This is a genomic window from Pseudacidovorax sp. RU35E, assembly GCF_900156165.1.
Taxonomy (GTDB): domain Bacteria; phylum Pseudomonadota; class Gammaproteobacteria; order Burkholderiales; family Burkholderiaceae_C; genus Xenophilus.
Genome location: NZ_FTMY01000005.1, coordinates 1 through 408712, shown reverse-complemented (window position 1 = coordinate 408712; position 408712 = coordinate 1). Strand labels below are relative to the sequence as shown.

The 408712-nt window shown below is 69.8% G+C and carries 398 protein-coding genes, 2 tRNA genes, 1 pseudogene and 2 riboswitches; of the genes and pseudogenes, 223 read left to right on the top strand and 178 right to left on the bottom strand.

Annotated features, from left to right (window positions below):
* Positions 1-273 precede the first annotated feature (273 nt).
* The gene (locus BXA03_RS11845) at positions 274-2355 is read right to left on the bottom strand and encodes a PQQ-dependent dehydrogenase, methanol/ethanol family (protein ID WP_076507614.1); all 2082 of its coding nucleotides are present in this window, start codon (positions 2353-2355) and stop codon (positions 274-276) included.
* Positions 2356-2499: 144 nt separating this feature from the next.
* Between BXA03_RS11845 and BXA03_RS11840 the strand changes: the two genes are divergently transcribed.
* The 3 genes from BXA03_RS11840 (at position 2500) to BXA03_RS11830 (ending at position 5890) form a co-directional block, all read left to right on the top strand.
* Positions 2500-3702 carry a helix-turn-helix domain-containing protein gene (locus tag BXA03_RS11840; protein WP_083716032.1) on the top strand — a complete coding sequence of 401 codons (1203 nt, stop codon included), beginning with the start codon at positions 2500-2502 and terminating at the stop codon, positions 3700-3702.
* 188 nt (positions 3703-3890) lie between these two features.
* Positions 3891-4907, top strand: a complete 1017-nt coding sequence (locus BXA03_RS11835; protein WP_076507611.1) for a thiamine pyrophosphate-dependent dehydrogenase E1 component subunit alpha — start codon at positions 3891-3893, stop codon at positions 4905-4907.
* Complete coding sequence (locus BXA03_RS11830; protein WP_369822414.1) at positions 4898-5890, top strand: alpha-ketoacid dehydrogenase subunit beta; 993 nt, start codon at positions 4898-4900, stop codon at positions 5888-5890. Before BXA03_RS11835 ends, BXA03_RS11830 begins: the two co-directional genes overlap by 10 nt.
* Positions 5891-5909: 19 nt before the next feature.
* On the opposite strand, the gene BXA03_RS11825 is transcribed toward BXA03_RS11830, so the two are convergent.
* Positions 5910-6455 (bottom strand): hypothetical protein, encoded by a 546-nt coding sequence (locus BXA03_RS11825; RefSeq protein WP_234983659.1) that lies wholly within the window; start codon positions 6453-6455, stop codon positions 5910-5912.
* A gap of 164 nt (positions 6456-6619) precedes the next feature.
* Here BXA03_RS11825 and BXA03_RS11820 point away from each other — a divergent pair, with 164 nt between their 5' ends.
* Positions 6620-7630: a Bug family tripartite tricarboxylate transporter substrate binding protein gene (locus BXA03_RS11820; RefSeq protein WP_076507606.1), complete on the top strand. Its 1011-nt coding sequence runs from the start codon at positions 6620-6622 to the stop codon at positions 7628-7630.
* Positions 7631-7692: 62 nt separating this feature from the next.
* On the opposite strand, the gene BXA03_RS11815 is transcribed toward BXA03_RS11820, so the two are convergent.
* From BXA03_RS11815 to recG, 24 genes are all read right to left on the bottom strand, one after another.
* Positions 7693-8022, bottom strand: a complete 330-nt coding sequence (locus tag BXA03_RS11815) for a DUF1840 domain-containing protein (protein ID WP_076507603.1) — start codon at positions 8020-8022, stop codon at positions 7693-7695.
* A gap of 81 nt (positions 8023-8103) precedes the next feature.
* A complete protein-coding gene (locus BXA03_RS11810) occupies positions 8104-9372 on the bottom strand; it encodes a class I SAM-dependent methyltransferase (RefSeq protein WP_076507600.1) in 1269 nt (422 codons plus the stop codon).
* Positions 9373-9481: 109 nt separating this feature from the next.
* A tRNA-Met gene (locus BXA03_RS11805) sits at positions 9482-9558 on the bottom strand.
* Between the two features lie 19 nt (positions 9559-9577).
* Positions 9578-9976, bottom strand: coding sequence for a 50S ribosomal protein L17 (rplQ, locus tag BXA03_RS11800; RefSeq protein ID WP_076507597.1), 399 nt, complete (start codon positions 9974-9976; stop codon positions 9578-9580).
* Between the two features lie 79 nt (positions 9977-10055).
* Positions 10056-11048, bottom strand: a complete 993-nt coding sequence (gene rpoA / locus BXA03_RS11795) for a DNA-directed RNA polymerase subunit alpha (RefSeq protein ID WP_017758445.1) — start codon at positions 11046-11048, stop codon at positions 10056-10058.
* Positions 11049-11188: 140 nt separating this feature from the next.
* Positions 11189-11812, bottom strand: a complete 624-nt coding sequence (gene rpsD / locus BXA03_RS11790; RefSeq protein ID WP_017758444.1) for a 30S ribosomal protein S4 — start codon at positions 11810-11812, stop codon at positions 11189-11191.
* Positions 11813-11955: 143 nt separating this feature from the next.
* Positions 11956-12360 (bottom strand): 30S ribosomal protein S11, encoded by a 405-nt coding sequence (gene rpsK / locus BXA03_RS11785; RefSeq protein WP_017760904.1) that lies wholly within the window; start codon positions 12358-12360, stop codon positions 11956-11958.
* 12 nt (positions 12361-12372) lie between these two features.
* Positions 12373-12738 carry a 30S ribosomal protein S13 gene (gene rpsM / locus BXA03_RS11780; RefSeq protein ID WP_017760905.1) on the bottom strand — a complete coding sequence of 122 codons (366 nt, stop codon included), beginning with the start codon at positions 12736-12738 and terminating at the stop codon, positions 12373-12375.
* 23 nt (positions 12739-12761) lie between these two features.
* Positions 12762-12875: a 50S ribosomal protein L36 gene (gene rpmJ / locus BXA03_RS11775; RefSeq protein ID WP_017760906.1), complete on the bottom strand. Its 114-nt coding sequence runs from the start codon at positions 12873-12875 to the stop codon at positions 12762-12764.
* A gap of 97 nt (positions 12876-12972) precedes the next feature.
* Positions 12973-14292 carry a preprotein translocase subunit SecY gene (gene secY / locus BXA03_RS11770; protein WP_017760907.1) on the bottom strand — a complete coding sequence of 440 codons (1320 nt, stop codon included), beginning with the start codon at positions 14290-14292 and terminating at the stop codon, positions 12973-12975.
* A gap of 26 nt (positions 14293-14318) precedes the next feature.
* Positions 14319-14750, bottom strand: coding sequence for a 50S ribosomal protein L15 (gene rplO / locus BXA03_RS11765; RefSeq protein ID WP_017760908.1), 432 nt, complete (start codon positions 14748-14750; stop codon positions 14319-14321).
* A 1-nt stretch (position 14751) separates the two neighbouring features.
* A complete protein-coding gene (gene rpmD, locus BXA03_RS11760; protein ID WP_017760909.1) occupies positions 14752-14937 on the bottom strand; it encodes a 50S ribosomal protein L30 in 186 nt (61 codons plus the stop codon).
* Between the two features lie 14 nt (positions 14938-14951).
* Positions 14952-15470, bottom strand: coding sequence for a 30S ribosomal protein S5 (rpsE, locus tag BXA03_RS11755; protein ID WP_076507594.1), 519 nt, complete (start codon positions 15468-15470; stop codon positions 14952-14954).
* Positions 15471-15496: 26 nt separating this feature from the next.
* Positions 15497-15862 (bottom strand): 50S ribosomal protein L18, encoded by a 366-nt coding sequence (gene rplR / locus BXA03_RS11750; protein ID WP_043117689.1) that lies wholly within the window; start codon positions 15860-15862, stop codon positions 15497-15499.
* A gap of 11 nt (positions 15863-15873) precedes the next feature.
* Positions 15874-16407, bottom strand: a complete 534-nt coding sequence (gene rplF, locus BXA03_RS11745) for a 50S ribosomal protein L6 (protein WP_058641844.1) — start codon at positions 16405-16407, stop codon at positions 15874-15876.
* A gap of 17 nt (positions 16408-16424) precedes the next feature.
* Positions 16425-16820 carry a 30S ribosomal protein S8 gene (gene rpsH, locus BXA03_RS11740; protein WP_017760913.1) on the bottom strand — a complete coding sequence of 132 codons (396 nt, stop codon included), beginning with the start codon at positions 16818-16820 and terminating at the stop codon, positions 16425-16427.
* Between the two features lie 20 nt (positions 16821-16840).
* Positions 16841-17146, bottom strand: coding sequence for a 30S ribosomal protein S14 (rpsN, locus tag BXA03_RS11735; RefSeq protein WP_043117682.1), 306 nt, complete (start codon positions 17144-17146; stop codon positions 16841-16843).
* A 10-nt stretch (positions 17147-17156) separates the two neighbouring features.
* Positions 17157-17696, bottom strand: a complete 540-nt coding sequence (rplE, locus tag BXA03_RS11730; protein WP_076507592.1) for a 50S ribosomal protein L5 — start codon at positions 17694-17696, stop codon at positions 17157-17159.
* An 8-nt stretch (positions 17697-17704) separates the two neighbouring features.
* A complete protein-coding gene (gene rplX, locus BXA03_RS11725; RefSeq protein WP_076507590.1) occupies positions 17705-18022 on the bottom strand; it encodes a 50S ribosomal protein L24 in 318 nt (105 codons plus the stop codon).
* Between the two features lie 13 nt (positions 18023-18035).
* Entirely contained in the window at positions 18036-18404 is a 369-nt protein-coding gene (gene rplN, locus BXA03_RS11720) for a 50S ribosomal protein L14 (RefSeq protein ID WP_017760917.1), read from the bottom strand.
* A 250-nt stretch (positions 18405-18654) separates the two neighbouring features.
* Entirely contained in the window at positions 18655-19548 is an 894-nt protein-coding gene (gene ubiA / locus BXA03_RS11715; protein ID WP_076507587.1) for a 4-hydroxybenzoate octaprenyltransferase, read from the bottom strand.
* Entirely contained in the window at positions 19545-20141 is a 597-nt protein-coding gene (locus BXA03_RS11710) for a Dps family protein (RefSeq protein WP_083716041.1), read from the bottom strand. The genes ubiA and BXA03_RS11710 overlap by 4 nt, the downstream gene beginning before the upstream one ends.
* 163 nt (positions 20142-20304) lie before the next feature.
* Positions 20305-21270 (bottom strand): LysR substrate-binding domain-containing protein, encoded by a 966-nt coding sequence (locus BXA03_RS11705; RefSeq protein WP_076507584.1) that lies wholly within the window; start codon positions 21268-21270, stop codon positions 20305-20307.
* A gap of 61 nt (positions 21271-21331) precedes the next feature.
* Complete coding sequence (gene recG, locus BXA03_RS11700) at positions 21332-23458, bottom strand: ATP-dependent DNA helicase RecG (protein WP_076507581.1); 2127 nt, start codon at positions 23456-23458, stop codon at positions 21332-21334.
* A gap of 116 nt (positions 23459-23574) precedes the next feature.
* On the opposite strand from recG, the gene queA reads away from it, so the two are divergent.
* Genes queA through tgt form a run of 3 tightly spaced genes read left to right on the top strand, consistent with a single transcriptional unit; the run spans position 23575 to position 27085 of the window.
* Positions 23575-24660: a tRNA preQ1(34) S-adenosylmethionine ribosyltransferase-isomerase QueA gene (queA, locus tag BXA03_RS11695; protein ID WP_076507579.1), complete on the top strand. Its 1086-nt coding sequence runs from the start codon at positions 23575-23577 to the stop codon at positions 24658-24660.
* Positions 24657-25910 (top strand): PQQ-dependent sugar dehydrogenase, encoded by a 1254-nt coding sequence (locus BXA03_RS11690; RefSeq protein ID WP_076507576.1) that lies wholly within the window; start codon positions 24657-24659, stop codon positions 25908-25910. Before queA ends, BXA03_RS11690 begins: the two co-directional genes overlap by 4 nt.
* Positions 25907-27085: a tRNA guanosine(34) transglycosylase Tgt gene (gene tgt, locus BXA03_RS11685; RefSeq protein ID WP_076507573.1), complete on the top strand. Its 1179-nt coding sequence runs from the start codon at positions 25907-25909 to the stop codon at positions 27083-27085. The genes BXA03_RS11690 and tgt overlap by 4 nt, the downstream gene beginning before the upstream one ends.
* A 63-nt stretch (positions 27086-27148) precedes the next feature.
* Here tgt and BXA03_RS11680 read toward each other — a convergent pair whose 3' ends face one another.
* From BXA03_RS11680 to BXA03_RS11660, 5 genes are all read right to left on the bottom strand, one after another.
* On the bottom strand, positions 27149-27550 hold the full coding sequence (locus BXA03_RS11680; protein WP_076507571.1) for a DUF3597 domain-containing protein: 402 nt from the start codon (positions 27548-27550) through the stop codon (positions 27149-27151).
* An 87-nt stretch (positions 27551-27637) separates the two neighbouring features.
* On the bottom strand, positions 27638-28762 hold the full coding sequence (locus tag BXA03_RS11675) for a zinc ribbon domain-containing protein (protein WP_076507568.1): 1125 nt from the start codon (positions 28760-28762) through the stop codon (positions 27638-27640).
* 205 nt (positions 28763-28967) lie between these two features.
* Entirely contained in the window at positions 28968-29459 is a 492-nt protein-coding gene (locus BXA03_RS11670; RefSeq protein ID WP_076507565.1) for a YiaA/YiaB family inner membrane protein, read from the bottom strand.
* A 128-nt stretch (positions 29460-29587) separates the two neighbouring features.
* Positions 29588-30241, bottom strand: coding sequence for a phosphatase PAP2 family protein (locus BXA03_RS11665; RefSeq protein WP_083716031.1), 654 nt, complete (start codon positions 30239-30241; stop codon positions 29588-29590).
* A gap of 10 nt (positions 30242-30251) precedes the next feature.
* Positions 30252-32165, bottom strand: coding sequence for an MFS transporter (locus BXA03_RS11660; RefSeq protein WP_076507563.1), 1914 nt, complete (start codon positions 32163-32165; stop codon positions 30252-30254).
* A gap of 161 nt (positions 32166-32326) precedes the next feature.
* Here BXA03_RS11660 and BXA03_RS11655 point away from each other — a divergent pair, with 161 nt between their 5' ends.
* The 8 genes from BXA03_RS11655 (at position 32327) to BXA03_RS11620 (ending at position 40971) form a co-directional block, all read left to right on the top strand.
* Positions 32327-33058: a helix-turn-helix domain-containing protein gene (locus BXA03_RS11655; RefSeq protein ID WP_076507560.1), complete on the top strand. Its 732-nt coding sequence runs from the start codon at positions 32327-32329 to the stop codon at positions 33056-33058.
* Between the two features lie 321 nt (positions 33059-33379).
* Positions 33380-33484, top strand: a riboswitch (glycine riboswitch).
* Positions 33485-33578: 94 nt separating this feature from the next.
* Positions 33579-34889, top strand: a complete 1311-nt coding sequence (locus BXA03_RS11650) for a D-amino acid dehydrogenase (protein WP_076507557.1) — start codon at positions 33579-33581, stop codon at positions 34887-34889.
* A gap of 47 nt (positions 34890-34936) precedes the next feature.
* On the top strand, positions 34937-35548 hold the full coding sequence (locus BXA03_RS11645) for a flavin reductase family protein (RefSeq protein ID WP_076507554.1): 612 nt from the start codon (positions 34937-34939) through the stop codon (positions 35546-35548).
* 107 nt (positions 35549-35655) lie between these two features.
* Positions 35656-36687 carry an ABC transporter ATP-binding protein gene (locus tag BXA03_RS11640; RefSeq protein WP_076507551.1) on the top strand — a complete coding sequence of 344 codons (1032 nt, stop codon included), beginning with the start codon at positions 35656-35658 and terminating at the stop codon, positions 36685-36687.
* 74 nt (positions 36688-36761) lie between these two features.
* Positions 36762-38042: an ABC transporter substrate-binding protein gene (locus tag BXA03_RS11635; RefSeq protein WP_076507548.1), complete on the top strand. Its 1281-nt coding sequence runs from the start codon at positions 36762-36764 to the stop codon at positions 38040-38042.
* A gap of 254 nt (positions 38043-38296) precedes the next feature.
* The gene (locus BXA03_RS11630; RefSeq protein WP_076507546.1) at positions 38297-39214 is read left to right on the top strand and encodes an ABC transporter permease; all 918 of its coding nucleotides are present in this window, start codon (positions 38297-38299) and stop codon (positions 39212-39214) included.
* A 141-nt stretch (positions 39215-39355) separates the two neighbouring features.
* Positions 39356-40249, top strand: coding sequence for an ABC transporter permease (locus BXA03_RS11625; protein ID WP_017758480.1), 894 nt, complete (start codon positions 39356-39358; stop codon positions 40247-40249).
* On the top strand, positions 40246-40971 hold the full coding sequence (locus BXA03_RS11620; RefSeq protein WP_076507543.1) for a GntR family transcriptional regulator: 726 nt from the start codon (positions 40246-40248) through the stop codon (positions 40969-40971). The genes BXA03_RS11625 and BXA03_RS11620 overlap by 4 nt, the downstream gene beginning before the upstream one ends.
* 58 nt (positions 40972-41029) lie before the next feature.
* On the opposite strand, the gene BXA03_RS11615 is transcribed toward BXA03_RS11620, so the two are convergent.
* Together BXA03_RS11615 and BXA03_RS11610 are read right to left on the bottom strand one after the other, a co-directional pair.
* Complete coding sequence (locus BXA03_RS11615; protein WP_076507540.1) at positions 41030-41518, bottom strand: DUF2127 domain-containing protein; 489 nt, start codon at positions 41516-41518, stop codon at positions 41030-41032.
* Positions 41519-41573: 55 nt separating this feature from the next.
* The gene (locus BXA03_RS11610) at positions 41574-42194 is read right to left on the bottom strand and encodes a glutathione S-transferase family protein (protein WP_076507734.1); all 621 of its coding nucleotides are present in this window, start codon (positions 42192-42194) and stop codon (positions 41574-41576) included.
* Between the two features lie 133 nt (positions 42195-42327).
* On the opposite strand from BXA03_RS11610, the gene BXA03_RS11605 reads away from it, so the two are divergent.
* Entirely contained in the window at positions 42328-43263 is a 936-nt protein-coding gene (locus tag BXA03_RS11605; protein ID WP_076507537.1) for a LysR substrate-binding domain-containing protein, read from the top strand.
* Here BXA03_RS11605 and BXA03_RS11600 read toward each other — a convergent pair.
* The 4 genes from BXA03_RS11600 to BXA03_RS11585 form a co-directional block, all read right to left on the bottom strand.
* The gene (locus BXA03_RS11600) at positions 43238-44539 is read right to left on the bottom strand and encodes an FIST signal transduction protein (protein WP_076507534.1); all 1302 of its coding nucleotides are present in this window, start codon (positions 44537-44539) and stop codon (positions 43238-43240) included. The two genes, BXA03_RS11605 and BXA03_RS11600, sit on opposite strands and share 26 nt — an antisense overlap.
* Positions 44536-45318: a PhaM family polyhydroxyalkanoate granule multifunctional regulatory protein gene (locus BXA03_RS11595; RefSeq protein WP_076507531.1), complete on the bottom strand. Its 783-nt coding sequence runs from the start codon at positions 45316-45318 to the stop codon at positions 44536-44538. The genes BXA03_RS11600 and BXA03_RS11595 overlap by 4 nt, the downstream gene beginning before the upstream one ends.
* A gap of 128 nt (positions 45319-45446) precedes the next feature.
* Positions 45447-45971: a TspO/MBR family protein gene (locus BXA03_RS11590; protein ID WP_234983658.1), complete on the bottom strand. Its 525-nt coding sequence runs from the start codon at positions 45969-45971 to the stop codon at positions 45447-45449.
* Between the two features lie 90 nt (positions 45972-46061).
* Positions 46062-47120 (bottom strand): fumarylacetoacetate hydrolase family protein, encoded by a 1059-nt coding sequence (locus tag BXA03_RS11585; protein WP_076507526.1) that lies wholly within the window; start codon positions 47118-47120, stop codon positions 46062-46064.
* A gap of 178 nt (positions 47121-47298) precedes the next feature.
* Between BXA03_RS11585 and BXA03_RS11580 the strand changes: the two genes are divergently transcribed.
* Entirely contained in the window at positions 47299-48471 is a 1173-nt protein-coding gene (locus BXA03_RS11580; RefSeq protein WP_076507523.1) for a DUF3108 domain-containing protein, read from the top strand.
* A gap of 176 nt (positions 48472-48647) precedes the next feature.
* The gene (locus BXA03_RS11575; protein WP_076507731.1) at positions 48648-48923 is read left to right on the top strand and encodes a BTH_I0359 family protein; all 276 of its coding nucleotides are present in this window, start codon (positions 48648-48650) and stop codon (positions 48921-48923) included.
* Between the two features lie 93 nt (positions 48924-49016).
* Here the strand turns inward: BXA03_RS11575 and BXA03_RS11570 are convergent, their stop codons facing one another.
* Positions 49017-50105, bottom strand: coding sequence for an AbrB family transcriptional regulator (locus BXA03_RS11570; RefSeq protein ID WP_076507521.1), 1089 nt, complete (start codon positions 50103-50105; stop codon positions 49017-49019).
* Positions 50106-50192: 87 nt separating this feature from the next.
* Between BXA03_RS11570 and BXA03_RS11565 the strand changes: the two genes are divergently transcribed.
* Positions 50193-51035 carry a ChaN family lipoprotein gene (locus tag BXA03_RS11565; protein ID WP_076507728.1) on the top strand — a complete coding sequence of 281 codons (843 nt, stop codon included), beginning with the start codon at positions 50193-50195 and terminating at the stop codon, positions 51033-51035.
* Between the two features lie 18 nt (positions 51036-51053).
* Here the strand turns inward: BXA03_RS11565 and BXA03_RS11560 are convergent, their stop codons facing one another.
* The 3 genes from BXA03_RS11560 to BXA03_RS11550 form a co-directional block, all read right to left on the bottom strand.
* A complete protein-coding gene (locus BXA03_RS11560; RefSeq protein WP_076507518.1) occupies positions 51054-51830 on the bottom strand; it encodes a citryl-CoA lyase in 777 nt (258 codons plus the stop codon).
* A 19-nt stretch (positions 51831-51849) separates the two neighbouring features.
* A complete protein-coding gene (locus BXA03_RS11555; protein WP_076507515.1) occupies positions 51850-53364 on the bottom strand; it encodes a class I adenylate-forming enzyme family protein in 1515 nt (504 codons plus the stop codon).
* A gap of 73 nt (positions 53365-53437) precedes the next feature.
* The gene (locus tag BXA03_RS11550) at positions 53438-54400 is read right to left on the bottom strand and encodes a tripartite tricarboxylate transporter substrate binding protein (RefSeq protein ID WP_369822419.1); all 963 of its coding nucleotides are present in this window, start codon (positions 54398-54400) and stop codon (positions 53438-53440) included.
* 170 nt (positions 54401-54570) lie between these two features.
* On the opposite strand from BXA03_RS11550, the gene BXA03_RS11545 reads away from it, so the two are divergent.
* From BXA03_RS11545 to BXA03_RS11525, 5 genes are read left to right on the top strand one after another with little or no spacing between them, the layout of a single operon-like run.
* Complete coding sequence (locus tag BXA03_RS11545; protein WP_076507723.1) at positions 54571-55377, top strand: IclR family transcriptional regulator; 807 nt, start codon at positions 54571-54573, stop codon at positions 55375-55377.
* 55 nt (positions 55378-55432) lie between these two features.
* Positions 55433-56278, top strand: a complete 846-nt coding sequence (purU, locus tag BXA03_RS11540) for a formyltetrahydrofolate deformylase (RefSeq protein WP_076507512.1) — start codon at positions 55433-55435, stop codon at positions 56276-56278.
* A gap of 23 nt (positions 56279-56301) precedes the next feature.
* Entirely contained in the window at positions 56302-57804 is a 1503-nt protein-coding gene (locus BXA03_RS11535) for an FAD-linked oxidase C-terminal domain-containing protein (RefSeq protein WP_076507510.1), read from the top strand.
* 13 nt (positions 57805-57817) lie between these two features.
* Positions 57818-58174: a CidA/LrgA family protein gene (locus BXA03_RS11530; protein ID WP_076507507.1), complete on the top strand. Its 357-nt coding sequence runs from the start codon at positions 57818-57820 to the stop codon at positions 58172-58174.
* Positions 58174-58902, top strand: coding sequence for an LrgB family protein (locus tag BXA03_RS11525; RefSeq protein WP_076507504.1), 729 nt, complete (start codon positions 58174-58176; stop codon positions 58900-58902). Before BXA03_RS11530 ends, BXA03_RS11525 begins: the two co-directional genes overlap by 1 nt.
* Before the next feature lie 30 nt (positions 58903-58932).
* Here the strand turns inward: BXA03_RS11525 and BXA03_RS11520 are convergent, their stop codons facing one another.
* The 4 genes from BXA03_RS11520 to BXA03_RS11505 all read right to left on the bottom strand — a co-directional run bounded on the left by BXA03_RS11520 (position 58933) and on the right by BXA03_RS11505 (position 65713).
* Positions 58933-59319, bottom strand: a complete 387-nt coding sequence (locus tag BXA03_RS11520; protein WP_076507502.1) for a YXWGXW repeat-containing protein — start codon at positions 59317-59319, stop codon at positions 58933-58935.
* 134 nt (positions 59320-59453) lie between these two features.
* The gene (locus BXA03_RS11515) at positions 59454-60692 is read right to left on the bottom strand and encodes an SGNH/GDSL hydrolase family protein (protein WP_076507499.1); all 1239 of its coding nucleotides are present in this window, start codon (positions 60690-60692) and stop codon (positions 59454-59456) included.
* Positions 60693-60756: 64 nt separating this feature from the next.
* The gene (locus tag BXA03_RS11510; RefSeq protein WP_076507496.1) at positions 60757-64053 is read right to left on the bottom strand and encodes a carboxyl transferase domain-containing protein; all 3297 of its coding nucleotides are present in this window, start codon (positions 64051-64053) and stop codon (positions 60757-60759) included.
* 13 nt (positions 64054-64066) lie between these two features.
* Complete coding sequence (locus BXA03_RS11505) at positions 64067-65713, bottom strand: AMP-binding protein (RefSeq protein WP_076507494.1); 1647 nt, start codon at positions 65711-65713, stop codon at positions 64067-64069.
* Between the two features lie 99 nt (positions 65714-65812).
* Here BXA03_RS11505 and BXA03_RS11500 point away from each other — a divergent pair, with 99 nt between their 5' ends.
* The 4 genes from BXA03_RS11500 (at position 65813) to BXA03_RS26860 (ending at position 69353) form a co-directional block, all read left to right on the top strand.
* The gene (locus BXA03_RS11500; protein ID WP_076507491.1) at positions 65813-66523 is read left to right on the top strand and encodes a TetR/AcrR family transcriptional regulator; all 711 of its coding nucleotides are present in this window, start codon (positions 65813-65815) and stop codon (positions 66521-66523) included.
* A 30-nt stretch (positions 66524-66553) separates the two neighbouring features.
* Positions 66554-67819, top strand: coding sequence for a branched-chain amino acid ABC transporter substrate-binding protein (locus tag BXA03_RS11495; protein ID WP_076507488.1), 1266 nt, complete (start codon positions 66554-66556; stop codon positions 67817-67819).
* Positions 67820-67888: 69 nt separating this feature from the next.
* Positions 67889-68836, top strand: a complete 948-nt coding sequence (gene rocF / locus BXA03_RS11490) for an arginase (protein WP_076507485.1) — start codon at positions 67889-67891, stop codon at positions 68834-68836.
* Between the two features lie 115 nt (positions 68837-68951).
* Entirely contained in the window at positions 68952-69353 is a 402-nt protein-coding gene (locus BXA03_RS26860; RefSeq protein WP_076507483.1) for a response regulator, read from the top strand.
* On the opposite strand, the gene BXA03_RS11480 is transcribed toward BXA03_RS26860, so the two are convergent.
* From BXA03_RS11480 to BXA03_RS11470, 3 genes are all read right to left on the bottom strand, one after another.
* The gene (locus BXA03_RS11480; protein WP_076507480.1) at positions 69313-69921 is read right to left on the bottom strand and encodes a DUF2242 domain-containing protein; all 609 of its coding nucleotides are present in this window, start codon (positions 69919-69921) and stop codon (positions 69313-69315) included. The two genes, BXA03_RS26860 and BXA03_RS11480, sit on opposite strands and share 41 nt — an antisense overlap.
* Before the next feature lie 84 nt (positions 69922-70005).
* Positions 70006-71286, bottom strand: a complete 1281-nt coding sequence (locus tag BXA03_RS11475) for a Glu/Leu/Phe/Val family dehydrogenase (protein WP_076507477.1) — start codon at positions 71284-71286, stop codon at positions 70006-70008.
* 87 nt (positions 71287-71373) lie between these two features.
* Positions 71374-72087 (bottom strand): YggS family pyridoxal phosphate-dependent enzyme, encoded by a 714-nt coding sequence (locus BXA03_RS11470; RefSeq protein WP_076507474.1) that lies wholly within the window; start codon positions 72085-72087, stop codon positions 71374-71376.
* Between the two features lie 48 nt (positions 72088-72135).
* Here BXA03_RS11470 and BXA03_RS11465 point away from each other — a divergent pair, with 48 nt between their 5' ends.
* The 3 genes from BXA03_RS11465 (at position 72136) to BXA03_RS11455 (ending at position 75426) form a co-directional block, all read left to right on the top strand.
* Positions 72136-73179, top strand: a complete 1044-nt coding sequence (locus tag BXA03_RS11465) for a type IV pilus twitching motility protein PilT (RefSeq protein WP_076507471.1) — start codon at positions 72136-72138, stop codon at positions 73177-73179.
* A gap of 85 nt (positions 73180-73264) precedes the next feature.
* Positions 73265-74401, top strand: coding sequence for a PilT/PilU family type 4a pilus ATPase (locus tag BXA03_RS11460; RefSeq protein WP_076507469.1), 1137 nt, complete (start codon positions 73265-73267; stop codon positions 74399-74401).
* A gap of 98 nt (positions 74402-74499) precedes the next feature.
* Positions 74500-75426: an NAD(P)-dependent oxidoreductase gene (locus tag BXA03_RS11455; protein ID WP_076507467.1), complete on the top strand. Its 927-nt coding sequence runs from the start codon at positions 74500-74502 to the stop codon at positions 75424-75426.
* A gap of 39 nt (positions 75427-75465) precedes the next feature.
* Here the strand turns inward: BXA03_RS11455 and BXA03_RS11450 are convergent, their stop codons facing one another.
* The 3 genes from BXA03_RS11450 to BXA03_RS11440 form a co-directional block, all read right to left on the bottom strand.
* A complete protein-coding gene (locus BXA03_RS11450; protein WP_076507465.1) occupies positions 75466-76236 on the bottom strand; it encodes a BON domain-containing protein in 771 nt (256 codons plus the stop codon).
* Positions 76233-76844 carry an SIS domain-containing protein gene (locus BXA03_RS11445; protein WP_076507721.1) on the bottom strand — a complete coding sequence of 204 codons (612 nt, stop codon included), beginning with the start codon at positions 76842-76844 and terminating at the stop codon, positions 76233-76235. The genes BXA03_RS11450 and BXA03_RS11445 overlap by 4 nt, the downstream gene beginning before the upstream one ends.
* Before the next feature lie 252 nt (positions 76845-77096).
* Entirely contained in the window at positions 77097-77489 is a 393-nt protein-coding gene (locus tag BXA03_RS11440) for a YraN family protein (RefSeq protein ID WP_076507463.1), read from the bottom strand.
* Position 77490: 1 nt separating this feature from the next.
* Here BXA03_RS11440 and rsmI point away from each other — a divergent pair, with 1 nt between their 5' ends.
* Positions 77491-78432, top strand: a complete 942-nt coding sequence (gene rsmI, locus BXA03_RS11435; protein ID WP_076507460.1) for a 16S rRNA (cytidine(1402)-2'-O)-methyltransferase — start codon at positions 77491-77493, stop codon at positions 78430-78432.
* A 267-nt stretch (positions 78433-78699) separates the two neighbouring features.
* Here the strand turns inward: rsmI and BXA03_RS11430 are convergent.
* Together BXA03_RS11430 and BXA03_RS11425 are read right to left on the bottom strand one after the other, a co-directional pair.
* Positions 78700-78774, bottom strand: a tRNA-Arg gene (locus BXA03_RS11430).
* Entirely contained in the window at positions 78731-79432 is a 702-nt protein-coding gene (locus BXA03_RS11425; protein ID WP_369822418.1) for a TetR family transcriptional regulator, read from the bottom strand. The genes BXA03_RS11430 and BXA03_RS11425 overlap by 44 nt, the downstream gene beginning before the upstream one ends.
* A 268-nt stretch (positions 79433-79700) precedes the next feature.
* Between BXA03_RS11425 and BXA03_RS11420 the strand changes: the two genes are divergently transcribed.
* The 4 genes from BXA03_RS11420 to BXA03_RS11405 all read left to right on the top strand — a co-directional run bounded on the left by BXA03_RS11420 (position 79701) and on the right by BXA03_RS11405 (position 86482).
* On the top strand, positions 79701-80972 hold the full coding sequence (locus BXA03_RS11420; RefSeq protein WP_076507457.1) for an efflux RND transporter periplasmic adaptor subunit: 1272 nt from the start codon (positions 79701-79703) through the stop codon (positions 80970-80972).
* A gap of 50 nt (positions 80973-81022) precedes the next feature.
* Complete coding sequence (locus BXA03_RS11415; RefSeq protein ID WP_076507454.1) at positions 81023-84196, top strand: efflux RND transporter permease subunit; 3174 nt, start codon at positions 81023-81025, stop codon at positions 84194-84196.
* A 13-nt stretch (positions 84197-84209) separates the two neighbouring features.
* Positions 84210-85664 (top strand): efflux transporter outer membrane subunit, encoded by a 1455-nt coding sequence (locus BXA03_RS11410; RefSeq protein ID WP_076507452.1) that lies wholly within the window; start codon positions 84210-84212, stop codon positions 85662-85664.
* A gap of 236 nt (positions 85665-85900) precedes the next feature.
* On the top strand, positions 85901-86482 hold the full coding sequence (locus BXA03_RS11405; RefSeq protein WP_234983657.1) for a c-type cytochrome: 582 nt from the start codon (positions 85901-85903) through the stop codon (positions 86480-86482).
* 138 nt (positions 86483-86620) lie between these two features.
* Here BXA03_RS11405 and BXA03_RS11400 read toward each other — a convergent pair whose 3' ends face one another.
* From BXA03_RS11400 to BXA03_RS11390, 3 genes are all read right to left on the bottom strand, one after another.
* The gene (locus tag BXA03_RS11400) at positions 86621-87160 is read right to left on the bottom strand and encodes a DUF2946 family protein (protein ID WP_076507446.1); all 540 of its coding nucleotides are present in this window, start codon (positions 87158-87160) and stop codon (positions 86621-86623) included.
* A gap of 137 nt (positions 87161-87297) precedes the next feature.
* Complete coding sequence (locus tag BXA03_RS11395; protein WP_076507443.1) at positions 87298-88272, bottom strand: YheT family hydrolase; 975 nt, start codon at positions 88270-88272, stop codon at positions 87298-87300.
* Positions 88273-88281: 9 nt separating this feature from the next.
* Complete coding sequence (locus BXA03_RS11390; RefSeq protein ID WP_076507440.1) at positions 88282-88734, bottom strand: YybH family protein; 453 nt, start codon at positions 88732-88734, stop codon at positions 88282-88284.
* Positions 88735-88946: 212 nt separating this feature from the next.
* On the opposite strand from BXA03_RS11390, the gene rutA reads away from it, so the two are divergent.
* The 5 genes from rutA to rutF are packed head-to-tail and all read left to right on the top strand — an operon-like array spanning position 88947 to position 92660.
* Positions 88947-90068, top strand: coding sequence for a pyrimidine utilization protein A (gene rutA / locus BXA03_RS11385; protein ID WP_076507437.1), 1122 nt, complete (start codon positions 88947-88949; stop codon positions 90066-90068).
* A gap of 13 nt (positions 90069-90081) precedes the next feature.
* Positions 90082-90873 carry a pyrimidine utilization protein B gene (rutB, locus tag BXA03_RS11380; RefSeq protein WP_076507434.1) on the top strand — a complete coding sequence of 264 codons (792 nt, stop codon included), beginning with the start codon at positions 90082-90084 and terminating at the stop codon, positions 90871-90873.
* 31 nt (positions 90874-90904) lie between these two features.
* Positions 90905-91297, top strand: coding sequence for a pyrimidine utilization protein C (rutC, locus tag BXA03_RS11375; RefSeq protein ID WP_076507432.1), 393 nt, complete (start codon positions 90905-90907; stop codon positions 91295-91297).
* A gap of 8 nt (positions 91298-91305) precedes the next feature.
* Positions 91306-92094: a pyrimidine utilization protein D gene (gene rutD / locus BXA03_RS11370; protein WP_083716028.1), complete on the top strand. Its 789-nt coding sequence runs from the start codon at positions 91306-91308 to the stop codon at positions 92092-92094.
* Between the two features lie 23 nt (positions 92095-92117).
* The gene (rutF, locus tag BXA03_RS11365) at positions 92118-92660 is read left to right on the top strand and encodes an NADH-dependent FMN reductase RutF (RefSeq protein WP_076507429.1); all 543 of its coding nucleotides are present in this window, start codon (positions 92118-92120) and stop codon (positions 92658-92660) included.
* A gap of 158 nt (positions 92661-92818) precedes the next feature.
* Here rutF and rutR read toward each other — a convergent pair whose 3' ends face one another.
* Entirely contained in the window at positions 92819-93550 is a 732-nt protein-coding gene (gene rutR, locus BXA03_RS11360; protein WP_083716027.1) for an HTH-type transcriptional regulator RutR, read from the bottom strand.
* Between the two features lie 280 nt (positions 93551-93830).
* Between rutR and BXA03_RS11355 the strand changes: the two genes are divergently transcribed.
* The 12 genes from BXA03_RS11355 to BXA03_RS11300 all read left to right on the top strand — a co-directional run bounded on the left by BXA03_RS11355 (position 93831) and on the right by BXA03_RS11300 (position 105851).
* Positions 93831-94823 carry an isopenicillin N synthase family dioxygenase gene (locus tag BXA03_RS11355; protein ID WP_076507426.1) on the top strand — a complete coding sequence of 331 codons (993 nt, stop codon included), beginning with the start codon at positions 93831-93833 and terminating at the stop codon, positions 94821-94823.
* Positions 94824-94931: 108 nt separating this feature from the next.
* A complete protein-coding gene (locus tag BXA03_RS11350; protein ID WP_076507423.1) occupies positions 94932-95318 on the top strand; it encodes a VOC family protein in 387 nt (128 codons plus the stop codon).
* Between the two features lie 127 nt (positions 95319-95445).
* Positions 95446-96519 carry a BMP family ABC transporter substrate-binding protein gene (locus BXA03_RS11345; protein WP_143476291.1) on the top strand — a complete coding sequence of 358 codons (1074 nt, stop codon included), beginning with the start codon at positions 95446-95448 and terminating at the stop codon, positions 96517-96519.
* A 142-nt stretch (positions 96520-96661) separates the two neighbouring features.
* Complete coding sequence (locus BXA03_RS11340; RefSeq protein ID WP_076507418.1) at positions 96662-98167, top strand: ABC transporter ATP-binding protein; 1506 nt, start codon at positions 96662-96664, stop codon at positions 98165-98167.
* Positions 98160-99290 carry an ABC transporter permease gene (locus BXA03_RS11335; protein WP_076507415.1) on the top strand — a complete coding sequence of 377 codons (1131 nt, stop codon included), beginning with the start codon at positions 98160-98162 and terminating at the stop codon, positions 99288-99290. The genes BXA03_RS11340 and BXA03_RS11335 overlap by 8 nt, the downstream gene beginning before the upstream one ends.
* A 1-nt stretch (position 99291) precedes the next feature.
* Entirely contained in the window at positions 99292-100236 is a 945-nt protein-coding gene (locus BXA03_RS11330) for an ABC transporter permease (RefSeq protein WP_076507412.1), read from the top strand.
* The gene (locus BXA03_RS11325; RefSeq protein ID WP_076507410.1) at positions 100236-100943 is read left to right on the top strand and encodes a cysteine hydrolase family protein; all 708 of its coding nucleotides are present in this window, start codon (positions 100236-100238) and stop codon (positions 100941-100943) included. Before BXA03_RS11330 ends, BXA03_RS11325 begins: the two co-directional genes overlap by 1 nt.
* Positions 100940-101929, top strand: a complete 990-nt coding sequence (locus BXA03_RS11320; protein ID WP_076507408.1) for an isopenicillin N synthase family dioxygenase — start codon at positions 100940-100942, stop codon at positions 101927-101929. Before BXA03_RS11325 ends, BXA03_RS11320 begins: the two co-directional genes overlap by 4 nt.
* A gap of 40 nt (positions 101930-101969) precedes the next feature.
* Complete coding sequence (locus tag BXA03_RS11315) at positions 101970-103016, top strand: ABC transporter substrate-binding protein (RefSeq protein ID WP_076507405.1); 1047 nt, start codon at positions 101970-101972, stop codon at positions 103014-103016.
* A 32-nt stretch (positions 103017-103048) separates the two neighbouring features.
* Positions 103049-104140 carry an ABC transporter ATP-binding protein gene (locus tag BXA03_RS11310; protein ID WP_076507403.1) on the top strand — a complete coding sequence of 364 codons (1092 nt, stop codon included), beginning with the start codon at positions 103049-103051 and terminating at the stop codon, positions 104138-104140.
* The gene (locus BXA03_RS11305; RefSeq protein WP_083716026.1) at positions 104137-105042 is read left to right on the top strand and encodes an ABC transporter permease; all 906 of its coding nucleotides are present in this window, start codon (positions 104137-104139) and stop codon (positions 105040-105042) included. Before BXA03_RS11310 ends, BXA03_RS11305 begins: the two co-directional genes overlap by 4 nt.
* Positions 105039-105851 carry an ABC transporter permease gene (locus BXA03_RS11300; RefSeq protein ID WP_076507401.1) on the top strand — a complete coding sequence of 271 codons (813 nt, stop codon included), beginning with the start codon at positions 105039-105041 and terminating at the stop codon, positions 105849-105851. The genes BXA03_RS11305 and BXA03_RS11300 overlap by 4 nt, the downstream gene beginning before the upstream one ends.
* Before the next feature lie 26 nt (positions 105852-105877).
* Here BXA03_RS11300 and BXA03_RS11295 read toward each other — a convergent pair whose 3' ends face one another.
* Entirely contained in the window at positions 105878-106681 is an 804-nt protein-coding gene (locus BXA03_RS11295; protein ID WP_076507398.1) for a Rossmann-fold NAD(P)-binding domain-containing protein, read from the bottom strand.
* A 103-nt stretch (positions 106682-106784) separates the two neighbouring features.
* Here BXA03_RS11295 and BXA03_RS11290 point away from each other — a divergent pair, with 103 nt between their 5' ends.
* From BXA03_RS11290 to BXA03_RS11280, 3 genes are all read left to right on the top strand, one after another.
* Positions 106785-107378 carry a LemA family protein gene (locus BXA03_RS11290; RefSeq protein ID WP_076507396.1) on the top strand — a complete coding sequence of 198 codons (594 nt, stop codon included), beginning with the start codon at positions 106785-106787 and terminating at the stop codon, positions 107376-107378.
* A gap of 196 nt (positions 107379-107574) precedes the next feature.
* Positions 107575-108462 carry a TPM domain-containing protein gene (locus BXA03_RS11285; RefSeq protein WP_076507710.1) on the top strand — a complete coding sequence of 296 codons (888 nt, stop codon included), beginning with the start codon at positions 107575-107577 and terminating at the stop codon, positions 108460-108462.
* The gene (locus BXA03_RS11280) at positions 108462-109019 is read left to right on the top strand and encodes a TPM domain-containing protein (protein ID WP_076507394.1); all 558 of its coding nucleotides are present in this window, start codon (positions 108462-108464) and stop codon (positions 109017-109019) included. Before BXA03_RS11285 ends, BXA03_RS11280 begins: the two co-directional genes overlap by 1 nt.
* 904 nt (positions 109020-109923) lie before the next feature.
* Here BXA03_RS11280 and BXA03_RS11275 read toward each other — a convergent pair.
* Positions 109924-110397 carry a PIN domain-containing protein gene (locus BXA03_RS11275; protein WP_083716039.1) on the bottom strand — a complete coding sequence of 158 codons (474 nt, stop codon included), beginning with the start codon at positions 110395-110397 and terminating at the stop codon, positions 109924-109926.
* Between the two features lie 31 nt (positions 110398-110428).
* The gene (locus tag BXA03_RS11270) at positions 110429-111700 is read right to left on the bottom strand and encodes a THUMP domain-containing class I SAM-dependent RNA methyltransferase (RefSeq protein ID WP_076507391.1); all 1272 of its coding nucleotides are present in this window, start codon (positions 111698-111700) and stop codon (positions 110429-110431) included.
* A 22-nt stretch (positions 111701-111722) separates the two neighbouring features.
* On the opposite strand from BXA03_RS11270, the gene BXA03_RS11265 reads away from it, so the two are divergent.
* Complete coding sequence (locus tag BXA03_RS11265) at positions 111723-112157, top strand: putative toxin-antitoxin system toxin component, PIN family (protein WP_076507389.1); 435 nt, start codon at positions 111723-111725, stop codon at positions 112155-112157.
* A complete protein-coding gene (locus BXA03_RS11260) occupies positions 112154-112402 on the top strand; it encodes a toxin-antitoxin system HicB family antitoxin (RefSeq protein WP_076507386.1) in 249 nt (82 codons plus the stop codon). Before BXA03_RS11265 ends, BXA03_RS11260 begins: the two co-directional genes overlap by 4 nt.
* A 19-nt stretch (positions 112403-112421) precedes the next feature.
* On the opposite strand, the gene BXA03_RS11255 is transcribed toward BXA03_RS11260, so the two are convergent.
* From BXA03_RS11255 to argS, 6 genes are all read right to left on the bottom strand, one after another.
* Entirely contained in the window at positions 112422-114017 is a 1596-nt protein-coding gene (locus BXA03_RS11255) for an RNA polymerase factor sigma-54 (protein WP_076507384.1), read from the bottom strand.
* Between the two features lie 82 nt (positions 114018-114099).
* On the bottom strand, positions 114100-114876 hold the full coding sequence (lptB, locus tag BXA03_RS11250; protein WP_076507382.1) for an LPS export ABC transporter ATP-binding protein: 777 nt from the start codon (positions 114874-114876) through the stop codon (positions 114100-114102).
* On the bottom strand, positions 114873-115544 hold the full coding sequence (gene lptA, locus BXA03_RS11245) for a lipopolysaccharide transport periplasmic protein LptA (protein ID WP_076507380.1): 672 nt from the start codon (positions 115542-115544) through the stop codon (positions 114873-114875). The genes lptB and lptA overlap by 4 nt, the downstream gene beginning before the upstream one ends.
* Before the next feature lie 194 nt (positions 115545-115738).
* Positions 115739-116386, bottom strand: coding sequence for a thiol:disulfide interchange protein DsbA/DsbL (locus BXA03_RS11240; protein ID WP_076507378.1), 648 nt, complete (start codon positions 116384-116386; stop codon positions 115739-115741).
* A gap of 92 nt (positions 116387-116478) precedes the next feature.
* Positions 116479-117183, bottom strand: a complete 705-nt coding sequence (locus BXA03_RS11235; RefSeq protein ID WP_076507376.1) for an SPOR domain-containing protein — start codon at positions 117181-117183, stop codon at positions 116479-116481.
* 56 nt (positions 117184-117239) lie between these two features.
* Positions 117240-118940 carry an arginine--tRNA ligase gene (argS, locus tag BXA03_RS11230; RefSeq protein WP_076507704.1) on the bottom strand — a complete coding sequence of 567 codons (1701 nt, stop codon included), beginning with the start codon at positions 118938-118940 and terminating at the stop codon, positions 117240-117242.
* 78 nt (positions 118941-119018) lie between these two features.
* Between argS and BXA03_RS11225 the strand changes: the two genes are divergently transcribed.
* Together BXA03_RS11225 and BXA03_RS11220 are read left to right on the top strand one after the other, a co-directional pair.
* Positions 119019-120287, top strand: coding sequence for an EAL and HDOD domain-containing protein (locus BXA03_RS11225; protein ID WP_076507373.1), 1269 nt, complete (start codon positions 119019-119021; stop codon positions 120285-120287).
* Positions 120288-120444: 157 nt separating this feature from the next.
* A complete protein-coding gene (locus BXA03_RS11220; RefSeq protein WP_076507370.1) occupies positions 120445-120765 on the top strand; it encodes a PsiF family protein in 321 nt (106 codons plus the stop codon).
* A gap of 105 nt (positions 120766-120870) precedes the next feature.
* Here BXA03_RS11220 and BXA03_RS11215 read toward each other — a convergent pair whose 3' ends face one another.
* Positions 120871-121323: a DUF2214 family protein gene (locus BXA03_RS11215; protein ID WP_076507367.1), complete on the bottom strand. Its 453-nt coding sequence runs from the start codon at positions 121321-121323 to the stop codon at positions 120871-120873.
* 25 nt (positions 121324-121348) lie between these two features.
* A complete protein-coding gene (rpe, locus tag BXA03_RS11210; protein ID WP_076507365.1) occupies positions 121349-122044 on the bottom strand; it encodes a ribulose-phosphate 3-epimerase in 696 nt (231 codons plus the stop codon).
* A gap of 78 nt (positions 122045-122122) precedes the next feature.
* Between rpe and apaG the strand changes: the two genes are divergently transcribed.
* The 3 genes from apaG to BXA03_RS11195 all read left to right on the top strand — a co-directional run bounded on the left by apaG (position 122123) and on the right by BXA03_RS11195 (position 125135).
* Entirely contained in the window at positions 122123-122518 is a 396-nt protein-coding gene (gene apaG, locus BXA03_RS11205) for a Co2+/Mg2+ efflux protein ApaG (RefSeq protein WP_076507363.1), read from the top strand.
* A gap of 143 nt (positions 122519-122661) precedes the next feature.
* Positions 122662-123924 carry a cation:proton antiporter gene (locus BXA03_RS11200; RefSeq protein WP_076507701.1) on the top strand — a complete coding sequence of 421 codons (1263 nt, stop codon included), beginning with the start codon at positions 122662-122664 and terminating at the stop codon, positions 123922-123924.
* An 86-nt stretch (positions 123925-124010) separates the two neighbouring features.
* Entirely contained in the window at positions 124011-125135 is a 1125-nt protein-coding gene (locus BXA03_RS11195; protein ID WP_076507698.1) for a YbdK family carboxylate-amine ligase, read from the top strand.
* A gap of 20 nt (positions 125136-125155) precedes the next feature.
* On the opposite strand, the gene BXA03_RS11190 is transcribed toward BXA03_RS11195, so the two are convergent.
* The gene (locus BXA03_RS11190; protein WP_076507695.1) at positions 125156-125563 is read right to left on the bottom strand and encodes a type II toxin-antitoxin system tRNA(fMet)-specific endonuclease VapC; all 408 of its coding nucleotides are present in this window, start codon (positions 125561-125563) and stop codon (positions 125156-125158) included.
* Positions 125563-125793 carry an antitoxin gene (locus BXA03_RS11185; protein WP_076507359.1) on the bottom strand — a complete coding sequence of 77 codons (231 nt, stop codon included), beginning with the start codon at positions 125791-125793 and terminating at the stop codon, positions 125563-125565. The genes BXA03_RS11190 and BXA03_RS11185 overlap by 1 nt, the downstream gene beginning before the upstream one ends.
* 90 nt (positions 125794-125883) lie before the next feature.
* Between BXA03_RS11185 and thiL the strand changes: the two genes are divergently transcribed.
* A complete protein-coding gene (gene thiL / locus BXA03_RS11180; RefSeq protein WP_076507356.1) occupies positions 125884-126852 on the top strand; it encodes a thiamine-phosphate kinase in 969 nt (322 codons plus the stop codon).
* Between the two features lie 3 nt (positions 126853-126855).
* On the opposite strand, the gene BXA03_RS11175 is transcribed toward thiL, so the two are convergent.
* Entirely contained in the window at positions 126856-127755 is a 900-nt protein-coding gene (locus BXA03_RS11175; RefSeq protein WP_076507353.1) for a LysR family transcriptional regulator, read from the bottom strand.
* 93 nt (positions 127756-127848) lie between these two features.
* On the opposite strand from BXA03_RS11175, the gene BXA03_RS11170 reads away from it, so the two are divergent.
* The 4 genes from BXA03_RS11170 to BXA03_RS11155 all read left to right on the top strand — a co-directional run bounded on the left by BXA03_RS11170 (position 127849) and on the right by BXA03_RS11155 (position 131835).
* Positions 127849-128844, top strand: coding sequence for a tripartite tricarboxylate transporter substrate binding protein (locus BXA03_RS11170; RefSeq protein WP_076507350.1), 996 nt, complete (start codon positions 127849-127851; stop codon positions 128842-128844).
* A 13-nt stretch (positions 128845-128857) separates the two neighbouring features.
* Complete coding sequence (locus BXA03_RS11165) at positions 128858-130543, top strand: FAD-dependent oxidoreductase (protein ID WP_076507347.1); 1686 nt, start codon at positions 128858-128860, stop codon at positions 130541-130543.
* A 136-nt stretch (positions 130544-130679) separates the two neighbouring features.
* Positions 130680-131270 (top strand): phosphatidylglycerophosphatase A family protein, encoded by a 591-nt coding sequence (locus BXA03_RS11160; protein WP_083716024.1) that lies wholly within the window; start codon positions 130680-130682, stop codon positions 131268-131270.
* 40 nt (positions 131271-131310) lie between these two features.
* Positions 131311-131835 (top strand): CinA family protein, encoded by a 525-nt coding sequence (locus BXA03_RS11155; protein WP_076507343.1) that lies wholly within the window; start codon positions 131311-131313, stop codon positions 131833-131835.
* 76 nt (positions 131836-131911) lie between these two features.
* On the opposite strand, the gene BXA03_RS11150 is transcribed toward BXA03_RS11155, so the two are convergent.
* From BXA03_RS11150 to BXA03_RS11130, 5 genes are all read right to left on the bottom strand, one after another.
* Complete coding sequence (locus BXA03_RS11150; protein WP_076507340.1) at positions 131912-132883, bottom strand: succinylglutamate desuccinylase/aspartoacylase family protein; 972 nt, start codon at positions 132881-132883, stop codon at positions 131912-131914.
* 65 nt (positions 132884-132948) lie between these two features.
* Positions 132949-133752, bottom strand: a complete 804-nt coding sequence (locus BXA03_RS11145) for a hypothetical protein (protein WP_076507338.1) — start codon at positions 133750-133752, stop codon at positions 132949-132951.
* 28 nt (positions 133753-133780) lie between these two features.
* Complete coding sequence (locus tag BXA03_RS11140) at positions 133781-135733, bottom strand: ATP-binding response regulator (protein WP_076507335.1); 1953 nt, start codon at positions 135731-135733, stop codon at positions 133781-133783.
* Between the two features lie 174 nt (positions 135734-135907).
* Complete coding sequence (locus BXA03_RS11135) at positions 135908-136906, bottom strand: ABC transporter substrate binding protein (protein WP_083716038.1); 999 nt, start codon at positions 136904-136906, stop codon at positions 135908-135910.
* 119 nt (positions 136907-137025) lie between these two features.
* Entirely contained in the window at positions 137026-138918 is a 1893-nt protein-coding gene (locus BXA03_RS11130) for an ATP-binding response regulator (protein ID WP_076507690.1), read from the bottom strand.
* A 339-nt stretch (positions 138919-139257) separates the two neighbouring features.
* Between BXA03_RS11130 and phnD the strand changes: the two genes are divergently transcribed.
* From phnD to BXA03_RS11115, 3 genes are all read left to right on the top strand, one after another.
* Positions 139258-140250, top strand: a complete 993-nt coding sequence (gene phnD / locus BXA03_RS11125; RefSeq protein WP_076507332.1) for a phosphate/phosphite/phosphonate ABC transporter substrate-binding protein — start codon at positions 139258-139260, stop codon at positions 140248-140250.
* Positions 140237-141283: a phosphate/phosphite/phosphonate ABC transporter substrate-binding protein gene (locus tag BXA03_RS11120; protein WP_076507330.1), complete on the top strand. Its 1047-nt coding sequence runs from the start codon at positions 140237-140239 to the stop codon at positions 141281-141283. The genes phnD and BXA03_RS11120 overlap by 14 nt, the downstream gene beginning before the upstream one ends.
* A 132-nt stretch (positions 141284-141415) precedes the next feature.
* Positions 141416-141646, top strand: coding sequence for a hypothetical protein (locus BXA03_RS11115; protein WP_076507327.1), 231 nt, complete (start codon positions 141416-141418; stop codon positions 141644-141646).
* A 24-nt stretch (positions 141647-141670) separates the two neighbouring features.
* On the opposite strand, the gene BXA03_RS11110 is transcribed toward BXA03_RS11115, so the two are convergent.
* The 3 genes from BXA03_RS11110 to BXA03_RS11100 form a co-directional block, all read right to left on the bottom strand.
* On the bottom strand, positions 141671-142600 hold the full coding sequence (locus tag BXA03_RS11110; RefSeq protein ID WP_076507324.1) for a substrate binding domain-containing protein: 930 nt from the start codon (positions 142598-142600) through the stop codon (positions 141671-141673).
* Between the two features lie 23 nt (positions 142601-142623).
* The gene (locus tag BXA03_RS11105; protein ID WP_076507322.1) at positions 142624-143820 is read right to left on the bottom strand and encodes a CaiB/BaiF CoA transferase family protein; all 1197 of its coding nucleotides are present in this window, start codon (positions 143818-143820) and stop codon (positions 142624-142626) included.
* Between the two features lie 219 nt (positions 143821-144039).
* Positions 144040-145239 (bottom strand): MFS transporter, encoded by a 1200-nt coding sequence (locus tag BXA03_RS11100; RefSeq protein WP_076507320.1) that lies wholly within the window; start codon positions 145237-145239, stop codon positions 144040-144042.
* Positions 145240-145330: 91 nt separating this feature from the next.
* On the opposite strand from BXA03_RS11100, the gene BXA03_RS11095 reads away from it, so the two are divergent.
* The 3 genes from BXA03_RS11095 to BXA03_RS11085 all read left to right on the top strand — a co-directional run bounded on the left by BXA03_RS11095 (position 145331) and on the right by BXA03_RS11085 (position 149133).
* Positions 145331-145915: a TetR/AcrR family transcriptional regulator gene (locus BXA03_RS11095; protein WP_076507318.1), complete on the top strand. Its 585-nt coding sequence runs from the start codon at positions 145331-145333 to the stop codon at positions 145913-145915.
* Positions 145916-146146: 231 nt separating this feature from the next.
* The gene (locus tag BXA03_RS11090) at positions 146147-148339 is read left to right on the top strand and encodes a malate synthase G (protein ID WP_076507316.1); all 2193 of its coding nucleotides are present in this window, start codon (positions 146147-146149) and stop codon (positions 148337-148339) included.
* A 227-nt stretch (positions 148340-148566) separates the two neighbouring features.
* Entirely contained in the window at positions 148567-149133 is a 567-nt protein-coding gene (locus BXA03_RS11085) for a hypothetical protein (RefSeq protein WP_143476283.1), read from the top strand.
* Between the two features lie 32 nt (positions 149134-149165).
* On the opposite strand, the gene BXA03_RS11080 is transcribed toward BXA03_RS11085, so the two are convergent.
* Positions 149166-149978, bottom strand: coding sequence for an ABC transporter permease (locus BXA03_RS11080; RefSeq protein WP_076507312.1), 813 nt, complete (start codon positions 149976-149978; stop codon positions 149166-149168).
* Between the two features lie 4 nt (positions 149979-149982).
* Positions 149983-150945: an ATP-binding cassette domain-containing protein gene (locus BXA03_RS11075; protein WP_369822417.1), complete on the bottom strand. Its 963-nt coding sequence runs from the start codon at positions 150943-150945 to the stop codon at positions 149983-149985.
* A 138-nt stretch (positions 150946-151083) separates the two neighbouring features.
* Between BXA03_RS11075 and BXA03_RS11070 the strand changes: the two genes are divergently transcribed.
* Positions 151084-152412, top strand: coding sequence for a DEAD/DEAH box helicase (locus tag BXA03_RS11070; protein WP_234983655.1), 1329 nt, complete (start codon positions 151084-151086; stop codon positions 152410-152412).
* Complete coding sequence (locus BXA03_RS11065; RefSeq protein WP_076507310.1) at positions 152409-152714, top strand: hypothetical protein; 306 nt, start codon at positions 152409-152411, stop codon at positions 152712-152714. The genes BXA03_RS11070 and BXA03_RS11065 overlap by 4 nt, the downstream gene beginning before the upstream one ends.
* A gap of 32 nt (positions 152715-152746) precedes the next feature.
* Here the strand turns inward: BXA03_RS11065 and BXA03_RS11060 are convergent, their stop codons facing one another.
* Positions 152747-153643, bottom strand: coding sequence for a LysR family transcriptional regulator (locus BXA03_RS11060; protein WP_076507308.1), 897 nt, complete (start codon positions 153641-153643; stop codon positions 152747-152749).
* An 82-nt stretch (positions 153644-153725) separates the two neighbouring features.
* On the opposite strand from BXA03_RS11060, the gene BXA03_RS11055 reads away from it, so the two are divergent.
* Together BXA03_RS11055 and BXA03_RS11050 are read left to right on the top strand one after the other, a co-directional pair.
* Positions 153726-154373: a glutathione S-transferase family protein gene (locus BXA03_RS11055; RefSeq protein ID WP_076507306.1), complete on the top strand. Its 648-nt coding sequence runs from the start codon at positions 153726-153728 to the stop codon at positions 154371-154373.
* Positions 154374-154385: 12 nt separating this feature from the next.
* Positions 154386-155336: a pyridoxamine 5'-phosphate oxidase family protein gene (locus BXA03_RS11050; RefSeq protein WP_076507304.1), complete on the top strand. Its 951-nt coding sequence runs from the start codon at positions 154386-154388 to the stop codon at positions 155334-155336.
* Positions 155337-155348: 12 nt separating this feature from the next.
* On the opposite strand, the gene BXA03_RS11045 is transcribed toward BXA03_RS11050, so the two are convergent.
* The 3 genes from BXA03_RS11045 to BXA03_RS11035 all read right to left on the bottom strand — a co-directional run bounded on the left by BXA03_RS11045 (position 155349) and on the right by BXA03_RS11035 (position 158831).
* Positions 155349-156866 carry an AMP nucleosidase gene (locus BXA03_RS11045; protein WP_076507302.1) on the bottom strand — a complete coding sequence of 506 codons (1518 nt, stop codon included), beginning with the start codon at positions 156864-156866 and terminating at the stop codon, positions 155349-155351.
* Between the two features lie 59 nt (positions 156867-156925).
* Positions 156926-158299, bottom strand: coding sequence for a glutathione-disulfide reductase (gene gorA / locus BXA03_RS11040; protein WP_076507300.1), 1374 nt, complete (start codon positions 158297-158299; stop codon positions 156926-156928).
* A 160-nt stretch (positions 158300-158459) separates the two neighbouring features.
* The gene (locus BXA03_RS11035) at positions 158460-158831 is read right to left on the bottom strand and encodes a hypothetical protein (protein WP_143476282.1); all 372 of its coding nucleotides are present in this window, start codon (positions 158829-158831) and stop codon (positions 158460-158462) included.
* A 113-nt stretch (positions 158832-158944) separates the two neighbouring features.
* Here BXA03_RS11035 and BXA03_RS11030 point away from each other — a divergent pair, with 113 nt between their 5' ends.
* Complete coding sequence (locus BXA03_RS11030; RefSeq protein ID WP_076507296.1) at positions 158945-159382, top strand: rhodanese-like domain-containing protein; 438 nt, start codon at positions 158945-158947, stop codon at positions 159380-159382.
* 2 nt (positions 159383-159384) lie between these two features.
* Here BXA03_RS11030 and BXA03_RS11025 read toward each other — a convergent pair whose 3' ends face one another.
* A complete protein-coding gene (locus tag BXA03_RS11025) occupies positions 159385-160041 on the bottom strand; it encodes an NAD(P)-dependent oxidoreductase (RefSeq protein ID WP_076507294.1) in 657 nt (218 codons plus the stop codon).
* A gap of 123 nt (positions 160042-160164) precedes the next feature.
* Here BXA03_RS11025 and BXA03_RS11020 point away from each other — a divergent pair, with 123 nt between their 5' ends.
* Complete coding sequence (locus BXA03_RS11020) at positions 160165-161109, top strand: LysR family transcriptional regulator (RefSeq protein ID WP_076507292.1); 945 nt, start codon at positions 160165-160167, stop codon at positions 161107-161109.
* On the opposite strand, the gene BXA03_RS11015 is transcribed toward BXA03_RS11020, so the two are convergent.
* The 3 genes from BXA03_RS11015 to BXA03_RS11005 are packed head-to-tail and all read right to left on the bottom strand — an operon-like array spanning position 161096 to position 164957.
* Positions 161096-162451, bottom strand: a complete 1356-nt coding sequence (locus BXA03_RS11015; RefSeq protein WP_076507290.1) for a cytosine deaminase — start codon at positions 162449-162451, stop codon at positions 161096-161098. The genes BXA03_RS11020 and BXA03_RS11015 overlap by 14 nt on opposite strands.
* 14 nt (positions 162452-162465) lie before the next feature.
* Positions 162466-163488 (bottom strand): ABC transporter substrate-binding protein, encoded by a 1023-nt coding sequence (locus BXA03_RS11010; RefSeq protein ID WP_076507288.1) that lies wholly within the window; start codon positions 163486-163488, stop codon positions 162466-162468.
* A 47-nt stretch (positions 163489-163535) separates the two neighbouring features.
* The gene (locus BXA03_RS11005) at positions 163536-164957 is read right to left on the bottom strand and encodes an FAD-binding oxidoreductase (protein WP_076507286.1); all 1422 of its coding nucleotides are present in this window, start codon (positions 164955-164957) and stop codon (positions 163536-163538) included.
* 238 nt (positions 164958-165195) lie between these two features.
* Here BXA03_RS11005 and BXA03_RS11000 point away from each other — a divergent pair, with 238 nt between their 5' ends.
* Both BXA03_RS11000 and BXA03_RS10995 read left to right on the top strand, forming a co-directional pair.
* The gene (locus tag BXA03_RS11000; protein WP_076507284.1) at positions 165196-165627 is read left to right on the top strand and encodes a MarR family winged helix-turn-helix transcriptional regulator; all 432 of its coding nucleotides are present in this window, start codon (positions 165196-165198) and stop codon (positions 165625-165627) included.
* A 119-nt stretch (positions 165628-165746) separates the two neighbouring features.
* Positions 165747-166301, top strand: coding sequence for a type 1 glutamine amidotransferase domain-containing protein (locus BXA03_RS10995; RefSeq protein WP_076507282.1), 555 nt, complete (start codon positions 165747-165749; stop codon positions 166299-166301).
* 69 nt (positions 166302-166370) lie between these two features.
* Here BXA03_RS10995 and BXA03_RS10990 read toward each other — a convergent pair whose 3' ends face one another.
* The 7 genes from BXA03_RS10990 to BXA03_RS10960 form a co-directional block, all read right to left on the bottom strand.
* Entirely contained in the window at positions 166371-167618 is a 1248-nt protein-coding gene (locus BXA03_RS10990) for a phenylacetate--CoA ligase family protein (RefSeq protein ID WP_076507280.1), read from the bottom strand.
* Positions 167619-167653: 35 nt separating this feature from the next.
* Positions 167654-168466, bottom strand: coding sequence for an ABC transporter ATP-binding protein (locus BXA03_RS10985; RefSeq protein WP_076507278.1), 813 nt, complete (start codon positions 168464-168466; stop codon positions 167654-167656).
* A 154-nt stretch (positions 168467-168620) separates the two neighbouring features.
* Positions 168621-169943, bottom strand: a complete 1323-nt coding sequence (locus tag BXA03_RS10980) for an ABC transporter substrate-binding protein (RefSeq protein ID WP_076507276.1) — start codon at positions 169941-169943, stop codon at positions 168621-168623.
* 37 nt (positions 169944-169980) lie between these two features.
* Complete coding sequence (locus tag BXA03_RS10975; RefSeq protein ID WP_076507274.1) at positions 169981-171045, bottom strand: branched-chain amino acid ABC transporter permease; 1065 nt, start codon at positions 171043-171045, stop codon at positions 169981-169983.
* 9 nt (positions 171046-171054) lie between these two features.
* A complete protein-coding gene (locus BXA03_RS10970) occupies positions 171055-171984 on the bottom strand; it encodes a branched-chain amino acid ABC transporter permease (protein ID WP_076507272.1) in 930 nt (309 codons plus the stop codon).
* Position 171985: 1 nt separating this feature from the next.
* The gene (locus BXA03_RS10965; protein ID WP_076507270.1) at positions 171986-172819 is read right to left on the bottom strand and encodes an ABC transporter ATP-binding protein; all 834 of its coding nucleotides are present in this window, start codon (positions 172817-172819) and stop codon (positions 171986-171988) included.
* A 58-nt stretch (positions 172820-172877) separates the two neighbouring features.
* The gene (locus BXA03_RS10960; protein ID WP_234983662.1) at positions 172878-174809 is read right to left on the bottom strand and encodes an AMP-dependent synthetase/ligase; all 1932 of its coding nucleotides are present in this window, start codon (positions 174807-174809) and stop codon (positions 172878-172880) included.
* 118 nt (positions 174810-174927) lie between these two features.
* On the opposite strand from BXA03_RS10960, the gene BXA03_RS10955 reads away from it, so the two are divergent.
* The 6 genes from BXA03_RS10955 to BXA03_RS10930 all read left to right on the top strand — a co-directional run bounded on the left by BXA03_RS10955 (position 174928) and on the right by BXA03_RS10930 (position 179483).
* Positions 174928-175707, top strand: a complete 780-nt coding sequence (locus BXA03_RS10955) for a Crp/Fnr family transcriptional regulator (protein WP_076507268.1) — start codon at positions 174928-174930, stop codon at positions 175705-175707.
* Positions 175704-176852 (top strand): MGDG synthase family glycosyltransferase, encoded by a 1149-nt coding sequence (locus BXA03_RS10950; protein WP_076507267.1) that lies wholly within the window; start codon positions 175704-175706, stop codon positions 176850-176852. Before BXA03_RS10955 ends, BXA03_RS10950 begins: the two co-directional genes overlap by 4 nt.
* Positions 176849-177331, top strand: coding sequence for a hypothetical protein (locus BXA03_RS10945; protein ID WP_076507265.1), 483 nt, complete (start codon positions 176849-176851; stop codon positions 177329-177331). Before BXA03_RS10950 ends, BXA03_RS10945 begins: the two co-directional genes overlap by 4 nt.
* Before the next feature lie 102 nt (positions 177332-177433).
* The gene (locus BXA03_RS10940; RefSeq protein ID WP_076507263.1) at positions 177434-178036 is read left to right on the top strand and encodes a chromate transporter; all 603 of its coding nucleotides are present in this window, start codon (positions 177434-177436) and stop codon (positions 178034-178036) included.
* Between the two features lie 12 nt (positions 178037-178048).
* Positions 178049-178648: a chromate transporter gene (locus tag BXA03_RS10935; RefSeq protein WP_076507261.1), complete on the top strand. Its 600-nt coding sequence runs from the start codon at positions 178049-178051 to the stop codon at positions 178646-178648.
* Positions 178649-178703: 55 nt separating this feature from the next.
* Positions 178704-179483: a pseudouridine synthase gene (locus BXA03_RS10930; RefSeq protein ID WP_076507259.1), complete on the top strand. Its 780-nt coding sequence runs from the start codon at positions 178704-178706 to the stop codon at positions 179481-179483.
* A 70-nt stretch (positions 179484-179553) separates the two neighbouring features.
* Here the strand turns inward: BXA03_RS10930 and BXA03_RS10925 are convergent, their stop codons facing one another.
* Positions 179554-180816, bottom strand: coding sequence for a type II toxin-antitoxin system HipA family toxin (locus BXA03_RS10925; RefSeq protein WP_076507257.1), 1263 nt, complete (start codon positions 180814-180816; stop codon positions 179554-179556).
* Positions 180809-181123 carry a helix-turn-helix domain-containing protein gene (locus BXA03_RS10920; RefSeq protein WP_076507255.1) on the bottom strand — a complete coding sequence of 105 codons (315 nt, stop codon included), beginning with the start codon at positions 181121-181123 and terminating at the stop codon, positions 180809-180811. The genes BXA03_RS10925 and BXA03_RS10920 overlap by 8 nt, the downstream gene beginning before the upstream one ends.
* Positions 181124-181284: 161 nt before the next feature.
* Here BXA03_RS10920 and BXA03_RS10915 point away from each other — a divergent pair, with 161 nt between their 5' ends.
* The 5 genes from BXA03_RS10915 (at position 181285) to BXA03_RS10895 (ending at position 187020) form a co-directional block, all read left to right on the top strand.
* The gene (locus tag BXA03_RS10915) at positions 181285-181998 is read left to right on the top strand and encodes a response regulator (protein WP_076507253.1); all 714 of its coding nucleotides are present in this window, start codon (positions 181285-181287) and stop codon (positions 181996-181998) included.
* Entirely contained in the window at positions 181995-183407 is a 1413-nt protein-coding gene (locus BXA03_RS10910) for a HAMP domain-containing histidine kinase (protein WP_076507251.1), read from the top strand. Before BXA03_RS10915 ends, BXA03_RS10910 begins: the two co-directional genes overlap by 4 nt.
* 83 nt (positions 183408-183490) lie before the next feature.
* Positions 183491-183844 (top strand): hypothetical protein, encoded by a 354-nt coding sequence (locus BXA03_RS10905; RefSeq protein WP_076507681.1) that lies wholly within the window; start codon positions 183491-183493, stop codon positions 183842-183844.
* A gap of 158 nt (positions 183845-184002) precedes the next feature.
* Positions 184003-186003, top strand: a complete 2001-nt coding sequence (htpG, locus tag BXA03_RS10900) for a molecular chaperone HtpG (RefSeq protein WP_076507249.1) — start codon at positions 184003-184005, stop codon at positions 186001-186003.
* Positions 186004-186264: 261 nt separating this feature from the next.
* Entirely contained in the window at positions 186265-187020 is a 756-nt protein-coding gene (locus BXA03_RS10895; RefSeq protein ID WP_076507247.1) for a 2-keto-4-pentenoate hydratase, read from the top strand.
* A 9-nt stretch (positions 187021-187029) separates the two neighbouring features.
* On the opposite strand, the gene purT is transcribed toward BXA03_RS10895, so the two are convergent.
* On the bottom strand, positions 187030-188247 hold the full coding sequence (gene purT / locus BXA03_RS10890; RefSeq protein ID WP_076507245.1) for a formate-dependent phosphoribosylglycinamide formyltransferase: 1218 nt from the start codon (positions 188245-188247) through the stop codon (positions 187030-187032).
* Between the two features lie 177 nt (positions 188248-188424).
* Here purT and BXA03_RS10885 point away from each other — a divergent pair, with 177 nt between their 5' ends.
* The 3 genes from BXA03_RS10885 (at position 188425) to BXA03_RS10875 (ending at position 190434) form a co-directional block, all read left to right on the top strand.
* Complete coding sequence (locus BXA03_RS10885; RefSeq protein ID WP_076507243.1) at positions 188425-189582, top strand: acyl-CoA dehydrogenase family protein; 1158 nt, start codon at positions 188425-188427, stop codon at positions 189580-189582.
* Between the two features lie 202 nt (positions 189583-189784).
* A complete protein-coding gene (locus BXA03_RS10880; RefSeq protein WP_076507241.1) occupies positions 189785-190201 on the top strand; it encodes a hypothetical protein in 417 nt (138 codons plus the stop codon).
* Entirely contained in the window at positions 190198-190434 is a 237-nt protein-coding gene (locus BXA03_RS10875) for a DUF3820 family protein (RefSeq protein WP_076507239.1), read from the top strand. Before BXA03_RS10880 ends, BXA03_RS10875 begins: the two co-directional genes overlap by 4 nt.
* An 11-nt stretch (positions 190435-190445) precedes the next feature.
* Here the strand turns inward: BXA03_RS10875 and BXA03_RS10870 are convergent, their stop codons facing one another.
* From BXA03_RS10870 to BXA03_RS10860, 3 genes are read right to left on the bottom strand one after another with little or no spacing between them, the layout of a single operon-like run.
* Positions 190446-190733, bottom strand: coding sequence for an addiction module antidote protein (locus BXA03_RS10870; RefSeq protein WP_017759720.1), 288 nt, complete (start codon positions 190731-190733; stop codon positions 190446-190448).
* 1 nt (position 190734) lies between these two features.
* Complete coding sequence (locus BXA03_RS10865; protein WP_076507236.1) at positions 190735-191025, bottom strand: type II toxin-antitoxin system RelE/ParE family toxin; 291 nt, start codon at positions 191023-191025, stop codon at positions 190735-190737.
* A gap of 52 nt (positions 191026-191077) precedes the next feature.
* Positions 191078-193147 (bottom strand): NAD(+) synthase, encoded by a 2070-nt coding sequence (locus BXA03_RS10860; protein WP_076507234.1) that lies wholly within the window; start codon positions 193145-193147, stop codon positions 191078-191080.
* A 255-nt stretch (positions 193148-193402) separates the two neighbouring features.
* On the opposite strand from BXA03_RS10860, the gene bamA reads away from it, so the two are divergent.
* Positions 193403-195817 (top strand): outer membrane protein assembly factor BamA, encoded by a 2415-nt coding sequence (gene bamA / locus BXA03_RS10855; RefSeq protein ID WP_076507231.1) that lies wholly within the window; start codon positions 193403-193405, stop codon positions 195815-195817.
* 16 nt (positions 195818-195833) lie between these two features.
* On the opposite strand, the gene BXA03_RS10850 is transcribed toward bamA, so the two are convergent.
* Positions 195834-196823, bottom strand: coding sequence for a Bug family tripartite tricarboxylate transporter substrate binding protein (locus BXA03_RS10850; RefSeq protein WP_076507229.1), 990 nt, complete (start codon positions 196821-196823; stop codon positions 195834-195836).
* 237 nt (positions 196824-197060) lie between these two features.
* Here BXA03_RS10850 and BXA03_RS10845 point away from each other — a divergent pair, with 237 nt between their 5' ends.
* On the top strand, positions 197061-197549 hold the full coding sequence (locus BXA03_RS10845) for a tripartite tricarboxylate transporter TctB family protein (RefSeq protein WP_076507227.1): 489 nt from the start codon (positions 197061-197063) through the stop codon (positions 197547-197549).
* A 19-nt stretch (positions 197550-197568) separates the two neighbouring features.
* Entirely contained in the window at positions 197569-199086 is a 1518-nt protein-coding gene (locus BXA03_RS10840; RefSeq protein WP_076507225.1) for a tripartite tricarboxylate transporter permease, read from the top strand.
* A gap of 1013 nt (positions 199087-200099) precedes the next feature.
* On the opposite strand, the gene BXA03_RS10835 is transcribed toward BXA03_RS10840, so the two are convergent.
* The 7 genes from BXA03_RS10835 to BXA03_RS10805 all read right to left on the bottom strand — a co-directional run bounded on the left by BXA03_RS10835 (position 200100) and on the right by BXA03_RS10805 (position 207824).
* A complete protein-coding gene (locus BXA03_RS10835) occupies positions 200100-201269 on the bottom strand; it encodes an ABC transporter substrate-binding protein (protein ID WP_076507223.1) in 1170 nt (389 codons plus the stop codon).
* A 34-nt stretch (positions 201270-201303) separates the two neighbouring features.
* Positions 201304-203136, bottom strand: coding sequence for an AMP-dependent synthetase/ligase (locus tag BXA03_RS10830; protein WP_076507678.1), 1833 nt, complete (start codon positions 203134-203136; stop codon positions 201304-201306).
* 163 nt (positions 203137-203299) lie between these two features.
* Entirely contained in the window at positions 203300-204148 is an 849-nt protein-coding gene (locus BXA03_RS10825; protein ID WP_234983654.1) for an ABC transporter ATP-binding protein, read from the bottom strand.
* Positions 204149-204203: 55 nt separating this feature from the next.
* A complete protein-coding gene (locus tag BXA03_RS10820; RefSeq protein WP_076507221.1) occupies positions 204204-205022 on the bottom strand; it encodes an ABC transporter ATP-binding protein in 819 nt (272 codons plus the stop codon).
* The gene (locus BXA03_RS10815; protein WP_076507220.1) at positions 205019-206095 is read right to left on the bottom strand and encodes a branched-chain amino acid ABC transporter permease; all 1077 of its coding nucleotides are present in this window, start codon (positions 206093-206095) and stop codon (positions 205019-205021) included. Before BXA03_RS10815 ends, BXA03_RS10820 begins: the two co-directional genes overlap by 4 nt.
* Positions 206096-206098: 3 nt before the next feature.
* Positions 206099-206974 carry a branched-chain amino acid ABC transporter permease gene (locus BXA03_RS10810; protein ID WP_076507217.1) on the bottom strand — a complete coding sequence of 292 codons (876 nt, stop codon included), beginning with the start codon at positions 206972-206974 and terminating at the stop codon, positions 206099-206101.
* 49 nt (positions 206975-207023) lie between these two features.
* Positions 207024-207824 carry a helix-turn-helix domain-containing protein gene (locus tag BXA03_RS10805; protein ID WP_076507215.1) on the bottom strand — a complete coding sequence of 267 codons (801 nt, stop codon included), beginning with the start codon at positions 207822-207824 and terminating at the stop codon, positions 207024-207026.
* A gap of 458 nt (positions 207825-208282) precedes the next feature.
* On the opposite strand from BXA03_RS10805, the gene BXA03_RS10800 reads away from it, so the two are divergent.
* The 3 genes from BXA03_RS10800 to BXA03_RS10790 all read left to right on the top strand — a co-directional run bounded on the left by BXA03_RS10800 (position 208283) and on the right by BXA03_RS10790 (position 210910).
* The gene (locus BXA03_RS10800) at positions 208283-209131 is read left to right on the top strand and encodes a 3-hydroxybutyryl-CoA dehydrogenase (protein ID WP_076507214.1); all 849 of its coding nucleotides are present in this window, start codon (positions 208283-208285) and stop codon (positions 209129-209131) included.
* Positions 209132-209382: 251 nt separating this feature from the next.
* Positions 209383-210360: a Bug family tripartite tricarboxylate transporter substrate binding protein gene (locus tag BXA03_RS10795; protein ID WP_076507212.1), complete on the top strand. Its 978-nt coding sequence runs from the start codon at positions 209383-209385 to the stop codon at positions 210358-210360.
* 193 nt (positions 210361-210553) lie between these two features.
* The gene (locus tag BXA03_RS10790; RefSeq protein WP_076507210.1) at positions 210554-210910 is read left to right on the top strand and encodes a hypothetical protein; all 357 of its coding nucleotides are present in this window, start codon (positions 210554-210556) and stop codon (positions 210908-210910) included.
* Positions 210911-210951: 41 nt separating this feature from the next.
* Here the strand turns inward: BXA03_RS10790 and arfB are convergent, their stop codons facing one another.
* The gene (arfB, locus tag BXA03_RS10785) at positions 210952-211356 is read right to left on the bottom strand and encodes an alternative ribosome rescue aminoacyl-tRNA hydrolase ArfB (RefSeq protein WP_076507208.1); all 405 of its coding nucleotides are present in this window, start codon (positions 211354-211356) and stop codon (positions 210952-210954) included.
* Positions 211357-211524: 168 nt separating this feature from the next.
* On the opposite strand from arfB, the gene BXA03_RS10780 reads away from it, so the two are divergent.
* The 4 genes from BXA03_RS10780 to BXA03_RS10765 all read left to right on the top strand — a co-directional run bounded on the left by BXA03_RS10780 (position 211525) and on the right by BXA03_RS10765 (position 214597).
* The gene (locus BXA03_RS10780) at positions 211525-212343 is read left to right on the top strand and encodes a crotonase/enoyl-CoA hydratase family protein (RefSeq protein ID WP_076507206.1); all 819 of its coding nucleotides are present in this window, start codon (positions 211525-211527) and stop codon (positions 212341-212343) included.
* Between the two features lie 95 nt (positions 212344-212438).
* Positions 212439-212888 carry a MarR family winged helix-turn-helix transcriptional regulator gene (locus tag BXA03_RS10775; protein ID WP_076507203.1) on the top strand — a complete coding sequence of 150 codons (450 nt, stop codon included), beginning with the start codon at positions 212439-212441 and terminating at the stop codon, positions 212886-212888.
* Positions 212889-212937: 49 nt separating this feature from the next.
* Complete coding sequence (locus BXA03_RS10770) at positions 212938-213363, top strand: organic hydroperoxide resistance protein (RefSeq protein WP_076507201.1); 426 nt, start codon at positions 212938-212940, stop codon at positions 213361-213363.
* A 253-nt stretch (positions 213364-213616) separates the two neighbouring features.
* Positions 213617-214597 carry an alpha/beta hydrolase family protein gene (locus BXA03_RS10765; protein WP_076507199.1) on the top strand — a complete coding sequence of 327 codons (981 nt, stop codon included), beginning with the start codon at positions 213617-213619 and terminating at the stop codon, positions 214595-214597.
* Positions 214598-214625: 28 nt separating this feature from the next.
* Here the strand turns inward: BXA03_RS10765 and BXA03_RS10760 are convergent, their stop codons facing one another.
* Entirely contained in the window at positions 214626-215510 is an 885-nt protein-coding gene (locus BXA03_RS10760; protein WP_076507197.1) for a LysR family transcriptional regulator, read from the bottom strand.
* A 127-nt stretch (positions 215511-215637) separates the two neighbouring features.
* On the opposite strand from BXA03_RS10760, the gene BXA03_RS10755 reads away from it, so the two are divergent.
* The 6 genes from BXA03_RS10755 to BXA03_RS10730 all read left to right on the top strand — a co-directional run bounded on the left by BXA03_RS10755 (position 215638) and on the right by BXA03_RS10730 (position 222135).
* Positions 215638-217362: an acyl-CoA dehydrogenase family protein gene (locus tag BXA03_RS10755; protein ID WP_076507195.1), complete on the top strand. Its 1725-nt coding sequence runs from the start codon at positions 215638-215640 to the stop codon at positions 217360-217362.
* A 61-nt stretch (positions 217363-217423) separates the two neighbouring features.
* Entirely contained in the window at positions 217424-218413 is a 990-nt protein-coding gene (locus BXA03_RS10750) for a Bug family tripartite tricarboxylate transporter substrate binding protein (protein ID WP_076507673.1), read from the top strand.
* Between the two features lie 19 nt (positions 218414-218432).
* Positions 218433-219563 (top strand): CaiB/BaiF CoA transferase family protein, encoded by a 1131-nt coding sequence (locus BXA03_RS10745; RefSeq protein ID WP_076507193.1) that lies wholly within the window; start codon positions 218433-218435, stop codon positions 219561-219563.
* A 131-nt stretch (positions 219564-219694) separates the two neighbouring features.
* Positions 219695-220810: a DUF2855 family protein gene (locus BXA03_RS10740; RefSeq protein WP_076507190.1), complete on the top strand. Its 1116-nt coding sequence runs from the start codon at positions 219695-219697 to the stop codon at positions 220808-220810.
* A gap of 58 nt (positions 220811-220868) precedes the next feature.
* Positions 220869-221888 (top strand): serine/threonine protein kinase, encoded by a 1020-nt coding sequence (locus BXA03_RS10735; RefSeq protein ID WP_076507671.1) that lies wholly within the window; start codon positions 220869-220871, stop codon positions 221886-221888.
* A complete protein-coding gene (locus BXA03_RS10730) occupies positions 221881-222135 on the top strand; it encodes a cysteine-rich CWC family protein (RefSeq protein WP_076507188.1) in 255 nt (84 codons plus the stop codon). Before BXA03_RS10735 ends, BXA03_RS10730 begins: the two co-directional genes overlap by 8 nt.
* On the opposite strand, the gene BXA03_RS10725 is transcribed toward BXA03_RS10730, so the two are convergent.
* On the bottom strand, positions 222116-222739 hold the full coding sequence (locus tag BXA03_RS10725; protein WP_234983653.1) for a hypothetical protein: 624 nt from the start codon (positions 222737-222739) through the stop codon (positions 222116-222118). The two genes, BXA03_RS10730 and BXA03_RS10725, sit on opposite strands and share 20 nt — an antisense overlap.
* A 489-nt stretch (positions 222740-223228) precedes the next feature.
* Between BXA03_RS10725 and BXA03_RS10720 the strand changes: the two genes are divergently transcribed.
* The 9 genes from BXA03_RS10720 to BXA03_RS10680 all read left to right on the top strand — a co-directional run bounded on the left by BXA03_RS10720 (position 223229) and on the right by BXA03_RS10680 (position 231575).
* A complete protein-coding gene (locus tag BXA03_RS10720; protein ID WP_076507187.1) occupies positions 223229-223597 on the top strand; it encodes a hypothetical protein in 369 nt (122 codons plus the stop codon).
* Positions 223598-223672: 75 nt separating this feature from the next.
* The gene (locus BXA03_RS10715) at positions 223673-226831 is read left to right on the top strand and encodes a beta strand repeat-containing protein (protein ID WP_143476281.1); all 3159 of its coding nucleotides are present in this window, start codon (positions 223673-223675) and stop codon (positions 226829-226831) included.
* 28 nt (positions 226832-226859) lie between these two features.
* Positions 226860-227288 (top strand): hypothetical protein, encoded by a 429-nt coding sequence (locus BXA03_RS10710; protein WP_076507185.1) that lies wholly within the window; start codon positions 226860-226862, stop codon positions 227286-227288.
* 65 nt (positions 227289-227353) lie between these two features.
* Complete coding sequence (locus tag BXA03_RS10705) at positions 227354-228550, top strand: hypothetical protein (protein WP_076507183.1); 1197 nt, start codon at positions 227354-227356, stop codon at positions 228548-228550.
* Positions 228547-229539 carry a tetratricopeptide repeat protein gene (locus BXA03_RS10700; RefSeq protein ID WP_143476280.1) on the top strand — a complete coding sequence of 331 codons (993 nt, stop codon included), beginning with the start codon at positions 228547-228549 and terminating at the stop codon, positions 229537-229539. The genes BXA03_RS10705 and BXA03_RS10700 overlap by 4 nt, the downstream gene beginning before the upstream one ends.
* A gap of 47 nt (positions 229540-229586) precedes the next feature.
* The gene (locus BXA03_RS10695; RefSeq protein WP_076507179.1) at positions 229587-229994 is read left to right on the top strand and encodes a hypothetical protein; all 408 of its coding nucleotides are present in this window, start codon (positions 229587-229589) and stop codon (positions 229992-229994) included.
* The gene (locus BXA03_RS10690) at positions 229991-230599 is read left to right on the top strand and encodes a hypothetical protein (protein WP_076507177.1); all 609 of its coding nucleotides are present in this window, start codon (positions 229991-229993) and stop codon (positions 230597-230599) included. The genes BXA03_RS10695 and BXA03_RS10690 overlap by 4 nt, the downstream gene beginning before the upstream one ends.
* The gene (locus BXA03_RS10685; protein ID WP_076507175.1) at positions 230596-231309 is read left to right on the top strand and encodes an OmpA family protein; all 714 of its coding nucleotides are present in this window, start codon (positions 230596-230598) and stop codon (positions 231307-231309) included. Before BXA03_RS10690 ends, BXA03_RS10685 begins: the two co-directional genes overlap by 4 nt.
* 20 nt (positions 231310-231329) lie before the next feature.
* Positions 231330-231575 (top strand): zinc ribbon domain-containing protein, encoded by a 246-nt coding sequence (locus BXA03_RS10680; RefSeq protein ID WP_076507173.1) that lies wholly within the window; start codon positions 231330-231332, stop codon positions 231573-231575.
* 19 nt (positions 231576-231594) lie between these two features.
* On the opposite strand, the gene BXA03_RS10675 is transcribed toward BXA03_RS10680, so the two are convergent.
* A complete protein-coding gene (locus BXA03_RS10675) occupies positions 231595-232998 on the bottom strand; it encodes a zinc-binding metallopeptidase family protein (RefSeq protein WP_083716020.1) in 1404 nt (467 codons plus the stop codon).
* Positions 232999-233212: 214 nt separating this feature from the next.
* On the opposite strand from BXA03_RS10675, the gene BXA03_RS10670 reads away from it, so the two are divergent.
* The 4 genes from BXA03_RS10670 (at position 233213) to BXA03_RS10655 (ending at position 238441) form a co-directional block, all read left to right on the top strand.
* Positions 233213-234697, top strand: a complete 1485-nt coding sequence (locus BXA03_RS10670) for a DHA2 family efflux MFS transporter permease subunit (RefSeq protein ID WP_076507171.1) — start codon at positions 233213-233215, stop codon at positions 234695-234697.
* 105 nt (positions 234698-234802) lie between these two features.
* A complete protein-coding gene (locus BXA03_RS10665; RefSeq protein ID WP_076507169.1) occupies positions 234803-235204 on the top strand; it encodes a VOC family protein in 402 nt (133 codons plus the stop codon).
* Between the two features lie 42 nt (positions 235205-235246).
* A complete protein-coding gene (locus BXA03_RS10660; protein WP_076507167.1) occupies positions 235247-236011 on the top strand; it encodes a class II glutamine amidotransferase in 765 nt (254 codons plus the stop codon).
* A 180-nt stretch (positions 236012-236191) separates the two neighbouring features.
* Positions 236192-238441 (top strand): TonB-dependent receptor, encoded by a 2250-nt coding sequence (locus BXA03_RS10655; protein WP_076507164.1) that lies wholly within the window; start codon positions 236192-236194, stop codon positions 238439-238441.
* Positions 238442-238481: 40 nt separating this feature from the next.
* Here the strand turns inward: BXA03_RS10655 and gshB are convergent, their stop codons facing one another.
* On the bottom strand, positions 238482-239432 hold the full coding sequence (gene gshB, locus BXA03_RS10650; RefSeq protein WP_076507161.1) for a glutathione synthase: 951 nt from the start codon (positions 239430-239432) through the stop codon (positions 238482-238484).
* Entirely contained in the window at positions 239429-240685 is a 1257-nt protein-coding gene (locus BXA03_RS10645) for a benzoate/H(+) symporter BenE family transporter (protein ID WP_076507159.1), read from the bottom strand. Before BXA03_RS10645 ends, gshB begins: the two co-directional genes overlap by 4 nt.
* Positions 240686-240831: 146 nt before the next feature.
* Between BXA03_RS10645 and BXA03_RS10640 the strand changes: the two genes are divergently transcribed.
* Both BXA03_RS10640 and BXA03_RS10635 read left to right on the top strand, forming a co-directional pair.
* Entirely contained in the window at positions 240832-241248 is a 417-nt protein-coding gene (locus BXA03_RS10640) for a hypothetical protein (protein WP_076507157.1), read from the top strand.
* Positions 241249-241259: 11 nt separating this feature from the next.
* Positions 241260-242207 carry a polysaccharide deacetylase family protein gene (locus BXA03_RS10635; RefSeq protein WP_076507155.1) on the top strand — a complete coding sequence of 316 codons (948 nt, stop codon included), beginning with the start codon at positions 241260-241262 and terminating at the stop codon, positions 242205-242207.
* Positions 242208-242231: 24 nt separating this feature from the next.
* Here BXA03_RS10635 and BXA03_RS10630 read toward each other — a convergent pair whose 3' ends face one another.
* Together BXA03_RS10630 and BXA03_RS10625 are read right to left on the bottom strand one after the other, a co-directional pair.
* Positions 242232-243755 (bottom strand): amidase, encoded by a 1524-nt coding sequence (locus BXA03_RS10630; protein ID WP_076507153.1) that lies wholly within the window; start codon positions 243753-243755, stop codon positions 242232-242234.
* A complete protein-coding gene (locus tag BXA03_RS10625; protein ID WP_083716019.1) occupies positions 243755-244771 on the bottom strand; it encodes a Bug family tripartite tricarboxylate transporter substrate binding protein in 1017 nt (338 codons plus the stop codon). The genes BXA03_RS10630 and BXA03_RS10625 overlap by 1 nt, the downstream gene beginning before the upstream one ends.
* Before the next feature lie 115 nt (positions 244772-244886).
* On the opposite strand from BXA03_RS10625, the gene BXA03_RS10620 reads away from it, so the two are divergent.
* The 5 genes from BXA03_RS10620 to BXA03_RS10600 all read left to right on the top strand — a co-directional run bounded on the left by BXA03_RS10620 (position 244887) and on the right by BXA03_RS10600 (position 248203).
* Positions 244887-245855 carry a LysR family transcriptional regulator gene (locus BXA03_RS10620; RefSeq protein WP_083716018.1) on the top strand — a complete coding sequence of 323 codons (969 nt, stop codon included), beginning with the start codon at positions 244887-244889 and terminating at the stop codon, positions 245853-245855.
* Positions 245856-246005: 150 nt separating this feature from the next.
* Positions 246006-246359: a RidA family protein gene (locus BXA03_RS10615; protein WP_076507659.1), complete on the top strand. Its 354-nt coding sequence runs from the start codon at positions 246006-246008 to the stop codon at positions 246357-246359.
* A gap of 7 nt (positions 246360-246366) precedes the next feature.
* Positions 246367-247608: an NAD(P)/FAD-dependent oxidoreductase gene (locus tag BXA03_RS10610; protein ID WP_076507151.1), complete on the top strand. Its 1242-nt coding sequence runs from the start codon at positions 246367-246369 to the stop codon at positions 247606-247608.
* Positions 247609-247674: 66 nt separating this feature from the next.
* Positions 247675-247923 (top strand): type II toxin-antitoxin system Phd/YefM family antitoxin, encoded by a 249-nt coding sequence (locus BXA03_RS10605; RefSeq protein WP_076507148.1) that lies wholly within the window; start codon positions 247675-247677, stop codon positions 247921-247923.
* The gene (locus tag BXA03_RS10600) at positions 247913-248203 is read left to right on the top strand and encodes a type II toxin-antitoxin system RelE family toxin (protein WP_076507145.1); all 291 of its coding nucleotides are present in this window, start codon (positions 247913-247915) and stop codon (positions 248201-248203) included. The genes BXA03_RS10605 and BXA03_RS10600 overlap by 11 nt, the downstream gene beginning before the upstream one ends.
* A 28-nt stretch (positions 248204-248231) precedes the next feature.
* On the opposite strand, the gene BXA03_RS10595 is transcribed toward BXA03_RS10600, so the two are convergent.
* The 3 genes from BXA03_RS10595 to speD are packed head-to-tail and all read right to left on the bottom strand — an operon-like array spanning position 248232 to position 250743.
* The gene (locus BXA03_RS10595) at positions 248232-249623 is read right to left on the bottom strand and encodes an aminopeptidase P N-terminal domain-containing protein (protein WP_076507143.1); all 1392 of its coding nucleotides are present in this window, start codon (positions 249621-249623) and stop codon (positions 248232-248234) included.
* Complete coding sequence (locus tag BXA03_RS10590; RefSeq protein ID WP_076507141.1) at positions 249620-250345, bottom strand: nucleotidyltransferase family protein; 726 nt, start codon at positions 250343-250345, stop codon at positions 249620-249622. Before BXA03_RS10590 ends, BXA03_RS10595 begins: the two co-directional genes overlap by 4 nt.
* Positions 250346-250353: 8 nt before the next feature.
* Positions 250354-250743 carry an adenosylmethionine decarboxylase gene (speD, locus tag BXA03_RS10585; RefSeq protein WP_076507139.1) on the bottom strand — a complete coding sequence of 130 codons (390 nt, stop codon included), beginning with the start codon at positions 250741-250743 and terminating at the stop codon, positions 250354-250356.
* 197 nt (positions 250744-250940) lie between these two features.
* Between speD and tkt the strand changes: the two genes are divergently transcribed.
* Genes tkt through gap form a run of 3 tightly spaced genes read left to right on the top strand, consistent with a single transcriptional unit; the run spans position 250941 to position 254574 of the window.
* A complete protein-coding gene (tkt, locus tag BXA03_RS10580; protein WP_076507136.1) occupies positions 250941-252974 on the top strand; it encodes a transketolase in 2034 nt (677 codons plus the stop codon).
* 16 nt (positions 252975-252990) lie between these two features.
* On the top strand, positions 252991-253554 hold the full coding sequence (locus BXA03_RS10575; RefSeq protein ID WP_076507133.1) for a GNAT family N-acetyltransferase: 564 nt from the start codon (positions 252991-252993) through the stop codon (positions 253552-253554).
* Positions 253555-253575: 21 nt separating this feature from the next.
* Positions 253576-254574, top strand: a complete 999-nt coding sequence (gap, locus tag BXA03_RS10570; RefSeq protein ID WP_076507131.1) for a type I glyceraldehyde-3-phosphate dehydrogenase — start codon at positions 253576-253578, stop codon at positions 254572-254574.
* Positions 254575-254669: 95 nt separating this feature from the next.
* On the opposite strand, the gene BXA03_RS10565 is transcribed toward gap, so the two are convergent.
* The 6 genes from BXA03_RS10565 to BXA03_RS10540 form a co-directional block, all read right to left on the bottom strand.
* Positions 254670-256445 (bottom strand): putative bifunctional diguanylate cyclase/phosphodiesterase, encoded by a 1776-nt coding sequence (locus BXA03_RS10565; RefSeq protein WP_083716017.1) that lies wholly within the window; start codon positions 256443-256445, stop codon positions 254670-254672.
* Positions 256442-257239, bottom strand: a complete 798-nt coding sequence (locus tag BXA03_RS10560) for a GGDEF domain-containing protein (protein ID WP_083716016.1) — start codon at positions 257237-257239, stop codon at positions 256442-256444. Before BXA03_RS10560 ends, BXA03_RS10565 begins: the two co-directional genes overlap by 4 nt.
* A gap of 22 nt (positions 257240-257261) precedes the next feature.
* Positions 257262-257651 carry a DUF1987 domain-containing protein gene (locus BXA03_RS10555; RefSeq protein WP_076507125.1) on the bottom strand — a complete coding sequence of 130 codons (390 nt, stop codon included), beginning with the start codon at positions 257649-257651 and terminating at the stop codon, positions 257262-257264.
* Between the two features lie 37 nt (positions 257652-257688).
* Entirely contained in the window at positions 257689-258261 is a 573-nt protein-coding gene (locus BXA03_RS10550; RefSeq protein ID WP_076507122.1) for a SiaB family protein kinase, read from the bottom strand.
* Between the two features lie 6 nt (positions 258262-258267).
* Positions 258268-259503 carry a SpoIIE family protein phosphatase gene (locus BXA03_RS10545; protein WP_076507119.1) on the bottom strand — a complete coding sequence of 412 codons (1236 nt, stop codon included), beginning with the start codon at positions 259501-259503 and terminating at the stop codon, positions 258268-258270.
* Between the two features lie 112 nt (positions 259504-259615).
* Positions 259616-261007: an amidase family protein gene (locus BXA03_RS10540; RefSeq protein WP_076507117.1), complete on the bottom strand. Its 1392-nt coding sequence runs from the start codon at positions 261005-261007 to the stop codon at positions 259616-259618.
* A gap of 170 nt (positions 261008-261177) precedes the next feature.
* On the opposite strand from BXA03_RS10540, the gene BXA03_RS10535 reads away from it, so the two are divergent.
* Positions 261178-261765 carry a DNA-3-methyladenine glycosylase gene (locus BXA03_RS10535; protein WP_076507113.1) on the top strand — a complete coding sequence of 196 codons (588 nt, stop codon included), beginning with the start codon at positions 261178-261180 and terminating at the stop codon, positions 261763-261765.
* Between the two features lie 65 nt (positions 261766-261830).
* Here BXA03_RS10535 and BXA03_RS10530 read toward each other — a convergent pair whose 3' ends face one another.
* Complete coding sequence (locus tag BXA03_RS10530; protein ID WP_076507111.1) at positions 261831-263048, bottom strand: MFS transporter; 1218 nt, start codon at positions 263046-263048, stop codon at positions 261831-261833.
* A 136-nt stretch (positions 263049-263184) separates the two neighbouring features.
* On the opposite strand from BXA03_RS10530, the gene BXA03_RS10525 reads away from it, so the two are divergent.
* The 4 genes from BXA03_RS10525 (at position 263185) to BXA03_RS10510 (ending at position 266781) form a co-directional block, all read left to right on the top strand.
* The gene (locus BXA03_RS10525; protein WP_076507108.1) at positions 263185-264105 is read left to right on the top strand and encodes a LysR family transcriptional regulator; all 921 of its coding nucleotides are present in this window, start codon (positions 263185-263187) and stop codon (positions 264103-264105) included.
* A gap of 73 nt (positions 264106-264178) precedes the next feature.
* Positions 264179-265501, top strand: coding sequence for an Nramp family divalent metal transporter (locus BXA03_RS10520; RefSeq protein WP_076507106.1), 1323 nt, complete (start codon positions 264179-264181; stop codon positions 265499-265501).
* Positions 265502-265570: 69 nt separating this feature from the next.
* Positions 265571-265861 carry a YciI family protein gene (locus tag BXA03_RS10515; protein WP_076507104.1) on the top strand — a complete coding sequence of 97 codons (291 nt, stop codon included), beginning with the start codon at positions 265571-265573 and terminating at the stop codon, positions 265859-265861.
* Positions 265858-266781 (top strand): hypothetical protein, encoded by a 924-nt coding sequence (locus BXA03_RS10510; protein WP_076507101.1) that lies wholly within the window; start codon positions 265858-265860, stop codon positions 266779-266781. Before BXA03_RS10515 ends, BXA03_RS10510 begins: the two co-directional genes overlap by 4 nt.
* Before the next feature lie 27 nt (positions 266782-266808).
* Here BXA03_RS10510 and BXA03_RS10505 read toward each other — a convergent pair whose 3' ends face one another.
* Positions 266809-267840: a pirin family protein gene (locus BXA03_RS10505; protein ID WP_076507099.1), complete on the bottom strand. Its 1032-nt coding sequence runs from the start codon at positions 267838-267840 to the stop codon at positions 266809-266811.
* Positions 267841-268047: 207 nt separating this feature from the next.
* On the opposite strand from BXA03_RS10505, the gene BXA03_RS10500 reads away from it, so the two are divergent.
* From BXA03_RS10500 to BXA03_RS10490, 3 genes are all read left to right on the top strand, one after another.
* Positions 268048-268338, top strand: coding sequence for a hypothetical protein (locus BXA03_RS10500; protein ID WP_076507096.1), 291 nt, complete (start codon positions 268048-268050; stop codon positions 268336-268338).
* 106 nt (positions 268339-268444) lie between these two features.
* Positions 268445-268822, top strand: coding sequence for a response regulator (locus BXA03_RS10495; RefSeq protein WP_076507093.1), 378 nt, complete (start codon positions 268445-268447; stop codon positions 268820-268822).
* Positions 268823-268914: 92 nt separating this feature from the next.
* Positions 268915-270390 (top strand): amidase family protein, encoded by a 1476-nt coding sequence (locus BXA03_RS10490; protein ID WP_076507090.1) that lies wholly within the window; start codon positions 268915-268917, stop codon positions 270388-270390.
* Here the strand turns inward: BXA03_RS10490 and BXA03_RS10485 are convergent.
* Positions 270384-270863 (bottom strand): FKBP-type peptidyl-prolyl cis-trans isomerase, encoded by a 480-nt coding sequence (locus BXA03_RS10485; protein ID WP_076507087.1) that lies wholly within the window; start codon positions 270861-270863, stop codon positions 270384-270386. The genes BXA03_RS10490 and BXA03_RS10485 overlap by 7 nt on opposite strands.
* 280 nt (positions 270864-271143) lie before the next feature.
* Here BXA03_RS10485 and BXA03_RS10480 point away from each other — a divergent pair, with 280 nt between their 5' ends.
* The 4 genes from BXA03_RS10480 to BXA03_RS10465 all read left to right on the top strand — a co-directional run bounded on the left by BXA03_RS10480 (position 271144) and on the right by BXA03_RS10465 (position 273814).
* Positions 271144-271863, top strand: coding sequence for a sensor histidine kinase (locus BXA03_RS10480; RefSeq protein WP_076507084.1), 720 nt, complete (start codon positions 271144-271146; stop codon positions 271861-271863).
* Between the two features lie 30 nt (positions 271864-271893).
* Positions 271894-272109, top strand: a complete 216-nt coding sequence (locus BXA03_RS10475) for a DUF3606 domain-containing protein (protein ID WP_076507082.1) — start codon at positions 271894-271896, stop codon at positions 272107-272109.
* 124 nt (positions 272110-272233) lie between these two features.
* The gene (locus BXA03_RS10470) at positions 272234-273394 is read left to right on the top strand and encodes a YihY/virulence factor BrkB family protein (RefSeq protein WP_083716015.1); all 1161 of its coding nucleotides are present in this window, start codon (positions 272234-272236) and stop codon (positions 273392-273394) included.
* A 138-nt stretch (positions 273395-273532) separates the two neighbouring features.
* Positions 273533-273814 carry a hypothetical protein gene (locus BXA03_RS10465; protein ID WP_076507079.1) on the top strand — a complete coding sequence of 94 codons (282 nt, stop codon included), beginning with the start codon at positions 273533-273535 and terminating at the stop codon, positions 273812-273814.
* A 54-nt stretch (positions 273815-273868) separates the two neighbouring features.
* Here the strand turns inward: BXA03_RS10465 and BXA03_RS10460 are convergent, their stop codons facing one another.
* Complete coding sequence (locus BXA03_RS10460; RefSeq protein ID WP_076507077.1) at positions 273869-274648, bottom strand: transglutaminase domain-containing protein; 780 nt, start codon at positions 274646-274648, stop codon at positions 273869-273871.
* A 160-nt stretch (positions 274649-274808) separates the two neighbouring features.
* Between BXA03_RS10460 and BXA03_RS10455 the strand changes: the two genes are divergently transcribed.
* On the top strand, positions 274809-276341 hold the full coding sequence (locus BXA03_RS10455) for a CYTH and CHAD domain-containing protein (RefSeq protein WP_076507657.1): 1533 nt from the start codon (positions 274809-274811) through the stop codon (positions 276339-276341).
* Between the two features lie 86 nt (positions 276342-276427).
* On the opposite strand, the gene BXA03_RS10450 is transcribed toward BXA03_RS10455, so the two are convergent.
* The 3 genes from BXA03_RS10450 to infA form a co-directional block, all read right to left on the bottom strand.
* Complete coding sequence (locus BXA03_RS10450; RefSeq protein WP_076507655.1) at positions 276428-277696, bottom strand: MFS transporter; 1269 nt, start codon at positions 277694-277696, stop codon at positions 276428-276430.
* Between the two features lie 137 nt (positions 277697-277833).
* Positions 277834-278163, bottom strand: coding sequence for a hypothetical protein (locus BXA03_RS10445; RefSeq protein ID WP_369822416.1), 330 nt, complete (start codon positions 278161-278163; stop codon positions 277834-277836).
* A gap of 117 nt (positions 278164-278280) precedes the next feature.
* Positions 278281-278535 carry a translation initiation factor IF-1 gene (gene infA / locus BXA03_RS10440; RefSeq protein ID WP_076507071.1) on the bottom strand — a complete coding sequence of 85 codons (255 nt, stop codon included), beginning with the start codon at positions 278533-278535 and terminating at the stop codon, positions 278281-278283.
* Between the two features lie 288 nt (positions 278536-278823).
* Here infA and BXA03_RS10435 point away from each other — a divergent pair, with 288 nt between their 5' ends.
* Positions 278824-279750, top strand: a complete 927-nt coding sequence (locus BXA03_RS10435) for a gamma-glutamyl-gamma-aminobutyrate hydrolase family protein (RefSeq protein ID WP_076507069.1) — start codon at positions 278824-278826, stop codon at positions 279748-279750.
* An 825-nt stretch (positions 279751-280575) separates the two neighbouring features.
* Here the strand turns inward: BXA03_RS10435 and BXA03_RS10430 are convergent.
* A complete protein-coding gene (locus BXA03_RS10430; protein WP_076507066.1) occupies positions 280576-283554 on the bottom strand; it encodes a DNA topoisomerase III in 2979 nt (992 codons plus the stop codon).
* Positions 283555-283731: 177 nt separating this feature from the next.
* Here BXA03_RS10430 and BXA03_RS10425 point away from each other — a divergent pair, with 177 nt between their 5' ends.
* The 3 genes from BXA03_RS10425 to BXA03_RS10415 are packed head-to-tail and all read left to right on the top strand — an operon-like array spanning position 283732 to position 285432.
* Positions 283732-284388, top strand: a complete 657-nt coding sequence (locus BXA03_RS10425; protein WP_076507652.1) for an SET domain-containing protein — start codon at positions 283732-283734, stop codon at positions 284386-284388.
* Positions 284388-285194 (top strand): biotin--[acetyl-CoA-carboxylase] ligase, encoded by an 807-nt coding sequence (locus BXA03_RS10420; protein WP_076507064.1) that lies wholly within the window; start codon positions 284388-284390, stop codon positions 285192-285194. Before BXA03_RS10425 ends, BXA03_RS10420 begins: the two co-directional genes overlap by 1 nt.
* Positions 285195-285201: 7 nt before the next feature.
* Positions 285202-285432 carry a sporulation protein gene (locus BXA03_RS10415; RefSeq protein WP_076507061.1) on the top strand — a complete coding sequence of 77 codons (231 nt, stop codon included), beginning with the start codon at positions 285202-285204 and terminating at the stop codon, positions 285430-285432.
* A gap of 11 nt (positions 285433-285443) precedes the next feature.
* Here BXA03_RS10415 and BXA03_RS10410 read toward each other — a convergent pair whose 3' ends face one another.
* The 3 genes from BXA03_RS10410 to BXA03_RS10400 form a co-directional block, all read right to left on the bottom strand.
* The gene (locus BXA03_RS10410) at positions 285444-286979 is read right to left on the bottom strand and encodes a sensor histidine kinase (protein ID WP_076507058.1); all 1536 of its coding nucleotides are present in this window, start codon (positions 286977-286979) and stop codon (positions 285444-285446) included.
* A 103-nt stretch (positions 286980-287082) separates the two neighbouring features.
* Positions 287083-287757 (bottom strand): response regulator transcription factor, encoded by a 675-nt coding sequence (locus BXA03_RS10405; protein WP_076507056.1) that lies wholly within the window; start codon positions 287755-287757, stop codon positions 287083-287085.
* Between the two features lie 26 nt (positions 287758-287783).
* The gene (locus tag BXA03_RS10400) at positions 287784-288263 is read right to left on the bottom strand and encodes a MarR family winged helix-turn-helix transcriptional regulator (protein ID WP_076507054.1); all 480 of its coding nucleotides are present in this window, start codon (positions 288261-288263) and stop codon (positions 287784-287786) included.
* Positions 288264-288388: 125 nt separating this feature from the next.
* On the opposite strand from BXA03_RS10400, the gene recA reads away from it, so the two are divergent.
* The 10 genes from recA to BXA03_RS10350 all read left to right on the top strand — a co-directional run bounded on the left by recA (position 288389) and on the right by BXA03_RS10350 (position 299737).
* Positions 288389-289444 carry a recombinase RecA gene (gene recA / locus BXA03_RS10395; protein WP_017760563.1) on the top strand — a complete coding sequence of 352 codons (1056 nt, stop codon included), beginning with the start codon at positions 288389-288391 and terminating at the stop codon, positions 289442-289444.
* A 6-nt stretch (positions 289445-289450) separates the two neighbouring features.
* On the top strand, positions 289451-290029 hold the full coding sequence (gene recX, locus BXA03_RS10390) for a recombination regulator RecX (protein ID WP_083716013.1): 579 nt from the start codon (positions 289451-289453) through the stop codon (positions 290027-290029).
* A gap of 100 nt (positions 290030-290129) precedes the next feature.
* The gene (locus tag BXA03_RS10385; RefSeq protein ID WP_076507051.1) at positions 290130-291068 is read left to right on the top strand and encodes a MurR/RpiR family transcriptional regulator; all 939 of its coding nucleotides are present in this window, start codon (positions 290130-290132) and stop codon (positions 291066-291068) included.
* Positions 291065-292039, top strand: a complete 975-nt coding sequence (locus BXA03_RS10380; RefSeq protein ID WP_076507049.1) for an isoaspartyl peptidase/L-asparaginase family protein — start codon at positions 291065-291067, stop codon at positions 292037-292039. Before BXA03_RS10385 ends, BXA03_RS10380 begins: the two co-directional genes overlap by 4 nt.
* A gap of 7 nt (positions 292040-292046) precedes the next feature.
* A complete protein-coding gene (locus tag BXA03_RS10375; RefSeq protein ID WP_076507047.1) occupies positions 292047-293936 on the top strand; it encodes a dipeptide ABC transporter ATP-binding protein in 1890 nt (629 codons plus the stop codon).
* Positions 293937-293990: 54 nt separating this feature from the next.
* Positions 293991-295538: a glutathione ABC transporter substrate-binding protein GsiB gene (gene gsiB / locus BXA03_RS10370; protein ID WP_076507044.1), complete on the top strand. Its 1548-nt coding sequence runs from the start codon at positions 293991-293993 to the stop codon at positions 295536-295538.
* A gap of 258 nt (positions 295539-295796) precedes the next feature.
* A complete protein-coding gene (gene gsiC / locus BXA03_RS10365) occupies positions 295797-296720 on the top strand; it encodes a glutathione ABC transporter permease GsiC (protein WP_076507042.1) in 924 nt (307 codons plus the stop codon).
* A gap of 38 nt (positions 296721-296758) precedes the next feature.
* Positions 296759-297682: a glutathione ABC transporter permease GsiD gene (gene gsiD, locus BXA03_RS10360; protein WP_076507647.1), complete on the top strand. Its 924-nt coding sequence runs from the start codon at positions 296759-296761 to the stop codon at positions 297680-297682.
* A gap of 68 nt (positions 297683-297750) precedes the next feature.
* Entirely contained in the window at positions 297751-298827 is a 1077-nt protein-coding gene (locus BXA03_RS10355; RefSeq protein WP_076507644.1) for a P1 family peptidase, read from the top strand.
* A gap of 76 nt (positions 298828-298903) precedes the next feature.
* Positions 298904-299737 carry a M55 family metallopeptidase gene (locus BXA03_RS10350; RefSeq protein ID WP_076507641.1) on the top strand — a complete coding sequence of 278 codons (834 nt, stop codon included), beginning with the start codon at positions 298904-298906 and terminating at the stop codon, positions 299735-299737.
* A 5-nt stretch (positions 299738-299742) separates the two neighbouring features.
* Here BXA03_RS10350 and argC read toward each other — a convergent pair whose 3' ends face one another.
* A complete protein-coding gene (argC, locus tag BXA03_RS10345; RefSeq protein WP_076507039.1) occupies positions 299743-300666 on the bottom strand; it encodes an N-acetyl-gamma-glutamyl-phosphate reductase in 924 nt (307 codons plus the stop codon).
* A 191-nt stretch (positions 300667-300857) separates the two neighbouring features.
* Here argC and sucC point away from each other — a divergent pair, with 191 nt between their 5' ends.
* From sucC to BXA03_RS10270, 15 genes are all read left to right on the top strand, one after another.
* Complete coding sequence (sucC, locus tag BXA03_RS10340) at positions 300858-302018, top strand: ADP-forming succinate--CoA ligase subunit beta (protein WP_076507036.1); 1161 nt, start codon at positions 300858-300860, stop codon at positions 302016-302018.
* A gap of 13 nt (positions 302019-302031) precedes the next feature.
* Positions 302032-302925 carry a succinate--CoA ligase subunit alpha gene (sucD, locus tag BXA03_RS10335; protein WP_076507033.1) on the top strand — a complete coding sequence of 298 codons (894 nt, stop codon included), beginning with the start codon at positions 302032-302034 and terminating at the stop codon, positions 302923-302925.
* Between the two features lie 184 nt (positions 302926-303109).
* Positions 303110-303802 carry a TerC family protein gene (locus BXA03_RS10330; RefSeq protein WP_076507639.1) on the top strand — a complete coding sequence of 231 codons (693 nt, stop codon included), beginning with the start codon at positions 303110-303112 and terminating at the stop codon, positions 303800-303802.
* A 5-nt stretch (positions 303803-303807) separates the two neighbouring features.
* Positions 303808-304593 carry a Stp1/IreP family PP2C-type Ser/Thr phosphatase gene (locus BXA03_RS10325; protein ID WP_076507031.1) on the top strand — a complete coding sequence of 262 codons (786 nt, stop codon included), beginning with the start codon at positions 303808-303810 and terminating at the stop codon, positions 304591-304593.
* 97 nt (positions 304594-304690) lie between these two features.
* A complete protein-coding gene (locus BXA03_RS10320; RefSeq protein WP_076507028.1) occupies positions 304691-305362 on the top strand; it encodes an FHA domain-containing protein in 672 nt (223 codons plus the stop codon).
* Between the two features lie 25 nt (positions 305363-305387).
* Complete coding sequence (locus BXA03_RS10315; RefSeq protein WP_076507025.1) at positions 305388-307472, top strand: CHASE2 domain-containing protein; 2085 nt, start codon at positions 305388-305390, stop codon at positions 307470-307472.
* A 236-nt stretch (positions 307473-307708) separates the two neighbouring features.
* Positions 307709-308533 (top strand): MBL fold metallo-hydrolase, encoded by an 825-nt coding sequence (locus BXA03_RS10310; RefSeq protein ID WP_076507637.1) that lies wholly within the window; start codon positions 307709-307711, stop codon positions 308531-308533.
* Positions 308534-308777: 244 nt separating this feature from the next.
* Positions 308778-309224 (top strand): pilin, encoded by a 447-nt coding sequence (locus BXA03_RS10305; RefSeq protein ID WP_076507023.1) that lies wholly within the window; start codon positions 308778-308780, stop codon positions 309222-309224.
* A gap of 73 nt (positions 309225-309297) precedes the next feature.
* Complete coding sequence (locus BXA03_RS10300) at positions 309298-309627, top strand: hypothetical protein (RefSeq protein WP_076507020.1); 330 nt, start codon at positions 309298-309300, stop codon at positions 309625-309627.
* A 3-nt stretch (positions 309628-309630) separates the two neighbouring features.
* Positions 309631-312555, top strand: a complete 2925-nt coding sequence (locus BXA03_RS10295) for an O-linked N-acetylglucosamine transferase, SPINDLY family protein (protein WP_076507017.1) — start codon at positions 309631-309633, stop codon at positions 312553-312555.
* A gap of 7 nt (positions 312556-312562) precedes the next feature.
* Positions 312563-313252: a class I SAM-dependent methyltransferase gene (locus BXA03_RS10290; RefSeq protein WP_076507014.1), complete on the top strand. Its 690-nt coding sequence runs from the start codon at positions 312563-312565 to the stop codon at positions 313250-313252.
* Positions 313253-313255: 3 nt separating this feature from the next.
* Entirely contained in the window at positions 313256-313981 is a 726-nt protein-coding gene (locus BXA03_RS10285; RefSeq protein ID WP_083716011.1) for a glycosyltransferase family 2 protein, read from the top strand.
* Positions 313982-314325: 344 nt separating this feature from the next.
* The gene (locus tag BXA03_RS10280) at positions 314326-315822 is read left to right on the top strand and encodes a PglL family O-oligosaccharyltransferase (RefSeq protein ID WP_234983652.1); all 1497 of its coding nucleotides are present in this window, start codon (positions 314326-314328) and stop codon (positions 315820-315822) included.
* 54 nt (positions 315823-315876) lie between these two features.
* A complete protein-coding gene (mnmA, locus tag BXA03_RS10275; RefSeq protein WP_076507012.1) occupies positions 315877-317037 on the top strand; it encodes a tRNA 2-thiouridine(34) synthase MnmA in 1161 nt (386 codons plus the stop codon).
* Positions 317037-317762 carry a 16S rRNA (uracil(1498)-N(3))-methyltransferase gene (locus tag BXA03_RS10270; protein WP_076507009.1) on the top strand — a complete coding sequence of 242 codons (726 nt, stop codon included), beginning with the start codon at positions 317037-317039 and terminating at the stop codon, positions 317760-317762. Before mnmA ends, BXA03_RS10270 begins: the two co-directional genes overlap by 1 nt.
* 7 nt (positions 317763-317769) lie before the next feature.
* On the opposite strand, the gene BXA03_RS10265 is transcribed toward BXA03_RS10270, so the two are convergent.
* Positions 317770-318690 carry a LysR substrate-binding domain-containing protein gene (locus BXA03_RS10265; protein WP_076507007.1) on the bottom strand — a complete coding sequence of 307 codons (921 nt, stop codon included), beginning with the start codon at positions 318688-318690 and terminating at the stop codon, positions 317770-317772.
* A 147-nt stretch (positions 318691-318837) separates the two neighbouring features.
* Between BXA03_RS10265 and BXA03_RS10260 the strand changes: the two are divergent.
* Positions 318838-320218 (top strand): annotated as a pseudogene (locus BXA03_RS10260) (M20/M25/M40 family metallo-hydrolase).
* Positions 320219-320346: 128 nt separating this feature from the next.
* A complete protein-coding gene (locus BXA03_RS10255; RefSeq protein WP_076507004.1) occupies positions 320347-320784 on the top strand; it encodes a YidB family protein in 438 nt (145 codons plus the stop codon).
* Positions 320785-320872: 88 nt separating this feature from the next.
* Here BXA03_RS10255 and BXA03_RS10250 read toward each other — a convergent pair whose 3' ends face one another.
* Positions 320873-322372, bottom strand: a complete 1500-nt coding sequence (locus BXA03_RS10250) for a M20 family metallopeptidase (protein WP_076507002.1) — start codon at positions 322370-322372, stop codon at positions 320873-320875.
* Positions 322373-322473: 101 nt separating this feature from the next.
* Between BXA03_RS10250 and BXA03_RS10245 the strand changes: the two genes are divergently transcribed.
* Entirely contained in the window at positions 322474-323283 is an 810-nt protein-coding gene (locus tag BXA03_RS10245; protein ID WP_076507000.1) for a DUF72 domain-containing protein, read from the top strand.
* 13 nt (positions 323284-323296) lie between these two features.
* Here the strand turns inward: BXA03_RS10245 and BXA03_RS10240 are convergent, their stop codons facing one another.
* Positions 323297-323827 (bottom strand): bactofilin family protein, encoded by a 531-nt coding sequence (locus tag BXA03_RS10240; RefSeq protein WP_076506997.1) that lies wholly within the window; start codon positions 323825-323827, stop codon positions 323297-323299.
* Between the two features lie 216 nt (positions 323828-324043).
* On the opposite strand from BXA03_RS10240, the gene BXA03_RS10235 reads away from it, so the two are divergent.
* Positions 324044-324940: an ion transporter gene (locus BXA03_RS10235; RefSeq protein WP_076506995.1), complete on the top strand. Its 897-nt coding sequence runs from the start codon at positions 324044-324046 to the stop codon at positions 324938-324940.
* Here the strand turns inward: BXA03_RS10235 and metW are convergent.
* From metW to BXA03_RS10220, 3 genes are all read right to left on the bottom strand, one after another.
* Positions 324921-325508 (bottom strand): methionine biosynthesis protein MetW, encoded by a 588-nt coding sequence (gene metW / locus BXA03_RS10230; RefSeq protein WP_076506992.1) that lies wholly within the window; start codon positions 325506-325508, stop codon positions 324921-324923. The two genes, BXA03_RS10235 and metW, sit on opposite strands and share 20 nt — an antisense overlap.
* Positions 325505-326632: a homoserine O-succinyltransferase MetX gene (locus BXA03_RS10225; RefSeq protein ID WP_076506990.1), complete on the bottom strand. Its 1128-nt coding sequence runs from the start codon at positions 326630-326632 to the stop codon at positions 325505-325507. Before BXA03_RS10225 ends, metW begins: the two co-directional genes overlap by 4 nt.
* Positions 326633-326787: 155 nt before the next feature.
* Positions 326788-327360, bottom strand: a complete 573-nt coding sequence (locus tag BXA03_RS10220) for a TMEM165/GDT1 family protein (RefSeq protein WP_076506987.1) — start codon at positions 327358-327360, stop codon at positions 326788-326790.
* Between the two features lie 16 nt (positions 327361-327376).
* Positions 327377-327554: riboswitch (yybP-ykoY riboswitch) on the bottom strand.
* A gap of 380 nt (positions 327555-327934) precedes the next feature.
* On the opposite strand from BXA03_RS10220, the gene BXA03_RS10215 reads away from it, so the two are divergent.
* Positions 327935-328459, top strand: a complete 525-nt coding sequence (locus BXA03_RS10215) for an RNA recognition motif domain-containing protein (protein WP_076506984.1) — start codon at positions 327935-327937, stop codon at positions 328457-328459.
* Positions 328460-328635: 176 nt separating this feature from the next.
* On the opposite strand, the gene BXA03_RS10210 is transcribed toward BXA03_RS10215, so the two are convergent.
* The 4 genes from BXA03_RS10210 to BXA03_RS10195 are packed head-to-tail and all read right to left on the bottom strand — an operon-like array spanning position 328636 to position 331656.
* On the bottom strand, positions 328636-329439 hold the full coding sequence (locus BXA03_RS10210) for an SDR family oxidoreductase (protein ID WP_076506982.1): 804 nt from the start codon (positions 329437-329439) through the stop codon (positions 328636-328638).
* 20 nt (positions 329440-329459) lie between these two features.
* Positions 329460-330095: an LPS export ABC transporter periplasmic protein LptC gene (gene lptC / locus BXA03_RS10205; protein WP_076506979.1), complete on the bottom strand. Its 636-nt coding sequence runs from the start codon at positions 330093-330095 to the stop codon at positions 329460-329462.
* The gene (locus tag BXA03_RS10200; protein ID WP_076506976.1) at positions 330092-330670 is read right to left on the bottom strand and encodes a KdsC family phosphatase; all 579 of its coding nucleotides are present in this window, start codon (positions 330668-330670) and stop codon (positions 330092-330094) included. Before BXA03_RS10200 ends, lptC begins: the two co-directional genes overlap by 4 nt.
* Positions 330670-331656: a KpsF/GutQ family sugar-phosphate isomerase gene (locus BXA03_RS10195; RefSeq protein WP_076506974.1), complete on the bottom strand. Its 987-nt coding sequence runs from the start codon at positions 331654-331656 to the stop codon at positions 330670-330672. Before BXA03_RS10195 ends, BXA03_RS10200 begins: the two co-directional genes overlap by 1 nt.
* Positions 331657-331725: 69 nt before the next feature.
* Between BXA03_RS10195 and BXA03_RS10190 the strand changes: the two genes are divergently transcribed.
* Positions 331726-333714 carry a monovalent cation:proton antiporter family protein gene (locus tag BXA03_RS10190; protein ID WP_076506971.1) on the top strand — a complete coding sequence of 663 codons (1989 nt, stop codon included), beginning with the start codon at positions 331726-331728 and terminating at the stop codon, positions 333712-333714.
* 33 nt (positions 333715-333747) lie between these two features.
* Here the strand turns inward: BXA03_RS10190 and BXA03_RS10185 are convergent, their stop codons facing one another.
* The 6 genes from BXA03_RS10185 to rpmH all read right to left on the bottom strand — a co-directional run bounded on the left by BXA03_RS10185 (position 333748) and on the right by rpmH (position 338620).
* Entirely contained in the window at positions 333748-334218 is a 471-nt protein-coding gene (locus BXA03_RS10185; protein ID WP_076506969.1) for a Crp/Fnr family transcriptional regulator, read from the bottom strand.
* A gap of 74 nt (positions 334219-334292) precedes the next feature.
* Positions 334293-335711 (bottom strand): tRNA uridine-5-carboxymethylaminomethyl(34) synthesis GTPase MnmE, encoded by a 1419-nt coding sequence (mnmE, locus tag BXA03_RS10180; RefSeq protein WP_076506966.1) that lies wholly within the window; start codon positions 335709-335711, stop codon positions 334293-334295.
* 118 nt (positions 335712-335829) lie between these two features.
* Positions 335830-337590: a membrane protein insertase YidC gene (gene yidC / locus BXA03_RS10175; protein WP_076506963.1), complete on the bottom strand. Its 1761-nt coding sequence runs from the start codon at positions 337588-337590 to the stop codon at positions 335830-335832.
* On the bottom strand, positions 337587-337847 hold the full coding sequence (gene yidD, locus BXA03_RS10170) for a membrane protein insertion efficiency factor YidD (protein ID WP_017760450.1): 261 nt from the start codon (positions 337845-337847) through the stop codon (positions 337587-337589). The genes yidC and yidD overlap by 4 nt, the downstream gene beginning before the upstream one ends.
* Before the next feature lie 15 nt (positions 337848-337862).
* Positions 337863-338270 carry a ribonuclease P protein component gene (locus BXA03_RS10165; protein ID WP_076506960.1) on the bottom strand — a complete coding sequence of 136 codons (408 nt, stop codon included), beginning with the start codon at positions 338268-338270 and terminating at the stop codon, positions 337863-337865.
* A 215-nt stretch (positions 338271-338485) separates the two neighbouring features.
* Positions 338486-338620: a 50S ribosomal protein L34 gene (rpmH, locus tag BXA03_RS10160; protein ID WP_006299042.1), complete on the bottom strand. Its 135-nt coding sequence runs from the start codon at positions 338618-338620 to the stop codon at positions 338486-338488.
* Between the two features lie 361 nt (positions 338621-338981).
* Here rpmH and dnaA point away from each other — a divergent pair, with 361 nt between their 5' ends.
* The 6 genes from dnaA to BXA03_RS10130 all read left to right on the top strand — a co-directional run bounded on the left by dnaA (position 338982) and on the right by BXA03_RS10130 (position 346197).
* Positions 338982-340403, top strand: a complete 1422-nt coding sequence (gene dnaA / locus BXA03_RS10155) for a chromosomal replication initiator protein DnaA (RefSeq protein ID WP_076506958.1) — start codon at positions 338982-338984, stop codon at positions 340401-340403.
* An 89-nt stretch (positions 340404-340492) separates the two neighbouring features.
* Complete coding sequence (gene dnaN, locus BXA03_RS10150) at positions 340493-341614, top strand: DNA polymerase III subunit beta (RefSeq protein WP_076506956.1); 1122 nt, start codon at positions 340493-340495, stop codon at positions 341612-341614.
* A gap of 114 nt (positions 341615-341728) precedes the next feature.
* Complete coding sequence (gene gyrB, locus BXA03_RS10145; RefSeq protein WP_369822415.1) at positions 341729-344353, top strand: DNA topoisomerase (ATP-hydrolyzing) subunit B; 2625 nt, start codon at positions 341729-341731, stop codon at positions 344351-344353.
* Between the two features lie 207 nt (positions 344354-344560).
* A complete protein-coding gene (locus tag BXA03_RS10140) occupies positions 344561-345037 on the top strand; it encodes a carboxypeptidase-like regulatory domain-containing protein (RefSeq protein ID WP_076506954.1) in 477 nt (158 codons plus the stop codon).
* Between the two features lie 64 nt (positions 345038-345101).
* Positions 345102-345602 (top strand): hypothetical protein, encoded by a 501-nt coding sequence (locus BXA03_RS10135; RefSeq protein WP_076506952.1) that lies wholly within the window; start codon positions 345102-345104, stop codon positions 345600-345602.
* A gap of 136 nt (positions 345603-345738) precedes the next feature.
* On the top strand, positions 345739-346197 hold the full coding sequence (locus tag BXA03_RS10130; protein WP_076506949.1) for a RidA family protein: 459 nt from the start codon (positions 345739-345741) through the stop codon (positions 346195-346197).
* A gap of 10 nt (positions 346198-346207) precedes the next feature.
* On the opposite strand, the gene BXA03_RS10125 is transcribed toward BXA03_RS10130, so the two are convergent.
* Positions 346208-347845, bottom strand: a complete 1638-nt coding sequence (locus BXA03_RS10125) for an MFS transporter (protein WP_076506946.1) — start codon at positions 347843-347845, stop codon at positions 346208-346210.
* A gap of 75 nt (positions 347846-347920) precedes the next feature.
* Here BXA03_RS10125 and BXA03_RS10120 point away from each other — a divergent pair, with 75 nt between their 5' ends.
* Both BXA03_RS10120 and BXA03_RS10115 read left to right on the top strand, forming a co-directional pair.
* Positions 347921-348760 (top strand): alpha/beta hydrolase, encoded by an 840-nt coding sequence (locus BXA03_RS10120; RefSeq protein WP_076506945.1) that lies wholly within the window; start codon positions 347921-347923, stop codon positions 348758-348760.
* Positions 348761-348841: 81 nt separating this feature from the next.
* Entirely contained in the window at positions 348842-349141 is a 300-nt protein-coding gene (locus BXA03_RS10115) for an antibiotic biosynthesis monooxygenase family protein (RefSeq protein ID WP_076506942.1), read from the top strand.
* Positions 349142-349240: 99 nt separating this feature from the next.
* Here BXA03_RS10115 and BXA03_RS10110 read toward each other — a convergent pair whose 3' ends face one another.
* Positions 349241-349717: an Lrp/AsnC family transcriptional regulator gene (locus tag BXA03_RS10110; protein ID WP_076506940.1), complete on the bottom strand. Its 477-nt coding sequence runs from the start codon at positions 349715-349717 to the stop codon at positions 349241-349243.
* A gap of 178 nt (positions 349718-349895) precedes the next feature.
* Here BXA03_RS10110 and BXA03_RS10105 point away from each other — a divergent pair, with 178 nt between their 5' ends.
* From BXA03_RS10105 to BXA03_RS10085, 5 genes are all read left to right on the top strand, one after another.
* Entirely contained in the window at positions 349896-353504 is a 3609-nt protein-coding gene (locus BXA03_RS10105; RefSeq protein ID WP_076506938.1) for an indolepyruvate ferredoxin oxidoreductase family protein, read from the top strand.
* Positions 353505-353801: 297 nt separating this feature from the next.
* Positions 353802-354131 (top strand): preprotein translocase subunit YajC, encoded by a 330-nt coding sequence (gene yajC, locus BXA03_RS10100; protein WP_076506936.1) that lies wholly within the window; start codon positions 353802-353804, stop codon positions 354129-354131.
* 77 nt (positions 354132-354208) lie between these two features.
* Positions 354209-356095: a protein translocase subunit SecD gene (gene secD / locus BXA03_RS10095; protein ID WP_076506934.1), complete on the top strand. Its 1887-nt coding sequence runs from the start codon at positions 354209-354211 to the stop codon at positions 356093-356095.
* 24 nt (positions 356096-356119) lie between these two features.
* Positions 356120-357076 (top strand): protein translocase subunit SecF, encoded by a 957-nt coding sequence (gene secF, locus BXA03_RS10090; RefSeq protein ID WP_076506932.1) that lies wholly within the window; start codon positions 356120-356122, stop codon positions 357074-357076.
* Positions 357077-357374: 298 nt separating this feature from the next.
* Entirely contained in the window at positions 357375-359873 is a 2499-nt protein-coding gene (locus BXA03_RS10085) for a DUF1631 family protein (RefSeq protein WP_076506929.1), read from the top strand.
* 30 nt (positions 359874-359903) lie between these two features.
* On the opposite strand, the gene dprA is transcribed toward BXA03_RS10085, so the two are convergent.
* Positions 359904-361082 (bottom strand): DNA-processing protein DprA, encoded by a 1179-nt coding sequence (gene dprA / locus BXA03_RS10080; RefSeq protein WP_076506927.1) that lies wholly within the window; start codon positions 361080-361082, stop codon positions 359904-359906.
* Between the two features lie 15 nt (positions 361083-361097).
* A complete protein-coding gene (locus BXA03_RS10075; protein WP_083716009.1) occupies positions 361098-362279 on the bottom strand; it encodes a LysM peptidoglycan-binding domain-containing protein in 1182 nt (393 codons plus the stop codon).
* A 158-nt stretch (positions 362280-362437) separates the two neighbouring features.
* Between BXA03_RS10075 and def the strand changes: the two genes are divergently transcribed.
* From def to BXA03_RS10045, 6 genes are all read left to right on the top strand, one after another.
* Entirely contained in the window at positions 362438-362953 is a 516-nt protein-coding gene (gene def, locus BXA03_RS10070; protein ID WP_076506925.1) for a peptide deformylase, read from the top strand.
* Entirely contained in the window at positions 362950-363450 is a 501-nt protein-coding gene (locus BXA03_RS10065) for a hypothetical protein (RefSeq protein ID WP_076506922.1), read from the top strand. The genes def and BXA03_RS10065 overlap by 4 nt, the downstream gene beginning before the upstream one ends.
* A gap of 16 nt (positions 363451-363466) precedes the next feature.
* Positions 363467-364462, top strand: coding sequence for a methionyl-tRNA formyltransferase (fmt, locus tag BXA03_RS10060; protein WP_076506920.1), 996 nt, complete (start codon positions 363467-363469; stop codon positions 364460-364462).
* Positions 364462-365208 (top strand): AzlC family ABC transporter permease, encoded by a 747-nt coding sequence (locus tag BXA03_RS10055; RefSeq protein WP_076506917.1) that lies wholly within the window; start codon positions 364462-364464, stop codon positions 365206-365208. The genes fmt and BXA03_RS10055 overlap by 1 nt, the downstream gene beginning before the upstream one ends.
* A complete protein-coding gene (locus BXA03_RS10050; protein WP_143476276.1) occupies positions 365205-365540 on the top strand; it encodes an AzlD domain-containing protein in 336 nt (111 codons plus the stop codon). Before BXA03_RS10055 ends, BXA03_RS10050 begins: the two co-directional genes overlap by 4 nt.
* A gap of 82 nt (positions 365541-365622) precedes the next feature.
* Positions 365623-366816: a phosphoglycerate kinase gene (locus BXA03_RS10045; RefSeq protein ID WP_076506912.1), complete on the top strand. Its 1194-nt coding sequence runs from the start codon at positions 365623-365625 to the stop codon at positions 366814-366816.
* A 156-nt stretch (positions 366817-366972) separates the two neighbouring features.
* Here BXA03_RS10045 and BXA03_RS10040 read toward each other — a convergent pair whose 3' ends face one another.
* Entirely contained in the window at positions 366973-368109 is a 1137-nt protein-coding gene (locus BXA03_RS10040) for a fatty acid desaturase (protein ID WP_076506909.1), read from the bottom strand.
* Positions 368110-368326: 217 nt separating this feature from the next.
* On the opposite strand from BXA03_RS10040, the gene pyk reads away from it, so the two are divergent.
* From pyk to BXA03_RS10020, 4 genes are all read left to right on the top strand, one after another.
* The gene (gene pyk / locus BXA03_RS10035; protein WP_076506907.1) at positions 368327-369772 is read left to right on the top strand and encodes a pyruvate kinase; all 1446 of its coding nucleotides are present in this window, start codon (positions 368327-368329) and stop codon (positions 369770-369772) included.
* 84 nt (positions 369773-369856) lie between these two features.
* Positions 369857-370777, top strand: a complete 921-nt coding sequence (locus tag BXA03_RS10030; RefSeq protein WP_083716008.1) for an alpha/beta hydrolase — start codon at positions 369857-369859, stop codon at positions 370775-370777.
* 50 nt (positions 370778-370827) lie between these two features.
* Positions 370828-371892, top strand: coding sequence for a class II fructose-bisphosphate aldolase (gene fba, locus BXA03_RS10025; protein ID WP_076506904.1), 1065 nt, complete (start codon positions 370828-370830; stop codon positions 371890-371892).
* 160 nt (positions 371893-372052) lie between these two features.
* Entirely contained in the window at positions 372053-372961 is a 909-nt protein-coding gene (locus tag BXA03_RS10020; RefSeq protein ID WP_076506901.1) for a phosphoribosylaminoimidazolesuccinocarboxamide synthase, read from the top strand.
* A gap of 44 nt (positions 372962-373005) precedes the next feature.
* Here the strand turns inward: BXA03_RS10020 and BXA03_RS10015 are convergent, their stop codons facing one another.
* The 3 genes from BXA03_RS10015 to BXA03_RS10005 all read right to left on the bottom strand — a co-directional run bounded on the left by BXA03_RS10015 (position 373006) and on the right by BXA03_RS10005 (position 375111).
* A complete protein-coding gene (locus BXA03_RS10015; protein WP_076506898.1) occupies positions 373006-373446 on the bottom strand; it encodes an META domain-containing protein in 441 nt (146 codons plus the stop codon).
* 85 nt (positions 373447-373531) lie between these two features.
* Positions 373532-374191: a PAQR family membrane homeostasis protein TrhA gene (locus tag BXA03_RS10010; RefSeq protein ID WP_076506895.1), complete on the bottom strand. Its 660-nt coding sequence runs from the start codon at positions 374189-374191 to the stop codon at positions 373532-373534.
* A 38-nt stretch (positions 374192-374229) separates the two neighbouring features.
* The gene (locus BXA03_RS10005; RefSeq protein WP_076506892.1) at positions 374230-375111 is read right to left on the bottom strand and encodes a M48 family metallopeptidase; all 882 of its coding nucleotides are present in this window, start codon (positions 375109-375111) and stop codon (positions 374230-374232) included.
* A 37-nt stretch (positions 375112-375148) separates the two neighbouring features.
* Between BXA03_RS10005 and BXA03_RS10000 the strand changes: the two genes are divergently transcribed.
* The 7 genes from BXA03_RS10000 (at position 375149) to BXA03_RS09970 (ending at position 383697) form a co-directional block, all read left to right on the top strand.
* On the top strand, positions 375149-376483 hold the full coding sequence (locus BXA03_RS10000; RefSeq protein WP_143476275.1) for an AmpG family muropeptide MFS transporter: 1335 nt from the start codon (positions 375149-375151) through the stop codon (positions 376481-376483).
* A gap of 71 nt (positions 376484-376554) precedes the next feature.
* The gene (locus BXA03_RS09995; RefSeq protein WP_200803370.1) at positions 376555-377754 is read left to right on the top strand and encodes a beta-ketoacyl-[acyl-carrier-protein] synthase family protein; all 1200 of its coding nucleotides are present in this window, start codon (positions 376555-376557) and stop codon (positions 377752-377754) included.
* Positions 377751-378557: a beta-ketoacyl synthase chain length factor gene (locus tag BXA03_RS09990; protein ID WP_076506886.1), complete on the top strand. Its 807-nt coding sequence runs from the start codon at positions 377751-377753 to the stop codon at positions 378555-378557. The genes BXA03_RS09995 and BXA03_RS09990 overlap by 4 nt, the downstream gene beginning before the upstream one ends.
* 23 nt (positions 378558-378580) lie before the next feature.
* The gene (locus BXA03_RS09985) at positions 378581-380233 is read left to right on the top strand and encodes an NAD(P)/FAD-dependent oxidoreductase (RefSeq protein ID WP_076506883.1); all 1653 of its coding nucleotides are present in this window, start codon (positions 378581-378583) and stop codon (positions 380231-380233) included.
* Between the two features lie 154 nt (positions 380234-380387).
* A complete protein-coding gene (locus BXA03_RS09980; RefSeq protein ID WP_076506880.1) occupies positions 380388-381107 on the top strand; it encodes a response regulator in 720 nt (239 codons plus the stop codon).
* A 10-nt stretch (positions 381108-381117) separates the two neighbouring features.
* The gene (locus tag BXA03_RS09975; RefSeq protein WP_076506877.1) at positions 381118-382302 is read left to right on the top strand and encodes an ATP-binding protein; all 1185 of its coding nucleotides are present in this window, start codon (positions 381118-381120) and stop codon (positions 382300-382302) included.
* A 144-nt stretch (positions 382303-382446) separates the two neighbouring features.
* Positions 382447-383697: an O-antigen ligase family protein gene (locus tag BXA03_RS09970; RefSeq protein ID WP_076506875.1), complete on the top strand. Its 1251-nt coding sequence runs from the start codon at positions 382447-382449 to the stop codon at positions 383695-383697.
* Between the two features lie 98 nt (positions 383698-383795).
* Here BXA03_RS09970 and BXA03_RS09965 read toward each other — a convergent pair whose 3' ends face one another.
* Entirely contained in the window at positions 383796-384005 is a 210-nt protein-coding gene (locus BXA03_RS09965; protein WP_017758891.1) for a zinc-finger domain-containing protein, read from the bottom strand.
* Positions 384006-384010: 5 nt separating this feature from the next.
* The gene (locus tag BXA03_RS09960) at positions 384011-384946 is read right to left on the bottom strand and encodes a branched-chain amino acid transaminase (protein WP_076506872.1); all 936 of its coding nucleotides are present in this window, start codon (positions 384944-384946) and stop codon (positions 384011-384013) included.
* A gap of 155 nt (positions 384947-385101) precedes the next feature.
* On the opposite strand from BXA03_RS09960, the gene BXA03_RS09955 reads away from it, so the two are divergent.
* On the top strand, positions 385102-386106 hold the full coding sequence (locus BXA03_RS09955) for a recombination-associated protein RdgC (RefSeq protein WP_076506869.1): 1005 nt from the start codon (positions 385102-385104) through the stop codon (positions 386104-386106).
* 28 nt (positions 386107-386134) lie between these two features.
* Here the strand turns inward: BXA03_RS09955 and BXA03_RS09950 are convergent, their stop codons facing one another.
* The 3 genes from BXA03_RS09950 to radA all read right to left on the bottom strand — a co-directional run bounded on the left by BXA03_RS09950 (position 386135) and on the right by radA (position 389949).
* Positions 386135-386605, bottom strand: a complete 471-nt coding sequence (locus BXA03_RS09950) for a glycerate kinase (protein WP_076506866.1) — start codon at positions 386603-386605, stop codon at positions 386135-386137.
* 77 nt (positions 386606-386682) lie between these two features.
* On the bottom strand, positions 386683-388197 hold the full coding sequence (locus BXA03_RS09945) for a BCCT family transporter (RefSeq protein WP_076506863.1): 1515 nt from the start codon (positions 388195-388197) through the stop codon (positions 386683-386685).
* Between the two features lie 369 nt (positions 388198-388566).
* Positions 388567-389949 (bottom strand): DNA repair protein RadA, encoded by a 1383-nt coding sequence (gene radA / locus BXA03_RS09940; protein ID WP_076506861.1) that lies wholly within the window; start codon positions 389947-389949, stop codon positions 388567-388569.
* Between the two features lie 153 nt (positions 389950-390102).
* Here radA and BXA03_RS09935 point away from each other — a divergent pair, with 153 nt between their 5' ends.
* The 3 genes from BXA03_RS09935 to BXA03_RS09925 all read left to right on the top strand — a co-directional run bounded on the left by BXA03_RS09935 (position 390103) and on the right by BXA03_RS09925 (position 392983).
* The gene (locus BXA03_RS09935) at positions 390103-391089 is read left to right on the top strand and encodes a Bug family tripartite tricarboxylate transporter substrate binding protein (protein WP_076506859.1); all 987 of its coding nucleotides are present in this window, start codon (positions 390103-390105) and stop codon (positions 391087-391089) included.
* 25 nt (positions 391090-391114) lie between these two features.
* Positions 391115-391894, top strand: a complete 780-nt coding sequence (locus tag BXA03_RS09930) for a class II aldolase/adducin family protein (protein ID WP_076506857.1) — start codon at positions 391115-391117, stop codon at positions 391892-391894.
* 108 nt (positions 391895-392002) lie between these two features.
* Complete coding sequence (locus tag BXA03_RS09925; RefSeq protein WP_076506855.1) at positions 392003-392983, top strand: 2-dehydropantoate 2-reductase; 981 nt, start codon at positions 392003-392005, stop codon at positions 392981-392983.
* A gap of 19 nt (positions 392984-393002) precedes the next feature.
* Here the strand turns inward: BXA03_RS09925 and BXA03_RS09920 are convergent, their stop codons facing one another.
* Complete coding sequence (locus BXA03_RS09920) at positions 393003-393812, bottom strand: hypothetical protein (RefSeq protein ID WP_076506852.1); 810 nt, start codon at positions 393810-393812, stop codon at positions 393003-393005.
* On the bottom strand, positions 393809-394909 hold the full coding sequence (gene alr / locus BXA03_RS09915; protein ID WP_076506849.1) for an alanine racemase: 1101 nt from the start codon (positions 394907-394909) through the stop codon (positions 393809-393811). The genes BXA03_RS09920 and alr overlap by 4 nt, the downstream gene beginning before the upstream one ends.
* 174 nt (positions 394910-395083) lie before the next feature.
* On the opposite strand from alr, the gene lplT reads away from it, so the two are divergent.
* From lplT to BXA03_RS09890, 5 genes are all read left to right on the top strand, one after another.
* A complete protein-coding gene (gene lplT, locus BXA03_RS09910) occupies positions 395084-396388 on the top strand; it encodes a lysophospholipid transporter LplT (RefSeq protein WP_076506846.1) in 1305 nt (434 codons plus the stop codon).
* 169 nt (positions 396389-396557) lie between these two features.
* Entirely contained in the window at positions 396558-397046 is a 489-nt protein-coding gene (locus BXA03_RS09905; protein WP_076506843.1) for a glutathione peroxidase, read from the top strand.
* A 182-nt stretch (positions 397047-397228) separates the two neighbouring features.
* The gene (locus BXA03_RS09900) at positions 397229-397606 is read left to right on the top strand and encodes a DUF2946 family protein (RefSeq protein ID WP_083716007.1); all 378 of its coding nucleotides are present in this window, start codon (positions 397229-397231) and stop codon (positions 397604-397606) included.
* Between the two features lie 169 nt (positions 397607-397775).
* Entirely contained in the window at positions 397776-400133 is a 2358-nt protein-coding gene (locus BXA03_RS09895; RefSeq protein ID WP_076506838.1) for a TonB-dependent receptor, read from the top strand.
* Between the two features lie 28 nt (positions 400134-400161).
* Positions 400162-401052: a copper chaperone PCu(A)C domain-containing protein gene (locus BXA03_RS09890; RefSeq protein ID WP_076506835.1), complete on the top strand. Its 891-nt coding sequence runs from the start codon at positions 400162-400164 to the stop codon at positions 401050-401052.
* A 110-nt stretch (positions 401053-401162) separates the two neighbouring features.
* On the opposite strand, the gene BXA03_RS09885 is transcribed toward BXA03_RS09890, so the two are convergent.
* The 8 genes from BXA03_RS09885 to glnK form a co-directional block, all read right to left on the bottom strand.
* Positions 401163-401531 (bottom strand): HU family DNA-binding protein, encoded by a 369-nt coding sequence (locus tag BXA03_RS09885; RefSeq protein WP_017757950.1) that lies wholly within the window; start codon positions 401529-401531, stop codon positions 401163-401165.
* A gap of 220 nt (positions 401532-401751) precedes the next feature.
* Positions 401752-402150, bottom strand: coding sequence for a carboxypeptidase regulatory-like domain-containing protein (locus tag BXA03_RS09880; RefSeq protein WP_143476274.1), 399 nt, complete (start codon positions 402148-402150; stop codon positions 401752-401754).
* Between the two features lie 109 nt (positions 402151-402259).
* The gene (glcF, locus tag BXA03_RS09875; protein ID WP_076506830.1) at positions 402260-403492 is read right to left on the bottom strand and encodes a glycolate oxidase subunit GlcF; all 1233 of its coding nucleotides are present in this window, start codon (positions 403490-403492) and stop codon (positions 402260-402262) included.
* Between the two features lie 45 nt (positions 403493-403537).
* Entirely contained in the window at positions 403538-404374 is an 837-nt protein-coding gene (locus BXA03_RS09870; protein WP_083716006.1) for a YoaK family protein, read from the bottom strand.
* A 16-nt stretch (positions 404375-404390) separates the two neighbouring features.
* Positions 404391-405494 (bottom strand): glycolate oxidase subunit GlcE, encoded by a 1104-nt coding sequence (glcE, locus tag BXA03_RS09865; protein WP_076506827.1) that lies wholly within the window; start codon positions 405492-405494, stop codon positions 404391-404393.
* 51 nt (positions 405495-405545) lie between these two features.
* A complete protein-coding gene (locus BXA03_RS09860) occupies positions 405546-406505 on the bottom strand; it encodes an SMP-30/gluconolactonase/LRE family protein (protein ID WP_076506824.1) in 960 nt (319 codons plus the stop codon).
* 139 nt (positions 406506-406644) lie between these two features.
* Positions 406645-408177, bottom strand: coding sequence for an ammonium transporter (locus tag BXA03_RS09855; RefSeq protein WP_200803369.1), 1533 nt, complete (start codon positions 408175-408177; stop codon positions 406645-406647).
* A 36-nt stretch (positions 408178-408213) separates the two neighbouring features.
* On the bottom strand, positions 408214-408552 hold the full coding sequence (gene glnK, locus BXA03_RS09850) for a P-II family nitrogen regulator (protein WP_017762018.1): 339 nt from the start codon (positions 408550-408552) through the stop codon (positions 408214-408216).
* Here glnK and BXA03_RS27170 point away from each other — a divergent pair.
* On the top strand, positions 408533-408712 hold a 180-nt coding region (locus BXA03_RS27170), incomplete at its 3' end, for a hypothetical protein (RefSeq protein WP_234983651.1). The genes glnK and BXA03_RS27170 overlap by 20 nt on opposite strands.

Below are 408712 nucleotides of genomic sequence, written 5' to 3'. Positions count from 1 at the left end.
CACAAGAAGTTCGTGCAGGCGGAAGTCGCCCGCTTCGGCCCCGTCATCAAGGAAGCCGGCGTCTACGCCGACTGATCGCCAACCGCCCGCACCAATGACAAGGCCCGCCAGCAATGGCGGGCCTTTTTCATACGGGCGCCGCCAGCATCTCGCTGACCATGACGCAAAAGGCCGCGGAGCAGGCCAAGCGCGAACATCCGCGGAACCGGCTCCGCCGGGCCGCAGGATGTGCCCCCTCCTCCGGAGGGGGGTGGGCAGCCTGGGGGAGGCTCGTTACTTCGGCCGGATGGCGTCAGCCGTGCCCTGGATGAAGGCCTTGATCGCCTCAACATCCTCCATGCTCAGCTTGCCCGTGAAGTCCGGCATGCCGCGCGACATGGCCGGTCCCTTGAAGACGAACTTGTCCAGGTTCTCGATGTAGGGCGCCCCCAGGTAGCCCAGGTTGGGGATGTTGCCGCCCCGGTCCACGCCCGGCACGCCGTGGCAGAAGACGCAGTTGCTCACGTACAGCCCCGTGCCGGCCTGCACCTTGGCGGGGTCGTACTTCACGCCCTGCAGCAGCTTGTCCATGCGGTACTGCACGAACTCGGGCATCTTGGCCGTGCCGCCCACCGCGAAGGTGTAGACGGTGCCGGGCCCCTGCCGCTCGCTGGCGCGCTGCGCCAGACCGTACACGCCGCCCCAGCCCACGGCCACCGACACGTACTGCTTGCCGTCGACCATGTAGGTGGACGGGGCCGCCACCACGCCGGTGCCGGTCGGCGTCTCCCACAGCTTCTTGCCATCGCGGGCGTCGTAGGCCACCAGGCGCCCGTCGGCCGTGCCCTGGAAGACCAGGTTGCCGGCCGTGGTCAGCGTGCCGCCGTTCCAGGGCGAGACATGCTCCACGCCCCAGGCCTCCTTCTGCTTGACCGGGTCCCAGGCCACCAGCCGGCCCATGGGCTTGCTCTTGGGCGGCTCGGCATTGGCGAACTTGGCGGTGTTCCAGCCCAGGTCCGAGTGCGGGCGCAGCGGCGCGTTCTCGTTGAACTTCCAGTCCTTGTCGTCCATCAGCGTGATCGGCACATGCTGCGCCGGCAGGTAAACCAGCCCCGTCTTGGGGTTGAAGGACATCGGGTGCCAGTTGTGCGCACCGAAGGGGCCGGGGATCGAGTCGTTGGGCTTGCTGCTATCGCGGGCAGCAGCGACCTCGATCGGCCGGCCGTTCTTGTCGTAGCCGGTGGCCCAGTTCACCTCGACGAAGTTCTTGGCCGAGATGAACTTCCCGTTGGTGCGGTCGATGACGAAGAAGAAGCCGTTCTTGGGCGCATGCAGGATCACCTTGCGCGGCTTGCCGTCCAGCTTGATGTCGGCCAGGATCATCGGCTGGGTGGAGGTGTAGTCCCAGTTGTCGCCGGGCGTCTCCTGGTAGTGCCACTTGTACTTGCCGGTGTCAGGGTCCAGCGCCACGATGGACGCCAGGTACAGGTTGTCGCCGCCGCCCGGGCTGCGCTTGCTGCGCGCCCACGGCGAGCCGTTGCCGGTGCCGATGTACATGGTGTTGAGTTCGGGATCGAAGGCCATGGTGTCCCACACCGTGCCGCCGCCGCCGCTTTCCCACCACTTGCCGGCCGGGTCCCAGGTCTTGGCCGCCCGGGCCTGGGCCTCGTCCTCGAAGGGCTTGGACGGGTCGCCCGGCACGGTGAACCAGCGCCACTTCTGGTCGCCGGTCTCGGCGTCGTAGGCGGTGATGTAGCCGCGCACGCCGTACTCGGCGCCGCCGTTGCCGATGATGACCTTGCCCTTGAACACCCGCGGCGCGCCGGTGATGGTGTAGCTGCGGGCATGGTCGATAAGCGTGTCCTTCTCCCACAGCTTGTTGCCCGTGGCCGCGTCGAGGGCGATCAGCCGGCCGTCGAAGGCGCCGACGTAGACCTTGCCCTTCCACAGCGCCACGCCGCGGTTGACCACGTCGCAGCAGCCGCGGTAGCCCTTGGCGCGGTCAACATGCGGGTCGAAGCTCCACAGCCGCTGGCCGGTGCGCACGTCGATGGCATGGACCACGCTCCAGGAGGCGGTCACGTACATCACGCCATCGACCACCAGCGGCGTGGCCTCGACGCCGCGCGTGGATTCGAGGTTGTACGACCACACCAGCCCCAGCTGGCCGACGTTGCCGGTGTCGAGCTGGTCGAGCCGGCTGTAGCGGGTCTCGGCGTAGTCCAGGCCGACGCTGGGCCATTCGGGCGTCTTCTGGGCATTGGCCCGGATGAAGTTGCCGTCGACCTTGGCGGCCGGGGCCGCCTTGGGTGCAGGGGCCTGGGCCTGGGCCAGGCAGGCCCAGGCGGCCAGCGCCGCGAGCGCAAGAAGCCTCATCGTGTGTCTCCTTCTCGGTTCTTGGTTGAAGCCAACGCGTCCGAGGATGCCGCCGCGCGGGGGGCGCTTTCACCCTCGGGAATTCCCGGGTGCGGGCCTGTTCCATTGCGGAACACAGTCGGCCGCAGCCGAAGGAGGTTCCGCTTGCCGACTGCCACACCCACCGGTGCACACACGCTGCGCCAGCTGTTCTCCACCACACCGGAAGAGCGGACCGCGCAGGCGCGCACGCGCTTCTTCGACGAAGGCGACCGGCCGTCGGGACTGGTGGCGGAGGACGTGCTGCAGTCCTGGATGCGCTGCCGCCGTCGGCACGAGAACCCGGGTCGCACCATCGCCTTCGATGCAGTCACGCCCAGCCGCCTGCATGGCGCGCTGTCGCGCAACCGTGCCCTGATCGATGCCGCAGGTACCGAGATCGCCGCGATGGAAGGTGCGCTGTCAGGCACGGACTGCCGGGTGATCCTGACCGACCGCGAGGGCGTGCTGCTGCATGTCACGCACCATCCCATGGCGCCGCAGCAACCCGTGCTGGGCCGCACGGCCCGGCTGGGCGTGAACCTGGCCGAATCGGTGGTGGGCACCACGGCGCCGGGCATCGTGCTGTGCACCGGGCAGGCCAGCACGGTGGAAGGCGGCGAGCATTACTTCGACACGCTCCATCAGGTGCATTGCGCCGCGGCCCCCATCCGCGGCGTGGATGGACGCCTGGCTGGCGTGCTGGACCTGTCGGTGGAATCGCGCCGCTTCGGCTTCGACGCGGGCTCGATGGTGGGCCTCTATGCCACGGTCATCGAGAACCGGTTGCTGGCGCGGCAGTCCACGGAGCATCTGGTGCTGCGCTTCCAGGCCAGCCCCGCGCTGCTGGGCACGCCGTTGGAAGCCATGGCAGGCGTGACGCAGGACGGCCGCGTGGCCTGGTTGAATACAGCGGCCTCGCGCCTGCTCGGGCCTTTGCCGCGTGATCCGCTGGCGCGGTCGGCGGTGCGTTTCTTCGGCCGCGACCTGCGCGGGCTGTTGCAGCTTGCGGGCGGCGAAGGGGCCAAGCCACTGCGCCTGACGAGTGGCCTGGGCGTGTGGGTGCAGGTGCGGCTGCCGGGCAGCGATGGCCTCAACTTGCGCCACGGCGTCGCACTTGGCGCGCCGGCCCATGCATCGCCGCCGACGCCACGACCGGCTCCGCCGGAAGCTGAACCCGCACCCGCCACGCTGCGCGGCCTGCAGCAGGACCTGATCGAGCGCACGCTGCAGGAGAACGGCGGCAACATCGCGCGTGCAGCACGTCAGCTCGGCGTCTCGCGCGGCACGCTGTACCGGCGGCTGCGCGAGCGGCCCGCGCCGCGCTGAACGCGCGAGCGGATCGCGGATCGCAAAACCCTCGCGCGCTTATGACCTCGGTGGCGCCAGGCCTGGCCTGTCGCCGCAGCGTCCCCGCCCTGCGCGGCCCGCACGCTAGCATCCCCGACCGGCCGCCCGAGCCGGATCAGCCAGAAGCAAGAGGAGACAACCCCGTGACATCCACGACCAGCGGCCCCATGGCCCTGGCGCTGTACCGAACCATGCAGCGCATCCGTGCCTTCGAGAACGCGGCCGAGACGGCCAGCCAGGGCGGCGTGAGCGCCTATGGCCAGCAGGCAGGCGGCGCAGCCCGCGTGCGCGGCCCGCTGCACCTGTCCACCGGGCAGGAAGCCGTGCCGGCCGGCGTCTGCGCCCATCTGCGGACCAGCGACTACCTCACCTCCACCCACCGCGGCCACGGCCACACGCTGGCCAAGGGCGCTGACCTGGCGCGGATGATGGCCGAGCTCTTCGGCAAGGCCACCGGCTTCAACGGCGGCAAGGGCGGCTCGATGCACATCGCCGACTTTTCGGTGGGCATGCTGGGCGCCAACGGCGTGGTGGCCGCCGGCCTGCCGATCGCGGTAGGCGCGGCGCACGCGCAGAAGCTGCGCGGCACGCAGTCCGGCGGTCCCGCCGGCGACGACATCACCGTGTGCTTCTTCGGCGACGGCGCCATCAACCGTGGGCCCTTCCTCGAAGCGCTCAACTGGGCGCAGGTGTTCGGCCTGCCGGTGCTCTTCGTCTGCGAAGACAACCGCTGGAGCGCCACCACCGCCAGTGGCCCGATGACAGCCGGCGACGGTGCCTCGGCACGCGCGGCGGCGCTGGGCATTCCGGCCACCCCCGTGGACGGCAACGACGTGTTCGCCGTGCACGAGGCCGCCGGCCGGCTTGTGGCCGAGGTGCGCGCCGGACAGGGCCCCCGGCTGCTGCATGCCCTCACGTACCGCGTGAAGGGTCACGTGTCGGTGGACGTCGCCGCGTACCGTGACCCGGCCGAACTGGCGGCCGCGCTGGAGACCGACCCCATCGCCCGCGCGCGCGCCCGCCTGCATGCGGAGGGTGTCGAAGAAGTTCGGCTCGTCCAGATCGAACGCGAAGCGCTGGACGAGGTACAGGCGGCCCTCGACGCCGCCGATGCGGCCCCCTGGCCTGAAGCCTCGGCCGCCTTCACCGATGTGCAGACCACGGGAGCTGGCCAATGGCGATGACGACGGACGATCCGACGGCGCACGAGATGCAGGACTGGAGCTATGCCCAGGCCGCTTCGCACGCTCTGGGCCAGGCCATGGCCGACGACGCACGGGTGGTGGTGCTCGGCGAAGACGTGGGCCGGGGCGGCATCTTCGGCCAGTACCAGGGCCTGCAGCAGCGCTTCGGGCCGCAGCGGGTCATCGACACGCCCATCAGCGAGGCTGCCATCATGGGCGCGGGTGTCGGCATGGCCCTGGCGGGCCTCAAGCCGGTGGTCGAGATGCGCGTGGTCGACTTCGCGCTCTGCGGCATGGACGAACTGGTCAACCAGGCCGCCAAGAACCGCTTCATGTTCGGTGGCCAGGGCCGCGTGCCGCTGGTGGCGCGCATGCCCGGCGGCATCTGGGATGCCTCGGCCGCGCAGCATTCGCAGTCGCTGGAGGCCTGGTTCGCCCATTTGCCCGGCGTGGTCGTGGTCTGCCCTTCCACGCCTCAGGACAACCATGCCCTGCTGCGCGCGGCCCTGGACTGCGGCGACCCGGTGGTCTACATCGAGCACAAGACACTGTGGGGCCAGCGGGGCCCGGTCGATGCACGACTGGACGTGCCGCTGGGGCGGGCCGCACACCGGCGCCACGGCGACGCCCTCACGATGGTGAGTTGGAGCCGGCAGGTCCAGGTGTGCGAAGCCGCATGCGCGCGCCTCGCTGCACAGGGCATCGCGGTCGACCTGATCGACCTGCGCACGCTCTGGCCCTGGGACCGCGAGACGGTGCTGGACAGTTGCGGCCGCACCGGCCGGCTGCTGGTGGTGCACGAGGCCGTGCAGGCGGCTGGCTTCGGAGCCGAGATCGCCGCGACGGCGGCAGAGGCGACCGGGTGTCGCATCGCCCGGCTGGGCGCCCCCCGCATCCCGGTGGGCTATGCGCCGGTGCTGGAAGCCCAGTCGCGGGTAGGCGCGGAAGCGATCGAGGAGGCCGCCTTCCGGCTGCTGGGCTGAGCCCGCAAGCGCAGGGCGCTCAGGCGTCGGCCTCTGCCATGCACAGGCGCTGCAGTTGCTGGAGATGGGAGCGGAAGGCAACGGCCGCCACCCAGTCCCTGACCTCGAACGAGGTACGCGGGGGTTGACCGGCCTGCTCGGCCACCAGCACAAGATAGCGGCCCGTATCGGGATCGGTGTCGAAACGCACCGAGATCTGCTGCAGCGCCAACGATGCCGGTTGCGCAGCACCTTCCCATTGCAGCCGGCAGTCAGCGCCGACGGCCACCCGCGACGGTGCGCCCCCGCCTTCGCCCAGCCGGCGGTTGAGGGCCCGAACGTGCTCTGCCGGCCCCATCGCATCGAGTGCCATGACGTCTTCGGTCGGGTAGCCGTCCATGCAGCCCGCGGTCATCGCGCAGAAGACGGTGATCGGAACCAAGGCGGCAAGAGCACGGAGGCGAAACGCGGGAATCATCGAGAGCGGGATGGGCGACGAGGTCGCAGGGGCGGCGGGAACGGCGTCCAAATGAGGACGGCGGCGCAAGGGCGGCATTGTGCCGACTTCGCCGTTCGAACGACCCATTCAATCAGCCAGCGAGAGGGGTTTTCACGCCTTGAAGCCCTTCGCCGCCCGGGTAAAACGGAACCCTTGCCGCCCGCCTGGCTGGCGACCGATCACGAGGCCGCACCAGACCACCATTGACACAGGCACCACCAGGCCTCTTCCCTCTCAGGAGACATTCCCCCATGCATCCCTTTCAGCGCCGCCGCACAGTTCTCGCGGCCTCACTGACCGCCCTGCTGCTCAGCACCGGCGCCATCGCCCAGGCGCAGGAGACTTGGCCGACGAAGACCGTGCGTATCGTCGTGCCCTTCGCGCCCGGTGGCACCACGGACATCCTGGCACGGGCCGTGGCCCCAGAGCTCTCCAAGGCCTTCGGTCAGCAATTCATCGTGGACAACCGTGCCGGCGCCGGCGGCAATGTGGGCGCCGAGATCGTGGCGCGCTCCGCACCAGACGGCTACACGCTGCTGATGGGCACCGTCGGCACGCACGGCATCAACCGGGCGCTGTATCCCAAGTTGCCCTACGACCCCATCAAGGACTTCGTGCCCATCACGCTGGTGGCCTCGGTGCCCAACGTCATGGAGATGAACGCCGACAAGGCCAGGCAGTACGGCATCCAGAACGTGCAGGACTTCATCCGCTACGCGCGTTCGCACCCTGGGCAGCTCAACATGGCCTCCAGCGGCAGCGGCACCTCGATCCATCTGGCGGGCGAGCTGTTCAAGAGCATGACCGGCACCTTCATGACCCACATCCCGTACAAGGGCTCGGGGCCTGCCCTGCTGGACATGGTGGCGGGCAATGCGGACGTGATGTTCGACAACCTCCCCTCCTCCATGCAGCAGATCAAGGCCGGCAAGCTGAAGGCCCTGGCCGTGACCAGCAGCCAACGGTCTGCCGCCCTGCCCGATGTCCCGACTGTCGAGGAAGCGGGCGGACCGACTCTCAAAGGCTTCGAAGCCAGCTCCTGGTTCGGGCTGCTCGCGCCCGCCGGCACCCCAGCGGACATCGTCCAGCGCATCCAGCAGGAGGTGGCCAAATCGCTGACCACGGCCGCCGTCAAGGAGAAGATGCTCGCGCAGGGCGCCATTCCGGGCGGCAATACGCCGGCGGCCTTCGCGCAGCACATCGAGCGCGAGCATGTGAAATGGGCCCAGGTGGTGAAGGCCTCGGGCGCCAAGGTCGACTGAAATGAAAAAGGCCGCATGCGCTGCATGCGGCCTGCTCACTGTCGGCGGCAGTCGGGCGACGCTCAGGTGCCCCAGACGATGTCCTTGCCCTCGCCGTGCGACTCCTTGAGCATGTGCAGCAGCGGCGTGACACGCTGATGCAGCGACACGTGCTCCTGTTCGGCCCGCGCATCATGGTCCTCCACGGCATGGGCATCATGATTGCCATGGTTGGCCATCTTTGCCTCACTGGCGACCGCGGCCTCCAGCGCAGAGATCGCGGCAGGCATCTGGTCCACCGTGATCACCCCCGGCGCACCGGGGCGCTTGCCAATGATCTCCAGAAGATGGCGGGCGCTCGGCTCGAGCATCACCACGTCGGCCGAAGCCTGGGATTTGAAGCGGTACAGCATGCGGCTACTCCTTTTCGCACTTGTTTGTTGTTGTGACCTGCGCCTGGGGCCGCGGTTCCCGCGCGCCCGGTGGCAAGCGTCTCATCGCGGCGAGTACATGTAATCGCGCGAGAAAGGGTATAGCGACTGGGCCCCGCGCATGGCGTGGGACGAAATCTTGCCGTCGGGTCGGGCCGAGAGCATCTGGTGCAGCGCGATCCAGCCTTGCTCGAAGCTCATCGCGCAGCCCGCCAGGTAAAGCCGGTAGGCGCGCAGGATGCGTACGCCACGCTCCGGTCCGGCGGTTGTCTCGAGGACTTCGCGGGCCTTGTCGAGCTGTGCCTCCAGGGCATCCGACCAAGCCCAGAGCGTGCGGGCGTAGTGCGGGCGTAAGTTCTCGGTGTCCACCATCTCCAGGCCCGCTTGCGCCGTCTCGCGCAGCACGGTCGTGACGTGCAGCAGTTCCCCGCCAGGAAAGATGTACTTCTCGATGAAGTCGCCCATGCCAGCGCCCAGTTGCCGGTAGTCGAGCTGGCCCGAGGTGATGCCGTGCTGCAGCGTCAGCCCACCGGGCGCAAGCAGCTGGTGGACGTCCTGGAAGTACACCGCCATGTTGGCGCCACCCACATGCTCGAACATGCCGACCGACGAGATCTTGTCGAAGGGCTGCTCCGCGCTCAGTTCGCGGTAATCCATGAGGCGAACGCGCACCCGATCCTGCAGCCCCCGTTCCGCAATCAGGCGCTCCACATGCGCGTGTTGATTCTTGGAAAGCGTGATGCCTGTGGCATCCACCCCGTAATGTTCGGCGGCCCACAACAGCAGGCCGCCCCAGCCGGAGCCGATGTCCAGGTACCGATCGCCCGGCTTGAGGCGCAGCTTGCGACAGATGTGATCGAGCTTGGCTTCCTGGGCCTGCGCCAGCGACATCGCCTCGTCGCGGAAGTAGGCACACGAATAGACGCGGCGCGGATCGAGCCAGAGCGCGTAGAAGTCGTCGGAGACGTCGTAGTGGAACTGGATCTGCTCGGCATCGCGCCGCAGCGTATGCGACCCGCGCGACTTGGCGGTGCGCAGCAGCCGGGTCCACCAGCCGGTGTCGCTTTCCACGGGATTGCTGGGCATGAGGGCCACAGCGGCCGCCATGAGGTCACGCATCGAGCCTTCGATCTCGACGCGCCCTTCGACATAGTCCTCGCCAACGCTGCCAATCTGCCGCGCCGCCAGCTTGGCCAAGCCACTCCAGTTCGAGAACCCGAGTCGCACCTTCGCGCCAGGCGTGTCGATGCGATGGCCGTCCGGCAACCGAAGTGATACAGGAATCGGGAGCGAAACGAGTTGCGACTCGATCTTCTGAACCAGGCTCTGCATGGCGAGCCATTGTGCAGAAAGTTGCCAGATTGTGCAGACGCCATCCGTGCGGCATCGCGCGAACCAAACAGCAATAAAAAAAGGGCCCTCAAAAGAGGGCCCTTGAATTTGGTTGCGCGAGGAGGATTTGAACCTCCGACCTTTGGGTTATGAGCCCAACGAGCTACCAGACTGCTCCATCGCGCGTCGAAGCATTGATTATATGTCAGTCTTGCGAAGTTTGCACGTCTTGTTCGCCAGAAATTTCCGGACGATCGACGAGTTCGACCAGCGCCATGGGCGCGTTGTCGCCAACACGGAAGCCCATCTTCAGAATGCGCGTGTAGCCGCCCGGGCGAGCCTGGTAGCGAGGGCCCAGTTCGTTGAAGAGCTTGACCACGTTGTCGCGGTTGCGCAGGCGGTCGAACGCCAGGCGCTTGTTGGCAACGGTGGGGTTCTTCGCCAGCGTGATGAGCGGCTCGACGACGCGGCGCAATTCCTTGGCCTTGGGCACGGTCGTCTTGATGGCCTCGTGCTCGATCAGCGAGTTGGACATGTTGCGCAGCATCGCGAGGCGGTGCGAGCTGGTGCGGTTGAGTTTGCGAAGACCGAGGCCGTGACGCATGGTGATTTCCTTTTGACTTTAGTTGATCGGGGCAGCCGGATCAGGTACTGCCCCGTGGAGCGAGAAGCCCGAGGACTTCTCAGCGCTTGTCTAGGCCGGCCGGTGGCCAGCTTTCGAGCTTCATGCCAAGGGTCAGACCGCGCGAAGCGAGGACTTCCTTGATTTCGTTGAGCGACTTGCGACCCAGGTTCGGGGTCTTGAGCAGCTCGTTCTCGGTGCGCTGGATCAGATCGCCGATGTAGTAGATGTTCTCGGCCTTCAGGCAGTTCGCCGAACGCACGGTCAGTTCCAGCTCATCGACGGGGCGCAGCAGGATCGGGTCGAACTGCTGGGCGCTGCGCTGGGCAGGCTGCTCGAACATGCCAGTCAGCTCGCCGCCTTCCAGCTGCGCGAACACGGCCAGCTGCTCGACCAGGATCTTGGCCGAGGCACGCACGGCGTCTTCGGCGGTGATCGCACCGTTGGTCTCGATCTCGACGAGGAGCTTGTCCAGGTCGGTACGCTGCTCGACGCGGGCGCTCTCGACGGTGTAGCTCACGCGCTTGACAGGCGAGAACGAAGCGTCGAGGACGATGCGGCCGATCGACTTGGTCGGCTCGTCCGCGTAACGGCGCATCGTGCCGGGGACATAGCCGCGCCCCTTCTCGACCTTGATCTGCATGTCCAGCTTGCCGCCTTGCGACAGGTGGGCGATGACATGCTCGGGGTTGATGATCTCGACGTCGTGCGGCGTCTGGATGTCGGCGGCCGTGACCGGGCCTTCGCCTTCCTTGCGCAGGCTCAGCGTGACTTCGTCGCGGTTGTGCAGCTTGAACACCACGCCCTTGAGGTTGAGCAGGATGTTCACGACGTCTTCCTGGACGCCGTCGATCGACGAGTACTCGTGCAGCACGCCGGCGATCGTCACTTCCGTGGCTGCATACCCCACCATCGACGACAGCAGAACGCGACGCAGCGCGTTGCCGAGCGTGTGGCCATAGCCACGCTCGAAAGGCTCGAGCGTGACCTTCGCCTTGTTGGCGGCCAGTTGCTCGACCTGGATGGTCTTGGGTTTCAGCAGGGTGGTTTGCATGCGGACTTCCTCTCAATACCCCCGGCTCGTTACACCGGTAAGGCTGGTGAAGTGCCCGCCTCGAATGCCTTCGAGGGGGTACAAAATCATTCAAGGGTGGTGCCGCGCGGCAGCACCACCGGTCACCTCTGGGTCTCGCTTTAACGCGAGTAGAGTTCGACGATCAGCGATTCGTTGATGTCGGCGCCGAATTCGTCGCGGTCCGGGGCCTTCTTGAAGGTACCTTCGGCCTTGTCGATGCTCACCTCAACCCAGCCGGGAATGCCGACTTGTTGGGCCAGTTGCAGCGCCTCGATGATGCGCGCCTGCTTCTTGGACTTTTCGCGAACAGCGACGACGTCACCAGCCTTGACCAGGTAGGACGGGATGTTGACCGACTGGCCGTTGACCGTGATTGCCTTGTGCGAGACCAGCTGGCGCGCTTCGGCACGGGTCGAACCGAAGCCCATGCGGTAGACGACGTTGTCCAGACGGCACTCGAGCAGCGACAGCAGGTTGGCGCCGGTGTTGCCCTTGCGGCGGTCGGCTTCGGCGAAGTAGCGGCGGAACTGCTTCTCGAGCACGCCGTACATGCGCTTGACCTTCTGCTTCTCGCGCAGTTGCAGACCGAAGTCGGAGGTGCGCTGACCCGAGGTACGGCCGTGCTGGCCAGGCTTGGAGTCGAACTTCGCCTTGTCCGCGATGGAGCGGCGGGCGCTCTTCAGGAACAGGTCGGTGCCTTCACGGCGGGAAAGTTTGGCCTTGGGGCCGAGGTAACGTGCCACGGTATTTTCCTTGTGGTTTCTGCCGCGGGCATGGCTGCCGCGGGAGCCATCAGTCGTTTCGGTCGATGGCGGTGGGCTTGTGAAAAGCGAGAGCGCAAAAACGCGCAGACCGCCCGGAGGCGGACTGCGCAGGCGGCCTCACCTCAGATGCGACGACGCTTCTGGGGACGGCAGCCGTTGTGGGGCACCGGGGTCACATCGGAGATCGACGTGATGCGGATGCCCAGCGCAGCCAGTGCGCGCACCGAGGACTCGCGACCCGGGCCGGGGCCCTTGATCTCGACGTCCAGGTTCTTGATGCCTTGTTCGACAGCGGCGCGGCCGGCCACTTCGGAAGCCACCTGGGCAGCGAAGGGCGTCGACTTGCGCGAACCCTTGAAGCCCTGGCCACCCGAGGAAGCCCAGGACAGTGCGTTGCCCTGGCGGTCGGTGATGGTGATGATCGTGTTGTTGAACGACGCATGCACGTGCGCAATGCCGTCCGCAACGTTCTTGCGGACCTTCTTGCGCACACGCTGTGCGGCGTTGTTGGCAGGAGCTTTAGCCATGCTGTTCTCTCTTTACTTCTTCAGGGCCTGGGCAGCCTTGCGCGGACCCTTGCGGGTACGGGCGTTGGTGCGCGTGCGCTGACCACGCATCGGCAGGCCGCGACGATGGCGGAAGCCGCGGTAGCAGCCGATGTCCATCAGGCGCTTGATGTTCATCGTGGTTTCACGACGCAGGTCACCCTCAATCGTGAATTGGGCGATCTGGTCGCGGATCTTCTCGAGATCAGCGTCCGTCAGGTCCTTGATCTTCTTGGCGTAGTCGATGCCGCAGGCTTCGCAGATCTTGCGAGCGCGGGTACGGCCGATGCCGAAGATTGCCGTCAGGCCGATCTCGGCGTGCTTGTGCGGCGGGATGTTGATGCCAGCAATACGTGCCATGTGCGTCCTCTAGAACTCTCGAATCAACCCTGGCGCTGCTTATGGCGCGGGTCGGTGCAGATCACGCGCACCACACCCTTGCGGCGGATGACCTTGCAATTGCGGCAGATGGGCTTGACCGATGCCGAAACTCTCATTTCATTTCTCCTAACTCTTAGTGTGGCGACCCTAGGACGCCCGAAACACGATATGCGTGCCCGGCTCGTCGCGGCGGGCGTTCACTCGACCTTGCGTTCAACCACCCAACGTCGTCTTGAAGTTGGCCTTCTTGAGCAGCGATTCATACTGCTGCGACATCAGGTAGTTCTGCACCTGGGCCATGAAGTCCATCGTCACGACCACCAGGATCAGCAACGAGGTGCCGCCGAAATAGAACGGCACGTTGTACTTCAGGATCAGGAATTCCGGCAGCAGGCAGACGAAGGTGATGTACACCGCGCCGGCCAGCGTCAGACGCAGCAGGATCTTGTCGATGTAGCGGGCGGTCTGGTCACCAGGACGGATCCCGGGGATGAACGCACCGCTCTTCTTCAGGTTGTCGGCCGTCTCGCGGCTGTTGAACACGAGTGCCGTATAGAAGAAGCAGAAGAACACGATCGCTGCTGCGTACAGCAGCGTGTAGATCGGCTGCCCCGGGGCCAGCGCCGAAGCGATGTCCTTGAGCCAGCGCATGCTGTCGCCAGTGCTGAACCAGCCCACCACCGTCGCGGGCAGCAGGATGATGGACGAGGCGAAGATCGGAGGGATCACGCCAGCCATGTTCAGCTTCAGCGGCAGGTGCGAAGCCTGTCCACCATAGACCTTGTTGCCCACCTGACGGCGCGCGTAGTTCACCAGGATCTTGCGCTGTCCGCGTTCGACGAACACCACGAAGTAGGTGACCAGCACGACCAAGGCCACGATGAACAGGGCCACGATCACGCTCATGGCGCCGGTACGCACCAGCTCGAGCAACCCACCGATCGCGTTGGGCAGGCCCGCGGCAATACCGGCGAAGATGATGATCGAGATGCCGTTGCCAAGGCCGCGCTCGGTGATCTGCTCACCCAGCCACATGAGGAACATGGAGCCAGCCGTCAGGCTCACCATCGCGGTGAACCGGAAGCCGAAACCAGGCGCCACCACCAGGCCGGGAGAGGCCTCGAGCGCGACGGCGATGCTGAAGGACTGGAACAGGGCCAGACCCAGCGCGCCATAGCGGGTGTACTGCGTGATCTTGCGGCGGCCGGCCTCGCCTTCCTTCTTCAATTGCTCGAAGGACGGAAGGACATAGGTCATCAGCTGCATGATGATCGACGCCGAGATGTACGGCATGATCCCCAGCGCGAAGACCGTGAAGCGCGACAGCGCACCGCCCGAGAACATGTTGAACAGGCTCAGGATCCCGCCCTGCTGGCCCTGGAACAGCTGAGCCAGCTGATCCGGGTTGATGCCGGGAACGGGAATGTGCGCGCCGATGCGGTACACCACGAGGGCGAGCAGCAGAAAGACCAGCCGGCGACGCAGGTCGCCGAACTTGCCGGTCTTCGCGAGCGTTGCCGCGTTGGTTGCCACTGTGCTGCCTTGCTTTCGCGTCAGGATCAGGCGACGGAGCCGCCGGCAGCCTCGATGGCTGCCTTGGCACCTGCGGTCGCGCCGACGCCGGTCAGCTTGACGGCCTTCGTCAGTTCACCGGCCTTGATGACCTTCACCACCTTGGCGAGCTGGCCCACGAGGCCGGCTTGCTTCAGTGCCAGGACATCGACTTCGGCCAGGCCCAGCTGCTCCAGCGCTGCGAGGGTGACCTCGGCGTTGAACTTCAGCGAAGCCGACTTGAAGCCGCGCTTCGGCAGGCGACGCTGCAGCGGCATCTGGCCGCCTTCGAAACCAACCTTGTGGAAGCCACCGGCACGCGACTTTTGACCCTTGTGGCCACGACCTGCGGTCTTGCCCAGGCCAGAGCCGATGCCACGGCCGACACGGCGCTTGGCGTGCTTCGCGCCCGCTGCGGGCTTGATGCTGTTGAGTTCCATGTCAGAGCACCTTCACCAGGTAGGCGATCTTGTTGATCATGCCGCGCACGGCGGGCGTGTCCTGCAGCTCGCTCACGCTGTTGAGCTTGCGCAGGCCCAGGCCACGCACGGTGGCGCGGTGCGACTGCTTCGTGCCGATGGGGCTGCGAACCAGCTGGACCTTCACGGTCTGTTGTTGCGTCGTCATTGCGTCTCTCCTGCTCAGGCGAAGATCTCTTCAACCGTCAGGCCGCGCTTGGCAGCGACTTGCGAGGCGGTGGTCGAGTTCTTCAGCGCGTCGAGCGTGGCGCGAACCATGTTGTAGGGGTTCGACGAGCCATGGCTCTTGGCCACGACGTCGGTAATGCCCATGACTTCGAACACGGCACGCATCGGACCGCCGGCGATGATGCCGGTACCCTTGGGGGCCGGGGACATCATCACGGTGGAGGCGCCGTGGTGGCCGGTCACTTCATGGTGCAGGGTGCCGTTCTTGATCGACACCTTCATGAGGTTGCGGCGGGCTTCTTCCATCGCCTTCTGCACGGCGGCGGGCACTTCCTTCGACTTGCCCTTGCCCATGCCGACGCGGCCGTCGCCGTCACCGACGACGGTGAGCGCCGCGAAACCCAGGATACGACCACCCTTCACCACCTTGGTGACGCGGTTGATCGCGATCATCTTCTCGCGCAGACCGTCCTCGGGACCTTCGTTCTGCGTTCTTGCCTGAATCTTTGCCATCTTGAATTCCTGTTCTGCGCGGGCGCTTAGAACTGCAGGCCGGCCTCGCGGGCGGCTTCGGCGAGAGCCTTGACACGGCCGTGGTAGGCAAAGCCTGCACGGTCGAAGGCCACCTTCTCGACGCCGGCGGCCTTGGCCTTCTCGGCGATGCGCTTGCCAATGATGGTGGCAGCGGCGGCATTGCCACCCTTGCCAGCACCACCGAGCGAAGCGCGCACTTCGGCTTCGGCCGTGGAGGCCGTGGCCAGCACCTTGGCCCCGTCGCCAGAGATGACGGTGGCGTAGATGTGCAGGTTGGTGCGGTTCACCATCAGACGCGCGACGCCTTGCGTGGCAATGCGGATGCGGGTCTGGCGGGCGCGGCGCAGGCGCTGTTCCTTTTTGGTCAACATCATGCGGCCTCTTACTTCTTCTTCGTTTCCTTGATCACGATCTTCTCGTCCGCATAGCGGATGCCCTTGCCCTTGTAGGGCTCGGGAGAGCGGACCGCGCGGATCTCGGCAGCCACCTGGCCGACGCGTTGGCGATCGGCACCCTTGATCACGATTTCCGTGGGGGTGGGGGTGGCGACGGTGATGCCGGCAGGCATCTCGATGTTGACCGGGTGCGAGTAGCCCACGGCCAGGTTGAGCTTGGTGCCCTGGGCAGCGGCCTTGTAGCCCACGCCCACGAGCGTCAGCTTCTTCTCGAAGCCCTTGCTCACACCCAGCACCATGTTGTTGACCAGCTGCCGCACGGTGCCGCTCATCGCGTTCGCTTCGCGCGACTCGTCGACGGGCGCGAAGGTCAGCTTGCCGTCATTGGCAGACGCCTTCACCAGCGCGTTGGCGGGGATGGACAGTTGGCCACCAGCGCCCTTGACGCTGATCTGATCGCCCTTGATCTGCACGTCCACGCCTGCGGGAACGGTGATCGGCATTTTTCCGACTCGGGACATTGTTCAGTTCCTCCGTCTTAGGCCACGTAGCACAGCACTTCGCCGCCGACGCCGTTTGCACGGGCCTTGCGGTCGGTCATCACGCCTTGCGGGGTGGTGACGATGGCCACGCCCAGACCGTTCTGGACCTTGGGGATCGCGCCGGCACCCTTGTAGACGCGCAGGCCAGGGCGGCTCACACGCTCGATGCGCTCGATCACCGGACGACCGGCGTAGTACTTCAGCGAAATCTCGAGGTTCGTCTTGCCGTCTTCCGTCTTGACCTGGAAGCCGTCGATGTAGCCCTCGTCCTTCAGCACCTGGGCGATCGCGATCTTCACCTTGGAAGACGGGACCGACACGGTGGGCTTCGCGACCATCTGCGCATTGCGGATGCGCGTCAGCAGGTCGGCGATGGGATCACTCATGCTCATGTTTCTTGCTCCTGCCTGGCTTACCAGCTGGCCTTGGTGACGCCGGGGATCTCGCCATCGAAGGCGAGTTCGCGGACCTTGGCACGGGCCAGACCGAACTGGCGGAAGGTGCCACGGGGGCGGCCAGTGATTTCGCAGCGGTTGCGCTGGCGGGTGGGGTTCGCATTGCGCGGCAGCTTCTGCAGCGCCAGGCGGGCGGCGGCACGCTCTTCGTCGCTCTTCTTCGCGTCGTTGGCGGTCGCCTTCAGTTCGTCGTACTTCTTGGCGTACTTGGCGGCCAGCTTGTCGCGCTTGAGTTCGCGCTGGATCAAAGCAACTTTTGCCACAGGGTCACCTTTAGTTCTTGAAGGGGAAGCGGAAGCCCTGCAGCAGCGCCTTGGCTTCTTCGTCGGTCTTGGCGGTCGTCGTGATGCTGATGTTCAGACCACGCAGCGCATCCACCTTGTCGTACTCGATCTCGGGGAAGATGATCTGTTCCTTGACGCCGATGTTGTAGTTGCCGCGGCCGTCGAAGGCCCGGCCGGAGATACCACGGAAGTCACGCACGCGGGGCAGGGCCACGGTGACGAAACGGTCCAGGAACTCATACATCTTCACGCCACGCAGGGTGACCATGCAGCCGATGGCCTGGCCTTCGCGGATCTTGAAACCGGCGATGGCCTTCTTGGCCTTCGTCACGACGGGCTTCTGGCCAGCGATCTTGGTCAGGTCGCCCACAGCGTGGTCCATGACCTTCTTGTCAGCCACGGCCTCGCTCACGCCCATGTTCAGCGTGATCTTGGTCAGGCGGGGGACCTGCATCGGCGACTTGTAGCCGAACTTCTCGGTCAGTTCTTTCGCGATCTTTTCGCGGTAGTGTTGTTGCAGACGGGCCATGGTGTACCTCAGGCAGCCTTGATTTCTTCGCCGCTGGACTTGAAGACGCGCACGCGCTTGCCGTCCACCAGCTTGATGCCCACGCGGTCGGCCTTGCCGGTCGCGGCATTGAAGATGGCCACGTTGGATTGATGGATGGGCATGGCCTTCTCGACGATGCCGCCGGTCGTGCCCTTCATGGGGTTCGGCTTGGCGTGCTTCTTGACGAGGTTGACACCCTCGACGATCACGTGCGTCTCGTCGGCGCGCAGGCTGACGGTACCTTGCTTGCCCTTGTCGCGGCCGGCGATCACGATGATCTTGTCGCCCTTGCGAATCTTGTTCATGGCGTTGTCCTTCTTACAGAACTTCGGGGGCCAGCGAGACGATCTTCATGAACTTCTCGGTACGCAGTTCGCGCGTCACGGGTCCGAAGATGCGGGTGCCGATCGGCTCCAGCTTGGCGTTGAGCAGGACGGCGGCATTGCCGTCGAACTTGACGAGCGAGCCGTCGCCGCGGCGGATACCTTTGGCGGTACGCACCACGACGGCGTTGTAGATCTCGCCCTTCTTGACGCGACCGCGCGGCGCAGCTTCCTTGACGCTCACCTTGATGACGTCGCCGACGCTGGCGTAGCGACGCTTGGAGCCGCCGAGCACCTTGATGCACAGGACGGACTTCGCGCCCGTGTTGTCGGCCACTTCGAGCCGGGATTCAGTCTGGATCATTGCTAATAGTTCCCAACTTGTACCGTTGAGGCCAGACGACCGGCAGTGCACCGGCGCGAGAAACCTGTTCGGTCAGTCTTGGGCCCGTCGTCGGCGCACACAAAAAAGCCGTAAGGCGCTTTTGCTCGTTGCACGCGTCCGTCTGGGCGGAAAGAGTTCGCTTTTTAGGGCGAAGCCTGAGATTGTGCGCTGGCGTTGGCCTACTGTCAAGCGCCTGGATTGGGGCGTTGTTGTGGACGGCCCGCGCGGCTCACGAACGGACCAGGTAGCCGGCGACGATCCCAGCAAAGACGGCAAAGCCCAGCCAATGGTTGTGGCGGAAAGCCGTGAAGCAGCCGTCACGGGTGCGTCCGCGGATCAGCCGCCAATGCCAGATCGCCTGCGCGATGGCGGCGATAACGCCGATCGCAAAAGGCCAGCCCAACGCCGCCTGCCAGCCCATCGCACCCCAGATGACCAGGAACACGCCGTAGGAAACCATCACGGCCGCCACGTCGAAGCGGCCGAAGGTGATCGCGGAGGTCTTGATGCCGATGCGCAGGTCGTCGTCACGATCGACCATCGCGTATTCGGTGTCATAGGCCAGCACCCAGCCCAGGTTGCCCAGCAGCAGCCATGCGGCCATCGCTGGAACGGCGCCCTCGCGTACCGCACTGAAGGCCATGGGGATGCCGACGCTGAAGGCCACGCCGAGCACGGCCTGCGGCAACGACACGAAACGCTTGGCGAAGGGATAGGCCAAGGTGATGGCAAGCGCAGCAAACGACCACGCAATGGTTGGCGCATTGGTCGTCAGCACGAGGCCGAAGGCGACCAGCGCCAGGGCCGCGCCGAGGGCCAGCGCCTCCTTGACCGACACGGCGCCGCTGGTGACGGGCCGCCTGGACGTGCGCTTGACGTGACGGTCGAAGTCGCGGTCGGCCACATCATTGATGCAGCAGCCGGCGCTGCGCATGAGGATGGTGCCGAGCACGAAGACGGCTAGCAGGTGCCAGCCCGGGAACCCATCCGCTGCAAACCACAGCGCGCCCAGCGTGGGCCACAGCAGCAGCAGCCAGCCGGCAGGCCGGTCCCAGCGGATCAGGTCCAGATAAAGCGAAAGCCGCCCGCGGCGGGCGGGCGGCTCCAGGGCTTCGGTGCTCACTCTTCCAGGAGCGATCGCAGCATCCAGGCAGTCTGGTCGTGCACGGTGCAGCGCGCGGTCAGCATGTCGGCGGTCGGATCGTCACCGGCTTCTTCGGCCACCGGGATGAACTCGCGTGCAATGCGCGATACGGTCTCGTGACCCTTGACCAGGATGCGCACCATCTCCATGGCGCGCGGCGGCTGCTGGGGCACGTCGGGAACGGTGGAAATCTTGCTGAACTCGGCGTACGAGCCGGGCGCGTAGTGGCCCAGGGCGCGGATGCGCTCGGCGATCACGTCGGTGGCGTTCCACAGCTCCGTGTACTGCGCCATGAACATGGCGTGGAGCGAGTTGAAGTGCGGCCCAGTCACGTTCCAATGGAAGTTGTGGGTCGTGAGGTACAGCGTGTACGTATCGGCCAGCACGCGCGAGAGGCCTTCGGCGATGGCCGCGCGGTCCTGGCGGTCGATGCCGATGTTGATCATGGGCGCATTGCGGCTGCCAGATTCGGGCGCCACGCGGTCGTCGCCTCTGTCGGGCACGGTGCCGGCAGACGCGGCGGGCGACGCGGCCACCAGGGGACTCTTTTCCTTCTTCGGCGATTTGGGCATCTTGGACATGCGGGTTCCTTTGCAGCGAGATAAATCGGTCAGATGAGGCGCGTCCAGCAAAGACGCGTTTCAGAGGCCTCTACCTTAGGCGTCAGCCCCGGGCAGGGCAACATCCTGCACTCTATCGAAGGGATCGGGGATTCCGATGCAGGCGGGCACCGCGTCACGACAGCCGCTTGACGCCGGGAAGTTCGCAAGCATAGATCGCGTTGCGCAGCGCCGCGATCGCCTCATAGCGGGTGAAGCTGCGCCGCCAGGCGAGCACGACGCGTCGCGACGGCGGGGAGCCGCCCTCGCCGTCACGCACCGGCACGTAGCGCACGATCGGCTCCAGATCCTTGCGAGCCTTGCCGCGCGGCTTGAGCGCCTCGGGCGGCACCGACAAGCGCGGCACCAATGTGACGCCCATGCCTGCGGCCACCATGTGCTTGATGGTCTCCAGCGAGGAGCCTTCGAAGCTCTTGCGGATGCCCTCGGCATTGCTGGAAAAGCGGGCGAATTCCGGGCAGACCTCCAGCACGTGGTCGCGGAAGCAGTGGCCGGTGCCCAGCAGCAGCATGGTTTCGTTCTTGAGCTCGTCCGAGCTGACCCATTCGCGGCTGGCCAACGGGTGCTGGGCCGGCACGGCGGCCAGGAAGGGCTCGTCGTAGAGCTGGGCCATGGCCAGGCCCGAATCGGGAAAGGGCTCGGCCATGATGGCGCAGTCGATCTCGCCCGCGCGCAGCATCTCCAGCAACTTGGCGGTGAAGTTCTCCTGCAGCATCAGGGGCATCTGCGGCGTGCGCGCGATGTTCTGGCGCACCAGGTCCGGCAGCAGGTAGGGGCCGATGGTGTAGATGACGCCCAGGTTCAGCGGACCGGCCAGCGGGTCCTTGCCGCGCTTGGCGATTTCCTTGATGGTGGCGGCCTGGTCGAGCACCGACTGGGCCTGCTGCACGATCTGCTCGCCCAGCGGCGTGACCGTCACCTCGCCGGCGCTGCGCTCGAAGAGCTTCACCTCGAGCTCGTCTTCCAGCTTCTTGATCGCCACCGACAGGGTGGGCTGGGAGACGTAGCAGGCCTCGGCCGCCTTGCCGAAATGCCGCTCGCGCGCCACCGCGACGATGTATTTGAGTTCGGTCAGGGTCATAGCTTGCGTCAATTATGCGCGCCGGTCCCGGGCGGGCGAAGCCCTGCCGACGGGCAGCCCTTCAGGCCTTCAGGAACTCCGCCCTCGTCCCCAGCCAGCGGTCCACATGCCGGTGCGCCTGGTCCGCGTGGCGGTCCAGCAGTTGCGGCGCCAGGTCGCGCGCCCATTCGAGCAGGCGCTGGTCGGTGCCCAGGTCGGCGAAGCGCAGCAGCGGCGCGCCGGACTGGCGCGCGCCCAGGAATTCACCGGGGCCGCGGATATCCAGGTCGCGCCGCGCGATCTCGAAGCCGTCGGCCGTCTCGACCATCGCCGTCAGCCGGGCCTTGGCGGCCTGCCCCACGCGGCCGCTGTCGCCCGGCGCATAGAGCAGCACGCAGGCCGAGGCCGCCGCGCCGCGCCCCACCCGGCCGCGCAGCTGGTGCAGCTGCGAGAGGCCGAAGCGCTCCGAATGCTCGATGACCATCAGCGAGGCATTGGGCACGTCCACCCCCACCTCGATCACCGTGGTGCTGACCAGCACCTGCAGCGTGCCGGCGCTGAAGTCGGCCATCACGGCCTGCTTCTCGGCGGTGGGCATGCGCGAATGCAGCAGGCCGACGCGCACCGTCTCGCCCAGGGCGTCGGCCAGCTCGTCGCGGGTGGCGGTGGCGTTGCGCAGGTCCACCGCCTCGCTTTCCTCGATCAGCGGGCAGACCCAGTAGACCTGCCGGCCCTGCTGGATCTGGCCGTGGATGCGGGCGATGACCTCGTCGCGCCGGTGCTCGGCCAGCAGCTTGGTGACGACCGGGGTGCGGCCGGGCGGCAGCTCGTCGAGTGTGGAGACGTCCAGGTCGGCGTAGTAGCTCATGGCCAGGGTGCGCGGGATGGGCGTAGCGCTCATCATCAGCAGGTGCGGCTCCAGCGCCTGCATGCCGTCGCCACCCTCGGAGGCCTTGCCGCGCAGCGCCAGGCGCTGGGCCACGCCGAAGCGGTGCTGCTCGTCCACGATGGCCAGCGCCAGGCGCTGGAAGCGCACCTTCTCCGAAATGACGGCATGCGTGCCCACCACCAGCGCGGCCTCGCCGCTTTCGACGGCCGCCGCCATGGCGTCGCGCTCGCGCTTCTTCTGGCTGCCGGTGAGCCAGGCCACGCGCCGGCCCTGCGCGGCCAGCAGCGGATCGAGCCAGCCGACCAGCTTGCCGAAATGCTGCGAGGCCAGGATTTCGGTGGGCGCCATCAGCGCGCACTGGAAGCCGGCGTCGATGCAGCGGGCCGCGGCCAATGCGGCGACCAGCGTCTTGCCCGAGCCCACGTCGCCCTGCAGCAGCCGGTGCATGGGCTGCCGATGGGCCAGGTCGGCGGCGATCTCGCGGTCGGCGCGCGCCTGGGCGCCGGTGGGCGAGAAGGGCAGCGCCGCCAGCAGGCGGGCATGCAGGCTGCCGTCGCCCGTGCCGGCGCGCAGCACGGGCGCACGCTGGGCCTCGCGGGCGCGACGGGCCTCCAGCTGCGACAGCTGCTGGGCCAGCAACTCGTCCGCCTTCAGCCGCTGCCAGGCGGGATGGCTACGGTCCTCCAGCGCGGCCAGGGCCACGTCGGGCGTCGGGTGGTGCAGGAATTCGAGCGCGGCGCGCAGCGTCCAGGCGTTGTGGGGCAGCAGCTCGGCGGGGATCAGCTCCTCAAGCGGCGTCCGCGCCAGGCCGGCCTGCACGGCGCGGCGCAGCACGGGCTGCGCCAGGCCCGCGGTCGTGGCATAGACGGGCGTCAGCGCCAGCGGCAGCGCCGTGCCGGCCGCCTTGATGACCGGGTGCAGCATGGTCCGGCCCACGAAGCCGCCGCGCACCTCGCCCCGCGCCCGCACCCGGCTGCCGGGCGCGAGCTGCTTCTGCTGCGAAGGGTAGAAATTGAAGAAGCGCAGCTGGCAGGTGTCGCTGCCGTCGTCCAGCGTGGCGATGAGCTGGCGGCGCGGGCGGAAGACGACTTCGCTGTCCACGATCGTGCCCTCGACCTGCGCATGCTCGCCGTCGCGCACATGGGCCAGCTGCGCGATGCGGGTCTCGTCCTCGTAGCGCAGCGGCAGATAGAGCGCGAAGTCGATGTCGCGCGCCAGGCCCAGTTTCTTGAGCGCCCGCTGCACCTGGCTTTCGCCGCTGCCGGGCGCGCGGGGGGCAGCGGGCGCAGGGGCAGGCGAAGCGAGGGGGCGCGCGGACATGGGACAATTCTGCCTCCCCGCCCTCCTCCGCCCCGCGCGGAACGCCGCCGCCCCGCGACGGCCTGCACGGAGGGCTTCTGCTTCTTTCTTGGAACGGGCCCGTCCGGCCCTCAAGCATGTCCCGCACCGATTTCACGCTCTCGGATTTCGACTTCGCACTGCCGCCCGAGCTGATCGCGCAGCAACCCGCCCCCGAACGCAGCGCCTCGCGCCTGCTCGACGGCACCGGCCCCGATCCCACCGACCGCATCTTCCGCGACCTGCCCACGCTGCTGCGCGACGGCGACCTGCTGGTCTTCAACGACACGCAGGTGGTCAAGGCCCGCCTCTTCGGCGAAAAGCCGACTGGCGGCCGGCTGGAGCTGCTGATCGAGCGCGTCCTCGCCGGCCAGGAGGTCGCCGCCCACATGAAGGTCAGCAAGAAGCCCGCCGTGGGCACGGTGCTGCGCATGGACGCCGCGCCCGGCCAGCCGGCCTTCCGCGCCACGCTGCTGGGCCGCTGGCCCGAGGAAGGCGGCCCGCTGTTCCGCTTCGCGCTGGAGAGCGACGACGGCGCCGACCCCTACATGTTGATGGAGCGCCACGGCCATGTGCCCCTGCCGCCCTACATCGAGCGCCAGCAGGCGCAGGAAAGCGCCAGCGACGCCGCCGAGGACGCGCGCCGCTATCAGACCGTCTTCGCCCGCGTGCCCGGCGCCGTGGCCGCGCCCACCGCGGCGCTGCATTTCGACGAGGCCCTGCTTGCGCAGCTGGAGGCCCGCGGCGTGCGCCGCGCCAACGTCACGCTGCACGTGGGCGCCGGCACCTTTCAGCCCGTCAAGACCGAGAACATCGCCGAGCATGTGATGCATGCCGAGCGCTACGACGTGCCACCGGCCACGCAGCAGGCGATTGCCGACTGCCGCGCCCGCGGCGGCCGCGTGGTGGCGGTGGGCACGACCACCGTGCGCACGCTCGAATCCTGGGCCGCCAGCGGGCAGGCGCAGGGCGACACGCAGATCTTCATCACGCCGGGCTTCCGCTTCCGGCATGTGGACCTGCTCGTCACCAACTTCCACCTGCCCAAGAGCACGCTGATGATGCTGGTCAGCGCGCTGGCGGGCTACGAGCGGGTGATGGCGCTGTACGCCCACGCCATCCGCGAGCGCTACCGCTTCTTCAGCTACGGGGACGCGATGCTGCTGCAAAGGACCGCGCCATGAACCGGGCCGTCCGCCTCGCCGCGCTGTGCGCGCTGGCCCTGCCTCTGCTCGCCGCCGCACGCGGCTACACGCCCGCCGGCCGCTGCGGCGACTTCGCGCGGCTGGACATCCCCAGCCCCGCCGGCACCTGCGTCGCACTGCTGGCCGACGAGGCCGAAGGCCTGCGCGCGCCGCGCCGCATCCTGGAGGTGGCGCCCGGCCGCTACTGGATCGCTGACATGGGCTCCTGGGAGCCCAAGCGCGGCCGCCTGCTGGAAATGACACTGCCCGCCGACGGCCCCGCCCCGCGCCGCGCGCGCATCGCCGTGCTGGCCAGCGGCCTCGACCGCCCCTCGGGCCTGGCGCTGGGCCCGGACGGCAAGGTCTACGTGGGCGAGGCCGGCAGCGTCTGGCGCACGCCCGTCGGCGCACCGGGCGCCGCGCCGCAGCGCGAGACGGTGCTCGATCAGTTGCCCGACGACGGCACCCATCCGCTGAAGGAGATCGCCTTCGGTCCCGGCGACCGGCTCTACGTCAACGTCGGCTCCAGCAGCGACAACTGCCGCAGCGGCCAGGACGCACCCGCCCTGCCCTGCCCCGACGGCGAAGGGGCCAAGCCGCGCGCCGCCGTGTACGAGGCGCAACTCGGTGGCCCGCAGCGCACCGTGCAGCGCTTCGCGCCCTTCGCCACCGGCCTGCGCAACAGCATGGCGCTGGCCGTGCTGCCCGCCACGGCCGGCGCCCCCGAAGGCCGCCTGCTGCAGGGCGAGAACAGCATCGACTACCGCGACCCGCAAGGCCCGCCCGAGGAGCTGAACCTGCTGCAGCGCGGCCGCTTCTACGGCTGGCCCTACTGCGTGGGCCCGCGCAAGAACGCCCAGGGCTACGAAGGCCGCTACGACTGCAGCAAGAGCGAAGCACCGCTGGCCCTGTGGCCCGCGCATGCCGCGCCGCTGCAGATGGCGCTCGGCCCCGCCGGCACGCCCTTCGCCGGCCAGTTGCTCGTCGCCTGGCGCGGCCCGCAGGCCAGCGGCCACCGCGTGGTCGGCTTCAAGCTCGATCCCAGGACCGGCCTGCCCACCGGGCCCGCCATCGACTGGCTCGCCGGCTGGCAGGCCAAGGACGTCGTGCGGCCCATGGGCCGCCCCACCGGCCTCACCGTCGACCGTGCCGGCCGCCTGCTGGTGGTGGAAGACTTCAACCGCACCGTGCTGATGCTGCTGCCCGTGCAGCCCTCCACAGCCCCTTCTTCTTCGTCCGCCAAACCATGACCGCCCTCCAGTTCGACCTGCTGGCCACCGACCCCGACAGCCATGCGCGCCGGGGCACGCTGACCCTCAACCACGGCGTGGTGCAGACGCCGATCTTCATGCCCGTGGGCACCTACGGCACCGTCAAGGGCGTGATGCCGCGCAGCCTGGAGGAGATGGGCGCGCAGATCATCCTGGGCAACACCTTCCACCTGTGGATGCGCCCCGGCCTGGACGTGATGGGCGCCTTCGGCGGCCTGCATGCCTTCGAGCAGTGGCACAAGCCCATCCTCACCGACTCGGGCGGCTTCCAGGTCTGGAGCCTGGGCGCGATGCGCAAGATCAGCGAGGAAGGCGTCAAGTTCGCCTCGCCGGTCAATGGCGACAAGCTGCTGCTCACGCCCGAGGTGTCGATGCAGATCCAGACGGTGCTGAACAGCGACATCGTCATGCAGTTCGACGAATGCACGCCCTACGAGACGCAGGGCCGCATCACCACCGAGGCCGAGGCGCGACGCTCCATGGAGCTGAGCCTGCGCTGGGCCAAACGCTGCCAGGCCGAGTTCGCGCGGCTGCAGAACCCCAACGCCCTGTTCGGCATCGTGCAAGGCGGGATGTTCGAGCACCTGCGCGAGGAATCGCTGGCCGCGCTGGTGGAGATGGACTTTCCCGGCTACGCCGTCGGTGGCGTGAGCGTGGGCGAGCCCAAGGAGGACATGCGCCGCATCACCGCCCACACGCCGCACCGCCTGCCGGCCCACAAGCCGCGCTACCTGATGGGCGTGGGCACCCCGGAGGACTTGGTCGAGGGCGTGGCCCAGGGCGTGGACATGTTCGACTGCGTGATGCCCACCCGCAACGCGCGCAACGGCACCATCTTCACCCGCTACGGCGACCTGAAACTGCGCAACGCCCGCCACCGCAACGACCCGCAGCCGCTGGACCCGAGCTGCACCTGCCATGCCTGCGCCGGCACGGCGGGCGAGAGCTGGGCCGACGGCGGGCGCGGCGGCTTTTCGCGCGCCTACCTGCACCACCTGGACCGTTGCGGCGAGATGCTGGGGCCGATGCTCACCACCATCCACAACCTGCACTACTACCTGAACCTGATGCGGGAGATCCGCGAGGCGCTGGACGCCGGGCGCTTCGGCGAATTCCGACGGCAGTTCGCGAGCGACCGGGCACGGGGCGTCTGAGAAGACCCTCTGCCACAACGACAAAGCGGCCCGCAGGCCGCTTTTCTTTTGGGCGCGACGCGCTCAGCGCATCTCGGGCGGCAGCGTGCCGCCGTTGGCCGCGATGCGGGTCATCACCTGCTTGTGCAGCCAGATGTTCCATTCGGCGGAGCCCGGTTCTGCGCTGCCCGTGTAGATGAACTCGCTGGCCAGTTCCTTGCGGGCGGCCAGGCTGCTGTCGAGGCCGAGCAGCTTGAGCAGGTCCACGATGGAGGTGCGCCAGTTGAGCTGGGCTGCGCCCGGCTTGGCATCGAGGATGGGCGCCACTTCGCCCAGCGGGATGGACGGCGGCGGTGCCGGCACGGCCGGCGCGGCCACGGAAGCGGGCGCATCGGCCGTCGGGGGCGCAGCGGGCGCGGGGGCCGGTGCAGGCGCGGCCTGGGCGCCAGGGAAGATCTTGGAAAGGATGCTGCTGAAGATGCTCACGAAGAGGACTCCTGGGTCTGATGGGGGAAACAGTCGCCGCCCGGCGGCGGTGCCGGGGTTCTAGCATCCGCGCGGGGCGGGTCGGCGTCAGCGGGGGCCGTCTTTGTGATCTTGTGCCGGCATCTGCAAAGAAATGTTGCTTGATTCTGTAACTTGCGGCGACAGCACCCTCGGCTGCAACGCCGCGGCCGCGCCGCAGCCATGGCAGAAGCGCGAGAAGGCGCTCTTGCGCGTGCGGCAGGTGCCGCAATGGTCGAACAGGCCGATGCCGCAATGCGGGCAGAAGTCGATGGCTGCGCTCTTCAAATCCACCGTTCGCTCGCAGCCCGGGCACACGCCCTTGGCCAGCCGCGCGAGGGCGGTGTCGTAGTCGAGCGCCTGCCGGCGGGCGGACTCCGGGCTGGCCTCGGCGGCCTGCTGGCGCGCCAGGTAGCGCTGCAGTGCGGCCATGGCCCAACGGCCGATCAGCAGCGTCAGCACGATGCCCACGCCGTAGCGCACATAGCCGCCGTAGCTTGGCAGGTAAGGCACCAGCTCGACGAAGAAGGTGAACAGCGCAAAGAAGACGAAGCCCCAGACGAAGGGCCACGCGTTGCCTTTGCGGTGCCGCACGAAGAGCCAGCCGGCGACGGCCAGCAACGGCAACGTGAGGGCGAGCCGGTAGCCGAAGACGCGCAGTTCCTGCCCCCGCTCGGCCGCCTGCAGCCGCTCGGCGGCGACGGCTTCGAGTTCATCCAGCTGGCGGCGGCTGCGGGCAGCCGTCAGGCGGGCGTCCAGCGCCAGTTGCTGCTGGCGCTCCACCTCCCCCTGGGCCTGGCGCTGCGCGGCGCGCAAGGCGTCCAGCGTATGGGTGCGCTCGATCAGTGCCGGGTCCTGCTCAGGGCGCGTCGTGACACTGCGCGTGGCCAGCCAGTCGTTGAAGCTGCCCTCGGCGGATCGGATGTTGGCCTCGGCGGTGCGTTCCCGCAGCTGCGCCTGGTCCAGCGCCTCTTCGGCCTGGGACTCGGCCTTCATCGCCTGATCCCGCGCGCCGCGAAGCGCGCCGGCGGCGGGGCGGTCGATGAAGTCCTCCAGGCCGAGCGCGCGCTCCACACGAGGCAGGTCCCCGACAAGGGTTCCGCCCAGGCCGATCAGGAAGCTGGCGAACACCAGCGAGAGCAGCCACAGGCCACGGCGGAACCAGGCCTCGGACAGGCGAAGCGATGTCTTCATGGAAGTTCTCCTTGGTTCATGGCCGCCAGGTCGAGCGCGCCGGCGGTGCGCTGCGCCAGGTCCGGGCCCTGCGCGACGAGCGCCGGCATGGCTCGCACCGGCCCGCATGCGCGCTCGTGGCGACGCCGAGCGCCCGCACGGGCACCGTCAGCAGGCAACGACGGAGCGGGGGGAGGCATGGTGACCTCGAAGCGGTCTCATCAGCTCATGCACCGTCCGTCGACGACGCGGACGCTGCGCGCGGCGGGGTGGCCGCCTCGGCCAGATCGGCCTCGTGGCGATCACGCAGCGTCTTGGCCAGCGTGAAGGCGCTGCTGACGAGGAACAGCCAGCACACGCCGAGATAGGCCTTGTAGCTGTCGTTGATCGACATGCGCAGCAGTCCCCAGGCCGTCAGCGCCATCGCCACGACGAAGCCCATCCAGACGACGGCGCCCCACAGCGGGGTTTCGCCACCGGCCTGCGGCTGCTGCCGGTCGCGCAAGTACTTGGACACCACGAAGACGCCCGACAGGCAGAACACGTAGCCCATGACCATGAAGGCCCGGTCGAGGGCCTGGCCCGGTAGCCAGGCCAGGCCCGTGCCGCACAGGACGACGGCAATCCCGAAGGAGATCCAGACCTGGAGCTGCCAGGCCCGCGTATCGCGCTGGATGCGCGCGGGACGCGGATAGGAGGTAGGGACGGGGGGTTGCATGTCGAAGCCTTTCAGTGGCAGTTGGAACGGGAGGCATCCTGCCCCTGTCCTTGCCGCCGAGGCGCCGATTCGCTACACCCGTTCGGACCGATGGCGCCAAAAGTATCGTTTTTCGGTACTTTTGCGCATCACGCTGCGCCGCGCTTGGCCGGCCGCGTGCCGGCATGCAGGTCTGCGCGGACGAATGGCCGTTCGTTGCCTGCCGTCCAGGCCGCCACGCGGCCGATCAGCTCGTGCGTGGGCGCGCGCGTGCCGGGTGGAATCACCAGTGCCGGCAGCGCCAGGGTGAGCAGCACCGGCAGCAGTCGCAGCTTGGGATGTGGCTTGCGGCGCTGGCGCCATAGAAAGAAGCCGCTGGCCGCAAGCCCCAGCAGAAATCCGGACACCACCTCGGACATCGAATGCGCGTCCAGCGCGAGGCGCGAGCCGCCGATCGCCGCCCCCAGCGCCCAGCCGGCACAGGCCGCCGATACCCGCCAGCGGTGGGCAAAGCCGGACACCATCAGCCACAGCGCCACCGGCCAGAGCGTTGTCGACATGGTGGTGTGGCCGCTGAAGCCGGTGAAGTCCAGCGCCTCAATGCCCACGCCCCAGCCCATGAAGGCGAACTTGCCGGCCACCACGACGGCGCCCGCGGCCCCCAGGCAGAGCAGCCACAACCACATCACCGGCCGCGTGCGTCGGGCCCAGCCCAGCCAGGCGGTGATGGCCACGGCCATCGGGATCATCAGGCTGCTGTCGCCCAGCCAGGTCAGCGCATGCCAGTTCAGGAAAGCGTTCATCAATGAGGGATCAAGGCTGCGTCAGCAGGTCGGAAACCCGCTCCCGCAGCGATTCGGGCGCCACCGCCGAGGCTGGCAGGGGCGCGCCGACGTTCAGGCCCACCCGGCTCCAGAAGCCGCGGCGGAAGGGCCGCACCATGGCCACCGGCTCGCCGCCGCGCAGCTCGATGCGGCTGAAGTACGAACCCCACAGGTTCGTCAGCGCCATCGGCACCACCGGCACGGCCAGGCCGTCCTCCTGGGCGCGGGCCAGGATCTTCATCACGCCGCCCTTGAAGGGTTGCAGCGTGCCGTCGCGCGTGATGCCGCCCTCCGGGAAGATGCCCAGCAGGTCGCCCTCGCGCAGGACCTGGGCCGCCTCGTCGAAGGCGCGCTCGTAGGCGGCCGGGTCTTCCTTCTGCGGCGCGATCGGGATCGCCTTGGCCAGCCGGAACAGCCAGCCCAGCACCGGCACGCGGAAGATACGGTGGTCCATCAGAAAGCGGATCGGACGTGGGCTGGCCGCCATCAGCAGCACGGCGTCGACGAAGCTCACGTGGTTGCACACCAGCACGGCCGGCCCCTCGGTCGGGATGCGCTCCTCGCCCCGCAGCCGGAACCGATAGACGAAGCGCGACGCCACCCAGGCGATGAAGCGCAGCAGGTACTCGGGCACCAGCAGGAAGATGTAGCCCGCCACCACCGCATTGGCGATGCCGGTGAAGAGGAAGACCTGCGGAATGCTGAAGCCGGCGCCGATCAGCGCCCCGGCGATGACCGCGCTGGCGATCATGAACAGCGCATTGAGGATGTTGTTGGCCGCGATGATCCGCGCGCGGTGCGTGGGTTGGCTGCGCAGCTGGATCAGCGCATACATCGGCACGCTGTAGAGGCCCGCGAACAGCGACAGCAGCGCCAGGTCGGCCATCACCCGCCAGTGCGCCGACTGCGCGAGGAAGGCGGCCAGGCCCATCTCGGCCGAAGGCGGCAGCCCGCGCGCGGCGAAGTACAGGTCGATGGCGAAGACGCTCATGCCGATGGCGCCCAGCGGCACCAGGCCGATCTCCACCTGGCGGCGCGACAGCGTCTCGCAGAGCAGCGAGCCCGCGCCGATGCCCACCGAGAACACCACCAGCAGCAGCGAGGCGACCTGCGCATCGCCGTGCAGCACCTCCTTGGCGAAGCTCGGGAACTGCGACAGGAAGGTGGCGCCGAAGAACCACATCCACGAAATGCCCAGCAACGAGCGGAAGACGACCGTGTTGCCATGCGCCAGCCTGAGGTTGCGCCAGGTCTCGGTCACCGGGTTCCAGTTGACCGCAAGACCCGGGTCGGTGGCCGGTGCGGTGGGCACGGCCTGCGCCGTCAGCCGGCCGATGACGGCCACCGCCACGCAGGCCGCCGCCACGGTGCCGTGACCGATGCCGGGCAGCGCCACCAGCAGGCCGCCGGCCACCTGGCCGAGCAGGATGGCGACGAAGGTGCCCATCTCCACCATGCCGTTGCCGCCCGTCAGTTCGTGGGGCTTCAGCGCCTGCGGCAGGTAGGCGAACTTGACCGGGCCGAACAGCGTGGAATGCAGGCCCATCAGGAAGACGCAGCCCAGCAGCACCGGCACGTTGGCGGCCACGAAGCCCCAGCCGGCCAGCGCCATGATGGCGATCTCGAGCGTCTTGACCAGCCGGATGATGCGAGCCTTGTCGTACTTGTCGGTGAGCTGCCCCGCCGTGGCCGAGAACAGCAGGAAGGGCAGGATGAACAGCGCCCCGATCGCCAGCCCCGCCAGTGAGGGCGGCAGCCACGCCACCTGCAGCTGGTAGGTCACCATCACCGTGAAGGCGAACTTGAACAGGTTGTCGTTGGCGGCCCCGGCGAACTGCGTCCAGAAGAAGGGCGCGAAGCGGCGCTGGCGCAGCAGGGCGAACTGGTTGGCGTGAGCGGTCATGCGGATGGCACTGCGGAAGGAAGGACCGCCGGCGCGCGGGCATTGTGCCGGAGCAGGCGGGACGGGTGACCGCCACTGTCCACGCTGCCGTGGCCGCCAGGGAGCGGCAGACGATACACGCCCTGATTCCGCACCTTACGGTATCGCCCAACAATACCGGCATGAGCACCACCGTCGATCTGGTCCGGGCCATCAAGGCCGAACTCAAGGCCGCAGGCATGACCTATGCCGACTTGGCGCGCGCCCTGGGCCTGGCCGAATCCAGCGTCAAGCGCATGCTGGCGCGGGGCGACATGCCGCTGGCGCGCATCGACGCCATCTGCCGCGCCCTGCGCATCGACTTCGCCGACCTGGCGCGGCGCGTGGCCGACAGCCAGCCGCTGCTGCGCGAGCTGACGCAGGAGCAGGAGCAGGCCGTGGTGCGCGACCGCAAGCTGCTGCTGGTGGCCATCAACGTGCTGAGCCAGTGGACGCTGGAGCAGATCGTCGGCACCTACAGGATCACCGAGGCCGAATGCATCGGCTACTTGGCGCAGTTGGACCGCATCGGCATCATCGAACTGCGGCCGCTCAACCGCTACCGGCTCAAGGTGGCCAAGACCTTCCGCTGGCGGCCGCACGGGCCGGTGATGCAGTTCTTCCGCGAGGAGGTGGTGCTCGACTACTACGCCGGCGGCTTCGACGGCCCGGCCGAGGGACTGCTGCTGGTGCACGGCTCCATCTCGCGGGCGCTGGCGCCGGCCTTCCTGGAGCGGCTGCAGCGCGTGGCGCAGGACTTCGCCCAGCAGCACCAGACCGACCAGAAGCTGCCCGCCGGCGAGCTGGAGGGCTACACGCTGCTGCTGGCGATGCGCGAGTGGGAGTTCGGCCAGTTCACCCAGTTGCGCCGCTAGAGCGGAACACCCCCCATGCCGCTTCGCGGCTCCCCCCTCTCTGACGCCTTCGGCTTGGAGGGGGGCGCACCCGCAGGCCTGGCGAAGCCAGTTCCTGGGGTGCCCGGGCATGGCCTGCTCCGCGGCCATTCGAGTCTTGTGGCCGCGCCAGTGTCAGGCGATGCGGGCAGCGTGGGCTTGGTTGATCGCGAGCGGCCCCCTAGAATCGCGCCCCGCAGGAGAACGCACCGCCCATCTGCACAAGCCGGGCGGCGCTACCGAAGGCGCAAACTCCCATAAACGCTCAGGTCGGTCCGGCAACGGACCCGTACTGCAACATCCATCACGCCGTCTGGAGAGACGCCACGCATGTGGCGCACCGAAGGAGCAAACCCGCCGCGAACGCTGCGGGTGAAACTCTCAGGTACCAAGGACAGGGGGAGCGGCAACCTGAACGCGTCATGCGGCGGTTGCTCCCTTGTATCCCAAGGACGGACCCCGCTGCCGCGTTCATGCGCTGCAACCTGAAAGGGGTTCTTCCATGCGCGTGATCGTCCTTGGCGCCGGCCTGCTCGGCACCACCTCCGCCTACTTCCTCTCCCAGCTCGGCCACGACGTCACCGTCGTCGACCGCCAGGCCACGCCCGGCGCCGAGACCAGCTTCGCCAATGGCGGGCAGATCTCCGTCAGCCATGCCGAGCCCTGGGCCAACCCCGGCGCGCCGCTCAAGCTGCTGAAATGGCTGGGCCGCGAAGATGCGCCCCTGCTCTTCCGCCTGCGGCCCGACCTGCGGCAGTGGCTCTGGGGCCTGTCTTTCCTGCGCGAATGCACCCCCGCGCGCACTCGCCACAACATCGAACAGATCGTGCGCCTGGGCACCTACAGCCGCGACGTGCTGCAGCAGCTGCGCCGCGACACCGGCATCGCCTACGACCAGCGCACGCAGGGCATCCTGCACTTCTACACCTCGCAGAAGGAATTCGACGCCGCGCTGGCGCCCGCCGAGCAGATGCGCCAGCTGGGCTGCGAGCGGCAGGTGATCGACGCCGACCAGGCTGTGCGCCTGGAACCCGCCCTCGCCCACATCCGCCCGCAGCTGGCCGGCGCCACCTACACCGCCGAGGACGAGTCGGGCGACGCCAACCGCTTCACCCGCGAGCTGGCCAAGCGCGCCGAGGCCGCCGGCGTACGCTTCCTGATGGGCCACACCATCACCGCGCTGCGCGAGGTGGCCGGCGAGATCGACCATGTGGAGGCCACCGATGCCGAAGGCCGCTACCAGCACCTGCGCGCCGACGCGTACGTGCTGGCGATGGGCTCGTTCAGCCCGCTGCTGGCGGCGCCGCTGGGCATCCGGCTGCCGATCTACCCGGCCAAGGGCTATTCCGTGACCATGCCGGTCAAGGACGCCAGCCGGGCGCACCAAGTCTCGCTGACGGACGACGAATTCAAGCTGGTGTTCTCGCGCCTGACCGGCCCGCAGGGCGACCGTCTGCGCATCGCCGGCACGGCCGAACTCAACGGCTACGACCGCGACCTGAGCACCGTGCGCTGCGAAGCCATCGTGCGGCGCGTGGAGCAGCTCTTCCCTGGTGCGGGAGACACGGCGCGCGCCCAGTTCTGGAGCGGCCTGCGCCCCGCCACGCCGAGCAACGTGCCGATCATCGGCGCCAGCCGCGTGGGCCGGCTGTTCCTCAACACCGGCCATGGCACGCTGGGGTGGACGCACGCGTGTGGCTCGGGCCAGTCCATCGCGCGCATCGTGAGCGGGCTGGCGCCGGAGGTGGATTTCGCGTTCACCGCCGACACCCGGCGTGCGGGTGCGCTTCGGCCGCTCGCCGGCACCGCCTGATCCGGCAGACGGGCCTACAGGCGCACCGGCGCGCTATCGTCGGCGGCATGAGCACCGCCCACCACCGCCGCCCCGTCGACCTGGCCAAGGCCTACCGCCTGCTCAACCACGGCCCCACCGTGCTGGTGAGCGCGGCGGCGGGCGGCCGCCGCAACATCATGGCGGCCGCCTGGGCGATGCCGCTGGACTTCGATCCGCCCAAGGTGGCGGTGGTGCTGGACAAGAGCACCTACACCCGCGAGCTGCTGAAGGCCAGCGGCGAGTTCGTGCTGCAGGTGCCGGTGCGGGCGCAGCTGGACCTGTGCAACGCGCTGGGCAGCGTCTCGGGCCGCGCTACCGACGCACTGGGCGGCGTCGACAAGTTCGAGGCCTATGGCCTCACCACCTTCGCGGGCAGCGCCACGGGCGCGCCCCTGCTGGAAGGCTGCGCCGCCTGGCTGGAATGCAGGCTGCTGCCCGAGCCGCCGATCCAGCAGCGGTACGACCTGTTTCTGGGCGAGGTGGTGGCGGCCCAGGCCGATGCCCGCGTCTTTTCGGAAGGTCGCTGGCACTTCGAAGGGCAGGACACGCTGCGCACCCTGCACCATGTGGCGGGCGGGCACTTCCTGATCGACGGCGACGCGGCCGACGCGCAGCCGCTGGCACCGCTTCGGCGCTGAACCGGCCCGCCGCGCACTGCAGCGGTGCTTTTTGTACGCAATTTCCGGCGGCGATTGCGTGCAAACAATGAGCGCACGCTGGCACACGCCTTGCGTAGGTCTGCGGCATGGACGCCATCGCCACGCCATCGCCCGCCGCCATTGAGCTCGTCGCGCTGACCAAGCGCTATGCGCAGGGCGCGCCGGCCGTGGACGCCATCGACCTGCGCATCGCCAGCGGCAGCTACTGCTGCCTGCTCGGGCCTTCGGGCTGCGGCAAGAGCACCACGCTGCGCATGATCGCCGGCCACGAATCGGTGACCGGCGGCGACATCCTGCTGGAGAACCGCAACATCACCGACCTGCCCGCCGCCGCGCGCGGCACGGCCATGATGTTCCAGAGCTTCGCGCTCTTCCCGCACCTGTCGGCGCTGGACAACGTGGCCTTCAGCCTCAAGATGAAAGGCGTGGTCAGGGCCGAGCGCCAGGCCCGCGCGCAGGACCTGCTGGAGCGCGTCTCGCTCGGCCACCTGGCGCAGCGCAAGCCGGGTGAACTCTCGGGCGGCCAGCAGCAGCGCGTGGCGCTGGCCCGCGCGCTCATCACCCAGCCACGTGTGCTGCTGCTGGACGAGCCGCTCTCCGCCCTCGACCCTTTCCTGCGCGTGCAGATGCGCGCCGAGCTGCGCCGCTGGCAGAAGGAGCTGGGCCTGACCTTCATCCACGTCACGCATTCCCAGGAAGAGGCGATGGCGCTGGCCGACACCATGGTGGTGATGAACCAGGGCCGCATCGAGCAGGTCGGCTCGCCACATGCGGTCTACAACGCGCCGGCCACGGAGTTCGTGGCGCGCTTCATGGGCGGCCACAACGTGATCCAGACCGGCGCCGGCAAGGTGGCGGTGCGCAACGACCACCTGCAGATCCAGCCTGCCGCGGCCGAGGCGCCCGCCACCGCCGCGCCCGGCCTGGGCGCCACCGTCACCGACGTCGAGTACCAGGGCACCTACGTGCTGCTCGGCCTGCAGGCGCAGGACGCGGCTGGTGCAAACGGCGTGTCGGTGATGCTGCCCGAAGCCCGCTTCGCCGAACGGCCCTATGCCTTGGGCGAAGACGTGCACCTGTTCTGGGCGCCTCACCAGGCGCATGCACTGCCGGCCTGAAACCTCACGCCCCAGCCCTTTCCTTTTTTTCCAACCGCGCTCGCGCTTCCTCATCCCCCAAGAAGGAGTCCTCGATGTCCGACACGCTCGATCCCCGCACCCCCGGCCTTTCGCGCCGCAGCCTGCTGCAAGGCGGCGCCGGCATGGCCGGCATCCTGGCCACGGGCGCGGCGCCCTTCGTCCATGCGCAGGAGAAGATGGTGCTGCGCTACCTGGGCACCGCGGTGAACCAGGACAAGGCCATCGCCGAGAAGTTCAAGGCCGACACTGGCATCGAGATCCAGTACGTGGCCGTGACCACCGACGACGTGACCAAGCGCGCCGTCACCGCCCCCAACAGCTTCGACCTGATCGACACCGAGTTCTTCTCGCTCAAGAAGATCGTGCCCACCGGCAACCTGAAGGGCATCGACGTCAAGCGGGTGAAGAACGCCGACAAGATCACCTCGCTCTTCACCAAGGGCGAGGTGGCCGGCAAGGCCGTGGGCGACCAGGGCACGGCGCCCAAGAAGGTGATCTTCCTCGAAGGCGAGAAGAGCAAGGTTTTCGCCAAGGCGCCCACACAGTGGATGACGCTGATCCCCACCACCTACAACGCCGACACGCTGGGCATCCGCCCCGACCTGATCAAGCGGCCCATCGGGAGCTGGGCCGAGCTGCTCAACCCCGAGTTCAAGGGCAAGGCCGCGATCCTGAACATCCCCTCCATCGGCATCATGGATGCGGCGATGGTGGTGGAGGCCAAGGGCATCCACAAGTACAAGGACAAGGGCAACATGAGCAAGGCCGAGATCGACCTGACGATCAAGACGCTCATCGAGGCCAAGAAGGCCGGCCAGTTCCGCGCGCTGTGGAAGGACTTCAACGAGTCGGTCAACCTGATGGCCTCGGGCGAGGTGGTGATCCAGTCGATGTGGAGCCCCGCCGTGACGGCCGTGCGCAGCAAGGGCATCGACTGCGTGTTCCAGCCGCTCAAGGAAGGCTACCGCGCCTGGGCCTCGGGCTTCGGCCTGCCGGCCACGCTGTCGGGCAAGAAGCTCGACGCCGCCTACGAGTTCATCAACTGGTTCCTCGACGGCTGGGCCGGTGCGTACCTCAACCGCCAGGGCTACTACAGCGCCGTGCTGGAGACGGCCAAGGCCAAGATGGAGCCCTACGAGTGGGCCTACTGGATGGAAGGCAAGCCGGCCACGCAGGACATCAAGAGCCCGCAGGGCGTGGTGATCGCCAAGGCCGGCAGCGTGCGCGATGGCGGCAGCTACGAGCAGCGCATGGGCGGGATCGCGTGCTGGAACGCGGTGATGGACGAGAACGAGTACATGGTCCGTAAATGGAACGAATTCGTGGCCGCATAAAGGGACCACCCCCGTTGCTTGCTCACTTCGTGTAGCCGCTTCCCCCCTCAAGGGGGCGCACCCAGCGGCCCGGCAAAGCCGGTTCCGCGGGTGCTCCCGCGGCGGCTCGCTGCGCTTGCCGGGGTGGTCGCTCTTGGGGGTTGGAGCGGGCGCGTCGGGGTGGATGCTCTTTCGCCTCGCTTCGCATTGGCTGCTTTGACGCCACCCTGCTTCATCTTTCGCGCTTCGGTGCTTTCTCCACATCCCTGACTGCCATGAGTGCTCCCGCATCCAGCGTCCATGCCCCTGCGCCGATGGAGGGCGGGGTCAAGCCGTGGTGGCAGGCGGCGCCGTTCGCGCTGGTGTTCCTGCTGTTCGTCGTGGTGCCGCTGGTGCTGATCGGCATGGTCAGCCTGTGGGACTTCAACGAGTACGAGCTGATTCCCGCGGTCTCGCTGCGCAACTATCTCGCCATCTTCGAGGGCTGCTCGCACCTCACGGACAACGGCGACCTGTGCGTGACGCTGTCGACCTACCTGTCGACCTTCAAGTTCTGCCTGCTGGTGTGGGCGATCACGCTGCTGCTGGGTTTTTCGGTGGCGTACTTCCTGGCCTTCCATGTCCGCACGCCGGGCATGCAGACGCTGCTGTTCGTTCTGTGCACGGTGCCCTTCTGGACCAGCAACGTGATCCGCATGATCTCGTGGGTGCCGCTGCTGGGCCGCAACGGGCTGGTCAACCAGACGCTGATGGGCCTGGGGCTGGTGCACGAGCCGGTGGAATGGCTGCTGTTCTCCGACTTCTCGGTGGTGCTGGCCTTCGTGCACCTCTACACCATGTTCATGATCGTGCCGATCTTCAACAGCATGATGCGCATCGACCGCAGCCTGCTCGAGGCGGCCGACGACTGCGGCGCCTCGGGCTGGCAGACGCTGTGGAACGTGATCGTGCCGCTGTCGCGCACCGGCATCCTGATCGGATCGATCTTCGTCATCACCATCGTGATGGGCGACTTCGTCACCATCGGCGTGATGGGCGGCCAGCAGATCGCCTCGGTGGGCAAGATCATCCAGGTGCAGACCAGCTACCTGCAGTTCCCGCTGGCGGCGGCCAATGCGGTGATCCTGCTGGCGGTGGTGCTGATGATCATCTGGGCCTTGACGCGGGTGGTGGACATCCGGAAAGAGTTGTGACCCACCCCCGTGGCGCCTTCGGCGCCTCCCCCTCGAGGGGGCGGCACCAGCGGCCCGGCGGAGCCGGTTCCGCGGTGCCACTCGCGAAGACACGCGACGCATCAACGACGGCGACGACATCAATGACAGGAGCGACTTCTTATGCAGGCTCGGGTTTCTGAGGCGCGTGCGCCGGGGTTCTGGCCGCTGGCGGCGGTGTTCGTGCTGTTCGTGCTCTTCCTGTACGGGCCGATGTTCACCATCTTCGTGCTGTCCTTCCAGGGGCCGGAGGGCGGGCTCACCTTTCCGATGCGGGGGGTGTCGCTGCACTGGTTCCGGCAGCTGGCCGAGGGGCTGGGCACGGTGGACATCGGGGCGGCCTTCCGGCGGTCGCTCGCACTGGGCACGGCGGTGATGGCGCTGACGGTGGGGCTGTCGGTGCTGGCGGGGCTGGCCTTCCGCAAGCGGCTGGCGGGCGGGGGCGCGCTGTTCTACGTGAGCATCGCCAGCCTGATCATGCCGTCCATCATCGTGTCGCTGGGCATCGGGCTGCAGTTCCGGCTGATCGACACCGGCCTCAAGTCGGCGCTCGGCGCGCTGGGCGCGGACGGCATGCTCGAAAATTACGGCACTGCGCTCGGCCTGTTCACCTCGGCCCTGGGCGCCCACCTCACCTGGACGCTGCCTTTCGGCCTGCTCATCATGTTCGCCGTGTTCAACCGCTTCAATCCCGCCTACGAGGAAGCCGCCCGCGACCTGGGCGCCACGCCGTGGCAGAGCTTCCGCCATGTGGTGCTGCCGCTGATCGGCCCCTCCATCGTCGGCATCGGCATGTTCGGCTTCACGCTGAGCTGGGACGAGATCGCCCGCACCTCGCAGGCCATCGGCGACGTCAACACCCTGCCGCTGGAGCTGCAGGGCCTGACCTCCACCGTCACCACGCCGGCCATCTATGCGCTGGGCACGGTCACCACCGTGGTGTCGCTGGGCGTGATGGGCCTCACCGTGGGCCTGGCGCTGCTGCTGCGCCGCCGCCAGACGCCGGGCCGCCGATGACGACGGAGGACAGCGGCCCCGCGCCGGGCACGGCGCTGACCGAGGCACAGATGTACGAGCGCATCGTCTCGGCCATCCTCGACCACAAGCTGCCGCCCGGCACCAAGCTGGTGGAAGACAAACTGGCCAGCGCCTTCGGCGTCTCGCGCACGCGCATCCGGCCGGTGCTGGTGCGCCTGGCCAACGAGCAGGTGGTCACGCTCACGCCCAACCGCGGCGCCACCATCGCCGAGCCCACCCAGGAAGAGGCGCGCGAGGTCTTCGGCGCCCGCCGGCTGATCGAGCCGACGCTGGTCGAGCTGTTCGTGGCCCGCGCCAGCGATGCCGACGTGCAGCGCCTGCGCGCCTCGGCCGAGGCGGAGGAGACGGCCCGCACCAGCGGCGACATGCGCCGCGCGATCCGGCTGGCGGGCGACTTCCACCTGGCCATCGCCGAGCGCTCGGGCAACCAGACGCTGGGCCGCATCCTGCGCGAGCTGATCTCGCGCACCTCGCTGATCCTGATGACCTACAGCTCGGCCCATGCCGACGAGCGCGAGGAGGCCACGGCCTGCGGCTGCCGCGAGCACCGCGCGCTGATCGACGCCATCCGCCTGCGCGATGCGCCGGAGGCGGCCCGGCGCATGCACGAGCACCTGACGCGGCTGGAGTCGCAGCTGGCCTTCGATTCGCGGCCGGAGACGGCCGGCGACCTGGCGCGGCTGCTGGGCGTGGTGGGCTGAGACGTCCCGACGGCCTGCGCCGGGCCTGTCCTGCAGGCTCAGCCCGAACGGTGTGAAATCAATTGACCCGCATCGGTAGACCGGGCGCGGCCGCACGTCGCCGCAGCCACAACGCGCGCACCATGATGCCGACCACCGCCAGGTTGGCCGTCAGCGTGACCATGTCCAGCCAGTGCATGTGACGCACCAGCGCCAGCACCTCGAAGGGCAGGTAGATCGCGCCGCTGAGGGCGCCCAGCCACTCGGCCCAGGCCCGCTCGCGGAACAGGCCGTAGGCCTCGGTGAAGCGCACCAGCGCATAGGCCGCCGCCCCGGCCGACAGCAGCGCCAGCCGGCCGTTCTGCAGATGGGCCGCGAAGTCGATGAAGACCTGCGGCTCGTGCGAGGCGGGGTTGAGGTGCAGGTGGTGCACCAGGTGCTCGGCCACCGTGCGCAGGTCCCTGTGCAGCAGCAGGAGCAACCCCGAGGCCGCCGCAACGGCGAGCACGCCCTTGAAGGCTTCGATGAGGGCGACCAGCCGGATGGCGCGGGCGGAGCGGGAGTGCATCGCGGGATGATCGCACGGGCCACCGTCGCTGCCGGGTCAGCGCGTGCCGGCTCTCTCAGGCGTGGGGCCAGCGGTTGAAGGCCGGCAGGGCCTCCGCCTCCGCCGAGAAGGCCGTCTGCATCGGAAAGTCCGAGGGCGCCAGCACGCCCGGCAGCAACTGCTGCGTGAAATGCCAGCTGACGGCAATGGCGATGCCGGCATGGCCAGGGGTGCCGGCGCGCGCGCCGCCCGGCACGGGCGCGCGGCGCATCTCGGCCTCCAGCAGCTGCCAGGCCGTGCGCATCTGGCCCGTCACGCGCTCCGACCAGGGCGCATGTTGCCGCTCGGCCGGACGCAGTTCGCGCTCGTAGACGGCCTGCACCGCCTTCTCGCAGGCGGCCAGGGCCAGGCCGGTCAGGCGCAGGGCCCGCACGCGGTCGGCGGCATCGGCCGGCCACAGGCTTCGGCCGGGTGTGGCGATGTGTTCCGCGTGTATCAGGATCAGGGTCGAATCCATCAGCGCCTGGCCGTCGTCCAGCACCAGCGTGGGTGCCTTCACCACCGGGTTGTGGCGGCGGAATTCGTCCATCTGCCGGAAGACCGAGATGGGCTTCGATTCGAAGGGCAGGCCCAGCAGCTCCAGGGCGATGGCGGTGCGCCGGACATAGGGCGAGTCCAGCATGCCGATCAGTTGCATCATTTCAGTTTCCCTTTCAAGACGCCGGCGGGCATGATCACCGGCACCCCGCAATCTACCGGCGGGCGCCCCGGAGCACCATCGACTTGTTCTCCGTGAATCCGTTAGTTTTCCTTTGATGATGAGCCTTGCGATGAGCGATCTGCCACCCCTGCAGGCCCTGCGCTGCTTCGAGGCCGTGGCCCGGCTCGGCAGCGTCACGCGCGCGGCCGAGGCGCTGCACGTGACCCATTCGGCCGTGAGCCAGCAGCTGCGCCAGCTGGAGGCGCTGCTGGGCCTGGCCCTGTTCGAGCGCGTGGGCCGAGGCCTGCGGCTGTCGGAGAACGGCCGCCTGTACGCCCTGCAGGTGCGCGCCGCGCTGGGCGACATCGCGCAGGCCACGCGCGTGCTGCGGGTGCGCCCGCGCGAGGGCGAGCTGGTGGTGTCGGTGATTCCGTCGTTCGGCCTGCACTGGCTGCTGCCGCGGCTGCCGCGCTTCTCGCTGCGCCATCCGGACGAGCGCGTCCGGCTGCAGGCGGGCCTTGATGTCCAGGACCTGCTGCGCCAGGGCGGCGCCGACGTCGCCATCCGCATGGGCCATGGCCCGTGGGAGGGCCTGAGCCAGCAGCGCCTGTTCGACGACCAACTGCTGATGGTGGCCGCACCGCATTTCCGCGGTGGCCGGCTTCCAGCCACGCCCGCGGAGGTACTGGGCTGCCCACCGGTGCGTTCTGCCGAATCGTGGTCCCCCTGGTGCGAGGCCGTGGGCCTGCCCGAGCCGCCGCCGCTGGCCGGCCTGTGGATCAACGACTCCAACCTCACGATCGAGGCCGTGCGCCTGGGCCAGGGCGTGGCGCTGGAAAGGCTGAGCATCGTGCACGGGCTGCTGCAGCGCGGCGAGCTGGTGGCGCTCACGGAGGTCCGTGTGCCCTATCCCTATCCCTACTGGCTGGTGTGGCCGACGACTGGCGCGCGCCGGGCGCCGCCCGCGGCCTTCGCAGCCTGGCTGGCAGAGGAGGTGACCGCCTACCAGGCCGAGCTGGCCGATCTGCCCGGCGGCGGCGTCATTCCGCCGGTGCGTCCGAGGTGAAGACGGTGAGCACGCCGGTGTAGCCGTACAGGTGATGCCCGGCGATCTCGCCGCCCGCGAAGAAGCCGGTCAGCGGCACATCGCCCAGCGCATGCCGCAGGATCTGCAACTCGGCGTTGGGCGCGCCGAAGTGCGGCCCGCCGCGGCCCACGCAGCTGATGTAGACCGCGCCCGCGATGCGGCGCGCCGGGTGTGGCGAGGCATCCGTCTCCGACAGGGCCAGTGCCTGCGCGGTGGCCAGGCTCTGCTCCTGGGGCTCCAGGCTTTCGCGGATCTCGGCGCAGATGCGCATCAGGTCCGCCCGCGCAGCCTGGGCGTTGCGGCGGCAGAAGCTCATGCGCATGCCGGCCTCGGCCCGGTCGGCGATGGCGACGGCGCGGCGCTTGGGGTCCAGCCCGATGATGTGGCGCACCCGCGCCTGCGGCCCCAGGTCGCCGGTGACGCGCACGCCGTCCGTGCCCGCGGCCGACAGGCCCACCAGCGTGGCACGCACCGTGTCGATGGCCTGCTGAGGATCGCGCTCAAGCGAGATATCCAGGTCTTCCAGCAGCACGTCCAGTGCCGGTCGGCCGTCCAGGGTGAGCAGCAGGTTGTCGTCGGCGCCGGTGATCTCGCGCTGGCGCGAGACCGGCTGGCAGCCCTGCGTGACCTGCGTGGCCAGTTCCACGCCCGGCCCGAAGGCCACGCCCGACAGCCCGCCCTCGAACACCCCGCGCGTGGCGCCCTGCCCGGCCACGGTGCCATTGCCGCCCAGCGCGAACTGCAGCGCGCCAGCGCGGCCCGAGGCCAGGCCGCCGAAGAGCAGGCCGTCGTCGGTGCGTCCGGCGATCTCGGCGATCAGCTCGGGCAGCTCCAGCGTCTGCGGATCGGCATGCACCAGTGCGCAGCGGGCGCTGAACCCCGCATTGGGCCCGTCGCCGGGCGCATGGCCCGAGGCCGCCAGCGGTGCCACGCCCGAGAACACGCGGTACTGGTCGGCCGGCACGCCCAGCAGCATCACACCGATGGCCGGCTCGTCGATGTACTCGGCCGCATTGGCGACGATGCCGGCCGCCACGGCACCGGCCCAGTCGCTCACGTCGGGCAACTCGGCCGCGAGCAGGTCCAGGATGTCGGCCGCCTCGGCGGTGTAGTGGTCGGTGACGTACAGCAGCCCGAGCGAGGGCGCCGATTCGTAGGCAGGCAGCGCCATCTGGGCTCGCAATTGCGCCAGCACCAGGCCGGCGGCCATGCGCCAGTCGGGATGGGTGGCGTGGCCGGTGGGAAAGAGCTTCATCCGGTGCTCCGGTTGCCGCCGCTGCGGCGGGCGCCGGTGGCGCTGGAGGCGGCTGCGGCCGGCTTCTTGCCTGCAGTGGACCGGGGGGCCACCGGTTTCTTGCGAGCGGCCGTCTTGCGGGCAGAGGCCTTCTTGGCCGGCGCCTTGCGGCCGGCCGGCTTGGCGGCGGCGGCAGCCTCGGGCATCGTGCCCGGCGCCATCGGCATCTGCATGGCCGAAGCCTCCTTGATCGCATGGCTGGCGATCTGCTGGAACTGCTGGGTGAGCGAGCCCCACCACTGCAGCGGGTCGATCACACCGGGCGCAGCAGCAGGCGCCTCGGCCTGCGCATCCGGGGTCTGGGCAGCAGGTTCGGGGGCCGGCTCGGACGCGCCCGCTTCCTCGCGCGGGGCCGGTGCTGCGGCCGTAGCCGCCTGCGCGGCATCGCGCACGGCCTCGGCCGCGCGGGTGGTCGAATCGGCGAAGGCCTGGGCGAGGTCTTCCATGCGGACGTTCATGCCGCGCAGGGTCGAGAGCGTCATGCGCTGCACCTCCAGCGCCTGGATGGTGGCCTTGAGCGCATGGCCGTTCTGCTCCAGCCAGTACTGCACGGCCTTGAGCTCCTGGATGCGCTTGTCGATCTCCTCCACGCTGAGCGTGGGCGCGACCCAGCTGGACATGCCGCCCATCCCGGGCATGGTGCCCGCCGTGGCGGCCCCGCCAGCGGCAAGGTTACGCAGGAAGTCGAAGCCCGGCACGAACTGGGCGAAGCTGAAGGGGGGCGGGCTGGCATCGGACATGGGTGTCTCCTGGCGGGGCATTCGATGGCGGATCGGGCGCGCACTGTGGCGGCATCGCGGGTCACCGCTGGAGCGGGCGACCGGCGTGCCAGCTTACCCGAGCAGGCAACGTGCGCGACGTCGGCCGATCAACCCAACTGCGCCGGATTGAGCCGCCAGACGGTGGTCATCAAGGCACCGGCGAAGCCCAGCCAGGCCACATAGGGCAACAGCAGCGCGCCTGCCAGCGCCGAGCGGCGCCAGAACGCGACTAGCGTGGCCAGCACCAGCACCAGCAGCACCACCTGCACCGCCAACGATGCGGCACCCAGGTGCCAGACGAAGAAGAACCAACTCCACGAGGCATTCACCGCCAGCTGGACCACGAACAGGCTGAGTGCGCCAGGCGCCGCCGCCCAGCCGCCGCGTCGCCAGACGAGCCAGGCCGAGATGGCCATGAGGGTGTAGAGCGCACTCCACACCGGGCCGAACAACCAGGCCGGCGGCGCCCAGTCGGGTCGCGTGAGTTCGCCGTAGAAGCCCGCCGCGTTGGCGGAGGCCAGCCCGCCGACACCGGCCGCTGCGAAGCACAGCAGCAGCCAGCCGATCAAACCGAGCACCTGCCGCCCCTTGGAGGAAGGCTGCGCGGTCATGGAAAGAGAAGTGGCATTCATGGCTTGGACCTCCGAACGGATGTTGACGCCGCGCCTGCCCGCGGCAGGTGGGACGCCACCGTTTCCTTACGCCAGTGCCCCGGCCCCGGATCAGTCGCCGCCTTCGCCTTCGGTACGTGCGGGCTCGGCAAGCGGCCGGCCGCCGGGTGGCACCACTTCCTGCTCGATGGCGCCGAAGACCGAGCGGCCGTCCAGGCCCTTCATCTCGATGCGCACCGTGTCGCCGAACTGCATGAAGCCGGTGCGCGGGGTGCCGTCCTGCAGCGTCTCCATGCAGCGCTTCTCGGCGATGCAGGCATAGCCGCGCGGCCAATCCATCCGGCCGGCCGCGTCTTCCACGCCGGGGTTGCTGACCGTTCCGCTGCCGACGATGCTGCCGGCGCGCACGCGACGGGTGACGGCCAGGTGCGAGATCAGCTGGCCGAAGTGGAAATGCATGTCCGGCCCGGCCTCGCACAGGCCCACGGTGCGGCCGTTCCAGGCCACCTGCAGCGTGAGGTGAACCCGCCCGCCACGCCAGGCCTCGCCCAGCTCGTCGGGCGTCACCGCCACGGGACTGAAGGCGGTGGCGGGCTTGCCCTGCACGAAGCCGAAACCCTGGGCCAGCTCGGCCGGGATTACGTTGCGCAGCGAGACGTCGTTGACCAGCATGAGCAGGCGCACACCGTCCAGCGCCTGCTCGGGCGAGGTGCCCATGCGCACGTCGCCGGTGATGACGGCCACTTCGGCCTCGAAGTCGATGCCCATAGCCTCGCTGGGCACCACGATGTCGTCGCAGGGGCCCAGCAGGTCGTCGCTGCCGCCCTGGTACATGAGCGGGTCGCTGCGCAGGCTGGCCGGCATCTCGGCGCCGCGGGCCCGGCGCACCAGCTCCACATGGTTGAGGTAGGCCGAGCCATCGGCCCACTGGTAGGCGCGCGGCAGCGGCGCCATGCACTGGGCCGGATCGAAAGGAAAGGCATGCCGCGCGCGGCCGCTGTTGAGCAGGTCGTAAAGGTCCTGCAGCTGCGGGCTCATGAAGCCCCAGTCGTCCAGCACCTGCTGCAGGCGGTGGGCGATGCCGGTGGCGTAATGGGCCTGCGTCAGGTCGCGCGAGACGACGACCAGCTGGCCGTCGCGCGAGCCGTCCTTGAGGGTGGCGAGTTTCATGAGGCGTGAAGGGGCTGCGGCATGTGACCGGTGGGCGGCCGCACGCGCTGACTAAACTCATCGGGATGCCGTTTCCCATCGCCGCGCCGTGTGCCTGCTGCTCACGGGCCGTGCGATCGGCGAGGGCCATTCCCCAGGACGGGGCAGTGTAGCCAGCCCCTGTCCGTCTCCACCGCCCATGACCTCGAGCGCCGCCCCCCTTGACGCCGCCCCGGTGCGCCGCCCGCACTGGCGCGCGCTGGTGCTGCTGGCCTTGGGGGTCGCCATGGCGCATGTGCTGCTGCTGGGCCTGCTGCCGGTGGGCAGCGAGCCGCCACCGCTGCCCTTGGCGCACAGCTTCAGCACGCGCGAGGTGGTGATCGCGCCGCCCGCCCCGGCGGCGGCCCCTGCACCAGCGCGTGCAGCGCCACATGCCGCGCCACGGCCGCCGGTACACCGCACGGCGCCGGCGGTGGCGCCCCAGCCGGAGGCCGAGCCCGACCCACCCGCGCCTGCCATCGCGCCGGTGGAGGTCGCCGCCGCGCCCCAGCCGCCCGCCTCGGCGCCCGCGCCGCAGGCCGCGGCGTCCGAGCCCGCCGGCGTGGCCGCCGCCGTCGACGCCAGCGGACCGCCGAGTGGCGGCCAGGCCGCATCTGCGGCTGGCGACGGCACGGGCGGCGGCACGACCCCGGGCGAAGCCACGCCCATGGCCGGCGCCACGGTGCCGCTGCAGTTGCCGGGCTCGGTGAAGCTCGACTTCGACGCCACGGGCCAGCAGGGCATGCAGCCCATGTCGGGCGTGTTCGGCGAACTCACCTGGCTGCAGGACGGCGACCGCTACAACGCGCGGCTCTCGCTCAAGGTGCTGTTCCGCACCATCCGGGCGCAGACCAGCGAGGGCCGCATCGGCCCGCAGGGCATCGCGCCCGAGCGCTTCTCGGACCGCCGCCGCAGCGAGGTGGCCACGCATTTCGTGCGGGACACCGGCGAGATCGTCTTCAGCAGCGCCAACACCCGCGTGCCGCTGCAGCCGGGCGCGCAGGACCGGCTGAGCATCCTGATGCAGCTGACGGCGCTGGTGGGCGGCGACCCGACGCGCTACACGGCGGGCCGCACGATCAGCCTGCAGGTGGCGGGGCCGCGCGATGCCGACGTGTGGACCTTCCGCGCCGAAGGCGACGAGCGCGTCGCCACGCCCTCCGGCGAGCATGTGGCGCGCCGCCTGGTGCGCATGCCCCGGCGCGATTACGACCAGAAGATCGAGGTCTGGCTCGCCGCCGATCTCGGCTGGCTGCCGGTGCGCATCCGCCAGACCGAGGCCAACGGCGACTTCGCCGATCTGCAGCTGCGCAGCGCCGACAAGGCGCGCTGAGATGCGCCGCCGCAACAGCGGCGCACTGCAGGAGACCCTTTGCGGACGGGCCCGCGATGCGCCGCGTACATTAGGGCGGCGCATTGGCCCACACGAGGTCGGCAGCTCTTGAATCTGGCGCATTGATTGCTAAATACATGACCATGTCCCTCATCGACTCTCTGAAGCACCCCGCCATGCACATGCTTTACGACTCCGACAGCTTCGTCGTCGTCCACGTGCAGCCGGAGGAGGGCAGCCGCCCCGCCGGCAGCCATCCGATGCTGTCGCGCGACGGCTTCGAGATCGTGGACAAGCGTTCCGGCAAGGAGGTCTACCTCGACGGCTCCTGGGCCGAGCTGTTCCAGCAGCAGATTGCCGCCTGGCAGGAGAACACCCCCACGCAGGAAGAGGTGGAGGACACCCTCGAAGGCTATGCCGAGCTGGCGCAGAACCCGGTGCTGATGCACTGAGGCTTGCCCTCTTCGAACGCCGCCGGCTCACGCCGGAAGCGTCAGCATGACAAAGGCCCGCATCGCGGGCCTTTTGCTTTTCCGGCTTCGGCCTCAGCGCCGCCTGTAGAGCCGCTCGAACAGCGGTCCGGTCAGGAGTAGCACGGCCACCAGCCGGCAGACCTGGAAGGCCGTCACCACCGGCACGCCCAGCTGCAGCACCTTGGCCGTGATCGACATCTCCGCGATGCCGCCCGGCGAAGTGCCCAGCAGCAGCGTGGTCCAGCGCAGGCCGGTGGCCCAGGCCAGCACCTCCGCAAACAGGGCGCAGGCGCCGATCATGGCCACGGTGCCCACCGCCACCGAGGCCAACCAGCGCGGCGCCGTGTGCACGAACTCGCGCGAGAAGCGCACGCCCAGGCTCACGGCGATCACCAGCTGCGCCGCATTCGACAGCCACTGCGGCACAGCGGAGGGCGTGATCCCGTTCATCGAGATGCCCGCCGTGACCAGCAGCGGTCCCAGGAACCAGGGGTTGGCTCTGCCCAGCCGCCGCATCAGCCAGGCCCCCGCGGCGGTGGCCACCGCCATCAGCGCGAAGCCGCCCCAGCGCACCTCGCGCAACGCGGCGGGCACGCTGTCCAGCCCATGCAGGCCCGCCCATTGCAGGCCGAAGGGAATGCTGACCGTCACGATCACCAGCCGCAGGCTGTGGGCGGCGGCCACCAGATCGGTGCGCGCGCCGGCCCGCTCGGACAGCAATGTCATCTCTGAAGCGCCACCGATGGCGCCTGCAAAGTAAGTGGTGGCTCTCAGCGTCCGCGGCGGCAGCTGGGGCATGTGGCGCGCATGGAGCCGGTCCAGGCAGAGGCCGAACCCCGTCCCGAGCGCCAGGGCCCAGGCGATGGCCAGGGCGATGGCCCACCAGAGACTGGCCACCAGCGCCGTCACCTCGGGCGTGAAGTACAGGCCCAGCGCCGCGCCGATGGTCCACTGGCCGCCGTTGCGCAGCGGCGCCCAGCTCGCGGTCGGCAAGCCGGCCACCGAGGCCAGCGACACGGCCAGAATGGGCCCGATCATCCAGGGCAAGGGCGTGTGCAGCAGAAGGCACAGCCCCGCGGCTGCCAGGGCCAGCAGCAACGTGCCCAGCACGCGCAGGACATAGGGAGGGGGACGCCGGACGGCGGCAGCGGAAGACGGCACGGGGGGCGAAGAACGGAAGAAGACGCGGAAGAAGCGAATCGCGCGGACAGGCAGGCCGCCGGCGGCGCGCCTAGTATCCGCGGCATGATGTCTCCCCTGCCCCTGCTCTGCCGCTGTGCGGCGCTGTCGATGGCGGCCGCGCTGGTCGCGGGCTGCGCCGGCACTGCGGCGGACGCGCCCGACGCCCCGCTCTCCCGCCGCCTGGATGCCCTGCTGCCCACGCAGGTGCTGATCCTCGGCGAGCAGCACGATGTCGACGCCCACCACGCGCTGGAGCGCGAGACGGTGCAGCAGCTCGCCGCCCGCCAGCGCCTGGCCGCCGTCGCACTGGAGATGGCCGACAGCGGCCGCAGCACCGCCGCGCTGCCGCCGACCGCCACCGAGGGGCAGGCCAGCGCCGCCCTGGCCTGGAACGAACGCGCATGGCCCTGGTCTGCCTACGGCCCCGTGGTGATGGCCGCCGTGGGCGCGGGCGTGCCGGTGCTTGGCGCCAACCTCCCCCGCGCCCGCATGAGGGATGCGATGGCCGACGTCTCGCTCGACGCCCAGCTGCCGCCGCCCGCTTGGCAGGCCCAGGTGGCCGCCGTTCGAGACGGTCACTGCGGCCTGCTGCCCGACTCACAGATGCAACCCATGACCCGCATCCAGGTCGCGCGCGACCGCGAGATGGCGCGCACCGTGGCGCAGGCCGCACAAGCCGCCGGGCCGGGCCGGGTGGTGCTGCTCGTCACCGGCGCCGGCCATGCCGACCCGGCGCTGGGTGTTCCCCAGCACCTGCCCACCGACATGAAAGTCCGCAGCGTGCGCATGGCCGCTGGCGGCGCGGGTGCCGAGCGCCAGCGCTTCGACGCCCTGTGGGCCACGCCCGCCGTGCCGCCCAAGGACTACTGCGCCGAGCTGCGCAAGCCCGCTGCGCCGGCCAGACCCTGAGGACGACGCCGGGGCCGCTCAGCGCCCACCCTCGCCCACGTAGGGAATGGCGTGCTCCACCGTGTCCCAGATGAAGCGGCCCGAGGGGCTCTGCTGCTCCTCGACGATGTGCGCCACCAGCCCGGCCGCGCGGGAGATGACGGCAAAGCCGCGCATCACGCCCGTGGGCACGCCGATCTCGCCCAGCAGCGCGGCCACCGCGCCCGTGGCGTTGATGGTGATCGGCCGGCCCGCGGCGGCATCGACGGCGGAGGACAACAGCTCCAGCGCCTGGATGTGGCGGCCGGCCAATTCAGGCTCGGCGCGGCCGAGTTCCAGCAGCTTGTAGGCGCGCGGGTCCACCGGCTTGTGCAGGTGGTGGCCGAAGCCGGGCACCGCACTCTTCTGCGCCTTGTGGTGCTGCGCGATGGCGGCGGCCTCGGCCTGTGGATCGTCCGCCGCCATGATGCGGTCGAGCAGGCGCGAGCAGTTCTCCATGGTGCCCACGAAGGAGCTGCCCACCGCCAGCAGGCCGGCGCTGACGGCGCCCTGCAGGTTCTCGGGCGCGCTCATGTAGATCAGCCGCGTGGCGATGGCGCTGGGCGTGAGGCCGTGCTCCATCAGCACGATCAGCACCACGTCGGTGATGCGCATGTCCACCGGGCGCGGCGTGCGGCCGAGGATCTGCATCAGCATCACCTCGGTGAAGGTCTTCTGGCCCATCAGGTCCTGCACCAGGTCCGCGTCGCGGTAGTGCAGGCTGGTGAGGGTGTGGGTGCACAGGCGGGTGACGGGGGTGGCGTTCTTGTCGGTCATCGGTGTCTCCGTTCGAAGGTCAGGCGGTGGCGGCCAGGGCGGCGTCGCGCACCGCGTTCTTGAGCACCTTGCCCACCGGCGAGCGCGGCAGGCTGGCATGGAAGTGGATGCGCTTGGGCGTCTGCACCGGCCCCAGGCGCTCGCGCACGAAGGCGATCAGCTCGGCCTCGCCCACGTCGGCGCCGGGGCGCAGTTGCACCCCGGCCTGCACCGTCTCGCCCCACTTGTCGTCGGGCAGGCCGAACACGGCGCATTCGTGCACGGCCGGGTGCTGGCCCAGGGCGTTCTCCACGTCCACCGGGTAGACGTTGAAGCCGCCGGTGATGACCATGTCCTTGAGCCGGTCCTTGAGGAAGAGGTAGCCGCGCTCGTCGATCAGCCCGCGGTCGCCGGTGTGCAGCCAGCCGCCCACCAGCGTCTCGTCGGTCTTCTCGGGCAGGCGCCAGTAGCCGGTCATCAGCAGGTCGCCGCGGGCCACCACCTCGCCCACCTCGCCGGGCGGCAGCAGGCGACCATCGGGCGCCATGATGGCCACGTCGCTGAACCAGGTGGTGCGGCCGACGGCGGGCCAGTTGCGCGGGTCGTCGAAGTCCTCGGGCCGCATCACGGTGAGGATCTGCGGCGCCTCGGTCTGGCCGTAGGTGGTGCCCAGCACCGGGCCGAAGAAGTCGCGCACCTGGCGGATCTTCTCGGGCGGCATGGGCGCGCCGCCGTAGATCAGGCGGCGCAGCTGCGGGAAGTCCTCGCGGCTCGCATCCGGCAGCGCCATCAGCATGTAGACGAGCGTGGGCGGCATGAAGCAGACAGTGCCGCCGCGCTCGCGGAAGGCGGTGCGCACGGCCTCGGCACCGGCGCCCGCCAGCAGCACATGGCAGCCGCCCTGCGCCAGGATGGGCAGCAGGTAGGTCGAGGTGCCGTGGGTGATGGGCGCGGCCACCACGTAGCGCTCGTGCTCGTCGAAGCCCCAGGCCTGGATCTGGTTGGCGATGGTGGCCATCCAGGCGCGGTAGGGCTGCATCACGCCCTTGGGCAGGCCGGTGGTGCCGCCGGTGAACTTGATGGCCTGCGTGGCGTCGGCCGGCAGCGCCAGGCGCGGCGGCAGCGCGCCCGCATGGGCCTGTTCCAGCGCCCGCAGCGTCGTGGCGCTGGCGGGCGGCACCGCATCGCCCGTCAGCACGCGGGCACCCGGCGCGCCGTCCAGCAGCTCGGCATGGGCCTCGTCCAGCACCAGGATGGAGGGCTTGGTCGCGTCCACGATGCGCCGGATCTCCGGCCGCGTGCTCTTGGGGTTGAGCGGCACCCACACCTTGCCGCAGGCCAGCACGGCCAGCAGCGCGGCGATGTGGTCCGCGCTGTTGGCGGCGCAGAGGCCGACGCGGCTCTGGGGCGCCGGGTCCAGCGCCATCAGGCCGGCGGCCAGGGCGGCGACGCGGGCGGCCAGCGCGTCGTAGCGCACGAGGCCCTCGGGCGCGTCGATGGCGATGCGCGCGGGCCAGCGCTGGGCGGCCCGCCAGAAGAAGTCGATGGGGTACATGGTCAGGAAGGAAAGCGGCCCGCTCGGGCGTGATGCAGGGCGCGGCGGCGGGGTGCGCGCGCCGCACCTGCGCTTACTGGGCGCTGGCGCCCGAGGCCTTGACGACCTCGCGCCAGCGCTGGATCTCGGAGGCGGCGAAGGCGCGCGCCTGCTCGGGGGTGCCGCCGGCGGGCGTGGCCGCCAGGTCCTGCAGCCGCTGGCGCACGTCGGGCGCGGCCAGCACCTTGGCCAGGGCGGCATTGAGCCGGTCGATCACCGGCCGCGGCGTGCCGGCCGGCGCAGCCAGGGCGAACCAGGACTGCACGTCGAAGCCCGCGTAGCCCGACTCGGCCAGCGTGGGCACGTCGGGCAGTTGCGGCAGGCGCTGGGCGCTGGTGACCGCGATGGCGCGCAGCTTGCCGGCCTGCACATGCGGCAGCGACGAGGGCGCGTTGTCAAACATCGAGTCGACCTGGCCGCCCATCAGGTCGGTGATGGCCGGCGCGCTGCCCTTGTAGGGCACGTGCAGCATGTTGAGACCCGACTGCATCTTGAACATCTCGCCCGACAGGTGGATGGACGAGCCGGCACCGGACGAGGCGAAGGTGAGGCCCTCCTTCGACGCCTTGGCCTGACGCACGTAGTCGGCCACCGAGCGGATCGGCAGCTTGGGATTGACCACCAGGATGTTGGGGATCTTGGCCATCAGGCCCGCCAGCTCGAAGTCCTTCACGGGGTCGTAACCCAGCCTGGGATAGAGCGAGGCGTTGATGGTGTTGGCGATGGTGTAGACGTAGAGCGTGTAGCCGTCGGGCGCGGCGCGGGCCACGATCTCGGCGCCCAGGTTGCTGTTGGCGCCAGCGCGGTTGTCCACCAGCATGGGCTGGCCCAGCTGCTCGCCCATCTTCACGGCCACCAGGCGTGCCACCACGTCGGTGGCGCCGCCGGCCGCATAGCCCACGACGAGGCGGATCGGCCGGCTGGGCCAGGCCTCCGGCTGGGCGGCGGCGGGCAGCGCCGACGCGCCCATCGCCACGGCGACGGCCAGCGCGGCCATGCTGAAGAAGCGGCGACCCGCACGCTGCGGGCGCAGCGCAGGCACGGCCGAGGTGCGGAAAGGAAAGGCAGGCATGTAGGTGTCTCCGTGATGTTCGAATGCCCAGGCCTGCGGGCGCGGCGCATGGGGCGCGGCACACTGCAGGCTTCTGGATGGGCGGATTCTTGGAGATGACCTCCCGAAACACGAACGAAAACGTCCGGCAGCCGGACGATCCCGCCGAGGCCACGGAAGACCCCGGCAGCCGCACCCTGCGCCGCGGCCTGCAGATCCTGGACGCGGTGATGGCCCGGCCCGAGGGCCTGCGGGTGGTCGACCTGTGCCGCGCCACCGGCCTGGAGCGGGCGCCGGTCTACCGGCTGCTGGCCACGCTGAAGGAAGGCGGCCATGTGGCGCAGCGCGGCCGCTTCCTCTACGTGCCGGGCCCGCGCTGGGGCGCGCTGCAGCCCGCCGTCCGCCAGCCCAACATGGCGGTGCAGCTGCAGCCGGTGCTCGAACGCGTGAGCCGCGCCTGCGGCGATGCGGCCTTCGCCATCGTGCGCGAGGGCGCGGCCTCGCACTGCATCGCGCGGCAGGTGGGCACGCACCCGGTGCAGGTGCTGGTGATCCAGGTGGGCACGCGCCAGCCGCTGGGCGTGGGCGCAGCCGGGCTGGCGTTGCTGGCCGCCCTGCCCGATGCGCAGGTGGACGAGGTGATCGCCGCCAATGCCGCGCAGCTGCCGCGCTACGGCGGCATGACGCCCGAGCGGCTGCGCATCCTGGTGCGGGCCACGCGCGAGCGCGGCTGGTCGGTCATCGGCAACCATGCCACGCGCAATGTGCTGGCCGTGGGCATGGCGGTGCGCAACGCGCGCGGCGAGGCGGTGGCGGGCATCAGCGTCGCCTCCACGCTGGAGCGCATGCCGCGCCAGCGGCAGGAACTGATCGCCGGCAACTGCCGGGCTGCGCTGGCCGCCCTGCCGCCGGGCGAGCTCTGAGCCCTGGAGCGCCCGCCGACACCCCGCCGCGCGCGCTGCGACAATCCGCCCCCTCATGAGCGCGTACATCCTGACCCTTTCCTGCCCGGACCGCCGCGGCATCGTGCATGCCGTCTCGGGCTTCCTGATGGAGCGGGGCGGCAACATCGAAGAGGCCGCCCAGTACAACGACCATGGCACGGGCCTGTTCTTCATGCGCGTGCGCTTCGCCTGCGAGGGCGTGCCCGAGGCCGAGCTGCGCAGCCAGCTGGCCTCGCTGGCCGACGGCTTCGGCATGGCCTGGAAGCTGCACGCCGCCCAGCAGCCGATGAAGACCGTGCTGCTGGTCAGCAAGGAAGGTCACTGCCTCAACGACCTGCTGTTCCGCTGGAAGAGCGGCCTGCTGCCGGTGGACATCCGCGCCATCATCAGCAACCACCGCGACTTCTACCAGCTGGCCGCCAGCTACAACGTGCCCTTCCACCACATCCCGGTGACCGCCGCTACCAAGGCCCAGGCCGAGGCCAAGCAGCTGGAGATCATCGAGGCCGAGGGCGCCGACCTGGTGGTGCTGGCGCGCTACATGCAGATCCTGTCGAACGAGATGTGCGGCCGGCTGGCCGGCCGGGCCATCAACATCCACCACAGCTTCCTGCCGAGCTTCAAGGGCGCCAAGCCCTACTATCAGGCCCACGACCGCGGCGTGAAGCTGATCGGCGCCACCGCCCACTACGTGACGGCCGACCTGGACGAAGGCCCCATCATCGAGCAGGACGTGGCCCGCGCCGACCACACCGACACCGTCGAGGACCTCACGGCCCGCGGCCGCGACACCGAAAGCCTGGTGCTGGCCCGCGCCGTCAAGTGGCACAGCGAGCACCGCGTGCTGCTCAACGGCCACCGCACGGTGATCTTCCGCTAGCCCTTCTCATCGCGAGCCCCGCCATGAACGCTCCCGCCACCTCCGCCCAGCATTCGAACTTCCAGCGCGCGGAACGACAGGCCCAGGTGGTGCGAGCCCTGGGCGCCCTGCTGCCGGCGCATGCACTGCTGTGGCAGGACGAGGACACCACGCCCTACGAATGCGACGGCCTGACCGCCTACCGCCAGCGCCCGCTGGTGGTGGCGCTGCCCGAGACCGAGGCCCAGGTGCAGGCGGTACTTCGAACCTGCCATGGCCTGGGCGTGCCGGTGGTGGCGCGCGGCGCGGGCACGGGCCTCTCGGGCGGCGCGATGCCGCACGGCGAGGGCGTGACGCTGTCGCTGGCCCGCTTCAACCAGATCCTGAAAGTCGACCCCGTCGCCCGCACCGCTACCGTGCAGTGCGGCGTGCGCAACCTGGCCATCAGCGAGGCCGCCGCGCCCTACGGCCTGTATTACGCGCCCGACCCCTCCAGCCAGATCGCCTGCACCATTGGCGGCAACGTGGCCGAGAACTCCGGCGGCGTGCACTGCCTCAAGTACGGCCTGACGCTGCACAACGTGCTGCGGGTGCGCGGCTTCCTGGCCGACGGCGAGCAGGTGGAGTTCGGTGGCGAGGCGCTGGACGCGCCAGGCCTGGACCTGCTGCCGCTGGTCGTCGGCAGCGAGGGCATGCTGGCCGTGACGCTCGAAGTCACCGTCAGGCTCGTGCCCAAGCCGCAGCTGGCGCGCTGCATCATGGCCAGCTTCGACGACGTGCAGAAGGCTGGCGACGCGGTCGCGGCGGTGATCGCCGCCGGCATCATCCCGGCCGGGCTGGAGATGATGGACAAGCCCATGACGGCCGCCGTCGAGGACTTCGTGCATGCCGGCTACGACCTCACGGCCGCGGCCATCCTGCTGTGCGAATCCGACGGCACACCGGAAGAGGTGGACGAGGAGATCGGCCGCATGAGCGAGGTGCTGCGCGGCTGCGGCGCCACCGCACTCACCGTCAGCCAGACCGAGGACGAGCGGCTGCGCTTCTGGAGCGGCCGCAAGAACGCCTTCCCCGCCTCGGGCCGCATCAGCCCCGACTACATGTGCCTGGACTCGACCATCCCGCGCAAGCGCCTGGCCGACATCCTCCTCGCCATCGCCGAGATGGAGAAGAAGTACAAGCTGCGCTGCTGCAACGTCTTCCATGCCGGCGACGGCAACCTGCATCCGCTGGTGCTGTTCGACGCCAACGACCCCGACGAGCTGCACCGCTGCGAGCTCTTCGGCGCCGACATCCTGGAGACCAGCGTCGCCATGGGCGGCACCGTCTCGGGCGAGCATGGTGTGGGCGTCGAAAAGCTCAGCAGCATGTGCGTGCAGTTCACCGCCGAGGAGAACGCCCAGATGTTCGCGGTGAAGGCCGCCTTCGATCCGGCGGGTCTGCTCAACCCCGGCAAGGTGATCCCGACGCTGGCGCGCTGCGCCGAATACGGCAAGCAGGTGGTGCGCGGCGGGCGGCTGCCGCACCCCGAGCTGCCCCGGTTCTGAGGCAGGGCGACGCATGCAGGGCTTGCGCGGCCTGGCCTGGCTGCTGGTCTTCCAGTCGCTGGGCGAGCTCATTTCCCGCGGACTGCACCTGCCGCTGCCCGGCCCGGTGCTGGGCCTCCTGATGCTGCTGCCGGCCTTGCGCGTGACGGCCATCCGCGAGGCGGTGGCGGTGTGTGCGCAGTTCCTGCTGTCGCACCTGTCGCTGCTGTTCGTGCCCGTGGGCGTGGGCGTGATGACGCACCTGGGGCTGTTTGCGGACTACGGACTGCGCATCCTGCTGGTGATCGCGCTGTCGACCTGGATCGGGCTGGCGGTCACGGCGCTTGTGCTGCAGGCCGGCCGTCAGACAAAGGCAAGTGAGGAGGCCTGATGCCGCACTTCGTCGAACTCTGGGTCTACCTGTCGGCCACGCCGTTGTTCGGGCTGACGGCCACGCTGGTGGTCTACCTGTTGGCGCAGGCGTTCTACGGCCGGATGCAGGGCGCGCCCTGGGCCAATCCTGTGATGTGGTCGGTGGTGGTGCTGGCCCTGCTGCTGACCGCCACAGGGGTGCGCTATCCCACCTACTTCTCCGGCGCGCAGTTCATCCACTTCCTGCTGGGCCCGGCCGTGGTGGCACTGGCCTGGCCCTTGTGGGAGCGGCGGGCCGAGCTGCGTGCACGGGGGCCGCGCCTCCTGATGGCGGCGCTGCTTGGCGGCGCGGCGGCCGGCGCGTCGGCCGTGCTGCTCGCTTGGCTGTTCGGTCTGCCGAAGGACGTGGTGCTGTCGATGGCGCCCAAGTCGGTGACGGCGCCGGTGGCGATGGGCATCGCCGAGAAGATCGGCGGCGTGCCCGCCCTTTCGGCCGTCTTCGCGGTGCTCACCGGCATGGTGGGCGCGCTGACAGGCAAGTACCTGTTCGACCTGCTGCGCGTGCCGGCGGCCGGCACAGGCTGGACAGCGCGAGGATTCGCCCTCGGCACTGCCGCGCACGGCATCGGCGCGGCACGGGCCCTGCAGGTCAATGCCGACGCCGGTGCCTATGCGGGGCTGGCCCTGGGCCTGCAGGTGGTGCTGTCAGCCCTGCTCATGCCGCTGATCTTCAAGCTGATCGGCTAGGTCCGTGGAGCAGCCCAGGGGCTGCGGAGGTCAGTTCCGATACGGGTTGCCGGGGCGGCTGTCGCGTCGATTGGGCACGCCATCGCCATCACGGTCCCAGCGACCGCGGTTGTACTCCCAGCGCCCGCCACGCTCGCGCCACTCCGGCGCACGGTAGGCATAGCCAGGGCGGGCCTTGACCCACTGGCCTCGCGTCCACACGTACTGGCCGCGACGAGCTTCCCAGTGGCCGGGCGCCCACACATAGCCGCGACGCGGCGGCGGGACACGCTCCGCGCGGGGGGGCGGCGGGGGCTGGCCGATCTGCACATTGATGACCGGCTGCGCCTGGGCGGAGGCCGGGATGGCGATGGCGCCCAGGGAAAGAAGGGTGGCGGTGCCCATGGACAGGGCGACGGCGGTGATGCTCTTTTTCATGGGTTGCTTCCTCATGAAGTGTTGGAGCCTTGATGGTGCGCCGCGGGTGTCAACGCCACGTCAGCGCAAGGCAAATGCTTGTGTGAAGCTGTATCCCGCGCGGGAGGCGGCGCGCAGGCCGCCCACTGCCGGTGTCACTCCCGAAGCAGCGGCACATCGGCCGCCTGCGCCATGGCGGCCGTGCCCGCGGCGTTGGGGTGCAGGTGATCGCCACTGTCGTAGCGTTCGGCCAGCCGACGCGGGTGCGCCGGGTCCTGGAGCGCGGCATCGAAATCGATCACGCCCACGTCCTGCCGGCCGCGGATCCAGCGATTGACCGCCTCTCGCTTGGCCTCGTTGGCCTCGCTCCAGTAGCCCGACCCCTCGAAAGGCAGCAGCGTGCCCAGCAGCACCTTCAGTCCGCGCGCCCGGGCCCGGTCCACCAGCTGCTGCAACCCTGCCGTGAGCGCCTGCGCGCTCGGCGGATGGAATCCGGGCAGAACCTTGCCCTGGAAGGTGCCGAAGCCGATGTCGTTGATGCCGATGAGCACCACGACATGGGTCGCCCCGCTCTGCTGCAGCACATCGGCATCGAAGCGCGACAGGCCGCTCGGCCCCGCGACATCGGCCAGCAGGCGATTGCCGCCGATGCCGGCATTGATCACGGCCACCGGCATGCGCCCATCGTTGTCCTGCAGACGCACGCCCAGGCGCTGTGGATAGCGGGCGGCGCCGGAACCGCTCTCGGCGCCGGAGCCTTCGGTGATCGAATCGCCGAAGGCGACCACCACATTCGCGGGCCTGGGCGGCTTCACATCCAGCCCGGTGACGAACAGGTTCCACGGCGGACGTTGCGCATCGCGCAACCGGGCGGCCCGGGTCTGGTCGCCCGCCACCGCCCAGGCACCTCCTGCCGGCAGGCGATGCACCACCGTGGCCGGCACGGCCTCGGCCAACGCAAAGCTCACCATCACGGACTGGCCGGCCTGCACCGCCAGGGCGGCGCCATCGGTCCAGCGCTCCTGTCCAGGCGGAACCTCGAAAGCGGCGCGGCCGTCCATCAGCAGGGGCTGCAGTGTGCCGGGCGACAGGTTGCCGCCCCCGGTGCCCAGGGCCACGGTGGCGGCCGCGATACGCAGCGGCCGCTGGCCGAAGCGGTTGGAGAAGCGCACCCGCACCTGCTTGCCATTCAGGGCTGGGGTGAGTTGCTGCCGGACAGTGCCCTGCACCATCCACTTGGGAGCAGCGGGCACGCCCGGCAATTGCGGCAGTGCGTCGAAATTCTGGGGCGCCGCTGCCCAGGCGGCGGTCCAGCCAGGTGCGGCATGCACGCCCAGTGCGATCAGGCCAAGGACGAGCGCGGCGCAGAAACCACGCCAGGGAAGGAGGGACATCGTGCGAGCGGCAGTGGACAACCCGCCACCTTAGGCGCGGGCGGGGCATCCCGCCTGCCAGGACTCACCACGTGTCGACGTAGGGCTTGGCCGGTTCCTGCGGGCGACCGGCCGATGCCAGGCCGCGCACCAGCCAGGCGCGCGTGTCGGCCGGGTCGATCACGGCATCGATCTCCAGCGTCTGCGCCATGTTGACGGCCTGACCGTCGGCGTACTGGCGGTCGACCAGCTCCTTGAACAGCGCGTCGCGCCCGGCGCCTTCGGCCACCGCCTCCAGCTCCTTGCGGAAGCCCAGGCGCACGGCCCCTTCCAGCCCCATGGCACCGAACTCGCCCGTGGGCCAGGCGACAGTGAACACGGGCGCGTCGAAGCCGCCCGCCGCCATGGCCTGCGCCCCCAGGCCGTAGCCCTTGCGCAGCACCACGGTGAAGTAGGGCACGCGCAGGTGCGAGGCCACCATGAACATCCGGGACACATGCCGCACCTGCGCCTGCGCCTCGACGTCGGGGCCGACCATGAAGCCGGGCGTGTCGCACAGCGCCACCAGCGGCAGGCCATGGGCATTGCACAGCTGCATGAAGCGCGCGGCCTTGTCAGCCGCCTCGACGTCGATGGCGCCGCCCAGGTGGCGCGGGTTGTTGGCCAGCACGCCCACCGGCCGGCCCTCGATGCGCGCCAGGGCCGTCACCATCCCGGCACCGAAGCCGGCGCGCAGTTCCAGCACCGAGCCGGTGTCGACCAGGCCGCGCAGGACGGCGCGCACGTCGTACACGCGCAGCCGGTTCTCGGGCACGGCCTGGCGCAGCAGGCGTGCGTCTGCGGCCTCCCACTTCGCCGTGCGGCCCTGGAAGTACGACAGGTACTGCCGCGCCGCCGCCGTGGCCTCGGCCTCGTCCTCCACCAGGATGTCGATCACGCCGTTGCGCGACTGCACCGGGCTGGGCCCGATCTGCTCCGGCGCAAAGCGGCCCAACCCGCCGCCTTCGATCATGGCGGGGCCGCTCATGCCGATGTTGCTCTTCTTCGTCGCGATGATCACGTCGCTGCAGCCCAGCAGCGCCGCATTGCCCGCGAAGCAGCGGCCGTGAGCGATGCCTACCACCGGCACCACGCCCGACAGCGCGGCGTACTGGCTGAAAGTGTGGTTGTTGAGGCCGGCGACGATGGGCATATCCACATCGCCCGGCCGGCCGCCGCCGCCTTCGGCAAACAGCACCACCGGCAGCTTGAGCTGATGGGCCAGCGCCAGCATGCGGTCCTTCTTGTGGTGGTTGCGCATGCCCTGGGTGCCGGCCAGCACGGTGTAGTCGTAGGCCATCACCACGCAGCGCGAGGCCTCGGCGCCGAAGAGGTCGGCATTCACACTGCCGATACCCGTCACCATGCCGTCGGCCGGCGTGTTGGCGACCAGGTCCTCCAGGCTGCGGCGGCGGGTCTGCGCGGCAATGGCGAGCTGGCCGTATTCGATGAAGTTGCCGGGGTCGGCATCGAGTGCGCACAGGTCGGCGATGTTCTCGCGCGCCGTGCGGCCGCCCTGCGCATGGCGCTTGGCGACGGCCTGCGGGCGGTTAGCGTCCAGCGTGGGCGCATGGCGGTCGATGACGCGCTGCAGGTCCGGGCGGATGTGGCCGGGGTCGACAGAGGCCCCCTGCTGCTCGCCGGCCTGCTGGGCGTCGACGGGTTCGAGCTGCACCAGCGGCTGGCCTTCGGCCAGGTAGTCGCCTGCGGTGGCCAGCAGCGCGAGCACGCGGCCGGGCTCAGCGGCCTGCAGCAGGTGCTCCATCTTCATGGACTCCAGCACGCCAAGCTGCGCGCCGGCGGGCACCACGTCGCCGATGGCGACATCGAACTGCACGAGGCGGGCGGGCATGGGGGCGCGGACGTGGATGAGGCCATCGTCCGGCTCGTCCTGCGTCGCAGCGGGAGCGTCTTCAGCGGACGGCATGGACGCGGCGCGCGCCGCCATCGTCTCGGCCGCGGTCAGCAGCTCGCCCAGGTGCGCCTCGACGAAGCGGGTGTGCACGTCCTGCCGGGCGAACTCCGGCCGCGCGCCGATGGCCCGCAGCAGCGGCAGGTTGGTGGCCATGCCCTCGATGCGGCATTCGGCCAGCGCGCGCAGGCTTCGGCGCCGCACGTCGGCGAAGTCGCTGCTGCGGCTGGCGACGATCAGCTTGGCCAGCAGCGTGTCGTAGTGCGGCGAGGGCGCGAGGCCCGCATAGCCGTGGGTGTCCACACGCACACCGGGGCCGGAAGGCATGTCGAAGCGCGCAAGCCGGCCACCTGACGGGCGGGCGTTGCCCTGCGCGTCCAGCGTCTCGGCATTGATGCGCCACTGGATGGCGAAGCCCTGCTGCGCGGCCGTGCGCTGCGGCGCGACGCCCAGCGCCTGCAGCCGCTGGCCGGCCAGCACGGCCAGTTGCAGCTGCACCAGGTCGAGCCCGGTGACGGCCTCGGTCACCGTGTGCTCCACCTGCAGGCGCGGATTGGCTTCGATGAAGACCCAGGGCAGCGTGGCCGACGATTCGTCCACCAGGAACTCGAAGGTGCCCAGGCCCAGGTAGCCCACCGCCTGCGCCATGCGCAGCGCAGCCTGCGTGAGGGCCGCGCGCAGGGGCTCGGACAAGGTCGGGCTGGGCGCGATCTCCACCAGCTTCTGGAAGCGGCGCTGCAGCGTGCATTCGCGCTCGCCCAGGCTGGCGACGGCCTCGCCATCGCCCAGCACCTGGATCTCGATGTGGCGGGCGCGCGGCATCAGCCGTTCCACGTACACGCCCTCGACACCGAAGGCCGCGCGGGCCTCGGAGACGCAACGGGCATGGGCCTCGGCCACATCGTCGGCCCGCAGCACGGCGCGCATGCCGCGCCCGCCGCCGCCGCCGATGGCCTTGATCATCACGCCCGCGCCGTCCTTCGCCTGCCCGGCGAAGAAGGCCTGGGCTTCCTGCAACGTCACCGCGCCGGCACTGCCCGGCATGACCGGCACATCGCATTGCTGGGCCAGCGCGCGGGCGCGGGCCTTGTCGCCGAACAGCGCCAGCTGCTCCGGCGTCGGCCCGATGAAGACCAGCCCGGCCTTCGCGCAGGCCTGCGCGAAGTCGGCCCGCTCGCTCAGGAAGCCATAGCCGGGATGCACCGCATCGCAGCCCTGCGCGCGGGCGATGTCCAGCAGCGCGTCGATGTCGAGATACGCCGACGGCCCCGTGGCCGCCAGCGGCACGGCCACGTCGGCCAGCTGCGCGTGCAGGGCCTGCGCATCGTCCTGCGCATGCACGGCCACGCTGGCGATGCCCAGGTCCTGCAGGGCGCGCACCAGGCGCACGGCGATCTCGCCGCGGTTGGCGATCAGTACTTTCTTGAACAACACGTGCCGGTCCTCAATCCAGGTCTTTGAGCAGGCGGCGCAGCACCTTGCCCGCGCCGGTGGCTGGCAGCGCATCGATGAAGCGCACCTGCCGCGGCACCTTGTAGGGCGCCATGTTGTCGCGCGCCCAGGCGGCGATGGCCTCGGGCGTGGTGTCGGCGCCCGGCTTGCGCACGATGAAGGCCTTGACCACCTCGCCCTTCTCCGCATCCGGTTGGGCGATGACCGCGGCCTGGGCCACGGCCGGGTGCTTGATGAGGATGGTCTCGACCTCCTCGGGGAACACGCTGTAGCCGGAGACCTTGATCATCTCCTTGAAGCGGCCGATGAAGCAGAGGTAGCCGTCGACATCGAGCTTGCCCATGTCGCCCGTGTGCACCCAGCCGTTGCGCAGCGTGGCGGCGGTGGCTTCGGGCTTGTTCCAGTAGCCCTTGAAGGTGCCTTCGCTGGCCAGCACGATCTCGCCCACCTCGCCGGCGGGCAGCTCGCGGCCGGTCTCGGGGTCGAGGATGCGGATGGTCACGCCCGGCGCGGGCACGCCCTGCGTGCCCCAGCGGGGCGCGTGGCGCGGCGTGTAGGTGTCGCAGGTGTGGGTCTCCGACAGGCCGTAGGCGGCCTCGTGCGAGGTGCAATTGGGCGCAAAGCCCTGCCATTGCTTCGCCAGCGGCTCGGTGAAGGCGATGCCGAAGCTGGTGACCGGGTTGACCTTCAGGCTGGACAGGTCGAAGTCGCGCGCATCGGCCAGCTGCATGCAGGCCACGTTCATGGGCGCGATGCTGTACCACCAGGTGACGTTGTGGTGGTCGATGGCCTGCAGCACCGCATGCGGGTCGAAGCGGTGCAGCAGCACCTGCGTGGCGCCCACCAGCACCGGCACGTTCACGGCCATCAGCATGCCGGCAATGTGGTACAGCGGCGCCACCGACAGCAGCACGTCGTCGGGTTGCACACCATTGCAGTCGGCCGCGATGCGCGTCTTGAAGAGGGCATTGCCGTAGCTCAGCATCGCGCCTTTGGGCAGGCCCGTGGTGCCCGAGGTGTAGGTCATGAGGGCCACGTCGTCCAGCGACAGCGCGACGGGCGCAGGCTTCGCATCGCCCGCGCTGGCTTCGCGGAAGTCCTCGCAGCCGGCGGGCACGCTGCGCGGCGCCTGCATCGCGGCACGCAGCTCGGCGGGCAGGTCCAGCGCCGGCCCGGGCGGCAGCAGGTCGGCATAGTGCACGACGAAGACATGGGCCAGGTGCGCCGCCTCGGCCTGCACCTGCTGAACCACGGGCAGCAGCGGCGCGGCCGCCACGATGACGCGCGCTTCGAGATCACCCACTTGGTAGGCCAGCTCGTGGGCCTTGTTGAGCGGGCCGCTGGGGCAGACGATGGCGCCGATCTTCTGGATGCCGTAGTGGGCCACCAGGTATTGCGGACAGTTGTTGAGGAAGAGCACCACCGGCTCGCCCTTGGCCACGCCCAGCGCCTGCAGCCGGACGGCGAAGGCGTCGCTCGCGCGGTCGAGCTCGGCATAGCTCATGCGGTGGCCGTACCAGAAGCAGGCGGCATGGTCGCCGCGCTCGCGCGCATGGGTGCGCAGGTACTCGTGCAGCGGCTGCCGGGGGCGCTCTGGCAGCGCGTCACCCGCGGTGCCGGGGTGGGTGTCGAGGCTCATGGTGTGTCTCCGTGGCGTCTGCCGATCAGGGTTAGCGATAGCGCATCGAACCCCGTCGACCCTTGTCATGCGATGCATGGTGCACGAACAATCCTACCGATGGGTAGAACATCGGAGACACCGCACAAACCCAAAGCCGCAGCGCCTCGCGGGCCGGGCGGCCGCGCCCCCATGGAGGGCGCGGCGCGCACGCACGGCAACGGGCGCCAGCGCTCGGCCACCGCCGGCACCGACGTTCAGCGCGAGCGCATCCTGCAGGCGGCCACACAGCTCTTTGCGGCGCAGGGCTATGCCAACACCACGCTGGCGCAGGTGGCCGAGGCGCTGCAGGTGACCAAGCCCTTCATCTACTACTACTTCCGCGACAAGCAGGAGATCTTCGAGGTGCTGTCCTGGCGGCCCACGGTGGACTGCTTCACCGCGCTGGACTTCGCCGACGACGACCCGCGCCCGGCTGCGCAGAAGGTGGTGGAGGGCCTGCGCCGGCTGATCCGCGCCACGGTCATGCATTACCCGGCGGCCTTCTTTCCCTATCGCGAGCCGCAGGTCTACCGGCCCGAATACAACGCCGCGATGAAGAAGCTGGCCCACCACTTCTACGACAAGCTCACGCCACTGCTGGAGCAGGGCCGGCGCGATGGCGACCTGGACTTCAACGAGACGCGCATCACCGCCCTGGCCGCCTGCAGCCTGCCCGGCTTTCTGTACAGCTGGTACCAGCCCGGCGGCCGGCTCGGACCCGAGCAGATGGTGGACGAACTCACCCAGCTCGCTGCCCGTGTGGTGGGCCTGCGCATTCCTTCCGCCTGACCTTCATTCCAACGACAACGGAGACACGCCATGACATTCCGCGCCCGGCTCGCGCCACTGGCCACCGCCCTGCTTCTTGCCGCCGCCGGCGGCGCCTCGGCCCAGACCGACAAGGTCTACAAGCTGGCCTACATCGACCCGCTCTCCGGGCCCTTCGCCAACGTGGGAGAGCTCATGCTGGCCCATGTGCAGTACGCCGTGGACGACATCAATGCCAAGGGCGGTGTGCTCAAGGGCCAGGCCAAGCTGCAGCTGCTGCAGTTCGACAGCAAGCTGTCCGCGCAGGAAAGCCAGAGCGCCCTGCAGGCCGCCATCGACCAGGGCGCGCGCGCCATCGTCACCGGCGGCTCGGGCTCCTCCGTGGTGACGGCGCTGGTGCAGGCCGTCAATCGGTGGAACCAGCGCAATCCGGGCAAGGAGATCCTGGTCCTCAACCACTCCTCCATCGACCCGGAGCTCACCGGCAAGTCCTGCAGCTTCTGGCACTTTCAGACCGAGGCCAACACCGCGATGAAGATGAAGGCCCTGGCCAACTTCATCAAGAAGACGCCCGACGTGAAGAAGGTCTACCTGCTCAACCAGGACTATGCCCACGGCAAGCAATGGGCGAGCTACGGCAAGCAGCTGGTCGGACTGGCCCGGCCCGACGTGCAGTTCGTGGGCGAGGCGCTGCATCCCATCGGCCGGGTGAAGGACTTCGCGCCCTACGTGGCCAACATCAAGGCCTCGGGCGCCGACTCGGTCATCTCCGGCAACTGGGGCCAGGACATGACGCTGCTGCTCAAGGCCGCGGGCGACGCCGGCTACAACCTGCGCTACTTCAATCACAGCGCCGGCTCGGTGCCGGGCACGGTGCTGGCCGTGTCGCAGGCCAAGCTGGGCCAGCTCACGTGGGTGGCCGAATGGCACCCGGGCCAGGCCGACAGCCCGCGCGTGGATGCGCTGGCCAAGGCCTACAAGGCGAAGATGGGCAAGGACTTCCTGGCGCCGCGCATCGACATGACGCCACGCCTGCTGGCCGCCGCCATCGACAAGGCCGGCAGCACCGAGACGGTCGCCGTCGCGCGCGCGATGGAGGACCTGAGCTTCGATTCGGTGGTCGGCCCGGTGCGCATGCGCGGCGAAGACCATCAGCTGCTGCTGCCGCAGGTCGTCAACACCATCGCCCCGGTCGATGGCAAGACGGTCAAGACCGGCTGGGAAGGCACCAACTACGGCTTCCGCACCGAGGCGGTCTACACCGGCAACGAACTGGCGCAGGGCACCGACTGCAAGATGGTTCGCCCAGGCGGCTGAATCCGCGCTGCGTGCGGTGTCGGCATCGGCTGGCACGCGCCCTTCATCGACCGTGCCTAGACTGGACCGATGCAAGCCAGCTTCGACCCCAGCGCCCGTCCTGCCGCCGCCACCGTGGCGCTGATCGGGGCGCCCACCGATGTGGGTGCCAGTGTGCGCGGCTGTGGCATGGGCCCTGACGCCCTGCGGGTGGCGGGCCTGGCCGACTGCGTGGCGCGCATGGGCCTGAATGTGGTCGACCGCGGCAACCTGGCCGGTCCCGCCACGCCCTGGCGCGCGCCCGAGGGCGGGCTGCGCCACCTCGAGGAAGCGGTGGCGTGGAACCGAAGCGTCTATGACGCCGTCGATGCCGCCCTTGGCATGGGTCATCTTCCGCTGCTGATGGGCGGCGACCATTGCCTGGCGGTCGGCTCCATCAGCGCCGTCGCCTGGCATGCGCGGCGCCGCGGCAAGACGCTGCGCGTGCTCTGGCTCGATGCACACACCGACGTCAACACCGAGGCCGGTTCGCCCAGCGGCAATCTGCACGGCATGCCCGTCGCCTGTCTTCTGGGCCACGGGCCGGCTGCCCTCACCGGCTGGAGCGGCACACCGGACGCGCTTCAGGCCGATGCGCTGCGCTTCGTGGGCATCCGCAGTGTCGACGCGCCGGAACGCGACGCCATCCACCGCCTGGGCCTGACCGTGTTCGACATGCGCCACATCGACGAGCATGGCATGCGCACCGCCATGACCGAGGCCCTGCATGGGGTGGACGAGGACACGCATCTGCACGTGAGCTTCGACATCGACTGCCTCGACCCGGATGTGGCGCCGGGCGTGGGCACCGGCGTGCGCGGCGGCGTCAGCTACCGCGAGATGCAGCTGTGCATGGAGATGATCGCGGACACCGGGCGCTTGGCTTCGCTCGATGTGGTGGAGCTCAACCCCGCCCTGGACGTGCGCAACCGCAGCGCCGAGATCGCGGTGGAACTCATCGAGAGTCTGCTCGGCAAGTCCACCCTGGCCCGTGGCTGAGTCACCTTTGCTGACAAAGGGGATTGCTCCTACATCGATCGTCGGCGTGCGGGGCGACCGTCAAGGCCCCGGATTGCCGATAGTGCGTCCAACCGCTGCCGCGCCGTCTCCATCCATGTCCGAAACCACCCCTCCCACCGGTTCCGCCCTGCGCGTCCTGGTTGTCGAAGACGATCCGGACGTGCTGCAGACCACGCTGGAGATGCTGAAGCTGCTGGGGCATTGGGCAACCGGGGTGGGCAGCGCGGAAACGGCGCGCGACCGCTATCTCGACGGCGCATTCGACGTGGTGATGATCGATGTGGGGCTGCCGGCGCTCTCAGGACTGGATCTCGCCGAAGCGCTGGGTGTGCGGCCTCCCGTGCGCATCATCTTTGCGACCGGCCGGCCGCCACCGCGCGAATTGCCGCCCGGCACGCAATGGCTGCGCAAGCCCTTCGGGCTGGACGCGCTCACCGACGCACTGGCCACTCCGGCTAGCGGACCGACGGCATCGGCCTCGCGGAACCTTCGGTGACCGGGGTGGCCACGGCCGGTTCGGCCCTCGCCAGATAGCGCTCCAGCAGCGCATAGAAGCCTTCATAGAAGCGATCATCCGTCAGGGTCTGGCTCGCCACCTTGACCATCGCGTCATTGCTGGAGCTGAAAGGCAGCGACAGCGAGCCGAAGGCGCCGACGCCCACGCTGGCCGAATTGTTGACCTTCTTGAGGCCGTAGCGGTCCTGCACCGCCGTGGCGAAGGCAATGGCGGCGGGCCTGCCCTCGTCGCCCTGCTCCTGGGCGCAGACCACGCGGAACTCGACCTCCACATGCACCTCGCCCTCAGGCTGGAAGCTCTTGCGCCCCGTCACCTGTTCGGCCGTGGCGGCCGTGATCATGTACCCCTGGCTCAGCAGCGCGCGGCGCGCCGCTTCGCAGGTCTGGGCCACCGTCGCGTCATAGATGCGGGTGTGGGTGTTGGTCGCATCGAAGGACTCGGTCTCCAGCCCCTTCGCGGTTCCGAGCTTCGGCGCGCTGCCGCAGCCGGCCAGCACTGCCGCCAGCACCACCATTCCCACGGCGCCCCAGCCGCGCCTCGCTCGCATTCGCATCGTCGTCATCCCGCAAGTGTCGCCCGCGCCGACGGCTGGGGCGTGGCTTGGACGCGGCGGCGCAAAGACGGTTCCCGCTCAGGGATACAAACCGCGCTCCTGGCGCGCGGCGAGGATGCGCTCGCACGCGACTGCGAACGTGGCCGTGCGCAGCGTGATGTGGTGCTCGTCCGCCTTGTTCCAGATGTGCTCGAGCGCGCCCACCATGATGCGGTCCAGGCGCTGGTTGATCTCGTCCTCGGTCCAGAAGAAGCTGGAGAAGTCCTGCACCCATTCGAAGTACGACACCGTCACGCCGCCGGCATTGCAGATCACGTCGGGCACCACCAGCACCCCACGTTCGGCCAGGATGTCGTCGGCCTGCGGCACGGTGGGGCCGTTGGCGCCCTCGAGCACCAGGCGGGCGGTGATGCGGCGGGCGCGGTCGGCGGTGATCTGGCCCTCCAGCGCGGCCGGGATCAGGATGTCGGTGGGCACGTCCCAGAAGGCCTCGTTGTCCACCTGCTCACCGGCGCCGAATTCCGCGATGCCGCCGGTGCGGCGCGAATGGGCCATCAGCGCCGGCATGTCGAAGCCACCTTCGTTGACCAGGGTGCCGGTGTGGTCCTGCACGGCCACCACCTTGGCCCCGGCCTCCGCGAAGAGCTCGGCCGCCACCGAGCCCACATTGCCGAAGCCCTGCACCGTGACCCGGGCGCCCTGCAGCGGCAGGCCCAGGCGGCGCGCGGCCTCGCGGCCGGTGACGAATACGCCCCGGCCCGTCGCCTTGACCCGGCCCAGGGAGCCGCCCAGGTGGATCGGCTTGCCGGTGACCACGCCGGTGGCCGTCGAGCCGGTGTTCATCGAATAGGTGTCCATCATCCAGGCCATGATCTGGCCGTTGGTGTTGACGTCCGGTGCGGGGATGTCGGAATGCGGGCCGATGATGAGGCCGATCTCGCTGGTGTAGCGGCGCGTCATCTTCTCCAGCTCCGTCTGCGACAGCTTCTTGGGATCGACGCGGATGCCGCCCTTGGCGCCACCGTAGGGCAGGTTGACGGCGGCGCACTTGACGGTCATCCAGGCCGACAGGGCCATCACCTCTTCCAGCGTGACGTCGGGGTGGAAGCGCACGCCGCCCTTGCCCGGCCCGCGCGAGAGGTTGTGCTGCACGCGGAAGCCCTCGAAGTGGGCGATGGTGCCGTCGTCCATCTCGATCGGCACGTCCACGATCAGCGCGCGCTTGGGGCGCTTGAGTGTCTCGGCCCAGCGGCCCAGGTGGCCCAGGTAGGGCACCACGCGGTCGACCTGCGACAGGTAGGTGCCCCAGGGGCTGGTGGAGGACGGGTGGACGTACGAGAGTTCGCTGGACTGCTGCATGGTGAAAAGGCCTCGGTGGTGCGGATGGCCGCGACGATAGGCCGCCCGACCGCGCCGCGCCAGGGGCCATGCAGCCGGCGGCGGACCTTATGCGCGAGCGGCAAGGGCACGGGGCCGGCCGCCGAAGATGGCCGTGCCAACCCGCACCATCGTGCTGCCGGCGGCGATGGCCGACTCCAGGTCGGCGCTCATGCCCATCGAAAGCGTGTCCAGCGGCAGCCCCAGCGCATCGCGCAGGCGGGCGGCCAGCTCGGCCACCCGCATGAAGACGGCCCGCTCGGCCGCGGCGTCGGGCTGCGGCTCCGGGATGGCCATCAGGCCGCGCAGCACCAGCTGCGGCAGCGCCGCCATGTCGCGCGCCAGCGCCAGGGCCTCCTCTGGCGTCGCGCCCGACTTGTTGGCGCCGCCGTCGATGTTGACCTGCAGGCAGACCTGCAACGGTGGAAGACTTTCGGGGCGCTGCTGCGACAGGCGCTGGGCGATCTTGAGCCGGTCCACGCTGTGCACCCAGTCGAACTGCTCGGCCACGGGCCGCGTCTTGTTGCTCTGCAGCGGGCCGATGCAGTGCCATTCCAGTTGCGGGCGCAGCTCGGCCAGCGCCGCGATCTTGTCGAGACCCTCCTGCACGTAGTTCTCGCCGAACGCCCCCTGCCCCGCGGCGAAGGCGTCGCGCACGGCGTCAGGGCCGAAGGTCTTGGAGACGGCCAGCAGCCGCACCTCGCCCGGATGGCGGCCGCTCGCCTCGCAGGCGCGCACGATCCGTGCATGAACCTGCTGGAGCTGCTCACTCGTCGTAGTCATAATCGCTGAAACCGTTTCAAAACGTCACGAAGTCTAGAGAGGTCGTCCGTGGACATCACCCAGCTGCTGGCATTCAGCGTCAAGAACAAGGCGTCGGACCTGCACCTCTCGGCCGGCCTGCCGCCGCTGATCCGGGTGCACGGGGACGTGCGCCGCATCAATCTCGACCCCATGGAGCACAAGGAAGTGCATGCCATGGTCTACGACATCATGAACGACTCGCAGCGCAAGCATTACGAGGAGTTCCTGGAGATCGACTTTTCGTTCGAGATCGAGGGCCTGGCCCGCTTCCGCGTCAACGCCTTCAACCAGCAGCGCGGCTGCGCGGCGGTGTTCCGGACCATTCCGTCGAAGGTGCTCACGCTGGAGCAGCTGAATGCGCCGCGGATTTTCGGCGAGCTGGCCCTCAAGCCACGCGGCCTGGTGCTGGTGACCGGGCCGACGGGCTCGGGCAAGTCGACCACGCTGGCCGCCATGGTCAACCACATGAACGAGACCGAGTACGGCCACATCCTGACGGTGGAGGACCCCATCGAGTTCGTGCACGAGTCGAAGAAGTGCCTGATCAACCAGCGCGAGGTGGGGCCGATGACCCTGAGCTTCGCCAACGCGCTGCGCTCGGCCCTGCGCGAGGATCCGGACGCGATCCTGGTGGGCGAGCTGCGCGACCTCGAGACCATCCGCCTGGCGCTGACGGCCGCCGAGACGGGCCACCTGGTGTTCGGCACGCTGCACACTTCGAGCGCCGCCAAGACCATCGACCGGATCATCGACGTCTTCCCCGGCGAGGAGAAGGAGATGGTGCGGGCCATGCTGTCGGAGTCGTTGCAGGCCGTGATCTCGCAGACGCTGTGCAAGACCAAGGACGGCGCCGGGCGCGTGGCCGCGCACGAGATCATGCTGGGCACGCCGGCCATCCGCAACCTGATCCGCGAGGCCAAGGTGGCGCAGATGTATTCGAGCATCCAGACCGGCCAGAGCATGGGCATGCAGACGCTGGACCAATGCCTGGTCGACCTCGTGCGCCGCGGGGTCATCAGCCCGGCGGAAGCCCGCGGCAAGGCCAAGACACCCGAGAATTTCCCCGGCTGACCGGGCTCGCGGCTGCGCACGCCCCCGACGGGCGTGCCAGCGCCCCGCCGCACGCCCCTTCAATCCCCCCCTTTCCGGAGCCACCATGGAACGCGATCAGGCCAGCCAGTTCATCACCGACCTGTTGAAACTCATGGTCAGCCGCGGGGGCAGCGACCTGTTCATCACGGCCGACTTCCCGCCGGCCGTGAAGATCGACGGCAAGGTGGTCAAGATCTCGCAGCAGCCGCTGTCGCCCCAGCACACGCTGGCGCTCACACGCGCACTCATGAACGACCGGCAGACAGCCGAGTTCGAGCGCTCGCGCGAATGCAATTTCGCCATCTCGCCCGCCGGCTACGGGCGCTTCCGCGTCAATGCCTTCGTGCAGCAGGGCCGCGTGGGCATGGTGCTGCGGACCATCCCCACCACGCCGCCCACCATCGACGGGCTGAACCTGCCGCAGGTGCTCAAGGAAGTCACCATGACCAAGCGCGGCCTGGTGATCGTGGTGGGCGCCACCGGCTCGGGCAAGTCGACCACGCTGGCCGGCATGCTCGACTGGCGCAACGAGAACACCCAGGGCCACATCGTCACGGTGGAGGACCCGATCGAGTTCGTCCACCCGCACAAGAGCTGCGTGGTCACGCAACGCGAGATCGGCATCGACACCGACAGCTGGGAGGCGGCGCTGAAGAACGCGCTGCGCCAGGCGCCCGATGTGATCCTGATGGGCGAGATCCGCGACCGCACGGCCATGGAGAACGCGATCATCTTCTCGGAGACCGGTCACCTCTGCCTGGCCACGCTGCACGCCAACAACGCCAACCAGGCGCTGGACCGCATCATCAACTTCTTCCCCGACGACCGGCGCGAGCAGCTGCTCATGGACCTGTCGCTCAACCTGCGCTCGATGATCTCGCAGCGGCTGATTCCCACCGAGGACGGCCGCGGCCGCGTGGCGGCGGTGGAGATCATGCTCAACACGCCGCTGATTGCCGACATGATCTTCAAGGGCCAGGTCGGCGAGATGAAGGAGGTGATGCGCAAGAGCCGCAACCTCGGCATGCAGACCTTCGACCAGGCGCTGTTCGACCTCTTCGAGCAGTACGCCATCTCGTACGAGGACGCGGTGCGCAACGCGGACTCCACCAACGACCTGCGCCTGCAGATCAAGCTGCACAGCCAGCGTGCGCGCACGCGCGATCTGAGCTCTGGCACCGAGCATCTGTCGGTGCTGTGAGCGGGGGGCGGGCCGGCCTGCGCCGCCGACCGCCTGCGCAGGCTACGAAGCCGGGCTGCGCGCATGTCTGGCGGGCCGGTCGCCGCTAAGCTAGCGGGATGAGCACACCCTCCCCCTCCTTCAATCCCAAGTCCTACGCCGCCGTCCCGGCCCGCTCCGTCGCCTTCCTCGGCCTGGGCGTGATGGGCTATCCGATGGCAGCCCACCTGGCGGCTGCCGGCCACCGCGTCACCGTCTACAACCGCAGTGGCGCCAAGTCCGCGACGTGGGTGCAGGAATTCGGCGCGGGCGGCGGCCATGCCTCCGCGCCCACGCCGCGTGAAGCGGCGGCCGGTGCCGACATCGTCTTCTGCTGCGTGGGCAACGACGACGACCTGCGCTCGGTGGTGCTGGGCGACGCTGGCGCCTTCGCCGGCATGAAGGCTGGCGCGGTGTTCGTGGACCACACCACTGCCTCGGCCGAGGTGGCACGCGAGCTCTCCGCCGCGGCCACCGCCCAGGGCCTGCACTTCATCGATGCCCCCGTCTCGGGCGGCCAGGCCGGGGCCCAGAACGGCCTGCTGACGGTGATGTGCGGGGGCGATGCCGCAGTGTTCGCACAGGTCGAGCCGGTGATCGCTGCCTTCGCCCGCGCGGTCACGCTGCTGGGCGACAGCGGATCAGGCCAGCTGGCCAAGATGGTCAACCAGATCTGCATTGCCGGGCTGGTGCAGGGCCTGTCCGAGGCTGTCGCCTTCGGCCAGCGCGCCGGCCTGGACATGGAGAAGGTGCTCGACGTGATCGGCAAGGGTGCCGCGCAGAGCTGGCAGATGGACAACCGCGGCAAGACCATGGTGGCCGGCCGCTTCGACTTCGGCTTTGCCGTCGACTGGATGCGCAAGGACCTGGGCCTGGTGCTCGACGAAGCCAAGCGCAACGGCGCCCGCCTGCCGGTGACGGCGCTGGTGGACCAGTTCTATGCCGACGTGCAGCAGGCCGGCGGCGCACGGTGGGACACCTCCAGCCTCATTACCCGATTGAAGTAAGCCCGCGTACCGCCGCGCGACCGGCGCAGCCCCCCGGGCTCAGCGCACCGGCGAGGTGACCACGCCCGGAACGGGCGCGGGGGCAGCCGCCGGTGCGGGCAGCGGCGCCATCGGCGGCAGCGGCACGCGAGCGCCGTCGGTGCCGGGCACGGTCTGCGAGGGGCCGACGCCGCCGGGCAGAGCCTGGCCGTCGTCGCTGACGAATTCGAACACCCGCACCACCTTCTCCACTCCCGAGATGCCGCGCGCGATGTCGGTCGCGCGGTCGGCTTCGCGGCGGGTGACCAGGCCCATCAGGTAGACCACGCCGCCTTCGGTCACGACCTTGATCGAGTTGGCCGGCACGTCGGACGCATCCAGCAGCGAAGCCTTGACCTTGGTGGTCAGATAGGTGTCGTTGGAACGCCGGGCGATGTTGAGGGCCGGCCCCACCACCACCTCGTTGACGATGCCCCGGACATTGGGCGCGGTGCGCACCACCTCGCCGGCACGCTGCTTGTCGGCCTCGCTGCCCACGGTGCCGATCAGCAGGGCTGTGCGATTGAAGCTGACCACCGTCACGTTCATGTCGCCGTTCGCGATCTCGCGGATGCGGGCGGCAGCCCGCAGCTCGATCGCCTGGTCGTCGAGTTGCGCGCCGGAGCTGCGACGGTCCAGTGCCAGGGTGCCGATGCCCGCGGCAGCGGCGGCGCCGCCCACCACCAGCGGCACGCAGCCCGCCAGGCTGCCGCCCAGCGCGGCAACGGCCAGGCAGGCGCAGGCCAGGCGCTGGCCGTGTCGGAAGATCGTCGTCGGGGAGGGGGTGGTCATGCGGAAAGCTCCTGTTCGCCAAGTAGTTGGGCATCCACGGCGTCGCACAGGCAGTGCAGCAGCACCAGGTGCACTTCGTGGATGCGGGAAAGACGGTCGTGCGGCACGCAGACCTGCACATCGGTTTCGCGCAGCGCCCGGCCCAGCGCGCCGCCCGCGCCACTGCCCACGCCGCCGGTGAGCGCGATGACGCACATGTCGCGCTCGTGCGCCGCCGCCGCGGCGGCCAGCACGGCTGCCGACTCGCCGCGCGGGCTGATGGCCAGCAACACGTCGCCGGCCTCGCCCAGCGCCCGCACCTGGCGGGCCAGGCCGGCGGCATCGGCGCACTGGCGGGTGTCGGCCAACGGATCGTCGGGGATGCAGGGCAGCGCCAGCGCCGCCAGGGAAGGCCGCTCACGTTCGAAGCGGCCGACGAACTGGGCCGCGAACTGCGCAGCCAGAAGACCGGAGATGCCCGCGCCGCAGGCCAGCACCTTGCGGCCGCTGGTCACGCCCGCCAGCAGGGCCTGAACGGCCAGTCCCAGCGGCTTGCTGAGCACCGGACCGGCCTGGTATTTGAGATCGGCGCTGTCGATGAAATGTTGTTGTAGACGTTGTTCAACCATGCTGTCCGGAATCATAGACGTGCGCTTTTCGGGCCAAAGGGGCCCAGCCTGCGACCGCCGCTGCCGTGTCTGGTTCCCGCCCGTTGGCAACAAGCCGTGGCGCCCACCATCCCAGAGCAGGCAAGCAGGGCCCCGGACAGCAGGCCGTGGAGCTGGCCACGCCAGGCCACCCGCTGAGCTGGCTGGCCCAGGGCGCGAGGTGCGCGGCCTGAAAACGAGGTGACGCAGCGCGAACCCTGCAGCCTGTGCGGGTCACTCCATCATGAACGCACCCTGCACCCAGCGGATCTCGTCCTCCACCAGCACCGCATCGAAGCGGCAGGGCGGCGGCGAGCCCAGGCGCATCAGGTAGTGCCGCGCCGCGAAGATGATGCGGCGCTGCTTGACGAACGTGATGCTGGCGCCCGCCCCGCCGTGACTGCCGCGCGAGCGGCTGCGCACCTCGACGAAGACCAGCGTGCCGCCCGGCTCGCGCATGATCAGGTCCACCTCGCCGCCGCCGCGGCCCGGGGTTCGATAATTGCGCGCCACCAGCACCAGCCCGGCCTTGCGCAGGTGGGCCAGCGCAGCGTCCTCGGCGGCGTCGCCCAGGCGCTTGGTGGTCGGGGGCGCCACCGCCCCCCGCTTGAACGGAAGAAGACCCATCTTGAACACCCTCCCCTCGGCTGCTTCTTTCGGCGCCGCTGTCCAGGCCGCCCGCGACGCGGCCGGCGGCCAGCATTATCCGCAGGGCACCCTCTATGTCGTGGCCACGCCCATCGGCAACCTGGCCGACCTGTCGCTGCGGGCGCTGCATGTGCTGCAGCTGGTCGATGCCATCGCCTGCGAGGACACGCGCCACACCCACCAGCTGCTGCGCGCCTGCGGCATCGACCGGCCCGGCAGCCAGTTGCTGGCGGTGCACCAGCACAACGAGGCCGAGGCCGCGCAGGCTGTGATCACACGCCTGACCGAGGGCCAGCGCATCGCCTACGTCAGCGACGCCGGCACACCGGGGGTGAGCGACCCGGGTGCCCGCCTGGCTGCCGCGGTCCAGTCCGCGGGCCAGCGGGTGCTGCCGATTCCCGGCCCATCCAGCGTGACCACGCTGCTCAGCGCCGCAGGCGCACATGACGACGCCCGCGGCAGCGCCTTCGTGTTCGCGGGCTTCCTGCCCACGAAGGCCGGCGAGCGCGATGCCGCCGTGCAGACGCTGGCCAGCGAAACGCGCGCCGTGGTGCTGCTGGAGGCCCCGCACCGTATCGAGGCCCTGGCGCGCGCGCTGGCCGTGCTGGGCGCGCGGCCGGTGACCGTCGGCCGCGAGCTGACCAAGCAGTTCGAGGAGATCGTCACCGTGCCCGCCGAGACTCTCGCGGACTGGCTGGCCGCCGGGGCGCAGCGCACGCGGGGCGAGTTCGCACTGCTGCTGCATCCCCAGCCCGCCCAGGTCGAGGCCGACGGCATCGGCGCCGAGGCCGAGCGCGTGCTGCGACTGCTGCTGGCCGAACTGCCGCTCAAGAGCGCGGCACGGCTGGCCGCCGACATCACGGGCGCTCCTCGCAATGCGCTGTACGCGCAGGCCTTGGCCTGGCGCAGCACGGAGGAATGAGCCTGACCGCTGCCGCTGATGCACCCCATGGATTTCGCCCAGATGTGGCCGGCCCACCAGATTCCTCCCAGATCGAACCGCACACTGCCCCGGCAGCCCAGCTTCCCGACTCTTGATTCCCCCTCGAGGGCTGCATTGACCCGCTTCGGCGGGTTTCTTTTTTTCCACTCGACCGGCCCTGGCCCATGCCCGCCCCACCCCGACGCAGGCAGGCAACGCGGCCAAAGAAAAAGCCCGGAAGCGCTTGCACGCTTCCGGGCCTGTGTCTGGTCCCGCCGCCAGGAATCGAACCTGGATCTCAGCCTTCGGAGGGCCGAATTCTATCCGTTGAAATACAGCGAGAGATTCGCGCCGGGTTCGGCTGCGAACCCGGCATTATGACCGATCTTCGACGCGAGAGATGATCGGCCCGCGCGGGCCGCGACGCTTCGCTCTGCGGCTGCGCCAGTTCCCGCTCCGAAGATCGGCGCGGCAGGCCCAGGCCGGCCAGGTACACGCCGAACAGCCGGCGCCCCGCCGGCACGAGATCGAAGGCACCCGGGTCGAGCAACCAATCGTCGATGAGGCCCGACATCAACGCATGCAGGCCCTGTGCCGCCGTGCGGGCCGGCACCGGCAGCCGCAGGCGGCGTACGCGGGTGGCCAGACGCAGCGCCTTCTCGAAGTCCATGACGCAGGCATCGCGTGCGCCCAGGTGGCGCTGCTGCACCGAGGCCATCTCGTCGGTGTACTCCACCTTGTGAACGGCGATCTGGAAGACGCGGCGCACCTGCGGGTCGTCGGCGATGAGCCCGAGCGCCTGCATCATGCCCTGCTCGATCAGGTCCAGCGGATCGACACCGGCCGGCTCCGCCGCCTGCCGCACGCCCTTCTCCATGGGCAGCGTGACCCGCTCCATCATGGCGTTGAAGAGATCGGCCTTGTCCTTGAAATGCCAGTAAACCGCACCGCGGGTGGCGCCCGCCTCTTCGGCGATCTGCTGCAATGACGTGCGCGACACGCCATGGGTCTGGAACAGCCGCTCGGCCGCATCGAGCAATCGATGGCGGGTGGCCAGGGCCTCTTCCTTCGTGCGCCGTACCACGGCATCTCCTTGGCAAGAAAACGAAATAAACCGAAACGTGAGGGTGCCCACTATACATTCAAGAATGTATGTAAACTCGCTGCCTCGGCAAGCTTCTGGTGGCCCGATCTGCCTGCACGCATGATCGATCCGCGGCGCACCCCGCTTCCTCCGTCTCTTTCAATCCCACTTCAAGAGGATTCGCATGCCTGCTTCGCATGTTGTCGCAAGTCGTTCGCTGTTCCGTCCCGGCTCCCCCCTGACCCTCGCCGCCACCGCGGTCTTCCTCAGCCTCGCCCTGGTGGCCTGCGGCAAGAAGGAAGCCGCGGCACCGGCCGGCGGGCCTCCGGGCGGTGGCATGCCGCCGCCCGAGGTCGGTGTGGTGGTGGCCAAGGCGGGTGAGGTCGGGCTGGTGACCGAGCTCCCGGGCCGGCTCGAGTCCACCCGCATCGCCCAGGTGCGTGCCCGTGCGGCGGGCATCCTGCAGAAACGTCTGTTCGCCGAAGGCAGCGACGTGAAGGCCGGCCAGCCGCTGTTCAAGATCGATCCCGCGCCCTACGAGGCCACGCTGCGCAGCGCAGAGGCGACGCTGGCACGTGCCGAGGCCAATGCGGCGCAGGCCAAGGCACTGGCCGACCGCTACAAGCCCCTGGTCGAGGCCAACGCGGTGAGCAAACAAGATTACGCCAACGCCATCGCTTCGCAGAAGGCCGCCGAGGCCGACGTGCTGGCCGGCCGCGCGTCGGTGACCACGGCCCGCATCAACGTGGGCTATGCCACCGTCACGGCGCCGATCTCGGGCCGCATCGGCCGCGCGCTGGTGACCGAGGGCGCGCTGGTGGGCCAGGGCGAAGCGACCCAGCTCGCCACCATCCAGCAGATCGATCCGCTCTACGTCAACTTCACGCAGTCGGCGACCGAGGTGATGCGCATGCGCCGCGCCATGGCACAGGGCAAGCTGCAGCGCGCCAGTGGCCCGGACGCCGCCGAGGTGCGCGTCGTCCTGGAGGACGGCACGGAATACGCGCAGCGTGGCCGCCTGCTCTTCTCGGACCTCACGGTGGACCCGAGCACGGGCCAGATCACGCTGCGCGCCGAACTGCCCAACCCCAAGGGCGAACTGCTGCCGGGCATGTACGTGCGCGTGCGCGCCGAGCAGGCCCAGGTCGACAAGGCCATCAGCGTGCCCCAGCAGGCCGTCACCCGCACCGACCAGGGCGACACCGTGACCATCGTGGGCCAGGACGGCAAGCTGTCCAAGCGCAACGTGAAGATCACTGCCGGCAAGGACAACCGCTGGATCGTCACCGACGGCCTCAAGGAAGGCGAGCAGGTGATGGTCGACGGCTTCCAGAAGCTGCAGATGCTGCCGCCGAACACGCCGGTCAAGGCCGTGCCCTGGCAGCCGCCGACGGCCGCCGCAGCCGCCCCGGCCGCTGGGGCCTCCGCCCCTGCGGCTGCCCCGGCCAAGCAATGACGCCGGCCCGCAACCCCGACTGATCACGAAGAAGGAACGCGAGCACTTCTATGGCCAAGTTCTTCATCGATCGCCCCATCTTTGCGTGGGTGATCGCCCTGTTCATCCTGGTGATGGGCGGCGTGGCAATCACGCAGCTGCCGATCGCCCAATACCCGCCGGTGGCACCGCCCGCCATCGTCATCAACGCCGCCTATCCCGGCGCCTCGGCCCAGACGCTGGAAGACAGCGTGCTGTCGGTCATCGAGCGCGAGATGAACGGCTCGCCCGGCCTGATCTACATGGAGTCGGTGGCGCAGGCCGACGGCACCGGCTCGATCACCGTGACCTTCGAGCCCGGCACCAACGCCGACCTGGCGCAGGTGGACGTGCAGAACCGGCTGTCGCGCGCGACGCCGCGTCTGCCTTCGGCCGTGACGCAGCAGGGCGTGCGCGTGGACAAGTCGCGCAACAACTTCCTGCTGTTCACGATGCTGTCGTCGACCAACCCGGCCGTGGACACCACGCAGCTGGGGGACTACGCCGCGCGCAACATCCAGCCCGAACTGCAGCGCCTGCCCGGCATCGGCCAGGTGCAGCTCTTCGGCAGCGAGACGGCGATGCGCGTGTGGATCGACCCGGCCAAGCTGCAGGGCCTGAACCTGAGCGCGGCCGACGTCAACACCGCCATCCGCAACCAGAACGCGCAGGTGGCCTCCGGCACCATCGGCGACCTGCCCAACATCACCGGCCAGGCCATTGCGGCCACCGTGGTGGTCAAGGGTCAGCTGTCGTCGGTGGAGCAGTTCGGCAACATCGTGCTGCGCGCCAACGCCGACGGCTCGACCGTACGGCTCAAGGACGTGGCCCGCATCGAGATCGGCGGCCAGAGCTATGCCACCTCGGCGCGCCTGAACGGCAAGCCGGCGGTGGGCCTGGGCGTGCAGCTGTCGCCCTCGGGCAACGCGCTGCAGGCGGCCAAGGCGGTGCGCGCCAAGATGGACGAGCTCAAGCGCTTCTTCCCGCAGGACGTGAGCTACACGATCCCCTACGACAGCTCGGCCTTCATCAGCATCTCCATCAGCCAGGTGGTCGAGACCCTGGTCGAGGCGGTGGTGCTGGTGTTCCTGGTGATGTTCCTGTTCCTGCAGAACTGGCGCTACACGCTCATCCCGACGCTGGTGGTGCCGGTGGCGCTGCTGGGCACCTTCGCGACGCTGCTGGCCCTGGGCTTCTCGATCAACGTGCTGACCATGTTCGGCATGGTGCTGGTGATCGGCATCGTGGTGGACGATGCCATCGTGGTGGTGGAGAACGTCGAGCGCATCATGAGCGAGGAAGGCCTGCCGCCGCTGCAGGCCACGCGCAAGGCGATGCAGCAGATCTCCGGCGCCATCATCGGCGTGACGGTGGTGCTGATCTCGGTGTTCGTGCCGCTGGCCTTCTTTGCCGGCTCCACCGGCAACATCTACCGCCAGTTCTCGGCGGTGATGGTGGCCTCGATCGCCTTCTCAGCCTTCATGGCGCTGTCGCTCACGCCGGCGCTGTGCGCCACGCTGCTCAAGCCAGTGGAGGCCGGCCACCACCACGAGAAGCGCGGTTTCTTCGGCTGGTTCAACCGCGGCTTCTCGCGCACGGCCAAGGGCTACGAGGGCTTCGTGTCGCGGCTGCTGCGCCGCGCTGCGCGCTATCTCATCATCTACCTGGCCATCATCGGCGGCGTGGTGTTCGTGTACTCCCGCCTGCCCACCTCCTTCCTGCCGCAGGAAGACCAGGGCAACATCCTGGTGAACGTGCAGCTGCCGCCGGGCGCGACGCTCGAGCGCACCGAGGCCGTCATGGAGAAGGTCGAGAACTACATGCTCAAGCAGCCGCAGGTGCAGAGCATCGTGGGCGTGCTGGGCTTCAGCTTCTCGGGCCAGGGGCAGAACGCGGGCATCGCCTTCGTCACGCTCAAGGACTGGAAGGAGCGCGAAGGCGAGGCCAACGCGGCCTCCGCGCTGGCCGGCCGCGCCTTCGGTGCGCTGTCGGGCGTGCGCGATGCCTTCATCTACCCGCTCAGCCCGCCGCCGATTCCCGAGCTGGGCTCGGCCAGCGGCTTCAGCTTCCGGCTGCAGGACCGCTCTGGTCAGGGCCATGACGCACTGGTCAATGCCCGCAACCAGCTGCTGGGCATGGCCATGAAGAGCCCGGTGCTCACGGCCATCCGCCCCGACGGCCTGGAAGACGCGCCGCAGCTGCAGATCGACATCGACCGCGACAAGGCGCAGGCGCTGGGCGTGAACTTCGACGCCATCAACACCGCGCTGTCGACCTCGCTGGGATCGAGCTACATCAACGACTTCCCGAACCGCGGCCGTCTTCAGCGCGTGGTGGTGCAGGCCGACGCACCGGCCCGCATGCAGCCCGAAGACCTGCTGCGCCTGAACGCTTCCAACACGCAAGGCCAGCCGGTGCCCTTCGCCTCCTTCGCGACCACGCGCTGGATCAAGGGCGCGCAGCAGACGGTGCGCTACAACGGCTACCCGGCCATGCGCATCAGCGGCGAGGCGGCGCCCGGCTACAGCTCGGGCGCGGCCATGGCCGAGATGGAGAAGCTGGCCGGCCAGCTGCCCCCGGGCTTCGGCTTCGAATGGACGGGTCAGTCGCGTGAAGAAAAGCTCGCCGGCTCGCAGGCCATCATCCTGTATGGCTTCGCCATCCTGGCGGTGTTCCTGTGCCTGGCGGCGCTGTACGAGAGCTGGTCGATCCCGCTGTCGGTGATCCTGGTGGTGCCGCTGGGCGTGCTGGGGGTGCTGCTGGCCACGCTGCTGCGCGGCTACTCGAACGACGTGTACTTCCAGGTGGGCCTGATCACCATCATCGGCCTGTCGGCGAAGAACGCCATCCTGATCATCGAGTTCGCCAAGGACCTGCAGGCGCAGGGCAAGAGCGCCATCGACGCCGCGCTCGAAGCCGCCCATCTGCGCTTCCGCCCGATCGTGATGACCTCGCTGGCCTTCGGCCTGGGCGTGGTGCCGCTGGTGCTGGCCTCGGGGGCGGGCTCGGCCAGCCAGCGTGCCATCGGCACCGGCGTGCTGGGCGGCATGCTGACGGGCACGGCGCTGGCCGTGTTCTTCGTGCCGATCTTCTTCGTGGTGGTGCGCACGCTGTTCAAGGGCAGCAAGCGGCAGCAGGAAATGAACAAGCGCCATGCCCAGGAAGCGGGTATTCAGGAAGAATCCGGAGCCGACAACCATGGCTGATCAACCCAAACCGATGAAGACGATGCGTTTCGCACCGCTCGCCCTGGCCGTGGCCGTGCTGGCCAGCGGCTGCTCGCTGATCCCGACCTACGAGCGGCCAGATGCGCCGGTGCCCACCACCTTCCCGGGCGACCCGGCCCAACCGGCCGGCGCGAAGGCGGCGGTGGACGTGCCCTGGCAGGCCTTCTTCTCCGACCCGCGGCTGGCTGGGCTGATCCAGACGGCCCTCGACAACAACCGCGACCTTCGCGTGGCCGTGCTCAACATCGAGCAGGCCCGCGCGCAGTTCGACGTGCAGCGCGCGGCGCTCTTCCCGACGGTGGGCCTGAGCACGACGGGCTCGCGCTCCGAGCCCAACTCGGCCCGCGCCTACAGCTCGTCGGCCCCCAAGGTGTCGTCGAGCTATTCCGTGGGTCTGGGCGTGACGGCCTGGGAGATCGACTTCTTCGGCCGCATTCAGAGCCTGAGCGCTGCAGCGCAGGCCCGCGCGCTCGCCACCGAGGAATCGCGCCGGGCCACGCAGATCGCCCTGGTGGCGCAGGTCGCCAACGGCTGGCTCGCGCTGGCCGCGGACGAAGAGCTGCTGGCCATCACCCGACAGACGCTCGGCACGCGCGAAGAGACGCTCAAGCTCACCAAGCTGCGCTTCGACAATGGCGTGGCCTCCGAGCTGGACTACCAGTCGGCCGTCTCCCTGGCCGAGAGCGCCCGCGCCACCTACGCCCAGCAGATCCGCCTGCGCCGCCAGGACGAGAACGCGCTCGCGCTGCTGCTGGGCGCGCCGGTGCCTTCCAGCGCGCTGGAAGGTCTGGCCGGCGACAACGGCGGCCTGGCCACGGTGCGCGCCATGCCCGACGTGCCGGCCGGCCTGCCCTCGGACCTGCTGACCGAGCGGCCCGACATCCGCGCAGCCGAACAGCAGCTGGTCGCGGCCAACGCCAACATCGGCGCGGCCCGCGCGGCCTTCTTTCCACGCATTGCGCTGACCACCTCCATCGGCACGGTGAGTTCGGACTTCTCCAACCTGTGGAATGGCGACGGCACGCGCGCCTGGAGCTTCGCGCCCAGCCTCACGCTGCCGATCTTCACCGCCGGGGCCAACTCGGCCAACCTGGCTTCGGCGCGCGTCAGCCGCGATATCGCGGTCGCCCAGTACGAGAAGACCATCCAGACCGCCTTCCGCGAAGTGGCCGATGCCCTGGCCGGCCGCGAGACGCTGGGCGAGCAGGCCCGTGCCGCCCGCGCCCAGGCCGAGGCCGAAGGCACGCGCCTGCGCCTGTCGGACCTGCGCTACCGCAACGGCGTGGCCAGTGCGCTCGACCTGCTCGACGCGCAGCGCTCGCAGTTCACCGCCCGCCAGACGGCCGTGCAGACGCAGCTCGCGCTGCTGCAGAACCAGGTCACGCTCTACAAGACGCTGGGTGGCGGCTGGACGAGTACGACTCAGCAGGCGGCAGGCGCGCAGTAGGCAACGCGCCACGGGCTGGGGGTTTGCTGATCTGCATCAGGACTCGGCGACACACGGGGGTGCGGGGGTTATCCCGGGTCAGCCAAGGCCCGTCCGCACACCCCCCGTCCCTATAATCGAACGCTGTTTTCCAATAGCCCCCGATACCGAGGACAGCGATGAGCGAGAGCGCGCAAAACCCGGCTCCGGCCACTGAAGAGGCGCATACGGGCCCGATCAAGAATCCCAAGCAGCTGATGCTCGCGGTCCTTTTCGGCTTCGTGGTCCCCATCCTCATCATCGCGGGGCTGGTGCTCTTCGTGGTGTCCGGGCTCAAGCCCTCCGGTGCGGCCACCGGCGACAACATGAACCTCTATGGCGTCAGCCAGGATGCCCGTGACCGCGACGTCGCCGAGCGCATCCGCAAGGTGGGCATGGTCGAGATCCGCGACGCCAACCGCCCGCTCGCCAACGGCGAGACCGTCTTCAAGACCCAGTGCACCGCCTGCCATGGCACTCCCGGCATTCCCGGCGCCCCCCACTTCGGCGACGCTGCGGCCTGGGGCCCGCGTATCGGCCAGGGCCTGGCGACGCTGACCGAGCATGCGCTCAAGGGCAAGGGGGCCATGCCGCCTCAAGGTGGCGGCGACTTCGGCGACGTGGAGATCAGCCGTGCCGTGGCCTACATGGCCAACTCGGGCGGCGCCAAGTTCGAGGAGCCGGCCGCTCCGGCGGCCGCTGCACCCGCAGGCGATGCCGCACCGGCGGCGGGTGCAGCCCCGGCGGCTTCGACCGCCGCAGCGCCGGCCGCAGCCGGTGCGATGCCCGCCAAGCAATAGGCGCAGGCTGCACAAACCCACCCGTCGCAGAGCGGGCCCCTACGAAAGCCGGCAGATCGCCGGCTTTCTTGTTTTGGGGTGTAGGCAGGCCATGGGCGTCCTGCGCCCGCGAACCGGCGCGGCGTCCTCGCAGCGCCCTCAGCGCGTCGCAGAAGCGTGTGTGGCCGCGGGGCTTCGGACGAAGCCGAAGCGCTCGGGCAGTTCGGCCGCCGTCATCTCTTCCGGCGCGGGCCAGATGCCCCGTTCCAGCGCATCGGCCGCCAGGCCCATGTCCTGCGTGTGGACGATGCCCAGGCCCGACGGCGTTGCGATGTAGAGCCGCCCTTCCCCATCCATCAGCACGCGCGTCAGCTCCCCGGACTGGCCGGTGTGGGTGTGAAGCGAGAAGTCGTCCATTACGCGCCACACCAGCGGTGCGGCCTCCAGTTCCACATACACGCGCTGGGGCCCGTTCTGGAAGAACCACTGGCCGGTGGCGTCCGGCTCGTAGTTGCGCTGGATGAAGTCGATCAGCTTGTCATGCCGCAGCAGCGATCCCTTGCTTCGCGGAAAGGGGCCGGCCGCCTGCGTGGCGTCGTCGCGCATGTACCACTGGCCGCGTGCGTCGAGACCCAGCCAACCGTAGCAGTGCGGCACGTTGGGCCATTTGGCCAGTGCCTGTTTGACGATGTCATCCATGGCGCCATTGTCCGCGCCCACGTTTCGATGCGATGTCGCCCATGCCGCCAACCTGGGTGAGCCATGGCCGACACCCAGCCGGGACCGGTCGGTGGACGGCGCGCCGGACAGCGCCGGCCTCGTCATCCCGCGCGGCTTCAGCGATGGGCCAGAAGCCAGTCCACCACCGCCTGCGGCATCGTCCGCACATGCCCGGGCCAGCCGCCCTGCGGAAAGCCGACATGGCCGCCATGCAGCGGCTGCCAGAGGGTCACGCGCGGATTGGTCACCCGTACCGGCACCGGCAGGCTTTCGCCGGGCACGAAGGGGTCGTTGCGGGCGTTGAGCACCAGCGCGGGTATGCGGATGTCGCCCAGCCGTGGCCCGGCCGCCGCGCGGGCGTAGTAGTCCACCGCATCCTTGAAGCCATGCAGGGGCGCCGTGAACAGGTCGTCGAAGTCGCGCAGGCTGCGCGCGGCGCGCAGCCGCTGGGCGTCGAACAGACCCGGATGCTGCGCCAGCTTGGCCAGCGCCTTGGGCTTCATGGTCGAGAGGAACATGCGCTCATACACCAGCCGGTTGAAGCCGCGCCCGATGGCATCCGCCCCGGCGGCCAGGTCCAGCGGTGCGCTCACGCCGGCCACGGCCAGCGCCACGGCGGCGGCGCTGTCGCCCGCCTCCTCGGCCCAGCGCAGCAGCGCATTGCCGCCCAGCGAAACGCCCACGGCCAGCACGCCGGCGGGGCTGCGTTCGCGCAGGCGCGCCAGCACCCAGCCCACCTCTTCATGGTCGCCCGAGTGGTAGGCCCGCGGCCCGAGGTTGAGCTCGCCGCTGCAGCCGCGGAAATGCGGCACCGCGAAGCCCAGCCCGCGTTCGCGCGCGACCGCGGCCAGGGCCTCGGCATAGTGGCTGCGCGACGAGCCTTCGAGGCCATGGAAAAGCACCAGCAGAGGGGCCGTGACAGGGTCGGGCGCGTCCTGGAAATCGATGTCGACGAAGTCGCCGTCAGGCGCGCGCCAGCGCTCGCGCCGGTACAGTGGGGGGGCGCCCGTGTACCGGCGGCCGAAGAGGGCCGGCCAGATGGTCTGCGCATTGCCGCCCGGCAGCCAGCGGGGCGCGACGAAGGCCTGCATCCCGAACTGTCAGTGCAGCAGGCCCGGGACTTCCACCGCGTCGTCCGGCTCGCGCGAGGTGCCGGGGCTGGCATGGTGCGCCACCAGTCGCCAGCCCATCTCGGTCTTGAGGTACACGTTGGTCGCCAGCACGAAGGCATGGCGCGGGCCCTCGGCGGTGAGCACCTCGATGCGCTCGAGCACGTTGTGCACGCTGGTGCCGAGGGCTTCGACGCGGCGGACATGCGAAGGCCGTGCATGCACGGCACCGCCGTTGGCGAACATCTGCTCGAAGGCGCTGCGGATGGCGGCCACGCCCACCAGGCGCGGCCCGCCGGGGTGGACGCAGAACACGTCTTCCTCGTCGGCCCAGCAGGCCATCAATGCGTCGGCGTCGCCGCGCTGCAGCGCGTCGTAGAAGGCGGCTTCCAGATCGTCGGCGGTGCCGCCCAAGGCGGCGGGGTATCGGGTTTTGCTGGGCATGGCAGGCGCGATTCTGCCGCCCTGTGCGCACCACGCTCCGGCATGTGGCGCACCACCTTGCCGCGCACGCGCCCATCGCCGCGAACCGTTTTGGACCATTTGGTCAAAACATGCAGGGCATTTTTCCATCAAGTCATTGATGTGGAACAGGAAAGCAGCACTGGCACAGCGCATGCAAACCCGCCGGCAATCCCATCCTGGAGTCCACGCACATGAAAGTCGGCGTCTTCATCCCCATCGGCAACAACGGCTGGCTGCTGTCGCAGAACGCGCCGCAGTACAAGCCCAGCTTCGAGCTGAACAAGACCATCACCCTCAAGGCCGAGCACTATGGCCTGGACTTCGCGCTCTCCATGATCAAGCTGCGCGGCTTCGGCGGGAAGACGGAGTTCTGGGACCACAACCTGGAGTCCTTCACCCTGATGTCGGGCCTGGCAGCCGTGACGACGAAGATCAAGCTCTTTGCCACCGCCGCCTCGCTGGTCATGCCGCCGGCCATCGTGGCGCGCATGGCCTCGACCATCGACAGCATCTCGAACGGCCGCTTCGGCCTGAACCTGGTGACCGGCTGGCAGCGGCCCGAGTACTCGCAGATGGGCATGTGGCCCGGCGACGAGTTCTTCGCCACCCGCTACGAATACCTGTCCGAATACATCCAGGTGCTGCGCGACCTGTGGGGCAAGGGCCAGTCGGACTTCAAGGGCACGCACTTCAAGATGGACGACTGCCGCCTGAGCCCACAGCCGCAGGCGCCCATGAAGGTGATCTGCGCCGGCCAGAGCGATGCCGGCATGGCCTTCTCGGCCAAGTACGCCGACTACAACTTCTGCTTCGGCAAGGGCGTGAACACGCCCAAGGCCTTCGCGCCCGCGGCGCAGAAGCTGATCGAGGCCACGGCCAAGACCGGCCGCCACGTGACCACCTACGTGCTCATCATGGTGATCGCCGCCGAGACCGACGAAGCCGCCTTCGCCAAGTGGGAGCACTACAAGGCCGGCGCCGACACCGACGCCATCGCCTGGATGGCCCAGCAGGGCGCGGCCGACACCAAGTCCGGCGGCGACACCAACGTGCGCCAGATGACCGATGCCACCTCGCCCTCGGCGGTGAACATCAACATGGGCACGCTGGTGGGTTCCTACGCCAGCGTGGCCCGCATGCTCGACGAGATGGCCGAGGTCCCCGGCACCGAAGGTGTGCTGCTAACCTTCGACGACTTCGTGCAGGGCGTGGAGGACTTCGGCGAGCGCATCCAGCCGCTGATGAAGAGCCGCGTGGACGTGGACACGCCCGTGCCCTCGCAGGTGGGCGCGCCCGAGGCGCTGGCGGCGTGACGGAGCAACGCCCATGAGCAGCACCAAGACCAATGCCACCCTGCGCTCGACCACGCCGGTCGGGCCACCCCAGGTGCCGGGCGCACCAGCACCGACGGTGATTCCTTCGCGCCCCGAGCCTCTGGCCCTCGTGCCCGCGCAGACCGCGCTGATCGTGGTCGACATGCAGAACGCCTATGCCTCGCTCGGCGGCTACGTGGACTCGGCCGGTTTCGACATCTCGGGCGCGCAGGGCACCATCGCCGGTATCGTGCGCGCCATCGAGGCGGCGCGGGCGGCGGGGATGCTCATCGTCTTCCTGCAGAACGGCTGGGACGCGAAATACGTGGAAGCGGGAGGTCCCGGCTCGCCCAACTGGCACAAGTCCAACGCGCTCAAGACCATGCGCGCCAAGCCCGAGCTGCAAGGCCGCTTCCTGGCCAAGGGCGGCTGGGACTATGAGCTCATCGACGCGATGAAGCCGCAGGCTGGCGACATCGTGATCCCCAAGACGCGCTACAGCGGCTTCTTCAACAGCACGCTGGACAGCAGCCTGCGCGCCCGCGGCATCCGCAGCCTGGTGTTCACCGGCATCGCCACCAATGTGTGCGTGGAGTCGTCGCTGCGCGATGCCTTCCACCTGGAGTACTTCTCGCTGATGCTGGAGGACGCCACCCACGAGCTGGGCGGCGCCGCCATCCAGCAGGCCACGGTCTACAACGTCGAAACCTTCTTCGGCTGGGTGTCGACGGTGGACGCGTTCTGCCAGGCCCTTGCACCGGCCACCGCCGCCACGCCCGCCGCCACCGAAGCAGCCACGGCCTGATCCTTCGTTCATCCCACTCTGGAGTCCCTTCATGCCCAAGGAAGCCATCATCCCCCCCGGCACCAGCACCCCCATCGCGCCCTTCGTGCCCGGCACGCTGGCCGACGGGGTCGTCTACGTCTCGGGCACCCTGCCCTTCGACAAGGACAACAACGTGGTGCATGTCGGCGATGCCACCGCACAGACCCGCCATGTGCTGGAGACCATCAAGGGCGTCATCGAGACCGCTGGCGGCACCATGGACGACGTCACCTTCAACATGATCTTCGTCACCGACTGGGCCAACTACGCCAAGGTCAACGCGGTGTATGCCGAGTACTTCCCGGGCACCAAGCCGGCGCGCTACTGCATCCAGTGCGGCCTGGTGAAGCCCGACGCGCTGGTGGAGATCGCCTCCATCGCCCACGTGGGCAAGAAGGCCTGAGCCGCACCATGGCGCTGTACCACGAGATGCACGGCGAAGGCCGCCCTGGCGCGCCCAGCGTGCTGCTGTCCTCGGGCCTGGGCGGCTCGGCGGGATTCTGGAAGCCGCAGATCCCGGCCCTGGTCGAAGCCGGCTGGCGCGTAGTGGCCTACGACCAGCGCGGCACCGGCCGAAGCCCGGCCGACCTGCCCGCGGGCTACAGCATCGCCGACATGGCCCGTGACGTGGCCGAGGTGATGGACGCCACCGGCACCGGGCGCTGCCACCTGGTGGGCCATGCCCTGGGCGGCCTGGTCGGGCTGCAGCTGGCGCTGGATGCGCCGGCGCGCGTCGCGAGCCTGGTGCTGGTCAATGCCTGGTCGCGGCCCAACCCGCACTCGGCCCGCTGCTTCGACGCCCGCCTGTCGCTGCTGGGTGCCTGCGGGCCGCGCGCCTATGTGGAGGCGCAGCCCATCTTCCTCTACCCCGCCGACTGGGCCGCGGCCCATGCGACCGAGGTGCAGGCCGAGGTGGACCATGCCTTCGCCCATTTCCCTGGCGAAGCCAACATGCGCGCGCGCATCGGAGCCCTGCGCGCCTTCGACGTGGACGCGCGCCTGCACGAGATCACCGCCCCCACCCTGGTCGCCTGTGCGCAGGACGACGTGCTGGTGCCGTGGACGATGTCCCGGCGCCTGGCCGAAGGCCTGCCCCAGGCGCTGCTCGACCGCAGCCCGCACGGCGGCCACGCGCACAGCGTGACCGATCCGGTTGGCTTCAACGCCGCGCTGATCGGCTTCCTGTCTCGTCAGGACTGAACCCTCTTCTCTTCCGGCTTCCGATGATGATGTCCACCGCCCCCGCTCCCACCGCCGCGGCCCTGCAGGCCCTGGCCGCCACGCCGCCCGAACGCGGCGACTACCGCAATGCCATGGCGCGCCTGGGTGCGGCCGTGAACGTCATCACCACCGATGGTCCCGCGGGCCGGGCAGGCTTCACCGCTTCGGCCGTGTGCAGCGTGACCGACGAGCCGCCCACGCTGATCGTCTGCCTGAACCGCAGCGCCTCGGTGTACCCCATCTTCCAGGCCAACGGCGTGCTGTGCGTGAACGTGCTGGGCGCGGGCCAGCAGCAGCTGTCCAACCTGTTCGGTGGCAAGACGCCGATGGACGAGCGCTTCTCTGCCGCCCAGTGGCATGTGAGCAGCAGCGGCGTGCCGGTGCTGGCCGAGGCCGCCGCCACCTTCGAATGCCGCGTGGTGAACCGCACCGCCGTGGGCACCCACGACGTGCTGTTCTGCGAAGTGGATGCGGTGCGCCTGGGCAACGCCGCCCATGGCCTGGTGTACTTCGACCGCCGCTACCACGACCTGCTTCCTCAGTAGCAGGAAACACCCCCCATGCCGCTTCGCGGCTCCCCCCTCTCTCGCGCCTTCGGCTTGGAGGGGGGCGCACCCAGCGGCCTGGCCAAGCCAGTTCCGCGGGTGCTTTGGCATGGCCTGCTCCGCGGCCGTTCGAGCTTCGCCGCGCGCGCAGGTCGGTCTCAGGCCGTCACAGCGTCCGGCACGCAGATCCCGTCCAGCACCAGTCGCTGCACGTTCTCCACCGTCTCCTCGAAGAAGGCCGCGTCCTGCAGCGTGCGGCCGGCGATGGCCTGCACCTGCACGGCGAAGTCGGCGTAGTGCTGCGTCAGCGCCCAGAGGCCGAAGATGAGGTGATGCGGCGCCACCGGCCGCAGCCGGCCCGAGCGCACCCATTCGCCGATCACCTCCGACTTGCGCTCCACCAGCGTGCGCAGCTCCAGCGCCAGCTCTTCGCGCAGCAGCGGCGCACCCTGGATCATCTCCAGGCAGAACAGTCGTGAGGCATCGGGCTGGTCGCGCGAGATCACCAGCTTGCGGCGGATGTAGCTGGCGATGGCCTCGCGCGGGTCCTGCTCGGCGCTGAAGCCCCGCAGCGGCTCCAGCCACACATGCAGCAGCTCGCGCAGCACGCTCACGTACAGCTCTTCCTTGTTGGCGAAGTAATAGAGCAGGTTGCTCTTGGAGACCTCGGCCCGCGCGGCCACCTGGTCCACGCTGGTGCCGTGCAGCCCATAGCGCGAGAACAGGCCGAGCGCGGCCGCCAGGATCACGCTGCGCTTGTCCTCGGCCTGTCGCGGCCGGCGCACCGCCCGCTTGCCGGCTGCGGGCGCTGCCTTCGTGCCCACAGGTTCTGCTTTGCGTTTGCGCACCTCGGCCGGCGCCTTCTTCTTCGCCGCGGGTGGTCTGGCCATCGGGCTTCCCTTTCCTTTTGTTGTCGTGGGCGTGCGTCGTGGGATCGGCAACGGCCCGCCTGCATCGGCCATTGCGAATCGCGTACCAGCCTGCACGCACCAGCAACGGGCTTCGCGCACCGCTCATCTGTCTTGACCTGCACCAAGACACCGCAGCGCGGCCGAATGGCGTGCATGCGGCGCATCGTACGCAGCCCGGCAGGCGTTTGTCCATTTGGTCCAACTGGCACGGTCGTTGCAAACGGGCTTTGCAGTACCCCTTCCGCGCATCGAGACGCCCATGACCCTGATGACCGTTCCCATCATCGACCTCGCGCCCTACTTCTCGGGCACCGCCGCGGAGAAGGCCGCGCTGGCCCGCCAGGTGGACGAGGCCTGCCGCAGCATCGGCTTCCTGGTGATCACGCACCACGGCATCGACCCGGCGCTCATCGCGCGCGTCTCGGCCCTGTCGCGCCAGTTCTTCGACCTGCCGCTGGCCGAGAAGCGCAAGGTGGACCGCCCGCGCGACGACGCGGTGCGCGGCTACAGCGCGGTGGGCGAGGAGGGCCTGTCGTACAGCCTCGAAGAGGCCTCGCCCGGCGACCTGAAGGAGTCCTTCTCCATCGGCCCGTCGAACGTGCCGGACGACGAGTACCACCGTGGCCCCGCCGCCGGCCCGCACTTCGAGCCCAACAGCTGGCCGCCCATCGAGGGCTTCCGCGAGGCCTATGAGCAGTACTTCGAGGCGATGAGCGACCTGTCGCGCTCGCTCATGCGCCTCTTCGCGCTGGGGCTCGAACTGCCCGAGACCTACTTCGACGACAAGATCGACAAGCACATCAGCATGTTCCGCGTGCTGTCGTACCCGCCTCAGCGCGAGGCGCCGCTGCCCGGCCAGCTGCGCGCGGGCGCGCACAGCGACTACGGCAGCCTGACCATCGTGCTGCCCGACGACAAGGGCCTGCAGGTGCAGAACAAGGCCGGCGAATGGGTGGACGTGCCGCTGGTCGAAGGCGGCCTGGTGGTCAACATCGCCGACCTGATGATGCAGTGGACCAACGACCAGTGGGTCTCCACCATGCACCGCGTGGTCAACCCGCCCTTCGAGGTGGCGCAGACCAACCGGCGGCAGTCGCTGGTGTTCTTCCACCAGCCCAACTACGACGCCATGGTCGAGTGCCTGCCCACCTGCCTGGCGCCGGGCGAGAAGGCCAAGTACGCGCCGATTTCGTCGGGCGACCACCTGACCTCGAAGTTCGTGAAGCAAACCACCTTCGGTGGCACGAAATGACGGCCCCCCGGCTTTTCACGCCTGCGGCGTGTACCGCCACCCCCCAGGGGGGGGCGCGGCCGGCTTGGGGCGGCCCGGCGCTCGGCCGCATTGATCACTGAGGATTCCATGGCACACCTGTCTTACGTCAACGTCTTCGCCAAGGACGTGGTCGCCTTGAGCGGCTTCTACCAGCGCGTGTTCGGCTTCCCGGAGATCGAGGCCATCCGTTCGCCCATCTTCCGCGGCCTGGACACGGGCAAGAGCAGCCTGGGCTTCAACGCGCTGGATGCCTACGAGCTGCTGCACCTGGCCGAGTTCTCGGACACGAAGGGCGTCAAGTTCCTGCTCAACATCGACGTCGACAGCCGCGAGGACGTGGACCGCATGGTGCCCGTCGCGCTGGAGGCCGGCGCCACGCTCATCAAGCCGCCCTATGTCACGTACTACAACTGGTACCAGGCGGTGCTGCTCGATCCCGAGGGCAACGTCTTCCGCATCAACTTCATGATGTGACGCGCCCGCCGCCCGGCCGGCTGGCGGCGGGGCGGCACTGTTCGTGCTCTTTCACGCTTCCCGCTTCCTTCCTCTCCCCTCTTCCTTCCTCCTGGAGGTCTCCATGTTGTCCAAGCGCTTTCCCCGCATGAGCGTGGCCCTGGCCGGCGCTGCCGTGCTGCTGTCGGCGGGCGCCGCCCATGCCCAGGCCGGCTTCAGCCTGAGCGGCAAGCCCGTCATCGCGATGCTGTACTACGGCCCCAAGAACGACGGCGGCTGGACGCAGGCCTTCGACGAGGCCCGCGTGAAGATCGAGGCCGCCCTGGGCCAGAAGATCCAGTTCGTGGAGAACGTGGGCGAGGACGCCTCGGTCATCAAGCCGGCGGCCGAGCGCTTCATCTCGCGCGGCGCCAACATCGTGATCGGCACCGCCTTCGGTCAGTCCGACGCCATGAAGGACCTGGCGGCCAAGTACCCCAAGGTGGCCTTCCTCAATGGCTCGGGCACCACCAACGGGCCGAACCTCGAATCCTTCTACGGCCGCACCTACGAGAGCCAGTACCTGTGCGGCATGGCGGCCGGCGCCGCCAGCAAGACGGGCAAGCTGGGCTTCGTGGCCGCCAACCCCTTCGGCGTGGTGAACTGGACCATCAACGCCTTCGCGCTGGGCGCGCAGAAGATGAACCCCAACGCCACGGTGAACGTGATCTACACCGGCACTTGGAACGACCCGGTCAAGGAGCGCGCCGCCGCCACCGCGCTGATCGACCAGGGCGCCGACGTGATCGGCCAGCACGTGGACTCGCCCACGCCGCAGATCGTGGCGCAGGAGCGCGGCGTGTACGGCACCGGCCACCACCGCGACCTGCGGCAGTTCGCGCCCAAGGCCACGCTGTGCTCGTCGGTGTGGGTGTGGGACCGCTTCCTGGTGCCCGAGCTCAAGAAGATCATCGCGGGCAACTGGAAGCCGGAGCCCTACGGCGCCTTCATCCCGATGAGCGGCGGCGGCACCGACATCGCCGGCTTCGGCGCGGCCGTGCCGGCCGACAAGGTCAAGGTCATCCAGGCCGAGCGCGAGGCCATCCTGAAGGGCAAGCAGGTCTACGCCGGCCCGCTCAAGGACCGCGACGGCAAGGAGCGCGTGGCCGCGGGCGCCGTGCTGTCGGATGCGGACCTCTGGAAGATGGACTGGTTCGTCAAGGGCGTCATCACGCAGAAGTAGCTCTCCCCCAGGCTCCGCGCTTTGCGCTCCGCCAACCCCCTTCCGGGGGCGCCGCCTGCGGCCTGGCCCTTCGACAGGCTCAGGACAGGCCAAGGCCAACTCCGCGGCGGCTGCTGGGGGCACCTTTTCTCTTCATACGCTGATGACTGTTGACGCCCTGCGCCTTGTTGGCATTCACAAGTCCTTCGATGGGTTCAAGGCCCTGACGGACGCGTCCTTTGCTGCGCGCTGGGGCGAGGTGCATGCGCTGCTAGGCGAGAACGGCGCAGGCAAGTCCTCGCTCATGAACATCGCGGCAGGCCTGTATGCGCCTGAAGAGGGCCAGCTGCTGGTGGACGACAACCCGGTGCGGCTCGCGGGGCCGCGCGCGGCGGCGGCGCTGCACATCGGCATGGTGCACCAGCACTTCAAGCTGGTGCGGCCGTTCACGGTGGCCGAGAACATCCTGCTGGGGCACCCGCTCGCACAGGCCGAAGGCAGCCACCGGCGGCGCATGGCGCAGCTGGAGGAACAGATCACGGCACGGGCCGCCGAGCTGGGTTTCGTCATCGACCCGCGGGCCCGCGTGGAGCGCCTCTCCATCGCCGAGCAGCAGCGGGTGGAGATCCTCAAGGTGCTGCTGGCGGGCGCGCGCATCCTGATCCTGGACGAGCCCACAGCCGTGCTTACCGACCAGGAGGCCGAACGCCTGCTGGCCACGGTGCACGCGCTGTCGCGCCAGGGCGCCGCGGTGGCGCTGGTGACGCACAAGATGTCCGACGTGAAGACCTGGGCCGACCGCGTGACGGTGATGCGCGGCGGCCGCACCGTCGCCACGGTGGACCCGAAGGCCACGCCCATCGAAGAGCTGGTGCGCCTGACCGTCGGCCAGTCGGTCGCGGCCAGCGAGGCGGCCACGGAGCCGGCGATGGGCGGTGCGCCGCTGCTGACGGTGCGCGGCCTGCGCCTGCACGCGAACGGCCGCCAGGCGCTGGACGGCGTGGACCTGACGCTGCACGCCGGCCAGATCTACGGCCTGGCCGGCGTCGGCGGCAACGGCCAGGGCGAACTGGCCGAGGCGCTGATGGGCATGGCCGAGGGGCTGGAAGGGACCATCGCACTGGCTGGCGAGGAGGGTCCGGCACAGGGCCGCCTGCCGCACTTCGCCGCCATCCCGGCGGACCGCTACGGCCTCGCGCTCGCGGGCGGCCTGTCGGTGGTGGAGAACTTCGGCATCGGCCAGGTGCAGGCTGGCCGCTACGGCCCGGCCTGGCGGCTGGACCGCGCCCGCATGGCCGCCGACGCGCGCGAGGCCGTGCAGGCCTTCGACGTGCAGGGCGTGCGGCACCTCAACCAGAAGGCCGCGCTGCTGTCGGGCGGCAATGCGCAGAAGCTGGTGCTGGCCCGCGAGTTCGGCCGCGCGCCGCGCCTGGTGCTGGCCCACAGCCCCAGCCGCGGGCTGGACGTGCGCGCCGGGGCCGAGGTGCATGCCCGCCTGCGCGCCGCGCGCGATGCCGGCGCCGCCGTGCTGCTCATCAGCGAGGACCTGGACGAGGTGCTGGCCCTCGCCGACCGCGTGGGCGTGATGGCCCGCGGACGCATCGTGGCCGAGTTCGATCAACCCGCCGACCGCCAAGACGTCGGCCAAGCCATGGTCGCGCATGACTGATACCGCGCTCGACGCTGCCGCCCAGGAAGCACGCGCGAAGCACGTGCCGCTCTTCGCGCGCCGCTACACACTGGAGCTGCGCCAGCAGATGGGCCTGCCCCGGCAGGCGCTGATCCTCGCGCTGGCGGTGGGGGTCGGGCTGGCGCTCTCGGCCGCGATCCTGGTGGCCGCGGGCGTGCCCGCCAACGAGCTGCTCAACGAGTTCATCATGCAGACGCTGGTGGACCAGCAGAGCCTGCTGGCGGTGCTCTTCCAGGCCGCGCCCATGATCCTGGTGGGCATCGGCGCCGCCATCGCCTTCCGCGCCCGCTTCTGGAACCTGGGGCTGGAAGGCCAGATGATCTTCGGCGCCATCGGCGCGACGGCGGTGTCGATGTTCGACATCGGCCCGGCCGCACTGCGGCTGCCGCTGATGGGCGCGGTGGCCATGACGATGGGCATGCTCTGGGCGCTGGCGCCGGCGCTGCTCAAGCTGCGCCTGGCCGTGAACGAGATCATCGCCTCGCTGATGCTCAACTACGTGGCGGGCAACTTCCTGCTGCACCTGGTCTACGGCGCCTGGAAGGACCCGAAGGATTCCTTTCCCTACTCGCCGCAGTTCCGCGCCTTCGAGCGGCTGCCCGAATGGTTCGGCAACGTGAGCACCGCGGCCATCGGCCTGGCCGTGCTGGCGGCGCTGCTGGCCACCTGGTTCACGGGCCTGAGCCGCGCGGGCCTGTACCTGCGCTTCGTCGATGCCAACCCGCGCGTGGCCCGCGCCCTGGGCGTGCCGGTGGGGCGCATGGTGCTCACGGCGGTGCTGCTGTCGGGGGCGTTGGCGGGGCTGGCCGGCTTCGTCGTCGTGACGGGGCAGGAAGGGCGGCTCACGCAGGCCTTCTACGTAGGCTATGGCTTCTCGGGCATCCTGATCGCCTTCCTGGCGCGCAACAACCCGCTGGCCGCCAGCGTGGTGGCGGTGCTGATCGCCATGCTCTTCGTGGCGGGTCGCAACCTGCAGGTCTTCTACCAGATCCCCTTCGCGATGGTGCAGCTGATCCAGGCCATCCTGGTCATCTGCGTCGCCTCGTCGGACTTCTTCATCCGCCATCGCCTGCGGCGTGTGGCCCGTGGACAGGGAGGCTGACATGGACCTGCTTTCCATCGCCACCAACTGGCTGGGCAATGCGCCCGACTTCGCGGTGCCCTATGCGCTGGCCGCGCTGGGGCTGATCCTCAGCGAGCGCGCGGGCGTGTTGTCGCTGGGTGCCGAGGGTCTGATGCTGGTGGGCGCCCTGGCCGGCATCGGCGCCATGCTGGCCTTCCACGATGCGGCCATCGCGCTGCCGCTGGCCATGCTGGCGGCAGCGTTGGTGTCGCTGCTCTTCGCCTTCATGGTGATCGTGCTGCGCATCCAGCAGGTGATCGCCGGGCTGGCGCTGGTCTTCTTCTGCCAGGGCCTGACCAGCCTGCTGGGCACGGTGTTCGACTGGACCAACAAGCCGGTGAGCAGCTTCGGCGCACTGCCGATCCCGCTGCTGTCCGATCTGCCGCTGGTAGGCCGCCTCTTCAACCAGAACCTGATCGTCTATCTGGTGCCGCTGCTGTTCTGGGCCGCGGTGCACTGGCTCAACCGCGGCACGCCAGGCCTGCGCCTGCGTGCGGTGGGCGAGAACCCGCAGGCGGCCGATGCAGCCGGCATCTCGGTGCCGCTGTGGCGCTTCGGCGCGGTGGTGGCGGGCTCGGCGCTGGTGGGCCTGGCGGGGGCCTACATCTCGGTGGTGGGCACCAAGCTGTGGATCGCGGGCATGACGGGCGGGCGCGGCTGGATCGCGGTGGCGCTGGTGATCTTCGCGCGCTGGTCGCCCTGGCGGGCGCTGGTGGGTGCGCTGCTCTTCGGCTGCATCGAGGCGCTGATTCCGCAGTTGGCCGCCGCCGGCGTGCAGCTGCCGCAGTACTTCGTGCTGATGACGCCCTACGTCGTCACGCTGGGCGTGATGGTGTGGGTGGCCCTGGCACGCCGCGGCGGCCAGGCCGTGCACGACGAGCCCGGCGCCCTGGGCCAACCCTATCTGCGAGAGGAGCGACGCTGATGCGCGCCTATGTCTACAACCAGCCGCGCGATCTGGACCCGGGCCAGTTCGCCGACTACCTGGACCTGCCCCGCACCGCCATCGTCTCCATCGACATGCACCGCGGCCACCTGGACGATTCGCCCGACTGCCCCTGCCCGGCCCCGCGGGCGCGCGACGTGGTGGCGCCCATCGACGCCTTCCACGACGAAGTGCGTGCGCTGGGCGGGCGCATCGTGCACGTCAAGTCGGTGCTGCGCGAGGGCGGTGCCGACGACATCGGCGGCATCCCGGCCGCATGGCGGCGCACCTTCCCCCTGCACGTCGGGCCCATCCCCAACGCCGATGCGCATGCCATCGAAGGCTCGCCCTGGACCGAGTGGGTCACGCGCGTCGAGCCCGGCGACCTGAAGGTGGAGAACAAGCGGCGCCTGTCGGCCTTCTACCCCACCGACCTGGACTTCCTGCTGCGCAACCAGCGCATCGACACCGTGGTGCTGGACGGCGGCTTCACCGACTGCTGCGTGCTCAACACCGCCTTCGACGCCAACAACCGCAACTACCGCGTGGTCGTGCTGCGCGACCTGGTGCGCGGCACCGACGAACCGCTGGAGCAGGCCGCGCTGGCCATGGTGTCGCTGCACCTGGGGCTGGTGATGGATTCGGCCGAGCTGCTGGCTGTGTGGCGCCAGCACGCCCTCAACCCTTCGAACAAGACCCTGTCATGAAGCACATTCCCATCGTCGACCTGCAGGGCAGCCTCGACGCCACGGCACCCGCCGCGCAGCAGAGCGCGCGCGAACTGTTCGAGGCCCTGAGCCAGATCGGCTTCGCCTACATCGCCGGTCACACCGTGGCGCCCGCCACGCGCAAGGCCGCCTTCGCCGCGTCGCGCGACTTCCATGCCTCGACGCTGGCGCAGAAGCAGTCGCTGGCCATCAATGCCTTCCACCGCGGCTACATGGGCATGGCCAGCTCCACCATCGTCACCTCCAGTGTGGCGAAGGTGACGCGGCCCAACATGAGCGAGTCGCTGATGCTGATGCACGAGCTGCCGCCCGACGACCCCGGCCTGCTCGCCGGCCTGCCCATGCAGGGGCCCAACCAGTGGCCGGACTGGCTGCCCGGCTTCAAGCCCGCCATGCTGGCCTACGTGCGCGAGGTCGATGCGCTGGGCCGCCACATCGTGCGCCTCATCGCGCTGGCGCTGGGCCTGCCGGCCACGGCGCTGGACCACCACTTCGACCATCCCACCACCTTCCTGCGCGCCCTGCACTATCCGCCGCAGCCGCCGGCCGAGGACGAGCAGATCGGCTCCGCGCCGCACACCGACTACGGAATCATCACGCTGCTGGCCCAGGACGATTCAGGCGGCCTGCAGGTGCGCCCGCGCGGCGGCGACTGGATCGAGGCCCCGCCCATCCCCGACACCTACGTGCTCAACGTGGGCGACATGCTGGCGCGCTGGACCAACGGGCGCCTGGTCTCCACCCCGCACCGCGTCATCAACCGCTCGGGCGGCGACCGCTACTCGCTGCCCTACTTCCTCGATCCGTCGATGGACACGCTCGTCGAATGCCTGCCCACCTGCACCGACGCGGACCATCCGCCGCAGCACCCACCAGTGCGCTACGGCGACTACCTGCTCGAGCGGCTCAACCGCAACTACGACTACCGCAAGCCCGCCGACGCGGCCACCGCGCCCGCGGCCTGATGCCGCGCCCCCTTGTTCCTCACCATTCCGGAGTGCTGCCATGACCTTTCCGCTCAACCGCCGCGACCTGCTGGCCCGTGGCCTCGGCACCGCCGCCGCCCTCGGCCTGCCCGCGCTGCCTTCGCTGGCGGCCGCGCCTCTGGTGATCAACACCTATGGCGGGCGCTGGGAGAAGTTCTGGCGCACCGACCTGATGCCCGCCTTCGAGAAGATCAGCGGCGTCAAGCCCACGTTGGACGTGGGCCTGGGCAAGAACTTCATCGCCAACCTGCGCGCGGCCGGCATCGAGAAACCGCCCTACAGCGTGCTGATGGTCAACGAGAACATCGCCAGCGTGGTGCGGGCCGAAGGCTACTTCGAGCCCATCCCGCCGGCCAAGGTGCCCAACCTGGCCCACGTCTACCCCAACCTGCGCAACCCCGGCGACAACGGCGTGCGCGGCATCGTCTCGACCATCGGCATCGGCTACCGCAAGGACTTGGTCAAGACGCCGCCCAAGTCCTGGGCCGATCTCTGGAGCAACCCCGAGTTCAAGGGCAAGATCGGCCTCTACCAGATCGGCAACACGGCGGCCATGCTCTTCCTGCTGATGACCGCCAAGATCTACGGCGGCTCGCAGGACGCCATCGACCGCGCCTTCGTCGAGATCAAGAAGCTGCTGCCCTTCCAGCAGGCCGACTGGAGCGGCACGCTGTCGACCATGCTCACGCGCGGTGACGTCACCGTGGCGGTGATCGACTTCCCCGAGATCGTGGCGCTCAAGAAGAAGGGCGTGCCGGTCGAGATGGTGGTGCCCAGCGAAGGCGTGGTGGCCTTCGAGCAGTCCTTCAACATCCTCAAGCACGCCCCCGACAAGGAAGCGGCCTACCAGTACCTCAACTTCATCCTGCGGCCCGAGGTGCAGGAGTCGATGGCCAAGGAGTTCTTCACCTCGCCCACCAACACGCAGGTGAAGCTGGAGCCGGCCCTGGCAGCGGACGTGCCGATCAGCGGCAAGGCCATGTCTTCCATCGTGCAGTTCGACTGGGCCAAGGTGAACCCGCAGCTGCCGGCCATCACCGACCGCTGGAACCGGGAGATCAAGTGAGCGCGGTCCTGTCCGCGCCGCCTGACGCCGCGATGCCGACCGCTCGCACGGCCGCGCGGCGCACCACGCGGCTGTCCATCGAGGGCCTGCACAAGCGCTATGCGGGCCATGTGGCCATCCATTCGCTGGACCTGGCCACGCGCGAGGGCGAGTTCATCTCGGTGCTGGGCCCGAGCGGCTGCGGCAAGACCACCACGCTGCGCTGCGTGGCCGGCTTCGAGCATCCAGAGGCCGGGCGCATCTGCATCGACGGTGAGGACATCACCGGCCTGCCGCCCGAGAAGCGCGACATCGGCATGGTGTTCCAGAACTACGCGCTCTTCCCGCACCTCACGGTGCGGCGCAACCTGGCCTTCGGCCTGGAGATGCGCGGCGTGCCGCGCGCCGAGATCGGGCGCCGCGTCGAGGCGGTGCTGGGCATGGTGCAGTTGGGCGCGCTGGCCGAGCGCTTTCCGCGCCAGCTCTCCGGCGGCCAGCAGCAGCGCGTGGCGCTGGCTCGGGCGCTGGTGATCGAGCCGCGCCTGCTGCTGCTGGACGAGCCGCTGGCCAACCTGGACGCCGTGCTGCGCGAGGACATGCGCGTGTTCATCCGCGACCTGCAGCGCCGCGTGGGCATCACCACGCTCTACGTGACGCACGACCAGGCCGAGGCGATGGTCATGTCCGACCGCGTGGCCGTGATGCTGGGCGGCCAGCTGCAGCAGTTCGACGTGCCCGAGGCCATCTACCTGCGCCCGCGCAGCGTGGAGGTGGCGCGCTTCATCGGCCGCTCCAATCTCATCGAAGGGCGTGTGCGCGCCATCGTGCCCGCCGCCGGTCCGCGGCCGGTGCATGCGGTCGACACCGCGCTCGGCCCGGTCGAGGCCGCCTTCCACGAGGCGCTCGAACCCGGCCAGGCCGTGCAGGTGACGCTGCGGCCCGAAGCCATCCACTTCCGCGCCGACGGGCCCTATGCCGGCCGCGTGGCCCGCAGCTACTTCCTGGGCAGCACGGTGGAGCATGTGGTCGAGGCCGCCGGCGGCCAGACCCTGCTGGTGCAGACGCCGCCCGGCGGGCGCCTGCCGGAAGGCGCGCAATGCGGCCTGGCCTTCGAGCCCGGGCATGCCTGGGTCATCCCAGGATGAACGCCTCCACGCTCGCCGCGCCCACCGCGCTGCCCGCCACGACGGCGGCGTCCGCGCCGCGCAGCCGCGCCATCTGGCTGATCGCCCCGGCACTGGTGCTGCTGGGCGTCTTCCTGCTGCTGCCCTACCTGAACATCGTGCTGATGAGCCTGCGCCCGCCGGCCGTCGGGGCGCCCTATGGCGCGGGCTTCACGCTGGGCAACTACACGCGCGCATTGACCGACGGCTACCTGCTAGGCGTGCTGGGCGACACGCTGCTGCTGGGCCTGACGGTAACGCCCATCTGCCTGCTGCTGGGCTATCCGGTGGCCTTCCACCTGGCGCGCAGCCGCTCGCGCTGGGCGGGGCTGCTGTATGTGCTGGTGCTCTCGCCGCTGCTGGTGGGCGTGGTGGTGCGCAGCTTCGGCTGGCTGATCCTGCTGTCGGGCAACGGCGTGATCAACCGCGCGCTGATCGACCTGGGCTGGATCGACACCGGCCTGCAACTGATGAACAACCGCCTGGGCGTGACCATCGCGCTGGTGCATGTGTTCCTGCCCTTCATGATCCTGCCGCTGGTGGGCGTGATCCAGGGCATCGACCCGAGCCTGGAGGCCGCGGCGCGCTCGCTGGGTGCCTCGCGGCTGCGGGCCTTCCTGCGCGTGTCGCTGCCGCTGTCGTGGCCCGGCATCCAGGCCGGCACGGTGCTGGTCTTCGTGCTCACGCTCAGCGCCTATGTCACGCCGGTGATGCTAGGCGGGGCGCAGGTGAAGACGGTGTCGGTCCTGGTGGTGCAGAGCCTGATCGACAACTTCCAGTGGCCGGCGGGTGCCGCACAGGCGCTGGTGCTCACGGCCTGCGGCATGCTCGCCGTGGCCGCCTATGCGCGGCTGACACGCCGGCTTTCGAGGGGACTGGCATGAACGGATCGATGGTGGCCGACCGCGCGATGGACACGCTGCTGCGCGTCTTCATCGGCGCGGTGTATGCCTTCCTGCTGCTGCCGATCGTGGTGATCGTGCTCATGTCGCTCAACGCGGGCGAGTTCCTCACCTTTCCGCCGCAGGGCCTGTCGCTGCGCTGGTTCGGCGCGCTCTTTGCCAACGAGGGCTTCATGCGGGCCATGGGCACCTCGCTGGCGCTGGCCGCGGCGGCCACCGTGGGCGCCACGCTGATCGGCACTGGCGCTGCGCTGTACGTGGTGCGCCATGCCACGCGCACCCGCGAGGCGCTGCGCCTGCTGCTCATGATGCCGCTGATGCTGCCGGAAATCCTCACCGCCATCGCGCTGCTGTTCTTCCTGTACGCGACGGGCATCGGCACACGCACCGTGTTCGGCCTGGTGGTGGGCCACGTGCTGGTGACGCTGCCCTACGTCTTCACCAACGTGGCCTCGGCGCTCTACAACCAGGACGCCTCGCTGGAGCAGGCGGCACGCAGCCTGGGCGCCTCGCCCGCGCGGGCCTTCGCGCGCGTGACGCTGCCGCTCATCAAGCCGGGGCTGATCACCGGCGCGCTGTTCGCCTTCGTGATCTCCTTCGACCTGTTCAACATGTCGCTGCTGCTCAAGGGCGTGGGCATGACCACGCTGCCGCTGCAGCTCTTCGACTACCTGCGCTGGGACTTCGACCCGACCGCCGCGGCCGTGTCCACGGTGAGCATCGTGCTGACGCTGGCGGCGGTGGTGTGGATCGACCGCAGCGTGGGGCTGCGCACGCTGCGCTTCGGCTGAGGCGCTTGTCGGGCAGCCCCGCCTGACTAGGGCGCCTTCCAGGCGCCGGGTGCGGGCCGCGGTGCCTCGCTGCCATCGGGCGCCTCGCCCAGAAGCCAGCGTGCGGCGACGGTGCGCGCGTCCTGCTGCGAGGCGGCCCACACCACCTCCGGCGCGGCCACATGCACGCCGGGCGGCGCGATGCGCAGCGCCTCGTCCAGCAACTCGGCCACCTTGATGGCGCGGACCGGCCGGTCGGTGGCGGGCACCATGAAGCGCAGGCTCGACAGCATCCAGTGCGCCAGGCCGGGGAGCAGGCCGCGCACCAAGTCCGCCGGCTTGCGCGCGGCGCGAAACAGCAGCAGGCGCTCGAAGCCGAGCCCGGCCAGCGCGTGCTCGTCCAGGTTGGCCAGGCCACGCTTGAGCGCGTCGGGCAGCCGGCCCGCGTCGTGCGGCTGCACCACGGCCAGCGTGTGCGCACCGCAGGCGCGCAGCCAGGTGGCGATGGCCAGCAGCTGTGCGGGGTCGGCCGCCCACAGCGCCCGCTCGCGGCCATGGTGCAGCCGCGGCGGGTCGAAGGCGACGATGCCGATGTCCACCGGCACGCGCGGCCATTCGGCAGGCGGCCGGTCGCCCGGTACCACCACCGGCTGGATGCCGCGCAGCCCCTCGCGCAAGGGCTGGCCGGCCAGCACGCCGACGCGGGCGTAGCCGCCCCCGCCGCCCAGGCGATGGACCAGTTCCGCCCCCAGCAGGCCGGTAGCACCGGCGATCAGCAGGCTCTGGAGGGCAGGCGGACGCGCCATCGGCCGACTGGCGGCCTGCAGGGCTTGGAGGGGGTCGAGGGCCATCGGCCTATGCTACTGTCGCCGCTCCACCGGGGTGCGCGGCGCACGGCGCCTTCCTTGCCGTCTGCCCGGCCGCACCGCCGCTCATGCTTTTCAAGGAGGTTCGATGACCCGTTGGCTTTGCGCCCTGCTTCTTGCCGCCACGACCCTGCTCTCGGGCTGCGGCTACAACGACTTCCAGCGCCTGGACGAGGCCAGCAAGGCCGCCTGGAGCGAGGTGCTCAACCAGTACCAGCGCCGCGCCGACCTGGTGCCCAACATCGTGGCCTCGGTCAAGGGCGAGGCCAATTTCGAGCAGGAGACGCTCACGCGCGTGGTCGAGGCCCGGGCCAAGGCCACCTCGATCCAGGTCACGCCCGAGACGCTGAACAACCCCGAGGCCTTCAACAAGTTCCAGCAGGCGCAGGGCGAGCTCTCCAGCGCCCTGTCGCGGCTGATGGTGGTGGCCGAGCGCTACCCGCAGCTGCAGGCCAACCAGGGCTTTCGCGACCTGCGCGTGACGCTCGAAGGCACCGAGAACCGCATCACCGTGGCCCGCAACCGCTACATCCAGACGGTGGAGGACTACAACGTGCTGGCACGCAGCTTTCCCACCAACCTGACGGCCAAGGTCTTCAGCTACGCGCCCAAGCCCAACTTCAGCGTGCAGAACGAGGCCGAGATTTCCAAGCCGCCTGTGGTGGACTTCAACAAGAAATAGGCTCACCCCAACCTTCGCGCACTTTGTGTCGCTAAACCAAACACCTTCGAGGGGACAACACCCGAGGCCCGGCCCTTCGACGGGCTCAGGGCAGGCCAAGGCCGGTTCCGCGGTGTTCCCCGCATACCGTGCGTCCCTCCGGGGCGCAGCGGTCTGGCGTGTCCTCGTGGCCGCACTGGCTGCGCTGTGCCTGAACATGGCCTTCATGGCGGCCGTCTGGGCGCAGGGCCTGCTGCCGGTGCCCGCGCTCACGGCGCGCGTGATCGACGAGACGGGCACGCTCGGCGCCGCAGAGGTGCAGTCGCTGGACGCCAAGCTCGCACAGTTCGAGCAGCGCAAGGGCTCGCAGATCGTGGTGCTCATGGTGCCGGCCACGGCACCCGAGGACATCGCGGCGTTTGCCAACCGCGTGGCCAACAGCTGGAAGATCGGCCGCCGCGAGGTAGGCGACGGCGTGCTGGTGATCGTCGCCAAGGACGAGCGCCGCATGCGCATCGAGGTGGCCAAGACACTGGAAGGCGCCGTGCCCGACCTGGCCGCGGCCCGCATCGTCGATCAGCAGATGAAGCCGGCCTTCCGCAGCGGCGACTTCGCCGGCGGCCTGGACGCGGCGGCCGATGCGCTGATCGCCCGCATCGACGGCGAGGCCCTGCCCGTGCCGACGCCCCAGGGCCGACACCAGAAGGACGGCCTGCTCGACGTGGATTGGGAAGACCTGGCCGTCTTCCTGTTCTTCGGCGTGCTGGTCGGTGGCCCGGTGCTGCGCGGCCTGCTCGGCAACAAGCTGGGGCCGTTGGCCACCGGTGGCTTGGCGGGCGTGGCGGTGTTCATCGTCACCACCAGCCTGGTCGTCGCAGCACTGGCCGCGGTCGCGGCATTGCTGTTCACCTTCTTCACCGGCCTGCGGCTGGGCGGCGGCAGCATGCGTCCGGGCGGCTTCGGCCATACCGGCGGCTGGGCTGGCGGCGCGGGCATGGGTGGCTGGAGCGGCGGCGGAAGCGGCGGTGGCTTTGGCGGCGGGGGAGGCTTCAGCTCGGGCGGTGGCGGCGATTTCGGTGGTGGTGGCGCCTCGGGAGACTGGTGATGACGGCGAATCACTCTTCCTCCGCGGCCCGTCCCGGCCTGATGGCCCGCCTGACGCGCCTCTGGCGCCATCGCTGGCACGATGAGCACAGTGTGCGCCGCCTGTTGCCGCCGGAGGCGGTGCAACGCCTGGGCCAGCGCGTGGCCGCCAGCGAGGCGCGCCACACGGGCCAGGTGCGCATCTGTGTCGAGGCCGGCCTGCCCTGGAGCTACATCCGTCGCGGGGCCACGGCCCGTGATCGCGCGGTCACGCTGTTCGGCAAGCTGCGGGTGTGGGACACCGCGCAGAACAACGGCGTGCTCATCTACCTGCTGGTGGCCGACCACGCCATCGAGATCCTGGCCGACCGCGGCATCGACGCCCATGTGGACGCCGCCGAATGGGCGGCCATGGCGCAGCGCATGAAGGGCGCCTTCCGCGAGGGTCGCTTCGAGGACGGGCTGACGCAGGCGCTGGAAGAGGTGTCGGCGCTGCTGGTGGCGCACTATCCCGCCGAGGGCGGGGCCGAGGCGCCGCGGCGCATGAACGAGTTGCCGGACCTGCCGGTGCTGCTCTGAGGTCGGCCGTTCGAGAGCCTTGGCAGCGTCCGGGTAGCACCCGCGGTCCTTTCGGGGTCGGCGGGGTCGGCGGGGTCGGCGGGGTCGGCGGGGTCGGCGGGGTCGGCGGGCGGGACGCTAACCCGGCAGAGGACGCCGGCATGCGCGCTCCCGGTGCACGCTCGCGCTGACCGGCTTGCCTCACCAGATCCGTGCTCGCTCTCCACCGACGCGCTTTGGGCACTGCACGGCGCCGCGAATGGCACCTCCGCACGCACACCGGCGCCCTCCGCCTCGACGCTGCGCCCGAACCCTCCCGTTTTTCGGGCCTCGGGGTTTTTTGGGTTCTGGTCCCTTGAGTCCTGTGGCCATTGGATCTTTGGATCTTTGGATCTTTGGATCTTTGAGCCTTTGGGTCCTGGGGTCCTGGAGGTAATGCCGGCCAGCCAACCCAACCCGTTCGGGCTGAGCCTGTCGAAGCCTCGTCCCTATGGGCAGCACGCAGGCGGGTCAGTTAGCGCCGGGCATTTGCGCCGCGCACCGTTCTGCCCTTCGCCCAGCTCAGGGCGAACCGAGTCGGGACCCGGGCGGTCGAACCCGGCCGTTCGCGCGCAGCGTCCAGGCGGAGGGTGCCGGTGTGCGTGCGGAGGTGCCATTCGCGGCGCCGTGCAGTGCCCAAAGCGCGTCGGTGGAGAGCGGGCACCCCTCTCGTGCAACAAGCCGGCCAGCGCGAGCGTGCACCGGGAGCGCGCATGCCGGCGCCCTCTGCCGGGTTAGCACCCCGATCGCAGGTGCACCCGCACAACCCACACGCGCACACGCCCACACGCCACAAGACTCACACATCTGATGCGACCCACGCAGCGCCGCAGCCAACGCAGCGACTCAGCGACTCAGCGACTCAGCGACTCAGCGACTCAGCGACTCAGGGCCAGAGTTCCACGCCCAGCCCCGCCAGACGCTTGCGCATCGCCCGCACGGCCTTGTCCTTGCTCAGCAGCCGCGCCCGGTGCGCCACGGCCAGGTCGATGAACACCTGGTCGTCCGGGTCGGCACAGGTGAAAGGCGCCTTGGCGGCCGGCGGCTGCAGCTGCGCATGACGGTCGAAGCAGGCCAGCACGTCGTCCACCGACAGGCCGTAGAAGGCCCGCCGCGGCGCGATCTGCGGATAGTCCAGCACGCGGGCCAGCTCGACACGCATCGGGGCCGTCGCCAGCCACCGGTGCTGGCCGGCCTCCAGCGCCGCACGCAGCGGCTTGGCGGCAGCGTCGTCGAAGACGAAGAGGTCGAGCACGATGTTGGTGTCGATGACCACGGCGGTCACTTCGGGCTGCGAAGCGGCATCCACCTCGGCACCGCCCGCAGCCGACGAGGCAGACGCGCCAACGTCCGCCGCCATGCGGCTCACCGCCCGCACCCCTTACACGACGTCATACCGATGGCGCCGTGCGCGCCGAACCCGCCACCATGTCGAAGCGCAGCAGCCGGCATTCGATGGGCCCGTTCCACATCGGCACGCGGCGCGACTCCTTCAGGCGCATGCGCTGCGGCAGCTTCATGTCGGGCGTGAGCACCCAGGCCGTCCAGCCCGCGAAGTTGCGCTTCCAGTGCGTGGCCAGTTGCGGGAAGAAGTCGTCGCCGCCGTCGGCGCCCGATTCGGTCTGCGCCACCTCGCGCCCGCCCGGGCCGCGCCGCCCCGCGTTGGAGCCGGCCACGCCGCCGACGGCAATGCGCTCGCCGTACGGCGGGTTGAGCAGGATCACGCCGCCGCCCTCGACCGGAGGCATGCGCTGCAGCGCGTCACCGCCGCGCAGTTGCAGCCGGTCGGCCACGCCGGCACGCTCGGCATTGCGCTGCGCGAAGTCGACCATGCGGTGCGACACGTCGCTGCCGAAGACGCGCACCGCGCTCACCGCGCGGGCATCGGCAGCAGCCAGCGCCTCCTCGCGCATCGCGCGCCACAGCTCGGCGCGGTGCAGCAGCAGCGCCTCGAAGCCGAAGCGCCGTGAGGCACCCGCCGGCACGCCGGCCGCCAGCAACGCCGCCTCGATGGGAATGGTGCCGCTGCCGCAGCAGGGGTCGTACAGCGGCTGGTCGGACAGGGCACCGGTCTCCGGGTCCCACCAGCCGCTGGCGGCCAGCATGGCGGCGGCCAGGGTCTCCTTGAGCGGGGCGTCGCCCTTGTCCACGCGCCAGCCGCGCTTGAACAGCGGCTCGCCGCTGGTGTCGATGTAGAGCGTCACATCCTCGGCCGTCAGGTGGGCGAAGACGCGCACGTCGGGAAAGCGCGTCTCCACGCTCGGCCGCACGCCGCCCGCGCGGGCACGGAAGCGGTCGGCGATGGCGTCCTTGATCTTGAGCGTGGCGAAGTTCAGGCTCTGGAGCGGGCTGCCCTGCGCGGTGAGCTCGACCTTGAAGGTCTGCCGCGGCTGGAACCACATCTCCCAGGCGATGCCCGAGGCGGCGTCGTACAGGTCGGCCTCGTTGCGATAGGGCCGGTGCGCCAGTTGCACCAGCACCCGCTGCGCCAGCCGGCTCTTGAGGTTGAGCGCCTGCACGTCGCGCCAGGCGCCCATCACCCGCACACCGCCGCGCAGCACCCGCAGGTCGTCGCCGCTGCGGCCGGTGATGGCATGCGCCTCGGCGGCCAGGAGGTCTTCCACGCCGGCGGCGCAGGGCAGAAAGAGCGGCATCGCGTTCATCGATGATATTATAGGCAACATCATGAAGCCGTCGGTGGTGCTCGATACGAATGTGCTGGTGGCCGGGCTCTCCAGCCGCCGCGGCGCCTCCAACCGGCTGCTCGAACACCTGCTGGATGGCGCCTTCGTGCTGCTGGCCACCCCGGCGCTGTGGCTGGAGTATGAAGCGGTGCTCAAGCGCGAAAGCATCACGCGTCTTCATGGCTTTGCGGCCGATGAGGTCGACACGCTGCTGGACACCTTCGCGCTGTTTGCGAAGGCCGTGCGTCTGCACTACCTGTGGCGGCCCCAGCTGAACGACGCCGGCGACGAACTGGTACTGGAGCTGGCCGTCAACGGCCAGGCCGACTGGCTGGTCACTTTCAACCAGGCCGACTTCGCCCGTGCCGCCCCGCGCTTCGGCCTGCGCTTGGCCACGCCGTCTGCCTTCCTGTCGACGCTGGAGAACACCCGATGAGCAATTTCGCCCTTCGCCTGCCCGATTCCCTCCACGAGCATGCCCGCACGCTGGCAGCGCGCGACAACACCTCGCTGAACCAGTTCATCACCATGGCGCTGGCCGAGAAGGTGTCGGCGCTGGATGCCGAAGCCTTCCTACAGGAGCGGGCCGCCCGCGCCGATGTGGACCGCGCCCGCACCCTGCTGCGCCGCGCGCCCAACGTGGCGCCGGCCGAGGGCGACGAACCCGCCATCCTGAAGTAAGGAAGGGCGGCGCCCGCCTTCAGAGCGCCTTGCGCAGGTTGGCCGGCGCGATGCGCAGCGCCTCGCGGTATTTGGCCACCGTGCGGCGCGCGCATTCGATGCCCTGCTCCTTGAGCATGTCCGAGATCTGGCTGTCCGACAGCGGCTTCTTGACGTTTTCCGAGCCGACGAACTGCTTGATCAGCGCCCGCACCGCGGTACTGGAGGCGTTGCCGCCGGTCTCGGTGCCCAAAGCCGAGCCGAAGAAGTACTTCAGCTCCACCGTGCCGTAGGGCGTGGACATGTACTTGGCGGTCGTCACCCGGCTGATGGTGGACTCGTGCAGGCCCAGTTCGTCGGCGATCTCGCGCAGCACCAGCGGGCGCATGGCCAGCTCACCGTGGATGAAGAAGTTCTTCTGCCGCTCCACGATGGCGTTGGACACGCGCAGGATGGTGTCGAAGCGCTGCTGGATGTTCTTGATGAACCAGCGCGCCTCCTGCAGCCGCTGGGAGAGGGCCTGGCTGCCCTCGCCCTTGTGCGACTTGAGCGCGCCGGCATAGATGTCGTGCACACGCAGCCGCGGCATCACGTCGGGGTTGAGCTGCACGCGGAACTTGATGTTGCTGCCGCGGCCGCTGCGCGTGACGATGACGTCGGGCACGATCACATGCCGCTCGACGTCGACGAAACGCCGGCCGGGCTTGGGCTCCAGCCGGGCGATCAGCTGGGAGGCCTGGCGCACCAGGTCCTCGTTGCTGCGCGTGAGCACCGACAGGCGCTTGAAGTCGCGCTTGGCCAGCAGCTCCATGGGCTGCTTGCAGATGGCCAGGGCGACCTTGCGGACCTGGTCTTCCGCCTCGCTGTCGTCCTCGTCGGCGCCGGCGCGAAGCTGGATCGCCAGGCACTCGCCGAGATCGCGTGCGCCCACACCCAGCGGGTCGAGGCTCTGCAGCAGGCCCAACGCCACCTGGAAGTGATGGACCAGCTCGTCGAACTCGTCGTTGTCGTCGCCAGCCAGGGCCGAGGCCAGGGCGGGAAGGGAATCCTCCAGGTAGCCGTCGTCGTTGAGCGATTCGATCAGGAAGCGCAGCGCGGCCGAATCCTCGGGCGCGAGACGAAGCGACAGCGCCTGGCGGTGCAGGTGCGCCTGCAGCGACTCCTGGCTGCGCGCCAGCTCGGTGGCGTCGGCACGCTCGCCGTCGTCCTGGCTGCTGCTGTTGTTGCGCGCCGGGGCGTCGCCGCCCCATTCGCTGTCGTCGGGCGAGAACTCCACGGTGCCGTCGCCGTCCCAGTCGGGCTCGGCGTCGACACTCTCGGTGGCGGGCGCATCGGCCTCGGCCACGGCGGTGTCGCTGCTGCTGCTGCTCGACGTGCTGCTGGTGCTGGCCGCGGCGGCATAGTCGGTGCCGTCCTCGCGCTCGTCACGCGGCACGGGCGAGTCGGCGGCATCCAGACCGAATTCCTCCCGCGGCGCCTCTTCGACCAGCCTCTCCAGGAAGGGGTTGTCGTCGAGCATCTGCTCGACTTCCTGGCTCAGCTCCAGCGTCGAGAGCTGGAGCAGCCGGATCGACTGCTGCAGCTGCGGCGTGAGCGCCAGATGCTGCGAGACGCGCAGCGACAGGCCCTGCTTCATGGCCGGCCTCCCGCGAGGCGCGCAACCACGGACAGCACAGGAAGGAAGCCGGAGGAACGGAACGCGGAAACGGGCACCCTGGCTACATCCGGAAGTGTTCGCCCAGGTACACGCGGCGCACCTCGGCGTTGTCGACGATCTCGGAGGGCGTGCCCTGTGCCAGCACCTGGCCGTCGCTGATGATGAAGGCGTGGTCGCAGATGCCCAGCGTCTCGCGCACGTTGTGGTCGGTGATCAGCACGCCGATGCCGCGCTCCTTGAGGAAGCTGATGATCCGCTGGATCTCGATCACGGCGATGGGGTCGATGCCGGCAAAGGGCTCGTCCAGCAGGATGAAGCGCGGCTGCGTGGCCAGCGCGCGGGCGATCTCCACCCGGCGCCGCTCGCCGCCCGACAGCGCCAGCGCCGGCGAATCGCGCAGGTGGTCGACCCGCAGTTCCGCCAGCAGCTCGGACAGGCGCTGCTCGATCCGATCGCGCGGCAGTGGCGCCATGCGGCCGCGGGCATCGGGCTCTTCCTGCAGTTCGAGCACGGCGCGCACGTTCTCCTGCACCGTCAGCTTGCGGAAGATCGAGGCCTCCTGCGGCAGGTACGACAGGCCCATGCGCGCGCGGCGATGGATGGGCATGTGCTCCACGGCCTCGCCGTCAATGCTGATCTGGCCCGCGTCGGCGCGCACCAGGCCCACGATCATGTAGAAGGAGGTGGTCTTGCCCGCGCCGTTGGGGCCCAGCAGGCCGACGACCTCGCCCTTCTGCACGTCGAGCGAGACGTTCTTGACGACCTTGCGGCTGCCATAGCTCTTCTGCAGGCCCCGCGCCTGCAGCCGGCTGCCGCCTGCCGGCAGCGCGACGCTCATCGGCTGCCTCCGGGCTGGCTCGACAGCGAGCCGCTCTGGCGCAGCGGCGCCCCGGTGCGCGGACCGGGTGCCGGCACCTGGGTGGGTTCGGTGTTGCGCGGAGAGAGAATGGCCCGCACGCGGCCGCCCGGCTGCTGGGTGCCGCCCGGCGGGGGCGGCGCGCCGTTGACGGCGAAGGTGTCGTTGGTCTGGTTGTAGGTGATCAGCGGGCCGGAGGTTTCGTCGGTCACCGTGGTGCCGGTGAGTCGGCGCATCACGGCGCGGCGGACGAACTTGACGGTGTCGGCGCGGCCGTCGTATTCGATGACCTCGCCCTCGCCCTCCATCCATTCGTCATTGCCGCCGTCGCGGCGCTGCTTGAAGTAGGCGCGCTGACCCGGATCGGCGGTGACCACGCCGTACTGGTAGCCCTCCGGGTCCTGCCGCACCTCGACGCGGGTACCGCGGATCAGCAGCGTGCCCTTGGTCACCACCACCCGGCCGGTGAAGACGCTGGTCTGCTTCAGGTCGTCGTAGCGAAGCGAGTCGGCCTCGATGTTCATCGGCTGGTTGCGGTCGGCCTTCTCGGCCTGGGCCGCAGCGGCCAGGCCCAGCGCGGCCACGAGGACCATGGCACGGCCGAGCCGGCGCCAGGGAAGGGAGGTCGTGGAGTGCGAGGGATGGGTCATAAAGGCACGGAACTTGCTGAAGATTGTAGGGCCGGCTCGGCGTCATACCGCCCCTGGCGGCGAATGCCCCGCGCTTGCGTTCCAGGAGCGCGAGCGGTCGGCAAGGCGGGCACTGGGCGTGAACATCCACAATGAAAAAGCCCGCCGAAGCGGGCCTGGATGTGCAGTACGGACGCCGTCGGCGCTGCCCGGATTCAGCCCTTGCGGGAGTCGGCCGCCAGGGCCTCGACGATCTGGAGCGCCCGGTCGAGCGAGCTGGCCAGGTCGCCATCCACATAGTAGCGGCCGGCTACACCGAAGGCCGGGACACCCGCCACCTGGTAGGCCTCGGTCAGCTGGCTGGCGCGCTTGGCCTTGCCGGCCACGCCGAAGGACTTGAAGGTTTCCTCGAACTTCTTCGCGTCCAGGCCGGGCTGCTTGCCGGCCCATTCGATCACGGCCGCGTCGCCGAAGATGCGCTGGCGGTCGACGTGGATCGCCTGGAAGATCTTCATCTGGAATTCGTCGACCTTGCCCATGGCCTCGAGCGTGTAATAGAGCTTCTGCTTGGTCTCCACGTCGTTGCCCACGAAGGGCACCGGCACGCGGCGGAAGGCGACATAGGGCTGCAGCTTCTTGATCCACGGCTCGAGCTTGGGCTCGAAGGCGGCGCAGTGCGGGCAGTTGTACGAGAAGAACTCGACCACCTCGACCTTGCCGGCCGGCGCGTCGACGGGGGCAGGCTTGCCCAGCGTCACATAGTCCTTGCCCGACTTGAAGGCGGAAGCAGGGGTCTGGGCATGGGCCGCCAGGGGGGCCAGCGTCACGGCCGCGGCGGCCAGCGAAAAGTCACGACGTTTCAAGCGATTTCTCCAACAGGGATGCAGACACAGAGCATGGGAGCGGCGGCGAGTTCCGGGCCGCGCAGGCCCCGGCCTGCGCGGCAACCCGGCCCTCAGCGCTGGACGCGCACCAGCGCGGCGTCGAAGCCGGCGCCGTCCAGGCGGTCCTTGAGGCGGTCGGCGTCGTCCTTCTTGCTGTAGGGGCCGGCCCGGACGCGGAACACCGGTCGCCCAGCCTGCTCGCGCTCGGTCACGCGCACCTCCACCCCCATCAGGGACAGCTTGGCGCGCTGGGATTCGGCATCTTCGCTGGTGCGGAAGGCGCCAGCCTGCACGAAGTACACGAAGGGATCGGAGGCCGCATCGCCGCCGCTGGCAGGCAGGCCGGCGCGGGCGCGGGCCAGATCGCCCAGCGGATCGGCCGATGCCGGCGGTTTGGCGGCGGTCGCGGGCGTACGCGGCGTGGCCGGCGTGACCGCCGTCGGGGGCGCGGTAGCGGTGGGCGGCGTGCCCGGCTGGGCAGCGATGGCGGGCACCGGCGGCGCGCTCGTCACGGGCGGTGCGATGCCGCCGGCGGGCGCACCGGAGGTGGCCGGCGGCTTGGGCTGCTGCTTGCCGTACAGGGGCGAGTTCGGGTCCCAGTCGCGGTTCTTGCGGGCCTCGGCCTCGTCCTGCTCGGACGCACGGGGCTGGGTCTTGGTCATGAACGGGATCGGCACCTTGGTGACGTACACCGCCACGCCGAGGGCCACGCCCAGTCCGAGCACCAGCCCGACGATGAGGCCGATGGCGAAATTGCCCTGTTGTCTGGATCTCATGGATTGCCTTGCTGCTGCAGCGCCACCTGCGCGCCGGGGTGGGATTGTGCGGGCTCTCACATCTTGCGCGGCGCGCTGACGCCCAGCACCGACAGGCCGTTGGCGAGCACCTGCGCACAGGCGGCCACCAGGGCCAGGCGGGCGCGCTTGGTGGGCACGTCGTCCACCAGGATGCGCTCGGCGTCGTAGTAGCTGTGGTACGCCGCGGCGAGCTCGCGCAGGTAGAAGGTGACGTCGTGCGGCGCGAAGTCGCGCGCGGCGGCGGTCAGCATCTCGGGGTACCTGGCCAGCAGCAGCATCAGCGGCTGGGCGGCGTCGGTGGCCAGGGGCGCCAGGTCGGTGCCCTTGAGCGCGGCGGCGTCCACGCCTTCCTTGTCCAGCACCGAGCAGATGCGCGCATGGGCGTACTGCACGTAGAAGACCGGGTTGTCGTTGTTCTGCGCCACCGCCAGGTCGACGTCGAAGGTGTATTCGGTGTCGGGCTTGCGGCTGAGCAGGAAGAAGCGCACGGCGTCGGTGCTGGTCCACTCGATCAGGTCGCGCAGCGTGACGTAGCTGCCGGCGCGCTTGCTGATCTTCACTTCTTGCCCGCCGCGCACCACGCGCACCATGGTGTGCAGCACGTAATCGGGGTAGCCCTGGGGAATGCCCACATTGGCCGCCTGCAGGCCGGCACGCACCCGGGCGATGGTGCCGTGGTGGTCGGTGCCCTGGATGTTGACCACCTTGTGGAAGCCGCGCTCCCACTTGGCGATGTGATACGCGACGTCGGGCACGAAGTAGGTGTACGTGCCGTCCTGCTTGCGCATGACACGGTCCTTGTCGTCGCCGTAGTCGGTGGAGCGCAGCCACAGGGCGCCGTCCTGCTCGTAGGTCTTGCCGGCCTCGATCAGCTTGTTCACCGTCGCCTCGACCCGGCCGCTGGTGTAGAGGCTGGACTCCAGGTAGTACTGGTCGAAGCGCAGCTTGAAGGCTTGCAGGTCCTTGTCCTGCTCGTTGCGCAGGTAGGCGACGGCGAACTGGCGGACGTTCTCGGTGTCGTCGACGTCGCCGTTGGCCGTGAACTCGCGGTCGTCGGCGCGGACCGTCTTCTTCGCCAGGAAGTCGTCGGCGATGTCCTGGATGTAGTCGCCGTTGTAGAAGGCCTTGCTGGTGGGGTTCTCGGGGTCGGTGGGCCAGCAGTCGTCGCCCGGCTTGAAGCCCTTGGCGCGCAGCTGCGTGCTCTTGGTCAGCGTCTCGATCTGCACGCCCGCGTCGTTGTAATAGAACTCGCGGTGGACGGCCAGGCCCTGCGTGGACAGCAGGTTGCAGATGGCGTCGCCCAGCGCGGCCTGGCGGCCGTGGCCCACGTGCAGCGGGCCGGTCGGGTTGGCCGAGACGAACTCGACCAGCACCTTCTCGTCGGGGCGCACCGGCTGGCTGCCGAAGCCGGCGCCGGCGTCCAGCACCTCGTGCACCACCTGTTGCTTGGCGGCCGGCTTGAGGCGGATGTTGAGGAAGCCGGGGCCGGCGATCTCGATGGCATCGACCCAGCGCGCGTACGCGGGCGTGTCGAGCAAGGCGGTGCGCAACTCTTCGCCGAGCTGGCGGGGGTTCTTCTTGAGGGGTTTGGCCAGTTGCATGGCCGCGGTGCAGGCCAGGTCGCCATGCGCGGCGACCTTGGGGGATTCGAAGGCCGCCCGGCTGCCGGCGCCCGGCTCGAATCGATCGAGCACCTGGGCCAGCGCCGCCAGAAGGTCCTGTTTGACGGTAAGCATCATCCAATTTTAGGGGGGTGGTCCGCCCCGCCCCGGGCTGCCTGGGCTTACGATTCGGTTGCAAATTCTCACAAATACATGCGCAACGATTCCAGCGAAGCCCTTTTCGTGGGCCGTCAGCCCATCCTGGGCCGAGACCAGCAGCTGCGGGCCTACGAGTTGCTGTTCCGCAATGGGCAGGCGCCGTGCGCCGAGGTGCTGGACGGCGCGCAGGCCACGGCCACCGTCATCGTGAACGCCTTCGCCGAACTGGGCATGTCGCACGCCCTGGACGGTCGTGAGGCCTACATCAACGTGGATGCGGAGTTGCTGTTCAGCGACGTGCTCGAACTGCTGCCCCGCCAGACCGTGGTGCTGGAAGTGCTGGAATCGGTGCCCGCCACCGCCGCGGTCGTGCAGCGCTGCCTGCATCTTCATGAGGCGGGCTTTTCGCTGGCCCTGGACGACGTGGTGGCGTTCGACGCGCGGACGGCCCGGCTGCTGCCAATGGTGCGCGTGGTCAAGATCGACCTGCTGCCGCTGTCCGATGCGCAGCTCGCGGCGCTGGTGCGTCAGATCCGGGCGGCGGCGCCCAACGTGCTGCTGCTGGCCGAAAAGGTCGAGACGCGCTCCCAGTTCGACGCCTGCCTGCGACTGGGCTTCTCCCTGTTCCAGGGCTATCACTTCGCGCGGCCGACCCTCATCGCCGGCCGACGGCTTGGGCACTCCCAGCAAGCCTTGATGCGGCTGATGGGCCAGCTGGGTGCCGACGCCGACAGCAGCGTGCTGGAGGCGACGCTCAAGCCCGAACCCGGCCTGACGATGAACCTGCTGCGCATGGCCAATGCCGCCGGCTCCGGCGCCACGCGCACGGTCACCTCGCTGCGGGACGTGATCCAGGTGCTGGGGCGCCGGCATCTGCAGCGCTGGGTGCAGTTGCTGCTCTTCGCCACCGACGCGCGCGCCGGCCGCGCAAGCCCGCTGCTGCTGATGGCGGCCGCCCGCGGACGGCTCATGGAGGCAGCGGCCCAGCACCTGCGCCCGAACGACCCCCACCTGGCAGACGGCGCGTTCATGGTGGGCATGATGTCCTTGATGCCCGCACTGGTCGGCATGCCGCTGGCCGACATCCTCGGACCGTTGCGGCTGGCCCCTGCCATCGACGAGGCGCTGCGCGACGGTGCCGGACTGCTGGGCGAGCTGCTCCGCCTGGCCGAGGCCAGCGAAAACGGCGATTTCGACAGCATGGCGCAAGCGCTTCGGACGCATTCCCGGCTCTCGCCCGCCCAGTTCAACCGCGCCCAGGCCGAGGCCCTTCAGTGGGCGCATGCCATCGGCAGGGAAGCGCCCGCCGCCGACGCGGCGTGAAGCGGCCGCGCGTCTCGCCGCAGCGGCAGCCTTCATTGCAAACTTTGGTTTCATCGTTGCCAGTCATCGCAAACTTTGTGAACCGCGTTGCATGAATGCCTGGCGCCGCCGGGCCGGTGCCCGAGGGGCGCCGCTAGAGCCGGAAGGACAACACCCCATGAACAAGCTCGCTTCCCTGATCGCGCTGGGCGCCGCCCTGTCGTTCAACGCCTTTGCCCAGACCGCCGCGCCGGCCACCGCCGACAAGGCGCCGACGGCGCAACAGAGCAAGATGAAGACCTGCAATGCCGACGCCGGCGACAAGAAGGGCGACGAGCGCAAGGCCTTCATGAAGCAGTGCCTGTCGGCCAAGCCGGTGAAGGCCGCCACCCAGCAGGACAAGATGAAGACCTGCAACGCCGACCCCAAGGCCAAGACCCTCAAGGGCGACGAGCGCAAGACCTTCATGAAGGAATGCCTCAGCGCCAAGGCCGCCTGAGCCGCGCGCCAGTGCCCATACGACGAAGCCCGGCGCAGGCCGGGCTTTTTCATTGGCGCCGCCGTTGCCGCGCGGACGCCGGAAACGCGGAAGCTGCGCCGACGCCTACTTGCCGAAGCCCCGCGCCAGGAACACCGCGGCCAGAGGGATCAACGCCACGATGTGCGCCTGCACCATCACCAGCCGGCGCGTGCGGCGCACATCCTCGGCCGCCGGCAGGCCGCCGCCCTGGCGGTGGACCCGCAGCCAGCGGCGGAAGGTCAGGGTCGGGAAGATCGAGATCAACCCCACGATCACGAACATCGTGACCTTGAGGTGCAGCAGCGGATTGGTCCAGTACCAGGCGCTGCCCTTGACGCCCAGGAAGGTGCGCACCAGACCCGTGGCCAGCACCGCGATGGCGGCGATGCCGTAGATCAGGTCGACCCGGGCCAGCCGCTCCACGGCCTTGGCATTGAGCCATTCGATGCGGCACAGCGCCGCCTCGCTGGAGAGGAAGACCACCATCGTCAGGATGGCGAGCAGGTGCAGGTAGGCCAGGATGGCTTCGAGGGTCACGGCAGGCTCCGGCGGCGGCAGGGGTTCAGCCGGCCAGGTTGGCGCGCATGGTGTCGATCACCGTGCGGTAGTCGGGCGCGTTGAAGATGGCGCTGCCGGCCACGAAGGTGTCGGCCCCGGCGGCGGCCACGCGGGCGATGTTGTCGGCCTTGATGCCGCCGTCCACCTCCAGCCGGATGTCGCGGCCGCTGGCGTCGATGCGCTTGCGCACCAGCTCGATCTTGCGCAGGGCCGAGTCGATGAAGCTCTGACCGCCGAAGCCGGGGTTGACGCTCATGATCAGCACCAGGTCGATCTCGTCCAGCGTCCATTCCAGCACCTCCAGCGAGGCCGCCGGATTGAACACCAGCCCCGGCTTGCAGCCGGCCGCGCGGATGGCCTGGATGCTGCGGTGCACATGCGGCGAGGCGTCGGGGTGGAAGCTGATGTAGTCGGCCCCCGCCTTGGCGAAGGCGGCGGCCAGGGCGTCGATCGGCTGGATCATCAGGTGCACGTCGATGGGCACCGGCTGCCCGTCGGCGGTCTTGGCATGGGGCTTGAGCGCCTCGCACACCATCGGGCCGAAGGTAAGGTTGGGCACGTAGTGGTTGTCCATCACGTCGAAATGGATCCAGTCGGCGCCGGCGGCGATCACGTCGCTCACTTCGGCGCCCAGCCGGGCGAAGTCGGCCGAGAGGATGGACGGGGCGATGCGGTGGGTCGTGGGGCGGCTCGTCGTCATGGGCGCGGATTCTCGCCGCAGGCCTGCGCCCGGCCCGCCCGCCGCGCCGGAAGACCCGCGTTGTTAACATTCCGCGCCATGCCCCAGCACCCGATGCGCGTCGAGGTCGAGCCTCGCTACCTGCCCGAGCAGTCCTCGCCGGAGACGGGCCTCTACGCCTTCGCCTACACGATCACCGTCACCAACGTGGCCCTGTTCCCGATCCAGCTGATCGCCCGCCACTGGGTGATCGAGGACATCTCCGGCCATGTGCAGGAGGTGCGCGGCCTGGGCGTGGTGGGGCGCCAGCCGCTGCTGGCGCCGGGCCAGTCCTTCCGCTACACCAGTGGCTGCCAGCTCCAAGCGGCCAGCGGTACGATGCGCGGCAGCTATTTCGTGGTGAGCGAGGACGCCGAACGTTTCGACGTGCCCATCGCCGCCTTCGTGCTCGACGCCGGGACCGGTTCCGATACCGGTCCGCGCATCCTGCACTGAGGCTTTGCCCGGCGCTGCGGCGCCGATGCCCCCGGGGACCCGACCGCGCGCTGGCGCCGCGGGCCCAGTCAGAAGGATCGGACCCCAGGCCCCGCCTCGCGCTGCCAATGTCGTCCGGCCCTTCGCAGACCATTGCCAGCCCGATGAACCTTCTTCCTTCCGACCTGCTGGGCTTCCTGTCCGGCTGGATGCGACCGACAGCCGGCCTGCCCACCGTGTGGTGGGCGCTGCTGATCGCCGCGGCCGCCGCCGCCGGCCACCTGGTGCAGCGCTACATGGGCCTGCCCAAGGTGGTGGGCTATTCGCTGGTGGGCACCGTGGTGGGCCTGGCGGGCTTCGAGGGCGCCATCTGGCCACTTCAGGGCACGGCGCTCTATCTGATGGAACTGGGCGTAGCCATCGTGCTGTTCGAGGCCGGCGGGCGCCTGCCGCTGGGCTGGTTCCGCCGCAATCCGATGGTGCTGGCGCAGAGCCTCGCCGAGTCCGGCCTCACCTTCGCCGCCGTCTGGTGGACGTTGCGCGTCTTCGACGTGCCACCCTCGGTGATCGGCCCGCTGGCGCTGATCGCGGTGGCCGCCTCGCCGGCGGTGCTGTCGCGGGTGGTGATCGACATCCGCGCCTCCGGGCCAGTGACCGAGCGGGCGCTGGCGCTGTCCACCCTCAACACGCTCTATGCCCTGACGCTGGCCTATGTCTTCGCGGGTCGGCTGGAGAACACGCCCCAGGGCTTCATGGAGAACTTCCATCCCATCCTGACGGTGCTCGGCCTGTCCTTCGTGGTCGGTGCGGTGATGGCGCTGGCGCTTCGCTCGGCCCTGCGGGTGATGAGCCCGACGAGCGAGAACACCTCGATCCTGCTGCTGGCGATCATCGGTGCCGGCGCGGCCGTGGCCAGCGCCTGGGGTGGTGCGGCGCCGCTGGCAGCGCTGATCGGCGGCGTGCTTCTCAAGGGCCTGAACCCGCGGCCCTGGGTCTGGCCCCGCCAGCTGGGCACCGCGGCGTCGCTGGTGACCATGCTGATGTTCGTGCTGGTGTCCATCGTCGCGGCGCAGGCCGAATGGAACCTCACCGTCGCCACGATGGTGCTCGCGCTGATCGGCGCGCGGGCCGTGGCCAAGATCGCCGGCGTGGCACTGGCCAATCCGGGCAGCGGCACCAGCTGGCGCCAGGCGTTGTGGATCGGCTGCGCGATGGCGCCGCTGTCGTCCATCGCGCTGCTGATCGCGTCGGGCTTCGTCACCGCCTCGCCGCTGCTGGGCCACCTGATCACGCAGGTGGCCCTGCCGGCCATCCTGCTGATGGAGGTGCTGGGCGCGGTGCTGGCGTCCATCGCCATCTATGGCGCCAAGGAAAGCTCGCGGCCCTGGGCGCCCGAGGCCTTCACGGGACCGGAGGACAGCCAATGATGAGCCCGCTCGACAACTCGCCCTCGCCCTTCTCGCCGCCGACCGCCGAGCCCACGCGCGCCCAGCGCGAGGCCGACGCTCGCATGGTGCCGCTGGAGCCCTTCCGCAGCTCCAAGGCGCTGTCGCTGGGCGTCGAGCTGGAGCTGCAGCTGGTCAACACCCACGACTACGACCTCGCGCCCTATGCCGAGGACATGCTGCGCGGCATGGCCCAGTTCGACCTGCGCGGCAGCGTGGTGCCGGAGATGACCTCGAGCATGATCGAGATCTCCACCGACGTCTGCCATTCGGCCGAAGAGGTGCTGCAGCAGCTCGGGCCGCTGCGCGACGCGCTGGTCAAGGTGGCCGGCAAGCTCAACATCGCCGTCCTGGGCGGCGGCACGCATGCCTTCCAGCAGTGGCACGAACAGCGCATCTACGACAAGCCGCGCTTCCGGCAGCTCTCGGAGCTGTACGGCTACCTGTCGAAGCAGTTCACCATCTTCGGCCAGCATGTGCACGTGGGCTGCCCCGATGCCGACTCGGCGCTGCTGATGCTGCACCGCATGAGCCGCTACATCCCGCACTTCATCGCGCTGTCGGCCTCCAGCCCCTACGTGCAGGGGCAGGACACGCAGTTCGACTCGGCGCGGCTCAACTCCGTCTTCGCCTTCCCGCTGTCGGGCCGCGCGCCCTTCACGCTGTCGTGGAAGGAATTCGAGGGCTACTTCGCCCGCATGACCCGCACCGGCGTGGTCAAGAGCATGAAGGACTTCTACTGGGACATCCGGCCCAAGCCCGAGTACGGCACCATCGAGATCCGCGTCTTCGACACGCCGCTCACGGTGGAACGCGCGGCCGCGCTGGCCGGCTATGTGCAGACGCTGGCCGCGTACTTCCTGCAGGAGCAGCCCTTCGTGCCCAGCGAGGACGACTACCTGGTCTACACCTACAACCGCTTCCAGGCCTGTCGCTTCGGCCTGGACGCGGTGTACGTGGACCCGTCCAACGGCGAGCACATGTCGCTGCGCGAGCACATCCTGCGCACCATGACCATGCTGGAGCCGCATGCCGCCGTGCTCGACGCCACACGCGCCTTCGGCCGCCTGCGCAGCTCGGTCGAAGCCAGCGAGAACGACGCCCGCTGGCTGCGCGAGCGCCAGGGCCGCGAGCGGCTGCTGGCCGAGGTGGTGCGCCAGGCGGCGGAGCGCTTCCGCACGCCGGTGGGCTGATCAGGCCGGTCCCCGCCCGATCAGGCTGCCCAGTTCTGCACCTTGAGCGCCGGCACGCGCAGGAATTCGCGCTCGTTGTTGGTCACCAGCGTCAGGCCTTCGGCCTTGGCATGGGCCGCGATCCACAGATCGTTGCCACCGATGGGCTGACCCTTGGCCTCCAGCGCGGCGCGGATGCTGCCGTAGTGGCGGCCGGCCTGCTCGTGCATCGGCAGCACCGGAATCAGCGAAGCGAACTCGTCCAGGGCTGCCAACGCCTGCGAACTCCGCTGGCTCTTGTGGGCGCCGAAGAGCAGTTCGCCCCAGGTGATGAGCGACACCACCGCTTCCCCGGCCTTGAGCCGCGAGAAGCGCGCCAGCACTTCGGGCGGACGCTGGCGCTGGATGTAGATGCAGATGTTGGTGTCGAGCATGAAGCGCGCGGCCATCACAGGCCCTCGCGCGGCTGCGGCGGCGGATCGTCGCGGCCTTCGGCAAAGAAGTCCTCGGGCAGACTCGCCAGGGCCTCGAACGCCCGCGCCAAGCCGTGGGCGGACTCGCGCAGCACGATCTCGTCCCCGCGGCGGAAGATCTCGACCTCCGTCGTGTCGAAACGGAATTCCTTGGGCAGACGCACGGCCTGGCTGTTGCCCGACATGAAGACTCTGGCTGTTGGCATGAGACGCTCCCTGGCTCGAATGTATATATTTTTAAGTATATACATTGACCTGGTGCAGAGCGGCCCCCGGCCTGCCGATATGCTCCCTCTATGGGTGAATTCGATCTGATCCGCCAGTTCTTCCAGCGCCCCGCCGTGCCCGGCGGCGCGGTGGCGCTGGGCGTGGGCGACGACTGCGCGCTGCTGGACCTGGCGCCGGGCATGCAGCTGGCCTTGTCCTGCGACATGCTGGTCGAGGGCCGGCATTTCCTGTCCACCGTCGACGCGGCCTTGCTGGGCCACAAGGCGCTGGCCGTGAACCTCAGCGACCTGGCGGCGTGCGGGGCGCGCCCGCTGGCCTTCACGCTGGCACTGTCGCTGCCCTCGGTGGACGAGGCCTGGCTGGCCGGCCTGGCACAGGGCCTGTTCGCGCTGGCCGATGCGCACGGCTGTCAGCTGATGGGCGGCGACACCACGCGCGGGCCGCTCAACCTGTGCATCACGGTCTTCGGCGAGGTGCCGCGCGGCGGCGCCCTCTTGCGCAGCGGCGCGCGGGCGGGCGACGAACTCTGGGTGAGCGGCACGCTGGGCGATGCGCGGCTGGCGCTGGAGGTGTTCCGCGGCCGGCTGTCGGTGCCCGAGGCGGTGTTCGCCGCCGCGCGCGCCCGCATGGAGCAGCCCACGCCGCGCGTCGCGCTCGGCCTGGCGCTGCGCGGCATCGCCACCAGCGCCATCGACATCAGCGACGGTCTGGCCGGCGACCTGGGTCATGTGCTGCGCGCGAGCGGCATGGGCGCCACGCTCGACGCCGATGCAGTGGCCGGCACGCTGGCCGCCCGCGGCGCCGTGGCGCTGGATGCGGCCATGCAACGCAGCCTGACGCTGGCCGGCGGCGACGACTACGAGCTGGCGTTCACGGCCCCGGCGGACCGTGCCGCCGACGTCGAGGCCGCGGCGCGTTCGGCGGGCGTTCCCGTGACGCGCATCGGCCGCATCGAGGCCGAGCCCGGCCTGCGCGTGGTGGATGCGCAAGGCCGGCCGGTGGACCAGCGCTTCGCGTCCTTCGACCACTTCGGCTGACGCTCAACCCCACTGCGCCCGCAGCATCTCGATGAAGCTGCCGCTCGCCGCCGACAGCGAGCGCCCGCGGCGCGTCACCACCAAGATATCGCGCGACACCCGCGGCGCCGACAGCGGGATCACGGCCAGGTCCACATCGCCCCGCGCCCGCGCGAAGGCCGAGGGCATCACCGACGGCCCGAGGCCGCTGGCCGTCATCCACAGCGCGGTCGACAGGAAGCTCACCTCGCCCGCCACCTCCAGCGCCACGCCGGCCCGCGCGGCGGTCACGTCCACCGTCTGCCGCACGCCATAGCCGCCGCGCGACGTGATGACCGGATGGCCCGCCAAGTCGGTCCAGCGGATGCTGCGGCGGCCGGCCAGCGGATGGTCGCGCCGGCAGACGAAGGCCAGGTGGTCGCGCAGCAGCGGCGTCGTGTCGATGTCCGCGCCGGGCCGCTCGGGTGTGCCCAGGCCGAAGTCCACATGCTCGCCCAGCACGCGCGCCACGAACTGGTCGGGCGCGCAGTCGTCCACCACCACCCGCACGCCGGGGTGCGATTCGCCGAAGCGGCGCACCACCTCCGGCAGCAGAAAGCCGGCCAGCGTGGGCGTGATGGCCACCGCCACGCGGCCGCGCTCCAGCGTGGCCAGGTCGCGGAAACCGCCGGCCAGGGCATCGACGTCGCGCAGGATTCGCTCGGCCGTGGGCAGCATGTCGGTGGCGGCCGCGGTGGGCTGCAGCGAGCGCGTGGTGCGGTCGAAGAGGCGCGTGTCGAGGCCGTCCTCCAGCTGCCGCAGCAGCATGCTCACGGCCGACTGGGTGACGAACAGCCGCTGCGCCGCCGTGCCCAGGCGGCGCGACTGGTAGACGGCGACGAAGGCGCGCAGCTGGCGGATGGAGGGCGTGAACGAGCGATTCATCAGGAGACCTGAAATTTTCATTCGAATTTCTCGATTTACGAATGAATGTTGACGCGCTTCAATGCGGCCTCGACAAAAACAGGAGACAGATCGATGACGACAGAACATGCCGCCGGCCTGACGCGGCGCGCGGGCCTGGCCTCGCTGGCGGCGCTGCTGGCCGCGCCACTGGCCGCCCGCGCCCAGGGCCACTGGCCCGACAAGCCCATCCGCCTCGTCGTGACCTTCCCGCCCGGCGGCAGCAGCGACGCGGTGGTGCGCCTGCTGACGCCCCGCCTCAACGAGAAGCTGGGCCAGCAGGTGGTGGTGGACAACCGGCCCGGCGCCGGCGGCAATGTCGGCCTGACGCTGGTGGCCAAGGGGCCGGCCGACGGCTACACACTGGGCGTGGGCGCGGCGGGCGCGCTGTCGGCCAACTCCAGCCTGTACGCGCAGATGCCCTTCGACCCGCTCAAGGACCTCAAGCCCGTGGGCATGCTGGCCGCCATTCCCTTCGTGCTGGTGGGCCACCCGTCGGTGCCGGCGCGCAATCTGCGCGACTTGATCGCGCTGGCCCGCAGCAAGCCGGGTGGCCTCTCCGTAGGCCATGGCGGCAATGGCACCGCGATGCACCTGGCCACGGCCCTGTTCGAGCAGATGGCCGAGGCCAAGGTGGTGGGCGTGCCCTACCGCGGCTCCGGCCCGGCGGCCATCGATGCCATCGCCGGCCAGGTGCCGCTGGCCATGGTCGACCTGCCCGCGGCGCTGCAGCAGATCCGCGCCGGCAAGCTGGTCGCCTTCGGCGTGACCAGCCCGCAGCGCCTGCCCTCGCTGCCCGATGTACCCACGCTGGCCGAGGCCGGCCTGCCCGGCTACGACGCCACCGGCTGGTTCGGCGTAGTCGCGCCGGCCGCCACGCCGACGGCCATCGTCACGCAGCTCAACGAGGCCATCAACTTTGCGCTGCGCGATCCGCAGAACCAGGCCGCCATGCGCGCCCAGGGCGTGGAGCCCGCGCCGGACACGCCGCAGGCCTTCGAGCGCTACATCCAGAGCGAGACGCGCAAGTGGGGCCAGGTGATCCGCACGGCGCAAATCAAGCTTGATTGACAGAACCCAGACCATGACTTCTTCCCGATCCTCCTCCCCCTTCGACGCCGACGTGCTCATCGTCGGCGGCGGCCCCGTCGGCCTGACGCTGGCGACCGACCTGGCGCAGCGCGGCCATCGCGTGGCCGTGGCCGAGCTGCGCCGCTATGGCGAGCCGCCCAGCGTCAAGTGCAACCATGTCTCGGCCCGCTCCATGGAGCAGCTGCGGCGCCTGGGCGTGGCCGCGCGCCTGCGCGATGCCGGACTGCCGGCCGACTATCCGAACGATGTGGTGTTCCGCACCCGCGTGACCGGCACCGAACTCACGCGCATCCCCATCCCGGGCCGCAGCACGCGCTACACCGACACCGCCGGCCCGGACGGCTGGTGGCCCACGCCGGAGCCGCCGCACCGCATCAACCAGATCTACCTGGAACCCATCCTGCTCGACCACGCAGCGGCGCAGCCCGGCGTGCAGCTCTTCAACCGCACGCAGGTGGCCGAGTTCGTGCAGGACGAGGACGGCGTGACCGCCACGCTGCTCGACCTGGACAGCGGCGCCACGCGTCAGCTCCGGGCCCGCTACCTGGTGGGCTGCGACGGCGGCAGCTCCGGCGTGCGCAAGGCCATGGGCGCCAAGCTCGAAGGCACGCCGGTGATCCAGCGCGTGCAGTCCACCTTCATCCGTGCGCCCGGGCTCAAGGCACTGATCCCGGGCCAGCCCGCCTGGAGCTGCTACGCCGTCAACCCCGAGCGTTGCGGCACCGTCTTTGCCATCGACGGCCAGCAGGACTGGCTGGTGCACAACCATCTGCATCCGCACGAAGTCGACTTCGATGCGGTGGACCGGGACTGGGCGATCCGCGCCATCCTGGGCGTGGGCCCCGACTTCCAGTACGAAGTCATCAGCCGCGAGGACTGGGTGGGCCGCCGCCTGGTGGCCGACCGGCTGCGCGCCGGCCGCGTCTTCATCGCCGGCGACGCGGCGCACCTGTGGGTGCCCTATGCCGGCTACGGCATGAACGCGGGCATCGCCGATGCGGTGAACCTGGCCTGGGTGCTGTCGGCCCGGCTGCACGGCTGGGGCGGCGAGGCCATCCTCGACGCCTACCAGGCCGAGCGCCAGCCGATCACCGAGCAGGTGTCGCACTTCGCCATGGACCATGCGCAGAAGATGATCCGCGCCCGCGGTGCCGTGCCGCCCAACATCGAGGCCCAGGGCCCCGAGGCCGACGCCGAGCGCGGGCGCGTGGGCCGCGAGGCCTACGACCTGAATGTGCAGCAGTTCTGCTGCGCGGGCCTGAACTTCGGCTACTTCTACGCCGGCTCGCCGCTGATCGTGGACGACGGCGCCCAGCCGCCGGCCTATTCGATGGGCGACTTCACGCCCTCGACGGTGCCCGGCTGCCGCGCGCCGCACTTCTGGCTGGCGGACGGACGCTCGCTCTACGACCTGCTGGGCACGGGCTACACGCTGCTGCGGCTGGACCCGGCGGTGGACGTGGCGCCGCTGCAGGCCGCGGCCGACGCGCTGGGCATGCCGCTGACGGTGGTGGACCCGGTGGCCACCGACCCGCTGCCCGCGGCCTATGCCCATGCGCTGCTGCTGGTGCGCACCGACCAGCACGTGGCCTGGCGCGGCGACCGGCTGCCGGCCGATCCGGCGGCGCTGTTGGCCCAACTGGCCGGGCGCAGCGCGCAGACCGTCGCCGCGGGCTGAAAGGGGCGCCCCGCGGGTCGTCACACGCGGCCTGCGGATCCAGAGCCCCTCGCCCCTCGCGGGAGAAGGAGCCAGTCCGACCAACGCAGGCGACGGGCTGGGCATCCCACAAGGCCGGGTCTACCATCAGCGGCTCATGTCCGCTGCTCCGTCTTCTCCCCCCGAGGCGCCCGCCTTCTCCGCTGCCCCTGCCGGCGCGGTGCCCCTGCCGCCGGTGCGGCCCACCTGGGCCTTCCTGCGCGCGCATCCGGCCCATGCCATCGCCCTCGGCTTCGGTGCCGGCCTCTCGCGCGTGGCGCCGGGCACGGCCGGCACGCTGTGGGGCTGGGCGGTGTTCGTCGTGCTGGCGCATGTGCTGTCGCCCTTCGCGCTCGGCGTGGTAACCCTGGCCGCCTGGCCCGTCGGCTGGTGGGCGTGCACGGTGGCGGCGCGCAACCTGCGCATCCCCGATCCCGGCGCCGTGGTCTGGGACGAGATCGCGGCCATCTGGCTGGTGCTGTGGCTGCTGCTGCCGGCTGGACTGCTGGCGCAGATCGTCGCCTTCCTGCTCTTTCGCCTGTTCGATGCCGCCAAGCCCGGTCCCGTGGGTTGGGCCGACCGACTCATCCCCCACGACCCGGCGGCGCCGCGCTGGGCCCTGTCGGGCCTGGGCATCCTGCTGGACGACCTGGTGGCCGCCTTCTGCACGCTGCTGGTGATCGCGCTGGCGCGCGCGTTCTTCTGGTGAACGTGCCGGTCCCCCCATTCCGCTTCCCAGGCCGACGACCATGATCATCGCCCCCGTCCCGCCCGCCGCCGACGAGGCGCCCGACCTGCCCGCGCTGGTACGCCAACTGGCCGATCTGCTGGCCGGTAGCGGCCGCATGCTGGCCACCGCCGAAAGCTGCACCGGCGGCCTGATCGCTGGCGCCTGCACCGACCTGGCCCGTTCCAGCACCTGGTTCGAGCGCGGCTTCGTCACCTATTCCAACGCGGCCAAGACGCAGATGCTGGGCGTGCCGGCCGACCTCATCGCAGTCCATGGCGCGGTGAGCGAACCCGTCGCGCGGGCCATGGCCGAAGGCGCCATCGCCCACTCGCTTGCGCAGGCGGCCGTCGCGGTCACGGGCGTGGCCGGCCCGGGCGGCGGCTCGGCCGAGAAGCCGGTGGGCACCGTGTGGTTCGGCTGGTCGCTGGACGGGCAGTGCTGGACCGAGCGGCGCCTCTTCACCGGCGACCGGGCCGCCGTGCGCGCGGCGACGGTGCGACATGCGCTGCAGACGCTGGTGACGCGGCTGCGGCCGGCGGCCTGAACGCTCGCAGGCCCGTCCCGCGCTTGCAATCCACGCGCTCCGCGGAGCGAACAGACAGCGGGCCGGCCCGCGCTCCTCAGCCCAGCACGCGCTCGCTGGGCGTGGCGAAGTAGAACCACTCCGTGCCCACCCGCGCGAGCGGGTTGGGGAACACGATGTGGCCGTCCGCCGTGGCCCGCACCTCGCTGCCGTCGTGGCGCCGGCCGATGAGCTCGCCCGCGCGCACGGCATCGAAGGTGGCCCACTCGCGCACGAAGGTGTCGCCCTCGTGCAGCCGGTCGGTCACGTCGCGCAGTCGCAGCAGGCGGGGGCGCGCGGGCGGATGCGCGGCCAGGCCCTCGGGCAGCGGCGCCATGCCCAGCAGCGCCAGCGTGCGGCGGATGGCCTGCCAGGCCACCTCGGGCGCCTGCGGGTCGCGGTGCTGGCCGCACTCCAGCGTCACGCCGTAGCCGCCGCAGTTGCGGATGTACTCGTTGGTGCCGCGGCCGTAGTCGATCTCGTCCTCGGACGGCGCGGTGCCGCCGGCGCGGCGCGCGATGGCGGCGGCATAGATGTCCAGCCAGCCTTCCACGATGGTGGGCGTGCCGATGTGCAGCGCCAGGCGGCCTTCCTCATCGGCGCGGGCGAAGGGCTCCAGCGTGCCCTGGTTGTCGCGCGGGCCGATCATGGCGAAGGCCTCGCCGGGGCTTTCGAAGGAATGCAGGTCCAGCAGCACCTCGTGCCCGGCAATCACCGGCGCCAGCAGGTTGGTCAGCCGGTCCTCGTAGTCGCGCGGCTCGGCCCGCGGGCGGAAGGCGCGGTTGAGGTTGCGCTCGCCCTCGCGCCGCAGCAGCCGCCGCGCCATGGGATTGGCCACCGGCACCAGCGTGAGCCGGCCGCAGGCCAGGCCCAGCGCGCCGCTGTCCAGCTCCGCCTTCAGGCGCTCGATGCCGACGGTGCCGCCCGTCTCGTCCCCATGCACGCCGCCCATCACCAGCAGCCGGGGGCCGGGCTCGATGGCCGTGTAGGTGTGGATGCGAAGCAGATCGTCGATGGGCGGGTTCGGCATGCGTCCGATTATGGGAGGGGCCTGCCGCGCGCCCGGCCTTGTCCCTGCAGCGGGACCGTTCGGCTTCAGCCGTCGGGAGTCGGCGCCGGCGGCCCCACACGCGCCGTCAGCGCGCGCCCCAGGTCGCCCACCTGCACCTGCTGGCCCTGGTGCGAGAGGCGCGACTGCAGGTCGGCCCACACGGTGCCGCCCAGTTGCTGCCAGCGGCGGCAGAAGGCGTAGTCCTCGCTCAGGTAACGGCCGCCGCCGGGCTCGGCCATCACGTCGAAGAAGCGGTGGTGCGGCAGGTGCGCGTTGGCATGGTCGCCGGGGTCGGGCGTGTAGCGGAGCTCGGGCATGGCTTCGGCCATGCGCTCGAAGACGCCGCGCTCGATCAGCATGAAGCCGGTGGGCGCGTCCAGCACCGGCACGAAGCCGTCGGCATCGGCCGTGACCGGCGTCGCGCCCACGTTGAGCGGATAGCGCGCGTACAGCGCATCGAAGTCGGCCTGCTGGCTGCCGGCGGGCAGCGCGTGGGGCAGTCCCTGCTGCGGCCAGGCCGAGGTGCGATACGGATAGATGCCCGCCACCACCGGCCGCCCCGCCAGCAGCAGGCGCAGCGCCGCCTCGGGCTCGAAGCCGATGTCGGCGTCGATCCAGAACAGGTGCGTCCAGCGTGGGTCGGCGATGAACTCGGCCACCAGCCGGTTGCGGGCGCGGGTGATCAGGCTGTCGCCGTCGAGCAGCCGCGTCTGCATGGCGAAGCCATGCTGCCAAGCCAGGTTGGCCAGGCCCAGCAGACTGCGCGCATACAGGCTGCCCACCTGTGCGCCGTGGCAGGGCGTGGCGATGAACGGGCGGATGCTGCTCAGCTCGCGGGGGTCGCGCATGCGGTCGGCTCCTCGTCGGATGGGGGCGTCATTTCAGGGTCGCCAGCAGGGCGCGCAGACGTGCGGGCGAGACCGGCTTGGTGAGCACGGTCGCACCCGCGGCACGCAGCCGCTGCAGCGCCTGCGGCCCGGTGGCGCCGGAGATGACCACGGCCAGCGCCTCGGGCTGCAGCCGGCGCGCGGCAGCCAGCACGTCCAGGCCGTCTTCGCCCTCGGCCAGCTGCAGGTCGCACAGCACCAGGTCGAAGCGCTCGCCTCCCGCGCCCAGGTAGCCGATGGCATCGCGCGCACTGGCCAGGCACACGGCCTCGCAACCCCACTGGGCGAGCAACTGGGCCGTGGCAAGACGGATGTGGGCGTCGTCGTCCACCAGCAGGCAGCGCAGGCCGGCCAGTGACGGCTCCACCGACGGGGCCACGGCGGCCGGCAGTGGCGCGGCATGGGCCGCTGCCGGCGCATGCGGCAAGGCGAGCGAAAAGGTGCTGCCGCAGCCCAGCGCCGAGTTCAGGCCGATGCGACTGCCCAGCAGCGTCGCCAGCCGCGCGCAGATGGCCAGACCCAGGCCGAAGCCCTGGCGCCGGTCGCGCTCCACGTTGGCCACCTGGTAGAACTCCTCGAAGATGCGCTGCTGGTGAATGGGCGCGATGCCCACGCCGCGGTCGCGCACCTCGATGCGCACGCGGTCGCCTCCCCGCCGGCGCGCCGTGACCAGCACGGTGGCCCCCGGCGGCGAATGGCGAATGGCATTGGCCACCAGGTTGCCCACCACGCGCTGCAGCATGCCGCCATCGCTGCGCACGGCCAGACCCCGCGCCCGCCAGACCACGCGCACCCGGGCGGTGGCCGCATGGGCCGCATGCTGCGCGGCCAGCGCATCGAACAGCGGCGTCAGCGGCAGGTCGACCACCTCGGGCGTGAGCACGCGCGCGTCCAGGCGCGAGATCTCCAGCAGGTCGTCCAGCAGCAGGCTCATGAAGGCCGTGCTCTCCTGCAGCCGCAGCAGGGCGGGCCGCTGGGTCTCGGCCGCGCCGGTGAGCAGGCCGTCGATGAACAGGCCCATGGCATGCAGCGGCTGGCGCAGGTCGTGGCTGGCGGCGGCCAGGAAGCGCGAGCGCGACAGCGCGGCCTGCTCGGCCTCGGTCATGCGCTCCAGGGCCACGGCGGTGGCCTCGCGCACGCGCTCGTCGCTGGCCTGCTTGTGGCGCTGCAGCTGCTCGGCCATGCGGTTGACGTCGTCCGCCAGGGTGGCGAACTCGTGCATGGGCCCGCCGCGACGTGGCGAGCGGCCGGCGATGGCGCAGCGCGCATCGAACTGGCCGGCCTGCAGGGCGGCGACGGTCTGCGTCACGCGGCGCAGCGGCCGCGCGATGCCGCGCGCCATGTGCCGCACGGCCAGCCATGCGCCTGCCAGCGCCAGCAGGCCGATGCCGATGCCGGTCAGCAGCGACTGGATGCGGGCGCGGCGCAACTGCGTGGTGTCGCGCAGCGCCACCACGGTGCCGATCGCCTGGTCGCCCGCGGCGGTGACGCCCGGCGGCGAAAAGGCCATGGTGCGCGAGGCTTCGCGCAACAGCACCGGCGCGGAGAAGCTGCGCAGGCTGTCGACCGCGCCCGCATCGGGCCCGCCGGCGATCACGTGGATGCCCGCGCCATTGCTGATCTCGACCCGGCTGGCCTGGCCGCCGCGCAGCGCCGCCTGTGCCACGCTCTGCAGCGCCGCCACGTCGCCGGCGTAGAGGCTCAGGTCGGACATGGCCGCCACCTGCCGGGCGATGGCCCGGCCCTCGGCCGCGAACACGTCGTCGAGCATGGCCAGCCGGCTGTGGGTCAGCCAGCCGGTGAGCAGCAACGCCACCACCGCGCAGGGCAGCAGCCCCAGACGCACCAGGTCGCGCTGCAGGCTGCCGCGCACCACGAGCAGCCGGCCGGATGCCACGGCGGGCGGACGCGGATCGCCGCCGACAAGCGAGCCCACGATCATTTCAACGATCCACAGCGCCGGACAACCGCGCACCCTCGATGGTCAGAAGGCCGTGGAGCAGGCCACCCCCGGGCACCCGAGGAACTGGCTCGGCCAGGCCTGCGGGTGCACCCCCCCCTCCAAGCCGAAGGGGCCAGAGAGGGGGGGAGCCGCGCAGCGGCATGGGGGGTGTTCTCATCTCTGCCCGGCCATCCGCTCGGTCAAGGCCTGCTCGCTGGGCAGAACCAAGCCCAGTCCCCGCGCCACATTGGGATTGACCCGCGCCACCGCGGGCGAGGCGCTCTCGACCACGGGCACGGCCGTGGCACTGCCCGCCGCGGCCAGCCGCCGGCCCAGGGCCTGGGCCTGGCGCGCCAGCAGCGCCGGAGTGGAGACGGCCGCGGCCAGCGCGCCGGAGCGCACGATGCCCTCGTTGCTGCCGAAGACGGGCACGCCCGCGCTGGCGCCAGCATGCAGCACCGCCAACGTGGCGGCCTGGCTGCTGCCGATGGCGTCGGGCAAGACCAGCAGGGCCTCGCTGCGCGGCAGCACGGCGCGCAGGGCGCCGGCCAGCGACAGCGCATCGGGCGCCTGCTCCACCTGAAGCGACCATTCGCCGCCGGCTGCCGCGCGCTGCAGCTCCCGCAGCATCGGCTCGGACTCGGCCGTGGCCACCAGGCCCAGGCGGCGACGGCCGGGCAGCACGGCGTCGATCAGGGCCAGCTGGTCGGCGAAGGACGGCTCGCGCAGCAGCACGCCGATGCGCCGGCCGGGCACCCGCATGGCCGGCAGCGGGCGCAGGCCTTCGTAGTCCAGCCGGCTGAGCATGGCCAGCAGCAGCGGCTCGCTGCCGCCGCGGTCCAGCGCCGCACGGGCCGCCGCCGCGCCCACGGCCACGGTGAGCCGGTCGGGCACGGCCGAAGGCCGCAGGCTGCGCGTGCGCACGCCGGCGTTGGCAGCGCTGCGCTCGTCCTCGGTATCGGCCGCCTCGAGCACGCCGCCAGCCGGCAGGCGCAGCAGCTCGGCCGAGGGCTGGGCCGTGCGCAGTTCGCGGGCGAAGTCGGCGTGGCCAGGGGCATCGTCGGCCAGCAGCACCGTCCAGCCGCCGGCCTGGGCGACGCCCAGTCCGGCAAGCAGGGCCAGGCCGAGCAGGGCGGACCGCAGGCACTGTCGGAAGGGGGCGGAATCGGGCATGGAGGGCGGATGCAGGCGGCCGACCACTGTACGAAGCACCCGCCCGCAGGGCGATAAGGCGGAGGGACTAGCGAGGGCGGATTGCGGCGCTTCCGGCGCCCGCCGCTATATCCGATGGCCTACACCGCACGCGCAGGCGGGCCGGCGCGTGCGGCGTCGCGCGCGGCCACCTGCGCCTGGATCGCCTGGCGCAGCAGCCGCGGCGATACCGGCTTGTAGAGCACGGCCACGCCGGCCGAGGCGACTTCGCGCAGGCGCTCGGGCTTGGTCTCGCCGGTGACCAGCAGGCAGGCGGTGTTCTCGCCGATGCCCCGGGGATGCCGGCGCAGCGCCTCCAGCACCGCCAGGCCGTTGTCGCCGGCGCGCAGCAGCAGGTCGCTGACCACCACGTCGGGCGGCGCCTCCCAGGCGTCCGCCAGGGCCATGGCCTCTTCGCGGCCCTGCGCGGCCATCACGGTGGCGCCGCTGGCGCCCAGCACCACCTGCAGCCCTTCGAGGATGCCGGCCTCGTCGTCGATGACCAGGATGCGCAGGCCGTCCAGCCGCACGTCGCCCGAGGGGGCGGACAGCGTGAGCGGCTGGGTGAGCGTCGCCGCCGGCCTGGCCAGGGCATGCGCCGGTGGATGCGCGGCGCGCAGCAACAGCCGCACCCGCGTGCCGCGGCCGGGCACCGAATGCAGTTCGGCCCGCGTGTTGAGCAGCCGCGCCAGCCGCTGCACCGTGGCCAGACCCAGGCCCATGCCGCGTGTGCCGCGCGACTGCTGTGGATCGACCTGATAGAACTCCTCGAACACGCGCGACTGGTGCTCGGGCGCGATGCCGATGCCGGTGTCCCACACCTCCACCCGCACCGAGCGGCCGCGCCGCCGCGCCGCCACCAGCACGCCTCCCCCAGTCGTGTGCCGCAGCGAGTTGGACACCAGGTTCGACAGCACGCGCGTGAGCATCACCTGGTCGCAGCGCACCCACAGCTCGGTCTTGCGCACCACCAGGCGCAGCTCCTGCTGCTCGGCCACGGGTCGGAAGTTGCGGCTGATCTCGTCGAACACGCCGTCGAGCGGAAAGTCGGCCCACTGCGGCTGCAGCACGCCGGCGTCGAGCTGCGACAGGTTCAGCAACTCCAGGAAGAGCCGGTCCAGCGAGTCCACGCACTCGCGGATGTGGGCGATGCGCTGCAGCTTGCCGGCATCGGTCTCGCCGTTGGCCAGTCCGTCGGCGAAGAGCGTCAGCGCATGCAGCGGCTGGCGCAGATCGTGGCTGGCCGCGGCCAGCAGCCGGGTCTTGGCCTGGCTGGCGACTTCCAGCTGCGCGTTCTTGCGCGCCAGTTCGGCCGTGGCCGCCTCGATGCGGCTCTGCAGCAGCCTGCGGCCTTCGGCCAGGGCATGGGCGGTGGCGTTGAAGCCATGCTGAAGCCGCCGCACCTCGGCCGCGCCCTCGATGACCACGTGCGCCTCCTCGCCCGCGCCCAGCCGGTCGACGGCGCGCGCCAGCCGGCGGATGGGCGCGCTGATGCGCCGCGCCGCCCAGCCGGCGGCCAGGGCCACGCCGAGCAGGCTGGCGCCCAGGGCGAGCAGCACGTTGAGCCAGACCGCACGGCGCGCGCTGGCCACGGCGTCCAGGCTCATCTCGACCATGACCTGCCCGCCGGGGCTGCGCCCCTCCGTGCCGGTCACCGGCACCACCACCCGCAGGCCGGCGCCGCGCGCGCGGTCCTGCGTCTCGGCATTGGCCAGGATCTCGCCGTCGTCCGACCAGACCTGCACCTGCTGCACATGCGGCTGGGCGATGCCGGACTGCGCCAGCCGCAGCAGCGCGCGCCGGTCCATCTGGGCCAGCGGTGCCTGGGCGGCGGTGGCCATCTGCAGGCCCACGGTCTGGGCATTGGCCCGCACCAGGTCCGTCATGCCGTCCAGGTACTGGCGCATCAGAACGCCGATCGCGCCCATCATGGCCAGGGTGGCGGGCAGCACGGCCAGCAGCACCATCTGCTGGCCGAGCGAGAGCCGGGCCATGGACAGCCAGGTGCCGCGGCGCTGCCGCGGCGGCGCAGCGGCGCCCCGGGCTGGCGCGGCCGGCGTCCCGTGCGGCAGGCCGGGACGCGGCACGCCATCGATGGCCGTGGGCATCGGCTGCGAATGGCCCGGCACGGCGCTCATGTGAGAAACGTCACAGAAAGAACGTTGAATGTTTTCTAATTGTGAATTGTCCGCAGTCGCACCACGACTGCGCATTCGCTCTAACCCGTTCAGTCAGCCATGCCTGCGCCTCCTGCCGCCGCCCGTTCCGACTGCGCCCGCGTTCCGCGGTTGCGGCGCCGGCCCATCGCCGCGCTGGCGTTGGCCTGGCGGCGGATGGCATGGCTGCTGGCGGCTCTTTGGATCGCGGCTGCCGCGGGTCTGCCGGCCGCCCGGGCCCAGACCGCGGCCGAGCCGGTGCGCTTCGGCATCCTGCCGCTGGGCGGCGCCTTCGAGTCGCGCAACGACTGGGAGCCCTTGCTGGCAGACATGGGCCGGGCCATCGGCCGCCCGGTGACCGTGCTGTCCGTGACCTCGTACGAGGCGCTGGACCAGGCCATCCAGCGCGGCGAGGTGGACATCGCGTTCCTGTCGGGCCGCATGGCGCTCGATGCGGTGACGCTGCGCCAGATGCGGGTGCTGGCCCAGGTGACCCGCCACGACGGCCTGCCCGGCTACCGCGCGTTGCTGCTGGTGCGCGAGGGCGGCCCCCTGCCCTCGCTGGAGGCGCTGCTGGCCGAGCCGGAGCGCTGGCGCCTGGCGCGCGGCGAGCCGCGCTCGGTGTCGGGCTACATCGTCCCGCAGCTGCAGCTCTTCCTGCCCAACCGCGTGACGATGGAGCGCTTCCGCAGCGAGATCGTCGGCACCCACCAGGCCACCGCCCTGGCCGTGGCCAACGGCGATGCCGACGTCGCCACCAACAACACGGCGGACTTCGAGCGCTTTCGCCTGCAGTTCCCGACCGAGGCGCGGCGGCTGCGGGCGATCTGGGAGTCCGACCTGATCCCCCATGCGCAGATCGTCATGCGCAACGGTTACCCAGCCGCGCTGCGCGGCCAGGTGCAGGCCTTCCTGGTGGGCTACGGCAAGGCGCCCGGGGCCCGCGGCGATGCGCAGCGCGCCGTGCTCAAGTCGCTGCACGACCTGGCCGGCTTCCTGCCGGCGGACAACAGCTCGCTGGTGCCGGCGGCCCGTCTGGCCCACCAGCTGGCGCGCCAGAACGCCATGACCTCGCAATGGGTCAGCGAAGAGGCGCGACAGGCACGCCTGCAACGGCTGGACGCGACCTTCGCCGAGCAGATGGCCGCCTTGCGCGATGACGGGCGCTGAACGACGCCGCTGGCTGCGCCAGGCGCTCGGCCTTTCGCTCGGCGCCGCGCTGGCGCCGGCCCGCGCCGCCGGGCCGCGCGCCGGCACCGAGCCCCTGCGCCCGGCGACGCCGCTCGTCCTGGGCCTGCTGCCGATGGGCGATGCGGTGGAAAGCCGACGCCGCTGGGAGCCGCTGCTGATGGCGATCTCGTCGGCACTGCGCCGGCCGGTGACGGTGTTCAGCGCCTTCCAGTACGACACGCTGGACCGGGCCCTGCAGGGCGGGCGCATCGACTTCGCGCTGCTGTCCGGCAAGATGGCCCTGGACGCGGTCGTCAACGGCCCCATGCAGGTGGTGGCGCAGGTCCGCCGCCGGCGCGATCCGCGGCAGGTGGAACACCGCGCCCTGCTGGTCGGGCGCATCGGCGGCAGCGGTCCACGCACGCTGGAAGCCGTACTGCAGGAGCCCCAGCGCTGGCACATCGCGCGTGGCGACCGGCGCTCGGTATCGGGCTTCATCGTCCCGCAGTCGGAACTCTTCCTGCCGCACGGCGTGGACATCGAGACGAGCTTCAAGGCCGAGACGGTGGGCAACCATCAGGACAACACGCTGGCCGTGGCCAATGGCGACGCCGACCTGGCGACCACCAACAGCACGGACTTCGAGCGCTTCCAGGCGCTCTTCCCCACCGAGGCGGCGCGGCTGCAGGTCCTGTGGACCTCGCTGCCCACGCCACCTGCGCAGTTCGTGGTGCGCCGTGCGCTGCCGGCCGACGTGCAGGCCGCGCTGCGCGAACTGCTGCTGGACTACGGCCGTGCGCCCGGCGCCGACGCGGAACGCGCGGTGCTGCGCTCGCTGCAGGCCGAACTGGGCTACGAGCCGGCGGACGACAGCGCGCTGCTCGACGCTGCACGCATGCAGCGCGACCTGGCGTTGCGGCATGCCCGCCTGGCCCAGTGGGTGAGCGAGGACGCCCGCCAGGGCCGGATTGCACGCGTGGAGCGGGACTACCAGACGCAGCTGCGCAGGCTGGGAGCCGCTGCGCGGGAGTGAATTCGTCTCCCATCCCAAAGCCTGGATAGGCCTACAGGGGCTGGACGGGGCGTCCTACCGGGGCGTGGCCGGGCGGCGCCACCATCTTGCCAAGTGCGGCGCAACCGCGTCCGCTCGAGCAAGAGGCAGCCCATGACCACCACACCGACCGAAAAGCCCGACCCCTCCGGTGAGGGCCAGACCCGCACCAAACAAAGCCACGGTCATGCGCCGCGCATGCCGCACGAGCGCGACCAGTCCGCAGACAGCCAGGAAGGCGAGCCGACGGAGCGCGGCAAGCGCGCGCTGAACGACCTGGAAAGTGGTCGCAAGGACACCGACCGTGGGCAGGTGGCGCACGACACCTACCAGAAGCAGAAGTAGCCGACAGCGCGGCGGCTCGGGCCTTCAGGCCACCCGGCCCCAGTAGTCGGCCCGGCCGTACTGCGCCTTGAGGAAATCCAGCCAGAGCCGCACCCGCAGCGGCAGATGCCGGCGCTCCGGAAACACCGCGTAGATGCCGTTCGGCGGCGCCGCGAATTCGTCCAGCACGGAAGCCAGCAGGCCGGCATCGATCTCCGCCTCCACCTCCCAGGTGCTGCGCCACGCGATGCCGAGGCCTGCCAGGCACCAGTCGTGCAGCACCTGCCCATCGGTGCAGTCCAGGGGCCCCGAGGGCTTCAGGTGCACCACCTCCACGCCCTCGCCATCCTGCCTTGGCACCTGAAATGCCCAGCCCCGGGTCTGAGAGGCGTCACTGCTCAGCGTGAGGCAATCGAACCGCGCCAGGTCCGATGGATGCCGCGGCACCCCATGCCGTCGAAGGTAGGCCGGCGTGGCCACGCAGCGGCGCCGGTTGTCGCCCAGCCGCATGCTCACCAGCGAGGAATCGGGCAGGTCGCCCACGCGCACCGCGCAGTCGAAATGCTCGCCGGCGAGGTCGATGACCCGGTCGCTGAGGTTGAGCGAGACCGTCACCTCGGGGTGCAGGTCGCGGAAGCGCGGCACCAGCGGCGCCACATGGCGGCGGCCGAAGCCGGCCGGCGCCGTCACCCGCAGATGGCCGCTGGCCTTGACGCCACCCGCACTCACACTGGCCTCGGCATTGGCCACCTCGGCGAGCAGGCGCTGGCAGTCTTCGAGGAAGGCACTGCCCTCGTGCGTGAGCGTGAGGCGGCGCGTGGTGCGCAGCAGCAGCTTGACGCCTAGCCGCTCCTCCAGCGCATCGAGCCGCCGCCCGATGATGGCGGCGGCCACGCCCTCCGCCTTGGCCGCGCCCGTGAGGCTGCCGCGCGTGGCGACGGCCACGAAGGTCTCCATCTGCTTGAGGCGGTCCATGGTGGGCCGGTACGCGCGTGATCTCAGCTGGCGGCCGCGGCGCCGGCGGCCAGCATGGCCTCGATCTGCGCCTCGGCATAGCCGGCTGCGCGCAGCAGTTCGCGGGTGTGCTCACCGATGGCGGGCGGCTGCAGGCGCAGCGGCGGGCGCACGCCATCCAGTGTGAGCGGCAGCAGCGGCACCTGGGCCATGTGGCCGTCGTTCATGCGCACGGGGGCCAGGCCGCCGCTGGCCATCAGGTGTGGATCGTCGAAGAGCTCGTGCGGCCGGGCGATGGGCGCGAAGGGCAGCGCATGCTGCTCGAACAGGGCGGTCAGCTCGGCGGCGCTGCGCCGGGCCAGGCGTTCGCGCAGGATCGGCATCATCCAGTCGCGGGCACGCACGCGGTCGTTGTTGGTGGCCAGGCGGGTGTCGGCCAGCAGGTCGTCGAGCCCGCAGGCGCGGCAGAAGACGGGCCACTGCTTGTCGCTCACCACGGCCAGAAAGATCTGCTGGCCGTCCTTCACCGTGAAGACGTCGTAGATGCCCCAGGAGGAGATGCGCGCGGGCATCGGGTCGGCCGCGACGCCCGTGGCGGCGAACTGCAGCATGTGCTGGGCGACCAGGAAGATGTTGTTCTCGAACAGGGCCGACTGCACCTCGCCGCCCTCGCCCGTCTGCTCGCGCCGGCGCAGCGCGGCCATGGCGCCGATGGCGCCGAAGAGGCCGCCCATGATGTCGTTGACGCTGCTGCCCGCACGCAGAGGATCGCCGGGACGGCCGGTCATGTAGGCCAGGCCGCCCATCATCTGCACCGTCTCGTCGAGCGCCGTGCGGTTCTCGTAGGGGCCGGGCAGGAAGCCCTTGTGGCTCACGTAGATGAGGCGCGGGTTGTCGCGGCGCAGCGTGTCGTAGTCCAGGCCCAGCTTCTTCATGGTGCCGGGACGGAAGTTTTCGCTGACGATGTCGGCCGTGGCGACGAGGCGCCGCGCGGCCTCCAGGCCCTCGGGCGTCTTCAGGTCCAGCGCCACGCTCTTCTTGTTGCGGTTGAAGGCCGGGTAGAAGCCGGCGCCGGCACCGAGCAGGCGGCGGGTGTCGTCGCCGGCCACCGGCTCGACCTTGATGACCTCGGCGCCCAGGTCGCCCAGCAGCAGGCCACAGGTCGGGCCCATGACCATGTGGGTGAACTCGACGACCCGGATCCCGGTGTAGGGCAAGGGCTGGTGCGCGGTATCGGTCATGCGGTCCTTCCTGGTCCCCGACGCCGCGGCGCGTCGCCGGCGGCGGAGCGGGCGGCCTGGGCCCGTGGCACGCCGTCGGCTGTGCCGATGGGATGGATGGGCACCTGGCCGGGGTTCATGCGCGCTCCGAAAAACCGCCGATGTTATCGGCGCTCAGGCGGCCGGGAACGGGGCTGGCAGGCCAGCGTCGGACGTGCGAACTCCTGCTGCCGCCCGGGGTCAGGCCCGCTCGTGCGTTGTCTTCCACGCCAGCACCGCCAGCGTCACCAGCACGAGGCCGTAGCCCAGCGTGGTGGCATGCAGGCCGAAGGTGCCCACGGCCAGGCCCGCCAGGATGGCCGGCACGCTGAAGGCCAGGTAGCTCAGCACGAAGAAGCTGGACATGAGGCCGGCCCGCTCGTGGGGCGTTGCCACCGGCACCAGGCTGCGCACGGCCGCATTGAAGCTGGCGCCGAAGCCCATCCCCGCCACCACCGTGCCCCCGAAGAAGGGCACGGCCTGCTGCGCGTGCACGCCGAACAGGGTGACGGCGAGGCCCACGGCCAGCAGCGCGGCGCTGGCCCGCAGCACGCGGCGCGCGGGCCGCTGGCGAACCACGTACATCGCGGCGGCCCCCGTGAGCACCAAGGTGGCGATGAGCACGCCGCCGGCCAGCGGCGTGGCGCGGCCTGTCACGAGCCGTGCCAGGGTCGGGCCCAGCGACAGGTAGAAGCCGCCCAGCGCCCATCCGGCGGTATTGAGCGGCATGAGCCGCATGACCAGCGCGCGGGCCGGTGGCGGCACATGCGCGCGCGGCACCATCGAGGCCCAGGCCCCCGGCCGCGGCGTCACGGTGTCCGGCAGGCGCAGCGCGAGCAGCGCCTGGAGCACCAGCGCGACCAGGAGGACCTCATAGACCAGGTGCATGGGCTCCGGCGCGAACTGGACCAGCGCACTGGCGCCCAGCGCGCCCACCGCCATGCCGATCATGGGCGACAGGCTGTTGAAGAGCGCACCGCGGACCGGGTTCAGGTCGAGCAACATCGCACTCATCACGCTCGTGGCCATGCCGGTGGCGATGCCCTGCAACACGCGCGCGGCGATCAGCCAGCCCACCGACCCGGCCTGCCAGAAGAGCGCGACAGCGCCGATCTCCAGTACCAGCGCGGCCAGGATCACGGCACGCCGACCCAGGTGGTCCGACAGCGCGCCGAAGACGAGCAGGGCCGCGAGCAGCGCAAATGCGTAGCTGGAAAACACCACGGTGAGCACCAGCGCCGAGAAGCCCCAGGCTTCCCGATACAGCGCATACAGCGGCGACGGTGCGCTCGATGCGGCCATGAAGGTGATGACCAGCGCCACGACCAGTGCGAAGGCAGCGCGCGACGGAAGGCGACGAGCGGCGGCCGGCGCCGACGGGGCAAGAGCGGGGGCAGGCATCGACAAGCTCCTTTAACGCAAACTCTTTGCGTTTGTGGATTGTGCGCGCGACCGGTTATTAACGCAAATTCTTTGCGTTAATATCCCAGCCATGGCTTCGTCGATTCCTGGTAACCGCACCGCGCCCCGCCCCGGCGGCCGCAGCGCGCGCGTGCAGGAGGCCGTCCACCGGGCCACCCGCGAGCTCACGGCGGAACATGGCCGCGAGGCGCTCACGGTGCCGATGGTGGCCGCACGCGCGGGCGTCACGCCATCGACCATCTACCGCCGCTGGGGCGACCTCGCCCAGTTGCTGGCCGATGTCTCTGTCGAGCGCATGCGGCCCGAGGGCGAACCGGCCGACACCGGCTCGCTGCGGGGCGACCTCCTGGCCTGGGCCGAGCAGTACAACGAGGAGATGTCCTCGCAGCCCGGTCGGGGCATGCTGCGCGATGTGCTGTCCGCGCAGTCGCCGGAGGAGCCCCCATCCTGCCGGTGCGCGAGCTTCCTCGCGATGCAGATCGGGGTGCTTCTGGCCCGTGCCCAGGCGCGCGGCGAGGCCACCCCACCCGTCGAGGTTGTGATGGACAGGCTGGTGGCGCCGCTTCTGTTTCGGCTCCTCTTCACGGCCGAGCCTGCGGGCACCCAGGACATCGAAGGCTGGATCGACGCCAGTCTGGCCGCTCCTTCGGCCTGAAAGTCGCGCAGCCCAAATCCGGCGGTGTGCGCCTGCACCGGTCCAATGCCAAGCACCGGCGCGGTAATTACCTCCATTCTTGTCACGAATCAACGCCTCATCCGGCGATTAATCTGCGGCCCTGTCTCCAATACAGTGGAGTCCGAGCGTTGGCCGCATGCCTTGTGTGTTGACGCCGACCGCCCGCCCCGTGCAACCCATTCGCGGCCCCGCCGCACCCCGAGAACACGCATGACCGAACGCACCACCGTCCACCGACTGCAAGTCGCCACCGAACTGCACCGCTTCATCGAGTCGCAGGTGCTGCCCGCCGCCGGCCTGCAGCCCGCCACCTTCTGGCAGGGCTTCGACGCCATCGTGGCCGACCTGGCGCCCAAGAACGCCGCCCTGCTGGCCGAGCGCGACCGTCTCCAGGCCGAGATGGACGCCTGGCACAAGGCCCACCCCGGCCCCATCGCCGACTTGCCGGCCTACCGCGCCCACCTGGAGAAGATCGGCTACCTGCTGCCGCAGCCGAAGGGCGTCAAGGCCACCACCGCCAACGTCGATGCCGAGCTGGCCCTGCAGGCCGGCCCGCAGCTGGTGGTGCCCATCCTGAACGCGCGCTACGCGCTCAACGCCGCCAACGCGCGCTGGGGCTCGCTGTACGACGCGCTGTATGGCACCGACGCCATCTCCGAAGCCGATGGCGCGGAGAAGGGCAAGGGCTACAACCCCGTGCGCGGCGCCAAGGTCATCGCCTTCGCCCGCGAGGTGCTCGACCAGGCCGCGCCGCTGGTCAACGGCTCGCACAAGGACGCCACGGGCTACAGCGTCAAGGACGGCCAGCTGGTCATCGCCCTGCACAGCAGCAGCACGCACCTGAAGGACCCGTCGGCCTTCGTCGGCTACCAGGGCGATGCCGCCAGCCCCTCGTCGGTGCTGCTCAAGCACAACGGCATCCACCTCGACATTCAGATCGACCGCAGCACGCCCATCGGCAAGACCGACCCGGCCGGCGTGGCCGACGTGGTGATGGAATCGGCCCTGTCCACCATCCTCGACCTGGAGGACTCCGTGGCCGTGGTCGATGCCGAGGACAAGGTGGTGGCATACAGCAACTGGCTCGGTATCCAGCAGGGCACGCTGACCGAGGAAGTGGCCAAGGGCGGCAAGAGCTTCACCCGCCGCCTGAACCCCGACCGCGTCTACACCGCCCCCGACGGCAGAGGCCAGGTCACGCTGCATGGCCGCTCGCTCATGTTCGTGCGCAACGTCGGCCACCTGATGACCAACCCGGCCATCCTGTGGGGTGAGGGCAAGGAAATTCCCGAGGGCATCATGGACGCGGTCGTCACCACCGCCATCGCCATGGTCGACCTGCAGGGCAAGGGCCAGAACGGCATCCGCAACTCGCGCACCGGCAGCATCTACATCGTCAAGCCGAAGATGCACGGCCCCGCCGAAGTGGCCTTCGCCAACGAGCTGTTCGGCCGCGTCGAGCAGCTGCTGGGCCTGCCGGCCAACACCGTCAAGCTGGGCATCATGGACGAGGAGCGCCGCACCAGCGTCAACCTGCAGGCCTGCATCGCCTCCGCGCCCGCGCGCGTGGCCTTCATCAACACCGGCTTCCTGGACCGCACCGGCGACGAGATGCACACCGCCATGCAGGGCGGCCCGATGCTGCGCAAGGGGGACATCAAGGGCACCAAGTGGATCGCCGCCTACGAGCGCAACAACGTGCTCACCGGCCTGAACTGCGGCCTGCGCGGCAAGGCGCAGATCGGCAAGGGCATGTGGGCCATGCCCGACCTGATGGCCGACATGCTCAAGCAGAAGATCGGCCACCCCAAGGCCGGTGCCAACACCGCCTGGGTGCCCTCGCCCACCGCCGCCACGCTGCACGCGCTGCACTACCACCAGGTCAGCGTGGCCGACGTGCAGAAGGAACTGGAGAAGACCGACGCCGAGGCCGAGCGCGACGCCATCCTGAACGACCTGCTGCAGGTGCCGATCACCGCGACGCCCAACTGGAGCGAGGCCGAAAAGCAGCAGGAGCTGGACAACAACGTGCAGGGCATCCTGGGCTACGTGGTGCGCTGGATCGACCAGGGCGTGGGCTGCTCGAAGGTGCCCGACATCCACGACGTGGGCCTGATGGAAGACCGTGCCACGCTGCGCATCAGCAGCCAGCACATCGCCAACTGGCTGCTGCACGGCGTGGTCACGAAGGAACAGGTCGACGCCACCTTCGAGCGCATGGCTGCCGTGGTGGACCAGCAGAACGCCGGCGACCCGCTCTACAAGCCCATGGCCGGCCACTTCGACACCTCCTTCGCCTACAAGGCAGCGCAGGACCTGGTGTTCAAGGGCGTCGAGCAGCCCAGCGGCTACACCGAGCCGCTGCTGCACGCGTGGCGGTTGAAGGTGAAGGCGGCGGGCTGAGACCGACCGGCATCACGCCTTGTGCTGACAGCGCCCACGGGGCGCTGTTTTTTTTCGTGCGCAAGAGGAGCGCCTTGGCCTACGCCCAGGTCGGCCTGGCCCCACCTGGCCGGGCCGCACCGCGGCCCACGGTGGAAGCCGTTCCTGGGCCAGGACCGGCATGTCGCTGGAGGGTCCGGAGCCGGCACCGCGTTTATGCGGTGCCATTCCATCCAAGGAGACTCTTCATGCAAGACACACGCATTTCATTCCGCCCCCTTCGTCCGATGCTGATCGCCGCCGCCCTGTGCGGTGCGGGTCTGGCCTTTGCGCAGACGTCCTCGTCAGGGGGCATGGGCAGCAGCGGCAGTTCGGCGGGCGGCAGCACGATGCAGCAGTCCGGCAGCGGCGCCAGCGGCAGTTCCAGCACCGGGCGCACGGGCAACCGTGACGACGACCGGCGCAAGAGTGGCAGCAGCAGCAGCAGTGGCAGCGGTGCTTCGGGCGCCCATGCCGGGACCACCGGCGGATCGGGCAACAGCAGCGGCGACATGGGCAACCGCGGCGGCAAGGGGCCGACCGGCACGGGCACTGGCGGCCCCGGCGGCCTGGGCAGTGGCTCGGGATCGGGCAGCGCGGGTACCGGCGCGGGTACGAGTGGCATGGGATCGGGCAACATGGGCTCCGGAAGCTCCGGCACCTCAGGCTCTGGCAGCATGGGCGCCGGCGGCTCGGGCTCGGGGAGCATGGGCTCCGGTTCGGGTTCCAGCGGCGCCTCGGGAAGCGGCGGCGCCTCGGGCGGCAGCAGCCGCTGATGGGGTGGGCGGGGGCGCGAGGCCCCCGCAGCTCAGCTGCGGAAGCGGCGGCGCGTGAGGCCCAGCGCCAGCCAGAAGGCCGCGATGCCGTATGCCGCCAGCACGCCCAGGTGCAGCAACGGCTGCGTCGGCCATTGGTCCATGAACAGTGGCCGCACCAGCGCCACGACGTTGGCCAGCGGCAGCCAGGCCGCCACCGCGCGCACCACCTCCGGCAGCTGTTCCAGCGGGAAGAACACGCCCGAGAGGAACATCATGGGCGTCATGAAGAGCGTGAAGTAGTAGGTGAAGAAGTCGTAGCCCTTGGCCAGCGCGTTGAAGATCAGCGCGATGGACGAGAACTCGATGCCCGCCCCCGCCAGGATCACCCAGGCCACCAGCAGCTTGGGACTGTGGCTGATGCCCAGGCCCAGCATCACGAGCAGGATGGCCGTGACGGTGAACACCGACTTGAAGCCCGCCCACAGCATCTCGGCAAAGACGACGTCGTCCAGCCCCACCGGCGCATTCATGATGCCGTCCCAGGTCTTCTGCACATGCATGCGCGAGAAGGCTGAATAGAGCGCCTCGAAGCTCGCCGCGTTCATCGCGCTCATGCAGATGGAGCCGCTGGCCAGGAACAGGATGTAGGGCACCGCCGTTCCGCCCACCTTCACCTGCCCCACCAGCGCCCCCATGCCATAGCCGAAGGCCACCAGCCAAATCAGCGGCTCGGCGATGTTGCCAATCAGACTGGGCACGGCCAGCTTGCGCCACACCAGCAGGTTGCGCAGGAAGACCGGCCACCAGCGGCGCGTGACGGCCGGCGGGGACCAGACGGATGGCATGTTCGTGGTGTCGTTCATGGCCTTACCCTCCCTCCCTGATCTGTCGGCCGGTGAGCTTGAGGAACAGGTCCTCCAGGTTCGCCGGCCGGTGGAAGGTGCGCAGGCCCGGGTGCTCGCCGAGCGCCTCCAGCAGCGGGCGCGCATCGCGGGTGTAGAAGAAGACCGTCTCGCCGCTCAGCTCCGTGCGCTGCGCCAGTGCGCGCAGCACGGGCGATTCGGCCAGCGCCTGGGCCGAGCCGGCGCTGCCCTGGCCGTAGACCTCGACCACATGCGGCTCCAGGTGTTCGGCGATCAGCTCGCGCGGGCGCCCTTCGGCGATCTTGCGGCCATGGTCCACCACCAGCAGGCGGTGGCACAGGCGCTCGGCCTCGTCCATGAAGTGGGTGGTCAGCAGGATCGACTTGCCCTGCTGCAGCAGGGTCTGCAGCCGCTCCCACATCAGGTGGCGGGCCTGCGGGTCAAGGCCGGTGGTGGGCTCGTCCAGGATCAGCAGCCGGGGGTCGTTGACCAGCGCGCGCGCCAGCGACAGCCGGCGGCGCATGCCGCCCGACAGCTCGCCCGGCTTGGCATCGGCCTTGTGCGACAGGGCCGCAAAGTCCAGCAGCGCCGGCACGCGCAATGCGAAGTCGCGGCGCGAAAAGCCGAAGTAGCGCGCATAGACGACCAGGTTCTCGGCGCAGCTGAAGTCCGGGTCCAGCGAGTCGTACTGCGCCACCACGCCGAGTTGCGCCTTGATGGCGCGAGCGTCGCGCGGCATGTGCAGGCCGCCCAGCGCCTCGATCTCGCCGGCATCGGGCGCGGTGAGGCCCAGGCACATCCGGATGGTGGTGGTCTTGCCGGCGCCGTTGGGGCCGATCACGCCCAGGCATTCGCCCGGCGCGATCTCGAAGCTCAGGTCGTCGACGACGGTGGCCTCGCCATAACGCTTGCGCAGGTGGCGGACCTGCAGCAGCGGCGCAGCGGCGGCATCGGTGGGAATGGGCAGATCGGCAGGCACGCGGCATTGTGGCAAAGGCCCATGGCGCCACCGGCCACACGGCGCCTTGACCGACACGCGCGCAGGCCGCGTCCGAAGGCGGACAATCCGCAGCCCTTCCTCGGCGCTCTTCCGGCCTTTCGCATCGTGTCCTCCTCCCCCACCTACGCCGACCTGGGCCTGCGCCCTGAACTCCTGAAGGCCACGGCCGAGCAGGGCTATGCCGTCCCCACGCCCATCCAGGCCCTGGCCATTCCGGTGGTGCTGCAGGGCCGCGACCTGCGCGCCATGGCCCACACCGGCTCGGGCAAGACGGCCGCCTTCGTGCTGCCGTTGCTGCAGCGCTGGCACGAGGCACCGCGCCACCGCTCACGCCGCGCCCTGCACACGCTGGTGCTGGTCCCCACGCGCGAGCTGGCGGTGCAGGTGGCCGACACCGTGGCCCAGCTGGCCGCGACGCTGCCGGAGCGGCCAAAGGTGGTGCGTGCCATCGGCGGCGTCTCGATCAACCCGCAACTGATGGCCCTGCGCGGCGGCGCCGACCTGGTGATCGGCACACCGGGCCGCGTGCTCGACCTGGCGCGGCACAACGCGCTACGCCTTTCGGACTGCGCCGTGCTGGTGCTGGACGAGGCCGACCGGCTCCTGGACCTGGGCTTTGCCGAAGAGCTGCAGGCCATCCTCGACGAGCTGCCGGCACAACGCCAGAACCTGCTCTTCTCCGCCACCTTCGCGCCGCGTACCGTGCAACTGGCCGATGTGCTGCTGCGCGATTCCGTGGCCGTGACGGCACCCGCGCCCGTGGCCGAGCTGCCGCAGATCGCCCAGCGCGCCATCGCGGTGGACGAGAGCCGGCGCACCGCGTTGCTGCGCCACCTGATCGCCACCGAGGGCTGGCCGCAGGTGCTGGTGTTCGTGGCCACCAAGCATGCCTGCGAGACCGTGGCCGACAAGCTGCGCAAGGGCGGCCTCGCGGCCGAGCCGCTGCACGGCATGCTGGGCCAGGGCAAGCGCACGCAGGTGCTGGCAGACTTCAAGGCCGGCCGGCTGCAGGTGCTGGTGGCCACCGACCTGGCGGCGCGCGGCATCGACATCGCGCAGCTGCCGGCCGTGGTCAACCACGACTTGGCCCGTTCGCCCACCGACCATGTGCACCGCATCGGCCGCACGGGCCGCGCAGGCGCCAGCGGCGTGGCCGTGAGCTTCGTGCCGGCCGCGGCCGAGGCGCATTTCCGCCTGATCGAAAAGCGCCAGGGCTTGCGCGTGCCGCGCGAGCAGGTCGCGGGCTTCGAGCCGCAACAAGCCGCGCCGGCCGATGCACCGGCAGCCGGTGGCGGCATCAAGGGAAAGCGGCCGAACAAGAAGGACAAGCTGCGCGCCGCGGCAGGCAAGGCGTCCAGCGGCTCTCCCGCGGTTGACGCGGCGGCCACCGCTGCGCCCTCGGCGCCCTCTGCGTCCGAGGGCACGCAGCCATGACGCTGGACTACCTGCTCTTCGACCACAGCGAAGGCGACGACGACAGCAGCCTGTTCGAGGCCCTGGCCACCGTCGGCCCCGAGCGCGAGGCCGCGGTGCGCGCCGAGATCGAGACGGTGATGGGCTGGGCCGCACGCCGCTTCCGCGGCCGCCGCGGCCCGGTGGAGGAAGGCGGCGACTGGGACGCCGACCTGGCCGAGCGGCAGGAAGGGCCGGCGCTGCGCAGCTTCCACCTGTCGATCACGGGCAGCGCTGCCTTTGCAGAAGCCTTTCTGGCGGAGTTCGGCGACGCGGTGAACTGAGCGGCCCGGCGGTGACGCCGCCGGTCAGTGCTTCAGAGCCGAAGACCCTCGAACGTCTTCTTCATCCAGGCGACGAAGGCCCGGGTGCGTGCCGGCAGGTGGCGCGCATGCGGATAGATCACGCTCACCGGCCGCGGTGCGGGCTCGAAGTCTTCCAGCACCCTCTGCAGGCGTCCGTCCCGCACATGGCCCAGCACCTGGTAGGAGAAGAAGCGGCCGAAGCCCATGCCCGCGGCGCAGGCCTCCACGGCCGGTGCGATGTGGTTGAAGGCCAGCCGCACGTCCAGCGGCACCTGCAGCGGCGTGCGCCGGCCCGGTTGGTCGAAGGACCAGTGGGGCGCGCCGTCGAGCTGCCCGCGCACGGCCGGCGCGCCCGCCAAGTCGCGCGGGTGCTGCGGCAACCCGCGCTCGCTCAGCAGCGCGGGGCTGGCCACCACCACGCGACGGATGGTGCCGAGTTGCTGCGCCACCAGCGATGAATCCTCCAGCGGGCTGATGCGGATGCCCACGTCGATGCCCTCTTCCACCAGATTCACCGGCCGGTCGTGCAGCAGCACGCGGCAGCGCACCTGCGGATGCGCGCGCATGAAGCCCACGATGGCCGGCGCGACGTACATGTGGCCGAACAGCACCGGCGCCGTGACCGTGAGCTGGCCGGCCGGCGTGCCCGCCTCCTGGCTCAGCAGGCGGTCGGCGGCATCGGCAGCCGCCAGCACCTCGCGCGCACTGTCGAGGTAGTGGCGGCCATCCTCGGTGAGCGCGATGCGCCGCGTGCTGCGCTGGAAGAGACGCACGCCCAGGTGCGCCTCCAGCGCCGCCAGCGTGCGCACCACCGCAGGCAGGGAGCTGCCCAGCACATCCGCGGCCCGCGTCAGGCTGCCCTGCTCCGCAATGCGCACGAACACCTGCATGGCCTTGAGTCGATCCATGCGGCGATTACACCGGAAATCGGAGCAGTGTCATCCAGGCTTTCGCATTGATCCGGCGAGCGCATCAAAAAACAATGAACGCATGCCTGATCACACACCCCACGCCGTTCCCGCCCTGGTTCTTCACGATGCGCCGCTCTCGGGCCATGCGCACCGCGTGCGCCTGTTCCTGTCGCTGCTGGGCCTGCCCTGGCGCAGCCAGGTGGTGGACCTGCGCGCCGGCGAGCAGCGACGCCCCGCCTTCCTGGCGCTCAACCGCTTCGGCCAGGTGCCGATGCTGCAGGACGGCGACGTGGTGCTGGCCGACTCCAACGCGATCCTCGTCTACCTGAACGCCCGCTACGCACCGCAGCCGGCCCGGTGGCTGCCCACCGACCCGATCGGCGCCGCGCAGGTGCAGCGCTGGCTGTCGCTGGCCGCGGGCCCGCTCGCCTCCGGCCCGGCCGCCGCCCGCATCGACATGCTGATGGGCCGCCCCCGGGACGAAGCCACCATCGCCCGGGCCCATGCGCTGCTCCAGACCATGGACGCGCACCTGGCCACGCAGGACTTCCTGGCTGCCACGCATCCGACGCTGGCCGACATCGCCCACTATGCCTATGTCGCCCATGCGCCCGAAGGCCATGTCGCGCTGGACGGCTACCCGCACCTGCAGGCCTGGCTGGCCCGCATCGAAGCCCTGCCCGGCTTCCTGCCCATGCCGCGTTCGGCCATCGGCCTGCGCGCCTGAGAAGGACCGACCATGAGCTTCCACACCGGCGAGATCGCCCTGCAACGCCAGGAGGGCGTGGACGCCCAACTGGGCGCGATGGGGCCGCGGGTCATCCGCGACCACCTGCCGCAGCAGCACCGCGACTTCTTCGCGCAGTTGCCTTTCGTGGTGGTGGGCAGCCTGGACGAGCGGCAGCGCCCCTGGGCCAGCCTGCTGACCGGCACGCCGGGCTTCATGCAATCGCCCGATGCGCACCGCCTGCGCATCGACGCCCTGCCCGAGGCCGGGGACCCGCTGGCGGCGGCGCTGCGGCCGGATGTGCCGTTGGGTCTGCTCGGCATCGAGCCGCACACGCGGCGGCGCAACCGCCTCAACGGCCAGGTGACGGCGCTGGATGCGCAGGGCTTCGACCTCGCCGTCGGGCAGAGCTTCGGCAACTGCCCGCGCTACATCCAGGCCCGTGAGGCCTTGCCCGGAACTGCAGCATCGAGTCCGTCTGCCCCCGAGGCCCTGACCGAACTGGACGATGACGCCCGCACGCTGATCGCGGCCACCGACACGCTGTTCATCGCCAGCGCCCATCCGCATGCCGCCGGCTCGGCCGAGGCGGCCGAGGGCGTGGACGTCTCGCACCGCGGGGGCCGGCCGGGCTTCGTGCGGGTCGGGGCGGACGGCAGCCTGGCCGTGCCGGACTTCGAGGGCAACCGTTTCTTCAACACCCTGGGCAACCTGCTGCTGCATCCATGGGCGGGGCTGCTGTTCGTGGACTTCGCGCGGGGCGACCTGCTGCAGCTGTCGGCGCGGGCGCAGGTGCTGACGGGCACGCCCGAGGCGCTGGGCTTCAAGGGCGTCACGCGCGTGCTGCGCCTGCAGGTCGACCGCGGCTGGCGCCGCCGCGGTGTGCTGCCGCTGCGGTGGAGCACCCCCCGGCCTTCACCGTACCTGGAAGGCACCGGCCACTGGGTCGCACCCGTGGCCTGAGCCGCCCGGCGTCTACTGGAACGCCACCTCCGCAAAGCTGCGCAGCTTGCGGCTGTGCAGCCGCGTGGTGCCTTCGGCGCGCAGGATGTCGATGGCCTTCATGCCGATGCGCAGGTGCTGCTCCACCCGCTCGCGGTAGAAGTGGTTGGCCATGCCGGGCAGCTTGATCTCGCCGTGCAGCGGCTTGTCGCTCACGCACAGCAGGGTGCCGTAGGGCACGCGGAAGCGGAAGCCGTTGGCCGCGATGGTGGCGCTTTCCATGTCCAGCGCGACCGCGCGGCTCTGGCTGAAGCGGCGCTGCGGCTCGTTGCCCGGCAGCAGCTCCCAGTTGCGGTTGTCGGTGGTGGCCACGGTGCCGGTGCGCATGATGGCCTTGAGCTCGGCGCCGCTGCAGCCGGTGACCTCGGCCACGGCCTGCTCCAGCGCGAGCTGGATCTCGGACAGCGCGGGAATGGGCACCCACAGCGGCAGTTCCTCGTCCAGCACGTGGTCCTCGCGCACATAGGCATGGGCCAGCACGTAGTCGCCCAGTTGCTGCGTGTTGCGCAGGCCGGCGCAGTGGCCCAGCATCATCCAGGCATGGGGGCGCAGCACGGCGATGTGGTCGGTGATGTTCTTGGCGTTGGCCGGCCCGACGCCGATGTTGACCATGGTGATGCCGCTGCGGTCGGCGCGCACCAGGTGGTAGGCCGGCATCTGCGGCAGCCGCCCGGGCGGCGTGCCCTGCAGCGCGTTGATGCGCTCGGCCAGGTCGCCCGACTGTTCCGCCGTCAGGCCGCGGCGGCGGGTGACCACGTTGCCCGGCTCGACGAAGGCGATGTACTCGCCCGCCTCGTCGTCCATGGCCTCGTGGCCCAGGCGCACGAACTCGTCGATGTAGAACTGGTAGTTGGTGAAGAGCACGAAGTTCTGGAACCACTCCGGCGCCGTGCCCGTGTAGTGGCGCAGGCGCTGCAGCGAATAGTCCACCCGCGCGGCGGTGAAGAGCGACAGCGGCTCGGCCTCGCCGGGCCGCGTCATGTGCGTGCCATTGGCGATGCCGTCGTCCATTGCGCCCAGGTCGGGCAGGTCGAACACGTCGCGCATCAGGGCGCGGCGCTCGGCGCTCAGGTTGCCCTCGATGTGCTCGTTCTCGGCAAAGGAGAAGTGGATCGGGATCGGCTCGCTGCCGGTGCCGATCTCCAGCTCGATCTGGTGGTTGGCCAGCAGCAGGCGGAACTGCTCGCGATAGTAGCGGGCGAACAGATCGGGCCGGCTCAGTGTGGTCTCGTAGCGGCCGGGGCCGGCCACGAAGCCGTAGCTCAGGCCCGAGGTGGCGGGCGTGGCGTAGCGGGTGTTGGTATGGGTGTGCACCCGCACGAAGGGGTAGCAGGCCCGCACCCGGCCGGGCAGCGTCTCGCCGGCCACGAAGCGCTGCATCGACTCGCGCAGGTGCGCCAGGCCCTCCTGGTAGATACGCTGCACCTGGGCCAGCGCCGCGTCGGGGTCGGTGAAGCGGGTGGGGGCGATGAATGGCGGCATGTAGGGCATGCGGGCATTTTGCAATGCACGTGCCAGCGCCTCGTGACGCTTCGGTGCCGACGCGGCCGTCAGCCGACCGTCGGTGTCCGCATCGTCACGAACTCCTCCGCGGCCGTCGGATGGATGCCGATGGTGTGGTCGAAGTCCGCCTTGGTGGCGCCGGCGCGCATGGCCACCGCGAAGCCCTGCACGATCTCGCCGGCATCGGCGCCCACCATGTGCAGGCCCACCACGCGGTCGCTCTTCGCATCGACCACCAGCTTCATGAAGCAGCGCTCGCCGCGGCCCGAGAGCGTGTGGCGCAGCGGCTTGAACTCGCTGTTGAAGATGCGCACCTCGCCGAACCGGCTGCGCGCCTCCATCTCGGTGTAGCCGCAGGTACCCACGCTGGGATGGGTGAAGACGGCCGTCGGGATGTACTCGTAGTCCATGGTGCGGCGGCCTTCGCCGAACAGGCGGTCCACCACCACCATGGCCTCGGCCAGCGCCACCGGCGTGAGCTGGATGCGCGTGGAGACGTCGCCGATGGCCAGCACCGAGGGCACACTGCTGCGGTACTCGGCATCGACCACCACGGCGCCGCGCTCGTCGAGCTTCACGCCAGCCTCCTCCAGGCCCATGCCGGCGGTGAGCGGCCGGCGGCCGGTGGCCACCAGCACCACGTCGGCCGCCACGCGCTGGCCGCGGGCCAGCGTGGCGACGACCTCGCCGTCCTTGCCCTGGGTGAAGGAGGCGGCCTCCTGATTCAGGCGCAGGTCGATGCCGGCACGGCCCATCTCGCGGGCCAGGAACTCGCGCACGTCGTGGTCGAAGCCGTTGAGGATGTGGGCGCCGCGGTGCAGCAGCGTCACCTCCGCGCCCAGGCCGCGGAAGATGGAGGCGAACTCGCAGCCGATGTAGCCGGCGCCGATCACCATCAGCCGGCGAGGAAAGGCGGGCAGGTCGAACATGGCGTCGGAGACATTCACCAGCGCCTTGCCCGGCACGTCGGGCAGGAAGGGCGCGCCGCCGGTGGCGATGAGCACGTGACGGGCGGTGTGCCGCTTGCCGTCCACCTTCACAGTATGGCCATCCACCAGCTGGGCCCAGCCGCGCAGCAGCGTGACCCGGGCGCCGTCGAGCAGGCCTGCATAAACGCCGTTGAGGCGGTGGATCTCCTTGGCGCGCGCGGCCTTGAGCCGCTCCCAATCGAAGCGCGGCGCGGCGTCCAGATGCCAGCCGTAGCCCGGCGCCTCCTCGAAGGCCTCGGCATAGCCGGCGGCATAGCTGTAGAGCTTCTTGGGGATGCAGCCCACGTTGACGCAGGTGCCCCCCAGTTCGGCGCATTCGGCCAGGGCCACCCTGGCGCCGCGCTGGCCGGCCATGCGGGCCGCGCGCACGCCGGCGCTGCCGCCGCCGATGACGAAGAGGTCGAAGTCGAAGCTGGGGGTGGACGGGGCCATGCGGCGCGTCTCCGTGGTGGGGGAGGCGCCACTGTAGCCAAGGCGGGGCTCAGGCGGCCCGATGCCGCGCTGCGTTCATCGAAAGGCTGCACCCCGGCTTCGACAGGCTCAGCCCGAACGGTCGTTTGTCAACCGACGGGCATTTCCGCACCTGCCCAGCCTACTGCTGCAGCGGCCCGCCGTACCAGATGGTTGGCGTGTCCTGCCGGCTCGTTGGCTGCTGCGGCGCGGCCGGCGGCGCATTGCCCCAGGGCGCGTAGCGGCTGTCCTCGTACACGATCACCGGGGGGCGGTGCGGGCGCCACTGGGGCTGCGACGGCACCACGGGCGGAGGCGGCTGCTGAGTGTTGAAGTCCGCCCCCTGCTGGATCGCGCGCATCGACGGCGTGCTGGCATTGCGCTGCTGCTGCGCCCGCTCGAACGGGCCGGGCTTGCGGGTGTCGGTGCCCTGGGCCGCAGCCAGGGTGGCGGCCCCGGCCATCAGGAGGGCCAGCAGCGCATGAGGAACGGATCTGCGGGGGCGAAGGATCATGGTTGGCTTTCAACGCGTGGAAAGGCCAGACCGTTGGCCGGAAAGGGCGGCAAGCGCGCGGCGCGCGGGCTTCGGGGAACAATAGCAGCCGATCTTTTTGCGGACCGCCGACCATGACCCAAGCCCCTGCCCCCCACGATGACAATCAGCCCCGCCCTGCCGAAGGCTATGCCGGCGACGTGACGCCCGAGCTGGCGGCGCGCTGGCTGGCCAGCGGCGAGGCCGTGATGGTGGACGTGCGCACCGACGCCGAGCGCGAATGGGTGGGCTTCGTCCCCGGCGCCGTGGCCGTGGCCTGGAAGCAATGGCCCGGCATGGCGATGAACGCCGGCTTCGACGACGCCCTGCGCGCGGCCGTGCCTCCGGGCGGCAAGGTGGTGCTGCTGTGCCGCAGCGGCGTGCGCTCGGTGGCGGCAGCCAGGCGGGCGACCGAGCTGGGCATCGAGGCCTACAACATCCTCGAGGGCTTCGAGGGCGATGCAGATGGCGACGCCCACCGCGGCAACAAGGGGGGCTGGCGCCTGCGCGGCCTGCCCTGGCGGCAGAACTGAGCTCAGGAGAACGCGACGAAGCGCTCGCGCACGTAGCGGCCCTGCTCCAGCACGTCCACGATGGCGGCGGCGAGGTCAGCGGCGGTGATGCCGGCCAGCTGGCCATCCTTCATCGGCACGGCGTCGCCACCGAACTGGTAGCGGCCCGTGCGCTCGCCCGGCGCCAGCATGGGCGCGGGCGAGACGAAGGTCCAGTCCAGCGCGGCCTCTTCCTTCTGCAGCCGCGTGAGTTCGTCGCGCGCGGCCTGCGCGCCGGGCACCACGTTGGCCGGCACGTGGTTCTTGAATTCGGGCGTGTCCACCAGTTGCACGCCCGGTGCCACGAACAGGCTTCCCGCGCCGCCCACGGCGACCAGGCGCTTCACGCCCGCCTGCCTCGTGCCTTCAGCGATGGCCTGGCTGCCGACCAGGAACTGGTTGTACAGGTCCGGGTGCTCCCAGCCCGGGTTGAAGGCGCTGACCACGGCGTCGGTGCCGGCCACGGCCTTCGCGACCTGCGCCGCGTCCAGCACATCGGCCTGGACGACCGTGAGACCCGCGCGGGCCGCCAGCTTGGACGGCGTACGCGCCAGGGCACGCACCTGATGGCCGCGGGCGAGCAGTTCTTCGAGCAGGGCGGCACCGACGAAGCCGGTGGCGCCGATCAGGGCGACGTTCATGGTTCTTTCCTTTCGTGGCGCGGGAGACGCACCGTTTGGATGACGATGCCCCGAAGCTTATTTACTTCACGATTCCGCCAGAAGTCTGAGAATCCAGACAATTTCATTTAGCCCAGCTTCACAATGGACGACCTCAAGCGGCTCGCGCTCTTTGCCGAGGTGGTGCGTCGCGGCTCCTTCAGCGCCGCGGCCCGTCGGCTGGGCGTGAGCACCTCGGCCGTCAGCCAGCAACTGCGCGCGCTGGAGCAGGCCCATGGTGTGACGCTGCTGCATCGCACCACCCGCAAGCTGTCGCTCACCGAGGCCGGCGCGCGCTTCGCCACGCACTGCCAGCGCATGGTCGAAGCGGCCGAGCTGGCCCGCGCCCAACTGGCGCTGGCGCGCGAGGCGCCGGAGGGCGAGCTGCGCGTGTCGGCGCCCGTCGGCTTCGCCCGGCACCTGGCGCCCGCGCTGGCGCCCCTGCTGGCCGCCCATGCCGCGCTGCAGCTGCGCCTGCAGGTGGACGATGCCCTGATCGACCTGGTGGATGCGCGCATCGACCTGGCTCTGCGTGCCGGCCGACTGCCCGACTCGGGCTGGGCGGCGCGGCGGCTGTGCGACTTCCAGAGCCTGATCTGCGCCGCGCCGGCCTACATCGCCGCCGCCGGCATGCCGCGCGCACCGGAGGACCTGGCCGCGCACCAGTGGGTGGGCGCGCCGCGCGACGGCCGTACGCTGGCGCTGTCGCTCGCGGGCCCGGGCGGCGCGCAGTCCGAGCAGACCGTGCCGGTGCGCGTGACCAGCAACAACCAGCTCAGCCTGCACCAGATGGCCGCCAGCGGCCTGGGGCTCACGCTGGCCGTGCGGGCCGATGTGGAAGAAGACCTCCAGACCGGCCGGCTGGTGCCCGTGCTGCCGCAGTGGCAGCCGCCCGCCCTGCCCGTCTGGGCCGTGACGCCGCAGCGCGACGGCCAGCCGGCCAAGGTGCGGCATGCCATCGAGGCCATCGCCGCGCACCTGCGTGCGCTGCCGGGCGTGCGCGATGCCGGTGCACCGGCGCCCCCGTCGACGCCGCTCAGCGCGGCATGACGATGTCGTCCAGCTCGCGGTAGTCGGGCAGCGTGGTGTCGATGGCGCGGCCGGCGCGGATCACGGCGCGGTCGAAGGGCGCGCGGGCCAGCAGCTCCGAATAGCTGCGCGCGCGCAGCACCGTCAGGTCGGCCGGGTTGCCCACGCGCAGCAGGCCAGAGCCGTCCAGGCCCATGATCTGCGCCGGCGTGGCGCTGGCGGCGCGGATCCAGTCTGCGAAGGGATGGTCCAGGTGCAGGATCTTCACCGCCTGGGTGTAGGTGTCCAGCATGTCGTGGTCGCCGTAGGCATGGAAGGGGTCGCGGCAGTTGTCGCCGGCCACGGCCACCGGCACGCCGGCCGCCTTGAGCTCGTGCATCACCGTCACGCCCCGCCAGCGCGGCGTGCGCACGGCCTCCAGACTTCGGTCCTGCAGGTACATGTTGACGGTGGGCAGGCTGACGATGGCAATGCCGGCTGCGCGGCAGGCCGCGATGGTCTCGGCGATGAACTCGTCGGTCTGCAGCGCCAGCGAGGTGCAGTGCCCGCACAGGATGCGGCCCTTGAAGCCCTGCGCCAGTGCCACCTTCGCGATGCGGATCAGCGAGCGGGCGCGCGGGTCGGTGGATTCGTCCACGTGCAGATCCACGTCCAGGCCGCGCTCGGTGGCCAGCGTCAGGAGGCGCCCGATGCCCTCGTCGATCTCGGGCGGCGTGGCCTCGGCCGGATGGCGCTGCGACTTGGTCACGCAACCCAGGTTGCCGCCGCTCTCGGCCACCACATTGGCCAGGTGCACGCCTTCGTCGCCCAGGAAGATGTCCACCGGCGCGATGGACGACACCTGCAGCGCGATGCGCCCGGCCCAGCGCTCGCGCATCTCGCGGAACACCGGGAAAGAGATGTCGGCCTGCGGCGCCAGCGAATCGAGGTGCGTGCGGATGGCCGACACGCCCTTGGCATAGGCCGTGCGCAGCGCGAAGTCCATGCGCCGGCGTACATCCTCGGCATGCCAGTTCTTCGTGCGGTCCTCCATCGTCGCGCGCGAGGCGCCCGCGCCGTCGCCGGTGGGATTGGCCTTGCGCGGCCAGATGTGGCCCTTGTCCAGATGCGTGTGCAGGTCGACGAAGCAGGGCAGCGCCAGCGAGTCGTCCAGGTGCGGCCCGCGCTCGGGCGCCAGGCTGCCGGCGGGCGCGATGGCGGCGATGCGGCCGGCCTCGATGGCGAGGTCCAGCGCCACCAGGTCGCCGTCGCCCGCGGGCGCGAGGCGGTCGGCCGCCGGATCGTCGATCAGGCAGCGCGGTGCGCGCACTTGGCGCAAGGCATAGGTGCCGCCCTCGGGCGGCTGGAAGAAGGCGTGGGTCATGGGCAGGAAAGAAGTCAGGCCGTGCGCTTTCCGCCGACGAACTGCATCGTGTAGGCAGACTTGACGTCCAGCCCGGGCGCCAGCGCACCCGCGGCGACCATCGCATCGTAGAAGCGTTGCCAGCGCGCCGCACTCATCGCGCCGATGCCCCCGGCGGCTTGTGCCTCGGGCGTCTCGACGATGCCGTACTGACGCATGGCGCCGATGGCATAGGCGATCACGTCATCGCCCATCTGCGGGTTGTGCTTCTTGATGAGGGCATTGCCCGGCGCGGGGTCGCCGTTCAGGTAGCTCTTCCAGCCCTTGGCCGTGGCATCGACGAAGCGCTGCACCAGCTCCGGCTGCTCCTTGACCATCTTGGGTGTGGCCATGGCCACGCTGGCGTAGTTGTCGAAGCCCTGGTCGGCCAGCAGGTGCACCACCGGCTCCACGCCGGACTTGCGGGCGTTGAAGGGCTCGCTCGTCAGGTAGCCCTGCACCGTCGACTGCTTGTCGACCAGCCAGGGCGCGAGGCTGAAGGCATAGGGCTTGAGCTGGTCGTCGGTGAGGCCGTACTTGGCCTTGAGCCACAGCCAGTAGGTCTGGCGGCCGGTGGTGGCGACGAACAGCGGCTTGCCCTTGAGGCCGGCCAGCGTGTCGCTGCCCGTGCCCGGGTGCGACATCAGCACCCGTGGGTCCTTCTGGAAGTAGGCGGCGATGGCCACGGCGGGCAGCTTGTCCTTGGCATAGGCGAAGGCGCGGAAGCCGTCGGCCTCCGCGAAGTCGGAGCTGCCGGCCATGAAGAGCTGCACCGTGTTGACCTGCGGGCCGCCGGGGCGGATCTCCACCTCCAGGCCGTGTTCCTTGTAGATGCCGGTGGCGGCCGCCTGGTACATGCCGCCATGCTCGGCCTGGGCCAGCCAGCCGGTCTGGAAGCTCACCTTGTTCAGGCCCTGCGCATTGGCGCGCGGCAGAAAGGCAGGCATGCCGGAGACGAGCGCCGCGCCGCCAAGGGCGGCGAGGGTCTTGCGGCGGGTGAGGGTGTGGGGAGCGTTCATGGCAGAGGTCCTCGGGCGGGGATGTTGGATGTGGAGGGGCGCGCGCATCAGGCGTCGGCGGATTCGGCGGCCTGCGCCCCGCGGAAGCGCCAGCCGGCGCTGGGCAGGTCACCGCCCTTGCTCTCGCGGGCCGCGGCCTCGTCGAAGCGCAGCTTGCCGGGGTTCATCAGCCCGTGCGGGTCCATGGCCTGCTTGAAGGCGCGGTCGTCGGCGTCGACGGACTTCATGCCGCCTTCCTTGACCAGGAAGGTGTGGTTGTTGGCCACCATGGCGCCGTCCTCGGCCATGCCGCGCATGACCTCGGCCAGGTGCGCGTCGCCTTCGTAGCGGAAGAAGGGCGAGCCCTGGAAGCTCAGCTTGCCGTCGAAGCGCTTGGCCTCGAAGTGCATGCCCAGCAGATGGCCGAAGCGGCGGTGGCTGCGGCGGATGGCGCCCACCAGGTCCGGGTCCAGGTACAGGCCCACGTTGCTCACCACCTCGGGATGGTCGCGATTCACATGCAGGCGGGTGTGGCCCCAGGCCAGCTCGTAGATGGGCACGCGGTACGGGCCCTGGCCCTCGGCCGCCAGGCTGGCAACATGGCCGCCGAACTCGGCCACCAGCGCCTCGAAGGCCTCCATGAAGGGCTCGGCCACCATGGCCAGCACCATGCCGTCGTTGTCCGCGCCACCCAGCTCCTTGAGCATGCGCATCATGCGCCAGATGGGCCCGCCCAGCACGCTCACCAGCTTCTTGACGATGCCATCGGAGGTGGCGAGCGCATGCGCGAACTCCACCGCCGTCATGAACTCCGGGAAGACCACCACCGCCTCGCGCCAGGCCCAGGCGGGCGCCAGCGGCATGTCGATGGCGGTGATGATGCCGTTGCTGCCATAGGCATGGTGCACGCGGTTGACCGCGTCGCCGCGCAACTGCACGGTGCGGGGCTCTTCCTCCACGCTCACCACCTCGAGGCCGAGGATGTTGCCGCGGTCGCGCAGGATGCCCCAGGCACAGCTGCCCACGCCGGCATGGCCGCCACCGACGAAGCCGCCCAGCGTGGCCACCCGCTTGGTGGAGGGATGGATGCGCAGCTCCCAGCCGCCGGGCCGCGTGGCCTCGTCGATGGCTGCCATGCGGGCGCCGGGCTCGGCCCGCACGCGGGCACCATCCACGGCCAGCACCCGGTCGAGCGCGGTCATGTCGACCATGGCGCCACCCGCCAGCGGAATGCCCTGGCCGAAGTTGCAGGTGCCTGCGCCGCGCATCACCAGCGGCATGCGGGTGCGCGCCGCGGCCGAGGCCACGCGCAGGACGTCTGCGCGGTCGCGCGGCTGCACCAGCACGTCGGCGACGTGGCGCAGCGCGTCGTCCTTCATCACGGGGCTGAAGTTGGCCGTCATGTCGCGGCTCTTGCGCCGGACGATGTCGGGATCGGAAATGGCGGGCACATCGCCCAGCGCAGCCAGGAAGGCGGCGGTGTCATGCATGCGTGGCTTCTCCACAAACAGTCGGTTGAGGTTGTGGCGCCGTCGCTGCGGGGCGGTTCAATTTGCCGGGTGCCATCTGCGTGCGCATGCACGGATCTGGCGCACGGACCCTGGGCTGGACACGTCGTCAGGTCAATTCGAGCAAAGAGCGTGCCACTGCGTGCATATGCACGCAACGCGCTTGCAGTCACGGACGCCGCGGCTACATTGGCGAGGCCGTGACGGGAGGCGCGGCCCCATGGAACTCGAAGACCACATCTTCTTTCTCTGCACCCAGGTGGTGTACCGGCGCGACCGCGCCCTGCAGGACGTGCTGCGCCCCCACGGCCTGCTCACCACCGAATGGCGCACGCTGGGCACCCTGCACAGTCGCGGGCCCATGGCCATGCAGGAGCTGGCACAGTGGACCGCCTATGAACGGACCCGGCTCACACGCATGTTGCACGGGCTGGAAGAGCGGGGCCTGGTGACCCGCGGCGGCGCAGACCATGACGGCCGCGCGGTGGTGGTGAGCATTTCTGCCAAAGGGCGCCGGCTGTATGCCCGGGCCGAGAAGGCGGTGAGCTCGCTCACGGACGACATCCTGTCGGCGTGCCCGCCGGCCGAGGTGGACCGGATGCGCACGGCGCTGCAGGCCATGCGCGAACGGCTGATCGAGATGCGGTACTGAGCGCCTGCTGCCCGTCGACCTGTCCGACACGGGTTGCGGTCCCCGGCCGATGGGGTGGTGACCGCATCCTCATAGGGTGAACCCTTCGTACTGCCCACCCACACACGAAAGGAACATCCATGCCCGACTCGCTGAAGGACCTCAAGGTCGCCATCCTCGTCGCCGACGGTTTCGAACAGGTCGAAATGACCGAGCCCCGCAAGGCGCTGGACCAGGCCGGCGCGAAGACGCAGATCGTCTCGCCCATGAAGGACCAGGTGCAAGGCTGGAACCACCATGACAAGGCCGACAAGTTCCCGGTCGATATGGCGCTGGATGGCGCCAAGGTCGACGACTTCGACGCCCTGCTGCTACCCGGCGGCGTGGTCAACCCGGACGCCCTGCGCCTGGAGCCGAAGGCCATCGCCCTCGTGAAGGCGTTTGCCGATGCGGGCAAGCCCATCGCCGCCATCTGCCACGGCCCGTGGACGCTGATCGACGCCGGTGCCGTCAGGGGCAAGCAGATGACGTCCTGGCCTTCCCTGAAGAACGACCTGTCCAACGCCGGTGCGCGCTGGGTGGACCAGGAGGCCGTGGTCGACGGCCAGTTGCTCACCAGCCGCAATCCCAAGGACATCCCGGCCTTCAACCGCGAAATGGTGAAGCTGTTCGCAGCGGCCGTGGCTAACGCCTGACGCTCCACCGAACCGCCCGGGTTCTGCCGCAAAAGGCCGCCTGACGAAACGCAGGCGGCCTTTGCGCTTTCACTCGTAGCTGCGCGCGTCCTCGATGACCTTGCCATCGTTGGGCAGGCTGCCGGGGGGCTCGATGCGCACATCGCCTCGCAGCTTGGTCACGTCGCGGATGGCGGCGGCGACCCGCTCATGCAGTCCGTCGGGCGCCTGACTGCATTCGACCTTGAGTGTCATGCGGTCGTCGCCCGTCGCACCCTCGACCACGAGCCGCGCGCGCGCAATCTCCGGAAAGCGCCGCGCAATGTCGGCCACCTGGCCGGGGTGCACGAACATGCCGCGGATCTTGGTGGTCTGGTCCGCGCGGCCCATCCAGCCTTTGATGCGCTGGTTGGTGCGCCCCGTCGGGCAGACGCCCGACATCACCGCCGACAGGTCGCCGGTGCCAAAGCGCACCAGCGGGTAGTCGGCATTGAAGGTGGTCACCACCACCTCGCCCACTTCACCCTCGGGCACCGGGTCGCCCGTGCCAGGGCGCACGATCTCGACCAGCACGCCTTCGTCCACCACCAGCCCTTCGCGGGCCTCCGTCTCGTAGGCGATCAGGCCCAGGTCGGCCGTGGCGTAGCACTGCAGGCCCTGCACGCCCAGGCTGGCCAGATGCGCGCGCAGGCTCGGTGGGAAGGCCTCGCCCGAGACCAGCGCCTTGGTCAGCGACGGCAGGCGGACGCCCTTCTCGGCCGCCTTCTCCAGCAGGATCTTGAGGAAGCTGGGCGTGCCTGCATAGCCGTCGGGCCTCAGATCGGCCATGGCCTCCAGCTGCTGCTCGGTCTGGCCGGTGCCGCCCGGGAATACGCTGCAACCCAATGCATGCGCACCGCTTTCCATCATGGCCCCGGCCGGGGTCATGTGATAGCTGAAGCTGTTGTGCACCAGCTCGCCCGCCCGGAAGCCGGCCGCGAACAGCGCACGGCCCACCCGCCAGTGGTCACCATGCGCGCCCTGCGGTTCATAGATGGGCCCGGGGCTGGCAAAGACGCGCGGCATCGCCGGCCCACGCGGCACGGCCGAGAAGCCGCCGAAGGCGTCCTCCGTCCGCTGGGCCTGCTGCAGCGCCAGCAGTTCGCTCTTGCGCGTCACGGGCAGCCGGGCCAGCGCGGCCCGCATGTTCACTGTGGTGGCGTCGACGCCCTGCAGGATGCGGCCAAAGGCCGGCGCCTTCTGCTGCGCATGGCGGATCTGCGCGGGCAGCGCGGCCATCAGGGCGGCTTCGCGCGCCTGCGGCGAGCGGGTCTCGAGGTCGTCGTAGAAATCGGTCATGGCAAACAGCGCGGGTTCGATGGGCGTGGGATTGCTCAGGCCAGCCAGCGCTTGCGGCGCTTGTAGCTCTTGACGTCGCGGAAGCTCTTGCGGTCGGCGCCGCCCATGCCGAGGTAGAACTCCTTCACGTCCTCGTTCTCGCGCAGGCTCTCGGCGGGGCCGTCCATCACGATGCGGCCGCTTTCCATGATGTAGCCGTAGTTGGCGAAGCGCAGCGCCATGCGCGTGTTCTGCTCGGCCAGCAGGAAGGTCACGCGCTCCTTCTCGTTGAGGTCCTTCACGATGGCGAACACCTCCTCCACGATCTGCGGGGCGAGGCCCATGGAGGGTTCGTCCAGCAGCACCATGCTGGGGTTGGCCATCAGCGCGCGCCCGATCGCGCACATCTGCTGCTCGCCGCCCGAGGTGTAGGCCGCCTGGCTGGTGCGCCGGGTCTTGAGCCGCGGAAAGTAGGCATAGACCTTCTCCAGCGTCTCGGCCACCGCGGCCTTGCCGTCGGTGCGGGTGTAGGCGCCGGTCATGAGGTTGTCCTCGATGCTCAGGTGCGCGAAGCAGTGGCGCCCTTCCATCACCTGCACCAGCCCGCGCTTGACCAGCGCCGCCGGCGACAGCGCCTCGATGCGCTCGCCGCGCAGCGTGATGCTGCCCTTGGTCACTGCCCCGCGCTCGCCGGCCAGCAGGTTGGAGACCGCGCGCAGCGTGGTCGTCTTGCCCGCGCCGTTGCCGCCCAGCAGCGCCACGATCCCGCCCTCGGGCACCTGCAGCGAGACGCCCTTGAGCACCAGGATCACGTGGTTGTAGATGACCTCGATGCCGTTGACGTCGAGGAGAGGATTGCCTTGGCTCATGAAGTTCCTTCGGGCATCAGGGATGCGAACGGCGATCAAATGCGCACGCGTCGTCCAGCCGGTTGGCAGGCCACCCCTCCCGCCCGGCGGGAGAGGCAGGGGAGGGTGCCTCAGTACCGGCGCTCGCGCCGAGCACCGCAGTTTGCGGTGCCGTTCAGGCGCCGCAATCAGCGGTGTCGCGTCGCGTCAGCTTCTTCTCGGCCGCGTACTTGTCCGCGGTCGTCTTGACCAGCGGCTTGAGGATGGCCTCGTCCGCCTGGTACCAGTCGGACATGCCGCCCCACTTGGCGCCGTCCCAGGTGTGCACGCGCGCCCAGCTGGAGCCCATGTGGTCCTGGCAGCTGGTGCTGACCGGCCGCATCACGCCCGCGAAGCCCAGTGCGTCCAGCTTCTTCTGGTCGAGCGCCAGGTTCTCCAGGCCCCAGCGCACCTGTTCGCCGGTCATGACCTTGCCCTTGCCGAAGCGTTCCTGAGCGCGCTTGACGGCTTCCACGGTGAGCATCTGGATGATCACGCCGCGGGTGTAGAGCACCGAGCCCACCTCGTCGCGCGGGCCCGTGCCCTGGCCCTTGTCGTGCACGGTCTTGAGGATGTCCTGGATCACCTTGGGCTCGGTGCCCGAGGTGTTGAGCGCCAGCGCGTTGTAGCCCTTGGCATTGGCGCCCACGTCGCGCACGTCGGGCTCGGCGCCGGCCCACCACACACCGTACATCTTCTCGCGCGGGTAGCCGGTGGCCACGGCTTCCTTGAGGGCGGTGGAGTTCATCACGCCCCAGCCCCACAGCAGCACGAAGTCGGGCCGCTGCTGGCGCACCTGCAGCCAGGCCGACTTCTGCTCCACGCCCGGCGCCGTCACCGGGATCAGCGACAGGTCGAAGCCATGCAGCTTGGCGCGCTCCTGCAGCAGCGGGATCGGCTCCTTGCCGAAGGGCGAGTCGTGGTAGACCAGCGCGATCTTCTTGCCCTTGAGCTTGTCGAGCCCGCCTTCCTTCTTGCCCAGGTGCTGGATGAGGATGTCGGCCGCCGTCCAGTAGCTGCCCATGAGCGGGAAGTTCCACTTGAACACATTCCCGTCCTGCGACGCGCCCAGGCCGTAGCCCAGCGTGATGAGCGGGATCTTGTCCTGCGGCACCTTGTCGGTCAGCGCGAAGGTGATGCCGGTGGCCTGCGGGTCGAACACGGCCACGCCGGGGCGGCCCTTGAGGCGCTCGTAGCATTCGACGCCCTTGTCGGTGGCGTAGCCCGTCTCGCACTCCTCGTAGGCGATCTTCACGCCATTGATGCCGCCCTGGGCATTGACCAGCTTGATGTAGTCCTGCTTGCCGTTGGCCCACGGCGTGCCGTTGGGCGCATAGGGCCCCGTGCGGTAGACCAGCAACGGAAAGAACTGCTCCTTGGCCTGCGCCAGGGCCTGACCGGCCGTGCCGGCCAGGGCAGCGAAGGCCGCTGCGGCCAGGACGAGGGATTTCAGCTTCATGGTTGTCTCCTTCTGGTTGGGCATGAACGACGGGAACTCAATGTGGGAAGGGCCAAAGTCGCAGCTTCTCTTTGAACGTGGACCACAGCCTTGCAAGGCCATGTGGTTCCACGATCAGGAAGAACACGATCAGCGCGCCGAAGATCATGAATTCGAGGTGCGAGGCCAGCGCCGTCGACATCGACACGCCGAACCAGCCGGGCAGCTGGTTCAGGAAGATGGGCAGCAGCACGATGAAGGCCGCGCCGAAGAAGCTGCCCATGATCGAGCCGAGCCCGCCGATGATCACCATGAACAGCAGCTGGAAGGAGCGGTCGATGCTGAAGGCCGCCGGCTCCCAGGCGCCCAGGTGCACGAAGCCCCACAGCGCCCCGGCCACGCCCACGATGAAGCTGCTGACCGCGAAGGCCGTCAGCTTGGCGTACACCGGGCGGATGCCGATGACGGCGGCGGCCACGTCCATGTCGCGCATGGCCATCCATTCGCGGCCGATGCTGCTGCGCGTGAGGTTCTTGGCCAGCAGCGCGAACACGCTGACGAAGGCAAGGCACAGCAGGTACTTCTGCGCGGGCGTCTCCACCGGCAGCCCGAAGACGTTCAGGCCCGCCACGCTCACCGACCCCGAGGCCGAGTTGTTGGTGAACCACTGGATGCGCAGGAAGGCCCAGTCGGTGAAGAACTGCGCCGCCAGCGTCGCCACTGCCAGGTACAGGCCCTTGATGCGCAGGCTGGGGATGCCGAAGAGCACGCCCACGCCCGTGGCGCACAGCCCGCCCAGCAGCAGCGAGGCGATCAGCGGCATGCCCTCGATGCGCACATGGAAGTTGTAGGCCGCATAGGCGCCCACCGCCATGAAGGCGCCGGTGCCCAGCGAGATCTGCCCGCAATAGCCCACCAGGATGTTCAGTCCCAGCGCCGCCAGCGACAGGATGAGGAAGGGCGTGAAGATGGCGCGCAGCCAGTATTCCGAGGCCAGCGCCGGCACCGCGGCGAAGGCCAGCACCAGCAGCGCAAGGATGGCGACGCGATCCTGCAGGATCGGAAAGATCTGCTGGTCGGCTCTGTAACTCGACTTGAACTGTCCGTTCTCTCTGTACAGCATGAGGGTCCTTCAGACGCGGTCGATGATCTTTTCGCCGAACAGCCCCTGGGGCCGCACGAGCAGGAAGACAAGCGCGAGCACATAGGCGAACCAGATCTCGATGCCCCCGCCCAGCATGGGCCCCAGGTAGATCTCGGACAGCTTCTCGCCCACGCCGATCAGCAGTCCGCCGATGATGGCGCCGGGCACCGAGGTGAGGCCGCCGAGGATCACCACCGGCAGCGCCTTGAGCGCCACCAGCGACAGCGAGAACTGCACGCCCAGCTTGGAGCCCCAGATGATCCCGGCCACCAGGGCCGCGAAGCCGGCCACCGACCACACGATCACCCAGATGCGGTTGAGCGGGATGCCGATGGACTGCGCCGCCTGGTGGTCGTCGGCCACCGCACGCAGTGCGCGGCCGGTGGAGGTCTTCTGGAAGAACAGGCTCAGTGCCAGCACCAGGGCCGCCGCCACCAATGCGGCGATGAGGTCTTCCTTGCTGACCAGAAGGCCGCCTTCGAAGGTGCCCTCGAACAGCATCATCGGGTCCTTGGGCATGCCGACATCGATCTTGTAGATGTCGTTGCCGAACAGCGTCTGGCCCAGGCCGTCGAGGAAGTAGGTGATGCCCAGCGTGGCCATGAGCAGCGTGATGTGCTCCTGGTTGACCAGCTTGGACAGCGCCAGCCGCTCGATCAGCCAGGCCACGATCACCATCACGCCCATGGCCGCGACGAAGGCCAGCAGGTTGGCCAGCAGCAGGCTTTCGAAGCCCAGCAGCTTGGGCAGCCATTCGGCAAAGCGCGCCATGGCCAGCGCCGCGAACAGCACCATGGCACCCTGCGCGAAGTTGAAGACGCCGCTGGCCTTGTAGATGAGCACGAAGCCCAGCGCGATCAGCGAATACAGCATGCCCACCATGAGGCCGCCGAAAAGGGTTTCGAGGAAAAAGCCCATGTCAGTGCTCCGCACCCAGGTAGGCCCGGATGACTTCCGGGTTGTTGCGCACCTCGTCGGGCGTGCCGTCGCCGATCTTCTTGCCGTAGTCCAGCACCACGACGCGGTCGCTGATGTCCATCACCACACCCATGTCGTGCTCGATCAGCACGATGGTGGTGCCGAACTCGTCGTTCACGTCCAGGATGAAGCGGCTCATGTCCTGCTTCTCCTCGACGTTCATGCCGGCCATGGGCTCGTCCAGCAGCAGCACCTGCGGCTCCATGGCCAGGGCGCGTCCCAGGTCCACGCGCTTCTGCAGGCCGTAGGGCAGGCGGCCCACCGGTGTCTTGCGCCAGGCCTGTATCTCCAGGAAGTCGATGATGCGTTCGACGAACTCGCGGTGGCGGATCTCCTCTCGCTCGGCCGGGCCGAGGCGGAAGGCCTGCGCCAGCAGCCCGCACTTCATCTTGAGGTTGCGGCCCGTCATGATGTTGTCCAGCACGCTCATGCCCTTGAACAGGGCCAGGTTCTGGAAGGTGCGGGCCACGCCCATCTCGGCCACCTGGCGCGAGTTCATGTGGCGGAAGGTCTTGCCGCGGAAGGTGATCTGCCCTTCCTGCGGCTGGTAGACGCCGTTGATGCAGTTGAGCATCGAGCTCTTGCCTGCGCCATTGGGCCCGATGATCGAGCGCACCTCGTGCTCGCGCACGTCGAAGCTGATGTCGGTGAGCGCCTTGACGCCGCCGAAGCGCAAGGTGATGTTCTGCACATCGAGGATCACGTCCCCGATGCGGCGCCCGGTGACGGGCGCGCTGGCGGCCATGGCCAGCTCCTGGGCGGTCGTCGCGTTCATAGATAACCTTCGGCTTCGCCTGCGGTGCGAGCGCCCTTCGGGACGGCCGGGCGGGCGCTCATGCTGCAGCCTTCACGGGTGGGAAGCAGCGCGCCTCCACGATCTTGAGCGTGGCGCTCACGCTGCCGGTGCGGCCGTCCTCGAACTTGACCTGGGTCTCGATGAACTGCTCGGTCCTGCCGGCATAGAGCGCCTCGACCAGCACCGCGTACTTGTCGGCGATGAAGCCGCGGCGGACCTTGCGGGTGCGCGTGAGCTCGTCGTCGTCCGGGTCCAGCTCCTTGTGCAGCACCAGGAAGCGGGCGATCTGCGTGTCGCCCATGCCCTCCTCCGCCGCCAGGTCGGCGTTGACCTGCTCGATGCATTCGCGCACCAGCTGCAGCACCTCGGGTTTGCCGGCCAGGTCCACGTAGCCGCCGTAGGGCAGCGCGCGGCGCTCGGCCCAGTTGCCCACCGCCTCGTAGTCGATGTTGATGAAGGCGCAGACCTCGTCGCGGGCGTGGCCGAAGCACACGGCCTCCTTGATCTGCGGGAAGAACTTGAGCTTGTTCTCGATGTAGTTGGGCGCGAACATGGCGCCGCCCGAGAGGCGGCCCACGTCCTTGGCGCGGTCGATGATGCGCAGATGGCCATCGTGGTCGATCACGCCGGCATCGCCGGTGTGGAAGTAGCCCTCGGCATCGAGCACCTCGGCGGTGGCATCGGGGCGCTTGTAGTACTCCTTGAGCACCGACACGCCGCGCACCAGCACCTCGCCGTTGTCGGCGATCTTGAGCTCCATGCCTGGCGCGGCCGTGCCCACGCTGGTGAGCTTGACCTCGCCATCGCGCTGCACGCAGACATAGGCGCAGGTCTCGGTCTGGCCATAGAACTGCTTGAGGTTGACGCCGATGGAGCGGTAGAAGCGGAACAGGTCGGGCCCGATGGCCGCGCCCGCGGTGTAGGCCACGCGGATGCGGCTCATGCCCAGCACGTTGCGCAGCGGGCCGTAGACCATCAGGTTGCCCAGGCCGTACATCAGCCGGTCGACAAAGCCCACCGGTCGCCCGGCGAGGATGTCGGCGCCCACGCGGCGCGCCAGGGCCATGAACTTGCCGTACATCCAGCGCTTGGGCGCGGCCGCGTCTTCCATGCGGATCGACACCGCCGTGAGCAGGCCTTCGAAGGTGCGCGGCGGGCCGAAGTAGTAGCTGGGGCCGATTTCGCGCATGTCGTTCATCACCGTGGCGGCGGACTCGGGACAGTTGAGCGTGAAGCCACCCACCAGCCACTGCGCCACCGAGAAGAGGTGGTCGCCCACCCAGGCCATGGGCAGGTAGCTCATGATGTCGTCGCCCGGGCCCAGGCGGTCGGTCTCGACGCCGCCCCGGCCCGCGGACATGAAGCTGGCATGCGTCTGGCACACGCCCTTGGGCCGGCCGGTGGTGCCCGAGGTGTAGAGGATCACGGCCACGTCATCGGGCTGGCCGGCCGCCACGGCGCGGTCGAAGAAGCCGGGGGTGGCGGCATCGAAGGCCCGGCCCAGTTCGCGCAGCTGCTCGTAGCTCATCAGGCCGGGCTGGTCGTAGTGACGCAGGCCGCGTGGGTCGTCGTAGACGATGGTGCGCAAGGCCGCCGTGCCGCCCTCGCCGGCCGCCTGCTGCAGCTCGCGGCATTCGAGCAGCTTGTCGACCTGCTCCTGGTCCTCGGCGAAGACGAACTCGATGCCCGCGTCGCCCAGCATGAACACCATCTCGGCCGCGGCCGCGTCCTGGTAGAGCGGCACCGGCACGCCGCCCACGCTCTGGGCCGCCACCACGGCGAAGTACAGGTGCGGCCGGTTGGCGCCCACGATGGCCAGGTTGGCGCCGGCCGAGAAGCCCAGGCTGGCCAGGCCGCAGGCCAGCTCGCGCACTTCGGTCGCCGCCTGCGACCAGTTCCAGGTCTGCCAGATGCCCAGGTCCTTCTCGCGCACGGCGGGTGCGTCCGGGCGCTGGCGTGCATGGGCCATCAGCAGGCGGGGGAAGGTGTTGGCTTGAGGTTCCACGCCGCGCAATTTAGGCGGCACTTTGACGCCATGGTGTCGTTGTGACGACAATCCTAGGGACTCCACTCTCGGGACTTTCCCCATGAGCGAACGCAGCTCACGCCACGCCAAGGCCACTGTCCGTGGGATCCGCGACCGGGTGCGTCCCGCAACGGACGCCGAACTGCAGGCCATTCCCTGGCTGGACGCGCTGGCCCCCGCCGAGCGCCGCCGGGCCGAGGCCGCGCTGGTGGTGGGCGAGGCCGAGGTGGGCGATCAGGTCTGCCGCGTGGGCCGCGCGCCCACCTACTGGTTCGGCGTGATCGAAGGCCTGCTCAAGATGAGCAACGACCGCGCCGACGGCAGCCAGGTGACCTACAGCGGCCTCTCACCAGGCGGCTGGTTCGGCGAGGGCACGGCCATCAAGCGCGAGCCCTACCGCTACAACGTGAGCGCGCTGCGCCGCAGCGTGGTGGCCGGGCTGCCGCTGGACAGCTTCCACTGGCTGCTCGACCACTCCATCGGCTTCAACCGCTTCGTCATGAACCAGCTCAACGAGCGGCTGGGGCAGTTCATCGCGGCGGTGGAGATCGACCGGCTGAACAACACCGACGCCCGCGTGGCGCGCAACCTGGCGGCGCTGTTCAACCCGGTGCTGTTCCCGCGTGTGGGCGAGATGCTGCGCATCACGCAACAGGAGCTGGCCTATCTGGTGGGCCTGTCGCGCCAGCGGGTCAACGAGTCGCTGATGGCGCTCGCCGGTCAAGGTGTCATACAGGTGGAGTACGGTGGCCTGCGCGTGCTCGACCTCCCCGCCCTGCGGCAGGGCGGGCGCGCCGCACAGGGACGGCGCGCGGCGCGCCGCCAGAACACCGAACCATGACACCTCCGCATCCCGGCAAGCTTCTCATCCTCAGCGTCAGCGCAGGCAACGGCCATGTCCGCGCAGCCCAGGCCCTCGCGGCCACGGCGCAACTGCACTGGCCCGGCTGGCAATGCGTGCACATCGACGCGATGGCGCACGTGGCCGCGGGCTTCCGCAAGGTCTACACCGACTGGTACATCAAGCTCGTCGACCGCGCGCCCGACGTGTGGTCGTACCTGCACGGCAAGGCCGACGCGACGCCGCACAGCGCCGCCTCGCAGCGCCTGCGCCGCGGCATCGAGCGGCTGAGCGCACGCGAGCTGCTGCGGCAGATCGCCCGCGAGCGGCCCGACGCCATCGTCTGCACGCACTTTTTGCCGGCCGAGCTGCTGGCGCGCGAGCAGCAGCGTGCGCGCCTCGCGGCCTCGCTGTGGCTGCAGGTGACCGACTACGACCTGCACAACATGTGGATCGTGCCGGGCATGGCGGGCTACTTCGCAGCCAATGACGAGGTGGCCTTCCGCATGCGCGCCCGCGGCCTGCCGGCGGCGCGCATCCATGTCACGGGCATCCCGGTGATGCCGGCCTTCGACGTCGCCACCACCGAGCGCGAGGCCGCCGTGCGCAGCCTGGGGCTGGACACGGCGCGGGGCGTGGTGCTGATGGTCTCTGGCGGCGCGGGCGTGGGCGACCTGCCCAGCATGGCGCGCCGCGTGCTCGCGCTGCCGGGGCAGGATTTCCAGCTCATCGCCGTGGCCGGCCGCAATGCCGAGGCCCATGCGCAGCTGCAGGCGCTGGCCGCACAGCATGGCGGGCGCCTGTTGCCCATCGGCTTCACCACGGAGATGGACCGGCTGATGACCGCCGCCGACCTGGTCGTGACCAAGCCCGGCGGGCTCACCATCTCCGAATGCATGGCGCTGGGCCGGCCGATGCTGCTGACCTCGCCCATCCCGGGACAGGAAGAGCACAACGCCGTCCACCTGCTGGAGGAAGGCGCCGCCTGGCTCACCGACGACGCCATCGGGCTGGACTACAAGATCGCGCGCCTGATGGCCGACGCGCCCCGGCTGCGGGCCATGGCCGAGCGCAGCCGCGCGCTGGGCAAGCCGGGTGCCGCGCGCGCCGTGCTGGCGCAGGTGATCGAAGGAGCCGGCCGATGAGCGCCGGCCTGCGCCGCGTGCTTGGGTACTACGCCTGGGTGCTGCTGATGGGCTTCTTCTTCGCCAACGCCGAGATCCAGATCGAAGGCGGCGCGGGCTGGGCGACCTCGCTGCCCACCTGGCGCATTGAGCACCACTGGCTGCTCGACATCTTCTGGGGCGGCCGCGCCATGACCGGCTACCACGCCTGGGTGTTCAGCTTCATGCTGCTGGTGTTCTTCATGCCGATGGCCTTCAACGGCCGCTGGCGCTGGAGCGACTTCGTGCTGTCGGTCGGCGGCCTGGCCACCTTCTGGGTCAGCGAGGACTGCCTGTGGTTCGTGGTCAACCCCGCCTACGGCTGGGCGCGGCTCGACCCGGTGCATGCGCACTGGCATCCGCACTGGCTGCTGGGGCTGCCGGTGGACTACTGGTGGGGCGCGGCGCTGGCGGTGGGCATGGCGGCGCTGCACCTCGCACTGGCCCGGCGGGGGCGATAGCCGCGGCGGGCGCTGCCTTTCTGAGCGCCCGATGAGCAGCGACTGAGGCGCCCCTGACGCGCCCGCCGCGTCGGAGCGGGGGCGCCCGCATAATCCGCCGCCATGCCAGTGCCGCCCTCCGGGGCCGTTGCCGACGCCGCCCCGCCAGGCGCGCCCGCGCGGCCCGAATCCCTCGCCGATCTCTTCTTCTCCTTCACCATCCTCGCGCTCCAGGGCTTCGGCGGTGTGCTGGCCGTTGTGCAGCGGGAGCTGGTGGAGCGCAAGCGATGGCTCACGCAGGAACAGTTCATCGAGGACTGGGCCGTGGCGCAGGTACTGCCGGGCCCCAACGTCATCAATCTGGCGCTGATGCTGGGCGACCGCCACTTCGGCCTGCGCGGCGCCATCGCCGGGCTGGCCGGCATGCTGGTGGTGCCGCTCGCGGTGATCCTGGCGCTGGCCGTGCTGCATGCGCACTTTGCCAACGACCCGCGCGTGGCCGGAGCGCTGCGCGGCATGAGCACGGTGGCCGGCGGCGTGATCGCCGCCACCGGCGTCAAGCTGATCCCCTCGCTGCGGGCGCACCCGCTGGGCTTCGCGGCAGGCGTGGGCATCGCGGCGCTCGTGTTCGTGCTCATCGCCCTGGCCCGTGTGCCGCTGGGCTGGGTGCTTCTGCTCGTGGGCGGCGGTGCCTGCGTGTGGACCTTCACGCGGCTGCGGCCCTGAGGCAAGGCGACCATGAGCATCACCCTGCACTGGCACGACTGGCTGAGCCTGCTCGGCCAATACATGCTGCTGTCGCTGATGGCGGTGAGCGGCGCCATCACCACCCTGCCCGACATGCAGCGCTACCTGGTGGCGCAGAAGGGCTGGCTGGACCCGACGCAGTTCAACGCCTCGGTGGCCATCGCCCAGGCCGCCCCGGGGCCCAACATCCTGTTCGTGGCCCTGATGGGCTGGAACGTGGGCCTGAACGCCGGCGGCGGCATCGGGGCCGGCGTGCATGCCTGGCTGCTCGGCCTGCTGGGCGTGGCCACGACCATGACCGGCATCATGCTGCCCAGCAGCGTGCTCACCCTGCTGGCCACGCGCTGGGCGCACCGCAATCGCACGCACCGCGGCGTGCGCGCCTTCAAGCAGGGCCTGGCGCCGGTGGCCGTCGGGCTGCTGGTGGCCACCGGCTGGGTGCTGGCGCGCAGCAACGAGCAGGTCAGCCACGCGCGCTGGCCCGTCTGGCTGCTGGCCGGCGTGGCCGGACTCATCGTCTGGCGCACGCGGGTGCACCTGCTGTGGCTGCTGGGTGCCGGCGCGGTGCTGGGGGTGCTGGGATTCGTCTGAGCAGACAATGGCCGGCTGCCTGCCATCCCCGTTCCCGCCCTTCCCTGCCCGCCCGATGACCGACACGCCCGACCCGATCCGACTCAACAAGCGCATGGCCGACCTGGGCCTGTGCTCGCGGCGCGAGGCCGATGCCTGGATCGAGCGCGGCTGGGTCAAGGTCAATGGCCAGGTGGCGGCCATGGGCGTCAAGGTGGGCCCCGCCGACCGCATCGAGGTCGACAAGCGCGCCCAGGGCCAGCAGGAGCAGCGCGTCACCATCCTGCTGCACAAGCCCGTGGGCTACGTGAGCGGCCAGGCCGAGGACGGCCACCAGCCCGCCGTGACGCTGGTGCAGCCGCGCAACCACTGGCGCGGCGACGGCAGCCGCCAGCGCTTTGCGCCCGACCAGCTGCGCGGCCTGGCGCCCGCCGGCCGGCTGGACATCGACTCCGTCGGCCTGCTGGTGCTGACGCAGGACGGCCGCGTCGCCCGCCAGCTGATCGGCGAGGACTCAGACATCGAGAAGGAATACCTCGTGCGCGTGAGCTGGCCCATGGGCGGCCAGGAGCGCACGACGGACGTGCAGTCGGTGTTTCCGCGCGAGCAGATCGCGCGCCTGCGCCACGGCCTGTCGCTCGACGGCCAACCGCTGAAACCCGCGCGCGTCGACTGGCAGAACCCCGAGCAGTTGCGCTTCGTGCTCAAGGAAGGCAAGAAGCGCCAGATCCGCCGCATGTGCGAGGCCGTGGGCCTGCGCGTGGTGGGCCTCAAGCGCATCCGCATCGGCAACGTGGTGCTGGGCCAGCTGCCACAAGGGCAGTGGCGCTACCTGGGGGCAGACGAGCGGTTCTGAGCGGCCGCCAGACCACGGCCTGCAGCCGTTGCCCCGCGCACCGCACCCGTCGTGCGTGCAGCTTCAGCGGCTAGCGCATCCGGCGCAGGTTGTCGTCGATGCGGCGCTGGATCAGCGCCAGCGTGTCCGGCGCGACCAGGTGCGGGAAACCTTGCCGCGCCGACTGCGCGAAGCCGCTGGCCACGGCAGCGATGCGCTCGATCGTCTCGCTGGCCTGCGTGCGCGATAGCTCTGCCTCCTGCTCGCCGAGTCGCAGCAATGCCGCGCGGCCGATGTCCAGCGCCTCGCCCATCACGTCCATCTGGTGATAGCCGCCGGGGCCTTCGCAGAAGGTCACATCGAAGGCCGGAGCCAGTTGCCAGTGCCCCCGCGCCGAGAGGCGGTACGCGAAGTTCTTCGGATGGTCGTCCCGGTTGTGGAAGGCGACATTGAAGACCACGCGCTCGTAGGCCCGCGTGCGCTCGCGGACATCGTTGGTGCACAGCAGCGTGGCGCGCAGGAAGGTCGCGGCATCGAGCGCACCGGGCGTGCGGAAGTCGGCACCGGTGAAGGCAGCCAGGCTCTGGATCGGCACGCGCAGGCCCGCCTCGCGGTCGAAGCGCCGGCTGCCGAATGCGGCCTGCCCGCCGGGCAGCGCGAAGTGCTCGGTGGCCGGCGCGTCGATACCGCAGTCGCGCAGGGCCTGGGCATAGGCTGCTTCGATGGCGCAGACCTCGGCCGGCTCGTGCTGCGCCGGAAACTTGACGAGCCAGGGCTCCAGCCCCGGCGCGTCGGCCGTGCTGAAGGTGCCCGTAGCGGGCTCGCGGTACAGCAGCACCTTGGGCCGCGCGCCCTGCGGCGAGCCGCCCATCTGCAGCAGGCGCTGCAGGAAGGCGCCGCCTTCGCCACGTTGCACCTCCTGGACCTCCGCCGCGAGCTGGCCCAGCAGCACCTGGCCCGGCGGGGCCTCCGCGTCTGCCGCGGGGGGCTCGAAGGACAGCGCGCCCATGGCGCTGCGGCCGACGTACGCCAGCCGCCCGAGCGGGCCGATGCGGGCCGGGTTGAGGCCGCGCTGCTTGAACAGCCGGTCCATCAGCAGCAGGCCCCAGCCGTCGGGCAGCGCGTCGTACACCGGGCCCGGCAGGCCCAGCTGATGGACGGGAAAGCCATGGCGCAGCCGCGGCCCCTTGAGTGGCAGCGTGTGGGCCGACAGCTCCAGTCCGCGACGCAGGGCCTCGTCGCCGTACTCGAAGGCGATCAGCGGTCGGCCCGTGATGGCGGTGGAGGACACCAGCGAGCCCCAATGCCAGCGCTCGCCCCAGCCTTCGTACCAGACATCGATGCGCTCAGGCATCGCCGGCCTTCCGGCGCACGCGCTGGCGCCTGGCGCTGCCCTCGTAGCGCGCGATGTCGTGCAGGCTTTCCAACCGCGGCTGGAACAGCGCCGCCAGTTCCTCGCGCCGGCCCAGGACGATGGCGACGCGCACCACGTTCTCGAACGCGGTGCTGCGGCCGGCCTCGAGGTTGGAGACGGTATTGACCGCCATGCCGGCGCGTGCCGCCACCTCCGCCTGGGTCATGCCCTGCGCAAGCCGTTCGGTGCGCAGCCGGGCGCACAGGGTGCTGGCGATCTCGGCAGGGGGGCTGAGCGTCAATTCCATTCTGTTGTGTTTTAAACGTCGATTTTCCGCTTAAGACCCATTCTGCAGGATTTATTCGCCGAGCACATGTTCGTGAGGTCGGGCACGGAGGGCACCCAGATCAGCCTGCCTTAAGTCGCCCCGCCCAGCATCCGCGCGCTCAACGACCCCGGAGACATCCCATGCGCGCCCTGCTGGTGGAAGACGACGAGATGATCGCGGCCAGCCTGCGCCAGGGCCTGGCACGCGAAGGCTGGTCGCTGGACTGGGCGGCCGACGGGCTCAGCGGCGAGCGCGCCCTGGCCGATGGCGCCTATGCCTGCGTGCTGCTCGACCTGGGACTGCCCGGCCAGGAAGGCACCACCCTGCTGCGCCGTGCCCGCGCCCGCGGCGACCGCACGCCCGTGGTGGTGCTCACCGCCCGCGACGGCCTGGACGACCGCGTGGCCGGCCTGGACCTGGGCGCCGACGACTACCTGCCCAAGCCCTTTGCGCTGCGCGAGTTGCTGGCCCGCATGCGCGCCGTGGTGCGACGACAGGGCGGCGCCGCGCAGCCGCTGATCGGCACGATGCAGCTGCAGCTGGACCTGGCCACGCGTGAGCTGCAACTGCCAGGCGGCCGCCGCGAGCCGCTGAGCGCCCGCGAGTTCGCGCTGATGCACGCGCTGCTGGAGCGCCCCGGCGCGGTGCTCTCGCGTGCCCAGCTGGAGCAGCGCCTCTACGGCTGGGACGACGAGGTCAGCAGCAACGCGCTGGACGTGCTCATCTACGGCCTGCGCCGACGCCTGGGGGCCGGGACGATCCTCAACGTGCGCGGCCTGGGCTGGCGCGTGAGCACCCAGGCCGCCGGCCCCGCAGGCCCCGCCGGCGCGTCGCCCGCGCGCGCCCCGGCATGACCGCGACCGTCACCCCTACGCCCCTTCGACCCGCGCCCCCGCTGCGCCGGCATCTCTTCGCGTGGCTGGTGCTGCTGCACCTGACGGCCGGCCTGCTGGCCACATGGGCCGCCTACTCGGTGTACGGCCACGTGATCGAAGACCTGCGCGACGAGCAGATGCGCTCCATGGCCGATTCCTATGCCGGCCGACGCCATGTGCGTGAGCTGCCCAACGTCGGCGCCGATGCCATCCAGCAGCGCGGCGCCCTGGTGGTGCAGCTGTGGACGCCCGACGGCCAGCGGCAGGAGGTCGCCTCCGCCGAGCTGCCCGTGGGGCTGCAGGCCCGGGCGGGCTTTGCGGACCTGCACACCGGCCCGCTGGCCACGCAGCGCTGGCGCGTCTACACCGCGCCGGCCGAAGGCGCCGACCGGCTGCGGGTACAGGTGCTGCAGAGCCGCGCCTTCCGCCAGCAGCGTTCGATCAGGCGTGCGCTGGCCGAAGGGCTGCCCATCCTCGCGCTGCTGCCGGCCGCGCTGCTGCTGCAGTGGCTGGTGGTGTGGCGCGCCACGCGCTCGCTGCGCGCAGTGGCGCGCGACGTGGCCGCGCAGGACGAGCGCAGCCCACGCGACATGCCGCCCGAGCGGGTGCCCGCCGAGATCCGCCCCCTGGTGCAGGCCTTCAACGCCCTGCTGGGCCGGCTGCGCGCCGCCCTGCAGGCGCAGCAACGCTTCGTGGCCGACGCGGCGCACGAGCTGCGCACGCCCTTCACCGCCATCGGCCTGCAGCTGGACAACCTGCGGCCACACGTGCCCGAGGGCGCGGCCCGCCAGAACTTCGCGGCGCTGGAGGCCGGCGTCGCGCGGGCCCAGCGGCTGCAGGCGCAGCTGCTGCGCCTGTCGCATCAGGAGGCGGCCGAGCCGCTGCAGCCCGAGGCCGTGCCTCTGGTTCCGCTGCTGCGCGACGCCGTGGCCCAGTTCACCGAGATGGCCGAGCAGCGTCGCGTGGACCTGGGCTTTCTCGCCGCGCCCGCGCTGCAGTCGTTGCAGCTGCAAGGCGCCCCGGTGGAGCTGCGCAGCCTGTTCGACAACCTGCTGGACAACGCCGTGCGCCACAGCCTGCCCGGCGGCTGCGTTGACCTGGTGCTGCACGCTCTTCCCTCCGGCGACGCCGTGGTCGACGTGGTGGACGAGGGGCCGGGCATCGCCGAGGACGTGCTGCCGCGCGTGTTCGACCGCTTCTACCGCGCGCCCGGTGCGGCGGCCGGCGGCAGCGGGCTGGGCCTGGCCATCGCGGCCAGCGTGGCGCGCCGGCACGGCCTGCGTGTCGAACTGCTGAACCGTCGCGGCCCGGAGCGCCGCAGCGGCCTGCGCGCCCGCGTGCACCTGGCGCAGGCGCCGACTCATTCACAGCTCAGAAACGGCACCTAGAGTGGCGGCTCAGGGCGGGTCCGCCGGCCAGCATGGCGCAGCCGGCGCGCGACCCACCTGTTGTTGTGAACGAGGAGATCGACATGCGCGCACCTGCAACTTTCCGCCTGGCCGCCGGCCTGGCACTGGGTACTGTTCTGGCCACCGGCACCGCGGGCGCCTGGGCCCAATCCGCCTGGAACGGCGGCGGCAGCGAGGCCATCGGCCAATCCACCGGCATGGCCGCGCTCGGCTCGACGATGTCGCGCGACGAGGTCAATGCCGGCGCCATGGCGGCCGCCCATCCGGTGGGCACCGAGGCCATCGGCCAATCGACCGTGATGCCCGCCCTGCTGCAGCCCGCCGATGGCAGCCGGGCCCAGGCCGAGGCCATCGCCGCCGCGCACTCCGCCGGCTCCGAGGCCATCGGCCAGTCGACCTCGCTGCCGCTCAACTGAGCCCGCTGCGCGCTCCGCCGGTGCCCTGGCGCCGCTCGGAACGCCCGCCCCGTCCGGCCGATTCGCTCCGCGACGGGGGTTGATAATCTGCCCACCGCCCCCAAGCTTTGGGGGCTTTTCCGTTTTTGGGCGGCATTTCAACCACTTAGCAGCACCACATGAGCAAGAACACCCATTCCTTCCAGGCCGAAGTGGCCCAGCTCCTGCACCTGGTCACCCACTCGCTCTACTCCAACAAGGAGATCTTTCTCCGCGAGCTGATCTCCAACGCCTCCGACGCCTGCGACAAGCTGCGTTTCGAGGCCCTGGACAACGCGGCCCTGTATGAAGACGCGCCCAACCTCGAAGTGCGCGTCGCCTTCGACAAGAAGGCCCGCACCCTGACCATCACCGACAACGGCATCGGCCTGTCGCAGCAGGAGGCCATCGACCACCTGGGCACCATCGCCAAGAGCGGCACGCGCGAATTCATGAGCCGCCTGTCGGGCGACCAGAAGGCAGACGCCCAGCTCATCGGCCAGTTCGGCGTGGGCTTCTATTCGGGCTTCATCGTGGCCGACCGCATCGTGGTCGAGTCCCGCCGCGCCGGCCTGCCGGCCGATCAGGGCGTGCGCTGGAGCAGCACCGGCACCGGCGACTTCGAGGTCGAGACCATCGCCCGCGACAAGCGCGGCACCAGCGTGATCCTGCACCTCCGCGAGGACGCCGACGAGTTCCTCAACGGCTGGAAGCTCAAGCAGGTCATCAGCAAGTATTCGGACCACATCTCCCTGCCCATCCTGATGGAGAAGGAAGAGTGGAAGGAAGGCGAGGACGACAAGGGCGGCGAGATGGTCGCCACCGGCGAGTGGGAGCCCGTCAACAAGGCCAGCGCCCTGTGGGCCCGCGCCAAGAAGGACGTGAGCGAAGAGCAGTACGTCGAGTTCTACAAGAGCATCAGCCACGACTACGAAGCGCCCCTGGCCTGGAGCCACAACCGCGTGGAAGGCAGCACCGAGTACACGCAGCTGCTGTACATCCCGGCCAAAGCGCCCATGGACCTGTGGAACCGTGACCACAAGGGCGGCCTGAAGCTGTACGTGAAGCGCGTGTTCATCATGGACGAGGCCGAGGCGCTGCTGCCCTCTTACCTGCGCTTCGTGAAGGGCGTGATCGACTCCGCCGACCTGCCGCTGAACGTCAGCCGCGAGCTGCTGCAGGAAAGCCGCGACGTGAAGGCGATCCGCGAAGGCAGCACGAAGCGCGTGCTGTCGATGCTGGAAGACCTGGCCAAGAAGGCCGCCGCTTCCACTGCTGCTGCGCCCGCCGAATCGCCGGCCGCCGACGGCGTGACCGACGTGGTCGACAAGAAGGAAGGCGAGCCGGCCGACGCCGACGCCGCCAAGGCCAGCGAGGACGCCGGCAAGTACGCCAAGTTCTACGCCGAGTTCGGCTCGGTGCTCAAGGAAGGCCTGGGCGAGGACTTTGCCAACCGCGACCGCATCGCCAAGCTGCTGCGCTTTGCCTCGACTACCAGCGACGCGGCCACCGTCTCGCTGGCCGACTACAAGGCGCGCATGAAGGACGGCCAGGAGGCCATCTACTACATCACCGCCGACACCCTGGCCGCCGCCAAGAACAGCCCGCAGCTCGAAGTCTTCAAGAAGAAGGGCATCGAGGTGCTGCTGATGACCGACCGCGTGGACGAGTGGGCGCTGTCGTACCTGACCGAGTTCGACGGCACGCCGCTGCAGAGCGTGGCCAAGGGCGCGGTGGACCTGGGCCAACTGCAGGACGAGGCCGAGAAGAAGGCCGCCGAAGAGGCCGCCGAAGCCTTCAAGCCCGTGCTGGAAAAGCTGAAGGCCTCGCTCAAGGACAAGGCCGAGGACGTGCGCGTGACCACCCGCCTGGTCGACTCGCCTGCCTGCCTGGTCGTGCAGGAACACGGCATGAGCACGCAACTGGCCCGCATGCTCAAGCAGGCCGGCCAGAAGGCCCCCGAGGTCAAGCCCGTGCTGGAAGTGAACGCCGAGCACCCGCTGGTCAAGAAGCTGGAGCGCGACGAGGCGCACTTCGATGACCTGGCGAACATCCTGTTCGACCAGGCGCTGCTGGCCGAGGGGGGATTGCCGGAGGATCCGGCGGCTTATGTGCGAAGGGTGAATGCGTTGTTGGTCTGAGGCGGATGTGCTCGCGCCCCTGGGTGGGGCGTGACACAGGTTGAGAAAGGCGCCGCGGGCGCCTTTCTTGTTGCCTTCACGGGACTCGGCGCAGTTCATGCGTCGCATTCAGGCGCTCTGCAGATGTGGCATCGGCGTGGCGGCACCGCTCATCGCCCCAGAACCGTGACGCGGCTATGGGGCGAGCGGTTGGTTGGGCTGGCCTGCACGGGCCGGCATACTCCCTCGCTGCCTTCTCCGTTTCCCCCACCGCGCCCTTCCATGACCGCCATCTCCAACCTCGGCCAGCAACTGGCCACCGCCTTCACCGACGCCCGCCGCATCACGCCCACCGGCGGACTCCCCGCGACCGCCGCCGAGGCCTATGCCGTGCAGGATTCCGTGCTTGCGCACCTGGGTGGCGGCATCGGCGGATGGAAGGTCGGGGCGCCCAATGCCGAGACCGAGCCCAACTGCGGGCCGCTGCCGGCGTCGGGCGTCCATGCCTCGGGCGCCGTACTGCCGGCCGCGCGCTTCGCGGCCCGATGGGTCGAGCTAGAGGCCGCCCTGCGCGTAGGCCGTCTGCTGGAAGTGCGGCAGGACATGCCCACGCCCACCGAACTCGCGGGCTTCTTCGACGCTGTCGTGCCCACGCTCGAATGTGTGGAAAGCCGTCTGGCCGCCGGCCGCGAAGCGCCCGTGCCGCTGCGGCTGGCCGACCTGCAGAGCCACGGCGCGCTGGTCGTCGGCGAGCCGGCCCCGCTCGCCCCGTCGGCACTGGACCTGCGCACGCTGCAGGCCGCTCTGCGATTCGGTGAAGAAGAAGTCGCCCGCACCACCGGCGGCAATCCGGCGCAGGACGTGTGGCGGTTGGTGGGTTGGCTGGCCCGGCATTGCACCGAGCGCGGCGTGCCCCTGTCGCCCGGGCAGATCGTCACCACAGGCTCGTGCACGGGGTTGCTGGCGGCGCCCCTGGACACCGACGTGGTCGGCGCCATCGAGGGGCTGGGCGAGGTGCGGCTGCGCTACGCGGCCTGAAGCGCGTAATCAGTCCGGCACGCGCGGCTGGACCTTCCCCGCCGCCTCCTTGGCCCGCGCACGGGCCGTGTCCACGTCCTCCGCATGGGCCAGCGCCACGCCCATGCGGCGCTTGGTGAAGCTCTCGGGCTTGCCGAAGAGGCGCAGGTCGGTGCCGGGCACGGCCAGGGCCTCGGCCACGCCGTCGAAGACGATGCCGGTGGCATCCACGCCGCCGTAGATGACGGCACTGGCGCCGGGGCTCTTGAGGGTGGTGTCCACCGGCAGGCCCAGGATGGCGCGGGCATGCAGCTCGAATTCGCTCTGCCACTGCGTGGCCAGCGTGACCAGGCCGGTGTCGTGCGGGCGGGGGCTCACTTCGCTGAACCACACCTCCTCGCCCTTGACGAACAGCTCCACGCCGAAGAGGCCCTGGCCGCCCAGGTCGGCCGTCACGCGCTCGGCGATGTCCTGCGCCTTGCGCAGCGCCTCGGGGTGCATGGGGTGGGGCTGCCAGCTTTCGACATAGTCGCCGCTGACCTGCAGGTGGCCGATGGGCGCGCAGAACTGCGTCTGCACCTGGCCGTCGGCGCCCAGGGCGCGCACCGTGAGCAGCGTGATCTCGTAGTCGAAGTCGATGAAGCCTTCGACGATGACGCGGCCCTTGCTCACGCGGCCGCCGGCCATGGCGTAGTCCCAGGCCTTCTGCACGTCGGCGGGGCCGTCGATCTTGCTCTGGCCCTTGCCGGAGCTGCTCATCACCGGCTTGACGATGCAGGGGTAGCCGATGCCCTTGCCGTCCTTCCCATCGATGGCGGCCTGCAGTTCGGCCAGCGAGTCGCAGAACTTGTAGGGGCTGGTGGGCAGGCCCAGCGTCTCGGCGGCCAGGCGGCGGATGCCTTCGCGGTCCATGGTCAAGCGCGCGGCGCGGGCGGTGGGGATCACGCGCACCAGGCCGGCTTCTTCCAGCTCTTCGAGCTTGGCGGTGGCGATGGCCTCGATCTCGGGCACCACCAGATGCGGCCGCTCGGCCGACAGCAGCGCTTCGAGCTGCGCAGGGTCGCTCATGGTGATGGTGCGGGCGCGGTGGGCCACCTGCTGGCCGGGGGCGTTCTCGTAGCGGTCGACGGCGATGGTCTCCACGCCCAGGCGCTGCAGCGCGATCAGCACTTCCTTGCCGAGCTCGCCGGAGCCCAGGAGCATCACACGGGTGGCCGAAGGAGAAAGAGGGGTGCCGAGGCGGGTCATGGGCATGCTTTCGGAGGGCAGGATCGGAAGAGGCCGCAATGGTAGCCAGGGGCCGTCTGCGCGGACGAGGCAGCCACTTGGCACAAGCCGCCAGGCCGGCCGGCTCCTAGAGTCGCCAGAGGCCGGCCGCGCACCGCCGTGCGCGCGTCACAGAGGCCGACAGGAGACACCCTCGCCATGCAGTACACGCACGAGCATCTAGAGATCCGCAAGACCCTGCGCCGCTACATCGACGAAGCCATCAACCCGCGGGTCGACGACTGGGAAGAGGCCGAGATCGCGCCGCTGCACGAGATCTTCCAGGGCCTGGGCGCGCTTGGCCTGCTGGGCCTGAACAAGCCCGAGGAATATGGCGGCGGCGGGCTGGACTACAGCTACGCCATGGCCATGGCCGAGGAGCTGGGCCATGTGCGCTGCGGCGGCATTCCCATGGCCATCGGCGTGCAGACGGACATGTGCACACCCGCGCTGGCGCGCTTCGGCAGCGAGGAGCTCAAGCGCGAGTTCCTGGCACCAGCCATTGCCGGCGAGCAGGTCGGCTGTATCGGCGTGAGCGAGCCCGGCGCCGGCAGCGACGTGGCAGCCATCCGCAGCACCGCGCGCAAGGACGGCGACGACTACGTCATCTCCGGCCAGAAGATGTGGATCACCAACAGCCTGCAGGCCGACTGGATGTGCATGCTGGTCAACACCAGCGACGGGCCGGCGCACCGCAACAAGTCGCTGGTGATGGTGCCGATGAACCTCCCGGGCATCGAGAAGGCGCGCAAGATCCGCAAGATCGGCATGCACAGCAGCGACACCGGACTCATCTACTTCGACGAGGTGCGCGTGCCGCAGCGCTTTCGCATCGGCGAGGAAGGCCAGGGCTTCATCTACCAGATGCAGCAGTTCCAGGAAGAGCGTCTGTGGTGCGCCGCCAGCTCGCTGCTGCCCATGGAGGAGTGCATCGCCGAGACGGTGCAGTGGGCGCAGGAGCGCCGCATGTTCGGCGCCACGCTGGCCGACCAGCAGTGGGTGCAGTTCAAGCTGGCCGAACTGCAGACCGAGGTGGAGGCGCTGCGCGCCCTCACCTACCGCGCCTGCGACCTGCATCTGCAGCGCGAGGACGTGCTCACGCTCGCCTCCATGGCCAAGCTCAAGGCCGGCCGGCTCACGCGCGAGGTGGCCGACACCTGCCTGCAGTTCTGGGGCGGCATGGGCTTCACGCTGGAGAACCGCGTGTCGCGCCTGTACCGCGACGGGCGGCTGGCGTCGATCGGCGGCGGGGCGGACGAGGTGATGCTGGGCATCCTGGCGAAGACCTTGGGCATCGCGAAGCGGCCGCCGCGCTGAACGCGGCCAAAGTCTGAGCGGGAACCCTGGGCCGGCCGATCTCCCCTCACCGTTCACGCTGAGCCTGTCGAAGCGCCGCGCCCGGCTTCGACAAGCTCAGCCCGAACGGTTGAGGTGGAACTCAGTCGGAACGGTTGGGGGTGGGGCTCAGCCCGAACGGTCATGGGTCGAACAGTCGGCGGTCCGAACGCACAATGGCCGGATGCCCTTCTCCATTCGCCCGGCTTTCGCAGCGTTGCTGGTCGCCAGCCTGAGCGCGGGCTGCAAGGAGCCGCCGCCCGAACCCACAGAGGCCGCGGTCGCGCTGCAGAAGGCCGCGCCGGAAGACGTGTTCCAGGGCATGTTGAACGGCCAGCCCGTTCACCTGGTGGTCCACGACTGCGCGGTGTACCGCATCGTGTCGATGCAGGGCACACAGGTGCAATGGGAGCAGGTGCTGGCGCCGAAGCCCTACTACCCCGGAAACATCCTCACCAGTTGCCAACGTCAGTCGCTGGCGGCCGAGGCGCAGGGCGTGACGGCCGAGCTGGGCCGCATGGCCTTCGGCGCGGGCGGCTGCTGCGCCACGGGCGGCACCTACCGCTCGAAGGACGGCCTGACCTGGACCCAGACCCGATGAAACCCGAAGACCTCGAACGCCTGGCCACGCTGCCCATGCCTTTCGGCAAGCACAAGGGCACGCTCATCGCCGACCTGCCCGGCAACTACCTGGCGTGGTTCGCGCGCGAAGGCTTCCCCAAGGGCGAGATCGGCCGGCTGCTCGCCCTGATGCTGGAGATCGACCACAACGGCCTGCGGCCGCTGCTGGCGCCGCTCAGGCAGGCGCCCGGCCGGCGCCCGCCAAGTGGTTGACCCGCGCCAGGTCAACCGGCTGGGCGGGCCTCCAGCCGCACACCCAGCGCCCTGACCACACGCAGCACCGTGTCGAAGCGGGGCTTGGCGCCGGGCGCCAGCGCCTTGTAGAGCGACTCGCGGCCCAGGCCGGCATCGCGGGCGATCTGCGCCATGCCTCTGGCCCGCGCGATGTGGCCGAGCGCGGCCACCAGCTCGTCGGCATCACCGTCCGCCATCACCTGCGACAGGTACTCGGCAATCGCCTCGTCGCTGTCGAGCATCTCGGACATGTCGAAGGCATGAAGGGTGTCGGGCATCTCAATACTCCTTGGCCATGGCCTGTGCGCGCTGGATGTCGCGTTGCTGCGAAGACTTGTCGCCGCCCGCAAGCACGATGACGATCTGCTGCCCGCGGCGCGTGTAATACACGCGATAGCCGGGCCCGACGTCGACGCGCATCTCGGTCACGCCCTCGCCGACGGACTTGCTGTCGCCCGCGTTGCCCGCGGCCAAGCGCTCCAGCCGGCGCGCAATGGCAATGCGGGCGCGGAGGTCGATCAGGCCGCCGAGCCAACGTTGGAAGGTGGTGGTGAGCTGGACGTCCAGCATCGCCGAATTGTATCCACTCGAATACAAGCCGCCGAAGAGAACGTGGCGGCCCTCACACCTCGTCCGGCACCGTCTTCAGCTCGTCCAGCCACACCCGCGACTCCGAATCGCTGGGCGCGCGCCAGTCGCCGCGGGGAGAGAGCGAGCCGCCGGAGCCCACCTTGGGTGCGTTGGGCACGCAGCTGCGCTTGAACTGGCTGATCTGGAAGAAGCGGTACAGGAAGGTGCCCAGATGCTTCTTGATCTCGGCCAGGGTGTACTGGTTGCGCCCGCCGTGCAGGGTGTCTGGCCACGGTCCTTTCTCGCCGTCGTGCCAGGCGCACCAGGCCAGGTAGGCCACCTTGGACGGGCGCATGCCGTGGCGCACCGTGTGGTACAGGTGGAAGTCCTGCAGCTCGTAGGGGCCGACCACGCTTTCGGTGCTCTGCGCCGGCTCGGCACCCTGCTTCTGCGCATCGGCGGGCACCAGCTCGGGACTGATCTCGGTGCCGAGGATGGCCTGCAGCACCTGGCTGCCCTCCTCGCCCAGCAGGCCCTTGCCCGCCACCCAGTGGACCAGGTGCTTGATCAGCGTCTTGGGCACGCTGGCGTTGACGTTGTAGTGCGACATGTGGTCGCCCACGCCGTAGGTGCACCAGCCCAGCGCCAGCTCGCTCAGGTCGCCCGTGCCGGCAACGATGCCGCCATGGTGGTTGGCCAAGCGGAACAGGTGGCTGGTGCGCTCGCCGGCCTGCACGTTCTCGAAGGTGACGTCGTACACCGGCTCGCCGCGGCCGAAGGGATGACCCAGGTCGGCCAGCATCTGGCGGCAGCTCGGGCGGATGTCGATCTCCTGCGCGGTGCAGCCCACCACGCGCATCAGCGCATGGGCCTGCTGCAGCGTGCGCGTGCTGGTCGCAAAGCCGGGCATGGTGTAGGCCAGGATGTCGGTGCGCGGGCGGCCCAGCCGGTCCATGGCCTGCGCCACCACCAGCAGGGCATGGGTGGAATCGAGCCCGCCCGAAATGCCGATCACCACCTTGCCGATGCGCGAAGCCTCCAGCCGCTGCACCAGCGACTGCACCTGGATGTTGAAGACCTCGTAGCAGCGCTCGTCCAGCGAGCGCGCATCGGCCGGCACGTAGGGAAAGCGCTCCACGGTGCGCATCAGGCCGCCGGGCACCTGCGCGGGCGGGGCCAGGTCGAACTCCACCGTGCGCCAGCCGGTCAGCTCGGCCTTGTGCCGGCGCGCGGTCTCGCCGAAGCTGGTCAGGCGCATGCGCTCGTGGGCCAGGCGCTCCAGGTCCACGTCGGCCATCAGCAGGTGCGACTGGTTGGCAAAGCGCGCGCTCTCGGCCACCAGCTCGCCGCATTCGTAGATGAGCGACTGGCCGTCCCACGCCAGGTCGGTGGTCGATTCACCGATGCCGGCCGAGGTGTAGAGGTAGGCCGCGATGCACCGCGCCGACTGCTGCCCCACCAGCTGGTGACGGTAGGCCGACTTGCCGATGATGATGTTGGAGGCCGACAGATTGACCAGCACGGTCGCGCCCGCCAGCGCCGCAAAGCTCGACGGCGGGATGGGCGTCCACAGGTCCTCGCAGATCTCCACATGCAGCGCCAGCAGCGGCAGCTCGCGCGCGCGCACGACGATGTCGGTGCCGAAGGGCACGCGGTGACCGAAGAGCTGCACATGGTCGGTGATGGCGCTGCCGGCGGCGTTGAACTGCCGCGCCTCGTAGAACTCGCCATAGTTGGGCAGATAGGTCTTGGGCAGCACGGCCAACACGCGGCCGCGTGCGACCACCACCGCGCAGTTGAAGAGGCGGTGCTCCACCCGCAGCGGCAGGCCGACAACGGCCACGGCATTCAGGTCGCGCGAGGCCTCCACCACCTGGGCCAGCGCCTCTTCGCAGCCATCGAGCAGTGCGGACTGGTGGAACAGGTCGTCGCAGGTGTAGGCCGACAGGCCCAGCTCCGGAAAGGCGACCACCGCCGCGCCCTGGGCCTCGGCTTCGCGGTAGAGGCGGATGGTTTCGGCGGCGTTGGAGAGCGGATCGGCCACGCGGTTGCGCGGCATGGCCACGGCCACGCGCGCGAAGCCGTGGCGGTAAGGGTTGAGGAAGGGCAGGTCGTGCTTCATGGTCGGGACGGCGGAGCGGGCAATGGGCGGGTGCGGTGGGGCGCAGCGCCATGCGGTTGAGCGGCGCGGGCCGCATGGCCAAGCACTCTACGACAACGGCTGGCCGTGGGCACCCCGACGCTTGCGCCGCCCTTGTCGGACAAAGGCGGGAGCGCAGCGCGCGCTCGTCCACGATTCCTCCCAAGTGCCCGCCCATGATCCGCGCCACGCCACTTCGGCGACCTGCGCCCCTGCGCTGGCGCCCCGACCCGATCCATGCGTTTCCTGTTCTGCGGCCGACCGCTGCATACCGCCCTCGGCGCCTTCGCCCTCTTCGCCGGCAGTCATGCCGCATGGGCCGCCGAGCCCTTCACCATCCGCGACCTGCGGGTGGAGGGCCTGCAGCGGGTGGAACCCGGCACGATCTTCCATGCCCTGCCCCTGCATGTGGGCGACACCTACACCGACGATCGCGGCTCCACCGCCATCCGCGCGCTGTACGAGCTGGGCCTGTTCAAGGACGTGCGGCTCGACATCTCGGGCAACGTGCTGGTGGTGATCGTGGAGGAGCGCCCGACCATCGCGGGCGTGGACTTCGAGGGCGCCAAGGAATTCGACAAGCAGGCCATGACCAAGGCCCTGCGCGAGGTAGGCCTGGCGGAGGGCCGGCCCTACGACAAGGCGCTGGCCGACCGCGCCGAGCAGGAGCTCAAGCGCCAGTACATCGGCAAGGGCTTCTACAGTGCCAGCGTGCAGACCACCGCCACGCCGCTGGAGCACAACCGCGTCAATATCAGCTTCACGGTGACCGAGGGCGACACCGCGCATATCACCGCGGTGCGCGTGGTGGGCGCCAGCGCCTTCAGCGAGAAGACGCTGCTGGGCCTGTTCGACCTGGACGCGGGCAACTGGATGAGCTGGTATACCAAGTCCAACCAGTATTCACGCGCCAAGCTCGACGCCGACCTGGAGACGCTGCGCCAGTACTACCTGACGCGCGGCTACATGGACTTCCGCATCGACTCCACGCAGGTGGCCCTGTCGGCGGATCGCCAGTCGCTCACGCTGACGGTCAACATCACCGAAGGCGAGCGCTTCGTGGTGGCGGGTGTGAAGCTCGATGGCGACTACCTGGGTCGCGAGGACGACTTCAAGTCGCTGGTGACCGTGCGGCCTGGCGACTACTACAACGGCCAGGATGTCACCGCGACCACGCGCGCCTTCACCGAGTACTACGCGCGTTTCGGTTTCGCCTTCGCCAAGGTGGAGGCCGTGCCGGACGCCGACCGCACGCAGGGGCGCGTGACGCTGCTGTTCAAGGGCCTGCCGCGCCAGCGCGTGTTCGTGCGCCGCATCCTGGTGGGCGGCAACGCGCGCACCCGCGACGAGGTGATCCGTCGTGAGATGCGGCAGTACGAGTCCGCCTGGTACGAGGGCGACAAGATCAAGCTCTCGCGCGACCGGCTGGACCGCCTCGGCTACTTCAGCGAGGTGGACATCCAGACGCAGGAAGTGCCCGGCTCGCCCGACACGGTGGACCTGATGGTCGACGTGAAGGAAAAGCCCACCGGCTCGCTGAACCTGGGCGCGGGCTACTCCAGCACCGACAAGGTGACGCTGACCTTCGGCATCACGCAGGAGAACGTCTTCGGCTCGGGCAACTACCTGGGGTTGAACGCGAGCATCGGCTCGTACAGCACCTCGGTGTCGGTTTCGGCGGTCGACCCGTACTTCACGGCCGACGGCATCTCGCGTGCCATCAGCGTCTACCAGAACACCTCGCGGCCCGCGTACGCCGCCGACGGCAACTACAAGCTCACCACGCAGGGCGTGTCGCTCAAGTTCGGCGTGCCGTTCGACGAACTCAACCGCGTGTTCTTCGGCATCGGGCTGGAGCGCTATTCCTTCAAGCCCGGCAGCAACGGCGCCTACACGCTGGTGGATGGCAGCTACGCCTACACGGCCACGCCGCAGGCCTACCTGGACTACTTCCAGTGCACGGGCACGGCGCCCAGCGTGGTGTGCGCGCGCGACGCCGTCACCGGCGTGCCGCTGACCGTGGGCTGGTCGCGCGACACCCGCGACAGCGGCCTGACCCCGACGCGCGGCACGCTGCAGAACGCCAATGCGGAATGGGGCGTGGCATCGGGCGCGCGCTATCTGAAGACCAGCTACCAGTACCAGCGCTACTTCCCGATCAGCAAGCAGTACACCTTCGCGGTCAATGGCGAGCTGGGCTGGGCGCGCGCGCTGGGCGGCGACACCTACCCGGTGTTCAAGAATTTCTATGCGGGCGGCCTGGGCTCGGTGCGCGGCTTCGAAAGCAACTCGCTCGGCCCGCGCGACAGCGTGACGGCTGGTGCGCTGGGCGGCCTGCGCAAGGCCATCGTCAATGCGGAACTGAGCACGCCCTTCCCGGGTGCGGGCAACGACCGCACGCTGCGGCTCTTCGGCTTCTTCGACGCGGGCAATGTCTTTGCCGACCGCACCTCGTCGCTGACGGATGCGCAGTGGAAGGCGCAGCAGAAGCTGCGCGCCTCGGTCGGCCTGGGCGTGAGCTGGCTCTCGCCGCTGGGCCCCCTGAGCCTGGCCTATGCGGTGCCGGTGCTCTACCAGAAGGAAGACACCGCGACCGGCATCACGGCGGACCGCACGCAGCGCTTCCAATTCCAGATCGGCACGTCGTTCTGAGGACGTGCCGCCGCGCTCACTCGATGCGCGCGCCGGATGCCTGGACGATGCCCTTCCACTTGGCCACGTCGTCCTTGACCAGCGTGGCGAACTCGGTGGTAGACATGGCCTGGTACTCAGCGCCCTGCTCGTGGATGGCGGCCTGCACGTCGGGGCGGGCCAGCAGCTTGTTGACCTCGGCATTGACCTTGTCGACCACCGGCTTGGGCGTGCCGGCCGGCGCGAAGATGCCGTACCAGGTGCTGACGTCGAAGTCCTTGCCATAGCCCAGCTCGGCCACGGTCGGGATGTCGGGCAGCGAGGTGCTGCGCTTGGCCGAGGTCACGGCCAGCGGGCGCAGCTTGCCGGCCTTGATCTGCGCGATGGCCGAGGGCAGCGACGAGACCAGCAGGTCCACGTTGCCGGCCAGAACGTCCATGAGCGCCGGGTTGCTGCCCTTGTAGGGCACGTGGCGGATCTGGATCTTGGCGGCGGTCTTGAAGATCTCGCCGGCCAGGTGGATGGTGGTGCCGTTGCCCGGTGAGCCGAAGGTCACCGTATCGGGCTGCGCGCGCGCGGCCTCGACCACGTCCTTGAGCGTCTTGAAGCGCGATTCGCTGCGCACCACGATCACCACCGGCGTGTAGGCCACGTGGGCCGCGGCGGTCAGATCCTTGACCGGGTCGTAGCTCAGGTTCTTGTAGAGCCAGGGCGCGACGACCATGTTGTCCTTCTGGCCCATCACCAGGTCGTAGCCCGTGGGCTGGGCGCGCGCGGCCTCGGCGATGCCGATGGTGCCGCCCGCGCCGCCCCGGTTGTCGGGCACCACGGTCCACTTGCTGACCTCGGTGAGCTTGTTGGCGATCAGGCGCGACAGGATGTCGGTGCCGCCGCCCGGCGGGAAGGGCACGATCAGCCGGATCGGCTTGGCCGGCCAGTCGGACTGGGCGAAGGCGGGGACGCCGGCCAGTGCAAAACCGGCGGCGGCAAGGGAGGAAGCGACGAAGTCGCGGCGGGTGGCAGTCATCTCAGTCTGTCTCCAGTCAGGGAAAAAGCGCCGACCTGACGGCGCGGCGCACGGAAAAACGCTACGACTTTCATAGCAAAAAAATCAGGCCTTTCAAGCCTCCGTCAATCATTTGGCACACCTCGATGTGGAGACTGCTTACGCGCTTATCCCTACACATCAAGTCAGCCAATGGTCAGCCTCAGGCGACGACGCTCGCCCCCGTTTCAACACAAGGTCTCGAGGAGAAGCAACGAAATGGCCATCAAAAGCCAGGCAGATTTTTTTTCAGGTGTGATGTTCATGGCCGTGGGCGCAACGTTCGCGGTCGGCTCCACCAACTACACCATCGGTGACGGGGCCCGCATGGGCCCGGGCTATTTTCCGCTGATGCTGGGCATCCTGCTGGCCCTGATCGGCGCGGTGATCTCGCTGCAGTCGATGGTGGTCGAGACGGCCGACGGCGGCAAGATCGGCCGCTGGGCCTGGAAGCCGCTGGCCTTCGTGCTCGGCGCCAACCTGGCCTTCGGCGTGCTGCTGGGCGGCCTGCCCAGCATCGGGCTGCCGGCCATGGGGCTGATCATCGCCATCTTCGCGCTGACCATCATCGCCAGCATGGCGGGCAACCAGTTCAATCTGCGCGACTCGCTGATCCTGGCCGTCGTGCTCGCCGTCGGCAGCTACCTGGCCTTCATCGTGGCCCTCAAGCTGCAGATCCAGGTGTGGCCCACCTTCATTTCGGGCTGATCGGGAAAGAACGACAACCATGGACTTCAACCTGATCTCCAACCTGGCCACGGGCTTCGGCGTCGCCGTCACCTGGACCAACCTGCTGTATTGCCTGATCGGCTGCATTCTGGGCACGCTGATCGGCGTGCTGCCGGGCATCGGCCCGGTCGCGACCATCGCCATGCTGCTGCCGGCCACGTATGCGCTGCCACCGGTGTCGGCGCTGATCATGCTGGCGGGCATCTACTACGGTGCGCAGTACGGCGGCTCGACCACCGCCATCCTGGTGAACCTGCCGGGCGAATCGTCATCGGTGGTCACCTGTATCGACGGCTATCAGATGGCGCGGCAGGGCCGGGCGGGCCCTGCGCTCGCAGCGGCCGGCCTGGGCTCGTTCTTCGCCGGTTGCGTGGGCACGATCATCCTGGCCGCCTTTGCGCCGCCGCTGACCGAACTGGCCTTCAAGTTCGGCCCGGCCGAGTACTTCAGCCTGATGGTGCTGGGCCTGATCGGCGCCGTGGTGCTGGCTTCGGGCTCACTGCTCAAGGCCATCGCGATGGTGGTGCTGGGCCTGCTGCTGGGCCTGGTGGGCACGGACGTGAACTCCGGCGTGGCGCGCTTCAGCTTCGACATTCCCGAACTGACGGACGGCATCGGCTTCATCGTGGTGTCGATGGGCGTGTTCGGCTACGGCGAAATCATCGGCAACCTGTCGCAGGGCGAAGAGGAGCGCGAGGTCTTCACCAGCAAGGTGACCGGCCTGTGGCCCACCGGCGACGACTTCAAGCGCATGGCCCCGGCCGTGCTGCGCGGCACGACGCTGGGCTCCGCGCTGGGCATCCTGCCGGGCGGCGGTGCGCTGCTGGCTTCGTTCGCCTCGTACGCGCTGGAGAAGAAGCTGAAGATGTCCCCCGGCGAAGTGGCCTTCGGCCGCGGCAACATCCGCGGCGTGGCAGGCCCCGAGTCGGCCAACAACGCCGGTGCGCAGACCTCCTTCATCCCGCTGCTGACGCTGGGCATTCCGCCCAACCCGGTGATGGCGCTGATGGTGGGTGCCATGACCATCCACAACATCCAGCCGGGTCCGCAGGTGATGACCAGCAACCCCGAGCTGTTCTGGGGCCTGATCGCCTCGATGTGGCTGGGCAACCTGATGCTGATCATCCTGAACCTGCCGCTGATCGGCATGTGGATCAAGCTGCTGAAGGTTCCGTACCGCCTGCTGTTCCCGGCCATCGTGCTGTTCTGCGCCATCGGCGTGTACTCGACCAACAACAACACCTTCGACGTGTGGATGGTGGCGATCTTCGGCTTCATCGGCTATGTGTTCATCAAGCTGCGGGTGGAACCGGCGCCGCTGCTGCTGGGTTTCATCCTGGGGCCGATGATGGAAGAGAACCTGCGTCGCGCGCTGCTGCTGTCGCGTGGCAGCTGGAGCGTGCTGGTCACGCGTCCGATCTCGGCCGGCCTGCTGGTCGCCGCCCTGGCGCTGCTGACCATCGTGCTGCTGCCGGCGGTGAAGTCCAAGCGCGAAGAGGCCTTCGTCGAGGAGTGAGGCGCTGCTTCATCCGAGCGGGCATGGGTCGCCATGCCTGCTTTCTTCAGGGGCCCTTGATGGGCCCCTTTTTTTTTGCGCTCTCGGGGTTTAACTGAATGGCTCTCGTGGGGGTGGCGCGACCTGGCCTGTGTTCTGGTTGGGGCACTTGGGGCGATGGTCCGGCCCTGGCGCCGGTGAGGGCGTGTCGGCGCTTCAAGTGGGGCGGTCGGCGCTGTGCGCCGACTTCCCTCCGGTGCTCGGTCGGACGGGCCGCGGCATAACTCGCGACGTTCACTGCGTTCACTCTGCTCGGACAACTGCCGCGAGTCAGTTCACGAAGCGGGCCTGTCCTTCGGCAGGCCCGCAGCCCGTCCGCCCTGCGCTCCTCGGCGCCCCACAGGCGCGCCGCCACGCCCTCACCGGCACCAGGGCCTGCGTTCGAACGGCTCGGCCGGCATGACTGCTGCGCGTAGCCCCTCTCCCCTCGCGGGAGAGGGGTTGGGGAGAGGGGGGGCACACCACCACTGCGCTTCTTGCGGGCCACCGCCCCTCTCCCCCGCCCTCTCCCGCAAGGGGAGAGGGAGCAAGAGGCGCTGCGCGATCGACGCGGGGAGCACTGGCCTCCGTCGATCACCCACGCCTGTCTCCACGCGCTGGTGACGGGCTCAGGGTGCGCGGGCGATTTCGGGGTCGGCGAGGAGCGCAGGATGGACGGGCTGCAGGCCTGCCGCAGGACAGGCCTGCTTCGTGATCTGACTCGCGGCGTTTGTCTGAGCGCAGCGCGAAGCGCGTAGCGAGTTATGCCGCGTGCCCGTCCATCCGAGCACCGCAGCGGAGTCGGCCCGCAGGGCCGACCGACCCCGTATGAGCCCGCGCGCCCTGGGCCCGGCACCGGCGCGCACCCAGGCCCCAGCCCCGAGACCAACCCCACCCAAACCGAACCCCAAGGCTCAACTCAGCCCAACTCGACCCACGCCAGTCAGGTCAGGTCAGGTCGTCAGCCTCAGGCCCTCGGCCCCGAATCGCGAACCTCACTCCGCCACATAGTCCGACACCACCTTCCACTTGCCATCCACGATCTGCGACAGCCGCGACGCGTTGTTGCCCAGCCGCTTGGTCGCCGTGAACGTCATCTTGGGCGAGCCGAACATGTCCGGCTCGAAGGTGCTCGCGTCCATGATCTTGATGAATGAATCAGTCGTCAGGTTGGCGCCCGCCTTCTGCGCCACCTGCGCGAAGTCGTCCACGATGGAATAGCCATAGACCGAGAACACCGTCGGGTCCTCGTTGAACTTGGTCTTGTACTTGTTGGCCCAGAAACGGATCTTGTCGTTCTGCTCGTCGGTGTACGGGTTCTGCACCGTCATGGTGGCGTACATGCCGTCCATCGCCTTGCCGCCCAGCTTGTGGATCAGGTCGGTATAGGCCGCGCTGGAGCCCAGGAAGACCGGGTTGAAGCCGGTCTTGCGCGACTCGCCGATGGTGCCGATGGTCTCGCGGATGATGGTGCCCAGCACCACCACCTCACAGCCGGCCGCCTTCATCTTGGCCACCTGGCTGCTGAAGTCGGTCGCGCCGCGCTTGAAGCTGGTCTTCTCGGCCAGCTCCATGCCCGCGGCCTTCAGGCCGGCCTCGGCACCGCGGTTCACCTCCAGGCCGAACTCGTCGTCCTGGTAGATGGTGCAGACCTTCTTGACGTTCTTCTCCTTCACCATCTTCGGCAGCGCCATGCGGATCTGGTCGTAGTACGTGGCGGCGAAGGAATACTTGAGCCGGTTGAGCGGCTCGTACATCTCGCGCGCCGCCGTGATCGGGAAGAAGTTGATGATGTTCTTGTCGAACTGCACCGGCATGGCCGCCATGTTCTGGGCGGTGCCGATGTGGCCGGCCATGATGAAGATCTTGTCCTGGTTGACCAGCTTCTGCGCCGCCAGCACGGCCTTCTTGGGGTCGTAGCCCGAGTCCTCGACATAGAGCTTGAGCTTGCGGCCGTTGATGCCGCCCTGCTCGTTGATCTCTTCCACGCGCAGCTGCATGCCGTTGCGGGCCTGCTTGCCGAAGCCGGCCAATGGGCCGGACAGGTCCTGGATGGTGCCGATGCGGATCTCGTCCTTGCTCACGCCCTGCTGCTGGGCATGGGCCAGCGGGAGGCCGAGCGCGAGAAGGGCGACCGAGGTCGCGGCGGGGCGGATGGTCTTCATGGCTGTCTCCTTTGGGTGGTCTGGGCGCTCGGCATCACGCCGCATACATCGCCTCGATCTGCGAGGCGTACTTCAACTGCACCAGCTTGCGCTTGAGCTTCATGGTGGGCGTCAGCTCCTCGTCCTCGGCACTGAGTTGGGTGTCGAGCAGGAAGAACTTCTTGATCTGCTCGACGCGCGCGAACTTGGCGTTGACGCGGTCGATCTCGCCCTGGATCAGGTCCTGCACCTCGCGGGCGCGCGTCAGGCTGGCGTAGTTGCTGAAGGGCACGTCGTGGTCCTGCGCGAATTTCTCGACGTTCTCCTGGTCGATCATGATGATCACCGTGAGGTAGGGCCTGGCATCGCCGATCACCACCGCGTCGGTGATGTACGGGCTGAACTTGAGCTCGTTCTCCAGCTCGCTGGGCGTGATGTTCTTGCCGCCCGCGGTGATGATGATGTCCTTCATGCGGTCGGTGATGCGGAAAAACCCGTCCGCGTCCACCGTGCCCACATCGCCCGTGTGCAGCCAGCCATCGGGGTCGATGGTCTCGGCCGTCTTCTCGGGCTGATTGAGGTAGCCCATGAAGACGTTGGGGCCGCGCACGCGGATCTCGCCGGTGCCCTCGTCGATGCGCACCTCGTTGTACGACGTGGCCGGGCCGATGGAGCCGGGCTTGATGCGGTCGGCCGGCATGCCGGTGGAGGCGCCACCGGTCTCGGTCATGCCCCACACCTCCAGCATGGGCACGCCCAGCGCCAGGTACCAGCGCACCAGGTCAGGCGAGATGGGCGCCGCGCCCGTCACCAGAAAACGCGCGCGGTGGATGCCGATGAGCTTGCGCACGTTGTCCAGCGCCAGCACGCGCGCGAGGCGGAACTGCAGCTTCAGCGCGCCATCGACCGGCTGGCCCGCCAGCACGCGGTCGGCGATGCGCTCGCCCACGCCGATGGCCCAGGCATAGGCGGCGCGCTGCAGCGGCGTGGCCTCCTTGAGCGCGATCATCACGCCGGAATAGAACTTCTCCCACACCCGCGGCACGGCCAGGAAGACCGTGGGCGCGATCTCGCGCACGTTCTCGGGCACCGTCTCGGGGTTCTCGACGAAGTTGAGCACCGAGCCGGTGTACATGGCGAAGTACTCGCCGCCCATGCGTTCGGCGACGTGGCACAGCGGCAGGAAGCACATGCGCTCGTCGCGCTCGTCCTGCGCGATCAGCGTGTTGTAGCCGCGCATGGCGTACACCAGGCCGCCATGACTGTGCATCGCGCCCTTGGGCTTGCCGGTGGTGCCGGAGGTGTAGATGAGGATGGCCAGGTCGGCCGGCTTCAACCGGCCCACGCGCTCATCGATGGCCTGCGGATGCAGCCGCAAATGCTCGCGGCCCAGGGCGCGCAGGTCCTGCAGCGACATCACGTCGGGGTCGTGGAAGTCGCGCAGCCCCTTCATGTCGAAGACCACCACCTTGCGCAACCGCGGCAGCTGCGCGCGCACGGCCAGCGCCTTGTCGAGCTGCTCGTCGTCCTCGACGAAGAGGACGGTGGTCGACGAGTCCTCGCACAGGTAGTGCACCTGGCTGGCCGCGTCGGTGGGATAGATGCCGTTCGAAACGCCCGCGCAGCTGAGCACCGCCAGGTCGGCCAGCACCCATTCGATCACCGTGTTGGACAGGATCGACGCGCAGTCGCCGGGCGCGAAGTCCAGGGCCATGAGGCCATGCGCGATCTCGGCCACGGCCTCGGCCGTCTGCTGCCAGGTCCAGGCGCGCCAGATGCCCAGCTCCTTCTGGCGCATCCACACGCGCTCGCCGCGCACGCGGGCAGCGTTCCAGAACACGGCGGGCAGCGTCTCGCCGGGCACCACGATGTCGGTGCGCGGCGCCATGTGGGCCGTGTCCCAGAGTCCCGCGGGCACGCGGGCGGGGCCGGTGGCGGGCGCGGCAGAAGCGGCCGCCGGTGCCGAGGCATCGAGCCCGGCGCGCAGGACGGCCGTCGCGGTGCGGGCGAGGTGGAAGGGCGTGGTGCGCATGGTGCGGGCCTTTCGTCGGTCAACGCCAGGTCTTCTTTTTCTTCCAGCGCCGCTCGCCGCGGGCGCCGGTCTCCTGCATGCCGAGGTAGAACTCCTTGATGTCCTCCTTCTCGCGCAGGCGCTCGCAGCTGTCCTCCATGACGATGCGGCCGTTCTCGAGCACGTAGCCGTAGTCGGCCGCATTGAGCGCCATGTTGGCGTTCTGCTCCACCACCAGCAGCGTGGTGCCGCGCTCGCGGTTGATGCGCACCACGATCTCGAAGATCTCCTTGGTGAGCTTGGGCGACAGGCCCAGCGAGGGCTCGTCCAGCAGGATCAGCTCGGGCGCAGCCATGAGTGCGCGCGAGATGGCCAGCATCTGCTGCTGGCCGCCCGAGAGCAGGCCCGCGTCCTGCGCGGCACGCTCGCGCAGGATGGGGAAGTAGCCAAACACCGTCTCCAGGTCGCGCGCCACGCCATCGCGGTCGCGGCGGGTGTAGGCGCCCATCAGCAGGTTGTCGCGCACCGACAGCAGCGGGAACACCTCGCGCCCCTCGGGCACATGCGACAGGCCCTGCTGCACGATGAAGGCCGGATCGCGCGCGGTGATGTCGCGGCCTTTGAAATGCACCGTGCCCTTGCGCGGATCGATGATGCCGGAGATGGTCTTGAGGATGGTGGTCTTGCCCGCGCCATTGCTGCCCAGCACGGTGGCGATCTCGCCGCGCCGCACCTTGAGGCTGACGCCGCGGATGGCCTTGATGGGGCCGTAGGCGCTCTCGACGTTGAGCAGCTGCAGCACGTCCTCCGCAGGCTCGGTACCGGCGCCCAGCGGCAGGCCGGCGTGCACCGGCAGCGTGGTCGAGGCGATGGCGATGCCGGTGCTCATGGGCGTGCTCCTTCGTGACCCGCGGCGCGACATTCGCGCGATGCGTCGGCGCGTGTCATGCCGCCACCTTCGGCCGCCGCAGGCTGCTCACGTCCTCGGCGGTGCCCAGGTAGGCCTCGATGACCCGCGCATCGGCCTGCACCTCGCGGGCGCTGCCCAGGGCCAGCACCTCGCCTTGGGCCATCGCGAGCACGCGGTCCGACACCTTGGAGACCAGCGTCATGTCGTGCTCCACCATCAGCACGGAGATGCCCAGCTCGTGCTGGATGTCCTGGATCCAGAAGGCCATGTCCGCGGTCTCCTCCACGTTCAGGCCGGACGAGGGCTCGTCCAGCAGCAGCAGCTGGGGCTCGGTGCACAGCGCGCGGGCCAGCTCGACCACCTTGCGCACGCCATAGGGCAGGCCGGCCACCAGCGAATCGCGGTGGTGCTGCAGGTCCAGCAGGTCGATCACCTGCTCGGCCTTCTCGCGCGCGGCGACTTCGGCGGCGCGGGTGGCCGGCGTGAAGATGAGTTCCGACCAGAACCCGGTGCGCCGGTGTACATGCCGGCCGATCAGCAGGTTGTGCAGCACCGTCGCATGCTCGAAGAGCTCGATGTTCTGGAAGGTGCGCGCGATGCCCAGCGCCGCGATCGCGTGCGGCGGCTGGTCGGTCAGCGTCAGCGGCGCCGCGCCGCCATTCCAGGTGATGCGGCCCGTCGTGGGCTGGTAGATGCGGCTGATGAGGTTGAACACCGTCGTCTTGCCCGCGCCATTCGGGCCGATCAGCGTGAACACCTCGCCGCGCCGCACGTCGAAGCTCACCTGGTTGACCGCCAGCACGCCGCCGAAGCGCACGCTGAGGTCCTGGGCGGAAAGCAGCACGTCGCTCATTTCAGCCGGTCCGATTTGGTGAAGGACTTCTGCCGCTTGAACATGCCGCGGCGGTAGAAGGGAAAGAGCTGCAGCCACGCGCGCACCTTGAGCCAGCGGCCGTACAGGCCCATGGGCTCGAAGAGCACGAAGGCGATCAGCACCAGGCCGTACACCAGCCCCTGCAGGCCGGGCGCCTGGCCCACGGCTTCGGGCAACCAGTCCTTGCTCAACGCGATGAGCTGCGGCATCGAGATCAGGAAGATGGCGCCCAGGAACACGCCGTGCACCGAGCCCAGCCCGCCGATCACCACCAGCAGCAGCAGGTCGATGGACTGCAGGATGCTGAACTGGTCGGGCGAGAGGAAGCTGATCTTGTGCGCATAGAGCGCCCCGCCCAGCCCCGCGAGCGCCGCCGACAGCGCGAAGGCCAGCGTCTTGTAGCGGGCCAGGTGGATGCCCATGCTCTGCGCCGAGATCTCCGAATCGCGGATGGCCACGAAGGCCCGGCCCGTGGGCGCGCGCAGCAGGTTGAGCACGCCCAGCGTGCACAGCACGGCCGTGGCGAGGCAGACGAAGTAGAAGGCCTCGCCACCGCCGAAGTCCAGCCCGAAGAGCCGGGGCGACTTGACGTGCAGGCCGGCGTTGCCACCCGTGAGCCCTTCCCAGCGCGCGAACACCTCTTCGACGATGAAGCCGAAGGCCAGCGTGGCGATGCCCAGGTAGATGCCCTTGACCCGCAGCGCCGGCATGGCCACCACCACGCCCACCGCCGCGGACAGCAGCGCCGCCGCCACCATCGCCACCGGAAAGGGCACGCCCAGGTTGACCAGCACGCCCTGCGTGTACGCGCCCGTGCCCAGGAAGGCCGCATGGCCGATGGAGAACTGCCCGGTGAAGCCCGCCAACAGCATCAGCCCCAGCCCCACCACCGAGTAGATGAGCACGAAGTTGAGCTGCGCCAGCCAGTATTCGTCCAGCAACCAAGGCGCCGCCAGCAGCACCACGCCCAGCAGCGCATACCAGAAGCGGTGCCCGCCGTGCTTGGCCAGGTCGATGTCCTGCGCGTAGGAGGTCTTGAAGATGAAACGCATGGCTCAGACCTTCTTGCGCAGCTTCTCGCCGAACAACCCGTTGGGCTTCACCATCAGCATGGCCAGCACCACGATGTACGGCGCCGTGTCCTTGAAGCCGTCGGGCAGGTAGAAGCCCGCCATCGACTCCACCACGCCGATGACCAGCCCGCCGACGATGGCGCCCGGCAGGCTGCCGAAGCCGCCCACCACCGCCGCCGGAAAGGCCTTGAGCCCGATGAAGCCCATGTTGGCGTGCACGAAGGTGATGGGCGCGAGCAGGATGCCCGCCACCGTGGCCACCGCCGCTGCGAGGCCCCACACCAGTCCGTTGAGCCGCTTGACCGGAATGCCCATGTAGTACGCCGCCAGCTGGTTCTGCGAGCTGGCCTGCATCGCGATGCCCAGCTTGCTGTAGCGGAACATGGCAAAGAGCAGGCCGCACAGCACGGCCGTGGCCACGATCACCACTGCCTGCTCCACGTTCACCACCAGGCCGCCCAGGTTCCAGACCTGGTCCTTGTAGGGCACGGGCAGCGTGTGCGTCTCGGTGCCGATGCCGGGCACCATGGTGATCAGCCCGCGCGCCACGTAGCCGATGCCGATGGTCAGCATCACGATGGAGAACTGCGGCTGGCCCAGGATGGGCCGAATCACCACCAGCTCCAGCAGCGCGCCGAAGGCCACCAGCGCCGCCACCGCCAGCACCGCCGCGAGCCAGAAGGGCAGGCCCAGCAGCGTCATGGCCGCAAAGGCCGCGAAGGCGCCGAGCATCATCAGGTCGCCCTGCGCGAAGCTGACGGTCTCGGTGGCCTTGTAGATGAGCACGAAGCCCAGGGCGATCAGCCCGTAGATGCAGCCCTGGGCGATGCCCGAGAGCAGGAGTTGCAGCACCTGCATGTGCGTGTGCGCGCGGCGTCCGTCGCGAGGGGGCGGATGCGGGGCGCGCTCAGGCCGCCGCGGGCCCGTGCGCGTCCATCACGGCCAGGCGGCGCGAGCCCGCGACGATGTCGCTGGGCGTGAGGCCATACACCTGCCGGATCGAATGGCTGAAGTGGGTGGAATCGGGATAGCCCGCTTCCAGCGCGATGTCGGTGAGGCTCGTGCCCTGGTGCACGTAGCGCAGCAGGCTGCGCGCCCGCTTCCAGGCGCGGAACACGCGGAAGGGCACGCCCACCTGGTCGCGGAACAGATGCAGGAAGCGCGAGAAGGACAGCCCCACCGACTCCGCGCAGGCCTCGGCGGCCAGGGCTTCGGCCGGGTTGGCGCAGATGCGGGCGATGACCTGTGCGATGCGCGGATCGACGCAGCGCGGCGCCAGCGCTTCGCCGAAGAAGAGCCGGTCGAAGTCGGCCGGCGGGGGCGCCTCGCCCTCGCAGGCGGCCAGCAGCTGCGCATGGGCCACCCGCACGCGGCGCACCATGGCGTCGTCGTGCACTGCGCCGCTTTGCTGCAGCACCGGTGGCAGCGCCTCGGCACGGACCGACTCGGCCTCGACCACCACGTTGAGCACCTGCGGCTCGGGGCTTTCGACGCGATGGGGCACATGCGGCGGCACCACGAGCAGTTCGCCCGACTGCCAGGGGCCGCCATCGATGCTCACGCGATTGGGCAGGCCGCGCGGCGACACGTACACGGCATGGCCACCCAGACTGCGGGTGCGCGTCGCGCCCAGCAGCCCGGCGTAGAAGACGCGCTGAGACGTCAGCCACATCACGCGCTCGCCTGCGGCGCGGTTCGCCCTGCTCATGTGCATCCTCGTGTCTCCTCCTGGCAGAAGGTGCGGCCCCGCCAGGCCGCCACCGTGGTGCGGGTCGGCCCCCGGCCCGGCCGCATCCGGCAGCCGGGTCGACGGGAAGCGCGCGCCATCGTAGTGGCGCGTCTGGGCACTTGGAAGCGGACGGGTCGAGGGACTTACCCTAGGGCGCATGGACGGTGTCTCCGGCGGTTCTGGGGCCGGGGCTCTGGAGGCCCGGTCGTGGCCGCGAGGGTAGGCAGTCGCCCACTCGCAGCGCTTGCGACAACTGGCTGTCCGGCGGCTGCCGGCATCGGGACTGACCCGAAGGCCCGAGGCGCGCCCCCCGCTCCGCGACCGCGGTCACCCTGCGCCTGCGCAACAGGCGGCTCCCGCATGGGCCGTTAGCATTGCCTGCAGATCCTTCCGCCTCTTTTTTCCTTTCTTCCTTTCCAATCTCGAGGAGCGAATCAATGGACATCCAGACCGTGGGCATCATCGGTGCCGGCACCATGGGCAACGGCATCGCGCAGGCCTGTGCCGTGTCGGGCGTCAAGGTGGTGATGGTGGACATCAACCAGGCCGCCGTGGACAAGGGCCTCGCCACCGTCTCAGGCAGCCTCGACCGGCTGATCAAGAAGGAAAAGCTCACTGAGGCGCAGAAGGCCGCCGCGCTCGGGCTGATCCAGGGTTCGACGAACTACGATGACCTCAAGGCTGCGCAGCTGGTCATCGAGGCCGCCACTGAGAACCACGAACTCAAGCGCAAGATCCTCAAGCAGGTCGATGCGCTGCTGGCGCCCGAGGTGATCGTCGCGTCCAACACCTCGTCCATCTCGATCACGCAGCTGGCCGCCGACACCTCGCGCGCCGACCGCTTCATCGGCATGCACTTCTTCAACCCGGTGCCGATGATGGCGCTGGTGGAGCTGATCCGCGGCTACCTCACCAGCGACGCCACGCACGACGCCGTGAAGGCGCTGGCCCTCAAGCTGGGCAAGCAGCCCATCACCGTGAAGAACGCGCCGGGTTTCGTGGTCAACCGCATCCTGGTGCCGATGATCAATGAGGCCTTCTTCGTGCTGGCCGAGGGCCTGGCCACGCCGGAGGACATCGACGCCGGCATGAAGCTGGGCTGCAACCACCCGATCGGCCCGCTGGCCCTGGCCGACATGATCGGCCTGGACGTGTGCCTGGCGGTGATGGAGGTCTACCTGGACGAATTCGGCGACTCCAAGTACCGGCCCTGCCCGCTGCTCAAGGAGATGGTCGCGGCGGGCCAGCTCGGGCGCAAGACGGGGCGTGGGGTGTACAGCTACTGAGGAGTATGGCGCGCGTCGCGCCTGCGCAAGGCAGGCCGCGCGCGCAACGCCGGCGCCCCTGGGCGGTGCACCGCCCGAGGCACGGCGCACCACCGCCATGCCAATACCCAACTAGTTGACACCTCAATTATTGAAAAGTAACGTATCTGCGTTGCGACGGCGAGGTGATGACGTTCCAGGGTGCCGCGAAATCGGTCCACCGCGCGCTTCAGCGGCGTCGCGCCCGGTCGATTTCCTGAAAGGCCCCAGCCGTGAGAACCCTGCTAAAACTCCTGGTCGGCGCGCTCGCGCTGCCGCTCGCCCATGCCGCTGCCGTCGCTGCGTCGGCCGCGGACAGCTACCCCGAGCGGCCGATCCGCATCATCGTGCCCTTCCCGCCGGGCGGCGGCACCGACACCGTCGCGCGCGTGGTGGCCGCCAAGCTCACCGAACACTGGAAGGTGCCCGTCACGGTCGACAACCGCCCGGGCGGCAACACCGTCATTGCCGCCGACCTGGCGGCACGCGCGGCACCCGACGGCTACACGCTCTTCCTGCCCATCGACGCCACCCTGTCGATGAACCAGAGCCTGTACGCCAAGCTGCCCTACGACCCCATCCAGAGCTTTGCGCCCGTGACCCTGGCCGTGACCATGCCCATGGTGATGGCGGCCCACCCCAGCCTGCCCGCCCGCCAGGTGGCCGATGTCGTGGCACTCGCCAAGTCGCGCAACGGCAGCCTCGCCTATGCGCATGGCGCGCTGCCGGCCCAGGTGGCCGGTGAAGCCTTCAAGGCCTCGGCCAAGGTGGACATGGTGGCCGTGCCCTACAAGGGCAGCGGCCCGGCCATGACCGATGTCGTCGGCGGCCAGGTGCCCGTGATCTTCGATGCCCTTGGCCCCGCCATGTCCTTCGTGAAGGCCGGCAAGGTGCGCGCGATCGCGGTGACCAGCGCCAAGCGCTCGCCGCAACTGCCGGACGTGCCGACCATGGCCGAGTGCGGCCTGCCCGGCATGGACCTGGTGACCTGGATCGGCTTCGTTGCACCGGCCGGCACCGACCGCGCCATCGTCGCCAAGCTCAACGGCGAGATCACCCGCATCCTGCGCCAGCCAGAGACGTCGGAGAAGCTGGGGGCCATGGGCATGGACGTGGTGGCCAGCACGCCCGAGCAATTCGGCCAGGCGATCAGGGACGACGCCGTCAAGCTGGGCGGAGTGATCCGCGCCGCGGGCATCAAGCTGGATTGAGCGGCGGCCGGACATCGCTTTGGCCCGCTGCGTCCTGCGCATGCGGCTGTCTTGCCGCACCCGTCATGCGGTACGCTCGTCGCCGCAACCCGCGTCTGCGGGTCGGTTCGCCCGGCCGTTCGCGGCCCAAGCCACCCCCCGCCAAGGATCACCCATTCCCGCTCTCTCGCTCCGCCAGGCCGCGTCGGCCCTGATGCTGATCGCTTCTACCGCGCCGGCACTGGCCACCGAAAACTTGGCGCTCGAGAACGCGGCGCCTGCACCGCAGGCCGTTGTGCACGCGGCGCCCGATGCACGGGCCGGCGTCGCCGCCCTCAACCTGGATCTGTCGCAGGGCGCCAGCCGCTCATTCGCGGTGCAGCCGCAGCAGGTCTTCGGCACGATGGTCCACATCGGTGTGCCGGCGGCCACTGCAGCGGCTGGACCCACCTTTCCGCGGCCGAATGCGCGTTCGAGCGCCACCTTCGAACCTGCCGCCACCACCGGTGGGCTGGGCCTGGCGAACGTGGCCTGGCTCGGGCTCCAGCAGCTCGGCGGTCGCGCGGACTGATCGCCCCTGACGCGCGCACCGTCTACGCCCGGCCGCCAGGCTCACCCCTGAAGCGACACCTTGCCCCGGCCAGACTTGATGGTGGAGCGCAAGGCCTTGGACGCGAGTCGCCGCTGCCGGGAGCCGAAGGTGGGCGCGGTCGCCCGTCTCGGCCGGCGCACGGTGGCGGCCGAGGCGACGATCTCCTCCAGCCGGCTCACGGCCTCGGCCTTGTTCTGGTCCTGGCTGCGCGAGGACTGCGCCTTGATGACGATGACGCCGTCCTTGGTGATGCGCTGATCCTGGCGCTGCAGCAGCCGCTCCTTGACCGCGTCGGGCAGCGAGGAGCGGCGGATGTCGAAGCGCAGGTGCACGGCGCTCGACACCTTGTTGACGTTCTGCCCGCCCGGCCCCTGCGCGCGGACGGCGCTGAACTCGATGTCGTGGGGGTCGATGGTGAGGGGCATGGCGGACGGGCAGTCTAGGGGATGCGCCCCATGCATGCGCCGGCCGTGGGCATGTGCGGATTCGGGCGATCCGGGTCGTGGTGGCGGGCCGTCGTCTGCGCGACCGCCATCCGCGCGCCGATGCCCTATGTTCCGCCGCTGGAGACAACACCCAGGACACACGGCCCCATGGACATCCAGACCCCCGCCCCACCGCCCGAAGGCTGCATCAGCTGCGAAGTCGTCGACACGCACATCCTGCTCATCGGCATCAACCGCCCGGCCAAGCGCAACGGCTGGACGCCGCGCATGTTCCGCGAGCTGGCCGAGGCCTACACGCGGCTGGACGACGAGCCCGATCTGCGCGTGGGCGTGCTGCATGCCTTCGGCGACCACTTCACCGCCGGGCTGGACCTGCCGCAGGTGGTGGAGCATCTGCGCCGCGGCGAAAAGCTCGCGCCCATGGGCCTGGTCGAGCCGCACGACTTCGGCCTGCCCGGCTACCGCCGCCGCACCAAGCCCATGGTCGCGGCCGTCAAGGGCATCTGCTACACGGTGGGCATCGAGCTGATGCTGGGCGCCGACATCACCGTGGCGGCCGACGACTGCCGCTTCTCGCAGATGGAAGTGCAGCGCTGCATCCTGCCGACCGGCGGCGCCACGCTGCGCATGCCCGAGCGCGCCGGCGTGGGCAATGCGCTGCTGCACCTGCTCACCGCCGACGAGTTCGATGCCGCCGAGGCCTACCGCTGCAACTTCGTGCAGAAGGTGGTGCCGGCCGCCGAGGTGCTGGACGCCGCCGTGGGCATCGCCCGCCGCATCGCCGCGCAGGCGCCGCAGGCGGTGGTCGCCACGCGTCTGAACGTGCTCAAGGCGATCGAACTGGGCCAGGCCGCCGCCGTGGCCGACTTCGGCCCGGTGCAGCAACGCCTGCAGACGACGGAGGACGCCGCCGAGGGTGTGCGCGCCTTCGTCGAACGCCGGCCGGCGCGCTTCACCGGCCGCTGAGGGCGCACGGTGGACAGGGACGACGGCCCTGTCCGCGCCATGGTCTTGCACGCAATTGGTTTGCGCGCAATTGAATTGCGCGCACAATCCGGCCCATGCCCAAGACGCCCACCACCGCCGAACTGCTCAGCCTGGACAACCAGCTGTGCTTCGCGCTGTATTCGGCGTCCCTGTCCATGACGCGGCTGTACAAGCCGCTGCTCGACGAGTTGGCGTTGACCTACCCGCAGTACCTGGTGATGCTGGCACTGTGGGAGGCCGATGGCGTCACCGTGTCGGAACTCGGCACACGGCTGTCACTGGACTCCGGCACGCTCACCCCCCTGCTCAAGCGCCTCGAAGCGACCGGGTACCTCACCCGCATGCGCGACGTGGCCGACGAGCGGCGCGTGCTGATCCGCCTGACGGCCGAGGGCCGGGCGCTGCGGGCCCGGGCCGTGCAGGTGCCGCAGTGCCTGCTGGCCGCAAGTCAGTGTTCGCTGGAGGAGCTCTCGCAGCTCACCCGGCAATTGCAGGCGCTGCGCGACCGCGTGTCCGCCGCCTGATCGTTCCTTGCCTCCCTTGTTTTCCCCCATTCAACCCAGGAGAAAGACCATGACCCACAAGCTCGAAAAAGTGCTCTACACCGCCCAAGCCCACACCACCGGTGGTCGCGAAGGCGCCAGCAAGACCAGCGACGGCGCCCTGGACGTGACGCTGAGCTCCCCCGGCTCCGGCAAGCCCGGCACCAACCCAGAGCAGCTGTTCGCGGCTGGCTACTCCGCCTGCTTCATCGGCGCCATGAAGGCCGTCGGCCCCAAGGTCGGCGTGAAGGTGCCCGATGACGTGAGCATCGACGCCAGCGTCTCCCTGGGCCCGATCAAGGGCGGCGCCGCCTACGGCATCGCCGCCAAGCTGGCCATCACGCTGCCGGGCCTGGACGACGAGCAGAAGAAGAAGCTGGTCGACGCCGCCCACGAGGTGTGCCCCTACTCCAACGCCACCCGCGGCAACGTCGAGGTCGAGCTGTCGATCGCCTGATCATCTCGCTGACTCCGCGACGAAAGACGCCACCTTCGGGTGGCGTTTTTTTTGCTTTGTGCTCCTGCGTCGCCGATGTCGGCATTCGCGCAAACCCGGCTAAACAGCGGCGCGGATCCGGCAGCACACTCGCATCGGAGCACGGCCGCCGCAAGCGTTGGCGATGTGCCGCAACGGCTGCCACTCGCCCGCCCGCTCCCTTGCGCCGACCGATGCAGGAGCCGGTTCCTTCCCATCTGCCCGACCACGACCGATGAAGCCCTTACACGCCGCAGTCCTGCTTGCACTGCTCGCCGCCCTGCTCGGTCCCGGCGCGCACGCCGCGGGCCTGGCGTTCATCGCAATACCCGCCGCCGCCGACGGTCCTGCCCTGCAGGGCGCGGTCTGGTCGCCATGCGCCACGCCCGCAGCGGACATCGTGCTCGAGCCGCTCGTGGTGAAGGGCGTGCGCGACTGCCCGGTGGTCGGCAGCGGGCTGCCGCTGGTCGTGATGTCGCACGGCACGGGCGGCTCGGCCATGGGCCACCACGACACGGCGGCTGCGCTGGCCGATGCGGGCTTCGTCGTGGCCGCCATCGCGCACCCGGGCGACAACTTCCGCGACCTGAGCCGCCAGGCCCGGCTGTCCGCCTTCGCCACACGGCCTGTGGACATGCGGCGGCTCATCGACCACATGCTCGGGCGCTGGCCCGGCCATGTGGCGCTGGACCCGCAGCGCATCGGCGTCTTCGGCTTCTCGCGCGGCGGCTACACCGCCCTGGCGCTCATCGGCGCACAGCCGGACTGGACGCTGCGGCGCGACCTGTGCCCGGCCGGCTCGACCGTGCCGCTGTGCCAGGAGGCGGCCCGCGGCGAAGTGCCGCCGCCGCCAGTGCCGGACGCCCGCATCCGGGCCGCCGTGGTGGTGGATCCGCTGAGCGTGTTCGCTGCCCCGGGGCTGAAGAACGTGCGCGTGCCGGTGCAGCTGTGGGCCTCGCAGTTCGGCGGCGACGGCGTGACGCCCGAGAGCGTGGCTGCCGTGCGCGACGGCCTGCCCACGCCGCCGCAATGGCAGGTGGCCGAGGGCGCGGCGCACTTCGCCTTCCTGGCCCCCTGCTCGGCCGCGTTCATGCGCATGGCGCCCGAGATCTGCAAGGACGGCCCCGGCTTCGACCGCACGGCCTTCCACCAGCGTTTCAACGCAGCGGTCGTGGCCTTCTTCCGCCAGCAGCTGGGCGCCCCCGCGCCGCGCTGATCGGCTCGGCGCGGCGGTCCAGGGCGCTTCAACCCGGGGCCCCGTCCTCCATCAGCGCCAGCAGGCGCTGCGCATGCACATGCGGCGGGCCGCGGCGCCAGATGGCGTGGGCCTCGGACTGCCCCGACGCATCGGCGAGCGGACGAAAGACCACGCCGCGCAGCCCGGCGCGCTGCATGGCGGCCGGCACCAGCCCCACGCCCAGCCCCTCGGCCACCAGCGCCAGCACGGCCAGCCAGTGGCGCACCTCGTGGCGCACCTGGGGCACGAAGCCGGCCGCCACGCACAGGTCGAGGATGCGCTCGTGGTAGTCGGGCGAGGCCTCGCGCGAGAAGAGCACCAGGGTCTGCTCGCGCAGGGCCGGCAGCGCCACCTCGCGCCGGCGTGCCAGCGCGTGACCGCTGGGCAGGCAGCAGACGAAGGGCTCGCGCACCAGCAGGCGCTGCGCCAGCTCGTCGGGGATGCGGCTGGTGTGGATGAAGCCCAGGTCCAGCTGGTCGTGCTGCAGGCGTGCGGTCTGCTCGGCCGAGTTGAGTTCGGTCAGGCTGAGCTTCACGCGCGGATGCGCCGCCTGGAAGCGCCGCAGCGCCTGCGGCAGCCCGCGGTAGAGCATGGCGCCGACGAAACCCACGCGCAGCCGGCCGGCCGAGCCCTCGGCCACGTCGCGCACCTCCTGCGCGGCCTCGGCAGCCTGGGCCAGCAGCCGGGCGGCCGAGGTCTGCAGCGCCAGGCCCGCCGGCGTCAGGCGCACGGCCTTGCTGGTGCGCTCGAACAGGCGCGCGCCCAGACGTGCCTCCAGCTGGCGGATCGCCACCGACAGCGGCGGCTGCGAGATGGCGAGCCGCTGCGCGGCACGGCCGAAGTGCAGCTCCTCGGCCAGCACGGCGAAGTAGCGCAGCTGCCGCAGATCCATCGATATCTCCTTCGAATGGAACATGTGTCAAACGATATTAGACCTGCATGGATCGGCTTCCAACAATGCGCGCAAGGCCCGCCCATCGTTCGAGTGGCGCCGGCCACCGAACCAGGAGACACGCGCCATGCCCGATACCCGCCCGCCCGCGGCGACCGCCGCCATTCCCGACCGCCACGGCCAGAACCTCTACGCCACCGATGACGAACTGCAGCGCCTGCTGGCGCTGTACCTGCCCGCGCCTCTGCTCGCGCACCTGCAGCTGCACCTGCACCGGCTGGGCGCCCTGGCCGGCGGCCGGCTGGACACGCTGGCCGCTACCGCCGACCAGAATCCGCCCACGCTGAGCCTGCGCAGCCGCACGGGCCAGGACGAGCAGCGCATCGCCAAACACCCGGCCTATGTGGAGATGGAACGGCTGGCGCTGGCCGAATTCGGCCTGGGCGCCATGTCGCACCGCGAGGAGACGCTGGGCTGGCGCGGCAAGATGCCGCCTGCGGTCAAGTACGCGCTGACCTTCCTCTTCGTGCAGGCCGAGTTCGGGCTGTGCTGCCCGGTCTCGATGACCGACTCGCTCACCCGCACGCTGCGCAAGTTCGGCAGCCCCGAGCTGGTGGCGCGCTTCCTGCCGCGGCTCACCTCGCTGGACTTCGACGAGCTGGCCCAGGGCGCCATGTTCATGACCGAGCAGGCCGCAGGCTCCGACATCGCCGCCACCGAGACGCGCGCCTGGCAGGACGAGGCCGGCCAGTGGCGGCTGTCGGGCGACAAGTGGTTCTGCTCCAACCCCGACGCCGACTTCGCCATGGTGCTGGCCCGCGCGGATGGCGCGCCGGCCGGCATGAAGGGCGTCTCGCTCTTCCTGCTGCCGCGCCGCCTGCCGGATGGTGCGCTCAACCACTACCGCATCGTGCGGCTCAAGAACAAGCTGGGCACGCGCTCCATGGCCAGCGGCGAGATCCGGCTCGACGGCGCCATCGCGCACCTGGTGGGCGAGGCCGGCCGCGGCTTCGTGCAGATGGCCGACATGGTCAACAACTCGCGCCTGTCCAACGGCGTGCGCGCCGCCGGCCTGATGCGCCGCGCGGTGGCCGAGGCCGAGTTCATCGCCCGCGAGCGCCGCGCCTTCGGCCGCACGCTGGCGCAGATGCCACTGATGCAGCGCCAGCTCGACAAGCTGCGCGTGCCGGCCGAGCAGGCCCGCACGATGGCCTTCCAGACCGCGCGCACGCTGGAGCGCTCCGACGGCGGCGATGCGCAGGCCTATGCGCTGCTGCGCATCCTCACGCCCCTCATCAAGTTCCGCGCCTGCCGCGACGCGCGCCAAGTCACCGGCGACGCCATGGAAGTGCGCGGCGGCTGCGGCTACATCGAGGAATGGAGCGACCCGCGTCTGGTGCGCGACGCGCACCTCGGCTCGATCTGGGAAGGCACCAGCAACATCGTGGCGCTGGACGTGCTGCGCGCTATACGGCGCGAGGGCTCGCTGCCGGTGTTGCGGGCCCATGTGGATGGCTTGCTGACCGAGGCCGGGCATGCGCTGGCCCCTGCCTTCGCGCAGGCGCTGCGCAGTGCCATGGACCGCGCCTGCGCGCTGGCCGAGACGGCCACGCGGGACGGCGGCGACGTGCTGGCGCGGCAGGCGGCCTCGGCCCTCTACCACTGCACCAGCGCCACCGCCATGGCCTGGGAAGCGGTGCGCACCGGTTCGGCCGACCGGCTGCGCTGGGCGCAGCTGGCGCTGCTGCACCGCGTGCTGCCGCGCGACCCGCTGGCACCCGATGCGCTGCCCGCGGGCTGGCAGGCGACGCCGGCCACGGCGCCCGCGCCCGCCGTGCAGACGCCCGCCTGACGCGGGCTTGCACCGACCTCTTTCACGACCCCCGATGACCGACAACAAAACGGAGACACGCATGCCCTACCAAGCCCTTCTTCGCCGCCGCCAGTTCGCCCTGGCCGCCACCGCCGCCGCGCTGATGCCCGCGGCCTTCGCGCAGGCGCCCTTCCCTTCCAAGCCCGTGATGCTCGTCGTGCCGTTCCCGCCCGGCGGCCCGACCGATGCCATGGCCCGCACGCTGGCCGCCGAGATGAGCACCCGCCTGGGCCAGCCCATGGTGGTCGAGAACCGCGCCGGGGCCGGCGGCAACATCGGTGCCGAGTACGTGGCGCGCGCCGAGGCCGATGGGCACACGCTGATGTTCGGCACCTCGGGCCCGCTGGCCATCAACGTGAGCCTGTACCGCAGGATCGGCTACGACCCCACCAAGAGCTTCGCGCCCGTCATCCAGGTGGGGCACCTGCCCAACATCCTGGTGGTCAACCCCGCGCTGCCGGCCAAGGACGTGAAGGAGCTGGTCGCCTATGCCAAGGCCAACCCCAACAAGCTGAGCTATGCCTCGTCGGGCAACGGCGCCTCGTCGCACCTGGCGGGCGTGCTGTTCAACAGCATGGCGGGCACCGAGATCCTGCATGTGCCCTACAAGGGCACCGGCCCGGCCCTCAACGACCTGCTGGGCGGACAGGTCAGCATGACCTTCACCGACATCCTCACCGCCCTGCCCTACATCAAGGCCGGCAAGCTGCGCGCCCTGGGCGTGGCCACGGCGACGCGCTCGCGCGCGCTGCCCGAGGTGCCGACCATCGCCGAGCAGGGCTACAAGGGCTACGACGTCAGCGTGTTCTTTGGCATCGTGGCGCCGGCGGGCACGTCCGCCGACCGCATCGCGCTGCTCAACCGGCAGTTCGCGGAGGTGCTGGCCTCGCCCAAGGTCAAGCAGTCCTTCGACGCCCAGGGCCTGGAGCCCGCGCCCGACACCTCGCCGCAGCAGCTGGCCCGCTTCATCGCCGCGGAGACGGCCAAGTGGAAGGGCGTGGTCGCGCAGTCCGGCGCGCAGCTCGACTGACAAGGCACAGGACCTTTCCATGCAGCTGCCTTCCCAACCCGGCGCGCTGGCCGGTATCCGCGTGCTCGACCTGTCGCGCATCCTCGGCGGGCCCTATTGCGGCCAGATCCTGGGCGACCACGGCGCCGACGTGCTCAAGGTGGAGCCGCCCGGCGGCGACGACACCCGCACCTGGGGCCCGCCGTTCCGCGACGGCGTGGCCTCGTACTACCACGGGCTCAACCGCAACAAGCGCATCCAGCACCTGGACCTGACGACGGCCGAGGACCGGGAGCGGCTGCTGACCCTGGTCGCCGAAGCCGATGTGCTGATCGAGAACTTCAAGACCGGCACGATGGAGCGCTGGGGCATCGGCCAGGCCGAACTGTCGCAGCGCTTCCCGCGCCTGGTGTGGTGCCGCGTCACCGGCTTCGGCAGCGACGGCCCGCTGGGCGCGCTGCCCGGCTACGACGCCGCGGTCCAGGCCATGACCGGCATCATGAGCATCAACGGCGAGGCCGACGGCGGCCCGCTGCGTGTGGGCCTGCCGGTGGTGGACATGGTGACCGGCATGAATGCCGCGCTGGGCGTGCTGATGGCCCTGCAGGAGCGCGAGCGCAGCGGCCGGGGCCAGTTGGTGGAGGCGGCGCTGTACGACAGCGGCCTCGCGCTGCTGCACCCGCATGCGGCCAACTGGTTCATGGATGGGCGAGCCCCCAAGCGCACCGGCAATGCGCATCCCAACATCTATCCCTACGACGCGCTGCGCACGTGCACCGACCCCGTGTTCGTGGCCGTGGGCAACGACCGGCAATTCGCCGCCTTCTGCCGCGTGATCGGCCGGCCCGAGCTGGCTGCGCTGCCCGACTACGCCACCGCCGGCGCCCGCTCCGCCCACCGCGATGCGCTCAAGACGGCGCTGGAGGCGCAGATGGCCGCCCTGGACGGCCGCGCGCTGGTGGAGGACCTGATGGCCGCGGGCGTGCCCGCAGCGCCGGTGCTGGACGTGGAAGCGGCCCTGCGGCATCCGCACACGGCGCACCGCGGCATGGTGGTGGAGATGGAGGGCGGCTGGCGCGGGCTGGGCTCGCCGATCAAGCTGGACCGCACGCCGGCGAGCTACCGGCATGTGCCGCTGACGCCGGGTGACCGGTTCGCGCCGCGGGACTGAGCCTTTCGCGCCGTCCTGGCGGCGCCCGCCCGCGTCCCGTCGTCACCCAGGCGACGGCCTTGGCGCTTGCCCGGTCGCGGGCCGGTCGCGCAGCCGCTAAGGTGCGCAGTTCCTTGCCACGGACCCGACGCATGCCCACCACCGACTTCCTCGTCCATCCCACCGACCTCGGCCAGACGCGCCTGCGCGAGCGCGAGGACAGCCCGCTCGAACCCGGCCAGGTGCGCCTGGGCATCGACCGCTTCGCGCTCACGGCCAACAACGTCACCTATGCCGCCTTCGGCGACGCGATGGGCTACTGGCGCTTCTTTCCCACCGGCGAGGACGACGCGCGCTTCGTGCCGGTGTGGGGCTTCGCGCGGGTGCTGCAGTCCACGCACGCGGGCGTGGCGGTGGGCGAGAGGGTGTATGGCTTCTTCCCCACGTCGTCTAAGGTGGTGCTGACGCCCGGGCGGCTCTCGCAAGAGCGCTTCACCGACATGGCGGCGCATCGGGCCGAGCTGCCTGCGGTCTACAACCAGTACTTCCGCTGCGCCAGCGATCCGCTCTACACCGCCGACACGGAGGACATCCAGGCGCTGCTGCGGCCGCTGTTCATCACCTCGTGGCTGATCGACGACTTCCTGGGCGACAACGCCTTCTTCGGCGCCGCCGAGGGCGGGCGGGCCACGGTGCTGCTGTCCAGCGCATCGAGCAAGACGGCCTACGGCACGGCCTTCCAGCTGGTGCCGCGGCCCGATGTGCGCGTGGTCGGCCTCACCTCCGACGGCAACCGTGCCTTCTGCGAAGGCCTGGGCTGCTACGACGAGGTGCTGGCCTATGGCGAGCTGGACCGCATCGCCGCCGATGCGCCCTGCGTCTACGTGGACTTCGCCGGCAACGGCGAGCTGCGCCGCGCCATCCATGAGCGCTTCGGGCAGCTGCGCTACAGCATGGTGATCGGCAACACGCATGTGGACCAGCGCGCGCCCGAGGGCACGGCCAAGACGCTGCCCGGGCCGCGCGCCACCTTCTTCTTCGCGCCGACACAGATCAGGAAGCGCACTGGCGAGTGGGGTGCCGAGGCCTTCGGCCAGAAGCTGGCGCAGGGCTGGCAGGCCTTCACCGCCCGCGCCACGCAGGCCGATGCGCCGTGGCTGCAGGTGCAGCAGCACCGTGGCGGCGCGGCGCTGCAGGCGCTGTGGCCCACGGTGATGCACGGCCGGGGCGATCCGCGTGCGGCGCACGTGGTGTCGCTCGCGCCCTGAGCTGCAGCGCAAGACACCACCGGGCGTGCCGCGGCGGCACGAGGCCGACAATGCCTCGATGCCTGACACCCCGGCCCTCGGCCACCCTTACGAATCCCTCACGCCGGACGCGGTGCTCGATGCGCTGGCCAGCGTCGGCCTGTACGGCGATGGCCGGCTGCTGACGCTCAATTCCTACGAGAACCGCGTCTACCAGGCGGGCCTGGAAGACCGCTCGAACGTGGTCGTCAAGTTCTACCGGCCCGGCCGCTGGAGCGACGCGCAGATCCAGGAGGAGCACGACTTCGCCACCGAACTCGCTGCGGACGACATCCCCGTCGTGGCGCCGCTGGCGCTGGAAGGCCGCACGCTGCACCACCACGGCGGCTTCGCCTTCGCGGTCAGCCCCTCGCGCGGCGGGCGCGCACCGGAGCTGGACGACTTCGAGGTGGTGGAATGGGTGGGCCGCTTCCTCGCGCGCATCCACGCCGTGGGCCGCAAGGCGCCCTTTGTCGAGCGGCCCGCGCTGGACCTGGCGGGCTTCGGCACCGCCTCGCGCGACTGGCTGCTGGCGCACGACATGGTTCCGCTGGACGTGCAGAAGGAATGGGAAGCCGCCTGCAACGAGGCGCTGGCCATGATCGGCGCCACCGCCCTGGACACGACCCGGCCGGCCGGCGACCTGCGCTGGCTGCGGGTGCACGGCGACTGCCATCCCGGCAACATCCTCTGGACGCCCACCGACCGGCCCGGTGGCGGCCCGCATTTCGTCGACCTGGACGACGCCCGCACCGGTCTGGCCGTGCAGGACCTGTGGATGCTGCTCTCCGGCGACCGTGCGCAGCGCACGGGGCAGCTGTCGGGCCTGCTCGACGGCTACGAGCAGATGCGCGAATTCGACCGCCGCGAACTGGCGCTGATCGAGCCGCTGCGCACCCTGCGCCTGCTGCACTACAGCGCCTGGCTGGCCCGCCGCTGGCAGGACCCGATCTTCCCGATCAACTTCCCGTGGTTCGGCAGCAGCGACTACTGGAAAGGCCAGATCCAGATGCTGCAGGACCAGTGCGAGGCGATGGCCGAGGAGCCCCTGTATGCCTGAAGCCCGGGGCGCCGCCATCGACCCCAGTCTGTGCCCCTTGTGCGGCCAGCCCAACGCCTGCGGCGCCGAAGCGGCGCGCTGCACCGGCGAGCCGTGCACCGACTGCTGGTGCATGACGGTGGCCATCCCGGCTGCGCTGCGGGCCCAGGTGCCGGCCGAAGCGCAGGGGCTGGCCTGCATCTGCAGGAACTGCGTGGCTCAGGCCTGCCCAGCGCCAGACTGGGCGGTCAAAGCGGCAGGCACTTGAGCTGCACGCCAGGCGCCTGCAGGCGCTCCGCGTACAACCCTTCGCGCGCGGGCGACAGGAGCGCGTGTAGCCCCTCCATCAGCGGCACCGTATCCCCGGCCTTGGCCTGCCGGTAGCAGCGGCCCAGGTTCTCCAGGCTGGCCTTGAGCGACTGGCCCTGCGCGGCATCGCTGCGCGCCAGGGCGTCGGCCTGGGCGTTGAGCCAGTCCTCCTGCGCCTTCAGGCTCTGGTCGGGCAGCCGGGCGGCTTCTTCCTTGGGGATCATGGTGGCGTACAGGCGCTGCAGACTCTGCTCGCCGCCCTGGGCCATGCGCAGGCTGGCGTCGTAGTGCACCTCGAAGCTGCCCTGGCGCCAGACCACGCGGCGCACCTTGTAGTCGAGTTGCCCGTCGGCACCGCCCAGGGTCTGGATGAGTTCGCGGGCCCGGGCGTTGTCGGGGTCCTCGGCGAAGTTCTGCCGCAGGGCTTGTGCGATGGCACCGTCATCGGGGTAGCGGATATCGGCGCCAGCGGTGCGCTCGCAGCCTGGGAGCAGCGCCGCAGCGGCGACCAGCGCGGCCCCGGCCAGTGGCAGGCGTCGGATCGTGGATGTCGTGACGGACATGAAAACAGCTTCAGTGAAACACCGCCTCAGTGTGCGGTGATCGCCGGGCGGGACGCGACGGAGAAGGCCGACGCCCGGTTACCGCGGCCCCTGCTTTGTGAACGCCTGTGTCCATGCGCGCACTTCTGCGCCATCGAAAACGTTTCAAGGCGCATGGAGGTCGCGGGTTTGGATTTGACAGAGGCCTTCAGCTTCCGTTAAGGAACATCGCGCCCGTTCCCTGCACCCGGAATGAGCACTTTTGTGTGCACATTCACAGAGACCGAGCGCGCGCCGACGATGCCGAGGCGCATTGGCCTACGAACTCCAAAGCCCGGAAATCCCCAGACTTCGGCGTGGAATTTGGAAGCAAACGCAAAAAAATGTGAGCAACACAGCGACTTACATCTATGTCGGATCGACATGTGGGAGGCCGATAGATTGCGACCCGTGGTCCCGACCGGACCGCGCTTCAACCCCCTTCCATCGCATCTATCAGGAGTCCCTCTCATGAAGAAATTCGTTGCAGCCGGTGCCGTCGCCCTCATGGCCGGTCTGTGCGCCCCCGCATTCGCCCAGAGCGGCGCGGTCACCATCCCGGGCGTCGGCAAGGCCAACGGCTCGACCGGCTCCGAGATCACCAACAGCCGCATCACCGTGAGCGGCAACAAGGCGCGCGACGTCCTGGCCGGCGGCGGTGAGGCCGGTGTGCTGAAGGTGGGCGCCAACGTCAGCATGACCGGCATGGCCAACGTCAACTCGGTCAACATCACCGGCTCCAAGGTGCGCAACAGCGAGATCACGGTGAGCGGCAACGAAGCCGACACCATCAAGGCCATCGGCGGCACGGCCAACGTCAACTCCGTGAACATCAACTGAGCGGATGCCCTCGTCCGGTGTGCCGGGACGGCCACCGTGCAGCAGGGCTGATCCGCCCGCCGTCCCGGACACCGGATGGAGACCGTGCCCGTGCCCCAGGCCCCGAGACAGAAGAACACCGCCCTGGTCCATGCCCTCGCCCTCGTGTGCGGTGGCCTGGCCGGGCTGGCGACGACCGCCGTGCAGGCACAGGAAAGCGTGCTGCATGGGCTCGGCTGGATCACCGCGCGGCCCGGCAGCACGCTCGACGGCAGCAGTGCGGCGCGCAACACCGGCAATCGCACCACCGGCGAGGTGATGGCCGGCGGCGGCAAGGCCACGGCCGGTGCGGGGATCGCCGGTTCGGCCGAGCTCATCGCCACCTCGCAGGCCAACATGATCGGCCTGTCCGCGCTCGACACACGCAACACGCAGGTGTCGGTGCTGCAGAACCAGGTCAGCGGCTTCGTGCGCGCCATAGGCGGCGCGGCTTCGGCCAACAGCGTGCTGCTGTCGGGCGGCCAGGGCCGCCGGCCGCTGGCCGACAGCCGCATCCAGATCCAGAACAACCAGGCGAGCCGCATCGAGGCCCACGGCGCGAAGGCGTCGGTGGCGCTTGGCGCGGGCTCGCTGCAACTGCCCGGGCGCGCCACGGCCAACGGCCTGCTGGCCGACGAAAGCGACCTGCGCCGCCTGCGCGTAGACGTCACGGGCAACCGCGTCGAAGGCGTGGCCTCGCTCGGCGGCGCGGCCATCGCCAACGGCAGCACGCTGGCCCGCACGCCCGTGGACGACCTGCAGATCACCCAGACGGACAACCGCGCCCGCGATGTGCGTGCCGGCGGCGGCAGCGCCAGCGTGGGCTGGGGCGCCATCGCCTCGGCGCAACTCAGCGGCGTGGCCGCGGCCAATGCGCTGACGGCCGCCAACAGCCGCCTTGAAGGTGCGCGGGTCCTGCAACAGGGCAACCAGGCCGAATCGATCACGGCCACGGGTGGCAGCGCCCTGGCCAACAGCCTGAACCTGGCCGACTACCAGGGCGCCGCGCTGCGCCAGTACAGCGCGCAGATCGCCACCAACCGCGCCAGCCGCGTCGATGCCGACGGCGGCAGCGGCTCGGTGCTGGGCGGCGCGCTGGCCGATGTGCAGATGGCCGCTGTGGCGCTGGCCAACAGCATCTCGGTGCAGGGCGGCAGCGTCGAGGGCAGCACCCGGCACACGGTGAGCGGCAACGTGGCCGATGGCGTGCGCGCCAACGGCGGCGCGGCCGTGGCCAACAGCGTGTGGCTAAGCAAGGCCACCACGCGCGGCACCAGCGTGGTCATCCAGGACAACAAGGCCGACAACGTCGCCACCACCGGCTTCCAGGGCAGCGCGGCCGGTGGCCTGATCGCCTCGGGCGAGCAGAACGCGATGGCGCTGGTCAACAGCCTGGGCGTGCTGGGCTCCGAGGTGGACGCGGGCCGCGTCGACATCCTCGGCAACCAGGCCGCGGGCCTCTCGTCGCGCGGCGGCAAGCTGGTGGCCAATGCCGTGAGCGTGGAAAAGGGCGAGGGCGGCGCATCGCGCCTGTCCGCCCGCACCACGGTGCAGGACAACACGGCCCGCCAGATCGAAACCGGCGCCGCCTCGGGCGCGGTGGCGGGCGGCCTGGCCTCGACCGACCAGAACGCTCGCGCCGCGGTGAACGCCGTGGTGCTGCACCAGAACGCGCGCGCCGACGGCGGCTCCACCCTGCAGGTGACGGGCAACCGCGCGTCCAACGTGAGGGCGCCGGGCGGCACGGCGCTGGTCAATGCCCTGGGGGTCTACCGCGACTCGCAGCTCTCGGGCAGCCCGGTGACGCTGGCCGACAACCAGGCCAGCGACGTGACGGCGGGCGGCGGCTCGGGCCAGGCCATGGGCGCCGGCTCGGCGAAGAATGGCATCCTGGTCGCCAACGGCCTGTACCTCGAAGGCGAAGGCGGCGCGCGGCTGGCGTCGTCGCCACTCACGGTGCGCGGCAACACGGCGCGCCAGCTGCAGGCCGACGGGGGCCGGGTGAATGCCAATGCGCTGGCCGTCAATGGCCAGGGCGACGTGCAGGCCAGCCCGGTCACGCTGACCGGCAACCAGGCCATCGACGTGCGCAGCAGCGGCAAGGAAGTCACGCTCTTCGGCAAGGCCGTCAGCGGCGGCGTGGGCCAGGCCTATGCCAACGCGGTGCAGGTGCTGGGCCAGCTGCGCGGCAGCAGTCTGGCGCTGGCCGACAACATGGCCGGCCAGGTGCGTGGCGACCAGGCCCTGGCGCTGGCCAACAGCGTGCTGCTGGACGAGAACTCAACATTGGAAGGCAGCAGCGTCAGCCTGCGCGGCAACCAGGCGCAGGGCGTTCAGGCCCAGGGCGGCCATGTGGCGGCGGCCAACAGCCTGGTCAACGAAGGCCGCATCAGCGGCGCGCAGATCGGCATCGACGGCAACCGCGCCACCGTGCAGGCCGACGGCGGGGACGCCATCGCCAACACGGTGCGCAACCGCGGCAGCATGGCCGGCAGCCGCGTGACGATCAGCGGCAACCAGGGCCAGGTGGCGCGCAAGGGCACCGCCAACAGCGTGGACAACGGCGGCACGCTGGCCGGCGGGCAGATCACCATCCTGGGCAACCAGGGCAGCGCGCAGGACGGCGGCACCGTCAATTCCTTCGTCAACGGCGGCCGTGCGACGGGCAACGTGCACATCGCCGGCAACACGGGCAGCGCGCGCGGCAACGGCAGCCTGGCCAACAGCGTGCGCAACACCGGCAACCTGGCGGCCAACATCACCATCCTCGGCAACCAGGGCACGGCAAGCGGCGGCGGCGTGGTCAACAGCGTGGTCAACCGCGGCAACCTGAGCGGCGCGGTGGCCATCGTGGGCAACCGCGGCACGGCGTCGAACGGCGGCACGGTCAATTCGCTGGTCAACACCGGCACCATGGCCGGCAAGGTGACCATCGCCGGCAACCAGGGCTCGGCCGGCATGGGCGGCACGGCCAACTCGGTCATCAACCGCGGCGTCATCACCGGCAGCGTGACCATCGTGGGCAACAACGCCCGCGCCGGCATGGGCACCACCACCGCCAGCGTGCGCAATGTGGGCGTGCTGGCCGGCTCGGCGGGCGTGGCCGGGGGCGCGCCCTGGGCCGCGAGCGTCGGCAAGACGATCACCCTGCCCTCCACCGGCGTGGTCAACCGCAGCGTGACGGTGGGACCGGCGGTGACGGTGCTCAACATGTGATTCCCCTACTCTGGAGACCTTCTTCATCATGCGCGCACGCACGACACGGCGACTTCTCGCCGCCGCCACCGCCCTGCTGCTGGCCGGCGGTGCCCAGGCCCAGCTCGTCAACTACGGCGAGCAGCTGGGCAACTACAAGGACAACAAGGACGCAGGCGTGAAGCTCATCGACGGCGTCACGCCCAGCGTCACGGCCCGCGCCCGCGTGGCCAAGGCCCTGGAGCAGAACAAGGTGGTGGACCAGCAGGCGCTGGTGCAGCCCGACGGCACGCTCAAGCTGCCGGCCAACCAGAGCAACCTGGTGATCCGCACCGACTACAGCAACGTGCAGCAGGGCGCCGATGGCCAGTTGCGCATCGCGAGCCCGACGATCCAGGGCAACGTGAGCGGCAACGTGACGCTGTTCGTCGATGGCAAGGGGGTGGAGAACATCACCGTTCTCAACAACGGCCGCTGATGAACTGCCCCGGCCCGCGCGGGCCGCACACCGCGTACCGATAACAACAACGCTCCTCGCAGACCATGACCTTCGCACTCGCCCGCGGCGCCCGGATCAGCGCCCGCCTTGCCACACTCACTGCTGCCGCCGCACTCGTCGCCGGCTGCGCCACCACGGAGAACGCCCTCAAGGATGCGGACCAGCTTCTGGCCGAGCGCGAGGCCGCACGCTCGCTGCCCACCGCCAACCTGAGCCAGTACGCCGCCGCACTCACGCGCTTCGGCACCATGCTCGACGTCTACAAGGACGGCGACCCGGTCGTCTACATGCAGACGCGCAACATCCTCGACGCGACCAACCTCTCCAACCCGCTGGTGGGCTCGGAGATCCCGGGTGACATCACCGAGATGGTCCGCACGGCCGTCAACCGCATTGGCGCGCGCATCGTCTACGTGCCCTACCACCCCGACTACCTGATCTCGCAGGCCCAGCTGGGCGCGCGCTTCGGCGTGACGATGCCCGACTTCCTGATCACCGGCGCACTGACCGAATTCGACCGTGCGCTGTCGGGCGCGGGCCGCTCCAACTCGGCCAGCGTGGACTTCGGCAAGGGCAAGGGCGAGACGAACCTCGGTGCCGACTTCAAGCGCACCGCCATCCTCTCGGCCCTGGCGCTGGACCTGAACCTGGTGAGCTTCAGCACCCAGCAGATGGTGCCGCGCGTGCAGGCCTCCAACGTGATCAAGGTGCTGAACTTCAGCCAGGAGGACAACGCCAGCCTGGGCTTCTACGGCGACGCCTTCGGCTTCAAGCTGGAGGGCAAGTATCTGCAGGGGCGGCATTCGGCCATCCGCACGCTGGTGGACCTGAGCGTGCTGGAGTTGATGGGCAAAGCCACCAACACGCCCTACTGGCGCTGCATCCCCGGCGGCACGCCCGACCCGGTGGTCGTGGACAACATGCGCAAGTCCTATGAGGCGCTCACGCCGCAGGTGAAGGTGGGCCTGATCCAGGTGACGCTGCGCAAGTACGGCGAGAACGTGGCCATCAACCAGCAGCTGGACGCGCCCACGCAGGAGGCGCTGCGTCGCGTGTACTCGAGCCGCTATCCGCAGCTGGGCGACACGGTGGACGTGCTGAGCTGGCAGGGCTTCGAGCCGCTGTTCTTCGGCGTGCCCATGCCGTGGGACGGTCAGCTGGCCGCGCCCGCCACGCTGCCGGCCGCTGCGCCGGGCCAGGGTGGCCCCGCCGCTTCCGCACCGGCAAGGGCGGGCGCATGAGGGACAGGCCTGTGAGTCCGCTGCGCGTCACGCCGGCTGACCGCGCCCTGGCTGCCGCCCGAGCACCGTCGGCCGTCCGCGCCACGGCCTGGGCGGCGACCTCGCTACTGCTGGCCGCCGCCCTGCTGGGCGCCATGGCCGCACGGGCGCAGACGGTTATCGGCAACCCCGGCGCGGCCGTGAGCAGCGGAGCGGCCGGTGCGGTCGTCAGCGGCTCGGCGGCGGCGACACCGGTCACGCCGGCGGGCGCCAACACCGCGCCCTCCGCCGCCGCCGAGGCGGGCGCGCGCTTTGTCGAATCGTGCCAGCAGGCCATCGAGCGCGGCATGGTCAACCCCGGCTGCCAGGGGCCGCTGTACGGCAGCGAGATCTCGCGCCTCAAGGAGGACGCACTGCGCACGCAGAACCCCGCCCTGCTCACCCTGCTGGGCGACGCCTACCAGAGCAACCGCAGCGGCATCTCCGACATCGGTCAGGCCTATCGCTGGTACCTGCTGGGTGCGGTGCGCGGCGACCCGCGTGCCATGCAGCGCCTGTCGGACCTCTACCGCAATGGCCAGGGCGTGCCCAAGGACAACATCAAGGCCCTGGGCTATGCCCGGCTGGCGCAGCGCCTGGCCTTGCCGGGCAGCCAGAACGCCAAGGGCGCCGCCGAGAGCATCAACAGCCTGGGCCATGAGATGGCGGCCGAGGAGACCGCCCTGGCGGACCGCTTCGCCAGCGAGCTGGAAGCCCAGATGCGGCAGGCGCCCGGCGCCGCGGCATCGGGAACGCCGGGCATGCCGGGCACGGCATCGCCGCCACCGGCCGCGGCCCTGGGGCCGGCGGGGCCCAAGCTCTCCGGCCCGCCCGGCCTGGGCGCGCTGCGGGCGGCCGAGGCCACTGCGCCGACGGCGTCGCCCGCACCTGCGCCCGCCCGCTCGCCGCTCGGCGGCTTTCCAGGGCAGGAGTCGCTGCCGGCCACGCCCGCGCCCGCGCCCGCGCGCTGACCGTTGGACATCGACCGCCCTGCGCATCCCGTGACGAGGCCTTCGCCATGACCCAGAACCCTTCGACCCCTTTCGCCGCACTGGCCCGCAGCCCCTGGCGGGCGCCGCGCCTCGCAGCCGCGCTCGCCGTCGTCCTCGCGGCCGGCGCCGGCTGGGCTGCCGGCGTGTCCGACCGCAGCCACAGCACCACCACCATGATCGAACGCCCCGGCCCCGGCACCAACCGCATCGAAGTCACCGGCAACAGCGCCAGCAACGTGCAGGTGCGCTGCGCCGATGGCACGGCCGCCACGGCCGGCGCCAACATCAACAGCGTCGACATCGACAGCCGCGCCCTGCAGGGCCGCACCGTCGTCGTCACCGGCCGCAACACGCGCGACGTGAAGGCCGGCGTCGACTGCGCCCCCGGCGGCGCCGGGGCGGCGGCCAACGTCAACAGCGTCAACATCCGATGAAGTCCACGCACGCCTTTCCCCTCGCCGCCCTCGCGCTGTCGGCGGGCCTGCTGGCCGCCTGCTCCGACCGCGACAGCACACCGGCAGCCTCCACCCCCACGCCGGCACCGGCCGCGGCGCCGATGGCCAGCCCGGCGCCCGCAGTGCCACCGGCGGCGGCGCCCACCGAGGGCAGCGCTTCCACGCCCGCTCAGGCGCCCGCCGCCGCCACCCCCACCAGCGCGCGCCAGTTGCCGCTGGCCGTGCAGGGCGTGGCCAGCGCCGGCCTCACCGTGCGCGTGAAGGGCGTGGAACTGGGGCCCGACGCCACCGTGCTGGACGTCAGCGCTTCGTTCGCGAGCCCGCTCACCAACTGGACGCAGATGGCGTCCGGCGACACCTACCTGCAGGACGAGGCCGGCAACAAGCTGATGCTCAAGCGGCCCGAGGACAACCGCTACCTCAAGATCAAGACCGGCGACACCATGGAAGGCCGGCTGGTCTTCCTGGGCGCGGTGCCGGCCGATGCACGGCAGGTCAAGCTCGTCATCAACGAAGGCAGTCCGCAGGACGACACCAACAGCCCGGGCCTGGAGATGGTGCTGCCGCTCAAGGCCGGCGGATGAGGCCCACGGCGGCCATGGCCGGCGCGGCAGGGCTGATCGCGGCGTGCGCGGCCCTGGCGCAGGGCCCCGCCGCGGCGCCGGGCTACCAGGTGCGGCGCAGCGAGCAGGCGCTGGCCGGCCAGCCCACACGCTGGCAGCCGGCCCCGGGCGCCCCCGTGAGCGAGTGGCGACCGGCCGGCAACGCCGGCAGCTGGCAGGCGGCGCCGGTCCAGTCCACCTTCAGCAAGGCTGCGGCGCCCGACACCGCGCTGCGCCTGGCCGAGGTGCCGCCCGCGCACCTGGCCCGCACCCGCGCCCTGCTGACCGAACTGAACGCCCGGCCGACGCCGCAGAAGGCCATCGTGGTCGACCTGCCGGCGGACGTGCTCTTCGATTTCGACAAGGCCGATCTGCGGCCGGACGCCGAGCCCGCACTGGCTCGCGCAGCCGAACTGCTGCAGGGCTATCCAGAGGCCCCGGTGCGGGTGCGCGGCCACACGGATGCGCGCGGCAGCGACGCCTACAACGAGGCGCTGTCGCTGCGCCGCGCCCAGCGCGTGGCCGAGCGGCTGGCCGCTGCGGCGGGCACGCGGACGCTGCAGACCGAAGGCCTGGGCCGGCGCGAACCGGTGGCGCCCAACACCACGCCTGATGGCCGGGACGATCCCGAGGGTCGCCAGAAGAACCGGCGCGTCGAGATCGTCATCGGCCCGCGCACGGCAGGCGGATGAGCGAAGAACAAGGAAGGCCCATGGCGTTGATCGATTGCCCCGACTGCGGACGACGCGTGTCGCCACGCGCGCCCAGTTGCCCGAACTGCGGCGCGCCGATCGCGGCGGTCGGCCGCCCGGCCGACCCGCGTCTGGTGACGCCCGGCCTGCTCGGCCGCCTGGCGGCCGTCCTCGGCGCCTGGCTGGTGTTCCCGTGGGTGGCGCGTCTGCTGGCCTTCCTGGCGGGCATCGCCATGCTCATCGTGATGTTCACGACGGCGCGCTGAGCCGCGCCGTCGCGAGAGATCAGGCGGCCAGTGGCTGGGCCTGCTGCGGCGGCTCGTTCGCAGGCGCGGGCTGGTCGCCCGTCGCCACCGTAACGGCACTGTCGACCGGGACCGGCGCCTGGTCCTGCTGGGAAACGGCGGGCTCGGGCTGCGGGTCCTGCACCGGCGCCGGGTCGCCGATCGGCGGGGGCTCCTGCACCGGCGCCGGCTCGGCGCCTTCGGCACGTACCGGGGCCGGCTGGCCACGCTGCGCCGTCACCAGCTGGTGGATGTACTGCAGCTTGCCCACTGCCGCATGCGGCAGCACGAAGGGATAGAAGTCGGGCTGGCCCATGCTGCGCGACAGCTCGTTGAGCACGTTGGTCAGGCGCACCCAGCCGTTGAGGAAGTCGAGGAAGCGGTCGGCGTCCTCATGGTCGGGCTGCCACAGGTCCTCGCGGGTGAAGAGGTCGCTGGTCAGTTCGACGTTCACGGCATTGACGCCGAAGCTCAGCGCAGTGTCCACCGTGTCGGCCATGTGCAGGTAGTGGGCCCAGGTCTCGGCCCAGTCCTCCCAGGGATGGGTGCTGGCGTAGCTCGTGACGTAGCGCAGCGCCCAGTCGGCCGGCGGGCCGTTCTCGTAGTGGCGCTGCAGGGACTGGCCATAGTCCTGCGTCTCGTCGCCGAACAGGGCGCGGAAGCCCTGCAGCCAGGGCGTGGGCGCCACCAGCACGTCCCAGTAGTAGTGGCCGATCTCGTGGCGGAAGTGGCCCACCAGCGTGCGATAGGGCTCGCGCATCTCGGCGCGCGTCTTCTCGCGCTGGGCGTCGTCGCCCTCCTCGATGTTCAGGGTGATCACACCGTCCTGATGGCCGGTGAGCACCCGCGGCGCGCCCGGCAGGTTGGACAGGAAGTCGAAGGCCAACCCGTGGTCCGGATCGGCCAGGCGGGTGCTGATCGGCAGGCCCAGCGCCAGCAGCTGCGACAGCACGCGGCGCTTGGCGGTTTCCATCTTCTGCCAAAGCTCCGGGTTCTCCGGCACCGACAGGTCGGGAATGGTGCGCGTCGCACTGCAGGCCAGACACAGCCCGGGCGCCAGGCCGTGGGTGTGGGCCACGCCCTGATCCGCTTCGTCGTCCTCCGGCACCAGCCAGTTGCAGCCGGCGGCGGTGCTGAAGTTGGTGCAGCGGCGGTAGCGCGGCCCGTCCGGCTCGCCGAAGACGGTGAAGAGTTCGGGGTCTTCGGTGGGCGCGAGTGGCAGCACGCCCACGCGCGAGGTCACGTAGCCGAGCGGCGTGCCGCAGGCCAGGCATTGGCTGTTGCGCAGGTAGACCGGCCGGCCGCACTGGCAGACGTAGGCGCGACTGACGGCAGGTGCAGCGAGTTCGTCGGCCAGCGAGCCGCCGCTGTGCACCTGGGCGGAAGAATCGTCGGATGTGAGCATGAGCGCTCCCCTGTTGTGTATCGATGGGATTCGTGGGGACGTTGGACCCGCATCGCGCACGATGGAATGCGCCTGTCGCCTGCTCCGCCCCCGGACCGCAAGATTCTTCAAGCGCCCCCGCAGCCCGGTCGGCGGGCGAAGCCCCGTATGCTTGTAGGACCGGACGGCCCGGCCCGTTTCCGGCAGGGCTGCGCGCCCGACGGTCCCTGCCTCCATGACCCACCACGACCCCACGCCCGCCGCCCCCCCGCCCGCCCATTCGCCGCTGCGCCAGCGCTACGGGCCGCGCTACCGCTGGCTGCTGCTGCTGTCGGTGATGGTGGGCACGATGGCATCCATCATGTCCTCCACCGTGGTCAACGTGGCCATCCCCGACCTGAGCCGGCACTTCGGACTGGGCCAGGAGCGGGCGCAATGGGTCAGCTCCGGCTTCATGGTGGCAATGACGGCGTCGATGCTGACCACGCCATGGCTGCTGGCGCGCTTCGGCTACCGGCGCACCTATGTCGGCACCATGGTGCTGCTGCTGGCGGGCGGGCTGATGGGTGGGCTGGCCGACCTGTTCCCGCTGGTGCTGGCCGCGCGTGTGATGGAAGGCCTGGCGGCGGGCGTGGTGCAGCCCATTCCGGCCATCATCATCCTGCGCGCCTTCGAGCCGCACGAGCAGGGCCGCGCCAGCGGCTTCTTCGGCATGGGTGTGGTGCTGGCACCGGCCATCGGACCCAGCATCGGCGGCGTGCTGGTGGACCTGGCGGGCTGGCGCTCGATCTTCTTCATGGTGGTGCCCTTCTGCCTGGCGGCCTTCTGGCTGGCCTGGAAGTTCGTGCCGCCCACCGCGCCCGGCGGCGCCCAGGCCGGCCGCAGCCATGCGCTGGACTGGCGCGGCCTCCTGATCGGCACCGCGGGCACGCTTTGCCTGCTCAATGGCCTGGTCGAGCTGCGCGGCGATGCGCCTGGGCAGGCCGCGCTGCTGCTGGTGCTGGCCGCCGCCGCCCTGGCCGCCTTCGTGTGGTGGGAGCGGCGCCTGGCCGCGCGCGGCGGCGAGCCGCTGATGGACATGCGCCTCTTCACCCACCGGCAGTTCGCCATGGGCACGGTGGTGGCCTTCATCTACGGCACGGCGCTGTTCGGCTCGACCTACCTGCTGCCGGTGTTCATGCAGGTGGCGCTGCACCTGTCGGCCTCGCACGTGGGCACCATCATGCTGCCGGCCGGCATCGTGCTGGCCTTCACCATCGCCGGCGTGGGCCGGCTGGCCGACCGGCATCCGACCTGGCTGCTGGTGAGCACCGGCCTCCTGCTGCTGGCCGTCAGCTTCGCGCTGATGCCCACGCTGTCGCTGGCCGGGCCGCTGTGGCTGCTGACGCTGTATGCGGTCATCGGGCGCATCGGCCTGGGCTTCATCCTGCCCTCGCTCAACATCGGCTCGATGCGGCCCCTGCCCAAGTCGATGATCCCGCAGGGCGCCAGCGCCATCAGCTTCCTGCGGCAGCTGGGCGGCTCGGCCGGGGTGAGCCTGTGCGCCGTGGTGCTCGAATGGCGGCTTTCGGCACACGGCGATTCGCTGGCCCGACTGCAGAGCAGCCCGGCGCGCCTGGCGGCCTTCGACGAGGTGTTCCTGATCCTGGCCGCCCTGTGCGGACTCGCGCTGCTGGCGGCGCTGCAGCTGCGGGAGCGGCACCATCGCGGCTCGCTCTGACTGCGGTGTGCGCGACAGCCGCGGCCTGGCGGCTCGGGTCTAATCGGGGCCGATTTTTCCAACCCGGGCGAAAGCCGCCCGACAACAACGACGGAGATCCCGCAGATGCTCAACCACGTGATGGTCGGTAGCCAGGACATCGAGCGCGCCAAGCGCTTCTACGACGCCGTGCTCGGCGTGCTGGGCGCGCCCGAAGGCGTGCGCAACACGGGGCCCGGTGGCCACCAGCGCGTCTTCTGGCGGCACGAGGGCAACACCTTCGGCATCACCGAGCCGATCAACGGTGAGTCGCCCAGCGTCGCCAATGGCGCGACCATCGGCTTCAAGTGCACCTCGCCCGAGCAGCTGATCCAGTTCCACGACGTGGCCGTGGCCCACGGCGGCACCTCCATCGAGGACGCGCCCGGCCCGCGTGGCGAAAGCCACGGCGGCGTGCACCTGGCCTATGTGCGCGACCCCGACGGCCACAAGCTCTGCGCGCTGTACCGGCCCGGCCGCAAGGCCTGAGCCGCCTCCTTCTTCCATCGCTTCGAACGCCCCGCCGCCGCCATGTGCCAGCTCCTCGGAATGAACTGCAACGTGCCCACCGATGTGCAGTTCAGCTTCACCGGCTTCGCCCAGCGCGGCGGCCGTACCGACCACCATGCGGACGGCTGGGGCATCGCCTTCTTCGAGGACCGCGGCCTGCGCCACTTCGTGGACCACCTGCCGGCCTGCGATTCGCCGGTGGCGGAGCTGATCCGCCGCTATCCCATCAAGAGCCGCAACGTCATCGCCCACATCCGCAAGGCGACGCAGGGCGCGGTCAACCTGCAGAACTGCCACCCGTTCGTGCGCGAGCTCTGGGGCCGGTACTGGGTCTTTGCCCACAACGGCGACCTGAAGGACTTCCGCCCGCGGCTGCATGGCAGCTTCCATCCGGTGGGCGGCACCGACAGCGAGCACGCCTTCTGCTGGCTGATGCAGGAGCTGGCCAAGTCGCATGCCGACGTGCCCAGCGTGGACGAACTGACGCTCACCCTGCGCGAGCTGGCGCCGCGCATCGCGCGCCACGGCACCTTCAACTTCCTGCTGTCCAACGGGCAGGCGCTGTGGGCGCATGCGTCCACCCACCTCTGGTCCATCGAGCGCCAGCACCCGTTCACGCTGGCCCAGCTGGCCGACGAGGACCTGTCGATGGACTTCGCCCAACACACCACGCCCGACGACCGCGTCGCGGTGGTGGTGACGGCCCCGCTCACCACCAACGAGACCTGGGTGCCCTTCGCGCCCGGTGAGCTGCGGGTCTTCGAGAACGGCAGAAGAAGGGGCTGACGCCCCGCCCCAAGCCGCTTCATACCTGGATTTCAGACGCGGGCAACGCAGCTCGCACCCCCGGTGACGTCTTCACGCGACAGATGGCCCCGCTGCGTTGGCGGGCTTGCGACCGTGCGTCTTCATTCACGATGCGTTAACTAATAATAACAATTCGCATTCGCTTCAAAGCCCATCTTCATGACCCGACTCTTCACGCCGGCGCCGCTGGCCCTGGCCGCGGGCCTCGCCCTGCAGGCGCTGGCCGCCTCGGCGCAGACCCCTCCCGCCGCATCCGCCGCGCCCGCGGCATCCGCAGCCGGCACGCTTGCCACCATCACCGTCGAAGCCAGTGCCGACGCCTCGGCCGAAGGCCTGGCCAAACCCTATGCCGGGGGCCAGGTCGCCCGTGGCGGGCGGGTCGGCCTGCTGGGCACCGTAGACCTGATGGCCACGCCCTTCGCGACCACGGCCTATACGCAGGAACTGATCCAGAACCAGCAGGCCCGCAGCGTGGCCGACGTGCTGCAGAACGACCCCTCGGTGCGGGTGGCGCGCGGCTTCGGCAATTTCCAGGAGTCGTACTTCATGCGCGGCTTCATCGTGAATTCGGACGACATCGCCTACAACGGCCTGTACGGCCTGCTGCCGCGCCAGTACATCGCCTCGGAGCTGTTCGAGCGGGTGGAGGTGCTGCGCGGCGCCAGCGCCTTCCTCAATGGCGCCACGCCCTCGGGCGGCGGCATCGGCGGCAACATCAACCTGCTGCCCAAGCGCGCCGGCAACGAGCCGCTGACGCAGGTGACGGTGGGCGGCGCCAGCGGCTCGCAGGGCTATGCCGCGGCCGACATCGCGCGGCGCTTCGGCCCGGACCAGAGCCTGGGCGTGCGCGTGAACGCCGCCCACCGCGACGGCGGCACCGGCGTCGACGGCGAGTCGGTCAAGCTGAGTGCACTGTCGGTGGGCCTGGACTGGCGCGGCCGCGATGCCCGTGTGTCGGCCGACATCGGCCACCAGGAGCACCGTCTCGACGCGGCCCGCCCCAACGTGACGCTGGGCAGCGCCGTCACCGTCGTGCCGCGCGCGCCCGACGGCCGCAGCAACTACGCCCAGCCCTGGACCTATTCCATGGAGCGCGACACCTTCGGCTCCCTGCGCGGCGAGTACGACATCACGCCCGACATCACCGCCTGGGCCGCCGCGGGCGCCCGCCAGAGCGCAGAGAGCAACGCGCTCGCCAACCCGACCGTCAACAACGCCTTCACCGGCGCCAGCACGGCCACGCGCTTCGACAACACCCGCGAGGACGACGTGAAGACCGCCGAGCTGGGCCTGCGCGGCAAGCTGCGCACGGGCGGCGTGGGCCATGAATGGGTGCTGGGCTATTCCTGGTACGACCTGAAGAAGAAGAACGCCTACGCGATGGGCCTGGCGGCCGGCTCCTCGGTGGTCAGCAGCATCTACACGCCGGTGCCGCGCATCGCGCCGGGCCTGAGCTACCTGGGCAACGACCTCACCAGCCCGGCCCTCAACGGCACCACCACGCTCAAGAGCTGGGCGCTGGGCGACACGCTGTCCTTCCTGGACGACCGCTTGCGCGTGACGCTGGGCGCGCGCTACCAGACCATCGAATCGACCAGCATCCCGTACGTGGTGGCCAACGCCGGCCGCTTCGTGCCCGGCAGCACCGGCATCAGCAGCTACGACCAGAGTCGCACCAGCCCAGTCGCAGGTGTCGTCTTCCGGCTGCAGGACAACCTGTCGGTCTACGCCAACTACATCGAGGGCCTGGCGCAGGGCGATACGGCGCCCACCCAGTCTGGCGGGCAACTGGTGCTCAACGGCGGCCAGCAGCTGGCGCCCTATGTCTCCAAGCAGAAGGAAGTGGGCCTGAAGTACGACGGTGGCCGCATCGGCGCCACTGTGGCCGTCTTCAGCACCGAGAAGCCCCGCGCCTACCTGGCCAACGGCTACTACGGCGTGCAGGGCGAGGACCGCCACCAGGGCGTGGAGCTCAACACCTTCGGCGAGATCACCCGCGGCCTGCGCGTGCTCGGCGGCGTGACCTGGCTGGACGCCGAGCAGAGGGACACCGGCAGCGCCGCCACCGACGGAAAGCGCGTGATCGGCGTGGCGCGTGCCCAGGGCAGCCTGGGCCTGGAATGGGACGTGCCCGGCGTGCCGGGCCTGGCCCTCACCGGCCGCGTGGTGCGCAACGGCAGCAGCTATGCCGACGCCGCCAACACCCTGCGCGTGCCCGGCTGGACGCGGCTGGACGTGGGCGCGCGCTACCTCACCGAGGTGGCGGGCAAGCCCGTCACCTTCCGCGCCCGCATCGACAACGCGACCGACCGCAACTACTGGGCGTCGGTGGGCGGCTATCCGGGCTACGGCTATCTGGTGCAGGGCGCGCCACGCACCTTCAACGTGAGCGCGACGGTCGACTTCTGATCGCGCCGCCCCCGCTGCGCATCGGTGGACCGGCGGGGAATCAACCGGCCTGGACCTGCGCCTCCAGCGCATCGACGAACAGCGCCGGCACGTCGCAGCCGGTCTGGTCGTGGATCTCCTGGAAGCAGGTGGGGCTGGTGACGTTGATCTCGGTGAGCGAGCCGCCGATCACGTCCAGGCCGATCAGCAGCAGGCCGCGCGCGAACAGTTTGGGCCCGATGGCCTCGGCGATGCGGCGGTCGTCGGCCGACAGCGGCTGGGCCACGCCCTTGCCGCCGGCCGCCAGGTTGCCGCGCACCTCGGTGCCCTGCGGGATGCGCGCCAGGCAGTAGGGCACGGGCTGGCCGGCGATCACCAGCACGCGCTTGTCGCCCTCGCTGATCTCGGGCACGAAGCGCTGGACCATGATGGTCTCGGCGCCGCCCTTGTTGAGCGTCTCGATGATGGAGCCGAGGTTCAGCGCGTCCTGCTTGACGCGGAAGATGCCCATGCCGCCCATGCCGTCCAGCGGCTTGAGGATGATGTCGCCATGCTCGGCGTGGAAGGCGCGCACCGCCGCGTCGCTGCGCGTGACCAGCGTGGGCGTGGTGAATTCCGGGAACTCCATGATCGCCAGCTTTTCCGGATGGTCGCGCAGCGCCCGCGGCTTGTTGACCACGCGCGCGCCCTCGCGCTCGGCCTGCTCCAGCAGGTGGGTGGCGTAGATGTACTCGGCGTCGAAGGGCGGGTCCTTGCGCATGAGCACGGCGTCGAAGTCCTTCAGGGCCACGCGCTCGCGCACGTCCACCGTGTACCAGTCGTCGGCATCGCCGGTCAGCGTGATGCGCAGCACCTCGGCCTCGACCACGCCGCCGGAGCGCCAGCCCAGGTCCTGCGGCAGGCAGGCGGCGATGCGGTGGCCGCGTCGCTGGGCCTCGCGCATCATCGAGAAGGTGGTGTCCTTGTAAGTCTTGAACAGGTCCAGCGGATCGGCGACGAAGAGGAAATTCATGATGGCTTGTGGTTGTTGTCCGGGCCGCCCTGGCGGGCGTCGAGCCTGATCTTGCAGGCAGGCGCGATGTCCTTGCCGGCGGGGGCCTTTGGACGGCCGGCCTGCTGAACCAGCAGCGCGGCCGCACCGGCCACCACGCCCCAGAAGGCCGAGCCGATGCCGAAGAGGGTCAGGCCCGAGAGCGTGACCAGGAAGGTGATGAGCGCCGCCTCGCGGTGCGCCTCGTCGCGCAGGGCCGTGGCCAGGCCGCCGCCGATGGTCGACAGCAGCGCCAGCCCGGCGATGGCCGCCACCAGTTCCTTCGGGAAGGCCGTGAGCAGCCCCGCCACCGCGGCGCCGAAGCAGCCGATCAGCACGTAGATGAGGCCGCAGCACACGGCGGCGGTGTAGCGCTTGTGCGGGTCTTCATGCGCCTCGCGGCCCATGCAGATGGCGGCGGTGATGGCGCTCAGGTTGAGCGCATAGCCGCCGAAGGGCGCCAGCAGCAGCGTGGCCACGCCGGTGAGCGTGATGAGCTTGCTGATGGGCATGTCGTAGCCCGCGGCGCGGATGGCGGCCACGCCCGGCAGGTTCTGCGAGGCCATGGTCACGACGAAGAGCGGCAGCGCCAGGCTGACGGCCGCCTGCCAGGTGAACTGCGGCATCGTGAACACCGGCATCGCCAGCGTGAAATGCACCGTGCTCCAGGCGAGCTGGCCGCGCACGGCCGCATAGGCGATGGCCACCGCCAGCGTCAGCGGTACGGCGTAACGCGGCAGCCAGCGCTTGCCTGCCAGGTAGGTGGCCAGCATCAGCAGCACCAGCGGCAGCGCCGTCTGCGCGGCCGTGAAGGCCGAGAGGCCGAAGCGCGCCAGCACACCCGCCAGCAGGGCCGAGGCGATGGCCAGGGGGATGCGGTTCATCACCCGCTCGAACCAGCCGGTGGCGCCGGCCAGCGTGATGAGCGCGGCGCAGACGATGAAGGCGCCCACGGCCTCGCCCATGGAGTAACCGGCACCGGCGGTGGCCAGCACGGCCGCACCAGGCGTGCTCCAGGCCACCATCACCGGCTTGCGCAGCCACAGCGAAGGGATGGCCGTCGCCAGGCCCATGCCGATGCCCAGCGCCCACATCCAGGAGGCGATCTCGGCGCCGTCGGCGCCGAAGGCCTGCGCGGCCTGGAACACGATGGCCACCGAACTGGTGAAGCCCACCAGCACGGCGACGAAGCCGGCGGTGAAGGCGGGCAGGTTGACATCCCGGAAAAAACGCATAGCCGGCGATTGTGCCGGTCGGGCATGTCGGCCGCCGGGGGCTCGACCGGGGGCGCCGACGCGGGGGACACTGGCCCAGCGGCACCCCGGGCACGTGGCTTGCACGCGCCCGCCCCTTTCCTTTCGCCCAAGCATCCAAAACATCGATGACGACCACCACCCCTCCCACCACCCCCGCCGAGATCGTGGACGAGTTCCTGCGCCTCGTGATGATTCCCGACCCCGCCTCGGCCTCGCGCTACACCGCGCCGGACATCCGCATCCGCTTCACCGGCAACCGGCCGATGACGGCGCCGGGCGACACCTCGGCCTTCAACGCCCAGCGCTATGCCTGGGTCAAGAAGAAGATCGACCGCACCGAGACGGTGGCCGGCGGCACCGAGGACGAGACCGTGGTCTACAGCCTGGGCACGCTCTACGGCGCCTGGCCCGATGGCACGGCCTTCGAGGGCAACCGCTACGTGGATCGGTATGTGGTGCGCCGCGGCCTGATCGTGCAGATGGACGTGTGGAACGACAGCGCCGAATGGCTGCTGGTGCGCGCCGGCCTGGCCACGCTGTGAGCCGACTGCCGATGACCGCACCGCACGACCCCGCCCGCACCCGCTGGCCCGAGCGCCTGCCCGGGCACGACCGCTTCGACTACCGGCCCATCACCCGCCGCCACGACTACGCCTGGCCCAATGGCGCGCGGCTGGCGGTGTACCTGGGCTTCAACATCGAGCACTTCGCCTTCGGCGACGGGCTGGGCGCCTGCATCGGCCCGGCGTCGCCGCACCCGGACGTGCTCAACCACGGCTGGCGCGAATACGGCAACCGCGTGGGTGCCTGGCGCTGCCTGGAACTCTTCGACCAGCTGGGCCTGCCTACCGGCACGCTGATCAACACCGCCCTGTACGACCACTGCCCCGAACTCGTGCAGGCCTTCGCGGCCCGCGGCGACGAGCTGATCGGCCACGGCCACAGCAATGCCGAGCGCCAGGGCCAGCTGTCCGAGGACGAGGAGCGCGCCCTGCTGCAGCGCTGCCGCGACCGCATCGAACGCGAGAGCGGCCAGGCGCCGGCCGGCTGGCTGTCGCCGTGGATCTCCGAGAGCCGCCTCACGCCCGACCTGCTGGCCGAGACGGGCTACCGCTACACGCTCAACTGGTGCCACGACGACCAGCCCATGCGCATGCGCACCCGCGGCGGCGGGCGGCTGTGGGCCGTGCCCTATCCGCAGGAGCTCAACGACATTCCGATGATCGTGGCGCGCCAGATGGACTCGCGCGCCTTCTGCGACATGGTGGTGGACAACTTCGAGGAGATGCTCACCCAGTCGCAGGCCCAGCCGCTGGTGATGGGCCTGGCGCTGCATCCGTACATCGTGGGCCAGCCCTACCGGCTGCGGCACCTGCGCGAGGTACTGGGCCACCTGGCCCGTGCGCGCGACGAGGGCCGCGTGTGGTTCACCACGCCCGGCGCCATCGCCCAGCACATGGAGGCCGTGGCGGCCGAGGCGCCGGCGGGGGCCTTCGACTGAAGGCCGGCCGGCGCGCCCGGGCGTTCAGACGACCGAGGCGGCGCCCGCTTCGGTCGGCCGGCTGGCCCGCGGATCGTCCGGCGCGGCGGTGACGATGCTCTTGAGCGGCGGCTCGGCTGGCCGCAGCTTCGCGATGTCCGGCCGCGGTCGCGCCAGCACGGGCGAGGCGACAAAGGCCTGCTCCAAGGCCAGCGAGGCCGACAGCAGCGGCAGGTCGCCGCGGAAGGCGCCCGTCACCTGCAGGCCGAAGGGCATGCCGCGCTCGTCCACGCCGCAGGGCAGGCTGATGGAAGGGTGCGTGGTCAGCGTGACCACGTAGGTCAGCGCCAGCCAGCGGTAGTAGTTCTCCTGCGGGCGGCCGTCCACCTCGGCGGCATGCGGCAGCGTCCACGGAAAGGGCGAGACCGGCGTGGTGGGCGACAGCACGAGGTCGTAGCCCTCGAACACCTTCTGGAAGCGGTTGATGATGCGGGTCTGCTCGGTCTGCGCCCAGGCGCTGTCGAGCAGGCTCATGCGCACGCCCATCTCGTAGTTGGCGCGCGGGTTGGGGCCCAGGCTTTCGGGATTGCGCTCGTAGGCCTCGCGCATGCCGGCCACGAAGGCCTCCGCGCGCAGCACGTCGAAGCAGTGGTGCACCTCACCCAGGTCGAAGCGGACCTCGTCGCAGGCGGCGAACAGGTGGCGCATGGCGGCCATCTTCTCGCGGAAGGCGCGGCGCACCACGGGGTCGACGTCGCAGCAGCCGAAGTCCTCGGTCCAGGCCACGCGCAGGCGCGACAGGTCGGCCGTGCGCGGCGCCAGGAAGGCCATGGCGTCCAGCGGATGGCTGAGCGGATCGCCCGCATGCGGGCCGGCCGTGGCGGCCAGCTGCAGGCAGGCATCGGCCACGGTGCGGCCCATGGGCCCGACCACCGAGATGGGCGAAAAGCCCATCGGCTTGCGCACGCTGGGCACCACGCCCGGCGAGGGCCGCAGACCCACCACGCCGCACTTGGCGGCCGGGATGCGCAGCGAGCCACCGGTGTCCGAACCGGTGCACACCGGCAGCATGTCCAGCGCCAGCGCCGCCGCCGAGCCGCCGGAAGAACCGCCGGCGTTGAGGTTGGGATCGAAGGGGTTGCCCGTGGCGCCCCACACCGGATTGCGGCTGTTGGCCCCCGCGCCCAGTTCGGGCACGTTGGTCTTGCCGGCCACGATGGCGCCGGCCGCGCGCAGGCGGCGCACCAGTTCGATGTCCTGCGCCGGCACATGGTTGCGCAGGCTGGGCGTGCCCGAGGTGGAGAGCAGGCCGGCGGTCGGCTCCAGGTCCTTCACGCCCAGCGGCAGGCCGTGCAGCAGGCCCAGCGGCTCGCCGCGCATCACGGCCTGCTCGGCGGCGCGGGCCTCGCCCCGCGCCCGCTCGAAGCAGGTGGCGGTGACGGCATTGACGAAGGGATTGACCTGCTCGATGCGCGCGATGCACGCCTCCAGCAGTTCGACCGGCGAGAGCTGGCGGGCGCCGATCAGGCGGCGCTGCTCGACGGCGGAGAGTTCGACGAGTTCGGCCATCAATCCGCCTTGATGTTGGCGCGCAGGGCGACGGCGCGCATCAGCGGCAGCTCGTTCTCGATCTGCTTGGCCGACGCGGCCTGGCCGCCGAAAGCGGGCTCGGCGCCCTGGGCTGCGAGCGCGGCCTTGGCATCGGGCGAGGCCACGATCTGCGCGATGGCCTTTTCCAGCCGGTCGCGCACCGGTGCGGGCGTGCCCTTGGGCGCGACCAGCATGATCCAGGTGTCGACGTCGATGTCCGGGTAGCCCGCCTCGGCAAAGGTGGGCACGTTCGGCAGTTGCGACGAGCGCCGCGCCGTGGTCACGGCGATGGCCTTGACCTTGCCGCCCTTGAGCTGCGGAATGGCGGCGGTGACGGTGTCCACCGAAAAAGGCACCTGGCCGCCGATCAGGTCGGTCATGGCCGGAGCGCTGCCCTTGTAGGGCACGTGCAGCATCTTCGCGCCGACGGCGCCCAGGACGATCTCGCCGGCGAAGTGCGAAGTGGTGCCCGCGCCGAAGGAGGCGTACGAGTACTTCTCGGGCGAGGCCTTGGCGGCCGCGACGAACTCCTTCACCGTGTTGATGGGCACGTCCTTGTTGGCCAGCAGCACCAGCGGGATGCGCGCCACGATCGCGATGGGGTCGTAGCTCTTGACCGGGTCGTAGGGCAGGTTGCTGCGGATGGCCGGGTTGGCCGTGAAGGTGGAGGGCGAACCCAGCAGCAGCGTGTAGCCGTCCGCCGGTGCCTTGGCCACGTAGCCGGCGGCGATGGCCGTGCCGGCGCCAGGACGGTTGTCGACCACCACCGGCTGGCCCAGCGCGGTGGAGAGTCGCTGCCCCATCAGCCGGCCGATCACGTCGGCGCTGCCGCCGGGCGGGAAGGGGATCACCAGCGTGACGGGGCGGCTGGGGTAGTCCGTCTGCGCGGCGGCGGGCGGGGTGCCGGCCAAGGCGGCGACAGCAAGCAGGCCGCACACGGCGACACGGCGGGACACCGATGCGGGGCGGAATGCGAGGGTGGAGGCGAAGGTCATGGCAGCAAGCCTTTCCGAGGACGATGGCCGCATGCTAGAAACGCGCCTCCCGTGCAGCAAGCACAAGGCTCTTAAAGCTTCATTGCCGATTCGGCAATTTGCAAGCCCGACACCGATGGCTTCCAACGCTTCTTCTTCCACCGCTGCCCCCGCTGCCGCCACCCAGTCCACCCGCCGCGATCCCAACCAGCGCGTGCTGCAGGAAGTTGCCCTGCGCTACTTCCTGGAGGTGGCACGCGCCGGCTCCGTCACCGAGGCCGCGGCCCGGCTGGAGGTGGCGCCCTCGGCCGTCAGCCGCCAGATCGGCCGGCTGGAGCGCGAGCTGGATACCCTGCTGTTCGAGCGTCGCGCCCGCGGCATGACGCTCAACTCCGCCGGCGAGCTGCTGGCGGCCCATGCGCGCCGCGCCTGGCTGGACATCGAGCGCGTGACCGACGACATCCTGGCCCTGCGCGGCCTGCGCCAGGGCGAGGTGCGCATCGTGGCCACCGAGGGCTTCGCCTACGAGTTCCTGCCCGCGGTGGTGGCGGACTTCCAGGCGCGCTGCCCGGGCATCCGCTTCCAGCTGGACATGGCGGTGCAGCGCGAGGTGGCGCGCCGCGTGCGCGAGGGGCTGGTGGACCTGGGCGTGACGGTGAGCCTCAGCTCGGAGAGTGGCCTGCAGGTGGCCTTTCGCCATCCTTCGCCGGTGATGGCGGTGGTGGCGCCCGACCATCCGCTGGCCGATCGCCGGCAGGTGTCGCTGGCGCAGCTGCTGGCCTGGCCGCTGGCGCTGCCCGCCGGCACTTCCACGCTGCGGCAGTTGCTGGACATCAGCAGCAGCCGGCAGGGCCTGGTCCTGCAGCCGGTGATCACGAGCGACCATCTTTACCCGCTGATCCAGTACGTGACCCACACGCAGGCCGTCACCTTCTGCGGCGAACTGGCGCTGCGCCAGCAACTGCACAACCGCGCCGTCGTGGCCATCCCGCTGCGCGACCGCGAGATGAACGAGCGCCACTTCGAGGTGCAGACAATGGCCGGCCGCCACCTGCCGGATGCGGCGCGGGCCTTCATCGACCACCTGCGCAAGGCACTGGAGTGAGGCGATGACAGCCGGCGTCTTGCGCTTACGGCAATGCGATCTTGCGAACCGCACATTGGTCGGCAACGCAGCCGGCGGAATAATCGCCTCCGGCGCGCAATGGCGCCCCTTCCCCACCTTCAGGGCTGGCGCCCGGCGCCGGCATCCTTCATGACCCAGACCTCCGCCCTGCCCTTCTCCAAGGTCCGCACCGTCGGGCCGCTCGTCTTTCTTTCCGGCGAACTGGGCATCGCCGCCGACGGCTCGGTGCCGGCCGGCATCGAGGCGCAGACCCGCCTGTGCCTGGAGCGCATCACGGCGACGCTGGCCAGCCAGGGCCTGGCCCTCTCGGACGTGGTGAGCGTGACGGCCTACCTGGTCGATGCGCCCGACTTCGCGGCCTTCAACGGCGTCTATGCCGCGGCCTTCGCCGAGCCACGGCCGGTGCGCACCACCGTGCGCGCCGACCTGATGCTGCCCGGCGCGCTGGTGGAGCTGACCGTCATCGCCCAGCAGAAGGCCTGACGCACCCATGGCCCGCGAGATCCTCGTCCTCGGCGCCGGCATGGTCGGCACCTGCACCGCCCTGCATTTGGCGATGCGCGGCCATTCGGTGGCGCTGGTCGACCGCGGCCTGCCGGGGCGCGAAACCTCGTACGGCAACGCCGGCATCATCCAGCGCGAAGCCGTGTCGCCCTACGCCTTTCCGCGCAGCCTGGCCAAGCTGGCGGGCGTGGCGCTCAAGCGCGGGGCCGACGTCAACTGGCACCTGGGCGCACTGCCGGCGGTGGCGGGCGGGCTGTCGCGCTACTGGCGCAACTCGGCGCCCGAACGCTATGCGCCCATCGCCGCGGCCTATGCGCGCCTGATCGAACATTCGACCAGCGAGCATGCCCCGCTGATCGCGGCCGCCGGCGCCGACGACCTGGTGCAGCGCGACGGCTACCTGCATGTGTTCCGCGATACCGCCAGCCTGGCGCTGGCGCAGCGCGCGGCCGAGGTCACCGCGGCCCAACACGGCTTGCGGGTGCGTGCGCTTGACGGTGCGGCCCTTGCCACGGAAGAGCCCGCCTTGACCCATGCGCTGCCCGGCGCGCTGCACTGGCAGGACCCGTGGTGTGTGAGCGACCCGGGCGAACTGGTGGCCCGCTATGCCGCGCATTTCCAGCAGCTCGGCGGTGTGCTGGTGCAGGGCGACGCGGCCACGCTGACGGCCACCGCCCAGGGCTGGCGGGTGCAGACGACCCGCGGCCCGGTGGAAGCGCAGGAGGCCGTGGTCGCCCTGGGCCCCTGGGCCGACCGGCTGCTCAAGCCCCTGGGCTACCGGCTGCCGCTCTTCGTCAAGCGCGGCTACCACCGGCACTACACCGGCGGCCCCACGCTGCGCCGGCCGGTTTACGACCTGGACCGCGGCCTGGTGATCGCGCCGATGCGGCGGGGCGCGCGCATCACGACGGGTGCCGAGTTCGCCCGCCAGGACGCGGCGCCGACGCCCTGGCAGCTCACGCGCGCCGAGACCTACGCCCGCGAACTGCTCGATCTGCCGCACCCCGTGGAAGGCGAGCCCTGGCTCGGCGCGCGGCCCTGCACCGCCGACATGCTGCCGGTGATCGGTGCCGCACCTCGGCACCGCGGCCTGTGGTTCAACTTCGGCCATGCGCACCAGGGCTTCACGCTGGGCCCGGCCAGCGGACGTCTGCTGGCAGAGCTCATGGACGGCGGGCCGACGATGGTGGATGCGGCGCCCTACTCGGCGCAGCGCTTCGGCGCATGAGCCCACGCCCTTGGAGAGATCCAAAATAAAGACCTAATATTCGGTCTTCACTGAAGGAGCCGAGGCATGCCCCACCCAGTTTTCGCCGAAACCGCCGCCAGCATTTCCGAGTTGAAGGCGAACCCCATGAAGGTCGTCGCCAGCGGCGAGGGCATGCCGGTGCTGGTGCTCAACCACAACCAACCCGCCTTCTACTGCGTGCCTGCCGCGGCCTATGAAGCCATGATGGAACTGCTGGACGACGCGGAACTGCTCCGGCTGGTGAAGGCCCGGCAGGAGGAGCCGTCGGTGCCGGTGTCGCTCGATGCCTTATGAGCTGGCCTTCAAGGCCTCAGCCTTGAAGGAATGGCAGAAGCTCGGGCCCAGCATCCGCGAGCAGTTCAAGAAGAAACTGGCCCAACGGCTGGACAACCCCCATGTCCCCAGCGCCGCGCTGTCGGGCGCCACCCACCTCTACAAGATCAAGCTGCGACAGGCGGGCTACCGTCTTGTCTATGCCGTAGAAGACCGGATCGTGACCGTCACGGTCATCGCGGTGGGGCGCCGCGACCGAAACGAGGTCTACGAGATCGCACTGGCCCGGTTGCGGCAGTGATTCTCGAGGGCACGTCGACGGTCGGGCGTCAGCCGCGCATCAGCGCTTCGATCTCGTCGCCATCCACCGGCACGCCGCGCGTGATCAGCTCGCAGCCCGTGGCGGTGACGATGGCGTCGTCCTCGATGCGGATGCCGATGTCGTGGAACTGGGCGGGCACGTCGTCGCCGGCCCGCACGTAGATGCCCGGCTCGATGGTCAGCACCATGCCCGGCTGCAGGATGCGGCTGGGGCGGTTCTTGATGACCTCGCCCGAGAGCGGGTCGCGCCGCTCGCTGATCTCGCCCACCTGCGTGGGCTCCACATAGCTGCCGCAGTCGTGCACGTCCATGCCCAGCCAGTGGCCGGTGCGGTGCATGTAGTAGCGGAAGTAGGCGCGCTGCTCGATCACGTCGTCCACGCCGCCCACCTTGTTGGCGTCGAGCAGGCCCAGGTCGAGCATGCCCTGCGAGAGCACGCGCACCGTGGCCTCGTGCGGATCGTTGAAGCGGTTGCCGGCCTTGGTGGCGGCCACGGCGGCTTCCTGGCTGGCCAGCACCAGGTCGTAGAGCGCGCGCTGCGGGCCGGTGAACCTGCCGTCGGCCGGGAAGGTGCGGGTGATGTCGCTGGCGTAGCTGTCGAGTTCGCAGCCGGCATCGATCAGCACCAGCTCGCCGGCGCGCACGGGCGCCACGTCGGCGCGGTAGTGCAGCACGCAGGCATTGGCGCCAGCCGCCACGATGGAGCCATAGGCCGGGAACTGCGAGCCGCCCAGTCGGAATTCGTGCAGGAGCTCGGCGTCGAGGTGGTACTCGCGCACGTCGCGGCCCTCGCGCAGCATGCGGGCGCTCAGCTGCATGGCGCGGATGTGGGCGCGGGCGCTGATGTCGGCGGCGCGGCGCATCACGTCCTGCTCGTGCGCGTCCTTGACCAGACGCATCTCGTCCAGTGGGCCGCACAGGTCGCGCTGCTGCTCGGGGCACAGCGCGCCGAAACGCACCCGGGCGCGCACCTTCTGCAGCCAGCCGTCGACGCGGCCTTCGAGCCCGGGATGGGTGGCGAAGGGGTACCAGACGGTGGCGCGGTTTTCGAGCAGCTTCGGCAGGCGGCTGTCGAGTTCGGCGACGGAGAAGGCTTCCTGCACGCCCAGGCGCTCGGGCGCGGCCTCGGGGCCGAGGCGGTAGCCGTCCCAGATCTCGCGCTCCAGGTCCTTGGGCTGGCAGAACAGCGTGCTGCGGCCCGCGGCGTCGATCACCAGCCAGGCATTGGGCTCGGTGAAGCCGGTCAGGTAATGGAAATAGCTGTCGTGCCGGTAGGGGAAGTCGCTGTCGCGGTTGCGCTGGCGCTCAGGCGCGGTGGGGATGAGGGCGATGCCGTCGGCACCCAGCTGGGTGGCCAGGCGGGCCCGGCGCTCGGCATAGAGGGAAGGACTGGCGTTCATGGCGACGAGTTGAGTTGGGCGAGGCGCTCGGGGGTGCCGACGTCGGTCCAGCGGCCGGTGTGCAGCTGGGCACTGACGCGGCCATTGTCCATCGCACGTCGCAGCAACGGCGCCAGCGCGGCCTTCACCCCCGCCGGATTGCCGGGCGGAATGTCGCAGTAGGGCGCCATGAACAACTCACGCCGGTACAGCCCGATGGTGGAAAAGGTGAAGCGGGGGGCCGGATCGTCTGCCGGCAGATTCAGGGCGGCGCCGTCCTGGCCGATGCCGAAGTCGCCGCGAGGGTTGTGCGCCGGGTTGGGCACCAGCCACAGATGGGCCAGGCGACCACTGTCGGCAAAGGCCTGGACAAGGGGAGCCGTGAAGCGGAAGTCGGGCGCATGCACGTCGCCGGCCAGACACCAGAAGATGTCGCCGTCGAGCAACGGCAGCGCGCGGCAGATGCCGCCCGCGGTCTCCAGCGCCTCACCGAAATCGAAACCTTCGTGCGAATAGGCGATCCGGGAGCCGAGGCCCGCACCCCATTGGGGCGCCGTGCCGAAGCGCTGCGCGATCTGCTCGCCCAGCCACGCCGTGTTGACCACCAGGCGGGTGAAGCCCCCCTGCGCCAGGGCTTCCATGGGCCATTGCATCAGCGGCTTGCCCTGAACGGCAAGCAGTGGTTTGGGTGTGGCGTCGGTCAGGGGCCGCATGCGCTCGCCGCGACCCGCGGCGAGAACCATGGCGGGTGTCACGCCAGATGGCCGGTGACACTGCCCCGGTGCAGGACGTTGCGCTCCACATGACGGGGCGCAAACAGCGCAATGAGCGCTTCCTGAACGGCCCGCGCCGCGTCGGAATGGTCGCCGCCGAAGTTGCAGACATAGACATCGAGCGTCACGCTGCCCTGCTCAGGCCAGGTGTGGACGCAGACGTGCGATTCCGCCAGCAGCAACGCAGCCGTCACGCCACCGCGGCCCGCAGGGGTGCCCGGGAAGTGGTGCGCGATCTGCCCTACCGCGGTCAGCTTCGCCACCGTGACCGCGCGTGTCAGGCATTCGAGAAGGATCGTTCCATCAGTGAGCCAGAAATCGGCACACTGGCAATCGTGAAGATCGGCTGTGAGATGCAGGCCGTGCATGTGCGCACTCTAGCAGTCCCGCGAGCCCGCGGGGCGCGAAGCGCTCCGATATTCTTAACAAATAGACCACACTTTTTGATGCAGGACCAAGGATCGATGGCCTGAGCCGGGCGCCGCTGCAGGCTGACGGGCCAGGCAAGCGTGCCTCGCTAAAATGCCCGGCTCTCCTCTTTCCACTCCCCGAAAGCCCCTTTCCCATGGCCAACCAAGCCCTGATGGCCAACGCGATCCGCGCGTTGGCGATGGACGCCGTTCAGCAAGCCAATTCCGGCCATCCCGGCGCCCCGATGGGCATGGCCGACATGGCGGCGGCCCTCTGGGGCGAGCACCTCAAGCACAACCCGGCCAACCCCCACTGGGCGGACCGCGACCGCTTCGTGCTCTCCAACGGCCATGCGTCGATGCTGGTCTATGCCCTCCTGCACCTGACGGGCTACGACCTCCCCATCGAAGAACTGAAGAACTTCCGCCAGCTGCACAGCCGCACCGCCGGCCACCCCGAAGTGGGCATCACCCCCGGCGTGGAAACCACCACCGGCCCGCTCGGCCAGGGCATCACCAACGCCGTGGGCTTCGCGCTGGCCGAAAAGCTGCTGGCCGCCGAGTTCAACCGCGACGGCCATGCCATCGTCGACCACCACACCTACGCCTTCCTGGGCGACGGCTGCCTGATGGAAGGCATCAGCCACGAGGCCGTGGCCCTGGCCGGCGCCTGGAAGCTGGGCAAGCTGATCGCCCTGTACGACGACAACGGCATCAGCATCGACGGCAAGGTCGCGCCCTGGTTCATCGACGACACGCCCAAGCGTTTCGAGGCCTGCGGCTGGAACGTGATCGGCCCGGTGGACGGCCATGACGCCGCCGCCGTCTCCGCCGCCATCGCCCAGGCCAAGGCCGGCGAGGGCAGCAAGCCGACCCTCGTGGTCTGCAAGACGCAGATCGGCAAGGGCAGCCCCAACCGGGGCGGTACCGCCAAGGCCCATGGCGAACCCCTGGGTGCCGACGAGATCGGCCTGACCCGCTCGGCCCTGGGCTGGGAACACGCCCCCTTCGAGCTGCCCGAGGCCGTCTACCAGGACTGGGACGCCAAGGCCAAGGGCTCGGCCGCCGAAGCCGCCTGGAACGAGAAGTTCGCCGCCTATGCGCAGGCCTTCCCCGACCTGGCCGCCGCCTTCGAGCGCCGCATGAAGGGCGAGTTGCCCGCCGCCTTCGACCAGGTGGTGGTCGACGCCGTGCTGGCCGCCCACACCAAGGGCGAGACCGTGGCCAGCCGCAAGGCCAGCCAGCTGGCGCTGGAGACGCTGACGGTGCAGCTGCCCGAGCTGCTGGGCGGCAGCGCCGACCTGACCGGCTCCAACCTGACCAAGACCGCCGCCACGCCCGACCTGCGCTTTGCCGCCGACGGCGCCGTGGTGCGCACCGAGGACGGCCGCATCGGCCACCACATCAACTACGGCGTGCGCGAGTTCGGCATGGCCGCCATCATGAACGGCGTGGCGCTGCACGGCGGCTTCATTCCCTACGGCGGCACCTTCCTGACCTTCAGCGACTACAGCCGCAACGCCATCCGCATGGCGGCGCTGATGAAGCAGCGCGTGATCCATGTCTTCACGCACGACTCCATCGGCCTGGGCGAGGACGGCCCCACGCACCAGTCCATCGAGCACGCGGCCAGCCTGCGCCTGATTCCCAACCTCGACGTGTGGCGTCCCGGCGACACCACCGAAACGGTGGTGGCCTGGGCCTGCGCCCTGCGCAACAAGACGCAGCCCACCGCGCTGCTGCTGTCGCGCCAGAACCTGAACTACGCGCCCAAAGACGAGCTGGCCGACATCAGCCGTGGCGCCTACGTGCTGGCCGAGCCCTCGCGCGTGGGCCTCAAGAAGAAGGCCAAGGCCGTGATCATCGCCACCGGCTCCGAGGTGCAGCTGGCGCTGGCCGCGCAGGAGATGCTGGCGGCCCGCAAGATCCCGGTGCGCGTGGTCTCCATGCCCAGCACCACCACCTTCGACCGCCAGGACGTCAAGTACAAGAAGGCCGTGCTGCCCAAGGGCCTGCCGCGCATCGCGGTGGAGATGGGCAGCACCGGCGGCTGGTGGAAATACGGCGTCGATGCCGTCGTGGGCATCGACAGCTACGGCGAATCGGCCCCGGCCGGCGTGCTGTTCAAGCACTTCGGCTTCACGCCCGAGAACGTGGCCGCCACCGTGCAGGCCGTGCTCAAGGGCTGAGGAACCTCCTGCGCCGATGAGCCTCGCCGCCTTTCCCGAACTGAAGACGGAGCGGCTCATCCTTCGTGAACTGGCGCATGCCGATGCGCCGGCCGTGGCCGCCATGCACCGCGACCACGAGGCCATGCGCCACTGGGGTGGCACCCTGCTCGACACCGAGGTGGCCGCCCACGATTTCATCGCCCGCTGCCGCACCGGCTGGCAATGGAGCCCGCCTGTGATGCGCTGGGCCGTCGCGCGCCCCGGCGACGACACGTTGCTGGGCACCTGCGGACTGTTCAACTGGGACCCGCGCTGGCACCGCTGCACCCTGGGCTACGAGCTGGCCCGTGGCGCCTGGCAGCAGGGCTACATGCGCGAGGCCCTGGCCGCGGTGCTCGCCTGGGCCTTCCGGACCCAGGCCATCCACCGGATCGAGGCGCTGATCCACCCCGACAATGCCGCTTCCTTGCGCCTGGCCCAGTACCTGGGCTTTCGGATCGAGGGAAGATTGCGCGAAGCGGCCTTCTGGGACAACCGTTTCCACGACATGGCGCTCCTGGGCCTGCTGGCCTCGGAGCTGCGCGTTTTTCCAAACTGAAACTCTAGAAAGAGCATCGACATGACCATCAAATTGGGCATCAATGGCTTCGGTCGCATCGGCCGCAACGTGCTGCGCGCCGCGGTTCAGAACTTCCCCGACATCGAGGTCGTGGGCATCAACGACCTGCTGGAGCCCGACTACCTGGCCTACATGCTGCAGTACGACTCGGTGCACGGCCGCTTCAAGGGCGACATCGCCGTCGAGGGCAACACGCTGATCGTCAACGGCAAGAAGATCCGCCTGACGCAGGAGCGCGATCCGGCCGCCCTCAAGTGGGACGAAGTCGGCGCCACCGTGGTGCTCGAATCCACGGGCCTGTTCCTGACCAAGGAAACCGCGGGCAAGCACCTGGCCGCCGGCGCCAAGAAGGTGATCATGTCGGCCCCGTCGAAGGACGACACGCCCATGTTCGTGTACGGCGTCAACAGCAGCGGCTACGCCGGCGAGGACATCGTCTCCAACGCTTCGTGCACCACGAACTGCCTGGCCCCGCTGGCCAAGGTGCTGCACGACAAGTGGGGCATCAAGCGCGGCCTGATGACCACCGTGCACGCCGCCACCGCCACCCAGAAGACCGTCGACGGCCCTTCCAACAAGGACTGGCGCGGCGGCCGCGGCATCCTGGAGAACATCATCCCCAGCTCCACCGGCGCCGCCAAGGCCGTGGGCGTGGTGCTGCCCGAGCTCAAGGGCAAGCTCACCGGCATGAGCTTCCGCGTGCCCACCTCCGACGTGTCGGTGGTCGACCTGACCGTCGAGCTGTCGAAGGAAGCCAGCTACAAGGAGATCTGCGCCGAGATGAAGGCCCAGAGCGAAGGCGCGCTCAAGGGCGTGCTGGGCTACACCGAGGACAAGGTGGTGGCCACCGACTTCCGCGGCGATGCCCGCACCTCCATCTTCGACGCCGAAGCCGGCATCGCGCTGGACGGCACCTTCGTCAAGCTGGTGAGCTGGTACGACAACGAGTGGGGCTACTCGAACAAGTGCCTGGAGATGACCCGCGTCGTCGCCAAGTAAGCAGCGCCGCACGGGCTGCCCCGGCGGCCCCTGGACTGCGATGAAGAGCGCGCCCCTGTGGCGCGCTTTTCTTTTGGCGGTCCGGCATCCGGCCCTCAGGCCCGCGCCCGCAACCAGTTTTCCAGCGCCGCCTTTTCCATGGGCATCGCCAAGTGATACCCCTGCCCCTCGTGGCAGCCCATGGCCTGCAGGGCGCGGCAGGCGGCCGCGTCCTCGATGCCTTCGGCCAGCACGGCCAGGCCCAGCCGGCGACCGAGCTGCACCACCATCTCGGCGATGCGCGCGCCGCGCGGCTCGCCCAGTTGGCGCACGAAGGTGCGGTCGATCTTGATGCGGTCCAGCGGCAGGCGCTCGAGGTAGCTGAGCGAGGAATAGCCGGTGCCGAAGTCGTCGATGGCGATGGAGATGCCGTCGGCGCGCAGCCCCTGGAGCGTCGCCTCCAGGAAATCGGTGGGCAGCACGGCCACCGATTCGGTGATCTCCAGCTCCAGGTGACGACCCGAGATGCCCGACTCGGCCAGCGCGTTTCGCACCGTGGTGGCAAAGCCCGGGTCCTGCAACTGCGCCATCGACACGTTGACCGCCATGCGCTGTGGCGCGCCGCCCCCGTCGAGCAACTCGCGCATGGTGCGGCATGCGGTGACCAGCACCCATTCGCCCAGCGCCACGATCAGGCCCGAGTGCTCGGCGACCGGGATGAACTGGGCCGGCGGGATGAAGCGGCCGTCCTCGCAGCGCCAGCGCAGAAGCGCCTCCAGGCCGATCAGCGCGCCGGTGTCCAGGTCCAGCTGCGGCTGGTAGACCAGGAAGAGCTGCCGGTGCTCGATGGCGGCGCGCAGATCCGACAGCAGCATGGCCCGTGCCCGCGCTTCGGCGCCCATGTGGTCGAGGTATTGCAGGTGCTGGCCACGGTGGTCTCGCTTGGCGCGCTTGAGGGCGATGGTGGCGTCCTTGACCAGATCGACGCCGCTGCCGCCGCCCTCACCCAGGCGCACCCAGCCGCAGGTGAGCGTGACCTTGTGCGGCACGGCCTCCACCGTCAGCGGCTGGCCCACGCAGTCCAGCAGGCGCTGCGGCGCCACCTGGCCCGCCGAGCCCAGTACGCCGAAGGTGTCTGCGCCGACGCGGGCCAGCAGCACTCCGGGCGGCAGGGTGTCGGCCAGGCGGGCAGCCACCACCTCCAGCAGGCGGTCGCCGAAGCGGTGGCCCATCACATCGTTGGTGGCGCTGAAGTCGTCGATGTCCACCAGCGCCAGGATGTGGCCGTGCAGGCCACGGCGCACGCATTCGTCCACCCTCTCGATGAAGCGGGCGCGGTTGGGCAGCGGCACCAGGGGGTCCTGGTACGCCCGGTCGTGCAGTCGCTCCAGCAGCCCGCGGCTGTGCAGCAGCAGGCCCAGGTTGTCGCAGACGGCATCGAGCAGGCGCCAGTCGGGCCGCGCGTCGGGGCTACGGGGCACGTCGAGCAGCACGGCCATGCCGCCGGTGCCGGCCCGGCCGATGAAGAGCACCGTGCGGCCGGCCGCATCCCGCGTGCTGGCGCCGCGCACCAGCGCGTCGGTCAGCAGGGCGCGCACCGGCGCCTCGGGCAACTGGGCCAGCGGCAGATCGCGCCATGCGGCGTAGCGGCCTCGGGCCATGAGCACCTGCGGTCCGCAGGCGTGGCCATCCGGCGCAGCGCAGACCAGCCCGTGGCAAGGCGCGTCCAGAAGCAGGGCAAGCTGATCCAGCGCACGCTGGGCGAAGACCCGCACATCGGTCTCGGCCAGCGCCCGTCTCACGGCGGCATGCACATCGGGAGACGGCTCGCCGTGTGCGCGCAGGTCCGCGCGGGCCGCCTTTGGCCGGCCAAGTACGAACGGTGACGTCATGCGCCAGGCGCCCCCACGGCAGAAGGAAGGGCAGGCGCTGCGTCGTCCGAACCCGCTGCCGGGACCCAGGGCGCGGCGCACGCCACCTGGTTGCGCCCGCCGCGCTTGGCCGCATAGAGCGCCTCATCCGCCTGCGCATAGGCCAGGTCGAAACCGGCGCCGCGCGGCATCCAGCTCAGCCCGAAGCTGGCCGTGATGCGGCTGCCGTCGGGCAGGCCGAAGTCGCGGCCTTCGATGGCGCGGCGCACCCGTTGCGCGAGCTGCGCGGCACGCTCCATCGCGCCGTCGGGCAGCACCACGGTGAATTCCTCGCCGCCCACGCGGCCGATCTGCGCACCGGGCGGCACGGCGTGCTGGAGGCAGTCCACGACGCCCAGGATCACCCGATCGCCGGTGGGGTGGCCGAAGCTGTCGTTCACGCGCTTGAAGTGGTCGATGTCCAGCACGACCAGCGCCACGTCATGGCTCAGGAAGTGCCGGTTGGCCAGCTCGATGATGGCGGCGCGGTTGAGCACGCCCGTGAGCGGGTCGTGCGTGGCGCGGTATTCCAGTTCGGCCGCGAGGTCCTGCAGGCGCTGGTTGAGGCGGGTCATCTCCAGCTCGGCACGGTCGCTGCGGCGCACCAGGCGACGGGTCTCGCGCAGCAGGCGGTCATAGCTGGCCAGCAGCTCGCCAAGGGCGGCGTGCGAGGCGGCGGCGTCGCCGGGGCCCGCGTCGTGCACCGCACGTGCGGCGGCCAACGCCTGGCGCTCGGCATCGAAGAGGTCGGGCGGCGTGGCCGCGACGTCATGCATGGGCGCTCGTCCGCGGCCGGGCTCAGCGCGCACCGACCGGCAGGCAGCGGAAGGCGATCGCCGGGAAGTCATCCGCGAGCTCCTGGCCGAATTCGAGGATGGTGTCGTCCTCCTCGTCGTAGTACCACGACAGCTGCACTTCGCTGCCCGTCTCTGCCGCGCCGTGCAGGGCTTCGATCAGGTTGAACAGCATCTTGGTGCTGGAGCTGTTGAAGTAGGCCAGCGCGATATGCACCTCGATGCGGGCCGGCGCGGCCTCGGCCAGGTAGGCGCGCAGGCGGGCCAGCACGTCGCCATAGAAGGCGGCCGCGTTCTCGGGATAGGACTCGCCGCGCAGGGCGAGCGAATGGCCATCGAAGCGGAAGTCCACCTCGGGCGATGTGGGCGTGGGGGCGATGTAGAGGTTGTCCATGCCGAAGGATTCGGGGAAAGGCTCGCGCGCGTGCGCGTCAGATGCAAGCCTTGAGATAGAAGACCGGCGCGCCACGCATGGCATCGGCCGCGTCGAAGTCGAAGTCCAGCGGCTCGCTGGCGTCGCGCGCCACCGTGAGCAGCCCCATGCCGGCGCCCTTGCTGCCTACGGGCGTCTCGTCGCGCAGGCTCTGCCGGTAGGCCTGCTTGATTTCGTCCAGCGTCATGGCGCGCAGCGCCTCGAGCTTGGCCCGCAGCTCACCGGCCACTTCGGGCTCGACCGGGTTGGCGCACAGCAGCAGGAAGCGGCCATCGACTTCGCGGCGGATGCACACCGAGCCATGGCGCAGTTCGCGGTCTTCCTGGTGCGGCGGCGTCAGGGCGTCGGCCGAGTAATGAATGATGTTCTGCGCCATCTCGACGAATGACGAGAACAGCTTGCGCCGCGTGGGCCCGGCCACGCCGGCCACTTCAAGCTGCAGCTTCACCGCCTCGGCCATGGCGCCGACGATGTGCTGCGAGAAGTAGCCCACGTAGTAGAAGATGACCTGGTGCTGGCGCGCCAGGTTGAAGAAGGTCCCGTACTTGTCGGCGATCGGGTCGGCGGGCATGGGTTTTCAGAGACGGAAGCAGAAGAAGGTGAGGTCGTCGCGGCGGTGGTGCTCGCCCTGCCAGTCGTGCAGGGCGGCTCCGATGGCGCGGTTGATGTCGGCGGGCGATGCGGTGTCCGGCTGGGTCTGCAGCAGTTCGCGCAGGCGGCGCTTGCCGAAGGCGATGGCACGCGGCCCGCCGATCTGGTCGATCAGGCCATCGGTGGTGGCGAAGACGAGACTGCCCGCAGGCAGTTGCAGCGTCTGGTTGGGCCAGACCTGGTCGAGCGGGCTGTCGACGTAGCCCACGCCGCGGCGATGGCCTTCCAGCAGTTCGACTTCACCCGCGCCGGGCCGGCGCACGAAGAGCGACAGGCGAGCACCCGCAAACACCAGCGTGCCCTCGGCGGGCTGCACCCACAGGCAGGCGGCATCGAGGCCGTCGTCGGAGCCGGGCGTCTCGTCCTGACCATCCATCTGTCCCAGCGCCTGCTTGATCCCGCGGTTGACGCTGGCCAGCAGCCCGCCCGGGTCGCGCGGACCCCGGCGCTCGATGGCCTGGCCCAGGCTGGCGGAGGCGATGAGCGTCATGAAGGCGCCAGGTACGCCGTGGCCGGTGCAGTCGGCCACCGCGGCGAACCAGCCCTCCGGCGTGCTGCAGGCGTGGAAGAAATCGCCGCCCACCACGTCGCGGGGCGCCCAGACCAGGTCGGCTTCTGGGCAGGCCCGCGCCAGCGCGTCGCGCGAGGGCCGCAGCATGGCCTGCTGGATCACGCTGGCGTACTCGATGCTGAGCATGATCTGGCGGTTGCGCGCGGCCTGCATCTCGGCCACGGCACGCATGAGCTGCAGCCCGCTGCCAACGCCGGCGAAGGCGCCGCCGCGCGTCACGATGAAGCCGTCGGCCAGCGCCTTCTCGCCGAACTCCACGGCGCGAAAAGTGAGCGTGTCGATGTCCAGTGCCTCGTCCACCACAAGCGGCTCCTTGTCCATGAAGGCGATGCAGCTCTTGCGGCCGTAAAGCTCCATGCGGAAGGGCTTGCTCATCTGCGACAGGAAGCTGTTGCGGTTGATGAGGCCGATGGGCCGGCCCTCTTCGACAACAGGCAGGCCATTGAGGTCGCGGTGGCGTGCGAAGACTTCCATGACCTTGTCATTGGTCTCGTCCACCGTCATGCAAGGCACCGGCACACACAGGTCGGCGGCGCTGGGCTGGCGGGAACGGGGGCGGAAGTCGCTGAGGTATTCGCTGGCGGCGGCCATGGGAGATGGCGCAGAGGTCGTGGACGGCAATGTAAGTAAACGTTAAACACTGCGTGTGACAGCGCTGTGACTGGATGGCAGCCCGCCCGTCTCGCCGGCCGCCCGGCGGGCGTCAGTCCGCGGCCGCGATCCGCCGCGCCACGTCGATGGTCCCGCGGTCGTGCAGCCACGGGCCGATCACCTGCACACCCAGCGGCAGCCCGCTCGCCCCCGTCATGACAGGCACGGCCGTGGCCGGCAGGCTGGCCAGCGAGGCGAGGCTGGCCCATGCGGCCTGGGCCTCGTAGGACGTGTCCGCGCCGTCGATGTGCAGCTGGCGCCGGGCCCAGTCGGCGTCGTCCTGGTGCGTGAAGGCGGCGCAGCCGAAGGCGGGCATCACGATGGCATCGACCCGTTCCAGCAACGCGAAGCACTGCGCCCGCAGCCGGCCGCGGTCGGCCACCAGGCGGATCCATTCGTGCGCGTTCAGGTCGCATTCGGCGCCGGGCTCGAAGGCGCCGAGCACGGTCATCACCCACTGCTGGTAGGCCCGGTGCAGCACCGCCAGGTCGGGCATGGCGCCGGGCGACAGATCTTCCGCACGCACGATGCGGGCACCCTGCGCCTGCAGGCGCCGCGCCGCCTCGGCCACCGCGCCGCGCACCTCGGCATCGGCCGGCGCGAGCGGATGGGCGTCCAGCACCAGCACCTGCCAGCGCGCGGGATCGGGCTGCCGCGGCGGCGGCAGTTGCAGCTGCCAGGCCTGGGCCATGGGCATCTCCGGGCCGGCGAGCACGTCCAGCGCCAGGAGCAGGTCGTCGGCATTGCGCGCCAGCGGGCCGATGACCGTGGGCAGGTCAGGCGGCGGCCCGAGCGTGTCGGGCGTGCCAGGGAAGGCCTGGCCGCGCATCGGCAGGATGCCGGTGCTGGGCTTGTGCGCCCACACGCCGCAGAAATGCGCGGGCACGCGCAGCGAGCCCATCAGGTCCGAGCCCAGTTCCAGCGCCACCAGGCCCGCCGCCAGCGCAGCTGCGCCGCCGCCCGAGGAGCCGCCCGGCGTGCGCGAGGCATCCAGCGGGTGCACCGTGCGGCCGTAAATCGGATTGGCCGTCTGCCAGTCGGCCAGTGCCACGGGCACATTGGTCTTGCCCAGGATGACGGCGCCCGCGGCCTTGAGCCGCTGCACCGCCGCCGCATCCGTCGCCGGTCGGAAGTCGCGAAACGGCGGCAGGCCCCAGCTGGTGGGCAAGCCGGCGATGTTGAAGGACTCCTTCACCGTCATCGGCACACCCAGCAGCGGCGGTCGCTCGCCCTGCGCGCGCCGGGCGTCCGCGGCCCGGGCCTGGTCGCGCGCGCGGTCGAAGTCGCGCAGCACGACGGCGTTGAGGGCGCCGTCCTTCGCCTCGATGGCGGCGATGGCCGCGTCGCAGAGTTCGAGCGCCGTGGCCTCGCCCGTGGTGACGGCGCGGGCGCAGGCGGTGGCGCCCTGGTGGATCAGTGTGACGAAGTCGGTCGGCTGGGGCATGACGGGCGAGGTCGGCGGCCGAGGCACGGCGCCGCTGCTGGGTGACGAGGACGCCGCCATTCTGGCGCGATGCACCCGGGCGCGGGCTGTCGGGCGCACCGGCATTCGTCCGGCGCCGGCGCAGGGGCGCGCCTCCTAGACTGGTGCGATCCGCCCTCTCGCCGCTACCTGTGCCTGCCCCTTCGTCCGCGACCGCCTTCATCGACTTCCTCGCCCCGGCCCATGAAGTGGCGCCGGCCCTGATCGGCGTCGAGGTGCTGGTGGACGGCGTCGGCGGCCGCATCGTCGAAACCGAGGCCTACGACCGCGAGGACCCGGCCTCGCACAGCCACCGCGGGCCCACGCCGCGCAATGCGGCCATGTTCGGGCCGCCGGGCCGGGCCTACGTCTACCGCTCCTACGGCATCCACTGGTGCCTGAACTTCGTGTGCGGCCCCGAGGGCCACGGCGCGGGCGTGCTGATCCGCGCGCTGGCGCCCACCGAGGGCCTGGCCCGCATGCGCGAGCGCCGCGGGGTGCAGGACGTGCGCCTGCTGGCCGCGGGCCCCGGGCGTGTGGCCCAGGCGCTGGGCGTGGACGCCAGCTTCAACCACCTGCGACTGGACGCCCCACCCTTCGAACTCCGCCCACGAGTCGCTGACGAGAACATTCAGGTGCAGACTGGCCCGCGCATCGGCATCACCCGCGCGGCGGACGTGCCCTGGCGCTTCGGCGAGGCGGCCTCGCCCTTCCTGAGCCGGCCCTTTCCGAGGCGATGAGGCCGGATGCAGAAAGGCCGCCCGGGTACGCGTGGAGGCCTTTCTGCAGGGGGCCCGGAGAGCGCTCAGCCCCGCCGCGCCGGCCACAGCCGCACGGCCAGCGTGGCCCCGGCGCTGGCCATTGCCAGCAGCACCACGCCGAACCAGCCCGCATGGGCCAGCACCTGGCTGCCGAGCGCGGCGCCGGCGGCCATGCCGATGAACATGCCGGTGAACAGCAACGCATTGAGCCGGCTGCGGGCGCCCGGGTCCAGGCTGTAGACCAGCGTCTGGTGCGCCACCAGCGTGGCCTGCACGCCGAAGTCGAAGCCGATGGCGGCCACCACCAGCAGGCCGATCTGCGCGGCGGGCGGAAGCAGGTCCTGCACCAGCAGCAGCGCGAAGGAGAGCAGCGCCAGCCCGGCGCCCAGTTGCGTCACCCGGTTGGGGCCGCGCCGGTCGGCCAGGCGACCGGCCAGCGGCGCGGCCAGCGCACCGGCGGCACCGGCCAGGCCGAAGGCGCCGGCCGCGGCGCTGCCCATCTGGAAGCGCTCGTGCAGCATCACCGCCAGCGTGGACCAGAAGGCGCTGAAGCCGATCGACAGCAGGCCCTGCGCCAGCGCCGCGCGGCGCAGCGGCCCGTAGCGCTTCCACAGATCCACCAGCGAGGCCATGAGCTGGCCGTAGCTCAGCTGCGTCGTCGGCACGAAGCGCGGCAGCCCGCGCCACAGGGCGATGCCGATCAGCGCGATGGAGCCGGCCGCGGCCAGGAAGACGGCGCGCCAGCCCCACTGCTGGCCGACCAGCCCGCTGGCCACGCGCGAGAGCAGGATGCCCAGCAGGAGCCCGGTCATCACGGTACCCACGGTGCGGCCGCGGTGCGCCTCCGGCGCCAGCGCGGCGGCGGCGGGCACGATGTCCTGCGCCAGCGTCGCCGTGAGGCCGATGGCCAGGCTGGCCACCAGCAGCGCGCCCAGGCCGGGCGCCAGCGCGCTGGCCAGCAGCGCCAGCATCAGCAGCACCACCTTGACCAGGATGATGCGGCGACGGTCGTAGCGGTCGCCCAGCGGAATCAGCAGCAGGATGCCCGCCGCATAGCCCAGCTGCGTCAGCGTGGGCACGAGGCCGGTATGGGCCGGGCTGGCGCCCAGGTCCGCGCCCAGGATGCCGAGCAGCGGCTGTGCGTAGTAGAGGGCGGCGGCGCCCAGGCCGGCGCCCGCAGCCAGCATCAGCACCAAGGGTCGCGACAGGTCGGGCTGGGCAGGCACGGGGGCGGGGCCGGCGGCAAGAGGAAGGGATGACATGGGGAACTCCTTGGCAGTCTGCGGCGCCGCCTCTCACGTCCAAGCAAGGTTGGCGCCGCCGAATTGGGTGCATTCTTTCAACGAATGACAAAAAGCTGTAGACGGCCGGATTGCAGATTGGCTATACGCTCAACGCATGAAAGACGCGCCTTTTGCGGTCGACCGCCTGGACCTGCTGCAGACCTTTGTGCGCATCGTGGACGCCGGCAGCCTCTCGGCCGCTGCCCAGCAGATGGGCAGCACCCAGCCCACCGTCAGCCGCCGCCTGCAGGCGCTGGAGCGCAGCCTGGGCCTGCGGCTGCTGCACCGCTCCACCCATGCCATGGCACTGACCGAGGACGGGGAGCGCTGCCTGGCCCAGGCGCGGGAGCTGCTGGAGCGCTGGGACAGCTTCGAGGCCGACGTGCGCGGCGCCCGCAACACGCCGCGCGGCCATTTGCGCGTGCTGGTGCCGCATGCCTTCGGGCAGGACCAGCTCATGGCGCCGCTGCTGGGCTTCCTGCAGGCCCATCCCGAGGTCAGCGTCGAATGGCTGCTGCACGACAGGCAGCCGGACTTCATCGCCGAGGGCATCGACTGCGCGATCCGCGTGGGCGCCGTGAGCGATCCCTCGGTGGTCGCCCAGCGCCTGACCGAGATCCAGCGCATCGTGGTGGCGCCGCCCGGCCTCTGGGGCGAGGGCCCACCGCCCGAGGCGCCGCAGCAGCTGGCCGCCCTGCCCTGGCTGGCGCTGCAGACCTTCTACCGCGACGAGGTCACGCTCGCGCACGAGGCCGACGGCAGGCGCGAGACCTTCGCCATCCGGCCCCGCCTCGCGACCGACAGCCTCTATGCCACCCGCCGCGCGGTGCTCGGCGGGGCCGGCGTCGCGCTGGTGTCGGCCTGGGCAGTGGCGCCGGATCTGGCCGAGGGCCGGCTGGTGCGCTTGGCGCCGCATTGGGTGGGCGATCCGTTGCCCATCTACCTGATGCATCCCTACGCGCGCCAGTACCCGCCGCGGCTGCGCGCCTTCACGGCGTGGATGCGCGAGCACATGCCGTCGCCCGAACACTTCTGACCGCACGCACCCCGCCGCCCGGCGCCCCCGCGCCACCCGGTCCGCGAGGCGCCTCCTTACCATCGGCCCCGCCATGTTCCGCCTGCCCCGCACCGCCACCGCGCCCTTCTGCCCCTCTGAAGTCAAGGGCAGCGTCACCGTCGACCCCGGCCAGCCCTTCCACAGGAAGCTGCTGAAGTTCGCCGGCCCCGGCCTGCTGGTGTCGGTGGGCTACATGGACCCGGGCAACTGGGCCACCGACATCGAGGCCGGCTCGCGCTTCGGCTATGGCCTGCTCTTCGTGGTGCTGCTGGCCAGCCTGGCGGCGATGCTGCTGCAGACCCTGTGCGTGCGCCTGGGCCTGGCCGGCGGGCTGGACCTGGCCCGCGCCTGCCGCCAGCGCTATGGCCCGCGCACCAACCGCTTTCTGTGGCTCGGCGCCGAGCTGGCCATCGTGGCCTGCGACCTGGCCGAGGTGCTGGGCAGCGCGCTGGCGCTGCACCTGCTGCTGGGCGTCTCCATTCCCGTGGGCATCGCCATCACGGCCTTCGACACGCTGCTGGTGCTGGGCCTGCAGGGCGCGGGCTTCCGCCGCGTCGAGGCCATCGTGCTCGGCCTGGTGCTGACCATCGCCGGCTGCTTCGCGGTCGAGCTGGCGATGGCCCAGCCCAACTGGTTCGGCGTGGCGATGGGCTTCGTGCCCAGCCTGGAGCGGCTGCAGCAGCCGGGCGCGCTGTACCTGGCCATCGGCATCGTGGGCGCGACGGTGATGCCGCACAACCTGTACCTGCATTCCTCCATCGTGCAGACCCGGCTGGTGGCGCGCACGCCCGCGGCCACGCGCGAGGCGGTGCGGCTGGGCACGATGGACGCCGTGCTCTCGCTCACGCTGGCGCTGTTCGTCAACGCGGCCATCCTGATCCTGGCGGCCAGCGCCTTCCACGGCGGCGGGCGCGCCCCGGTCACCGAGATCGAGGACGCCTACCGGCTCATCGAGCCGGTGGTGGGCGGCCTGGCGGCCACGCTCTTCGGCATCGCGCTGCTGGCCTCGGGCCAGAGCTCGACCTTCACCGGCACCATCGCCGGCCAGATCATCATGGAAGGCTTCCTGGACCTGAAGATCCCTTGCTGGCAGCGGCGGCTGGTCACCCGGGCACTGGCCATCGTGCCGGCCTTCGTGGGCGTGTGGTGGTTCGGCGATGGCGGCGTGGGCAAGATGCTGGTGCTGAGCCAGGTGGTGCTGAGCTTCCAGCTGCCCTTCGCCATCTGGCCGCTGGTGCGCTTCACCAGCGACCGCGATCTGATGGGCGAGTTCGCCAGCGGGCCGTTGATGAAGGCCGCGGCCTGGGGGTTGTTCGCGGTGATCGGCGCGGCCAATGTGTGGCTGGTCTGGACGGTCGCGACGGGGCAAGGCTGAGGTCGCAATCCTCGCGCCGGCCGAGGCCTTCCGAGACAGCGGCGGGACCGGCGGGCTACCCTCGGGCGCATGTTCATCGTCACCCTCACCTACATCCGCCCCGTCGAAGAGATCGACGCCCACATGGAGGCCCACGTCGCCTGGCTGCGCCGCCATTACGACAGCAGCCTGTTCGTCGCCTCCGGCCGGCAGGTGCCGCGCGTGGGCGGCGTGATCCTGGCCCGCTCGGGCGACCGCGCCGCCCTGGAGGCCGTGCTGGCCGAAGACCCCTTCGCGCAGCACAAGCTGGCTCGCATCGACATCGTCGAGTTCACGCCCAGCATGACCGCGCCGGGCGCCGAGGCGCTCAAGTCGATATGAGCGAGCGCCCTGCCGCGCCACCGCGGTCGGCCGCTGGCGCGGCGCTGAAGCGCGCCTTGCTGCTACTCGTGGCCACCGCGGTGCTGGCCGGCTGCTGGCTGGTGCCGCTGGAGCCCCTGGCCCGCGAGCAGCTGCGCGCCGGCCTGCAGCGCTCGCTCACCGCCTTCGCCGCAGCGCGGGCGCTGGGCGCCGTGCTGTCGGTGGCGCAGGGCACGCAGCTGGACGTCAAGCCCGCCGGCGTCGGCCTGAGCCTGGCCCCAGGCCAGGCCCTCAAGCCGCTCAACGAGCTGGTGGACCGCTTCGCCGCGGTGATGCTGGCCGCCAGCGTGGCCTTCGGCATCCAGCTGCTGATGCTGGGCATCGGCGGGCATGTGGCGGTGTCGGTGGCGCTGACGGCGGTGCTGCTGGCCTGGCTGGTGCTGCGCTGGCGGGCGGACTCGGCCGCCGCCAGCGCGGAAAGGGCAGCCGTCGGCGCCGATGCCCCAGGCGCGAGAAAGGACGCCGCGGCGGCACGCGCCCTGCGCTGGCTGTCGCCGGTCTTCGCCGGCCTGCTGCTGGTGCGCTTCGCGGTGCCGGCCGTGGGCCTGGCCAACGAGGGCGTCTACCGGGCCGTGATGGCGGGCGAATACCAGTCGGCCCTGGCGGTGATCGAGGCCTCGCCCGAGCAGGTGGTGGGCCGCACCCAGCCGGCCGCACCGGCCGAAGAGGGGCTGCTGGAGCGCCTCAAGCGATGGTCCGAGCGCGCCACCGACCTGCGCGCCGGCTACGAGGCGATCCTGCAGGCGGCCGGCGAATGGACCCGCACCATGGTTCGGCTGATCGCCGTGTTCGTCGTGCAGACCGTGCTGCTGCCGCTGGGCTTCCTGTGGCTGATGTGGCGGCTGTCGCGCGCCATCGCCGGCAGCGCCGCCCTGCGGTGAAGCCTGCGCACCGCAGGCCCCTCACCCTCAGCCCTCCGCGTCCACCGCCGCTTCGCGCCGCCCGTCCGGATAGCGCGCGAAGCGCTCCGGCGCGGCGCCATGCACCGGCGCCCCGTCCGGCCAGGGCCAGCCGCCGAACTGCGTGCGGCGGTAGTCCTGCATGGCCTGCATGATCTCGGCCTGCGAGTTCATGACGAAGGGGCCGTGCTGCGCCACCGGTTCGGCGATGGGCCGGCCCTGCAGCAGCAGGAATTCGCACACCTCGTCACCGGCCGCCAGGGCCACGTCGGCATCGGCCCGCAGCTCGATGGCCGCCGGCCCCTGCACCGACTGGCCGCCCACCGTGGCCGATGCGCCCTTGAAGAAGTACAGCACCCGATGGGTGCCCTGGCCCCGCGCGGCCGGAAGTGTCCAGCGCGCGCCGGCCTCCAGGCGCACGGTCCAGATGGCCACGTCGGCATCGGCCTGCGCAGCCCAGGAATCCGGCGGCGGCGCCAGGGGCGCGTCGGCGCCGTCCAGGCGGCCGGCCACCACGGTCACGTCCACGCCCTCGGCTCGCCAGTGCGGCACCTGGCCCGACCAGAACATGGTGAAGTGCGGATCGACCATCTTGCGCGCCGCCGGCAGGTTCAGCCAGATCTGAAACAGCTCCAGCGGGTTGTCCGCGTCCTCGCGCAATAGTGGGAACATCTCCGAATGCACGATGCCGCGGCCGGCCGTCACCCACTGCACATCGCCGCCGCCGAAGCGGGCCGCAGCGCCCAGCGAGTCCGAATGGTCGATCAGCCCGCGGCGCACCAGCGTCACGGTCTCGAAGCCGCGGTGCGGATGGGCCGGGAAGCCGGGCACGGATTCGCCGTGGTACATGCTCCAGCCGTCCTTGCGGCTGAAGTCGGCGCCGATCTCGCGGTCGGCCAGCGAGGCGGCCGGCGCCATGCGGCCATCGCCGCGCGGATAGCCGTCGTCGTGGTACGCGCAGAAGAGGAAGGGGTCCACCGTCGGCCAGGGAAAGCCCAGCGGGTGCACGCCCAGGACGGCGGAGGGAAGGGTGTTGCTCATGGAAAAATTCTCTCGGGCGAGGGGCCGGCGGCCCCGAAGGCCGAAGATGCGGCCGGCGCCTCGATTGTGGAAGACCCCGCCCACGCGACAGCCCGGACCATGGGTGCAACAGTGGATTCGTCGGCACGCCCAGGCGGCCGGCGCTACCATCGCCCGTCGTCACACACGCGGGCATCGGCCCTCACGAGGCCACCGCAGGAGCGTTGAATGAGCCAAGACAAGCAGGATCCGACGACGGCGCAGGCGGTCGAAGCGCTGGAGCGCACCATCGACCAGGCCAAGGCAGTGGCCGCCGAGATCCGTCAGGCGGCGGACAACCTGGCCGTCGTCAATACAGTGCTCGAGGAGGCGCTCCCCGAGCATGTGCAGGTGGGCGAGGTGGCCCAGGCGCTGGACCAGTCGGGCCAGGTCGAAGCGCAGATCAACCGCTCGGCCGAGGTGCTCGACGCCCTCGAGACCGCCCAGTCCGAACTGGAAAAGAAAGCCGCCCAGTACTGACTTCCACCGCCTCCTGTAGGCCACGTCTTACAGGAAGGCTGGCCTCGCGCGGCCAAGCCGCCGCCTGACGCACCCTTAAGCTGCCCGCTCACGTCCGCGCCACCTCATGGCTGCCCCCCGCATCTTTATCGTCGAAGACAACCCCACCATCCGGGACAGCCTCATCCCCACGCTCGAAGACCTTACCGACGCCGAGATCGTCGGGATGGCCGAAGGCGAGGACGAGGCGGTCCGGTGGATGCAGGCGCATTCCGATGCGTGGGACTTGGCGATCGTCGATCTCTTCCTGCGTCAGGGCTCCGGCCTTGGCGTGCTGCGGCGGCTGCGCAATGGCGGCGCCCGGCAGCGGATGGTGGTACTGACCAACTACGCCACGGCCGACATGCGCCGCCGCTGCAGCGACGCAGGTGCCGATCGCGTGTTCGACAAGTCGAACGACCTGGACGCCTTTTTCGACTACTGCAACGCGAGCCCCATGCGCTGAGTGCGTGCAACCGCGCAGGAGCGCGCGGGGCATCGGGCACCGCCCATCAATGGCGCTGGACAAGCGGACCTGACTCCCGCTACACCCCTGGGATGTCCTCTGCTGCCGCCTCCTCCGCCGTGCTTCCTTCCACGCTGCCGACCGAACTCTGGCAGTTGGGCGCCGCCCAGACCGCTGCCCTGGTTGCGAGCCGTCGCATCTCTGCCACCGAGGCCGCGCAGGCCGCCCTGGCGCGGCTTGACGCGGTCAACCCGGCCATCAATGCCGTGGTCGACCACCGGCCCGAAGAAGCGCTGCGCCGTGCCGCCGGGATCGACGCGGCCCTGGCCCGCGGCGAGGCCGTGGGGCCGCTCGCCGGGGTGCCGGTCACCCTCAAGGTCAACGTCGACCAGGCCGGCTTCGCCACCACCAACGGCGTGCGCCTGCAGAAGGACCTGATCGCCGAACACAACAGCCCGGTGGTGGACAGTCTGCTGGCGGCCGGCGCGGTGCTCATCGGGCGCACCAACACGCCCGCCTTCAGCTACCGCTGGTTCACCGGCAACCAGTTGCACGGCGTGACGCGCAATCCGCGCAACCCGGCGCTGACGCCCGGCGGCTCCTCTGGCGGCGCGGCTGCGGCGGTGGCCTCGGGCATCGGCGCCATCGGCCATGGCACGGACATCGCCGGCTCGATCCGCTACCCGGCCTATGCCTGCGGCGTGCACGGCCTGCGACCCAGCTTCGGCCGCGTGGCCGCGTGGAATGCCTCCAGCCCCGAGCGCACCATCGGCGGCCAGCTCACCGCCGTCTCCGGTCCCATCGCCCGGCATGTGCAGGATCTGCGGCTCGCCCTGGCCGCCATGGCCCGTCCGGATGCGCGCGACCCATGGTCGGTGCCGGCACCCCTGCTCGGCCCCGAGGTCCCGCGGCGGGCCGCGCTGTGTGTGCGGCCCGATGGCCTGGCCACCACGGCCCCCGTCGAGTCGGCGCTGCACGACGCCGCCCGGCGGCTGCGCGACGCCGGCTGGCAGGTGGACGAGGTGGAGGCGCTGCCGCCGCTCAGGGCTGCCGCCGACGACCAGACGCTGCTGTGGGTTGGCGATGGCTACGAGGCCCAGCTGCGCACGGCCGAGCGAGAGGGCGATCCGGCGGCGCTGGTGGTGCTGCGCGGCCAGGCCGAGGTGGCCGCACGCATGGACAGCGCCGCGCTGTCGGCCATCCTGGTGCGGCGCGCGACCCTCACGCGCCAATGGCAACGCTTCCTGCACGAGCGCTACCCGCTGGTGCTGCTGCCGGTGTCGGCCGAGCTGCCCTTCCCGGTCGACCTGGACCTTCAGGGCCCCGACGGCTATGCCCGCGTCTGGGCTGCGCAGATGACCCAGATCGCGCTGCCTTTCATGGGCCTGCCGGGCCTGACGGTGAGCACCGGCATGGCCGAAGGTGAGCACGGGCCCGCGCCCGTGGGCGTGCAACTCGTGGCGGCACGCTTTCGCGAAGACCTCTGCCTCGAAGCCGCCGAAGCCATCGAGGCGCGCGGCGTGCCGCCGTCGCCCGTGACGCCCGGCGGCGCCTTCAGCGCTCAGTGATGGTGGCCGCCGTCGCCGTGCACGTGACGGTGGGCGACTTCTTCACCGGTGGCGGCACGCACGGCCACGACGTTCAGCTGGATGCGCAGGCTGCGGCCGGCCAGGGGATGGTTGCCGTCCAGCAGCACCTGCGGCCCCTTGATCTTGACGACGTTGAACACATGCGGCTCGCCGTTGTCGAGCTGGCCGCGCAGCTGGCCGCCGACTTTCACGCCCGGCGGGAATTCGCTCTTGGGAATGGTGCGCAGAAGGCTGTCGTCGCGCGAGCCGAAGGCCTGCTCGGGCGACAGGTTCAGCGTGGCCTGGTGGCCGGCCGTCTGCCCGTCCAGCGCGGACTCGATGGCCGGCAGGATGTTGTCGTAGCCGCCGTGCAGGTACACGACCGGCTCCTTGGGACTGTCGAGCAGCTGGCCGTTCTGGGCGTCCGCGATGCGCAGGCGCAGGGTGACGACGGTGTCTTGGGTGATCTGCATGAGTAGAAGGGCTTGGGGCCGCGAAGGGCCTGCTGATGAGGGGCGCTGCCGGTCGCACGCTGCGAGGGATGCGGGGGCCGGCCTGGAGGCGACGGAGCTCGCCCAGGGCCACCGATTGTGCGTGAACGCTTCGGGAAGGCGAGCGCTGCGGGGTTTGCGCTGCGTCGTCGTTGGCCTACCTGCGGTGGCGCCGACGGCGCATCGGTGGGACGCGGACGGCACTTGAGCATGCATGCTTCCTCTCGCCGCCGCTTTCACGTTCCCGCCCTCAGGAGCGAACATGCACGACCCGGAATCCGCTTCCGCCGAGCCCCCTGCGTCCCCTTCCCGGCCTGCCCTGGCGCAGCTGGAGGCCACGCGCGAAGCCCTGCAGACGCAGGTGAACCAGCTGGAGCGCCAACTGGCGCGTCTGAGCCACGACCTACGCAACCCGCTGGGCGCCATCCGGCTGGGCACCGAGCTGTTGCGCCGGGGTGTACTCGATCCTCAGCAGCGGCAGGTGCTCGACCACATCGACAGCGCAGGCGAGCGCGCGCAGCAACTCATCGACCAGCGCATCGCCGAAGCCCAGACCGCCACCCGCGGCGACGAGCGGCCGCGTCCGGTTGCCCTCCACGCCTTGGTGGCCCAGTGCGTCGAGACGCTGGCGCAGGCTTTTCCAGGCCATGCCTTGGAGCATGACCGGCTGGGCGAAGGCCATTGCCAGGCCGATCCCGACCGCCTGGCCCAACTGGTGGGCCGCATGGTGGCCGAGGCGGCGGCCGTGGCGACGCCCGGCAGCGGCCTGATCGTCGCCTCCATCGTGGAGCCTGAGCGCTTCCGCATCGCGGTGCACGCGCCGACGCCCCCGGAAGGCGAAGTCCAGGACGGCGGTGGCGAGGATCGACTGCGTGACGCGGTGCGTGCCCAAGGTGGCCGGCTGGAGGTCATGCGCCAGACGGCGCCCTCGGGCCGCACCCTGGTGGCGAGTTTTGCCCGTGGCGCGCCGATGGCCACCTGAGCCCACTTTCCCCAACCATCTGGAGGCCCCATGCCCGACGACCACACCCTCATCGCCCCCGCCGGCAACGACCCCGACCGCATCGACCTGCAATCCGAGGGCTCCGTGGCCGAATGGGCACGCCGCATGGACATCGACGAGGCCACGCTGCGGGCGGCCGTGGCCGCCGTCGGCGACCGGGCCACGGACGTGGCCCGCCATCTGGGGGGCGACGGTGGCGATACCGCCGGCGGCCCGCCCGCCTGAGCCGGGCGGCAATCGCAGTTGGCCTACCCGCAATGCGCCCCTTGACGCATGGCGGTGATGCGCCCGACGTCCCACACTCGCCGCAAACGTGCGCCGTCGTACGCGTCTCCAGGAAGCCGCCGCCATGACCTTCAAGGAACTCTTTTCGCTCTGCAAGAAAGCTGTCGTCGCCTGGAGCGATGACTTCGCCCCCAGCATGGGGGCGGCCATCAGCTACTACACCCTGTTCTCGCTGGCACCGCTGCTGGTGATCGTGATCGCCATCGCCGGTGCTCTGTTCGGACGCGAGGCGGTACAGGGTGAGATCGTCGGGCAGCTCTCGGGCCTGATCGGGCGCGAGGCGGCCATCGCGGTGCAGGGACTGATCCGCAGTGCCAGCGAGCCGGGCAAAGGCTTGGTGGCAGGCCTGATCGGTGCGGGTGTGCTCGTGATCGGTGCCACCACCGTCTTCGCCGAACTGCAGAGCGCGCTGGACCGCATCTGGCACGTTCCGCAGTCGGCCAAGCCCCAGGGGGTGTGGTCGGTGCTGCGGGCACGGGTGCTGTCCTTCGGGCTGATCCTGGGACTGGCCTTTCTGCTGATGGTGTCGCTGCTGGTCTCTGCGTTTCTCGCGGCGATGGGCAGCTGGGTCGGCGCATTGCTCCCGGGCTGGGAGCTGTTGCTTCAGCTGCTCAACATCGTGATCTCGTTCTCGATCATGACGCTGCTGTTCGCCATGATCTACAAGTTCATGCCCACCACGCGCATCGCCTGGCGCGACGTATGGGTGGGCGCGGCGGTGACGTCGATGCTCTTCCAGGTGGGCAAGACGGCCATCGCGCTGTACCTGGGCCGCAGCAGCATGACGGAATCCTTCGCTGCAGCCGGCTCGCTGGTCGTGCTGCTGGTGTGGGTGTATTACGCAGCGCAGATCTTCCTGCTGGGAGCGGAGTTCACCAAGGTCTATGCGCTGGAACATGGTTCGGTGGCAGACGCACGGGTGGCGGCCAGCACGGCCAACCCGCCCGAGGTCCCGACGAAGTCGGAAACCGGACAGCCGGATGCCGAAGTCGCGCCGGTCGTCCCGCAAGCCACTGCACTGGTGCAGACCGGCGAGGCCCAGGCCGAGGTGGACCGTCGCCTGCAGGGCGCCACGCGCGACCTCGCGCGGCAGCTCCTGTTGCTGGGCGGCGCCACGGTCCTGAGCGTCGCCGCGTCGCAATGGCAGAAGCGCCTTGCCAAGAAGAACAAGCTGCGGCGCAAGAGCTTCAGCCGCCGCAGTGCGGCGCGCGGCAGGACCGCCTGAAGAACCCACTGACAGTGGGCTGAACAAGACTGACCGCTGGCTGAGTGAACAGGTCTTTACATCCGCCGGGTCGGCCATCGCGCCGGCCCGCTGCGTTGAAGCTGGACATCGCCCTCCGGGCATTTCCCGCACAACGCCATGAAGAAACTTGCTTGTCTGCGTCTTGGTCCAGCGCACTTTTGGGCGCTTGCCGCCCTTCCCGCCGCCCTGTTGACCGGCTGCGTGATCGCCCCCGAGCCGGTCCACGTGGTGCCTCGCCCGATGGTGATCACGCCACCGGTCTACACACCCCCGCCCGCGGTGGTCTATGTGGCTCCCACCTACGCCGTGCCGGCACCCGGCTACACGTGGCACTACCACCCGCGCTTCGGGTGGGGCTGGTATCACCCCGTGTATGGCTGGCATCGCGGATGGCGCTGACCGGCGCCGCGTGTCCGCACCCGGACACTGCGGCGGCCCGCCGGCACCGACGGCTCACACCTGCTCGACCGTCACGCGCATCTCCTTGACCTCGACTTCGCCGTAGTTGGAGATGAAGGCCACATCCGCGGCGTCGCGGCCGTAGCCCACCACCAGGCGCCCACCGCGCGGCTCGGCCTGGGTGGCGTCGAAGGTGTACCAGCGGTCACCGATGAAGGCCTCGAACCAGGCGTGCATGTCCATGGGGTCGAGCTTGTGGAGGTAGCCCACCACCTGTCGCGCCGGGATCTGCAACGACCGCACGAGTGCGATGCCCACATGCGAGAAGTCGCGGCACACGCCCTTGCCCAGGTTGAGCGTGCCCAGTGCATCGGTGCTGGCGTCGCTCACGCCGTACTCGTAGGTGATGTGCTCGTGGATCCAGCGGCGGATGGCTTCCACCTGCGCATAGCCGGCCGTCAGGTCACCGACGATCTCCCGTGCCCGGCCTCCCAGCCGGTCGGAGGGACAGTAGCGGCTGGGCAGCAGGTACATCAGGGTCGAGTCGGGCAACTGGTCGACGGGCGTCACGGGTGCAGCGGGCTCCACGGCCAGCGCTTCCTCGGTCTCCATCTCCACCTGGACCTCGATCTCCATCCCCCCGGCCGGTACGACGAAGCGCTGCCCCAGGTTGCCATAGGGATCGACGTACTCGACCGTCGGCACCCAGGGCCGCAGGTGGTAGTGCTCGCTGACCACCCACTGCGCCAGCCCACTGCGCGGGCGCAGCATGGCGACGACGGGACAAGGCTGCTGGCAATCCAGCTTCAGGAAGTTGGTGGCTTTGAGGCGCATGGGAAGGCTCGGCTCGAACGACGGGGACAATGACACACAGGCCTGCCACCATCGGCAGGCGGCGGCATTCTGGACAGCGAGGAGCACCCTGCCTGTCGGCCGAAGGCCCGTGCCGATGGGCGCCGACGTCGCCGCCTCGCGCCTTCCTGAGCAAGCATCCATGGAAACCGAATTCAAGTTCCACATTCCCACCGGGCGGCTGGCCGGGGTCGAGGACGAACTGCGCCAGGGCGTCGTGCAGCGCACCCGCATGCAGGCGCGCTACTTCGACACACCGACCGGCGCCCTGGCCGCTGCGGGCATGGCGCTGCGCCTGCGCAAGGAAGGCCGGCGCTGGGTGCAGACGGTCAAGGCTGCAGGGCATGGGCTGCTGCAGCGGCTGGAACACAACGCCGACCTGGGCGCCGCCCGCGCGGCCGACCTGCGGCGCCCCGACCTGCTGCGCCACCGCGACACCCCTGTGGGCGAGCGCCTGCTGCAGGTGCTGCAGGCGGCGGGCGAAGAGCTGGTCGAAACCTATGCCACCGACATCTGGCGCCTGACGCGCGAGATCCACCATGCGGGCGCGCGGGTCGAGCTGGCACTGGACGTGGGCAAGATCGTCGCGCAGTCGCCCCCCGGCGGTCCCCTGCGCGTGGCGCCCGTGTGCGAGCTCGAGCTGGAGCTGCTGCAGGGGCCGCTGGGGGGCCTGGTGGAACTGTCGGCCCGTTGGGCGCAGCGCCACGGCCTGTGGCTGGGCACCGTCTCCAAGGCTGAGCGCGGGGAGCGGCTGATGAAGGGCATCTCGCAGGTGCCGGCCATCAAGGCCGAGGCGCCACGCTTCGGCGACAGCCCCGCGCCCGATGGCGCGGTGCTGCAGCGGCTGGTGATTGCCGCCTGCCTCGCCCAGGTCCTGCCCAACGCCAGCGAGATCGCGGAAGGCAGCGAGGACGCCGAACAGATCCACCAGCTGCGCATCGGCCTGCGCCGCCTGCGCACGGCGCTGCGCGAGCTTGGCCCGCTGGCGCCGGGCCTGGACCCGGCGTGGGATGCGCCGATCACGCGGACCTTCGGCGCGCTGGGCGCCCAGCGCGACCGCGCACAGGTGCTGGCCGAGTCGCGTCGCTGGATGGAGGACGCCGACGCGCCGACGCTGACCCTGCCCGCGGCCGCCGACGTGCCGACGCCTACAGCGGCGGTGCGCGATCCTGGCTTCCAGGCCGTGCTGGTCGCCCTCGCCGGCCGCGCTGCCGAGGACCCGGCCGAGCCCCTGGCCGCGGGACCAGCCGCCGCTGCCACGCTGGATGCGGATGCCACGCTGGCCCACCTGCGTGAGCGACTGCGCCGGCTGCACCGTCGGTCGCTGCGCGACGCCGAGCGCTTCGACCAGCTGGACGACCGCCAGCGTCATCGCATCCGCAAGCGGCTCAAGCGGCTGCGCTACCTGGCCGAGTTCGTCGCGCCCCTGCTGGGTGACAGCCGCACGGCCCGCTACCTCGACCAGTTGCGCCCCGCGCAGGACGCTCTGGGCCTGTTCAACGACCAGGTGACGGCGCGTCGCCTGTACGAGCAGGCGGCGCAACAGGATGCCCATGCCTGGTTCGCCATCGGCTGGCTGGCCGCACGGCAGCCCCGCACCGCGAAGAAGGCCGGCAAGGCGCTGCGCCGGCTCGCGGATGCACCGAAGTTCTGGAAGGGACGCCGCAAGGGCTGAGAGCTTGGAGCGCCCGACGGCCGCGGCCTCTCTCCCCTCGCGGGAAGGGGTTGGGAAGAGGGAGAGCCGCCCGCGAAGCGCCGCCCTCACCCCTCCCGCGGGGGCTGCGGCAGCACACGGTAGGCCAGCGCCCCTGCCGCCAGCATCAGCGCGATGGCGCCGAACACCGCCTGGAAGGGCTCGATGCCCCGCGCCTGCGCCGCGGTGGCGATGGCGCCCGTCACCCACTGCATCAGCGCCACGCCCAGGAACATCGCCATGGTGAACAGCGCCATGGCCCGGCCCGTGACGGCCATCGGGTAGGCGCCTTTCACGTCCGGGTACTGCAGCACCATGTAGCCCGAGAGCAGGCCGATGGCGAGCGCCAGGGCGATGTCCGCGCCGGCGTGCGCGTCGAAGGCCAGCACGGCGAAAAGCCCGGCACAGACCACGGTGAAGCCCACCAGCCAGCGTCGGCGGCGCCCCGGACCGGGATCGATGCGGCCGAACAGCGGCGGCCCGGCGATGGCGATCAGGGTCATGAACAGCGCCACGTTGCCGCTGGCCACGAGCGAGAAGCCATGGCGCTGCATCAGCATGGGCCCCAGCCAGAGCCCGCGCAGCGCCACGAAGGAGGCATAGGTGACCAGCGCAAGTGCCAGGATGCCCCAGGTGTGTGGCAAGAGCAGCAGGCTGGCGAAGGTGCGCACGGCACTGCCCAGCGATTCGCGGGGGGCGCTGGACGCGGGCGGGGCCGGCTCGTGCACCACGGCCGCGATCGCCCCCCAGGCCAGCAGTGAAGCCGCCGCCAGCACCCAGAAGCCCATGCGCCAGGAACTGGCCTCGATCAGCCAGGCCAGCGGCGTGCTGGTGACCAGCATGCCGCAGCTGCCCAGGCCCAGGATGGCGCCCGACACCGCCGCAAAGCGCTCCGGCGCGAAGTGCCGTGCGATGAAGACCGTGCACACGAGGAAGGCCGGTGCGCAGCCGATGCCGATCAGCACCTGCCCCACCACCAGCACGCCGAAGCTGGGCGCCAGCGCCGACAGCACCGCCCCGCCGATGGCCAGCGGAAAGGCCACCAGCACGGTGCGCCGCACGCCCTGCAGGTCGATGCCGATGCCCATCAGGAGCTGCAGCGCGCCGAAGGCGAAGTGGAAGGCGCCGGCGAACAGGCCCAGGGCCTGCGGGCTGAGGTGGAAGTCGGCCGCCAGCGGCGCCGCCATGATGGCGGCCACGGTGCGGAAGGCCTGGCTGAGCGCGAAGCCGGTGCTCAGCATCAGCAGCATGGTCCAGGCGCTGCGGCTCGGAGAGCGGGTGGCGGAAGTTGAACGGCGCGCCGGGTCGGCAGCGCTGGAGGAAGGCGGCGGGGTCATGGGCGGCGCGGCGCCCATCGGATCCGGGCGCGTTCTGGTGGTGTCTCCAGCGCTGGAGCCTAACTTGAAAGCATCCAGTGCGTGTGGCACCTGGTGGCCAACGCGACGAGCCGGCCCGGGATGCGCACCGCGGGCCTTCAGTCCGGCTGCGGCCCCGGTTCGGGCCAGCCCCAGCCCAGCAGTTCGGCCAGCCGCTGAACCGCCCAGCCGGCTTCAGCGGCACTCAGGCCCGAATCGGCATTGCGCAGGCCGGCGAGGCAGCGCTGCAGCACTTCCTGGTCGCTCACCGTGCCGCTCTGCGACAGGCCCAGCGCCTGGCCGGTGAGCAACTGCGCCAGGTCCTCGCACAGCTCATAGCGCTGGCGCACCACGGCCAACGGCTCGCGCAGGCGTTGGCGGGCGTCGGCATACAGCGCGAGGAAGGAGGAAGGGATCTCGGTCTGCTGGTCTTCGCCGTCCATGGGCACAAACAAGAAAGGGCCTCCTGCGAGACCCTGGGTCGTGAAAAAGCGGGACTTCTCGGAAGTCCCGTTGGCGGAACCCGGCCCATGCGGCACGGAGGCACCGCATGGTGGCCGGATCGATCAGCGGCGAGAGCCTTCGGGCGGCGGACCCCGGCGCTCGAGGTGGCGGAAGGTGATGCGGCCCTTGCTCAGGTCGTAGGGCGACATCTCGAGCGACACCTTGTCGCCCAGGATGATGCGGATGTGGTTCTTGCGCACCTTGCCGCCGCTGTACGCGATGACCTGGTGGCCGTTTTCCAGCGTCACGCGGTAGCGCGAGTCGGGCAGCACTTCGGTGACCGCCCCTTGCATTTCAATCAGCTCTTCCTTCGCCATGTCGTGTGTCCTCTAGCAGGCAGGACGCCGGTACGCACACCGGCTGCCACCGCCGGCGCCCGAGCCTGTGTACGTGGAAAAGGCGGGCGCGAAACTGTCAGGGAGGGACCGCGGCGACCACAAACGGATCGCCACGATCTCAACGCTTGAACGTCGCCACGCGCAGACAGACCGCGCGGAGCAAAACCGCGGGATTGTAGCGGCGCGGCACGCTCCTTGCGGCTCGGACGGCTGCGGACGCGCCCTCGGCCGACACGCCCCGACGCAGGCAGCGCGCACCATCGAGCCATGTCCACAGCCTCTCGGTTGCCGCCTGCGGGTGGCGCGGCGCCGGTCTCTGCCCGCCTCAAGATCGGCCTGTCGGCCTGCTTCCAGCATGCCGACCCGGGCCGGTCGCTGTTCACCAACAAGACGCTTCAGTATGTGGAGCAGTCCATCTGCCACTGGCTGATGTCGGCCGGCGCCATGGTGGTGATGGTGCCCTGCCCGACGGGCGACACGGCGCGCGGCGACACCAGCCTGGCCCACTACGCCGAGTGGCTGGACGGCGTGGTGATGCACGGCGGCGCCGACGTGTGGCCGGGCAGCTACGGCGAGGAGCCGCTGAAGGAAGCCTGGATCGGCGACCGGATCCGCGACCTGTACGACCTGGCGCTGGTGGAGGCCTTCGAGCAGGCCGGCAAGCCGATCTTCGGCGTCTGCCGCGGCCTGCAGCTGATCAATGTGGCCTTCGGCGGCTCGCTCTACCAGGACATCGAGGAGCAGCACGGTCATCCCGAGACGCTGCGCCACCGCGACCCGGTGGCCTATGACCAGAACTTCCACGGGATCGAGATCGTGCCCGGCACCCGGCTGGCGCAGATGTACCCGGGGGTGGCGCAGGCGCGGGTCAACAGCATCCACCACCAGGGCATCAAGAAGCTGGCGTCGGGCTTCGAGGTGGAGGCCTGGAGCCTGCCCGACCGCGTGCCCGAAGCCATCCGACGCCGGCCCGACCAGGGCAGCCACAGCTACATCGCGGCCACGCAGTGGCATCCGGAGTTCCACAAGTACGGCACCACCGACACGATCAACGACACGCCGATCCTGCATGACTTCCTCTGGGCCTGTGCCACTGCACGGGTGCAGCCGCGTCGGGCGCTGCGGCAGATGCCGGGGCGCATCCGTGACCGGGCGTCGCGGATGTTGCGGCAGGCGTTGTTGCGGCGGGGCTGAGGGCCGGGTTCGCTGGTCAGGAATGGGCGGCGCCTCATCCGGCTTCGGCTTCAGCGCGGGGGCGAAAAGCGGGGGCGCTAACCCGGCAGAGAACGCCGGCATGCGCGCTCCCGGTGCACGCTCGCGCCGACCGACTTGTTGCGCATAACGGGTGCTCGCTCTCTACCGACGTGCTTCGGGCACTGCACGGCGCCGCGAATGGCACCTCCGCACGCACACCGGCGTCCTCTGCCTGGACGATGCTGGCGAACCCTTCCCTTTTCAGGCCGTGAGACCTTGGGACCTTGGGACCTTGGGCCGGGGTGCCGTGGGCCGCAGGGCCGCGATTCCTGGGGGTACTAATGCGGGGCAAGCCGACCCTTGACCGTTCGAGCTGAGCCTGTCGAAGCCGCGCGCGTCAGGGTTGTAATGACGCGGGCCAGGACGACAGGGCCTTTGCGCTGAGCGCCGCCTTGCCCTTCGACAGGCTCAGGGCGACCGGATTTCAGCACCCGGCGGCCAAATCCAGCCGTTCGGGCGCAGCGTCCAGGCGGAGGATGACGGTGTGCGTGCGGAGGTGCCATTCGCGGCGCCGTGCAGTGCCCGAAGCACGTCGGTAGAGAGCGGGCACCCGTGTCGTGCGACAAGCCGGTCGGCGCGAGCGTGCACCGGGAGCGCGCATGCCGGCATCCTCTGACGGGTTAGTGCCAACCGGTGTCGCAACCCCAGAACCTCGCGATCCCACACTACAGAGGCACGGCTACCCAACAACCCCGCCGTACCGAGGCACAAGCGCACCACAGCGACGGGGCCAGAAACTCCGCAGCCTCAGCCTCAGCCTCAGCCTCAGCCTTCCAGGTTCTTCCCCACGATCCCGGCCAGGTCGAACATCGACACTTGGTCACGCCCGAACAGCGGACGCAGCTTGTCGTCGGCGTTGATGGCGCGCTTGTCCTTGGCGTCCTGCAGGCCGTTGGCCTTGATGTAGTCCCACAGCTTCTTGATGACCTCGGGCCGGGCCACCGGCTCCGGGCCGATCACCGCCGCGAGCGCCGCACTGGGCTGGCGGCCCGCGGCGGCGCTGGTCTTGCGCGGCGCCTTGGGGGCCGCCGCCTTCTTGGCCGCCGGGGCCTTGGCGGCGGTCTTCGTCGCACTCTTTGCAGCCGCCTTCTTGGCAGCGGGCGCGCGGGCCGGCGCGGCCGAGGCCGTCTTGCGCGGCGGGAACTTGGAAGTGCGCGGCTCGAACTCGAACGTGACCTTGCCCTCTTCCGCATTCCAGGCCAGGAAGGCCTTGAAGGAGCGGCGCGTGCGCATGCTGACGAACTTGTCCAGCAGGTCGGTCTTGCCGGTGGCCAGCAGCTTGCGCATCTGCTCCTCTTCCACCGGCTGCTGCAGGATCACCTTGCCGGTCTTGAAGTCGCAGCTGGGCGTGGGATGGTCGGCCGTGGGCACCGAGCGCTCGCACACGTAGTTGGCGCCCAGCTCGTGCACGCCCGCGCCGCACTTGGGGCAGGGGCCGAGCGAGGGCGCGGCGCCGAAGTCGATGATCTCGCCGGTCTCGGCCGGGTCCTTGCCGTCGTCGCCGAAGTCGAACTCCAGCTTCCAGTTGTTGTCCTCGTCGCTGTGCTTGAGCACGATCTCGGCCACGAAAGGCCAGCCGGCCTTGGAGCGGAAGCCCTCCAGCGGGCCGATGTGCTTGTTCGCCACCAGCTGCTCGGCCTCGGCCAGCTCGAAGGTGCGGCCGGCGGGCGACTTGGTGAAGGAGAAGCCGCAGGCGTCCTGCCCGCTGCCGGACTTGCCGGTGCAGGCGAAGCGCCGGTAGTTCTCGCGCACGATGCCACCGCAGTTGGGGCACGGCGCCGACAGCGTGGCGTAGTCGCCGGGCACGGTGTCGCGGTCGTATTCCTTGGCCTTGCGCACGATGTGCTCGGTCATGCGGGCGATCTCGCGCATGAACTCGTCACGGCTCAGGTGGCCCTGCTCCATCTGCGCGAGCTTGTATTCCCACTCGCCGGTGAGTTCGGGCTTGGAGAGTTCCTCCACGCCCAGGCCGCGCAGCAGCGTCGTCAGCTGGAAGGCCTTGGCGGTGGGGATCAGCTCGCGGCCCTCGCGCAGCATGTACTTCTCGTTGAGCAGGCCTTCGATGATGGCGGCACGGGTGGCCGGCGTGCCCAGGCCCTTCTCCTGCATGGCCTCGCGCAGCTCGTCGTCGTCCACCAGCTTGCCGGCGCCTTCCATGGCGCCCAGCAGCGTGGCTTCGCTGTAGCGCGCAGGCGGGCGGGTCTTGAGGGCCTTGACCTCGGCGCTCTCGGTATTCACCTGCTCGCCGGGCTTCACGGGCACCAGCGTCTTGCCGTCCTTCTCGTCCTCATCGGTGGCGGCTTCCTTGCCGTAGATGGCGAGCCAGCCCGGCTTGACCAGCACCTTGCCGTCGGAGCGGAAGCTGTGCTTTTTGCCCGCGGCCTCCACGGTGCTGATGCGCGTCGTGACCTGGAATTCGGCGCTGGGGAAGAACACCGACAGGAAGCGCCGCACCACGAAGTCATACAGCTTCTGCTCGGCCTCCGACAGGCCGCTGGGCGCCTGCAGCGTGGGGATGATGGCGAAGTGGTCCGACACCTTGGCGTTGTCGAACACGCGCTTGGTGGGCTTGACGTAGTTCTGGTCGAGGGCCTGCTGCGCGAAGGGCGCCAGGTGGCGCATGCCGCTGTTGGCGAGCATGCCCAGGGTGTCCTTGACCACCGGCAAGTAGTCCTCGGGCAGGGCGCGCGAGTCCGTTCGCGGATAGGTCAGCGCCTTGTGCCGCTCATACAGCGACTGGGCCAGCGCCAGCGTGGTCTTGGCCGAGAAGCCGAAGCGGCTGTTGGCCTCGCGCTGCAGCGAGGTCAGGTCGAACAGCAGCGGGCTGGCCTGGGTGGTGGGCTTGCTCTCTTCGGTGACGGTGGCGGGACGGCCGCGCACCGCCTCGGCGATGGCTCGGGCCTCGGCCGCCGTCCACAGGCGGTCGGCGCGCTGCTCGGGGTCGGGCTCGCCCACACCTTGCGAGTTCAGAAGCAGCGGGGCATTGGCCTTCTTCCAGGCCGGGTCGAAATACTTGCCGGGGTACTGGCCGGCCTGCGCCTGGAAGACGGCATGGATCTCCCAGTAGTCGCGGCTGACGAACTTGCGGATCTGTTCCTCGCGCTCGACCACGATGGACAGCGTGGGCGTCTGCACCCGGCCGACGGTGGTCAGGAAGAAGCCGCCGTCGCGCGAATTGAAGGCCGTCATGGCCCGCGTGCCGTTGATGCCCACCAGCCAGTCGGCCTCGGAGCGCGAACGGGCGGCGTCGGCCAGGCCCTGCATCTCGCGCTCGGAGCGCAGGCGGTCGAAGCCGTCGCGGATGGCCTGCGGCGTCATCGACTGCAGCCAGAGCCGGCGGATCGGCTTGCCCAGCGGCTTGGCGCCGCCGGCGTACTGCTCGATCAGCCGGAAGATCAGCTCGCCCTCGCGGCCCGCGTCGCAGGCGTTGACCAGCTGCGTCACGTCCTTGCGGCGCGCCAGGCGCACCACGGCGTTCAGGCGGCCCTTGGTCTTGTCCACGGGCTTGAGGTCGAAGTGCGGCGGGATCACCGGCAGGTGGGCGAAGCTCCACTTGCCGCGCTTGACGTCGTACTGCTCGGGGGCCTGGATCTCCACCAGGTGGCCCACGGCGCTGGTCACGACGTAGTTGTCGTTCTCGAAATGCTCGTCGTGCTTGTCGAACTTGCCGGACACGGGCGTGAGCGCGCGCACGATGTCCTGCGCCACCGACGGCTTCTCCGCAATCACCAGGGTCTTGGTCATCCAAAAATCTCTCATGGGGCAAGAGCCGCCCGCAGGGCCGGACACAGCGGCGCCGCGGGGTCGAAGGCACCGCCGGCGGGGGCCGGCGGCGCACAGGACGGCTCTCTATACTCTGCGCCTCTCGCGCACGTGCGCATGCGCGCACATGTGCACATCTCAAGCTATCAGAACTCGGCGATGCCCTCCAAATCCCCTTCTTCGCCCGCACCCTCTGCCGGTCGCCGCATCCAGACCCGGCGCTCCGGCGTGCATGGCAGGGGGGTGTTCGCGACGCAGGACATCGCGGCGGGCGAGTTGGTGATCGAGTACACCGGCGAGGTCATCACCTGGAAGGAGGCGTTGCGGCGCCATCCGCACGACCCGGCGCAGCCCAACCACACCTTCTACTTCCACATCGACGACAAGCATGTGATCGACGGGAAGGTGCACGGCAATTCGGCCAAGTGGATCAACCACTCCTGCGGACCCAACTGCGAGACCGAGGTCGAGGACGGCCGCGTGTTCATCCGCGCGCTGCGCGACATCGCCGCGGGCGAGGAACTCAACTACGACTACGGCCTGGTGATCGACTCGCCGTACACGCCCGAACTGCTGGCCGACTTCCCCTGCTGGTGCGGCTCGCCCGACTGCCGCGGCACGCTGCTGGCGCCACCGGAGGATGCCGAGGCCGTGCCGGGCAAGGGCGGCAAGAAGAAGGACAAGAAGGCGAAGAAGGCCAAATCCGGCAAGAAGGCCGGCAAGTCCGAGAAGTCTGCCAAGTCGGGCAAGAAGGCCAGCGGCAAGGCGCAGGGCGACGACAAGGCCCGCAAGAAGAAGGCGAAGGGCAAGGCCTGATGGCCATGGCAGCGGGCTGGCCCGTCGACGCGCTGCATCAGGCCCTGGCCGCCCAGCGGGCCGGCCTGCGGGTCGAGGTGGTGGACGAGATCGACTCCACCAACACCGAGCTCATGCGCCGCGCCCGCGCCGGCGACACCCGCCCCGCTCTTCTGGTGGCCGAGCGTCAGACGGCCGGCCGTGGCCGACTGGGCAGGCAATGGGAAGGCGGCACGCCCGTCTCGCACGCGGCCTCGCTCATGTTCTCCATGTCGCTGCCGCTCGCGCCGCGCAGCTGGTCCGGCCTGTCGCTGGCCGTGGGTGTGGGCGCAGCCGAGTCGCTCGATCCGCTGGGCAGTGCCGGCGTTCAGATCAAGTGGCCCAACGACCTGTGGGTGCAGGACCGCAAGCTGGCCGGCATCCTGATCGAGACCGCCTCCACCGGGCAGGCTACGGCCGGGCCGCGGCAGGTGGTGATCGGCGTCGGCATCAACATCGGCCCCCAACCGGCCGAAGGCATGCGCACGCCGCCCGCCTGGGTGCGCCAGTGGTCGCCGCACGCCGAGCCCGGCAGCGTGCTGCTGGCCCTGGCGCCGGCGCTGCTGGCCGAGGTGCTGCGTTTTGCCGACGATGGCTTCGCGCCCGTGGCACCGCGCTATGCGGCACGCGATGCGCTGCTGGGCCGCGAGGTGCATATGAGCGACGGCACGGCCGGTCGCTGCGAGGGCGTGGCGCCGGGCGGCGAACTGCGCATCGCCACCGACAGTGGCCTGCGGCTGGTGGACAGCGCCGAGGTCAGCGTGCGGCCGCTGGGCCAGCCCTTCTGAACGAACCATGCTGCTGCGCCTGTGCGTCCTTGCCCTGCTGCTGGCCAATGCCGGCTACTTCCTCTGGGCGCGCGGTGACCTGGCGGGCTTCGGGTGGGCGCCCGCAAGCCTGCACGAGCGCGAGCCGCAGCGGCTCAACACCCAGATCCGGCCCGAGCTGCTGGAGGTGCGCCCCGCACCGGCGGATGCGCCCGCCGCCGAGGCGCCCGAATCCGCCAGTTCCTCGCCGGCCCGCTGAGCGGTGGCGCTTCAGGACTGCGGGGGCTCGGTGTCGAAGCGCACCGTGAAGCGCGTGCCCGGCGGGTGCTGCCCCGGATGTGCCTCCTGCAACAGCACCTGCGCCCGGTGCTGGCCGGCGATCTCACGGACGATGGGCAGACCCAGGCCGGAGCCGTCGGCCTCGTTGCCCAGCACGCGGTAGAAGGGCTCGAACACGAGCTCGCGCTCGGCCTCGGGAATGCCGGGGCCGTTGTCCTCCACCTGCAGCAGCAGGACGTGGCCGAAGGGATCGGCCAGCACGCGCGCGGTGATCACGCCCGGTCGAGCGGGGGTCGAGGGCGTGTAGTTGATGGCGTTGTCCAGCAGGTTGCGGATCAGCTCGCGCAGCAGGGTCGGGTTGCCCGGCAGCATCACGCCGGCCGCTCCCGGCTGCGCGCCGTCGTAGCCCAGGTCCAATGACTTGTCCATGGCGCGCGGCAGCAGCTCACGCACGGCGTCGATGGTCAAACGCGCAAGGTCGCAGGGCTGGCGCGCCAGCACGCCGGCGCCCCCTTCGGCGCGCGCAAGCGCCAGTAGCTGGTTGACGGTGTGCGTGGCGCGCATGCTGGCGCGGCCGATCTGCTTGAGCGACTGCTTCAGCTCGTCGGCATTGGCGCCTTCGCGCTGGGCCAGGTCGGCCTGCATGCGCAGGCCCGCCAGCGGTGTCTTGAGCTGATGCGCCGCGTCGGCCAGGAAGCGCTTCTGCGTGCCGATGGAGTCGCGCAGCTTGGTCAGCAGTTCGTTGAGGGAGGACACCAGCGGCGCCACCTCCAGCGGGATCGAAGTGGCGTCGATGGGACGCAGGTCGTCGGGCTGGCGGTCGCGGATGCGGTCCTCCACCACCGACAGCGGCTTGATGCCGCGCGCCAGCGCGATCCACAGCAGCATCACGCCCAGCGGCACCAGGGCGAACTGGGGCAGCAGGACGCCGGTGATGATCTCGCGCGCATGCGCGGCCTGGCGTGCGCGGGTCTCGGCCAGTTGTACCAGCAGCAGGCCGGCGCCTTCCGCATCCTCGGGCTCGGTGATGGTCTCGGGGATGTCCGAAGCGCCCTCTGTGGCGAGCGCAATGCGCCCGGTCGGGGCCGGGCTCGCGCTGCCGGGACGCACCCAGAGGTGGGCGATGCGCACCTCCCGCCCCTGGACCTGACCGTCGTCGATGTAGACGACACCGGCCACCGGGGTCTGTGCCAGATGGGGGCCGGGCAGGCCACCGGTGCCCGCCAGCCGGCGGCCCTGGGCATCGAGGACCTGGAACCACACGCGGTCGTCCTCGCTGCCGCGCAGCACCTCGGTGACCAGCGGCGGCAGCTCCGGCGCCCGGCCCTGCGCGACGGCACGCGCCGCCTCGCCACCGATCAGCCGCACACCATGGGCCAGGGCGCGGTCGTAGGGAGCGTTGGCGATGCCCTGCGACACCAGCCAGGTGAGGCCGATGCTCAGCAGGATGAGCACCACGGCCGGCGCCAGCAGCGAGTCGAGGATTTCGCCGAAGAGGGAGTTCTGGGCGCGCTGGAAGAGCTTCATGCCGCGGTGTCGATGAGTGGCGTTGCCTCTGGACGGATCACAGGCCGCGCAACGGCCGATCCGGTGCGTCGCGGGCGGCGGGTGCCGAGCCGCTCAGCCCGCATCAGCCGTCGATCTTTTCCAGGCAGTAGCCCAGGCCGCGCACGGTGGCGATGCGGATCGGGCCCTTCTCGATCTTCTTGCGCAGGCGGTGGACGTAGACCTCGATGGCGTTGAAGCTCACTTCCTCGCCCCATTCGCACAGGTGCTCCACCAGCTGGTCCTTGCTGACCAGGCGGCCGGCGCGCTGCAGCAGCACCTCCAGCAGGCCCAGTTCGCGCGCCGACAGCTCGACCATCTTGCCGTCGATGGTGGCCACGCGGCCCGCCTGGTCGTAGACCAGCGGGCCGTGCCTGATGGCATTGCTGGTGGCGCCCATGCCGCGGCGCGTGAGGGCGCGCACCCGCGCCTCCAGCTCCTGCAGCGAAAAGGGCTTGGCCATGTAGTCGTCGGCGCCGTGGTCCAGGCCCTTGACGCGCTCTTCCACCGAGTCGGCGGCGGTGAGCACCAGCACCGGCACCTGCGAGCCGCGCGCCCGCAGGCGCTTGAGCACCTCCAGCCCATGCAGCTTGGGCAGGCCCAGGTCGAGGATGAGCAGGTCGAACTCGTTGTTGGTCATGAGCGCCGCATCGGCCTGCGGGCCGGTGGCCACATGGTCGACGGCCGCGCCCGAGGTGCGCAGGCTGCGCAGCAGGGCATCGGCCAGCACCTGGTCGTCTTCGGCGATGAGGATGCGCATGGGGGCTCTCTGGAGGGTGGCGGATTCTAGGAGCCGCAATAGGCTTCGAGCCCCAGGGCAACCACCGTCGCGACCTCTTCGCCCACGCTGGCGCGGAACTCGGCCTCGGCCCGCGCGACGCAGCGGCGGAAGGCCTCCAGCCAGGCCAGGCCGTCGGCGGTGAAGACGATGCGCCGGGCCCGCGCGTCCAGCGGATCGGCCTCGCGCCGCACAAGGCCCCACGCCTCGCACTGGTCCACCAGCGCGCCCATGGCCTGCTTGGTCATCCCGGCCGACTCGGCCAGCTCGCCCAGCCGCGAACCGCCGCGCGCCAGGTGGCGGGTGATGTGGATGTGCGCCGCCGTCACCTGCTGGCGCGCCGCCAGGTTGGACAGTGCCAGCGGCACGTCCACGTCATGGGCCATCAATTCGTAGACGCGGGCATCGAAACGCCGCATGGCGTGGCCCAGCAAGCGGCCCAGGTGGGTCTGGCGCCAGTCGTCGTCCTTTGGCTCTGAAAGGTCCATGATCAATGGTAAGCCAAACTGACAAAAAAATGGCTTGGCAGAAAGATACTCGCCCCTACACTACTGTTCAAGCATCCAGCCTGTAGATCAAGACAGGCACCCATCCACACCTCAAGGAGTCACTCATGGACGCACCCGTCAAGGCCGCCAACAGCGAAAAGGCCAAGGCCCTGCAGGCCGCACTGGCCCAGATCGAAAAGCAGTTCGGCAAGGGCACCATCATGCGCCTGGGCGAGGGCGAGAAGATCGAGGACATCCAGGTCGTCTCCACCGGCTCGCTGGGCCTGGACATCGCGCTGGGCGTCGGCGGCCTGCCCCGCGGCCGCGTGATCGAAATCTACGGCCCGGAATCGTCCGGCAAGACCACCCTCACGCTGCAGGTCATCGCCGAGATGCAGAAGCAGGGCGGCCAGTGCGCCTTCGTGGATGCGGAGCATGCGCTGGACATCCAATATGCCCAGAAGCTGGGCGTGACCGTGTCGGACCTGCTGATCAGCCAGCCCGACACGGGCGAGCAGGCGCTCGAAATCGTCGACAGCCTGGTGCGCTCGGGCGCCGTGGACCTGATCGTGGTCGACTCGGTGGCCGCACTCACGCCCAAGGCCGAAATCGAGGGCGAGATGGGCGACAGCCTCCCCGGTCTGCAGGCCCGCCTGATGAGCCAGGCGCTGCGCAAGCTGACCGCCACGATCAAGAAAACCAACTGCATGGTCATCTTCATCAACCAGATCCGCATGAAGATCGGCGTGATGTTCGGCAGCCCCGAGACCACCACCGGCGGCAACGCGCTGAAGTTCTACGCCTCGGTGCGCCTGGACATCCGCCGCACCGGCACCATCAAGAAGGGCGACGAGGCCATCGGCAACGAGACCAAGGTCAAGGTGGTCAAGAACAAGGTGAGTCCGCCCTTCAAGACGGCCGAGTTCGACATCCTGTTCGGCGAGGGCATCAGCCGCGAAGGCGAGATCATCGACATGGGCGTCACGGCGCGCATCGTCGAGAAGTCCGGCGCCTGGTATGCCTACAACGGCGAAAAGATCGGTCAGGGCCGCGACAACGCCCGCGAGTTCCTGCGCGAGAACCCGGCCCTGGCCGTGGAGATCGAGAACAAGGTGCGCGACAGCCTGGGCATCAGCCTGCTGCCCACCGACGGCGTGGTGGACGCGCCCGACGCGGAGTAAGCCGGCATGTGGAGGGCGTCCGGGCGCGCGCCCGGCAGCGAGCGGCGCAGGGTCGGGGGCGACACGCCCTCACCCGAGCGGGCGGACGCCACCTCCGCTGAGGCCACGCCCCGCCGCCCACGGCCCACGCTGTCGCTCAAGGGCCGTGCCCTGCAATTGCTCAGCCGGCGCGAGCATTCGCGGCTGGAGCTGGAGCGCAAGCTGGCCGCGCACGAAGCCGAGCCGGGCGAACTGGCCCGGGTGCTCGACGATCTGCAGGCACGCGGCTTCATCGACGAGCAGCGGGTGATCGACTCCCTGCTCCACCAGCGCGCCGGGCGCCTGGGCGCGAGCCGCCTGCGCCAGGAACTCGCCGCTAAGGGGGTGGACGCCGAGGCTGCCGCCCACGCCCTGGCGGGCCTGAAAGACTCCGAACCCGCGCGCGCCCGGGCCCTGTGGCTCAAGCGCTTCGGCACGCCCCCCGCCGACGCCCGCGAGCGCGGACGCCAGATGCGCTTCCTGCTGGCGAGAGGCTTTTCGGCGGAGGTGGCGGCGAGGGCCATGCGCGCGTCGAACGACGACGAGGACAGCCAGGAAACGGCCTGAGCCCCTTGGCCCGGTCTTTGCTGGGGTGAAAGAAAACGATCAAAAGTTTTCTTCGAATGCACCAAGCGTGTAAATTCGCTTTCACATTCGCCCCAAACTCGTGCTCGCACCCTCCAAATCCGCCTCGTCGGCACCTCACGGCACGCACAGCGTCGCCCAGCGCATCGCGCAGGCGCGGCCACAGCTTTCGCGCCTGCATCGGCAGGTGGCGGACGTCGTGCTGGCTCAGCCACTGCAGGTGGCCACGCTCTCCATCGACGAGCTGGCGGCGCGCGCGGGCGTGTCCATCGCCACGGCCAACCGGTTCGCGCGGGCGCTGGGCTTCGACGGCTACCCAGCCTTCCGGGCCGAGCTGGTGCGCGGCTTCGAGGCGCTGCTGGCGCCGGTGGAGCAGTTGCGCAGCCAGGTCGAATCCGGCCCTGCCAGCGCGGCCGACGTGTTCGCCAGTGCGCTCGAAGAATGTCGCCAGAACATCGATGGCACACGTCAGGCGCTGACGCCCGAGGCCTGCGAAGCGGCCGTGACGCTGCTGCGCGACGCGCGCACCATCTACGTCGCCGGCTACGGTGCCAGCGCTTGGCTCGGTGGGTTGCTCCAGCATGGTCTGGAAACCCATTGCGGCGACGTGCGGCTGCTTGCCAGCGCTGCGGGCGCCACCCATGCCGCCCGCGCACTGGCCCGCAGCACGCCACAGGACTTGGTGGTGGCCATCAGCTTCCCCCGTTACCTGGCCGACACCGTGGCCCTGGCCGAGCAGGCCCGCGCCCGCGGCACGCCGGTGCTCGCCATCACCGACCACTCCGAGTCGCCGCTGGCACCGCTGGCTGACGTGGCCCTCTTCGCGCAGGCCCGCAGTCGCTTTCGCGCCAACTGCGAAAGCAGCGTGCTGGCGCTGATCGAGGCCCTCATCATTGCTCTGTCGCTGCAAAGCCGCGAGGCACTGCAGGCCGCACGCGGTACCGCCGAGGCCATTGCGCCGTGGATCTGGAACACGCACACCGGCCGCCGCGGCGTCGACCCCAAGGACCTTTTCGCATGACCCTTCCCGCCCTCGCCCTCCATGGCGGCGCCGGCACCATCACGGCCGCCAGCCTGAGTGCCCAGGACGCCCGCGGCTACCGCCAGGCGCTGCACGACATCGCCGCCGCCGCCCAGGCGCTGCTGCTGGAGGGCGGCAGCGCGCTCGACGCCGTCTGCCTGGCCGTGCAGATGCTGGAAGACTGCCCGCTCTTCAACGCCGGCCACGGCGCCGTGTTCACCCATGCCGCCACGCACGAGCTGGACGCCGCCGTGATGGACGGCCGTGACCTGCGCGCTGGCGCCATCGCCGGCGTGAGCCGCCTGCGCAACCCGGTGCACACGGCGCGCGCCGTGATGGAGGACGGCGCCCACGTGCTGCTGGCCGGCGCCGGGGCCGAGGCCTTCGCGCAGGAGCGCGGCCTGACCTTCGTCGACCCCGCCTACTTCTCCACGCCCATGCGCCGCGAACAGCTGGAGCGCGTGCGCGCCGCCGGCCGCGTGGTGCTGGACCACGACGGCGCCTCTGCCGTGGCCGAGGCTTCCGGGAAGCCGCGCACGCCGCTGGACGAGGACCGCAAGATGGGCACCGTCGGCGCCGTCGCCGTCGACCGGCACGGCCACCTGGCCGCCGCCACCTCCACCGGCGGCATGACCAACAAGCGCGTCGGCCGCATCGGCGACTCGCCGCTGATCGGCGCCGGCACCTATGCCGACGACCGCTATGCCGCCATCTCCTGCACCGGCAGTGGCGAGATGTTCATCCGCGCCGCTGCCGCCTACGACGTCTGCGCGCGCATGCGCTATGCCGGACAGTCGCTGACCGAGGCGGCCGACGCGGTGGTCCACCAGAGCCTTCCCGCGCTGGGCGGCACCGGCGGGCTGATCGCGGTGGACCGTCATGGAAACCTCGCCCTGCCCTTCAACACCGAGGGCATGTACCGTGCCCACGTGCGCGGCGCCGACGCGCCCGTCACCGCCATCCACCGCTGAAGCCCCCATGAGCACTGCCATTGCCGAGGCGCCCGCCGCCACCCGCGCGGGCGTCGCCCTTCCCGAAGGCCGCGTGCTGCAGGTCGACGACCTGAGCGTCCGCTTCGCCACGCGCGAGCGCACGGTCGACGCGGTCAAGCACCTGGGCTTCCATGTGGACCGGGGCGAGACGCTGGCCATCGTGGGCGAGTCGGGCTCGGGCAAGTCCGTCACCTCGCTGGCGCTGATGCGCCTGGTCGACTACGGCGGCGGCCGCATCCTGAACGGCCGCATGGCCCTGCGCCGGCGCAACGGCGAGGTGCTGGACCTGGCCCAGGCCTCGCAGGCCACGATGCGCGGCATCCGCGGCGCAGACGTGGCCATGATCTTCCAGGAGCCGATGACCTCGCTCAACCCCGTCTTCACCGCCGGGGACCAGATCGCCGAGGCCATCGCCATCCACCAGGGCAAGAGCCAGACTGCCGCACGTGCCGAGGCGCTGCGCATGCTGGAGCTGGTGCGCATCCCCGAGGCGCGCGAGGTGCTGCGCCGCTATCCGCACCAGCTGTCGGGCGGCATGCGCCAGCGCGTGATGATCGCCATGGCGCTGTCGTGCAAGCCGCAGCTGCTGATCGCGGACGAGCCAACCACCGCGCTGGACGTGACCATCCAGGCGCAGATCCTGGCGCTGATCGCCGAGCTGCAGCGCGAGATGCAGATGGGCGTTGTCTTCATCACGCACGACATGGGTGTGGTGGCCGAGGTGGCCGACCGCGTGCTGGTGATGTACCGCGGCGACAAGGTCGAGGAAGGCCCGTCGACGCAGCTCTTCGCGGCCCCGGCCCATCCCTATACCCGCGCCCTCCTGTCGGCGGTGCCGCGGCTGGGCGCCATGCAGGGCACCGACCGGCCTGCCCCCTTCGAGCTGCTGCGCGTCGATTCGGCCGAAGGTGCGGTCTCGCCAACGCCCGCGCACGACACCGTGCGCCACGATGCCGAGCCCATCCTGCAGGTGCGCGACCTGGTCACGCGCTTTCCGCTGCGCGGCGGCTGGCTGCAGCGCGTGACGCGCGAGGTGCACGCGGTGGAGAAGGTGAGCTTCGACCTGCGCGCCGGCGAGACGCTGGCGCTGGTGGGCGAATCGGGCTGCGGCAAGAGCACCACGGGCCGCTCGCTGCTGCGCCTGGTCGAGAGCCAGCGCGGCAGCATCCGCTTCGACGGCCGCGACGTGCTGGCACTCGGCACGGCGGAGGTGCAGGCCCTGCGGCGCGACATCCAGTTCATCTTCCAGGACCCGTACGCTTCGCTCGACCCACGGCTGACGGTGGGCTTCTCGATCATGGAGCCGCTGCTGGTGCACGGCCTGGCCACGAAGGCCGAAGCCCAGTCGCGGGTGGAGGCGCTGCTCACCCGCGTGGGCCTGGCGCCCGAGCATGCGCAGCGCTATCCGCACGAGTTCTCCGGCGGCCAGCGCCAGCGCATCGCCATCGCGCGCGCCCTGGCACTGCAGCCCAAGGTGGTGGTGGCGGACGAGGCCGTGTCGGCGCTGGACGTGTCGATCCAGGCGCAGATCGTCAACCTCATGCTGGAGCTGCAGCGCGAGATGGGCATGGCCTACCTGTTCATCTCGCACGACATGGCGGTGGTGGAGCGCATCGCCCACCGCGTGGCCGTGATGTACCTGGGCCGCATCGTGGAGATCGGCCCGCGCCGCGCGGTCTTCGAGAATCCGCAGCATCCCTACACCCGCAAGCTGATGAGCGCGGTGCCGGTGGCCGACCCGTCTCGCCGGCACCAGCCGCGCGCGCTGCTGCAGGGCGAGATCCCGAGCCCCATCTTCCCGGCCGGCCATGAGCCGGAGGTGCCGCCGCTGGTGCAGGTCGGCCCCGATCATTTCGTGGCGCCGCCGCAAGGCTGAACGTCCCGTCCCTTTCCCTTCCTTTTTCTTCCTCTTCTTCCGAAGGAGCTTCACATGCAGCAACAGCGTCCCCATCGCATCGCCGCCGCCCTGGCCCTGGCCGGGCTGGCGGGCTTCGCCGCTTCGGCACACGCCGCCAAGGACATCGTCGTGGCCGTGCAGTCCAACTTCACCACCACCGACCCCTACGACGCCAACGACACGCTGTCGCAGGCCGTGGCCAAGTCCTTCTACCAGGGCCTGTTCGGCTTCGACAAGGACATGAAGATGCAGCCGGTGCTGGCCACGGGCTACACCGTCAGCAAGGACGGGCTGGTGTACACGGTCAAGCTCAAGACCGGCATCAAGTTCCACGACGGCACCGACTTCAACGCCGAGGCCGTGAAGGCCACCTTCGACCGCGTGACCAACCCGGACAACAAGCTCAAGCGCTACAACCTGTACAAGAACATCGCCAAGACCGAGGCGGTGGACCCGACCACGGTGCGCTTCACCTTGAAGGAAGCCTTCTCGCCCTTCATCAACTCGCTGGCCCATCCGTCGGCGGTGATCATCTCGCCGGCCGCGCTGGCCAAGTACGGCAGCAAGGGCATCGCGCAGAACCCCGTGGGCACCGGCCCGTTCAAGTTCGTCGAGTGGAAGTCCACCGACTACCTCAAGGTGACCAAGTTCGACGGCTACTGGCGCAAGGGCTATCCCAAGGTGGATTCGATCACCTGGCGCCCGGTGGTGGACAACAACACGCGCGCCGCGATGATGCAGACCAACGAGGCGCACTTCGCCTTCCCGATGCCGCCCGAGGCGGCCGCGACGCTGCAGTCCAAGCCAAGCCTGGAGGTCACGAGCGCGCCCTCGATCATCCAGCGCTACATCTCGATGAACACGCAGCAGAAGCCCTTCGACAACCCGAAGGTGCGCGAGGCGATCAACTACGCGATCAACAAGGAAGCCCTGGCCAAGGTGGCCTTCTCGGGCTACGCGATCCCGGCCGAGGGCGTGTTGCCCAAGGGCGTGCAGTACAACACCAAGCTCGGCCCCTGGCCCTATGACCCCAAGAAGGCGCGCGAGCTGCTGAAGGAGGCGGGCTATCCCAACGGCTTCGAGAGCACGCTGTGGAGCGCCTACAACTACAGCACGGCGCAGAAGGTGATCCAGTTCGTGCAGCAGCAACTGGCGCAGGTCGGCATCAAGGTGCAGGTGCAGGCGCTGGAGGCCGGCCAGCGCGTGGAGCGCGTGGAGAGCGCACAGGACCCGGCGACGGCGCCGGTGCGCATGTACTACGTGGGCTGGTCCTCGTCGACCGGTGAGGCCGACTGGGCGCTGCGCCCGCTGCTGGCGTCGGAGTCCTTCCCGCCCAAGCTGTTCAACACGGCCTACTACAAGAACGAGCAGGTCGATGCGGACATCCAGAAGGCGCTGGTGACCACCGACAACGCCGAGAAGGCCAAGATCTACGCCGATGCGCAGCAACGCATCTGGAAGGACGCACCCTGGGCCTTCCTGGTGACCGAGCAGCTGCTGTCGGTGCGTGCGCGCAACCTGGCCGGCTTCTATGTGATTCCGGACGGCAGCTTCAACTTCGACGAAGTGGAGCTGAAATAAGCCCACCCCCGTTGCTTGCTCACTTCGTGTAGCCGCCTCCCCCCTCAAGGGGGCGCACCCGGCGGCCCGGCAAAGCCGGTTCCGCGGGTGCACTGGCGTGGCCTGCTCCGCGGCCCTTTGATCTTTGTGCGTATTCGCTCGGGGCGGCCAGCCCCAAGCGCTGCCGAAGGATGGCGCCGCGGCCTGCTTCGCGGCCGCCGCCATCGAGCACCCGCCTGAGTTTGCGTTGCGCTTCCCGCCCGAGCCACCTGTTTCCCCATGCTCCACTACGTCGTCCGCCGCCTCTTCGGCCTTGCTCCCACGCTGCTGATCGTGGCCGTGCTGGTCTTCCTGTTCGTGCACCTGCTGCCCGGCGATCCGGCGCGGCTGGCCGCGGGCGTGGATGCCAGCCCCGAGACGGTGGAGCTGGTGCGCCAGGACCTGGGCCTGGACAAGCCCATGCCCCAGCAGTTCGTGGCCTTCTTCAACCGCCTGCTGCATGGCGACCTGGGCACCTCGCTGCGCACCAAGCGGCCCGTGTCACAAGAGATCGGCGACCGCTTCATGCCCACCTTCTGGCTCACCGTGACGAGCATGGTGTGGGCGACGCTCTTCGGCATGGCCATCGGCATCGCCTCGGCCGTGTGGCGCAACCAGTGGCCCGACCGGCTGGGCATGGCGCTGGCGGTGTCAGGCATTTCCTTTCCGGCCTTCGCGCTGGGCATGCTGCTGATGCAGCTGTTCTCGGTGCAGCTGGGCTGGCTGCCCACGGTCGGCGCCGACTCGTGGCGCCACTACATCCTGCCCTCGCTGACGCTGGGCGCCGCGGTGGCCGCCGTGATGGCGCGCTTCACCCGTGCGTCCTTCATCGAGGTGATCGGCGAGGACTTCGTGCGCACCGCGCGCGCCAAGGGCGTGCCCGAGTCGTGGATCCTCTTCAAGCACTGCCTGCGCAATGCGCTGATCCCGGTCGTCACCATGATGGGCCTGCAGTTCGGCTTTCTGCTCGGCGGCTCCATCGTGGTGGAGGCCGTCTTCAACTGGCCCGGCCTGGGCCGGCTGCTGGTGGACGCGGTGGACATGCGTGACTACCCGGTGATCCAGGCGCTGGTGCTGCTGTTCTCGCTGGAGTTCATCCTCATCAACCTGGTGGTGGACGTGCTCTACGGCCTCATCAACCCGGCCATCCGCTTCGGCAAGTGATGCACCCGACCGACCGCAAGCAGGCATCCCCTTCCACCATGTCTTCCCCTTCCTCCCTTCCCGCTTCCGACTCCTCGGCCGCCGCGGCAGCGGCCGGCGGCGCGCCGCTGGCAGTGCGCTCGCCCTGGTCCGAGTTCTGGCGTAAGTTCAAGCGCCAGCCCATGGCACTGGCGGCCCTGGCCTTCATCGTGCTGCTGGTGGCGGTGGCGGTGCTCGCGCCGTGGATCTCGCCCTACGACGCCGAGAACTTCTTCGACTACGACCGGCTCAACACGCCGCCGTCGGCCGCGCACTGGTTCGGCGTCGATCCGCTGGGCCGCGACATCTTCAGCCGCATCCTGATGGGTGCGCGCATCTCGCTGGCCACCGGCTTTGTCTCCGTCGCGCTGGGCGCAGTGGTCGGCACGGCGCTCGGCCTGGTGGCGGGCTTCTACGGCGGCTGGTGGGACCGGCTCATCATGCGCATGTGCGACGTACTGTTCGCCTTCCCCGGCATCCTGCTGGCCATCGCGGTGGTGGCCATCCTGGGCAGCAGCATGACCAACGTGGTGGTGGCGGTGTCGGTGTTCAGCGTGCCGGCCTTCGCGCGGCTGGTGCGCGGCAACACGCTGGCGCTGAAGAACCTGACCTACATCGAAGCCACGCGCAGCATCGGCGCGGGCGATCTCACCATCCTGCTGCGCCACATCCTGCCCGGCACGCTGTCGGCCATCGTCGTGTACTTCACCATGCGCATGGGCACCTCGATCATCACGGCAGCCAGCCTCTCCTTCCTCGGCATGGGCGCGCAGCCGCCCACGCCCGAGTGGGGCGCCATGCTCAACGAGGCCCGCGCAGACATGGTCAACGCGCCGCACGTGGCGCTGTTCCCGTCGCTCGCGATCTTCTTCACGGTACTGGCCTTCAACATGCTGGGCGACGGCCTGCGCGACGCGCTGGACCCGAAGATCGACCGGCTGTGAGCCCCACTCCGGCCGCGAACGAGGGCGCTTGCGCTGGCGCCACCGGACAGCCGGCGCGCGGCCCGGCCCTGCCCCACATCGGCGTCCTGCCTGCGGGTGCCCGCGATGCCATCACCGATGTGGCCGGCGTCACCGTCGGTCATGCCACGCTGGACGATCCACGCCAGGATGTGCACACCGGCGTCACGGTCGTGCGGCCGCATGCCGGCAGCCCCTACCTGCAGCGCGTGCCAGCCGGCGTGGCGGTGCTCAACGGCTTCGGCAAGAGCCTGGGGCTGATGCAGGTGGAGGAACTGGGCGTACTGGAATCGCCCATCGCCCTGACCAATACCTACGCCGTGCCGGCGGTGGCCGAGGCGCAGATGCGCCAGTGCATCGCGGCGCATCCCGAATGCAGCCGGAGCTGGCCCTCGCTGAATCCGCTGGTGCTGGAGTGCAACGACGGCTTCCTGAGCGACATGCAGCGCTTTGCCGTGGTCGAGGCCGACTACCTGACCGCCTGGCAGGCCGCCGCAGAGGACTTCGCGCAGGGCGCCGTGGGCGCGGGGCGCGGCATGTCGTGCCATGGGCTCAAGGGCGGCATCGGCAGTGCTTCACGGCGCATCGCCGACGAGAGCGGCGTGCTGCGCTGGACGGTCGGCGCGCTGGTGCTGAGCAACCAGGGCCGGCCCGAACAACTGCAGGTGGCGGGCCGGCCGGTCGGCGCGTGGCTGCAGCAGGCTGGCACCACAGCCGCATCCACGGCGCCCGAGCGTGGCTCGATCATCATGCTGCTCGCCACCGACGCGCCGCTGGACGCGCGGCAGCTGCGCCGCCTGGCCCTGCGCGCCGGCGCGGGCCTGGCCCGCACCGGCTCGGTGTTCGGCCATGGCAGCGGCGACATCGCTCTGGCCTTCTCGACCGCCTACACGCTGCCGCAGCTTGCCGCCGAACCCATGCCGGCCGTCGCGCTGCTGCACGATGCGCGGCTCGACCCTTTCTTCCAGGCCGCGGCCGACAGCGTGGAGCAGGCCATCCTGTCCTCGCTGTGGCATGCGGCCACGGTGCGCGGCCGCGCGGGCCATGTGCGGCGCGGCCTGGGCGAGCTGCTGGCCGGCTGGCCGGCGGATGCGTTCACCCGCTCGCTGCTGCCCATCACGACATGAGGCACGCATCCGCCCTTTTCTCGTGCCGGCGCCGTCTCGGACGATGGCCGACTCCTTGCGCGAAGCGCCCGAACCCATGACCCACATCATCCTCATCTCCGTCGACATCGAAGGCGTGGCAGGCGTCTTCCATCCCGAGCAGACGCGCCCCGGCAACGGCGAGTACGAGCGCGCCCGGCTCTGGATGACCGACGAGGCCAATGCCGCGATCGCCGGCGCCTTCGACGGCGGGGCCGAGGCCGTGGTGGTGAACGACTCGCACGGCAGCTTCCGCAACATGCCGGCCGCCAGGCTGGACCCGCGCGCCCGCATCGTGCAGGGCAAGCCGCGCTACCTGAGCATGGTGGCCGGCGTGGAACGGCCCGGCACCGCGGGCGTGTGCATGGTGGGCTACCACGCCCGCGCGCATGCGCCCGGCATCCTGGCCCACACCATCAACAGCGGCGCCTTCGCCGGCATCCGCGTCAACGGCGAATGGCAGAGCGAGGCCACGCTCTATGGCGCGCTGGCGGGCGACTACGGCGTGCCGGTGCTGATGGCCAGCGGCGACGATGCCTTCATCGCCGAGACCGCGCCGCAGCTGCCGGGCACGCTATTCGTGCAGACCAAGGAGGCGACCGGCATGAACAGCGGCGTCTCGCTGTCGCCCGAGGCCGCCTGCGCAGCCATCCGCGAGGGTGTGGCGCGCGCCGTGGCACAGGCCGCCGATGCCCGCCCCGCGCCGCTGCGCGTGCCCGGCCCGCTGCAGGTGGAGCTGCACACCCAGACGCCGGCCCATGCCGACCTGTTCTGCCAGTGGCCCAGCTTCGAGCGCGTGGACGGCACCGTGCTGCGCTTCGACGCGCCGACCATGGAGGCGGCCGTGCGCATGCTCAACTGCTGTTCGGCGATGGCGATGATGCTGCGCTGAGGGGCTCAGACCCCCAGCATCAGCCGCATGTTCTGCACCGCCGCGCCGCTCGCGCCCTTGCCCAGGTTGTCCAGGCGGGCGATGACGACGGCATGCCGGTGGTCTTCGTTGGGGAAGACGCGGATCTCGAGGTCGTTGGTGTCGTTCAGCGCCTGCGGCTCCAGCTTGCCGTCTTCCGTCGGCGGCAGCACCTTCACGTACTGCTCGGGCGTGTTGCTCTTCGCGTAGTGGGCGGCCAGCGCGTCGTGCAGGTCGGCCGCGGTGGGCTTGCCGGGCAGCGCGTCCAGGTGCAGCGGCAGGTTGACCAGCATGCCCTGGCGGAAGTTGCCCACCGAGGGAATGAACACCGGCCGCGCCGTGAGGCCGGTGCAGGCCATGATCTCGGGGATGTGCTTGTGCTTGAGGCCCAGCGCGTAGGTCTCGAAGGCCGGGGCGGTGCCTGCCTCGTAGGCCTCGATCATGGTGCGGCCGCCGCCCGAATAGCCGCTGACCGAGGGCAGCGCGATGGGATGGTCCCTGGGCAGCAGGCCGGCATCGACCAGCGGGCGCACGATGGCGATGGCGCCGGTGGCATAGCAGCCGGGGTTGGCCACGCGCTCTGCGGCCTTCACGGCGGCGGCATGGCCTTCAGCCAGTTCCGGGAAGCCGTAGACCCAACCCGGCGCCACGCGGTGCGCGGTGGAGGCGTCGATGATGCGCGGCTTGCGTCCCGGCAGACCGTCGATCAGCGCCACGGATTCACGTGCGGCATCGTCATGCAGGCAGAGGATGACCAGGTCGACGCCCGCCATCAGGTCACGCTTGGCGGAGGCGTCCTTGCGCAGTTCGGGAGCGATGCTGACGAGCTCGATGCCGGGCAAGCCGGTGAGCCGTTCGCGGATCTGGAGGCCGGTTGTGCCAGCCTCGCCGTCGATGAAAACCTGGGTCATGGCGCGAGCCTCGATGTGGTGTTCTCCCCATGGACAGTGGGAAGACTACGTGATCGCCACAACGGCGCGAGGCCGCCATGACGCGGCGCACCATGATACATTCGCAGGCTGCTCCGCCGCTCCCGGCCGGCCGGCTGGCGTGGCCTGCGGACAACAGCACCTCCCATCCTCCGTTCCGAGAGACTCTTTCCATGAAGATTCACGAGTACCAAGGCAAGGAACTCCTTGCCAAGTTCGGCGTGCCTGTGCCGCGCGGCATTCCGGCGTTCACCGTGCAAGAAGCGGTCGAAGCCGCACAGAAGCTGGGCGGCCCCGTGTGGGTGGTGAAGGCCCAGATCCACGCCGGCGGCCGCGGCAAGGGCGGCGGCGTGAAGGTCGCCAAGTCGATCGAGGACGTGAAGGCCCGTGCCACCGACATCCTGGGCATGCAGCTGGTCACGCACCAGACCGGCCCCGAAGGCCAGAAGGTCCGCCGCCTCTACATCGAAGACGGCGCCGACATCCAGAAGGAGTACTACCTCTCCGCCGTGACCGACCGCGGCACGCAGAAGGTGGCCTTCATCGCCTCCAGCGAAGGCGGCATGGACATCGAGGAAGTGGCGCACAGCACGCCCGAGAAGATCGTCAAGGTCTTCGTCGACCCCCTCACCGGCATGACCGACGCGCTCGCCAAGGAACTGGCCAAGGGCATCCAGCTCCCCGCCGACTCCGAAGCCCAGTTCGTCGACGTCTGCAAGAAGCTCTACACCTGCTACATGGAGACGGACGCCTCGCTGGTCGAGATCAACCCGCTCAACCGTGACAGCAAGGGCAACATCATCGCCCTGGACGCCAAGTTCAACTTCGACGCCAACGCGCTGTTCCGCCATCCCGAACTGGTCGCCCTGCGCGACCTCGACGAGGAAGATCCCGCGGAAATCGAAGCCTCCAAGTTCGACCTGGCCTACATCAGCCTGGACGGCAACATCGGCTGCCTGGTCAACGGTGCCGGCCTGGCCATGGCCACCATGGACACCATCAAGCTGTTCGGCGGCGAGCCGGCCAACTTCCTTGACGTGGGCGGCGGTGCCACCCCCGAGAAGGTCACCGAGGCCTTCAAGATCATGCTGAAGAACAAGAACGTGAAGGCCATCCTGGTCAACATCTTCGGCGGGATCATGAAGTGCGACACCATCGCCACCGGCGTGATCACCGCCTGCAAGGCCGTGAACCTGTCCGTGCCGCTGGTCGTGCGCATGAAGGGCACGAACGAAGAGCTGGGCAAGAAGATGCTGGCCGAATCCGGCCTGCCGATCATCAGCGCAGACACCATGGCAGAAGCGGCCCAGAAGGTCGTGGCGGCCGTCAAGTAAGGAATCACCAGCCATGTCGATCTACATCAACAAGGACACCAAGGTCATCACCCAGGGCATCACGGGCAAGACCGGTCAGTTCCACACCGAGAAGTGCCAGGAATACGCGAACGGCAAGAATGCCTTCGTGGCCGGCGTGAACCCGAAGAAGGCCGGCGAGTCGATCTTCAACATCCCGATCTATGCCTCGGTCAAGGAAGCCGCCCAGCAGACGGGTGCGACCGTGTCGGTGATCTACGTGCCGCCAGCGGGCGCCGCCGCCGCCATCTGGGAAGCCGTCGAGGCTGACCTGGACCTGGCCATCTGCATCACCGAAGGCATTCCGGTCCGCGACATGCTCGAAGTGCGCAACAAGATGAAGGCCAAGGAAGCCAAGGGCGGCAAGAAGACGCTGCTGCTGGGCCCCAACTGCCCCGGCCTGATCACGCCCGACGAGATCAAGATCGGCATCATGCCCGGCCACATCCACAAGAAGGGCCGCATCGGCGTGGTCTCGCGCTCCGGCACGCTGACCTATGAAGCCGTGGCACAGCTGTCCGAGCTGGGCATCGGTCAATCGTCGGCCGTCGGCATCGGCGGCGACCCGATCAACGGCCTGAAGCACATCGACGTGATGCAGGCCTTCAACGACGATCCGGACACCGACGCGGTCATCATGATCGGCGAGATCGGCGGCCCGGACGAGGCCGAAGCGGCCCAATGGTGCAAGGCCAACATGAAGAAGCCGGTGGTCGGCTTCATCGCCGGCGTCACCGCCCCTCCCGGCAAGCGCATGGGCCATGCCGGCGCGCTGATCTCGGGCGGCGCCGACACGGCCGATGCCAAGCTCGCCATCATGGAAGAGTGCGGTTTCAAGGTCACGCGCAACCCGTCGGAGATGGGCCGCATCCTGAAGTCGCTGATCTGACCTGAAGACGGTGACAAGCGCTCGACCGGTCCATCCGAGAGCGCTTGCACTGCAGGCGAAGTAGAAGGCGTCGTCATGAACGCCGCACATTCAGCCACCCCATAAAAAAGCCGGAGGGCGCCCGCGGTTGTCGGAGACCGCAGGCGCCCTTCATCAATTCACTACACCGTGGAGGTTGCAAGCCGTGGAGATACTGTCGAACCCTGATCTGTGGATCGGTCTGCTCAAGATCATCTGGATCAACATCATTCTTTCGGGCGACAACGCCGTCGTGATCGCCCTGGCGGCGCGCGCGCTGCCTCCCGACCAGCAGAAGAAGGCCGTCATGCTCGGCTCGGCCGCGGCCGTGGTGCTGCGCATCGTGCTGACCATCGTGGCGGTCAAGCTGCTGTCCCTGCCCTACCTGCAGATCATCGGCGGCCTGCTGCTGCTGTGGATCGGCGTGCAGCTGCTGGGCGGCGAGGACGAGGGCGAGGAAGGCGGCGGCAAGCAGCATTCGACCCTCGCCAGCGCCGTGCGCACCATCCTGATCGCCGACCTCGTGATGAGCCTTGACAACGTGATCGCCGTGGCCGCGGCCGCCAACGGCAGCATGGTGCTGCTGGTGCTGGGCCTGGCCATCAGCATCCCCTTGGTGATCTTCGGCAGTTCGCTCATGATCAAGCTCATGAACCGCTTCCCGATCATCATCCTGCTGGGCGCAGCCCTCATCGGCTGGGTGGGTGGCGAGACGATGGCGAGCGACGTGTCGCTGCATGAGACGATGGCCGCCAACCCGGCGCTGCATTACGTGGCTGCCGCGATCGGCGCGGTGCTGGTCGTGGCCATCGGCAAGCTGCTGGCCAATCGCGGCCGGCAGCAGGCCGCGCAGCACTGATCCCCATGGCGCGCCCGGCTGTCATCCAACAAGACGCCGCCGGGCCGCCCTGGGAGTTTGCCGCGCAGACCGACACCGGCCGGCTGCGCCGCAACAACGAAGACTCGATCGCCTTCGACCCGCGCCTGGGCCTCGCGGTGCTGGCCGACGGCATGGGCGGCTATGCCGGTGGCGAGGTGGCCAGCGAGATGGCTGTGGCGCTGTTGCAGGCGTCCATGGGACGCTGGCTGGCTCAGGTGGGGCCGGCGCCCGGTGGCAAGGCGGTCATGAAGGCGCTGCACCAGGGCATCGCGCAGGCCAATCGCGCGGTCTTCAACGCCAGCACCGTCAATCCCGCCCTGCGCGGCATGGGCACGACGCTGGTCGGCGCGGTGTTCGGCCCCTGCGGCGCGGTGGTCGGCCACATCGGCGACTCCCGCTGCTACCGCCTGCGCGGCGGCCGCTTGACGGCGCTCACGCGTGACCACTCTTTCCTGCAGGCCCAGATCGACGCCGGCCTGATGACGCCCGAGGAGGCACTGGCCTCGCCCCATCGAAACCTGGTGACGCGCGCGCTCGGCATCGGCGCCGACGTGGAGGTCGACCTGATGCACGAGCCGGCCCAGCGCGGCGACCTGTACCTGCTGTGCTCGGACGGCCTGACCGACATGGTCACCGACGAGCAACTGGTGTCCCTGCTGATCCCCGACATTCCGCTGGCCGACAAGGTGGCGCTGCTGATCACCGTGGCCAACGACAACGGCGGCAAGGACAACGTCTCGGTGATCCTGGCGCGCTTTGCGGGAGATTGAGGCGAATGTGTAGCCGAAAGGTTGCAGGCCCATCGGCTCGCGGTTACAACTTGACAATCTGCGCGTGTGCGCCCGTCCGGTCTGAGGAGTGTCGGCCATGCCGAAACTGGTAGTTGCCATCGATGGCGTCGTGCTGAAGGAAGTGCCCCTGCTGAAGGAACGCACCACGCTCGGCCGGCGCCCTTACAACGACATCGTCATCGACAACCTTGCCATCAGCGGCGAGCACGCGGTGCTGCACAAGATCGGCACCAGTGTCTATCTCGAAGACCTGGACAGCACCAATGGCACGTATGTGAACTCCCGTGCGATCCGCAAGCAGGTGCTCGAACACAACGACCTCATCGAAGTCGGCAAGTACAAGATCCGCTACCTGCAGACGCACGAAGCCGACGACGGCGCGCATCCCGGCATCAGCATGAGCCTGAGCGCAGGCTCCGGGCTGATGGACTCGCGCCCCATGCCGCTGACCGAGGGCGAGACGGTGCCGGCGGCCCTGGAGGGCAGCGCCAGCACCCAGGCCTGCATCCGCATCCTCAGCGGCTCGGCCGCCGGCCACGAGATCGTGCTGCGCAAGGTGGTGACCACCATCGGCAAGCCGGGTGTGGCCGTGGCCGCCGTCACCCGGCGCCTGCAGGGCTATGTCGTGGCGCCTGTGGATGGCCTCGCCACGCTCAATGGCGAGGCGCTGCAGCCACGGGCCGTGGCCCTGCAGGACGGCGACATCCTGGAGCTCGGCGGCACCCGCATGCAGTTCGTCCTGGGCTGATCGCGCCGCACGTCCTTTCGACGCGATGCGGCGCACGGGGTGGTGGCGCGGCCTTCGGGGCCATGGCTGGCGCATCGCGGTCACCCTGCTGCCTCTGCTCGCCGGTCTGGCACACACGGGCGGGCTGCTGCACCTGCCAGGGGTGGATCGTCTCGATGCCCAGATCCAGGACGCCCGGCTGCGCCTGCATGCGCCGCGCGGCACCGATCCGCGCATCGTCATCGTCGACATCGACGAGCCCAGCCTGCGCGCCTTCGGCCAGTGGCCGTGGAGCCGCGAGCGGCTGGCCCGGCTCACCACTGAACTGACACAGCGCCAGCAGGCGCGCGCGCTGGCCTTCGACATGGTGTTCGCCGAGGCCGACCGCAGCAGCGGGTCGGCGTTGCTGCAGGCCCTGGGTCCCGGGCGCTGGCCCGCCGATGCGGGCTTCGATGCGGAACTCGCCCGGCGCGCGGCGGCCCTGGACCCTGACGGCGACTTCGCACGGGCGGTGGCAGCGGCACCGGGTCGGGTGGTCATGGGCGCGCATTTCGACAGCGAAGCCACCGGGGCGGGGGTGCCGACCTTCCCGCCGCCACCGGTGCTGCCCGCCGGCGCCTTGCCGCCCGGTGCTACCCGCATCCCGGGCTGGCCTGCGCTGATCGCCAGTCTGCCGGGCCTGTCCATCGGCTCGAGAACCGGCTTCATCAACGTGGTGTTCCGTTCCGGCCAGGACGGCGTGGTGCGCGCCGCACCGCTACTCGCGCGCCTGGAGGCGGCCCCTGGGGGCTATTACGAATCGCTGGCCCTCGCGACCTTCCGGGCGGCCACGGACGTTGCACCACCCATGTTGCAGCTGGCACATGGTCCGGGCGCCGCACCTCAACTGACCGCGCTTCTGCTTCAAGCGCCGGACGGTCGGCAGATACGCATTCCCGTGGGCGCCGATGGCGGGATCGTGGTGCCCTACCGCCGCGACGGCGGAGAAGACCAGCGTCGCTTTCGCTACGTCTCCGCCCGTGAGGTGCTGGAGGGTCGCCTTGCGCCCGGCGCACTGCGGGATTGCATCGTGCTGGTCGGTGCCAGCGCGGCGGGGCTGCAGGATCTGCGCGCCACGCCCATCGCCGCGGCGCTTCCAGGGGTGGAGGTGCATGCCCATGTGCTCTCGGGCCTGCTCGACGGCCGGGTGCCGCACGTGCCCGACTACGCTGCAGGCTACGCGTGGGCGAGCCTCGTCTTGATCGGCCTGCTGCTGATGCTCGGGACGGCCCTGCGCTCGGCGGCAGCCGGCTTCGTCATCGGGTTGGCGGCCTGCGGCGGGCTGCTGCTGCTGAACGACCTGTTCTATCGCCAGGGCGACCTGGTGCTGCCGCAGGCGGCGGCCCTGCTTGCCGGTGTCGCCGGGCTGCTGCTGAACATGAGCTGGGGCTATTTCGTCGAAAGCCGCCAGCGCCGCGCCCTGGTGCGGCTGTTCGGCGCCTATGTGCCGCCCCAGCTCGTGGACGACATGGCGCGCGAGCCGCACCGCTACACCATGCGGGCCGAGAGCCGGGTCCTCACCGTCATGTTCTGCGACATGCGCGGCTTCACCCACCTGGCCGAACACATGGCACCGGCCACCTTGCAGGCCCTGCTGCACGAGGTCTTCACCCGCTTCACCGAGATCGTCAACCATCACGGTGGCACCGTGGACAAATACATGGGTGACTGCCTGATGGCCTTCTGGGGGGCGCCGGTCGTGCAGGTCGACCATGCCGAGCGGGCCGTGCGCGCCGCGCAGGACATCGTCGCCGCGCTGCCGGCACTCAATGCCCGACACGACGCCCATGGCCTGCCCAACGTCGCCATCGGCATCGGGCTGAATTCCGGCACGGTGGTCGTCGGCAACATGGGCTCCGCGTACCGGCGCAGCTACACGGCCATCGGCGACGCCGTGAATCTGGCGGCGCGGCTGGAGGGGCTGTGCACCGTCTACCGCGTACCCATCGTGGCAGGGGAAAGCACCGTCGCCCACATGCCCGATGCCCCCTGGCGCGAGCTGGGGGAGGTGCAGGTGCGCGGGCGCCAGCGCGGCGTGCATATCTACACGCCCGACACCGCCTGCCGTCCGGCTGACGCCGTTCAACCCTGAAAGCCGCGACAACGCTCGGTGCATAGGCGTGGCAGGGTTCACGAAACTGCAAATTAATGACAACCGATCCTGCACCGCCCCGGCGAAAAGGCATACTCGCCCCCCGGCCGAGCGTGAAGAAAGTCCTTGGTCCCGCGGTAGCCGACGCCTAGCCTGCGCCTTTGCACGCAGGCCTCGCCTGCCACGGGCCGCGCGGCCGGATTGCCCCCTATCACTCTGAGCCCCTCATGAACAGCCTGCAGGTGCGCGTGCTGGGCTGCTCCGGCGCCATCGCCCGGGGCGCCCGGACCACCTCCTTCCTGATCGACGACGACCTCCTCGTCGATGCCGGCACCGGCGTCGGCGATCTGACCCTGGAAGAGATGGCGCAGATCGACGACGTGGTGCTCACCCATTCGCACCTGGACCATGTCGCGGCCCTGCCTCTGATGGTGGACGCCGTCGCCAGCCTGCGGCGGCGGCCGCTGCGGGTGCACGGCCTGCGCGCCACTCTGCAGGTGCTGCGGGCGCATGTCTTCAACAACCTGTTGTGGCCGGACTTCACCGCCTTGCCGAGCACCGACGCGCCGCTGATCCACTTCGTGGAGTTCGACATGGGCCAGAGCCTGATGCTGGGTCGTCGCATCCCCAAGGTCGTGGAAGTGCTGCCCGCCGTCCATACCGTGCCGGCCTGCGGTTTCGCCGTCCGCCGCGCGGACGGCCATTCGCACTGGGTCTACAGCGGGGACACCGAGCGCAACAAGCCCTTCTGGCGTCGGATCAACCAGATGGACGTCGGCGCCCTGGTGATCGAGACGGCCTTCAGCACCCGCGAGCGCCAACTGGCCGAAAGAAGCCTGCACCTGTCGCCACCAGCCCTGGCCGAAGAGCTGGCCCAGATGTCGCCGCTGGCCCGTTACCCGGTCTACATCACGCACACGAAACCCGCGGCGGTGGCGGACATCATGGCCGAGGTCAACGCGCTGGTCGGCCAGCTCCGGCTCTGGGACCGGATGCAGGTGCATTGGCTTGAGGCGGGCCAGATCCTTCACGTCCCGGCCGCTGCGTCGCACGTGGTCTGACTTCTGGCGAGACACCCGAGTTCGTCATCACGTCCAGGCCGGGCCGACCAAACGTGTCACCCCGAGCCCAAGTGACGTTTTTGTCACCAAGACACACTTGTTTACAAACAAGAAGTGTCAGATAGCGTGTCTCAACTGTGAACTTTTGGACGCATCCGGGCGATCGCCGACGATGGCACGCGGTCTGCAAAGAGCGGGCATGACCGGGATGTTTCCCGGACTGCTTTCAACCTGGAGTCTGACCATGAACCGTCGCAGCATCGCCCGAGCCGCCCAGCAGGGCTTCACCCTTATCGAACTGATGATCGTCGTGGCGATCATCGGCATCCTGGCGGCGGTGGCGCTGCCGGCTTATCAGGACTACACGGTGCGGGCAAAGGTTTCTGAGCTCGTGCTGGCTGCCAGCGCTGGCCGCACCTGCATCACCGAGGCTTATCAAGCCGCCGGCGGCGGCTCCGCCATTCCGACCGACGTCTCCACGAGCTGCTCGATCGCACAGGTTGGTCGCATCAACACCGCATCGGTCAGCAGCAACGGCGTGATCACCATCACCGGCGCCGCCGCCACGTCGTCGGTCGGTGCGGCCGTGACGGTGGCTCTGACCCCTGTGGTTCAGAGCAGCGCTGGCACGCTGACCTGGACCTGCTCCGGCAACCCCAGCAAGTGGCTGCCCTCGTCCTGCCGCGGCTGATCCATCGAGGTGCCCTGCGCGCCTCTCGGACCGAGACCGGCCTCAGGCCGGTTTTTTTATTGCGCGAGCTTTGATGAAACTGTCCACATTCGAATCGGAACGCCAACTGGCGGAATTGCTGGTCGTCACCCTCAAGAAGAGCATTTCGCCCGACGCGATGACGCACCGCAGGCAGGTGCTATCGGCGGCGCGGATCACGCGCGTGCTTGAGCAGGCCTTTCGGCTGGCGACGGAGTCGCAGAAAAATGTCGAACGCGGTTGGTTGCGAAGGATCGTCCTCATCCACAAATTTCGGTGGGGCATGGTCGACGCGGGCTATCCCAAAGACTTCGTCGACATTGCCGTCGAGGGTTTGATCGTCGAATTGAACAAGGTTGCCAAGCGTCCGAGTGGAGGGAATTGATCGATGCTGCCTGGGTTGGTGCGCCGCCTCTTTCAGCGGACGAATTCGCCGGTTCGAAAGCCGGACGCGGCGCTGATCAAGCACGAGGCGGTCCGCCTCAACAACGAGGGCAAGATCCGCGAGGCCAGCACGAAGTTCGAGGAATATCTGGCGCTCGTGCCGGACGACATCGACGCCCTCAACGACTACGGCTACTGTCTCGTGACGCTCGGTCGGGTCGCGGAGTCGGCCATCTATTTCGATAAGGCGATCTCTCTCGACGACACCCATCTGCCGTCGGTCGTCAACTACGCCAATGTGCTGCGCTCACGCGGCAGGAGCGAAGAATCGCTGGCGCTCATCAACAAGGCGGCGATCCAGGCCCCTCTGATGGCGGGCGTCAACGCCGCCTATGCCGCTACGCTGTTCACCTGGGGTGATGCGAGCAGTGCCAGCGCGCACTCGCTGCGCGCCTGGCTCGGCACATTCGACACCGCCCGTTCGGCTGATACCTATCTTTTTACAGCGACCTACGCAGAGGCCGATGAACGGCGGCTCGCAGCGGAGCACCTGTTCTGGGCCCGAACACTGGAGAAGCCGGCGCCTGCACTGCTGGACGGTGGCACAGCATTTCAAAACCCGCGACCGCTGCACGGTCGCCGCATTCGAATCGGCTACTGGTCGCCAGACCTTCGCAACCATTCCGTCCGATTCTTCTTCAGACCGCTGCTCGAGGGCCATGACAAACAACGGGCCGAGATCTTCGTCTTTCACGACAGCTTTCAAAGCGACGAAGAAACCAGCAGGATCGAAGACAGGAGCGAGCATTTTTTTCCAGTCGCCGACTTGTCGGACGAAGCGTTGGTTGAGAGGATCCGCGCCTGCGAGCTGGACGTGCTGGTCGACATGGCGGGTCACACGTCCACCAACCGTCTGAATCTGTTCCAGGCGCGACTGGCTCCTTTGCAGGTGACCGGAATCGGCTACCCGCCGACCACGGGGCTGGACACCATCGACATCAAACTGGCCGATCCCGCCATTGCCCATGCCCGCAGCGGCGAGTTCCATACCGAAGCGCTCGCGGTGCTGCCGTTTTCGTTCTGGTGTTTCGACCCGCTGGAAGACATTCCACTGCCTGGACCTCCGCCCAGCGAACGCAACGGCTTCGTGACTTTCGGCTGCGTCGGCAATCTGGGCAAGATCACGGAGCCGGTTCTTGCCGCATGGAAGGCGGTCCTCGACGCCGCACCTGGAAGCAGGCTCCAGGTACGCGCCGTCAATTTCGCCGATCCGCTGTGCCGTGACCAGTTCGTCGCGCGCCTCCACAGCTGCGGCATCGACGCCGAACGTGTCGACATTGCGCTCCCGACCGGCCCCCGGGACCTGTTTTTGGCATACGACCAGATCGACATCGTGCTGGATACCTTTCCGTTCAATGGAGGGACCACCAGCTGCTTCGCCACCTACATGGGCACGCCGCTCGTTTCCCTCAGCGGAGAGGCCACCGCCTCGCGTATGGGCCGATCGATGCTTCGCTGCCTTGGGGCGCCGGAGCTGGCCGTCGACTCCTGGCCGGCATATGTCGACGCAGCGGTCGCTCTGGCCAGGGATCCAGCACGTCTGCGGCAGTTCAAGGCCGATGCTCGCGCGCTTTACAAGACGACGCCGCTCGGAAACGGCGTCATGTTCGCCAGACAGGTCGAGGATTTGTTCCTGCAGCACCTGACCCTGCCTCCAGTGCGCGAGCAACCGCCCGTGCGCGTCGCACCGTTGCCGGAGCAGGAGCTGCTGCGCCGTGCACACCACGTCTACCGCTACGGCAATTTCCCTGCGGCCCAGCGCATCGTCGACTACTGCCTGCATGAGTATCCAGGCTCGGTTCGCGCGCATATCCTCTTCACCCAGCGCCTGGCGGCCTCCCAGGCCTTTGGCGCCGCTGCAGATTACTTGGCGAAGCAGGTGCAGAACGCAGCACCTCACCAGGTGTTCGACCTGCTCTTCCATCGTGCCAAGTACTTGCTGCTGGACGGCCAGCGACAAGAGGCGCTGTCGGCCTCGGCGCGCTTGGCCGAATTGCAATCCAATGCTGTGCAGGCCCTGCAGACCGCAATGGTGCGTGGGGCTGCCAGGGTCGAACTTGACCCGGCAAGCGAAACGGCGACAGCGGCTCAGTCGGGCAGCGGGCCAAGGCACGTGCAGTTGATCGTCCCCACGGCCGCCGCCCTTGCCTTCGACGACGTCCAACAAGCGCTGTCCGTGATCGACGTTCCAGCAGGCGTGACGCTGTCGATCCATCAAGTCCTGCCGGTCGATCGGCCGGCCCTCCTTCAGAGGCTGCACCGAGAGCGCTGCGAGGACGTGATCGTCATCGTCCATCCCAACGTCCGGTTTTTTGCGCCCGACCTGCTCCCCCGCGTCCTGGAGGCACTGGTGTCCGCCGACATCGTGGGAATCGTGGGCGCATCGGCGTGGTCGCGGGTCGACTGGAAGCTGGACCGAATGTTCGGCTCGGTGATCGAGCCATCGGGAGAAAAGCCCGACTGGTACGAACTCCACCACATGCCGGTGGACGCGCACGACGACAAGCCGCAGATCAATGTCGTCGGCGGCGCATTCATCGCGATGGACATGGCCAGTCTCGGCCGCTTCGACTGCGTCGATTGGTGGGACCCGTTGTTGAGCGATGGCCAGACGCTGATGGAGGAATTCTTTTCCTGGAGGGCCGCCAGTGCCGGCGCACGCCTGGCCGTCCACGACGCGCTGGGCGTTTGCCTCGACTGGCGCGTCGAGTTGCCCGATGAGCAACTTGGCCAGGCCCGACTGCATCTGTGCGAACGGATGGATTTCGACCCGCTGCGCCTGCAGGAGCCGATCGAAAGCGGGCAGGTGATTCCCATGTCGCAGGGTGCGCTGGCGGCCCGGCTTCAGCGTCTTCTGCAATCCCATTGATGCAGCCATGAGCTACTACGACAACGTCAACCCCACGCTCTTCGAGCAAGTCACGGCGCAGATGAAGCACCTCGGTGAATTGGGGTGTGGCGCCGGCCAGTTCGCCCGCGCCGTGCGCGAAACCTACGCGCCGGAACGCTATGTGGGAGTCGACGTGGCCCAGGGGCCATTGGCTGCTGCGGCCCCGTGGCTCGACCAGTCCATCTGCGCGGACCTGAACCGGGTAGACGACTGGTCACAGCACCCGCAACTGCGTACCTTGCAGGACGGCAGCTTCGATTGCTGGGTGGTGGGCGATGTGCTGGAACACCTGGTCGAGCCAGAGCGCGCGCTTGCCGGAATCCATAGCTCGTTGAAGCCCTCGGGCACCCTCCTGGCGTGCATACCCAATGTGCGGAATTGGGAGGTCATGCTCCAGCTTCTGAAAGGCAGTTGGCCACGTCAGGAGGCCGGCATCTTCGACCGCACCCATTTGCGGTGGTTTACCCGCACCGACATGATCCAGATGATCGCAAAGGCCGGCTTTGCCATCGACAAGGTGGTGTATCGCAAACTCGCGGACGACAGGATCGTCGAGTTCCTGGAGTTTTTCGAGCCGGTCTGCGACTATCTCGGCACGAGCTACGACGAGTTCATGGACGAAGCGCAGGTGGTGCAATACGTCATCGTTGCCCGAAAGACCGCAGCGGAGACTTGACGAATGCTGGTGTCGATCCTCAGAAAGCTGCTGACGGAGCGGCGCGCATCACTGGCCAATCTGCTTCTGGTTTGCGCCACGCGGCTGGATGAGCAGAGCTTCTATTCTCAATCTCTGCTCGGCCGCTGGCTGAACAATCATCCCCGATACCGCCGTCGGATTTTTTTCTCCAATCAGCAGGGGTTGCCAGGACTCTTCAACGCGGTCATCGATCAAGCGCAACCCCAGGATATTCTGGTGTTCGTGCACGACGACGTATGGATCGAACAAAGCGATTTCGCGGCGCAACTCGTCACTGCACTGCGTCGCTTCGACCTCGTGGGCATTGCAGGCAACCGTCGGCGAGTTCCAGGTCAAACCGCATGGCCCTTCATTCCGACACCAGACAACGAATTCACCTGGGACTTTCCCAATCTCTCTGGCGCGGTATTGTGCGAATCGCTTCGAGCGCCGAAGCTGTTGGACTACGGCGCCGCGCCCGCTCCTTGCGAGTTGCTCGATGGTGTTCTGCTGGCTGCGAGATCCCGGGTGCTCCAGCGCGGCAACGTCCGCTTCGATGAGCAATTCGCCTTCCACTTCTACGACATGGATCTGTGTCGGCAGGCCCGCGCCAACGGCCTCCGGTTGGGCACCTGGCCTTTGCGCATCTTTCACGCCAGTTCCGGTCTGTTCGGCTCGCCATCCTGGCACTCCGGCAAGGAACGATATCTGGCGAAATGGAAGGATTGACAGCCCAGGTGCAAGACTCGCCACGGTGGGGGGCTGAACAAGATCCGGTCGAGCGAGATCCGAGGCGTGCCAGGCACGACGCGGCTCGGCGGTTTGCGGCCATCATCTGCGTCGGCTTGCCCTTCCTGGTCGGATGGCCGTCGATGCCGAGCATTTCGGCATGGCAACAGTTCTCGAGCGCTGCGGCCGTGGCAGGTCTGCTGATCGTTCTGGGCGGCGGTTGGACGCTCACGGCCGCGCAGGCCTTGCTCGCGATGACTGCCGCGGTGCTGGTCTTGCAGGCGACGACATCACCGAGTGAGTCGGTGTCCCGCCCGGCAGCGCTCGCCGTTGCCGTCATCGGCATGACTGCACTTTCGGCTGCGGCAGGCGCCGCGCAGCGGGCGCAGAAACGAGTTGCAGCCGGCCCCAAGGTTCTGGCCACCGGTCTTTTGATGGCCGGTCTTCTGAGTGCAGTCATCGGACTTGCCCAGTACCACGGCGTTGCCGCACTGCTGCACCCCTGGGTTGCCGTGCCCTTGGAGCCCATCGGCATGGCCTACGGCAACCTCCGCCAACGCAACCAGTTCGCCACGCTGTTGAGCATGGCCCTCGTGGCGCTGCTCTGGATGTACGGCCGGGCAGGCATGCGAGGCCGCCAAGGATTGCTTGCAGCAGGCGCGCTGCTGATCGCCGGTCTGGCTGCTTCGACGTCGCGCACCGGGCTTTTGCAATTGATCGTGATCGTTGCGGCCGCGGGGTGGATGGGCTGGCGCGAGCGGCGCCTCAATGCCGGCGCGACAGCGTTGCCGCCGGCCACACAGCCATCGCTGCTCCCACATCCGGGCTGGCTGCTGGGCGCCCTGGCGCTGTACGCCCTGCTTGCCTGGGCACTGCCTTGGTCGGCCGTCACGGTCGCATCCATTCACGCAGGCGGCGGCAGCGCAGGCGCCGACGTCGAGGGCATGCTCACCCGCCTGCGCGACGGCGCGCCACCGGGCCACAGCCGCATGCTGCTGTGGAGCAACGTGCTCTGGCTGATCGGCGAGCGTCCCTGGACGGGCTGGGGCTGGGGCCAGCTCAGCCTGGCGCATTACCTGGCCGAGTACCCGGGGCCGCGCTTCGTCGAGATCCTGGACAACGCGCACAACCTGCCCCTGCATCTGGCGGTGGAGCTGGGCATACCGGCGGCGGTGCTGATCTGCGGCGCCTTCCTGTGGATGGTGCTGGCCGCACGGCCCTGGCAGGAGCGCGATCCGACCCGGCTGATGGCCTGGAGTGTGCTGGGCATGATCGGGCTGCACAGCCTGGTCGAGTACCCGCTGTGGTACGGCCCCTTCCAGCTCGTGTTCGGACTGTGTCTCGGCATGCTGTGGCCGTGGCGACCGACGCGCGCCCCAGCGGACGGCACCGAGACGCAGGAAGCTGCCCAGGCCCGCGAGGCCCGTGCACGCCTGGCCGCCCGGCTGATGGCGACGGCCATCCTGGCTGCCGTGGGCTACGCCGGCTGGAGCTATGTGCGCGTGAGCCAGCCCTTTCTTCCGGCTGCCGGACGGCTCGCCGGCTGGCAGGACGATCCGCTGGCCCGGCTGGACCCTGACGGCAGCGACTGGCTCTTTGCCCGACAGGTGCGCTTTGCAGAGCTGGCACTGACGCCCTTGACGCCCCAGACCGCCGCCCGCGTCCATGCACTCGCCCAGGCCACACTGGCCTTCTCGCCCGAGCCGCGCGTGGTGGTCAAGCTGATCGACAGCGCGGGCATGCTGGGGCTGGAGCAGGAAGCACAGTTCCACGTCGTGCGCCTGCGCGCGGTCTACCCCGAGGCCTATGCGCGCTGGCTGGCCGGAAAGCCGCCAGCCTAGTCGCGCGAGTCCCCGCCCGGGCAGCGCCCACCGCGGCCAAGGGACAATCGCCGGATGACCAAACATCGGATCGTCGTCGGGCTGTCGGGCGGCGTGGACTCGGCCGTGACGGCGCACCTGCTCAAGCAGCAGGGCCACGAGGTCGTCGGCATCTTCATGAAGAACTGGGAAGACGACGACGACAGCGAATACTGCTCGTCGAACGTCGACTTCGTGGACGCGGCCAGCGTGGCCGACGTGCTGGGCATCGAGATCGAGCACGTCAACTTCGCCGCCGATTACAAGGACCGCGTCTTCGCCGAGTTCCTGCGCGAGTACCAGGCCGGCCGCACGCCCAACCCCGACGTGCTGTGCAACGCCGAGATCAAGTTCAAGGCCTTCCTCGACCACGCGATGCGCCTGGGCGCCGAGAAGATCGCGACAGGCCACTACGCCCGCGTGCGCGCCGTCGATGCCGCCACGGGCCGGCCCTTCGCCGCCGGCGAGCCGGTGCCCGACTCGGCCCGCTACGAGCTGCTCAAGGGCCTGGACCCGGCCAAGGACCAGAGCTACTTCCTGCACCGCCTGAACCAGACGCAACTGTCGAAGGCGCTGTTCCCGGTGGGCGAGCTGCACAAGACGCAGGTGCGGCAGATCGCCACCGACATCGGCCTGCCGGTGGCGGCCAAGAAGGACTCGACCGGCATCTGCTTCATCGGCGAACGCCCCTTCCGCGAGTTCCTCAACCGCTACATCAGCAAGGCGCCCGGCCCGATCAAGGACGAGCGCGGCCGCAGGCTGGGCGAGCACCACGGGCTGTCCTTCTACACGCTGGGCCAGCGCCAGGGCCTGGGCATCGGCGGCATCAAGGAGAAAGGTGCGCAGCGCGGCGGCGGCGAGCACGCGCCCTGGTTCGTCGCCCGCAAGGACGTGGACGCCAACACGCTCTGGGTCGTGCAGGGCCATGACCATCCCTGGCTGCAGTCACGCGCCCTGCTGGCGGCCGACGCGAGCTGGGTGGCGGGCGCGCCGCCCGCGGCCGGCACCTATGGCAGCAAGACACGCTACCGCCAGGCCGATTCGCCTGCGCTGCTGCAGGCCCTGCCCGAGGCCCGCTTCCAGCTGGTGTTTCCGCAGCCGCAGTGGGCCGTCACGCCCGGCCAGTCGGCCGTGCTGTACGACGGCGACATCTGCCTGGGCGGCGGCGTGATCGACGCGGCAGAGGGCACCCGCTGATGCCACGCATCCATTGCGCCACGCCTCTGGCCAGCGGCCAGTCGCTGGGTCTGCCGCCCGGCGCCGCCCGCCATGTGCAGGTGCTGCGGCTACAGCCGGGCGACGGCATCACCCTGTTCGACGGCCGCGGCGGAGAGTTCGAGGCCACGGTCGAGCGCATGGGCCGCAGCGACGTCGACGTGCGTGTGGGCACGCACCACGCGGTCGAGCGCGAGGCACCGCTGGCGGTGCACCTGGCGGTGGGCATGCCCGCCAACGACCGCATGGACTGGCTCGTCGAGAAAGCCACCGAACTCGGCGCGGCCAGCATCCAGCCGCTGCAGACGGCCCACGGCGTGCTGCGCCTGTCCGGCGAGCGGGCTCAGAAGAAGCAGGACCACTGGCAGGCCGTGGCCGTGGCTGCCTGCGAACAGTGCGGACGCAACCGCGTGCCCACGGTGCATCCCGTGCGAGACCTGGGCACCTGGCTGGACAGCCTGAGCCCGGACGCCCCGGCCGCCCGCCATGTGCTGGGCTTTGGCGACGAGGCCCAGCCGCTGGGCCGCGGCACGCCGGCAGGCGGCACTGCGGTCTTTCTCAGCGGCCCGGAAGGCGGACTCAACCCGCAGGAACAAGCCCGGGCCCGTGCCAGCGGCTTCGTGCTGACGACGCTGGGTTCGCGGATCCTGCGCGCCGAGACGGCTCCCCTGGCGGCTCTGATGCACCTGCTGGCCGTGGCAGGCTGAGCCCGCCTCAGCGGCCAGGTTGCGGCACGGCCTCCGCTTCCTGCGCCACCTGCCAATCCAGCCACAGGCCGAAGGCCTGCACCGCCGGGTCATCCGCCCGATGCGGCGCCACGAACAGGCTGTAGCCGCGCGGCCCATCGCCTTCGAACGCATGCGCGAGGCGCAGCTCGCCGCTCGCCAGCTCGCGTGCCACGCCATAGCGCGGCAGAAGGCCGATGCCCAGGTCGGCGCGCACCGCCTCCAGCACCATCGAGAACAGGTCGAAGCGGTGGCCGACCATCGCATTCGCCGGGTGCCGGTCGATGCCGGCCTGCGAGAACCACGCCTGCCAGGCTCCCAGGCGTGAGCTGAGCTGCAGCAGCGGCACTTCGCGGAAATCTCCCACCCAGGCCGCGGCGCGCCAGCGCGACTGCGGTGCGCACACGGCCACCACCCGCTCCGGCCGCAGCGGGCGCACGATCGCGCCTGGCCAGGTGGCGTCGTCATATTGCAGCGCCACGTCGAAAGGCGGCTCGTCCATGTAGACCTGGGTCGGAAACACCTGCAGGTGCACGCTGCACGCCGGCTGTTGGGCCAAAAAGTCGGACAGGCGTGGCAGCAGCCAGCGCTCGGCCAGCACGGGCACGGCGCCGACCAGCAGCCGTTCGCCGTCAGGGCGCTGGGCCATGGCCTCGAGCGTGTGGTTCTCCAGCCGCAGCAGGTCGCCCGCGACCTGGGCGTGATAGCGGCGGCCGGCTTCCGTCAGCACCGTGCCGCGGGCGCTGCGCTGCACCAGCCGCACACCCAATTGCTGCTCCAGGAGCCGAAGTTGCTGACTGACCGCGCTGTGGGTGAGGCACAGCTCGTCGGCCGCCTTGACCACGCCATGGCAGCGGGCGACGGCGTCGAACACGAGCAGCGCGCGGGTACTGGGAAGGTGACGAGGCATGTTAGGAAATCTGACGCTACGGCGGATTAAATCAGAGCGGAGCGGCGGGGCAGTCGCCAGAATTTCCGCCGATCTCCCGGCATCCAGTCAGCCTGATGACAGATGCCGCCTCTGCGCGACCCGCCGCTTTCCAACACCCTGCCCATGATGCGCCTCTTGCCGATCCGCCCTTCCTCACCCCGCCTTCGTCCGCTTCCGGCGCTGCTCGCACTGTCGCTCGCATGGGCCGGCGCCTCCTGCGCCTGGGCCCAGGCCTTCAACGCCGTCGCGCCCACGCCCGCCCAGGTGCGCCCGGCCGTGGACCAGGCCTACACGCAGCTGCTGTCGGCCCCGCAGATCCAGGCGCTGATGGAGGCGGTCAAGGCCGACCATGCGCGTTCCATCGACGATCTCAGGATGCTGACCGAGATCGAGGCACCGCCCTTCAAGGAACGCCCCCGCGCCGAGGCCTTCCTCGCACGCATGAAGGCCCTGGGCCTGCCTGACGCCCGCATCGACAGCGAAGGCAACGTGGTGGGCCTGCGCAAGGGCACGGGCCAGGGGCCCAAGCTGCTGATCTCGGCGCACCTGGACACCGTCTTCCCTGCCGGCACCGACGTCAAGGTCAAGGAGCGCGACGGGCGCCTGTACGCCCCGGGCATCTCCGACGACACACGCGGCCTGGCCGTGCTGCTGTCCTGGCTCAAGGTGCTGAACGACCAGAAGATCCAGACCGTCGGCGACCTCCTCTTCGTCGGCAACGTCGGCGAGGAAGAGCTGGGCAACCTGCGCGGCATGAAGCACATCTTTGCCGAGCATCGCGACATCGACGGCATGGTGGGGCTGGAGCCGGCACCCGACGGCTCGGTGCTGATCCTGGGCACGGCCAGCCATCGCTACGAGGTCAATTTCAAGAGTCCCGGCGGCCACAGCTATGGCGCCTTCGGCCAAGTGCCCAGCGCCATCCACGGCATGGGACGTGCCATCGCCAAGATCGCCGAGGTACGCACACCCACCTTCCCCAAGACCACCTTCACCGTGGGCACGGTGGGTGGCGGCACCTCGGTCAACACCATTGCGCCGGACGCGCGCATGGCGGTCGACATCCGCTCGGACCAGATGGAGTCGTTGCTGACCACCGAGAAGAAGATCCTCAGCGCCATCGACGAGGCGGTGGCCGAGGAGAACAAGCGCTGGAACGTCGAGACGCTGACCGTGCAGACCAAGCTGATCGGCGACAGGCCCGGCGGCCGCACGCCGTCCGATTCGGTGATCGTGGAGGCGGCCGCGCGCCAATGCCTCCTTCGGCCACAAGACGCTGCTGTCCGGTGCCAGCACCGACGCCAACGTGCCGATGGCGCTGGGCATTCCGGCCATCATCATCGGCGGTGGTGGCAAGACCGGCGGCTTTCACGCCCTGAGCGAATGGATCGACCTGACCGATGCCTGGAAGGGCGCGCAGAACTCGCTGACCACGGTGCTCGGCCTCGTCGGCGTCCAGGGGGTCACGCAGCCGCTGCTGGAGAAGCGCCCGCCCCGCGCGCCCTGAGGCCTTAACTAAGGTGTCCAAAAAGTGAATTCCGCACGGCTTCGCTGAAAAAGCAAAGCTCTTTGACGACGGAGACGAGGCTCGCCGGAACAATGGCAGCCTCGTCGTCATTTCGCAGGGAAGAAGCCATGGGCTTGCTCGATTCCGTCCTCGGCCAGGTGCTCAACAGCGGCGCCCCAGCGCCCCATTCGCCAGGCAGCGACCCGGTCGCCATCTTCGGCAGCCTGCTGCAGGAAAGCGGGGGCCTGGGCGGGCTGGTGCAGAAGCTGCAGCAGGCCGGCCTGGGTGATGCGGTCGGCTCATGGATCGGCACCAGTCAGAACCAACCCGTCTCGCCCGATCAGGTGCAGGGCGCTCTTGGCCCGGACGTGATCGCCGCCGTGGCGCAGAAGCTGGGCCTGAACGTGCAGACGCTGCTGCCGTTGCTGGCGACGCTGCTGCCCGTGCTGATCGATCGCTTGACGCCGCACGGCCGCCTGCCGGAGCAGGAGCCGTCCTTGTCGGCAGGCGCGGGAGGGCTGGGCGATCTGCTGGGGGCGCTCGGGCCCCTGCTCGGCCGGCGCTGAGCAGCGCCCCGGCCCAAGCAGGCTACCGGCCCACTTGGGCGCGGCGCCCCCGACATGGCCGGCGCGCGCCGCGCGCCGCCTGGCCGCCCTATGCCGCCTGTTCGGCCGCGTGCTTGGCCGGCATGGCAGCCATGACCTGCGCGACGGCAGCCGTCAGCCGCTTGGCATAGGGCACGTGCAGGAACTCGTTGGGCCCGTGGGCATTGCTCTTCGGGCCCAGCACGCCGCACACCATCATCTGTGCCTTCGGAAAGCCGGCGCTCAGCATGTTCATCAACGGGATCGTGCCGCCCTGGCCGATGTAGCCGCAGGGCGCGCCGAAGTGGGCCTGGCTGGCGGCATCCAGTGCCTGCTGGAACCACGGCACCATGGCCGGCGCGTTCCAGCCGGTGGCGCCGCCACCGGACTCGAAGGTCACCTTGGCCTGGTAGGGCGCGTTGTCCTCCAGCAGCGCCTTCAGTTCCTGCACCACCTGCGCCGCCTCCACCAGCGGCGGAAGGCGCAGCGAGAGCTTGAAGGCCGTGTAAGGCCGCAGCACGTTGCCGGCGTCCTTCAAGGCCGGGAAGCCCTCGGCGCCCGTTACCGACAGCGTCGGCCGCCAGGTGCGGTTGAGCAGCGCCTCGACCGGATCGGTGGTGGTCGGCAGCGCAAAGGCGGTGGCGCCGCCGCAGTCGTAGTGCGCCCAGGGGAAGCGCTTGTAGACCTCGTCGCCCAGGATGGCGGCCGTGGCCTTGGCCTGCGCCAGGCGTTCGGCGGGCACCTCGCAGTGGAAGCTGGCGGGCAGCAGGCGGCCGGTCTTGCTGTCCTCCAGCCGGTCCAGCACCTGCCGCATGATGCGGAAGCTCGACGGCACCAGGCCCGAGGCGTCGCCCGAATGGATGCCCTCGGTGAGGATCTCCACCTTGAGCGTGCCGCCGGCCAGGCCGCGCAGCGAAGTGGTGAGCCAGAGCTGGTCGTAGTTGCCGGCCCCAGAGTCCAGGCAGACCACCAGCGCCACCTCGCCCAGACGGCTGCGCAGCGCATCCACGTAGGGCAGCAGGTCGTAGGAGCCCGATTCCTCGCAGGTCTCGATCAGGCCGACGATGCGCGGATGGGCCACGCCCTGCGCCTTCAGCGCCTGGATGGCCGCCACGCTGGCGTAGACGGCATACCCGTCGTCCGCGCCACCGCGGCCGTAGAGCAGGCCCTCTTCGTACTTGGGCGTCCACGGGCCGAGGTCGCGGCGCCAGCCGGTGAACTCGGGCTGCTTGTCCAGGTGGCCGTACATCAGCACGGTCTCGTTCATCGCCGTGCCGCTGGCGGGCAGCTCGAAGAAGAGCACCGGCGTGCGGCCTTCCAGGCGCACGATCTCCAGCGTGAGGCCCTCGACCTTCTGCGCCTCGACCCAGGTGGCCGCATTGCGCAGCACCGTCTCCAGGTAACCGTTGGCGGACCAGTCCGGATCGAAGCCCGGCGACTTGGCCGGAATGGCGATGTAGTCGCTGAGCTGCCGGATGATGTCGCCGTCCCAGCGGGCGGTGACGTCGGCCAGGGCGCGCTCGGTGTCGAGCAGGCCGGCAGGAATTTCTTTGTGCAGAGGGGCATTCATCGGCGTTTCTCCGTGGGGCGCGTGGCGGGGGCAATCGATCCATTTTGCGCCGGGATGGGCCCCGGCGTAGAGTGAGCCGACCGCATCCCCCCAGCACGCCCATGCCCAAGAAATCCACCCCGACCGCCGCCGACCTGCCCGCCCCGACGCAGACACCCGTGCGCGTGGGCATCGGCGGCTGGACCTTCGAACCCTGGCGCGGCAGCTTCTACCCACCCGGCCTGCCGCATGCGCAGGAACTGGCCCACGCCAGCCGGCGACTCACGGCCATCGAGGTCAACGGCACCTTCTACAGCACCTTCAAGCCCGATACCTTCCGCAAGTGGCGCGAGGCCACGCCCGAGGGCTTCGTCTTCTCGCTCAAGGCGCACCGCGTGACGACGCACCGGCGCGAGCTGGCCAAGGCCGGCGATGCGGTGCAGCGCTTCATCGGCAGCGGCTTGGCCGAGCTGGGCGACCGGCTGGGGCCGATCGTCTGGCAGTTCATGCCCACGCACGCCTTCGACCCCGCGGACTTCGGCGCCTTTCTGGAACTGCTGCCGCCCGAGGTCGACGGCCTTGCGCTGCAGCATGTGATGGAGGTGCGGCATCCCAGCTTCATCGATCCGGCCTACCAGGCCCTGGCCGAGCGGCACGGCGTGGCGACCGTCTTCACCGATAGCCCGAAATTCCCATCCTTCGACGCGCCGCAGGGCCCCATCGTCTACGCGCGACTGATGGACGCACAGCCACGCTTTGCCAACGGCTATGCGCCTCGCGCGCTCGATGCACTGGCCACCCAGGCGCGTCGATGGGTGGCCGACCGGCCCACCTACGTCTTCTTCATCAACGGCCACAAAGAAAAAGCCCCCGCCGCAGCGGAGGCTCTTCTGAAGCGGCTGGCCAGCACGGCGCCCTCGGCGCGGCGCTGATCGCTGGCGATGCTCAGGCCGCCAGGGCGGGCTTGACGTCGCTGGAGGCGCTCGTACCCACGCTGATCTCGCCGGAGAGCTGGCCACCCTCCTCGATCACGATCTTGCCGTAGCGGATCTTGCCCGACACCTTGCCGGTGGCATGGATCACCAGCTTTTGCCGCACCGTCAGGTTGCCGTCGAAGGAGCCGCGGATCTCGGCGATGTCGATCTCGGCCGACCCCTTGAAGGCGCCCTGCTCGGCGATCTGGATCACACGCGAATCCATCGTGGCCTCGACCGTGCCTTCGACCACGAGCGTGTCGCAATCGGTGATCTCGACGCCCTTGAGCTTGATGTTGGGACCGACGGTCAGCTTGCTGCCCGTTTCCTGCACCGGCGCAGGGGCCGCAGCGGGGGTTGCCGCGGCCGCAGCGCCCAACGCCGGGCCGCCCACCGGATGACCCGACAGCGTACTGCCTCCCATCAGCGGAGCCGGACGGGAAGTCAGGCTGTCATTGGTATCACGGTCACGTTTGCCGAAGAAGGGGGATTGCGAAGCCAAAGGGTGATCTCCTTGCGAAAGCGTCAATGGTAGGCAACTGATTCTGAATCTTGACACTTCTTTGCGAAAGATCGGTAACAACCCGCGGCCACTGAATGTCGCCGGCAGCGACGGCTTGCCGTCAGAATTCGCCGCGTCCGGCCCTGCGCCGCTTTTTTCATTTCCATGGCGACCCACCCTGCCTCCGCGCATCACCCGGACGAAGACATTCCCGGCATGTTCGACGACCGCGCGGCCGATGCCCGTTTTGGGCGGCCTGCGCCCGGCTGGCGCCGCACGCTTTTCACCGTCATCTTCGAGTCCGAGACACGCGCCGGCCGCAGTTTCGACCTGCTGTTGATCGCGGCCATCATCACGAGCGTCGGCGTGGTCATGCTCGAGAGCATGGCCGGGATGCGGGCCCGCTACGGCGCCTGGCTGCATGGACTGGAATGGGTGTTCACCGGACTGTTCACGCTGGAATACGTGGCCCGGCTCGTGTGCGTGCAGCGCCCGGTGCGCTATGCCCTCAGCTTCTACGGCGTCATCGACCTGCTGGCGCTGCTGCCCACCTACCTGGTGGTGCTGGAGCCGTCGCTCGGCGCGCTGATCGATGTGCGCGTGCTGCGGCTGCTGCGGGTGTTCCGCATCTTCAAGCTCTCGCGCTATACCCACGAGTACCGCACCCTGGCCCTGGCGCTGGCCGCGAGCGGCCGCAAGATCACCGTCTTCCTGGGCTTCGTGATGCTGCTCGTGCTGGTCTCAGGCACGCTGATGTACGTGGTGGAAGGCCCGCAGCACGGCTTCACCAGCATTCCCACCGCGATGTACTGGGCCGTCTCGACCATGACGACGGTCGGCTTCGGCGACCTGGTGCCGCGCACCGACCTCGGCAGGCTCATCGCCTCGGCCATGATGCTGACCGGCTGGGGCGTGCTGGCCGTGCCCACCGGCATCGTCACGGCCGAGATGGGTGCGCAGCGGCGGTTGCAGATCCTGGCTGAACGCGCCACCACCGACATGTCCTGTCCGGCCTGCAGCGCGGATGGCCATGCCAGCGATGCGCGCTACTGCCGCCGATGCGGCACCGCGCTGCCAGGCAAGGCGACTGCGGTCAGTCCCGCTCGAACTTGAAGACCGCCGTCGCAGCTCGCAGGTTGGGCAGCCAGCGCACCTCGCGGCCCTGCTGCACGCCGAACGCATCCAGCACTCGCAGGCGGTTCTTGCGCGCCAGCGCGTCGAAGTCGCGGAAGGTGCCCACGCGGATGTTGGGCGTGTCGTACCACTGGTAGGGCAGCCGCCGCGTCACCGGCATGCGACCCTGCAGGATGCTCAGCCGATTGGGCCAGTGCGCGAAGTTGGGAAAGGCCACGATGCCGATGCGGCCCACGCGTGCCGTCTCGCGCAGCATGATCTCGGCATTGCGCAGGTGCTGCAGCGTGTAGATCTGCAGCACCACGTCGAAGCTGGCGTCTTCGAACATCGACAGGCCCTCGTCGAGGTTCAGCTGGATCACGTCCACCCCGCGGCGCACGGACGTGAGCACGTTGCCGTCGGCGATCTCCACGCCATAGCCGGTGCAGCCGCGTTCTCGCTGCAGGCGCTCAAGGAGTGCCCCGTCCCCGCATCCGAGGTCGAGCACACGCGCGCCCTCGGGTACCAGGCGCACGATGCGATCGTTGATGCCGTCCGTCGTGCTCATGGCAGCTCCTTTGCGATGCCGTCGAACCAGGCGCGCACCACGCCCAGGTAGCGGGTGTCGTCCAGCAGGAAGGCGTCGTGGCCGTGCGGCGCGTCGATCTCGGCATAGCTGACGCTGCGTCGGTTGTCCAGCAGCGCCTTGACGATCTCGCGGCTGCGCGACGGCGAGAAACGCCAGTCGGTGGTGAAGCTCACGAGCAGGAACTTGGCCATGGCCCGCTCGAAGGCCGCGCGCAGGCTGCCGCCATAGGCTGCGGCAGGATCGAAGTAGTCGAGCGCACGGGTGATCAGCAGATAGGTGTTGGCGTCGAAGTACTCGCTGAACTTGTCGCCCTGGTGGCGCAGGTAGCTCTCAATCTGGAACTCCACGTCGTGCGTGGTGTAGCGCACCTGCATGCCCTCGCGCAGCTGGCGGCCGAACTTGGCGTTCATCACGTCGTCGCTGAGGTAGGTGATGTGGCCGATCATGCGGGCGATGGTCAGCCCGCGCTTGGGCACCACGCCGTGATCGTAGAAGTGGCCGCCGTGGAAGTCGGGATCGGTCACGATGGCACGGCGGGCCACCTCGTTGAAGGCAATGTTCTCGGCGTTGAGGTTGGGCGCGCTGGCGATGACCGCGGCGTGCCGCACACGCTCGGGGTACTGCAACGTCCACGAGAGGGCCTGCATGCCGCCCAGGCTGCCGCCCATCACGGCAGCGAGGGTGTCGATGCCCAGCGCATCGAGCAGGCGGGCCTGGGCGTCCACCCAGTCCTCCACCGTCACCACCGGAAAGTCCGCGCCCCACGGCCGCCCCGTCGCGGGATTGGTGTGCATCGGCCCCGTCGAGCCGAAGCAGGAGCCCAGGTTGTTGATGCCGATGACGAAGAAACGGTCGGTGTCCACCGACTTGCCGGGGCCGATCATGTTGTCCCACCAGCCCTGCGACTTCGGCTGGCCCGCATATTGGCCGGCCACGTGGTGCGAGGCATTGAGCGCATGGCAAACCAGCACGGCGTTGCTGCGGTCGGCATTGAGCGTGCCGTAGGTCTCGTAGGCCAACGCGTAGTCGCCGATGGCGCTGCCGCTGCGCAGCGGCAGCGGCGTCGCGAAGGACATGGACTGGGGTGTGACGTCGAAGGACATGGGAGCAAAAAGAAAACCCGGCCTCGCCAAAAACGAGCCGGGTTGCGGGCATCCGTCTTTAGCTGCATTTATCAAGCGCCCGCAAGCTGGAGCAAATCGGCGCTGTTGAAAGTATAGGCCGGGCGGCGCCGTCGCCGCCCGGCGAGGGTCATGCCTCAGGCGCCCCAGCCGATGAGCGCGGCCACGCCCAGCACCAGGAAGATCACGGCCGAGATGCTGTGCACGAGCTTGATCGGCACCTTGCGCACGATGCGCTCGCCCAGCCACACCACCGGGGCGTTGGCCAGCATCATGCCCAGCGTGGTGCCGATCACCACCCACAGGTAGTCGTGCGTGAAGCGGGCCGCCAGCATCACGGTGGCGATCTGCGTCTTGTCGCCCATCTCGGCTAGGAAGAAAGCCACCAGTGTGGTGCCGAAGACACCGAACTTGGAGACGCTTCGCGGCGCTTCGTCCTCGTCGAGCTTGTCCGGAATCAGCATCCAGACGGCCATCGCGATGAAGGACAGACCCAGGATCCAGCGCAGGACCGTAGGCCCGAGAAAGCTGGTCACCCAGGCGCCGACGGCACCTGCCAGCGCATGGTTGACGACCGTTGCCGCAAAGATGCCCAGCACGATGGGCCAGGGCTTGCGGAAACGCGCCGCGAGGACGAGGGAAAGGAGTTGGGTTTTGTCACCCATTTCGGCCAGCGCGACGATGCCGGTGGCCACCAGAAAGGCTTCCATAGAGATGTGGGGTTCCTCGGCCGAAGGACGCAGTCGACCACGCAGCGCCTTCGGCCTTGTTCCCGAAGCTGCGTGGTCAATGGTCTCGCCAGGTCTTCACTGCATGCGCCATGTTCCGCGTGGGGCGCGGTACAAGTCTGTTGACGCACGCCCTTCTCGCATTCGGAAGGCGGCTACTCCCCAAAGACGGGGACGATTCTAACGGTCTTGCGGCGGTGCAGCATGCACAGTGACGCGGTCATGTGGGAAAGAGCTGTGATGGCCGTCGGCAACGGCCGAGATGCGGGAATGTCGGGTGCGCCATGTCGACCAGCCGCCGGTAAAGTCCCTGTTTCGCCCAGCATTTGATGTCAGTGGGCGCAAGCTTTCTACTGTCTCGATGTTGTTGCAATTCAAGGGAAATTCCTGCCCCCCTCCCAAATAAATCACCCATAATGGGTGGACCTTCGGCCCGGAAAGCCGCAGGCCATTGGGTGATCGGTCAGTTTCGTCAGCCCCGCAGGCCAACATGCTGCGGGTCTTGCGCCCGGGACTCCATCGCTGCTTTTTTTTGTGTTTTACAGGAGTCCCATTCATGGGCAACAAACTCTACGTCGGCAACCTGCCCTATTCGGTGCGCGACGGTGATCTCGAACAGGCTTTTGGCCAGTTCGGCGCAGTGACCAGCGCCAAGGTCATGATGGAGCGCGAGACCGGCCGTTCCAAAGGCTTTGGTTTCGTGGAAATGGGCAGCGACGCTGAGGCGCAGGCTGCCATCCAGGGCATGAATGGCCAACCGCTGGGCGGCCGCAGTGTCGTTGTCAACGAAGCGCGCCCCATGGAGCCGCGTCCTCCCCGTAGCGGTGGCGGCGGCTACGGCGGTGGTGGCGGTGGTTACGGCGGCGGTGGTGGCGGCGGCTACGGCGGTGGCGGCGGTGGTGGTTACGGCGGCGGCGGCGGTGGTCGCAGCGGTGGTGGCGGCTACGGCGGCCGCGGCGGCGGTGGTGGCGGCGGCAACGACGGCAGCTTCCGTAGCCCCTACGGCACCGGCCCCCGTGGCGGTGGTGGCGGCGGCGGTGGCCGCGGCGGCTACGGCGGTGGCGGCGGCAACAGCTACTGATTGCACGGCCCGTTCAGTTCGCGCGACTGAACGGCTCGGTGAAAAGGCTCCTTCGGGAGCCTTTTTTCGTGGGGCCCTTTTTTCCATACCCCACCGTCACGCGCACGGCCCCACCAACGAGGCGGCGCTCATTCCAGCCAACATACAGGCAAATGACCGCGAAGCCGGTCGTGCGCTCAACGCGGGCTGTCGACGCCATCCCGCCGACGCTTGCGACCACGGCCTTGAACAACTTTGTCGTAGACGGCGTTGGGCAACAGCCTCATCAACTTGGCGACCACGCCCATCTGCCAAGGAATGACGCGGTAGCTAACACCCGCCTCGATCGTGCGAAACGCCCGGTCGGCGAACACGTCGGCGGGGATGAGGAAGGGCATGCCATAGCGGTTGCCCTGCGTAAGCGGGGTATCCACATAGCCAGGGCAGACCGTCACCACCCGCACGCCGCTGCCATGAAGCTCGGTACGCAGGCTTTCGCAGTACGCCACCACGGCCGCCTTGCTGGCACAGTAGGCGCCGTGGCCAGGCAGCCCCCGGATGGCCGCCACGCTGCCGATGCCCACCAACCGCCCCGAGCCCCGGCCCACCATCGCATTGACGAAGGGATGGAAGGTGGCCGCCATCCCCACGTTGTTGAGCGCGAAGGTGTCCGCCATCACGTCCAGGTCGGCACGCTCGGCGGTGTCCATGCCCACGCTGATGCCTGCATTGGCGATGACCACCTCGGGCAGCCCCTGGTCGGCGATGCAGGCTTGGCCAGCCGCGACGATGCTGCTGGGGTCGGCCACGTCGGCACCATAGACGGCGCAGCGGTCGACACCCAGCCCGCGGGCAGTCGCCCAGTCCTGCATCTGCGCCGTGCGCCGGGCCACGAGCGCGAGGCGCCAGCCCGCTTGGGCATAGCGGGCCGCCAAGGCCTGGCCAATGCCGCTGGAGGCGCCGGTGATGAAGACGAGAGGAGCAGGTGCAGCGGTGGACATGGTAATTGCGGCAGACGAGATCACCGCCGGCCGGCAGCGCCTGGCGGCAGGATCTGGCCGCGCACGCGGCCGCGCAGATTGGCGACGCCCGTGCGATGGTCATAGTCCAGGGCGTCCGCCGAGAACTTGTCGCCGCCGCGGATCAAGGTCACCGGCAGATGGGAGCGCACCCGGTCCTCGTTGGTGAAGACATGCAGGAAGTCGCCTCGGAACTCCAGCTTCGGCGCTGGCTTGCCATCCGGCAGCTTCCCCTCGTCGCGGATCACGACGGCGTCCCCGAAGAGCTGGATCTCGCTGCCATCGCCATTGGACAGCCCCCGATTGGCCGTCGCCCGCGTGACCAGGCCCTGGGGGGACACCGAGCGCACACGCACCTCGTCGACTTCCATGGTGTCCGTGTCGGGAAAGTGCCGGCCCTCCCGACCACTGATCTCGCTGTGCAAGGAACCGTCGGGCAGGAAGCTGCGCACGGTGAAGTCACGCATGAAGAAATCCGGGTCGTGCGACACCGGCGCGGCAGCCTGGGGCTTGATCAGCTCGGGCGCGTTGCGCACCAGCCAGTAGGTGCCCAGGGCCAGCACGCCGGTCAGGATGATCGGCAGGTACAGGCTCAGACGGTCGAACGCCAAGCCGAAGACGGACGTTGCGCGCTTCATGCGTCGGGCACCCCGCAGGCGGCGTCCAGCAGGCTAGCATAACGGCCGCTGGCACACAGCAGCAGGTCGCAGAACTCACGCGCCGCGCCCTCGCCGCCGCGTAGGCGCGTGACATAGCGGACGCTGGCCGCCACCTCGGGATGGGCATTGGCGGGCGCCGCCGAGAAGGCCACACGACGCAGCACAGGCAGATCGGGCCAGTCGTCGCCGATGGCCGCGGTCTGCGCCCAGTCGACACCGAGAGCCGTGAGGATCTCGACCGAGGCGGCGACCTTGTCCATGACGCCGTAGCGCGCATGCTGCACGCCCAGCGCCTGCAGTCGTGCGCGCAACGGGGCCGAATCGCGGCCGGTGACCACCACCGGCTCGATGCCCGCCTTGCGCAGCATCTGCAGGCCGTAGCCATCAAGCACGCTGAAGCGCTTGAGCGTCTCACCCGCTTCGGTGAAATAGATGCCGCCGTCGGTCAGCACGCCGTCGACATCGAAGAAGGCGACGCGCACGTCCTGCGCGGCCAGCAACAGTTCCGGGTCGAAAGCGAGCACGGGTCGGGCGCGCGGCAATTGCGGCGCCATCAGATGACCTTCGCCCGCATCAGGTCGGTGGTGTTCAGTGCGCCGGTGAGCCGGCCGTCGGCGTCCACCACGAAGAGCCGGGTGATGCCGTGCTGCTCCATGAGTTCGGCAGCCTCGACGGCCAGTGCGTCCTGGCGAATCGTGCGCGGAGACCGGTGCATGACGTCGACGGCTTGGATGCCGCGCAGGTCGGTGCCGGCTTCGATCAGCCGCCGCAGATCGCCATCGGTGAAGATGCCTTCGGCCCGGCCTTCGCCGCCCATCACTGCGGCAGCGCCGAAGCCCTGCACGCTCATGGCGCGCATCAGCTCGGTGATGCCAGCTTGGATCGACACCTGCGGAACGGCGGCGCCCTTGCGCATCACATCGGACACATGGGTGAGCAGTTTGCGACCCAGCGCACCCCCCGGGTGGGAGCGGGCGAAGTCCTCGGCACCGAAGCCGCGCGCGTCCAGCAGCGCCACGGCCAGCGCATCGCCCAGTGCCATCTGCGCCGTGGTGCTGGCCGTGGGTGCCAGGTTCAACGGGCAAGCTTCCTTCTCGACACCGCTGTCCAGCATGAGATCGGCATGGCGGGCCAACGACGAGGCGGCACCGCCCGTCATGGCAATCAGAGGCACGCCCTGGCGCTTGAGCACCGGCAGGATGGCGTCGAGTTCGTTGCTCTCGCCGCTGTTGGAGATGGCGAGCACCACATCGGCCGCAGTGACCATGCCCAGGTCGCCATGGCTCGCCTCGGCCGGGTGCACGAACATGGCCGGCGTGCCGGTCGACGCCAGGGTGGCGGCGATCTTGCGCCCCACATGGCCGCTCTTGCCCATGCCCATCACCACCACGCGGCCCTGGAGTGCCAGGATGCGCCGCACGGCCTCGACGAAGCTCGCACCGACGCGGGATTTGAGGCCCTGCACGGCCGCAGCCTCGATGTCGAAAGTGGCGCGCGCGCGGGCCAGCAACGCGTCGGGATCCGGGGCCGGAAAGCTCATCGGCCGATTTTATCGGCGCGCCTTGTCCCCGCCCCGGCGCAGTGCATGGCCCTTGCTAGCATCCAGCGGATGAACACCTTCGAGCTGACGCTGCTCTACCTGCTGGCCGCCGTGCTGGGCGTGGTGGGTTGCCGCTCGCTCAAGCTGCCACCCATGCTCGGCTATCTGGTGGCCGGCGTGCTGATCGGCCCGCACGCCTTCGCGCTGGCGCAGGACTCGGACGGCGTGCGCCACCTGGGCGAATTCGGCGTGGTGTTCCTCATGTTCGTGATCGGGCTGGAATTCAGCCTGCCCAAGCTGCGCGCCATGCGCAAGCATGTATTCGGCCTGGGGCTGCTTCAGGTGGCGTTGACGATGATGCTGGCCACGCTGGGCGCCCTAGGCTTGGCCCGTCTGCTGCCCGACCCCTGGCGCATGAGCTGGCAGACGGCGCTCGCGCTGTCGGGCGCCCTGGCGATGAGCAGCACCGCCATCGTGGTCAAGCTGATGGCCGAGCGGCTGGAGTTGGAAAGCGAACACGGCCGCCGCGTGATGGGCGTGCTGCTGTTCCAGGATCTGGCGGTGGTGCCGCTGCTGGTGCTGATTCCCGCGCTGGGCGCGCCGCCGGAGGCATTGCTGCGCGGCCTGGGTCTGGCCCTGCTCAAGGCCACCGCCCTGATCGGCCTGCTGCTCTACGGCGGTCCGCGCGTGATGCGCTGGTGGCTCACCCTCGTGGCACGTCGACGCAGCGAAGAGCTGTTCATGCTCAACCTTCTGCTGGTCACGCTGGGCATGGCCTGGCTGACCGAGGTGGCAGGCCTGTCGCTGGCGCTGGGCGCCTTCATCGCCGGCATGCTGGTGTCGGAGACCGAATACAAACACCAGGTGGAAAGCGACATCCGCGCCTTCCACGACCTGCTGCTGGGCCTGTTCTTCATCACCATCGGCATGTCGCTGGATTGGCATGTGGTGGTGGAGCGCTGGTCGCTGGTGCTCGTCCTGCTGCTCGTGCCGCTGGGCTTCAAGCTGCTGCTGGTGACGGTGCTGGCGCGGCTTCTCGGCGCGACGGCCGGCGTCTCTCTGCGCACGGGGCTGTACCTCGCGCAGGCCGGTGAATTCGGCTTCGTGCTGCTGTCGCTGGCCAGCGGCCGGGGGCTGATGCCGTCGTGGCTGGGCGACCCCGTGCTGGCCTCGATGATCGTGTCGATGCTGGCCACGCCCTTCATCGTGCTCTACAGCGAGGCCATCGTGCGCAAGCTGGTGGCCAGCGACTGGATGCAGCAATCGCTGCAGGTGACCAGCCTCGCGCGCAAGATGATCGACACGGCCGAGCACGTGATCATCTGCGGCTATGGCCGCTGCGGCCAGAACCTGGCGCGCATGCTGGAGCGCGAAGGCATTCCCTACATGGCGCTGGACCTGGACCCCGACCGCGTGCGGCAGGCCGCCGCTGCCGGCGACTCGGTGGTCTTCGGTGACGCAGCGCGGCCGCAGGCGCTGATGGCGGCGGGCCTGTCGCGCGCCAGCGCCGTGGCCATCACCTACCTCGACGTGCCGGGAGCGCTCAAAGTGCTGGCGGCGGTGCGCGCCCATGCGCCAACGGTGCCCGTGGTGGTGCGCACCCAGGACGACCATGAGCTGGAGAAGCTGCAGCGCGCCGGCGCCACGGCCGTCGTGCCGGAGACGGTCGAAGGCTCCCTGATGCTGGCCAGCCACGCCCTGGCGCTGGTCGGCGTGCCGATGCGGCGGGTGATCCGCCTTGCGCAGGAAGCCCGCGATGCCCGCTACCACCTGTTGCGCGGCTACTTCCGCGGGGCGGACGACGACGCCTCGCTGGAAGACCTGGCGCAGGAGCGCCTGGACAGCTTCACGCTGCAGGCGGGCAGCCGCTGGGTCGGCCAGACGATGGCACGGCTCGGTCTGGCCGACGCCGGGGTGCGCGTGGTGGGCCTGCGGCGCAGCCACGGCCGCGCCATGGAGCCGGAGGAAGACACGGTGCTGGAAGCCGGCGACACGCTGGTGCTCTCCGGGCTTCCGGGCCCGCTCGCCACCGCAACCGAACGCCTGCAGCGCGGCTGAAGCGCTCGGCGACACCGGCGCGCCGCCGGCCGCTCAGGTGGTGGCGACCCGTCCCGATCGACTGCCCTGCCGACGCGCCAGCACCTGCGCCGCAGCCAGGGTGACCGCCAGCGCGATGGCGCTCTGCCGCTCCGCCAGTTCGCCGAAGCGCAATGGCGTCAGCCGCCAGAGCCGGCAGGCGCTCACGGCATCGACCATGGCCGAACGCGGTCGGCGGGCGAAGAAGGCGCCCTCGCCCACCACCGTGCCGGGGTTCAGCATGGCCAAGCGCACCTGGCCTTCGCTGCCCAGGCGGTGGACGCTCAGCGTGCCCTCGGCCAGGAAATACAGCGCGCGGTCGTTGGCGCCCTGCACGATCAGCCGCTGATTCGCGTCGATGGTGAAGGCATGCAGGTAGGTGGCCAGCACGGCCCACTGCGCGGGGTCGAGTTCCGGCGCGAAGACATCGTCGCCGCGGTGCTGGGCGATCGACTGGCGGAAGGCATCGAGGGTGGCGGAGGTCATGGCAGCTCCTGCGGGCACGCACACGCTGCCGATTGTGCGGCGCCCGGGACGCATGCGCCTGACCGGTCGCCGCGCTACTTGCCGATGCAGAAGCGCGAGAAGATCACCCCCAGCAGATCGTCCGCGCCGAACTCGCCGGTGATCTCGTTCAGCGCGTTCTGCGCGAGGCGCAGCTCTTCGGCCAACAGGTCGAGGGCGGGCATCGGCGCTGCGAGGTGCTCGGCTGCGAGGTCGAGATGACCGCCCACGCGGTGCAACGCCTGCACATGGCGCGCCCGCGCCAGGTAGACGCCCTCTGGCACGGCCTGCCAGCCTGCGAGCGTGAGCAGCTTCTGTCTCAGGGCCTCGATGCCCAGGCCGGACCTGGCCGACAGGCGAAGCGCGTCCTCGGGCAGCCCGGGCAGCGCGTCGGCCTCGACGGCATCGGACTTGTTCCAGACCTCCAGCAACGGCACACGCGTCGGCAGACGGCCCGCCAGGCCCAGCCGGATCTCGGCGTCGGCCGCCTGGTAATCGGACCGGGCCGCGCGCGTCAGGTCATGCAGGAAGAGCACCGCATCCGCGTCCTCGATCTGCCCCCAGGCGCGGGCGATGCCGATGCGCTCCACCTCGTCGCCAGACTCGCGCAGTCCGGCCGTGTCCACGACATGCAGCGGCACCCCCTGGATCTGGATGGTCTGCGACACGATGTCGCGCGTGGTGCCGGCCACAGGGCTCACGATGGCCAGTTCGGCCCCGGCCAGCGCATTGAGCAGCGAACTCTTGCCGGCATTGGGCTGGCCGGCGATCACCACCTTGATGCCCTCGCGCAGCAGCGCCCCCTGGCGAGCCCGCTGCTGCACGGCCGTCAATTGCGCTTGCAGGCGCGACAGCTGGCCTGCGGCGTCGGCCTGCTGCAGGAAGTCGATGTCCTCTTCAGGGAAGTCGAGGGTGGCCTCGACCAGCATCCGCAAGTGGATCAGCGCATCGCGCAGCGCATGGATCTCACGCGAGAAGGCGCCGCCAAGCGACCGGCTTGCGCTGCGGGCTGCGGCTTCGGTGCTCGCGTCGATCAGGTCGGCGATGGCCTCGGCCTGGGCCAGGTCGATCTTGCCGTTCTGGAAGGCGCGTTGGCTGAATTCGCCGGGCTGGGCCACACGCAGGCCGGGTAGGCGGGCCCGACCGGTGTCGGCATCGACCTCCTCGCCAGCAGCCAGGCAGCGCGCCAGCAGCAACTGCAGCAGCACGGGGCCGCCATGCGCCTGGAGTTCGAGCACGTCCTCGCCCGTGAAGGAGTGGGGGCCGGGAAAGAACAGCGCCAGGCCATGGTCCAGTGCGCCGCCGTCGGCATCCAGGAAAGGCAGATAGGTGGCTTCGCGCGGCTTGAGGTCGCGGCCGCAGAGGCCGCGCACCAGCGACCCGAGGCCCATGCCGGACACGCGCACGATGCCCACAGCCCCGCGGCCGGGGGCGGTGGCAATGGCGGCGATGGGATCGTTCAGGCGGGCAAGCATGACGGTGATTCTTTCAGCATTGGCCCGGGTCGATCAGCCCGGCGGCAGACGCACAGGGGAGGCCCAAACGAACAGGCCGCCCGGAGGCGGCCTGCGGCAAGGAGCGCGAGCGCCCCGCTTACTTGGTGACGCCCAGGCGTCGGTTGATCACGTACTGCTGCGCAATGGACAGGATGTTGTTCGTGATCCAGTACAGCACCAGGCCGGCCGGGAAGAAGAAGAACATCACGCTGAAGGCCAGCGGCATGATCCACATCAGCTTGGCCTGCATCGGGTCCGGCGGCGTGGGGTTGAGCCAAGTCTGCAGCAGCGTGGTGCCGGTCATGACCAGCGGCAGGATGAACCAGGGATCGGGCGCCGACAGGTCGCGGATCCACAGGATCCAGGGCGCGTGGCGCATTTCCACCGACGACAGCAGCACCCAGTAAAGCGCGATGAACACAGGGATCTGGATCACGATCGGGAAGCAGCCGCCCAGCGGGTTGACCTTCTCCTCGCGATAGATGCGCATCATCTCCTGCTGCATCTCCTGCGGCTTGTCCTTGAGGCGCTCGCGCATCTCCATGATGCGCGGGTTGATGGCCTTCATCTTGGCCATGCTGCCGTAGGCCTTGGCGTTGAGCCAGAAGAAGGCGGCCTTGAGCAGCACCACCAGCGCCACGATCGACCAGCCCCAGTTGCCCAGCAGCTTGTGCAGCTGGTCGAGCAGCCAATAGAGCGGCTTGGAGATGATGGCGAAGATGCCGTAGTCCTTCACCAGGTCCAGGCCGGGAGCGAGGGCTTCGAGCTTCTTCTCTTCCTCGGGGCCGGCAAAGAGCACCGTGTCCACGGTCTGCGTGGCGCCCGGCGCGACGGTCGGCAGGTTGGCCACCATGGCCACGGCGTACAGGTTGGGGCCGAGCGCGTCCGGGCCCTGCACGCGGAACTCGCGCTTGAGGCCGGCGCTGTGCGTGGGCTCCACCAGCCAGGCCGCTGCAAAGTAGTGCTGCACCATCGCAACCCACCCGGTCTCGGACGCGGGCGGGATCTCGGCCTTGCTCTTGGCGATGTCGGCGAAGGCGATCTTGTGGAACTTCTTCTCTTCGGTGTAAGCGGCCGGACCGGTGAAGGTGCTGGTGCCCAGCATGCTGCCGTGCGCTTCGACGCCGTGGCGCAGCAGTTGCAGATACAGCTGAGGATCGCGCGGCTGGTCGCCCACGTTCACCACCTGGTGGCGCACATGGATGGCGTAATCGCCCCGCTTGAAGACATAGGTCTTGACGTACTTGAGGCCGCCGGCGGGCTGCGATTCGAAGCTCACCTCCAGCGTGTCCTGACCATCGGCCAGCCGGTAGGGGCCCGGCTTGGTCGCCATCAGGCTCAGGTGGTTGGGGAACATCGTGCCGCCGCCGGCCGGGTTCAGCAGGCCGGTCTGCGCAAGGTAGCGGTTGGCCGGGCCGTCGTCCATCAGCACGACCGGCTCTTCAACGACCGGGAGCGCTGGCATGTTGAGCAGGCGGCGCACCATCGGCATCAGGCCGCCATGCGAGGTCTCCTGCATGTACTGCAGCAGTTCCAGCTTGGCCAACGTGCCGCCCTGCGGGTCGATGGCCGCCTTGAACACGTCGGTTTCGATCTGCACGCGCTCGGCCGGCACGGATGTGGACGAGGCCGTCGGCGTGGCAGCCGCGCTGCCGCCCGACGCTGCGGGCAGGCCCGCAGCAGAGGCCGCCGGAGCCGATGCGCCCGGGGCGGGCGTCGGCGCCTGGGCGGTGACGGCCGGCTTGGTCGAGGGCAGGAAGGTCGGCGTGCGGCCGTTGTGGACCTGCCACTGGTCCCACAGCATCACCAGCGAGAAACCGAAGATCACCCAGAGGATGGTGCGGCGAATGTCGTTCATGAAGAGGACTTCTTGTCGAGAGAGGTGAACAGCCCGGCCCCGGCCGCAGGCGGCACGGGGTCGTGCCCACCCGCACACCAGGGATGGCAGCGGGCCAGGCGCCTCAGCGTGAGGTAGCTGCCCTGCGCCGCGCCGTGCGTCTGCAGCGCCTCGATGGCGTAGACGGAGCAGGTGGGCGAAAAGCGGCAGGCGCCACCCAGCCAGGGGCTGAGCAGCAGACGGTAGGCGCGGACGATGGCAATCAGAAGACGCTGCATCGGCGACGGTCGTGATCAGGCAGCCGTTCGACGCGCACGGGCGAACAGCTGCTCGAGCTCCGCGCGCACCGCGCGGCGCAAGGCATCGGATGTGGCGCTGACGAACTGACGGCGGTCGAAGGCCGTACGCAGACGCACCACGTACGCGGCGGGGGACTGGCCTTCGAGGCACAGGCCCACGGCGTAGATCTGGCGGCGGATGGCATTGCGGGTGACCGCACGGCGCGCCCAACGCTTGGGCACCATCGCGCCCAGCCACACGCCTGTGGGGCGGAACAGCGGGATGGGCGCATCCTCACCCTCCGCGACGGGGACGGGCGGCAAGGGCAAAGCCCGTCGGTGCAGCGCAAAGTGCGGCGTGCGGGCGACGGTCTCACCGCCCATGCCGGCCTGGAACTGGTCTCGGTTGCGCAGCCGCAGCAACGCCGCCGGCGTCTGCACGGCGGCGGGCGGGAGAGGCTCTGAAAGGGGCTGCTCCAAAGCGCGGGGAACGAGGTTCAAGCGCTGTGGACAATCGGTTGGCAACGGCCGTCGGCGGCGGCAAAGACCCGCGACGCCAGTCGGCCAAAACCCGCCCCGGCGCGTGCCGGCGAAAACCGCGGCATCGCCAGAGGCGGGCCTGCCCACCACGTCACCGATCAGACGGCCAGACGCTTGCGGCCCTTGGCGCGGCGGGCGTTGATGACGGCGCGGCCGCCACGGGTCTTCATGCGGACCAGAAAGCCGTGGGTACGGGCGCGGCGGATCTTGGACGGTTGGTAGGTGCGTTTCATGACGAGGGTTCCTGCAAGAGTGCTGATCGACAGGCCCGTCTTGTGATGTGGAGTCGGTCCCTGGGCTGCGGCGAGAAGGCACACGCCTTCGCAATGCTGCATCCAGGTCCGCGGCCGGGCCCCGGCTACCCCTGCACCACGCGCGCCTGAGCCGCCCGGTGCAAAAGGGAACCCGAAATTATCGCAGACATCCGCGCCTACAGCAATCCGGCGGCCTGTCAGCCAGCATTGCCACCGGACGTCAAGGGGTGTGGATAAGTTTTTGACAAGTTAGAATCGCGCGTGCTTTCCGTTCGCAACTATCCACAACAGACAGACGCGCCGATGAACCCCCAGCGGCCATCCGGTCAGCGCAGCCACCATGTCGAGTGAAGGGGTCGGTGCCAGCCTCTGGCAGGCCTGTGTCGACCAGCTCGCGCAAGAGCTGTCCGAGCAGCAATTCAACACCTGGATCAAGCCGCTGACCGCGCAGGTGACCGACGACCTGACGCGAATGACGATCTTCGTCGCCAATCGCTTCAAGCTCGACTGGATCCGTGCCCAGTACGCCGCCCGCATCGCCGACATGGCCGAGCGGTTGTCGGGCCAGCCGGTGGCGGTCGAACTCGCCCTGGCGCCACGCGAGATCCCGGTTCGCCAGCCCGTGACTGTGCAGGCCGTGCCCTCGTCCATCTCCGAACCCGAGCCGCTGCGCCCCGGCGATGGCCCCATGGGCATGTCCGGCATGGGTGGCAGCGCCCCTGACGAGCCCGCCGGCGCTTTCAAGAATCGTCTCAACCCGCAGCTGACCTTCGACAGCCTGGTCGAGGGCTCCGCCAACCGCATGGCACGCGCTGCGGCGATGCACGTGGCCGGCACGCCGGGCCACCTGTACAACCCGCTGTTTATCTATGGCGGCGTCGGCCTGGGCAAGACCCACCTGATGCATGCCGTGGGCAACAAGCTGCTGGCCGACAAGCCCGACGCCAAGATCCTCTATCTGCACGCCGAGCAGTTCGTGTCGGACGTGGTCAAGGCCTACCAGCGCAAGACCTTCGACGAGTTCAAGGAGCGCTACCACTCGCTCGACCTGCTGCTGATCGACGACGTGCAGTTCTTCGCCAACAAGGACCGCACGCAGGAGGAGTTCTTCAACGCCTTCGAGGCGCTGCTGGCGAAGAAGTCGCACATCGTGATGACGAGCGACACCTATCCCAAGGGTCTGACCGACATCCACGAGCGCCTGGTGTCGCGCTTCGACTCGGGCCTGACGGTCGCCATCGAGCCGCCCGAGCTCGAGATGCGCGTGGCAATCCTGATCAACAAGGCCGTCGCCGAGAGCGCCGAGATGCCGGAGGAAGTAGCCTTCTTCGTTGCCAAGAACGTGCGCTCCAACGTGCGCGAGCTCGAAGGCGCGCTGCGCAAGATCCTGGCCTATTCGCGCTTCAACCAGAAGGAAGTCTCCATCCAGCTCGCGCGCGAGGCGCTGCGCGACCTGCTGTCGATCCAGAACCGGCAGATCAGCGTGGAGAACATCCAGAAGACCGTTGCCGACTACTACAAGATCAAGGTCGCCGACATGTACAGCAAGAAGCGCCCGGCCAGCATCGCGCGGCCGCGCCAGATCGCGATGTACCTGGCCAAGGAGCTGACGCAGAAGAGCCTGCCAGAGATCGGCGAGCTGTTCGGCGGCCGCGACCACACCACCGTGCTGCACGCCGTGCGCAAGATTTCCGGCGAGCGCCAGCAGCTCACCGAGCTGAACCAGCAGCTGCACGTGCTGGAGCAGACGCTCAAGGGATGAGCATCTCCACCGAAAAAAGGCGCGCAGACAATGCGCCGGCATCCGGGCCCGCGCCCGGGAAGATCGAGGACGAAGAGTAGAGGACGTACATGATTGTTCTGAAGGCACCCCAAGACCAGGTTCTGGCAGCCCTGCAGTCGGTGGCAGGCATCGTCGAGCGTCGCCACACGCTGCCCATCCTGGCCAACGTGCTGATCCGCAAGGCCGGCGGCCAATTGCAGCTGACCACCAGCGACCTGGAGATCCAGATCCGCACCACCGCCGAGCTCGGCGGCGACGATGGCGCCTTCACCACCACCGTGGGCGCACGCAAGCTGATCGACATCCTGCGCACCATGCCGGCCGACCAGACCGTGAGCCTGGAATCGAGCCAGAACAAGCTGGTGCTCAAGGGCGGCAAGAGCCGCTTCACGCTGCAGACCCTGCCGGCCGAGGACTTTCCGCTGGTGCAGGAAGCCGCCAGCTTCGGCCCGGCCTTCAGCGTGCCGCAGCGCACCCTGAAGGCGCTGCTGTCGCAGGTGTCGTTTGCGATGGCGGTGCACGACATCCGCTACTACCTCAACGGCATCCTGTTCGTGGCCGAGGGCAAGCAGCTCTCGCTGGTGGCCACCGACGGCCACCGCCTGGCCTTCTCCAGCGCCACGCTGGACGTCGAGGTGCCGCGCCAGGAAGTGATCCTGCCGCGCAAGACCGTGCTGGAGCTGCAGCGCCTGCTGTCCGACGCCGACGGTGGCGACACGCCGCCCATGATCGAGCTGCAGTTCGCCAACAACCAGGCCAAGTTCAACTTCGGCACCATGGAGTTCGTCACCAAGCTGGTCGAGGGCAAGTTCCCCGACTACAACCGCGTGATCCCCAAGAACCACAAGAACAGCGTCACGCTGGGCCGCGCGCCGCTCCTGGCCAGCCTGCAGCGCACGGCCATCCTGACCAGCGACAAGTTCAAGGGCGTGCGGCTGAACATCGAGCCCGGCCTGCTGCGCATCGCCTCCAACAATGCCGAGCAGGAAGAGGCGGTGGACGAGCTGGACATCGACTACGGCGGCGACAGCATCGAGATCGGCTTCAACGTCACCTACCTGATCGACGCCCTGGCCAACATGGGCCAGGACATGGTCCGCGTCGACCTGCAGGACGGCAACAGCTCGGCGCTGGTGACCATTCCCGAGGACGCGAACTTCAAGTACGTGGTCATGCCGATGCGAATCTGAGGAGCGCCGTGCGCTCCTCAGATCCGCTTCGCGATCCGTGGCGCACCCCCTGCCCCCGCCGAGCGGGGGTTCTAGCCAGATGACATGAACGGCCGCTTCGCGGCCTGGAAGATGATGAGCGACAACAAGCAGCCCGACGACGCGCCTGAAACGCCCAAGACCGAGCCCGTGTACGAAGCCGAGATCGACAAGGCGATCCCGATCGAGGTGACGCCCGACACCGGCTACGGCGAAGGCGCGATCCAGATCCTCGAAGGTCTTGAGGCCGTGCGCAAGCGGCCGGGCATGTACATCGGCGACACGTCCGACGGCACCGGCCTGCACCACCTCGTCTTCGAGGTGGTCGACAACTCCATCGACGAGGCCCTGGCCGGCCACTGCGACGACATCGTCGTCACCATCCACACCGACAACTCGATCTCCGTCACCGACAACGGCCGCGGCATCCCGACCGGCGTGAAGATGGACGACAAGCACGAGCCCAAGCGCTCGGCCGCCGAGATCGCGCTGACCGAACTGCACGCGGGCGGCAAGTTCAACCAGAACTCGTACAAGGTGTCGGGCGGCCTGCACGGCGTGGGCGTCTCGTGCGTGAACGCGCTCAGCAAGATGCTGCGCCTGACGGTGCGCCGCGACGGCAAGGTGCATGTGCTCGAATTCAGCCAGGGCTTCGTGCAGAACCGCATCCTGGAAACCGTGAACGGGGTCGAAGTCTCGCCCATGAAGGTGACCGGCGAAACCGACAAGCGCGGCACCGAGGTCCACTTCCTGCCCGACACCGAGATCTTCAAGGAAAACCACGACTTCCACTACGAGATCCTCGCCAAGCGGCTGCGCGAGCTCTCCTTCCTGAACAACGGCGTGCGTATCCGCCTGAAGGACGAGCGCAGTGGCAAGGAGGATGACTTCTCCGGCGCCGGAGGCGTCAAGGGCTTCGTGGAATTCATCAACGGCACGAAGAAGGTGCTGCACCCCAACGCCTTCTACGCCACCGGCGAGCGCCCGGCAGACAGCTACGGCGGCATCCCCGGCACCAGCATCACCGTCGAGGTAGCGATGCAGTGGAACGACGCCTACAACGAGCAGGTGCTGTGCTTCACCAACAACATCCCGCAGCGTGACGGCGGCACCCACCTGACCGGCCTGCGCGCCGCCATGACCCGGGTGGTGGGCAAGTACATCGACCAGAACGACCTGGCCAAGAAGGCCAAGGTCGAGGTCAGCGGCGACGACATGCGCGAAGGCCTGTGCTGCGTGCTGAGCGTGAAGGTGCCCGAGCCCAAGTTCAGCAGCCAGACCAAGGACAAGCTGGTCTCCAGCGAAGTGCGTGCGCCGGTCGAGGACATCGTGGCCCGCGCCCTGACCGAGTACCTGGAAGAACGCCCGCAGGACGCCAAGATCATCTGCGGCAAGATCGTCGAGGCCGCCAAGGCCCGCGAGGCCGCCCGCAAGGCCCGCGAGATGACGCGCCGCAAGGGCGTGCTCGACGGCATGGGCCTGCCCGGCAAGCTGGCCGACTGCCAGGAAAAGGACCCCGCCCTGTGCGAGATCTACCTGGTGGAGGGCGACTCTGCCGGCGGCAGCGCCAAGCAGGGCCGCGACCGGAAGTTCCAGGCCATCCTGCCGCTGCGCGGCAAGATCCTGAACGTGGAGAAGGCGCGCTACGAGAAGCTGCTGACCAGCAACGAGATCGTGACCATGATCACCGCGCTGGGCACCGGCATCGGCAATGCCGGCGCCACCGGCGGCAACGGGGCCGACGACTTCAACGTCGCCAAGCTGCGCTACCACCGCATCATCATCATGACCGACGCGGACGTGGACGGCGCTCACATCCGCACGCTGCTGCTGACCTTCTTCTACCGCCAGATGCCCGAGCTGGTGGAGCGCGGCCACATCTACATCGCGCAGCCGCCGCTGTACAAGGTCAAGGTCGGCAAGGAAGAGCAGTACCTCAAGGACGGCCCCGCGCTGGAGGCCTTCCTGCTGCGCGTGGCGCTGAAGGACGCGGCCGTGCACACCGGCGGCGCCAACCCCACCGTGCTGAGCGGCGAGACGCTGGACGCGCTGGCCCGCAAGCACCAGCTGGCCGAATCGGTCATCGACCGCCTGGGGGTCTTCATGGACGCGGAGGCGCTGCGCGCCATCGCCGACGGCGTGCGCCTGGACCTGGACACGCCCGCCGCCGCCGAGGCCAGCGCCGTCGCGCTGCAGGCCCGCCTGCGCGAGATCAGCAGCAACGGCATCCCGGCCGAAGTGGCGAGCGAATTCGACGTGCGCACCGACAAGCCGCTGCTGCGCATCAGCCGCCGGCACCACGGCAACATCAAGAGCAGCGTGCTCACGCAGGAATTCGTGCACGGCGCCGACTACGCGGCCCTGGCCGAGGCCGCCGACACCTTCCGCGGCCTGCTGGGCGAAGGCGCCACCGCGCGCCGCGGCGAGGGCGACAAGGCCAAGGAAGAGCGCGTGAGCGACTTCCGCACCGCCATGCAGTGGCTGCTGTCCGAAGCCGAACGCGTCACCGCCCGCCAGCGCTACAAGGGCCTGGGCGAGATGAACCCCGAGCAGCTCTGGGAAACGACCATGGACCCGGCCGTGCGCCGCCTGCTGCGCGTGCAGATCGACGACGCCATCGAGGCCGACCGCGTGTTCACCATGCTGATGGGCGACGAGGTGGAGCCGCGGCGGGAGTTCATCGAGACGAATGCGCTGCGCGCGGCGAATATTGACGTGTGAGCGTCGCGCCAGTTGTGCTAGCTGAAAACGAGCCCGGCTTGCCGGGCTTTTTCTTTGGGCGCGACCTTGGCTGCGTGCGGCGCAGCGCTTTAAGCATCCCCTAAGCCTCCAGCCCCAAAGTCCTCCCCAAGCCCCGGCCGCCACGGCGTCCGCTCCGCCGCCGGGGATGCGAATCCAGCGGACGGAAAGCCAAGGAAGGACATTGCCATGACCACCCTCACCTCCTCCATCGCTCGCCGTACGGCCCGCCCCCTTGCCGTCGCACTGCTGCTCGGCATGGGCGCGCTCATGGGCGTGGCGCACGCCGACACCCTGCCACCGGTGCGCACGGCGCCCACGGGCGTCGAGTACATCAGCGGCGGCGTGGGCAGCGACGAGGCCCATGCCATGCAACAGGCGGCGACCCGCTGGCCCGCGAGCTTCGAGTTCGCCGTCAAGGACGGCGCCAAGGCCGACTTCGCGGCCAATGTGCATGTGACGGTGCAGGACGCCCGCACCGGCGCCACGGTGCTGCACAACGTGAAGGCGGACGGTCCCTTCATGGCCGCCAAGCTGGCCCCGGGCGTCTACCGCGTGACGGCCTCGCTGGACGGCAAGGCGCTGCAGCGGCAGATCGACGTCGGCGCCAAGGGCCCGGCGCATGCCGTCTTCATGTGGCCCGCCGGCACGGACATGAACAGCTGAGCAACCTCCCCTGGCTGCGTGCCAGGGGAATCCCACGGCCTGCCAATACCGCCCCTCCAACGCCATGAACACCACCGCACAAGCCCTGACCTCCTTCGCCCGCCATCGCACGCTCCTGCTGAGCGGGCTGTTCACCGGCGCCGTGCTGGCCGTCGGCATGGGCAACGCCCATGCCTCGACCACCTACAACCCGCCCATCCAGATGACGCAGACCGGCATCGAGTACATGAGCGGTGGCGCCACGCCCGACGAGGCGAAGCTGATGAAGACCGTGGAGCCGCGCTGGCCCGCGAGCTTCGAGTTTGATGCCAAGGGCCAGGGGCCCATGCCAACCAGCGCGCTCGTCAAGGTGACGGTGCGCGACGCCGGCAGCGGCGCGGTGGTGCTCAACGACGTGACCGCTGGCGGCCCGTACATGGTGGCGCGGCTGGACCCGGGCCGCTACCAGGTGACGGCCACGCGCGCTGGCCAGACCGTCTCGCACGACATCGACGTCGGCCGCTACACCGCGGCCCATGCGGTGTTCGACTGGAACGTCGGCACGGGCGTGGCCAGCAGCCGCTGACCGGTCGACAGGCGGGGCTGCTGCGGCTTCGCCCAGCAGCCCAGGACTTCTTCGGCACGGCCCGTGCGTGCATCGCGGCAGCTTGGCCACAATGGCCCGCTGTCCGACGCAGCCCGCCGTCGCAAAGGAGTCTTCCATGAGCATGGGCACCCCCATGGCCCGCTATGCCGCCGCCCGCCGGGTCGGCGATTTCGTCTTCATGAGCGGCGTGGTCGCGGTCGATCCGGCCACGCGTCGCGCGGTCTCGCGCTACGAGGATCTGCCCGAAGCCGCCCAGGCCGAGCTGCGCGGCCTGGGCTATGCCACCGGCCAGATGTCGGTGGACGTGTTCGAGGCGCCCGTGGTGGCGCAGAGCTGGTTCGTGCTGGCCCGCATCCGCGACCTGGCGGCCGAGCATGGCGGCACCATGGATGACGTGGTCAAGCTGGTGCAGTACTTCCGCCGCCTGCCCGACTACGCGCTGTTCAACCGGGTGCGCGGGCTGTTCTACCCGGGCGAGCCGCCGGTCTCCACCGTGGTCGAGGTCAACCGCTTCCTGCCCGGCGACGAGGTGCTGATCGAGGTCGAGGCGACGATGTACCTGCCGCTCAGTTGAGACGCGACCTTTACCCGCGCTGCACGATGTAGCGGTTCACGACCGGCATCGTCTCGCCCCGATGGAAGGCCAGCCGGCGCTCGCGCAGCGCCAAGTCGGCGGCGGTGGCGCGGTGGAAGCGCCGCAGATGCTCCGTCCATGATTCATCCACCACCTGTTCCACGTAGCGTTCGGGCGCCGACAGGTCGTGCAGCAGCTCCCACGCGATGGCGCCCTGGCTGAGGCGGGCGCGGCGCGTCTCCTGCATCACGGCATGGAAGGCGGTGGCGCGGGCGGGGTCGATCAGGTACTCGACTGTGATGACCACACGGCCGTCCTCGCCCGCGCTGGCGGGCGGCGGGTTGAAGGCCCAGTCGGTGCCGGCGGGGCTCATGTCGTCTTCGCCCGGGCCGTCGGGCACCCAGCGCAGCACGGCCAGCATCACCAGGGTGCCGCTCACGGCGGCCACCAGCATGCTGGCGCGCAGCGTGCTCAGTTCCGCGATCTGACCCCACCCGGCAGCACCCAGCGCGCCGGCGCCCATGATGGCCATCTGGTAGGTGGACATGCCGCGCGCCCGCACCCAGTCGGGCAGCGCCAGCTGGGCCGACACCGACAGCGAATTGGCCACCGTGATCCAGGCCGCGCCGCAGAAGAACACGGCGAAGGCGGCCAGCCAGAGCGCAGGCGACAGCGCGAGCACGGCCGTGCCCACCGACAGCAGCATCGAGCCGTAGAGCACGCGGTGGTCGCGGTCGAACATCTCCCGCAGCCGGGGCAGCAGCAGTACCGCGATGATCGAGCCCGCCCCCATCGAGGCCAGCAGCAGCGTGAAGGTGCCCGCCCCGCCCTTCGGCCCTTCATGGAAGCCGCGCGCCAGCAGCGGCAGCAGCGCCAGCACGGCCGTCGAATGGAAGAAGGAGACCGCCACGCGCGCGAGCACCGCCCGCATGCGCTGTGACTGCCGCACGAACTGCACGCCCACGCGCATCGCACTCACCAGCCGCTCGCGGCCCAGCGGGTCGACCTTGTGCTCGCGCCGCCAGCGCAGGATGACGAAGCCCGACGCGATGCTCAGCACCGCGTTGAGCACGAAGACCCACACGCTGCCCGCGCTGGCGATCAGCACGCCCGCCACCAGCGGCCCGACGATGCGCGAGGCATTCATCGCGATGCCGTTGAGGCCCATCGCTGCCGGCAGCAACGGCCGCGTGACCAGCTCGGGCACGATGGCCGAGAACACCGGCCAGCGCAGTGCCAGCCCGACGCCGTTGGCGAAGGTCAGGGCCAGCAGCAGCGGCGCGTTCATCTTGTCGAGCCCGATGGCCACGCACAGCACGGTGGCCGAGCCGGCCAGCCAGAACTGCGTGGCCACCAACCAGCGCCGGCGGTCCAGAATGTCGGCCAGCGCCCCACTGGGCAGGCCGAGTAGGAAGACGGGCAGCGTCGAGGCCGTCTGCACCAGCGCCACCCACATGGGCGAGGTGGTGAGCGTGGTCATCAGCCAGGCGGCCGCCACGTCGTTCATCCACATGCAGGTGTTGGCGATGAACCAGGTGCCCCACAGCAGCCGGAAGACCGGCAGCCGCAGCGGCTCCAGCGCGGCGAAGCGCGGAGCGCGTCGGGGTGGCGGGGCGGGGCTGGTCTCGTCGGGGTCGATGGGCGGCATGCTTGCCTGATTGTGGGGCAGCGGGCTTGGGCCTAAGCTCGAACGCTTCGTTCGCCACCCGGTGCACCCATGAATATGACGGCTTCCACCCCCTCCGGCCCGGCGCTCTGGCGCGGCATGGACCGACCCACCCTCGACGCCGCCTACGACAGCTCGGCCGTGGTGCCGGACTTCAAGGCCATCACCGGCCGCTGGCCCGAACGCAGCGCACCCTGGCGCGCCCGCCCCGACACGCGGCTGGATATGCCCTACGCCGAGCCGCCGCGCTGCCGCATCGACCTGTTCGGCCCGGCCGACGCCGCGCCGCTGGTGGTCTTCCTGCACGGCGGCTACTGGCAGATGCGCGGGCGGGAGCAGTTCTCCTTCCTGGCCGAGGGGCCGCTGGCGCATGGTCTGGGCTTTGCGGCCGTGGGCTACACGCTCGGGCCGGACGCGGGCATGGACCGCATCGTCGACGAGTGCCGGCAGGCGCTGGCCTTCCTGCGCCGCGACACCCAAGGTAAGGGCCGGCCGATCGTGCTGTCGGGCTGGTCGGCCGGCGGCCACCTGACAGCCTGCCTGCAGAACGAGGCGGGCGTGATCGGCAGCCTGGCGATCAGCGGGCTGTACGAGCTGGAGCCGATCCGCCTGGGTCGGCTGAACGACAAGCTGGGCATGGATGCCGCGACCGCCCGGCGCCACTCGCCACTGCACCACCTGCCGGCCAACTCGCCGCCCATGGTCGTCGCCTGGGGCGAGGCCGAGCAGCCGGAGCTGCGCCAGCAGTCGCTGGACTACGCCGCCGCCCGCGAGGCCGCAGGCCTGCCCACACGCCGGCTGCCGCTGGCGGGCCTGCACCACTTCGACGAACTCGACACCTATGCCGACCCGAACGGCGCCATGACGCTGGCGCTGGTCGAACTGGCGCGCGGCTGAATGGCGGCACGCCGGGTGCACGACGAGACGCGAGCCGGCGGTGCAGCATCCCCCTTCTTTCAACCCTCAGGAGACTCTTCCGTGATCCTCGAAACCGCAGACATCCGCATCCAGCCCGGCCGCCAGGCCGACTTCGACGCCGCCATCGTGCGCGGCCTGCAGACCGTCATCGCCAAGGCGAAGGGCTTTCGCGGCTGGCGCGTCGTCAAGGGCATCGAATCGCCCGAGCGCTACCTGCTGCAGATCGAATGGGAGACGCTGGAGAACCACACGGTCGATTTCCGCGAGTCGCCCGCCTTCGCCGAATGGCGCGCCATCGTCGGACCCTTCTTCGCGCAGCCGCCGGTGGTGGAGCACTTCGCGCTCGTCGGCGCGGGCTGAGCGACCGCTTCCGTCAGCGCGCGGCGGCCGGTTTGAACGCCCCCCGCAGGCAGATTGGCCCCGCTGACGCCGCGCGCCGTCCCAGGGCCCTGCGGCCACTCACCCGCCCAGGTGGGCCAGCGGTAGCGCGGAATTCGCCTTCACCTCGCCCAGCGAGAAGCTGGTGTGCAGGTCTTTCACATTGGGCAGCGTCATCAGGCTGTTGAGCGCGAAGCGCGAGAAGGCGTCCAGGTCCTGCGCCACCACCTGCAGCTCGAACATGCCGTTGCCGCTGATGTAGTGGCAGGCCACCACCTCGGGCAGACGGCGGATGGCTTCTTCCAGCACGCGGGTCGCGTCGCTGGTGGCGCGGTCGGTGTCCACCCGCACGAAAGCCAGAACGCCCAGGCCGATTTTTCTGCGGTCGAGTTCGGCGTGGTATCCCTTGATGTAGCCCGCCGCCTCCAGGGCCCGCACGCGGCGCCAGCAGGGTGCGGCGGACAGGCCGACCCGCTGGGCCAGCTCGGCGTTGGTGAGCCGGGCGTCGTCCTGCAGCTCGCGCAGGATGGCGAGGTCATATTTGTCAATGCTTTCCAAAGAGGCGCCCTCCGCGCAAGATCCTTTCCCGATCATCCATTTTCAGCGCATGGAACGCAAACACCTATCCAGAAGCCGGGCATACACTTTGCGCACATGATGCTTCGGGGGACGTCCATCCGGAGCCAGACCCACCCGCCACGGCCCACAAGGCCCCAGCCGACGGAGAGAGACAACGATGAACGCTCCCTTGCCCGAACACATCCGCAAGGCCCTCGAGACGGTCACGCTCGACGACAAATACAGCCTGGACTACGGCCGCGCCTTCATGAGTGGCGTGCAGGCGCTGGTCAAGCTGCCCATGCTGCAGCGCCTGCGCGACGCGCAGCAGGGCCACAACACGGCCGGCTTCATCAGCGGCTACCGCGGCTCCCCGCTCGGCGGCTACGACCAAGCGCTGTGGAAGGCCAGCAAGTACCTCAAGGCGCAGAACATCGTCTTCCAGCCCGGCGTGAATGAAGAGCTGGCGGCCACCGCGCTATGGGGCACGCAGATGCTGGGCTTCTCGCCCAGAGACCAGCAGAAGTTCGACGGTGTCTTCGGCATCTGGTACGGCAAGGGGCCGGGCGTGGACCGCTGCTCGGACGTGTTCAAGCACGCCAACATGGCCGGCACCGCGCCGCTGGGCGGCGTGATCGCCATCGCCGGCGACGACCACATCTCCAAGAGCAGCACCGCCGCGCACCAGAGCGACCACATCTTCAAGGCCTGCGGCACGCCGGTGTTCTTCCCAGCCAACGTGCAGGAGATCCTGGATCTGGGCCTGCATGCCTTCGCCATGAGCCGCTTCGCGGGCATCTGGTCGGGCATGAAGACGATCCAGGAGATCGTCGAATCCAGCGCCACGGCCATGATCGACCCGGACCGGGTCGAGATCGTGCTGCCGACCGACTTCGACATGCCGCCCGGCGGCCTGCACATCCGCTGGCCCGACGCGCCGCTGGAGCAGGAGGCGCGCCTCATGCACTACAAGTGGTACGCCGCGCTGGCCTACATCCGCGCCAACCGGCTCAACCACAACGTCATCGAAGGGCCCAACGACCGCTACGGCCTCATGGCCAGCGGCAAGGCCTACAACGACACCCGCCAAGCCCTCGCCGACCTGGGCCTGGACGACGCGGCCTGCCGCCAGCTGGGCATCCGCCTGCACAAGGTGGGCGTGGTCTGGCCGCTGGAGGCGCAGCTCACGCGCGACTTCGCCACCGGCCTGCAGGAGATCCTGGTGGTCGAGGAAAAGCGCCAGGTCATCGAATACCAGCTCAAGGAAGAGCTCTACAACTGGTGCCCCGACGTGCGGCCCAACGTGCTGGGCAAGTTCGATGAACTGGAAGGCGACTTCTCCGGCGGTGAGTGGGCCATGCCCAATCCCACGGCCAACACGCTGCTGCGCGCCAATGCCGACCTCAACCCGTCGCTGATTGCGCGGGCGTTGGTCAAGCGGCTCAAGAAGACGGGCATCCTGGCCTCTGGCGGTGCCGACATGGTGGCCCGCGTGGAAGCGCAGATGGCGCTGCTGGAGGCCAAGGAGCGCTCGATGCAGGTGCTCAATGCCGGCGGCGTGCAGGGCGCGGACCGCGTGCCATGGTTCTGCTCGGGCTGCCCCCACAACACCAGCACGGTGGTGCCCGAAGGCTCGCGCGCCATGGCTGGCATCGGCTGCCACTACATGGCCAACTGGATGGACCGGTCCACCTACGGCTTCACGCAGATGGGTGGCGAGGGCGTGCCGTGGGTGGGTCAGGCGCCCTTCACGCACGAGAAGCACCTGTTCGCCAACCTGGGCGACGGCACCTACTTCCACAGCGGGCTGCTGGCCATCCGCCAGAGCATCGCGGCGGGCGTCAACATCACCTACAAGATCCTCTACAACGACGCCGTGGCCATGACCGGCGGCCAGCAGGTGGGCGAGCGGCCCGAGGGCCATTCGGTGCTGCAGATCGCCGAGAGCCTGCATGCCGAGGGCGCGACGAAGGTCGTGATCGTCACCGACGAGCCGGCCAAGTACCAGGGCGTGGCCATTCCCGGCAGCTACGCGGGCGAGCCGGTCAAGGTGCGCCACCGCGACGAGCTGGACGCGGTGCAGCGCGAGTTCCGCGAGATCGCCGGCACCACGGCCATCATCTACGACCAGACCTGCGCCACCGAGAAGCGCCGCCGGCGCAAGCGCGGCACGATGGTCGATCCGGCCAAGCGCGTGGTCATCAACGACCTGGTGTGCGAAGGCTGCGGCGACTGCAGCGTGCAGAGCAACTGCCTGTCGGTGGAGCCGCTGGAGACCGAGTTCGGCCGCAAGCGCACCATCAACCAGAGCAGCTGCAACAAGGACATGAGCTGCCTGAAGGGCTTCTGCCCCAGCTTCGTCACCGTCGAGGGCGGCCAGCTCAAGAAGAAGGCCAAGGGCAAGGCCGGTGCGCCAGCCGAGCTGGGCGCACTGCCCGAGCCCGCGCTGCCGGCGCTGGCCGCCGGCCAGGTGTGGGGCATCGTCGTCGCCGGCGTGGGCGGCACGGGCGTCATCACCATCGGCCAGCTGCTGGGCGTGGCGGCGCACATCGAAGGCAGGGGCATCGTCACGCAGGATGCCGCCGGCCTGGCCCAGAAGGGCGGCGCTACCTGGAGCCATGTGCTGATCGGGGCGCGGCAGGACGACATCCGCACCACCCGTGTCGGTACCGCCGCCGCCGACCTGGTGCTGGCCTGCGACCCCATCGTGACGGTCAACGGCGAGACGCTGGCGCGCATGCGCGAGGGCCGCACGCACGTGGCCCTCAACACCCACAGCGCGCCCACTGCCAGCTTCGTCAAGAACGCCCAGTGGCAGAACCCGCAGGACGCCTGCGCCGTGCAGATCGGCAAGGCCGTGGGCGAGGCCGGCGTGGGCGCCTTCGACGCCGACGCGGCCGCCACGCAGCTGATGGGCGACACGCTCTTCGTCAACCCGATGATGCTGGGCTATGCGTGGCAGAAGGGCTGGATCCCGCTGGCGCACGAATCGTTGATGCGCGCCATCGAGTTGAACAACGTGGCGATCGAGGCCAACAAGGCCGCCTTCGAATGGGGCCGCCAGGCCGCGCATCGGCCGGCCGAGATGGCCCAGCGCCTGAACCCCGGCCAGGTGATCGAGTTCAAGAAGCGCGAGACGCTGGCGTCGCTGGTGGCGCGGCGCGTGGACTTCCTCACCGACTACCAGAACGCCGCCTACGCCGAGGACTACCGCGCCTTCGTCGAACGCGTGCGCGCGGCCGAGGCGCCGCTGGGCAAGACGACGCTGGCCGAGACGGTGGCGCGCCAGCTCTTCAAGTTGATGGCCTACAAGGACGAGTACGAGGTCGCGCGCCTGCACACGCAGACGGGCTTCCGCGAGCGCATCGACCAGATGTTCGAGGGCGACTACACCGTGCACTACCACCTGGCGCCGCCAGCCATCGCCAAGCGCAATGCCAAGGGCGAACTCGTCAAGCAGCGCTTCGGCCCCTGGATGCACCGCGCCTTCGGCGTGCTGGCGCGCCTGAAGGGCCTGCGCGGCACTGCCCTCGACCCTTTCGGCCGCACCGAGGAGCGCCGCACCGAGCGCGCGCTGATCGGCGAATACCGCGCGGCCATCGAGGAAGTGCTGCAGGGCCTGGACGCCGAGCGCCATGCGCTGGCGCTGGAGATCGCGGCCCTGCCCGACGGCATCCGCGGCTATGGCCATGTGAAGGAGCGCAACCTCGCCGCCGTGCGCACGCGCTGGCAGGCGCTGATGGCACGCTGGCGCGGCGTCGAGCCGGAGGCTCGCGCGGCGGCCTGAACCCGACCCACGCGCCGCCCCGCCTTTCGGCCCGGTGCCAGTCGGTTACCTAAAGGCTGTGCGGGCTGAGCTTGGTCTCTCCAGCCCGGGGGCATGCCGGCGTGCGAATATCCCGCACTGCCTGCCGGCTTGACGCCGGCCCGTCAAGACCCCCCGCATACAATCCGCCGGTTGTGCGAAGCCCTCCCCTCGTGGGCCTCTTCGTGCACCGGCGGCCCCGCTTCCAGCGAACCGGCCGCCCAGGAACCGCGGGCACCGCCTGCGGTCAGACCCCATCCGCTCTCCTGGAGACCTCCCTTGTTCATTTCCTCCGCTTTCGCCCAGACCGCACCTGCCGCCGGTGGCGGCGACATGATGTCTTCGCTCACCAGCATGCTGCCGCTGGTGCTGATGTTCGTGGTGCTGTACTTTGTGATGATCCGGCCCCAGATGAAGCGCCAGAAGGAAACGCGCGCCATGCTCGACGCGCTCGCCAAGGGCGACGACGTGGCCACCGCCGGTGGCGTGGTCGGTCGCATCAGCGCCATGGGCGACCAGTTCCTGACGCTCGAAGTCTCCAACGGCGTCGAGATCAAGGTGCAGCGCAGCGCGGTCGTTCAAGTGCTCCCCAAGGGCAGCTACAAGTAATTAGGCGCAGAGGCTGCCTCACGGGCAGCCTCTCTTTTTGAGCGCATCCGGCGTCTCGATTCCTTAGGTATCCAGCGATGAACCGCTATCCGGTCTGGAAGTACGCGATCATGGTGATCGTGCTGCTGGTGGGGCTGATCTACACCCTGCCCAATCTCTTCGGCGAGGCGCCGGCCGTGCAGGTCTCGCCTGCCAAGTCCACCGTCAAGGTGGACGCCTCGACGCAGCAGCGGGTGGAGGCGGCGCTCAAGGCCGCCAACCTCACGCCCGACATGCTGACGCTGGATGCCAGTTCCATCCGCGCCCGCTTCGGCAGCACCGACGAGCAGCTCAAGGCCCGCGACGTGCTGCAGCATGCGCTGGTGCCCGATGCCAACGACGCACCCTACGTGGTGGCGCTGAACCTGGTGTCGCGCTCGCCGACCTGGCTGTCGGCACTGCATGCCTTCCCGATGTACCTGGGCCTGGACCTGCGCGGCGGCGTGCACTTCATGCTGCAGGTGGACATGCAGGGCGCCCTGGACAAGCGCGCCGAGACCTTCGCCAGCGACCTGCGCACGGCCCTGCGCGACAAGAACATCCGCGGCGCCGCCGTCATGCGCAATGGCCAGGCCATCGAGGTGCGCCTGCGCGATGCCGCCGCCCAGCAGGCCACGCAGAACATCATCCAGGACCAGTTCGCCGACCTCGCGGCCACCGCCAGCCAGGACGGCAGCGACTACAAGCTGGCCGTGACCATCAAGCCCGAGGCGGCCCGCCGCCTGGAAGACAGCGCCCTCAAGCAGAACATCACCACGCTGCACAACCGGATCAACGAACTGGGCGTGGCCGAGCCGGTGATCCAGCAGCAGGGCCTGGACCGCATCATCGTGCAGCTGCCCGGTGTGCAGGACACGGCCAAGGCCAAGGAAATCCTGGGCCGTACCGCCACGCTGGAACTGCGCCTGGTGGACGAAAGCACCGAAGGCCGCGCCGCCGAACTGGGCACGGGCCCGGTGCCCTTCGGCTCCGAGCGCTTCCTGGACCGCGAAGGCCGTCCGGTGATCGTCAAGAAGCAGGTCATCATCAGTGGCGAGAACCTCACCGATGCGCAGCCGGGCTTCGACTCGCAGACGCAGCAGCCCAAGGTCGACCTCAGCGTGGACGCCAAGGGCGGCCGCATCATGCGCGACGTCAGCCGCGAGAACTACCGCAAGCGCCTGGCCATCCTGCTGTTCGAGAAGGGCAAGGGCGAAGTGCTGACGGCGCCATCGATCAACGGCGAGCTGGGCACCCGCTTCCAGATCTCCGGCTCGATGAACGTGGTCGAGGCCAACGACCTGGCCCTGCTGCTGCGCGCCGGCTCGCTGGCCGCGCCGATGGAGATCATCGAAGAGCGCACCATCGGCCCGAGCCTGGGTGCCGACAACATCGCCATGGGCTTCAAGAGCGTGGCCTACGGCTTCCTGGCGATCATGGTGTTCATGTGCGTGTACTACGCGCTGTTCGGCGTGTTCTCGTCCATTGCGCTCGCCGTGAACCTGCTGCTGCTGGTGGCCATCCTGTCGATGCTGCAGGCGACGCTCACGCTGCCCGGTATCGCGGCCATGGCGCTGGCCATCGGCGTGGCCATCGACTCCAACGTGCTGATCAACGAGCGCGTGCGCGAGGAACTGCGAAACGGCGCCTCGCCGCAGGCCGCCATCCATGCCGGCTACGACCGGGCGTGGGGCACCATCCTCGACTCCAACGTGACGACGCTGATCGCGGGCCTGGCGCTGCTGGCCTTCGGCTCGGGCCCGGTGCGCGGCTTCGCGGTGGTGCACTGCATCGGCATCGTCACCTCGATGTTCTCGGCCGTGCTCTTCTCGCGCGGCCTGGTGAACCTCTGGTACGGCCGCAAGAAGAAGCTCAAGAGCGTGTCCATCGGCACCGTCTGGCGCCCGGGACAGGCCGAAGCGACGGCCCTGGCCAAGGCCAAGTAATCAGCGGCACGGAGCACAACGACCATGGAATTCTTCCGCATCCACCGCACCATCCCGTTCATGCGCTATGCCAAGGTGCTGAACGCGATCTCGATCATCACCTTCGTCCTTGCCGTCTTCTTCCTGTTCCACCGCGGGCTGCACCTGTCGGTGGAGTTCACCGGCGGCACGGTGATGGAAGTGAACTACCCGCAGGCGGCCGAACTCGACAAGGTGCGCGGCGCCGTCAGCGGCCTGGGCTACCAGGACGTGCAGGTGCAGAACTTCGGCAGCTCGCGCGACGTGATGATCCGCCTGCCCGCCCAGAAGGGCGTGAGTTCGCAGGAGCAGAGCAACCGCGTGATGACCGCCCTCAAGACGGTCGACCCGTCGGTGCAGTTGCGCCGCAACGAGTTCGTCGGCCCGCAGGTGGGCGACGAACTCACCACCAACGGCCTCAAGGCGCTGGGCATGGTGGTGGTGGGCATCATGATCTACCTGGCCTTCCGCTTCGAATGGAAGTTCGCCCTCTCCACGGTGCTCGCCAACCTGCACGACGTGGTGATCATCCTGGGCTTCTTCGCCTTCTTTCAGTGGGAGTTCTCACTGGCGGTGCTGGCGGCGGTGCTGGCGGTGCTGGGCTATTCGGTGAACGAGTCGGTGGTGATCTTCGACCGGATCCGCGAGAACTTCCGGCGCTACCGCAAGATGGACACGGTCGAGATCATCGACAGCGCCATCACCAGCACCATCAGCCGCACGATCATCACCCACGGCTCCACCCAGCTGGTGGTGCTGTCGATGTTCTTCTTCGGCGGCCCGACGCTGCACTACTTCGCGCTGGCGCTGACCATCGGCATCTGCTTCGGCATCTATTCCTCCTGCTTCGTGGCGGCGTCGATCGCCATGTGGCTGGGCGTGAAGCGCGAAGACCTGATCAAGGGCGGTCCGGTCAAGCGCGACGAGGATCCGAACGATCCGAATGCCGGCGCGACGGTCTGATCCGCGCCTGCGCATGCAGCCCAAACCCGGCCCAGGCCGGGTTTTTCTTTTTGGGCCGTGCCTGCCCGCGGCTGGGCGGCGCAATCAAGGCGGGCCACGCGATGCGGGATACGTGACGTGCTCGTGGTTTTTTCTGACTTCGGCTCCAGGGCATGGGCTGGCCCCGTATACAGCGCACCGCCGGCCTCATTTACATTTGACCTGCTTGAGTTAACAACAATTCACCTTCTTCGTTCCGCATCCCTGCTCGACGCGTGAACGCTCGTTCACCGCCCGCGCCGATGCGCTCCCTGTCGCCATGAGCCCTTCGCTCCCCCGCGAATCTGCCTTGCTGCTCGCTCGCGAGTCGCGCGAGCGTTTCGTGCATGCCATCGACGGCGCCTTGCCTCGCACCGTCCAGGCGGTGCGCGACCGCCTGCTGGCACTGGCTGGCGAAGTGGGCACGGCCCGCAAGATGCAGGAAAACCGGGACCATCTGCTGGCCTGGGAGGCCGACCAGGTGCGCTGGCTGGAGGCGGTGCGCCAGCGCTGGACCCAGGCGTTGTCGCAGACACGAGTCGCCGGGACATCGACGACCGGGGCGCTGCGCCTGGAACTGGTGGGCGACGAGGTGGTGGAAAACAGCATCCTGGTCTCGCGGCTCGCGATGTCCCTGCAGGACCGCTCGCCCTTCGAGCTGAATGAACTCAAGCTGCGCATCCAGTACCTGGAAGGCAGCAGCGGAGCCGACTGGACCACGGGCGATGTGCTGCGCCCCGAAACGCTGGCGTCCATCCTGGTGGAGGAATGGACGTCGACCGGTCTGCCGCGGACGCTGTGGGCCCAGGTGCAGGACATCCTCTCGGGCCATTTGGGCGACGCCGCCACCAAAGGCTACCAGGATCTGAATGCCTTCCTGATCGGGCGCGGCGTGATGCCGGAGATCGAGCTGCGCAGCCTGGTGCGACGTGGCGCGGACAGTGCGCCTTCGCCACTGGGGCCCGCCGGAGGCCCCTCGACCGACCGGGGTTCGGCCAGCGGACCCTGGGACCGCACCCGGCCCCAGACGGCCGCGGCGCAGGTCCCTGCGCCATCCGTGGGTGCCATCGCCTCGGCGCGTCAGCAGGCGAGTGCCGTGCTGGGGCGGCTGCGGCGCATCATCGGCGGCGTGGTGACGAACGGCGGCAACAACGCCCCCGGTGCGAGTGCGCCCCCCACAGGCACCGGCAGCCATAGCGGCTTCGCACCCGATGCCGGCTGGCAGCGGGGCAGCGGCGGGACCTCAGGTGGTTACGGCGCACGGGGTCCGGGCGGCGGCGGGGGCGGGGGCGGCGGCCCAGGAGGTGCGGTCGATGGGGGCTATGGCGCGCCGGCCGGATCGGCGCCCATCGGCATCATGGGCGGCGATCGGCGCGGCTGGGCCTCGAACACCGGTTCCGAGGCCTTCACGGCCGCCATCGCCGACGTGGAGGCGGCTTATCCATTCAACGTCGGCGTGTACGTGAACGTGGCCGACCCGGCGCTGATGCAGCGCGCGCAGAACGACCTGCGTCGCCAGAGCGGTGAACTCAAGCGCCGCGCGCCCACCTCGGCCGACAAGGCGACGGTGGAGGTGGTGGCGCTGATGTTCCAGTCCATCCTGGCGGAGGAGCGCATTCCCTTCTCGGTGCGCGTGTGGTTCGCACGGCTGCAGATGCCCGTGCTGCGGGTGGCGGTGGCCGATGCGGAATTCTTTGCCACGCTGCAGCACCCGGCGCGCATGCTGATCGACCGCATGGGCTCGGTGGTGATGGGCTTCGACGCGGCCGCCATCTCGGGCAGCGCGCTCGAAGGCGAGATCCGCCGCGTGGTGCAGGTGATCGAGCAGTACCCCGAGACCGGCCAGCGCGTCTTCAAGCTGGTCTACGACGAGTTCGTGGCCTTCCTTTCCAAGTACCTGACGCAGAACGACGCCACCCAGAAGGTGATGAGCGTCGCCCAGCAGGTCGAGCAGAAGGAGACGCTGGCCATCCAGTACACCATCGAGCTTCGCAAGATGCTCAACGACATGCCGGTGCGCGAAGAGATCCGCGAGTTCCTGTTCAAGGTCTGGGCGGAGGTGCTGGCCATCGGCGCGCTCAAGTACGGCGCGCAGGACGAGCAGACGGCGCAGTTGCGGCGCGTGGCCTCCGAGCTGGTCTGGGCCGCGAGTGCCAAGCCCAGCCGCAGCGAGCGCGCCCGCATGATCCAGGCCCTGCCCTCGCTGCTCCAGCGGCTGCGCCAGGGCATGGACCTGATGGGCCTGACCGGCCAGCCGCAGGAAGACCACATCAAGACGCTGGGCCGCACGCTGTCGGACGCCTTCACGGCCAAGACCGAGAGCATTCCGGTGGCACAGATCGAGAACCTGGCCGGGCGGCTCGCCAACCTCGAAGCCGTCATCGGAGACGAAAGCGCCGAGCCGCTGGCGCTCGATTCGACCAACCTCGAACTGCTGCTGGGCATCGACGTGTCCTCGATGGAGGTGCTGCCCAACAACGGCGCCGAAGCGCCGCCGGAGGCGCTGGAATGGGCCAACGCGCTGCAGATCGGCGCGTGGTTCCTGCTCGACCACAACGGCCGGCCGAGCCAGGTGCAGTTCGTCTGGCGCAGCAAGCACCGCCAGCTTCATCTGTTCGGCTCGCCGGACGGCCGTCAGTTCCTGATCCAGGCGCAGCGACTGGCCGCCTACCTGCACGGCGGCCTGCTGGTGCCGGCGGAAGAGGAGACGCTGACCGTGCGCGCCACCCGCGAGGCGCTGGCCAAGATCGATGCCAATCCGGAGCGCCTGCTGAGTTGAGGGGCTGGCGGCCGAACGACTTGGCCGCCTTCAGCCTTGTTCGATGCGCTGGAACAGACCGCCAGGCAGCCGGCCCACACGCCCGTCCAGTTCGAGTTCCAGAAGCCGCGCCTGCAGGACAGGGGTGGGCAGGCCCGTGCGCGCGCAGAGCGCGTCCAGGGTGGCCGGCGCATGGCCGAGGTGCTGGAGCAGTACCTCGCCCTCGTCTGACGCGACCCCAGCCAACCCATTGCCTTCATCGGCTTGCGCGTCGAAAAGAGAAAGCGTGGTCGGGGCGGATGCCACGGCGGGCCGGCGCAGTTCCTCCAGCACATCTGCCGCGGTTTCCACCAGCTTGGCGCCCTGGCGGATCAAGGCATGACAGCCCCGCGACTGCGGCGAGTGGATGGAGCCGGGGATGGCGAACACCTCCTTGCCCTGCTCGACCGCGCAGCGCGCGGTGATCAGCGAGCCGGAGGCCAGCGCCGCCTCCACCACCAGCGTGCCCTGCGAGAGGGCGGAGATCAGCCGGTTGCGGCGGGGGAAGTTGGCCGTGAGCGGCGGCGTGCCCAGCGGCTGCTCGCTGAGGATCACGCCCCGGGCCGCGATGCGGCAGGCCAGGGCCCGGTGGCGCGCCGGATAGACGCGGTCGAGCCCCGTGCCGACGACCGCGATGGTCGACAGCAGGCCGTCGCCGGCATTGGCGGCCTCCAGCGCGCCTTCATGCGCGGCGCCGTCCACACCCAGGGCGAGACCCGAGACGATCGGCAGTCCGGCCTCGGCCAGTGCACGCGCGAAGAGACGGGCGTCGATGCCGCCCTGCGGCGTGGGGTTGCGGCTGCCCACGATGGCCAGGCCATCGCAGGGCAGCGGCGCATCCACCAGTTCGGCGGGACCGAGCAGATAGAGGATCAGAGGGGGATCGGCGATTTCCAGCAGGCCCGGCGGGTAGGCTGCGTCGCCCAGCGCGACGATGCGATGCGCGGCGCCCGCGGGGCCCGTGGCGTCCAGCCACTCGCGGGTTCGCTCGAGCGTGGCGGTAAAGCCCTCCTGCTCGTTCAGCAACGCCCGGGCCTGGGCCGGACTGCACAGCGCCTCCAGGGCGGCGGCCGGTTGCGCGAACACCGCATCCGGCCATCCGAAGGCGGTGAGCAGCCTTCTTGCAGTACCTGCCCCTACACCGGGGGCCAGGGCCAGCCGCAGCCAGCCCGCCAGATCCTCCCTCTCCACCCCACGCCCTTGTTGTCAGGGATTGGCGAGGCGGTCGCCCGCACGGGGCGTGTCGGTGATCTCGAGCACCAACGCGTACGAGACGCGCTCGAAGGGACGGAACACCATCAGCAGGCCGATGCGCTCGTCGGGGAGCTTGAGGGTTTCTTTATCGCCCCCGGTGCGGTCGACGATGGTCTGGCCGCTCTTGAGGATCGCCAGCACGTTGCCGCTCTCGATGCCATCGCGCAGGCCCTTGTTGATGGTCACCACCTGGTTCTGGCCGGCGTACTGCACGCCGTTGCCATAGATCGAGACGATGCGGCCGCCCTCGACCGGCTGCGCCGGCGCGCGCGGCACGTAGCTGATCAGCTGCTCGGGCGGTTCGGGCAGCAGGCGGTCGCCGGCACGCATCTCTTCGCGGGCAGCGATCACGTCGACCGAGGCCGGCACGGCGACCCCGGGGGCCGAGTCGGTGGCCGGCGTCTGCGACTCACCACGCACCAGGCGGACACGGCCGACATACTGCGCCTCATAGCCGAGGATTTCGCCCGTGCCCGGATCCTTGAGCGGCGTGGCATTGCGGAAGACGCGGTACTGCGGCAGCGGCCCTGCCGGCTCGACCAGGGGCGAACCCGGCTGGCCGCGGACGTAGGCCCGGTCGCCGCGCGACAGCAGCACGCGCTCGTCATTGCCCGCCACGATGCGCGGGGCGGCGGCCAGCGTGCCCTCCTCCACCACCAGCGGCTCGGTCAGGAAGGCGTCGATGCGGCTCGGATCGAGCGTTGGCAGCGCCATGTTGGCGGCCGAGTCATAGCGTGTGCGTGGCGACAGCTTGACGGTGTCGCCGCTGCCGCCTGCGCCGCGGCGCAGGCTGAGGCGGGCCCGACCGCCGCTCTTGTCCAGGTACAGCACTTGGCCAGGGTAGATGCGGTGCGGATTGGCGATCTCGTTCAGGTTCATGCCCCACAGCTCGGGCCAGCGCCAGGGCCGGCGCAGGTACATGCGCGAGATGGCCCAGAGCGTGTCCCCGCGCTTGACGGTGTATTCGTCGGGGGCGTTGGGGGCCAGTTCGGAAAGGGGCACGCCTTGCTGGGCCGTCTGCTGGGCGACAGCGCGCTGGGCGGGCGTCACCGGATAGTTCTGGGCATGGGCGGCGAAATGCCCCAGCAATGCCGCAGCGGCGAGAGGGATGGCAGGCAGTCGAAGGTAATGCATGGTCGGCGCGCCATCCTGCCGAAGCGCGGCAGAAGACGTTTACTCACAATTTGCAAAGATTTTGCGCGCAAGCCCTGTCGGCAGCAACGTCATCCGGCCGGGCAGCCGGCCGGAGGGAGTCGAAATGGGAAAATAGCCACAACTTTGCCCCGAGAAACATGGCCCTGAGAACCATCCTGAGCTATCCCGACCCGCGTCTGCACACCGTGGCCAAGCCCGTGCAGGCGGTCGATGCGCGCATCCGTACCCTGATCGCCGACATGCTCGAGACCATGTACGAGGCCAGCGGCATCGGCCTGGCCGCCACGCAGATCGACGTGCACGAGCGTCTGGTGGTGATCGACGTGTCGGAAGAGCGCAATGAACCGCTGGTGCTGATCAACCCCGAGATCGTCTGGGCCAGCGACGATAAGGTGATGAACGAAGAGGGCTGCCTGTCGGTGCCCGGCATCTACGACGGTGTGGAGCGCTCGACGGCCGTGCGCGTGCAGGCGCTCGACGCCGAGGGCAACCCCCGCACCATCGAGGCCGAAGGGCTGCTGGCCATCTGCATCCAGCACGAGCTGGATCACCTGCTGGGCAAGGTGTTCGTCGAATACCTGTCCCCCCTCAAGCGCAATCGCATCAAGACCAAGCTGCTCAAGGCACAGCGCGAAGGCGGCCGAAGCGCATGAACGCCGGACGTCGCTTCGCCCTCGGATCCGCGCTGGTGGCGGCGGCATGGCTGGCGGGCTGCGCCAGCGAGCCGCAGCGGGTGCCCGCCGGCGCCTCGCGCGCCGAGGTCCTCCAGCAGCTAGGCGCACCGACGGCCATCTACCCCCTGCCGACGGGGGAGCGCCTGCAGTACTCGCGCCAGCCTGCCGGCTTCGCGGTCAACAACGTCGACCTGGACGCCAGCGGCCGTGTGGTCGCGGTGACGCAGGAGCTCGACGAGAACCGGTTCGGTCAGATTCGCATCGACCAATGGCGCGTCGCGGATGTGCTGCGCACCTTCGGCCGGCCGGAAGAGGTGTCGCGCGTCTGGTCCTTCCAGGGCGAGGTGTGGCAGTGGCGCTATCGCCAACTCAACACGCCGCGCCTGCTGTACATCTACATCGATCCCCAGGGCGTGGTGCGCCGTTACCACGTGGGCGACGACCTGCGTTTCGTTCCGCCCGACTCCCGTTCTTGAAAGCATCTCCCCACCGATGAGGATCGTCTTCGCGGGCACGCCCGAATTCGCCCGCGTGGCGCTCGAAGCCCTGGATGCCGCCGGCATCGAGATTGCCCTGGTGCTGACCCAGCCCGACCGGCCCGCCGGCCGCGGCATGAAGCTGCAGGCGTCGCCGGTCAAGGCCCATGCCCTGGCCCGCAACTGGCCCGTGGCCCAGCCACGCAGCCTGCGGCTGGACGGCAAGTACCCCGAGGACGCCGCCACGGCCCGCGAGGCCCTGGTCGCGGCGCGCGCCGACGCGATGGTGGTCGCCGCCTACGGCCTGATCCTGCCCCAGTGGGTGCTGGACCTCATGGCCGGTCAGGGCGAGGGCGCCCCGGCCGATACACAGGCCCTGGGCTGCCTCAACATCCACGCCAGCCTGCTGCCGCGCTGGCGCGGCGCCGCGCCGATCCACCGCGCCATCGAGGCGGGCGACGCCGAGACGGGCGTGACCATCATGCAGATGGACGCCGGTCTGGACACCGGTGACATGCTGCTGAGGGAATCCTTGCCCATCGGCTCCGACGAAAGCACCGGCCAGTTGCACGACCGCCTGGCCGCAATGGGCGGGCGGCTGATCGTGCAGGCTCTGCTGCAGGCCGACGCCGGACCACTGCCACGCACGCCCCAACCCGCCGAGGGCGTGACCTACGCCCACAAGATCGAGAAGGCCGAAGCCCGCATCGACTGGGCGCTGGACGCCGACACCCTGGCCCGCCGGGTGCGCGCCTTCGACCCCTTTCCCGGTGCCGTGGCCGAGCTGGACGGCCAGCCGCTCAAGATCTGGGCTGCGCACGCGCTGCCGCAGGCCTGCAACGCCAGCCCGACCCCCGGCACCGTGCTGCGCGCCGAGGCCGACGGGGTGGCCATTGCAGCCGGCAGCGGCACGTTGATGGCCACCCAGTTGCAGCGCGCGGGCGGCAAGCGCCTGGCTGCGGCAGACTTCCTGCGCGGAGCGCCGCTGACCGCCGGCACGGTGCTGGCCTGATGTTCTGGTCGCCTGCCATCCGTCGGCGCCCGGCCTTCCGGGAAGGTGCCGCGCTGATGACACCGGTGGCGCTGGGCATTGGCGCCTGGGGCCTGATGACCGGCGTCGCCATGGTCAAGACCGGCCTGTCGCCGCTGGAAGCCGTGTTGATGACCCTGCTGGTCTACGCCGGCAGCGCCCAGCTGGCCGCCGTCCCGCTGCTGGTCGCGGGCGCCCCCGCCTGGGTGATCCTGGCCACGGCCTTCTGCGTGAACCTGCGCTTCGTCGTCTTCAGCCTGCACCTGCGCCACTACCTGATGCACATGCCACGCTGGCGTCGGCTGGTGCACGGCTACCTGACCGGCGACCTGAGCTATGCCGTGTTCACCGCCCGTTTTCCGCAGCCACCGGCCACCCAGGCCGAGCGCGACGAGCAGGAGGCGTACCTCGTGGGCGGCTACTCGGTCAACTGGAGCTGCTGGATCCTGCTGAGCCTGGCCGGAATCGCGCTGGCGGAGCTGATCCCCCAGCGCTGGGGCCTGGGCTTCGCCGGCGTGCTGGCGCTGGTGGGCATCCTGGCCTCGATGGTCACCACCCGGCTGCAGGTGCTGGCGCTGCTGATCGCCAGCGCCACGGCGGTGGCCGCCTATGCGTTGCCCCTGCGGCTGAACATCGTGGTGTCCATCGGTCTGGCGGTGCTGGCCTGCTTCTGGCTCGAACAGCAGTTCGGCCGCCTCGCACGGCGCCGTACAGGGGAGGCGGGCTGATGCAGACCGATCCCTGGACCGTCGCCGTCATCGTGGGCATGGCCGTGGTGACCGTGGTCACGCGCTGCTTCTTCTTCATCACCGAGCGCGCCCTGCCCCTGCCCGCCTGGGTGCACCGGGCACTGCGCTACGCGCCGGTGGCGGCGCTGGCCGCCGTGGTGGCGCCCGAGGTGCTGATGAGCAGCGGGCACCTCATCCCCAGCTGGCAGGACGCGCGCCTGTTCGCCGCCGCAGCGGGCGCGGCGCTCTACTTCTGGCGCCGCAGCACGATCGTCACGATGGCCGGCGGCATGGCGGTGTACCTGCCGCTGCACCTGGGACTGGGCTGGTAGCGCCAACACCGCTCCCTACAATGCCCTGTTGCCCGTCCCGCCTGCGGACGGCGCCGAGACAACTTCCTCCCAAGCCGCAACCATGAACGTCATCCGCTTCTCCGACCTGTGTGAACAAGGCAAGGCCCAGGGCCGCCGCGTCTTCATCCGTGCCGACCTGAACGTCCCGCAGGACGACGATGGCCGCATCACTGAAGACACGCGCATCCGCGCCTCGGCGCCCTGCATCCAGATGGCGCTGGACGCCGGCGCTGCGGTGATGGTCACGTCGCACCTGGGCCGCCCCACCGAAGGCGCCTTCAAGCCCGAGGACTCGCTGGCGCCCGTCGCCCAGCGTCTGGGCGAACTGCTGGGCCGCGAGGTGCGGCTGGTGGCCGACTGGGCCGACGGCGTGCAGGTCGCGCCCGGTGAGGTCGTGCTGCTGGAGAACTGCCGCCTGAACAAGGGCGAGAAGAAGAACGACGAGGCGCTGGCGCGCAAGATGGCCGCCCTGACCGACATCTACGTCAACGACGCCTTCGGCACCGCCCACCGCGCCGAGGCCACCACCTACGGCATCGCCCAGTTCGCGCCGGTAGCCTGCGCCGGCCCGCTGCTGGCGGCCGAGATCGACGCCATCACCAAGGCCCTGGCCGCGCCGAAACGGCCGCTGGTGGCCATCGTGGCCGGCTCCAAGGTGAGCACCAAGCTGACCATCCTCAAGAGCCTGTCGGCCAACGTGGACCAGCTGATCGTGGGTGGCGGCATCGCCAACACCTTCATGCTGGCCGCCGGCCTGCCCATCGGCAAGTCGCTGGCCGAGGCCGACCTGGTCGACGAAGCCAAGGCGGTGATCGAGGCCATGCGCGCCCGCGGCGCGGCGGTGCCGATCCCGGTGGACGTGGTGACGGCCAAGAGCTTCTCGGCCGACGCGCCGGCCACGGTGAAGCCCGCCACCGAGGTGGCCGACGACGACCTGATCCTGGACATCGGCCCGCAGACCGCCGAGCAGCTCGCCGCCCAGCTGCGCGAAGCCGGCACCATCGTCTGGAACGGCCCGGTCGGCGTGTTCGAATTCGACGCCTTCGCCAAGGGCACCGAAGCCATCGCCCGTGCCATCGCGGCGAGCAGCGCCTTCTCCATCGCCGGTGGCGGCGACACGCTGGCGGCCATCGCCAAGTACGGCATCGAGAAGGACGTCGGCTACATCTCCACGGGCGGCGGTGCCTTCCTGGAAGTGCTGGAAGGCAAAAAGCTGCCGGCCCTCGATATCCTGGAAAAGCGCGCGGCGGGCTGAGCGTTCGGCGGCGCGCCCGGCGCGCCGCCACGCTGCGGGCCAGGCAGATTCCGCGACAGGTTCGCCCAACAAAAAACCCGGCCCGCATTGCTGCGGGCCGGGTTTTTTGTTGTCACGCCGCACGCGGCGCCGAGGCCGCGGCGAGGATTCAGGCTGTCAGGCCGGCCGGGCGGCAGCCTCGGCCGCCTGCGGCGGCACCAGCGAGCGCAGCTCGCTCGTGGCCCGGCCCTTGAAGTCGGTCCAGCACTGGCGAGTGAAGTCGTACAGCTTGCAGGCGCGGGCGGTGTCGAAGTACCACTTCCAGGAGAAGCGCTGGATGATGATGCGGCCGGGCAGCATCTGCTCGAGCACCTTCTGCGTTTCCTTGAGCTTGTAGAGCGGAATGCTCATGTCCACGTGATGGGCGGTGTGCTCCATGATGTGGTGCATCATCGCGCCGATCCGGAACGGGAAGGTCAGGTGCACGGTGGTGGAGACGAAGGGCTGTGCGCGCTGCCAGGCGGCCTTCTCGTTGTGCCACTGGACCTTGACGTGGGTGTGGTGGCCGTAGATGACGAAGCCCATCATGTTGAACCAGAACACCATCGGCACCACGAAGCCCAGCAGCACCAGCAGCCAGGCCGACTGGCCGGTGGCGAAGGCGGCACCGACCAGGGCCGCGATCCACAGCAGGGCGAAGCCGCTGACCAGCAGACAGTCGCGGGTGAAGACCGGGCGGTAGGTGTTGCCCATGATCTTCTTGCTGGGGAACATCATCTTGGCCCACCAGATCTCGACGGCGTAGTACAGGCCCGGTCCCCAGCCGCTGCGGTAGATGCGCTCGGCCACGCGGCGCATCGGCGACATGGCGCGGTACTCGTCCTGCGTCATGGGGGCCCAGACGAAGTCCACGCCCTTCAGGTTGGTGAAGCCATGGTGCACCACGTTGTGGCCCATGTCCCAGAGGCTGTAGGCGGTGAGCGAGGGCAGGAAGGCGATGCGGCCGAGCCATTTGTTGAGGCGGCGGTTCTCGGTCAGGCTCTGGTGGCAGCCGTCGTGTCCAATGATGAACAGGCGGCCGATCACGAAGCCGGCGGCCAGGGCGGCCAGCAGTTTGAGCCACACGGCATCGACCAGCACCACGGCGGCCATCAGGCCGAAGAAGAGGATGTAGTCGAGCATGATGAGCGCGAAGGCACGCCAGGTGCTGCGCTGCGCCAGGGGCGTCAGCCAGCTGCGGATGATCTTGCGGTGCGGCAGCGGCGCGCTGGGCTCAAGCGGCTCGGGCAGCGAGAGTTCGGATCTGTAAGCCATTGAAAAAAGGCGGTTTTTCAGGTTCTGGACAACCGTCGACGATAACCGATCGCCTTTTCACGTCGATGACGCCGGTCAAATCGCCTTTAAAAGCCACGGAAGATAGGCACTATTCCGCGCTCGAATGGCGGGCCTGGCCGGAGCCCGGCGGCCATGGGCGAGAATTTCGCGCACCGCCCCGTCCGCCGGGGCGGCTTCACTTCCGGAGACTTCGCCCATGGCCCCCCGCATTCCCCGCCACGCCACCAAGATCGTCGCGACGCTCGGCCCCGCGTCCAGCACGCCGGCACTGATCGAGCAGATGATCGTCCACAAGGTCAGCGTGGTGCGCCTGAACTTCAGCCACGGTCAGGCCCAGGACCACATCGATCGCGCCGCCATGGTGCGCGAAGCCGCGCGCCGCGCCGGCCGTGAGGTGGCCATCATGGCCGACCTGCAGGGCCCCAAGATCCGCGTCGGCAAGTTCGCCGAGGGCAAGGTCTGGCTGGAGCCCGGCGCCTCGTTCGTGCTGGATGCGGCTCGACTGGAGCCCGGCGACAGCCAGGCCGTGGGTCTGGACTACAAGGATCTGCCGCGCGACGTGAAGGCCGGCGACCGCTTGCTGCTCAACGACGGCCTGATCGTGCTGCTGGTCGACGGCGTGCGCGGCGACGCGGTGCACACCACCGTGCTGGTGGGCGGCGAGCTGTCCAACAACAAGGGCATCAACAAGGAAGGCGGCGGCCTTACGGCACCGGCGCTCACGGCCAAGGACATGGAGGACATCAAGACCGCCATGAGCTTCCAGGCTGACTACGTGGCGGTGAGCTTTCCCAAGAACGCGACCGACATGGAGATGGCCCGCCAGCTGTGCAACGTGGCCGGTGCCGAATGGGGCCACAAGCCCGGGCTGATCGCCAAGATCGAGCGCGCCGAAGCCATCCCGCGACTGGAGGAGATCCTTCGCGTCAGCGACGGCATCATGGTCGCCCGCGGCGACCTGGCGGTCGAGGTGGGCAATGCGGCCGTGCCGGCCCTGCAGAAGAAGATGATCCGCATGGCGCGCGAGATGGACCGCGTGGTCATCACCGCCACCCAGATGATGGAGTCGATGATCACCAACCCCGTGCCCACCCGCGCCGAGGTGAGCGACGTGGCCAATGCCGTGCTCGATGGCACCGACGCCGTCATGCTGTCGGCCGAGACGGCCTCGGGCCGCTACCCGCTGGAAACGGTCAAGGAGATGAGCCGCATCTGCGAGGCGGCCGAGCAGGCCGAGGACACCTCGCGCGACCTGGACTTCAGCGGCCAGCACTACACGCGCATCGACCAGTCCATCGCCATGGGCGCGCTGTTCACCGCCCACCACCTGGGGGCCAAGGCCATCGTGGCGCTGACCGAGTCGGGCTCCACGGCCCTGTGGATGAGCCGGCATGCGGCACACATCCCCGTCTATGCCCTGACGGCGCGGCTGACGACGCAGCGGCGCATGGCGCTCTACCGCAATGTGCGGCCCCTGCTGACCGAGACGCAGAACGACCGCGACGCCGCCCTCCATCAGGCGGAGGAGCACCTCAAGAAGCGCGGCATCGTCCAGAGCGGGGACGTGTACGCCATCACTTGCGGCGAGCCGATGGGCGCGCCGGGCGGCACCAACATGCTGCGGATCTGCACGGCTTCCTGACGCAGGCGGCCCGCCACGCCCCGGCCATGTAGGACGGGAGCGCAGGGCCGAAACCAAAGCGGCGGCGCCTGCGTATGGGAAGGCATGCCTTCCCACCTCCCTCTCCTGCGCATCGCCGCGGCCGTGCTCGCGGTCGTGGCCGGCGCGCTCACCCTGGGCGCCTGCTCGCCCATCAAGCTGGTCGACCGGCTCACGCCCACCGACACCTACACCGTCCAGAACGACATCGCCTACGGCACCGAGCCGCGCCAGCGGCTGGACGTGTACCAGCCGCTGGCGCGCACCGCGCCCGGCGCGGGGCACCGGCCCCTGGTGGTTTTCTTCTACGGCGGCACCTGGACCACGGGTGACCGCGCCCAGTACCGGTTCGTCGGGGAGGCGCTCGCCTCGCATGGTGCCGTGGTCGCGGTGGCCGACTACCGGCTGTCGAATGAAGTGAGCTATCCGGCCTTCGTGCAGGACAGCGCACTGGCCGTGAAATGGGGACTGGACCATGCGGCGGGCCTGGGCGCCGACCCGGCCCAGGTCTATGTGATGGGCCACAGCTCGGGCGCCTACAACGCCGCCATGGTGGCGCTCGATCCGCGCTGGCTCAAGGCGCTGGACGCGAGCCCGCGGCAGTTGGCGGGCTGGATCGGCCTGGCCGGACCCTACGACTTCCTGCCCATCGGCGATCCGGACGTGAAGCGTGCCTTTAACTGGCCGCGGACGATGCCCGAGTCGCAACCCATCAACCATGTGACGCCCGCCGCCCCCCGCACGCTGCTCATGGCGGCCAACCGGGACAACCTGGTGGACCCCCAGCGCAACACCGCCCAGATGGCGCGCAAGCTGGAGGCTGCTGGCGTGCCGGTGGAGGTAAAGACCTTCGACAACCTCAGCCATATCACGCTGATGGGCGCACTCGCCAGCCGCATCCAGTGGATTGGCGGCCCGGTGACGCCGCCGCTGCTGCGCTTTCTCGGACTCCCGCCGTCGGACGGGTCCCACAAGGCGCCTCATTAGAATCGATGGAATTTTTCGCACTTTTCCACGATTAATCAAAGGACATCACCATGGCACTTGTCTCGATGCGCGAGTTGCTGGACCACGCCGCCGCCAACGGCTACGGCATTCCGGCCTTCAACGTGAACAACCTGGAGCAAGTGCAGGCCGTGATGGCCGCTGCCGACGAAGTCGGCGCCCCGGTGATCCTGCAGGCCAGCGCCGGCGCCCGCAAATATGCCGGCGAGCATTTCATCAAGCACCTGATCCAGGCGGCGACCGAGGCCTATCCCCATATTCCGCTGGTGATGCACCAGGACCACGGCACCAGCCCGAAGATCTGCGCTGGCGCCATCGACCTGGGCTTCGGCTCCGTCATGATGGACGGCTCGCTGCGTGAAGACGGCAAGACCCCGGCCGACTTCGCCTACAACGTGGAAGTGACCCGCAAGGTCGTCGAGATGGCCCACAAGGTCGGCGTGACCGTCGAGGGCGAGCTGGGCTGCCTGGGCAACCTGGAAACCGGCGACGCCGGCGAGGAAGACGGCATCGGCGCCGAAGGCAAGCTGGACCACAGCCAGATGCTGACCGACCCCGAAGAGGCCGCCCAGTTCGTCAAGGCCACCCAGCTGGACGCCCTGGCCATCGCCATCGGCACCAGCCATGGCGCGTACAAGTTCAGCCGCCCCCCCACGGGCGACATCCTGGCGATCAGCCGCGTGAAGGAAATCCACGCTCGCATCCCCAACACCCATCTGGTGATGCACGGCTCTTCGTCGGTGCCGCAGGACCTGCGCGCCATCATCAACCAGTACGGCGGCCAGATGAAGGAAACCTACGGCGTGCCGGTGGCCGAGATCCAGGAAGCCATCAAGTACGGCGTGCGCAAGATCAACATCGACACCGACATCCGCATGGCGATGACCGGCGCCGTGCGCAAGTTCATGGCCGAGAACCCCGAGAAGTTCGACATGCGCGAGTGGATGAAGCCGGCACGCGAAGCCGCCAAGGCCGTGTGCAAGCAGCGCTACCTGGAATTCGGCTGCGAAGGCCAGGCCGGCAAGATCAAGGGTGCAGGCCTGCAGGTCATGGCCGCCAAGTACGCCCAGGGCGAGCTGGCCCAGGTCGTCCAGTAAACCCGCCGGACCGGCGCACAGAGGCGCCTCACGGCCAGCCACCGCATCGCCGGTGGCTTTTTTTCGCGCCTTCGCCGCATACAGGCCGTGACACGGGCCTGTCACCGCGCGCGGATAATCGCGCGCTGCTTTTCCCATCATCCTGCCGCCCGGCACCTCCATGGCCACGACCGTCCATACCTCCTCCATCCAGAGCCTGCCCCTGCTTGCACGCGGCAAGGTGCGCGACAACTACGCCGTCGGCGAGGACCGCATCCTCATGATCGCCAGCGACCGGCTGTCGGCCTTCGACGTCATCATGGGCGAACCGATTCCGGGCAAAGGCGAGATCCTGACGAAGATGGCGCTTTGGTGGTTCGACCGCCTGGGCGGCATCTGCCCCAACCATCTGACCGGCGAGGATCCCGAAAGCGTGGTGCGCCCGGATGAAGTGGCGCAGGTCACGGGGCGCTCGATGCTGGTCAAGCGCCTGAAGCCGATTCCGGTCGAGGCCGTGGTGCGCGGCTATCTGGCAGGCAGCGGCTGGAAGGAATACCAGGAGAACCGCGCCGTCTGCGGCGTGCCGCTGCCCGAGGGCCTGGTCAATTCGGCCAAGCTGCCCCGCGCCATCTTCACGCCCGCCGCCAAGGCCGCCGTCGGTGAGCACGACGAGAACATCAGCTACGAGCGCGTGGTCGAGATGATCGGCCCGCAGCTGGCCCAGCAGATCCGCGAGACCAGCATCGCGCTGTACGAGACGGCGGCCGAGATCGCGCTGCAGCGCGGCATGATCATTGCCGACACCAAATTCGAGTTCGGCCTCGACGAGACCGGTCAGCTGGTACTGATGGACGAAGTGCTCACGCCCGACAGCTCCCGCTACTGGCCGATGGAAGGCTACGAAGAGGCGCTGGCCGCCGGGACCAATCCGCCCAGCTACGACAAGCAGTTCGTGCGCGACTGGCTGGAAGCCGTGCGCATCAATGGCAAGCCCTGGCACAAGACGCCGCCTGCGCCGCGCCTGCCCAACGAGGTGACCGAACGCACTGCCGAGAAGTACCGCGAAGCGCTGGAGCGGCTGACCGGCTGACCGGCTGACCGAGCGTCTGCCGGCCCGGGCGTCGGCCAGCAGGCTCAGCGCTGCAGCAGCGCCACCGTGCGTCCGTTGCCGTCCAGCAGCACCAGCTGCGCAGGCCCCTGCAGCCGGTAGCTGGCCGTGGCCTGCAGGGCCTGGAAGAACTGCATCTCGCGCTGGCCCCGCTCCGGCGCAGCGCAGGCCATGCGCGTGGCTGCGAGCTGACCGATGCGCAGCTGGCTGGCGGTGCGGCTGTAGGTGCCCGAGAAGCGATTGCAGCCGCCGCTGCCGACGGCGCGCCCATCGCTGCCGAACTGCACCGAGGGCGCACCCTGCGGGTCCGCGCCGCCGTCCACGGTCTCGCCCTGCACCTGGACCAGGCGCCAGGTCGGCCCCTCGATGGGTTCGTCGAGGCTGATGCCGCTGCTGCAGGCGGCCATCGACAGTACGGCCGGCAACGCGAGGGCCAGGATAAGTCGTCGTGGTGCAGTGGCAGACATGGGCGGATCGTCCTTGGATCGGGAAGTGGCGTGCGGCGGCATCCTACCCTCGGCCGTGGTTGCCATGGCGTCGGGGCCCGCGCACTCAGGCCGGCGCGGCCGAGTGCCAGAGCACGGCAAAGAAGTGGCAAACGCTGCCACCCAGCACGAACAGGTGCCACACGAAGTGCGCATAACGCAGCTTCGAATCGAAGAGGAAGACGATGGCACCCGCGGTGTACGAGAGACCGCCCGCCACCAGCCAGGCCAGGCCGGCCCCCGACATGCGCTCGACCAGCGGCACCGCCGCCACGATGGCCACCCAGCCCATGGCCACATAGAGCCCGGTCGACCACAGCGGATGCTGGAGCCGGTTGAAGAGCTTGGCCGCCACGCCCACCGCCGCGGCCGCCCAGACGATGCCGAAGAGCGTCCAGCCCCAGGTGCCACGCAGAACGCCCAGCACAAAGGGCATGTAGCTCCCGGCGATGAAGAGGTAGATGGAAGCATGGTCCAGCCGGTTGAACCACAGCTTGGCCCGGCCTGCGGGCAGCGCGTGATAAAGCGTGGAGACAAGGTACAGCACGATGGCAGTGCCCGCGAACAGGCTGGCGCCCACCACCTCGGCAGTACGTCCACGCGCGGCGGCCTGCTGCACCAGGATCGGCAGCGAGGCCATGGCCAGCAGCGCCCCCAGGCCATGGCTCAGGGCGTTGGCGATCTCCTCGCCGAGGGTCTGGTCACGCAGTTCGCTGAGAAGGGACATGAGGCGGTTCAAGCAAGGGCCAGGCCGCACCGCGCGTATCAGCTGCGGCGCGCGGCCCGGTAGAGGCCCTCGACCTTCGGCACGTTCTGTTCCAGCACGCGGATGCGGTCGGGCCCGGTCGGATGGGTGGACAGGAAGCCCAGGCCGCCCTGGCTCTTGGAGACCTGGGCCATCTTGGTCCAGAGGCTGACGGCGGCCTGCGGTTGGAAGCCCCCGCGGGCTGCAAGTTCAAGCCCAACCAAGTCGGCCTCGGTCTCGTCGTCGCGGCTGAACTTGAGGGAGATCAACTGCGTGCCAGCGCGCGCGCCTGCGTCCCCCAGCTGGCCCAGGCCCAGCAATTGGGCGCCGAGTTGCAGCGCCATGCCGGTGCCGGCCGTCTTGGCCATGCGCTCGCGCGCATGCTCGCGCAGGGCATGGGCCATCTCGTGGCCCATCACCATGGCCGCTTCGTCGTCGCTGAGCTTGAGCTGGTCGAGGATGCCGGTGAAGAAGGCGATCTTTCCACCCGGCATGCAGAAGGCGTTGACCTGCTTGCTGCCGATCAGATTGACCTCCCACTTCCAGGCAGCGGCCCGGTCGTTCCATTGCCGCGTGTGGGGGATGAGGCGCTGTGCGATGCCGCGCAGCCGCACCAGTTGCGGATGCTCGGGCTCGGCCAGCGCGCGCTGGCTGCGGGCCTTGGCGATCAGATCGCCGTACTGCTGCACGGCCGCGCCCTCGATCTGATCGGCCGGCACCAGATTGCGCGCGGCCGACAGTGGGCCGACATTGACCTGACCCGAAGCCGGGAACGCAGCGCCGGCGGCTGCAGCGGCACCAGCCAGCAGGAAGGCCCGGCGGGGTTGCCAGCGGGGCCGAGGCGGGCCTTCTTCGTCAACAGGGGCGGCGTCGGCGGAACGCAGGTCGCAGAGCAGGCACATGGTGGGCGGAATAATAAGGTTGCAACCTTCCTCCTCCATGTCCAATCCCCCAGCCGCCACTCCCGAATTGCCCAAGCAGCCCTGGCGCGAGACCCTGCGCGTCTACCTGGAGCCGGCCTCGCTGCGCATGTTCGCCCTTGGCTTCGCGGCCGGCCTGCCGCTGCTGCTGGTGCTGGGCACGCTGAGCTTTCGCCTGCGCGAAGCCGGCGTCGACCGCGCCACCATCGGCTACCTGAGCTGGGTGGGCCTGGCCTACGGCTTCAAGTGGGTGTGGGCCCCGCTGGTCGACCGGATGCCGCTGCCGCCGCTGACCACGCTGCTGGGCCGGCGCCGCGGCTGGTTGCTGCTGTCGCAGGGCCTGGTCATCGCGGGCCTGGTGGGCATGGCGCTCAATGACCCGAGGGCGGGGCTGGAACCGCTCGTGCTGTGCGCCGTTCTGGTGGCCTTCGGCTCGGCGACGCAGGACATCGCGCTCGACGCCTTCCGCATCGAGTCCGCCGAGGCGCGCAAGCAGGCTGCCCTGGCCGCGGCCTACCAGACGGGCTACCGACTGGCCATGATCTGGGCCGGTGCCGGCGTGCTGTGGGTGGCGGCCTGGGCCGAGGGCAGCGCCACCGGCGCCTACCAGAACGGCGGCTGGCGCACGGCCTACCTGGTGATGGCCGGCTCGATGGTGGTGGGCGTGCTCACGGTGCTGCTCTCGGCCGAGCCGGCGCGCGTGCCGCTGCCGCCCGCCCGCTCGGCCGGCGAATGGCTGCGCAACACGCTGGTGGAGCCTTTTGCCGACTTCCTGCGCCGCTACCGCTGGCAGGCCGTGCTGATCCTGTCGCTGATTGCCATCTACCGCATCAGCGACGTGGTGATGGGCATCATGGCCAACCCCTTCTACGTGGACATGGGCTTCACCAAGGACGAGGTGGCCACGGTCAGCAAGGTCTACGGCGTCATCATGACCCTCGTCGGCGCTTTCGTGGGCGGCGTGCTGGCCATGCGCCTGGGCGTGATGCGGGTGCTGATGCTGGGCGCCGTGCTCAGCGCCGCCAGCAACCTGCTGTTCGCCTGGATGACCACCCGCGGCCACGACGTGACGGCGCTGGTGGCGGTGGTGTCCGCCGACAACCTGGCCGGCGGCATCGCCTCGGCCGCGTTCATCGCCTACCTCTCCAGCCTGACCAACGTGAGCTACTCGGCCACGCAGTACGCGCTGTTCAGCTCGCTCATGCTGCTGCTGCCCAAGTTCGTGGCCGGCTTCTCGGGCGCCTTCGTCGAGGCCTACGGTTATGCCAGCTTCTTCACCGGCACGGCACTGCTGGGCCTGCCGGTGCTGGTGCTGGTGGCGCTGGCCATGCGCGCCGCCCGACGTGCCCAATAGCCTTGAGTCCCTGATTGAGCCGGCCGGGGCTGTTACGCTCCCGCCTCGTTCCTGAACCTGCCCGCCTGACCGTGCCGCAGAAGATCCCGCCCCTCGTCATCACGGCCTACACGGCCACCACCGCCCTGGGCACCGGCCTGGAGGCGCTGCGCAGCGCGCTGGCTGCATCGCGCAGCGGCCTGCGCCCCAACGACTTCGGCGAGCCGGCCGAGCAGCGCCTGACCACCTGGATCGGCCGCGTGCCCGGCGTCGAGGACGTCGCCCTGCCGCCCGACCTCGCGCCCTGGGACTGCCGCAACAACCGCCTGGCCTGGATGGGTCTGAACGCCGACGGCTTCATCGCCGCAGCCCTGGCCGCGCGCGAGCGCCACGGCGCGGATCGCGTGGCCGTGATCATCGGCACCTCGACCTCCAGCATCGGCGACACGGAGCGGGCCTACACCCAGCTGGACGCCGACGGCCGCTTTCCCGAAGCCATGCGCAACGCGCAGGTCCACACGCCCCATGCGCCCGGCCTGTTCGTGCAACGCGCACTGGGCCTGACCGGGCCCTGCGAGACCATCTCCACCGCCTGCTCCTCCAGCGCCAAGGTCTTCGCCTCGGCCGAGCGGCTGATCCGCCTGGGCCTGGCCGACGCGGCCGTGGTGGGCGGCGCCGATTCGCTGTGCGGCAGCGTGCTGTTCGGCTTCAACTCGCTGGAGCTGGTGTCGCCCGAGCCCTGCCGGCCCTTCGATGCCGAGCGCCGCGGCATCAGCCTGGGCGAGGCGGCCGGCTTTGCGCTGCTGGAGCGCACCGGCACCGGCCCGCGCCTGCTGGGCCATGGCGAGGCGAGCGACGCACACCACATGTCCACGCCGCATCCCGAAGGCGCCGGTGCCGAGCGCGCCCTGGACGACGCGCTGGCGCGCGCTGGTCTGGCCACCGACGACATCGACTACATCAACCTGCACGGCACGGCCAGCAGCAAGAACGACGAGGTCGAGGCCGCCCTGGTGGCGCGGCGCTTCCCGGACCGCACCCATGCCAGCAGCACCAAGGGCTTCACCGGCCACACGCTGGGGGCGGCCGGCATCGTCGAGGCCGCCGTCAGCCTGCTGGCACTGGAGACGGGGCTGATGCCCGGCAACATCAATGCCCGCACGCTGGACGCGGTATGCGGCCCGCAGCTGCGGCGCGAGCCTGCCCAGGGGGAGGTGCGGCACGCGCTGTCCAACTCCTTCGGCTTCGGCGGCAACAACTGCGCGCTGATCTTCGGAAGGGCCGTGCAATGAGCCGGCTGCCCACGCTCTACGTCGAAGGCCCGGCCTTCTGGCATCCGCTGCTGCCTGGCTGGGAGGCGGCACGCGCCGCCTTCCGAAGCGAAGCCGGCCTGGCCGAAGCCCCGGCGCGCCGCCCGGCGCCGCAGATCCTGGCGCCCGCCGAGCGGCGCCGCGCGCCCGACACCGTGGCCCTGGCGCTGGAAGTGGCCAGCGCGGCCGTCGCCGGCTCGGGCCGCGCGGCCGTCGACCTGCCCTGCGTCTTCACCTCGGCCCAGGGCGACCTTGCCATCAGCGACTACATGTGCGCCACGCTCGCGCAGTCGCCCACGCAGCTGTCGCCCATCAAGTTCCACAACTCGGTGCACAACGCCGCGGTGGGCTACTGGACCATCGGCACCGGCTGCCAGCAGGCCAGCAATGCGATCAGCGCCTCGTCGCACAGCTTTGCCGCCGGCCTGCTCGAAGCCGCCACCCAGTGCGCCGCCGACCACCAGGCCGTGCTGCTGGTGGGCTTCGACGCCGAGGCCGCCGGCCCGCTGGCGCAGGTGCACGATACGCACGGCCTGCTGGCCGGCGCCGTGGTGCTGGCGCCGGAGGCCACCGAGCGCACGGTGGCCACGCTCACCATCGCGCTGCACAGCGGACCGCCCGCGACGACGGTCCTACGCTCCGACGCTGCCCGTGCGCTGCCGGCCAATGCCATGGCCGATGCGCTGCCCTTCTTCGAGACGCTGGCGCGTGGGCCCGACCCGAGCGGACAGCCGCTGGTCCTCGCGCTGTCCGACACGCTCGCGCTGCACCTCACGCTAGGCTGATCGCCCTTTTTCCCGGAGAGTTCATGCACCCCACGCCTGCCACCCACGACGTCATCATCATGGGGGGCGGCCTGGCAGGACTCACACTGGCGCTGCAGCTCAAACGGCGCTTCGGCGACATCGACGTGCTCGTGCTCGAGCGCCGCAGCCACCCGGTGCCCCATGCCACGCACAAGGTCGGCGAATCGTCGGTGGAGATCGGCGCCCACTACTTCGACACCGTGCTCGGCCTCAAGCAGCACCTGGACGAGGCGCAGCTGCGCAAGTTCGGCTTCCGCTTCTTCTTCTCCGAAGGCCGGCGCGACCTGGACGCCGTGACTGAGGTGGGCGCCAGCCGCCCGCTGTCCATTCCCAGCTACCAGATCGACCGCGGCATCTTCGAAAACCATCTGGCCGAGGTGGCCGCTGCCCAGGGCGTGCGCTTCGTCGACAACGCCATGGTCCGCCGCATGGCGCTGGACCCCTCCCCGCAGGGCCTGCACCGCATCGAATGGACCGAGTCCGGCGAGCCCCATGTGGCCCAGTGCCGCTGGGTGGTGGATGCCTGCGGCCGTGCCGGCCTGCTCAAGCGCCAGCTGGGACTGGTGCAGCCCAACGACCACCAGGCGCATGCCGTGTGGTTCCGCATCGGCAACCGGCTCAAGCTGGACGACTGGGGCCAGGACCCGGCCTGGCGCTCCCGCTGCACACCCGCCGCGCGCTGGCTGTCGACCAACCACCTGGTGGGTGCCGGCTACTGGGTGTGGCTGATCCCCCTGGCCTCGGGCTCGCATTCGGTGGGCATCGTGGCCGACCCGGCCTTCCATCCGTTGGAGCGCATGGACAGCTTCGACAAGGCCATGGGCTGGCTGGCCGAGCACCAGCCCGTGCTCTTCGACGTGCTCGACGGCCAGCGCGACAAGCTGCAGGACTTCGCCTTCATGCGCAAGTTCTCCTACGGCTGCAAGCAGGTCTTCAGCGGCGAGCGCTGGGCGCTCACGGGCGAGGCGGGGCTGTTCCTCGACCCCTTCTACTCGCCCGGCAGCGACTTCATCGCGATGAGCAACACCTTCATCTGCGACCTCATCGCGCATGACCGCGCGGGCCGCTCGGTGCAGGCGCGCGCCCAGCTGTACGACCACATCTACCACTCCTTCTACGACAGCACGCTGGCGCTCTACCAGGGCCAGTACGGCCTGTTCGGCGACCCCGAGGTGCTGCCGGTCAAGGTGGTGTGGGACTACACCTATTACTGGGGCGTGCTGTCCCAACTGTTCTTCCACGACCGCCTGACCGATGTGGCCACGCTCGGCAACCTGCGCGAAGAGCTGCAGCACTGCCAGCAGCTGAACATCGCGATGCAGGGCTTTCTGCGGACATGGTCGTCGCAGAGCCAGCGCCGCAACGCGGCGCGCATGCTCGACCAGGCGGGCCTGCCGTGGTTCGCCGAACTCAATGCCAGCCTGCGCGATGCGCTGCCCGACGCGGCGGCCTTCCAGGCCCGCCTGCGTCAATGCGTGGCGCAGTTGCGCACGCTGGCCCACCAGATCCACCGGCAGGCGCTGGACGAGCACCCCGGACTGGACGACGCCGCGCTGGCAGCACTGCTGGCCCACCCCATGCCGCGTACGCCCATCGACCATGACGCGGCGCCGATGTTGTTCGAACGCCTGACTCAGCCCGCGGCAATGGCCTGAGGCCGGGGACGGGCGGGTCCGGACAGTGCGCCACGGCAGCGCCTGACTCGGCAGACCGCTGCAGCCAGGGCAAGCTCGCCGCCTGCACCGGTTTACCCAACTTTACGAAGTCTTCAACCGCCCTTGCCGGCGGGCGGCGAGCATTCCTTTCACCATGACGACCCCACAGCTGCTCATGATCGAGGACGACCAGCGCCTGGCGCAGATGGTCGTCGAATACTTGGCCCAGTCCGGCTTTGCCGTCAGCCATGCCGGTGACGGCGCGCGCGGCATGGCGGCGCTCGAGCAGCAACTGCCCGACCTCGTCATCCTCGACCTCATGCTGCCGGATGCCGATGGTCTGGACCTGTGCCGTCGCATCCGGGCCCTGCCCGGCGCGGCCGGCAAGGTGCCGGTGCTGATGCTCACCGCCAAGGGTGACCCCATGGACCGCATCATCGGCCTGGAGCTGGGCGCCGACGACTACCTGCCCAAGCCCTTCGAGCCGCGCGAGCTGCTGGCGCGCATCCGCGCCGTGCTGCGCCGCCGCGGCGAAGGCGGTCTAGTCGCGGGGCCGGAGCCCAAGCGCGGCATGCGCTTTGGCTCGCTCGAGATCGACCGCGATGCACGCACCGTCACCGTGGCCGGCCAGCCGGCGGAGCTCACCTCCTACCAGTTCGATCTGCTGGTGGCGATGGCCGAGCGCGCGGGCCGCGTGCTCACGCGCGACCAGATCATGGAAGCCGTTCGCGGCCGCGAGCTGGAGGCCTTCGACCGCTCCATCGATGTACACATGGGCCGTATCCGCGCGGCCATCGAGGCCGACGCGAAGAACCCCAAGCGCATCCTGACCGTACGCGGCGTGGGCTACGTCTTTGCCAAACAACAGGACTAGCCGGTATTCCATGGTCGGCCTGTTCACCCGCCACCTCTACGTGCGCATCTGGCTGGCCGTGCTGGCCGGCGTGGCCGTGGTCGTGATGGCGGCGGGCTGGGCCTGGAAGGTGGCGGACGACCAGCGCAGCGCCCCCCTGCCGCGCGATGTGACGCTGCGCGACCCGCAGAACAACGCCTTCGCCAACGGCAAGTCGGTGCGAACCAGTCGGCCGGGCGAACCGCTGGAATTCGCCATCTCGCTGGACAACGGGCAGCAGTTCACCATGGAGCTGGGTCCGCGCATCGACCGCCGGCCCTCGCCGCCGCCCTGGCTCAACCCCCACACCGGCATCTTCTGGCTGCTGGGCATGGTGGGCCTGGCCACGGGGCTGGGGCTGTACCCCATCGTGCGCAGGCTGACGCTGCGCCTCGAAGGCCTGCAGCGCAGCGTGCAGCGCTTCGGCGAAGGCGACCTGTCGGTGCGCGTGGACGACCGCGGCGAGGACGAGGTGGCCGACCTGGCCCGCCGCTTCAACGATGCCGCGACCCGCGTGGAGAAACTGGTGCGCTCGCACAAGTCGCTGCTGGCCAATGCCTCGCACGAGCTTCGCTCACCACTGGCGCGCATCCGCATGGGACTGGAGCTGATGGGCCCCCAGGCCAACAGTGCGGCGCGCGCCGAGATCTCGCGCAACATCGCCGAGCTCGACCAGCTGATCGACGAGATCCTGCTGGCCAGCCGCCTCGACGCCCGCGAAGCCGACGTGGGCACCATCGAGACGGTGGACCTGATGGGTCTGGCGGCCGAGGAATGCGCCCGCGTCGATGCCGATCTTGGCTTGGCCGAAGGCACGGCATTGGACGCGGTGACGGTGCAGGGCGTGTCGCGCCTGCTGCGCCGCGCCCTGCGCAACCTGCTGGAGAACGCGCGCCGGCATGGCGGCAGCGGCACGGTGGCCGTCGAGCTGGCCGCCGAGCCGGGCTGGGCGCTGGTGCATGTGGACGACCACGGCCCCGGCGTGCCCGAGGCGCTGCGCGAGCGCATCTTCGAGCCCTTCTACCGCCTGCCCGGCGCCAGCGAGCGCGACGGCGGCGTGGGCCTGGGGCTGGCGCTGGTCAAGTCCATCGCCGAGCGGCATGGCGGCGGCGTGCGCTGCACGCGCAGTCCGGCGGGGGGTGCCCGCTTCACCATCCAGCTGCCACGACCTGCCTGACACGCGCCCGACGGGCTGCGTGCAGGGTCTGCACGATCCTGCCCTGGTCGCTTCCTAGAATCGGCAGCCTTTCTCCGGTCACCCGCCCCCTTGTGCTGCACATCAGCCTGCGCGGGCCGACGCCGCGATCAACCGACCCGTCCGATGCGCCTTCCCCTTCTTCCCCGCGCTGCCGCCTGCCTGTGGGGCGCGGTGGTGTTCATGCCGGTGGGCCTGAACTACATGGCCTTCCTGCTGCTGCTGGCGACGATGCTGGTGGCGGGCGATTGGCGCGAGCGCTTGCAACGCCTGGCCAGCCATCCGCTGCGCTGGCCTCTGGCGGCGCTGGTGCTGTGGCAGCTGGTCGTGCTGGTCATCGGGCCGCACTATGCAGAGACAGGCGTCAACCTGTGGCACGGCATCCGCATCCCGTTGACCATCCTGCTGGCCCTGATGCTCACCCGCGACGAAGCGGTGTGGGCCATGCGCGGCTTCCTGGGCATCGCCTTCTTCAACATCGCCTACACGGCGGTGTTCTATTTCATCCTGATGAAGTTCGGCGTGATGCCGCCGATGGGCATCCTCAAGCCCATGATCATGCTGGTGGGCAACAAGTCGATCAACGATGCGCTGCTCTACACGGTGCTGGGCGCCGCCTCGGCCGCCTGGGCGCTGCAGCGGCTGTTGGAGCACCGCCCCTACCGCGCCATGGCCGGATTTGCGCTCACGGCCGTGACCGTGTTCCTCGTCACCTGGAACCTGCCTTCGCGAACCTCGCTGCTGGCGATGCTGGTCGTGCTGCCGCTGCTGTGTGTACACCAGTGGCGCAGCCACTGGCGCGGCATGGCCGCGGCCCTGGCCGTACTGGTCGTCGTGCTGGGCTTCGCTTTGCGCGAGGCGCCGCCGTCGGTCGAGCAGAAACTGGCCCAGGGCGTGTCGGAGATCGAGGCCGCGCGCGCCGGTGCCGTCTCCGAGGGCAGCTGGGTGGTGCGCTACCACATGTACACGGTCACCGGCCGCATGATCGCCGACCGACCGCTGGCCGGCTGGGGCATCGGCGCCTGGAACCAGATCTGGCGCGAGCGCGGCCCGGCCCTGCTGGCCAACTACAACATGCCCCACAACGACTTCCTGTGGATGGGCTCGCAGACCGGCCTGCCCGGCGTGGCCGCATTGCTGGCGGTGATGCTGTGCGCCGTGTGGCAGGCCTGGAAGCGCCCGGACCTGGCGGGGCGCGTGGCCTTCGCCGCCACGCTCATCATGCTGCTGGCCAGCTGTGTCAACTCGGCCCTGCGGGATGCGCAGATCGGGCTGTCGCTGCTGTGGGTGGGAATGCTGTTCCTGCGGCTCTCACGCGAGCCGGCGGGTGCCTGGCTGGAGGTGCTCCCACGGCGCTGGCGAGGCGCATCGGTCTAGCACGGGCGCCAGAAACGACAAGGCCGCCGGTATGACCCGGCGGCCTTGTTTCATTTTGGCGTAGGGCCCGCGAATCGAGGGCCCGGATGGCGCCGGCCTCAGTGGCCGCCGGCCACCACCTCGCCCGCCTTCAGGCGGTACAGGGTGCCGCAGTAGGGGCACTTGGCCTCGCCCGTGCGGGCGACGTCCAGGTACACCTTGGGATGGGTGTTCCAGAGCTTCATGTCGGCCTTGGGGCTGGGACAGAAGACGCCGCCCTGGTGGTTCAGGTCCTTGGCGGCGAGTTCGACGACGGCGGAAGTGGACATGGCGATCAGACCTTGGTGAGCCAGTGGGCGTACTTGGGATTGCGGCCGTTGACGATGTCGAAGAAGGCGTTCTGCACCTTCTCGGTCACGGGGCCGCGGCTGCCGATGCCGATCTCCACGCGGTCCAGCTCGCGGATGGGCGTGACCTCGGCGGCGGTGCCGGTGAAGAAGGCTTCGTCGGCGATGTAGACCTCGTCGCGCGTGATGCGCTTCTGCACCACCTCGATGCCGAGGTCCTTGGCGATGTGCAGGATGGTGTTGCGCGTGATGCCGTTGAGCGCGCCGGCCGACAGGTCGGGCGTGTAGATCACGCCACCCTTGACCACGAAGATGTTCTCGCCCGCGCCTTCGGAGACGAATCCGGCCGCGTCCAGCAGCAGGGCCTCGTCGTAGCCGTCTTCCGTGGCCTCCATGTTGGCCAGGATGGAGTTGCTGTAGTTGGAGACCGCCTTGGCCTGCGTCATCGTGATGTTGACGTGGTGGCGGGTGTAGCTGCTGGTCTTGACGCGGATGCCGCGCTTGAGGCCCTCTTCGCCCAGGTAGGCGCCCCAGGCCCAGGCCGCGACCATGGCGTGAATGGTGTTGCCCTTGGGGCTCACGCCCAGCTTCTCGGAGCCGATCCAGACCAGGGGGCGCAGGTAGCAGCTCTCGAGCTTGTTGGCCCGCACCACTTCCTTCTGCGCCTCGTTGAGCTGCTCCTTGCTGAACGGGATGTTCATGCGCAGGATCTTGGCGCTGTTGAAGAGGCGCTCGGTGTGCTCTTCGAGGCGGAAGATGGCGGTGCCGTCGACGGTGTTGTAGGCCCGCACCCCTTCGAAGGCGCCGCAGCCGTAGTGCAGCGTGTGGGTCAGCACATGGATCTTCGCGTCGCGCCAGTCGACGAGTTCACCGTCCATCCAGATCTTGCCGTCACGGTCGGCCAGCGAGGGGATCGCGCTCATGTCTTGCTTGTCCTTGCAGGGAGAAATGCGGGGAGCCGGCGATTTTAAGGCGCCGGCCTGCCCGGGCTTTTACTCGGGCTTACAGGCCGCCCGCGCGGCCCCGGCCACGCGGCGCACGCACAATCGCCCGCTTCGCGTTTTCCCGCCGACCTGCCGTGCCCCGCTTCAAGAACGTCATCAGCTTCCGCATCGAGCCCGCCTGGGCCCCCGACTTCGACGCCGCCCAGCAGCAGCTGGAAAAGGAACGCTTCGTGCCCTGCGGCGCGACGCAGGAATCGTCCGCCGGCTGGGTCGAGCCGCGCGGCCAGGCCGAGGGCCCGCTGCTGGAGTCCGTCGGCGGCCAGTGGCTGCTGGAGTACATGGTCGAAAGCAAGACGCTGCCCGCCTCGGTGGTGCGCCGCAAGCTGGACGAGCGCTGCGCGCAGATCGAGCAGCAGACCGGCCGCCAGCCCGGGAAGAAGGAGAAGAAGCAGCTCAAGGAAGACATCACCCAGGAGCTGCTGCCCATGGCCTTCACCCGCCATGCGCGCATCGCCGTGTGGATCGATCCGAGCGCAAGGCGACTGACGCTGGACACCTCCAACCAGGCGCGTGCCGACGGCGTGGTGACGGCCCTGGTCAAGGCGCTGGACGGCTTCGGCGTGTCGGCCTTCCACACGCAGGTGGAGCCCGGCAGCGCCATGGCGGGCTGGCTGGCCACGCAGGAGCCGCCGGCGGGCTTTTCCATCGACCGCGACTGCGAGCTCAAGGCCACGGACGACTCCAAGGCCGTGGTGCGCTATGCCAAGCATCCGCTGGACATTGAGGAGGTGCGCGAGCACATCGCCCAAGGGAAGCGGCCGACCCGCCTGGCCCTCACCTGGGAGGACCGCGTCTCCTTCGAGCTGACCGAGGGCATGCAGCTGCGCAAGCTGCAGTTCCTGGAAGGCGTGTTCGACGGCGCCGGCAGCGATGCGCAGGCCAAGGACGAGGGCTTCGACACCGATGCCGCCATCGTGACCGGCGAGCTGGGCCAGCTGTTGCCGGCGCTGCTGGAGGCGCTGGGCGGCGAGATGGAGCCAGGCATGGCGGCGGCAGCGGCTGCACCGCTTGCTGCCCCGCGGGCCGAAGCACAGGCGGCGACTGCGGCTGCGGCCGACGACGACGGTCCGCCGTTTTAAGAACCGCCCCTGGAAGGGGCGCTCGGGTTCAGCGTGCGTCCGGCGCAGTCACGCTGGAAGAACCTGCTTCGTCGGCAGACACAGGCTGCGCAGGGGCTTCCTCTTCCACCTGCACCGGCCGCGTCAGCTTCCATGCCCGCAGCTTTCCTTCGTGGAAGGTCGCGTCCACATAGGACTCGCTGTTGTCGGTCCAGCGGAAGACTTCGGGCTGCACGCCTTCGGGCGTCTGCGCGGCGCCGATCGCGCGGGTCATGGCGATCACGTGCAGCAGCGTCATGCGCGGCTTGAGCTTGGCATTGAGCATCACTGCACTGTCCACATAGCCCATCGGCCGATTGCCGGCGCGGCGAAGCACGGTCATCGTGCGGGTGAAGTGCAGCAGCAGGAACATCATGATGCCGCCGGCCACGCCGACGACGCCCGCCAGGCCATAGCTGCGCCAGCCGATCACCAACAGGGCCAGTCCCGCGACCGGGACGAGGATTTTCGAGAGAGTCATGGCGGCGGATTGTCCCTGCTCCCGCCGCCACCCCGCATTGCGGACATCCGCAGCCCGCAACTCCGGGTCAACCCGGATCAGCGGACCATCTCGCGCATGCGCCGGCGCAGGGCGCGTTCGCGCTTCTGCTCTTCATCCCAGTCGTGGCGGATCGCCAGGGTCACCGAGATCGCCATCAGCACCAGCACCACCGCGAAGGGCAGCGCGAAGACGATGGTGGCCGTCTGCACCGCACTCAGCCCGCCGGCCAGCAACAGGCTCAATGCAATGGCCGCCACCAGCACGCCCCAGATGATCTTGATCCGGTTGGGCGGGTTGGGATTGCCCTGCGTGCTCATGGTGCCCAGCACCAGCGTGGCCGAATCGCCCGAGGTGACGAAGAAGACGAACACCAGGAGAGTGGCCACCACGGACAGGATGGCGCCGCCGGGCATGGCGTCGAACATCACGAACATCGCGCTCGACACGTTGGACGCCACGGCTTCGGCCAGCGGCACGCCGCGGAAGATCTCGAAGTTGAGCGCTGTTCCGCCGAAGACCGCGAACCAGGCGAAGCCCACCAGGCTGGGCGCCAGCACCGTGCCGACCAGGAACTGACGCACCGTGCGCCCGCGCGAGACCCGCGCGATGAACAGGCCCACGAAGGGCGACCAGGCCAGCCACCAGGCCCAGTAGAAGATGGTCCAGTCGCCGATCCACGAGCTCTCGCGGAAGGGCGTCATGCGCAGGCTCATGCGCACGAAGTCGCTGAGGTAGGAACCCAGCGTGGCCGTGAAGGTGTCGACGATGGCAATGGTGGGCCCCAGGCACAGCACCACCAGGGCGAGCAGGCCGGCCACGATCAGGTTGCCCATCGACAGCCACTTGACGCCGCGCTCCACGCCGCTCACGGCCGAGGTGAGGAACAGCACGGTGGTCACCACGATGATGGCGGACTCCGTCCAGCGGCTGTCGGGCAGGCCAAAGGCCTGCTCCAGTCCGGCGCCGATCTGCGTGGCGCCCATGCCCAGTGAGGCGGCGACGCCGAAGGCCGTGGCCACCACGGCCAGGACGTTGACCACGGGCGACAGCCGCTTGGCCCAGTTCCAGGGCAGCGCCTCGGTCGCGGAACTCACCAGGGGCAGTGCCTTGCGCCGGAAGGTGAAGAAGCTGATCGCCAGACCCACGATGCCGTAGATGGCCCAGGGATGGAAGCCCCAGTGGAAGAAGGAATAGCGCATGGCCGCCCCTGCGGCGTCCGCCGTGTTGGGCGCAATGCCGGGCGGGGGCGTGACGTAGTGCGAGACCGGTTCGGCCACGCCCCAGAACACCAGGCCGATGCCCATGCCGGCCGCGAACAGCATCGAGAACCACGCGCCCACCGAGAACTCGGGCTCGTCGTCCTCGTCGCCCAGCTTGAGGTCGCCATAGCGGCTCACGGCCAGGAAGAAGGCCAGCAACACCAGGCCCAGCACCACCCACAGGTAGAACCAGCCGAAGGTGCGGGTGATGTCCGAAAGCAGCGTGCCGAAGACGCTGTCCAGTGTGCGGGGCGAGATCAGGCCCCAGAGCACCACGGCCCCGATGATGGCCGCGGAAATGATGAGTTGCATGGCGCACTCCTCCTCGATCGGTGCGCCTGCCCGGTCCGCCGCCCCCGATGGGAGGCGCCGTCCAGACGATCGCCATGCATGCAGCACGGCGGCCAGAGCGCTGATGGATGAAACACCCGCGGATCAAGGCGCCGCATCGCGGGATGCGGCTTCCTGTCCACGGACGAGGGGTGGGCGGCAGCAGGGCCACCCCGAGGCCCAGACTACCGGCGCGGATGGCCGGATAGGGCGAAACGAAGGCGCGGATTCTAGGCGGCGGGCATCCAGCACGTCTGTAGGCGCACGCCGGGCGCAACGCAGGCGAGCCGCGGTTCGTCGCCCTTGCTGGGGGCGGCTGCGGCGCCGGCCGGCACCTTTCTTCCGGAAGACTCAGTCGAGTTGCCGCACCACCGCCATCGCCTCGTCCACGCGGTCGATGGCATGGATCGTCAGCCCCTCGATGGGCTTCTTCGGCGCGTTGGCCTTGGGCACCAGCGCCACCGAGAAGCCCAGCTTGGCGGCCTCGCGCAGGCGCTCCTGCCCGCGCGGCGCCGGCCGTACCTCGCCGGCCAGGCCGACCTCGCCGAAGGCGACGAAGCCCTTGGGCAACGCCTTGCCCCGCAGGCTGGAACTGATGGCCAGCATCACTGCCAGGTCGGCCGCCGGCTCGGTGATGCGCACGCCGCCCACGGCGTTGACGAACACGTCCTGGTCCATACTGGCCACCCCTGCATGGCGGTGCAGCACCGCCAGCAGCATGGCCAGGCGGTCGCGCTCCAGGCCCACCGACAGGCGGCGCGGGCTGGGCCCGCCGTCGTCCACCAGCGCCTGGATCTCCACCAGCATGGGCCGCGTGCCTTCCAGCGTCACCAGCACCACGCTGCCGGGCACCGGCTGCGCATGCTGGCTCAGGAAGATGGCGCTGGGATTGGCCACGCCGCGCAGGCCGCGCTCGGTCATGGCGAAGACGCCGATCTCGTTGACGGCGCCGAAGCGGTTCTTGATGGCGCGCACCAGGCGGAAGCTGGAATGCGTGTCGCCCTCGAAGTACAGCACCGTGTCCACCATGTGCTCCAGCACGCGCGGGCCGGCCAGCGCACCTTCCTTGGTCACATGGCCCACCAGCACCACGGCCGTACCGCTGGCCTTGGCGAAGCGCGTCAGGTGCGCGGCGCATTCGCGCACCTGCGCCACCGAGCCAGGGGCCGAGGTGAGCTGGTCCGAATACACGGTCTGGATCGAGTCGATGATGGCGATGGCGGGCCGGTGCGCGTCGAGCGTGGCGAGGATCTTCTCCAGCTGGATCTCGGCCATCAGCTGTACCTGCGAGCGCTCGAGACCCAGCCGGTGCGCGCGCAGCGCCACCTGAGCACCGCTTTCCTCGCCGGTCACGTACAGGGCGATCTGGCCGGCCTTCTGCAGCGCATCGGCCGCCTGCAGCAGCAAGGTCGACTTGCCGATGCCCGGGTCGCCGCCGATCAGCGTCACGCCGCCGGGCACGATGCCACCGCCGAGCACGCGGTCCAGCTCTTCCAGGCCGGTGGCCGTGCGGGCCACGTCGGTGGCCTCGATCTCGGCCAGCACCGCCAGCTCGGAGGCGCCGCCCAGCGCGGCGAAGGTGTTGCCGAAACGGTTCTGCGCCGCCCCGGGCCCCGCGGCCGGCGCCTGCTCGACCAGCGAGTTCCAGGCGCCGCAGGAGGGGCATTTGCCGAGCCACTTGGGGCTGGTGCCTCCGCATTCGCTGCACACGTACTGGGTCTTGTCCTTGGCCATCGCTCGAGTGTAGGGACCCGCCCTGCGCGACCAGGGACCGTGCGCCGGGCTCGCGTAAACCAGAGGGTCCGGCGGCCGGATGCGCTGGAACAATGTCGGCCATCCATCGGGCGCGTCGCGCCCGTTTTTTTCCTCTCGTTGCGGAGACATCCCATGCACATCACCCGCCGCCACCTGCTGCAGACCACCGGCGCCTCGGCGCTGCTCGCCGGCATCGGCCAGCAGGCCTTCGCCCAGGCCGCCCTGGAAAACGCCACCATCGTCACCGGCTTCGCGGCAGGCGGCACTTCCGACACCATCTGCCGCCGCGTGGCGCAGAAGCTCCAGCCCGACTACGCCAAGGCCGTGGTGGTGGACAACCGCACCGGCGCCGGCGGCCAGATCGCCATCAACTACATCAAGGCCCGCCCGGCCGACGGCACGACGATGCTGCAGACGCCCACGTCGATGCTGACCATCTATCCGCACATCTACAAGAAGCTGTCGTACGACCCGCAGACCGACCTCACGCCCGTGAGCCTGGGCTGCGTGTTCGACTTCGGCTTCGCCGTCGGCCCGGCCGTGCCGGCCAGCGTCAAGAACGTGGCCGACTTCCTGGCCTGGGCCAAGGCCAATCCGACGGGCGCCAACTTCGGCTCGCCCGCCGCCGGCTCCACGCCGCACTTCGTGGGCGTGCTGATCGGCAAGAGCGCGGGCGTCGAGCTCAAGCATGCGGCCTACCGCGGCACGCAGCCGGCCATGCTGGATCTGCTGGGCGGCAACATCTCGGCCGTGTCGGGCCCCATCGGCGACATCACGCAGCACCTGTCCACGGGCAAGGTCCGCATCCTGTCGGTCTCGGGCACCAAGCGCAGCCGCTTCGCGCCCGACGTGCCCACGCTGATGGAGCAGGGCATCAACATGGCCCACAGCGAGTGGTTCGCCTTCTTCCTGCCGCCCAAGGCCAATCCGGACCTGGTTGCCCGCCTGAACGCCGGCATGAAGAATGCCCTGGCGCAGAAGGACGTGATCGACGGCCTGGGCACCTTCGGCCTGGAGGCCATGTCCTCCACCCCCGCCGAACTGGCCGACCTGATCAAGAAGGACACCGCCAAGTGGGGTCCCATCGTGAAGGAAGTCGGCTTCACGGCCGAGGCCTGATGACGCGGCCGGGAGACGGATCGGCATGACCTCACCGGCCTCGTCGCTGATCCACCCCAACCTGCATCCGGACGAGCGGGCCGCCCGCGTCGAGCTGGCCGCCTGCTACCGCGTCTTCGCCATGCTCGGCTGGACGGAGATGATCTACAACCACATCACCGTCCGGCTGCCCGACAGCGTCACGGGCGGCGAGAAGCAGTTCCTGATCAATCCCTTCGGCCTGCACTACAGCGAGGTGACGGCCAGCAACCTGGTCAAGATCGACCTGGCGGGCCGCGTGCTCGACGGATCGGCGCATCCGGTCAATCCGGCTGGCTTCACGGTGCATGCGGCCATCCACGACGGGCTGCCCGGCGCCCATTGCGTGATGCACACCCACACCACCGCCGGCATGGCGGTGGCCTGCGTGCAGGGCGGGCTCTCGCTGTCCAACTTCTACGCCGCGCAGCTGCATGGCCGGGTGGCGTACCACGACTTCGAGGGCGTGACGGTGCATGCCGACGAGGGCCCGCGTCTGTTGGCCAGCATCGGCGACAAGCCCGCGGTGATCCTGCGCAACCACGGCCTGCTGGTCTGGGGGCAGACCCTGCCGCAAGCCTTCGTCACGCTGTGGACGCTCCAGCGTGCCTGCGAGGTGCAGCTGGCGACCCTGAGCATGGGCACGCCGATCCCCGTCGCCGAGGCCATCGCCGAGCAGTGCAAGCGCGACGCGCTGCAGTTCCACCCTGCTCAAGGCGCCGGCCAGGACGTCTTCGACGCGCTGGTGCGGCAGGTGGACCGGCTGGACCCCGGCTACCGCGCCTGAGCGTCCACCACCCGGCCGCGCCCCGCGGTCGGCGGCTCACAGGCACGAAGCCAGCCGGGCGACTAGCATCGTCGCCCATCGCGGTTTCGCGACTTTCGGACCCATCCCATGAAGATCTGCATCTACGGTGCCGGCGCCATCGGCGGCTGGCTGGGCGTGGCCCTGGCCCAGGCGGGCGAGCGGCTGAACGTGGTGGCGCGCGGCGCCACGCTCGACGCGCTGCAAGCGGGCGGCCTGCAGCTGGTGCGCCAGGGCGGCGTGGCCACGCGCGTGCCGGTGAAGGCGGTGGCGGACCCCGCTGATCTGGGTCCGCAGGACGTGGTGATCGTCGCCGTCAAGGCGCCCGCCCTCGCCGCCGTGGCCGAGCGCATCGGCCCGCTGCTGGGGCCGGACACGCTCGTGCTCACGGCCATGAACGGCGTGCCCTGGTGGTTCCTCGACGGCGGCTTCGGCGGCCCGCTGGCCGGACGGCGGCTGTCGGCCATCGACCCCGACGGGCGCATCGCCGTGGCCATTCCGGGCCATCACGTGATCGGCGGCGTGGTGCATGCCAGTTGTTCGCTCGACGCGCCCGGCGTGGTGCGCCACCACTTCGGCAACGGCCTGATCGTCGGCGAGCCCTCGGGCGAGCCGACGGAGCGGGTGCAGCGCCTGGCCGACCTGCTGCAGCGCGGCGGCATCGACGTTCGCGTATCGCCGCAGATCCAGAAGGACGTCTGGTACAAGCTCTGGGGCAACATGACGGTCAACCCCATCAGCGCGCTGACGGGCGCGACCACCGACCGCATCCTGGCCGACGACCTGCTGCGCGGCTTCATCTCGGCCGTGATGCTGGAGGCCCGCAGCGTGGGCGAGCGCATCGGCGTGCCCATCGCCGAGATGCCGGAAGACCGCCACGCGGTCACCCGCAAGCTGGGCGCCTTCAAGACCTCGATGCTGCAGGACGTGGAGGCCGGCCGGCCGGTGGAACTCGATGCGCTGGTCAGTGCCGTGCGCGAACTGGCGCAAGGCGTGGAGTTGCCGACCCCGTTCACCGATGCGCTCCTGGGTCTGGCCCGGGTGCAGGCGCGGGGGCTGGGGCTGTACTGAGGGCGGGTGGTGGGCCCGCCTAGCGCCGGCCCGCGATGATCCGCAGCGCCTCGGGCAGCGTGTCGGCCTGTGGCACGAAGCGGTCGACCGCGGCGCCCAGCAGCACGGCGCACAGCAGGGCACCCAGCAGCGGCTTCCACGTGAGACGCACGGCGGCCAGGAGCCAGCCTTCACGCGCCAGGCGCCGTGTGGTGCGCGCGGCCGCATAGGAAAACGCAACCTCGACGGCGACGGCCAGCAGGGCCTCCGAGCCGAAGTACAGCCACAGCAGCGAACCAGCACCCAGCAGGAGTGCGACGCCGATCAGGAAGACGGCCACGACGGGGACCACCACGATGGCGCCTTCGTCCGCAGAGCCCGCGGCCTCGAAGGCCCCCGACGCCAGGTCGCCCAGCGCGCTGCCCTCGGCCGAGGCCGGTGCCGCAAACTCGCCATGCGCTCCCGCGCCCGCAAAGTCGCCGCCGCCCGCGTGGGGCATCGCGGCGCCACCACCCCCGCGGCCGGGTGGCAGGTCGGGCAATGGGAGGTCGAGCACATCGCTCCAGTCCTCGCCTTCGCGATGGCGCCGCTCGCCTAGCAGACGCCGCGCCCACATGCGCAGCAGCCCCAGGTAGACCAGGTAGCCCACACCCAGCGTGATCAGGTAGCGCAGCGCCAGCGAATCGATCTCGGCGGCATGCCGCAGCAGCGCCGAGCAGGCGCCCATGACGAGCAACACCAGGCTGCCGATCAGCCAGCCATGCATGCGCAGGCTGTGACGCCGGTGCAGCGCCTGCTCCAGCGCGGATTCCTCCAGGCGGACGGAGCGCCAGGTGGAGCGGACCTTCATTCCAGCGCTTCGACCACCACCGGAACGCGCGGCGCCACGGCGCACATCAGCTCGTAGCCCACGGTGCCGCTGGCGCGGGCCACCTCGTCGATGGGCAGCAGGGTGCCGTGCTGCGCGCTGCGGCCCCACAGCACCACCTCGCTGCCGAAGGCGGCCTCGGGCACGGGCGTGAGATCGATGGTGACCATGTCCATGCTGACCCGGCCCACCACCTGCGTGCGTACCCCATCGACCAGCACCGGCGTGCCGGTGGGCGCATGGCGCGGATAGCCGTCGGCATAGCCCACGGCGGCGATGCCGATGCGCATGGGTTGCTCGGCGACGAAGGTGGAGCCATAGCCCACCGTGTCGCCCGGCTGCAGCGACTGCACGCCGATCAGACGCGTCGCCAGCGTCATGCCAGGCTGCAACTGCCAGTGGGCCGCGTCGTGTTCGGGAAAGTCGGGGGCGCTGCCGTAGAGCACGATGCCTGGCCGCACCCAGTCGGCGCGGGTGCGCACCGCGTGGCGCAGCACCGCGGCGCTGTTGGCGATGCAGCGCTCGCCGGGCAGGTCGGCCGTGGCCTCATCGAACGCGACCATGGCCGCGTCGATGCCCCGCGGCCCGTCGGCATCGCTGAAATGCATCATCAGCGAGACCTCGTCTACCTGCGGAAGGGCCGTGAGGCGCGTCCACGCGGCGCGCATGCGGCCCGGCGCGAAACCCAGGCGGTTCATGCCCGAGTTCATCTTGAGGAACACGCGGTGCGGCGCCTGCGTCTTGTGCGCGGCCAGCCAGTCGATCTGTTCGTCGCAGTGCACCGTGTGCCACAGGCCCAGGCGCGAGCACAGCTCCAGGTCGCGGGCGTCGAACACGCCTTCGAGCAGCAGGATGGGCCCGCGCCAGCCCAGGGCGCGGATGCGCTCGGCCTCGGCCAGATCCAGCAGCGCAAAGCCGTCGGCGGCGCGGAAGGCATCGAACACCCGCTCGATACCGTGGCCGTAGGCATTGGCCTTGACCACCGCCCACACGCTGGCCGGTGCCGCCCCGCGGCGCGCCCGTTCGAGGTTGTGGCGCAACGCGCCGGGGTGGATGGTGCAGAGGATCGGGCGGGGCATGGGACGGCCAGGATTCGAAGCGGGATGACGCCAATGTCGGACACGGACGGGCCGCCTGCGGAAGGGTTTTGGGTCATTTTGGCACTGCACGTGCGTGCTATAACCACGGGCCCCCGACCCCGGGGATTTTTTGTATACAGCCTCGAGCCTGCACATGGCCAGCCAGCCCCATCGATGAAGCGCGGCTTCTACACCATCATGTCGGCCCAGTTCTTTTCGTCGCTGGCCGACCAAGCGCTTTTCGTGGCTGCCGTCGAACTGCTGCGGACCGCGGGCTCTCCGGAATGGCAACGCGCGGCGCTGGTGCCGATCTTCGCCATCTTCTACGTGGCCCTGGCACCGCTGGTGGGTGCCTTTGCCGACGCGCTGCCCAAGGGCAAGGTGATGTTCATCAGCAATGCCATCAAGGTGATGGGCTGTCTGATGATGCTGTTCGGCAGCCACCCCCTGGCGGCCTATGCGGTGGTGGGCCTGGGTGCGGCGGCCTATTCGCCGGCCAAGTACGGCATCCTGACCGAACTGCTGCCGGCCTCGCAGCTGGTCAAGGCCAATGGATGGATCGAAGGGCTGACCATCGCTTCGATCATCCTGGGCATCGTGCTTGGTGGGCTGCTGGTGGGCGGGCCCGTCTCCAGCAAGCTCCTGGCCCTCGACCTGCCTTTCATCGACACCGGCATCGACACGCCACCCGAAGCGGCCATCACCGTGCTGATCGCCGTCTACGCGCTGGCAGCTTGGTTCAACACACGCATTCCACACACCGGCGTGGCCATGCGGCCGCTGCGCTCGGACCCCAACCGCAGCTTCGTGGGCAACCTGGTCGCGCTGCTGCCGGACTTCTGGCAATGCAACGCACGGCTGTGGCGCGACAAGCTGGGCCAGATCTCGCTGGCCACCACCACGCTCTTCTGGGGCGCCGGCGGCAACCTCAAGTACATCGTGCTGGCCTGGGCCTCGCTGGCCCTGGGCTACAGCACACCGCAGGCCTCGGCGCTGACCGGCGTGGTGGCCATCGGCACTGCGGTGGGGGCCGTGGTGGCCTCGGTGCGCATGCGGCTGGACATGGCGACGCAGGTGATCCCGCTGGGCATCGGCATGGGCCTGCTGGTGATCGCGATGAACTTCATCTCGAATGTGTGGGTGGCGATCCCCTTCCTGATCCTGCTGGGCGGGTTGGGCGGCTTCCTGGTGGTGCCGATGAATGCGCTTCTGCAGCACCGGGGGCACAACCTGATGGGCGCGGGCCGCTCGATCGCGGTGCAGAACTTCAACGAGCAGGCCTGCATCCTTCTGCTGGGGGCCTTCTACAGCGCCTGCACGGGCCTGGGCCTGTCGGCCTTCGGCGCCATCACGGCCTTCGGCATCGTGGTCGCCGGCTTCATGGAGATCATCCGCCGCTGGCACCAGCGCAACCTGAAGGTGCATGGCGAAGAGGTGCAGCGCCTTCTAGAAATCGCGCGCAGCGACAAGCATCATTGACCACCCCCGTTGCTTGCTCACTTCGTGTAGCCGCCTCCCCCCTCAAGGGGCGCACCCGGCGGCCCGGCGGAGCCGGTTCCGCGGGTGCACTGGCATGGCCTGCTCCGTGGCCCCCTGAACGGGCAAGCCATCCATAGACCAACCACACGCACCGACCGAGGAGATGCAAATGACGACGCTTCATGACTTCGAGGTTCGCCGGCTCGACGGCACGCCGGTCTCGCTGGGCGAGTTCCGCGGGCAGGTGGTGCTGGTGGTCAACACGGCCAGCCAGTGCGGCTTCACGCCGCAGCTGGGTGGGCTGGAAGCTTTGCATGCCCGCTTCCAGGACCGCGGCTTCGCGGTGCTGGGCTTTCCCTGCAACCAGTTCGGCGGGCAGGAGCCCGGCTCGGCCGAGGAGATCGGCAGCTTCTGCCAGCGCAACTACGGCGTGAGCTTTCCGATGATGGAGAAGATCGATGTCAACGGTGCCAACGCGGCGCCGCTGTATCGTTGGCTCACCAGCGAGAAGCCCGGCCTGCTGGGCACACAGGCCATCAAGTGGAACTTCACCAAGTTTCTGGTGGGCCGCGACGGGCAGGTGATCCGCCGCTATGCGCCGCTGGACAAGCCGGAGTCCATCGCCGCGGACATCGAGGCGGCGCTGGGCGCGGGCTGAGCCGGCACGCAGGCCCGCGACGGCACGCCCCTTGGCGGATCGGCAACACGTACAGGGCCTGCGAACCGTTCTGCCCTTCGACAAGCGAAGCGCAGGGCGAAAGGAGTGAGCCCGTTCAGGACCCTCGGACAAAAAGTCCACCGCCTCGCGCGAAGGCCACTCCTAGAATGGTCCGCTCACCCATGCCCTTCTTCGCCTGCACCCTCCATCGCCTTGCCCGCGGCCTGCTCGGTCGAGCGGTGCTGCTGTGGTTGGCCCTGTCGATGGGTGCGGCGATCGCGTCGCCGCTGGTGCACCCGCAGGCCATGGAACTGGTCTGCTCGGCGATGGGCGCCGTCAAGGTGGTGGTGAAGACTGACGACGGCGTCCAGGAGATGGGCGCCACGCACATGGACTGCCCGCTGTGCGTCTCCATGGGCGCACCGCCGCCCGCGACACCGGTGCTGCGACTGCCCCAGGCCCAGCCCCTGGGCGTGGCCCTGCAGCCGATCGAGGCCGCCCGCCTCGCAGCGGCCACGGCCGCGCCCCTGCCGGCGCGCGGGCCACCCGCCTTGCACTGATCTGTTCCCCTCCCGTTCGCCCGCGGCGCTGACTCGCGGCGCAGCGGTGCTGGCCCCTGAGCCCAGCGCCCACCGCCGCATGCCCGGTGCGAACCCGAACGACAGCTCACCGCGCCAGCCCGTTCCGGACCGACTCCGGCCATCGGCTGCGCGGCCGCCAGGCCTTCTCATGAAACTTCCATCGTTCCCGCGCGCCCAACGTCGCGCCCGCTACCCGCGGCTGGCCCTGCGCGCCGGCCTCTCGCTGCCGCTGGTCTTGCCCCTGGGCACACTCGCGCAGCAGGCCGGCACGGCCGCTGCCGACGCGCCCGAGCGCGTCAAGTCGCTGGGCGTGGTCACCGTCACGGGCGGCCAGCCCACGTCGCTGCCCACGCAGATCCCGACCACCATCGAAGGCGTCACGCGCGAGGAGATCGCCACGCGCATCAATGCCACCGACAGCGAGGACGCGCTCAAGTACCTGCCCAGCCTGCTCGTGCGCAAGCGCTACATCGGCGACTACAACCACGCGATCCTCTCGACCCGCGCCTCGGGCACCGGCAACAGCGCGCGCTCGGCGGTGTATGCGGACGGCATCCTGCTGTCCAACTACCTGGGCAACGGCATCGCCAACGGCACCAACTTCGCACCGCGCTGGGGCCTGGTCTCGCCCGAGGAGATCGAGCGGGTGGACGTGATGTACGGGCCTTTCTCGGCCGCCTACCCGGGCAATTCGGCCGGCGCGGTTGTGGACTACGTGACGCGCATGCCGACGAAGCTCGAAGCGCATGTGAGCGCCGGCTACTCGTCGCAGCCCAACCAGCTCTACAACACCGATGCGACCTTCAACAGCTGGCAGACCAGCGCCTCGCTGGGCAGTCGGGCGGGCGACTGGTCCTGGTGGATCCACCTCAACCGCACCCGCAGCGAAGGCCAGCCGCTGACCTTCACCACGGCCACTGTCGCCTCGGGCACACCCGGTCGTGCCGGTACGCCGGTGACGGGCTGGGTCGGCGGACGGAACACCACCAACACGCCCTGGTACATCCTGGGGACCGGCACGGCCTACCAGACCGTGCAGGACCAGGCCAAGCTCAAGCTGGCCTACGACATCACGCCCACGCTGCGCGCCAGCTACACGCTGGGCTGGTGGCAGAACAGTTCGGAAGGCCGTCCGGCCAGCTACCTCACGGGGCCCAACGGCCTGCCGGTGTACAGCGGCACGGTCAACATCCAGGGCCGCAGCTACACGCTCGCGCCCACGGCCTTCCCGCTGACCAACGACGACCAGACGCATCTGATGCACGGCCTGTCGCTCAAGAGCCGTACCGAAGGCGTGTTCGACTGGGAGCTCGCGGCCAGCCTGTACGACTACCGCAAGGACCAGCAACGCGCGCCCACGGTGGCACTGCCGCTCGCCGCCTACGGCGGGGCAGGCACGCTGCAGGACCAGGACGGCACCGGCTGGAACACCCTGGCCGCCAAGGGCACCTGGCGTCCCCAGGGCCTGCAGGGCGCGCACATCGTGGACTTCGGCATCGGCCGCGATGCCTACAGGCTGTCCATCGCCAAGAACAACGTCGTCGGCAGCTGGATCGACGGCGCGGTCAACCCGCTCTCCCTGGTCAGCAACGTGGGCGGTCGCACGCAAACCATGAGCGCCTGGGCGCAGGACGCCTGGCGCTTCGCCCCGCGCTGGAAGGCCGTGCTTGGCCTGCGTTGGGAGGACTGGCAGGCTGAGAACGGCCTGAGCGCCAGCGCCACCAGCACCCTGCGCTATGCGCGCCGCAGCGAATCGCACCTTTCGCCCAAGGCCGCCCTCGCCTTCCAGGCCACCGACGACACGGTGATCAAGGCCTCGGTCGGCCGCGCGGTGCGCTTTCCGACCGTGGGCGAGCTGTACGGCGCCACCAGTGGCACGTTGTCCTTCGTCAACGACCCGACGCTCAAGCCCGAGAAGTCCTGGACCGGCGAACTCAGCGCCGAGAAGGACCTGGGCAACGGCCTGCTGCGCGCCACGCTCTTCCACGAGACCACGCACGACGCGCTCTTCAGCCAGCTGGTGCCCGGCACCACCACCTCGCGCGTGCAGAACGTGGACAAGGTGCGCACCACGGGCGTGGAACTGGCCTACACCGGCACGAACGTGTTCATGCGCGGGTTGGACCTGGGCGGCAGCCTGACCTTCGCCGACTCGAAGACGGTGGCCAATGCCAACAACCCCGCAAGCGTGGGCAAGTGGCAGCCGCGTGTGCCGCGCTGGCGCTCCACCGTGTATGCCACCTACCGCCCCACCGACCGCTGGTCCTTCACCGTAGCCGCCCGATACAGCGGGCGCCAGTACTCCAACCTGGACAACAGCGACGTCAACGCCGACGCCTATTTCGGCGCCAGCAGGTACTTCACCGTCGACACCCGCGTGCGCTGGCAGATCGACCGCCACCTCTCGGCGGCCTTTGGCATCGACAACCTCAACAACGCCCAGTACTGGAACTTCCACCCCTACCCGCAGCGCACCTACACCGCGTCGCTGCAGTGGGACCTGTGATCCACCCCATCCTCCGGAGACCCGAACCATGAGCCGCTTCAACCGCCCTCTTCTCGCCCTCGCCCTGCTGGCCGGCACCGGCAGCAGCGCCATCGCCCACGTGACGCTGCCGCCCGGCGGCGCCACCGTCGGCACCGACTACGAGGCCGCCTTCCGCGTCGGCCATGCCTGCAAGGACGCCACGCTCACCAACGCCCTCACCGTGCGCCTGCCGCAGGGCTTCGCGCTGAAGGACGTGCCTGCGCGCCCCGGCTGGAGCATCGAGCAGACGCGCAGCGGCAACGAGGCCGTGGTGCGCTGGACCGCCACCAGCGCAGGCACCGCCGTACCTGCCGACCAGAAGACCGAATTCGTGCTGCGCGGCCGCCTGCCCGACAAGCCCGGCCCGCTGTACTTCAAGGTGCTGCAGGGCTGCGACGTGGGCAGCAGCGACTGGGCCCAGCTGCCCACGGGCGCAGCCGACGAGAAGCTGCCCCTGCCCGCCGCGAAGCTGGACGTGCTGCCGCGCGGCGTGGCGGCTGTGGACGTGCGTGACGGCTGGGCCCGCATGGCCGTGGCCGGGCAGAGCGGCACCGGCGCTTTCATGAAGCTGCAGGCACCGTCGGGCGCGCGCCTGATCGGCGCCAGTACGCCGGTCGCCGGCATCGCCGAGGTGCATGAGATGTCGATGCAGGGCGACCACATGCGGATGCGCGCCGTCGACGAACTGGCGCTGCCCGCGCGCCAGACGGTCGAGCTGCGCCCCGGCGGCCTGCATGTGATGCTGATGGACCTGAAGCAGCCGCTGCCCGTCGGCAGTACGCTGCCGCTGACGCTGCGCTTCAAGGATGCGCAGGGCAACGAATCCACGCGCGAGGTGCAGCTGCCGGTGCGCGCCGCGCCAGCCGCTGCAGCGGGCAGCGGTGGCCATCAGCACTGAGAAGGCGGTCGCGGGCTTTCATCGAACGGAAAGCCCGCACACCCAATGCAAAGAGGCCCCGAAGGGCCTCTTGTTCTTTGCACGGGCACCGCGAAGGTGCCCCCGCGTCATCAGGCCTTCTTGGCCTTCTTGGCAGCGGGCTTCTTGGCAGCCGGCTTGGCAGCGGCGGCCTTCTCGGCCTTGTCGGCCTTGCGCTTGGCGGCCTTGGGATCGACCGCGGCCTTGAAGGCGGCGCCCGGCACGAACTTCGGCACCTTCTGGGCGGCGATCTTGATCTTCTCGCCGGCTTGCGGGTTGAAGCCGGTGCGGGCGGCGCGTGCCACCTGCTTGAAGGTGCCGAAGCCCACCAGGGTCACGCTGTCGCCCTTCTTGACTGCGGTGACGATGCTGCTGGTGATGGTCTCCAGGATGCGGCCGGCTTCGGCCTTGGAGACGTCATGGGCGGAGGCGATCTTTTCGATGAATTCGAGACGGTTCAAGATTGGTTCCTAGAGTTGCTTCGATCTGCGCCGAGGTCGGCGCGCCATGCGCGCCCCATGGCGAGGCGCGAAGTGTAGTGGAGGCGAATGCCGCCGTGCAGCGGGCGATGCAGGCGCATCGCGCCGAAACCCCACTCGACAGAGGATCGACGCGCTTCGCGTCACCCTGCTCGCTGTTTCGTCACGCGGCCGGCTACCGGGATGGGCCCGCGGAGGGGCGTCAGAAGCGGAAGTCCGCCGTCCTGGGGCCGCCGCCCAGGCTGACCTCGCGCCGCTGGGTGCGGCCTTCGAAGGTGGCTTCCACCACATAGGCGCCCGCCGGCAGGTCCACCAGGCAGACGGGACCGTCCGCGCGCAATGAGAGGCCGGGGCCACCCTGCGCTGACCGGATGTCCACCGCCACGGTGGCGAGATAGGCGCCATCCGCGCGCGCGAAGAGCAGCGAGAGCGGATGGGATTTCATCGCCGAGCGCATGGCGGTGGATTCGTCGGAGCCGATGCCTCCGCACACGTAGCGGCCCTGACCGGCCTCGGTCCACGGCGGCATCTGTGCGTGGGCAAGACCCGCCGCGCCCGAGACCGCGAGCACGGCAGACAGCAGAAGATGGCGTGAAGGCATGGCGTTCTCCTCGAAAAGTGCGCGCAATCCTCGCGCCGGACGGCCCCGGCCGCCTGTCGGACCGCAGCGCCCGCCGGCGTGCGTCGGCACCGGAAGACGCAGGGACGCGTCAATCCCGCGGCTGCAGCGCCTCGTCCAGCCACTCCACCCAATGCCGAACCGGCAGTTCGGTGCCCGCCTGAAGATGGGTGATGCAGCCGATGTTGGCCGAGGCCACGGCCTCGGGCTGCAAGCGCTGCAGGTGGCCCAGCTTGCGTTCGCGCAGCTGCGTCGACAGTTCGGGCTGCAGCACCGAATAGGTGCCGGCCGAGCCGCAGCAGAGGTGGCTTTCGGTCTGGGTCACGCGCACGTCGAAGCCCAGCGCCCGCAGGCCCGATTCGACCCCGCCGCGCAGCTTCTGGCCGTGCTGCAGCGTGCAGGGCGGGTGGTAGGCGATCACGCCCTGTGGCGCCTTCACGCGCTCGCGCAGCAGCGGCACCAGGGCCGGCAGCAGTTCGCCCAGGTCGCGCGTGAGGCGCGAGACCTCGCGGGCCTTGTCGGCATAGGCGCTGTCGTGCGCCAGCGCATGGCCGTAGTCCTTCAGCGCAGCGCCGCAGCCCGAGGCATTGCTGACGATGGCCTCCACGCCGCCGCCCTGCAGCAGCGGCCACCAGGCGTCGATGTTGGCGCGCATCTGGTCCAGCGCACCCGCCTGGTCGTTCAGGTGGAAGCGGATGGCACCGCAGCAGCCGCCCGCCTGCGGCACCACCGCCTCGATGCCGGCCGCGTCGAGCACGCGGGCCGTGGCCGCATCGATGGCGGGCGCCATGGCCGGCTGCACGCAACCCATGGGCAGCAGCGCCTTGCGCGCATGGCTGTTGCGCGGCCAGGCGCCAGCGGCGCGCGGCGCCGGCACCTTGGCCTTGAGGCTGGGCGGCAGCAGGCCGCGCACGGCCTGGCCGAGCTTCATGGCCGGCGCGAACAGCGGCGAGTTCAGACCTTCCTTGAGCAGCCAGCGCGTGGCGCGTTCGCCCGCCGGCCGCGGCACCTGCTCGTCCACGATCTTGCGGCCGATGTCCACCAGGTGGCCGTACTGCACGCCGCTGGGGCACGTGCTTTCGCAGTTGCGGCAGGTGAGGCAGCGGTCCAGGTGCTGCTGCGTGGCACGCGTGGGCGTGCGGCCTTCGAGCACCTGCTTGATGAGGTAGATGCGCCCACGCGGACCGTCGAGCTCGTCGCCCAGCAGTTGGTAGGTCGGGCAGGTGGCGGTGCAGAAGCCGCAGTGGACGCACTTGCGCAGGATGGCCTCGGCCTCGCGGCCCTCGGGCGTGCCCTGGTACTGGGGAGAGAGTTCGGTCTGCATCGTGTCTCGGGGTAGGTGTCTGTCGTGGGGCGGCGCAGCGCCGGCTCAGGAGCGAGGCCGCTGCGGCGGCTGCGGTCCGGTGGAAGCGGCACCACGCCTGCGCAGCCGCAGCCGGCCCAGCCAGCCGAAGGTCCACGCGCGCAGGGCCTGGTTGTGGCGCAGGTCGTCCAGGTAGGGCGGCAGCGAGAGCCACAGCAGCAGCGCGGCCAGCGGCAGCACGCAGATGAAGCCCAGGTACTTGAAGCCGGTGGCCCCGGCCAGCCCGCCCGTCACGAAAGCCAGGATCAGGCCGCCGAACAGGCGAACCCGCTCCAGGTTGGGCCGCACGCGCGTTGCGTCGGTTCGCCGGCGGTTCCAGTACAGCGCCTTGCCCAGCTCGATGCCGAGGTCGGTGAAGTTGCCGGTCATGTGGGTGGTGCGGATCTTTCCGCCCGAGATCTTGGACGCCAGCGCGTTCTGCAGTCCCATGATGAAGGACAGCAGCAGCACCGTCAGCGGAACGGCGAAGGGCGTGTGCCAGCCGAGCGTGAGCGCCCCCATGAGGCCGAAGGGCAGCATCAGCGCGGCCTCCAGCAGCAGCGGCAACGCGTACACATGCGCGAGCCGGTAGTGCCGGCCCCAGTTGATCTGGATCGCGGCGGTGGCCGCGCCGGCCAGGAAGGCCAGGATGGCACCCAGGGCGCCCAGCAGCAGCGTCATGTCGCCCAGCACCAGCGAATCGGCCACCTGCGAGGTGAAGCCGGTCATGTGCGAGGTGTAGCGGTGCAACACCAGGAAACCGCCCGCATTGATGGCGCCTGCGTTGAAGGCCAGCAGCAGTCCCAGCGCCCGGTTCGTCGACGGGGCGCGGTGGCGGCCGGTCAGATGGCGCAGGCGGCGCATGGAGGAGGTCGGGCGCTCAGAGGCCGGGCACCAGGCGGCCCGGGTTGAAGATACCGGCCGGATCGAAGGCGACCTTCAATGCGCGATGGATGGTCAGCAGGGCGGGAGGCAGGGGCGCGGGCGTGGCGCGCCGGTCTGCGGCGGGGCGGAAGGCCGCCGTCCAGCCTCCGGCCGCGCGCACCGCCTCCACCAAGGCGGCGGCACCGCCCGGAGGCAGGGCATACCAGCGCTGGCCGCCATGCCACTCGACCAGGGGCGGGGGCAGGCCGGCGCCCGCCAGCAACGGCGCCGTCTGCGGCACGCTGGCACGCCACAGGTCGCAGCCCAGCGCCAGGGCGTCGGTGAAGAAGGCATGGCGCTGGTCGCGCAGGCTTCCCCACAGGACCTCGGCGGCATCGGCCGGCAGCACCTCGCCGCCGAGTTGCCGGCCCGCGGCCTGCACGGCCGCCGCCGCGCCGCGCAGGCGCAGGTGCAGGCGACCCACGGTGGCGCCGGACTCGGCCTGCCACACGCTCGCGTTCAATGGCAGCGGCTGCCCACCCCAGGCATTGAGCAGACGCAGGGCTTCGGCCTGGCTGCAGTCGAAGACGCGCGTCGCCTCTGCAGGCGCCACCGGAAGCACCTTGAGGCTCACCTCGGTGATCACGCCCAGCGTGCCCCAGGCGCCCGCCAGCACGCGCGAAACGTCATAGCCCGCCACGTTCTTCATCACCTGGCCGCCGAAGGTCAGCAGTTCGCCACGGCCGTTGATCAGGCTCGCGCCCAGCACGTAGTCGCGCACCGAGCCCACGCTGGCGCGGGCCGGCCCCGCCAGGCCGGCCGACACCATGCCGCCGACGGTGCCGCCTTCGCCAAAGCGCGGCGGCTCGAACGGCAGGCACTGGCCGTGGGCCTGGAGCAGCGCCTCCAGTTGCGCCAGCGGTGTGCCGGCCTGCACGGTCACGACCAATTCGCTGGGCTCATAGCTGGTGACGCCGGCCAGCCCGTCCAGCGCGAGCACCTCGCCGTCGAGCGGCCCGCCGTGGAAATCCTTGGTGCCCGCGCCGCGCAGGCGCAGAGGACGCTTCTGGGCCGCCGCGGCGCGCACACGCTCGGCGATCTGGGACTGGGCGGGGGTCATCCGCGGGATGGTACGTCAGGGCCCCGCGCCAGTGCCTTGATTCACACCCTGTCAGTCCTCGAAGAAGGCCACGGGGCGGCCGGGGGAGGCCATCCTCCGCCAGAGCACCTGGCCGGCCATCGGCTGCCGGCCCAGTTCTTCGGTGGGGCGGCCCTTGCGGGCGGTCGTGACGAAGAGCGTGCGCAGGTCGTCGCCGCCAAAGCAGGGCATGGTGGGACAGCGTGCGGGCAGGGGCAGCACATCCGTGGTGCGGCCTTGCGCATCCAGCGCCTGCAACTGACCGCCCTCGAACATCGCCACCCAGTAGCGACCGTCCGCGTCCATCGTGGCGCCATCGGGGCGGCCGTCGTAGGGCTGGCCCGATGCCGAAGTCCAACCCGCCGGCTTGGGGTCGAACTGCCGCCAGAGCCGCTCGCCGGCCAGTGCGTTCGGCTCGGCCACCCAGTCGTACTGCCGGATGGCGTGGGCGTTGGTGTCGGCCCAGTACACGCGCGACCGCTCGGGCACCAGCACCAGGCCGTTGGCGGTGATGGCCTCGCCGGCCATGCGCTGCACCTGGGGCATGCCGCCACCGCGGGCATCGATGCAGTAGAGCGCGGCAATGGGCCGGTCCTTGGGCTCCTGCAGCGTGCCCGCCCACAGCCGGCCCTGGGGATCGCACTTGCCGTCGTTGAAGCGCATGGTGGCCGCGTCATGATCGAAGGGCGCGATGCAGTGCAGCGCGCCGCCCCATTCGTGGGCACGGTAGATGCCATCGCGCAGCGCGATCACGAGGCCGCCCCGGCGGGCCGGCGCCATGCAGCCGGGCTCCTGCGGCACGGTCCAGCGCTCGACCACCGCCTGGCCGCGGGCGATGTCACCCCGCGTGCGCAGCACCTGCCGGCCCGGGATGTCCAGCCAGTACAACGCACGCTCATCCGGATGCCAGAAAGGCGATTCGCCCAGCGCGCAGTCGCTGCCCGGCAGGGCCGTCCAGCCCTGGGGATCGTCGGAGGGAAAGAGGTCAGCCATGCCGGGATTATTGGGCGCAAAAAAAAATGGCCCGCTCACGCCGAAGCGCTTGCGGGCCGAACATCCAAAGGAGACTCTCGCTAAAAAAACTTGTGGTCGGGTCACGCCGCCGCGAGAGGCGGCGTGACCGGTGGGCCGATCAGCGGTTGTAGGCCGTCTCGCCGTGGGCGGTGATGTCGAGGCCTTCGCGCTCTTCCTCTTCGCTCACACGCAGGCCCACCGTCAGGTCGGCGATCTTGTAGGCGATGAAGGCCACCACGGCGGACCACACGATGGTGAGCAGCACGCCCTTGAGCTGGATCCAGACCTGGGCGCCGATGCCGTTGGAACCGACGGTGGCCGTGACCCAGTCGGTCACCAGGCCCGGGCCGCCGAGCGCCTGGGTGTTGAACACGCCGGTCAGCAGGGCACCCACGATGCCGCCCACGCCGTGCACGCCGAACACGTCCAGCGAGTCGTCGGCACCCAGCATGCGCTTGAGGCCGCTCACACCCCACAGGCAGGCGAAGCCGGCGATGAAGCCGATCACGATGGCGCCCATCAGGCCGACGTTGCCGGCGGCCGGGGTGATGGCCACCAGGCCGGCGACGGCGCCGGAGGCGGCACCCAGCATGGAGGCCTTGCCCTTGTGCAGGGCTTCACCCAGCGACCAGGCCAGCACGGCAGCGGCGGTGGCGGAGAAGGTGTTCATGAAGGCGAGCACGGCGCTGTTGCCGGCTTCCAGCGCCGAGCCGGCGTTGAAGCCGAACCAGCCCACCCACAGCAGCGAGGCACCGACCATGGTCAGCGTCAGCGAGTGCGGCGTGAAGGCTTCCTTGCCGAAGCCGATGCGCTTGCCGATCACGAAGGCACCGACCAGACCGGCCACGGCGGCGTTGATGTGCACCACGGTGCCGCCTGCGAAGTCCAGCGCGCCCCATTGCCAGATCAGGCCGGCCTTGGCGTTGGTGGCGTCCACCACATCCGCGGCGGTGTAGGCGTCCGGACCCATCCAGAACCAGACCATGTGGGCCAGCGGCAGATAGCTGAAGGTGAACCAGATCACCATGAAGACCAGCACGCCGGAGAACTTGGCACGCTCGGCGAAGGCGCCCACGATCAGGCAGCAGGTGATGCCGGCGAAGGTGGCCTGGAAGGTGGCGAACAGCAGTTCGGGGATGTAGACACCCTTGCTGAAGGTGGCGCCGGGCGCGAAGACGCCGGTGGCGGGGTCGAAGATGCCCTTCAGGAACAGCCGGTCGAAGCCGCCGATGAAGGAGTTGCCTTCGGTGAACGCCAGGCTGTAGCCGTAGATGCACCAGAGCACGACGATCAGCGAGAAGGTGACGAACACCTGCATCAGCACGCTGAGCATGTTCTTGCTGCGCACCAGGCCGCCGTAGAACAGCGCCAGGCCGGGCACGGTCATCAGGATCACCAACAGGGTGGCGACCATCATCCAGGCGACGTCGCCCTTGTCGACCTTGGGCGCGGGAGCGGCGGCAGCGGCGTCCGCCGGTGCGGCAGCAGCGGGTGCGGCGGCGGCAGCGGCAGCAGGGGCGGCCGGCGCGGCGGCGGCCGGTGCGGAGGCAGCGGGCGCCTCCGTCGTGGCGGCTGGCGCCTGCGCGAAGCTGGACACGCCAGCCGTGAGGACGCTCAGGCCGAGCGCCAGGGATACGAGGAACTTCTTCATCTTGGTCTTTCTTGTGCCTTCTTCTGCCGTCTCGGTTTACAGCGCCTCGCGGCCGGTCTCGCCGGTGCGGATGCGGACGACCTGCTCCAGGTTGAACACGAAGATCTTGCCGTCACCGATCTTGCCGGTGCGTGCAGCGCTTTCGACGGCCTCGATGACGCGGTCGACCAGTTCGTCGGCCACGGCCGCCTCGATCTTGACCTTGGGCAGGAAGTCGACGACGTATTCGGCACCACGGTAGAGCTCGGTGTGGCCCTTCTGGCGGCCGAAGCCCTTCACTTCGGTCACGGTGATGCCCTGCACACCGATGGCCGACAGCGCTTCACGCACTTCGTCGAGCTTGAAGGGTTTGATGATGGCTGTGATCAGCTTCATGATTTCTCTCCTGTTGGATGGACCGGGCGCGGCAGACCCAGGCGTGCCGCACCCACCTTTCGGCTGGCTGGCCAGACCTCAGAAGGTCTTGGTCAGCGTGGCGATGAAGCGGGCCTTGTTGGGCGATTCGCTGTACGTGAAGGTGCCGGCGGGCAGCACG

Coding starts and splice junctions, on each gene's coding strand:
- BXA03_RS11845 (WP_076507614.1), bottom strand. CDS start 2,355: ATGAGGCTTCTTGCGCTCGCGGCGCTGGCCGCCTGGGCCTGCCTGGCC.
- BXA03_RS11835 (WP_076507611.1), top strand. CDS start 3,891: ATGGCCCTGGCGCTGTACCGAACCATGCAGCGCATCCGTGCCTTCGAG.
- BXA03_RS11830 (WP_369822414.1), top strand. CDS start 4,898: ATGGCGATGACGACGGACGATCCGACGGCGCACGAGATGCAGGACTGG.
- BXA03_RS11825 (WP_234983659.1), bottom strand. CDS start 6,455: ATGGGTCGTTCGAACGGCGAAGTCGGCACAATGCCGCCCTTGCGCCGC.
- BXA03_RS11820 (WP_076507606.1), top strand. CDS start 6,620: ATGCATCCCTTTCAGCGCCGCCGCACAGTTCTCGCGGCCTCACTGACC.
- BXA03_RS11815 (WP_076507603.1), bottom strand. CDS start 8,022: ATGCTGTACCGCTTCAAATCCCAGGCTTCGGCCGACGTGGTGATGCTC.
- BXA03_RS11810 (WP_076507600.1), bottom strand. CDS start 9,372: ATGCAGAGCCTGGTTCAGAAGATCGAGTCGCAACTCGTTTCGCTCCCG.
- rplQ (WP_076507597.1), bottom strand. CDS start 9,976: ATGCGTCACGGCCTCGGTCTTCGCAAACTCAACCGCACCAGCTCGCAC.
- rpoA (WP_017758445.1), bottom strand. CDS start 11,048: ATGCAAACCACCCTGCTGAAACCCAAGACCATCCAGGTCGAGCAACTG.
- rpsK (WP_017760904.1), bottom strand. CDS start 12,360: ATGGCTAAAGCTCCTGCCAACAACGCCGCACAGCGTGTGCGCAAGAAG.
- rpsM (WP_017760905.1), bottom strand. CDS start 12,738: ATGGCACGTATTGCTGGCATCAACATCCCGCCGCACAAGCACGCCGAG.
- rpmJ (WP_017760906.1), bottom strand. CDS start 12,875: ATGAGAGTTTCGGCATCGGTCAAGCCCATCTGCCGCAATTGCAAGGTC.
- rplO (WP_017760908.1), bottom strand. CDS start 14,750: ATGGAACTCAACAGCATCAAGCCCGCAGCGGGCGCGAAGCACGCCAAG.
- rpmD (WP_017760909.1), bottom strand. CDS start 14,937: ATGACGACGCAACAACAGACCGTGAAGGTCCAGCTGGTTCGCAGCCCC.
- rpsE (WP_076507594.1), bottom strand. CDS start 15,470: ATGGCAAAGATTCAGGCAAGAACGCAGAACGAAGGTCCCGAGGACGGT.
- rplR (WP_043117689.1), bottom strand. CDS start 15,862: ATGTTGACCAAAAAGGAACAGCGCCTGCGCCGCGCCCGCCAGACCCGC.
- rplF (WP_058641844.1), bottom strand. CDS start 16,407: ATGTCCCGAGTCGGAAAAATGCCGATCACCGTTCCCGCAGGCGTGGAC.
- rpsH (WP_017760913.1), bottom strand. CDS start 16,820: ATGAGCATGAGTGATCCCATCGCCGACCTGCTGACGCGCATCCGCAAT.
- rplE (WP_076507592.1), bottom strand. CDS start 17,696: ATGGCCCGTCTGCAACAACACTACCGCGAAAAGATCGCGAAAGAACTG.
- rplX (WP_076507590.1), bottom strand. CDS start 18,022: ATGAACAAGATTCGCAAGGGCGACAAGATCATCGTGATCGCCGGCCGC.
- rplN (WP_017760917.1), bottom strand. CDS start 18,404: ATGATCCAGACTGAATCCCGGCTCGAAGTGGCCGACAACACGGGCGCG.
- BXA03_RS11710 (WP_083716041.1), bottom strand. CDS start 20,141: ATGCCCAAATCGCCGAAGAAGGAAAAGAGTCCCCTGGTGGCCGCGTCG.
- BXA03_RS11705 (WP_076507584.1), bottom strand. CDS start 21,270: ATGACCCTGACCGAACTCAAATACATCGTCGCGGTGGCGCGCGAGCGG.
- recG (WP_076507581.1), bottom strand. CDS start 23,458: ATGTCCGCGCGCCCCCTCGCTTCGCCTGCCCCTGCGCCCGCTGCCCCC.
- queA (WP_076507579.1), top strand. CDS start 23,575: ATGTCCCGCACCGATTTCACGCTCTCGGATTTCGACTTCGCACTGCCG.
- BXA03_RS11690 (WP_076507576.1), top strand. CDS start 24,657: ATGAACCGGGCCGTCCGCCTCGCCGCGCTGTGCGCGCTGGCCCTGCCT.
- tgt (WP_076507573.1), top strand. CDS start 25,907: ATGACCGCCCTCCAGTTCGACCTGCTGGCCACCGACCCCGACAGCCAT.
- BXA03_RS11675 (WP_076507568.1), bottom strand. CDS start 28,762: ATGAAGACATCGCTTCGCCTGTCCGAGGCCTGGTTCCGCCGTGGCCTG.
- BXA03_RS11670 (WP_076507565.1), bottom strand. CDS start 29,459: ATGCAACCCCCCGTCCCTACCTCCTATCCGCGTCCCGCGCGCATCCAG.
- BXA03_RS11665 (WP_083716031.1), bottom strand. CDS start 30,241: ATGAACGCTTTCCTGAACTGGCATGCGCTGACCTGGCTGGGCGACAGC.
- BXA03_RS11660 (WP_076507563.1), bottom strand. CDS start 32,165: ATGACCGCTCACGCCAACCAGTTCGCCCTGCTGCGCCAGCGCCGCTTC.
- BXA03_RS11655 (WP_076507560.1), top strand. CDS start 32,327: ATGAGCACCACCGTCGATCTGGTCCGGGCCATCAAGGCCGAACTCAAG.
- BXA03_RS11650 (WP_076507557.1), top strand. CDS start 33,579: ATGCGCGTGATCGTCCTTGGCGCCGGCCTGCTCGGCACCACCTCCGCC.
- BXA03_RS11645 (WP_076507554.1), top strand. CDS start 34,937: ATGAGCACCGCCCACCACCGCCGCCCCGTCGACCTGGCCAAGGCCTAC.
- BXA03_RS11640 (WP_076507551.1), top strand. CDS start 35,656: ATGGACGCCATCGCCACGCCATCGCCCGCCGCCATTGAGCTCGTCGCG.
- BXA03_RS11635 (WP_076507548.1), top strand. CDS start 36,762: ATGTCCGACACGCTCGATCCCCGCACCCCCGGCCTTTCGCGCCGCAGC.
- BXA03_RS11630 (WP_076507546.1), top strand. CDS start 38,297: ATGAGTGCTCCCGCATCCAGCGTCCATGCCCCTGCGCCGATGGAGGGC.
- BXA03_RS11625 (WP_017758480.1), top strand. CDS start 39,356: ATGCAGGCTCGGGTTTCTGAGGCGCGTGCGCCGGGGTTCTGGCCGCTG.
- BXA03_RS11620 (WP_076507543.1), top strand. CDS start 40,246: ATGACGACGGAGGACAGCGGCCCCGCGCCGGGCACGGCGCTGACCGAG.
- BXA03_RS11615 (WP_076507540.1), bottom strand. CDS start 41,518: ATGCACTCCCGCTCCGCCCGCGCCATCCGGCTGGTCGCCCTCATCGAA.
- BXA03_RS11610 (WP_076507734.1), bottom strand. CDS start 42,194: ATGCAACTGATCGGCATGCTGGACTCGCCCTATGTCCGGCGCACCGCC.
- BXA03_RS11605 (WP_076507537.1), top strand. CDS start 42,328: ATGAGCGATCTGCCACCCCTGCAGGCCCTGCGCTGCTTCGAGGCCGTG.
- BXA03_RS11600 (WP_076507534.1), bottom strand. CDS start 44,539: ATGAAGCTCTTTCCCACCGGCCACGCCACCCATCCCGACTGGCGCATG.
- BXA03_RS11595 (WP_076507531.1), bottom strand. CDS start 45,318: ATGTCCGATGCCAGCCCGCCCCCCTTCAGCTTCGCCCAGTTCGTGCCG.
- BXA03_RS11590 (WP_234983658.1), bottom strand. CDS start 45,971: ATGAATGCCACTTCTCTTTCCATGACCGCGCAGCCTTCCTCCAAGGGG.
- BXA03_RS11585 (WP_076507526.1), bottom strand. CDS start 47,120: ATGAAACTCGCCACCCTCAAGGACGGCTCGCGCGACGGCCAGCTGGTC.
- BXA03_RS11580 (WP_076507523.1), top strand. CDS start 47,299: ATGACCTCGAGCGCCGCCCCCCTTGACGCCGCCCCGGTGCGCCGCCCG.
- BXA03_RS11575 (WP_076507731.1), top strand. CDS start 48,648: ATGCACATGCTTTACGACTCCGACAGCTTCGTCGTCGTCCACGTGCAG.
- BXA03_RS11565 (WP_076507728.1), top strand. CDS start 50,193: ATGTCTCCCCTGCCCCTGCTCTGCCGCTGTGCGGCGCTGTCGATGGCG.
- BXA03_RS11560 (WP_076507518.1), bottom strand. CDS start 51,830: ATGACCGACAAGAACGCCACCCCCGTCACCCGCCTGTGCACCCACACC.
- BXA03_RS11555 (WP_076507515.1), bottom strand. CDS start 53,364: ATGTACCCCATCGACTTCTTCTGGCGGGCCGCCCAGCGCTGGCCCGCG.
- BXA03_RS11550 (WP_369822419.1), bottom strand. CDS start 54,400: ATGGCCGCGCTGGCCGTCGCCGTGGCGATGGGCGCGTCGGCGCTGCCC.
- BXA03_RS11545 (WP_076507723.1), top strand. CDS start 54,571: ATGACCTCCCGAAACACGAACGAAAACGTCCGGCAGCCGGACGATCCC.
- purU (WP_076507512.1), top strand. CDS start 55,433: ATGAGCGCGTACATCCTGACCCTTTCCTGCCCGGACCGCCGCGGCATC.
- BXA03_RS11535 (WP_076507510.1), top strand. CDS start 56,302: ATGAACGCTCCCGCCACCTCCGCCCAGCATTCGAACTTCCAGCGCGCG.
- BXA03_RS11530 (WP_076507507.1), top strand. CDS start 57,818: ATGCAGGGCTTGCGCGGCCTGGCCTGGCTGCTGGTCTTCCAGTCGCTG.
- BXA03_RS11525 (WP_076507504.1), top strand. CDS start 58,174: ATGCCGCACTTCGTCGAACTCTGGGTCTACCTGTCGGCCACGCCGTTG.
- BXA03_RS11520 (WP_076507502.1), bottom strand. CDS start 59,319: ATGAAAAAGAGCATCACCGCCGTCGCCCTGTCCATGGGCACCGCCACC.
- BXA03_RS11515 (WP_076507499.1), bottom strand. CDS start 60,692: ATGTCCCTCCTTCCCTGGCGTGGTTTCTGCGCCGCGCTCGTCCTTGGC.
- BXA03_RS11505 (WP_076507494.1), bottom strand. CDS start 65,713: ATGAGCCTCGACACCCACCCCGGCACCGCGGGTGACGCGCTGCCAGAG.
- BXA03_RS11500 (WP_076507491.1), top strand. CDS start 65,813: ATGGGTAGAACATCGGAGACACCGCACAAACCCAAAGCCGCAGCGCCT.
- BXA03_RS11495 (WP_076507488.1), top strand. CDS start 66,554: ATGACATTCCGCGCCCGGCTCGCGCCACTGGCCACCGCCCTGCTTCTT.
- rocF (WP_076507485.1), top strand. CDS start 67,889: ATGCAAGCCAGCTTCGACCCCAGCGCCCGTCCTGCCGCCGCCACCGTG.
- BXA03_RS26860 (WP_076507483.1), top strand. CDS start 68,952: ATGTCCGAAACCACCCCTCCCACCGGTTCCGCCCTGCGCGTCCTGGTT.
- BXA03_RS11480 (WP_076507480.1), bottom strand. CDS start 69,921: ATGCGAGCGAGGCGCGGCTGGGGCGCCGTGGGAATGGTGGTGCTGGCG.
- BXA03_RS11475 (WP_076507477.1), bottom strand. CDS start 71,286: ATGCAGCAGTCCAGCGAACTCTCGTACGTCCACCCGTCCTCCACCAGC.
- BXA03_RS11470 (WP_076507474.1), bottom strand. CDS start 72,087: ATGACTACGACGAGTGAGCAGCTCCAGCAGGTTCATGCACGGATCGTG.
- BXA03_RS11460 (WP_076507469.1), top strand. CDS start 73,265: ATGGAACGCGATCAGGCCAGCCAGTTCATCACCGACCTGTTGAAACTC.
- BXA03_RS11455 (WP_076507467.1), top strand. CDS start 74,500: ATGAGCACACCCTCCCCCTCCTTCAATCCCAAGTCCTACGCCGCCGTC.
- BXA03_RS11450 (WP_076507465.1), bottom strand. CDS start 76,236: ATGACCACCCCCTCCCCGACGACGATCTTCCGACACGGCCAGCGCCTG.
- BXA03_RS11445 (WP_076507721.1), bottom strand. CDS start 76,844: ATGGTTGAACAACGTCTACAACAACATTTCATCGACAGCGCCGATCTC.
- BXA03_RS11440 (WP_076507463.1), bottom strand. CDS start 77,489: ATGGGTCTTCTTCCGTTCAAGCGGGGGGCGGTGGCGCCCCCGACCACC.
- BXA03_RS11420 (WP_076507457.1), top strand. CDS start 79,701: ATGCCTGCTTCGCATGTTGTCGCAAGTCGTTCGCTGTTCCGTCCCGGC.
- BXA03_RS11415 (WP_076507454.1), top strand. CDS start 81,023: ATGGCCAAGTTCTTCATCGATCGCCCCATCTTTGCGTGGGTGATCGCC.
- BXA03_RS11410 (WP_076507452.1), top strand. CDS start 84,210: ATGAAGACGATGCGTTTCGCACCGCTCGCCCTGGCCGTGGCCGTGCTG.
- BXA03_RS11405 (WP_234983657.1), top strand. CDS start 85,901: ATGCTCGCGGTCCTTTTCGGCTTCGTGGTCCCCATCCTCATCATCGCG.
- BXA03_RS11400 (WP_076507446.1), bottom strand. CDS start 87,160: ATGGATGACATCGTCAAACAGGCACTGGCCAAATGGCCCAACGTGCCG.
- BXA03_RS11395 (WP_076507443.1), bottom strand. CDS start 88,272: ATGCAGGCCTTCGTCGCGCCCCGCTGGCTGCCGGGCGGCAATGCGCAG.
- BXA03_RS11390 (WP_076507440.1), bottom strand. CDS start 88,734: ATGCCCAGCAAAACCCGATACCCCGCCGCCTTGGGCGGCACCGCCGAC.
- rutA (WP_076507437.1), top strand. CDS start 88,947: ATGAAAGTCGGCGTCTTCATCCCCATCGGCAACAACGGCTGGCTGCTG.
- rutB (WP_076507434.1), top strand. CDS start 90,082: ATGAGCAGCACCAAGACCAATGCCACCCTGCGCTCGACCACGCCGGTC.
- rutC (WP_076507432.1), top strand. CDS start 90,905: ATGCCCAAGGAAGCCATCATCCCCCCCGGCACCAGCACCCCCATCGCG.
- rutD (WP_083716028.1), top strand. CDS start 91,306: ATGGCGCTGTACCACGAGATGCACGGCGAAGGCCGCCCTGGCGCGCCC.
- rutF (WP_076507429.1), top strand. CDS start 92,118: ATGATGATGTCCACCGCCCCCGCTCCCACCGCCGCGGCCCTGCAGGCC.
- rutR (WP_083716027.1), bottom strand. CDS start 93,550: ATGGCCAGACCACCCGCGGCGAAGAAGAAGGCGCCGGCCGAGGTGCGC.
- BXA03_RS11355 (WP_076507426.1), top strand. CDS start 93,831: ATGACCCTGATGACCGTTCCCATCATCGACCTCGCGCCCTACTTCTCG.
- BXA03_RS11350 (WP_076507423.1), top strand. CDS start 94,932: ATGGCACACCTGTCTTACGTCAACGTCTTCGCCAAGGACGTGGTCGCC.
- BXA03_RS11345 (WP_143476291.1), top strand. CDS start 95,446: ATGAGCGTGGCCCTGGCCGGCGCTGCCGTGCTGCTGTCGGCGGGCGCC.
- BXA03_RS11340 (WP_076507418.1), top strand. CDS start 96,662: ATGACTGTTGACGCCCTGCGCCTTGTTGGCATTCACAAGTCCTTCGAT.
- BXA03_RS11335 (WP_076507415.1), top strand. CDS start 98,160: ATGACTGATACCGCGCTCGACGCTGCCGCCCAGGAAGCACGCGCGAAG.
- BXA03_RS11330 (WP_076507412.1), top strand. CDS start 99,292: ATGGACCTGCTTTCCATCGCCACCAACTGGCTGGGCAATGCGCCCGAC.
- BXA03_RS11325 (WP_076507410.1), top strand. CDS start 100,236: ATGCGCGCCTATGTCTACAACCAGCCGCGCGATCTGGACCCGGGCCAG.
- BXA03_RS11320 (WP_076507408.1), top strand. CDS start 100,940: ATGAAGCACATTCCCATCGTCGACCTGCAGGGCAGCCTCGACGCCACG.
- BXA03_RS11315 (WP_076507405.1), top strand. CDS start 101,970: ATGACCTTTCCGCTCAACCGCCGCGACCTGCTGGCCCGTGGCCTCGGC.
- BXA03_RS11310 (WP_076507403.1), top strand. CDS start 103,049: ATGCCGACCGCTCGCACGGCCGCGCGGCGCACCACGCGGCTGTCCATC.
- BXA03_RS11305 (WP_083716026.1), top strand. CDS start 104,137: ATGAACGCCTCCACGCTCGCCGCGCCCACCGCGCTGCCCGCCACGACG.
- BXA03_RS11300 (WP_076507401.1), top strand. CDS start 105,039: ATGAACGGATCGATGGTGGCCGACCGCGCGATGGACACGCTGCTGCGC.
- BXA03_RS11295 (WP_076507398.1), bottom strand. CDS start 106,681: ATGGCCCTCGACCCCCTCCAAGCCCTGCAGGCCGCCAGTCGGCCGATG.
- BXA03_RS11290 (WP_076507396.1), top strand. CDS start 106,785: ATGACCCGTTGGCTTTGCGCCCTGCTTCTTGCCGCCACGACCCTGCTC.
- BXA03_RS11285 (WP_076507710.1), top strand. CDS start 107,575: ATGGCCTTCATGGCGGCCGTCTGGGCGCAGGGCCTGCTGCCGGTGCCC.
- BXA03_RS11280 (WP_076507394.1), top strand. CDS start 108,462: ATGACGGCGAATCACTCTTCCTCCGCGGCCCGTCCCGGCCTGATGGCC.
- BXA03_RS11275 (WP_083716039.1), bottom strand. CDS start 110,397: ATGGCGGCGGACGTTGGCGCGTCTGCCTCGTCGGCTGCGGGCGGTGCC.
- BXA03_RS11270 (WP_076507391.1), bottom strand. CDS start 111,700: ATGAACGCGATGCCGCTCTTTCTGCCCTGCGCCGCCGGCGTGGAAGAC.
- BXA03_RS11265 (WP_076507389.1), top strand. CDS start 111,723: ATGAAGCCGTCGGTGGTGCTCGATACGAATGTGCTGGTGGCCGGGCTC.
- BXA03_RS11260 (WP_076507386.1), top strand. CDS start 112,154: ATGAGCAATTTCGCCCTTCGCCTGCCCGATTCCCTCCACGAGCATGCC.
- BXA03_RS11255 (WP_076507384.1), bottom strand. CDS start 114,017: ATGAAGCAGGGCCTGTCGCTGCGCGTCTCGCAGCATCTGGCGCTCACG.
- lptB (WP_076507382.1), bottom strand. CDS start 114,876: ATGAGCGTCGCGCTGCCGGCAGGCGGCAGCCGGCTGCAGGCGCGGGGC.
- lptA (WP_076507380.1), bottom strand. CDS start 115,544: ATGACCCATCCCTCGCACTCCACGACCTCCCTTCCCTGGCGCCGGCTC.
- BXA03_RS11235 (WP_076507376.1), bottom strand. CDS start 117,183: ATGAGATCCAGACAACAGGGCAATTTCGCCATCGGCCTCATCGTCGGG.
- argS (WP_076507704.1), bottom strand. CDS start 118,940: ATGCTTACCGTCAAACAGGACCTTCTGGCGGCGCTGGCCCAGGTGCTC.
- BXA03_RS11225 (WP_076507373.1), top strand. CDS start 119,019: ATGCGCAACGATTCCAGCGAAGCCCTTTTCGTGGGCCGTCAGCCCATC.
- BXA03_RS11220 (WP_076507370.1), top strand. CDS start 120,445: ATGAACAAGCTCGCTTCCCTGATCGCGCTGGGCGCCGCCCTGTCGTTC.
- rpe (WP_076507365.1), bottom strand. CDS start 122,044: ATGACGACGAGCCGCCCCACGACCCACCGCATCGCCCCGTCCATCCTC.
- apaG (WP_076507363.1), top strand. CDS start 122,123: ATGCCCCAGCACCCGATGCGCGTCGAGGTCGAGCCTCGCTACCTGCCC.
- BXA03_RS11200 (WP_076507701.1), top strand. CDS start 122,662: ATGAACCTTCTTCCTTCCGACCTGCTGGGCTTCCTGTCCGGCTGGATG.
- BXA03_RS11190 (WP_076507695.1), bottom strand. CDS start 125,563: ATGGCCGCGCGCTTCATGCTCGACACCAACATCTGCATCTACATCCAG.
- BXA03_RS11185 (WP_076507359.1), bottom strand. CDS start 125,793: ATGCCAACAGCCAGAGTCTTCATGTCGGGCAACAGCCAGGCCGTGCGT.
- thiL (WP_076507356.1), top strand. CDS start 125,884: ATGGGTGAATTCGATCTGATCCGCCAGTTCTTCCAGCGCCCCGCCGTG.
- BXA03_RS11175 (WP_076507353.1), bottom strand. CDS start 127,755: ATGAATCGCTCGTTCACGCCCTCCATCCGCCAGCTGCGCGCCTTCGTC.
- BXA03_RS11170 (WP_076507350.1), top strand. CDS start 127,849: ATGACGACAGAACATGCCGCCGGCCTGACGCGGCGCGCGGGCCTGGCC.
- BXA03_RS11165 (WP_076507347.1), top strand. CDS start 128,858: ATGACTTCTTCCCGATCCTCCTCCCCCTTCGACGCCGACGTGCTCATC.
- BXA03_RS11160 (WP_083716024.1), top strand. CDS start 130,680: ATGTCCGCTGCTCCGTCTTCTCCCCCCGAGGCGCCCGCCTTCTCCGCT.
- BXA03_RS11155 (WP_076507343.1), top strand. CDS start 131,311: ATGATCATCGCCCCCGTCCCGCCCGCCGCCGACGAGGCGCCCGACCTG.
- BXA03_RS11150 (WP_076507340.1), bottom strand. CDS start 132,883: ATGCCGAACCCGCCCATCGACGATCTGCTTCGCATCCACACCTACACG.
- BXA03_RS11145 (WP_076507338.1), bottom strand. CDS start 133,752: ATGCGCGACCCCCGCGAGCTGAGCAGCATCCGCCCGTTCATCGCCACG.
- BXA03_RS11140 (WP_076507335.1), bottom strand. CDS start 135,733: ATGATCGTGGGCTCGCTTGTCGGCGGCGATCCGCGTCCGCCCGCCGTG.
- BXA03_RS11135 (WP_083716038.1), bottom strand. CDS start 136,906: ATGCCCGATTCCGCCCCCTTCCGACAGTGCCTGCGGTCCGCCCTGCTC.
- BXA03_RS11130 (WP_076507690.1), bottom strand. CDS start 138,918: ATGGCCCGGCTCTCGCTCGGCCAGCAGATGGTGCTGCTGGCCGTGCTG.
- phnD (WP_076507332.1), top strand. CDS start 139,258: ATGGCATGGCTGCTGGCGGCTCTTTGGATCGCGGCTGCCGCGGGTCTG.
- BXA03_RS11120 (WP_076507330.1), top strand. CDS start 140,237: ATGACGGGCGCTGAACGACGCCGCTGGCTGCGCCAGGCGCTCGGCCTT.
- BXA03_RS11115 (WP_076507327.1), top strand. CDS start 141,416: ATGACCACCACACCGACCGAAAAGCCCGACCCCTCCGGTGAGGGCCAG.
- BXA03_RS11110 (WP_076507324.1), bottom strand. CDS start 142,600: ATGGACCGCCTCAAGCAGATGGAGACCTTCGTGGCCGTCGCCACGCGC.
- BXA03_RS11105 (WP_076507322.1), bottom strand. CDS start 143,820: ATGACCGATACCGCGCACCAGCCCTTGCCCTACACCGGGATCCGGGTC.
- BXA03_RS11100 (WP_076507320.1), bottom strand. CDS start 145,239: ATGCCTGCCCCCGCTCTTGCCCCGTCGGCGCCGGCCGCCGCTCGTCGC.
- BXA03_RS11095 (WP_076507318.1), top strand. CDS start 145,331: ATGGCTTCGTCGATTCCTGGTAACCGCACCGCGCCCCGCCCCGGCGGC.
- BXA03_RS11090 (WP_076507316.1), top strand. CDS start 146,147: ATGACCGAACGCACCACCGTCCACCGACTGCAAGTCGCCACCGAACTG.
- BXA03_RS11085 (WP_143476283.1), top strand. CDS start 148,567: ATGCAAGACACACGCATTTCATTCCGCCCCCTTCGTCCGATGCTGATC.
- BXA03_RS11080 (WP_076507312.1), bottom strand. CDS start 149,978: ATGAACGACACCACGAACATGCCATCCGTCTGGTCCCCGCCGGCCGTC.
- BXA03_RS11065 (WP_076507310.1), top strand. CDS start 152,409: ATGACGCTGGACTACCTGCTCTTCGACCACAGCGAAGGCGACGACGAC.
- BXA03_RS11060 (WP_076507308.1), bottom strand. CDS start 153,643: ATGGATCGACTCAAGGCCATGCAGGTGTTCGTGCGCATTGCGGAGCAG.
- BXA03_RS11055 (WP_076507306.1), top strand. CDS start 153,726: ATGCCTGATCACACACCCCACGCCGTTCCCGCCCTGGTTCTTCACGAT.
- BXA03_RS11050 (WP_076507304.1), top strand. CDS start 154,386: ATGAGCTTCCACACCGGCGAGATCGCCCTGCAACGCCAGGAGGGCGTG.
- BXA03_RS11045 (WP_076507302.1), bottom strand. CDS start 156,866: ATGCCCTACATGCCGCCATTCATCGCCCCCACCCGCTTCACCGACCCC.
- gorA (WP_076507300.1), bottom strand. CDS start 158,299: ATGGCCCCGTCCACCCCCAGCTTCGACTTCGACCTCTTCGTCATCGGC.
- BXA03_RS11035 (WP_143476282.1), bottom strand. CDS start 158,831: ATGATCCTTCGCCCCCGCAGATCCGTTCCTCATGCGCTGCTGGCCCTC.
- BXA03_RS11030 (WP_076507296.1), top strand. CDS start 158,945: ATGACCCAAGCCCCTGCCCCCCACGATGACAATCAGCCCCGCCCTGCC.
- BXA03_RS11025 (WP_076507294.1), bottom strand. CDS start 160,041: ATGAACGTCGCCCTGATCGGCGCCACCGGCTTCGTCGGTGCCGCCCTG.
- BXA03_RS11020 (WP_076507292.1), top strand. CDS start 160,165: ATGGACGACCTCAAGCGGCTCGCGCTCTTTGCCGAGGTGGTGCGTCGC.
- BXA03_RS11015 (WP_076507290.1), bottom strand. CDS start 162,451: ATGACCCACGCCTTCTTCCAGCCGCCCGAGGGCGGCACCTATGCCTTG.
- BXA03_RS11010 (WP_076507288.1), bottom strand. CDS start 163,488: ATGAACGCTCCCCACACCCTCACCCGCCGCAAGACCCTCGCCGCCCTT.
- BXA03_RS11005 (WP_076507286.1), bottom strand. CDS start 164,957: ATGCATGACACCGCCGCCTTCCTGGCTGCGCTGGGCGATGTGCCCGCC.
- BXA03_RS11000 (WP_076507284.1), top strand. CDS start 165,196: ATGGAACTCGAAGACCACATCTTCTTTCTCTGCACCCAGGTGGTGTAC.
- BXA03_RS10995 (WP_076507282.1), top strand. CDS start 165,747: ATGCCCGACTCGCTGAAGGACCTCAAGGTCGCCATCCTCGTCGCCGAC.
- BXA03_RS10990 (WP_076507280.1), bottom strand. CDS start 167,618: ATGACCGATTTCTACGACGACCTCGAGACCCGCTCGCCGCAGGCGCGC.
- BXA03_RS10985 (WP_076507278.1), bottom strand. CDS start 168,466: ATGAGCCAAGGCAATCCTCTCCTCGACGTCAACGGCATCGAGGTCATC.
- BXA03_RS10980 (WP_076507276.1), bottom strand. CDS start 169,943: ATGAAGCTGAAATCCCTCGTCCTGGCCGCAGCGGCCTTCGCTGCCCTG.
- BXA03_RS10975 (WP_076507274.1), bottom strand. CDS start 171,045: ATGCTGTACAGAGAGAACGGACAGTTCAAGTCGAGTTACAGAGCCGAC.
- BXA03_RS10970 (WP_076507272.1), bottom strand. CDS start 171,984: ATGGGCTTTTTCCTCGAAACCCTTTTCGGCGGCCTCATGGTGGGCATG.
- BXA03_RS10965 (WP_076507270.1), bottom strand. CDS start 172,819: ATGAACGCGACGACCGCCCAGGAGCTGGCCATGGCCGCCAGCGCGCCC.
- BXA03_RS10960 (WP_234983662.1), bottom strand. CDS start 174,809: ATGGCCCATGCACGCCAGCGCCCGGACGCACCCGCCGTGCGCGAGAAG.
- BXA03_RS10955 (WP_076507268.1), top strand. CDS start 174,928: ATGAGCGAACGCAGCTCACGCCACGCCAAGGCCACTGTCCGTGGGATC.
- BXA03_RS10950 (WP_076507267.1), top strand. CDS start 175,704: ATGACACCTCCGCATCCCGGCAAGCTTCTCATCCTCAGCGTCAGCGCA.
- BXA03_RS10945 (WP_076507265.1), top strand. CDS start 176,849: ATGAGCGCCGGCCTGCGCCGCGTGCTTGGGTACTACGCCTGGGTGCTG.
- BXA03_RS10940 (WP_076507263.1), top strand. CDS start 177,434: ATGCCAGTGCCGCCCTCCGGGGCCGTTGCCGACGCCGCCCCGCCAGGC.
- BXA03_RS10935 (WP_076507261.1), top strand. CDS start 178,049: ATGAGCATCACCCTGCACTGGCACGACTGGCTGAGCCTGCTCGGCCAA.
- BXA03_RS10930 (WP_076507259.1), top strand. CDS start 178,704: ATGACCGACACGCCCGACCCGATCCGACTCAACAAGCGCATGGCCGAC.
- BXA03_RS10925 (WP_076507257.1), bottom strand. CDS start 180,816: ATGCCTGAGCGCATCGATGTCTGGTACGAAGGCTGGGGCGAGCGCTGG.
- BXA03_RS10920 (WP_076507255.1), bottom strand. CDS start 181,123: ATGGAATTGACGCTCAGCCCCCCTGCCGAGATCGCCAGCACCCTGTGC.
- BXA03_RS10915 (WP_076507253.1), top strand. CDS start 181,285: ATGCGCGCCCTGCTGGTGGAAGACGACGAGATGATCGCGGCCAGCCTG.
- BXA03_RS10910 (WP_076507251.1), top strand. CDS start 181,995: ATGACCGCGACCGTCACCCCTACGCCCCTTCGACCCGCGCCCCCGCTG.
- BXA03_RS10905 (WP_076507681.1), top strand. CDS start 183,491: ATGCGCGCACCTGCAACTTTCCGCCTGGCCGCCGGCCTGGCACTGGGT.
- htpG (WP_076507249.1), top strand. CDS start 184,003: ATGAGCAAGAACACCCATTCCTTCCAGGCCGAAGTGGCCCAGCTCCTG.
- BXA03_RS10895 (WP_076507247.1), top strand. CDS start 186,265: ATGACCGCCATCTCCAACCTCGGCCAGCAACTGGCCACCGCCTTCACC.
- purT (WP_076507245.1), bottom strand. CDS start 188,247: ATGACCCGCCTCGGCACCCCTCTTTCTCCTTCGGCCACCCGTGTGATG.
- BXA03_RS10885 (WP_076507243.1), top strand. CDS start 188,425: ATGCAGTACACGCACGAGCATCTAGAGATCCGCAAGACCCTGCGCCGC.
- BXA03_RS10880 (WP_076507241.1), top strand. CDS start 189,785: ATGCCCTTCTCCATTCGCCCGGCTTTCGCAGCGTTGCTGGTCGCCAGC.
- BXA03_RS10875 (WP_076507239.1), top strand. CDS start 190,198: ATGAAACCCGAAGACCTCGAACGCCTGGCCACGCTGCCCATGCCTTTC.
- BXA03_RS10870 (WP_017759720.1), bottom strand. CDS start 190,733: ATGCCCGACACCCTTCATGCCTTCGACATGTCCGAGATGCTCGACAGC.
- BXA03_RS10865 (WP_076507236.1), bottom strand. CDS start 191,025: ATGCTGGACGTCCAGCTCACCACCACCTTCCAACGTTGGCTCGGCGGC.
- BXA03_RS10860 (WP_076507234.1), bottom strand. CDS start 193,147: ATGAAGCACGACCTGCCCTTCCTCAACCCTTACCGCCACGGCTTCGCG.
- bamA (WP_076507231.1), top strand. CDS start 193,403: ATGCGTTTCCTGTTCTGCGGCCGACCGCTGCATACCGCCCTCGGCGCC.
- BXA03_RS10850 (WP_076507229.1), bottom strand. CDS start 196,823: ATGACTGCCACCCGCCGCGACTTCGTCGCTTCCTCCCTTGCCGCCGCC.
- BXA03_RS10845 (WP_076507227.1), top strand. CDS start 197,061: ATGGCCATCAAAAGCCAGGCAGATTTTTTTTCAGGTGTGATGTTCATG.
- BXA03_RS10840 (WP_076507225.1), top strand. CDS start 197,569: ATGGACTTCAACCTGATCTCCAACCTGGCCACGGGCTTCGGCGTCGCC.
- BXA03_RS10835 (WP_076507223.1), bottom strand. CDS start 201,269: ATGAAGACCATCCGCCCCGCCGCGACCTCGGTCGCCCTTCTCGCGCTC.
- BXA03_RS10830 (WP_076507678.1), bottom strand. CDS start 203,136: ATGGCGCCGCGCACCGACATCGTGGTGCCCGGCGAGACGCTGCCCGCC.
- BXA03_RS10825 (WP_234983654.1), bottom strand. CDS start 204,148: ATGAGCACCGGCATCGCCATCGCCTCGACCACGCTGCCGGTGCACGCC.
- BXA03_RS10820 (WP_076507221.1), bottom strand. CDS start 205,022: ATGAGCGACGTGCTGCTTTCCGCCCAGGACCTCAGCGTGCGCTTCGGC.
- BXA03_RS10815 (WP_076507220.1), bottom strand. CDS start 206,095: ATGCGTTTCATCTTCAAGACCTCCTACGCGCAGGACATCGACCTGGCC.
- BXA03_RS10810 (WP_076507217.1), bottom strand. CDS start 206,974: ATGCAGGTGCTGCAACTCCTGCTCTCGGGCATCGCCCAGGGCTGCATC.
- BXA03_RS10805 (WP_076507215.1), bottom strand. CDS start 207,824: ATGAGCAGGGCGAACCGCGCCGCAGGCGAGCGCGTGATGTGGCTGACG.
- BXA03_RS10800 (WP_076507214.1), top strand. CDS start 208,283: ATGGACATCCAGACCGTGGGCATCATCGGTGCCGGCACCATGGGCAAC.
- BXA03_RS10790 (WP_076507210.1), top strand. CDS start 210,554: ATGCTGATCGCTTCTACCGCGCCGGCACTGGCCACCGAAAACTTGGCG.
- arfB (WP_076507208.1), bottom strand. CDS start 211,356: ATGCCCCTCACCATCGACCCCCACGACATCGAGTTCAGCGCCGTCCGC.
- BXA03_RS10780 (WP_076507206.1), top strand. CDS start 211,525: ATGGACATCCAGACCCCCGCCCCACCGCCCGAAGGCTGCATCAGCTGC.
- BXA03_RS10775 (WP_076507203.1), top strand. CDS start 212,439: ATGCCCAAGACGCCCACCACCGCCGAACTGCTCAGCCTGGACAACCAG.
- BXA03_RS10770 (WP_076507201.1), top strand. CDS start 212,938: ATGACCCACAAGCTCGAAAAAGTGCTCTACACCGCCCAAGCCCACACC.
- BXA03_RS10765 (WP_076507199.1), top strand. CDS start 213,617: ATGAAGCCCTTACACGCCGCAGTCCTGCTTGCACTGCTCGCCGCCCTG.
- BXA03_RS10760 (WP_076507197.1), bottom strand. CDS start 215,510: ATGGATCTGCGGCAGCTGCGCTACTTCGCCGTGCTGGCCGAGGAGCTG.
- BXA03_RS10755 (WP_076507195.1), top strand. CDS start 215,638: ATGCCCGATACCCGCCCGCCCGCGGCGACCGCCGCCATTCCCGACCGC.
- BXA03_RS10750 (WP_076507673.1), top strand. CDS start 217,424: ATGCCCTACCAAGCCCTTCTTCGCCGCCGCCAGTTCGCCCTGGCCGCC.
- BXA03_RS10745 (WP_076507193.1), top strand. CDS start 218,433: ATGCAGCTGCCTTCCCAACCCGGCGCGCTGGCCGGTATCCGCGTGCTC.
- BXA03_RS10740 (WP_076507190.1), top strand. CDS start 219,695: ATGCCCACCACCGACTTCCTCGTCCATCCCACCGACCTCGGCCAGACG.
- BXA03_RS10735 (WP_076507671.1), top strand. CDS start 220,869: ATGCCTGACACCCCGGCCCTCGGCCACCCTTACGAATCCCTCACGCCG.
- BXA03_RS10730 (WP_076507188.1), top strand. CDS start 221,881: ATGCCTGAAGCCCGGGGCGCCGCCATCGACCCCAGTCTGTGCCCCTTG.
- BXA03_RS10725 (WP_234983653.1), bottom strand. CDS start 222,739: ATGTCCGTCACGACATCCACGATCCGACGCCTGCCACTGGCCGGGGCC.
- BXA03_RS10720 (WP_076507187.1), top strand. CDS start 223,229: ATGAAGAAATTCGTTGCAGCCGGTGCCGTCGCCCTCATGGCCGGTCTG.
- BXA03_RS10715 (WP_143476281.1), top strand. CDS start 223,673: ATGGAGACCGTGCCCGTGCCCCAGGCCCCGAGACAGAAGAACACCGCC.
- BXA03_RS10710 (WP_076507185.1), top strand. CDS start 226,860: ATGCGCGCACGCACGACACGGCGACTTCTCGCCGCCGCCACCGCCCTG.
- BXA03_RS10705 (WP_076507183.1), top strand. CDS start 227,354: ATGACCTTCGCACTCGCCCGCGGCGCCCGGATCAGCGCCCGCCTTGCC.
- BXA03_RS10700 (WP_143476280.1), top strand. CDS start 228,547: ATGAGGGACAGGCCTGTGAGTCCGCTGCGCGTCACGCCGGCTGACCGC.
- BXA03_RS10695 (WP_076507179.1), top strand. CDS start 229,587: ATGACCCAGAACCCTTCGACCCCTTTCGCCGCACTGGCCCGCAGCCCC.
- BXA03_RS10690 (WP_076507177.1), top strand. CDS start 229,991: ATGAAGTCCACGCACGCCTTTCCCCTCGCCGCCCTCGCGCTGTCGGCG.
- BXA03_RS10685 (WP_076507175.1), top strand. CDS start 230,596: ATGAGGCCCACGGCGGCCATGGCCGGCGCGGCAGGGCTGATCGCGGCG.
- BXA03_RS10680 (WP_076507173.1), top strand. CDS start 231,330: ATGGCGTTGATCGATTGCCCCGACTGCGGACGACGCGTGTCGCCACGC.
- BXA03_RS10675 (WP_083716020.1), bottom strand. CDS start 232,998: ATGCTCACATCCGACGATTCTTCCGCCCAGGTGCACAGCGGCGGCTCG.
- BXA03_RS10670 (WP_076507171.1), top strand. CDS start 233,213: ATGACCCACCACGACCCCACGCCCGCCGCCCCCCCGCCCGCCCATTCG.
- BXA03_RS10665 (WP_076507169.1), top strand. CDS start 234,803: ATGCTCAACCACGTGATGGTCGGTAGCCAGGACATCGAGCGCGCCAAG.
- BXA03_RS10660 (WP_076507167.1), top strand. CDS start 235,247: ATGTGCCAGCTCCTCGGAATGAACTGCAACGTGCCCACCGATGTGCAG.
- BXA03_RS10655 (WP_076507164.1), top strand. CDS start 236,192: ATGACCCGACTCTTCACGCCGGCGCCGCTGGCCCTGGCCGCGGGCCTC.
- gshB (WP_076507161.1), bottom strand. CDS start 239,432: ATGAATTTCCTCTTCGTCGCCGATCCGCTGGACCTGTTCAAGACTTAC.
- BXA03_RS10645 (WP_076507159.1), bottom strand. CDS start 240,685: ATGCGTTTTTTCCGGGATGTCAACCTGCCCGCCTTCACCGCCGGCTTC.
- BXA03_RS10640 (WP_076507157.1), top strand. CDS start 240,832: ATGACGACCACCACCCCTCCCACCACCCCCGCCGAGATCGTGGACGAG.
- BXA03_RS10635 (WP_076507155.1), top strand. CDS start 241,260: ATGACCGCACCGCACGACCCCGCCCGCACCCGCTGGCCCGAGCGCCTG.
- BXA03_RS10630 (WP_076507153.1), bottom strand. CDS start 243,755: ATGGCCGAACTCGTCGAACTCTCCGCCGTCGAGCAGCGCCGCCTGATC.
- BXA03_RS10625 (WP_083716019.1), bottom strand. CDS start 244,771: ATGACCTTCGCCTCCACCCTCGCATTCCGCCCCGCATCGGTGTCCCGC.
- BXA03_RS10620 (WP_083716018.1), top strand. CDS start 244,887: ATGGCTTCCAACGCTTCTTCTTCCACCGCTGCCCCCGCTGCCGCCACC.
- BXA03_RS10615 (WP_076507659.1), top strand. CDS start 246,006: ATGACCCAGACCTCCGCCCTGCCCTTCTCCAAGGTCCGCACCGTCGGG.
- BXA03_RS10610 (WP_076507151.1), top strand. CDS start 246,367: ATGGCCCGCGAGATCCTCGTCCTCGGCGCCGGCATGGTCGGCACCTGC.
- BXA03_RS10605 (WP_076507148.1), top strand. CDS start 247,675: ATGCCCCACCCAGTTTTCGCCGAAACCGCCGCCAGCATTTCCGAGTTG.
- BXA03_RS10600 (WP_076507145.1), top strand. CDS start 247,913: ATGCCTTATGAGCTGGCCTTCAAGGCCTCAGCCTTGAAGGAATGGCAG.
- BXA03_RS10595 (WP_076507143.1), bottom strand. CDS start 249,623: ATGAACGCCAGTCCTTCCCTCTATGCCGAGCGCCGGGCCCGCCTGGCC.
- BXA03_RS10590 (WP_076507141.1), bottom strand. CDS start 250,345: ATGGTTCTCGCCGCGGGTCGCGGCGAGCGCATGCGGCCCCTGACCGAC.
- speD (WP_076507139.1), bottom strand. CDS start 250,743: ATGCACGGCCTGCATCTCACAGCCGATCTTCACGATTGCCAGTGTGCC.
- tkt (WP_076507136.1), top strand. CDS start 250,941: ATGGCCAACCAAGCCCTGATGGCCAACGCGATCCGCGCGTTGGCGATG.
- BXA03_RS10575 (WP_076507133.1), top strand. CDS start 252,991: ATGAGCCTCGCCGCCTTTCCCGAACTGAAGACGGAGCGGCTCATCCTT.
- gap (WP_076507131.1), top strand. CDS start 253,576: ATGACCATCAAATTGGGCATCAATGGCTTCGGTCGCATCGGCCGCAAC.
- BXA03_RS10565 (WP_083716017.1), bottom strand. CDS start 256,445: ATGACGTCACCGTTCGTACTTGGCCGGCCAAAGGCGGCCCGCGCGGAC.
- BXA03_RS10560 (WP_083716016.1), bottom strand. CDS start 257,239: ATGCATGACGTCGCGGCCACGCCGCCCGACCTCTTCGATGCCGAGCGC.
- BXA03_RS10555 (WP_076507125.1), bottom strand. CDS start 257,651: ATGGACAACCTCTACATCGCCCCCACGCCCACATCGCCCGAGGTGGAC.
- BXA03_RS10550 (WP_076507122.1), bottom strand. CDS start 258,261: ATGCCCGCCGACCCGATCGCCGACAAGTACGGGACCTTCTTCAACCTG.
- BXA03_RS10545 (WP_076507119.1), bottom strand. CDS start 259,503: ATGGCCGCCGCCAGCGAATACCTCAGCGACTTCCGCCCCCGTTCCCGC.
- BXA03_RS10540 (WP_076507117.1), bottom strand. CDS start 261,007: ATGCCCCAGCCGACCGACTTCGTCACACTGATCCACCAGGGCGCCACC.
- BXA03_RS10530 (WP_076507111.1), bottom strand. CDS start 263,048: ATGTCATCCCTTCCTCTTGCCGCCGGCCCCGCCCCCGTGCCTGCCCAG.
- BXA03_RS10525 (WP_076507108.1), top strand. CDS start 263,185: ATGAAAGACGCGCCTTTTGCGGTCGACCGCCTGGACCTGCTGCAGACC.
- BXA03_RS10520 (WP_076507106.1), top strand. CDS start 264,179: ATGTTCCGCCTGCCCCGCACCGCCACCGCGCCCTTCTGCCCCTCTGAA.
- BXA03_RS10515 (WP_076507104.1), top strand. CDS start 265,571: ATGTTCATCGTCACCCTCACCTACATCCGCCCCGTCGAAGAGATCGAC.
- BXA03_RS10510 (WP_076507101.1), top strand. CDS start 265,858: ATGAGCGAGCGCCCTGCCGCGCCACCGCGGTCGGCCGCTGGCGCGGCG.
- BXA03_RS10505 (WP_076507099.1), bottom strand. CDS start 267,840: ATGAGCAACACCCTTCCCTCCGCCGTCCTGGGCGTGCACCCGCTGGGC.
- BXA03_RS10500 (WP_076507096.1), top strand. CDS start 268,048: ATGAGCCAAGACAAGCAGGATCCGACGACGGCGCAGGCGGTCGAAGCG.
- BXA03_RS10495 (WP_076507093.1), top strand. CDS start 268,445: ATGGCTGCCCCCCGCATCTTTATCGTCGAAGACAACCCCACCATCCGG.
- BXA03_RS10490 (WP_076507090.1), top strand. CDS start 268,915: ATGTCCTCTGCTGCCGCCTCCTCCGCCGTGCTTCCTTCCACGCTGCCG.
- BXA03_RS10485 (WP_076507087.1), bottom strand. CDS start 270,863: ATGCAGATCACCCAAGACACCGTCGTCACCCTGCGCCTGCGCATCGCG.
- BXA03_RS10480 (WP_076507084.1), top strand. CDS start 271,144: ATGCACGACCCGGAATCCGCTTCCGCCGAGCCCCCTGCGTCCCCTTCC.
- BXA03_RS10475 (WP_076507082.1), top strand. CDS start 271,894: ATGCCCGACGACCACACCCTCATCGCCCCCGCCGGCAACGACCCCGAC.
- BXA03_RS10470 (WP_083716015.1), top strand. CDS start 272,234: ATGACCTTCAAGGAACTCTTTTCGCTCTGCAAGAAAGCTGTCGTCGCC.
- BXA03_RS10465 (WP_076507079.1), top strand. CDS start 273,533: ATGAAGAAACTTGCTTGTCTGCGTCTTGGTCCAGCGCACTTTTGGGCG.
- BXA03_RS10460 (WP_076507077.1), bottom strand. CDS start 274,648: ATGCGCCTCAAAGCCACCAACTTCCTGAAGCTGGATTGCCAGCAGCCT.
- BXA03_RS10455 (WP_076507657.1), top strand. CDS start 274,809: ATGGAAACCGAATTCAAGTTCCACATTCCCACCGGGCGGCTGGCCGGG.
- BXA03_RS10450 (WP_076507655.1), bottom strand. CDS start 277,696: ATGACCCCGCCGCCTTCCTCCAGCGCTGCCGACCCGGCGCGCCGTTCA.
- infA (WP_076507071.1), bottom strand. CDS start 278,535: ATGGCGAAGGAAGAGCTGATTGAAATGCAAGGGGCGGTCACCGAAGTG.
- BXA03_RS10435 (WP_076507069.1), top strand. CDS start 278,824: ATGTCCACAGCCTCTCGGTTGCCGCCTGCGGGTGGCGCGGCGCCGGTC.
- BXA03_RS10430 (WP_076507066.1), bottom strand. CDS start 283,554: ATGACCAAGACCCTGGTGATTGCGGAGAAGCCGTCGGTGGCGCAGGAC.
- BXA03_RS10425 (WP_076507652.1), top strand. CDS start 283,732: ATGCCCTCCAAATCCCCTTCTTCGCCCGCACCCTCTGCCGGTCGCCGC.
- BXA03_RS10420 (WP_076507064.1), top strand. CDS start 284,388: ATGGCCATGGCAGCGGGCTGGCCCGTCGACGCGCTGCATCAGGCCCTG.
- BXA03_RS10415 (WP_076507061.1), top strand. CDS start 285,202: ATGCTGCTGCGCCTGTGCGTCCTTGCCCTGCTGCTGGCCAATGCCGGC.
- BXA03_RS10410 (WP_076507058.1), bottom strand. CDS start 286,979: ATGAAGCTCTTCCAGCGCGCCCAGAACTCCCTCTTCGGCGAAATCCTC.
- BXA03_RS10405 (WP_076507056.1), bottom strand. CDS start 287,757: ATGCGCATCCTCATCGCCGAAGACGACCAGGTGCTGGCCGATGCCCTG.
- BXA03_RS10400 (WP_076507054.1), bottom strand. CDS start 288,263: ATGGACCTTTCAGAGCCAAAGGACGACGACTGGCGCCAGACCCACCTG.
- recA (WP_017760563.1), top strand. CDS start 288,389: ATGGACGCACCCGTCAAGGCCGCCAACAGCGAAAAGGCCAAGGCCCTG.
- recX (WP_083716013.1), top strand. CDS start 289,451: ATGTGGAGGGCGTCCGGGCGCGCGCCCGGCAGCGAGCGGCGCAGGGTC.
- BXA03_RS10380 (WP_076507049.1), top strand. CDS start 291,065: ATGACCCTTCCCGCCCTCGCCCTCCATGGCGGCGCCGGCACCATCACG.
- BXA03_RS10375 (WP_076507047.1), top strand. CDS start 292,047: ATGAGCACTGCCATTGCCGAGGCGCCCGCCGCCACCCGCGCGGGCGTC.
- gsiB (WP_076507044.1), top strand. CDS start 293,991: ATGCAGCAACAGCGTCCCCATCGCATCGCCGCCGCCCTGGCCCTGGCC.
- gsiC (WP_076507042.1), top strand. CDS start 295,797: ATGCTCCACTACGTCGTCCGCCGCCTCTTCGGCCTTGCTCCCACGCTG.
- gsiD (WP_076507647.1), top strand. CDS start 296,759: ATGTCTTCCCCTTCCTCCCTTCCCGCTTCCGACTCCTCGGCCGCCGCG.
- BXA03_RS10350 (WP_076507641.1), top strand. CDS start 298,904: ATGACCCACATCATCCTCATCTCCGTCGACATCGAAGGCGTGGCAGGC.
- argC (WP_076507039.1), bottom strand. CDS start 300,666: ATGACCCAGGTTTTCATCGACGGCGAGGCTGGCACAACCGGCCTCCAG.
- sucC (WP_076507036.1), top strand. CDS start 300,858: ATGAAGATTCACGAGTACCAAGGCAAGGAACTCCTTGCCAAGTTCGGC.
- sucD (WP_076507033.1), top strand. CDS start 302,032: ATGTCGATCTACATCAACAAGGACACCAAGGTCATCACCCAGGGCATC.
- BXA03_RS10325 (WP_076507031.1), top strand. CDS start 303,808: ATGGCGCGCCCGGCTGTCATCCAACAAGACGCCGCCGGGCCGCCCTGG.
- BXA03_RS10320 (WP_076507028.1), top strand. CDS start 304,691: ATGCCGAAACTGGTAGTTGCCATCGATGGCGTCGTGCTGAAGGAAGTG.
- BXA03_RS10315 (WP_076507025.1), top strand. CDS start 305,388: ATGCGGCGCACGGGGTGGTGGCGCGGCCTTCGGGGCCATGGCTGGCGC.
- BXA03_RS10305 (WP_076507023.1), top strand. CDS start 308,778: ATGAACCGTCGCAGCATCGCCCGAGCCGCCCAGCAGGGCTTCACCCTT.
- BXA03_RS10300 (WP_076507020.1), top strand. CDS start 309,298: ATGAAACTGTCCACATTCGAATCGGAACGCCAACTGGCGGAATTGCTG.
- BXA03_RS10295 (WP_076507017.1), top strand. CDS start 309,631: ATGCTGCCTGGGTTGGTGCGCCGCCTCTTTCAGCGGACGAATTCGCCG.
- BXA03_RS10290 (WP_076507014.1), top strand. CDS start 312,563: ATGAGCTACTACGACAACGTCAACCCCACGCTCTTCGAGCAAGTCACG.
- BXA03_RS10285 (WP_083716011.1), top strand. CDS start 313,256: ATGCTGGTGTCGATCCTCAGAAAGCTGCTGACGGAGCGGCGCGCATCA.
- BXA03_RS10280 (WP_234983652.1), top strand. CDS start 314,326: ATGACTGCACTTTCGGCTGCGGCAGGCGCCGCGCAGCGGGCGCAGAAA.
- mnmA (WP_076507012.1), top strand. CDS start 315,877: ATGACCAAACATCGGATCGTCGTCGGGCTGTCGGGCGGCGTGGACTCG.
- BXA03_RS10270 (WP_076507009.1), top strand. CDS start 317,037: ATGCCACGCATCCATTGCGCCACGCCTCTGGCCAGCGGCCAGTCGCTG.
- BXA03_RS10265 (WP_076507007.1), bottom strand. CDS start 318,690: ATGCCTCGTCACCTTCCCAGTACCCGCGCGCTGCTCGTGTTCGACGCC.
- BXA03_RS10255 (WP_076507004.1), top strand. CDS start 320,347: ATGGGCTTGCTCGATTCCGTCCTCGGCCAGGTGCTCAACAGCGGCGCC.
- BXA03_RS10250 (WP_076507002.1), bottom strand. CDS start 322,372: ATGAATGCCCCTCTGCACAAAGAAATTCCTGCCGGCCTGCTCGACACC.
- BXA03_RS10245 (WP_076507000.1), top strand. CDS start 322,474: ATGCCCAAGAAATCCACCCCGACCGCCGCCGACCTGCCCGCCCCGACG.
- BXA03_RS10235 (WP_076506995.1), top strand. CDS start 324,044: ATGTTCGACGACCGCGCGGCCGATGCCCGTTTTGGGCGGCCTGCGCCC.
- metW (WP_076506992.1), bottom strand. CDS start 325,508: ATGAGCACGACGGACGGCATCAACGATCGCATCGTGCGCCTGGTACCC.
- BXA03_RS10225 (WP_076506990.1), bottom strand. CDS start 326,632: ATGTCCTTCGACGTCACACCCCAGTCCATGTCCTTCGCGACGCCGCTG.
- BXA03_RS10220 (WP_076506987.1), bottom strand. CDS start 327,360: ATGGAAGCCTTTCTGGTGGCCACCGGCATCGTCGCGCTGGCCGAAATG.
- BXA03_RS10215 (WP_076506984.1), top strand. CDS start 327,935: ATGGGCAACAAACTCTACGTCGGCAACCTGCCCTATTCGGTGCGCGAC.
- BXA03_RS10210 (WP_076506982.1), bottom strand. CDS start 329,439: ATGTCCACCGCTGCACCTGCTCCTCTCGTCTTCATCACCGGCGCCTCC.
- lptC (WP_076506979.1), bottom strand. CDS start 330,095: ATGAAGCGCGCAACGTCCGTCTTCGGCTTGGCGTTCGACCGTCTGAGC.
- BXA03_RS10200 (WP_076506976.1), bottom strand. CDS start 330,670: ATGGCGCCGCAATTGCCGCGCGCCCGACCCGTGCTCGCTTTCGACCCG.
- BXA03_RS10195 (WP_076506974.1), bottom strand. CDS start 331,656: ATGAGCTTTCCGGCCCCGGATCCCGACGCGTTGCTGGCCCGCGCGCGC.
- BXA03_RS10190 (WP_076506971.1), top strand. CDS start 331,726: ATGAACACCTTCGAGCTGACGCTGCTCTACCTGCTGGCCGCCGTGCTG.
- BXA03_RS10185 (WP_076506969.1), bottom strand. CDS start 334,218: ATGACCTCCGCCACCCTCGATGCCTTCCGCCAGTCGATCGCCCAGCAC.
- mnmE (WP_076506966.1), bottom strand. CDS start 335,711: ATGCTTGCCCGCCTGAACGATCCCATCGCCGCCATTGCCACCGCCCCC.
- yidC (WP_076506963.1), bottom strand. CDS start 337,590: ATGAACGACATTCGCCGCACCATCCTCTGGGTGATCTTCGGTTTCTCG.
- yidD (WP_017760450.1), bottom strand. CDS start 337,847: ATGCAGCGTCTTCTGATTGCCATCGTCCGCGCCTACCGTCTGCTGCTC.
- rpmH (WP_006299042.1), bottom strand. CDS start 338,620: ATGAAACGCACCTACCAACCGTCCAAGATCCGCCGCGCCCGTACCCAC.
- dnaA (WP_076506958.1), top strand. CDS start 338,982: ATGTCGAGTGAAGGGGTCGGTGCCAGCCTCTGGCAGGCCTGTGTCGAC.
- dnaN (WP_076506956.1), top strand. CDS start 340,493: ATGATTGTTCTGAAGGCACCCCAAGACCAGGTTCTGGCAGCCCTGCAG.
- gyrB (WP_369822415.1), top strand. CDS start 341,729: ATGAGCGACAACAAGCAGCCCGACGACGCGCCTGAAACGCCCAAGACC.
- BXA03_RS10140 (WP_076506954.1), top strand. CDS start 344,561: ATGACCACCCTCACCTCCTCCATCGCTCGCCGTACGGCCCGCCCCCTT.
- BXA03_RS10135 (WP_076506952.1), top strand. CDS start 345,102: ATGAACACCACCGCACAAGCCCTGACCTCCTTCGCCCGCCATCGCACG.
- BXA03_RS10130 (WP_076506949.1), top strand. CDS start 345,739: ATGAGCATGGGCACCCCCATGGCCCGCTATGCCGCCGCCCGCCGGGTC.
- BXA03_RS10125 (WP_076506946.1), bottom strand. CDS start 347,845: ATGCCGCCCATCGACCCCGACGAGACCAGCCCCGCCCCGCCACCCCGA.
- BXA03_RS10120 (WP_076506945.1), top strand. CDS start 347,921: ATGACGGCTTCCACCCCCTCCGGCCCGGCGCTCTGGCGCGGCATGGAC.
- BXA03_RS10105 (WP_076506938.1), top strand. CDS start 349,896: ATGAACGCTCCCTTGCCCGAACACATCCGCAAGGCCCTCGAGACGGTC.
- secD (WP_076506934.1), top strand. CDS start 354,209: ATGAACCGCTATCCGGTCTGGAAGTACGCGATCATGGTGATCGTGCTG.
- secF (WP_076506932.1), top strand. CDS start 356,120: ATGGAATTCTTCCGCATCCACCGCACCATCCCGTTCATGCGCTATGCC.
- BXA03_RS10085 (WP_076506929.1), top strand. CDS start 357,375: ATGAGCCCTTCGCTCCCCCGCGAATCTGCCTTGCTGCTCGCTCGCGAG.
- BXA03_RS10075 (WP_083716009.1), bottom strand. CDS start 362,279: ATGCATTACCTTCGACTGCCTGCCATCCCTCTCGCCGCTGCGGCATTG.
- def (WP_076506925.1), top strand. CDS start 362,438: ATGGCCCTGAGAACCATCCTGAGCTATCCCGACCCGCGTCTGCACACC.
- BXA03_RS10065 (WP_076506922.1), top strand. CDS start 362,950: ATGAACGCCGGACGTCGCTTCGCCCTCGGATCCGCGCTGGTGGCGGCG.
- fmt (WP_076506920.1), top strand. CDS start 363,467: ATGAGGATCGTCTTCGCGGGCACGCCCGAATTCGCCCGCGTGGCGCTC.
- BXA03_RS10055 (WP_076506917.1), top strand. CDS start 364,462: ATGTTCTGGTCGCCTGCCATCCGTCGGCGCCCGGCCTTCCGGGAAGGT.
- BXA03_RS10045 (WP_076506912.1), top strand. CDS start 365,623: ATGAACGTCATCCGCTTCTCCGACCTGTGTGAACAAGGCAAGGCCCAG.
- BXA03_RS10040 (WP_076506909.1), bottom strand. CDS start 368,109: ATGGCTTACAGATCCGAACTCTCGCTGCCCGAGCCGCTTGAGCCCAGC.
- pyk (WP_076506907.1), top strand. CDS start 368,327: ATGGCCCCCCGCATTCCCCGCCACGCCACCAAGATCGTCGCGACGCTC.
- BXA03_RS10030 (WP_083716008.1), top strand. CDS start 369,857: ATGCCTTCCCACCTCCCTCTCCTGCGCATCGCCGCGGCCGTGCTCGCG.
- fba (WP_076506904.1), top strand. CDS start 370,828: ATGGCACTTGTCTCGATGCGCGAGTTGCTGGACCACGCCGCCGCCAAC.
- BXA03_RS10020 (WP_076506901.1), top strand. CDS start 372,053: ATGGCCACGACCGTCCATACCTCCTCCATCCAGAGCCTGCCCCTGCTT.
- BXA03_RS10015 (WP_076506898.1), bottom strand. CDS start 373,446: ATGTCTGCCACTGCACCACGACGACTTATCCTGGCCCTCGCGTTGCCG.
- BXA03_RS10010 (WP_076506895.1), bottom strand. CDS start 374,191: ATGTCCCTTCTCAGCGAACTGCGTGACCAGACCCTCGGCGAGGAGATC.
- BXA03_RS10005 (WP_076506892.1), bottom strand. CDS start 375,111: ATGTGCCTGCTCTGCGACCTGCGTTCCGCCGACGCCGCCCCTGTTGAC.
- BXA03_RS10000 (WP_143476275.1), top strand. CDS start 375,149: ATGTCCAATCCCCCAGCCGCCACTCCCGAATTGCCCAAGCAGCCCTGG.
- BXA03_RS09990 (WP_076506886.1), top strand. CDS start 377,751: ATGAGCCGGCTGCCCACGCTCTACGTCGAAGGCCCGGCCTTCTGGCAT.
- BXA03_RS09985 (WP_076506883.1), top strand. CDS start 378,581: ATGCACCCCACGCCTGCCACCCACGACGTCATCATCATGGGGGGCGGC.
- BXA03_RS09980 (WP_076506880.1), top strand. CDS start 380,388: ATGACGACCCCACAGCTGCTCATGATCGAGGACGACCAGCGCCTGGCG.
- BXA03_RS09975 (WP_076506877.1), top strand. CDS start 381,118: ATGGTCGGCCTGTTCACCCGCCACCTCTACGTGCGCATCTGGCTGGCC.
- BXA03_RS09970 (WP_076506875.1), top strand. CDS start 382,447: ATGCGCCTTCCCCTTCTTCCCCGCGCTGCCGCCTGCCTGTGGGGCGCG.
- BXA03_RS09965 (WP_017758891.1), bottom strand. CDS start 384,005: ATGTCCACTTCCGCCGTCGTCGAACTCGCCGCCAAGGACCTGAACCAC.
- BXA03_RS09960 (WP_076506872.1), bottom strand. CDS start 384,946: ATGAGCGCGATCCCCTCGCTGGCCGACCGTGACGGCAAGATCTGGATG.
- BXA03_RS09950 (WP_076506866.1), bottom strand. CDS start 386,605: ATGACTCTCTCGAAAATCCTCGTCCCGGTCGCGGGACTGGCCCTGTTG.
- BXA03_RS09945 (WP_076506863.1), bottom strand. CDS start 388,197: ATGCAACTCATCATTTCCGCGGCCATCATCGGGGCCGTGGTGCTCTGG.
- radA (WP_076506861.1), bottom strand. CDS start 389,949: ATGGCCAAGGACAAGACCCAGTACGTGTGCAGCGAATGCGGAGGCACC.
- BXA03_RS09935 (WP_076506859.1), top strand. CDS start 390,103: ATGCACATCACCCGCCGCCACCTGCTGCAGACCACCGGCGCCTCGGCG.
- BXA03_RS09930 (WP_076506857.1), top strand. CDS start 391,115: ATGACCTCACCGGCCTCGTCGCTGATCCACCCCAACCTGCATCCGGAC.
- BXA03_RS09925 (WP_076506855.1), top strand. CDS start 392,003: ATGAAGATCTGCATCTACGGTGCCGGCGCCATCGGCGGCTGGCTGGGC.
- BXA03_RS09920 (WP_076506852.1), bottom strand. CDS start 393,812: ATGAAGGTCCGCTCCACCTGGCGCTCCGTCCGCCTGGAGGAATCCGCG.
- alr (WP_076506849.1), bottom strand. CDS start 394,909: ATGCCCCGCCCGATCCTCTGCACCATCCACCCCGGCGCGTTGCGCCAC.
- lplT (WP_076506846.1), top strand. CDS start 395,084: ATGAAGCGCGGCTTCTACACCATCATGTCGGCCCAGTTCTTTTCGTCG.
- BXA03_RS09905 (WP_076506843.1), top strand. CDS start 396,558: ATGACGACGCTTCATGACTTCGAGGTTCGCCGGCTCGACGGCACGCCG.
- BXA03_RS09900 (WP_083716007.1), top strand. CDS start 397,229: ATGCCCTTCTTCGCCTGCACCCTCCATCGCCTTGCCCGCGGCCTGCTC.
- BXA03_RS09895 (WP_076506838.1), top strand. CDS start 397,776: ATGAAACTTCCATCGTTCCCGCGCGCCCAACGTCGCGCCCGCTACCCG.
- BXA03_RS09890 (WP_076506835.1), top strand. CDS start 400,162: ATGAGCCGCTTCAACCGCCCTCTTCTCGCCCTCGCCCTGCTGGCCGGC.
- BXA03_RS09880 (WP_143476274.1), bottom strand. CDS start 402,150: ATGCCTTCACGCCATCTTCTGCTGTCTGCCGTGCTCGCGGTCTCGGGC.
- glcF (WP_076506830.1), bottom strand. CDS start 403,492: ATGCAGACCGAACTCTCTCCCCAGTACCAGGGCACGCCCGAGGGCCGC.
- BXA03_RS09870 (WP_083716006.1), bottom strand. CDS start 404,374: ATGCGCCGCCTGCGCCATCTGACCGGCCGCCACCGCGCCCCGTCGACG.
- glcE (WP_076506827.1), bottom strand. CDS start 405,494: ATGACCCCCGCCCAGTCCCAGATCGCCGAGCGTGTGCGCGCCGCGGCG.
- BXA03_RS09860 (WP_076506824.1), bottom strand. CDS start 406,505: ATGGCTGACCTCTTTCCCTCCGACGATCCCCAGGGCTGGACGGCCCTG.
- BXA03_RS09855 (WP_200803369.1), bottom strand. CDS start 408,177: ATGAAGAAGTTCCTCGTATCCCTGGCGCTCGGCCTGAGCGTCCTCACG.
- glnK (WP_017762018.1), bottom strand. CDS start 408,552: ATGAAGCTGATCACAGCCATCATCAAACCCTTCAAGCTCGACGAAGTG.